Source organism: Pararhodobacter aggregans, from assembly GCF_003075525.1.
GTDB lineage: Bacteria > Pseudomonadota > Alphaproteobacteria > Rhodobacterales > Rhodobacteraceae > Pararhodobacter > Pararhodobacter aggregans.
Genome location: NZ_QDDR01000001.1, coordinates 1 through 444,235 on the forward strand (window position 1 = coordinate 1; position 444,235 = coordinate 444,235).

447 protein-coding genes, 2 tRNA genes, 2 pseudogenes, 1 riboswitch and 1 other annotated feature (1 of these 453 cut by a window edge) are annotated in these 444,235 nt (G+C 68.6%); of the genes and pseudogenes, 260 read left to right on the forward strand and 191 right to left on the reverse strand.

The features are described 5' to 3' along the window. The 11 genes from DDE23_RS00005 to rplP form a co-directional block, all read left to right on the forward strand. On the forward strand, positions 1–129 hold a 129-nt coding region (locus DDE23_RS00005), incomplete at its 5' end, for an EF-Tu C-terminal domain-related protein (protein ID WP_475271471.1). Positions 130–184: 55 nt separating this feature from the next. Continuing rightward, positions 185–493 carry a 30S ribosomal protein S10 gene (rpsJ, locus tag DDE23_RS00010; protein ID WP_068305476.1) on the forward strand — a complete coding sequence of 103 codons (309 nt, stop codon included), beginning with the start codon at positions 185–187 and terminating at the stop codon, positions 491–493. Positions 494–505: 12 nt separating this feature from the next. Further along, positions 506–1,234, forward strand: coding sequence for a 50S ribosomal protein L3 (gene rplC / locus DDE23_RS00015; protein WP_107754498.1), 729 nt, complete (start codon positions 506–508; stop codon positions 1,232–1,234). Continuing rightward, entirely contained in the window at positions 1,231–1,851 is a 621-nt protein-coding gene (rplD, locus tag DDE23_RS00020; RefSeq protein ID WP_107754499.1) for a 50S ribosomal protein L4, read from the forward strand. The genes rplC and rplD overlap by 4 nt, the downstream gene beginning before the upstream one ends. After that, complete coding sequence (locus tag DDE23_RS00025; RefSeq protein WP_107754500.1) at positions 1,848–2,144, forward strand: 50S ribosomal protein L23; 297 nt, start codon at positions 1,848–1,850, stop codon at positions 2,142–2,144. The genes rplD and DDE23_RS00025 overlap by 4 nt, the downstream gene beginning before the upstream one ends. A gap of 118 nt (positions 2,145–2,262) precedes the next feature. Beyond that, positions 2,263–2,613, forward strand: coding sequence for a DUF2200 domain-containing protein (locus tag DDE23_RS00030; RefSeq protein ID WP_107754501.1), 351 nt, complete (start codon positions 2,263–2,265; stop codon positions 2,611–2,613). 235 nt (positions 2,614–2,848) lie between these two features. Beyond that, positions 2,849–3,688 (forward strand): 50S ribosomal protein L2, encoded by an 840-nt coding sequence (gene rplB, locus DDE23_RS00035; protein WP_107754502.1) that lies wholly within the window; start codon positions 2,849–2,851, stop codon positions 3,686–3,688. Positions 3,689–3,691: 3 nt separating this feature from the next. After that, positions 3,692–3,970, forward strand: coding sequence for a 30S ribosomal protein S19 (gene rpsS, locus DDE23_RS00040; RefSeq protein WP_107754503.1), 279 nt, complete (start codon positions 3,692–3,694; stop codon positions 3,968–3,970). A gap of 3 nt (positions 3,971–3,973) precedes the next feature. Beyond that, positions 3,974–4,354 carry a 50S ribosomal protein L22 gene (gene rplV / locus DDE23_RS00045; protein ID WP_107754504.1) on the forward strand — a complete coding sequence of 127 codons (381 nt, stop codon included), beginning with the start codon at positions 3,974–3,976 and terminating at the stop codon, positions 4,352–4,354. After that, positions 4,354–5,082 carry a 30S ribosomal protein S3 gene (gene rpsC, locus DDE23_RS00050; protein WP_107754505.1) on the forward strand — a complete coding sequence of 243 codons (729 nt, stop codon included), beginning with the start codon at positions 4,354–4,356 and terminating at the stop codon, positions 5,080–5,082. Before rplV ends, rpsC begins: the two co-directional genes overlap by 1 nt. 12 nt (positions 5,083–5,094) lie before the next feature. Further along, positions 5,095–5,508, forward strand: coding sequence for a 50S ribosomal protein L16 (gene rplP, locus DDE23_RS00055; RefSeq protein WP_107754506.1), 414 nt, complete (start codon positions 5,095–5,097; stop codon positions 5,506–5,508). A gap of 102 nt (positions 5,509–5,610) precedes the next feature. Here rplP and DDE23_RS00060 read toward each other — a convergent pair whose 3' ends face one another. The 3 genes from DDE23_RS00060 to DDE23_RS00070 form a co-directional block, all read right to left on the reverse strand. Continuing rightward, a complete protein-coding gene (locus DDE23_RS00060; RefSeq protein WP_107754507.1) occupies positions 5,611–6,270 on the reverse strand; it encodes a 2OG-Fe(II) oxygenase family protein in 660 nt (219 codons plus the stop codon). Positions 6,271–6,384: 114 nt separating this feature from the next. Next, the gene (locus DDE23_RS00065) at positions 6,385–7,341 is read right to left on the reverse strand and encodes a delta-class carbonic anhydrase (protein ID WP_157957938.1); all 957 of its coding nucleotides are present in this window, start codon (positions 7,339–7,341) and stop codon (positions 6,385–6,387) included. A gap of 169 nt (positions 7,342–7,510) precedes the next feature. Beyond that, complete coding sequence (locus DDE23_RS00070) at positions 7,511–7,996, reverse strand: peroxiredoxin (protein ID WP_107754508.1); 486 nt, start codon at positions 7,994–7,996, stop codon at positions 7,511–7,513. A 101-nt stretch (positions 7,997–8,097) separates the two neighbouring features. Between DDE23_RS00070 and DDE23_RS00075 the strand changes: the two genes are divergently transcribed. The 4 genes from DDE23_RS00075 (at position 8,098) to DDE23_RS00090 (ending at position 14,653) form a co-directional block, all read left to right on the forward strand. Then, positions 8,098–9,297 (forward strand): NAD(P)/FAD-dependent oxidoreductase, encoded by a 1,200-nt coding sequence (locus DDE23_RS00075; RefSeq protein WP_107754509.1) that lies wholly within the window; start codon positions 8,098–8,100, stop codon positions 9,295–9,297. Continuing rightward, positions 9,297–9,857 (forward strand): 16S rRNA (guanine(966)-N(2))-methyltransferase RsmD, encoded by a 561-nt coding sequence (rsmD, locus tag DDE23_RS00080; RefSeq protein ID WP_107754510.1) that lies wholly within the window; start codon positions 9,297–9,299, stop codon positions 9,855–9,857. The genes DDE23_RS00075 and rsmD overlap by 1 nt, the downstream gene beginning before the upstream one ends. Positions 9,858–10,083: 226 nt before the next feature. After that, complete coding sequence (locus tag DDE23_RS00085) at positions 10,084–11,262, forward strand: aminotransferase class I/II-fold pyridoxal phosphate-dependent enzyme (protein WP_107754511.1); 1,179 nt, start codon at positions 10,084–10,086, stop codon at positions 11,260–11,262. Between the two features lie 7 nt (positions 11,263–11,269). Beyond that, positions 11,270–14,653 carry a DNA translocase FtsK gene (locus tag DDE23_RS00090; protein WP_107754512.1) on the forward strand — a complete coding sequence of 1,128 codons (3,384 nt, stop codon included), beginning with the start codon at positions 11,270–11,272 and terminating at the stop codon, positions 14,651–14,653. A gap of 297 nt (positions 14,654–14,950) precedes the next feature. On the opposite strand, the gene rnd is transcribed toward DDE23_RS00090, so the two are convergent. The 5 genes from rnd to DDE23_RS00115 form a co-directional block, all read right to left on the reverse strand. Further along, positions 14,951–16,108 (reverse strand): ribonuclease D, encoded by a 1,158-nt coding sequence (rnd, locus tag DDE23_RS00095; protein WP_107754513.1) that lies wholly within the window; start codon positions 16,106–16,108, stop codon positions 14,951–14,953. Between the two features lie 93 nt (positions 16,109–16,201). Then, on the reverse strand, positions 16,202–16,651 hold the full coding sequence (locus tag DDE23_RS00100) for a hypothetical protein (RefSeq protein WP_107754514.1): 450 nt from the start codon (positions 16,649–16,651) through the stop codon (positions 16,202–16,204). Continuing rightward, a complete protein-coding gene (locus DDE23_RS00105) occupies positions 16,648–18,753 on the reverse strand; it encodes an efflux RND transporter permease subunit (RefSeq protein ID WP_107754515.1) in 2,106 nt (701 codons plus the stop codon). The genes DDE23_RS00100 and DDE23_RS00105 overlap by 4 nt, the downstream gene beginning before the upstream one ends. A gap of 317 nt (positions 18,754–19,070) precedes the next feature. After that, the gene (locus tag DDE23_RS00110) at positions 19,071–19,853 is read right to left on the reverse strand and encodes an SDR family NAD(P)-dependent oxidoreductase (protein WP_107754516.1); all 783 of its coding nucleotides are present in this window, start codon (positions 19,851–19,853) and stop codon (positions 19,071–19,073) included. Positions 19,854–19,916: 63 nt separating this feature from the next. Beyond that, positions 19,917–21,188 carry an acyl-CoA dehydrogenase family protein gene (locus DDE23_RS00115; protein WP_107754517.1) on the reverse strand — a complete coding sequence of 424 codons (1,272 nt, stop codon included), beginning with the start codon at positions 21,186–21,188 and terminating at the stop codon, positions 19,917–19,919. Positions 21,189–21,309: 121 nt separating this feature from the next. Between DDE23_RS00115 and DDE23_RS00120 the strand changes: the two genes are divergently transcribed. Continuing rightward, complete coding sequence (locus DDE23_RS00120; RefSeq protein ID WP_107754602.1) at positions 21,310–22,311, forward strand: phosphotransferase; 1,002 nt, start codon at positions 21,310–21,312, stop codon at positions 22,309–22,311. Next, positions 22,308–22,943, forward strand: coding sequence for a GntR family transcriptional regulator (locus DDE23_RS00125; RefSeq protein WP_107754518.1), 636 nt, complete (start codon positions 22,308–22,310; stop codon positions 22,941–22,943). The genes DDE23_RS00120 and DDE23_RS00125 overlap by 4 nt, the downstream gene beginning before the upstream one ends. A 98-nt stretch (positions 22,944–23,041) precedes the next feature. Here the strand turns inward: DDE23_RS00125 and DDE23_RS00130 are convergent, their stop codons facing one another. From DDE23_RS00130 to DDE23_RS00150, 5 genes are read right to left on the reverse strand one after another with little or no spacing between them, the layout of a single operon-like run. After that, positions 23,042–24,415, reverse strand: coding sequence for an NAD(P)/FAD-dependent oxidoreductase (locus DDE23_RS00130; RefSeq protein ID WP_107754519.1), 1,374 nt, complete (start codon positions 24,413–24,415; stop codon positions 23,042–23,044). Next, positions 24,412–25,497 (reverse strand): CaiB/BaiF CoA transferase family protein, encoded by a 1,086-nt coding sequence (locus DDE23_RS00135; RefSeq protein ID WP_107754520.1) that lies wholly within the window; start codon positions 25,495–25,497, stop codon positions 24,412–24,414. Before DDE23_RS00135 ends, DDE23_RS00130 begins: the two co-directional genes overlap by 4 nt. Then, positions 25,490–26,251 carry a glycerophosphodiester phosphodiesterase family protein gene (locus tag DDE23_RS00140; RefSeq protein WP_107754521.1) on the reverse strand — a complete coding sequence of 254 codons (762 nt, stop codon included), beginning with the start codon at positions 26,249–26,251 and terminating at the stop codon, positions 25,490–25,492. Before DDE23_RS00140 ends, DDE23_RS00135 begins: the two co-directional genes overlap by 8 nt. Continuing rightward, a complete protein-coding gene (locus tag DDE23_RS00145) occupies positions 26,248–27,438 on the reverse strand; it encodes a glycosyltransferase family 87 protein (RefSeq protein WP_107754522.1) in 1,191 nt (396 codons plus the stop codon). Before DDE23_RS00145 ends, DDE23_RS00140 begins: the two co-directional genes overlap by 4 nt. Positions 27,439–27,498: 60 nt before the next feature. Then, a complete protein-coding gene (locus DDE23_RS00150; RefSeq protein ID WP_107754523.1) occupies positions 27,499–28,650 on the reverse strand; it encodes a trans-sulfuration enzyme family protein in 1,152 nt (383 codons plus the stop codon). 187 nt (positions 28,651–28,837) lie between these two features. On the opposite strand from DDE23_RS00150, the gene DDE23_RS00155 reads away from it, so the two are divergent. Then, positions 28,838–29,314 carry a hypothetical protein gene (locus tag DDE23_RS00155; RefSeq protein WP_133239501.1) on the forward strand — a complete coding sequence of 159 codons (477 nt, stop codon included), beginning with the start codon at positions 28,838–28,840 and terminating at the stop codon, positions 29,312–29,314. Positions 29,315–29,365: 51 nt separating this feature from the next. After that, a complete protein-coding gene (locus DDE23_RS00160) occupies positions 29,366–29,992 on the forward strand; it encodes a hypothetical protein (RefSeq protein ID WP_107754525.1) in 627 nt (208 codons plus the stop codon). A gap of 43 nt (positions 29,993–30,035) precedes the next feature. On the opposite strand, the gene DDE23_RS00165 is transcribed toward DDE23_RS00160, so the two are convergent. Beyond that, the gene (locus DDE23_RS00165; protein ID WP_107754526.1) at positions 30,036–30,536 is read right to left on the reverse strand and encodes an Lrp/AsnC family transcriptional regulator; all 501 of its coding nucleotides are present in this window, start codon (positions 30,534–30,536) and stop codon (positions 30,036–30,038) included. A 301-nt stretch (positions 30,537–30,837) separates the two neighbouring features. On the opposite strand from DDE23_RS00165, the gene trxB reads away from it, so the two are divergent. After that, positions 30,838–31,779 carry a thioredoxin-disulfide reductase gene (gene trxB, locus DDE23_RS00170; RefSeq protein WP_107754527.1) on the forward strand — a complete coding sequence of 314 codons (942 nt, stop codon included), beginning with the start codon at positions 30,838–30,840 and terminating at the stop codon, positions 31,777–31,779. 196 nt (positions 31,780–31,975) lie between these two features. Here the strand turns inward: trxB and DDE23_RS00175 are convergent, their stop codons facing one another. Beyond that, positions 31,976–32,428: an NUDIX domain-containing protein gene (locus DDE23_RS00175; protein WP_107754528.1), complete on the reverse strand. Its 453-nt coding sequence runs from the start codon at positions 32,426–32,428 to the stop codon at positions 31,976–31,978. A gap of 102 nt (positions 32,429–32,530) precedes the next feature. Here DDE23_RS00175 and DDE23_RS00180 point away from each other — a divergent pair, with 102 nt between their 5' ends. Both DDE23_RS00180 and DDE23_RS00185 read left to right on the forward strand, forming a co-directional pair. Further along, the gene (locus tag DDE23_RS00180; protein WP_238149862.1) at positions 32,531–33,256 is read left to right on the forward strand and encodes an alpha/beta hydrolase family protein; all 726 of its coding nucleotides are present in this window, start codon (positions 32,531–32,533) and stop codon (positions 33,254–33,256) included. A gap of 2 nt (positions 33,257–33,258) precedes the next feature. Then, positions 33,259–33,975 carry a sulfotransferase-like domain-containing protein gene (locus DDE23_RS00185; protein WP_107754603.1) on the forward strand — a complete coding sequence of 239 codons (717 nt, stop codon included), beginning with the start codon at positions 33,259–33,261 and terminating at the stop codon, positions 33,973–33,975. A gap of 405 nt (positions 33,976–34,380) precedes the next feature. On the opposite strand, the gene DDE23_RS00190 is transcribed toward DDE23_RS00185, so the two are convergent. Next, a complete protein-coding gene (locus tag DDE23_RS00190) occupies positions 34,381–35,847 on the reverse strand; it encodes a sodium:solute symporter family protein (protein ID WP_107754530.1) in 1,467 nt (488 codons plus the stop codon). Continuing rightward, the gene (locus DDE23_RS00195; protein ID WP_107754531.1) at positions 35,847–36,035 is read right to left on the reverse strand and encodes a hypothetical protein; all 189 of its coding nucleotides are present in this window, start codon (positions 36,033–36,035) and stop codon (positions 35,847–35,849) included. The genes DDE23_RS00190 and DDE23_RS00195 overlap by 1 nt, the downstream gene beginning before the upstream one ends. A gap of 197 nt (positions 36,036–36,232) precedes the next feature. Between DDE23_RS00195 and hisA the strand changes: the two genes are divergently transcribed. Continuing rightward, on the forward strand, positions 36,233–36,955 hold the full coding sequence (gene hisA / locus DDE23_RS00200; RefSeq protein ID WP_107754532.1) for a 1-(5-phosphoribosyl)-5-[(5-phosphoribosylamino)methylideneamino]imidazole-4-carboxamide isomerase: 723 nt from the start codon (positions 36,233–36,235) through the stop codon (positions 36,953–36,955). A 105-nt stretch (positions 36,956–37,060) separates the two neighbouring features. Here hisA and DDE23_RS00205 read toward each other — a convergent pair whose 3' ends face one another. Continuing rightward, positions 37,061–37,273, reverse strand: a complete 213-nt coding sequence (locus DDE23_RS00205; RefSeq protein WP_107754533.1) for a hypothetical protein — start codon at positions 37,271–37,273, stop codon at positions 37,061–37,063. A 108-nt stretch (positions 37,274–37,381) separates the two neighbouring features. Here DDE23_RS00205 and DDE23_RS00210 point away from each other — a divergent pair, with 108 nt between their 5' ends. Together DDE23_RS00210 and DDE23_RS00215 are read left to right on the forward strand one after the other, a co-directional pair. Further along, the gene (locus DDE23_RS00210; protein ID WP_107754534.1) at positions 37,382–38,077 is read left to right on the forward strand and encodes a helix-turn-helix transcriptional regulator; all 696 of its coding nucleotides are present in this window, start codon (positions 37,382–37,384) and stop codon (positions 38,075–38,077) included. A gap of 309 nt (positions 38,078–38,386) precedes the next feature. Continuing rightward, a complete protein-coding gene (locus DDE23_RS00215; RefSeq protein WP_133239502.1) occupies positions 38,387–39,325 on the forward strand; it encodes an endonuclease domain-containing protein in 939 nt (312 codons plus the stop codon). A gap of 348 nt (positions 39,326–39,673) precedes the next feature. Here the strand turns inward: DDE23_RS00215 and DDE23_RS00225 are convergent, their stop codons facing one another. The 4 genes from DDE23_RS00225 to DDE23_RS00240 form a co-directional block, all read right to left on the reverse strand. After that, on the reverse strand, positions 39,674–40,426 hold the full coding sequence (locus DDE23_RS00225; protein ID WP_107754536.1) for an SDR family oxidoreductase: 753 nt from the start codon (positions 40,424–40,426) through the stop codon (positions 39,674–39,676). Between the two features lie 212 nt (positions 40,427–40,638). Continuing rightward, positions 40,639–40,932 carry a GNAT family N-acetyltransferase gene (locus DDE23_RS00230; protein ID WP_107754537.1) on the reverse strand — a complete coding sequence of 98 codons (294 nt, stop codon included), beginning with the start codon at positions 40,930–40,932 and terminating at the stop codon, positions 40,639–40,641. After that, the gene (locus DDE23_RS00235; protein WP_107754538.1) at positions 40,922–41,563 is read right to left on the reverse strand and encodes a CoA transferase subunit B; all 642 of its coding nucleotides are present in this window, start codon (positions 41,561–41,563) and stop codon (positions 40,922–40,924) included. The genes DDE23_RS00230 and DDE23_RS00235 overlap by 11 nt, the downstream gene beginning before the upstream one ends. A gap of 3 nt (positions 41,564–41,566) precedes the next feature. Beyond that, positions 41,567–42,271, reverse strand: a complete 705-nt coding sequence (locus DDE23_RS00240; RefSeq protein WP_107754539.1) for a CoA transferase subunit A — start codon at positions 42,269–42,271, stop codon at positions 41,567–41,569. A 128-nt stretch (positions 42,272–42,399) separates the two neighbouring features. Between DDE23_RS00240 and DDE23_RS00245 the strand changes: the two genes are divergently transcribed. Then, positions 42,400–44,253: a phospholipase D-like domain-containing protein gene (locus DDE23_RS00245; RefSeq protein WP_157957939.1), complete on the forward strand. Its 1,854-nt coding sequence runs from the start codon at positions 42,400–42,402 to the stop codon at positions 44,251–44,253. A gap of 74 nt (positions 44,254–44,327) precedes the next feature. Continuing rightward, entirely contained in the window at positions 44,328–45,227 is a 900-nt protein-coding gene (locus DDE23_RS00250) for an MBL fold metallo-hydrolase (RefSeq protein WP_107754541.1), read from the forward strand. Positions 45,228–45,230: 3 nt separating this feature from the next. Here the strand turns inward: DDE23_RS00250 and topA are convergent, their stop codons facing one another. The 3 genes from topA to tldD all read right to left on the reverse strand — a co-directional run bounded on the left by topA (position 45,231) and on the right by tldD (position 50,857). Further along, positions 45,231–47,846: a type I DNA topoisomerase gene (gene topA, locus DDE23_RS00255; RefSeq protein ID WP_107754542.1), complete on the reverse strand. Its 2,616-nt coding sequence runs from the start codon at positions 47,844–47,846 to the stop codon at positions 45,231–45,233. A 165-nt stretch (positions 47,847–48,011) separates the two neighbouring features. Continuing rightward, entirely contained in the window at positions 48,012–49,142 is a 1,131-nt protein-coding gene (gene dprA, locus DDE23_RS00260; protein WP_107754543.1) for a DNA-processing protein DprA, read from the reverse strand. A gap of 260 nt (positions 49,143–49,402) precedes the next feature. Beyond that, on the reverse strand, positions 49,403–50,857 hold the full coding sequence (gene tldD / locus DDE23_RS00265) for a metalloprotease TldD (RefSeq protein ID WP_107754544.1): 1,455 nt from the start codon (positions 50,855–50,857) through the stop codon (positions 49,403–49,405). A gap of 228 nt (positions 50,858–51,085) precedes the next feature. On the opposite strand from tldD, the gene coxB reads away from it, so the two are divergent. From coxB to DDE23_RS00320, 11 genes are all read left to right on the forward strand, one after another. Then, positions 51,086–51,985 (forward strand): cytochrome c oxidase subunit II, encoded by a 900-nt coding sequence (gene coxB, locus DDE23_RS00270; RefSeq protein ID WP_107754545.1) that lies wholly within the window; start codon positions 51,086–51,088, stop codon positions 51,983–51,985. Positions 51,986–52,050: 65 nt separating this feature from the next. Further along, on the forward strand, positions 52,051–53,022 hold the full coding sequence (cyoE, locus tag DDE23_RS00275) for a heme o synthase (protein ID WP_107754546.1): 972 nt from the start codon (positions 52,051–52,053) through the stop codon (positions 53,020–53,022). Continuing rightward, on the forward strand, positions 53,013–53,216 hold the full coding sequence (locus DDE23_RS00280; RefSeq protein WP_107754547.1) for a hypothetical protein: 204 nt from the start codon (positions 53,013–53,015) through the stop codon (positions 53,214–53,216). The genes cyoE and DDE23_RS00280 overlap by 10 nt, the downstream gene beginning before the upstream one ends. Beyond that, positions 53,213–53,797, forward strand: a complete 585-nt coding sequence (locus tag DDE23_RS00285; RefSeq protein WP_107754548.1) for a cytochrome c oxidase assembly protein — start codon at positions 53,213–53,215, stop codon at positions 53,795–53,797. The genes DDE23_RS00280 and DDE23_RS00285 overlap by 4 nt, the downstream gene beginning before the upstream one ends. An 82-nt stretch (positions 53,798–53,879) precedes the next feature. Then, the gene (locus DDE23_RS00290) at positions 53,880–54,683 is read left to right on the forward strand and encodes a cytochrome c oxidase subunit 3 (protein ID WP_107754549.1); all 804 of its coding nucleotides are present in this window, start codon (positions 53,880–53,882) and stop codon (positions 54,681–54,683) included. Between the two features lie 100 nt (positions 54,684–54,783). Further along, the gene (locus DDE23_RS00295; RefSeq protein WP_238149864.1) at positions 54,784–55,464 is read left to right on the forward strand and encodes an SURF1 family protein; all 681 of its coding nucleotides are present in this window, start codon (positions 54,784–54,786) and stop codon (positions 55,462–55,464) included. A 10-nt stretch (positions 55,465–55,474) separates the two neighbouring features. Then, complete coding sequence (gene thrC / locus DDE23_RS00300; RefSeq protein WP_107754551.1) at positions 55,475–56,863, forward strand: threonine synthase; 1,389 nt, start codon at positions 55,475–55,477, stop codon at positions 56,861–56,863. Further along, positions 56,863–58,122, forward strand: coding sequence for a M16 family metallopeptidase (locus DDE23_RS00305; protein ID WP_420330148.1), 1,260 nt, complete (start codon positions 56,863–56,865; stop codon positions 58,120–58,122). Before thrC ends, DDE23_RS00305 begins: the two co-directional genes overlap by 1 nt. Continuing rightward, positions 58,122–58,718, forward strand: a complete 597-nt coding sequence (locus DDE23_RS00310; protein WP_416235116.1) for a GNAT family N-acetyltransferase — start codon at positions 58,122–58,124, stop codon at positions 58,716–58,718. The genes DDE23_RS00305 and DDE23_RS00310 overlap by 1 nt, the downstream gene beginning before the upstream one ends. Continuing rightward, the gene (locus DDE23_RS00315) at positions 58,708–59,250 is read left to right on the forward strand and encodes a DUF1697 domain-containing protein (RefSeq protein WP_157957940.1); all 543 of its coding nucleotides are present in this window, start codon (positions 58,708–58,710) and stop codon (positions 59,248–59,250) included. Before DDE23_RS00310 ends, DDE23_RS00315 begins: the two co-directional genes overlap by 11 nt. Beyond that, positions 59,244–60,656, forward strand: coding sequence for an FAD-binding oxidoreductase (locus tag DDE23_RS00320; protein WP_107754554.1), 1,413 nt, complete (start codon positions 59,244–59,246; stop codon positions 60,654–60,656). Before DDE23_RS00315 ends, DDE23_RS00320 begins: the two co-directional genes overlap by 7 nt. A 292-nt stretch (positions 60,657–60,948) precedes the next feature. Here the strand turns inward: DDE23_RS00320 and DDE23_RS00325 are convergent, their stop codons facing one another. From DDE23_RS00325 to DDE23_RS00335, 3 genes are all read right to left on the reverse strand, one after another. Next, entirely contained in the window at positions 60,949–61,854 is a 906-nt protein-coding gene (locus DDE23_RS00325; protein WP_107754555.1) for a dihydroneopterin aldolase, read from the reverse strand. Between the two features lie 123 nt (positions 61,855–61,977). Further along, complete coding sequence (locus DDE23_RS00330) at positions 61,978–62,625, reverse strand: cell wall hydrolase (RefSeq protein WP_238149865.1); 648 nt, start codon at positions 62,623–62,625, stop codon at positions 61,978–61,980. 303 nt (positions 62,626–62,928) lie between these two features. Next, positions 62,929–65,496 (reverse strand): putative PEP-binding protein, encoded by a 2,568-nt coding sequence (locus tag DDE23_RS00335; protein WP_107754556.1) that lies wholly within the window; start codon positions 65,494–65,496, stop codon positions 62,929–62,931. A gap of 205 nt (positions 65,497–65,701) precedes the next feature. Between DDE23_RS00335 and DDE23_RS00340 the strand changes: the two genes are divergently transcribed. From DDE23_RS00340 to DDE23_RS00350, 3 genes are all read left to right on the forward strand, one after another. After that, positions 65,702–66,358: a DUF1236 domain-containing protein gene (locus DDE23_RS00340; RefSeq protein WP_107754557.1), complete on the forward strand. Its 657-nt coding sequence runs from the start codon at positions 65,702–65,704 to the stop codon at positions 66,356–66,358. Positions 66,359–66,567: 209 nt separating this feature from the next. Next, positions 66,568–67,317 (forward strand): PRC-barrel domain-containing protein, encoded by a 750-nt coding sequence (locus DDE23_RS00345; protein ID WP_157957941.1) that lies wholly within the window; start codon positions 66,568–66,570, stop codon positions 67,315–67,317. Between the two features lie 143 nt (positions 67,318–67,460). Further along, on the forward strand, positions 67,461–68,498 hold the full coding sequence (locus tag DDE23_RS00350) for an AI-2E family transporter (RefSeq protein WP_107754559.1): 1,038 nt from the start codon (positions 67,461–67,463) through the stop codon (positions 68,496–68,498). Between the two features lie 84 nt (positions 68,499–68,582). On the opposite strand, the gene DDE23_RS00355 is transcribed toward DDE23_RS00350, so the two are convergent. From DDE23_RS00355 to DDE23_RS00365, 3 genes are read right to left on the reverse strand one after another with little or no spacing between them, the layout of a single operon-like run. After that, the gene (locus DDE23_RS00355; RefSeq protein WP_107754560.1) at positions 68,583–70,361 is read right to left on the reverse strand and encodes a sensor histidine kinase; all 1,779 of its coding nucleotides are present in this window, start codon (positions 70,359–70,361) and stop codon (positions 68,583–68,585) included. Next, positions 70,358–70,936 (reverse strand): RNA polymerase sigma factor, encoded by a 579-nt coding sequence (locus DDE23_RS00360; RefSeq protein ID WP_107754561.1) that lies wholly within the window; start codon positions 70,934–70,936, stop codon positions 70,358–70,360. Before DDE23_RS00360 ends, DDE23_RS00355 begins: the two co-directional genes overlap by 4 nt. Continuing rightward, positions 70,926–71,081 (reverse strand): NepR family anti-sigma factor, encoded by a 156-nt coding sequence (locus DDE23_RS00365; protein WP_107754562.1) that lies wholly within the window; start codon positions 71,079–71,081, stop codon positions 70,926–70,928. The genes DDE23_RS00360 and DDE23_RS00365 overlap by 11 nt, the downstream gene beginning before the upstream one ends. A 111-nt stretch (positions 71,082–71,192) precedes the next feature. Between DDE23_RS00365 and DDE23_RS00370 the strand changes: the two genes are divergently transcribed. Further along, positions 71,193–72,005 (forward strand): response regulator, encoded by an 813-nt coding sequence (locus DDE23_RS00370; protein WP_107754563.1) that lies wholly within the window; start codon positions 71,193–71,195, stop codon positions 72,003–72,005. A gap of 151 nt (positions 72,006–72,156) precedes the next feature. Here the strand turns inward: DDE23_RS00370 and DDE23_RS00375 are convergent, their stop codons facing one another. Both DDE23_RS00375 and DDE23_RS00380 read right to left on the reverse strand, forming a co-directional pair. Further along, entirely contained in the window at positions 72,157–72,651 is a 495-nt protein-coding gene (locus tag DDE23_RS00375; RefSeq protein ID WP_107754564.1) for a Dps family protein, read from the reverse strand. Between the two features lie 92 nt (positions 72,652–72,743). After that, positions 72,744–72,917, reverse strand: a complete 174-nt coding sequence (locus tag DDE23_RS00380; RefSeq protein WP_107754565.1) for a DUF1328 domain-containing protein — start codon at positions 72,915–72,917, stop codon at positions 72,744–72,746. A 168-nt stretch (positions 72,918–73,085) separates the two neighbouring features. Between DDE23_RS00380 and DDE23_RS00385 the strand changes: the two genes are divergently transcribed. Continuing rightward, on the forward strand, positions 73,086–73,463 hold the full coding sequence (locus DDE23_RS00385; RefSeq protein ID WP_133239503.1) for a DUF883 C-terminal domain-containing protein: 378 nt from the start codon (positions 73,086–73,088) through the stop codon (positions 73,461–73,463). A 2-nt stretch (positions 73,464–73,465) separates the two neighbouring features. Then, positions 73,466–73,762 carry a hypothetical protein gene (locus tag DDE23_RS00390; RefSeq protein WP_107754567.1) on the forward strand — a complete coding sequence of 99 codons (297 nt, stop codon included), beginning with the start codon at positions 73,466–73,468 and terminating at the stop codon, positions 73,760–73,762. A 330-nt stretch (positions 73,763–74,092) separates the two neighbouring features. Here the strand turns inward: DDE23_RS00390 and glyS are convergent, their stop codons facing one another. From glyS to DDE23_RS00405, 3 genes are read right to left on the reverse strand one after another with little or no spacing between them, the layout of a single operon-like run. Next, positions 74,093–76,366 (reverse strand): glycine--tRNA ligase subunit beta, encoded by a 2,274-nt coding sequence (gene glyS, locus DDE23_RS00395; RefSeq protein WP_107754568.1) that lies wholly within the window; start codon positions 76,364–76,366, stop codon positions 74,093–74,095. A 26-nt stretch (positions 76,367–76,392) separates the two neighbouring features. After that, entirely contained in the window at positions 76,393–76,896 is a 504-nt protein-coding gene (locus DDE23_RS00400; RefSeq protein WP_107754569.1) for a DUF6446 family protein, read from the reverse strand. Then, positions 76,893–77,849 carry a glycine--tRNA ligase subunit alpha gene (locus DDE23_RS00405; RefSeq protein ID WP_107754570.1) on the reverse strand — a complete coding sequence of 319 codons (957 nt, stop codon included), beginning with the start codon at positions 77,847–77,849 and terminating at the stop codon, positions 76,893–76,895. The genes DDE23_RS00400 and DDE23_RS00405 overlap by 4 nt, the downstream gene beginning before the upstream one ends. Positions 77,850–78,062: 213 nt before the next feature. On the opposite strand from DDE23_RS00405, the gene DDE23_RS00410 reads away from it, so the two are divergent. Then, positions 78,063–79,919 carry a trypsin-like peptidase domain-containing protein gene (locus DDE23_RS00410; protein WP_107754571.1) on the forward strand — a complete coding sequence of 619 codons (1,857 nt, stop codon included), beginning with the start codon at positions 78,063–78,065 and terminating at the stop codon, positions 79,917–79,919. 84 nt (positions 79,920–80,003) lie between these two features. Here the strand turns inward: DDE23_RS00410 and DDE23_RS00415 are convergent, their stop codons facing one another. Then, positions 80,004–80,912 carry a DMT family transporter gene (locus DDE23_RS00415; protein ID WP_107754572.1) on the reverse strand — a complete coding sequence of 303 codons (909 nt, stop codon included), beginning with the start codon at positions 80,910–80,912 and terminating at the stop codon, positions 80,004–80,006. Positions 80,913–81,015: 103 nt separating this feature from the next. Between DDE23_RS00415 and DDE23_RS00420 the strand changes: the two genes are divergently transcribed. The 8 genes from DDE23_RS00420 to paaZ all read left to right on the forward strand — a co-directional run bounded on the left by DDE23_RS00420 (position 81,016) and on the right by paaZ (position 88,690). Further along, positions 81,016–81,891, forward strand: a complete 876-nt coding sequence (locus DDE23_RS00420; protein WP_107754573.1) for a PaaX family transcriptional regulator C-terminal domain-containing protein — start codon at positions 81,016–81,018, stop codon at positions 81,889–81,891. Between the two features lie 216 nt (positions 81,892–82,107). Continuing rightward, entirely contained in the window at positions 82,108–83,085 is a 978-nt protein-coding gene (paaA, locus tag DDE23_RS00425; protein ID WP_107754574.1) for a 1,2-phenylacetyl-CoA epoxidase subunit PaaA, read from the forward strand. Positions 83,086–83,151: 66 nt separating this feature from the next. Next, entirely contained in the window at positions 83,152–83,436 is a 285-nt protein-coding gene (gene paaB, locus DDE23_RS00430; protein WP_107754575.1) for a 1,2-phenylacetyl-CoA epoxidase subunit PaaB, read from the forward strand. A gap of 128 nt (positions 83,437–83,564) precedes the next feature. Next, positions 83,565–84,284, forward strand: a complete 720-nt coding sequence (paaC, locus tag DDE23_RS00435; RefSeq protein WP_420330156.1) for a 1,2-phenylacetyl-CoA epoxidase subunit PaaC — start codon at positions 83,565–83,567, stop codon at positions 84,282–84,284. Continuing rightward, positions 84,248–84,790 (forward strand): 1,2-phenylacetyl-CoA epoxidase subunit PaaD, encoded by a 543-nt coding sequence (gene paaD, locus DDE23_RS00440; protein WP_107754577.1) that lies wholly within the window; start codon positions 84,248–84,250, stop codon positions 84,788–84,790. The genes paaC and paaD overlap by 37 nt, the downstream gene beginning before the upstream one ends. 9 nt (positions 84,791–84,799) lie before the next feature. Continuing rightward, the gene (gene paaE / locus DDE23_RS00445; protein ID WP_107754578.1) at positions 84,800–85,873 is read left to right on the forward strand and encodes a 1,2-phenylacetyl-CoA epoxidase subunit PaaE; all 1,074 of its coding nucleotides are present in this window, start codon (positions 84,800–84,802) and stop codon (positions 85,871–85,873) included. Between the two features lie 7 nt (positions 85,874–85,880). Further along, the gene (locus DDE23_RS00450; protein WP_107754579.1) at positions 85,881–86,630 is read left to right on the forward strand and encodes a Phenylacetic acid catabolic protein; all 750 of its coding nucleotides are present in this window, start codon (positions 85,881–85,883) and stop codon (positions 86,628–86,630) included. 11 nt (positions 86,631–86,641) lie between these two features. Then, positions 86,642–88,690, forward strand: a complete 2,049-nt coding sequence (paaZ, locus tag DDE23_RS00455) for a phenylacetic acid degradation bifunctional protein PaaZ (RefSeq protein WP_107754580.1) — start codon at positions 86,642–86,644, stop codon at positions 88,688–88,690. A gap of 357 nt (positions 88,691–89,047) precedes the next feature. Here paaZ and DDE23_RS00460 read toward each other — a convergent pair whose 3' ends face one another. From DDE23_RS00460 to gcvT, 6 genes are read right to left on the reverse strand one after another with little or no spacing between them, the layout of a single operon-like run. Beyond that, complete coding sequence (locus DDE23_RS00460; protein ID WP_107754581.1) at positions 89,048–89,935, reverse strand: ketopantoate reductase family protein; 888 nt, start codon at positions 89,933–89,935, stop codon at positions 89,048–89,050. Then, a complete protein-coding gene (gene gcvP / locus DDE23_RS00465; protein ID WP_107754582.1) occupies positions 89,932–92,772 on the reverse strand; it encodes an aminomethyl-transferring glycine dehydrogenase in 2,841 nt (946 codons plus the stop codon). Before gcvP ends, DDE23_RS00460 begins: the two co-directional genes overlap by 4 nt. Beyond that, positions 92,769–93,251 carry an SRPBCC domain-containing protein gene (locus DDE23_RS00470; RefSeq protein ID WP_107754583.1) on the reverse strand — a complete coding sequence of 161 codons (483 nt, stop codon included), beginning with the start codon at positions 93,249–93,251 and terminating at the stop codon, positions 92,769–92,771. Before DDE23_RS00470 ends, gcvP begins: the two co-directional genes overlap by 4 nt. Further along, positions 93,244–93,609 (reverse strand): VOC family protein, encoded by a 366-nt coding sequence (locus DDE23_RS00475; RefSeq protein WP_107754584.1) that lies wholly within the window; start codon positions 93,607–93,609, stop codon positions 93,244–93,246. The genes DDE23_RS00470 and DDE23_RS00475 overlap by 8 nt, the downstream gene beginning before the upstream one ends. 4 nt (positions 93,610–93,613) lie before the next feature. Then, the gene (gcvH, locus tag DDE23_RS00480; protein WP_107754585.1) at positions 93,614–93,973 is read right to left on the reverse strand and encodes a glycine cleavage system protein GcvH; all 360 of its coding nucleotides are present in this window, start codon (positions 93,971–93,973) and stop codon (positions 93,614–93,616) included. Positions 93,974–93,983: 10 nt separating this feature from the next. Continuing rightward, positions 93,984–95,072, reverse strand: coding sequence for a glycine cleavage system aminomethyltransferase GcvT (gcvT, locus tag DDE23_RS00485; RefSeq protein ID WP_107754586.1), 1,089 nt, complete (start codon positions 95,070–95,072; stop codon positions 93,984–93,986). Positions 95,073–95,228: 156 nt separating this feature from the next. Then, positions 95,229–95,327, reverse strand: a riboswitch (glycine riboswitch). A 105-nt stretch (positions 95,328–95,432) separates the two neighbouring features. On the opposite strand from gcvT, the gene DDE23_RS00490 reads away from it, so the two are divergent. Next, positions 95,433–95,993 (forward strand): gamma-glutamylcyclotransferase family protein, encoded by a 561-nt coding sequence (locus DDE23_RS00490; RefSeq protein WP_107754587.1) that lies wholly within the window; start codon positions 95,433–95,435, stop codon positions 95,991–95,993. Continuing rightward, positions 95,993–96,790 carry an endonuclease/exonuclease/phosphatase family protein gene (locus tag DDE23_RS00495; RefSeq protein WP_107754588.1) on the forward strand — a complete coding sequence of 266 codons (798 nt, stop codon included), beginning with the start codon at positions 95,993–95,995 and terminating at the stop codon, positions 96,788–96,790. Before DDE23_RS00490 ends, DDE23_RS00495 begins: the two co-directional genes overlap by 1 nt. Positions 96,791–96,848: 58 nt before the next feature. Here DDE23_RS00495 and DDE23_RS00500 read toward each other — a convergent pair whose 3' ends face one another. The 3 genes from DDE23_RS00500 to DDE23_RS00510 all read right to left on the reverse strand — a co-directional run bounded on the left by DDE23_RS00500 (position 96,849) and on the right by DDE23_RS00510 (position 100,699). Next, positions 96,849–98,339, reverse strand: a complete 1,491-nt coding sequence (locus tag DDE23_RS00500) for a Do family serine endopeptidase (protein ID WP_107754589.1) — start codon at positions 98,337–98,339, stop codon at positions 96,849–96,851. A gap of 168 nt (positions 98,340–98,507) precedes the next feature. Then, positions 98,508–99,383, reverse strand: coding sequence for an alpha/beta hydrolase fold domain-containing protein (locus DDE23_RS00505; protein WP_107754590.1), 876 nt, complete (start codon positions 99,381–99,383; stop codon positions 98,508–98,510). Further along, positions 99,380–100,699, reverse strand: coding sequence for a phenylacetate--CoA ligase family protein (locus DDE23_RS00510; protein ID WP_107754591.1), 1,320 nt, complete (start codon positions 100,697–100,699; stop codon positions 99,380–99,382). The genes DDE23_RS00505 and DDE23_RS00510 overlap by 4 nt, the downstream gene beginning before the upstream one ends. A 193-nt stretch (positions 100,700–100,892) precedes the next feature. Here DDE23_RS00510 and DDE23_RS00515 point away from each other — a divergent pair, with 193 nt between their 5' ends. The 3 genes from DDE23_RS00515 to DDE23_RS00525 all read left to right on the forward strand — a co-directional run bounded on the left by DDE23_RS00515 (position 100,893) and on the right by DDE23_RS00525 (position 104,174). Further along, positions 100,893–101,498, forward strand: a complete 606-nt coding sequence (locus DDE23_RS00515; protein ID WP_107754606.1) for a TetR/AcrR family transcriptional regulator — start codon at positions 100,893–100,895, stop codon at positions 101,496–101,498. A 91-nt stretch (positions 101,499–101,589) separates the two neighbouring features. Beyond that, positions 101,590–102,984 carry an OB-fold domain-containing protein gene (locus tag DDE23_RS00520; protein ID WP_107754592.1) on the forward strand — a complete coding sequence of 465 codons (1,395 nt, stop codon included), beginning with the start codon at positions 101,590–101,592 and terminating at the stop codon, positions 102,982–102,984. Further along, positions 102,984–104,174, forward strand: a complete 1,191-nt coding sequence (locus DDE23_RS00525; protein ID WP_107754593.1) for an acetyl-CoA acetyltransferase — start codon at positions 102,984–102,986, stop codon at positions 104,172–104,174. The genes DDE23_RS00520 and DDE23_RS00525 overlap by 1 nt, the downstream gene beginning before the upstream one ends. On the opposite strand, the gene DDE23_RS00530 is transcribed toward DDE23_RS00525, so the two are convergent. The 4 genes from DDE23_RS00530 to DDE23_RS00545 are packed head-to-tail and all read right to left on the reverse strand — an operon-like array spanning position 104,175 to position 108,412. Next, positions 104,175–105,029 carry an IclR family transcriptional regulator gene (locus DDE23_RS00530; protein ID WP_133239504.1) on the reverse strand — a complete coding sequence of 285 codons (855 nt, stop codon included), beginning with the start codon at positions 105,027–105,029 and terminating at the stop codon, positions 104,175–104,177. It lies immediately after the preceding gene. Continuing rightward, positions 105,026–105,943, reverse strand: a complete 918-nt coding sequence (locus tag DDE23_RS00535; RefSeq protein WP_157957942.1) for a DMT family transporter — start codon at positions 105,941–105,943, stop codon at positions 105,026–105,028. The genes DDE23_RS00530 and DDE23_RS00535 overlap by 4 nt, the downstream gene beginning before the upstream one ends. Further along, positions 105,936–107,645, reverse strand: a complete 1,710-nt coding sequence (locus DDE23_RS00540) for an FAD-dependent oxidoreductase (protein WP_107754596.1) — start codon at positions 107,643–107,645, stop codon at positions 105,936–105,938. The genes DDE23_RS00535 and DDE23_RS00540 overlap by 8 nt, the downstream gene beginning before the upstream one ends. Positions 107,646–107,659: 14 nt before the next feature. Further along, complete coding sequence (locus DDE23_RS00545; RefSeq protein WP_107754597.1) at positions 107,660–108,412, reverse strand: SDR family NAD(P)-dependent oxidoreductase; 753 nt, start codon at positions 108,410–108,412, stop codon at positions 107,660–107,662. A 193-nt stretch (positions 108,413–108,605) separates the two neighbouring features. On the opposite strand from DDE23_RS00545, the gene DDE23_RS00550 reads away from it, so the two are divergent. The 19 genes from DDE23_RS00550 to DDE23_RS00640 all read left to right on the forward strand — a co-directional run bounded on the left by DDE23_RS00550 (position 108,606) and on the right by DDE23_RS00640 (position 125,954). Continuing rightward, entirely contained in the window at positions 108,606–109,649 is a 1,044-nt protein-coding gene (locus DDE23_RS00550; RefSeq protein WP_107754598.1) for a TRAP transporter substrate-binding protein, read from the forward strand. A gap of 111 nt (positions 109,650–109,760) precedes the next feature. Further along, the gene (locus DDE23_RS00555; RefSeq protein ID WP_107754599.1) at positions 109,761–110,324 is read left to right on the forward strand and encodes a TRAP transporter small permease subunit; all 564 of its coding nucleotides are present in this window, start codon (positions 109,761–109,763) and stop codon (positions 110,322–110,324) included. Next, positions 110,321–111,655 carry a TRAP transporter large permease gene (locus DDE23_RS00560; RefSeq protein ID WP_107754600.1) on the forward strand — a complete coding sequence of 445 codons (1,335 nt, stop codon included), beginning with the start codon at positions 110,321–110,323 and terminating at the stop codon, positions 111,653–111,655. The genes DDE23_RS00555 and DDE23_RS00560 overlap by 4 nt, the downstream gene beginning before the upstream one ends. A 25-nt stretch (positions 111,656–111,680) precedes the next feature. Beyond that, complete coding sequence (locus tag DDE23_RS00565) at positions 111,681–112,631, forward strand: MBL fold metallo-hydrolase (protein WP_116548225.1); 951 nt, start codon at positions 111,681–111,683, stop codon at positions 112,629–112,631. Positions 112,632–112,775: 144 nt separating this feature from the next. Continuing rightward, on the forward strand, positions 112,776–113,327 hold the full coding sequence (locus DDE23_RS00570) for an ImuA family protein (RefSeq protein ID WP_107749441.1): 552 nt from the start codon (positions 112,776–112,778) through the stop codon (positions 113,325–113,327). Further along, positions 113,269–114,723, forward strand: a complete 1,455-nt coding sequence (locus DDE23_RS00575) for a Y-family DNA polymerase (protein WP_107749442.1) — start codon at positions 113,269–113,271, stop codon at positions 114,721–114,723. The genes DDE23_RS00570 and DDE23_RS00575 overlap by 59 nt, the downstream gene beginning before the upstream one ends. Continuing rightward, positions 114,720–118,037, forward strand: coding sequence for an error-prone DNA polymerase (locus DDE23_RS00580; protein ID WP_107749443.1), 3,318 nt, complete (start codon positions 114,720–114,722; stop codon positions 118,035–118,037). Before DDE23_RS00575 ends, DDE23_RS00580 begins: the two co-directional genes overlap by 4 nt. A gap of 190 nt (positions 118,038–118,227) precedes the next feature. Beyond that, positions 118,228–118,794: a hypothetical protein gene (locus DDE23_RS00585; RefSeq protein ID WP_107749444.1), complete on the forward strand. Its 567-nt coding sequence runs from the start codon at positions 118,228–118,230 to the stop codon at positions 118,792–118,794. Between the two features lie 615 nt (positions 118,795–119,409). Continuing rightward, positions 119,410–120,657 (forward strand): phage portal protein, encoded by a 1,248-nt coding sequence (locus DDE23_RS00590; protein ID WP_202863193.1) that lies wholly within the window; start codon positions 119,410–119,412, stop codon positions 120,655–120,657. Next, positions 120,654–120,995, forward strand: coding sequence for a gene transfer agent family protein (locus DDE23_RS00595; RefSeq protein WP_107749445.1), 342 nt, complete (start codon positions 120,654–120,656; stop codon positions 120,993–120,995). The genes DDE23_RS00590 and DDE23_RS00595 overlap by 4 nt, the downstream gene beginning before the upstream one ends. Beyond that, a complete protein-coding gene (locus DDE23_RS00600; RefSeq protein WP_107749446.1) occupies positions 120,976–121,257 on the forward strand; it encodes a hypothetical protein in 282 nt (93 codons plus the stop codon). Before DDE23_RS00595 ends, DDE23_RS00600 begins: the two co-directional genes overlap by 20 nt. Beyond that, a complete protein-coding gene (locus tag DDE23_RS00605; RefSeq protein WP_107749447.1) occupies positions 121,254–121,850 on the forward strand; it encodes an HK97 family phage prohead protease in 597 nt (198 codons plus the stop codon). Before DDE23_RS00600 ends, DDE23_RS00605 begins: the two co-directional genes overlap by 4 nt. Then, positions 121,847–123,025 carry a phage major capsid protein gene (locus tag DDE23_RS00610; protein ID WP_107749448.1) on the forward strand — a complete coding sequence of 393 codons (1,179 nt, stop codon included), beginning with the start codon at positions 121,847–121,849 and terminating at the stop codon, positions 123,023–123,025. The genes DDE23_RS00605 and DDE23_RS00610 overlap by 4 nt, the downstream gene beginning before the upstream one ends. A 24-nt stretch (positions 123,026–123,049) precedes the next feature. Beyond that, complete coding sequence (locus tag DDE23_RS00615) at positions 123,050–123,433, forward strand: hypothetical protein (protein ID WP_107749449.1); 384 nt, start codon at positions 123,050–123,052, stop codon at positions 123,431–123,433. Between the two features lie 12 nt (positions 123,434–123,445). Further along, positions 123,446–124,195, forward strand: coding sequence for an Ig domain-containing protein (locus DDE23_RS00620; protein ID WP_107749450.1), 750 nt, complete (start codon positions 123,446–123,448; stop codon positions 124,193–124,195). A 10-nt stretch (positions 124,196–124,205) separates the two neighbouring features. Then, entirely contained in the window at positions 124,206–124,787 is a 582-nt protein-coding gene (locus DDE23_RS00625) for a hypothetical protein (protein ID WP_133239505.1), read from the forward strand. Then, complete coding sequence (locus tag DDE23_RS00630) at positions 124,784–125,017, forward strand: helix-turn-helix domain-containing protein (RefSeq protein WP_107749452.1); 234 nt, start codon at positions 124,784–124,786, stop codon at positions 125,015–125,017. The genes DDE23_RS00625 and DDE23_RS00630 overlap by 4 nt, the downstream gene beginning before the upstream one ends. 197 nt (positions 125,018–125,214) lie before the next feature. Further along, positions 125,215–125,358 (forward strand): HNH endonuclease signature motif containing protein, encoded by a 144-nt coding sequence (locus DDE23_RS25465; RefSeq protein ID WP_238149890.1) that lies wholly within the window; start codon positions 125,215–125,217, stop codon positions 125,356–125,358. Beyond that, on the forward strand, positions 125,355–125,954 hold the full coding sequence (locus tag DDE23_RS00640) for a hypothetical protein (RefSeq protein ID WP_107749454.1): 600 nt from the start codon (positions 125,355–125,357) through the stop codon (positions 125,952–125,954). The genes DDE23_RS25465 and DDE23_RS00640 overlap by 4 nt, the downstream gene beginning before the upstream one ends. Positions 125,955–125,959: 5 nt before the next feature. On the opposite strand, the gene DDE23_RS00645 is transcribed toward DDE23_RS00640, so the two are convergent. Beyond that, the gene (locus DDE23_RS00645) at positions 125,960–126,481 is read right to left on the reverse strand and encodes a hypothetical protein (protein WP_107749455.1); all 522 of its coding nucleotides are present in this window, start codon (positions 126,479–126,481) and stop codon (positions 125,960–125,962) included. Positions 126,482–126,646: 165 nt separating this feature from the next. Here DDE23_RS00645 and DDE23_RS00650 point away from each other — a divergent pair, with 165 nt between their 5' ends. From DDE23_RS00650 to DDE23_RS00675, 6 genes are read left to right on the forward strand one after another with little or no spacing between them, the layout of a single operon-like run. Beyond that, positions 126,647–126,964, forward strand: a complete 318-nt coding sequence (locus DDE23_RS00650; RefSeq protein ID WP_107749456.1) for a head-tail connector protein — start codon at positions 126,647–126,649, stop codon at positions 126,962–126,964. Next, positions 126,940–127,365 carry an HK97-gp10 family putative phage morphogenesis protein gene (locus DDE23_RS00655; protein ID WP_107749457.1) on the forward strand — a complete coding sequence of 142 codons (426 nt, stop codon included), beginning with the start codon at positions 126,940–126,942 and terminating at the stop codon, positions 127,363–127,365. Before DDE23_RS00650 ends, DDE23_RS00655 begins: the two co-directional genes overlap by 25 nt. Next, positions 127,358–127,768, forward strand: a complete 411-nt coding sequence (locus tag DDE23_RS00660; protein ID WP_107749458.1) for a DUF3168 domain-containing protein — start codon at positions 127,358–127,360, stop codon at positions 127,766–127,768. Before DDE23_RS00655 ends, DDE23_RS00660 begins: the two co-directional genes overlap by 8 nt. After that, complete coding sequence (locus DDE23_RS00665; RefSeq protein ID WP_107749459.1) at positions 127,765–128,085, forward strand: phage head closure protein; 321 nt, start codon at positions 127,765–127,767, stop codon at positions 128,083–128,085. The genes DDE23_RS00660 and DDE23_RS00665 overlap by 4 nt, the downstream gene beginning before the upstream one ends. Then, complete coding sequence (locus DDE23_RS00670) at positions 128,085–129,740, forward strand: terminase large subunit (protein ID WP_107749460.1); 1,656 nt, start codon at positions 128,085–128,087, stop codon at positions 129,738–129,740. The genes DDE23_RS00665 and DDE23_RS00670 overlap by 1 nt, the downstream gene beginning before the upstream one ends. A 12-nt stretch (positions 129,741–129,752) precedes the next feature. Continuing rightward, positions 129,753–132,122 carry a phage tail tape measure protein gene (locus DDE23_RS00675; RefSeq protein WP_107749461.1) on the forward strand — a complete coding sequence of 790 codons (2,370 nt, stop codon included), beginning with the start codon at positions 129,753–129,755 and terminating at the stop codon, positions 132,120–132,122. Between the two features lie 33 nt (positions 132,123–132,155). On the opposite strand, the gene DDE23_RS00680 is transcribed toward DDE23_RS00675, so the two are convergent. Both DDE23_RS00680 and DDE23_RS00685 read right to left on the reverse strand, forming a co-directional pair. Next, positions 132,156–133,049, reverse strand: coding sequence for an FRG domain-containing protein (locus DDE23_RS00680; RefSeq protein ID WP_202863194.1), 894 nt, complete (start codon positions 133,047–133,049; stop codon positions 132,156–132,158). A gap of 35 nt (positions 133,050–133,084) precedes the next feature. After that, positions 133,085–133,378, reverse strand: coding sequence for an Arc family DNA-binding protein (locus tag DDE23_RS00685; RefSeq protein ID WP_157957943.1), 294 nt, complete (start codon positions 133,376–133,378; stop codon positions 133,085–133,087). An 83-nt stretch (positions 133,379–133,461) separates the two neighbouring features. Here DDE23_RS00685 and DDE23_RS00690 point away from each other — a divergent pair, with 83 nt between their 5' ends. The 4 genes from DDE23_RS00690 to DDE23_RS00705 are packed head-to-tail and all read left to right on the forward strand — an operon-like array spanning position 133,462 to position 135,342. Next, positions 133,462–133,773: an Arc family DNA-binding protein gene (locus DDE23_RS00690; RefSeq protein WP_107749464.1), complete on the forward strand. Its 312-nt coding sequence runs from the start codon at positions 133,462–133,464 to the stop codon at positions 133,771–133,773. Then, positions 133,773–134,036: a hypothetical protein gene (locus DDE23_RS00695; protein ID WP_107749465.1), complete on the forward strand. Its 264-nt coding sequence runs from the start codon at positions 133,773–133,775 to the stop codon at positions 134,034–134,036. The genes DDE23_RS00690 and DDE23_RS00695 overlap by 1 nt, the downstream gene beginning before the upstream one ends. A gap of 2 nt (positions 134,037–134,038) precedes the next feature. Further along, on the forward strand, positions 134,039–134,302 hold the full coding sequence (locus DDE23_RS00700) for a hypothetical protein (protein ID WP_107749466.1): 264 nt from the start codon (positions 134,039–134,041) through the stop codon (positions 134,300–134,302). Further along, on the forward strand, positions 134,299–135,342 hold the full coding sequence (locus DDE23_RS00705; protein ID WP_107749467.1) for a tyrosine-type recombinase/integrase: 1,044 nt from the start codon (positions 134,299–134,301) through the stop codon (positions 135,340–135,342). The genes DDE23_RS00700 and DDE23_RS00705 overlap by 4 nt, the downstream gene beginning before the upstream one ends. A gap of 93 nt (positions 135,343–135,435) precedes the next feature. Here DDE23_RS00705 and DDE23_RS00710 read toward each other — a convergent pair. Further along, positions 135,436–135,511, reverse strand: a tRNA-Ile gene (locus DDE23_RS00710). Between the two features lie 158 nt (positions 135,512–135,669). Here DDE23_RS00710 and DDE23_RS00715 point away from each other — a divergent pair. Continuing rightward, positions 135,670–137,043 (forward strand): hypothetical protein, encoded by a 1,374-nt coding sequence (locus DDE23_RS00715; protein ID WP_107749468.1) that lies wholly within the window; start codon positions 135,670–135,672, stop codon positions 137,041–137,043. A gap of 3 nt (positions 137,044–137,046) precedes the next feature. On the opposite strand, the gene DDE23_RS00720 is transcribed toward DDE23_RS00715, so the two are convergent. Then, positions 137,047–137,388 (reverse strand): MmcQ/YjbR family DNA-binding protein, encoded by a 342-nt coding sequence (locus DDE23_RS00720; protein ID WP_107749469.1) that lies wholly within the window; start codon positions 137,386–137,388, stop codon positions 137,047–137,049. Positions 137,389–137,490: 102 nt separating this feature from the next. On the opposite strand from DDE23_RS00720, the gene purM reads away from it, so the two are divergent. Together purM and purN are read left to right on the forward strand one after the other, a co-directional pair. Next, positions 137,491–138,534 (forward strand): phosphoribosylformylglycinamidine cyclo-ligase, encoded by a 1,044-nt coding sequence (gene purM / locus DDE23_RS00725; RefSeq protein ID WP_107749470.1) that lies wholly within the window; start codon positions 137,491–137,493, stop codon positions 138,532–138,534. Further along, complete coding sequence (purN, locus tag DDE23_RS00730; protein ID WP_107749471.1) at positions 138,531–139,118, forward strand: phosphoribosylglycinamide formyltransferase; 588 nt, start codon at positions 138,531–138,533, stop codon at positions 139,116–139,118. Before purM ends, purN begins: the two co-directional genes overlap by 4 nt. Here purN and DDE23_RS00735 read toward each other — a convergent pair. Then, entirely contained in the window at positions 139,087–140,310 is a 1,224-nt protein-coding gene (locus DDE23_RS00735; protein ID WP_107749472.1) for an MFS transporter, read from the reverse strand. The genes purN and DDE23_RS00735 overlap by 32 nt on opposite strands. 232 nt (positions 140,311–140,542) lie before the next feature. Between DDE23_RS00735 and sucC the strand changes: the two genes are divergently transcribed. From sucC to lpdA, 11 genes are all read left to right on the forward strand, one after another. Further along, entirely contained in the window at positions 140,543–141,736 is a 1,194-nt protein-coding gene (gene sucC / locus DDE23_RS00740; RefSeq protein WP_107749473.1) for an ADP-forming succinate--CoA ligase subunit beta, read from the forward strand. A gap of 6 nt (positions 141,737–141,742) precedes the next feature. Further along, on the forward strand, positions 141,743–142,318 hold the full coding sequence (locus tag DDE23_RS24825) for a hypothetical protein (protein ID WP_133239507.1): 576 nt from the start codon (positions 141,743–141,745) through the stop codon (positions 142,316–142,318). A 28-nt stretch (positions 142,319–142,346) separates the two neighbouring features. Next, positions 142,347–143,231 carry a succinate--CoA ligase subunit alpha gene (sucD, locus tag DDE23_RS00745; RefSeq protein ID WP_107749474.1) on the forward strand — a complete coding sequence of 295 codons (885 nt, stop codon included), beginning with the start codon at positions 142,347–142,349 and terminating at the stop codon, positions 143,229–143,231. Positions 143,232–143,235: 4 nt separating this feature from the next. Then, positions 143,236–143,856 carry a hypothetical protein gene (locus tag DDE23_RS00750; protein ID WP_107749475.1) on the forward strand — a complete coding sequence of 207 codons (621 nt, stop codon included), beginning with the start codon at positions 143,236–143,238 and terminating at the stop codon, positions 143,854–143,856. Positions 143,857–143,956: 100 nt separating this feature from the next. After that, positions 143,957–144,772 carry an FkbM family methyltransferase gene (locus DDE23_RS00755; RefSeq protein WP_107749476.1) on the forward strand — a complete coding sequence of 272 codons (816 nt, stop codon included), beginning with the start codon at positions 143,957–143,959 and terminating at the stop codon, positions 144,770–144,772. A gap of 28 nt (positions 144,773–144,800) precedes the next feature. Then, complete coding sequence (locus DDE23_RS00760; protein ID WP_107749477.1) at positions 144,801–147,779, forward strand: 2-oxoglutarate dehydrogenase E1 component; 2,979 nt, start codon at positions 144,801–144,803, stop codon at positions 147,777–147,779. 4 nt (positions 147,780–147,783) lie between these two features. After that, a complete protein-coding gene (odhB, locus tag DDE23_RS00765) occupies positions 147,784–149,019 on the forward strand; it encodes a 2-oxoglutarate dehydrogenase complex dihydrolipoyllysine-residue succinyltransferase (RefSeq protein ID WP_107749478.1) in 1,236 nt (411 codons plus the stop codon). Positions 149,020–149,092: 73 nt separating this feature from the next. Next, positions 149,093–149,659, forward strand: a complete 567-nt coding sequence (locus tag DDE23_RS00770) for a L,D-transpeptidase family protein (RefSeq protein ID WP_107749479.1) — start codon at positions 149,093–149,095, stop codon at positions 149,657–149,659. Beyond that, positions 149,656–150,048 (forward strand): MAPEG family protein, encoded by a 393-nt coding sequence (locus DDE23_RS00775; RefSeq protein WP_107749480.1) that lies wholly within the window; start codon positions 149,656–149,658, stop codon positions 150,046–150,048. The genes DDE23_RS00770 and DDE23_RS00775 overlap by 4 nt, the downstream gene beginning before the upstream one ends. Positions 150,049–150,050: 2 nt before the next feature. Continuing rightward, positions 150,051–150,440: an MAPEG family protein gene (locus DDE23_RS00780; protein WP_107749481.1), complete on the forward strand. Its 390-nt coding sequence runs from the start codon at positions 150,051–150,053 to the stop codon at positions 150,438–150,440. A 45-nt stretch (positions 150,441–150,485) separates the two neighbouring features. Beyond that, complete coding sequence (lpdA, locus tag DDE23_RS00785) at positions 150,486–151,874, forward strand: dihydrolipoyl dehydrogenase (RefSeq protein WP_107749482.1); 1,389 nt, start codon at positions 150,486–150,488, stop codon at positions 151,872–151,874. A 196-nt stretch (positions 151,875–152,070) separates the two neighbouring features. On the opposite strand, the gene DDE23_RS00790 is transcribed toward lpdA, so the two are convergent. Beyond that, positions 152,071–153,438, reverse strand: a complete 1,368-nt coding sequence (locus DDE23_RS00790) for an aminotransferase class III-fold pyridoxal phosphate-dependent enzyme (protein ID WP_107749483.1) — start codon at positions 153,436–153,438, stop codon at positions 152,071–152,073. A 9-nt stretch (positions 153,439–153,447) separates the two neighbouring features. Next, positions 153,448–154,218, reverse strand: coding sequence for an IclR family transcriptional regulator (locus tag DDE23_RS00795; protein WP_170121762.1), 771 nt, complete (start codon positions 154,216–154,218; stop codon positions 153,448–153,450). 129 nt (positions 154,219–154,347) lie between these two features. Here DDE23_RS00795 and DDE23_RS00800 point away from each other — a divergent pair, with 129 nt between their 5' ends. From DDE23_RS00800 to DDE23_RS00830, 7 genes are read left to right on the forward strand one after another with little or no spacing between them, the layout of a single operon-like run. Beyond that, entirely contained in the window at positions 154,348–155,286 is a 939-nt protein-coding gene (locus DDE23_RS00800) for a tripartite tricarboxylate transporter substrate-binding protein (RefSeq protein WP_420330152.1), read from the forward strand. 49 nt (positions 155,287–155,335) lie between these two features. After that, positions 155,336–155,887 carry a tripartite tricarboxylate transporter TctB family protein gene (locus DDE23_RS00805; RefSeq protein ID WP_157957944.1) on the forward strand — a complete coding sequence of 184 codons (552 nt, stop codon included), beginning with the start codon at positions 155,336–155,338 and terminating at the stop codon, positions 155,885–155,887. Between the two features lie 12 nt (positions 155,888–155,899). Then, complete coding sequence (locus DDE23_RS00810; protein ID WP_107749487.1) at positions 155,900–157,396, forward strand: tripartite tricarboxylate transporter permease; 1,497 nt, start codon at positions 155,900–155,902, stop codon at positions 157,394–157,396. After that, positions 157,377–158,861, forward strand: coding sequence for an aldehyde dehydrogenase family protein (locus DDE23_RS00815; RefSeq protein ID WP_107749488.1), 1,485 nt, complete (start codon positions 157,377–157,379; stop codon positions 158,859–158,861). The genes DDE23_RS00810 and DDE23_RS00815 overlap by 20 nt, the downstream gene beginning before the upstream one ends. Further along, positions 158,858–160,144, forward strand: coding sequence for an aminotransferase class III-fold pyridoxal phosphate-dependent enzyme (locus DDE23_RS00820; protein ID WP_238149866.1), 1,287 nt, complete (start codon positions 158,858–158,860; stop codon positions 160,142–160,144). The genes DDE23_RS00815 and DDE23_RS00820 overlap by 4 nt, the downstream gene beginning before the upstream one ends. Further along, on the forward strand, positions 160,141–161,085 hold the full coding sequence (locus DDE23_RS00825) for a phosphotransferase enzyme family protein (RefSeq protein WP_107749489.1): 945 nt from the start codon (positions 160,141–160,143) through the stop codon (positions 161,083–161,085). Before DDE23_RS00820 ends, DDE23_RS00825 begins: the two co-directional genes overlap by 4 nt. Then, positions 161,078–162,313, forward strand: coding sequence for a Tm-1-like ATP-binding domain-containing protein (locus DDE23_RS00830; RefSeq protein ID WP_107749490.1), 1,236 nt, complete (start codon positions 161,078–161,080; stop codon positions 162,311–162,313). The genes DDE23_RS00825 and DDE23_RS00830 overlap by 8 nt, the downstream gene beginning before the upstream one ends. Here DDE23_RS00830 and hisD read toward each other — a convergent pair. The 12 genes from hisD to DDE23_RS00890 form a co-directional block, all read right to left on the reverse strand. Further along, on the reverse strand, positions 162,310–163,611 hold the full coding sequence (gene hisD, locus DDE23_RS00835; RefSeq protein WP_107749491.1) for a histidinol dehydrogenase: 1,302 nt from the start codon (positions 163,609–163,611) through the stop codon (positions 162,310–162,312). The two genes, DDE23_RS00830 and hisD, sit on opposite strands and share 4 nt — an antisense overlap. Before the next feature lie 90 nt (positions 163,612–163,701). After that, positions 163,702–167,109, reverse strand: a complete 3,408-nt coding sequence (locus DDE23_RS00840; protein WP_107749492.1) for a hypothetical protein — start codon at positions 167,107–167,109, stop codon at positions 163,702–163,704. Between the two features lie 148 nt (positions 167,110–167,257). Next, complete coding sequence (locus tag DDE23_RS00845) at positions 167,258–168,538, reverse strand: O-acetylhomoserine aminocarboxypropyltransferase/cysteine synthase family protein (RefSeq protein WP_107749493.1); 1,281 nt, start codon at positions 168,536–168,538, stop codon at positions 167,258–167,260. A 734-nt stretch (positions 168,539–169,272) separates the two neighbouring features. Then, positions 169,273–170,451: a S8 family serine peptidase gene (locus DDE23_RS00850; protein WP_157957945.1), complete on the reverse strand. Its 1,179-nt coding sequence runs from the start codon at positions 170,449–170,451 to the stop codon at positions 169,273–169,275. 61 nt (positions 170,452–170,512) lie between these two features. After that, on the reverse strand, positions 170,513–171,118 hold the full coding sequence (locus DDE23_RS00855) for an anti-sigma factor (RefSeq protein WP_107749495.1): 606 nt from the start codon (positions 171,116–171,118) through the stop codon (positions 170,513–170,515). After that, on the reverse strand, positions 171,115–171,669 hold the full coding sequence (locus tag DDE23_RS00860) for an RNA polymerase sigma factor (protein WP_107749496.1): 555 nt from the start codon (positions 171,667–171,669) through the stop codon (positions 171,115–171,117). The genes DDE23_RS00855 and DDE23_RS00860 overlap by 4 nt, the downstream gene beginning before the upstream one ends. Before the next feature lie 72 nt (positions 171,670–171,741). After that, a complete protein-coding gene (hpaH, locus tag DDE23_RS00865; RefSeq protein WP_107749497.1) occupies positions 171,742–172,548 on the reverse strand; it encodes a 2-oxo-hept-4-ene-1,7-dioate hydratase in 807 nt (268 codons plus the stop codon). Continuing rightward, positions 172,545–173,405, reverse strand: coding sequence for a fumarylacetoacetate hydrolase family protein (locus tag DDE23_RS00870; RefSeq protein ID WP_107749498.1), 861 nt, complete (start codon positions 173,403–173,405; stop codon positions 172,545–172,547). Before DDE23_RS00870 ends, hpaH begins: the two co-directional genes overlap by 4 nt. A 193-nt stretch (positions 173,406–173,598) precedes the next feature. Then, positions 173,599–174,579 carry a 3,4-dihydroxyphenylacetate 2,3-dioxygenase gene (gene hpaD / locus DDE23_RS00875; RefSeq protein WP_107749499.1) on the reverse strand — a complete coding sequence of 327 codons (981 nt, stop codon included), beginning with the start codon at positions 174,577–174,579 and terminating at the stop codon, positions 173,599–173,601. Positions 174,580–174,627: 48 nt separating this feature from the next. After that, complete coding sequence (gene hpaD, locus DDE23_RS00880) at positions 174,628–175,479, reverse strand: 3,4-dihydroxyphenylacetate 2,3-dioxygenase (protein ID WP_107749500.1); 852 nt, start codon at positions 175,477–175,479, stop codon at positions 174,628–174,630. Between the two features lie 11 nt (positions 175,480–175,490). Beyond that, positions 175,491–176,999, reverse strand: coding sequence for a 5-carboxymethyl-2-hydroxymuconate semialdehyde dehydrogenase (gene hpaE, locus DDE23_RS00885; RefSeq protein ID WP_107749501.1), 1,509 nt, complete (start codon positions 176,997–176,999; stop codon positions 175,491–175,493). Next, positions 176,996–177,391, reverse strand: coding sequence for a 5-carboxymethyl-2-hydroxymuconate Delta-isomerase (locus DDE23_RS00890; protein WP_107749502.1), 396 nt, complete (start codon positions 177,389–177,391; stop codon positions 176,996–176,998). The genes hpaE and DDE23_RS00890 overlap by 4 nt, the downstream gene beginning before the upstream one ends. Positions 177,392–177,538: 147 nt before the next feature. On the opposite strand from DDE23_RS00890, the gene hpaR reads away from it, so the two are divergent. Continuing rightward, positions 177,539–177,982 (forward strand): homoprotocatechuate degradation operon regulator HpaR, encoded by a 444-nt coding sequence (hpaR, locus tag DDE23_RS00895; RefSeq protein WP_107749503.1) that lies wholly within the window; start codon positions 177,539–177,541, stop codon positions 177,980–177,982. A 399-nt stretch (positions 177,983–178,381) separates the two neighbouring features. On the opposite strand, the gene DDE23_RS00900 is transcribed toward hpaR, so the two are convergent. From DDE23_RS00900 to DDE23_RS00915, 4 genes are all read right to left on the reverse strand, one after another. After that, a complete protein-coding gene (locus tag DDE23_RS00900) occupies positions 178,382–179,686 on the reverse strand; it encodes a pyruvate dehydrogenase complex dihydrolipoamide acetyltransferase (protein WP_107749504.1) in 1,305 nt (434 codons plus the stop codon). Positions 179,687–179,696: 10 nt separating this feature from the next. Further along, on the reverse strand, positions 179,697–181,070 hold the full coding sequence (locus DDE23_RS00905) for a pyruvate dehydrogenase complex E1 component subunit beta (RefSeq protein WP_107749505.1): 1,374 nt from the start codon (positions 181,068–181,070) through the stop codon (positions 179,697–179,699). Positions 181,071–181,082: 12 nt separating this feature from the next. Continuing rightward, positions 181,083–182,072: a pyruvate dehydrogenase (acetyl-transferring) E1 component subunit alpha gene (gene pdhA / locus DDE23_RS00910; RefSeq protein WP_107749506.1), complete on the reverse strand. Its 990-nt coding sequence runs from the start codon at positions 182,070–182,072 to the stop codon at positions 181,083–181,085. A gap of 223 nt (positions 182,073–182,295) precedes the next feature. Continuing rightward, positions 182,296–182,592: an FtsB family cell division protein gene (locus DDE23_RS00915; RefSeq protein WP_107749507.1), complete on the reverse strand. Its 297-nt coding sequence runs from the start codon at positions 182,590–182,592 to the stop codon at positions 182,296–182,298. Positions 182,593–182,769: 177 nt separating this feature from the next. Between DDE23_RS00915 and DDE23_RS00920 the strand changes: the two genes are divergently transcribed. Next, a complete protein-coding gene (locus tag DDE23_RS00920; protein WP_107749508.1) occupies positions 182,770–184,353 on the forward strand; it encodes an acyl-CoA dehydrogenase family protein in 1,584 nt (527 codons plus the stop codon). A gap of 133 nt (positions 184,354–184,486) precedes the next feature. On the opposite strand, the gene DDE23_RS00925 is transcribed toward DDE23_RS00920, so the two are convergent. The 3 genes from DDE23_RS00925 to efp (DDE23_RS00935) form a co-directional block, all read right to left on the reverse strand. Next, the gene (locus DDE23_RS00925) at positions 184,487–184,855 is read right to left on the reverse strand and encodes a hypothetical protein (protein WP_107749509.1); all 369 of its coding nucleotides are present in this window, start codon (positions 184,853–184,855) and stop codon (positions 184,487–184,489) included. Positions 184,856–184,936: 81 nt separating this feature from the next. Then, positions 184,937–185,803, reverse strand: coding sequence for an endonuclease/exonuclease/phosphatase family protein (locus DDE23_RS00930; protein ID WP_133239508.1), 867 nt, complete (start codon positions 185,801–185,803; stop codon positions 184,937–184,939). A gap of 90 nt (positions 185,804–185,893) precedes the next feature. Continuing rightward, entirely contained in the window at positions 185,894–186,460 is a 567-nt protein-coding gene (efp, locus tag DDE23_RS00935; RefSeq protein ID WP_107749511.1) for an elongation factor P, read from the reverse strand. 98 nt (positions 186,461–186,558) lie between these two features. On the opposite strand from efp (DDE23_RS00935), the gene epmA reads away from it, so the two are divergent. Then, positions 186,559–187,587, forward strand: coding sequence for an EF-P lysine aminoacylase EpmA (epmA, locus tag DDE23_RS00940; RefSeq protein WP_107749512.1), 1,029 nt, complete (start codon positions 186,559–186,561; stop codon positions 187,585–187,587). Between the two features lie 94 nt (positions 187,588–187,681). Beyond that, positions 187,682–188,950 carry an Hsp70 family protein gene (locus tag DDE23_RS00945; protein ID WP_107749513.1) on the forward strand — a complete coding sequence of 423 codons (1,269 nt, stop codon included), beginning with the start codon at positions 187,682–187,684 and terminating at the stop codon, positions 188,948–188,950. Between the two features lie 89 nt (positions 188,951–189,039). On the opposite strand, the gene DDE23_RS00950 is transcribed toward DDE23_RS00945, so the two are convergent. Beyond that, positions 189,040–189,393 (reverse strand): helix-turn-helix transcriptional regulator, encoded by a 354-nt coding sequence (locus DDE23_RS00950; protein WP_107750202.1) that lies wholly within the window; start codon positions 189,391–189,393, stop codon positions 189,040–189,042. A 152-nt stretch (positions 189,394–189,545) separates the two neighbouring features. Here DDE23_RS00950 and DDE23_RS00955 point away from each other — a divergent pair, with 152 nt between their 5' ends. Genes DDE23_RS00955 through DDE23_RS00970 form a run of 4 tightly spaced genes read left to right on the forward strand, consistent with a single transcriptional unit; the run spans position 189,546 to position 192,212 of the window. Continuing rightward, the gene (locus DDE23_RS00955; RefSeq protein ID WP_107749514.1) at positions 189,546–189,776 is read left to right on the forward strand and encodes a twin-arginine translocase TatA/TatE family subunit; all 231 of its coding nucleotides are present in this window, start codon (positions 189,546–189,548) and stop codon (positions 189,774–189,776) included. Positions 189,777–189,809: 33 nt separating this feature from the next. Further along, complete coding sequence (gene tatB / locus DDE23_RS25835; RefSeq protein ID WP_107749515.1) at positions 189,810–190,448, forward strand: Sec-independent protein translocase protein TatB; 639 nt, start codon at positions 189,810–189,812, stop codon at positions 190,446–190,448. 8 nt (positions 190,449–190,456) lie between these two features. After that, complete coding sequence (gene tatC, locus DDE23_RS00965) at positions 190,457–191,359, forward strand: twin-arginine translocase subunit TatC (RefSeq protein WP_107749516.1); 903 nt, start codon at positions 190,457–190,459, stop codon at positions 191,357–191,359. Positions 191,360–191,369: 10 nt separating this feature from the next. Beyond that, a complete protein-coding gene (locus DDE23_RS00970) occupies positions 191,370–192,212 on the forward strand; it encodes an ATP-binding protein (protein ID WP_107749517.1) in 843 nt (280 codons plus the stop codon). Positions 192,213–192,344: 132 nt separating this feature from the next. Here DDE23_RS00970 and DDE23_RS00975 read toward each other — a convergent pair whose 3' ends face one another. Together DDE23_RS00975 and speB are read right to left on the reverse strand one after the other, a co-directional pair. After that, complete coding sequence (locus tag DDE23_RS00975) at positions 192,345–192,773, reverse strand: DUF1499 domain-containing protein (protein WP_107749518.1); 429 nt, start codon at positions 192,771–192,773, stop codon at positions 192,345–192,347. A 116-nt stretch (positions 192,774–192,889) separates the two neighbouring features. After that, positions 192,890–193,855: an agmatinase gene (speB, locus tag DDE23_RS00980; RefSeq protein WP_107749519.1), complete on the reverse strand. Its 966-nt coding sequence runs from the start codon at positions 193,853–193,855 to the stop codon at positions 192,890–192,892. A gap of 177 nt (positions 193,856–194,032) precedes the next feature. On the opposite strand from speB, the gene glmU reads away from it, so the two are divergent. The 5 genes from glmU (at position 194,033) to DDE23_RS01005 (ending at position 199,002) form a co-directional block, all read left to right on the forward strand. After that, complete coding sequence (gene glmU / locus DDE23_RS00985; RefSeq protein ID WP_107749520.1) at positions 194,033–195,385, forward strand: bifunctional UDP-N-acetylglucosamine diphosphorylase/glucosamine-1-phosphate N-acetyltransferase GlmU; 1,353 nt, start codon at positions 194,033–194,035, stop codon at positions 195,383–195,385. 4 nt (positions 195,386–195,389) lie between these two features. Further along, positions 195,390–197,207, forward strand: a complete 1,818-nt coding sequence (gene glmS, locus DDE23_RS00990) for a glutamine--fructose-6-phosphate transaminase (isomerizing) (RefSeq protein ID WP_107749521.1) — start codon at positions 195,390–195,392, stop codon at positions 197,205–197,207. Positions 197,208–197,584: 377 nt separating this feature from the next. Continuing rightward, positions 197,585–197,749, forward strand: coding sequence for a hypothetical protein (locus DDE23_RS25815; protein WP_337589820.1), 165 nt, complete (start codon positions 197,585–197,587; stop codon positions 197,747–197,749). A gap of 51 nt (positions 197,750–197,800) precedes the next feature. Next, complete coding sequence (locus DDE23_RS01000) at positions 197,801–198,322, forward strand: DUF3833 family protein (protein ID WP_107749522.1); 522 nt, start codon at positions 197,801–197,803, stop codon at positions 198,320–198,322. Further along, entirely contained in the window at positions 198,322–199,002 is a 681-nt protein-coding gene (locus tag DDE23_RS01005) for a DNA alkylation repair protein (protein WP_107750203.1), read from the forward strand. The genes DDE23_RS01000 and DDE23_RS01005 overlap by 1 nt, the downstream gene beginning before the upstream one ends. A 276-nt stretch (positions 199,003–199,278) precedes the next feature. On the opposite strand, the gene DDE23_RS01010 is transcribed toward DDE23_RS01005, so the two are convergent. The 4 genes from DDE23_RS01010 to DDE23_RS01025 all read right to left on the reverse strand — a co-directional run bounded on the left by DDE23_RS01010 (position 199,279) and on the right by DDE23_RS01025 (position 202,188). Then, positions 199,279–199,716 carry a DoxX family protein gene (locus tag DDE23_RS01010; RefSeq protein ID WP_107749523.1) on the reverse strand — a complete coding sequence of 146 codons (438 nt, stop codon included), beginning with the start codon at positions 199,714–199,716 and terminating at the stop codon, positions 199,279–199,281. Beyond that, entirely contained in the window at positions 199,713–200,444 is a 732-nt protein-coding gene (locus tag DDE23_RS01015; RefSeq protein WP_107749524.1) for an HvfC/BufC N-terminal domain-containing protein, read from the reverse strand. Before DDE23_RS01015 ends, DDE23_RS01010 begins: the two co-directional genes overlap by 4 nt. 470 nt (positions 200,445–200,914) lie before the next feature. Then, positions 200,915–201,757: an MNIO family bufferin maturase gene (bufB, locus tag DDE23_RS01020; RefSeq protein WP_107749525.1), complete on the reverse strand. Its 843-nt coding sequence runs from the start codon at positions 201,755–201,757 to the stop codon at positions 200,915–200,917. Positions 201,758–201,810: 53 nt separating this feature from the next. Continuing rightward, positions 201,811–202,188, reverse strand: coding sequence for a BufA1 family periplasmic bufferin-type metallophore (locus DDE23_RS01025; RefSeq protein WP_107749526.1), 378 nt, complete (start codon positions 202,186–202,188; stop codon positions 201,811–201,813). Between the two features lie 183 nt (positions 202,189–202,371). Between DDE23_RS01025 and DDE23_RS01030 the strand changes: the two genes are divergently transcribed. Both DDE23_RS01030 and DDE23_RS01035 read left to right on the forward strand, forming a co-directional pair. After that, on the forward strand, positions 202,372–202,911 hold the full coding sequence (locus DDE23_RS01030; RefSeq protein WP_107749527.1) for a sigma-70 family RNA polymerase sigma factor: 540 nt from the start codon (positions 202,372–202,374) through the stop codon (positions 202,909–202,911). Beyond that, positions 202,908–203,540 (forward strand): NrsF family protein, encoded by a 633-nt coding sequence (locus DDE23_RS01035; protein WP_107749528.1) that lies wholly within the window; start codon positions 202,908–202,910, stop codon positions 203,538–203,540. Before DDE23_RS01030 ends, DDE23_RS01035 begins: the two co-directional genes overlap by 4 nt. Before the next feature lie 127 nt (positions 203,541–203,667). On the opposite strand, the gene DDE23_RS01040 is transcribed toward DDE23_RS01035, so the two are convergent. The 3 genes from DDE23_RS01040 to putA all read right to left on the reverse strand — a co-directional run bounded on the left by DDE23_RS01040 (position 203,668) and on the right by putA (position 208,914). Beyond that, complete coding sequence (locus DDE23_RS01040) at positions 203,668–204,600, reverse strand: pirin family protein (protein WP_107749529.1); 933 nt, start codon at positions 204,598–204,600, stop codon at positions 203,668–203,670. An 86-nt stretch (positions 204,601–204,686) separates the two neighbouring features. Beyond that, positions 204,687–205,457: a rhomboid family intramembrane serine protease gene (locus DDE23_RS01045; RefSeq protein WP_107749530.1), complete on the reverse strand. Its 771-nt coding sequence runs from the start codon at positions 205,455–205,457 to the stop codon at positions 204,687–204,689. A gap of 31 nt (positions 205,458–205,488) precedes the next feature. Further along, complete coding sequence (gene putA, locus DDE23_RS01050; RefSeq protein WP_107749531.1) at positions 205,489–208,914, reverse strand: bifunctional proline dehydrogenase/L-glutamate gamma-semialdehyde dehydrogenase PutA; 3,426 nt, start codon at positions 208,912–208,914, stop codon at positions 205,489–205,491. 115 nt (positions 208,915–209,029) lie between these two features. Between putA and DDE23_RS01055 the strand changes: the two genes are divergently transcribed. Beyond that, positions 209,030–209,488, forward strand: a complete 459-nt coding sequence (locus DDE23_RS01055) for an Lrp/AsnC family transcriptional regulator (RefSeq protein ID WP_107749532.1) — start codon at positions 209,030–209,032, stop codon at positions 209,486–209,488. Between the two features lie 317 nt (positions 209,489–209,805). Here DDE23_RS01055 and xseA read toward each other — a convergent pair whose 3' ends face one another. Both xseA and DDE23_RS01065 read right to left on the reverse strand, forming a co-directional pair. Next, positions 209,806–211,311, reverse strand: coding sequence for an exodeoxyribonuclease VII large subunit (xseA, locus tag DDE23_RS01060; protein ID WP_107749533.1), 1,506 nt, complete (start codon positions 211,309–211,311; stop codon positions 209,806–209,808). 70 nt (positions 211,312–211,381) lie between these two features. Then, positions 211,382–211,813 carry a hypothetical protein gene (locus DDE23_RS01065; protein ID WP_107749534.1) on the reverse strand — a complete coding sequence of 144 codons (432 nt, stop codon included), beginning with the start codon at positions 211,811–211,813 and terminating at the stop codon, positions 211,382–211,384. A 202-nt stretch (positions 211,814–212,015) separates the two neighbouring features. On the opposite strand from DDE23_RS01065, the gene purD reads away from it, so the two are divergent. The 7 genes from purD (at position 212,016) to DDE23_RS01100 (ending at position 221,367) form a co-directional block, all read left to right on the forward strand. Then, complete coding sequence (gene purD, locus DDE23_RS01070) at positions 212,016–213,278, forward strand: phosphoribosylamine--glycine ligase (RefSeq protein WP_107749535.1); 1,263 nt, start codon at positions 212,016–212,018, stop codon at positions 213,276–213,278. Continuing rightward, positions 213,279–214,001: a DNA repair protein RecO gene (gene recO / locus DDE23_RS01075; protein WP_107749536.1), complete on the forward strand. Its 723-nt coding sequence runs from the start codon at positions 213,279–213,281 to the stop codon at positions 213,999–214,001. A gap of 403 nt (positions 214,002–214,404) precedes the next feature. Beyond that, positions 214,405–215,217 carry a uracil-DNA glycosylase gene (locus DDE23_RS01080; RefSeq protein WP_107749537.1) on the forward strand — a complete coding sequence of 271 codons (813 nt, stop codon included), beginning with the start codon at positions 214,405–214,407 and terminating at the stop codon, positions 215,215–215,217. Next, positions 215,214–215,828: a LysE family translocator gene (locus DDE23_RS01085; RefSeq protein ID WP_107749538.1), complete on the forward strand. Its 615-nt coding sequence runs from the start codon at positions 215,214–215,216 to the stop codon at positions 215,826–215,828. Before DDE23_RS01080 ends, DDE23_RS01085 begins: the two co-directional genes overlap by 4 nt. Before the next feature lie 3 nt (positions 215,829–215,831). Beyond that, positions 215,832–216,374 carry a molybdenum cofactor biosynthesis protein B gene (gene moaB / locus DDE23_RS01090; RefSeq protein WP_107749539.1) on the forward strand — a complete coding sequence of 181 codons (543 nt, stop codon included), beginning with the start codon at positions 215,832–215,834 and terminating at the stop codon, positions 216,372–216,374. A gap of 97 nt (positions 216,375–216,471) precedes the next feature. Continuing rightward, positions 216,472–217,941: an efflux RND transporter periplasmic adaptor subunit gene (locus tag DDE23_RS01095; RefSeq protein ID WP_107749540.1), complete on the forward strand. Its 1,470-nt coding sequence runs from the start codon at positions 216,472–216,474 to the stop codon at positions 217,939–217,941. 3 nt (positions 217,942–217,944) lie between these two features. After that, a complete protein-coding gene (locus DDE23_RS01100) occupies positions 217,945–221,367 on the forward strand; it encodes an efflux RND transporter permease subunit (RefSeq protein WP_238149867.1) in 3,423 nt (1,140 codons plus the stop codon). A 12-nt stretch (positions 221,368–221,379) separates the two neighbouring features. On the opposite strand, the gene DDE23_RS01105 is transcribed toward DDE23_RS01100, so the two are convergent. Then, entirely contained in the window at positions 221,380–222,222 is an 843-nt protein-coding gene (locus DDE23_RS01105) for a protein-disulfide reductase DsbD domain-containing protein (RefSeq protein WP_107749541.1), read from the reverse strand. A gap of 126 nt (positions 222,223–222,348) precedes the next feature. Between DDE23_RS01105 and DDE23_RS01110 the strand changes: the two genes are divergently transcribed. Then, positions 222,349–222,912, forward strand: coding sequence for a YqgE/AlgH family protein (locus tag DDE23_RS01110; RefSeq protein WP_238149868.1), 564 nt, complete (start codon positions 222,349–222,351; stop codon positions 222,910–222,912). Between the two features lie 4 nt (positions 222,913–222,916). On the opposite strand, the gene DDE23_RS01115 is transcribed toward DDE23_RS01110, so the two are convergent. Continuing rightward, positions 222,917–223,411 carry a MarR family transcriptional regulator gene (locus tag DDE23_RS01115; protein ID WP_107749543.1) on the reverse strand — a complete coding sequence of 165 codons (495 nt, stop codon included), beginning with the start codon at positions 223,409–223,411 and terminating at the stop codon, positions 222,917–222,919. A gap of 284 nt (positions 223,412–223,695) precedes the next feature. On the opposite strand from DDE23_RS01115, the gene ileS reads away from it, so the two are divergent. After that, positions 223,696–226,584: an isoleucine--tRNA ligase gene (gene ileS, locus DDE23_RS01120; protein ID WP_107749544.1), complete on the forward strand. Its 2,889-nt coding sequence runs from the start codon at positions 223,696–223,698 to the stop codon at positions 226,582–226,584. Between the two features lie 93 nt (positions 226,585–226,677). Then, positions 226,678–227,133: a methylated-DNA--[protein]-cysteine S-methyltransferase gene (locus DDE23_RS01125; RefSeq protein WP_107749545.1), complete on the forward strand. Its 456-nt coding sequence runs from the start codon at positions 226,678–226,680 to the stop codon at positions 227,131–227,133. Here the strand turns inward: DDE23_RS01125 and DDE23_RS01130 are convergent. From DDE23_RS01130 to fsa, 6 genes are all read right to left on the reverse strand, one after another. Further along, a complete protein-coding gene (locus DDE23_RS01130; protein ID WP_107749546.1) occupies positions 227,130–227,825 on the reverse strand; it encodes a CDP-alcohol phosphatidyltransferase family protein in 696 nt (231 codons plus the stop codon). The genes DDE23_RS01125 and DDE23_RS01130 overlap by 4 nt on opposite strands. Positions 227,826–227,939: 114 nt before the next feature. Then, positions 227,940–228,104 carry a hypothetical protein gene (locus DDE23_RS24970; protein WP_157957946.1) on the reverse strand — a complete coding sequence of 55 codons (165 nt, stop codon included), beginning with the start codon at positions 228,102–228,104 and terminating at the stop codon, positions 227,940–227,942. A gap of 198 nt (positions 228,105–228,302) precedes the next feature. Continuing rightward, positions 228,303–228,737 (reverse strand): ribose 5-phosphate isomerase B, encoded by a 435-nt coding sequence (gene rpiB, locus DDE23_RS01135; RefSeq protein WP_107749547.1) that lies wholly within the window; start codon positions 228,735–228,737, stop codon positions 228,303–228,305. Between the two features lie 72 nt (positions 228,738–228,809). Next, positions 228,810–229,757: a tyrosine recombinase XerC gene (locus DDE23_RS01140; protein ID WP_107749548.1), complete on the reverse strand. Its 948-nt coding sequence runs from the start codon at positions 229,755–229,757 to the stop codon at positions 228,810–228,812. Continuing rightward, the gene (locus DDE23_RS01145) at positions 229,754–230,470 is read right to left on the reverse strand and encodes a DUF484 family protein (protein ID WP_107749549.1); all 717 of its coding nucleotides are present in this window, start codon (positions 230,468–230,470) and stop codon (positions 229,754–229,756) included. The genes DDE23_RS01140 and DDE23_RS01145 overlap by 4 nt, the downstream gene beginning before the upstream one ends. Before the next feature lie 42 nt (positions 230,471–230,512). Further along, positions 230,513–231,166 carry a fructose-6-phosphate aldolase gene (gene fsa, locus DDE23_RS01150; RefSeq protein ID WP_107749550.1) on the reverse strand — a complete coding sequence of 218 codons (654 nt, stop codon included), beginning with the start codon at positions 231,164–231,166 and terminating at the stop codon, positions 230,513–230,515. A gap of 132 nt (positions 231,167–231,298) precedes the next feature. On the opposite strand from fsa, the gene DDE23_RS01155 reads away from it, so the two are divergent. Then, complete coding sequence (locus DDE23_RS01155; RefSeq protein ID WP_107750205.1) at positions 231,299–233,479, forward strand: primosomal protein N'; 2,181 nt, start codon at positions 231,299–231,301, stop codon at positions 233,477–233,479. On the opposite strand, the gene DDE23_RS01160 is transcribed toward DDE23_RS01155, so the two are convergent. Continuing rightward, entirely contained in the window at positions 233,480–233,836 is a 357-nt protein-coding gene (locus tag DDE23_RS01160; protein ID WP_107749551.1) for a hypothetical protein, read from the reverse strand. 98 nt (positions 233,837–233,934) lie between these two features. On the opposite strand from DDE23_RS01160, the gene DDE23_RS01165 reads away from it, so the two are divergent. Beyond that, the gene (locus DDE23_RS01165) at positions 233,935–234,528 is read left to right on the forward strand and encodes an SAM-dependent methyltransferase (RefSeq protein ID WP_107749552.1); all 594 of its coding nucleotides are present in this window, start codon (positions 233,935–233,937) and stop codon (positions 234,526–234,528) included. 166 nt (positions 234,529–234,694) lie between these two features. Here the strand turns inward: DDE23_RS01165 and DDE23_RS01170 are convergent, their stop codons facing one another. From DDE23_RS01170 to DDE23_RS01190, 5 genes are all read right to left on the reverse strand, one after another. Further along, positions 234,695–235,180: a PaaI family thioesterase gene (locus tag DDE23_RS01170; RefSeq protein WP_107749553.1), complete on the reverse strand. Its 486-nt coding sequence runs from the start codon at positions 235,178–235,180 to the stop codon at positions 234,695–234,697. A gap of 88 nt (positions 235,181–235,268) precedes the next feature. Further along, positions 235,269–235,646, reverse strand: coding sequence for a CopM family metallochaperone (copM, locus tag DDE23_RS01175; protein ID WP_107749554.1), 378 nt, complete (start codon positions 235,644–235,646; stop codon positions 235,269–235,271). 77 nt (positions 235,647–235,723) lie between these two features. Further along, complete coding sequence (locus DDE23_RS01180; RefSeq protein ID WP_107749555.1) at positions 235,724–236,830, reverse strand: pyridoxal phosphate-dependent aminotransferase; 1,107 nt, start codon at positions 236,828–236,830, stop codon at positions 235,724–235,726. Next, positions 236,827–239,115: a xanthine dehydrogenase family protein molybdopterin-binding subunit gene (locus DDE23_RS01185; protein WP_107749556.1), complete on the reverse strand. Its 2,289-nt coding sequence runs from the start codon at positions 239,113–239,115 to the stop codon at positions 236,827–236,829. Before DDE23_RS01185 ends, DDE23_RS01180 begins: the two co-directional genes overlap by 4 nt. A 63-nt stretch (positions 239,116–239,178) precedes the next feature. Further along, on the reverse strand, positions 239,179–240,333 hold the full coding sequence (locus DDE23_RS01190; RefSeq protein WP_107749557.1) for a type III PLP-dependent enzyme: 1,155 nt from the start codon (positions 240,331–240,333) through the stop codon (positions 239,179–239,181). A 156-nt stretch (positions 240,334–240,489) separates the two neighbouring features. Here DDE23_RS01190 and DDE23_RS01195 point away from each other — a divergent pair, with 156 nt between their 5' ends. After that, the gene (locus DDE23_RS01195; RefSeq protein WP_107749558.1) at positions 240,490–240,921 is read left to right on the forward strand and encodes an Lrp/AsnC family transcriptional regulator; all 432 of its coding nucleotides are present in this window, start codon (positions 240,490–240,492) and stop codon (positions 240,919–240,921) included. On the opposite strand, the gene DDE23_RS01200 is transcribed toward DDE23_RS01195, so the two are convergent. The 3 genes from DDE23_RS01200 to DDE23_RS01210 all read right to left on the reverse strand — a co-directional run bounded on the left by DDE23_RS01200 (position 240,922) and on the right by DDE23_RS01210 (position 243,728). Next, positions 240,922–241,635 carry a DUF3592 domain-containing protein gene (locus tag DDE23_RS01200; RefSeq protein ID WP_107749559.1) on the reverse strand — a complete coding sequence of 238 codons (714 nt, stop codon included), beginning with the start codon at positions 241,633–241,635 and terminating at the stop codon, positions 240,922–240,924. It abuts the gene before it with no gap. A gap of 139 nt (positions 241,636–241,774) precedes the next feature. Next, the gene (locus tag DDE23_RS01205) at positions 241,775–242,473 is read right to left on the reverse strand and encodes a DUF3592 domain-containing protein (RefSeq protein ID WP_107749560.1); all 699 of its coding nucleotides are present in this window, start codon (positions 242,471–242,473) and stop codon (positions 241,775–241,777) included. A gap of 67 nt (positions 242,474–242,540) precedes the next feature. Further along, entirely contained in the window at positions 242,541–243,728 is a 1,188-nt protein-coding gene (locus DDE23_RS01210; RefSeq protein WP_107749561.1) for a pyridoxal-phosphate-dependent aminotransferase family protein, read from the reverse strand. Positions 243,729–243,839: 111 nt separating this feature from the next. Between DDE23_RS01210 and ygfZ the strand changes: the two genes are divergently transcribed. Further along, positions 243,840–244,631: a CAF17-like 4Fe-4S cluster assembly/insertion protein YgfZ gene (ygfZ, locus tag DDE23_RS01215; RefSeq protein ID WP_107750206.1), complete on the forward strand. Its 792-nt coding sequence runs from the start codon at positions 243,840–243,842 to the stop codon at positions 244,629–244,631. A 143-nt stretch (positions 244,632–244,774) separates the two neighbouring features. On the opposite strand, the gene DDE23_RS01220 is transcribed toward ygfZ, so the two are convergent. The 5 genes and pseudogenes from DDE23_RS01220 to DDE23_RS01240 form a co-directional block, all read right to left on the reverse strand. Beyond that, positions 244,775–245,140 carry an Mth938-like domain-containing protein gene (locus DDE23_RS01220; RefSeq protein ID WP_107749562.1) on the reverse strand — a complete coding sequence of 122 codons (366 nt, stop codon included), beginning with the start codon at positions 245,138–245,140 and terminating at the stop codon, positions 244,775–244,777. Then, positions 245,137–246,111: a protein translocase subunit SecF gene (gene secF, locus DDE23_RS01225; protein ID WP_107749563.1), complete on the reverse strand. Its 975-nt coding sequence runs from the start codon at positions 246,109–246,111 to the stop codon at positions 245,137–245,139. Before secF ends, DDE23_RS01220 begins: the two co-directional genes overlap by 4 nt. A 13-nt stretch (positions 246,112–246,124) precedes the next feature. Further along, positions 246,125–247,789, reverse strand: coding sequence for a protein translocase subunit SecD (gene secD / locus DDE23_RS01230; RefSeq protein ID WP_107749564.1), 1,665 nt, complete (start codon positions 247,787–247,789; stop codon positions 246,125–246,127). Between the two features lie 63 nt (positions 247,790–247,852). Next, positions 247,853–248,185 (reverse strand): preprotein translocase subunit YajC, encoded by a 333-nt coding sequence (gene yajC, locus DDE23_RS01235; protein ID WP_107749565.1) that lies wholly within the window; start codon positions 248,183–248,185, stop codon positions 247,853–247,855. A gap of 453 nt (positions 248,186–248,638) precedes the next feature. Continuing rightward, a pseudogene (locus tag DDE23_RS01240) lies at positions 248,639–249,622 on the reverse strand (NAD(P)H-dependent glycerol-3-phosphate dehydrogenase); the annotation flags it as partial. A 72-nt stretch (positions 249,623–249,694) separates the two neighbouring features. Here DDE23_RS01240 and pncB point away from each other — a divergent pair. Genes pncB through DDE23_RS01255 form a run of 3 tightly spaced genes read left to right on the forward strand, consistent with a single transcriptional unit; the run spans position 249,695 to position 251,580 of the window. Then, complete coding sequence (gene pncB / locus DDE23_RS01245) at positions 249,695–250,987, forward strand: nicotinate phosphoribosyltransferase (protein WP_107749567.1); 1,293 nt, start codon at positions 249,695–249,697, stop codon at positions 250,985–250,987. 60 nt (positions 250,988–251,047) lie between these two features. Further along, the gene (locus tag DDE23_RS01250) at positions 251,048–251,302 is read left to right on the forward strand and encodes a type II toxin-antitoxin system CcdA family antitoxin (protein ID WP_107749568.1); all 255 of its coding nucleotides are present in this window, start codon (positions 251,048–251,050) and stop codon (positions 251,300–251,302) included. Further along, entirely contained in the window at positions 251,290–251,580 is a 291-nt protein-coding gene (locus DDE23_RS01255) for a CcdB family protein (RefSeq protein ID WP_107749569.1), read from the forward strand. Before DDE23_RS01250 ends, DDE23_RS01255 begins: the two co-directional genes overlap by 13 nt. 56 nt (positions 251,581–251,636) lie before the next feature. Here DDE23_RS01255 and acnA read toward each other — a convergent pair whose 3' ends face one another. Beyond that, on the reverse strand, positions 251,637–254,387 hold the full coding sequence (gene acnA, locus DDE23_RS01260; protein WP_107749570.1) for an aconitate hydratase AcnA: 2,751 nt from the start codon (positions 254,385–254,387) through the stop codon (positions 251,637–251,639). A gap of 337 nt (positions 254,388–254,724) precedes the next feature. Here acnA and DDE23_RS25380 point away from each other — a divergent pair, with 337 nt between their 5' ends. Beyond that, a complete protein-coding gene (locus DDE23_RS25380; RefSeq protein ID WP_116548226.1) occupies positions 254,725–255,729 on the forward strand; it encodes a DUF1223 domain-containing protein in 1,005 nt (334 codons plus the stop codon). A gap of 4 nt (positions 255,730–255,733) precedes the next feature. Here DDE23_RS25380 and DDE23_RS01270 read toward each other — a convergent pair whose 3' ends face one another. The 3 genes from DDE23_RS01270 to DDE23_RS01280 form a co-directional block, all read right to left on the reverse strand. After that, positions 255,734–256,651: a lysophospholipid acyltransferase family protein gene (locus tag DDE23_RS01270; RefSeq protein WP_107749571.1), complete on the reverse strand. Its 918-nt coding sequence runs from the start codon at positions 256,649–256,651 to the stop codon at positions 255,734–255,736. Between the two features lie 50 nt (positions 256,652–256,701). Beyond that, complete coding sequence (locus DDE23_RS01275; protein ID WP_107749572.1) at positions 256,702–257,592, reverse strand: lysophospholipid acyltransferase family protein; 891 nt, start codon at positions 257,590–257,592, stop codon at positions 256,702–256,704. A gap of 103 nt (positions 257,593–257,695) precedes the next feature. Next, entirely contained in the window at positions 257,696–257,929 is a 234-nt protein-coding gene (locus tag DDE23_RS01280) for an acyl carrier protein (protein WP_068304285.1), read from the reverse strand. Between the two features lie 236 nt (positions 257,930–258,165). On the opposite strand from DDE23_RS01280, the gene DDE23_RS01285 reads away from it, so the two are divergent. Further along, positions 258,166–258,597, forward strand: a complete 432-nt coding sequence (locus DDE23_RS01285) for an ABA4-like family protein (RefSeq protein ID WP_202863195.1) — start codon at positions 258,166–258,168, stop codon at positions 258,595–258,597. Positions 258,598–258,607: 10 nt separating this feature from the next. On the opposite strand, the gene fabG is transcribed toward DDE23_RS01285, so the two are convergent. Beyond that, on the reverse strand, positions 258,608–259,345 hold the full coding sequence (gene fabG, locus DDE23_RS01290) for a 3-oxoacyl-[acyl-carrier-protein] reductase (protein WP_107749574.1): 738 nt from the start codon (positions 259,343–259,345) through the stop codon (positions 258,608–258,610). A 273-nt stretch (positions 259,346–259,618) separates the two neighbouring features. On the opposite strand from fabG, the gene fabF reads away from it, so the two are divergent. From fabF to cysE, 21 genes and pseudogenes are all read left to right on the forward strand, one after another. Further along, complete coding sequence (gene fabF, locus DDE23_RS01295) at positions 259,619–260,881, forward strand: beta-ketoacyl-ACP synthase II (protein WP_107749575.1); 1,263 nt, start codon at positions 259,619–259,621, stop codon at positions 260,879–260,881. Then, positions 260,881–262,032 (forward strand): endolytic transglycosylase MltG, encoded by a 1,152-nt coding sequence (gene mltG, locus DDE23_RS01300; RefSeq protein ID WP_107749576.1) that lies wholly within the window; start codon positions 260,881–260,883, stop codon positions 262,030–262,032. The genes fabF and mltG overlap by 1 nt, the downstream gene beginning before the upstream one ends. Before the next feature lie 166 nt (positions 262,033–262,198). Continuing rightward, entirely contained in the window at positions 262,199–262,543 is a 345-nt protein-coding gene (locus DDE23_RS24830) for a hypothetical protein (protein ID WP_133239509.1), read from the forward strand. Next, complete coding sequence (locus tag DDE23_RS01305) at positions 262,512–263,813, forward strand: DNA-packaging protein (RefSeq protein WP_337589821.1); 1,302 nt, start codon at positions 262,512–262,514, stop codon at positions 263,811–263,813. Before DDE23_RS24830 ends, DDE23_RS01305 begins: the two co-directional genes overlap by 32 nt. A gap of 169 nt (positions 263,814–263,982) precedes the next feature. Further along, positions 263,983–265,191, forward strand: a complete 1,209-nt coding sequence (locus DDE23_RS01310; protein ID WP_107749577.1) for a phage portal protein — start codon at positions 263,983–263,985, stop codon at positions 265,189–265,191. Positions 265,192–265,205: 14 nt separating this feature from the next. Further along, a complete protein-coding gene (locus DDE23_RS01315) occupies positions 265,206–265,454 on the forward strand; it encodes a GTA head formation protein, RCAP_rcc01685 family (RefSeq protein WP_107749578.1) in 249 nt (82 codons plus the stop codon). A gap of 9 nt (positions 265,455–265,463) precedes the next feature. After that, positions 265,464–266,000, forward strand: a complete 537-nt coding sequence (locus DDE23_RS01320) for an HK97 family phage prohead protease (RefSeq protein WP_107749579.1) — start codon at positions 265,464–265,466, stop codon at positions 265,998–266,000. A 91-nt stretch (positions 266,001–266,091) separates the two neighbouring features. Continuing rightward, positions 266,092–267,303 carry a phage major capsid protein gene (locus DDE23_RS01325; RefSeq protein WP_107749580.1) on the forward strand — a complete coding sequence of 404 codons (1,212 nt, stop codon included), beginning with the start codon at positions 266,092–266,094 and terminating at the stop codon, positions 267,301–267,303. Between the two features lie 173 nt (positions 267,304–267,476). Next, complete coding sequence (locus DDE23_RS01330) at positions 267,477–268,076, forward strand: head-tail connector protein (RefSeq protein WP_107749581.1); 600 nt, start codon at positions 267,477–267,479, stop codon at positions 268,074–268,076. After that, on the forward strand, positions 268,076–268,411 hold the full coding sequence (locus tag DDE23_RS01335; RefSeq protein WP_107749582.1) for a head-tail adaptor protein: 336 nt from the start codon (positions 268,076–268,078) through the stop codon (positions 268,409–268,411). The genes DDE23_RS01330 and DDE23_RS01335 overlap by 1 nt, the downstream gene beginning before the upstream one ends. Beyond that, complete coding sequence (locus DDE23_RS01340) at positions 268,408–268,815, forward strand: DUF3168 domain-containing protein (protein WP_107749583.1); 408 nt, start codon at positions 268,408–268,410, stop codon at positions 268,813–268,815. Before DDE23_RS01335 ends, DDE23_RS01340 begins: the two co-directional genes overlap by 4 nt. A gap of 24 nt (positions 268,816–268,839) precedes the next feature. Continuing rightward, positions 268,840–269,244, forward strand: a pseudogene (locus DDE23_RS01345) (phage major tail protein, TP901-1 family); the annotation flags it as partial. Between the two features lie 92 nt (positions 269,245–269,336). Further along, the gene (locus DDE23_RS01350; RefSeq protein ID WP_107749585.1) at positions 269,337–269,660 is read left to right on the forward strand and encodes a gene transfer agent family protein; all 324 of its coding nucleotides are present in this window, start codon (positions 269,337–269,339) and stop codon (positions 269,658–269,660) included. Further along, positions 269,657–269,992, forward strand: coding sequence for a rcc01693 family protein (locus DDE23_RS25840; RefSeq protein WP_192883703.1), 336 nt, complete (start codon positions 269,657–269,659; stop codon positions 269,990–269,992). Before DDE23_RS01350 ends, DDE23_RS25840 begins: the two co-directional genes overlap by 4 nt. Continuing rightward, on the forward strand, positions 269,889–270,509 hold the full coding sequence (locus DDE23_RS01360) for a phage tail tape measure protein (RefSeq protein WP_107750209.1): 621 nt from the start codon (positions 269,889–269,891) through the stop codon (positions 270,507–270,509). The genes DDE23_RS25840 and DDE23_RS01360 overlap by 104 nt, the downstream gene beginning before the upstream one ends. Before the next feature lie 14 nt (positions 270,510–270,523). Further along, entirely contained in the window at positions 270,524–271,156 is a 633-nt protein-coding gene (locus DDE23_RS01365) for a DUF2460 domain-containing protein (protein WP_107749586.1), read from the forward strand. Beyond that, on the forward strand, positions 271,153–272,016 hold the full coding sequence (locus DDE23_RS01370; protein WP_107749587.1) for a DUF2163 domain-containing protein: 864 nt from the start codon (positions 271,153–271,155) through the stop codon (positions 272,014–272,016). The genes DDE23_RS01365 and DDE23_RS01370 overlap by 4 nt, the downstream gene beginning before the upstream one ends. After that, the gene (locus DDE23_RS01375; RefSeq protein WP_107749588.1) at positions 272,009–272,440 is read left to right on the forward strand and encodes an NlpC/P60 family protein; all 432 of its coding nucleotides are present in this window, start codon (positions 272,009–272,011) and stop codon (positions 272,438–272,440) included. The genes DDE23_RS01370 and DDE23_RS01375 overlap by 8 nt, the downstream gene beginning before the upstream one ends. A gap of 18 nt (positions 272,441–272,458) precedes the next feature. Then, the gene (locus DDE23_RS01380; RefSeq protein WP_107749589.1) at positions 272,459–276,400 is read left to right on the forward strand and encodes a baseplate multidomain protein megatron; all 3,942 of its coding nucleotides are present in this window, start codon (positions 272,459–272,461) and stop codon (positions 276,398–276,400) included. Next, positions 276,400–276,699, forward strand: coding sequence for a DUF7742 family protein (locus DDE23_RS01385; RefSeq protein WP_107749590.1), 300 nt, complete (start codon positions 276,400–276,402; stop codon positions 276,697–276,699). Before DDE23_RS01380 ends, DDE23_RS01385 begins: the two co-directional genes overlap by 1 nt. 65 nt (positions 276,700–276,764) lie before the next feature. After that, on the forward strand, positions 276,765–277,571 hold the full coding sequence (cysE, locus tag DDE23_RS01390) for a serine O-acetyltransferase (RefSeq protein WP_107749591.1): 807 nt from the start codon (positions 276,765–276,767) through the stop codon (positions 277,569–277,571). A gap of 4 nt (positions 277,572–277,575) precedes the next feature. Here cysE and DDE23_RS01395 read toward each other — a convergent pair whose 3' ends face one another. Next, on the reverse strand, positions 277,576–278,232 hold the full coding sequence (locus tag DDE23_RS01395; RefSeq protein WP_107749592.1) for a pyrimidine 5'-nucleotidase: 657 nt from the start codon (positions 278,230–278,232) through the stop codon (positions 277,576–277,578). Between the two features lie 108 nt (positions 278,233–278,340). Here DDE23_RS01395 and DDE23_RS01400 point away from each other — a divergent pair, with 108 nt between their 5' ends. Further along, entirely contained in the window at positions 278,341–278,994 is a 654-nt protein-coding gene (locus tag DDE23_RS01400) for a GntR family transcriptional regulator (RefSeq protein ID WP_107749593.1), read from the forward strand. A 5-nt stretch (positions 278,995–278,999) separates the two neighbouring features. On the opposite strand, the gene DDE23_RS01405 is transcribed toward DDE23_RS01400, so the two are convergent. The 3 genes from DDE23_RS01405 to DDE23_RS01420 all read right to left on the reverse strand — a co-directional run bounded on the left by DDE23_RS01405 (position 279,000) and on the right by DDE23_RS01420 (position 282,898). Then, positions 279,000–280,928, reverse strand: a complete 1,929-nt coding sequence (locus DDE23_RS01405) for a glycosyltransferase (RefSeq protein WP_107749594.1) — start codon at positions 280,926–280,928, stop codon at positions 279,000–279,002. 149 nt (positions 280,929–281,077) lie between these two features. Then, positions 281,078–282,250: a glutamine-hydrolyzing carbamoyl-phosphate synthase small subunit gene (carA, locus tag DDE23_RS01410; RefSeq protein WP_107749595.1), complete on the reverse strand. Its 1,173-nt coding sequence runs from the start codon at positions 282,248–282,250 to the stop codon at positions 281,078–281,080. Positions 282,251–282,457: 207 nt separating this feature from the next. After that, complete coding sequence (locus DDE23_RS01420) at positions 282,458–282,898, reverse strand: GNAT family N-acetyltransferase (protein ID WP_107749596.1); 441 nt, start codon at positions 282,896–282,898, stop codon at positions 282,458–282,460. A 132-nt stretch (positions 282,899–283,030) separates the two neighbouring features. On the opposite strand from DDE23_RS01420, the gene DDE23_RS01425 reads away from it, so the two are divergent. From DDE23_RS01425 to DDE23_RS01435, 3 genes are all read left to right on the forward strand, one after another. Beyond that, on the forward strand, positions 283,031–283,822 hold the full coding sequence (locus DDE23_RS01425) for an inositol monophosphatase family protein (protein WP_107749597.1): 792 nt from the start codon (positions 283,031–283,033) through the stop codon (positions 283,820–283,822). 94 nt (positions 283,823–283,916) lie between these two features. Continuing rightward, positions 283,917–285,176, forward strand: a complete 1,260-nt coding sequence (locus DDE23_RS01430) for a metallophosphoesterase family protein (protein ID WP_107749598.1) — start codon at positions 283,917–283,919, stop codon at positions 285,174–285,176. After that, complete coding sequence (locus tag DDE23_RS01435; protein ID WP_107749599.1) at positions 285,176–288,565, forward strand: ATP-binding protein; 3,390 nt, start codon at positions 285,176–285,178, stop codon at positions 288,563–288,565. Before DDE23_RS01430 ends, DDE23_RS01435 begins: the two co-directional genes overlap by 1 nt. 9 nt (positions 288,566–288,574) lie before the next feature. Here the strand turns inward: DDE23_RS01435 and DDE23_RS01440 are convergent, their stop codons facing one another. Next, on the reverse strand, positions 288,575–289,336 hold the full coding sequence (locus DDE23_RS01440) for an IclR family transcriptional regulator (protein ID WP_107749600.1): 762 nt from the start codon (positions 289,334–289,336) through the stop codon (positions 288,575–288,577). 110 nt (positions 289,337–289,446) lie between these two features. On the opposite strand from DDE23_RS01440, the gene DDE23_RS01445 reads away from it, so the two are divergent. The 3 genes from DDE23_RS01445 to pcaF are packed head-to-tail and all read left to right on the forward strand — an operon-like array spanning position 289,447 to position 292,047. Further along, positions 289,447–290,181, forward strand: a complete 735-nt coding sequence (locus tag DDE23_RS01445; protein ID WP_107749601.1) for a 3-oxoacid CoA-transferase subunit A — start codon at positions 289,447–289,449, stop codon at positions 290,179–290,181. Beyond that, positions 290,178–290,843 carry a 3-oxoacid CoA-transferase subunit B gene (locus tag DDE23_RS01450; RefSeq protein ID WP_107749602.1) on the forward strand — a complete coding sequence of 222 codons (666 nt, stop codon included), beginning with the start codon at positions 290,178–290,180 and terminating at the stop codon, positions 290,841–290,843. The genes DDE23_RS01445 and DDE23_RS01450 overlap by 4 nt, the downstream gene beginning before the upstream one ends. A gap of 1 nt (position 290,844) precedes the next feature. After that, positions 290,845–292,047 (forward strand): 3-oxoadipyl-CoA thiolase, encoded by a 1,203-nt coding sequence (pcaF, locus tag DDE23_RS01455; protein ID WP_107749603.1) that lies wholly within the window; start codon positions 290,845–290,847, stop codon positions 292,045–292,047. Positions 292,048–292,171: 124 nt separating this feature from the next. Here pcaF and DDE23_RS01460 read toward each other — a convergent pair whose 3' ends face one another. After that, positions 292,172–292,681, reverse strand: a complete 510-nt coding sequence (locus DDE23_RS01460; RefSeq protein ID WP_157957947.1) for a MarR family winged helix-turn-helix transcriptional regulator — start codon at positions 292,679–292,681, stop codon at positions 292,172–292,174. Between the two features lie 115 nt (positions 292,682–292,796). Here DDE23_RS01460 and DDE23_RS01465 point away from each other — a divergent pair, with 115 nt between their 5' ends. Then, a complete protein-coding gene (locus tag DDE23_RS01465) occupies positions 292,797–293,795 on the forward strand; it encodes an amidohydrolase family protein (protein WP_107749605.1) in 999 nt (332 codons plus the stop codon). A gap of 12 nt (positions 293,796–293,807) precedes the next feature. Beyond that, positions 293,808–295,169 carry a metal-dependent hydrolase family protein gene (locus DDE23_RS01470; protein WP_107749606.1) on the forward strand — a complete coding sequence of 454 codons (1,362 nt, stop codon included), beginning with the start codon at positions 293,808–293,810 and terminating at the stop codon, positions 295,167–295,169. A gap of 3 nt (positions 295,170–295,172) precedes the next feature. Here DDE23_RS01470 and DDE23_RS01475 read toward each other — a convergent pair whose 3' ends face one another. Together DDE23_RS01475 and DDE23_RS01480 are read right to left on the reverse strand one after the other, a co-directional pair. Continuing rightward, on the reverse strand, positions 295,173–295,487 hold the full coding sequence (locus DDE23_RS01475) for an NIPSNAP family protein (protein WP_107749607.1): 315 nt from the start codon (positions 295,485–295,487) through the stop codon (positions 295,173–295,175). 11 nt (positions 295,488–295,498) lie between these two features. Beyond that, entirely contained in the window at positions 295,499–296,278 is a 780-nt protein-coding gene (locus DDE23_RS01480; RefSeq protein ID WP_107749608.1) for an SDR family oxidoreductase, read from the reverse strand. 116 nt (positions 296,279–296,394) lie between these two features. On the opposite strand from DDE23_RS01480, the gene DDE23_RS01485 reads away from it, so the two are divergent. The 15 genes from DDE23_RS01485 (at position 296,395) to DDE23_RS01555 (ending at position 311,064) form a co-directional block, all read left to right on the forward strand. After that, complete coding sequence (locus DDE23_RS01485) at positions 296,395–296,937, forward strand: VOC family protein (protein WP_107749609.1); 543 nt, start codon at positions 296,395–296,397, stop codon at positions 296,935–296,937. Positions 296,938–297,167: 230 nt separating this feature from the next. Continuing rightward, on the forward strand, positions 297,168–298,343 hold the full coding sequence (locus tag DDE23_RS01490) for a cytochrome P450 (protein WP_202863196.1): 1,176 nt from the start codon (positions 297,168–297,170) through the stop codon (positions 298,341–298,343). After that, positions 298,340–299,086: an SDR family NAD(P)-dependent oxidoreductase gene (locus DDE23_RS01495; protein ID WP_107749610.1), complete on the forward strand. Its 747-nt coding sequence runs from the start codon at positions 298,340–298,342 to the stop codon at positions 299,084–299,086. Before DDE23_RS01490 ends, DDE23_RS01495 begins: the two co-directional genes overlap by 4 nt. A gap of 4 nt (positions 299,087–299,090) precedes the next feature. Next, on the forward strand, positions 299,091–299,771 hold the full coding sequence (locus DDE23_RS01500; RefSeq protein WP_157957948.1) for a ThuA domain-containing protein: 681 nt from the start codon (positions 299,091–299,093) through the stop codon (positions 299,769–299,771). A 5-nt stretch (positions 299,772–299,776) separates the two neighbouring features. Then, on the forward strand, positions 299,777–300,529 hold the full coding sequence (locus DDE23_RS01505) for an SDR family NAD(P)-dependent oxidoreductase (protein WP_238149871.1): 753 nt from the start codon (positions 299,777–299,779) through the stop codon (positions 300,527–300,529). Between the two features lie 12 nt (positions 300,530–300,541). Next, positions 300,542–301,741 (forward strand): cytochrome P450, encoded by a 1,200-nt coding sequence (locus DDE23_RS01510; protein ID WP_107749613.1) that lies wholly within the window; start codon positions 300,542–300,544, stop codon positions 301,739–301,741. Positions 301,742–301,744: 3 nt separating this feature from the next. Further along, positions 301,745–303,226: an FAD-dependent oxidoreductase gene (locus tag DDE23_RS01515; RefSeq protein ID WP_107749614.1), complete on the forward strand. Its 1,482-nt coding sequence runs from the start codon at positions 301,745–301,747 to the stop codon at positions 303,224–303,226. Then, a complete protein-coding gene (locus tag DDE23_RS01520) occupies positions 303,223–303,966 on the forward strand; it encodes an SDR family NAD(P)-dependent oxidoreductase (protein WP_107749615.1) in 744 nt (247 codons plus the stop codon). Before DDE23_RS01515 ends, DDE23_RS01520 begins: the two co-directional genes overlap by 4 nt. 7 nt (positions 303,967–303,973) lie before the next feature. Next, a complete protein-coding gene (locus DDE23_RS01525; RefSeq protein ID WP_202863197.1) occupies positions 303,974–305,098 on the forward strand; it encodes an oxidoreductase in 1,125 nt (374 codons plus the stop codon). Positions 305,099–305,162: 64 nt separating this feature from the next. Beyond that, the gene (locus DDE23_RS01530) at positions 305,163–306,053 is read left to right on the forward strand and encodes a branched-chain amino acid ABC transporter permease (protein ID WP_107749617.1); all 891 of its coding nucleotides are present in this window, start codon (positions 305,163–305,165) and stop codon (positions 306,051–306,053) included. A gap of 3 nt (positions 306,054–306,056) precedes the next feature. Then, positions 306,057–306,941, forward strand: a complete 885-nt coding sequence (locus DDE23_RS01535; protein ID WP_107749618.1) for a branched-chain amino acid ABC transporter permease — start codon at positions 306,057–306,059, stop codon at positions 306,939–306,941. 3 nt (positions 306,942–306,944) lie between these two features. Next, complete coding sequence (locus tag DDE23_RS01540) at positions 306,945–307,706, forward strand: ABC transporter ATP-binding protein (protein ID WP_107749619.1); 762 nt, start codon at positions 306,945–306,947, stop codon at positions 307,704–307,706. Further along, positions 307,699–308,412, forward strand: coding sequence for an ABC transporter ATP-binding protein (locus DDE23_RS01545; RefSeq protein WP_107749620.1), 714 nt, complete (start codon positions 307,699–307,701; stop codon positions 308,410–308,412). Before DDE23_RS01540 ends, DDE23_RS01545 begins: the two co-directional genes overlap by 8 nt. 40 nt (positions 308,413–308,452) lie before the next feature. Then, positions 308,453–309,577 (forward strand): ABC transporter substrate-binding protein, encoded by a 1,125-nt coding sequence (locus DDE23_RS01550; RefSeq protein WP_157957949.1) that lies wholly within the window; start codon positions 308,453–308,455, stop codon positions 309,575–309,577. 2 nt (positions 309,578–309,579) lie between these two features. Further along, positions 309,580–311,064, forward strand: a complete 1,485-nt coding sequence (locus DDE23_RS01555) for an FAD-dependent oxidoreductase (RefSeq protein ID WP_107749622.1) — start codon at positions 309,580–309,582, stop codon at positions 311,062–311,064. A 9-nt stretch (positions 311,065–311,073) separates the two neighbouring features. On the opposite strand, the gene DDE23_RS01560 is transcribed toward DDE23_RS01555, so the two are convergent. Then, complete coding sequence (locus DDE23_RS01560; protein WP_107749623.1) at positions 311,074–312,039, reverse strand: PDR/VanB family oxidoreductase; 966 nt, start codon at positions 312,037–312,039, stop codon at positions 311,074–311,076. Between the two features lie 133 nt (positions 312,040–312,172). Here DDE23_RS01560 and DDE23_RS01565 point away from each other — a divergent pair, with 133 nt between their 5' ends. Next, positions 312,173–313,096 carry a LysR family transcriptional regulator gene (locus DDE23_RS01565; RefSeq protein WP_170121764.1) on the forward strand — a complete coding sequence of 308 codons (924 nt, stop codon included), beginning with the start codon at positions 312,173–312,175 and terminating at the stop codon, positions 313,094–313,096. A gap of 4 nt (positions 313,097–313,100) precedes the next feature. On the opposite strand, the gene DDE23_RS01570 is transcribed toward DDE23_RS01565, so the two are convergent. The 4 genes from DDE23_RS01570 to DDE23_RS01585 form a co-directional block, all read right to left on the reverse strand. After that, positions 313,101–314,267 (reverse strand): Bcr/CflA family efflux MFS transporter, encoded by a 1,167-nt coding sequence (locus tag DDE23_RS01570; protein ID WP_133239510.1) that lies wholly within the window; start codon positions 314,265–314,267, stop codon positions 313,101–313,103. Between the two features lie 114 nt (positions 314,268–314,381). Beyond that, on the reverse strand, positions 314,382–315,245 hold the full coding sequence (locus DDE23_RS01575) for a universal stress protein (RefSeq protein ID WP_107749626.1): 864 nt from the start codon (positions 315,243–315,245) through the stop codon (positions 314,382–314,384). Between the two features lie 11 nt (positions 315,246–315,256). Continuing rightward, the gene (locus DDE23_RS01580) at positions 315,257–316,747 is read right to left on the reverse strand and encodes a SulP family inorganic anion transporter (RefSeq protein ID WP_107749627.1); all 1,491 of its coding nucleotides are present in this window, start codon (positions 316,745–316,747) and stop codon (positions 315,257–315,259) included. 53 nt (positions 316,748–316,800) lie between these two features. After that, positions 316,801–316,858 (reverse strand) — a sequence feature (sul1 is cis-regulatory element that is thought to sense ions involved in sulfur or methionine metabolism; They are found in Alphaproteobacteria). Between the two features lie 104 nt (positions 316,859–316,962). Next, positions 316,963–318,108, reverse strand: a complete 1,146-nt coding sequence (locus DDE23_RS01585; RefSeq protein WP_107749628.1) for a lytic murein transglycosylase — start codon at positions 318,106–318,108, stop codon at positions 316,963–316,965. A gap of 153 nt (positions 318,109–318,261) precedes the next feature. Between DDE23_RS01585 and DDE23_RS01590 the strand changes: the two genes are divergently transcribed. Then, on the forward strand, positions 318,262–318,798 hold the full coding sequence (locus DDE23_RS01590; protein ID WP_133239511.1) for a thermonuclease family protein: 537 nt from the start codon (positions 318,262–318,264) through the stop codon (positions 318,796–318,798). A gap of 6 nt (positions 318,799–318,804) precedes the next feature. On the opposite strand, the gene DDE23_RS25820 is transcribed toward DDE23_RS01590, so the two are convergent. The 8 genes from DDE23_RS25820 to DDE23_RS01635 form a co-directional block, all read right to left on the reverse strand. After that, positions 318,805–320,793 carry an aminotransferase class V-fold PLP-dependent enzyme gene (locus DDE23_RS25820; protein WP_337589822.1) on the reverse strand — a complete coding sequence of 663 codons (1,989 nt, stop codon included), beginning with the start codon at positions 320,791–320,793 and terminating at the stop codon, positions 318,805–318,807. A 15-nt stretch (positions 320,794–320,808) separates the two neighbouring features. Further along, on the reverse strand, positions 320,809–322,101 hold the full coding sequence (locus tag DDE23_RS01605) for a TRAP transporter large permease (protein WP_107749630.1): 1,293 nt from the start codon (positions 322,099–322,101) through the stop codon (positions 320,809–320,811). Next, on the reverse strand, positions 322,098–322,580 hold the full coding sequence (locus tag DDE23_RS01610; protein WP_107749631.1) for a TRAP transporter small permease: 483 nt from the start codon (positions 322,578–322,580) through the stop codon (positions 322,098–322,100). Before DDE23_RS01610 ends, DDE23_RS01605 begins: the two co-directional genes overlap by 4 nt. 2 nt (positions 322,581–322,582) lie before the next feature. Beyond that, positions 322,583–323,584 carry a TRAP transporter substrate-binding protein gene (locus DDE23_RS01615; RefSeq protein ID WP_107749632.1) on the reverse strand — a complete coding sequence of 334 codons (1,002 nt, stop codon included), beginning with the start codon at positions 323,582–323,584 and terminating at the stop codon, positions 322,583–322,585. 36 nt (positions 323,585–323,620) lie between these two features. Next, on the reverse strand, positions 323,621–324,295 hold the full coding sequence (locus tag DDE23_RS01620; RefSeq protein ID WP_107749633.1) for an amino acid ABC transporter permease: 675 nt from the start codon (positions 324,293–324,295) through the stop codon (positions 323,621–323,623). A gap of 54 nt (positions 324,296–324,349) precedes the next feature. After that, positions 324,350–325,156: an ABC transporter substrate-binding protein gene (locus DDE23_RS01625; RefSeq protein ID WP_107749634.1), complete on the reverse strand. Its 807-nt coding sequence runs from the start codon at positions 325,154–325,156 to the stop codon at positions 324,350–324,352. A gap of 70 nt (positions 325,157–325,226) precedes the next feature. Then, positions 325,227–326,012 carry a D-glutamate cyclase family protein gene (locus DDE23_RS01630; RefSeq protein ID WP_107749635.1) on the reverse strand — a complete coding sequence of 262 codons (786 nt, stop codon included), beginning with the start codon at positions 326,010–326,012 and terminating at the stop codon, positions 325,227–325,229. Next, positions 326,009–326,455, reverse strand: a complete 447-nt coding sequence (locus DDE23_RS01635) for a hypothetical protein (protein WP_107749636.1) — start codon at positions 326,453–326,455, stop codon at positions 326,009–326,011. The genes DDE23_RS01630 and DDE23_RS01635 overlap by 4 nt, the downstream gene beginning before the upstream one ends. A 195-nt stretch (positions 326,456–326,650) precedes the next feature. On the opposite strand from DDE23_RS01635, the gene DDE23_RS01640 reads away from it, so the two are divergent. Continuing rightward, on the forward strand, positions 326,651–327,301 hold the full coding sequence (locus DDE23_RS01640; protein WP_107749637.1) for a GntR family transcriptional regulator: 651 nt from the start codon (positions 326,651–326,653) through the stop codon (positions 327,299–327,301). Positions 327,302–327,454: 153 nt separating this feature from the next. On the opposite strand, the gene DDE23_RS01645 is transcribed toward DDE23_RS01640, so the two are convergent. From DDE23_RS01645 to DDE23_RS01670, 6 genes are all read right to left on the reverse strand, one after another. Further along, a complete protein-coding gene (locus DDE23_RS01645) occupies positions 327,455–328,891 on the reverse strand; it encodes an aldehyde dehydrogenase family protein (protein ID WP_107749638.1) in 1,437 nt (478 codons plus the stop codon). Between the two features lie 23 nt (positions 328,892–328,914). Beyond that, positions 328,915–329,289: a YciI family protein gene (locus tag DDE23_RS01650; RefSeq protein ID WP_157957950.1), complete on the reverse strand. Its 375-nt coding sequence runs from the start codon at positions 329,287–329,289 to the stop codon at positions 328,915–328,917. A 66-nt stretch (positions 329,290–329,355) separates the two neighbouring features. Further along, positions 329,356–330,318 carry a tripartite tricarboxylate transporter substrate binding protein gene (locus DDE23_RS01655; RefSeq protein WP_107749640.1) on the reverse strand — a complete coding sequence of 321 codons (963 nt, stop codon included), beginning with the start codon at positions 330,316–330,318 and terminating at the stop codon, positions 329,356–329,358. Positions 330,319–330,366: 48 nt separating this feature from the next. Then, positions 330,367–331,869: a tripartite tricarboxylate transporter permease gene (locus tag DDE23_RS01660; RefSeq protein ID WP_107749641.1), complete on the reverse strand. Its 1,503-nt coding sequence runs from the start codon at positions 331,867–331,869 to the stop codon at positions 330,367–330,369. A gap of 3 nt (positions 331,870–331,872) precedes the next feature. Continuing rightward, positions 331,873–332,355, reverse strand: a complete 483-nt coding sequence (locus tag DDE23_RS01665) for a tripartite tricarboxylate transporter TctB family protein (protein ID WP_107749642.1) — start codon at positions 332,353–332,355, stop codon at positions 331,873–331,875. A 28-nt stretch (positions 332,356–332,383) separates the two neighbouring features. Beyond that, the gene (locus DDE23_RS01670) at positions 332,384–332,956 is read right to left on the reverse strand and encodes an NADPH-dependent FMN reductase (RefSeq protein WP_157957951.1); all 573 of its coding nucleotides are present in this window, start codon (positions 332,954–332,956) and stop codon (positions 332,384–332,386) included. Between the two features lie 221 nt (positions 332,957–333,177). Here DDE23_RS01670 and DDE23_RS01675 point away from each other — a divergent pair, with 221 nt between their 5' ends. Further along, the gene (locus tag DDE23_RS01675) at positions 333,178–333,903 is read left to right on the forward strand and encodes an FCD domain-containing protein (protein WP_170121765.1); all 726 of its coding nucleotides are present in this window, start codon (positions 333,178–333,180) and stop codon (positions 333,901–333,903) included. Between the two features lie 45 nt (positions 333,904–333,948). Here the strand turns inward: DDE23_RS01675 and DDE23_RS01680 are convergent, their stop codons facing one another. From DDE23_RS01680 to DDE23_RS01690, 3 genes are all read right to left on the reverse strand, one after another. After that, positions 333,949–334,398, reverse strand: coding sequence for a hypothetical protein (locus DDE23_RS01680; RefSeq protein WP_107749645.1), 450 nt, complete (start codon positions 334,396–334,398; stop codon positions 333,949–333,951). A gap of 126 nt (positions 334,399–334,524) precedes the next feature. Then, a complete protein-coding gene (locus tag DDE23_RS01685; protein WP_107749646.1) occupies positions 334,525–335,505 on the reverse strand; it encodes a Bug family tripartite tricarboxylate transporter substrate binding protein in 981 nt (326 codons plus the stop codon). A 71-nt stretch (positions 335,506–335,576) separates the two neighbouring features. Continuing rightward, a complete protein-coding gene (locus tag DDE23_RS01690; RefSeq protein WP_107749647.1) occupies positions 335,577–337,202 on the reverse strand; it encodes an FAD-dependent monooxygenase in 1,626 nt (541 codons plus the stop codon). A 197-nt stretch (positions 337,203–337,399) separates the two neighbouring features. Between DDE23_RS01690 and DDE23_RS01695 the strand changes: the two genes are divergently transcribed. Together DDE23_RS01695 and DDE23_RS01700 are read left to right on the forward strand one after the other, a co-directional pair. Then, positions 337,400–337,858, forward strand: coding sequence for a tripartite tricarboxylate transporter TctB family protein (locus DDE23_RS01695; RefSeq protein WP_157957952.1), 459 nt, complete (start codon positions 337,400–337,402; stop codon positions 337,856–337,858). Positions 337,859–337,865: 7 nt separating this feature from the next. Next, positions 337,866–339,371: a tripartite tricarboxylate transporter permease gene (locus tag DDE23_RS01700; RefSeq protein ID WP_192883704.1), complete on the forward strand. Its 1,506-nt coding sequence runs from the start codon at positions 337,866–337,868 to the stop codon at positions 339,369–339,371. Between the two features lie 73 nt (positions 339,372–339,444). Here the strand turns inward: DDE23_RS01700 and DDE23_RS01705 are convergent, their stop codons facing one another. The 7 genes from DDE23_RS01705 to DDE23_RS01735 form a co-directional block, all read right to left on the reverse strand. Then, positions 339,445–340,605: a CaiB/BaiF CoA transferase family protein gene (locus DDE23_RS01705; protein WP_107749650.1), complete on the reverse strand. Its 1,161-nt coding sequence runs from the start codon at positions 340,603–340,605 to the stop codon at positions 339,445–339,447. Continuing rightward, positions 340,595–341,626, reverse strand: a complete 1,032-nt coding sequence (locus DDE23_RS01710) for an Ldh family oxidoreductase (RefSeq protein WP_107749651.1) — start codon at positions 341,624–341,626, stop codon at positions 340,595–340,597. The genes DDE23_RS01705 and DDE23_RS01710 overlap by 11 nt, the downstream gene beginning before the upstream one ends. Before the next feature lie 18 nt (positions 341,627–341,644). After that, positions 341,645–342,523: an alpha/beta hydrolase gene (locus tag DDE23_RS01715; protein ID WP_107749652.1), complete on the reverse strand. Its 879-nt coding sequence runs from the start codon at positions 342,521–342,523 to the stop codon at positions 341,645–341,647. A 21-nt stretch (positions 342,524–342,544) separates the two neighbouring features. Further along, entirely contained in the window at positions 342,545–343,450 is a 906-nt protein-coding gene (locus tag DDE23_RS01720; RefSeq protein WP_107749653.1) for a VOC family protein, read from the reverse strand. A 106-nt stretch (positions 343,451–343,556) separates the two neighbouring features. Then, complete coding sequence (locus DDE23_RS01725) at positions 343,557–344,399, reverse strand: fumarylacetoacetate hydrolase family protein (protein WP_107749654.1); 843 nt, start codon at positions 344,397–344,399, stop codon at positions 343,557–343,559. 156 nt (positions 344,400–344,555) lie between these two features. After that, positions 344,556–345,683, reverse strand: a complete 1,128-nt coding sequence (locus DDE23_RS01730) for a 5-methyltetrahydropteroyltriglutamate--homocysteine S-methyltransferase (protein WP_107749655.1) — start codon at positions 345,681–345,683, stop codon at positions 344,556–344,558. 107 nt (positions 345,684–345,790) lie between these two features. Then, entirely contained in the window at positions 345,791–346,684 is an 894-nt protein-coding gene (locus tag DDE23_RS01735; protein WP_107749656.1) for a LysR family transcriptional regulator, read from the reverse strand. A gap of 93 nt (positions 346,685–346,777) precedes the next feature. Between DDE23_RS01735 and DDE23_RS01740 the strand changes: the two genes are divergently transcribed. Further along, positions 346,778–347,785 (forward strand): YeiH family protein, encoded by a 1,008-nt coding sequence (locus tag DDE23_RS01740; RefSeq protein ID WP_107749657.1) that lies wholly within the window; start codon positions 346,778–346,780, stop codon positions 347,783–347,785. Positions 347,786–347,792: 7 nt separating this feature from the next. Here the strand turns inward: DDE23_RS01740 and DDE23_RS01745 are convergent, their stop codons facing one another. After that, a complete protein-coding gene (locus DDE23_RS01745; protein WP_107749658.1) occupies positions 347,793–348,449 on the reverse strand; it encodes a glutathione S-transferase family protein in 657 nt (218 codons plus the stop codon). Positions 348,450–348,550: 101 nt separating this feature from the next. Between DDE23_RS01745 and DDE23_RS01750 the strand changes: the two genes are divergently transcribed. The 5 genes from DDE23_RS01750 to DDE23_RS01770 all read left to right on the forward strand — a co-directional run bounded on the left by DDE23_RS01750 (position 348,551) and on the right by DDE23_RS01770 (position 353,770). Then, a complete protein-coding gene (locus DDE23_RS01750; RefSeq protein ID WP_192883705.1) occupies positions 348,551–349,762 on the forward strand; it encodes a polyhydroxyalkanoate depolymerase in 1,212 nt (403 codons plus the stop codon). 178 nt (positions 349,763–349,940) lie between these two features. Beyond that, positions 349,941–351,395, forward strand: a complete 1,455-nt coding sequence (locus DDE23_RS01755; RefSeq protein WP_107749660.1) for a glycine cleavage system protein T — start codon at positions 349,941–349,943, stop codon at positions 351,393–351,395. Between the two features lie 56 nt (positions 351,396–351,451). Continuing rightward, complete coding sequence (locus DDE23_RS01760; protein WP_107749661.1) at positions 351,452–352,873, forward strand: phenylacetate--CoA ligase family protein; 1,422 nt, start codon at positions 351,452–351,454, stop codon at positions 352,871–352,873. After that, complete coding sequence (locus DDE23_RS01765) at positions 352,873–353,286, forward strand: acyl-CoA thioesterase (RefSeq protein ID WP_107749662.1); 414 nt, start codon at positions 352,873–352,875, stop codon at positions 353,284–353,286. Before DDE23_RS01760 ends, DDE23_RS01765 begins: the two co-directional genes overlap by 1 nt. 1 nt (position 353,287) lies before the next feature. After that, positions 353,288–353,770, forward strand: a complete 483-nt coding sequence (locus DDE23_RS01770; protein ID WP_107749663.1) for a GFA family protein — start codon at positions 353,288–353,290, stop codon at positions 353,768–353,770. Here the strand turns inward: DDE23_RS01770 and DDE23_RS01775 are convergent. From DDE23_RS01775 to DDE23_RS01810, 8 genes are all read right to left on the reverse strand, one after another. Then, positions 353,758–354,270 carry a MarR family winged helix-turn-helix transcriptional regulator gene (locus DDE23_RS01775; protein ID WP_107749664.1) on the reverse strand — a complete coding sequence of 171 codons (513 nt, stop codon included), beginning with the start codon at positions 354,268–354,270 and terminating at the stop codon, positions 353,758–353,760. The two genes, DDE23_RS01770 and DDE23_RS01775, sit on opposite strands and share 13 nt — an antisense overlap. 15 nt (positions 354,271–354,285) lie before the next feature. After that, positions 354,286–355,005, reverse strand: a complete 720-nt coding sequence (locus tag DDE23_RS01780) for an ABC transporter ATP-binding protein (protein ID WP_107749665.1) — start codon at positions 355,003–355,005, stop codon at positions 354,286–354,288. Further along, a complete protein-coding gene (locus DDE23_RS01785) occupies positions 354,998–355,744 on the reverse strand; it encodes an ABC transporter ATP-binding protein (protein WP_107749666.1) in 747 nt (248 codons plus the stop codon). The genes DDE23_RS01780 and DDE23_RS01785 overlap by 8 nt, the downstream gene beginning before the upstream one ends. After that, the gene (locus DDE23_RS01790) at positions 355,741–356,691 is read right to left on the reverse strand and encodes a branched-chain amino acid ABC transporter permease (RefSeq protein ID WP_107749667.1); all 951 of its coding nucleotides are present in this window, start codon (positions 356,689–356,691) and stop codon (positions 355,741–355,743) included. The genes DDE23_RS01785 and DDE23_RS01790 overlap by 4 nt, the downstream gene beginning before the upstream one ends. Continuing rightward, positions 356,688–357,551: a branched-chain amino acid ABC transporter permease gene (locus DDE23_RS01795; protein ID WP_107749668.1), complete on the reverse strand. Its 864-nt coding sequence runs from the start codon at positions 357,549–357,551 to the stop codon at positions 356,688–356,690. The genes DDE23_RS01790 and DDE23_RS01795 overlap by 4 nt, the downstream gene beginning before the upstream one ends. A gap of 55 nt (positions 357,552–357,606) precedes the next feature. Then, positions 357,607–358,773, reverse strand: a complete 1,167-nt coding sequence (locus tag DDE23_RS01800; RefSeq protein ID WP_107749669.1) for an ABC transporter substrate-binding protein — start codon at positions 358,771–358,773, stop codon at positions 357,607–357,609. A 135-nt stretch (positions 358,774–358,908) separates the two neighbouring features. Beyond that, entirely contained in the window at positions 358,909–359,295 is a 387-nt protein-coding gene (locus DDE23_RS01805; protein ID WP_107749670.1) for a DUF302 domain-containing protein, read from the reverse strand. A 158-nt stretch (positions 359,296–359,453) separates the two neighbouring features. After that, positions 359,454–359,777, reverse strand: a complete 324-nt coding sequence (locus tag DDE23_RS01810; protein ID WP_107749671.1) for a hypothetical protein — start codon at positions 359,775–359,777, stop codon at positions 359,454–359,456. 322 nt (positions 359,778–360,099) lie between these two features. On the opposite strand from DDE23_RS01810, the gene DDE23_RS01815 reads away from it, so the two are divergent. The 3 genes from DDE23_RS01815 (at position 360,100) to DDE23_RS25285 (ending at position 360,954) form a co-directional block, all read left to right on the forward strand. Continuing rightward, on the forward strand, positions 360,100–360,306 hold the full coding sequence (locus DDE23_RS01815; protein WP_107749672.1) for a cold-shock protein: 207 nt from the start codon (positions 360,100–360,102) through the stop codon (positions 360,304–360,306). A 259-nt stretch (positions 360,307–360,565) separates the two neighbouring features. Beyond that, the gene (locus tag DDE23_RS24980; RefSeq protein WP_157957953.1) at positions 360,566–360,742 is read left to right on the forward strand and encodes a hypothetical protein; all 177 of its coding nucleotides are present in this window, start codon (positions 360,566–360,568) and stop codon (positions 360,740–360,742) included. Positions 360,743–360,783: 41 nt separating this feature from the next. After that, positions 360,784–360,954, forward strand: a complete 171-nt coding sequence (locus DDE23_RS25285; RefSeq protein ID WP_170121766.1) for a hypothetical protein — start codon at positions 360,784–360,786, stop codon at positions 360,952–360,954. A gap of 24 nt (positions 360,955–360,978) precedes the next feature. Here DDE23_RS25285 and DDE23_RS01820 read toward each other — a convergent pair whose 3' ends face one another. Next, positions 360,979–362,199 (reverse strand): SAM-dependent methyltransferase, encoded by a 1,221-nt coding sequence (locus tag DDE23_RS01820; protein ID WP_107749673.1) that lies wholly within the window; start codon positions 362,197–362,199, stop codon positions 360,979–360,981. A 252-nt stretch (positions 362,200–362,451) separates the two neighbouring features. Here DDE23_RS01820 and rpsF point away from each other — a divergent pair, with 252 nt between their 5' ends. From rpsF to DDE23_RS01840, 4 genes are all read left to right on the forward strand, one after another. Next, positions 362,452–362,823 (forward strand): 30S ribosomal protein S6, encoded by a 372-nt coding sequence (gene rpsF, locus DDE23_RS01825; protein ID WP_107749674.1) that lies wholly within the window; start codon positions 362,452–362,454, stop codon positions 362,821–362,823. 24 nt (positions 362,824–362,847) lie between these two features. After that, the gene (gene rpsR, locus DDE23_RS01830) at positions 362,848–363,075 is read left to right on the forward strand and encodes a 30S ribosomal protein S18 (protein WP_107749675.1); all 228 of its coding nucleotides are present in this window, start codon (positions 362,848–362,850) and stop codon (positions 363,073–363,075) included. A 10-nt stretch (positions 363,076–363,085) separates the two neighbouring features. Continuing rightward, positions 363,086–363,664: a 50S ribosomal protein L9 gene (rplI, locus tag DDE23_RS01835; protein WP_107749676.1), complete on the forward strand. Its 579-nt coding sequence runs from the start codon at positions 363,086–363,088 to the stop codon at positions 363,662–363,664. 150 nt (positions 363,665–363,814) lie between these two features. Continuing rightward, complete coding sequence (locus DDE23_RS01840; RefSeq protein WP_420330153.1) at positions 363,815–364,243, forward strand: ArsR/SmtB family transcription factor; 429 nt, start codon at positions 363,815–363,817, stop codon at positions 364,241–364,243. 6 nt (positions 364,244–364,249) lie between these two features. Here DDE23_RS01840 and DDE23_RS01845 read toward each other — a convergent pair whose 3' ends face one another. Further along, positions 364,250–364,987: a BUD32 family EKC/KEOPS complex subunit gene (locus DDE23_RS01845; RefSeq protein WP_107749678.1), complete on the reverse strand. Its 738-nt coding sequence runs from the start codon at positions 364,985–364,987 to the stop codon at positions 364,250–364,252. A gap of 161 nt (positions 364,988–365,148) precedes the next feature. On the opposite strand from DDE23_RS01845, the gene DDE23_RS01850 reads away from it, so the two are divergent. The 7 genes from DDE23_RS01850 to DDE23_RS01880 all read left to right on the forward strand — a co-directional run bounded on the left by DDE23_RS01850 (position 365,149) and on the right by DDE23_RS01880 (position 369,629). After that, positions 365,149–365,976, forward strand: coding sequence for a substrate-binding periplasmic protein (locus tag DDE23_RS01850; protein WP_107749679.1), 828 nt, complete (start codon positions 365,149–365,151; stop codon positions 365,974–365,976). Continuing rightward, complete coding sequence (locus DDE23_RS01855) at positions 365,973–366,827, forward strand: amino acid ABC transporter permease (protein ID WP_107749680.1); 855 nt, start codon at positions 365,973–365,975, stop codon at positions 366,825–366,827. The genes DDE23_RS01850 and DDE23_RS01855 overlap by 4 nt, the downstream gene beginning before the upstream one ends. Before the next feature lie 3 nt (positions 366,828–366,830). Beyond that, positions 366,831–367,568 carry an amino acid ABC transporter ATP-binding protein gene (locus tag DDE23_RS01860; RefSeq protein WP_107749681.1) on the forward strand — a complete coding sequence of 246 codons (738 nt, stop codon included), beginning with the start codon at positions 366,831–366,833 and terminating at the stop codon, positions 367,566–367,568. Between the two features lie 215 nt (positions 367,569–367,783). Next, a complete protein-coding gene (locus DDE23_RS01865) occupies positions 367,784–368,452 on the forward strand; it encodes a hypothetical protein (protein ID WP_107749682.1) in 669 nt (222 codons plus the stop codon). Positions 368,453–368,530: 78 nt separating this feature from the next. Beyond that, positions 368,531–369,076: a hypothetical protein gene (locus DDE23_RS01870; RefSeq protein WP_107749683.1), complete on the forward strand. Its 546-nt coding sequence runs from the start codon at positions 368,531–368,533 to the stop codon at positions 369,074–369,076. Further along, complete coding sequence (locus DDE23_RS01875) at positions 369,073–369,375, forward strand: HNH endonuclease family protein (RefSeq protein ID WP_107749684.1); 303 nt, start codon at positions 369,073–369,075, stop codon at positions 369,373–369,375. Before DDE23_RS01870 ends, DDE23_RS01875 begins: the two co-directional genes overlap by 4 nt. 23 nt (positions 369,376–369,398) lie before the next feature. Next, positions 369,399–369,629, forward strand: a complete 231-nt coding sequence (locus tag DDE23_RS01880; protein ID WP_107749685.1) for a sulfurtransferase TusA family protein — start codon at positions 369,399–369,401, stop codon at positions 369,627–369,629. Here DDE23_RS01880 and DDE23_RS01885 read toward each other — a convergent pair. Beyond that, the gene (locus tag DDE23_RS01885; RefSeq protein ID WP_107749686.1) at positions 369,626–370,462 is read right to left on the reverse strand and encodes a molybdopterin guanine dinucleotide synthesis; all 837 of its coding nucleotides are present in this window, start codon (positions 370,460–370,462) and stop codon (positions 369,626–369,628) included. The two genes, DDE23_RS01880 and DDE23_RS01885, sit on opposite strands and share 4 nt — an antisense overlap. Beyond that, positions 370,452–371,027 carry a molybdenum cofactor guanylyltransferase MobA gene (gene mobA / locus DDE23_RS01890; protein ID WP_107749687.1) on the reverse strand — a complete coding sequence of 192 codons (576 nt, stop codon included), beginning with the start codon at positions 371,025–371,027 and terminating at the stop codon, positions 370,452–370,454. The genes DDE23_RS01885 and mobA overlap by 11 nt, the downstream gene beginning before the upstream one ends. Before the next feature lie 40 nt (positions 371,028–371,067). On the opposite strand from mobA, the gene DDE23_RS01895 reads away from it, so the two are divergent. The 4 genes from DDE23_RS01895 (at position 371,068) to DDE23_RS01910 (ending at position 374,990) form a co-directional block, all read left to right on the forward strand. Next, positions 371,068–371,616 (forward strand): DUF2478 domain-containing protein, encoded by a 549-nt coding sequence (locus DDE23_RS01895; RefSeq protein WP_107749688.1) that lies wholly within the window; start codon positions 371,068–371,070, stop codon positions 371,614–371,616. A 42-nt stretch (positions 371,617–371,658) separates the two neighbouring features. Next, entirely contained in the window at positions 371,659–374,112 is a 2,454-nt protein-coding gene (locus DDE23_RS01900; RefSeq protein WP_107750212.1) for a heavy metal translocating P-type ATPase, read from the forward strand. Further along, entirely contained in the window at positions 374,109–374,531 is a 423-nt protein-coding gene (locus tag DDE23_RS01905; RefSeq protein ID WP_107749689.1) for a Cu(I)-responsive transcriptional regulator, read from the forward strand. Before DDE23_RS01900 ends, DDE23_RS01905 begins: the two co-directional genes overlap by 4 nt. 141 nt (positions 374,532–374,672) lie before the next feature. Next, positions 374,673–374,990: an arsenate reductase family protein gene (locus DDE23_RS01910; RefSeq protein ID WP_107750213.1), complete on the forward strand. Its 318-nt coding sequence runs from the start codon at positions 374,673–374,675 to the stop codon at positions 374,988–374,990. A 113-nt stretch (positions 374,991–375,103) separates the two neighbouring features. Here DDE23_RS01910 and DDE23_RS01915 read toward each other — a convergent pair whose 3' ends face one another. Continuing rightward, a complete protein-coding gene (locus DDE23_RS01915; protein WP_107749690.1) occupies positions 375,104–375,310 on the reverse strand; it encodes a cold-shock protein in 207 nt (68 codons plus the stop codon). 306 nt (positions 375,311–375,616) lie between these two features. Here DDE23_RS01915 and DDE23_RS01920 point away from each other — a divergent pair, with 306 nt between their 5' ends. The 3 genes from DDE23_RS01920 (at position 375,617) to DDE23_RS01930 (ending at position 380,488) form a co-directional block, all read left to right on the forward strand. Beyond that, positions 375,617–377,077 (forward strand): DEAD/DEAH box helicase, encoded by a 1,461-nt coding sequence (locus DDE23_RS01920; protein ID WP_107749691.1) that lies wholly within the window; start codon positions 375,617–375,619, stop codon positions 377,075–377,077. 199 nt (positions 377,078–377,276) lie between these two features. Continuing rightward, positions 377,277–379,142 carry a sensor histidine kinase gene (locus tag DDE23_RS01925; protein WP_107749692.1) on the forward strand — a complete coding sequence of 622 codons (1,866 nt, stop codon included), beginning with the start codon at positions 377,277–377,279 and terminating at the stop codon, positions 379,140–379,142. Then, positions 379,139–380,488, forward strand: coding sequence for a sigma-54-dependent transcriptional regulator (locus DDE23_RS01930; protein WP_107749693.1), 1,350 nt, complete (start codon positions 379,139–379,141; stop codon positions 380,486–380,488). The genes DDE23_RS01925 and DDE23_RS01930 overlap by 4 nt, the downstream gene beginning before the upstream one ends. A gap of 4 nt (positions 380,489–380,492) precedes the next feature. Here the strand turns inward: DDE23_RS01930 and choV are convergent, their stop codons facing one another. Genes choV through DDE23_RS01945 form a run of 3 tightly spaced genes read right to left on the reverse strand, consistent with a single transcriptional unit; the run spans position 380,493 to position 383,433 of the window. After that, entirely contained in the window at positions 380,493–381,599 is a 1,107-nt protein-coding gene (choV, locus tag DDE23_RS01935; protein ID WP_107749694.1) for a choline ABC transporter ATP-binding protein, read from the reverse strand. After that, positions 381,596–382,447 (reverse strand): choline ABC transporter permease subunit, encoded by an 852-nt coding sequence (gene choW / locus DDE23_RS01940; RefSeq protein ID WP_107749695.1) that lies wholly within the window; start codon positions 382,445–382,447, stop codon positions 381,596–381,598. Before choW ends, choV begins: the two co-directional genes overlap by 4 nt. Positions 382,448–382,503: 56 nt before the next feature. Continuing rightward, entirely contained in the window at positions 382,504–383,433 is a 930-nt protein-coding gene (locus DDE23_RS01945; RefSeq protein ID WP_107749696.1) for a choline ABC transporter substrate-binding protein, read from the reverse strand. Positions 383,434–383,550: 117 nt separating this feature from the next. On the opposite strand from DDE23_RS01945, the gene betI reads away from it, so the two are divergent. The 5 genes from betI to DDE23_RS01970 all read left to right on the forward strand — a co-directional run bounded on the left by betI (position 383,551) and on the right by DDE23_RS01970 (position 387,376). Then, complete coding sequence (gene betI, locus DDE23_RS01950) at positions 383,551–384,129, forward strand: choline-binding transcriptional repressor BetI (RefSeq protein WP_107749697.1); 579 nt, start codon at positions 383,551–383,553, stop codon at positions 384,127–384,129. 1 nt (position 384,130) lies between these two features. After that, on the forward strand, positions 384,131–385,783 hold the full coding sequence (betA, locus tag DDE23_RS01955) for a choline dehydrogenase (protein WP_107749698.1): 1,653 nt from the start codon (positions 384,131–384,133) through the stop codon (positions 385,781–385,783). A 54-nt stretch (positions 385,784–385,837) separates the two neighbouring features. Next, entirely contained in the window at positions 385,838–386,494 is a 657-nt protein-coding gene (locus DDE23_RS01960) for a thermonuclease family protein (protein WP_107749699.1), read from the forward strand. A 24-nt stretch (positions 386,495–386,518) separates the two neighbouring features. After that, positions 386,519–387,070, forward strand: coding sequence for a hemerythrin domain-containing protein (locus tag DDE23_RS01965; protein ID WP_107749700.1), 552 nt, complete (start codon positions 386,519–386,521; stop codon positions 387,068–387,070). Between the two features lie 63 nt (positions 387,071–387,133). Then, complete coding sequence (locus DDE23_RS01970) at positions 387,134–387,376, forward strand: HP1242/YdcH family protein (protein WP_107749701.1); 243 nt, start codon at positions 387,134–387,136, stop codon at positions 387,374–387,376. 51 nt (positions 387,377–387,427) lie between these two features. On the opposite strand, the gene DDE23_RS01975 is transcribed toward DDE23_RS01970, so the two are convergent. The 3 genes from DDE23_RS01975 to DDE23_RS01985 form a co-directional block, all read right to left on the reverse strand. Next, complete coding sequence (locus DDE23_RS01975) at positions 387,428–388,834, reverse strand: helix-turn-helix domain-containing protein (protein ID WP_107749702.1); 1,407 nt, start codon at positions 388,832–388,834, stop codon at positions 387,428–387,430. A gap of 62 nt (positions 388,835–388,896) precedes the next feature. Further along, on the reverse strand, positions 388,897–390,099 hold the full coding sequence (locus tag DDE23_RS01980) for a multidrug effflux MFS transporter (protein ID WP_238149872.1): 1,203 nt from the start codon (positions 390,097–390,099) through the stop codon (positions 388,897–388,899). Positions 390,100–390,149: 50 nt separating this feature from the next. Continuing rightward, positions 390,150–390,500 carry a DMT family protein gene (locus tag DDE23_RS01985; RefSeq protein WP_107749704.1) on the reverse strand — a complete coding sequence of 117 codons (351 nt, stop codon included), beginning with the start codon at positions 390,498–390,500 and terminating at the stop codon, positions 390,150–390,152. A gap of 191 nt (positions 390,501–390,691) precedes the next feature. Here DDE23_RS01985 and DDE23_RS01990 point away from each other — a divergent pair, with 191 nt between their 5' ends. From DDE23_RS01990 to DDE23_RS02000, 4 genes are all read left to right on the forward strand, one after another. Beyond that, positions 390,692–392,224, forward strand: a complete 1,533-nt coding sequence (locus DDE23_RS01990; RefSeq protein ID WP_107749705.1) for an acyl-CoA carboxylase subunit beta — start codon at positions 390,692–390,694, stop codon at positions 392,222–392,224. Between the two features lie 268 nt (positions 392,225–392,492). Next, positions 392,493–392,648, forward strand: a complete 156-nt coding sequence (locus DDE23_RS24985) for a hypothetical protein (RefSeq protein WP_157957954.1) — start codon at positions 392,493–392,495, stop codon at positions 392,646–392,648. Positions 392,649–392,732: 84 nt separating this feature from the next. Next, positions 392,733–393,137: a hypothetical protein gene (locus DDE23_RS01995; protein WP_107749706.1), complete on the forward strand. Its 405-nt coding sequence runs from the start codon at positions 392,733–392,735 to the stop codon at positions 393,135–393,137. Positions 393,138–393,201: 64 nt separating this feature from the next. Next, positions 393,202–395,205 carry an acetyl-CoA carboxylase biotin carboxylase subunit gene (locus tag DDE23_RS02000; RefSeq protein WP_107749707.1) on the forward strand — a complete coding sequence of 668 codons (2,004 nt, stop codon included), beginning with the start codon at positions 393,202–393,204 and terminating at the stop codon, positions 395,203–395,205. Between the two features lie 65 nt (positions 395,206–395,270). Here DDE23_RS02000 and DDE23_RS02005 read toward each other — a convergent pair whose 3' ends face one another. After that, positions 395,271–395,726, reverse strand: coding sequence for a DUF4174 domain-containing protein (locus DDE23_RS02005; RefSeq protein WP_107749708.1), 456 nt, complete (start codon positions 395,724–395,726; stop codon positions 395,271–395,273). 118 nt (positions 395,727–395,844) lie between these two features. Between DDE23_RS02005 and scpA the strand changes: the two genes are divergently transcribed. From scpA to DDE23_RS02050, 8 genes are all read left to right on the forward strand, one after another. Further along, positions 395,845–397,980, forward strand: a complete 2,136-nt coding sequence (gene scpA / locus DDE23_RS02010) for a methylmalonyl-CoA mutase (protein ID WP_107749709.1) — start codon at positions 395,845–395,847, stop codon at positions 397,978–397,980. A 119-nt stretch (positions 397,981–398,099) separates the two neighbouring features. Then, complete coding sequence (locus tag DDE23_RS02015; RefSeq protein ID WP_107749710.1) at positions 398,100–398,726, forward strand: glutathione S-transferase family protein; 627 nt, start codon at positions 398,100–398,102, stop codon at positions 398,724–398,726. Between the two features lie 57 nt (positions 398,727–398,783). Continuing rightward, the gene (locus tag DDE23_RS02020; protein WP_107749711.1) at positions 398,784–399,269 is read left to right on the forward strand and encodes an MAPEG family protein; all 486 of its coding nucleotides are present in this window, start codon (positions 398,784–398,786) and stop codon (positions 399,267–399,269) included. Further along, a complete protein-coding gene (locus tag DDE23_RS02025; protein WP_107749712.1) occupies positions 399,266–399,883 on the forward strand; it encodes a VOC family protein in 618 nt (205 codons plus the stop codon). Before DDE23_RS02020 ends, DDE23_RS02025 begins: the two co-directional genes overlap by 4 nt. Beyond that, complete coding sequence (locus DDE23_RS02030) at positions 399,880–400,353, forward strand: GNAT family N-acetyltransferase (protein WP_107749713.1); 474 nt, start codon at positions 399,880–399,882, stop codon at positions 400,351–400,353. The genes DDE23_RS02025 and DDE23_RS02030 overlap by 4 nt, the downstream gene beginning before the upstream one ends. A 43-nt stretch (positions 400,354–400,396) precedes the next feature. Next, positions 400,397–401,080 (forward strand): molecular chaperone DjiA, encoded by a 684-nt coding sequence (locus tag DDE23_RS02035; protein ID WP_107749714.1) that lies wholly within the window; start codon positions 400,397–400,399, stop codon positions 401,078–401,080. Between the two features lie 55 nt (positions 401,081–401,135). Further along, positions 401,136–401,627, forward strand: a complete 492-nt coding sequence (locus DDE23_RS24835) for an SH3 domain-containing protein (RefSeq protein ID WP_133239512.1) — start codon at positions 401,136–401,138, stop codon at positions 401,625–401,627. Positions 401,628–401,710: 83 nt separating this feature from the next. Continuing rightward, a complete protein-coding gene (locus tag DDE23_RS02050) occupies positions 401,711–402,013 on the forward strand; it encodes an AAA+ family ATPase (RefSeq protein ID WP_107749717.1) in 303 nt (100 codons plus the stop codon). On the opposite strand, the gene DDE23_RS02055 is transcribed toward DDE23_RS02050, so the two are convergent. From DDE23_RS02055 to DDE23_RS02075, 5 genes are all read right to left on the reverse strand, one after another. Then, positions 401,965–403,560: a Ppx/GppA family phosphatase gene (locus DDE23_RS02055; protein ID WP_107750214.1), complete on the reverse strand. Its 1,596-nt coding sequence runs from the start codon at positions 403,558–403,560 to the stop codon at positions 401,965–401,967. The two genes, DDE23_RS02050 and DDE23_RS02055, sit on opposite strands and share 49 nt — an antisense overlap. 91 nt (positions 403,561–403,651) lie before the next feature. Continuing rightward, positions 403,652–405,835 (reverse strand): RNA degradosome polyphosphate kinase, encoded by a 2,184-nt coding sequence (locus DDE23_RS02060; protein ID WP_107749718.1) that lies wholly within the window; start codon positions 405,833–405,835, stop codon positions 403,652–403,654. A 43-nt stretch (positions 405,836–405,878) separates the two neighbouring features. Then, positions 405,879–406,595, reverse strand: a complete 717-nt coding sequence (locus DDE23_RS02065) for a P-loop NTPase family protein (RefSeq protein WP_107749719.1) — start codon at positions 406,593–406,595, stop codon at positions 405,879–405,881. Beyond that, positions 406,573–407,709 (reverse strand): AI-2E family transporter, encoded by a 1,137-nt coding sequence (locus DDE23_RS02070; RefSeq protein ID WP_107749720.1) that lies wholly within the window; start codon positions 407,707–407,709, stop codon positions 406,573–406,575. Before DDE23_RS02070 ends, DDE23_RS02065 begins: the two co-directional genes overlap by 23 nt. Positions 407,710–407,712: 3 nt before the next feature. Beyond that, a complete protein-coding gene (locus tag DDE23_RS02075) occupies positions 407,713–408,036 on the reverse strand; it encodes a 2Fe-2S iron-sulfur cluster-binding protein (protein ID WP_107749721.1) in 324 nt (107 codons plus the stop codon). Positions 408,037–408,252: 216 nt separating this feature from the next. On the opposite strand from DDE23_RS02075, the gene DDE23_RS02080 reads away from it, so the two are divergent. After that, a complete protein-coding gene (locus tag DDE23_RS02080) occupies positions 408,253–408,729 on the forward strand; it encodes a peptidoglycan-binding domain-containing protein (RefSeq protein WP_107749722.1) in 477 nt (158 codons plus the stop codon). Between the two features lie 15 nt (positions 408,730–408,744). Here DDE23_RS02080 and DDE23_RS02085 read toward each other — a convergent pair whose 3' ends face one another. After that, entirely contained in the window at positions 408,745–409,356 is a 612-nt protein-coding gene (locus DDE23_RS02085) for a riboflavin synthase (protein ID WP_107749723.1), read from the reverse strand. A gap of 124 nt (positions 409,357–409,480) precedes the next feature. Between DDE23_RS02085 and DDE23_RS02090 the strand changes: the two genes are divergently transcribed. From DDE23_RS02090 to DDE23_RS02100, 3 genes are all read left to right on the forward strand, one after another. Continuing rightward, a complete protein-coding gene (locus tag DDE23_RS02090; RefSeq protein ID WP_107749724.1) occupies positions 409,481–410,770 on the forward strand; it encodes a capsule biosynthesis protein in 1,290 nt (429 codons plus the stop codon). Positions 410,771–411,051: 281 nt separating this feature from the next. After that, a complete protein-coding gene (locus DDE23_RS02095; protein WP_107749725.1) occupies positions 411,052–412,101 on the forward strand; it encodes a polysaccharide biosynthesis/export family protein in 1,050 nt (349 codons plus the stop codon). 16 nt (positions 412,102–412,117) lie between these two features. Next, positions 412,118–414,136 carry a capsular polysaccharide biosynthesis protein gene (locus DDE23_RS02100; protein WP_107749726.1) on the forward strand — a complete coding sequence of 673 codons (2,019 nt, stop codon included), beginning with the start codon at positions 412,118–412,120 and terminating at the stop codon, positions 414,134–414,136. A gap of 280 nt (positions 414,137–414,416) precedes the next feature. Here the strand turns inward: DDE23_RS02100 and DDE23_RS02105 are convergent, their stop codons facing one another. Beyond that, a complete protein-coding gene (locus DDE23_RS02105; protein ID WP_107749727.1) occupies positions 414,417–416,060 on the reverse strand; it encodes a 3-(methylthio)propionyl-CoA ligase in 1,644 nt (547 codons plus the stop codon). 93 nt (positions 416,061–416,153) lie between these two features. Beyond that, complete coding sequence (locus DDE23_RS02110) at positions 416,154–416,648, reverse strand: hypothetical protein (protein WP_107749728.1); 495 nt, start codon at positions 416,646–416,648, stop codon at positions 416,154–416,156. A gap of 95 nt (positions 416,649–416,743) precedes the next feature. On the opposite strand from DDE23_RS02110, the gene DDE23_RS02115 reads away from it, so the two are divergent. Further along, positions 416,744–418,690, forward strand: coding sequence for an acetoacetate--CoA ligase (locus tag DDE23_RS02115; RefSeq protein WP_107749729.1), 1,947 nt, complete (start codon positions 416,744–416,746; stop codon positions 418,688–418,690). A gap of 33 nt (positions 418,691–418,723) precedes the next feature. After that, positions 418,724–418,809: transfer RNA gene (locus DDE23_RS02120), tRNA-Leu, on the forward strand. Here the strand turns inward: DDE23_RS02120 and DDE23_RS02125 are convergent. Beyond that, positions 418,797–419,627 carry a CPBP family intramembrane glutamic endopeptidase gene (locus tag DDE23_RS02125; protein ID WP_107749730.1) on the reverse strand — a complete coding sequence of 277 codons (831 nt, stop codon included), beginning with the start codon at positions 419,625–419,627 and terminating at the stop codon, positions 418,797–418,799. The genes DDE23_RS02120 and DDE23_RS02125 overlap by 13 nt on opposite strands. A 74-nt stretch (positions 419,628–419,701) precedes the next feature. After that, positions 419,702–420,283: a TetR/AcrR family transcriptional regulator gene (locus DDE23_RS02130; RefSeq protein ID WP_107749731.1), complete on the reverse strand. Its 582-nt coding sequence runs from the start codon at positions 420,281–420,283 to the stop codon at positions 419,702–419,704. A 94-nt stretch (positions 420,284–420,377) separates the two neighbouring features. On the opposite strand from DDE23_RS02130, the gene DDE23_RS02135 reads away from it, so the two are divergent. The 5 genes from DDE23_RS02135 to DDE23_RS02155 all read left to right on the forward strand — a co-directional run bounded on the left by DDE23_RS02135 (position 420,378) and on the right by DDE23_RS02155 (position 426,636). After that, positions 420,378–421,238, forward strand: a complete 861-nt coding sequence (locus tag DDE23_RS02135) for a beta-keto acid cleavage family enzyme (RefSeq protein WP_107749732.1) — start codon at positions 420,378–420,380, stop codon at positions 421,236–421,238. 148 nt (positions 421,239–421,386) lie between these two features. Beyond that, positions 421,387–422,970, forward strand: coding sequence for an acyl-CoA carboxylase subunit beta (locus DDE23_RS02140; RefSeq protein WP_107749733.1), 1,584 nt, complete (start codon positions 421,387–421,389; stop codon positions 422,968–422,970). Further along, on the forward strand, positions 422,967–424,823 hold the full coding sequence (locus DDE23_RS02145) for an acetyl/propionyl/methylcrotonyl-CoA carboxylase subunit alpha (RefSeq protein ID WP_107749734.1): 1,857 nt from the start codon (positions 422,967–422,969) through the stop codon (positions 424,821–424,823). Before DDE23_RS02140 ends, DDE23_RS02145 begins: the two co-directional genes overlap by 4 nt. After that, positions 424,820–425,449 (forward strand): glutathione S-transferase family protein, encoded by a 630-nt coding sequence (locus DDE23_RS02150; RefSeq protein WP_107749735.1) that lies wholly within the window; start codon positions 424,820–424,822, stop codon positions 425,447–425,449. Before DDE23_RS02145 ends, DDE23_RS02150 begins: the two co-directional genes overlap by 4 nt. Before the next feature lie 2 nt (positions 425,450–425,451). After that, a complete protein-coding gene (locus DDE23_RS02155) occupies positions 425,452–426,636 on the forward strand; it encodes an acyl-CoA dehydrogenase family protein (protein WP_238149873.1) in 1,185 nt (394 codons plus the stop codon). 425 nt (positions 426,637–427,061) lie between these two features. Here DDE23_RS02155 and clpA read toward each other — a convergent pair whose 3' ends face one another. Continuing rightward, positions 427,062–429,383: an ATP-dependent Clp protease ATP-binding subunit ClpA gene (clpA, locus tag DDE23_RS02160; RefSeq protein WP_107749737.1), complete on the reverse strand. Its 2,322-nt coding sequence runs from the start codon at positions 429,381–429,383 to the stop codon at positions 427,062–427,064. Between the two features lie 236 nt (positions 429,384–429,619). Continuing rightward, a complete protein-coding gene (gene gloB, locus DDE23_RS02165) occupies positions 429,620–430,372 on the reverse strand; it encodes a hydroxyacylglutathione hydrolase (RefSeq protein WP_107749738.1) in 753 nt (250 codons plus the stop codon). Positions 430,373–430,467: 95 nt separating this feature from the next. On the opposite strand from gloB, the gene DDE23_RS02170 reads away from it, so the two are divergent. From DDE23_RS02170 to DDE23_RS02195, 6 genes are all read left to right on the forward strand, one after another. Next, complete coding sequence (locus DDE23_RS02170; protein WP_107749739.1) at positions 430,468–431,268, forward strand: class I SAM-dependent methyltransferase; 801 nt, start codon at positions 430,468–430,470, stop codon at positions 431,266–431,268. Between the two features lie 268 nt (positions 431,269–431,536). Next, a complete protein-coding gene (locus DDE23_RS02175; protein ID WP_107749740.1) occupies positions 431,537–432,103 on the forward strand; it encodes a F0F1 ATP synthase subunit delta in 567 nt (188 codons plus the stop codon). After that, positions 432,103–433,641: a F0F1 ATP synthase subunit alpha gene (atpA, locus tag DDE23_RS02180; protein ID WP_107749741.1), complete on the forward strand. Its 1,539-nt coding sequence runs from the start codon at positions 432,103–432,105 to the stop codon at positions 433,639–433,641. The genes DDE23_RS02175 and atpA overlap by 1 nt, the downstream gene beginning before the upstream one ends. A 22-nt stretch (positions 433,642–433,663) precedes the next feature. Further along, complete coding sequence (locus DDE23_RS02185; protein WP_107749742.1) at positions 433,664–434,533, forward strand: F0F1 ATP synthase subunit gamma; 870 nt, start codon at positions 433,664–433,666, stop codon at positions 434,531–434,533. Positions 434,534–434,552: 19 nt separating this feature from the next. Continuing rightward, entirely contained in the window at positions 434,553–435,980 is a 1,428-nt protein-coding gene (atpD, locus tag DDE23_RS02190; protein ID WP_107749743.1) for a F0F1 ATP synthase subunit beta, read from the forward strand. A 23-nt stretch (positions 435,981–436,003) separates the two neighbouring features. Then, positions 436,004–436,423: a F0F1 ATP synthase subunit epsilon gene (locus DDE23_RS02195; protein WP_107749744.1), complete on the forward strand. Its 420-nt coding sequence runs from the start codon at positions 436,004–436,006 to the stop codon at positions 436,421–436,423. A gap of 410 nt (positions 436,424–436,833) precedes the next feature. On the opposite strand, the gene DDE23_RS02200 is transcribed toward DDE23_RS02195, so the two are convergent. Next, positions 436,834–437,853, reverse strand: a complete 1,020-nt coding sequence (locus DDE23_RS02200) for a ribose-phosphate pyrophosphokinase (protein ID WP_107749745.1) — start codon at positions 437,851–437,853, stop codon at positions 436,834–436,836. A 117-nt stretch (positions 437,854–437,970) separates the two neighbouring features. On the opposite strand from DDE23_RS02200, the gene DDE23_RS02205 reads away from it, so the two are divergent. Together DDE23_RS02205 and DDE23_RS02210 are read left to right on the forward strand one after the other, a co-directional pair. Further along, complete coding sequence (locus DDE23_RS02205; RefSeq protein ID WP_107749746.1) at positions 437,971–438,570, forward strand: 2-hydroxychromene-2-carboxylate isomerase; 600 nt, start codon at positions 437,971–437,973, stop codon at positions 438,568–438,570. A gap of 2 nt (positions 438,571–438,572) precedes the next feature. After that, positions 438,573–439,397 carry an alpha/beta fold hydrolase gene (locus tag DDE23_RS02210; protein ID WP_107749747.1) on the forward strand — a complete coding sequence of 275 codons (825 nt, stop codon included), beginning with the start codon at positions 438,573–438,575 and terminating at the stop codon, positions 439,395–439,397. 46 nt (positions 439,398–439,443) lie between these two features. Here the strand turns inward: DDE23_RS02210 and DDE23_RS02215 are convergent, their stop codons facing one another. Continuing rightward, positions 439,444–439,764, reverse strand: a complete 321-nt coding sequence (locus tag DDE23_RS02215) for a DUF6280 family protein (RefSeq protein WP_107749748.1) — start codon at positions 439,762–439,764, stop codon at positions 439,444–439,446. Positions 439,765–439,990: 226 nt separating this feature from the next. Here DDE23_RS02215 and efp (DDE23_RS02220) point away from each other — a divergent pair, with 226 nt between their 5' ends. The 3 genes from efp (DDE23_RS02220) to DDE23_RS02230 are packed head-to-tail and all read left to right on the forward strand — an operon-like array spanning position 439,991 to position 441,575. Continuing rightward, on the forward strand, positions 439,991–440,554 hold the full coding sequence (gene efp / locus DDE23_RS02220) for an elongation factor P (protein ID WP_107749749.1): 564 nt from the start codon (positions 439,991–439,993) through the stop codon (positions 440,552–440,554). Positions 440,555–440,557: 3 nt separating this feature from the next. Further along, a complete protein-coding gene (locus tag DDE23_RS02225) occupies positions 440,558–440,953 on the forward strand; it encodes an META domain-containing protein (protein WP_107749750.1) in 396 nt (131 codons plus the stop codon). Positions 440,954–440,960: 7 nt separating this feature from the next. After that, positions 440,961–441,575, forward strand: a complete 615-nt coding sequence (locus tag DDE23_RS02230; protein ID WP_107749751.1) for a CDP-alcohol phosphatidyltransferase family protein — start codon at positions 440,961–440,963, stop codon at positions 441,573–441,575. Here the strand turns inward: DDE23_RS02230 and DDE23_RS02235 are convergent. The 3 genes from DDE23_RS02235 to DDE23_RS02245 form a co-directional block, all read right to left on the reverse strand. After that, a complete protein-coding gene (locus DDE23_RS02235; protein WP_107749752.1) occupies positions 441,572–442,579 on the reverse strand; it encodes an acyltransferase family protein in 1,008 nt (335 codons plus the stop codon). The two genes, DDE23_RS02230 and DDE23_RS02235, sit on opposite strands and share 4 nt — an antisense overlap. An 88-nt stretch (positions 442,580–442,667) precedes the next feature. Further along, complete coding sequence (locus DDE23_RS02240) at positions 442,668–443,684, reverse strand: phosphatase PAP2 family protein (protein WP_107749753.1); 1,017 nt, start codon at positions 443,682–443,684, stop codon at positions 442,668–442,670. A gap of 128 nt (positions 443,685–443,812) precedes the next feature. Then, a protein-coding gene (locus DDE23_RS02245) for a TetR/AcrR family transcriptional regulator (protein ID WP_107749754.1) crosses the window boundary here: on the reverse strand, positions 443,813–444,235 show its 3' portion. It continues 192 nt past the right edge of the window; the window shows 423 of its 615 coding nt (coding positions 193–615); its start codon lies beyond the right edge, outside the window; the stop codon is at positions 443,813–443,815.

Consider the following 444,235-nt stretch of genomic DNA (forward strand, 5'->3'; position numbering starts at 1 on the left):
CCGGGCGACAACCTGAAGTTCGAAGTCTCGCTGATCGCGCCGATCGCCATGGAAGAGAAGCTCCGCTTCGCCATCCGTGAAGGCGGCCGCACCGTCGGCGCCGGCGTCGTCTCCAAGATCCTGAAGTAAGCAACGCGGTGGGGTGGGGCCTCCCGGCCCCGCCTCCAACCCCGAGGGAAAAACGATGCAAGGTCAAACCATCCGCATCCGGCTCAAGGCCTTCGATTACCGCGTGCTCGACGCTTCGACCGCGGAAATCGTCAATACGGCCAAGCGCACGGGCGCCCAGGTCCGCGGGCCGATCCCGCTGCCCAACAAGATCGAGAAGTTCACGGTTCTGCGTGGTCCGCACATCGACAAGAAGTCGCGCGACCAGTGGGAAATCCGCACGCACAAGCGTCTTCTCGACATCGTCGATCCGACCCCGCAGACCGTGGACGCGCTGATGAAGCTCGACCTCGCTGCCGGCGTCGACGTCGAAATCAAGGTTTAAGGAGCCGACACGATGCGCTCTGGAGTCATCGCAAAGAAGCTGGGCATGACCCGGCTGTTCCTGGAGGACGGGAAACAGGTTCCCGTGACCGTCCTTCAACTCGACGCCCTGCAGGTTGTCGCGCAGCGCACGGCTGACACCGACGGTTACACCGCGGTCCAGCTGGGTGCCGGCACGGCCAAGGCCAAGCGCGTCTCGTCGCCCATGCGCGGCCATTTCGCGAAAGCGAATGTGGCGCCCAAGCGCAAGGTCGCCGAGTTCCGCGTCTCGCCCGAGAACCTGATCGACGTCGGCGCCGAGATCTCGGCCGAGCATTATGTTGCCGGTCAGTTCGTCGACATCGCCGGTACCTCGATCGGTAAAGGCTTCGCGGGCGTCATGAAGCGCCACAACTTCGGCGGTCTGCGCGCCTCGCACGGGGTCTCGATCTCGCACCGGTCGCACGGTTCGACGGGCCAGTGCCAGGACCCCGGCAAGGTGTTCAAGGGCAAGAAGATGGCCGGTCACCTGGGCGCGGTCCGCGTGACCACCCAGAACCTGCAGATCGTCCGCACCGACGCCGACCGTGGCCTGATCATGGTCAAGGGCGCGGTTCCCGGGTCGAAAGGCGGCTGGGTCACCATCAAGGACGCGGTGAAGAAAGCCGCCCACGCTGACGCGCCCCGTCCGGCCGGCCTGAAAGCCGCCGCGGCGACCGCTTCGGCCGAGGCTGCGCCTGCCGCTGAAGGAGCTGACGAATGAAACTCGACGTGATCAAGCTCGACGCCGGCAAAGCCGGGGAAGTCGATCTGAACGACGCGATCTTCGGGCTCGAGCCGCGTGCGGACCTGCTGCACCGTGTGGTCCGCTGGCAGCGCGCCAAGGCGCAGGCCGGCACCCACGCGACGCTGGGCAAGTCGGACGTGTCCTACTCGACCAAGAAGATCTATCGCCAGAAAGGCACCGGCGGCGCCCGCCACGGTTCCAAGAAGGCCCCGATCTTCCGCAAGGGTGGTGTCTACAAGGGCCCGACCCCGCGGTCGCACGCCTTCGACCTGCCCAAGAAGGTCCGCGCCCTCGGCCTGAAGCACGCGCTTTCGGCCAAGGCGGCTGCCGGCAAGCTGGTGATCCTGGATGCGGCCGATCTGGCCGAAGCCAAGACCGCGATGCTGGCCAAGGCGGTGAACGACCTGGGCTGGAAAAAGGTCCTGATCATCGACGGCGCCTCGGTCAACGAGAACTTCGCCGCCGCCGCCCGCAACCTCGACGGCGTGGACATCCTGCCCTCGATGGGCGCCAACGTCTACGACATCCTCAAGCGTGAGACCCTGGTCATCACCAAAGCGGGTGTCGAAGCTCTGGAGGCTCGACTCGCATGAGCGCGAAACCCGAACACTACGACGTGATCCGCAAGCCGATCATCACCGAGAAAGCGACCATGGCCTCGGAAGCCAACGCGGTCGTTTTCGAAGTGGCGATCGACTCGACCAAGCCGCAGATCAAGGAAGCCGTCGAGGCCCTGTTCGGCGTCAAGGTCAAGGCGGTGAACACCACCGTGACCAAGGGCAAGGTCAAGCGGTTCCGGGGCATCCTCGGCACCCGCAAGGACGTCAAGAAAGCGTATGTCACCCTCGAGGAAGGCAACGCCATCGACGTGACGACCGGCCTGTGACCGGCCAAGGTGGGCAGATTGCCCACCCTACGGAACGAAGGGCCCCCGTGCGATGCGCGGGGGCCTTTGCCTTGCCCTGAGGCGCAGGCTTCGGCATTCTGTGGGGCGGAGGGCGCCGATGGACACTCACCGCATCTACAAGACCAGCGTGGCGAGCGTCTATCGCCACTATGTCGCCAAGGTCGAGCGGAAGGGCCGCAGCCGCGAGGAGCTGGACGCGGTGATCCGCTGGCTGACCGGGCATGACCAGGCGGGCGTCGAGGCCGTGCTGGAGCAAGGCACCGATTTCGAGACCTTCTTCGCCGAGGCGCCCGCGATGAACCCGGCGCGCGCGGCGATCACCGGGACCATCTGCGGCGTGAAGATCCAGGAGCTGGCACCCGGCACGATGCGTGAGATCCGCATGCTGGACAAGCTGGTGGACGAGCTGGCCAAAGGCCGGCCGATGGCGAAGATCCTGCGCGGCTGAGGCGGGGCCCGGGCCCTCGCGTTTCCCGCCCCGGCCCTTGCAAAAAAGCACTGCGGGCTATGGACGCGGGGTCGGAAATCGCGTAACCCCCGCGCATCGCCCAGCCCCGGATTCGTCCGGGGCTGCCGATTTATGGAATCGGGGTCGCCCGCGGCCCCTTTGCTACGGCCACCTTCGGGGGGCTTCACACAGACAGGCGGGGCAACCCGCCGCAAAGCAACGGAAGACAGAAAGCATGGCACTCAAGTCGTATAAACCGACGACGCCTGGCCAGCGTGGGCTGGTTCTGATCGACCGTTCGGAGCTTTGGAAAGGACGTCCCGTCAAGTCCCTCACCGAGGGCCTGACGAAATCGGGCGGCCGGAACAACACCGGACGGATCACGGCATTCCACAAGGGCGGCGGCGCCAAGCGTCTCTACCGCATCGTGGACTTCAAGCGTCGCAAGTTCGACGTCGCCGCGACGGTCGAGCGCATCGAATATGACCCCAACCGCACCGCGTTCATCGCGCTGATCCGCTACGCCGATGGCGAAGTGGCCTATATCCTGGCCCCGCAGCGTCTGGCGGTCGGCGACAGCGTCATCTCGGGCGCCAAGACCGACGTGAAGCCCGGTAACGCGATGCCCTTCTCGGGCATGCCGCTCGGTACCATCGTCCACAACGTCGAACTGAAGCCCGGCAAGGGCGGCCAGATCGCGCGCGCCGCGGGCACCTATGCCCAGTTCGTCGGCCGTGACGGTGGCTATGCCCAGCTGCGCCTCTCGTCGGGCGAACTGCGCATGGTGCGTCAGGAATGCATGGCCACCATCGGTGCCGTGTCGAACGCCGACCACTCGAACCAGAACCTCGGCAAGGCCGGGCGTCGTCGTCACATGGGCATCAAGCCGACCGTTCGCGGTGTTGCGATGAACCCGATCGACCACCCGCACGGCGGTGGTGAGGGCCGGACCTCGGGCGGCCGCACGCCGGTCACCCCGTGGGGTAAGGACACCAAGGGTACCCGTACCCGCTCGAACAAGGCGACGGACAAATACATCATCCGTTCGCGCCACGCCAAGAAGAAGGGCCGCTAACACATGGCACGTTCTCTCTGGAAGGGTCCCTTCGTCGATGCCTATCTGCTGAAGAAAGCGGAAAAGGCGCGCGAGTCGGGGCGTAACGACGTGATCAAGATCTGGTCGCGCCGCTCGACCATCCTGCCGCAATTCGTGGGCCTGACCTTCGGCGTCTACAACGGCAAGAAGCATGTCCCGGTCAACGTGACCGAGGAAATGATCGGCCAGAAATTCGGTGAATACTCGCCGACCCGTACCTATTACGGGCATGCGGCCGACAAGAAAGCGAAGAGGAAGTAAGCCATGGGTGCGGAAAAGAACCCCCGCCGCGTGGCGGACAACGAGGCGATGGCGAAGCTCACCATGCTGCGCACCTCGCCCCAGAAACTGAACCTCGTCGCCGGCCTGATCCGCGGCAAGAAGGTCGAGAAGGCTCTGGCCGACCTCACCTTCTCGAAGAAGCGTATCGCCGTCGACGTGAAGAAGTGCCTCCAGTCGGCCATCGCCAACGCCGAGAACAACCATGGTCTGGACGTCGACAACCTGATCGTCGCCGAGGCCTGGGTGGGCAAGAACCTGGTCATGAAACGCGGTCGTCCGCGGGCTCGCGGCCGTTTCGGCAAGATCATGAAGCCGTTTTCGGAAATCACCATCAAGGTGCGTGAGCGCGAGGAGCAAGCGTAATGGGACAGAAGGTCAACCCGATCGGGATGCGCCTGCAGGTCAACCGCACCTGGGACAGCCGCTGGTACGCCGAGGGCAAGAACTACGGCAACCTGCTGCTTGAAGATCTGCGCATGCGCGATTTCATCAAGGAAGAGTGCAAGGCTGCCGGCGTCAGCCGTGTGGTGATCGAGCGTCCGCACAAGAAGTGCCGCGTCACGATCCACACCGCGCGTCCGGGCGTGATCATCGGCAAGAAAGGCGCGGACATCGAAGGTCTGCGCAAGAAACTGTCGAACTTCACGGATTCGGAACTGCACCTCAACATCGTCGAGGTCCGCAAGCCCGAGCTGGACGCCCAGCTGGTGGCCGAATCGATCGCCCAGCAGCTCGAGCGTCGCGTCTCGTTCCGTCGCGCGATGAAGCGCTCGGTGCAGAACGCCATGCGCATCGGTGCCCTCGGCATCCGCGTGAACATCGCCGGCCGCCTCGGCGGCGCCGAGATCGCCCGGACCGAATGGTACCGCGAGGGTCGCGTGCCGCTGCACACGCTGCGCGCCGACATCGATTATGCGCTGGCCGAGGCCATGACCCCCTACGGGATCATCGGCATCAAGGTCTGGATCTACAAGGGCGACATCATGGAGCACGACCCGCAGGCGCGCGATCGCCGGCAGGCCGAGCTGCAGGAAGGCCCCAGCAGCGCGCCGCGTCGTGATCGTCGCGACGATCGCCGCGATCGCGCCTGAGGAGAGTAAGTCATGCTGCAACCTAAACGGACCAAGTTCCGCAAACAGCACAAGGGCCGCATCCATGGCGAAGCCAAGGGCGGTTCGGACCTGAACTTCGGCTCGTTCGGCCTGAAGGCGGCCGAGCCCGAGCGGATCACAGCCCGCCAGATCGAAGCCGCCCGCCGGGCCATGACGCGTCACATGAAGCGTCAGGGCCGGGTCTGGATCCGCATTTTCCCGGATGTGCCGATCTCGGCTAAGCCGACCGAAGTGCGGATGGGTAAAGGCAAAGGGTCGGTCGACCGCTGGGCCTGCAAGGTCAAGCCGGGCCGGATCATGTTCGAACTGGACGGCGTCGGTGACGAAGTCGCCCGCGAGGCCCTGCGCCTTGCCGCGATGAAGCTGCCGATCAAGACCCGCGTCGTCGTTCGCGAAGACTGGTAAGGTGCGTGCGAGCACGCACCCTACGGTGTAGAGACAACGAAACCCCCGCCGATCACTCGGTGGGGGTTTTGCATTTCACGGGTGTCGCCGTGCGAGCGCCCCTCACTCCCACCGATAGTTGAAACTGACCGAGATCCGCTCGTCCTCGGCCATGTTCATCGGCACCTCGTGCCTCAGCCAGCTTTCCCACAGCAGCACGTCGCCGACCTCGGGCTTCACATAGACGAAGGTCTGCAAGTCGCGCCGGGCGGTCTTCTTGCGCGGGGGCGCGGCCATCATCCGGGCCGAACGCGGGTCTTCCAGTTTCAGCGCCGAGGTGCCCTCGGGCATCTGCACATAGGTGGTCCCCGAGATCACCGAATGCGGATGCAGATGCGAGCTGTGCATGCCGCCTTCGGGCAGGATGTTGATCCAGATGTCTTCCAGCACCAGCTTGCGGTCGTCGAGATCGAAATCCAGATCCTCGGCGAAGGCGGCGACGTGTTTGTCCAGCGCCTTGACCATCTCGGCGAAGATCGGGAAGCGCCAGGGCAGGTCGGTCAGCGAGGCGTAGGAGGTATAGCCGGGATAGCCCTCGGCCTCGCACCATTCCTGGCCGGCCTCGTCATCCTCGGCGATGGAATAGCATGAGGCCACGAGTTCATCGTGATCGACCGTCGGCCGATAGGCCGAGAGCGGCGCGCGGTAGAGGCGGGTGACGAAAAGCGATTCGATGCTCGCCTTGTCGGAGGCTTTGGGGTCGGAGGCTTTGGGCTTGGCCATGCGTGGTGTCCTGGGCTGGGCGCGGTCAGGGGCCCGCGCGTCTGATCCCCGGATTACACGCAAGTGGCGGTCGCCTGCAAATTCCGTGATGGCGCGGGCCCCGCGCTTCGCCGATCAATAGCGGATCGCCGACAGTTGTTCGGGGTCGATGACCAGGTTGCGGACCCCATGGGCGTGGTCTTCCTCGAAGATATTGTGCCCCAGCCAGGCGTCCAGCGACCGGATCGACACCCTGAGGACCCGTGGTCGCACGCTCCAGGTCACCTGATAGGGCGAGCCGGTCTCGTTATAGGCGGGCCCGGTGGTGGAGCCGGTATAGAGCACGGGTTCCCCCAGGGTCATCGGCAGGTTCGGCGCCTGGGCATAGCCGCGCTGCGTCGCCACCTGCGTCAGTTCCAGGAAATTCGCGGCGCTGTCGTCGTTGACCAGCACCATGACCACCGCCTCGACCCGCAGTTCCGGGTTGCCGGTGGCGGGATCGAGGCAGGCGCCCAGCGTCGGCCCGGGACGCACCTGCGCCGTGGTATAGACGAAATGAACCTCGATCGTGTCGCCCGGCACCAGCGCGCCGTGGTCGGTGGCGCCGACCGGATGGGCATAGGGGGCAAGTTCCGCCGCGCTGAGGTCGCCGGTATAGAGGTAGCCGGACCCGTTCCCCGCCCCGTCGCCGTTCCCGGCATAGGCGGTGAATTCGCCGCCCCGGTGTTCGGCGCCTTCATGCAGGTGGATGTTGCACAGGTTCATCCGCATCGGATCGGGGGCGAGGCCGAAGACCCTGAGATTGGCGCCGATCGGCATGTCGATGTCGCGGGGCGATTGCGGGCCGAAGCCCTGGCTGCGAAAGGCCGCGGTCAGCGCCGCGCGCTGCGCGTCGATCACGGCATCCTCGACCACATGGACTTCATGCTCGGCTGCATGCGCCTCGGCCACGGCAGGGGCAGCGCCATGCGCGGCCTCCTGTGTGGCGACCGGCGCGGAGAGCTCATGCGCGGGGGCGCCATGGGCCGCATCCTCGGCCAGGGCCGGAACGGGGAGAAAGGCAAGCAGGGACAGGGCAAAGAGGCGGACCATAAGGCAACTCCGGGTCAGGATCGGCCCGAAAAGCCTGCCGCCAAAGAGTTACCGCCGCGTCGACGCCCCGGGCCCCGGGGCCGGAAAAACGCCTGCATTTTTCAGGAAGTCGCCGCCGACGCCCGCCCCGGAAGAAGGCCGGGGCACCGAAGCGCCCCGACCAAGCGACTCACAGCGCCTCGACCATCGCCTCGCCGCCGGAAATCTCGCAGCCCTTGCCGGTCTCGGGGTGATAGACCTTCACCACGCCGTCCTCGACCATCATGGCATAGCGCTTGGAGCGGCCTTTCAGCCCCACCGGCGGCGCGTCGAACAGAAGACCCAGCTTCTCGGTCAGTTCGCCCATGCCGTCGGACAGCATGGTGATCCCGGCCTTGGCCGCGCCGGTATCCTCGCCCCAGCTTTTCATCACGAAAGCGTCGTTGACCGAGAGGCAGACGACCTCGTCCACGCCTTTCGCTTTCAGCGCGTCCATGGTGCGGATGAAGGAGGGCACATGGGCGGAATGGCAGGTCGGCGTATAGGCGCCGGGCACGGCGAAGATGACGACCTTGCGGCCTTTGGTCAGGTCGCTGACCGAGACCGCCTCGGGGCCTTCGGCGCCGATCTTGCTGAGCGTGGCCTCGGGCAGCGTGTCGCCAACGGAAATGGTCATGTAGGGCGTCTCCTCACTGGGTTTGCGCGAATGGCTGGGATATATCTCCCCCGGGCGCAGCATCCAGTGCGCGTGAGGCGAAGGCAAGCAGGGAGACAGGCATGGCGGGAATCGTGGTGATCGGGGCGGGGCAGGCGGGATCGTCGCTGGTGGCAAAGCTGAGGGGGCTGGGCTACGCGGGCGAGATCACGCTGATCGGGGACGAGCCGGTGCCGCCCTACCAGCGCCCGCCGCTGTCGAAGAAATACCTGCTGGGCGAAATGGATATCGAACGCCTGTTCCTCAGGACCGAGGCGTTTTATGCCGAACACGACATCACCCTGAAGCTGGGCGCGCCGGTCACGGCCATCGACCGGGCGGCGAAGACGGTGACGGTGGGGGACGAGGTCATCGCCTATGAGCAGCTGGCGCTGACCACGGGCTCGGATCCCCGGATGCTGCCCGCGGCCATCGGCGGGGCGCTCGGCGGCGTCTATGGCGTCCGGCGGCTGTCCGACATCGACGCGATGGCGCATGAATTCGCGCCGGGCAGGCGGCTTCTGGTGGTCGGCGGCGGCTATATCGGGCTGGAGGCCGCGGCGGTCGCGGCGCTGAAGGGCCTCAAGGTCACGTTGATCGAGGCCGCGCCGCGCATCCTCGGCCGGGTCGCCGCGCCCGAGACGGCGGATTTCATGCGCGCCCTGCACCAGCGCCACGGGGTGGAGATCCGCGAGGGGCTGGGGCTGGTCCGCCTGACCGGCGAGGGCCATGTGACCGGCGCCGATCTGGCCGATGGCAGCCATATCCCGGTGGATTTCGCCATCGTCGGCATCGGCATCACCCCCGGCCAGGATCTGGCCGAGGCCGCGGGTCTGGTGATCGAGAACGGCATCCGCACCGATGAGGAGGGGCGCACCTCGGACCCGTCGATCTGGGCGGCGGGCGATTGCGCCAGCTTCGTCTATCGCGGCGCCCGGATCCGGCTGGAGAGCGTGCAGAACGCCATCGACCAGGCCGAGGCGGTGGCGGCCAACATGCTGGGCGCGGGCAAGACCTATGTGCCGATGCCGTGGTTCTGGTCGGATCAATACGACCTGAAACTGCAAATCGCGGGGCTGAACACCGGCTATGACCGGGTGGTGGTGCGCGAGGCGGGGGCGGCGCGCAGCCATTGGTATTACCGGGGCGAGACCTTCCTCGCGGTCGATGCGATGAACGACCCGCGCGGCTACATGGTCGGCAAGCGGCTGCTGGAAGCGGGCAAATCCCCCGATCCCGCCGCCGTGGCCGATCCCGCGACCGAGTTGAAGACGCTCCTCTGATGCGGATCGTCGGCGGCTCTGCGCGGGGGCTCCAGCTGGCCGAGGTGGGCGCGGGCGATCCCGTCGCCCATCTGCGCCCGACCTCGGACCGGGTGCGCGAGGCGCTCTTCAACATGCTGGGGCAGGGGAAATGGGGCGATCTGGTGCAGGGCCAGCGGGTCCTCGACCTCTTTGCCGGCACCGGCGCGCTGGGGTTGGAGGCGCTGTCGCGCGGCGCCCTGCAGGTCACGCTGGTCGATGACGGCGCGACCGCCCGGGCGCTCATTCGCACCAATATCGAGAAGATGCGCGCCATGGGCACGACGCGGCTCTACCGGCGGGACGCGACCGACCTCGGGCCCAACCGGGGCCCGGGCTTCGGGCTGGTGTTCCTCGACCCGCCCTATGGCAAGGGGCTGGGCGAAAAGGCGCTGGCCTCGGCGCGCGAGGGTGGCTGGCTCGCCCCGGGTGCGACGCTGGTCTGGGAGGAAAACGCCCCCCAGCCCGCGCCCGAGGGTTTCACCCTTCTCGACCAGCGCCGCTATGGCGAGACCTGGATCACCATCCTGCAAGCGCCCTGAGCCCCTGCCAGCCCCATCATCTTGTGTGAAATACGCACGGGGTTTCCCAAGGGGGGTGTACCCCCCTTGGGCGGGGGGCTCGGGGGGCTGGCCCCCCGACCTTTCCCCGCGCAACCCAAAAACCACAAGCGCCCGGAATCCCCACCCTTTTTCTGGACCTGCGCGCGCGGCCGGGTTATCCTTCGGGCAAAACGGGGCGATACGATCCCGTCGAGCAGAGGCATTCATGGATTTTCCCCAGCGGTTCTCGAACCTGCCGGCTTACGCATTTCCGCGTCTGCGCGCGCTTCTCGACCCCCTTCCGGCGGGCGGCGAGCCCATCGCCATGACCATCGGCGAGCCGAAGCACGCCATGCCCGCCTTTGTGGGCGAGGTGCTGGCGGCCCATCTGCAGGGCTTCAACCGCTATCCGGCCAATGACGGGACCGAGCCGCTGCTGACCGCGATCTCGGCCTGGCTGAAACGCCGCTATGGCGTGACCATCGCCAACGACCGCCTCATCACTGCCAATGGCACGCGCGAGGCGCTGTTCAACGCGGCCGTTGCCCTGTCGCCCGAGACGAAGAACGGCGCCAAGCCGGTGATCCTGACGCCGAACCCGTTCTATCAGGTCTATGCCATCGCCGCGCTCAGCGTCGCGGCAGAACCCGTCTATGTCCCGGCCACCGCCGCGACCGGGCATCTGCCCGATTACACCGCGCTGCCGCCCGCGCTGCTCGACCGGGTGACGATCGCCTATCTCTGCTCGCCCGCCAATCCGCAGGGCGCGGTGGCCAGCGCGGACTATTGGGCCGAGCTGCTGGCGCTGGCGGAAAAGCACGATTTCCGCATCTTCGCCGATGAATGCTACGCCGAGATCTACCGCGACACGCCGCCGCCCGGCATCCTTGAGGTCGCGGCGCGGATCGGCGCCGATCCCGAGCGGGTCGTGTCGTTCCATTCGCTCTCGAAACGTTCGAACCTGCCCGGCCTGCGCTCGGGCTTCGTCGCTGCGGGGCCGCAGTCGATGAGGGCGATCCGCCAGCTGCGCGCCTATGCCGGCGCGCCGCTGCCCGATCCCCTGCAGGCCGTCGCCGCCGCCGTCTGGAATGACGAGGCGCATGTCGCCGAGAGCCGCGCGCTCTATCAGCAGAAATACCGCATCGCCGACGAGATCTTCGGCGGGCTCAATGCCTATATGCCCCCCGAAGCGGGGTTCTTCCTGTGGTTGCCGGTCGCCGATGGCGAACAGGCGGCCGTGAAACTGTGGCAGGAGACCGGCGTGCGTGTGCTGCCGGGCGCCTACCTCTCGCGCGAGGTCGGGGGCGAAAACCCCGGCGCCGGCTATATCCGCGTGGCGCTGGTCGCCCCGGAGGATGAGACCCGGCGCGGACTGACCCTGCTGCGCAACTGCCTTTATGCGTGAGGATCCGATGGCCAGCTTCCCCACCCCGCACCAACGCGACCCGCTGATCGACCACCGGCTGCAGGCGATGCTCAGCCAGCGCGGCAAGGAATTGCTGGGCCTGGGCCTGATCGGCCTGGGGCTGGTCCTGGCGCTGATCCTCGGCTCCTACAGCCCCGAGGATCCGACCTGGATGGCCGCGACCGACGCGCCGGTGCACAACGCGCTCGGCCGGATCGGCGCCGCCATCGCCGCGCCCCTTTACACGATCATCGGCAAGGGTGCCTGGGGCATCGCGCTGGCCTTCTGCGTCTGGGGCACGCGGCTCGTGATCCATCAGGGCGAGGATCTGGTGCTGGGCCGGTCGTTCTTTGCCCCCGTGGCCTTTGCGCTGGGGGCGGTCTGGCTCGCCTCGCTGGTGCCGGGCTCGGGCTGGGTGCTGAGCTTCGGCATGGGCGGCATGTTCGGCGACACCGTGCTGGCGGCGCTGATGACGGCGCTGCCGATGACCACGTTCGTCGCCAATCTGGTGACGCTGATGACCTTCGCCGGGACGCTGGCGCTCTATCTCTATGTCCTCGGCTCCTCGGTGCCCGAGCTGATCCGCATCGGCCGCTTCCTGATGTCGGGGCTGATCCTGACCTATATGGGCGCCCTGTCGCTGATGGGCTTTTCCGTGCGCGGCATGGGCGGGTTGGCCCTGCGCGGTCACGAGCATTGGCAGACCCGGCGCGAGACCCGCGCGCAGGCCCGTGCCGCCGCCGACCATGCGCTGGCCCAGCACCAGCCCTGGGCCGATCCGGCCGGGGGCGACTGGGACCAGCAGGGCTGGGATCATCAGCCCGCCGCCGCGCATCCCGGCTACCGCCCGCTCCATGCCGATCCCCGCGCCGCTCAGGCCCCGCGTGCGCCCTATGGCCATGCCGTCGAACCGCCGGTCAGCGCTCGCCGCGGCCATCCGGCGCCGCAACCGGAATGGGAGCCCGACCCCTGGGCCGATCCCTACGACGCGCCCGCCGCAGCGCCCTATCACGCGCCGCAGCAGGCGCCCCGACAGGGCCAGTCCTGGCACCGCCCGGCGGCCGAGGCGCCGCAGCGCGCCCCCGCGCCGCAGATGGCGTCCCATCACGCGGCCGCCCCGCACGGCAGCGCGCGCCCGGCCCCGCTCCACGCGGCTGCCCAGGCCCGTGCCCCCATGCCGCAGCCCGCGCCCTATCGCGCCCCGGAAGCGGCCGAGCCCGCGAAGCCGGGTGTGCTGGGCCGCGTTGCCGCGCTGACGCGCCGGCCCGAGCCCGAGCCCGATGTCTGGTCGATGCCCGATGCCGAGCTGATCGAGACGCAGGCGCCGCACTACGACACCCGGGCGCCCAGCCCCGAGGGGCTGCGTGCCCGGATCGCCGAACTCATGACCTCGCGCAGCCGCGCCAAGCCGGTGCTGCGCTTCGACCCCGAGGAATACCCGAGCCGCGCCAAGCCGCAGCCGGCCCATGCCGAGCCGCCGCTGACCGCGCGCCGCGAACCGGCCCTCGCCGCCGCGCCCGCCGTGGCCCCGGTCGAACCCCCGGCGCAGGGTTTCTCGTTCAGCCACGCCTTCGGCTACCAGCCCGCGCCCGCGGTCTACCCGGGCGCCACGCTGCCGGTGACCCCGCTGCCGGGCGCCGCGCCCGCGCGGGGCGGGCCGCTGCGCCGCGATCCCGAACCGCTGATCGAGGACGACGACGAGGACGAGGACAACGACATCTCGCGCTTCGACGCGCCGCCGCCCCGGGCCTCGGCCTTCGCCGACCCGCGCCCCGCCGCTCCGGCCGCCGCCGGGCGCCGCGCCGCGCCCGTGGCTCCCTCGCGTCAGGCCCGGGCCGAGGCGCAGCCGCGCCTGCCGTTCGAGCCGCCGTCCGACGGGTTCGAACTGCCGCCGCTGTCGCTGCTGGCCGATCCCCGCAGCGTCCACCGCGCCCAGGTGCCGCAGAGCGCGCTCGACATGAACGCCCGGATGCTGGAAAGCGTGCTCGACGATTACGGCGTCCGGGGCGAGATCGTCAGCGCCCACGCCGGGCCGGTGGTCACGCTTTACGAACTGGAACCGGCCCCGGGCCTCAAGGCCAGCCGGGTGATCGGCCTGTCGGACGATATCGCCCGCTCGATGTCGGCGCTGTCCGCGCGCGTCTCGACCGTGCCGGGGCGCACGGTGATCGGGGTCGAACTGCCCAACGCCGACCGCCAGACCGTGGTCCTGCGCGAGATCCTCGCCACCCGCGATTTCGGCGACAGCCAGATGCGCCTGCCGCTGGCGCTGGGTGTGGATATCGCCGGCCATCCGGTGGTCGCCAACCTCGCCAAGATGCCCCACCTGCTGATCGCCGGGACCACCGGCTCGGGCAAGTCGGTGGCGATCAACACCATGATCCTGTCCTTGCTCTACAAGCTGACACCGGCCGAATGCCGGCTGATCATGATCGACCCCAAGATGCTGGAACTCAGCGTCTACGACGGCATCCCGCATCTGCTGTCCCCGGTCGTCACCGACCCCAAGAAGGCCGTGGTGGCGCTGAAATGGGTGGTGGGCGAGATGGAGGAACGCTACCGCAAGATGTCGAAGATGGGCGTGCGCAACATCGAAGGCTACAACGGCCGCGTGCGCGAGGCTCAGGCCAAGGGCGAGATGTTCAAGCGCACCGTGCAGACGGGCTTCGACGACGAGACCGGCGATCCGGTGTTCGAGACCGAGGAATTCGCCCCGGAACTCTTGCCCTTCATCGTGGTGATCGTCGACGAGATGGCCGACCTGATGATGGTCGCGGGGAAAGAGATCGAAGCCTGCATCCAGCGCCTGGCGCAGATGGCCCGGGCCTCGGGGATCCACCTGATCATGGCCACGCAGCGCCCCTCGGTCGATGTCATCACCGGCACGATCAAGGCCAACTTCCCGACCCGGATCTCGTTCCAGGTCACCTCGAAGATCGACAGCCGGACGATCCTGGGCGAGCAGGGCGCCGAGCAGCTCCTGGGCTCGGGTGACATGCTCTACATGGCGGGCGGCTCCAAGATCACCCGCGTGCACGGCCCCTTCGTCTCGGACAGCGAGGTCGAAGAGGTGGTGATGCATCTGAAAAGCTACGGCCCCGCGGATTACGTCTCGGGCGTGCTGGAAGGGCCGGAAGGCGAGCGCGAGGCGGATATCGACGCGGTGCTGGGCCTCGGCGGCGGCGAATCGGGCGGCGACGACGCGCTTTACGACCAGGCAGTGGCGATCGTGGCGCGCGACCGCAAATGCTCGACCTCCTACATCCAGCGCAAACTGGGCATCGGCTACAACAAGGCCGCGCGTCTGGTGGAGCAGATGGAGCAGGAGGGCGTGGTCTCGACCGCCAACCATGTCGGCAAGCGCGAGATCCTGGTGCCGGAAAGCCACTGAGGGGCCGTGTGGAAGCGGGGGGCAGCCCCCAGAGAACGCAAAAGGCGGGGGGCCAGCCCCCCGCGCCCCCCGCTCAAGGGGGTTTTCCACCCCCTTGAGAAACCCCCGAGGATATTTGAAGCGCAAAGAAGGCGGCTTAACGCCCTCTTAATCTTCATCTTTGTTCTTCAAATATCCTCGGGGGGTGAATGCCCGCAGGGCAGAGGGGGGCAGACTGCCCCCCTTCTTCGGCGCGGCAACGCCGCGCCGCTGGTCGCCCGAGGCGCCCGCGGCAGCGGGTAACGAGGGCGAAACCCCTCAGATCTCGATGACGCGGACCTGCTGGCCCTTGGCCGCCAGCGCCAGTTCGCCGTTGCAGAGCCGCAGCGCATCCGCGCCGAAGATCTCGTGCCGCCAGCCCTTGAGGCAGGCCACATCCCGCTTGCCCGCGGCGATCTGGTCCAGGTCCGAGGTCGGCGCGATCAGCCGCTGCGCCACGCCTGCGGAATCGGCCTTGGCCTTGAGCAGCACCCTGAGCAGATCCGCCAGCGCCGGGTTGACCTGCAGCGGTTCGTCCTCGGTCGCGGCGCGCGGCCAGTCCTTGGGCCCGAGCGTGAGCGCCTGTTGCACCGCTTCGAGGATCCCGTCGGCGATCTCGCCCCGCCGCGCCTCGCGCAGCAGAAGCCGCGAGCGGCCCAGCGCCTCGATCGAATCCGGTTTGGTCGAGGCCAGTTCCAGCAGCGCGTCGTCCTTGTAGACCCGCGAGCGCGGCACGTTGCGGGTCTGGGCGTAATCCTCGCGGAACCGCGCCAGTTCCTTGACCAGCGCCATGAACTTGCCCGATTGCCCGCGGGTGCGGATCTTCTGCCAGGCGTCCTCGGGATGGGTGACATAGGTCTCGGGCGAGGTCAGCACGCCCATCTCCTCGGCCACCCAGGCGGCGCGGCCGCTTTTCTCGATGTCTTTCTTCAGGTGTTCGTAGATCTGGCGCAGGTGGGTCACATCATCCAGCGCGTAGCGCAGCTGCGCCTCGCTCAGCGGGCGCTGCGACCAGTCGGTGAAGCGCGAGGTCTTGTCGAGCGGCGCCTTGGCGATCTTCTTGACCAGCGTCTCGTAGCCGACCTGTTCGCCGAAGCCACAGACCATGGCGGCGATCTGGGTGTCAAACAGCGGCTCGGGGATCACCCCGCCGTCGATGAAGAAGATCTCCAGATCCTGCCGCGCGGCGTGGAAGACCTTCACCACATCGGTGTTGCGCATCAGGTCCAGCAGCGGATCGAGCGACAGCCCCTCGGCCAGCGGGTCGATGACATAGGCACGCTCGGGGCCCTTGCCGGGCAGCGCCATCTGCACGAGGCAGAGCTTGGCGTAATAGGTCCGCTCGCGCAGGAACTCGGTATCGAGGGTGACGTAGGGCTCGCCCGCAGCCTCGGCGCAGAGTGCGGCAAGGGCTTCGGTGGTGGTGATGATGTTCATTCGGCCTCGCAGGCGCGGGGTCGTCCCGCTGGTTCAACGGTTCTACGGGGCGTCGGGAGGAATGGAAAGGGAACGCCGCGCGGCCCCCTTCCCTCAGTCACGCAACTGCAACACTGCCTCGCCGCGCGTCGGACCCTGCCGCCCTTCGCCGCTGAGCCGGAAGTGCAGGGTCTCGCCCGCGCGCCGGATCTCGAAGAGCCCCTCGGCACCGTCGCCGAGGCGCAGGATTTCGCCCTGGATCCGGCCCTCGATTTCCTCCGGCAGGTCGTCATCGCCCCGGTTTTCGCCCCGGATCAGCCCGCCGTCGGCCTCGCGCAGCAGATAGGCGAAGCTGCGCCCGCCCTGCTGGGTTGCGCAGCGGCCCTGAAAGACATGGCCGGAAAGCCGCGTGCCCTCCAGCCGGATACGGCAGCGGAAGCGTTGCGCGGGTTCACCCGGCAGGGCCAGCGTGCCCTCGCCCTGCCATTCGCCCTCGAAGGGCGCGAAGGTCTGCGCCATGGCGGGGGAGGCGAGGCTGAGGGCGATCAGGGCGGCGCGGATCATTGCAGGCTCCATCGGATAAGGCCGGGCAACAGGTAGAGATCGGCGGCCAGCGCCAGCGCCACGGCCAGCGCGATCAGCCCGCCGAAAACCGCGAGCCCGGGCAGGGCCGAGGCCAGCGTCACCGCCAGCCCGGCAAAGAGGATCGTCGTGGTGGCGGCCATCGGCGGCCCGGCCTCGACCAGCGCGCGGTCGACGCGGCGGGCGGTGCTGCCCCGGGCCAGCCGCAACCGGTTCAGCAGATGCAGCGTGTCGTCCACGGCGATGCCGAAGGCCACGGTGAGGGCGATCATGTTCATGATGGTCAGTTCGCGACCCCAGAGCACCAGCCAGGCCTCGACGCCCAGGATCGGGATCAGGTTCACCACCAGCGCCAGCAGCCCCAGCCTGAGCGAGCGGTGGACCAGCGCCACCAGCAGGGTGATGGCGAGGATCGTCGAATAGAGACCCCAGCGCAGGCTTTCGACGATCCGCGGCCCCTCGGTCAACAGGGCGTATCCCGGGCCGACGATCTGCGTCACCCCGGCAAGACCGGCCTCGGCAAGGCGGGCCTCCAGCGCGGCCAGCGCCTGATCGGCGCGCACGTCGGCGGCGGCAATGGGCAGCTGTACCGGCAGGGCATGGGCGCCGCCATCGCGTGAGGCCATGCGCGCCAGCATCGCCTCGCCAGCCGCGCCCCGGGCGAAGGCGTCGCTGCCATAGAGCACGCGGGCGGCGGCGCGGATCCTGTCCCGCGGCGCGGCCGGGTCATCCTCGACCACCACCAGCATGCGGTCGGCGCCCAGCCCCTCGGCGTCCATGATGGCCAGCGCCTCGGTCACCGGGGCGCCGCGCGGCAGGTAATCGGCATAGCGGAACCCCAGGTCCGAGCGGCTCTGCAGCGCCCAGAGCCCGGCCAGCACCAGCGCCGCCAGCAGCGCGACCAGCCGCCCGTGGCGCGCCAGCGCCCGCGCCCCGGGCACAAGGCCGCGGAAAAGCCGCGGCGCCCGGGTTCCGGCCCGTGGCCGGTCCAGAAGCCGCATCAGCACCGGCGTCATCAGCAGGACCGAGGCGAGGCACAGCGCCATGCCCAACCCGCCCGCCCAGGCCATCCGGTTCAGCGAGGGGGAATCGGGCAGGGCGAGCGAGGCGAAGGCAAGGATCGTGGTGAAGGAGGTGAGGGCGGCCGCGGGCGCGGTCTCGGCCAGGGCCCGGGCCAGCGCCGGGCGCCGCGCCATGCCGCGGCGCAGGGCGTGGATCGCGGCATGATAGACATGCACGGAATCCGAGAAGGCCAGCACGATCAGCACCACCGGCAGGGATCCCATCAACGGGTCGATGGGCGTGCCGCTGGCGCCGAGCACGCCGAAGAACCACACCAGCCCGGTGATCGGCGGCAGGGCGATCACCGCCACCGCCCGGGCCGAGCGGAACAGGATCGCGGTGAAGGCGAGGCAGATCAGCGTCGCCAGCGGCACCAGCAGGCCCAGGTCATGGATCAGCTCGCGGGCAATGGCGCGCTGCACGGCGAGGAGGCCGACGATCTCGGTCTCGAGGGCGGGGGTGGTGGCCGCGGCCTCCGCCAGACGCGCGGCGAAGGCATCGCCGCCCTGACCGCGCTCGGGCGCCACGACGATCAGCGTGGCGGTGAGGCCCTCGTTGACCAGCTGCGCGGCCAGCGGGCTCTCCCGCCGGATCGTGGCGAGGCGCTCGGCGGGCGGCAGATCCGCCAGTTCCGGCCCCGAAAGCCAGGCGCCCTCGCGCCCCGGGGCCGGCAGGCCGGGCAGCGAGATCACCTGCTGCACGCCCTCGACGAAGTGCAGGTCGAGGACCAGATCGTCGAGCGCGGCAAGCCCCGCCTCACTGGCCAGATCGGGGGCGCGGACCAGAAGCACCTCCTCGGCGGTGAGGGGGCCGAACCGCGCGCTGTAGCGGTCGATGGCGCGCGCGCCCTCCGTGCCGGTGCCGATCAGCCCCGAGAGGTCGACCGCCACCCGGATCTGCGTCGCCTGCCAGAGCGCGAGCAGGGTGACGAGGACCAGCGCCAGCCCGGGCCAGAGCGGACGGGCCAGCAGCCGGGCGAAGGCCCGCACCAGCAGGGAAGCGGAGGGCGCGGGCTGTTGCATGAGCGGCAAGCTAGCACAGGGCGGCCGGGGAGCAAGCGCGAGGGCGGGCGACAGGTGGCGGGGGCCAGCCCCCCGCGCCCCCCGCCAAAGGGGGCCCTCGGGCCCCCTTTGGAAACCCCCGAGGATATTTGGAGAACAAAGATGAAGGTTGAGAGGGCGTTAAGCCGCCTTCTTTGCGCTCCAAATATCCTCGGGGGTGAGGGCCGCCCGGACGAGGCGCCGGTGGCGCGTCGTCAGGCCCGAACGCCCGGAGCGCAAGCGTAGGGCCGGACCAGGCCGTCAGGCCAAGAGGGGGGCAGACGGCCCCCCTTCTTCCCTTACAGCGACCATTTCGGCGTGAAGGGCAGTTGCGCGGACAGCGCGCCGTCCACGGCCAGAACCTGCCCGTTCACATAGCTCGCAGCCTCCGAGGCGAGGAAAGCCACGGCCTCGGCGATCTCCTCGGCGCGGCCGCCGCGGCGCAGCGGGTTCAGCTGGCCGATGCGGTCTTCCTTGCCCCGGGCGCGGGCGTCGTCGAAGAGCGCGGCGGTCATCGGCGTGTCGATGAGGCCGGGCGCCACGCCGTTCACCCGGATCCCGGTGCCGCTCAGGGCCATGGCGGTGGTCTGCACCAGATTGGCCACCCCGGCCTTGGAGGCCGAATAGGGGATCGGCCCGGCCCCGGCCCTGAGCCCCGCGACCGAGGCGGTGCAGACGATGGCCCCGCCGCGCTGCATATGCGGCAAGGCAGTGCGGATGGCGATCCAGGGGCCCAGCAGGTTGATGCGCAGCACCTCCATGAAATCGGCGCTCGGCGTGTCGAGCCGGGGCAGCAGCCCGCCCGTCACCCCGGCATTGGCGAAGAGCACATCGATCCCGCCGAAGCCCGAGACCGCATGGCCGACGATCGCCTCGACCCCGGCATCGGTGGCGCAATCGGTGACCAGCGCGCTGGCCTCGGTGCCTTCGGCCCGGGCCAGGGCGGCGGTTTCCTCGACCCCTTCCTGCACATCGGCCAGTACCAGCCGCGCGCCGCGCCGGGCGAGCAGCAGGGCCGTGGCGCGGCCGATGCCACCGGCGGCGCCGGTGATGATCGCGGTCTTGCCGGTGAAATCGCTCATCTCATCCCTCCCTCGATGCCGGGGGTCGCCCCCCCGCATAATGTGCCGCGCGTTGCCGGGCCTTCAACCGCCCAGCGCCGGGTTGCGGCCGCGGTTGGTGACCTGGGGCGCCCAGCCGGGGTGGTTCAGCCCGCGGCGCTTCTTGATCTCCATCCGCGCCAGCTGGTCGCGGTGCACCTCGTCCGGGCCGTCGGCCAGCCGCAGGGTCCTGAGCCCGGCATAGGCCAGCGCCGTGCCGAAATCATTGCCTGTGCCGCCGCCGCCGCAGGCCTGGATCGCCCAATCGGCGATCTGGCAGGCCATGGTCGGCGCCGCGATCTTGATCATGGCGATCTCGGCGCGGGCCTCCTTGTTGCCCACCGTGTCCATCTTGTGCGCCGCATGCAGCGTCAGCAACCGGCATTGGTCGATCATCAGCCGCGCCTCTGCGATGCGTTCGCGGGTCACGCCCTGTTCGGCCACCGGCTTGCCGAAGGCCACGCGCTGCAGCGTGCGGTCGATCATGATCTCCAGCAGGCGCTCGGCCATGCCGATGGTGCGCATGCAATGGTGGATCCGCCCCGGCCCCAACCGCCCCTGCGCGATCTCGAAGCCGCGGCCCTCGCCCAGGAGCAGGTTCGAGGCCGGCACGCGGACATCCTGAAACAGCACTTCCGAGGCCCGGTCCGGCACGCCGTAATAGCCGAAGACCGGCAGCGAGCGGGTCACGGTGATGCCGGGCGTGTCCATCGGCACCAGGATCATCGACTGCTGCTTGTGGCGGTCGGGATTGCCCGGATCGGTCTTGCCCATGAAGATGCAGATCTTGGTCTTGGGGTTCGAGGCCCCGGTCGTGTACCATTTATGCGCGTTGATGACGTAGTTGTCGCCCTCGCGCCGGATCTCGGCCTGGATGTTGGTGGCATCGGACGAGGCGACGGCGGGCTCGGTCATGGCGAAACAGGACCGGATCTCACCGTTGAGCAGCGGTTTCAGCCAGCGCTCCTTGTGCTCGGCGCTGCCATACCGCTCGATCACCTCCATGTTGCCGGTATCGGGGGCGTTGCAGTTGAACACCTCGGGCGCGAGGAAGCTGCGGCCCATGATCTCGCACAGATAGCCGTATTCGACATTCGACAGGCCCGCGCCCTTGTCGCTATCGGGCAGGAACAGGTTCCACAGCCCCGCCTCGCGCGCCTTGGGCTTCAGCCGGTCGAACATCGGGTAGATGGCGAAGGGGCCCAGCTCCTCGGCCTCGCGGAAGAACTCGGCTTCGTTGGGATAGATATGCTCGTCCATGAAGGCCTTGAGCCGGGCCTCGTAATCCAGGACGCGGGGCGACTTGTCGGGTACCATGGGATCCTCCTGTGCTGGCGGCAGCCTAGAGAAACCCACAGCGTCTGGCAAGATCGTCTGACGATCCGGCTTGACGATGGCCCGCATCGCCGCCATCCTCGGGCAAACGCGGGAGGGGATCATGGCCGAAGCGGAACTCGATGCCTGGATGCAGGCGCATGTCGCGGGCTATCGCGGCCCGCTGACCCTGACCCGGCTGAAGGGCGGGCAGTCGAACCCGACCTGGCGGGTCGAGGCGGCCTCGGGGCGCTATGTCCTCCGGCAGAAGCCGGTCGGCAAGGTGCTGCCCTCGGCGCATCAGGTCGACCGCGAATACACGGTGATGAAGGCGCTGGGCGAGACGGATGTGCCGGTGCCGCGCATGCTGGGCTTTTGCGACGACGAGAGCGTCATGGGCTCCATGTTCTTCGTCATGGAGCATCTGGAGGGCCGCACCCTCTGGGACCCCCGCCTGCCCGGGATGACGCCGACCGAGCGCGCCGCGATCTTCGAGGCGATGAACGACGCCATCGCCAGGATCTCGCTGGTCGACCCGCTGGCCGTGGGGCTTGGGGATTACGGGCGGCAGGGCGGCTATCTGGAGCGCCAGGTCTCGCGCTGGACCAGGCAATACCGCGCCTCCGAAACCCACCGGATCGAGGCCATGGACCGGTTGATCGACTGGCTGCCGCAGACCATGCCGACCCGCCCCGAGGAGGTGCGCATCGCCCATGGCGACTTCCGCCTCGACAATCTGATGTTCCACCCGACCGAGCCGCGGGTGCTGGGGGTGCTGGATTGGGAACTCTCCACCCTGGGCGACCCCTACGCCGATTTCGCCTATAACGTCATGGTCTGGCGCATCGCGCCGGGGATCTTCCGCGGCCTCGGCGGGGTCGATCTGACCGGCACCGGCATCCCGACGGAAGACGAGTATATCAACCTCTGGTGCCGGAAGACCGGGCGCGAAAGGCCTGCGGACTTCGACTTTTACGTCATTCTCAGCCTGTTCCGCATCGCCGCCATCGTCCAGGGCATCGCCAAGCGCGCCCAGGACGGCACGGCGAATGATCCGCAGGCGGCCGAGATGGGCAAGGTCGCGGGCCCGCTGGCCGAGGTCGCCTGGTCCATGGTGAGGCGATGAGCGAACCCTCGGGGCCGGAGGCGCTGGTCCGCGACGTGCTGCAGGGCCTGGCCGAGGGGCGCTTCGTGCCGGGGCAGCGGCTGGTCGAGCCGGATCTGATGGCGCGATACAGCCTAGGCCGCTCCACGGTGCGCGAGGGGCTGGGGCGGCTTGCCGCCGCCGGGATCGTGGCGCAGACGCCGCATCGCGGGGCGCAGATCCGCCTGCTGACCCGCCGCGCCGCCCTCGATGTGCTGCGGGTGACCGAGCAGCTTCTCGGCCTCGCCGCCCGGCAGGCGGCCGAAGCGGTGGCGGCGGGCGCCCCGGCCGCGCCGCTGGTCGAGGCCGCCGGGGAATACGACGCCGCCGATGCGACCGAACGCCCCCGGGCCCGCGCCCGCTATTACCGGGCGCTGACCCAGCTTGCCGGCAATGCCGAGATCGAGCGCCTGCTGCCGCTGCTGCAGGTCCATCTGATCCGCGCCCAGCTGCGGCTTTCGCGTCCGCCGGAGGGCGGGACAAGGGCGGCGCTGGTCCGCGCCGTCTCGGCGGGCGATCCGGTGGCCGCCGAGGCCGCCGCGCGGCGCCATATCGCCGCCCTGATCGCCCTGCTTCCCGCCGTGCCCGACAGCGCCTTCGGGCCCCAGTCTTAACCTTTCCGAAACCCGCCTTCTTTGCGCGGCAAATATCCTCCAGGGGGGCCGGGGGGATGGAAAATCCCCCCGGGGCCGCCACCGGGCGCGCGCTTTGTTCAGCCGCGTCCCGTCAGCCGGTTGCCCAGCGCCGCCAGCCGCGAGGGGCCACCGCCCGCGGCCTCGGCCCGGTCGGCCAGCCCATAGAGCCGGTACATCGCCCGCACCCCCAGCCAGCGCAGCGGCTCGGGCTCCCAGGCGCGGGGCCGGCGGTTGACCCAGGGCAGGGCGGTCAACTCCGTCTGCCGCCCCAGCGCCAGATCGGCCAGCGTCCGGCCCGCCAGGTTCGAGGTGGAGACCCCGGTGCCCACATACCCCCCCGCCCAGCCGATCCCGTCCGCGCCCAGCCCCACGGTCGCGCACCAGTCGCGCGGCACGCCCAGCACGCCGCACCAGGCGTGGTCGATGCGGGCGCCCCGGGCGGCGGGGAAATGGCGGTGCAGGATGGCGGTCAGGCGGCGCACGGTTTCCGCATCGGGCGTCCCGTCGCGGTCCAGCCGCGCGCCGAACTTGTAGGGCACACCCCGGGCGCCCACCGTGATCCGCCCCTCGCGCGTGCGCTGGCAATAGCAATAGGTATGGTCGAAATCGCCCAGGATCTCGTGCCCTTCCCAGCCGATCTGCGCCCAGACCTCGGGCGGGAGCGGCTCGGTCACGATCTGCGCCGAATTCATCGGCAGCCATTCGCGCCTCAGCCCCGGCAGCGTCGCCGTGAACCCCTCGGTGCAGCGCAGGATCACCGGCGCGCGCAGGCGCCCGCGCTTGGTGGTCAGCAGTCCGGGCGCGATGCCGGTGACTTCGGTCTCCTCATGGATCACCGCGCCCGCGCGCTCCACCGCCTCGGCCAGACCCCGCACCAGCTTGGCCGGCTGGATCCGGGCGGTGCCGGTCACCACCATGGCGCCCCGCGCGCCGGGGATGCGGATGCGGGCGCGGGTCTCGTCCGCGCCGATGGCGAAGACGCGGTCCTCCTCGCCCCAGGACACGCGATGCGCGGTCTCGGCCAAGAGCCGCTGGTGCTGGGCGTCGTTGGTCGCCACCATCAGCTCGTCGCCGCGGCGGATATCGGCGTCGATGCCCTGCGCCTCGGCCACCGCGATCACCTCGTCCACCGTGCCCGACATGGCGCGGACGAGGGCGCGCACCGCCTCGGGGCTCGAGGTATCGGCATAGCGCTGGTGGTTCCACGAGAACCCGCCCGAGAGCCAGCCGCCGTTCCGGCCCGAGGCGCCGTAGCCCGCGAAGTGCTTCTCGACCAGCGTGACGCGCAGCCCGGGGTCCAGCTGCCTGAGATACCACGCGGCCCAGAGCCCGGTATAGCCCGCGCCGATGATCGCCACATCCGCGTCGCTGTCGCCGGGCAGGGGCGCGCGGCGGGTCCGGGGCAGGCCGATATCGGCGTACCAGAAGCTGAGCGCGCCGAGCCGGGTCATGCGAGGCCCAGCGCCGCCAGGATCTCGGCCCGGTGCTGGTCGCGCCGCGGGGCCTCGGCCGGTTCCAGCGCCCGCCCGTCGAAGCGCGGCGCCGGGCGCGGTTGCAGCATGCCGCCCGCCTGCGACCAGGTGCCCCGCGCCTGCAGATGCGGATCGCGGGCGGCTTCCTCGGGCGTCAGCACCGGGGCGACGCAGGCATCCGATCCCGCAAAGAGCCGGGTCCAATGGTCGCGCCCCTCGCTGGCGAAGAGGGTTGTCAGACGTTCGGTGGCTTTCGGCCAGCTTTTCCGGTCGTTCTGGCGCGCGAAATCCGGATCATCGGACAGGGACAAAAGCGACAGAAACTGGGCGTAGAACTTCGGTTCAAGGCATTGGACCGAGACAAATCCGCCATCCGCGCAACGGTAGCTGCGCGACCAATGCGGCCCGTCCAGCAGCGATTGCCCCCGCGTGGCGCGGAACATGCCGCCCGATTGCATCAGCATCAGCAGCGTCATCATATGCGCCGAACCGTCGACGATGGCCGCATCGACCACGGTTCCCTGCCCGCTGCGTCCGGCGCGGATCAGCCCGGCCAGCATCCCGGCCACCAGATACATGGCCCCCCCGCCGATGTCACCGACCAGCGTCGGCGGCGTGACCGGCGGCTCGCCGGGCAGCGAGCCGTACCAGAGCGCGCCCGACAGCGCGATGTAATTGAGGTCGTGGCCGGCCTCCAGCGCCCGGGGTCCGGCCTGCCCCCAGCCGGTCATCCGCCCATAGACCAGCCGCGGGTTCAGCGCCTGCGCCTCGGCGGGGCCAAGCCCCAGACGTTCCATCACGCCCGGCCGGAACCCTTCGATCAGCCCGTCGGCCGAGGCGATCAGCGCCTCCAGCACCGGGCGGTCCTCGGGCGATTTCAGGTCCAGCGCGATGGTCTTCTTGCCGCGGTCGAGGAGGTTCGCCTCCGGCAGGCCGGGCAGCGGCGGGCCGTCCGGGCGCTGCACGCAGATCACCTCGGCGCCCAGATCCGCCAGCGTCATGGCGGCGAAGGGGCCGGGGCCCAGCCCCTCGATCTCGATGATGCGCAGGCCTTCAAGCATGGTCTCTCCATTCCCCCCGGTCGATCAGGATCTGTTTCAGCAGGCTGGGCCGGTCGGTCATCAGGCCGTCGACGCCCATATCCAGAAGCGCCTGCATGTCGTCGGCCTCGTTCACCGTCCAGACCTGCACGCGGATGCCGTGGCGATGGGCGGCGCGCAGGAAACGTGGTGTCACAACCTCGATGCCGCGGAACCGCCGGGGGACCTGCACCATCGGGAAGCCCCCGCGTGGCAGCGGCAGGCCCCAGCCTGTCAGCCAGAGCCCCAGCGCCCCCCTGAGCGAGGGCGACCAGCAGAGATCCTGCCCCAGCAGCGCCCTGAGCCGCGCCGTGCGGGCGCCCGCGAAACTGCCGGTGCCGATCCGGGGCAGGGCGCGCATGCGGGTCACCAGGGCTGCCAGCGGCTCGACCACCGCATCGCATTTGCTTTCGATATTGACGTGAAGCTCGGGAAATTCCTCGAGGAGGTCGGCCAGCAGCGGGATCGGCGCGCCGGAATGGGTGCGGATCCGCGCCAGATCGCGCCGGGTCAGGGCGGCGATGGGCCGCGGATCGCCGGTCAGCCGCTTCAGCGTCGGATCGTGGTGGATGACGACCGCCCCATCGGCGGTCAGATGCACATCCGTCTCGATATGCCGATAGCCCAGCGCCACGGCATGGGCGAAGGCCGGCATTGTATTCTCGTCGTTTTCCAACGAGCCGCCGCGGTGGGCGATGGCCACCGGGCCGGGATGATCGAGCCAGCCGTGGGTCATGCCGGGGCCGGTCGCGAGAGGATGCGGCCGATCAGCGCCAAGAGCAGCAGATAGGCGGCGGCGCCGAACGAGAGTGTGGCGCGCGCCGCGGCGCTTCCGTCTTCCCAGCTCAGCCCCGCCATGCCGAGCGCGTGGGCCATTCCCCACCCGCCTGCGACCCAGAACAACGCCAGAATGAGGATGTCTTCCGTCGCCGAGCAGCGCGCCGCCAGATCGCGGGCGATCAGGGCGAAGCCGACCCCGAGGATCGCCATGTCGTAATCATAGACATAGGGGCTGACAGGAATGGAGGCGAAACAGGCCACAGCCAGCGAGTGTCTGAGGGGCCAGTGCCTCAGGACCGCCAGCGTCACCGCGCCGCAGGCCAGAAGCGCGGTGGCGATCTGACCGGCCATGGCCAGTCCCGCCGAGGCCCCCAGCGAGCGAAACAGCGCATAGGACGAGGTCATGCGGAAGAACGGATAGAAATCGGCGCTCAGGGCCTGTTGAGCCGTCTCGACCGCGAGCCGGAAGGCGGGCCAGATGCCGGGGCCCAGCAGCAGGGTGGCCAGGGCGGAACTTGCCAGGACCACGCCGGTTGCGATCCCCACGACCGGCCAGCGACGCGACAGCGCAGCGTGCACGCCGAGGCCGATGCCCAGATGCGGTTTGATGACAAGAAGTCCCAGTGGCCAGCCCGCCCCCGCGCGTCCTTGCAGGGACAGGAGCACGAAACCCGCCATCAGCGCCGCGATCAGGAAGGAATTCTGGCCGACGGCGATTGTCACGCAGACCGGGGGCAGGATGCTCAACAGCACCTTCGGCAGCTGCGGCCCCGATAGCCGGGCCAGAAGCCACAGATAGGCGGCCAGCGTCAGGCCGACGAACAGCGCATAGGCGAGACCGCGCGGCACAAGCTGCAAGAGCACGACAACGAGGTCGAATTGCGGCGGGTAGGTCCAGGGCATGAACCCGTCACGGTCGATCAGCCCCTCCTGAAGGCTCCGCATGACCACCGGATCATAGGCCTGCGCCGCACGGCCTTCGGCGACCAACTGCCCCGCAAGGTAGAAGGCGTCGAAATCGACCAGCGCGCCGTCGGCGCCCGGCGCCGGCCGCAGCTGCGCGAAATGCCAGATCATCCCCGCCAGCAGCGCCGCGACCAATGCCACGAAGACCAGCCGGGTGATTGTTTCATTGCTTCGCATGGTCTGTCGTCTTCCGTTCTGCCGCGGGCGGATGCGGGAGGGGCCTTCCGTCCTGCCGCCTCAGTCGCGGTGGCCCTGCGTCAGCGCGGCGTCGAGATCGTCGTAAAGGTCGCCCGCATCCTCGATCCCGGTCGACAGCCGCAGCAGATCGACCGGGCAGGGCGAGCCCGCACCCTCGATCGAGGCGCGATGCTCGATCAGGCTTTCGACCCCGCCCAGCGAGGTGGCGCGTTTCCACAGGCCGGTATGGGCGGCGGTGCCGATGGCGGCCTTCTCGCCGCCGGTCACCTGCACCGACATCATGTAGCCGAACCCGCCCGTCATCTGCCGCGCGGCGATGTCGTGGCCCGGGTGCTGGGGCAGCCCGGGATAGAGGACGCGCGCCACCCGCGGATGGGCCGAAAGCCGCTGCGCCAGCGCCAGCGCCGAGGCCGCCTGCCGCTCGGCCCGCAGGTGCAGCGTGCGCAGGCCGCGCATCAGCAGATAGGCCTCGAACGGGCCGAGGATACTGCCCTGCGATTTGCGGATCAGGCGGATGCGGGCGGTGAATTCGTCTTCGGTGCGGGCGGCGATCACCCCGGCCAGCACGTCGGAATGGCCGTTCAGGATCTTGGTCGCCGAATGCATGACGATATCGGCGCCCAGCGTCAGCGGCTGGGTGTGGACCGGCGAGGCGCAGGTGGAATCGACCGCCAGACGCGCCCCCGCGGCATGGGCCAGCGTCGCCGCGGCCTCGATATCGGTGATTGTCCAGAGCGGGTTCGAGGGCGTCTCGATCCAGACCAGCTTGGTGCGGCCGGGCCGGATCGCGGTCTTCAGGGCCAGAAGATCGTCGGTCTCGACGAAATCCACGGCGATGCCCCAGCGCTTGGCCTCGGTCAGCAACCAGGCGCGCAGGGCCCAGTACATGACCTTGGAGGCCACGACATGATCGCCCGGGTCCAGCGCCTGAAACACCGCCGTCGCCGCGGCCATGCCCGAGCCGAACAGCATCGCCCCCGCCTCGGCCGCCTCCAGCATGGCGAGCACGGCCTCGGCCTCGTGGATCGTGGCGTTGTCGGGTCGGCCATAGACGAAGCCGGTGGAATAGCCGTTGTCGGGATCGCGGATATAGGTGGTCGACAGGTGGATCGGCGGCACCACGCCCCGGGTCACCGGGTCGATCTTGCCCATGGCCTGCACGGCGAGCGAACGGGGGGTCCAGTTGGGCATGGCGGGGCTCCGGGGCGATGGGATTCCCTGAAACGGCTAGCGGCTGCGCGGCGTTGCTGCAAGGGGGCGCGGATCAGCGGTGCCGGGCGCGACACGGGCCAATTCGCAAAGGAAGAGCGAAAATTACCGGTTGACCGAATCCCGCCCGTCCTGTCCCATCCCCGAGTTCTTTAATGAGGAGATGAATATGCCGGAAATTTCGAGATTTCTGTCGCGCGTGGTTCTGGGGTGTCTTGTTCCCTTTGCCGCCGGAACCACCGCCCAGGCACAATCGCATTATCAGGGCGGGCACACCATTTCAGAGATGAGCCCGACCTGCGGCGATTATGGCTGGGGCCCAGTTGAAGGGGGCCTGTCGAGATTTCGTCCGGCTGGGGTTGGTTCCAATTCGACGGATTGGCATCAGGTCAGCTTTCATCAGCGGACCTATGCCTGGCACCTGCGCATTCCGGCCACGGCGCAGGCCGGGGAATGGGTGAATGCCCGGTTTTTCGCCATCGGCAGCCGGCACAATGACCTATCCGCGATCTGGGTCCAACTGATTGATCCGCCTGCGGGAATCCTGTGGGGCAATGAAATCATGCTGCGGATGAACCTGCTGAATTTCGAAGGGATCGCAAACTGCAATATCACCGTCAACGCGGTCTATCGCGCGACGCCCTAACGCACCGGCGCGCCGATCATTCGAGTTTCCCTTGTAACAGGATCAAGACCCATGCTGAAATTCAATTTCCTTGTGCCGGCGCTGGCATTCGCCCTGACGGGCGCTGGCGGAACCCGGGCACTGGCCGATGTCTTTGTCGGTGGCGGCTTCCGCAGCGACATGACCCATAATTGCGACCCGTCAGACCCGGAAATTTCCACTTATGTCGCCGCGGTGGGCCTTGGCTATCGGCCGGGCCAGAGCAACGACAATACCTCGACCCTGACCGTGATTTTCCTCGACGGTACGCAACAGATCGTCGTCTTTCAGGATGTCGAGGAATCCCGTTTCCGCTATCCGGCATATGGCACTTGGACGGGTGTGCTGAGCAGCTACAACAATATCCCCCGTCCCCGGCTGCGCGCCGTGCATCTGCGGGTGATCGAGCCCTCGGGCGGTTCGGATATCGGCACGGCCGACCAGATTTTCGTCCGTTTTCAGGTCAGCAATTACTGGCGCACCCGGGGCTGCACCGCCACGTTCACCGGCACGCTGACCAATGCGACGACCGCGGCCTATACCACGGGCGACACTGGCCTGGACCGCCCGAGCGGCCCCCCGCCCGAGGCGGACGCGCCGGACTTTGTCGTCGACGGGGGACGCGATTTCGAGGGATTCGGCGCCGGGCCCGACAGGTGACACCCATGGGCCGGGCGGTGCTGATACGGCCGCCCGGTCGCCCTCAGGCCTCGCGGCGGTAGCGGTCTTCGAGCACGTCGAAGGGCACGCCGGGCTCGTCCTTGGCGCAGCGGATGACCAGCGAGGTCTTGACCGAGGCCACATTGTCGGCGGCCAGCAGGTCCTCGGTCAGGAAGGACTGGAAGGTCGACAGATCCGGCGCCACGCATTTCAGGATGAAATCGATCTCGCCGTTCAGCATGTGGCATTCGCGGACCAGCGACCAGGCCCGGCAGCGGTCCTCGAAAGCCCGCAGATCGGCCTCGTTCTGCCGGTGCAGGCGGACCATGGCGAAGACCTGGACCTCGAACCCCAGTTCCCGGACATCGACGCGGGCGTGATAGCCTTGGATATAGCCCGCCTCCTCCAGCGTCCGCACCCGGCGCAGGCAGGGCGGCGCCGAGATCCCGACCCGCTTGGCCAGTTCGACATTGGTCATGCGCCCGTCGGCCTGCAATTCGGCCAAAATCATGCGGTCGATGGGATCGAGTTTCGCGCCGGGCATTGCGGCAGGTCTCCGTGTCGGTTTGCGCTTATGTAGGCACACTCGCCCTCATGCGCAATATTCTTTCGCAAACCGGCAAGATCGCTGCCGTAGCGACAGCGAAGCGGCGCCGGGAAGGGGTCGCCGCATTGGCCGGGAGCGGCCCGCGACCCCACCGCCAGCCGCCGCGGCGACCCCCTGCGCCCGCGCCGTCAGACCCTGGAAGACGGCCGCCGACACCTGCCTACGGTGCCGCACCCCCTTTTCGCGACGCCTCGGGTCTATATGTAAGGCGCAACGCAGGTCAGCCCGAGGAAGAATCATGTCCGACACCAAGCACACCCGCCTTCTGATCATCGGCTCGGGTCCGGCGGGCTATACCGCGGCGGTCTATGCCTCGCGCGCCATGCTGGAGCCGGTGCTGGTGCAGGGCATCCAGCCGGGCGGGCAGCTGACCATCACCACCGATGTCGAGAACTGGCCGGGCGATGCCTCGGTCATAGGGCCGGACCTGATGGGCCGGATGGAGAACCACGCGCGCGAGATGGGGACCGAGATCATCTCGGACATCATCCTGTCGCTGGATCTGTCCAAACGCCCCTTCACCGCCAAGGGCGACAGCGGCACCACCTATACCGCCGATGCCGTGGTGCTGGCCACCGGCGCGCAGGCCAAATGGCTGGGGCTGGAGAGCGAGCAGAAATTCCAGGGCTTCGGCGTCTCGGCCTGCGCGACCTGCGACGGGTTCTTCTATCGCGGCAAGGAGATCGTCGTGGTCGGCGGCGGCAACACGGCGGTGGAAGAGGCGCTGTTCCTGACCAATTTCGCCTCGAAGGTCACGCTGGTCCATCGCCGCGACAGCCTGCGCGCCGAGAAGATCATGCAGGAGCGGCTGTTCAAGCACCCGAAGATCGAGGTCATCTGGGACAGCGAGATCGTCGAGATCGAGGGTACCGAGATGCCGCTGGGCGTGACCGGCGCCAAGATCCGCAACGTGAAGACCGGTGACGAGCGGGTGATCCCCTGCGAGGGCTTCTTCGTCGCCATCGGCCATGCCCCGGCCTCGGAACTGGTCAAGGACCAGCTGAAGCTGCATTCGGGCAATTATGTCTGGGTGGAACCCGGCTCGACCCGCACCTCGATCGAAGGGGTATTCGCCGCGGGCGACCTGACCGACCATACCTACCGGCAGGCTGTGACCTCGGCCGGAATGGGCTGCATGGCGGCGCTCGACGCCGAGCATTGGCTGGCGGCGCAGGAATAAGCGAGGGGTTTCGCCCTCGGCCCCCGCTGTCGCGGGCGCCTCGGGCGACCAGCGGCGCCGCGTCCCGCGGCGCCGCAGAAGGGGGGCGCTGCCCCCCTCTTTGCTGCGCAAATTCACCCCCCGGGATATTTGCAGAACGAAGAGGGAGGCGGGGTGCGCCCGGGTTCGGGGGCGGATGCTCAGGATCGGCGTGCGGTCAGCGGGCGTAGAGTTCGAGCGGATCGTAGAGAAGGCCGGACCCGCCGAAGGCCACCTCGGGCAGGCTGTCGGGTTTGAAGCGGAGGGCTTGCAGCTCGTCTCGGGTGACCCAGCGCTGGCGGTTGACCACGCCTTCGGTGTCGATCCAGACGCCCTTGGGCAGCGCCAGCGCGGTGGCGCGGAAATAGATGTCGACCTGATGGATGCCGCTCTCGGGGTCGTGGAACTCATTGACCAGACAGGGGTCGCCGACGCGGATGGCGATGCCGGTTTCCTCGTGGATCTCGCGGATCAGATTGTCGGGGAGCGAGGCATGCGGCTCCACGCCGCCACCCGGCACGCACCACAGGTCGCTTTCATCGCCGGGCCAGGCATTGACCAGCAGCAGCCGCCCGCCCCGCAGGATCACCGCCCGGACCGACAGCCGCACCCGGGGCTTCACTCGCGTCATTTTGTCTGCCTCCTTCGCTTGCGCGGCATTCTTCCGCTTCTGCATCGGGAAGGCGAGCCCTATACTCGGCCCATGCGCGCCTTAGCCCTGATCGTTTGCCTCATGCCCCTGCCTGCCAAAGCCGAATGCGTGGTCCTGTTGCACGGGCTGGCGCGGTCGGATGCCTCGATGCTGGTCTTGCAGGAAGTGCTGAGCTTCCACGGCTACCGCGTGGTGAACGAGACCTACCCGTCCGAGGATGCGCCGATCGGCGATCTGGTGCGCTATGTCGCGCGCTCGGCCGCGCTCTGCGGGCAAGAGCGGATGCATTTCGTCACCCATTCGCTGGGCGGCATCCTGGTCCGCGCCTGGCTGGCGCAGGGCCATCCGCCGAACCTGGGCCGGGTGGTGATGCTGGCGCCGCCCAATCATGGGTCCGAGATCGTCGATGCGCTGCGCTCGAACGAGGTGGCCCATGATGTCGGCACCTTCTTCAACGGTCCGGCAATGGCACAGCTGGGCACCGATCCGAATTCGGTGCCGAACACCCTGCCGCCGGTGGATTTCGACCTGGGCGTGATCGCGGGCGACCTGCCGATCAATCCGATCGGGGCGGCGGTGATCGGCGAGCGTTCGGATGGCACCGTCTCGGTCGCCTCGACCCGGGTCGAGGGGATGCGGGACCATATCACCATCCCGGCCTCGCATACGCTGATCATGATGAACCCGATTGCCATGGCCGAGGTGCTGGAATTCCTCCGGAACGGCGTTTTTGACCACGGCATCACCTATGTCGGCGCCTTGCGCAAACTGGCCCGGCGCTGGCCGGCAATGGAGGCTGAGCCATGACGATCCGCATTGCCATGTGGTCGGGACCGCGCAACCTGTCGACGGCGCTGATGTATGCCTTCGCCGCCCGGGGCGATTGCGCGGTGACCGACGAGCCGTTCTACGCCGCCTATCTGGCGATGACCGGGCTTGACCATCCGATGCGGGAGGCGGTGCTGTCGAGCCAGCCGCAGGAGCCCGAAGCGGTGGCAGAGGCGCTGGCGGGCGAGGTGCCGGAGGGCAAGCCGATCTGGTATCAGAAACACATGACCCAGCACATGCTGGAGGGCGTGCCGCGCGACTGGATGGGCGCGTGCCGCCACGCCTTTCTGATCCGTCATCCGGCCCGGGTTGTGGCCTCCTATTCCAAGAAGCGCGAGGAGCCGGTGCTGGCGGATCTGGGCTTCGTGCAACAGGCGGAACTCTTCGACCGGGTGGCGCAGGCCGAGGGCGTGGCGCCGCCGGTGATCGATTCGACCGCGCTCAGGGCGGCGCCCGAGGCGCGGCTCAAGGCGCTGTGCGAGGCGCTGGGCATCGGCTGGACGCCGCGGATGCTGCGCTGGGAGGCGGGGCCGAAGCCCTATGACGGGATCTGGGCGCCGGTCTGGTATCACGCGGTCCATGCCTCGACCGGGTTCGAGGCGGCCGAGGGGCCCTTGCCCGAGCTGCCGCCCGCCTATGCCCGGCTGGCCGAGGCGGCGCTGCCCGCCTACGAGGCGCTGGCGGAGCACGCGCTCTAGGAGGGGTTTCGCCCTCGTTGCCCGCTGGCGCAGGCGCCTCGGGCGACCAACGGCGCGGCGTGCCGCCGCGCCGAAGAAAGGGGGGCCGTCTGCCCCCCTCTGCCCTGCGGGCATTCACCCCCCGAGGATATTTGAAGAACGAAGAAGGCGGCTTAACGCCCTCTTAACTTGCATCTTTGTTCTCTAAATATCCTCGGGGGTTTCCAAAGGGGGCCCGAGGGTCCCCTTTGGCGGGGGGTGAGCGGCGTCTCGGAAACGCGCCAGTGGCGCGTTTCAGCCGCGAACGCCGCGCCCGTGGCGCGGCCGGGAGCCGAGGGGGCTGGCCCCCCGCTCCTTCCCGGCCCGGCTCAAGCGCCAGAGCATCTCGGCCGGTCGTCCCTCAATATCGTCAGCGCCAAGCAGCCGTTACCAGGCGTTGACCCGGTCCAGATCCGGCCGCAGCTCGGCGGCGAAGTCGAGCGCCTCGGGACGGGGGCGGGTGACGAGCGAGACGAGGACGAAGAGCCCGAGGCTCAGGCCCCCGACGCTCAGCGCCAGCACCGGGTTGAACACGCTGACGCCCTGCACCATCGCCATCCAGACCGCGAGCGCGGCGCCGCCGAGGATCGAGGCCAGCGCCCCGGCCGCCGTCGCCCGGTGCCAGAAGAAGGCGCCGATGGTGGCGGGCACGGTGACCATCAGCCCGGCGGCCGAGAGGGCGGCGAGCTGGTCGACCACGGTCGCCTTCTGCACCGCGAAGAGGCTGGCGAACAGGATCACCAGGATCACCACCACCCGGCCGGTCAGGATCTGTGCCCGTGGCGGGGCGTCGGTCATCACGTCGCGCGCCACCATCGCCGCCAGGGTCAGGGCGATGGAATCGAGGGTCGAGACCGCCGCAGCGAGGATGCCGAGGATCAGCAGCACCGCCACCGGTGCCGGAATCGCGCCCGAGGTCAGCAGCGCGGGCGTCGCGGTCGCCGTATTCTCGAGCCCCGGGGCCAGTTGCAGCGCGGCAAAGCCCCAGATCACCGCGATCAGCGTGAAGGCGAGGCCGAAGCCCAGCACCCAGAAGATCATCCGCCGCATCGCCGCCATATCCTTCAGGATGAAGAGCCGCTGGCTGACCTGCGGGTTCGAGATGGCGAAGAAGAACCAGGGCAGCGACAGCGCGGTGAAGGTGCCGAGGCTCCAGAGCCCCGGGCCGGGGACCGAGAGATGGCTGCCGTGCGTCTCCAGCGTGGCCTGCGCGAAGGCGCCCCAGCCCCCCAGCGCCGCCACGGCGAAGAGGATGGCCAGCACGGCCGAGCCCATCATCACCACCGCCTGCACCGCATCGGTCCAGGCGACCGAGCGGATGCCCGCGAAAAGCGTCCAGAGCGCGGCCAGCAGCGCGCCGGTCGCTACCGCCTGGGTCAGCGTGATCTCGCCCCCGGTGACGCCCGACAGCAGCAGCCCGATGCCCGCCATCTGCGTCGTGCAATAGGGCATCAGGAACACCAGCGCGACCAGCGCCGCCGCCCGGGCGACCCAGCGCGAGCCATAGCGCGCGCCCAGCATCTCGGCCGGAGAGATGAAGCCCCAGCGTTTCGCAGCCAGCCAGAAGCGGGGGGCGAAGATCACCAGGAGGCCGAGGCCCGCGAAATAGATCAGCTCGAAGCCCAGCGCGCCGATGCCGCCGCGGTAGGTGAGGCCGGTGAGCACCACCAGCATGAAGGCCGAATAGGTGGTGGCCGCATAGGAAAGGCCTGCCACCATGCCGCCGAAGCGACGGTTGCCGAGGTAATAATCCTCGGCGGTGCCGGTGTTTTCGCGCGTGGCGCGCCAGGCGATGAGCAGGCCGAAACCGGCGAAACCGGCGATGGCGCTCCAGATCAGGATGGGGGAAAGCATCAGCGGTCCCTCCATCCGGCCGCGCCCAGCGCGATCAACACGATGACGGCCAGCCCGAAGCCACCCCAGAAGAGCGCGATGCTCCAGCCGATACTGCCCGCCAGCGGCCCGTAGGGGACCGCCGCCCCGAGGAACACCAGCACCGCCAGCGCCCCCAGCCATGCGGCAAAGCCGCTCCGTCCCGTCATGGTCACTTCTCCCCTGTGCCCCTGCGATGAACGGGCGGGTGTAGGAGGATGCCGGGCCCAAGGCAAGCGAAAACGACCTTGAGCCTTGATATATAACGATTTTTGACTATACGGTCAAGCAACAGCGCGGGGTGAGACGGGGTTTGCATCCGGGCGCGGGCTTGGGTAAACCCGCGCAGGCAAATTCGGAGTTGGTCATGATCCTCTATCCCGCCATCGACCTGAAAGACGGGCAATGCGTGCGGCTCTACAAGGGCGAGATGGAGAAGGCGACGGTCTTCAGCGACGATCCGGCGGCGCAGGCGCTGGCCTTTCAGACGCAGGGGGCGGAGTGGATCCACCTTGTCGACCTGAACGGCGCTTTCGCGGGCAAGCCGGTGAACGCGGCGGCGGTCGAGGGGATCTTGCAAGCGGTTTCAGTGCCTTGCCAGCTGGGCGGCGGCATCCGCGACATGGCGACGATCGAGGCCTGGCTCGTCAAGGGTCTGGCGCGGGTGATCCTGGGCACCGTCGCGGTCGAGAACCCCGATCTGGTCCGGCAGGCAGCGCGGGCCTTCCCGGGGCAGGTCGCGGTCGGGATCGACGCCCGCAAGGGGCAGGTCGCGACCAAGGGCTGGGCCGAGGAGACCGACATGAAGGTCACCGAACTGGCGCTTGCCTTCGAGGACGCCGGGGTCGCCGCGATCATCTATACCGACATCGACCGCGACGGGGCGATGCAGGGGCCGAATGTGGCGGCGACGGCGGAACTCGCCTGGGCGACCTCGATCCCGGTGATCGCCTCGGGCGGGGTCTCGTCGCTCGCGGATCTCACGGCGCTGAAAGAGACGGGGGCGCCGCTGAACGGGGTGATCTCGGGCCGGGCGCTCTATGACGGCAAGCTCGATCTGGGCGAGGCGCTGCGGCTGCTGAAAGCCTGAGCCTGGGCTGTCCCATGCTTGGGACAGCCTGCCGGTGTCAGCAATTGCAATCGGTTACTGGATTCCGTCAGGGGTTTGGTCGGGCTGTCCCGGGGCCGGGCACCCTCAGGCGTCGCGCCGCCTGAGGCTCAGGCGGGCGAGCCGCGCCCGGAGCGTCGCCTGCCGTTCCCCGCAACCCGTCGCCAGCGGGGCCGCCTGCCGGTCGGCAATCCAGGCAGCCTCGACCTCGCGCCCCGTGAGCGACCGCTCCCGGCCCCCGGCATCCGTCCAGGGCCCCAGACGCAGGGCGAGAAGGGTTGCGTGGTCATACCAGCTCATGCGCGGACCTCCTGTATCGGCCCGGGGACAATCGCGGATCGCTCCTGACATGGTGTTGTCAGGAGGGGGGCCTATACTGGCAGGAGTTCCCTCTACCCCCGGCGCCCCATGAAAAAGTCGAACCGTCTCTTCGAGACCATCCAGATCTTCCGCGCTGCCCGGGGGCCCTTGCGCGCCGAGGATCTGGCCGCGCGGCTCGAGGTCTCGGTGCGCACGGTCTATCGCGACATCGCCGCGCTGCAGGCGATGCGGACGCCGATCCTGGGCGAACCGGGGATCGGCTATGTCCTGCGCCGGGGCTATGACCTGCCGCCCCTCAATTTCGACGAGGAAGAGGTCGAGGCGCTGCGCGTGGGTCTTGGCATGCTCAGCCGCTCGGGCGACCGCTCGCTGCGCCGGGCGGCCGCACGGATCTCGGCCAAGATCGACGCCTTGCAGGTGCCTGCCGACTGGCTGCAGGTCTCGCCCTGGGGCGCGCCCGAGGACGATCCGGCGCTGGGCTGCGTCTCGATCTCGATGCTGCGGGCGGCGGTGCGGGACGAACGGGTGCTCAGGATCGACTACGAGGACGGCGAGGGCCAGCGCACCACCCGCACCATCCGGCCCATCGGCATCGTCTACCACATCAACGCGGTGCTGGTCGCCGCCTGGTGCGAACTCCGCGCCGGCCTGCGCCACTTCCGCACCGACCGCATCCACGCCTGCACCCCCACCGGCGCCACCTTCCCCGGCCAGGGCGACGTCTTCCGCGCCGTCTGGGCGGAGCAGAACCGTTGGGAGGGGGGCGGAGAGGGGGCCTCGTGACCGCAGGCCCGGTTGCAGGAGGTGGGCCGGGCCCTCAGGGGCCGGGGGTGAAGTGTCCCCTGCGTGGGGCAGGTTATTGGGTTGAGGGATTCCAGGGGGTTAGGTTCGGGTGTTAGGGTTTTGGTAGGAATGCCCCGTGGGACAACCAGCCGCCCTGCCGTCTTGCACCCCGAGCGGGGAGGACTGCTTGCCCTTCGCGTTCGACCGCAAATGCCGGGTCTCGTAGGAAGCCAGCCAGCCCCCTCACAAATGCCACAATGGCTGCAATAATCGGAAAGTGTAACCGAGCCCGAGGGGAGCCTCTGCTTGTTGTCCATTGCGGTCATCGGCTTTCAGGCGGCCATCGTCGCGTCTTTGCTTGTCGCGCGGGTTCTGGGGGGCCTGTTCAACAAGCCCGCCCTGCTGGTCGGGGTGGCTCTGGCATGGACCGCCTTCACCTTCGCTTTCGTCTTTGCCTCGCCCCTTATCCTCTTGCAGCTCTGCGTCATCTGGGGCGTCACTGCCTGGCTGACGCCCAAATCCGACACGACGGTGCGCGGGCCGGCGGCCGCCGCGCGGCCCGATTTCCTCGACGCGCTGACTGAGAATGACGAGGCCTGGCTGACGCATTTTCAGGATCGCTGCGAATCTCCGGCCGAACTGGCTTTCCTTGACGCCATGGCTTCCGCCTTCAACCTGACACCGAACCGAGGGCGACTGCAGGGAGACGGGCTGTCTTTGCGGCTACAAGTCCCGGTGTTGTCGTACCGGCTGGACTTTCTGGTCGACGACGATCTGGTGGTCGAAATCGACGGGGCGCTCTGGCATTCCTCGCCCGAAGCGAAGGCGCGTGATGCGGCCCGCGACAAGGCGCTATCGGCCGAAGGTTATCGGATCCTGCGGGTTCCGGCCAGGATTGCCCTCTACAAACCGGCGGAGGCGGTGCGGCGTGTCCGACAGGCGCAAGCCGAGTGGCGTGCCCAGACGGGAGAACCTGGCCCAGGGATTCCGGCCCGCCCTGCCGAGGCGGACCCGTGGGCGCAGATCACGGACTGGATTCCTTTGCCGGACCATGGCCGGAAAGATCCCGCTGTGACGCTGGCCCCATCGTCAGGCCTTGTGGCGCCGGACCGCGACGACTTCCTCAAGCGTGTGGCTGAGCAATCGGAAGAGGCGCTCCGGGTCTTGAAGATTGATCTTGATCGGGCCTCCGAACGGCCCAACATCTTTGAGGAGATGATTGAGGGGCATGAACGGCGCGGAAGGTAACGGCCGTTCAATGACCATCAGGCCGGGACGGCCCCCGGGCCATGGGAACCCGGGAACGGGCCTGCGATCTGCTCGTGAACCCATCGGGTCCCGGAAAGCCCCGCTGGCGGCCTGTCCCCAGAGCGGCGGGCCCTGCGCGACAAAGGTTGCCCGGGATGCGGCGCGCTCCGGGGCAGAGGCCGGGTCCCTGTTGTGGACCGGCAGCCCCCTCACCCCTGAAACACATCCGCCCGGTCCGGGTGTTTCCGGCGCCGGGCGTTGACGAAGGGGCAGAGGGGGACGATCCTGACGCCCTCGGCGCGGGCGTCAAGATCAGGGCGTGACGGGCCGATGACCGGTTCGCGTGCCTCAGAGTTTGTTGATCGAGTTTCCGCCGTCCGCGATCATTGCCGTCCCGGTCACGAAAGACCCATGATCGGACAGAAGGAAGAGAGCGGCCCGCGCGATCTCGGACGGGTCGGCCATGCGCTTCAGCGCGTGGAAGCCCCGCACGATCTCGTGATAGCCGGCATCCTCTCCTGCCATCGGCGTCAGGGTGCCGCCAGGCAGGAGGGCGTTGACGCGGATGTTCTCGGGCCCGTGTTCCGCCGCCAGCACCTGGGTCATGCCGATCAGGCCCGCCTTTGCCGCGGCATAGGCGCCCATGCCGGGCAGCCCGATCGTGTGCCCGACAAAGGAGGAGGTGAAGACAATCGAGCCGCCGCCGCGTTTGCGCATCGCCGGTATCTGATGCTTTGCCGCATAGAATCCGCTGTTGAGATTCACTGACATCACCTTGTGCCAGTTGCTCTCGTCCATGTCGGGGATCGGCCCGATGTCCCCTGTGGTGCCGGCATTGTTGAAGGCGCCATCAAGACCGCCGAAGCGCTCTTGCGCGCGTTTCACCAGTGCTTCCGCGTAGCCGTTTTCTTCAACGTCTCCGGCGATGAAATCCGCTTCGCCACCGTCAGCCGAAATCTCGTTGACGATGCGCTCAAGCAGTTCGGCACGGCGCGCACCGAGGACCAGTCTTGCGCCCTCGGCCGCGAAAATCCTCGCAGCCGAGGCGCCGATGCCGGTGCTTGCGCCGGTAATGATGATAGTCTTGCCGTCCAGAAGCATGCCAGTCTCCGTCTGATGATGTGACGGGAACTGCTTAAGCAATGGCTGGCCGGTCGCTCGACCCGGTTCATGCGCAAACGCCCCTCGTTCGAGCGACGGCACCCGCCATTCATTTCTGCTGCGGCGTTCGGGCTCCGGCCGGTCCGTTCGAAGCGCTCCGACCCAAGGTCGGTTCAGGGCCGCTACCGGCCCCTCAGCGCGTCAAAGTCCGCTCACCCCTGAAACACATCCGCCCATTCCGGGTGCTTCCGGCGCTGGGCGTTGACGAAGGGGCAGAGGGGGACGATCTTGACGCCCTCGGCGCGGGCGTCGGCGACCAGCCGCTGGACCAAGGCAAGGCCCGCGCCAGTGCCCCGGAACGCATCCGGGACGCCGGTGTGGTCGGCGATGATCAGGGTCGGCGTGGTGATGGAATAGGTCAGCTCGGCCTCCACGCCCTCCTTGCGGATGACGTAGCGGCCCTTCGAACCCGAGACCTCGCGCTCGATCACGGGCTCAGCCGACAATGGTCGCCTCCGTCGCGGCGCGCAGGTCGGCCTCGGTCACGCCGTCCGCACATTCGACGATCTTCAGCCCGCCCGGCACCACGTCCAGGACGCCCAGGTTGGTGATGATGCGGTCGACCACGCCCTTGCCGGTCAGGGGCAGGGTGCAGGCCTTCAACACCTTGGAATCGCCGTGTTTCGAGGTGTGGTCCATGACCACGATCACCCGGCCCACGCCGGCCACCAGATCCATGGCGCCGCCCATGCCCTTCACCAGCTTGCCGGGCACCATCCAGTTCGCGAGGTCACCCTCTTCCGAGACTTCCATCCCGCCGAGGATCGCCGCGGCGATCTTGCCGCCGCGGATCATGGCGAACGAGGTGGCAGAATCGAAATAGGCGGTGCGGGGCAGTTCGGTGATGGTCTGCTTGCCGGCGTTGATGAGGTCGGGGTCTTCCTCGCCCTCATAGGGGAAGGGGCCCATGCCGAGCATGCCGTTTTCCGATTGCAGCGTGATGTCCTTGTCGCCGACGTAATTGGCAACGAGCGTCGGGATGCCGATCCCGAGGTTCACATACATCCCGTCTTCGAGTTCAAGCGCCGCGCGGGCGGCCATCTGGTTGCGGTCCCAACCTTTGATTTCGCTGGCCATGACTCAAGCCTCCTGACGCTTGCGGGTGGTGCGCTGCTCGATGCGCTTCTCGTGCTGGCCCTGGATCAGGCGGTGCACATAGATGCCGGGCAGGTGGATGTGGTCGGGGTCGAGCGAACCGGCGGGCACGATCTCCTCGACCTCGACAACGCAGACCTTGCCGCAAGTGGCGGCAGGCGGGTTGAAGTTGCGCGAGGTCTTGCGGAACACGAGGTTGCCGGTCTCGTCGGCCTTCCAGGCCTTGACGATCGCCAGATCCATGACCAGCCCGGTTTCCAGGATATAGGTCTGGCCGTTGAAATCCTTGTGTTCCTTGCCCTCGGCGATCACCGTGCCGACGCCGGTCTTGGTATAGAACCCGGGGATCCCGGCGCCACCGGCGCGCATCCGTTCGGCCAGCGTGCCCTGGGGATTGAACTCCAGCTCCAGCTCGCCCGAGAGGTACTGGCGCATGAATTCCGCGTTCTCGCCCACATAGGAGGAGATCATCTTCTTGACCTGCCGGGTCTCCAGCAGCTGGCCGAGGCCGAAGCCGTCGACACCGGCGTTGTTCGAGGCGACGGTCAGGTCCTTGGTCCCGGCGTCGCGGATCGCCGCGATCAGAAGTTCCGGGATGCCGCACAGGCCGAAACCGCCCGCCGCAATGGTCATCCCGTCGAACAGGAGGCCGTCCAGGGCCTCGGCGGCCGAGCCGTAGATTTTCTGCATGTTTTCCCCCGTATCAGGCGCAATGGTTGTGACGCGGCACTGCGGCGAAGTCAATTGTCGCGGGGGCAGCGGGCGGGGTGCCTTGCGGATGCGCGCGGCCGAAGTATGGTGCTGCGATGATTTTCGGGGTGAGACGCCTGCTATTCGCTGCGATGCTGGCGCTGACGGCCTGTGCCGCAGTGCGGGGCGGGCCTGCGCCCGATCAGGTCCCGCTGGTCGAGCCGGTGCCGGGCGGGCGCCACGCGATCACCTATCTGACCCTGACCGACGCCGGCCCTGCCGAGGGCCAGACCCGCGCCTATTTCGACGGGCGCGGCGCGGCGCGGGCCTCGGTCACGTTCCTCGCGCATGGGGCGGGGGCCTATGGCATCAGCGCCACCTGCGACGGCCGGGCACGGGTGCGGCGGGCCGAGGGCGAGCTGTCGGTTCCGGCCTGGATCCCGGCGGGACAGCCCGTCGCCCTGCGCCTGCAACCGGGCGAGCGGGGCGAGAGCCTGCTGGATCTGGCGCCCGAGGTCCGCGATTGCGCCCTGTCGATCCGGCCGGGCGGGCGGAGGGGCTGGGTGCTGGATCTGGCGCGCGAGGAAACGGCGTTGCCGCGGATCGCCGCACTGGATGCCCCGGTCGAGGCCTGCGTGGGCGGCGGCGAGGGGCCGCTGCAACGGGCGATGATGGCGACGGGCAATCTGTCGGCGACCTGCCCGATGCAGGCAGGGCCGATGCAATTCCTGGCCGATGGCGCCGAGGCCCTGAACGCACGGGTCGAGGCGCTGACCGGCCGCCGCCTGTCCGAGGCGGCGCTGGAGACGGGCGATCCCGACCTGCCGCTCGATTTCTCGAACGCGCCACAGCTTGACCTCATCTACATCAACTATCTGAACATGAACGCGGATTTCGCGGGTTACCTGACTGCGCGGATGCTGGCCTGGCACGCGGAGCGGGGCACCATCGTACGGATGATGATCTCGGACGTGATGCTGACGGACACCGACCGGGCGCTGTTCGAGGGGCTGGCCGCGACCTATCCGACCATCGAGGTGCAGCCCTATCGCATGCCGATCGAGGCGGCGCGCGGTTTCGAGGGGCAGTTCGCGCATCTGCACCGGGTGACGCATGTGAAGCTCTTCGCCACCGTCGCGCGCGAGCCCGGGCGCTCCATCGCCCTGATCGGCGGGCGCAACATCCACGAGGGGTATTTCTTCCCCGAGCCGCGCGACCTGTCGGGCTTCCCCTTCCTGCATCAATACGACCCCGAGGAAATGCGCATCACCGGCGGCTTCACCGCCTATGACGATTTCGAACTGGCCTTCACCGGCGACGCTCAGGTGCTGCGGATCGTGCGGCAGATGGGGGCGCTGTGGCACCGCGACGCGCAAACCCAGGCGATGCTGCCGCCCGCGCCCGGCGGCGGGCCGGTCGGCGCCCTGCCCGAGGGCAGCATGCGGCACTTCATCTCGGTCCCCTATGCCGACGGGGCGGCGATGGAGGGTTGGGTCGCGGGCCTCATCGACGCGGCGCAGGACCGGATCCGCATCGCCTCGCCCTATCTGAACCTGACGCCCGAGATCGAGGCGGCGTTTCAGCGGGCCCGGGCCCGGGGGGTGCGGGTCGATGTGGTGGCGACGGTGCGGGTGCGCGAGGCGACGGATTTCATGGTCACCGGCTTCAACCGCCGTTTCGGCAATCTGGAAGGCGACTGGCTGAATTTCTACGATTACGATCCCGAGCCCCGGTTGATGCACACCAAGCTGATCGTCATAGACGACCATCTGGTGGTGGCGGGGTCGGTGAACCTGAACCAGCGCTCGTTCCTGCATGATCTGGAAAATGGCGTGGTGGTGCTGGACCGGGGGCTGGCGGCCCGGGCCGACCGGCTGATCCAGTCCTATATCGACCGGGCCGAGCGGGTCTCGCCGGGGCAGGAGATGTCGGGCTGGATGCGCTTCCTGTCGCGCTTTGGTTTCATCGAGCGGGCTTTCTGAGGGCGGGGCCGCGGATCAGGTAACCGGCGGGGCGCCGGGCCTGTTCCCCTTTGGCAGAGCAGAGGAGCACCGCCATGCTGCATTTCCCCGCCACCGCCGATCCCGCCAGCCCCGATGTCGCGGCGCTTTACGACAAGGCCACGGGCTCGTGGCAATATATCGTCTCGGACCCCGGGACGGGGGCGGCGCTGATCGTCGATCCGGTGCTGGATTTCGATCCCGTCGCGGCGGCGACCGGCACCGGCAATGCCGAGGCGCTGCTGGCCCATGTCGCGGCGAAGGGGCTGGAGGTGGGGCTGATCGTCGACACCCATCCCCATGCCGACCATCTGAGCGCGGCGCATTGGCTGGCCGGGCGGCTGGGCGCGCGGATGGCGACCGGGCAGCGGGTGCTGGGGGTGCAGCGGCTCTGGGCCGATTACTACGCCGACGAGGGCCTGACCGATCAGCCCGGGCATTGGGACCGGCTTTTCGCCGACGAGGACGGTTTCGCGCTGGGCGGGCTGAAGGGGCGGGTGGTGCTGGCGGCGGGGCATACCATGGCCTCGGTCAGCCTGCAGGTGGGCGACGCTCTCTTTGCCCATGACACGCTGATGATGCCCGACAGCGGCACGGCCCGGGCGGATTTCCCCGGCGGCTCGGCCGAGGCGCTGTGGCAGACGATCCGCGCCACCCTCGACCTGCCCGGGGAGACGCGGGTCTTCATCGGCCACGACTACGGCAAGGACGGGCGCGAGCCTGCCTGCTTGGCAACGGTGGCCGAGCATCGGCGGGAGAATATCCACGTCCGCGACGGGGTCTCGCGCGAGAGTTTCCTGCGGCTGAGAACGGAACGGGACGCGACGCTGCCGCTGCCCGACCGGATGCTGATGGCCTTGCAGGTCAATCTGCGGGGCGGTCGGCTGCCCGAGCCGGACGCCGAGGGACGCCGCGTGCTGCGCGTCCCCCTCGACCGGTTCGACGCCCGCGGCTGAGGGCTATTCCTCGGCCGCGGCCTTCTTGGTGGTTTTCTTCGCTGCGGGCTTCTTCGCCGCCGGTTTCTTGGCGGCGGGTTTCTTGGCGGGCTTCGCCTCGCCATCCGCCGCCGCGGCCTTCGCCTTCGGCGCGGCCTTCTTCTTGCCCTTGGGCGCTGCGCCGGCCTTGGCGGCGATCAGCTCCAGCGCCTGTTCCAGCGTCACCTCCGAAGGCTCCACGCCCTTGGGCAGGGTCGCGTTGACCTTTTCCCATTTGACGTACGGCCCGTAGCGGCCGGGCATCACCTGGATCGGCCCGCCCTCCGGGTGATCGCCCAGCACTTTCAGCGGCTGCGCAGCGGCGCCCCGGCCGGGACCGCGGGCCAGTTTCTGCGCCAGAACCTCGACCGCGCGGTTCATGCCGATGGTGAAGACCTCATCGACCTCGGGCAGGTTGGCATAGGTCGAGCCATGTTTCACATAGGGGCCGAAGCGGCCGATCCCGGCCTCGACCGCGACGCCATCCTCGGGGTGCTGGCCGATGAGGCGCGGCAGGTCCAGCAGCGAGACGGCCTTTTCCAGATCCATCTCATCGGGCGCCCAGCCCTTCGGCAGGCTCGAGCGTGGCGGTTTCGGCTGTTCCGCCGTCACCTCGCCGCGCTGGACATAGGGCCCGAAGCGCCCCGAACGCAGGCTGATCGCGTCGCCCTTGTCGTGGCCCAGCAGCTTCCCCTCGCCCGACAGCTCGCTGTCGCCTTCATCACCCGACAAGGGCCGGGTGTAGCGGCATTCGGGATAATTGGTGCAGCCGATGAAGGCCCCGCCCGAGCGCGCGGTCTTCAGGTTCAGCCGCCCCTTGCCGCAGGTCGGGCAGACCCGGGGGTCCGAGCCATCCTCGCGCGGCGGATAGAGATGCGGCGCCAGAACCTCGTCGATCTTTTCCAGCACCTCGGTGATGCGCAGATCGGCGGTCTCCGCCAGCGCCGCCGAGAAATCGCGCCAGAAGCGGGCCAGCACATCCTTGTAATCGCGCGATCCCGCCGAGATGTCGTCGAGCTGTTCCTCCAGATCGGCGGTGAAATCGTATTCCAGATACTTGCCGAAATAGGACGTCAGGAAGATGGTGACCAGCCGCCCCTTGTCCTCGGGGATCAGGCGGTTCTTGTCTTTCTTGACATAGCCGCGCTCCTGGATCGTGGTGACGATCGAGGCATAGGTCGAGGGGCGGCCGATGCCCAGTTCTTCCATGCGCTTGACCAGCGTCGCCTCGGTGTAGCGGGGCGGCGGCTGGGTGAAATGCTGCTCGGGCGTGACCTGCTTCTTGGCGACCGCCTCGCCCTGATTGAGCTGCGGCAGGCGGCCTTCGTCGCCCTCCTCCTCGTCGCGGCCTTCCTCATAGACCTTGAGGAAGCCGTCAAACAGCACGACCTGGCCGGTCGCGCGCAGCCCGACCTGACCGTCTTTCGAGCCGATCTCGACCGTGGTGCGTTCCATCCGGGCCGATTCCATCTGGCAGGCGATGGTGCGCTTCCAGATCAGCTCATAGAGGCGGCGCTGGTCGACCTCGGACAGGCGCAGGCTGTCGGGGTCCGCGGCCATGTCGGTCGGCCGGATGCATTCATGCGCTTCCTGCGCGTTCTTGGCCTTGTTCTTGTAAAGGCGCGGCGCGGCGGGGACGTATTCCTTGCCATAGCGCTTTTCGACCTCGGCCCGGGTCTGGGTCACCGCCTCGGGCGCCATGTCGATGCCGTCGGTCCGCATATAGGTGATGTGCCCGGCCTCGTAGAGGCGCTGCGCCGCGGCCATGGTCTGCTTGGCGCCCATGCCGAACTTGCGGCTGGCCTCCTGCTGCAGGGTCGAGGTCATGAAGGGCGCCGACGGGTTGCGCGAGGCGGGCTTGGCCTCGACCGATTGCACGCTGAGGTCGCGCTTGGTCACCGCATCGACCGCCAGCTCGGCCGCGGCCTGGGTGGCAAGGTCGAAGCGGTCCAACTTCTTGCCGCCGAGGCTGACGAGGCGGGCGCTGAACTCGGCCCCGCGCGGGTTCTTCAGATCGGCGGTGACCGACCAGTATTCCCGGGCGCGGAAGGCCTCGACCTCCATCTCGCGCTCGACGATCAGGCGCAGGCAGACCGATTGCACCCGGCCCGCCGACCGCGCGCCGGGCAGTTTCCGCCACAGCACCGGCGACAGGTTGAAGCCCACCAGATAATCCAGCGCGCGGCGGGCCAGATAGGCCTCGACCAGCGGTGCATCGACCTGGCGGGGGTGCTTCATCGCCTCCTGGATCGCCGTCTTGGTGATGGCGTTGAAGGTGACGCGGCTGACATTCTTGTTCTTGAGCTTCTTCTCCAGCGCCTGTTCCAGATGCCAGGAAATCGCCTCGCCCTCGCGGTCAGGGTCGGTGGCGAGGATCAGCGTGTCGTCGTCCTGCAGCGCGTCGGTGATCGCCTTAATGTGCTTCTTGGAGTCGCTGGCGACTTCCCATTTCATGGTGAAATCGTGCTCGGGATCGACCGATCCGTCCTTGGCAGGAAGGTCGCGAACATGCCCGAACGAGGCCAGAACCGTGAAGCCGGGACCCAGATACTTGTTGATGGTCTTGGCCTTGGCCGGGGACTCGACGACGACGACTGCCATGCAAACCTCTGATTGAAAACGCCCTTTTCGGCAAGACGCCAGGGCGAGCGGCCTGTGCCGCGCCGCATAGATGGGGGCGAACAGGGGTGGATGTCAATCTGGCGGGGGATTCGGCCCCGGCAAGAGGGGCCGCGGCGGGCGGTGGTTTCGACCGGCAACCGCGGGTCAGTTCCGGGCCAGCATGCCGCCCGGCTGGCGCTGGACCCGGCCGTCGAGTTCCAGAAACAGCAGCGCCGGGGCCAGCGCATGGGCCGGCAGATCGAGGTCGCGCAGCAGCTGATCCTCGGGCAGGGGGCTGGCGCTGAGACGGTCCAGAATCATCCGGTGCAGGGTCAGCGTGTCGGGCGCGGCGCCGGGCCCCGCGCGTTTCGGCGCCTGCGGAGCGGGGTCGGGCTCCGTCAGGCTCTGTTCCAGCGCCTCGATCACATCCTCGACGCCGCGCACCAGCCGCGCGCCCTCGCGGATCAGCAGGTTCGCCCCGGCGGCGCGGGCATCCATCGGATGGCCCGGCACCGCCATCACCTCGCGCCCCTGATCCAGCGCGTCGCGGGCGGTTATCAGGCTGCCCGAGCCTTCGGCGGCCTCGACCACCACGACGGCGCGCGAGAGCCCGGCGATCAGCCGGTTGCGGCGGGGGAAATGGCGGGCCTGGGGCTGCAGGCCCATGGGTTGTTCGGACAGCAGCATGCCCTGATCGGCGATGCTGGCGCCCAGCATCTCGTTCTCGGCCGGGTAGAGCACGTCGACGCCCCCCGCCATCACGGCGATGGTGCCGGTCTTCAGCGCCGCGCCATGGGCGGCGGCGTCGATGCCGCGCGCCAGGCCCGAGACGATGGTGAAACCGTGATGGCCCAGCCCCTCGGCCAGCTTGCGGGCCATGCGGGCGCCGAGGCTGGAGGCGTTGCGCGCGCCGACCAGACCGATGCCGGGCTGGGCGAGGGTGCTGGCACGGCCGCGCGCCCAGAGCACCGGCGGCGGATCGGAGAGGGCAGCGAGCGCGGCGGGATAATCGGGGGCGCCCAGAAACAGCAGGCGCGCGCCCTTGCGAAGGCCCGCCTCCAGTTCGCGCAGGGCGAGGTCTTGCGGGCAGGGGGCGTAATCCTCGACCCCGGCGGCGCGGGCGATCCCCGGCAGGGCATCGAGTGCGGCGGCGGCGCTGCCATGCTCGGCCAGAAGCCGCTGGAACGTGGCCGGGCCGACCCGGCGAGAGCGAATGAGGCGAAGCCACGACAGACGGGCTTCTTCCGTGGTGGGTGGGGTGAAGGGTGTGGGAGAAGAAAGAATGTTCCCGACCATCGCAACCTCGCCTCATTCGACTCGGAGATTGCGGTGTCGAGGTTAACAGGGTGTGAAGAAAACGCCCCCGCGCCACAAAATTGCCAAGAAAAGAACAATCTTTGTTCCCCAAATATCCTCGGGGGATTTTCAAGGGGGCAGACGGCCCCCTTGAAGCGGGGGGCCCGGGGGGCGGCAGCCCCCCGCCTTCCGAGTCACCTGGGGCGGCAGCCCCCCGCCTTCGCGAATCGTGCGGGGCGCCAACCCCCGCGCTTGCCCGCTCAGGCCACGCCGCCGACCGTCAGCCCGCCGATCAGCAGCGAGGGTTGCCCCACGCCGACCGGCACCCATTGCCCGGCCTTGCCGCAATTGCCGATGCCCGGGTCCAGCGCCATGTCGTTGCCGATGCCGCGCACGTTCTTCAGCGAGGTCGGGCCGTCGCCGATCAGCGTGGCGCCCTTGACCGGCTCGCCGACCTTGCCGTCGCGGACCCGGTAGGCCTCGGTGCAGCTGAACACGAACTTGCCCGAGGTGATGTCGACCTGACCGCCGCCGAAGCCCACCGCCCAGATCCCGTCCTTCATCGAGGCGACCAGCGCGCCCGGGTCGTCGGTGCCGCCCAGCATGTAGGTGTTGGTCATCCGCGGCATCGGCGCATGGGCGTAGCTTTCGCGCCGGCCGTTGCCGGTGGCGGGCACGCCCATCAGCCGGGCGTTCTGGCGGTCCTGCATGTAGCCGGTCAGCACCCCGTCCTCGATCAGCACGTTTTTCCCCGAGGGCGTGCCCTCGTCATCGACGGTGATCGAGCCGCGGCGGTCGGGGATCGTGCCGTCGTCCAGCACCGTCACGCCCTTCGCGGCCACCTGCTGCCCCATCAGCCCGGCGAAGGCCGAGGTCTTCTTGCGGTTGAAATCGCCCTCCAGCCCGTGGCCCACGGCCTCGTGCAGCAGGATGCCGGGCCAGCCCGGGCCCAGCACCACGTCCAGCATTCCCGCAGGCGCGGGCACCGCGTCGAGGTTGACCAGCGCCACGCGCAGGGCTTCGCGCGCCACGGGCTGCCAATGGCCGGGTTCCATCAGGCCCGACAGGCCGATCCGCCCGCCGCCGCCGTAATGGCCCGATTCTCGCCGCCCGTCGCGTTCGACGATCACCGCGATGGAGACGCGGGCCATGGGGCGTATGTCGGTGACAAGGCCGCCCTCGGGGCGCAGGATCGCCACTTCCTGCACCGAGGCCGAGAGCGAGGCGGTCACCTGCACCACCCGCGGGTCCAGCGCCCGCAGGTAATCGTCGATGGCGCGCAGCGTCTCGATCTTGGCGGCGAAGCTCGCCTCGGTGATCGGGTCGAAATCACCATAGAGGTGGCGGTTGGTGCCGGGGGGCGCCTCGGCCAGCGTGCCGCCGCCCGCGCCGACCGCCAGACGGGCCGTGGCCCCCGCCCGTTTCAGGGCGCTTTCGGTGATCTGGGTGGAATGGGCATAGCCTGCGACATCGCCGCGCACGGCGCGCAGGCCGAAGCCCTCGGCCGCGTCATAGCTCGCGTTGCGGATGCGGCCATCGTCCAGCACCAGTGATTCGGAGCGGCGCCGTTCGAGGAAAAGCTCGCCGTCATCGGCCCCCGCCACCGCCTCCCGCAGGAGCGCCAGGGCCGTGTCGCGGTCCAGCAGCGTCTCGAAGGGGCGGAATCGGGCGGCTTCGGGCACAATGGCGGCCGCGTTCGGGTGGGAGGTGGGCATCGGGCTCCTTTCGCGGCGGTGCAGCATGTCTTTGACACAGGTCAAATGGCGGCAACCTGACGCATTGGTTTGGCTTGTTATGCCGATGCTAATATGATTTTAGGAGAGAGGGAAACCGCCCCCGATCCGGCTGCGGTGGGTCCGGGCTGTCCGGGCGCTCGCCGGAGCAGGCCGGGAGGGGTCGGCGGAGTAAGACGGTCGCAGGGCCGCGCAAAACGGGAACATACAATGCATCTTTTCAAGGACCTCACCCGTCTCGCCGCTGGTTTCGGTGCGCTCGGCGGTCGTGTCGGCGGTGCGGCGCTGGGCCTGGCGGTCGCCGGGCAGGCGCTGGCGCAGGAAGTGCCCTTCATCGGCCAGCCGCATCCGGGCGGCATCGCCCTGCAACCGGCGCATTCGCCGGTCGCCGCCGCGTCGCACTGGATCGACAACATGCTGATGTACATCATCGCGGCGATCACGGTCTTCGTCTGCGTGCTGCTGCTGTGGGTGATCGTCGCCTATAACCGCCGCGCCAACCCGACTCCCTCGCGCTTCACCCACAATTCGCCGCTGGAAGTCGCCTGGACCATCCTGCCGATCTTCGTGCTGATCTTCATCGGCTCGTTCACCGTGCCGGCGCTGTTTCGCGACCAGACCATGCCGCCGGCCGATGTGACCATCAAGATCACCGGCAACCAGTGGAACTGGACCTACGAATACGTCGACCACGGCGTCGAGTTCACCGCCTATCTGCTGCCGCGCGAAGAGCTGGAAGCGAACGGCTATGACCAGAGCCAGTATCTGCTGGCCGCCGATGAGCAGGTCGTCGTTCCCGTCGGCCGCAACGTCGTGGTGCAGGTCACCGGCTCGGACGTGATCCATTCCTGGACCATCCCGGCCTTCGGCGTGAAGCAGGACGCGGTTCCCGGCCGTCTGGCCCAGGCCTGGTTCAACGTCGACACCCCCGGCATCTATTTCGGCCAGTGCTCGGAACTCTGCGGGCAGGAACACGCCTATATGCCGATCGTCGTCCGCGCCGTGCCGGAAGCCGAGTATCTGGCCTGGCTGCAGGAGCGGGGCGCGACCAACCTCGCCGCCGCGCCGGGCTACACCGAAGCCGCCGTTCAGGTGGCCTCGAGCAACTGATCTGACGACGGGCGCCGCCTCCGGCCCTGCCGGCCTGCGCGGCGCCCGATTGACTTGAGGAAGCCATGAGCGACATTCGAGCCGAGATTGCGGGCGAGAGCGGCACGGGCGACGCCGGATTCGGCGATTACGTCGCGCTGCTGAAGCCGCGCGTCATGTCGCTGGTGGTCTTCACCGCGATGGTGGGCCTGATGGTGGCCCCCGTGCATCTGCACCCGATCGAGGCGCTGGCCGCCATCATCTTCATCGCGCTGGGGGCAGGGGCCTCGGGCGCGCTGAACATGTGGTGGGACGCCGATATCGACCGGGTGATGCGCCGCACCGCCAAGCGGCCCGTGCCCTCGGGCGCGGTCGAGGCGGGCGAGGCGCTGGGCCTCGGCCTGTCGCTGTCGGCGCTCTCGGTGGTCATGCTGTGGCTGGCGACCAATGCGCTGGCCGCGGGGCTTCTGGCCTTCACCATCTTCTTCTACGCCGTGATCTACACGATGTGGCTGAAGCGCTCGACGCCGCAGAACATCGTCATCGGTGGCGCGGCCGGGGCCTTCCCGCCCATGATCGGCTGGGTCGCCGCGACCGGCTCCATCAGCATCGAGGCGGTGCTGATGTTCCTGTTGATCTTCATGTGGACGCCGCCGCATTTCTGGGCGCTGGCGCTGTTCATGAACTCGGATTACGAGAAGGCCAAGGTGCCGATGCTGACCGTGACCCACGGGCGCAAGGCGACGCGGACGCATATCCTGATCTACACCATCCTGCTGGTGCCGGTGGCGCTGGGCACGGCCTTCACCGCGATTGGCGGCCCGGTCTATTTCGCGCTGGCGCTGGTGCTGAACGCGCTGTTCCTGATCGGTGCCTTCCGCCTCTGGCGCCGCCCGGAAGCCGCGGCCGAGGCCGACAAATACGCGGTCGAGAAGCGCTTTTTCGCGCTGTCGCTGGCCTATCTCTTCGGCCATTTCGCGGCGATCCTGATCGAGGCCACGCCCTGGGCCGAGCAGCTCGCCACCTGGGCCAACTGGGGAGCCTTGACATGGGGCTGACGCACGAACACGACCTGCACCGCCGCCGCTGGAGCCGGAACCTCGGCGTCCTGCTGACGCTCCTGGCCTTCGTCGCGCTGGTGTTCGGGCTGACCATCGCCAAGATCGGCGGTGGCGACCAGATGCAGGGCTTCGACCATACCTACCGGGTCGGCATCGACCCCGACACGCGGATCCCGGAGGCGGGGCAATGATCCGCTGGTGGCGCAATCTGGACGGTGCGCGGCGCACGCTGACCGGGCTGGTCGGGGTGATCCTGGTCATGGGCGCGCTCGCCTGGGCGGCGATCCCGCTCTATGACCTGTTCTGCCGGGTCACGGGCTTCGGCGGCACCACCCGGGTGGCGGAAACCGAATCCGACCTGATCCTCGACCAGACGATCCAGATCCGCTTCGACGCCAATACCGAGCGTGGCTTCCCCTGGGAATTCCGGCCGCTGGAACGCACCATGCCGCTCAGGATCGGCGAGACGGGGATCGCCTTCTACGAGGCCTATAACCCGACCGACCATCCGATCGCCGGCACCGCCAGCTACAACGTGACGCCCTATTCGACGGGCAGCTATTTCATCAAGATCGCCTGTTTCTGCTTCACCATGCAGGTGCTGCAGCCGGGCGAGCGGGTGCAGATGCCGGTCACCTTCTACGTCGATCCGGAGATCGTCAGCGACCCCGATGTCATTGCGGGCGGGCTGAACACGATCACGCTGAGCTACACCTTCCACCCGACCGAGATCCCCGCCGGAACCCCGGCGGCCGAGGTCGGAACCAACTGAACCATCAGGCGCCTGGGGCTGACGGGCGCAAAGACAGGGACCGCGCAAGCGGCGAGAAACGGGAAAGACTGAGGGAATCCACATGGCCCACGCAAAGAACCACGATTACCACATCCTGCCGCCGTCGATCTGGCCCTTTGTCGCCGCGGTCTCGGCCTTTGTCATGCTGCTGGGCGGAATCCTCTGGATGCATGACATGGGCCCCTGGATCTTCGCCATCGGCCTGGTCGGTGTGCTTTATGTGATGTACGCCTGGTGGGCGGACGTCATCAAGGAAAGCATGGCGGGCGACCATACCCCGGTCGTGGCCATCGGCCTGCGCTATGGCTTCATCCTGTTCATCATCTCCGAGGTGATGTTCTTCGCCGCCTGGTTCTGGACCTTCTTCAAGCACCGCATGTACCCGATGGGGCCGCAATCGCCGGCCGTCGACGGTCCCTGGCCGCCCGTCGGCATCGAGACCTTCGACCCCTGGCACCTGCCGCTGATGAACACGCTGATCCTGCTGCTCTCGGGCTGCGCCGCGACCTGGGCCCACCACGCGCTGGTGCACGAGAACAACCGCAAGGACGTGGCCAACGGCCTGATTATCGCCGTCGTGCTGGGGATCATCTTCACCGGCATGCAGGCCTATGAATACAGCCACGCGGCCTTCGGCTTCGCCGGCAACATCTATGGCGCCTCGTTCTTCATGGCGACCGGCTTCCACGGGTTCCACGTCATCATCGGCACGATCTTCCTGTTCATCTGCTACCTGCGGGTGCGGGCCGGTCACTTCACGGCCGAGCGTCACATCGGTTTTGAGGCCGCCGCCTGGTACTGGCACTTCGTCGATGTGGTCTGGCTGTTCCTCTTCGCCGCGATCTACATCTGGGGCCAGGGCTGAGGCCCATCCCCTTGCTGAACCGGGATCGGGGGGCTATGTGCCCCCCGTCTCTATTCGGCGCCTCTCTCTTCGGGGCATCCCTCATCAGGCGGAGCGAAACGTGAAGGCGCGGTTTATCGGGGCGGGGCTGTTCGGAATCGTCGGTGTGGCGATCCTGCTGTCCCTCGGGTTCTGGCAGCTGAAGCGGCTGGAATGGAAGCTGGACCTGATCGCCCAGGTCGAGGCGCGGATCCATAACGAACCCGTGGCCGTACCGCCCGACGCCAATTCGGCGCGGGACCGCTACCTGCCGGTGACCGTGAACGGGCGCTACACCGGCGAGGCGGTGGACGTGCTGTCCAGCGACCGCGAGGCGGGGCCGGGGATGCGGGTCATCGCCGTGCTGGAAACGCCCGAGGGCCGCCGCCTGCTGGTCGACCGGGGTTTCATCCCCGAGGCCCGCCGCGCCGCGCTGCCGATGCTGGCCGAGGGCGTGACGGTCACCGGCAACCTCGACTGGCCAACCGACAGCGACAGCTATACCCCCGCGCCCGATCTGGGCCGCAACCTGTATTTCGCCCGCGATCCCCGGCCCATCGCCGAGGCGCTCGACGCCGAGCCGCTGCTGATCGTCGCCCGCAGCGACAGCGCCGCGGCCTCGCCGTTGATGACCCTGCCGATCAGCGGCGCGGCCTTCCGCAACGACCATCTGGAATACGCGATCACCTGGTTCCTGCTGGCGGGCGTCTGGGCGATGATGACAATCGCGCTGCTGTGGCGTATCAGGCGGACGAGCCTCTAAGGATTTCTCGATGCAGTATATCTCGACCCGCGGATCGGCCCCGGTCCTGACCTTTGAACAGGCGATGTTGACCGGGTTGGCGCGTGACGGCGGGCTTTACGTGCCCGAGTCGGTGCCGGTGATGACCGAGGCCGAGATCGCCGCTTTGGCCGGTCTGCCCTATGAGGAGATCGCCTTCCGCGTCATGCGTCCTTTCATCGGCGAGACCTTCACCGATGCCGAATTCAAGGCGCTGATCGCCAAGGCCTATGCCGGTTTCGGCCATGCCGCCCGGGCGCCCCTGAAGCAGCTGGGCCCCAACCATTTCCTGCTGGAGCTGTTCCACGGCCCGACGCTGGCCTTCAAGGATTTCGCCATGCAGCTGATCGGTCAGCTGTTCCAGGCGGCGCTGGGTCGGTCCGGGCAACGGGTGACCATCGTCGGCGCGACCTCGGGCGATACCGGCTCGGCGGCGATCGAGGCGTTCCGGGGCCTGTCGAACGTCGATGTGTTCATCCTCTACCCGCATGGCCGGGTGTCCGAGGTGCAGCGCCGGCAGATGACGACGCCTGCCGACGCCAATGTCCATGCGCTGGCTGTCGATGGCGATTTCGACACCTGCCAGGGCCTGCTCAAGGACATGTTCAACGATTTCGCCTTCCGCGACCGGGTCGGTCTGGCGGGGGTGAACAGCATCAACTGGGCCCGCGTTCTGGCGCAGGTCGTCTATTACTTCAGCGCCGCCGTGTCCTTGGGCGCGCCGCACCGGGCCGTCGATTTCACCGTGCCCACGGGCAATTTCGGCGACATCTTCGCCGGCTACATCGCCCGCCAGATGGGTCTGCCCATCGGCAAGCTGGTGATCGCGACGAACCAGAACGACATTCTTCATCGCTGCCTGACGACCGGCGTTTACCAGACTGAAAGCGTTCTGCCCTCCCTATCGCCCAGTATGGATATCCAGGTCAGCTCCAATTTCGAACGGGTCCTCTTCGACGCCTATGGCCGCGACGGCGCCGCCGTGGCGCAGCTGATGAACGAACTGAAAGGCGACGGGGCCTTTACCGTGAGCCAGGGCCCGCTGGAGATGCTGCGCGACACCTTCGCCTCGGGCCGCGTGTCCGAGGAGGAGACGAGCGCCACCATCGCCCGCACGCTGAAAGCCTCGGCCGAGCTGCTCTGCCCGCATTCGGCGGTCGGCGTGGCGGTGGCCGAGCAGAACCTCGGCGCCAACCCGATGGTGACGCTGGCCACCGCCCACCCGGCCAAGTTCCCCGCCGCGGTCGAGGGGGCGACCGGCATCCACCCGGCCCTGCCGCCGCGCATGGCCGACCTGTTCGACCGGCCCGAAAGGGTGACGCGGATGACGGGCGAGTTGCAGGCCATCGAGGCGCTGATCCTCGAAAGGACGGGCGCCTGATGCACCGGATCACCACGCTTTCCAACGGGTTCCGCATCGTCTCCGAACCCATGCCCGGCCTCGCCTCGGCGGCGGTCGGCATCTGGGTCATGGCCGGCGCCCGGCATGAACAGGCCGAACAGAACGGCATCGCCCATTTCCTCGAACACATGGCGTTCAAGGGGACGGCGCGCCGCACGGCCCTGCAGATCGCCGAGGAGATCGAGGATGTGGGCGGCTATATCAACGCCTATACCTCGCGCGAGATGACCGCCTATTACGCCCGCGTGCTGGAGGCCGATGTGCCCCTGGCGCTGGACGTGATCGCCGATATCGTGCTGAACCCCGCCTTCGACAAACGCGAGATCGAGGTCGAGCGCCATGTCATCCTGCAGGAGATCGGTCAGGCGGCGGACACGCCCGATGACGTGATCTTCGACTGGCTGCAGGAGGCGAGCTATCCCGACCAGCCGCTGGGCCGTCCGATCCTCGGCCCTGCCGACCGGATTGCCAAATACAACGCCAAGGACCTCAAGCGCTTCGTGCAGGGGCATTACGGGCCCGGGCAGATGATCCTGGCGGCGGCCGGGGCGGTGCATCACGACGCGTTGGTGAAGATGGCCGAGGAATTCTTCGGCCACCTGCCCGCGCTCGCCATGCCGGTGGCCGAACCCGCCCGTTTCCAGTGCAACGAACGGCGCGAGATCAAGGATCTGGAACAGGCGCATTTCGCCCTGGCCATCGAAGGCCCGGCGTTCCGCGACCCCGACCTCTTCACCGCGCAGATCTTCGCCGGGGCGATGGGCGGCGGCATGTCCTCGCGCCTGTTCCAGAAGCTGCGCGAGGAGCGGGGGCTGTGCTACACCACCTTCGCGCAGGCCGGGGCGCATGACGATACCGGCTCGATCACCGTCTATGCCGGGACCGGGGCCAGCGACATCAAGGATCTGGCGAACCTGACCATCGACGAATTCCGCCGCGCGACCGAGGACATGACCGAGGTCGAGATCGCGCGCTCGCGCACCCAGATGAAGGCGGGCCTGCTGATGGGGCTGGAGAGCCCCTCCAGCCGGGCCGAGCGTCTGGCACGGCTGCTGGCGATCTGGGACCGGGTGCCGGACCTGTCGGAAACGGTGGAGCGGATCGACGCCGTGAACCTCGACGCGATCAAGGCCTATGCCGAGAAACTCGCCTCGGACGCCCGGATCTCGATGGCGCTGTACGGCCCCGTGGATCGGGCGCCGACGCTGGATGCGCTGAGGGAAAGGCTGGTGGCGTGATGGCCGGGTTCCTGCTGGCATCGAAGAAAAGATTCCGGCTGGATACCGAACGTCTGCAGTTGCGCCTGCCGGAGCATACGGATTTCCGCATGTGGGCGGCGCTGCGCGAATCCTCGGCCAGTTTTCTGGTCCCGTGGGAACCCACCTGGTCCGACGACCACCTGTCGCGCCGCGCCTTCACCGGCCGCGTGCAATGGGCGGCGCGGGTGCGCCAGCAGGGGACCGGGCTGCCGCTGTTCCTGATCCGGCGCGACGACAGCCAGCTGGTCGGGGCGATCACGCTCGACAACATCCGCCGCGGCCCGGCGCAGGCGGGAACGGTCGGCTATTGGATCGGCCAGCCCTTCGCCCGCCATGGCTATATGCGCGAGGCGCTGCGCGCGCTGGTGCATCACGCCTTCACCGAGCTGGACCTGAGCCGGATCGAAGCCGCCTGCCTGCCGGAAAACGCCGCCTCGCGCGCGGTGCTGGAAAAGACCGGCTTCAAATACGAGGGCGTGGCGCAGAGCTATCTGCAGATCAACGGCCGCTGGCGGAACCATGTGCTCTATGCCAACCTGCGGGGCGACCGGCGGGGGCGGACGGATGTCGGCTGAGCCGCGCATCCTGTTCCTCAGAGGGGTGAACGTCGGCACCAGCCGCAAGCTGCCGATGGCCGATCTGCGGGCCCTGCTGGCGGGGCTGGGGCTGACCGGCGTCACCACCCATATCCAGAGCGGCAACGCCGTGTTCCGTGACCCCCAGCGGCGGGCGGATCTGGCGGGCCGGGTCTTGGACGCGATCGGCGCCGCCTTCCCCTTCCGCCCCGAGGCGCTGGTCCTGGACCTGCCCGCGCTGGAGGGCGTGCTGGCCGCCAATCCCTATGCCACGATCGAGGATCCCTCGCGGGTCCAGATCGGCTTTCTGGCGGCCGGAGGCGCGGCCGATACCGAAAGGCTGGCCGCGCTGGCGGCGCCGGGCGAGGGCTGGCACCTGACCGAGGCCGCGCTCTATCTGCATCTGCCGTGGGGCAGCGGCCGCTCGAAACTCGCCGCCGGGGCGGAAAAGGCGGTCAGGACACCGATGACGATGCGCAACCGGCGCGTGGCCGAGGCCGTGGCGGCGCTGGCGAGGGAGATGACATGCTGAACCCCTGCGACCCCGCTTTCCTTCAGGCGCTGGAGGCGCAGCTGCCTCCGGGCGTGCTGCGCGCCCCCGAGGACCGCTATCTGACGGAACTCCGCGGCCGCTACCGCGGGCAGGCGGGCGCCGTGGCCTGCCCGGGTTCGGTCGAAGAGGTGGCGTCAATCCTGAAGGCCGCTCAGGCCGCGCGGGTGGGCGTGGTGCCCTATGCCGGCGGCACCGGGCTGGTCGCGGGGCAGGTGATGCCCGAGGGGCCGCTGCCGCTGGTCCTGTCGGTCGAGCGGCTGAACCGGATCCGCAGCGTGGAGCCCCTGGGCAATGTGCTGGTGGCCGAGGCGGGCTGCATCCTGACCGAGGTGCAGGCGGCGGCCGAGGGGGCGGAGCGGCTTTTCCCGATGTCGCTGGGCTCCGAGGGCTCGGCTCGGATCGGCGGGCTGCTGGGGACCAACGCCGGCGGCACGGGCGTCTTGCGCTACGGCACGATGCGGGAACTGGCGCTGGGGCTCGAGGTGGTGCTGGCCGACGGACGGGTGATCCACGGGCTGAAACGGCTGCGCAAGAACAACATGGGCTATGACCTCAGGCATCTGATGATCGGGTCCGAGGGCACGCTGGGCGTAATCACGGCAGCCGCCCTCAGGCTCTTCCCCCGGCCGGCCCGCACCGGCGCCGCGCTGATCGTCGTGCCCTCGCCCGAGGCGGCGCTGAGGCTCCTGGCGCTGGCCCAGGCGCGGCTGGGCGAGGGTGTCTCGGGCTTCGAGCTGATCGGCGGGCAGGGGCTGCATTTCCTGGCCGAGGCGCTGCCGCAGATCCGCCAACCCTTCGCCGAGCCGCCCGAGTGGCTGGTGCTGGTCGATCTGGGGCTGGTGGCGGCGCTTGATCCGGCGGCGGAGCTGGAGGGCCTTTTCGAGGCGGCGGTAGAAGCTGATCTCGCGTCCGATGGCGTCATCGCCGGCAGCGAGGCGCAGCGCGCCGCCTTCTGGCACCTGCGCGAGGCGATCCCCGAGGCCAACCGCAAGATCGGCGCCGTGGCCTCGCACGATGTGTCGCTACCGCTGGCGGCGCTGCCCGCCTTCATCGCCGAAGCGGGGGCGGCACTGGCCGATCTGGGCGACCTGCGGGTCAATTGCTTCGGCCATGTCGGCGACGGCAACCTGCATTACAACATCTTCCCGGCGCCGGGGCGCAAGCGGGCGGAATACGACGGGCTGCGGGACCGGGTGACCCAGACGGTGCACGATCTGGTGCACGGCTTCGGCGGCTCGGTCAGCGCCGAGCACGGGGTGGGACGGCTGAAGACCGGGGATCTGGAGCGCTACGTCGATCCGGTGGCGGTCTCGGCGATGCGGTCGATCAAGGCGGCGCTGGACCCGGCGGGGATCCTGAACCCGGGCGCGGTGCTGAAAGGCTGAGGGGTTTCGCCCTCGTTGCCCGCTGTCGCGTGCGCCGAGTCCCTAGAGACGAAATGGGGGCGACCAGCGGCGCGGCGTGCCGCCGCGCCGAAGAAGGGGGGCCGTCTGCCCCCCTCTGCCCTGCGGGCATTCACCCCCCGAGGATATTTGAGGAACGAAGATGGGGCTTGATGCCCCCTTAACGCTTATCTTTGTTCTCCAAATATCCTCGGGGGTTTCCAAAGGGGGCCCGAGGGTCCCCTTTGGCGGGCGGGGGCGGGGGGCTGGCCCCCCGCTTCTTCCCGCGCAGCGCTCAGCCCGGGAAGGTTTCCAGCGGGATGCGCGTGCCGGCGGGCAGCGTCACGCCCCAGGGCAGCAGGAGCGCAGAGGCGGCGAGGGTTTCGGCCAGCCAGAGCGCCAGCGCCGGGCCGTTATGCGCGTGGTTGACCGGCCCGTCCGGCGCGTCGAGCACCAGTTTCGAGGGGGCCCAGACGATGGTGCGGCCCTGGCGGATGGCCCAGTCGATCTCGGTCCGGCTTTCCACCACCAGGCAGCGGCGGTCACGGGCGGCGAGCGCCCAGGCGTTCAGGCCGACGCTCAGCAGGTCGATGCGCTGCTGCACGGCGCGCACGGCGACCTCGGGGCGGGGCAGGTCGGGCAGGCCGGTGCAGAGGATGATCGGCGCGCCCCGGGCCTCCAGCCGGTCGATCCGGTCCGGGAAATCCGGCGCGGCGATGGCGGCGTTGTCCATGTAGACCACCAGCGGATGCGTGGCAGTACCCTCGACCTGCAGCGGCGTTGCGGCGCGGGTGCGGGCGATCTCGACCCCCAGCTTGAAGGGGCCGCGGTCGAGTTTCTCGATCCGGACGAAGGCGCGCATCGCCCTTGGGTGGGTGAGGATGCGTTCGGCGACGCTTTCGGCCAGCGTCTCCAGCAGGTTCAGCCGCCCGGCGGCCAGCGCGTCGGTGATCGCCTCGGTGATCGTGTCATAGGACATGATGCGGTCGACATCGTCGTCGATCGGTCCCTGGGGCGGGCGCACCTCGACCACGACATTGAACATCAGCCGTTGCGAATGGCCGCGCTCGGTCTGGAAGGCGCCGATCTCGGCCTCGGCCAGATAATCGCGCAGCGCGATCCGGTCGCGGGGATCGGCCGAGGCGGTGGCTTCGGCGCGCTCCTCGGGATGGGCGAAGGCGAGATGGATATCGGTGCTCATGGTGAGCCTCGCGTCAGGGATGCTGTCCGGGACTTACCCTGCACGGGGCCGCTTGCCCAGCCCGCAGGCGGCATGCCGGAGCCCGGGGGCGACGCCCGGGGTTTCCGAAAGGCGGCGGGCGGGTCAGTTGAGCGTCAGGCGCACCGGCTCGCGGTAGAACAGATGCGAGCCGAACTGGGCGGTGCGGTGAAAGCTCTGCGCCCAGCGGGGCCGCACGCCGGTGGTGTGGAAATGCGTGGCGCCATCGGTCAGTTCGCGCGGCGCGCCCGAGAGCATGATCTGGGCGATGGCATTGGCCAGACGGCGGGCCGAGGGTTCGACCATCTCGCGCGAGCGGCCGTTGCAGGCATAGGAGAACTGGCAGGCGTTCAGATGCTCGGCGTTCTGGTGGACCACGCCGCAGACGCTGTCGGGATAATTCGGCAGGTCGACGCGGTTCAGGATCACCTCGGCCACGGCGAACTGGCCATAGACATCCTCGCCGCGGGCCTCGTGATAGATCGCCTCGGCCAGGCATTGCACCGGGGTGTCGTTCGACTGCGGCATCTCCATCAGATAGCTGGCGTCGTAGCGCAGGATATCGGCGGGGTTGTCGAAGGGCGTGGTCGCCCGGCTGACCAGCGAGGAGCTGACCCCGCGCATCGCCTCGCGTTCGGCGCTGAAGGCCAGCGCGAGCGACTGCTCGAGCGGCAGGTCGGCGGCGGCGCTCTGCGCCGCAAGGGTCAGGGCAAGCGCGGTCCCGAAGGCCGCGAGCCGGTTCACGATTCCCATACCGTCCATCCTATGTCAGCCGAGGGCAGCACGAAGGCCATGCCAAAGGCGTCCGGTGTGCCGCCAGGATGCGGCATCTTCTGTGTCGTTTTATGTCGTTTTCGCGACGAAGGCGGCCCGGTGTCCCCCCCTGGCACGCCGTTCATCTGCCCATCGATTAGCGCAAAACGCGCTCCAAGTCCACAATATGACTGGGTTTTCCCCGGGTGCCCCCCGGCGGCCGATGCCGCGCCGCCGCATGGCGGGGTCACCCCCGCCCGAGTCGCGGCGAATTTCCCGCAAGATTCAACGGCTGAACGTCAGTCAGCGAAGGTCTGGCATTTCCTCGGCGGCATCTTCGGCCTTGAGAGTCAACTGCGCTGCAGCGAGCCGCGCGACGGGCACGCGGTAGGGCGAGCACGAGACATAGTCGAAGCCCGCGGCGCGGCAGAAGGCTATCGATTCGGGCGAACCGCCATGCTCGCCGCAAATCGACAATGTCAGACTTTTTCGGGCCCGCCGTCCGCGCTCGGCGGCGATCAGCAGCAGCTCGCCCACGCCGTCGGTATCGAGCACATGGAACGGGTCTTCGGGGAAGACCCCGGCCTGGATGTAATAGGACATGAAGCGCCCGGCATCGTCGCGCGACAGGCCATAGGTCATCTGCGTCAGGTCGTTGGTGCCGAAGGACATGAAATCGGCGTGCTGGGCGATCTCGCCTGCCCTGAGCGCGGCGCGGGGCGTTTCCACCATCACCCCCAGCCGGTACTCGAAGGCCGAGCCCTTGGCCACCCGGACCGCCGCCGCTACCGCGTCGATGCGGGCCTTGACCAGTTCCACCTCGCGCATGGCCGAAACCAGCGGGATCATGATCTCGGGCACGACCTTCTCGCCGCGCTTGGCGGTCTCGATCGTGGCCTCGAAGATGGCGCGGGCCTGCATCTCGTAAATCTCGGGCAGGGTCACGCCCAGCCGCACGCCGCGCAGGCCCAGCATCGGGTTGAACTCGGCCAGTTCCTCGGCCCGGCGGGTGATCTCGGACAGGGGTTTGTCCAGCGCGTCGGCGAGTTGCTTCATCCCCTCGCGGGTATGGGGCAGGAATTCATGCAGCGGCGGGTCGAAGAGCCGGATGCAGACCGGCAGCCCCTGCATGATCGAGAAGAGCTCCTTGAAATCCGACCGCTGCATCGGCAGGAGCCGGGCCAGCGCCGCCGCCCGGTCCTGCCCGGTATCGGCGAAGATCATCTCGCGCATCACCGTCAGGCGGTCGTCTTCGAAGAACATGTGTTCGGTGCGGCACAGGCCGATGCCCTCGGCCTTGAAATTCCGGGCGGACCTTGCGTCGGAGGGCGTGTCGGCATTGGCGCGCACGCCGATGTCGCGGATCTCGTCCGCCCAGTCGAGCAGGGTGTTGAACCAGCGGTCGGTGGCGGGTTCCAGCATGTTGGGCGCGCCGCGCAGCACCTCGCCCACCGTGCCATCGATGGTGATGAGCTCGCCCTCGTCAAGGACATGGCGGCCGGTGTGCAGCTGGCGGTTCTTGGCGTCGATGCGGATGCCGGTGGCGCCGACGATGCAGGGCACGCCCAGGCCGCGGCCGATCACCGCGGCGTGGCTGGTCATGCCGCCGCGCTCGGTCAGGACGCCCACGGCCGCATGCATGCCGCGGATATCCTCGGGCGAGGTTTCGCGGCGCACCAGAATGCAGGGTTCCCCGCGCGAGGCCGAGGCCTGCGCTGCGGTCGAGGTGAAGACCAGCCGCCCGGTCGAGGCGCCGGGGCTGGCGGGGATGCCGCGGGCCAGAACCTCGCGCGGGCCGCGGGGATCGACCTGCCGGTGCAGCAGTTCCGACAGCGCCCGGGGGGTGACGCGGGTCAGTGCCTCCTTGCGGGTGATGATCCCGTCCTCGGCCAGCGCCACGGCGACGCGCACCGCCGCGCGGCTCGACCGCTGGACCTTCAGCGCGTCCAGCACCGCCACCTGGCCGTTGACGATGGTGAACTCGATCTGCATCTCCTCGCGCAACTTCAGGCGGCAGACCTCCACATGGCGGACCAGCTGGGCAAAGGCCTCAGGGTCCTGATCTTCCAGCGAGGGGCCGCGCGGGTCGCGGGTCAGGTAGATGGCCTGCGGATTGTTCGACACCGCGCCGCGGTCCTGCCCGCCCAGGGCGTAGCGCCCGGTCACCTGCGGGGCGCCGGTCACCGGCTCGATCATCTGGATCACGCCCGCACCGGATTCGCTGGTGCCGAAACCACCGGCCATGGCCTGCACGACCAGACCCAGCCCGGCCTCCTCGGGCGCGCCCTTGGCCTGGCGCAGCAGGCGGGCCGAGGTCCCCTCCCAGGCGCGGGCCATGGAGCGCAGGACCTCGGCCAGCTGGCGCTTGGGGTCCTGGGGGAAGGGCTCTTCCATCTCCTTCTCGAAATCATAGAGCGCGGCCTGCAGCGCGGGCAGGCAGGGCTCGCCCAGCGGGAAGAGGTCCGGGTCCAGCCGCGCCACATGCACCGCATAGGCCTGCACGAAGCCGAGATAGAGCGCGGTCGCCACCGCCTCGCCATGGGTTTGCGAAATCGCGGCGTGGCGTTCGTCGTTCATGCCGATGTTCAGCACGGCGCTGGGGCCGCCCCAGTCCGAATTCTCGGCCGAGGGGCGCACCGACAGCAGCTGGTCCGAGGCGAAGCGGCCGACCAACCCGCCGAGGTCCGGCAACTGCCCGGCGGCGATGGCCCGCACGGCGTTGAAGGACAGCGCCACTGTCTTCGGCACCGGCAGGTCCAGCCGCACCAGCCGTTGCAGGCATTTCGCCCGCCAGCCATGCGTGCGCAGCGCGATGGGCGCCGAGCCGGTGATCTCGGAATAGTCGAGCAGACTGAGGTTTTTGTTGGCCATGGGGCCCTCCGTTCGCGGCGCAGGATAGTCCTGTCGCGCCACCGTGCAAGCGCAGAAATCCGGGCGGTGGGCGGCAAGCCTCGTGCGCGACTGGGCGGCAATCCGCCGCCGGTCGGCCGCCGCGGCGGAACCGGGGCCGGGCTGGGGGGTTTCCCTGCCAGACCGGCGGGCGAAAGCGACCCGCCCAAGGAAGTTGGAGAAGACCATGAATGCCAAGATGCTGACCCTCGCCACCGTATCGGTTGCCGCCCTTGCCGCCTCGTCCATGGGCGCCGCCGCGGCGACTGCCGCCGCCTCGGCCGACCTGAACCTGCGCGCGGGCCCGGGGCCCGAGTTCCGCATCCTGAGTGTCATCCAGAACGGCGAGAGCGTCACCGTCGACGGCTGCCTCGCCACGCAGGAATGGTGCGAAGTGCAGACCGCTTCGGGCACCGGCTGGGCCTATGCGCCCTATCTGATGTTCGACGAAGCGGGCGAGCGGAAGCCGCTGGCGCAGGTCACCTCGCAGACCGTGACGGTGATCGAGGACACCAGCCCCCGTGACGAGGCGACGCTGATCGCCGGCGGCATCGGCGCCGTGGCGGGCGCGCTGATCGCCGGCCCGATCGGCGCCATCGCCGGTGGCATGGCGACCGGGATCGCGGCCAATGCCTCGGTCGACCCCGAGGTCGAGGTCTATGTGCGCAACAACCCCGTGCAGCCGGTCTTCCTGTCGGGCGAAGCGGTGGTCGGCGCTCAGGTGCCGGCGGATGTGACGATCTATGAAGTGCCCGACAACCAGAACGTCGCCTATCTGAACATCAACGGCGACACCGTGCTGGTCGACCGTTCCGACATGCGCGTGATCGGCGTCATGCGCTGATCCCAGAGCCTGCAGGACCCGGAATCCGGTCCGGGCGCGGCCCCCTTTGCGGGGTCGCGCCCTTCCGGCATTGTCGCAACAAGTATTTGATTTCAAAAAAATATTCTGCCGATTTTTTGCCCCGTCGCGATAAAAAATCGGAACCGAACCTGCCGCGGGACGTTTTCCTCCCAGAGACGCACCAAGCGTCACAACGACAGGAGATGACGATGCAGATGCAACCGAAAAAACTCTTCCCGTTCATGCTGGCCCTGGCGGTGACCGCCGGTTCGACCGCGGTCTATGCGCAATCGGCCACCGTGGGCGGCACCGTCGATGGCGCCACCAGCGCCGTGACCGATGCGACCGGCGGCGCGACCGCCGATGCGACCGGCAGCGCCAACACCCAAGCCTGTGCGGCGGGCGCCGATTGCGCTGATGCCGATGCCTCGGCCCAGGCCGATGCCACGATGGAGAGCGGTTCGACCATGCCGATGGGCGATGCCTCGGCCACGGCCTCGGGCGACACGACCCTGCCGATGGGCGATTCCTCGGCCACCGCCTCGGGCGACACGACCATGCCGATGGGTGATTCCTCGGCCACCGCTTCGGGCGAAAGCACCATGCCGATGGGCGATGCCGATCCCGCGGCCACCGCGTCGAGCGATCTGACCGACGAGGGTGAAACGCTGGTCGATGTGGCCTCGGTTGCTGAACTCGACACGCTGATCGGTGCGCGTGCCTATGACGCGAATGCCGAATGGGTCGGCGAAATCAGCGCCGTGCTCCCGGCTGACGCCGAAGGCAACGAAGAGCGCTTCGTGATCGACGTCGGCGGCTTCCTCGGCATCGGTGAAAAGCCGGTGGCCCTGACGGCCGATGACCTGCGGGTCGCGGTGGATGCGGAAGGCGACGTGGAACATGTCGTCGTGGCCCGCACCCAGGCCGAGCTCGAGGCCATGCCGGAAGTCGAAATGTAATCCGGTCTATCACCGACCTTGCGCGGGGCCCTTCGGGGCCCCGTCTTTCGTATATGCTGGCGATTCTCCTCTCTCTTTTTTCCTGGCCCCATCAGCCCGCCAATCCTTAACCCCCGCCAATCCTTAACCCCGAGGTCCGGACCATGACGGAATTTCTGCGCAACCGCTGGCCCGAGACGGTCCTCGCCGTGCTGGCCCTCGCCTGGGCCCTGAAAGTGGCCGAGGCGGTGATGGCGCCCTTGGTGCTGGCTTTCGTCACCGCGCTGGTGCTGACGCCGATCATGAATGTGCAAAAACGCCTCGGTCTGCGCCCCTCGATCGCGGCCACGATCACGCTGCTGCTGACGCTGGGTTTCGTCGCGGCCATCGTGCTGACGCTGCAGCCCTGGGTGGTCGAGATCGTCGACGCCTGGCCGCGGGTCGCGCGCGAGCTGCGCTCGGCCATGCTGGATGTGCGCTACAGCCTCAGCGGGCTGATCGACGCGCAGCGCGAGGTGATCGAGGCGATCGCCCCCGAGGCCGGGGCCGGTTCGGGGGGCAGCGCCGCCGAGGGCGCGGCGGCGGCGCTGCCGTCGCTGGCCGATGCGGCCTGGATGGCGCCGGCGCTGGGGGCGCAGATCCTGATCTTCCTGGGCGGGCTGTTCTTCTTCCTGATGGGCAAGGACCGGGTCTATGACTGGGCGCAGATCGCGGGCTTCCGGCCGGGCGATTTCCGCCGGGCCGAGGCGCGCGTCGCCAGCTATTTCGGCGCGGTGACGCTGATAAACGTCGCGCTGGCCACGGCGGTAGGGCTGGCGCTGGCCGCCTATGGACTGCCCGGCGCGCCGGTCTGGGGCGTGGTGGCGGGGATGGCGAATTTCGTCATCTACCTGGGGCCGGCGGTGACCGCGGCGATGCTGCTGCTGGCCGGGACGGTGGCTTTCGACGGGGTGGCGGCGGTGGCGCCGATGCTGATCTATCTGGGCATCAACCTGATGGAGGCGCAATTCGTCACGCCGATGGTGATCGGCCAGCGCATGCGGCTCGATCCCTTGCTGGTCTTCCTGTCGCTGACGCTGTGGTTGTGGCTCTGGGGGCCGATCGGCGGCATCGTCGCCATCCCGCTGGTGCTGTGGGTGCAATCGCTGTGGAACGACGCCATGGCCCATGCCAGGCAGGAACCCCACCGCCTGCTGGTCTGAGGGCGGCCGCGCCTGGCCTTTCCCGCAACGAAAAGGGCCGCGCGGTTGATCGCCGCGCGGCCCTTTTTCCGTGTCGTCCGCTGCTTACCCGGCCGGTTTCGGCGCGCTGCCCTCGGCCTCGACATCGTGCAGATTCGCGTCCTGGGACTGGGGGTTGAAGGTGTCCGCTTCGAAGGTCAGGCGGAAATCGTACCAATCCTCGCTGACATCGGTGACCACCGTGCCGCCGATCTGCGTGGCGAAGCCCGCGATCAGCGACCGCCCCAGCCCCGAGCCCGAGACCTGATCGGGCGCCAGGAAGGGGGTGCCCCGGGTGTTGGCGATGCGCAGCACGGCGGTGTTCTGGCCGCTCGCGTTCAGGCCCTCGGCGGTCAGGGCGATGTCGAGCGTCGCCTCGCCATTCTCCAGCCGCCCCATGTATTTGAGCGCGTTGGTCACCGCCTCCGAGGCCATCAGGAGCAGCGGCACCGCCTGGTCGGGATAGAGCTGGACCGGCGCGTAGCTCTGGTTGATGGTGATCAGCCGGTCATCGGTCAGCCCGGCCGAGATGGTCGAGGCGATGACCGAATTCAGCAGCTCGTCCGCCGCCACCTGACCGCTGGTCGGCCCGGAATAGAGCGCGCGGTGCACCGAGGCGATGGACATGACCCGCATCTGCACCTCTTTCAGGGTGCGGCGGGCCTCGGGCGTGGAGGCGCGGCGGATCTTCAGGTTCACGATCGAGGCGATGAGCTGAAGGTTGTTCTTCACCCGGTGGTGTACCTCCTTCAGCAGCACGTTCTTCTCGTGGACCATGTTCTCCAGTTCGGCCTCGTCCTGGACCAGCCGGTTGGCCAGGTCGGTCCAGACCTCGTCGATCTCGGCCAGTTCCTGCGACAGGCGGCCGCTCGGGGCCAGCGTCTCGATCCGGCGCGAGGTGGAGAATTCGGTCATGTTGCGCCGCAGGTGGCGGATGTGGCGGATGACCAGCGCATTGACCGCGCCCATCGCCACCACCAGCCCGACCATCAGCATCAGCACCGGGAACAGGATGGGCGACAGGCGCGTCCAGCCCAGCGTCGGCCGTGGCCAGCTGCCCAGCGCATGCACCACGCCGGGGATGATCGGCACCACGGCAAAGATCCGCTGCTCGCCCGAGGCGGTGCGGCCGCTGAAGGAATACTGCCGGTTGGTGACCAGCGACGGCAGGGTACGCCCGACCGGCACCATCTCGGCGACATCGCCGAAATCGCCGCCGGTCGACAGGACCTCGCCCTCGGCGTTGAAGGTCAGCACGTCGAGATTGGCCTCAAGGGTCGAGCTGCCGGGAATGCCGAAGATGCGCGAATGCGGGACCGACACCAGGACGAAGCCCGCGTAAGCGCCGTTGATCTGCACCGGCGCCGCCGAGACGATCACCGAGGTGCCGCTGATCGCGCCGAAGCCCGAGGCCATGACCACCGGCTGACGGTCACGGTTGATGACCGGATAGAGCAGACCCTCGGTCATGTCGCGCCCGACATCGGCCGAGGCGCAGCGCAGGATCCCGTCGGCATCGGCATAGCCGGCGAAGGAGAATTGCGGCGTGGCGCGGACCACGTTGACGAACATCTCCGAACAGCCGTCCGCCGCGCCGCCATCGGCCGCGACATGCGCCGCCAGCGTCGCCACCGCGCCCCCCGCGGCCGAGATGGCCAGGGCCTCGCCCGCCGCCGCTTCGGCGGTCGAGGTCAGCAGCGCAGCCTCGACGCGGCGTTGTTCATCCGCGCCGATCTGCACCGCCTGATAGACGGCAATGGCCCCGATCGGCATCAGCGCGATGGCCAGAGTCCCCGCCACCCGGGCCGCGAGCCCGCGGAACGGCCACCACGACCCGCCGCTCACGCCGAGAGGCGTCCCTGCGCGCCGGCATTGACGATGGCCGCCGTCACACGGTCGGTCATGTCAGCATAGCCGGTCTCGCCCGGATGCAGCAGTTCTACCAGCCTGGCCCGGCCACGGTTGGCGCGGCTCTTGATCGTGCCGACCGCGACGCCGCACATATTGGCCGCTTCCTCGTAGGAAAAGCCCGAGGCGCCGACCAGCGCCAGCGCTTCGCGCTGTTCGACCGGCAGCTGGGCAAAGGCGTCGAGGAACTCGGCCAGTTGCAGCCGCCCGTCATGCGCGGGCTTGACCGACATCTGCCCGGCGACGATGCCGTCGGGGTCGGCCACCTCGCGCGAGCGTTTCCGGCGGATGGAATAGAAGGTGTTGCGCAGGATGGTAAAGAGCCAGGCCTGCATGTTGGTGCCGGACTGGAAACTCTCGATGTTCTTCCAGGCCTTCACCAGGGATTCCTGCACCAGATCGTCCGCTTCCGCGCCGTTTCGGGTGAGCGACAGCGCAAAGGCGCGCATCGGACCCAGATGCGTGACAAGCTCGTCCCGCGGGTCCTGACTGACGGCAGGGTCAGCTGTCATGATGTGTCTCGTCCTGGGTCCTCAACTGGCGGAGCAGATCGAGAAAGCGGTCAGGCACCTTCTCGCTGGCGCGTTCCTGGAAGGCGCGCCGAAGGTTGTCCGCGATCTGGTCTTCCAGGGCGCTCGATGGTTGTTCATTGTGCATGGGCTTCTCAGGCAACGCGCCTTCCACTTGCAGATTTTTCACAGACGTTCGGAACCAAACACCACACAGCGCGTTTGGTTCCAAGAATTTCGCGAAAAGGACTGAAAAAAAATGCCGACTGCCCAGAAGGAACAGTTCCTGTCCGTCATCGTCGCCGATCTGCTGCCCTTCCTGCGCCGCTATGCCCGGGCGCTGAGTGGAAGCCAGGCGACCGGTGACCGGTACGCGGCGACCACTCTGGAGGCGCTGCTGCTCGACCGGTCGGTCTTTGACGGCGACTATTCCCACAAGGTCGCGCTGTTCAAGGCGTTCCACGCCATCTGGTCGTCCTCGGGCGCCCTGACCGAAGGGGCCGAGGACGGGATCACCGCCCGGGCGCAGCGCCATCTGGCGCGTCTGGCGCCGAACACGCGCGAGGTCCTGCTGCTCAGGACCATCGAGGAATTCACCGATGACGAGATCGCCATCATCATGGACACCACCCCTGATGAGGTGAACGAGCTTTACCGCATCGCGCTGCGCGACATGGAGGACAGCGTCGCCGGACGGGTGCTTATCATCGAGGACGAGGCGATCATCGCCCTCGATCTGCAATCCATCGTCGCCGACATGGGCCACCGGATCACCGGCGTGGCGCCCACCCACCGCGCCGCCGTCGATCTGTTCGGCCGCGAGCGTCCCGACCTGATCCTGTCGGACATCCAGCTGGCCGACGGCTCCTCGGGGATCGAGGCGGTCAACGAGATCCTGAAAAGCGCGGGCGACGTGCCGGTGATCTTCATCACCGCCTTCCCCGAACGCCTGCTGACCGGCGAACGGCCCGAACCGGCCTTCGTCATCACCAAACCCTATACCGAAGAGCAGGTCCGCTCGGCCGTGAGCCAGGCGATGTTCTTCTCCTCGACCGAGACGCTGCGCGTCTGAGGACATTTCACGGTTCCCTCGCCTGGGCGGCGTCCTTCGGGGCGCCGCCTTTTTCGGTTGCTGGCCCGGCCCCGGGGCAGGGACGAAAAGACCCCGCGCCCGGGGAGCGCGGGGCCAGGCCGGACGGGCAGGGCCGGTCAGGGGGCCCGGATCAGCCCGCGGCCATCGAGCGCAGCATCCAGGCCGCTTTCTCATGCGCGGCGGACCGGGCCGTCAGCATGTCGGCGGTCACCGGATCGCCGCTGTCCTCGGCCAGGGTGATCCCCTCGTGGCAGGCGCGCGACAGCGCCTCGTGGCGGTCCTTCAGCGCGGTGATCATGGCGGCGGCACCGGCCTTGGCCTTGGTGCCCTTGGCATCGGTGTCGAGCAGGGCGCCCGGCGTCGCGGGGGCCAGATGGCCCAGGGCGCGGATCCGCTCGGCCAGCTCGTCGGTGGCGGCGAAGAGTTCGCCGTATTGCGTCTCGGTCAGCATGTGGACGCCGTAGAACATCGGACCTTCGATGTTCCAATGCACCTCATGCGTGCGGATCAAGAGGTCATAGGTGCCGCTCAGGATCTCGGCGAGTTTCTCGGCGACGGCTTCGGGGGCCTCGACGCCGGTCTTCACCTTGACGGCGCCGGGGGTGACGGTTCGCAGGTCTTTCATGGCAATTCTCCTTGTTCTGTGGGGGTCAGCCGGACACCGGGCGGCGCGGGAAGGGCGGCGCCGCCCGGGTCAAAGGGGCCGGGTCAGGTCGGTCAGACCGGGGGGCTGCCGCGCAGCGCCCGCGCCAGAAGCGCGATGACGAACAGGGCCAGGAACACGAAGAACAGGATCTTGGCGATCCCGGCCGAAGCCGCGGCGATACCACCGAAACCGAAGACGGCGGCGATGATGGCGATGACAAGAAAAGTCAGGGCCCATCCAAGCATGGCAGGTCTCCTTCTGCGATTGGGGGCCGGCGTGATTGCTCGGCCTTCGCAGGGTCAACCGGAGTCCGTCGCGGATGGTTCCCGAAATAATTGCGGGAACCGGGGCCGGGGGCGGGGCGTTGTCTGGGCGAGAGATAAATTCCCTTCCACCCAGTCGAGGAGATGATGATGGCCCGCGCAACGCAACCGAGCACCGCCGATCTGAAGCGCGATTTCGACGCGCTGAAGGCGGATCTGGGCAACCTGACGAAAGAACTGCGCGCCTTCGCGCAGGCACAGGAACGCAGCCTGTCGCAGCGCGCGACCGAAACCGCGCAGGCCGCGGCGAATGGCGTTGTCGGCACGGCGCAAGCCGCCGCCAACGGCTTCCTCGGCGCGACCGAGGGGCTGCGCGAGACCGGCGCCCAGCAGGCGCAGAACCTGCGCAGCCTGGCCGAGCAGGCGACCTCGGGCGCCGAGGAGCTGGTGCGCGAGCATCCGGCGGGCACCGTGGCGGGTGCCGCGGCGATCGGCTTCCTGGTGGGCGCGCTGGCGGCGCGGCGCTGATCGTGGCGCGGCGGCTGGCCCTGCGCAGCGTCTTCGGCGCGCTGGCCCTCGTGCTGATGGGCGCGGGGGCGGTGCTGTTGCTGCGCGCGCTCTGGCTGGCGATCTGGCCGCTGCTGGGGCCGGTGGGCACCGCGGCGGCGATGGGGGGCGGGCTGTTCTTCGTCGGCGCCGTGATCCTGGCGGTGGCCTTGCGCCCCCGCGCGGTTCCCCCGCCGCCGCCCGCGCCCAACCCGCTGGCCGCCGTCGTCGCAGCCTTCGCGCAGGGGTACGGGGCCGGTCAGGCGATCAAGCGGCGATGAGAAAAGGGGCCTTCGGGCCCCTTTTTCGTCGCGCCGGTTCGGGGGGATGAAATCCCACCCTACAGGGCGTTGTGGCATTTCGTGCCCGCGGAGAAGGGCCCGCCCGGCGGCACGCCGGGCAGCGCCCGCACCGCCCCCCCGGGGCGGGCGCTTCTCGCCCACCCCGGCGGCACGGGCGCTGCCCTAATCGCGGGAGACGCGACGGGGGACGGAGCGTGCAAAGTCGCGGATGGTGCGTGCGAGCACGCACCCTACGAGGGGCGGCCTGTGCGGTAGGGTGCGTGCTTGCACGCACCGCTGTAGGGTGGGATTTCATCCCACCCCTGCCGCTCACCCCTCCAACTTCGTCAGATCCGCCACGCCGGCGCAGGTCGTGCGGATGCGGTGCAAGAGGTTCAGCCGGTTGCGGCGGACGATCTGGTTGTCGGTGTTGATCTGCACCGCGGTGAAGAACGCGTCGATGGGGGCGCGCAGCGCGGCCATCGCCGACATGGCGGCGGCGAAATCCTCGGCCGCCATCGCCGGGGCGATCTGCGCCTCGGCCTGGTCGAGCGCGGCGAAGAGGGCGCGTTCCTCGTCCGTCTCGGCGAATTTCGCTTCGGCCCCGAAGGAATATTCCACCCCGTCCTTGGCCTCGGCCTGGGTCAGGATGTTGTTGGCCCGCTTGAAGCCCTGCAACAGGTTCTCGCCGTCGTCGGTTTTCAGGAAGGCGCTGAGCGCCTCGGCCCGCTTGACCAGCAACGTAAGGTCGTCGTTGCCGGGCATGGCGAGGCAGGCGTCGATCACGTCGTGGCGGATGCCCTGATCCTTGAGGAAGACTTTCAGGCGGTCGTGGAAGAAGGCGAGGAGGTCGGCGGCACGAACTACTGCTTCGCTGACTTCGGCAAGGAGCAGATCGTTGTGATCTTTCATCCGCACCAAATCACCTTTCTTCGCGACCATTGCGGCCTCTGCGGCAGCGGGGAACTGCTCAACAAGACCGCGTTCCGCTTCTGCGTGGATCCGATTGCTGTCGGAAAGAACGCGGTCGTATTCTGCTTGCATTGCTTCAATGCTGGCAAGCGTTTGCCCAGTGCGATGCAGGAAGATATGGTTTGCGAGATTGCTCGTCAGCGGAAGGCTTGCGTCTCGCTCCAACACCAACCGAATAACCCCCAACGCCGCCCGCCGCAGCGCAAACGGGTCTTTCGACCCGGTGGGTTTCTCGTCAATCGCCCAGAAGCCGGTCAGCGTGTCGATCTTGTCGGCCAGCGCCACGGCCACGGACACCGGCTCGGAGGGCACCTCGTCAGACGGCCCCAGAGGCTGGTAATGCGCCTTGCAGGCGTTGGCCACAGCCTCGGGCAGGCCTGCCGCCTTGGCGTAATAGACCCCCATCGTGCCCTGCAACTCCGGGAATTCGCCGACCATGGACGAGCGCAGGTCGGCCTTCGCCACCCGCGCCGCTTCCTCAGCCAGATCGGGCGAGGCGCCGACCAGCGGCGCGATCTCGCGCGCCAGGGCGGCAATCCGGTCGATCCGGGCCTTCTGCGAGCCGAGCTTGTTGTGGAAGGTGACGTTGGCCAGCCCCTCGGCCATGCCGGTCAGGCCCTCGTTCCGCACGACCCGCAGGTCGTTTTCCCAGAAGAACTTGGCGTCCGACAGCCGCGCGGTCAGCACCTTCTGGTTGCCCTTCAGGATCGTGGCGCCGTTGTCGGCCGTTTCGCGGTTCGCGACCGTGACGAAGCGCACGATCCGCCCCGAGGCATCCTTCAGCGAGAAGAATTTCTGGTGCTCGCGCATCGAAGTTTGCAGCACCTCGGGCGGAAGGTCCAGGAACTCGGCCCCGATCTCGCCCATCAGCACCACCGGCCATTCGACCAGCCCCGCGACCTCGGCCAGCAGGCCCTTGTCCTCGATGGGCTCCAGCCCCAGCGCGAAGGCGCGGTTCTTCACCTCATGCTCGATCATGTCGGCGCGTTCGGCCGCGTCCAGCACCACGAAGGCGCGTTTCAGCTTGGCCGCGTAATCCTCGAAGGAGGAGACGGTGAAGGCGCCGGGCGCCATGAAGCGGTGGCCGCGGGTGGTGTTGCCGGCGGTGATGCCGTCGATATCGAGAGGCACGACCTCGGCGCCGGCCTCGGTCACCATCAGGGCGATGATCGAATGCAGCGGCCGCACCCAGCGCAAAGCGCCCGAGCCCCAGCGCATCGACTTGGGCCAGGGGAAGCTGCGGATGGTCTTTTCCAGCACCTCGGCCAGGATCGCCGCCGCCGGGCGCCCGGGTTTCTGGAAATGCGCGACGTAGAAGGCGCCTTTCTTGTCCTCATGGACGTGGAGTTGCTCCATCGTCAGCCCGGTCGAACGCAGGAAGCCGTCCAAAGCCTGCTGCGGGGCGCCGACTTTCGGGCCCTTGCGGTCCTCCCGCAGGGTCGGGCTTTCGGCGCTGAGCCCTTCCAGCGCCAGCACCAGACGGCGCGGCGTCGAGAAGGCGCGGGCATGGGCATAGCTGAGCCCGGCCTCGACCAGACCGTCCGTCACCAGCTTGCGCAGATCCTCGGCGGCGCGGGTCTGCATCCGGGCGGGGATTTCCTCGGAGAAGAGTTCGATCAGGACGTCGGGCATGGCGGAAACTCTGTTAAGTCGCGAGGTTATTGCGCGGGCGGGGGCGGGCAATCGGCCGGCACCGGATCGCCGTCGAAGGCCTTTTCGCCGCAATGGTTGATCTGCGGCCAGACATAGGCGCGCCCGTCGGGATAAAGCGCCATCACGCGGTCAAAGCCCCAGGGCGCGTTTTCCTCGACCATCACGGCGCGGGCCTGGCCGGTGGTCAGATCCTCGCCGATCTCGGCGGCGTTGAAGCAGTCGAACCAGCCGGGGGCGTTCAGGGGTTCGGTATGCGGCCGGTCGACCAGTTCCGGCAGGCCGCCGATGATCTGGAAGCAGGCGCGATACCGCAGGGGCGAGGACGTGCTGTCGATGCCCTGGAAATCGGCGATCTCCAGCCGGGCGGTGCCGCCGTCGGGCGTGGCGACCTGATAGCCGATCTGCGGCTCCAGTTCGTCATAATAGCCGTAGACCTGCAGGTAATACATGGCGATGCCCGCGACGGCGGCGCAGACAACGATCATGATCGCGGCGATGCGGCCGGTCATGATGCGGCGCTTTCGGGCACCCAGCCACCGGCCGTGGTGGTGACGAAGGCGTCGGCGCATTTCTTGGCCAGCGCCCGGACCCGGCCGATATAGGCTTGGCGCTCGGTGACCGAGATCACGCCGCGCGCGTCCAGCAGGTTGAACAGATGGCTGGCCTTGATGCATTGGTCATAGGCCGGATGGGCCATGACGATGCGCTTGCCGCTGTTGGGGTCCTGCGGCTCGAAGGCCAGCAGTTTCTCGCATTCGGCTTCGGCATCCTCGAAATGCCGCAGCAGCATCTCGGTCGTCGCGCCGTCGAAATTGTGGCGCGAGTATTCCTGCTCGGTCTGGCGGAAGATGTCGCCATAGGTCAGCGGGATCGGCGACCCAGGGTCGTTGAAGGGCATGTCCATGACATGGTCGATGCCCAGCACATACATCGCCAGACGTTCCAGCCCGTAGGTCAGCTCGCCCGAGACGGGGCGGCAATCATGGCCGCCGACCTGCTGGAAATAGGTGAATTGCGACACTTCCATGCCGTCGCACCAGACCTCCCAGCCCAGACCCCAGGCGCCGAGGGTGGGGGATTCCCAATCGTCCTCGACAAAGCGGATGTCATGCAGCGACGTGTCGATGCCGATCGCGTCGAGCGAGCCGAGATACAGCTCCTGCAGATCGGGCGGGCTTGGCTTGATGAGGACCTGGTATTGATAATAGTGCTGCAGCCGGTTCGGGTTCTCGCCATAGCGGCCGTCGGTCGGGCGGCGCGAGGGCTGGACATAGGCCGCGGCCCAGGGCTGCGAGCCGAGCGAGCGCAGCGTCGTCGCCGGGTGGAAGGTTCCGGCGCCCACTTCCATGTCATAGGGCTGCAGGATGGCGCAGCCCTTCGCGGCCCAATAGGCCTGAAGGCGCAGGATCACCTCCTGAAAGCTGCGGGGCCTGACGGGGCTGTTCTCGGCGCGGGCGGACATCGGCGGACCTCGGCTGGACGGGTTCAGCGCCTCAATAGGCGCAGGGCCTGTCGGGGTCAACGGCAGCCCCGAAAGCCCGGCGGCGCCCATCGCGGAAAAAATGACACGGGCGGGGCCCGGAGGCCTGACCTAACCTATTTTTTATCGGTATATGCTTGACGACCCTGCTAGGGTCGCCGGAATCAACACGATCAAACGAGATTTGGAACGACCGTGACCGACCGACTAGCCAAAGCCATTTTTGCAGCCCTGCTGGCGATTGTTTTCGCCCCGGTTGCCGCCCTCGCCCAGGCAACCCATTGGGTGCAGATCGAGGCCCACGCCACGCTCAGGACCGCCGAGGAATTCGCCACCCGCTACGAACAGCGCATCGGCCAGATCGCGGGTTTCCGCATCGCCGGCGGCTGGTACGCGCTGGCGGTCGGTCCCTTCGCGACGGCCGACGCCGCCGAGGCCCGCCGCAGCGAGCTGATCGCCGCGCGTGAGATCCGCGAGGACAGCTACGTCACCGACAACACGATCTATGGCCAGCAGTTCTGGCCGGTCGGCGGTCAGGCTCCCAGCGCCCCGGTGACGGCGGCAGGGCGGGACGCGGCCCAGACGCCGGCGCCGGTGATCGAGGTGCCCACGGCCGAGACGCCGGTCACCGAGCCCATCGTCGCGCCCGAGCCCGCGCCCGCCGAGCCCGAGGTCATCGCGACCCCCGCCGCCCCGGCGCAGCCCGCGCTGGCCGATCTGCCGGATGAACCCCTGGCCGAGGCCCGGCGTCTGGAGGCTCAGCTCAGCCGCGACGAGCGGGCCGAGATCCAGGTGGCGCTGCAATGGTACGGCTTCTACCGCGGCGGCATTGATGCCGCGTTCGGGCCCGGCACCCGCGGCGCGATCCAGAACTGGCAGCGCGCCAACAATTTCGAGCCCACCGGCTTCCTGTCGACCCGCGCCCGGGCGACGCTGATCCGCGGCTATGAATCGGCCGTGGCCCGCTATGCCTTCGGCCCGTTCCGCGACGAGGCCGCCGGGATCGAGATCACCCTGCCGCTGGGCATGGTGGAATTCGACCATCACGAGACCCCCTTCGCGCATTTCCGCTCGATCAACGACAGCGGCATGCGCGTGCTGCTCATCAGCCAGGAAGGCACGCAGAGCACCTTCTACGGGCTCTACGAGATCCTGCAGACGCTGGAAGTGATCCCGCTGGAAGGCGAGCGTGACCGCAGCCGCACCAGCTTTACCATCGACGGCCGCAGCGCCACGCAGCGCGCCCATGTCGAGGCCCGGCTGAACGACGGCCAGATCAAGGGCTGGATCCTGCTCTGGGGGCCCTCGGCCGATGCCGACGCCGAGGTCATCATGGCGACGATGCGCGACAGCTTCCGTCCGATCGCCGGTGTCCTGCCGTCGAGCGCCGGGGCCACCGCCTCGACCGTCGCCCGCCGCGATCTGGTCTCGGGGCTGGAAGTGCGCCGCCCTGAACGCTCGCGCTCGGGCTTCTTCGTGGATTCGACCGGCACGGTCGTGACCACCGCCGAGGCCGTGGCGATGTGCGACCGCGTGACCATCGACGAGGCGTATCGCGCCCGCGTCGCCGCGGTGGACGAGGCGCTGGGCGTCGCGGTGCTGACGCCCGAGGATCCGCTGGTGCCCCTGGCCTTCGCGCAATTCGCCGCCGCCTCGCCCGCGCCGGGCAGCGAGATCCGCGTCTCGGGCTTCAGCTATCAGGACACGCTGACCCGGCCGATCGTCAGCTTCGGCAGCCTGAGCGAGATGACCGGTCTGAACGGCGAGGCCGAGCTGCGCCGCCTGACGCTGGCGGCCGAGCCGGGCGATACCGGTGGTCCGGTCTTCGACCCGAACGGCGCCGTCATGGGCATGCTGCTGCCCCGCCCCGAGACCCCCGGCCGCATCCTGCCCGACGACGTGAACTTCGCCGTCAGCAGCGAGGCCATCCAGTCGGTGCTGACCGGCGCCGGGACCCGGCCCAGCGTCAGCCGCAATGCCTCGCCGGTTTCGGCCGAGATGCTGACGCGGATGTCGGGTGACCTGACGGTCCTCGTCTCCTGCTGGAACTGAGCAAAGGGGGAGCGGGCGCAGGCTCGCTCCCGCCCGCCCACCCCGCTCGCCTGCGCCCGCCCTTCAAGGCGGGCGTCTCGCGTTCTAGCGCCGCAGGGCCAGGCGGCTGATGGCCAGCCCGCCCAGGATCAGCCCCAGCGCCAGCAGGAATTGCGGCGGCAGCGGTTCGGACAGGATCAGCATGCCGAAGATCACCGACCAGACCGGCACCTGATAATTGGTCTGCGTCAGGAAGGTCGGCCCCGCCGTGCGGATCACATGCACCATCAAGAGCGAGGCCAGCGCGGTGGGCAGCAGCCCGACATAGCCCAGCGCCAGCGCCGGGCGCAGCCCGGGCCAGGCAGGCAGCCCCTCCAGCGTCAGGGTCAGCGGCAGCATCGCCGCGCAGGCCATGATGACAGACGCGGCGGTATAGGCGATGGGATCGACCCGCGGGCTGCGCCGGGCGATGATCGAGCCGATGGCATAGCACAGCGTCACCGCCACGCAGGCCAGCCGCGGCAGCACCTGCGGCGCGCCCTCGCCCAGCGACACGCCCTCGGTCCCGATCAGCATGACGACGCCGACCAGCCCCAAAGCGAAACCGGCGATGCGGGGCAGGGTCAGTTTCTCATCCGGCAGGAAGACATGCGCCAGCACCAGCGTGAACAGCGGCACCAGCGCCATGGTCACGCCGACGAAGCTGGATTGCACATGCTGCTGGGCCCAGGCCATCAGCATGAAGGGCAGCGCGTTCGAGAAGAAGGCAAAGCCCGCGACATGCGCCCAGATCCGGCGTTCGGACAAGGGTGGCAGCGGGATCCTGAGCACCGCCAGCAGCAGCGCCAGCGTCAGCGCCGCCACGCTCACCCGGCCGGTCGCCACCCAGGCGGGCGCGATCCCCTCCAGCGCAATGCGGACGGCCAGGAACCCCGCCCCCCAGATCACGCCGAGCGCGACGACTTCGGCCCAGCTTGTCAGGCCGGGGCGGTAGGGGGTCTGGGGCTCGGACATCGGGGCCTCGCGCGGTCGGGTTCCGAGGCGTCGCATGGATGGTGAACTTGTGCAAGGCTCTGCCCCTCTCGCCACGGGCGGCGGCGCGTGGCAGGATGGGGACATGCCGGATCCCCGTTTCGCCCCCCGATTGACCCAGATTGCCGAGGCGCTGCCGCTGCGCGCCGCCGCCTTCATCGTCACGCTTTACGGTGATGCGGTGGTGCCCCGGGGCGGCGAGGTCTGGATCGGCACGATCATCGAGACCTGCGCCACCGTCGGGATCTCGGAAACGCTGGTGCGCACCGCCGTCTCGCGGCTGGTCGCGGCCGGGCAGCTGGAGGGCTGGCGGCGCGGGCGGCGCAGTTTCTACCGCCTGTCCGAGGCGGCGCTGGCCGAATACGAGGCCGCGGCGCGCATCATCTATGGCCCGGCCGAGGAAGGCCCGGGCCGCTGGCGTTTCGTGCATCTGCCCGAAACGGGCGGCGAGGCGCTGATGGCCGGGCTTGAGCGGCGGGGCTATGCGCGTCTGCGGCCGCTGCTGGCGGTCGGTCCGGCGCGGGGGCCGGTGCCGAAAGGATGCCTGTCGTTCGAGGCCGAGCCCGAAGGCCCGCTGCTGGCCGAATTCGCCGCGCAATCCTGGGACCTTGCACCCCATGCCGCGGCCTATCGCGCCTTTGTCGAGCGTTTCGGCGCGCTGGAGGGCGCCGCGCCCGCCTCGGGGGCCGAGGCCTTGGCGGCACGGCTGCTGCTGGTCCATTCCTGGCGTCAGGCCCTGTTGCGCGATCCCCGCTTGCCGCTGGCGGCGCTGCCCGCCGACTGGCCCGGGCAGGCGGCGCGGGCGCTGTTCCACCGGCTCTACCGGGCGCTGTCACCCGCGGCCGATTCGCATATCGGCGCGCGGTTCGAAGGGGCGCAGGGGCTTTTGCCTGCCGCGGCGCCGGCGGGGATTTCCGAGGCGGGGCAAGGGATTGGCGGAGGGCTGCGGCAAACGGCCTGATCTGTCACAAACCAGAGCCATAAATTCGTTGATTTGTGACACGTCAGGGCTTATACAGTGACCGAACGGTCGGCGAATTGGGGGGAGCTGATGTCCGAGACCTTCATCTGCGACGCATTGCGCTGGCCCATCGGGTGGTGCGGCTTTCGCGCCGGGCATCCCCTTGATCCTCACAGAACTCTGAACGTCCGCAAAACCTGAACCCAGGAGGCTGTCATGTATGCACAGATGGTGAAATCCGAGGCGAGCACCGACGATCCCGAACTGCTGGCCGCCTTCCAGGCCCGGATCGACGCGGGCGAGAAGATCGAGCCCAAGGAATGGATGCCCGAGGCCTATCGCAAGACGCTGATCCGCCAGATCGGCCAGCACGCGCATTCGGAAATCGTCGGTCAGCTGCCCGAGGGCAACTGGATCACCCGCGCGCCGACGCTTGAGCGCAAGGCGATCCTACTGGCCAAGGTGCAGGACGAGGCGGGGCATGGCCTCTATCTGTATTGCGCCGCCGAGACGCTGGGTGTCAGCCGCGACGACCTGACCGAGCAGTTGCTCAACGGGCGGATGAAATATTCCTCCATCTTCAACTATCCGACGCTGACCTGGGCCGATATCGGCGCGGTCGGCTGGCTGGTCGATGGCGCGGCGATCATGAATCAGGTGCCGCTGCAACGGACCTCGTTCGGGCCCTATTCCCGCGCCATGATCCGCATCTGCAAGGAAGAGAGCTTTCACCAGCGGCAGGGTTACGACCTGATGCGGGCCATGGCGACCGGCACCGCCGAGCAGAAGGCGATGGCGCAGGACGCGCTGAACCGCTTCTGGTATCCGGCGCTGATGATGTTCGGGCCCTCCGACAAGGAGTCGATCCATTCCACGCAGTCGATGGCCTGGCGGATCAAGATCAACACCAATGACGAGCTGCGGCAGAAATTCGTCGACCAGACGGTGCCTCAGGCGCAATACCTCGGGCTGACGATCCCCGACGAGAACCTGGTCTGGAACGACGAGAAGGGCGGCTGGGATTTCTCCGAGCCCGATTGGTCCGAGTTCTACGAGGTGTTGAAGGGCAACGGCCCCTGCAACACCGACCGGATGGAGGCCCGCCAGAAGGCCTGGCGCGACGGCGAATGGTTCCGCGAGGGGCTGATGGCGCATGCGCGCAAATCGGCCGCGCGGCGGGTGGCGGCGGAGTAAGCGGGGGGTTTTGCACCCCCCGCACCCCCCGCAGCGTATTTTCAGCAGAATGAAAGGGCTTTAGCCATGTCCAGCGAATGGCCGCTTTGGGAAGTCTTCATCCGGGGTCAGCACGGCCTCAACCACCGTCACGTCGGCAGCCTGCACGCACCCGACGCCGAGCTGGCCATCCGCCATGCCCGCGACGTCTATACGCGGCGCAACGAGGGGGTCAGCATCTGGGTGGTGCCCTCCGCGCAGATCACCGCCTCGAGCCCGTCCGAGAAGGGGCCGCTCTTCGAGCCGGCCAATGACAAGGTCTACCGGCACCCGACATTTTACGACATTCCCGATGAAGTGGGGCATATGTGATGGCCCCCTCATTGTCTGACGTCATGACCCCGGATGCGGCGGCTCTGGCCGCGGCCTCGAAGGGCGAGGGGCGGGCGCCGCTGGCGGCGGGCTCGGCCGAGCATGACCTCTTCACCGGGCTGACAAGACTGGGCGATACCACCTTGATTCTGGGGCATCGCGTGTCCGAATGGTGCGGCCACGCGCCGATCCTGGAGGAGGACATCGCGCTGGCCAATATGGCGCTCGATCTGATCGGGCAGACCCAGCTCTGGCTGGGGCTGGCGGGCGAGGTCGAGGGGCGCGGACGCGATGCCGATGCGCTGGCCTTCCGCCGCGACGCCTGGGACTTTCACAACCTTCTGCTGGTCGAGCGTCCGAATGGCGATTTCGGCGTGACCCTGATGCGGCAGTTCCTGTTCGATGCGTATCACCTTCCGCTTCTGAAGGCGCTGGAGGGGTCCACCGATGCCCGCATCGCCGCCATCGCGCAGAAGGCGGGCAAGGAGGTGGCCTATCACCTGGAGCGCTCGGCCGATCTGGTGATCCGGCTGGGCGACGGGACCGAGGAAAGCCACCGGCGGATGCAGGGCGCGCTGGACGCGCTCTGGGGCTATGCCGGCGAGATGTTCCTGGGCGATGCGGTCGATGAGCGGCTGGCGGCGGCGGGGATCATGCCCACGCCCGAGAGCCTGCGGGCCGAGTGGGACCGGACCATTGACACGGTGCTGGGTGAGGCGACGCTGGTGCGCCCGGCCTCCGACTTCGCGCATAAGGGCGGCAAGCAGGGGCGGCATTCCGAGCACATGGGGCATCTGCTGACCACGATGCAATGGCTGCAGCGCGCCTATCCGGACGCCAAGTGGTGAGACCGGCGCTGGAACAGGTCTGGTCCTGGCTGGGCGAGGTCCCGGACCCCGAGATCCCGGTCATCAGCCTGACCGACCTCGGGATCATCCGCGACGTCGCCTGGGAGGGCGAGACGCTGGTGGTGACGGTGACGCCGACCTATTCCGGCTGCCCGGCGACCAGCGTCATCAACCTGGAGATCGAGAAGCGGCTGGCCGAGGAGGGGGTCACCGACCTGCGCCTCAAGCGCCAGCTTTCGCCGCCCTGGACCACCGACTGGATCGCCCCCGCCGCCCGCAACGCCTTGAAAGCCTATGGCATCGCGCCGCCGATCGACGGCACGGCGGCGGATGGCGTGCTGGCCGGGCGCATCGCCCGGCTGACCGGCGAGAATGCGGCGGTCGAATGCCCGCGCTGCGGCTCGACCCAGACCGAGATGGTCAGCCGCTTCGGCTCCACCCCCTGCAAGGCGGCGTACCGATGCCGCGACTGCTTGGAACCCTTCGACTATTTCAAGTGTATCTGAGGTAAGGCCATGGCCCGTTTCCTGCCCCTCGACGTGGTCGAGGTGAAGAAAGACACCCGTGACGCGGTCGTCGTCACGCTGCGTCCGCGCCCCGAGGATGCCGAGCGCTTCGCGTTCATCCAGGGCCAGTACCTGACCTTCCGCCGCGAGTTCGACGGCGAGGAGCTGCGCCGGTCCTATTCGATCTGCGCGGGGCTGGATGAGGGCCTGCTCAAGGTCGGCATCAAGCGCGTCGACGGCGGCGCGTTCAGCACCTGGGCCAACGAGAACCTGGCGCCCGGCGCGGTGCTGGAAGCCATGCCGCCGATGGGGAATTTCCACACCGCGCTGGATGCGGGGGCGGGCCGTCATTACCTCGGCTTCGCCGGGGGTTCGGGCATCACCCCGGTCCTGTCGATCCTGAAGACGGTGCTGGCGCGCGAGCCGAAAAGCCGCTTCACGCTGGTCTATGCCAACCGGCAGATCAACTCGATCATGTTCCGCGAGGATCTGGAGGACTTGAAGAATTCCTACCTCGGGCGGCTGTCGGTGGTGCATGTGCTGGAGGCAGAAGGTCAGGAAATCGACCTGTTCACAGGCCGGGTCGATGCCGAGAAAATGTCTGCCCTTTTCACCCATTGGGTCGATCCGGCAAGCGTGGACACCGCCTTCATCTGCGGCCCCGAGCCGATGATGCTGACCATTGCCGCCAGCCTCAAGGAACACGGGCTGAGCGACGGGCAGATCAAGTTCGAGCTCTTTGCCTCGGGCCAGCCGGGGCGCGCGCGCAAGAAGGCGGTGAGCCAGGTCGCCGACAGCGGCGAAGCCTGCGAGGCGACGGTGACGCTGGACGGCGCGACCCGCACCTTCCGGATGCCCAAGTCGGGCGAAAGCCTGCTCGATGCGGCGCTGGGGGCCAATCTGGACGCGCCCTATGCCTGCAAGGCCGGGGTCTGTTCGACCTGCCGCGCCAAGGTGCTGGAGGGCGAGGTCGAGATGATGACCAACCACGCGCTCGAGGATTACGAGGTCAACCAGGGCTATGTGCTGACCTGCCAATGCTATCCGCTGAGCGACCGCGTCGTCGTCAGCTACGATCAGTGAGGACGCCATGACCGAGATGAGCATCGAGGACTATCTGGCCCATGGCGGCAAGCTGACCTCGCCCGGGAACGTGCCCGCCCGCTACCGGGGGGAACTCCTGCGGCTGATGGCGTCGTTTGTGGACAGCGAACTGGCGGCCTCGGCCGGGTTCGCGGATTCGATCAACGACGCGCCGGGGATCAAGAGCCGCATTGCCGCGGCCAAGATCACGCTGGAAAAGGCCGATCATGCGGAGCGCGTGCTGCGGCTGATGGCCGAGTTCGGCGTCGATACCGACCGCTACGAGGGCGTGCATCCCTGGGCCGACCGCCTGCCCCGGGACGCCGATATCGGCGCGACCCGGCGCGACGGCGACATGCGGCTCTCGGTTTTCCACTACCCGTTGCAGGGCTGGATCGACGCGGTGGTGATGAACGTGCTGCAGGGCTTGGCGGCCAAGGTGCAGCTGACGGAACTGTCGCAGGTCAGCTACCAGCCGCTGGCCGAGGTGTTCCGCGCCATTGCGCCCGTCGAGGCCCGCCACGCAGAACTCGGCATCGAGGGCCTGACACAGATCACCCGCACCGAGGGCGGGCGCGCGGCGGCCGAAGCCTCGCTCGCCTATTGGCTGCCGCGGGTGGCGGCAGGGTTCGGGGCGGCCAATTCGGCGCGCTTCGAACGCCTCAGCCGTCTGGGGCTCCGGCACCGGACCAATGCCGCGATGCTGGCGGAATGGGAGGCCGAGATCGCCGCCCTCCGCACCGACCTCACGCTCTGAAAGGACCCGTCATGACGGATCAGACCCCCCTCCGGCTGAAAAGCTACATCTGCGGTGAATGGAAAGCCGGATCGCGGGATGGCCAATTGCTGCGGGACGCGGGCACCGGGTCGCCGGTGGCGCTGATCGACGCCTCAGGCCTCGATATGGCGGGGGCGCTGGATTACGGGCGCAAATCCGGCAGGGCTTTGCGCGCGATGACCTTCCACCAGCGGGCCGAGATGCTGAAGGCGCTGGGCAAGGCGCTGACCGAGCGGAAGGCCGAGTTCCACGCGCTGTCCTTGGCGACCGGCGCCACGCCGCGCGACGGGATGGTGGATATCGAGGGCGGGTTTCACACGCTGTTCAGCTATTCCGGGCAAGGTCGGCGCGAATTGCCGAACACCCGCGTGCTGACCGAGGGCGCGGTCGAAGGCCTGTCCAAGGACGGCAGCTTCAGCGCCCAGCATATCCTGACGCCGTTGCAGGGTGTTGCGGTGCATATCAACGCCTTCAACTTCCCGGTCTGGGGCATGCTGGAGAAACTGGCGCCGACCCTGCTGGCCGGGATGCCCGCCATTATCAAACCGGCCTCGCAGACCGCCTATCTGACCGAACTGGTGGTCCGCCGCATCGTCGAGTCGGGCATCCTGCCCGAGGGGGCGCTGCAACTGATCTGCGGCTCGACCGGCGACCTCTTGGACCATGTGACGGGGCAGGACGTGGTGACCTTCACCGGCTCGGCCAATACCGGGCGGATGCTGCGGACCTCGAAGGCCATTGTCGAGAATTCGGTGCGTTTCACCATGGAAGCCGACAGCCTCAATGCGGCGGTGCTGGGGCCGGATGCGGGGCCCGGGACGCCGGAATTCGACCTCTTCGTCAAGGAAGTGGTGCGCGAGATGACGGTGAAGGCCGGGCAGAAATGCACCGCCATCCGCCGCGTCCTGGTGCCCCGCGCGCAGGTTCAGGCGGTGACCGAGGCACTGGCTGCGGCGCTGGCCAAGATGGGCGTCGGCCTGCCGGGCGACGAGGCCACGCGGATGGGGGCGCTCGCCTCGATGGCGCAGCGCGACGAGGTCCGGGCCCGGATCCGCGACCTGCAGGGCGATGCCGAGATCGTGGTCGGCAACCCCGATGCGGTGACGCTCACTTCGGGCGATCCCGACGCGGGCGCCTTCCTCAACCCCGTGGTGCTCTATTGCGACCGGCCGGGCGATGCCCGCGCCGTGCATGACGTGGAGGCTTTCGGCCCCGTCTCGACCCTCATGCCCTATGACGATCTGGAGGAGGCCGTGGCGCTGACCCAGCGCGGCAAGGGCTCGCTGGCGGCCTCGGTCTTCACCGACTCGCCCGAGGTCGCCGAACAGGCCGTTCTGGGCATGGCCCCCTTCCACGGCCGCATCCTGCTGGGCAACCGCGCCTCGGCCAAGACCTCGACCGGCCACGGCGCGCCCCTGCCCAATCTGGTGCATGGCGGCCCCGGCCGGGCGGGCGGCGGCGAGGAAATGGGCGGCATCCGCGGCGTGAAACACTTCATGCAGCGCAGCGCGGTGCAGGGGACGCCCAAGCTCCTCAGCGCCGTCACCGGCCGCTGGATCCCCGGCGCGCCGACCCGCGAGGACATCCACCCGTTCCGCAAATCGCTGGCGGACCTCAAGGTGGGTGACCGGATCGTCACCGCCACGCGCGAGGTGACGCTTGCGGACATCGAGCATTTCGCCACGTTTACCGGCGACACCTTCTACGCCCATATGGACGAGGAAGCCGCCCGCGCGAACCCGTTCTTCGACGGCCGCGTGGCGCATGGCTACCTGATCGTCAGCTTCGCCGCGGGCCTCTTCGTGCAGCCCGATCCGGGCCCGGTCCTGGCCAATTACGGCGTCGACAATCTGCGCTTCCTGACCCCGGTCAACCCGGGCGACGTGCTGGGGGTCGAACTGACCTGCAAGGAGATCAACCCCCGCGAAAACGCCGACCATGGCGAGGTCCGCTGGGATTGCCGCGTCACCAACCAGACCGGCGCCGTGGTCGCGCAATACGATGTGCTGACGATGGTGGCGAAGACCTGGCCGCAGTAACCCGCGGCGAGGTCGGGCGGAAGCGGGGGGCCAGCCCCCTCGACTCCCAGCCGCGCCACGGGCGCGGCGTTCGCGGCGAGAGGCGCGCCACTGGCGCGTTTCCGAGACACCGCTCACCCCCAGCCAAAGGGGACCCTCGGGCCCCCTTTGGAAACCCCCGAGGATATTTAGAGAACAAAGATGAAGGTTAAGAGGGCGTTAAGCCGCCTTCTTTGTTCCTCAAATATCCTCGGGGGGTGAATTGGCCCTTGGGCCAAGAGGGGGGCAGAAAGCCCCCCTTTCTTCGGCGCGGCGGCACGCCGCGCCGCCGGTCGCCCGAGGCGCCCGCGGCAGCGGGCAACGAGGGCGAAACCCCTCTCAGCGCTCTTCCAGCAGGTCCACCATCATCGCCAGCGCCCGGTTGAGCGGCGCGGGCACGCCAAGCGCCGCGCCGCGGCGGGCGATTTCGCCGTTGAGCTGGGCGATCTCGGTCCGCTTGCCCGCCATCACGTCCTGCGCCGTCGAGGACAGCTGCCCGGGCATGGTCGTCGTCAGCGCCAGCACCCGGTCCAGCATGTCGGCGGGCAGCGTCACGCCACTGGCGCTCGCCACCGCGCGGCATTCCTCGACCAGCGCGGTGAAGGTGGCCAGCGCCTCGGGGCGGCGGGCGATGGTGCCGTAATCGCGCAGCGTCAGCGCCGAGATCGCGTTCAGCGCGCAATTGAGCGTGAGCTTGGTCCAGAGCGCGGCCTCGGCCTGGGCCGAGACCTCGGCCGGGACCTGCACCGCTCGGAACCGCGCCGCCGCCGCCTGGGCGCCGGGGCCTTCGCCCAGCACCAGATCGCCCCGGCCGCGGTGCAGCACATGGCCGGGTCCGGCCATCGCCGCCGCGACATAGACCACCACGGGCAGCACCGGGCGGTCCAGGATCTCGGCCAGGATTTCGGCATTGCCGATGCCGTTCTGCAGGCTCATCACCGTGGTGCCGGGGGCGAGGTGGCGGCGGATCGCCTTGCCCGCCGTCGCCGTATCGGGCGATTTCACGCAGACCAGCACCAGCCCGGCGCCCTGGACCGCCTCGGGGTCGGTCGTCGCCTCGACCTGCAGCACCTCGGTCTGGCCGTCCTTCTCCAGGATGAGCCCGTGCTCGGTCACCGCCTCGACCAGCGAGGGGCGGCCGATCAGGGTGACCGGCGTGCCCGCGCGGGCGAACATGGCGCCGAAATAGCAGCCGACGGCGCCCGCGCCGAAGATCGCGACCCTCATTCTGCGGCCTGGGCGTAATCGGTCAGCGGCGGGCAGACGCAGAACAGGTTGCGGTCGCCATAGACGTTGTCGACCCGGCCCACCGGCGGCCAGTATTTGTCGACCCGGAAGCTGCCGGGCGGGAAGCAGCCCTGCTCGCGCGAATATTCGCGGTCCCAGTCGGCCACCAGATCCTCGACCGTATGCGGCGCGTGGCGGAGCGGCGAGGCTTCGGCGCTGATCTCGCCCGCCTCGACCGCCCTGATCTCCTCGCGGATCGCCAGCAGCGCGGTGATGAAGCGGTCGATCTCGGCCTTGGTTTCGGATTCCGTGGGCTCGACCATCAGCGTCCCGGCCACTGGCCAGCTCATCGTCGGCGCATGGAAGCCGTTGTCGATCAGGCGCTTGGCGATGTCCTCGACCGTGACGCCAGCCTCGGCAAAGGGGCGGGTGTCGAGGATGCATTCATGCGCGACGCGGCCCTTGTTGCCCATGAACAGCACCTTGTAGGCGCCGGTCAGCCGGGCGGCGATGTAATTGGCGTTCAGGATCGCCACGCGGGTCGCCTGGGTCAGGCCCGGGCCGCCCATCATCAGGCAATAGGCCCAGGAAATCAGCAGGATGGAGGCCGATCCATAGGGCGCGGCGGACACCGGCCCTTCGCTGCCGCCGGTTTCCGGGTGGCCGGGCAGGTGGGGCGCCAGATGCGCCTTGACGCCAATCGGGCCCATGCCGGGGCCGCCGCCGCCATGCGGAATGGCGAAGGTCTTGTGCAGGTTCAGGTGGCTGACATCGCCGCCGATCTCGCCGGGTTTCACCAGCCCGACCATGGCGTTCATGTTGGCGCCGTCGATATAGACCTGCCCGCCGTGCTGGTGGGTGATGCGGCAGACCTCGCGCACGGTTTCCTCGAACACGCCATGGGTCGAGGGGTAGGTAATCATGCAGGCCGCCAGCTTGTCGCCGGCCTTCGCCGCCTTGTCGCGGAAATCCTCGACATCAATGTCGCCATTGGGCGAGGATTGGACGACCACCACCTCCATCCCCGCCATCTGGGCCGAGGCCGGGTTGGTGCCATGCGCCGACATCGGGATCAGGCAGATCTTGCGGTCATGCGCGCCCTGCGCCTTGTGATAGGCGAGGATGGTCAGGAGCCCGGCGTATTCGCCCTGCGCGCCCGAATTGGGCTGCATCGACATGGCGTCATAGCCGGTGATCTCACACAGTTTCGCGCCCAGATCCGCGATCACCTCGGCATAGCCCTGCGCCTGATCGGGCGGGCAGAAGGGATGCAGCGAGCCGAATTCGGGCCAGGTGATCGGCATCATCTCGGCCGCGGCGTTCAGCTTCATGGTGCAAGAGCCCAGCGGGATCATCGCCCGGTCCAAGGCCAGATCGCGGTCCGACAGGCGGCGCATGTAGCGCATCATCTCGGATTCGGCGCGGTTCATGTGGAAGATCGGGTGGGTCAGATAGGCGCTTTCGCGGGCCATCGCCTCGGGGAAGCCGAGTTTAGCGCGATGCGGCGGGGCGGCGTCGATGCCGAAGGCTTTCAGCACGCGGTGCAGGACGTTCTCGTCCGTCGTCTCGTCCAGCGCGATGCCGACATGGCGGGTGCCGATCTTGCGGAAATTGAGCCCCTCATGCCGGGCGGCGGCGAGGATGCCGGTCTGGCCCACGCCCACTTCCACGGTGATCGTGTCGAAGAAGGCCTCGGGCTCCACCCGGGCCCCGGCGGCTTTCAGCGCCCGGGCAAGCCGTTCGGTCATGAAATGCACCCGTTCGGCGATGGCGCGCAGGCCCATGGGCCCGTGGAACACGGCGTACATCGAGGCCATGACCGCCAGCAGCGCCTGCGCGGTGCAGACGTTGGAGGTGGCTTTCTCTCGCCGGATATGCTGCTCGCGGGTTTGCAGCGCCAGCCGGTACGCCTTGTTGCCGCGCGAATCGACCGAGACGCCGACCAGCCGCCCGGGCATCTGCCGCTTGTGGGCATCGGCGCAGGACAGGAAGGCGGCATGCGGGCCACCGTAGCCCATCGGCACGCCGAAGCGCTGGGCCGAACCCACGGCAATATCGGCGCCCATCGCGCCCGGCTCCTTGATGAGGCAGAGCGCCAGCAGGTCGGTGGCCACGATCGCCACGGCCTTGGTGCCGTGCAGCGCGGCGATGCTGTCGGTCAGGTCGCGGACATGGCCATGCGTGCCGGGATACTGGAAGATCGCGCCGAAGACCTGCGCGGGGTCCAGATCCTCGGGTTGGCCGGTCAGGATCTCGATGCCGAGGGGCGCCGCGCGGGTCTGCATGACGGCGATGTTCTGGGGGTGGCAATTGGCGTCGATGAAGAAGGCCTTGGCCTTCGACTTGGCGACGCGCTGGGCCATGACCATCGCCTCGGCGCAGGCGGTCGATTCATCGAGCAGCGAGGCATTGGCGACCGGCAGGCCGGTCAGATCCGCGACCATGGTCTGGAAGTTGAGCAGCGCCTCCAGCCGCCCCTGGGCGATTTCGGGCTGATAGGGGGTATAGGCGGTGTACCAGGCGGGGTTCTCCAGGATGTTGCGCTGGATCGCCGGGGGGGTGATCGTGCCGTAATAGCCCTGACCGATCAGCGAGGTCATGACTTTGTTCTTCGCCCCCACCTCGCGCATTTTCGCCAAGAGGCCGCCTTCGGACAAGGGCGCCCAGCCCAGCGGCTGGTCCTGCCGGATCGAGGGCGGGATGGTCTCGTCGATCAGCTGGTCCAGCGTCTGGCAACCGGTCGCGGCCAGCATCTCGGCCATCTCGGCGGGCGAGGGGCCGATGTGGCGGCGGTTGGCGAAATCATAGGGGTCATAGGCGGTGGGGGAATAGGTCATGACAGCTCCGTCAGGCGGGCGAGATTGTCGAGCGACGAGGCAAGCCCCGTCGCGTGTTGATCGGGGTCGATGCCGGGCGGGACGCGGCTGGCCTCGACCCGGGCGCGGGTGCCGGAGCCCTCGGGCGAAAAGCGCCAGTCCATCCGCATCGTGCCGGCAAAGGCCGGGTCGAGGCTGGGGAAATCCACGTCCAGCACCACGCGGCCGGGCGGGTCGAGCGTGACGAAACGGGCGCGGACCACGTCGTGATGCGCCCCCGCCTTGCCCTTCGCGCCATCGGTGAAGCGCAGCACCATGCGCAGCGCGCCGCCGGGCACGGGGTCGAGCGCGTCGATCCGGCCCTCGGCGCCTTCGGGCGGCAGCCAGCGGACCAGATCCCCGGGCGTCGTCCAGGCGGCGAACAGGCGCTCGGGCGGGGCGGCGATGAACCGCTCGGCCCGGTCGATGCGGCCGGGGTCATAGGCGGGCGGGTCAATCATCGCCGCCCTCGGTGTGATGGGCCACGTTCACGAGGTTGCCCTCGGGGTCGCGCAGGTAGAACCGGCGGATGCCCCAGGGTTCGGTGACGGGGCCGTAGACGGGCTCGGCCCCGGTCGCGCGCAGGGCGGCAAGCGCCGCGTCGAGGTCATCGACCAGCACGGAAATCGCCGGCAGCTCGGTGCCCGAGCCGCCTTCGGCCGCCAGTTGCAGCCGGGCCCGGGCCGTGGCGGGGGCGCCGAGGAAGGCGATCCAGCCCATCTCGAAATCCACGGTCAGGCCCAGGACCTGCCGGTAGAATTCGGCCAGCCCGACGGGGTCGCGGGCGGGCAGGTTGGGAACGATGGACAGGACCGCCATGGGATCAGCCGATGAAGTCCTTGTACTCGTCCTCGGTCATGTAATCGTCGAGGGCGCTCATGTCGTCGATCTTCATCTTGAAGAACCAGGCCTCGCCCAGCGGGTCCTCGTTCACCAGACCGGGGTTGTCGACGATGGCGCCGTTCACCTCGACGATCTCGCCGTCCAAAGGCGCCAGGATGTCGGACGCGGCCTTGACGGATTCGATCACGCTGACCTCGTCGCCCTTGGCGACCTGCGTTTCCGGTTCGGGCAGTTCCACGAACACCACATCGCCCAGTTGTTCGGCGGCGTGTTCGGTGATGCCGACGACGATCAGATCGCCGTCGACGCGCAGCCATTCGTGTTCTTCGGTGAATTTCATCGCGATTGCCTCATGTGCGATAGGTGGAGGGACGGAAAGGGGTTTTGGCGACCCGGACGGGCAGGCGCTTGCCGCGCACCTCGCCCCAGAGCCTGGTGCCCGGTTCGGCCAGCGCCGTGGGAACATAGCCCATGGCGATGGGGGCCTGCAGCGAGGGGCCGAAGCCGCCCGAGGTGATGGTGCCGACGGGCGCCTCGGCCGTCTCGCTGTCGAACAGCGCGGTGCCGTCGCGCATCGGCGCCCGGCCCTCGGGCAGGAGGCCCACGCGCTTTCGGGACGGCCCCTCGGCCAGTTCGCGCTGGATGCGGTCGGCGCCGGGGAAGCCGCCTTCGGTCCGGCGGCGTTTCTGGATGGCCCAGGTAAGGCCGGCCTCGACGGGCGAGGTCTCGGTGTCGATGTCGTGGCCATAGAGGCAGAGCCCGGCCTCGAGCCTGAGCGAATCGCGGGCGCCGAGGCCGATGGGCGCCACCTCCTCCATCGCCAGCAGGGCGCGGGCGAAGGCCTCGGCGCGGTCCTCGGGCAGGGAGATCTCATAGCCATCATCGCCGGTGTAGCCGGAGCGCGAGATCCAGAGCGCCGCACCCTCCCAATCCAGCACTGCCACATCCATGAATTTCATCGCCGCGACGCCGGGGATCAGCCGGGCCAGCGCCGTCTCGGCCAAGGGGCCCTGCAGGGCCAGCAGGGCGCGGTCCGTCACCGGCTCCACCCCCGGCAGATGGGCCTGCAGGTGGGCGATGTCGGCCTCCTTGCAGGCGGCGTTGACCACCAGGAACAGGTGATCGCCGCGGTTGGCGATCATCAGGTCGTCAAGGATGCCGCCGGCCGCGTTGGTGAACATGGCATAGCGCTGGCGCCCCTCGGCCAGGCCCTGCACATCGACCGGCACCAGCGCCTCAAGCGCCTGAGCGGGGGCGCGCAGGATCACCTGCCCCATGTGCGAGACGTCGAAGAGCCCGGCCTGCGCGCGGGAATGCAGATGCTCGCCCATCACCCCCATCGGGTATTGCACGGGCATCTCATAGCCCGCGAAGGGCACCATCTTGGCCCCCAGTTCGCGTTGAAGATCGTAAAGGCAGGTACGCCTCAGGTCGGTCATGCCGAAGTCTCCCTCCGGTCGTGCGACCGGCACCAGAAGGGCGCGATCCCGCGCCGGTTGGTGCCCCCTCTGTCCCTGCCCGTGACCGATACGGCCGTGAGCGCCTGAGATCGTTATCCCTTCGGCGGGCGCCGGAACGCCACTCTCCAGAGTTCCAATGTGAACGCGGTCCCTTGCGCCTGAGAGTTTACCGGGGCGGTTGCTCCTTCGGCACCGGCGGGTTTGGAGGCCGCCGGATTCTCCCGTGTTCACGACACCTTGGATAGCAAGAGCGACATGGCGATGGCAAGGGGGCGTGGCCATGGGCTTGCACCTTGCACCGGCATTGGGCAAGCCTTGGGCAAAACGCGGGAGAGCGCTGTGTCCGAACCCTTCTTCTTTGGCTATGGCTCGCTGGTGAACCGCCAGACCCATGTCTACACCCCGGCCTATCGCGCGCGGCTGACCGGCTGGCGGCGGGCGTGGAAGCACACCGTGGGGCGGGTCACGCCGTTTCTGACCGGGGTGCCCGACCCGGGCTCGGTCATCGACGGGCTGGTGGCGCATGTGCCGGGCGGCGACTGGGCGGCGCTCGACCTGAGGGAAGAGGGCTATGACCGCCACGCCATCCCCTCGGGCCTGACGGTCGAGGGCGACGTGGGCGTCGCGGCGCAGGTCTATGCGGTGCCGGTGGTGACCATGGTGGTGCAGGACGATCCGGCACCCATTCTGCTGAGTTACCTCGATGTGGTGGTGCAGGGCTATCTGCGCGAATTCGGCGAGGCCGGCGCGCATGACTTCTTCGCCACCACGGACGGCTGGGAGGTGCCGGTGCTGGATGACCGCGCCGAGCCCCGTTATCCCCGCGCGCAGGTGCTGAGCGCGGGCGAGACGGCATTCGTGGACGCGAAGCTCAGGGAATACGGGGTGCGGGTGGTCTGATGCGCCTCCTTTGCCTCAACGCCTGGGGCGGGGTCCTGCACGAGGCGCTGATGCCCTGGATCGCCGGGGTGGGCGCGGATGTGCTCTGCCTGCAGGAGGTGGTGCATACGCCGGGCGCCGGGAAGGACTGGCTGGAATACCGCGACGGCGCCCATGTCCTGCCGCAGCGCGCCCGGATGCTGGACGAATTGCGGGCGGTCCTGCCCGGCCATGCCGTGCTGTTCAGCCCGGCGGGAAGCGGTCTGTTGTGGGAGGGCGATCAGGCGGTGCCCTCGCATTTCGGGCTGGCCTGTTTCGTGCGGGAAACGATCCCGGTGATCGGGCAGGCCACGGGTTTCGTGCATGGCGCCTATTCTGATCACGATTACGGCGCCCATCCCCGGCCGCGCAACGCCATGGTGCTCAGGCTCTGGGCCGAGGGGCGACCTTGGGTCGTGGCGCAGATGCATGGCCTCAGGGACAAGGCGGCGGGCAAGGCCGACACGCCCGAACGGGCCGCACAGGCCGAGCGGTTCGCGGCGCTGATCGACGGGCTGGCCGAACCCGGGGATGCGGTCGTGGCCTGCGGGGATTTCAACGTGCGGCCGGACAGCCAGACGCTGCGGCGGCTGGAACGGCTGGGCCTCAGCGATCTGGTCACGGGCGGCGGCTTCGCCGGGACGCGGACCGCGCGCTACACCAAGCCCGACCGCTTCGCCGATTACCTGATGGTCAACGCGCAGGTGCCGGTCCGCCGGTTCGAGGTGATCCGCGCGCCCGAGGTCAGCGACCATTGCCCGCTGTGGCTGGAGGCATGAAAAAACCGGGCGCGGACGCCCGGTTTCGAGGTTTCGAGGTATCGCCTCTGCCGGGCGGTTATTCGATGGCCAGCGCCACGAAGCGCGGGTCGCCGCCCGAGCGGACCATCAGCAACAGGGTCCGGCGGCCGGCGTCGCGGGCGGCCTGAAGGGCGGCGTTGAAGCTCTCGATCGAGGTGACCGGCTGCTGGCCGGCCTCGGTCACGATGTCCCCGGCGCGCAGGCCCTTCGACTCCGCGTCCGAACCGCTTTCCACGTCGCGGACCACCAGCCCCTCGACGCCGGGCGCGATGCCCATGTCGGCGCGCATCTGGTCGCTCAGCGGCACCAGATCCAGACCCAGGATCATCGTCGGTTCAGCCGGGGCCTGCGGCGCATTGCTGCCCGCGGCCGGGGTCAGGCGTTCCTCGTCGCGCTGGGCGAGGGTGACATGCAGCGTCTCTTCCGCACCGTTGCGGAACACCACGACCTCGACGTCGCGGCCGACGCCGGCATCCGCCACGCGGCGCACCAGATCCCTTGTATCGGCAACCTGCACCCCGTCGAAGCTGAGGATCACGTCGCCGGTCTCCACGCCCGCGGCCTTGGACGGGCCGTCCATGACCTCGGTCACCAGCGCGCCCTCGGGCCGTTCCAGACCCAGCGCCTCGGCCACGTCCGAGGTCACGTCCTGGATGCGCACGCCCAGCCAGCCGCGGCGGGTCTCGCCGAATTCCTGCAGCTGGAACACCACGCGTTCCACCACATGCGAGGACATGGCAAAGCCGATGCCGATCGAGCCGCCGTTGGGCGACAGGATCGCCGTGTTCACGCCGATCACCTGCCCGCCCATGTTGAACAGCGGACCGCCCGAGTTGCCGCGGTTGATGGCGGCGTCGGTCTGGATGAAATCGTCGTAATTGCCCTGCAGCGCGCGGCCGCGGGCCGAGATGATGCCCGCGCTGACCGAGAAGCCCTGACCCAGCGGGTTGCCGACGGCCAGCACCCAGTCACCCACGCGGGCCTCTTCGGAATTGCCGAAGGGCACGAAGGGCAGGTCGCTGTCGGCCTCGACCTTCAGCAGCGCGATGTCGGTGGCGGTATCGGTGCCGACCAGCGTCGCGTCCAGACGGCGGCCGTCGAAGAATTCGACCTCGATCTCGTCGGCGCCCTCGATGACGTGGTTGTTGGTGACGATATAGCCGTCCGCCGAAATGACGAAGCCCGAGCCCAGAGCCTGGCTCTGACGCGGGCGCGGCTGCTGGCGGCCGTTGCGGTTGAAGAAGTCGTTGAAGAAGTCCTGGAAGGGCGCGCCTTCGGGCAGGTTCGGCATGGTCTGGTCGAGGTTCGCGGCCACGGTCGTCGAGGTGGTGATGTTCACCACCGCCGGGCTGACCTGATCGGCGAGATCGGCGAAGCTGACCGGGCGGTCCTGCGCGTGCAAGGGCAGCGCCATCGCGGCTGCCAGCAGCATTACACCCAGGATATTCAGCCAGCGCAGAGCGACCCAGCCCCGGGTCGGACGCGCAATTGCCAGGGCGCCCGCGGCGCGTACCTGGTGATGCGTCATGATGATTTCCCCTTGGTCATTCTGAAGTCCCCGGGTTTCCCTCGCCCGGATACGGTCCCGAATTTATGCCCATTGCCGCAGAGTGCAAACACGCATTCAGGGTTTCAAGCGAAGGTGAAAGCGCCGTGAATGGCCGTGTGCGTTGCGCAACGGGCCCGGGGAGGGGGCTCAGCGGGGAAGCGCCCGCCACCAACCGGCGATCTCGGCCAGCGAGGTGTCGGTCTGGGGCAGGGCCTCGAACACCTGGAAATGATGGCACATGCCGGGGTGGATGCGCAGGGTGACGCGGCCCTCCGGCCGTGCGGCCAGCGCCCGGGAATCGTCAAGCGTGATGTCGGCGCCGCCCGCGTGGATCAGCAGCGGCGGCAGGCTGTGCAGACCGGCAAAGAGCGGCGAGACGGCGGGATCCTCGGGCGCGGGGCCGCTGCGGCCGAGGTAGCTGCGCGCCATGGCGGCCAGTTGCGCGGGTTTCGAGAACGGGTCTTCGCCCGCCAGATCCCGGTAGCTGGCGCCCGACAGCGACAGGTCGAGCCAGGGTGAGAGCAGGATCAGCGCCCGGGGCAGCGGCAGGCCCGCGTCCCGCGCCCGGATCGCCGCGCCGAGCGCCAGCCCCCCGCCTGCGGAATCGCCCAGCATCGCCACCGGCGCCTCGCCCGCCGCCTGCAGGGCGCGCAGCACGGCCAGCGCATCGTCGCTGGCGGAGGGATAGCGGTGCTCGGGCGCCAGCCGGTAGGCGGGCAGCAGCAGCCGCAGCCCCAGCGCCTGCGCCAGCCGCGCCACCAGCCCGGCATGCGAGGCGATGCCGCCGATCTGAAAGCCGCCGCCGTGCAGATAGAGCCCGGGCTTTGCGGCGGGATCGCCGATCCAGACGGCCTCCAGCCCCGCGACCACCGCGGGGCGGGGCTGGGCGAGGGCCGCGCCCCGGGGGCCGACATCGGCCAGGAAGGCCGCGAAATCGGTGCGGATCGCGGGCAGGTCCATCGCCCCCCAGCCCGCCACCCGCGCCGCCAACCCGGCGCGGATCGGGGCCAGCGGGTCGCTCATGCCTCGGCCCGGTGCAGGACGCGGACCGCCTTGGCCTCGTAGCGGGGCAGGGTTCCCTCGGGGTGGCATTCGACGCGGATCGACATGCCGAGCCGCGCATGCACCTCGCGGCAGATCTGTTCCTCGATCTGCGCGGCGGGGCGGGCGTCGCGGCTGGTGGCCTCGACCGCGACGGTCAGGTTGCCGATGGTCACCCGCTCCTTGTCGATGTAGATCTGCCAGGCTTCCTTGACGACGCCCGGGACGCCGGTGATGACGTCCTCGATCTGCGAGGGGAAGACCATCACGCCCTTGAACTTTATCATGTCGTCCGAGCGGCCGATGATCCGCCCGATCTTGCGCATCCCCCGCCGCCCCGAGGGGCAATCGTAGGGCCGGGGCGAGAGCCGCACCAGATCGCGGGTCCGCCAGCGGACCACGGGCGAGGCCTGTTTGGCGATGGTGGTGATGACGATTTCCCCGACCTCCCCCTCGGAGACGGGTTTCAGCGTCACCGGGTCGAGGATCTCGGTGATGATCGTGTCTTCGTTCAGCAGGTGCAGCTCGTCATCGGCATGGGTGTAGGGGGTCGAGATGGCCAACACCGGCCCGCCCGCCTCGGTCGTGCCGTAGATGTTGTGCGACTGGAAGCCTTCGGGCATTTCGGCCTCCAGCTGCGCCCGGAACTCGGCCGAGACGGATTGCCCACCCAGAATCGCGGTCGTCAGCGCCCAGTCGGTTTTCGGGTCGATCCCCTGCGCGCGGGCCGCCTGCACCAGGCTCATCAGCCACAGGGGCGACATGGAGGCCACGTCATAGGCATGGTCCTTCAGCCAGCGCGCCGCCAGATCGCCGCGGCCCGGGCCGATGGGGAAGCTGGTGCAGCCCAGTTCCCGGAACCCCTGATCCAGCGCCGGCCCGCCGATCCAGAGACCATAGCCATAGCCCTGATAGGCGCGGCTGCCGGGTTTCACACCCGCGGCGGTCAGCAGCCGGGCCATCTGCGCGGGCAGCAGCGTCTCGAAATCCGCCCGCGTCATGCCGAAGAGGACCGGCAAGCCGGTGGTGCCCGAGGTGGCGACGAAGCGCAGCACCTCGTCCATCGGCACGGTCAGGAAGGGGAAGGGGTAATGGTCGCGCAGATCCGACTTTTCCAGAAAGGGGGTGTTTTCCAGCCCGTCGGGCGCCGCCAGATCCTCGGGCCGCATGCCCGCCTTGGCGAAATGGGCGCGCCAGGTCTCGGATTGCGCCAGATGGCGGCCGAAACCTGCCAGCCGCTCGCGTTGCAGGGCCAGGATCCCGTCGCGGTCCAGCGATTCGATGGGGGCATGGTGCATCGGTGTCGTCCTCCTCCTCCTCCGGCGGGACTCGGGGTCGCCGTCGCTCTGGGTCTTTAATAGTCCGAACGATTGGACTAATCAAATCAAGAATCATCCCGGATACCTCTTTTCCCGCGGGATGCTGGCGGTTGGCAGCGGGGCGCTGAGCGCTTATACCTCGAACGGACATACTCATTTTCGGAGGCGCCCCGTGGCCAGGACCCGATCCGCGGATTACGACAATATCCACGACACGATCATCGACCGCGCCGCCTCGGTCTTTGCCCGGCGCGGTTTTGCCGCCACCTCGATCGGCGATATCGCCGAGGCCTGCGATTGCTCCAAGTCGCGGCTTTATCATTACTTCGACGGCAAGGAAGCGATCCTGCGCGAGATGCTGGAAACGCATGTCGATGCGCTGCTGGATCGCCTGCGGCCGGTACTCTACCGCGAGCTGGACCCCAAGCAGCGGTTCACCCAGATGGTGAAGCTGTTTCTCGAGGTCTATTCCGTGTCTCGCGACCGCCATGTCGTGCTGCTCACTTGTCTCGACGCCCTGCCAGAAGAGCAGCGGCAGAGCATCGTCGCCAAGGAGCGCCAGCTCATCGCCTATGTGCGCGACGCGCTGTTGCAGATCCGCCCGGATATCGCCGAGGACCGGGTGATCTCGCAGATTGATACGATGCTGTTCTTCGGCATGATAAATTTCACCTACACCTGGTACAGGGCCGAGGGGCCTGTCGGCCCCGAGGAACTGGCCGACAGGGTGGTGGCGCTGTTCCTCGGCGGGTATGGCGCGCTGCCGTCTCGAGGCTGAGCGGGCCGCGGTCGGAAATTAGTTGAACGACCGTTCCAACTATTATATCCCCGCCTGAGGCGCCTGTCACGGCGCGGCAGGGGAGGGGGCCATGGCCAATATCATCCGGATCGGTTCTTGCCTGCCCCGGCTGAGGCTGGAGCGGCGGGCGATGGCGCAGGCGATGGGCTGGCTGGTGCCGGGCGCGGGCGCCGGGCGCGGCACGCGCACGCTGGCCTTCTGGGACGAGGACAGCGTCACCCTCGCGGTGGCGGCGGCGCAGGAGGCGCTGGGCGGGGACAGCGCAGACAGCCTGACCTTCGCCACCACGACGCCCCCCTTCGCCGAGCCGCAGAACGCCGCCCTGATCCGCGCCGCGCTGCGCCTGCCCGCGCTCTGCCGGACACAGGACGCGACCGGCACGCCGCGCGCCACGCTGCTGGCGCTGCAGGCGGCGCTGGAAGGGGGCGAGCCCGCGCTGATCGCCGCCGCCGACCGGCCGGTCGCCCAAGCGGGCAGCACGGCGGAATCGCGGATGGGTGACGGCGGCGCGGCGGTGCTGACCGGGCCGGGCGCGGGGCTTTTCGCCTATCTCGGCGGCGCCAGCCTCAGCGCGCCCTTCCTGCACCGGACCCGGGCCAGCGGCGCCGAGACCGCGCTCGACTGGGAGGAACGCTGGCAGCGCGAGGCTGGCTATCAGGCGCAGGTCCCGCCCGCCATCGCCGCGGCGCTGGACCGGGCGGGGGTGGCGGCCGGGGCGGTCGATCACCTGATCCTGCCCTGTCCGATCCCCGGCACCGCCGCTGCAATCGCCCGCCTCTCCGGCCTGACCAAGGCGACGCTGGCCGGGGATCTGGCCGAGACCACCGGCGACACCGGCGCCGCGCATCCGCTTCTGATGCTGGCCGCGGCAATGCCGCGCATCGCCCCGGGCCAGATCGTCGTGCTGGCGCAATTCGGGCAGGGGGCGACGGCGCTGGTCCTGAAAGCGGGGGCGGGAGTGGTGGATCACCCCGGTCTGCCCGCGCTGGATCACGGCATCCCTGAAAGCAATTACCTGAAACTTCTGGCTTTTCAGGAACGGCTGGACTGGGACCGCGGGTTGCGCGGCCGCTTCATCGTGCAGGAAGCCCAGAGCACCGCCTATCGCAATGCCGAGGCGCTGCTGGGCTTCGTCGCCCGGCGCGAGGCCGAGACCGGCCTGATCCGCTTCCCGCCCCGCCTTGACCTGCCGGGCGAGGATTGGCCGCTGGCGGATCGGGGCGGGACCGTTGCCACGGCGACCGCCGACCGGCTGGCCCATTCCCGCCATCCGCCGAATTGCTACGGGCTGGTGGATCTGCGGGGCGGCGGGCGGCTGATGATGGATTTCACCGACCCCGGGGCGGCCGATCTGGCCCCCGGCGATCCGGTGCGCTTCGTCTTCCGGGTCAAGGATATCGACGAGACCAGCGGCTACCGGCGCTATTTCTGGAAAGCCGTGCGCGACACGGGAAGGGGGCTCTGATGGCCAGCGGCATCATGGACAAGGTGGCGATCCTGTCGATGGGCTGCTCGCGTTTCGGCGAGCGCTGGGACATCGGTCAGGAGGAACTGATGCGCGAAGCCTATGCCGAGGCGCTGACCCGGGCGGGGATCGAGGCGTCGGCGATCGGCGCCGCCTGGTATTCCTCGCATTACGACGACATCGGCGCGGGCAAGTCGGGCGTGCCGATGGCCATGGCGCTGGGCCTGCCGGATATCGGCGTGACCCGGGTCGAGAATTTCTGTGCGGGCGGGACAGAGGCGTTTCGCGGCGCGGTCTTCGCCGTGGCCTCGGGCTCCGTGGATATCGCGCTGGCGATGGGGGTGGAAAAGCTGAAGGACACCGGGTTCGCGGGGCTGCCGACCGCCACGCGCGGGACGCTGGCGCCGATGTATCTGCCGACCCATACCAACCCCGGGAATTTCGCCCAGCTGGCCCGCGCCTATGAGGCGGTGCATGGCATCGCGCGTCAGGACCTGAAGCGTGCCATGGCGCATACCTCGATGAAAAGCCACGCCAATGCGGTGCGGAACGACAAGGCCCATCTGCGCAAGCCGATCACGATAGAGCAGGCGCTGCAGGCGCCGCTGGTGGCCGATCCGCTGGGGCTCTTCGATTGCTGCCCGGTCTCGGACGGGGCGGCCTGCGCGCTGGTCACCACGCCCGAGATCGCCCGCGCCTTGGGTCAGGCCGAGCCGGTGCTGGTCAAGGCGGTGCAGATCGTCGCCTCGACCGGCTGGGAGGCGCAGCAGCAGGGCTGGAACGGCGCCTATGTCCACACCACGCGGCAGGCGGCCAAGGCGGCCTATGCCGAGGCCGGGATCGCCGATCCCCGCCAGATCAGCCTGACGGAGCTGCATGATTGCTTCTCGATCACCGAACTGGTGACGCTGGAGGATCTGGGTCTGGCCGAGCCCGGCACCGGCTGGCGGGCGATGCTGGACGGGCGTTTCGATGCCGATGGCGCGCAGCCCTGCCAGATCGACGGCGGGCTGAAATGCTTCGGCCATCCGGTCGGGGCCTCGGGGCTGAGGATGCTCTATGAGGGCTGGTTGCAGCTCACCGGGCAGGCGGGCGCCCGGCAGCTGGGGGCGCCACATTCGGCGCTCACGCATAATCTGGGCGGGGCACCGGCGCAGAACGTCTGTTCGGTGACGATCCTCGGGCTTTGATCAGCGGGCGCCGCCGCGCCGACCGGTCGCGGGGGCGCTGACCTGTCTGCGATAACCCAGATCGGCCGACAGGCGGCGGGTGAAATCGAGCGTGGCGCGGACCACGGGGCTGTCGGGGCTCAGGTCGATCTGCTGCGTCGGGCCGATCACCGTCACCGCCAGCTTCATCTCGCCGGTATAATCGCAGATCGGGGCGCAGACGGCCGAGACGCCGGGGATCGGCAGGTCGGTCGTCGTCTCCCAGCCGCGGTCGCGGACCCGGGCAACCTGGGCGCGATAGGCGGCCTCGTCGAAGGCGAAGCGCGGATCGGCCGAGGCGCGCTCGGCCAGTTCGGCGCGGATCTGCGGCTCGGTCACCGCCTCGGGCAGGTAGGCCACGAACAGCCGCCCCGTCGCGGTCGAGGTCAGGGCGAAACCGCCGCCCGCCCGGACGTTGGCATGGATCCGGGCGATCATCTCGCGCACATGGACGATGGTGGCGCCATGCGGGCCCCAGACGGTCAGCGCGACCATCAGGCGGGTTTCCTCGGCCAGCGACTCGATGCGCAGGATCGCCTCGTGATAGGCGTCCTGCGCCCGGAGCCGGGCCAGCCCCACCTCCAGCGCGAAGGGGCCGAGGCCATAGAGGCCCGAGGCCGTCTGCTCGACCATACGCATGCCGCGCAGGCTGACGAGATAGGGGTGCAATTGCGCCGGCGCGACCTCGACCGCCTCGGCCAGATCGCGCAGTTTCATCGGCCCGCCCGCCTCGGCCATGGCCTGAAGGATCGCGCCCGCCGTCTCCAGCGAGCGGATGCCGCGTTGCGCCTTGGCCGGTTTCTCGGCTTCTTCCTCCACCCCGTGTCCCCGTGTCACGCTGTCCCCCGACCCCTGCTACAAGCTTGCTGCCCCTCGGGCAATCCGCGCCGGAGGTCGAGCGAGATCATCAGCCCCAGCGTGGTGACCGCGACACCGGCCCATTGCGTGGCGTTCGGCCATTGTCCGGCCAGAGGGATCGCCAGCAGCACCGCCGACCCCGGCACCAGCGCCGAGAAAAGCGCGGCGCGCCCGGCGCCCAGCCGGATCACCGCGGCGGCGAAGATGACGAAAGCGAGGCACCCGCCGACCGCGCCCTGATAGAAGACCTGCTCGGCCCAGAGGGCGGGGGCCATCGCGGGCCAGCCCCAGATCCACAGATAGAGGGGCAGATAGACCAGTGTCGCCAGCGTGGCGATGGCGGCGGTGGTTTCGACCGCGGGCAGCTTCCAGCGGCCCATGGTGAAGACATAGACGCCCCAGAGCGAACCCGAGAGGACGAAGAACAGATCCCCCGCCAGCACCGAGCCACGGCCCGCCCGCGCCGCGGGCGCGTCCGAGGCGATGATGAGAAGCCCGCCGATCAGCACCGCGATGCCCAGAAACCGCCGCCAGCCCAGCCGCTGCCCGCCGGTCCAGCGGTCCAGCAGGTTCGCGACCAGCATCGACATGCCCGGCCCGATGACCACCGCATGCGAGAGGGGCGCGCGCTGGAAGCCCTCGTTGAAGGCCAGCGCGAAAAGGGGGCCGACCATCAGCGCCAGCACCGCCACCCGCCGCAGGGGCGGCAGGCGGTGGCGGGCCAGAAACAGCAGCGGCGCCATCAGCAGCGCCGCGCCGCCATAGCGCAGGAGCGCCAGATCGGCCGGGCGGAAGCCGCTGGCCTGCCCGATCTCGGCGCCGACGTTGTAGACCCCCCAGCTGAGCGCCGCGAGGAACCCCAGCGCGACGCCCTGTGCCTGACGGTCAGTCATTGCCGCCGGCCATATGCCGCGCGGCGATATAGCCAAAGGTGATCGCCGGGCCGAGGGTGATCCCGCCACCCGGGTAATTGCCGCCCATGATCGAGGCCGCGTCATTGCCCACCGAATAGAGGCCTTCCAGCGGGCGGCCCTCTTCGTCCAGCACCTGCGCATTGGCGTTGGTCTTCAGCCCGGCGAAGGTGCCGAGGTCGCCGACATAGAGCCGGACGGCATAGAAGGGCCCGTCCTTGATCGGCGCGAGGCAAGGGTTCGGTCCGTGCTCGGGGTCGCCCAGCGAACGGTTGTAGCTGGTCGTGCCCTTGCCGAAGGCCGGATCCTCGCCGCGGGCGGCGTGGGTGTTGAACTCGGCCACCGTGCGTTCCAGCTGCTCGCCATCGGCGCCGAATTGCGCGGCCAGTTCCCTCAGCGTCCGGCCTTGCAGCAGATAGCCGTCCCGGATCAGCGCCTTGTACGGCACCGGAGCGGGTTTGGCGAAGCCGAGCCCGTATTTGCGGAAGGCGCGGTGGTCGGTGATGAACCAGGCGGCGGGCTCCGCCCCTTCGCCCGCTTCCTCGCGGTTGCGGGCGACCATGGCCTGGCAGAAATCGTGGTACGAGTTCGATTCGTTGACGAAGCGGCGGCCCGAGCGGGTCACGGCGATGACCCCGGGTTTGGAGCGGTCGACGAAATGCGGGAAGGTGCCGAGCGTGCCGTCGGCCCGGACCGGGCGCGAGATCGGCACCCAGGCGGCGGCATGCGGCAGCGAGGTGTCGACCGTGGCGCCGACCGATTCGCCCAGCCGGAGCCCGTCGCCGGTGTTGCCGGGCGGGGCGGGGGTGACGTGTTCATAGCCATTGGGCGCATGCGGCATCAGCGCCTTGCGGCGGGCGATGTCCTGCGGGAAGCCGCCCGCGGCCAGCACCACGCCTTTGCGTGCGATCACCTCGACCGGGCCGTCGCGGCGATCGATGCGGGCGCCGATCACCCGGCCCTGATCGTCACGGATCAGGCTGCGCACCGGCGCATGGGTCCAGATCGGCACGCCCTTGTCGAAGGCCGATTTCGCCAGCCGCCCGGCCAGCGCATTGCCGTTCATCAGCCGCATCGGGCGGCCGTGGAAGGCCATGTCGCGGACGAATTTCAGGAACAGCTTGCCGACGTAGAAAGCCGAGACGGGCGAGCGCATCACGTTGAAGAAATGCAGCAGTTCCTTGCCCGAGCCGATCATCATGCCCAGGAAGGTGATTTCCTGCAGCGGCGGGCGCAGGCGGCGGATCTCGGGGCCGAGTTCCCGCCCGTCGAAGGGCCGCGCAACGATCGAGCGCCCGCCGTCCATGCCACCCGGCGCGTCGGGGTGGTAATCGGCGAAGAACGGGCCGAGGTCGAATTGCAGCGCCGTGTTCTCTTCGAAGAACTGCACCGCCTTCGGTCCGGCCTCCAGGAAGGCATCGACCCGCTCGGCGTCGAAATGCGCGCCCGCTTCGTGTTGCAGATAGATCCGCGCCTTCTCGGCGTTGTCCTCGATGCCCGCGCGCAGTTCCGGCCCGTTGCCGGGGATCCACATCCAGCCGCCCGAGCGCGCGGTGGTGCCGCCGAAGACCGGCTCCTTCTCGACCACCAGCACCTTGAGGCGCCGGTGCGCCGCGGCGACGGCGCTGGACAGGCCGCCCGCGCCCGATCCGACGACCAGGACATCAACTTCTTGTCGTTCCATGACTTTCTTCCCTGTCACGCGGCCAGATAGCCGCCGTCGACGGGCAGCAGCGCGCCCGTCATGTAGCTTGACGCCTCGGAGGCGAGGAACAGCACCGGACCGACCAGCTCTTCGGGGCGGCCGGGGCGGCGCATCGGCGTATGGGCCATGAAGCGGCCGATGGCCTCGGGGTCGGCGCGGGTGACCTCGGTCATCGGCGTCTCGATCACGCCGGGCGCGATGGCGTTGACCCGGATCCCGTCGGGCGCGAGGTCATGCGCCAGCACCTTGGTCAACTGCAGCACCGCCCCCTTGGAGGCGGCATAGGCGGCCAGCCCGGGACCCGCCGTCACCGACATGATCGAGCCCAGGTTGACGATCCGGCCCTTCGTCTGGCGCAGCTGCGGCAGGAAGGCGCGGATCATCTGCATGGTGCCGGTGGCGTTCACGCGGATCACCGCGTCCCAGTCCTGCGCGAAGCTTTCCGCGTCGGGCAGGGTGCGGCGGATGATGCCCGCGTTGTTCACGAGGATGGTGGCCGCGCCCAACCGCGCGGCCACCGCGTCGGCGGCAGAGGCGCAATCCGCGGCCTCCGTTACGTCGAGCCTGAGCCCGATCGCCTTTCCCCCCGATTCGCTGATCTCTCGGGCCAGACCTTCGACCTGATCGCCCTGAAGATCGCAGCAGGCGACCCGGGCCCCCGCTGCCGCCAGCCCCAGCGCGATGGCGCGTCCGTTGCCCTGCGCGGCCCCCGTGACCACGGCCACGGCGCCTTTCACTCCCTGCATCCTGTCCTCCCGACCTGTGACGTCCGGCGCCGGTCCTGCGATCGGTCCGGCGCGCTCTTTTTTCGTCTGGCACAAAATTTGTCAGTTGCAAATAGATTTGTTGATGGCTAACAAAATGGCAGGCGCAGATAGATCAATCGGCGCTCAAGGGGAGGCGCCGCTTGCCGCGGCGCATCATTTGGGAGGATTCTTGATGAGCAACTTCAACAAGTTGCGCGGGTTCACCGCTGTCGCGCTGGTGCTGGCTGCGACCGGTGCCGCCCAGGCGCAAAGCTTTGACCTGCAAAGCGTGTTTGGCCTGAACGTGCCCTCGATCGGGCCGAGCCCGCAGCTCTGGGCTGACCGCGTGCACGAAATGACCGACGGCGCGGTGACCATCAACGTGCATGGCGCGGGCGATTTCGTCCCCGGTTTCGAAGTCTTCGGCGCCGTCAGCTCGGGCGCGCTGCCGATGGGTTTCGACTGGATCGGCTACTGGGCGCAGCAGATCCCGGTCGCGAACCTCGTGGGCTCGATGCCCTTCGGCCCCTCGCCGGACGTGGCGCTGGGCTGGATGTTCCAGGGCGGCGGTCTGGAGATCATCCAGCGCGCCTATGACCCGTTCAACGTCAAGGTCCTGCCCTGCCATCTGGTCGGCGCCGAGGCTGGCGGCTGGTTCAACCGCGAGATCAACACGCCTGCCGACCTGCAGGGCCTGAACATGCGGATCGCCGGTCTGGGCGGCATGGCCATGGCGCGTCTGGGCGCGAACACCCAGCTGGTTCCCGCGGGCGAGATCTTCCTCAGCCTCGAGACCGGGCGCATCGAGGCGGCCGAATTCTCGGCGCCGCAGCTCGACGTCGGCCTCGGCTTCCAGCGCGTGACGCAATACTACTACTTCCCCGGCTGGCATCAGCCGTCGAGCTGGGACAGCATCATCATCAACATGGATGTCTGGAACAGCTTCGACGAGCGCACCCAGAACATCATGACCGAAGCCTGCCAGGCGAATATCGCCTATAACCTGGGCGACCAGATCAACAGCCAGGCCGCCGCCATCGCCACGATCCGCGAAGCGGGCACCGAAGTGCGCCGTTTCCCCGACGAGGTGCTGCTGGCCCTGCGCGAGGCTTCGGACGCGGTGCTGGACGAACAGGCCGCGCAGGATCCGATCTTCGCCGAGGCGCTGACCTCGCTGCGCGCCTATATGGACAGCGTCGGCGAATGGAGCACCCTGCAAGCGCTTCCGGCGCGCTGAGGGACGCACTCTGTCGACAGCCGTGTTTTGTCCACAGGCATCCGCTGTTGACAGGTTCACGGGGGGCGGCGAAACCGCCCCCCGAAACCCTGCCGGGCCCGAGGAGATTCCATGCCGCGCATCCTGAAACGCCTTCTGGCGCTCCTGTGCCTGCCGGGGGCCTGGGCGAGCTGGCTCACCCTTCCCCTGATCGCCACGATCCTGATCTCGGTGATCTGGGCCAAGATGGGCATGAACACCCTGATCGGCTGGGAGGGGCAGGTGCCGGTCCTGGGCCGGGCGCTGACGGTGAACAGCCTTTACGACATGCAATGGTACATCTTCGCGCTGCTGGTCCTCTTCGGGGGGATCTGGGCGCTGAGGGACGACCGCCATGTCTCGGTCGATTTCCTGTCCCTGATGATGAGCCCGCGCCAGCGGCTCTGGGTGCGGATGATCGGCGATCTGATCTTCCTGCTGCCGTTCTGCGCCATCATCGCCTGGTACGGTTTCGCCTTTGCCGAAGTCGCCTTCCGCACCGCCGAGGGCTCGACCCAGGGCGGGCTGAACGCACGCTGGCTCATCAAGGCGATGCTGCCCCTGTCCTTCGCCCTGCTGGGGCTGATGGGCATCCTGCGGGCGCTGGGCACCGCGATCCAACTCGCCCGTGGCGACCTGTCCGAGGACATCCAATGATCGACCACCTCGGCCCTGAACTCATGCTCCTCGGCCTGATCGCCGGGATCTTCTCGGGCTATCCCGTCGCCTTCGTGCTGGCGGGCATCGGCATCCTGTTCGCGGTGGCGAACGGTATTCCGATGCTGTTCCTGTCGATGGGCGTGCAGCGGATCTATTCCGGCACGCTGACCAACTGGCTGCTGGTCGCCATCCCGCTTTTCGTCTTCATGGGGCTGATGCTGGAACGCTCGGGCATCGCCGAACGGCTGATGCGCTCGCTCGCCTCGCTGTTTCAGCGCACGCCGGGGGGCTATGCCTTTTCGGTGATGATTATCGGCGTCATCATGGCCGCCTCGACCGGCATCATCGGCGCCTCGGTGGTGATGATGGGGATGATGTCGCTGCCCGCGATGCGCGAGGCGAAATACGACATGCAACTGGCCTCGGGGCTCATCGCCTCGTCGGGCACCTTGGGGATCCTGCTGCCGCCCTCGATCATGCTGATTATCCTCGGCGACCAGCTGCGGGTTTCCGTGGGCGACCTCTTCATGGGGGCCATCGTGCCGGGGCTGGTGCTGTCGGGGCTCTATTTCCTCTATCTCGGCGCCGTGGCGATCTTCCAGCCGCACCGGGTGCCCGCGCCCGAGGTGATCGAGCGCCGCAGCATGGCCGAGACCGCCTGGGCCCTGACCCGCGACCTGCTGGCGCCGATGGCGTTGATCCTTTCCGTGCTGGGCACGATCATCGCCGGCATCGCCACGCCCACCGAATCCGCCGCCATCGGCGCGACCGGGGCGCTGCTCCTGGCGCTCTTGTCGCGCAAGCTGACGCTGGGCGCGCTCAGGGGCGCGCTGCACGAGACGACGAAGACCACGGCCATGATCGTCTTCGTGATGATCGGCGCCTCGATCTTCTCGGTGGTGTTCCGGCGGCTGGGCGGGGATGCGATGATCCTCGATCTGTTCAACATCCATGAGACGAGCCCCTACACCGTCCTCTTCATCATCATGGCGCTGGTGTTCCTCTTGGGCTTCTTCCTCGATTGGGTCGAGATCACCGCCGTCGTGGTGCCGATCGTCGCGCCCATCGTCGCGCAGCTTGATTTCGGGCTGCCGGGGGACCAGGTGATGATCTGGTTCGCCATCGCGCTGGCGGTGAACCTGCAGACCTCGTTCCTGACGCCGCCCTTCGGCTATGCTCTGTTCTACCTGCGCGGCATCGCGCCCGAGCTGCCGATCCGCACCATCTATCGCGGTGTCATTCCCTTCGTGCTGATCCAGATCACCGCGCTGTTGCTGGTGATCATCTTCCCGGCCGTCGCGCTCTGGCTTCCCATCGCCCAGCGCTGAGCCGCTTTCTGACTGGAGTATTCCCATGGCCAAGGCCTTTGCCTCGCAAGGCGACATGACCGAGAAAAAGACGTCCTTCACGCAGGTGGGCGAGGGCCTTTACGCCTTCACCGCCGAGGGCGATCCGAACACCGGCGTCATCATCGGCGACGACAGCGTGATGATCGTCGAGGCGCAGGCAACGCCCCGCTTGGCGCGCAAGGTGATGGAATGCGTCCGCAGCGTCACCGACAAGCCGATCTCGCATCTGGTCCTGACCCATTACCACGCGGTCCGCGTGCTGGGCGCCAGCGCCTATGGCGCGCGGGAAATCATCATGTCCGACGTCGCCCGCGCCATGGTCGTGGAACGCGGGCAGGAGGATTGGGACAGCGAATTCGGCCGCTTCCCGCGCCTGTTCCAGGGACACGAGGAAATCCCCGGCCTGACCTGGCCGACCACCACCTTCTCGGATTCCATGACCGTCTACCTCGGCAACCGCCGGGTCGACATCCTGCACCTCGGCCGGGCCCATACGGCCGGTGACGCCGTGGTCTGGGTCCCGGATCAGGAGGTGATGTTCACCGGCGACATCGTCGAATACCACTCGGCCTGCTATTGCGGCGACGGGCATTTCAGCGACTGGGAAGACACGCTGATGAACATCGCGGCCTATGAGCCGAAGGCGATCGCGCCGGGCCGCGGCGACGCGCTGGTCGGTGAAGAGATGGTGGCCAAGGCCCTGGAAAACACCGCCGATTTCGTCCGCTCGACCTATCGCCCGGTGCAGAAAGTGGCGGCCCGGGGCGGTTCGCTGAAGGAAGCCTGGGACGCGGTGCGCGCCGAATGCGACCCCAAGTTCAAGGAGTATGCGATCTACGAACATTGCCTGCCCTTCAACGTGGCGCGGGCCTATGACGAAGCCCGCGGCCTCGACACCCCCCGCATCTGGACCGCCGAGCGCGATCAGCAGATGTGGGCCGATCTGCAGGGCTGAAGGCCCAGGCCAGCTTCCCCGATGGCCCCGGCGTTCGCGCGCCGGGGCTTTCGCATGGGGCGGATCGGCGGGGCAGGGGGGACTCGACTTCGGCCCTTCGCGCGCTTCATGTAGGTTTCGACCCTGACCCAGCCGGAGCCGCCCGTGCCCTCGTCCAGCCTGACCGCCTATCCCCTCCGCCCCGCGCGCGTGCACGAGGCCTGCGGCCCCTCGGCCGCGAGTTTCGCGCTCTGGACGGCGGCGTTGACCGGGGGCGACGTGATCTGGGTGCGCGAGGGCTGGCGGTCCGAACAGCTTAATCCCCTGGGCTTTCAGGGGCTCGATCCGGCGCGGCTGATCCTGGCGCAGACCGGGGACCAGAACGACACGCTCGCCGTCGGCGAAGAGGCGCTGCGCGATGGCGCCGCCCCCTTCGTGGTGCTGGAACTGACGGCGCCGATCGGCCTGACCACCGGGCGCCGCTTGCAGCTGGCGGCGCGGGCCGGGGGGACGACCGGGCTGTGCCTGATCCCCGAGGGCATGGGCTCGAACGCGGCCGAGACGCGCTGGCATTGCAACCCGGTCTTCGACGCGCAGGACTCGACTCGTCAGCGCTGGAGCCTTATTAAGAACAAATCAGGAACATGTGAGGCCTGGAATGTTCGATGGGACCCAGAGGCGCATCGTGTCGCTGTGGTTTCCCCGGTTCGCGAGTGACCGGGTTCTGCGCGCGCACCCGCAGGAGGGACCGTTTGTCCTGACCCTGCAGCAGGGCAATGCCAACCGGGTCCATTGCCTGAACGAGGCCGCGCAGGCCCGGGGGTTGCAGCGCGGCATGGCCTTTGCCGATGCCCGGGCCTTCTGCCCGGATCTGTCCAGCCGCCCGGCCGATCCGGCCGAGGATCAGCGCTTCCTGGCCCTGCTGCGCCGCTGGGCGACGCGCTGGTGCCCCTGGGTCGGCTTCGAGGGGCCGGACGGGCTGGTCCTCGACATCACCGGCTCGGCGCATCTGTTCGGCGGCGAGGCGGCGATGATCGCCAGCCTCACCGCGCGGCTGACCCGGGCGGGGCTGGCGGTCGAGGCCGGGACCGGCGGCACGCGGGGCGCTGCCTGGGCCCGGGCGCGCTATGGCGCCGGGGGGCCGCTGGACAGCCTGCCCATCGCTGCGCTGCGCCTCGACCCCGAGACGGTGACCGGCCTGCAGCGCATGGGGCTGCGCAGCATCGGCCAGGTGGCGGCCAGTCCGCGCGCGCCGCTGGCCCGCCGCTTTGGCGCCGAGCTGCTGTTGCGGCTGGATCAGGCGCTGGGCACCCGGCCCGAGCAGATCTCGCCCGAGGCCGAGCCACCGCATTACGCCGTGCGCCTGACCCTGCCCGAACCGATCGGGCGGACCGCCGATGTCATGGCCGGGACCGCGCGGCTGCTGGAGCGGCTCTGCGGCAAGCTCACCGATCACCAGACCGGGGCGCGGGTGCTGTGCCTGAGCCTGCGCCGGGTGGATGGCGATTTCCGCGCCGTGGAATTGCGTCTGGCCCGGCCCCTGCGCGATCCGGCCCGCATCCTGCCGCTTTTCGAGCGCGGCGTGGACGAGGTGGATGCAGGGTTCGGCATCGACCAGATGCGGCTCGAGGCGGTGACGGTCGAGCCCCTGCCGGTCGAGCAGATCGCCCAGACCGGGACCCGCGATCCCGGGCGGCTGGATGATCTCATCACCCGCATCGGCACGCGGATCGGGCTGGAGAACGTGATCCGCTACCTGCCCGCCGACAGCCATATCCCCGAACAGGCCTTCACCATCGCCCCGGCGGCCTTTTCCAGCCCCGGGAACGGCTGGGCCAGTCCGCGCCCGCGCCCGGTCTGGCTGTTCCCGCCCGAGCCTCTGGCCGTCACCGGCCCGCGTCCGCCCCGGCAGTTCGTCTGGCGCCGGATGACCCTGACCACCGGCCGCGCCACCGGTCCCGAGCGGATCTCGCCGGAATGGTGGCTGATCGACGAGGCCTGGCAGAGCGGCATGCGCGATTACTGGCAGGTCGAGACGGTGCAGGGGCGGCGGCTGTGGCTGTTCTACACGCCGCAGAACCCGGGCTGGTTCGTGCAGGGGGAATTCGCATGAGCCCCCGGCCCGGCTATGCCGAATTATGCGTGACCTCGAATTTCACCTTCCTCACCGGGGCCTCGCATCCCGAGGAGCTGGTGACGCGCGCCGCCGAGCTGGGGCTCGAGGCCATCGCCATCACCGACCGCAATTCGCTGGCGGGCGTGGTGCGGGCCTATCGCGCGCTGCAGATCCTGCGGGAGGCGGCGGAGAAAAGCGTCGCGATCCGCTCGCAGCACCGGGTGGATTCCTGCTCGCGCCAGGAGATCGGCGAGCCCGAGGATCTGCCCCGCCCCGAGGGGGCGCCTCTGCCCAAGCTGATCGTCGGCGCCCGGCTGGTGCTGCGCGACAGCCCGGTCGAATGGATCGCCCTGCCGACCGATCTGGCCGCCTATCAGCGGCTGACCCGGCTGTTGACGCTGGGCAAGCGGCGGGCGGGGAAGGGGGAATGCCATCTGGACCGCGCCGATCTGCTGGAAGGGGGCGAGGGGCTGATCCTGATCGCGCTGGCCCGGGATCTGCAGGCGGCGGCGGCGGACCTCCAGACCTTCCGCCGCCGCTTTCCGGGGCAGGTCCATCTGGGCGCCGCGCCGCGCTATGACGGCTCGGACCAGGCCTGGCTTGCGGCCTGCGCCCGGCTGGCGCTGCGCTGCGCCACGCCGATGGTGGCGGTCGGCGATGTGCTGATGCATCGCGCGGCGCGGCGGCAGCTGGCCGATGTGCTGACCTGCCTGCGCGAGGGCTGCACCATCGACGCCATCGGCACCAGGGCGCTGGCCAATGCCGAGCGGCGCCTGAAGGGCGCGGCGGACATGCAGCGGCTGTTTCACGCCCATCCCGCCGCCCTGCGCCGCACGCTGGAGATCGCCACCCGCTGCACTTTCGATCTGTCGCAATTGCGCTACCAATACCCCGACGAGATCGCCGAGGGCGGCGAGACGCCGATGGAACGCCTGACCCGGCTGGCCCACGAGGGGCTGGCGCGGCGCTATCCGCAGGGCGCGACCGACAAGGCCCGCACCCTGCTGGCCAAGGAACTGGCCGTGGTCGAGGAACTGAAATACCCGGCCTATTTCCTGACCGTCCACGACATCGTGCATTATGCGCGCGGGCAGGGGATCCTGTGCCAGGGGCGCGGCTCGGCGGCCAATTCGATCCTGTGCTACCTGCTGGGCATCACCGATGTGAAGCCCGAGATGATCGGCATGGTCTTCGAGCGTTTCATCTCGCGCCACCGCGGCGAGCCGCCCGATATCGACGTCGATTTCGAGCACGAGCGCCGCGAGGAGGTGATCCAGTGGATCTATCAGAAATACGGCCGCCACCGGGCCGGGCTCTGCGCCACGGTGATCCATTTCCGCTCGCGCGCGGCGATCCGCGAGGTGGGCAAGGTCATGGGCCTCAGCCAGGATGTGACGGCCAATCTGTCGGGGCAGATCTGGGGCTATTCCAGCGAGGGGCCCAAGCTGGACCGCATCCGCGAGCTGGGGCTCGACCCCGAGGACCGGCGCCTGGCCCAGACGATCCGCCTGATCCGCGAGATCATCGGCTTTCCCCGGCATCTGTCCCAGCATGTCGGCGGTTTCGTCATCACCCGGGGCCGGCTGGACGAGCTGGCGCCGATCGAGAATGCGGCGATGGAGGACCGCACGCTGATCGAATGGGACAAGGACGACATCGACACGCTGGGCATCCTCAAGGTCGATGTGCTGGCGCTGGGCATGCTGACCTGCATCCGCAAGGCCTTTGACCTGTTGCGCGACCATGACCGGCTGGCGCTGACGCTGGACAGCGTGCCCGCCGAAGACCCCCGGACCTATCGCATGCTGCAGGTCGCCGATGCGGTCGGCGTGTTCCAGGTCGAAAGCCGGGCGCAGATGAACTTCCTGCCACGGATGAAGCCGCGCGAATTCTACGATCTGGTGATCGAGGTCGCCATCGTCCGCCCCGGTCCGATCCAGGGCGGCATGGTTCAGCCCTATATCCGCCGCCGTCAGGGGCTGGAGGCGGCCGAACCCTTCGGCCCGGCGCTGGAAGAGGTCACGCGCCGCACGCTGGGGGTGCCGCTGTTTCAGGAACAGGCCCTGCAGATCGCCGTGGTGGGCGCGGGCTACAGCGCCGAAGAGGCCGACCACCTGCGCCGCTCGCTGGCCAGTTTCCGCCGCATGGGCACCATCGGCGAGCATCGCGAGAAATTCGTCAACGGCATGATGGCCCGCGGCTATGACGCCGAGGTCGCCGCCCGCTGCTTCGGCCAGATCGAGGGTTTCGCCGATTACGGTTTCCCCGAAAGCCATGCGGCGGCCTTCGCACTGCTGGTCTATGTCTCGGCCTGGCTGAAATGCCATCACCCGGCGGTCTTCGCCTGTGCGCTGCTGAATTCCCAGCCGATGGGTTTCTACGCCCCCGCCCAGATCGTGCGCGACGCGCGCGAGCATCAGGTCGAGGTCCGGCCGATCTGCGTCAACCGCAGCGAGTGGGACAACACGCTGGAACGCCGTCCCGATGGCGGGCTGGCGCTGCGGCTGGGGTTCCGGCAGATCAAGGGCTTCCGGCAGGAGGACGCGGCCTGGATCACGGCCTCGCGCGGCAACGGCTACCGCGATCCCGAAAGCCTCTGGCTGCGGGCCGGGGTGGCGCCCGCGGCGCTGGAGCGGCTGGCCGAGGCGGATGCCTTCTCCGCCATGGGGCTGACGCGGCGCGATGCGCTCTGGCAGGTCCGCGCCATCCGCGCCCCGGCGCAGCTGCCGCTCTTCAAGGATCCGATCGACGGCGAGGTGATCCACGAGCCCGCCGTCAGCCTGCCGCAGATGCATCTGGGCGAGGAGGTGGTCGAGGATTACGTCGCCACCCGCCTCACGCTGCGCGCCCATCCGATGGAATTGCTGCGCCCGGCGATGCCCGGCCTGACCTGCCATGACGCGCTGCTCACCGCGCCGGTGCAGCGCACCACCGTCTGCGGCCTGGTCATCACCCGCCAGCGGCCCGGCACCGCCTCGGGGGTGATCTTCCTCACGCTCGAGGACGAGACCGGGGTGGCGAATGTCGTCGTCTGGCCCAAGGTCTATGATTCCTTCCGCCGGGCGGTGATGGGCGGGCGGCTTCTGCGGGTGACGGGCACGCTGCAGCGCGAGGGGATCGTGGTGCATCTGATCGCCCAGCAGATCGAGGATGTCTCGCACCGGCTGTCCTATCTGGGCCATCCGATGGACGACGCCATCGGCCAGACCACACCGCAGACCGACAACGCCCCGCGCCCCCGCCCGGCCCCCCGCGCCATGCATCCCCGCGACCAGGCCAAACGCCTGTTCCCGAGCCGGGATTTCCATTGAGGGGGCAGGGGAGGGACAGGCACCCGCCGTCTGACGGACCCGTGCCGTCTGGAGGGGGGATGGTAGGCCCGGAGGTTCGGTCTTTTTCTAGCATTTTCAACGGCCAAAAGTGGCTAACAGCAGAAAAGTGGCCCATTGATATGAAACGAGAAAAAGTGTCACTGGCTAACCGCATGTTTGGGGGGTGGGCATGGCCAGACCCCCAAAACTGAAGCCCGAGGAACTGATTGCCTGGATCAAGACGCGGATCGGCAGCAAGCCGATTGAGCACGAGGGCCACACTTGGATGGCGATGGATCAGCCCGCCGACGCCGCCGAACTCGGGATTTCAGAGCGCACCCTGCGCACCATGATCAACGTCCCTCCCATCGTGAAGGCGCGCACGACCTACATGGATGGGACGCCCGTCGTGCTCCTGCGAGTCGGAACCCCGGAACCCGACAACGCGAGGATGATCGCCAGGAAGATGGCGAACATCTTTCGCAAGAGGACGGGGCTGGACACCGGTCAGCATGCGTTTGGTTGCCTGGTCGGCTTAGTCGAGATTTGGCCGAAGGGGCGACAAGTAGACATCTTCCGCACTGTGATGGACGATTGGCCCGGCTTCATGGCGGGGGTGCAGTGTGCGGACATGGATGCCGAGCTTGCGGGGAAGGTGCTCGACCCGGCGCTCAAGGAACGGTTCTACGGGAAGCCTGTGATCGCCCTGATCCGCAAGTATCCGGCTGTCGCGGTGGAACTCCACAACATGGCCTGACTCGACCCGTTGTTGCCGAATGGTCCGCATTCTTGCCGGATGCTACCACTTTCTGCCGGGTGGTCGAGTTGTTGCCGAATGCTTCTAGTCCCTATTACTAAAGGAATAGATACTCTTAATAATCCTCTTATAGAATAGGGACTAGAACTTTCGGCAAGAATAAGAGGATCATAAAGAGTGCGACCCCGACGCTGCGCTCCGGGGATCGCGAACAGACCCGACCAGGTTTCGAGCGGGTTTCGAGGGAGTTGGGAGGGGTTAACCCCGAAGAAGCTGAAAGTTGAACGCGGGCGCGCGCGAGCCGCACTTTACGGGTTTGGGCCTGAGGGGATGATAGACAAACGCCGCCCCCAGGAAACCCAGGAGCGGCGTAAGGGCTGGGACCAGAAGACAGCGGTTGCGCCCTGTCGGGCATTCCATTGCTTACCAGCCGATCCCGCGTTTAGCCCCAGGGCACAAACCCGATCAACGGCGATTGTTTCAAATGCCCTTGCCCCAATTTTAAAATCGTGCGACTCTGCCCGAGCTTTGATGACAGCCGGGGACAGCCCGGCATAGAGCATCGGACCCCCAGACCAGGGGGAAGCGCTTCCCGCAGCTTCACCTGGTCCCGCCGTGTCCTTCATAGCCCGCATCTTTGGCCGTCCTGACTCCGCCGCTGCCACGGCGGCGACCGCGACTGTCTCGGCCGAGGCCCGTTCGCTGGCCGATCCCGCGCCCTGGCTTCTGGACCTCTTCGGGGCCGTTCCTGCGTCTTCGGGCGTCACCGTCAGCCCGACCACCGCGATGCGCTGCACGCCCGTCCGTGCCGCCGTGGAAGCGATTGCCGAGGGGATCGGGGGCTTGCCCCTCCACGTCTACCGCCGAGGCCAGGACGGGGCGCGCGACCGTGCCAGCGATCACCCCGCCTATGCCCTCCTGCACGACCAGGCGAACGATTGGTCGCCGGCGCCCCAGTTTCGCGAACAGCTGACCCGTGATGCCCTCCTGCACGGCAACGGCTTTGCCCATATCGGCCGGGATGCCACCGGCACACCCCGTGAGCTGATCCGCCTCGACCCGGCCGTGATGATCGTGGAGCGCGACCAGGCTACCGGCGAACCCGTCTACCGCCTCGCCCAGGCCGTGGGGCAGCGTGCCCTCGACCGGCGCGACATCCTGCACATCGCCGCGCCCTCGCTCGACGGCATCAAGGGCACTTCTCCGGTCCAGCAATGCCGCGAGGCCATCGCGCTGGCCCTGGCGATGGAACGCTACGCCGCCGCGCTGTTCGGCAACGGGGGCCGTCCTTCGGGCATCTTGAGCTTCCCCGCCAAGCTGACTGCTGACGCCGCCAGCCGCATCAAGGCCTCCTGGCAGGCCGCCACCTCTGGCGCGAACACCGCCGGGACGGCAGTCCTGGAAGAGGGCGGCAGCTTCACGCCTCTGGCCTTCAGCTCGACCGATGCCCAGTTCCTGGAACTCTGGCAGCACGTCGTGACCGAGATTGCGCGCGTGTTCCGCGTCCCGCCGCACCTGATCTTCGAGCTGGGCCGAGCGACCTGGGGTAACGCAGGGGAAATGGGCGCGACCTTCCTGAGGTTCACGCTGATGCGCTGGATCAAGGCTTGGGAAGGCGAGGTGCGTCTCAAGCTCCTGACCCAGGAAGAGCGCGCTGACCATTACGCCGAATTTCTGGTGGATGACCTCCTGCGCGCCGACTTGGCCGCCCGTGCGACCGCCTACGCCCAGCTGATCGCCGCCCGCGTCCTCAATCCGAATGAGGTTCGGGCCATGGAGAACCGTGCGCCCTATGCCGGTGGCGACGAGTTCCTGAACCCCAATACCACCTCGACCACCCCGAACCAGGAGGGCGAGGCATGATCGGCACCCGTCAGTTCTTCGGTGATCGCGAGCGCGACTTCGCTCTGCCGCCCGCCCTGATCCTGGAACTGGAACGCCTGACCGGCCAGGGCATCGGCGGGCTGTCCCGCCGCTTGATGGCGGGGGATTTCAAACTGGCCGACCTCCATCAGACCATCCGCCTGGGCCTGATCGGGGGTGGCGCTGAACCCCAGGAAGCCGCGGCGCTGATCGCCGCCTATGTCGAAACCCGCCCGGTGCTGGAAGCCTATGCGCTTGCAGTCACCGTCATCGACCATGTGATGACGGGCGGCCTTTCCCTCACCGAACCGAAGGAGAATGGCCGTGCTGACCCGTGAACAGCTCCACGATGCCGTAACGCATTACATGCGGGCAAACCGCAACCGCCAGATTTCTGGGGCCGAGATCGCGTGTGCGGTCTACCAGACCGATGCGCCCACGGGCTGGCAGAAGCTCCAAGCCACCCGCGCCGCTGCCCAGATCGGCCCGCGTCTCGGCCTTCGCTTCGTCCGGCGCGGCAACGTACCGACCTGGCTGCACCCGCTGGTCGCCGCGCAACGGTTCAACACCGTCATGCAGACGCTTGGGCTCCCGGCATGAAACCCGCAGAAAATTTGACATTGATTGCAAATTGGAAACGATCCGTTTCCCAAGTCGAGTTCCGCAGCGCGGCTCAAGCAGAACTCGCTGACGCTGAGGTGCGCTTCAGCCCCATTGCCGAAGATGGTTCCCTGGAAGGCTGGGCCACGCGGTTCAACACTCCCGACGCCTACCGCACCAGCTTTGACCCTGCCGCCTTCCAATGGGATGGGCAGCGGCTGCCGCTCCTGTGGTCGCATGATCCTTCCCAGGTGATTGGCAGCGTCCGCAGCGTGGCCACCGAGGCCGAGGGCCTGAAGATCACCGCCAAGCTGAACCTTGCCGTGCAGCGCGCCCAGGAAGTCCGCGCGATGCTCCTGGACGGGGACGTGTCCGGCCTGTCCATCGGCTTCCGTCGCCTTCGTGATGAGGCGCGCCAAGGCGGCATTCGCCACATCACCCAAGCCCGGCTGGTGGAAGTCAGCCTGGTTGCCGTCCCCGCCGTTCCTGGCAGCCGTGTGACCAGCACCCGCGCCATCCCCGGCACCAGCCTTGCAGCCTTCCTCGAAACCTGCCGCGCCGCCACCATCAGCCTGAAAGGCCAACGACCGTGAAGCACCTCCACCCCCTCGAAACCCGTTCGGCCCTGCCGGTGGACGCGCTGTCCATCGAAACCCGGAACGATCCCCCGCCCCAGGGCAATGACGCCGATCCGCTGGCCGAGGCCACCCGTGCCGTGACCGAGCTGCGCGCCGCCGCCGAGGCCCAGCAGGCCCGGCACCAGACCGAGCTGCGCACCCTGACCGAGCGTCTGGCCCAGCTCGAAACCCGCGCCAATCGCCCGACCTCGACCGAGACCACCGAGGAACCCAGCGCCGAGCGCCGGGCCTTTGCCCATTACCTCGCCAGCGGCCAGGTGACGGCCGAGGAACAGCGGGCGCTGACCCAATCCAGCGACGTGCAGGGCGGCTATCTGGCCCCGCCGGAACTCGCCTCCGAGATCATCCGCGACCTGGTGGAATACAGCCCCATCCGCAGCGTGGCGAGCGTGCGCACCACCTCCGCGCCTTCGGTGATCTATCCGACCCGCGGCGACCTCACCAACGCCCGCTGGCTGGGCGAGGGCGAGACCGTCACCGAAAGCACGATCACCTTCGGCCAGGCCGAGGTTCCGGTGCGCGAGCTGGCGACCTTCGTGGACATTTCCAACCGCCTTCTGGCCGACGCCCCGCAGGCCGAAACCGAAGTGCGCGCGGCGCTGGCCGAAGACTTCGGCAAGACCGAGGCCACCGCCTTCCTGTTCGGCACCGGTCCGCGCCAGCCCGCTGGCCTCATGCTGAATACCGCGATCCCCGACACCCCCAATGGCCACGCCGCCAACCTCTCGGCCGATGCGCTGATCGCGCTCCTGTATGCCCTGCCTGCGACCTACCGCGCCGCCGGGGCCTGGGCGATGAACGGCACCACGCTGGGTATCCTGCGCACGCTGAAGGACGGCCAAGGCAACTACCTGTGGCAACCCAGCTACCAAGCGGGCCAGCCTGAGACGATCCTCGGCCGCCCCGTGGTCGAAATGGTGGACATGCCCGCCATCGCTGCCGACGCTTTCCCGATCATCTACGGCGACTTCTCGGGATACCGGATCGTGGACCGGGTCGGGGTGGACATCCTGGTCGATCCCTTCACCCGGCGCGGCAACGGTCTGACACGCATCCATGCCAACCGGCGCGTGGGCGGGGGCGTCCTGCAACCCGCCAAGTTCCGCAAGCTGCGCATGGCCGTCAGCTGATCCCCCAGAACCAGGAGCACCCTCATGCGTGACCTTCATTCCAATATCGGCACGGTTCTGGCGCTGGCCCCGGCCGTCCAGACCGCCGCCGCCCAAGGCCCGGCCATCGACCTGCAAGGGTTCGAGTCCGTGGCTTTCGCCGTCAACACCGGGGCCATCGCCGGGTCGGGCGACTTCGGCCTCGCCCTTCAGGAAAGCGCCGATGGCGCGACCGGCTGGGCCAATGTCGCCGCCGACCAGGTGCAGACCAATGCCCCCGCGACCCTGGAAGCGGCCAGCACCTACCGGCTGGGCTACCTGGGCCATGAGCGCTTCGTGCGTCTGTCCCTGACCCGCGTCAGCGGCACGTCGATTGCCGCCGGGGCCACCGCCATCCTGGGCCGCGCGCATTCGCGCCCCGTCGCGTAAGGAGCTGACACCATGTCGATCAACTCGACCGCAGGGGCCTTGGTGGACATCGGCCCGGCCACCACCACCGCCGCCACCATGGCAGACTTCCAAGCCTATGGCCCCGCCGACTGGCTCGACATCGGGCTGGTGGAAGACCTTGGCGAACTGGGCGGGGAAGCGGAACAGCTCCTGTTCAAGGCCATCGGGGAAAAGGCCACCCGCCGCCTGAAGGGCACCCCGGACTATGGTTCGATGGAACTGGTGCTGGGGCGTGATCCCCTGAACCGTGGCCAGCAGGAACTGCAAACCGCATTTCGTGACCATCGCCCCTATGCGTTCCGCGTCCGTCTGGAAGACGCGCCGGTCGGGGGCACTCCGAGCACGTTCTACTTCCGCGCGATGGTGAGTTCCTTCCGTCACCAGCTTGGTGCCGAAAACAACATCACCCGCACCAACGTCGCGCTGGGGATTGATGGCGAGGTGTTCGAGGTGCCCGCGGCCCTCGGCCTGAACTTCAGTCCCGTCATGGGTGCCTTGACCGCCGGGGAAGAGGGCACCGTGTATGCGGGCGTCACCATCGCGGCAACGGGAGGCACTGGCACCGCCAGCTATGCCGTGACGGATGGCAACCTGCCGCCGGGCCTGAGCTTGAATGCCTCGACTGGGGCGATCAGCGGCACGCCCACGACCGCGGGCACCTACAACTTCACGATCACTGCGACCTACTCGACCAGCGGGACGGGTGCGGCGGTCTACAGCATCACCGTCGATCCGGCTTGATGGTGATAGGATGCGCGCAGGTCAGGAAATCCGGCTGCACCTGAAGGGCCAGGGAGTCGTCCCCCTGCGTCCTAGCTTGCGCGCATCCTTCAATCTCTCCGACCGCCCCGGCGGCTTCCCCAAGCTGATCGCGGATTTGCAGGACGGCAGCCTGACCGCCGCCTGCGACATCATCAGCGCAGCGTCCCCTGATATTCCCGACCTGGAAGCGAAGGTACTGGCCACCGGCCTGGAAGCGCTATCCATTCGGCTCCTGTTCTTCGTGCTGGCCTGTTTGGGCCTCGCCCAGGAACAGCCCGACAATGCCGAACCGGCCACCGGCAAACAGGTCACGCTGACCGAGCACCTGGCCAGCCTCTACCGTTACGGCACCGGCTGGATGGGCTGGACCCCGGATCAGACGCTTGCCGCTACCCCCGCCGAGATCGTGGAAGCCGTCAAAGGCCGCACCGACATGCTGCGCGCGATCTTCGGCACCAGCGAGGCCGAGGACAAGCCGAAGGAGCCCGTGGACATCAAAGCCAAGTTCAGGGCCGCGTTCGGGATCATCGGCACCACCAAGGCCCCTTCGACCAACATGGGGGCCGCATGAACAGCCGTAGCGAATTGGCCATCATCCTGGGCGACCTCCTGAAGGAACGAGGCATCGCGGCGCGTGCACTGGCACGCGACACTGACACGTCGCGCTCCACTCTGCGCGCCTTCCTGGCGGGGCAGCGATCCCCGCGCATCGACATCTTGGAAGCCTGGTTGAGCCACCTGGGCTACTCCCTGGAAGTGTTCACCCTCGACACCCGACACCACGACACGGGGGCTGTGTGATGCCCATCCGCGCCCCGTCCATCTGCCAATGCGGCCGAGCTGTCCAAAGCGGCAGCCGCTGCCCTTGCCGTGCCCAGGCCGACCGGGAACGCAAGGCCCGGCACGACCAAGCCCGCCCCAGCGCCCAGGAGAGGGGCTACAACGGCAAGTGGCAGACGGCCCGCAAGGACTTCCTGGCCTCTCATCCCACCTGCGCCATGTGCGGTGCTTCCTCCACCGTGGTCGATCACCGCATCCCGCACCGCGGCGACAAGAAGCTGTTCTGGTCTAGGAGCAATTGGCAGCCCCTCTGCACTTCCTGCCATTCCAGCCGGAAGCAATCCCAGGAGCGCCGCGCATGACCAAAAGGCTTTTCAAGTTCGAGGGCGCGCATCGCACCCTTTGGGAGATCGCCAGCATGGTGGGGGTGGCCCGTAGCACGCTCTTTGACCGTGTGACCCGACAGGGCCTCGACATTCACGAGGCGACCACGCGCCCCATTACGCCGCCACACCTCAAGTTCAAGCCGAAGCCGCCCAAGGTGTTCGAGTTCCGGGGGCAGATGATGACGCTCAAGGAGATTGCAGCCGTCGTGGACAGGCACCCCAATACCGTGCGCCGGCGCATCGTCAACGGGCATGTCCTGGACGGGCAAGAGCTGGTCGACCCCTACATGGAGCCCCATCCCCTTTGCCGGATGATCTTCTACCAAGGCGAGAACCTGTCCGTGGCCGACTGGGCCAAGCGCACCGGCATCGACCGCTTCACCATCTATTCCCGCTTCTACATGGGCTGGGACCCGATCCGCGCCATCACCACCCCGATCAAGGCTACCTACCAGGCAAGGACCATCCGTGTCCGCAATCGCCGCACCATCACCCGCATGGTGATCCTCACCCGCAACCGCCGGGCCATCAGGCGGATGGTGGGTGCCGCTTATTCAAGTGCGGTGTCGTGATGCCGTTATCGTGTCATCCACGAGGAACTGCGGCCACGCACAGCGGGGTTGGGCTTTTCTTTGGGCTGAACATTGAAGAGGAAAATGTGCTGCTTGTCGGCTTGGCAGGTGCCGTACCCAGCCCCCGACACGCGCACAAAGCTGAATACCTTGTCCTTATTCAAACAGACAGGACAGATGTAATGGGTGGGTTCGCCCGCCGCGTCATCGGCCCTCAGTCTGAAAAGGTAGTCGCCGTTTTCGGTCTGGATAAGTTCGTATCGCGCACGCGCGCTTTGGAACTCATCGGCCCGGTTCAGCTCGTCGCTCAGCTTCCGCAATGCGCCGCTAATCTGAACGTTAGCCATGTTGGCAGCGGTGAGTTCAGCCGCAAGCGCATTCAGCTGCCTCTTCGCCTCTTCCGTATCGACACTTCCATCTGGTCTGAACAATCCCTTGATCGACGCCACAGCCTCAGCGGCTTTGCCGGTCAGCCCGACAGCTTGCGAAGCCAAGCCAATGGCTGCGCCAATTTCTACCATGTCCATGTTCTTACGCCTCGCCAACTGCACCGAGCCCAAAGCGTAAGCGCACGACCACGCAGCACGCAAGCACCACCCCCGGGGTATCTCCGAACTTTCCTAGGGGACCTGCTGACCGGCGGGGGGAGGCACGAAAACGATCTGCAATCGAAAATGGTGATGGAGGGCTGAATGCCGATCACTTCTGTTGATGACTTGAAGGCCCATCTGAACATCACCGGCACCCAGGATGATGCCGTGATCGCGCAGAAGATTGCGGTGGCCGAGGCCTTCGTGAACCGCTGGCTGGACACGCCCATGGCCGACCTCGACCCGCTGCCCGCCGACCTTCTGGAAGCGGTGCGGCTCCTGGTCGGGCACCTGTTCGAGAACCGGGAAGCCACGCTGGTGGGGATCGGTGCCGAGGCGCTGCCGCTGGGGTTCTGGGACATAATCAATGTACACCGTAGCTGGGGGTTTGGCGCATGTCGCAACAACTCGACCGTCTGAACCGCCGCATGGCGGCCATCCCCGTGGCCGTGCGCCGCGCCGTGATCCCGGCCCTGGAGAAGGGAGCCGAGGAAGTCGCGGCCGCCCAACGTGCGCTTGCGCCGGATGATCCCGCGACGGGTGCTCCCGACTTGCGCACCAGCATCACCGTGACCCCGCCGGGGCAGGCAACCCCTGCCTATTCGCAGCCGGGGGGCTCCCTCATGGCCTCCGAGCTGGAAGCCCTGGTGACGGCAGGCAACACCAACGTGCGCTATGCCCACCTCCAAGAGTACGGCACCAAGCGCCACGCCGCCCAGCCGTTCTTCTGGCCGGGGTTCCGCCTGGCCCGGAAGCGTGCGGCCAACCGGATCAAGCGCGCCATCGGAAAGGCCGTGCGCGAGGGGTGGACGAATGGCTGAGCCGTCCCTTGCCCTTCAGGCCGCCATCCGCGCCCGCTTGATCGCCTCGCCCGTGGTCATGGCCTTGGTGCCCGCTGATCACGTCCAGGACCGCAACACCCAGCCCGAGGTGTTCCCGTGCATCCTGATCGGGGAAGCCCAGACCCTGCCGGGGCCGGGCCTCGCCCGCACGCGCCATGAGGTGTTCGCGGACCTCCACATCTGGGCCGAGGAACCGGGCCTCGCCACCGCCAAGATGATCGCGGGAACGATCCGGGATGCCCTGAGGACGCGGCCCTGGCTGGTGCCGGGCTTCCATGTCGCGGACAGCGCCATCCGGCAGACGCGCTTCCTGCGCGACCCTGAGGGGGTGTCGCATGGCATCATCACCCTGCGCGCCGACATGGTGGAGGTGGGGGCATGAGGGCCGGAAAGCTCACCAAGGCCATCACCCTGCAACGCGCCACCACCAATGTGGACGCGAACGGGACGCCGGTTCAGACTTGGGCCGATCTGGCCAGCGTGCGCGCCGAGCTCGTGCAAAGCACCGCCCAGGAGTTCATTCGCGGCTGGGGCACCTCGACCGAGGCCGCCACGATCTTCCGCATCCGCTTCCTGGAAGGTCTGACCTCCGCCGACCGCGTGACCTATGCGGCCGTGGCCTATGACCTGAAGGAGATCAAGGAGCTGGGACGCCGTGAGGGTCTTGAGCTGCGCTGCGTGGCGCGAGGGCCTGCCTGATGGCCATCAAGCTCAAGAAGCCGAAACCTCTGTCCGGCAACAGTTTCCCCGAAATCCCCGATCCGTTCGGCTACGGCCAGCGCGCCGTCGATTTCCTACGCGGCCTGAAGCACCACAAGTCCCAGCTACCGGGTCGCGCCTTCCAGCTCGACCCCTGGCAGGAGCGCATCGTGCGCATGATCTACGGCCCCTGCGATGACCAGGGCCGCCGCATCTGTGGTCATGCCGTGATCCTGATCGGACGGGGCAACCGCAAGACCAGCCTGGGCGCGGCGCTGGCGCTCCTGCACACCCTCGGCCCTGAAGCGGTGCCGGGCGGCGAGGTGTTGTTCGCGGCTGGGGACCAGAAACAGGCGCGCATCGCCTACACCGAGGCCATGAACATCCTGATGGCTGGGGATGCAAACCTTTGGAAGAAGGGGCAGGCCTCCAAGTCCACCGACCCGACCACGGCCATTCGCTTCCAGGACTACCGCAACACCATCCGGTTCCCGAATGGCAGCTTCCTTGAAGCCCTCTCGAATGACAGCGGCACCCAGCACGGCCGCACCCCGGCCTTTGCACTTTGCGACGAAATCCACGCCTGGAAGAAGCGCGACCTCTGGGACGTGATCGGCACCGGCCTGGCCAAGACCGACAACAGCTTGCGCATCACCATCACGACCGGCGGCAGGGGTCAGGACACCATCGGCTATGAGGTGATCGAACGCGCCCGCAAGGTCGCCAAGGGCGACATCACCGACCCCTTCACGTTGCCCTTCCTGTTCGAGGCCCCGGCCGAAGCGGATTGGCGCGACGAAAGCGTCTGGCTTCTGGCCAACCCCGGCTTGCCGCATGGCTACCCCAGCCTGAACGGGCTGCGCCAGGAGGCCAGGGAAGCCGAAGACAGCCCCGCGGGACAGGACGCCTTCCGCCAGCTTCACCTGAACATGTGGCTGGATCGCTCGACCAGCCCGTTCGTGGACATGGCCATCTATGACAAGGGGGCCGCGCCCCTCGACCTGGACACCCTCAAGGGGCAGCCGTGCTGGCTGGGGGTGGACCTTGGCATGACGGATGACCTCTCGGCCGTGGTCGCGGCCTTCCGCGACCCCAGCACCGAGGATGGTTACATCGTCCGGCCGTGGTTCTTCATGCCCGGCGACAACCTGGACAAGCGCACCATCCAATCGGGCTTCCCCTACCTCTCCCATGCAGAGGCAGGGCGCATCATCACGACCCCCGGCAACGTCACCGACTATCGGATGATCGAGGCGCATATCCGCGACTTGGCCGAGCTCTATCAGCTGCGCGAGATCGCATTCGACCCACACTATGCCGGAATGCTGATGACCAGCCTGGGCGAGGACGGCTTCCCCGTGGTGGCCTTCCGCCAGGGATGGGTGACGATGGGACCGGCCATCAAGGAGCTGGAACGTGCGATCCTGGCGGGAAAGTTCCGCCACGGGGGCCACCCGGTCCTGCGCTGGAACTTCGCCAACATCGCCATCCAGGACGATGGCAAGGGCAACAAGTCTTTCAACAAGTCCAAGTCCAGCGAGAAGATCGACGGAGCCGTCGCCACCGCGATGGCCGTGGCCCGTGCGGCACAGGGCGAAGACAACCGCAGCGTCTATGACACCGAGGACCGTTCCGATGGTCTGATGATCTGGTGAGGGATCAATAACATGTCCACCGATACCGAACGCCTCCTGGTCGCGCTGGAAGCCCGCGTTTCCCAGTTCGAGCGCAACTTCAACCGAGCCCGCGGCACTGCCAACCGTGAGTTCGGCACCATCGAGCGCCGCGCCAGGCAATCCGCGCAGCGTCTGGAAACCTCGATGGCACAGGCCTCGGCCGGGATCACGCGCAGGCTGCAAGGGATGGCCACCGCCTTTGCCGGGGGCTTCCTGGCGGGTGGGGCTGCGGCCCTGGTGCGCAACATGGGTGAGGTGGTGCGCAGCGTGGCCGAGGTGGGCGACGAGGCGCAGCGTGCGGGCATGTCCGTGGAAGCCTTCCAGGAATGGGGCTTTGTGGCCGATCAGAACCGGGTGAGCATGGATGCCCTGGTGGACGGGTTCAAGGAATTGAACCTCAGGGCGGATGAATGGATCGCCACCGGGGGCGGCTCTGCGGCCGAGGCCTTCACCCGCTTAGGCTTCACCGCGACCGACCTGGCGCAGCGTCTGCGCGATCCCTCGGCCCTGATGCTGGAAATCGTCCGCAGGATGCAACGCCTCGACACGGCCGCCCGTATCCGCGTGGCCGACGAAATCTTCGGGGGCACCGGGGGTGAGCAATTCGTGCGGCTGATCGACCAGGGTGAAGACGGGCTGCGCCGCACCATCGACCGGGCGCATGAGCTGGGGGCGGTGATGGATGCTCAGGTGATCGCCCGCGCCCAGCAGCTAGACCGTCAGTTCTCCGAGCTGCAAACCCGCGTGGGCAACATGTTCCGGCAGGGGGTAGTGGACCTGGCGCGCATGGTCGGGCTGGTGCGGGACGCCTACGAGGCCATGCCCTTTGATGCCGAGCGCACGGGGCAGCTGTTCGGGCCTGAGCTGGCTGAGGGCTTGTCGCGCCTCTCCGAGGTGTCCAACACGTCGCGGGGTGAGATCGACGGCATCGCGGCCGAGTTCAGCTATCTTGCCGAGGAAGCCCGCACCACCACGCTGGCCGTGAATGACGCGGCCCTGGTGCTGCGCGGGATCGGCCAGACGGGCGTGGCCCAGGACCTGACCGGCATCGCGGCCGAAATGGAGACGGTGGTTCAGCAGTTCGAGGCGGGGGAGATCACCGGGGAAGAGCTGCGCGCCAAGCTGGAAGAGATCGGTTCCCAGGCGATCAGCACCCTGGGCGAGCTCGACGCCCTCGACCAGGCGCGGGTCAGCAACGTGACCGCCAGCGTCGGCGGCCTCTTGCAGGTGATCGCTGCCATTCCCGGCCGCGTGGCGGCTGCCGCCCAGGCGATCCGGTCCCTGGAAGGCGTCGGGGTGCAGCAATCCGAATATTTCTGGGATGACCCCGAAAACGAAACCCGGTTCGGGATGGGACGCCTGGCACCCACCAGCAGCCCGCGTCCCCCGGCCGCGCCCAATGACATCGACTTTGGCCTGCCCCCGCTTCCTCGCATCACCGGGGGCGGTGGTGGAGGTGGCGGCGGTGGTGGGGGCGGTGGTTCCTCGGCCCCCCGCGAGAATGCCTATGAGCGCGCCACCGAGCGCATCCGCGAGAACATCGCGGCCCTGCAAGCCGAGATCACCGCGCGCCAGGCCGTCACCGGATCGGTGCAGGAACAGGAAGCGGCGGTGGAGCAAGCCCGCACGGCCCATGACCTTCTGGCTGCGGCCCAGGAAGCGGGGATGACCGTCACGCCTGCGCTGCGCGGCGAGGTGGACGCGCTAGCTGCCTCCTATGTGGGGGCGCAGGAGGCGGCGCGTCAGCTGGCCGAGGCCACGCGGGAAATGGAACAGCGCCAGGAGGACGTGAAGGATGCGTTCCGGGAAGCCTTCGTGTCCGGGATCAGCGGGGCCAATGACCTCCTGTCGATCTTGCAGACCCTGGTGAACCGGCTCCTGGAAATCTTCGCAAACCAGCTCTTCGATCAGCTTTGGTCGGGCCTTGGCCCTGGCCTCTTCAGCATGTTCGGGTTCAGGGAAGGGGGCGTGGTGAAAGCGGCCACCGGGGGCCATATCCGCGGCCCAGGCACCGGCACCTCCGACAGCATCCCCGCCATGCTTTCGGACGGGGAATACGTCATCAACGCCGCGGCCACCCGCAGGCACCTGCCGCTCCTGGACGCCATCAACTCAGGGAAGGTGCCAGGCTTCGCCACCGGGGGGCTGGTGGGCGCGGGATCATTCGCCAGCACCTACGCGCCCAGCCTCAACATCAATGTGCAGGGATCGGGAAACCCGACTCAGGACCGCGCCCTCGCGCGCCTGGTCGCGGCCGAGGTGCAGAAAGCCCTTCCCGAGCCCGACACCTTCGGCCGCACCAAACGCCAGCGTGACGCCCGCCTGGGGCAGGACATCGCACGCGCGCAGCGAGGAGGATAGGCGACCTGCCCTTACAATCGGCAGATCCTATCTTTACAGGAGGTCTGCGAATGGATCGCCTTTTTCGCCATCCCCGCGGCGACCTTTGTCCTCCCACTTCTCTTTAATGTATCTAGATGCGTATTCGATCTCGGGGAAAAGGACTTTGGGGTTGATGCCTATGTCGTCAAGTTGTCTTATAACTTTTTCCTTATAATCAGATCTTATTTCTATGCGTGATAGCTCAAAGCTCTTTGCCTCCGCAGGGTTGGCATATTCAAGGAGGCCTGCGACAACGAACGCTCCAGATTGAGCCAAAACTCTTCTATTACTTTTCTGTGGATGTACGAAGAAGTATTTTTTCAGATCAACTGGATTAACTCGTTCGGAAAAATACGGTTTCTCCGAACGAACAAAATTTATTAGCCTTCGGATCTCATTTGTTTTGTTGAACGTTGCCAGTCTGGCTGCCGGAGAGGCGGTGGATTTCTTTTCATCTTGTAGCCAGGCCCTGAGGCGGTTCCGCTCTTTGTCCTCTAGGCGGGCAAGATTACAAATCACGCTGACTGTGTCGCTATCAGCGCGCTTCACTCGGTCGTTCCTAAAGTCAAGAACATAAACGACACCGTTCTCTGATAGGTGCTCCTTGCTTGAGCAAGCGTAGAATAAAGCAATCAGTGGATTAATGGTGACATCGAGCAGTCTAGTTGGAAGTCCGTAATGCTGAGCGCGCACAAGCTTATTGAACATCGAGGTGTCGGATTGGAATTCAACCGGCGCCTCTTGAGTCAAATCAGCGATAATATTCTGCTCTGCGTTTGCTCTTAGATCCCGCATTACAGTCGGCTTGATACCCCAAGACGCAGAAGCTTGCCCCCGGAAACACCTCAATTCGCCTGTAAGTGGTAAATCAAAAATACGCCTTAGAAACGACGGCACATCCGTCACGCTATTCTCGTACTCTACGACTCGTGGACGCCGCATTATTGCCCCCGCTTCTCGATATCGTCCACGCGCCGTCGCAAGGCCTCCAATGCCTCCCACAGCTGTGTTGCATCAGTGGGTGATGCCGTGAGGTCGCGAACAGGGTTCGTCGGGTTCGCGTTAACGTCGTCTTGCATCTGAAAAGATGCCTGCAAGCGCAGCGAGATCTCGGAGTTTAAGCTTCTTCCTGACACCTGAGCTGCGGCTTCGAGAGCCGCTTTCAATTCAGGCTGAAGCCTCAAACCGAACGGCACGATGTTAGCGACGGGCTTCTTTGGGATGCGGATGGCCATGCCTGATAATGGCTTCATATTGAGTCTTGACGCAATCGCTTCATTATGACTTGTTGTGTAGCTATTCAACTATTGGAGATGCTATGCCCACTGCAATCACCCCCTTCAGCTTGCGGATGCCCGAAGCAACACGCGCCTACCTCGCGGCCCGCGCTGCAACCCGCGACCGGTCCTTGAACAGCGAACTGAACGCTATCCTGCGGATCATGATGCAGGCCGAACCTATTACCTTGTGCATGACCCATCGCCACGGGTTTCACCTGATAGGTGACAACACCGACCATGCCCGGTTTGGTGCGTTCACTTCGCGGGATGAAGCCTTGGCCGAGGCGAGGCGCTTGATTGCCTCAATGCCGCCCGGCGCGGCAGACCTGATCGATGAAGGAGCCGCCTAATGGACGCCCTGCAAGAAATCGCCAGTCGCGCCGCACTGCGCTTCCACAATCGCGTGGAACGCACCGACGACGACCGGCGCGACATCCTCGGCCGCGCTTACGCTGAGCTTGCCGTCGCCATGCCTGAGGCAGGCACGGTAGAGCTGGCCCTTGCCTGCAACAGCCTGGCAGCGGCGTTTGCGCTCGCGCTGAACGGCCTCTATGCCAGCGGCGTCCCCGGTGGGGCCAATGGCCCGGCAACGCTTTTCCCTGCGGACGCATGACAATGGGCGGCACAATCCAGAAGCTGCCCCATCAGAGCCCGGCCAAGTCGGCCGGGTTTCTCAATCGGGTTGGGCGAACCGCACCGAAGGCCCCGAAGGCATCCCTGCCGATGGTGGAGGTCAGGAAGGCATTCAAGCTCCTAGCGGGGCAGGGGAAATCCATCGCTGCAATCGAGGTATTGCCCGGCGGAGGGTTCCGGGTGATCGCCGCGGCGAAGGGTGAAGCAAAGAAGCCGCCAAACCCCTTTGACGAGGTGCTTGGATGAACCGGTTCAAGCTCCCGAAGTACACGCGCCGCTACTGGGACCGGCAGGGGAAGGAGCGCATCTACTACCGGCGTGCGGGGCAGCCTCAAACCCCGTTGCGGGGGCCGCTGTTCTCCGAAGCGTTCTGGGATGATTACCAGAAGGCGGTGAAAGGTCAGAAGCCCAAGGCAAAGCCTAGTGCAGCCTCTGCACCGCCGGGCACCTTCAACAACCTGATCGCCCACTACTACAAGTCCACGGCCTTCACGAGTTTGGCTCCTAGCACCCGATCCACATATCGGGGCCAGATTGAGCAGTTTCGGAAGGATCACGGCGACAAGCCAGTGGCGGCCCTCCAAGCCAAGCATGTCGATGCGATCCTGGGCAAGCTGGCCGAGACCTCTACCGCGCAGGCCCACAAGCTCCGCAAACGCCTGGGAACACTCATGCGTCTGGCCGTCAAATGGGAATACACAAAGGAGAACCCGATGCTGAACGCAGAGCGCGTCAAACACAAAACCAAGGGCTATGAGACCTGGAGCGATGCCGATGTGGCCGCATTCCGTGAGCGCTGGCCGGAAGGCACCATGCAGCGCCTGGCTTTCGAGATCATGCTCTACACTGGCTTGCGGCGCAGTGATGTAGTGCGCATGGAGCGTCGGCACATCAAGGGCGACTTCATTGTGATCAGGACCAAGAAGAGCCAGGAGCTTGTCGAACTCAACATCCCGATCCACCAGGATTTCCGCGCGGTGCTGGATGGGATCACCCACAATCACCGTCACCTGATCATCACCCAGCTAGGCGAGCCGCGGTCGGAGAAGTCGTTCACGAACTGGATCATAGAGGCCGCTAAGGAGGCGGGCCTGCCGCCGCATCGGTCGCCTCACGGGCTGCGGAAAGCAGCGTGCCGCAGGCTGGCGGAAGCTGAATGCACGGCGCTGGAGATCATGTCGATCACCGGGCACACCAACATCAAAGAAATCGAAACCTACTGTGCTGCGGTGAACAAGAAGCGATTGGCCGAGGCCGCTATCGCGAAGCTCAAGGGAGCTGCGTAGAGCTTCCTAGACGAAGGCAATTGGCTAACGCCGTTAGTGTGTTAGCCAAAGCACCCGCCAAGCCCATGAAAACAAAGGGCCGACGGATGGGTTTGGTAGGCCCGGAGGGACTCGAACCCCCAACCAAGGCGTTATGAGCGCCCTGCTCTGACCATTGAGCTACAGGCCCGGCCGCGTCCTGATTAGCAGGGTGAGCGCCCGGGTCAAGAAGCCGCGCCAGCCCGGCTTGGCGCAACCGTGATCCGTCCGGGCGCCGATCTGCTTGACCCCCCCGCCGCCCGCTTCCTAAAATGGCGCTTATTTCGTGAATTTTGGAACCGCCCCCTGATGGTCATCGCCCGCGCCGCGATCCTTGTCGCCCTGACCCTCGGCAGCGGGGTGCGCGCCGATCAGGCGGGCGAGGCGGGCGTCGACCGGGTGCTCTACCGCTATACCGGCGATCCGGCGGGCGAGGCCTCGGGCGTGCTGGTCGATGGCGCGACCGGGCAGATCGCCCGGCTCCAGCATGCCGTGAACCTGGCCCTGCTGGCCTGCGGCGAGGAGGCCGGGATCGCGACGGACGGCATGTTCGGCCGCCAGACGCAAAGCGCGCTGGAACGTGTCGCCGCCTGCCCGCCGATCGCCGCCCGCCTGCCCGAGGGCTCGGAAGCCGCCCAAGGTGCGGTGACCGAGGCGCTGTGGTCCGTCCTGCTGCCCGCCCTGCCGCCGCCCGATGCGCGGATGCGGATGCGGGCGCTCCTGCTGGCGTTCGAGGGGACCGACATCACCCGCGGCGCCGCCTGGAACTTCTGCCAGAACAACCGCGAGGTCTATGACGCCTCGACCATCGACCAGCCCTGTTTCACCAACGATCCGGCCTCGTATCTGACCTGGGGGCCGAACGGCGCCACCGCGGGCCATGGACACGAGATCCTGTCGATCCTGGCCCGGGTCGAGGCGCTGGACACCCGGCTGATCGACAGCGCCTTCGGCGACGAGGCCGCGCCGGTGCGGCGGATGTTCGACCTGCGGTTCGGGAATGCCGAGGAGGGCGCCGAACCCGGCCAGGCCGACCGCTGGGGCCGCGACGGTGAACTCAGGCGTTACCTCTGCGGGGTCTATCTGGACCTGCCGCGGCGCGAAATCTGGTCGCAGGGTTTCGCCCGCCTCGGCCAGAACCCCGCGGTGCAGGCGCTCTACGAGGCGGTCTACGAATCCGCCAGTTTCGACGGCGGCAAGATCCGCGTCTTCCTCAACGCCTGGCGCGACGCGGGGCTGGAGCCGACCGAGATCGACTTCGCCTTCTTCGCCGACCGCGCCGCCCATACAAGGGTGCGCAATGTCGAGGTCCGGCGCATCCTGCGCCGGGTGCTGGCGGCGCTGCCCGAGGGCGCGCTGCCCGCGCAGGTCCGGCGCGGCTATGCAAGGGTGGCACGGGTGACGAACGCCAGCCAGCGCTCGGCCCGGCTGGGCCGCGACGTGGCCTATTACATCGACGCGCTGGAGGACCGCCTGACCCGGGCCGAGCACCACGCCTGGGAGGCCCGCGGCGCCCGCCGGGCCTCGGCGGTGGGGCTGAGCGACGCCCGCCCGGCGCCCGAGCTGCAGGTCGGGCCGCCCGATGGCTGGCGCGCCACCGGCCTCCGCCCCCTGACCGAGGCCGAGGCGGCGCTCTGCCCGGCGCCGGTGCTGAACCCGCGCCGCCCGCCCGCCCGCAGCTGAGCCTCAGCCCAGCGTGGCCTGCACCTTTTTCGGCAGCGCCCCCCGGACCAGCCGGTAGGAAGCGAGCAGCCGGTGGTGCAATTCCTCACGCGGGGCGTCGAGGGGCAGGGTGATCCAGCTGGCGTGGAAATAGCGCGCCCGGGTACCGATACCCGCCTCGATCAGCATCGCCGCCGTCTCGCGGCTGTCGGTCTTGACGCTGACCCCCGGCGTCACCGCGCCGATGGAGGCGAACATCTTGCCGCCGACTTTCCAGACATCATGCCCGCCGCCCCAGGGGTCCGAGAGCGTGGCGCCCGGCAGGGCGGCACAGAAATCGTTCACGGGGGCGCGGTCATGGCTCATGGGGCGATGATGGCATTGTTTCGCGCCCGGGGAAACCTCAGCCGCATTGAAGACCGCACGCGGATAGGGTAACGCGGCGCCAAACCAGCGCGAGGGAACGCGATGACCGGGAACAAGGGACTCACCTACGCTCAGGCGGGTGTCGATATCGACGCCGGCAACGCGCTTGTCGACCGCATCAAACCGGCGGCGAAACGCACGTCGCGGCCGGGCACGATGTCGGGGCTGGGCGGGTTCGGCGCGCTCTTCGACCTCAAGGGTGCGGGCTACAACGACCCGATCCTGGTGGCGGCGACCGATGGCGTGGGCACCAAGCTCAGGATCGCCATCGACACCGGCAACGTGGACACGATCGGCATCGACCTCGTGGCGATGTGCGTCAACGATCTGGTCTGCCAGGGGGCCGAGCCGCTGTTCTTCCTCGATTACTTCGCGACCGGGAAGCTGGACGTGGATCAGGCGACCCGCATCATCGAGGGCATCGCCGAGGGCTGCGCCAAATCGGGCTGCGCGCTGATCGGCGGCGAAACGGCCGAGATGCCGGGCATGTATCACAAGGGCGATTTCGACCTCGCGGGCTTTGCCGTCGGCGCGATGGAGCGCGGCGAGGATCTGCCGCAGGGTGTCGCCGAGGGGGACGTGCTGCTGGGGCTGGCCTCGGACGGGGTACATTCCAACGGCTATTCGCTGGTGCGCAAAGTGGTCGAGAAGGCGGGCCTGTCCTGGGACGATCCCTGCCCCTTCGAGGCGGGCACCGTGGGCGAGGTGCTGCTGGCGCCGACCCGGCTTTACGTCCGCCAGGCGCTGGGCGCGATCCAGGCGGGCGGCGTGCATGCGCTGGCCCATATCACCGGCGGCGGCCTGACCGAGAACCTGCCGCGCGTCCTGCCCGAGGGGCTGGGCGCCACCATCGACCTGGGTTCGTGGGAATTGCCGCCGGTCTTCCGCTGGCTGGCCGAGGTGGCCGAGCTGGACGAACCGGAACTGCTGAAGACCTTCAATTCGGGGATCGGCATGATCGCCGTGGTCGATCCGGCCAAGGCCGATGATCTGGAGGCGCTGCTGATCGGCGCGGGCGAGCAGGTCTTCCGGCTGGGCCATGTGATCCCCGGCGAGGGCGTCAGCTACTCCGGCGCCATCCTGTGAAACGCGTCGCGATCCTGATTTCGGGCGGCGGCTCGAACATGATCGCGCTGGCCCGTTCGATGGAGGGCGCGCATCCGGCGCGGCCGGTGCTGGTCCTGTCGAACGATCCTTCCGCCAAGGGGCTGGAACGCGCGGCGGCGATGGGCATTCCCGTGGCCGCCGTCGATCACCGTCCGTTCAAGGGCGACCGCGCGGCCTTCGAGGCGGCGCTGGTCCAGCAACTCGACGCCGCGGCGCCGGATGTGATCTGTCTGGCGGGCTTCATGCGCATCCTGACCGCCGGTTTCACCGGGCGCTACGCGGGGCGGATGCTGAACATCCATCCCTCGCTTCTGCCGAAATACCCCGGCCTGCACACCCATCAGCGGGCGCTCGATGCGGGCGATGCCGAGGCTGGCTGCACGGTGCACGAGGTGACCTCGGTGTTGGATGACGGGCCGATCCTGGGGCAGGCGCGGGTCCCGGTGCTGCCGGGCGACGATGCCGGGAGCCTCGCCGCGCGGGTGCTGGTGCAGGAGCATGCGCTCTATCCCGCGGTGCTTGCGCGCTATGTCACCGGGGACCGGCGCCCGGTTCTGCTGTAACCCGCCAGGGCACCGCCGCCAGCAACAGCATCGACACCAGCGCCAGCGCCGCCGCCAGCCACAGCGTCGGGCCGGGGCCGAGCGTGGCCAGCGACCCGGCCATGGCGAAGGGCGAGATCGCGGCGACCAGCGAGCGCAGGCTGGCCAGTTTCCCCAGCCGCGCCGCATAGCCGGTGAGCCCGAACAGCGCCAGCGGCACCGTGCCCCGCACCATCGTCGCCAGCCCCTGACCGGCGCCGAACAGCACGGCAAAGACCGCGGCCGAGGCAAAGCCCACCGGCGCCAGCACCAGCACGACGATCGACACCGCCAGGCAGGCCATGGCGAAAAGCGCCGTGCTCATCGGGTGGCGGCGGCTCATGAAGACCATCTCCAGCACCCTTGCGCCGACCTGCGCCGGGCCCATCAGCGCCCCGGCGCTGACCGCCAGCCCCTGCGACAGGCCGACCGCCGCCATCACCGGCACCCATTGCGCGCTGAAGGCCGACATCATCGCCCAGCTGGAGGACAGCCCCAGCGCCAGCAGCACCATGGCCCGGCTTTGCAGGGCCTTCGGCAGGGGCGGGAAGGCGGGTTTCGAGGGGGCGGCGGCGGGGCCGCCCCGGTTCAGGCGGGGCAGCGACAGATGCAGCGGCAGGCACAGGCAGAGATGCAGCGCGGCGAAGGTCAGGAAACTGCCGCGCCAGCCGAGGTTTTCCGACAACAGCAGCGTCAGCGGCCAGAACACGGTCGAGGCGAAGCCGCCCAGCAGCGTGGTCAGCGTGATGGCCCGGCGGGCGCGGGTCTCGCCCACCGCTTGCGCCACGGCGGCGAAGGCCGCGTCATAGAGGACCAGCGGCGCCATCAACTCCATCAGGATCAGGGCGGCGCCGAGGCTCCAGGCCCCCTCGACGAAAGCCAGCAGCGCAAAGGCCAAGGCCACGGCGAGCGAGCCCACCGCCATCGCCCCGCGCGCGCCCCGTGCGTCGATCACCTTTCCGGCGATGGGCGCGGTGATGGCGCCGGTCAGCAGGCCCAGCGACAGGAGGCCGTAAGCCAGCGTCACGCTGATCCCCAGCTCGGCCGAGAGCGGCGCGACCAGCACCCCGAAGGCGTAATAGATCGTGCCGAAGCCGACGATCTGGGTGATCCCCAGCGTCAGCACCGGGCGCAGCATGGCGGGCAGGGCGGGGGGCGCGGGCGGGTTCGTCATCGGTTTTCACAGCCTGGTGCCGCCGGGCGGCCGAGTCTCAGCACGGGGTCTCAAGGCGGGGTCTCAAGACGGGGCGATCACGTCCCGGCCCGTTGTGATCACGCGATTTCAGGGCGTGATCACAAACCGAAGAAAAACCCCTGATCGCGCAGTTTTGCATGAAATAGCGGTTTGTGCCACGATGCCTTTGTGGCATGACACGCCCAAATTCGCAGCAGACGGGGGCAGTTCCGTGAACATCCATGAATACCAGGCGAAGGCCCTGCTTCGCAGCTACGGCGTGCCGGTGTCGGACGGCCGTGTGGTCCTTCGCGCCGAAGACGCCAAGACGGCGGCAGGCGAGCTGGACGGTCCGCTCTGGGTCGTGAAGGCGCAGATCCATGCCGGCGGCCGCGGCAAGGGCAAGTTCAAGGAAGCCGAAGCGGGCGAAAAGGGCGGTGTCCGCCTCGCCAAATCGGTGGAAGAAGCCGAGGCGATGACCAAGCAGATGCTGGGCCGGACCCTCGTGACCCACCAGACCGGCCCGGCCGGCAAGCAGGTCAACCGCATCTATATCGAGGACGGCTCGGACATCGAGCGCGAACTCTATCTGGCGCTCTTGGTGGACCGCGGGTCGTCGCGCGTCTCGTTCGTCTGCTCGACCGAGGGCGGCATGGACATCGAGGAAGTCGCGGCCCACACGCCCGAGAAGATCCTCTCGTTCAGCGTCGATCCGGCGACCGGGCTCTCGGATTTCCACGGCCGCCGCGTGGCCTTCGCGCTGGGTCTGAGCGGCGCTCAGGTCAAGCAATGCGTGGCCCTTGTGCGGAACCTCTATCGTGCCTTCATCGAGAAGGACATGGAGATGCTGGAAATCAACCCGCTGATCGTCATGACCGACGGCAACCTCAAGGCGCTGGACGCCAAGGTCGGCTTCGACGGCAACGCGATCTACCGCCACGCCGACATCGCCGCGCTGCGCGACGAGACGGAAGAGGACCCCAAGGAACTCGCCGCCTCGAAGTTCGACCTGAACTACATCGCGCTGGACGGTGAGATCGGCTGCATGGTGAACGGCGCGGGCCTCGCCATGGCCACGATGGACATCATCAAGCTCTACGGCGCCGAACCCGCCAACTTCCTCGACGTCGGCGGTGGCGCCACGAAAGAGAAAGTGACCGAAGCCTTCAAGATCATCACCTCGGACCCGAACGTCAAAGGGATCCTGGTGAACATCTTCGGCGGCATCATGCGCTGCGACATCATCGCCGAAGGCACCATCGCCGCGGTGAAGGAAGTCGGCCTGAAGGTTCCGCTGGTCGTGCGTCTGGAAGGCACGAACGTGGAACTCGGCAAGAAGATCATCAATGAAAGCGGCCTGAACGTGATCGCCGCCGACAACCTGTCGGACGCCGCGCAGAAGATCGTGAAAGCGGTGAAGGGGTAAGAGCTCGTGCTCGTCGACACGTCCAAGTGCTATGAATTCAAGGCGACCCATCCGGCCATTGTCCGGGATCGTCTGTTGAATTCCTTTGCGGTTGGACTTGTCGCTCTTGCGCTTTCTGGCGCGACGATCTGGGCGGGACCTGAGTGGTTTTCGGGAGTGTTCGATCGTCGTGCCGTCTTGCTCTATGTTTGTCTGGCATACGGTTTCCCGATCGTCGCGGGTGTCTTCTTCTGGCATGGATCGGCCGATTACCGGGCCAGTCGCAAGCATGCGGGGCAAGTGCTCGTCGTTGTTGATGAGCACGGCATCTGGGACAAGCGTCTGCTTCGCACGGCGTTGGCTTGGTCCTCAATTCGGTCGATCCGGCTTACTGGTGAGGCCGGGAGCCGGAATGTCGAAGTGGCCATCTCAGATGGTCACGCCGCCGATTGGGCTGATGCTGGATCTGGGAAGCGCGACCATGACAGGACGTCAAACCTGCTTGAGGTCATGTCGGCGGGGCTCATGCCAGCCTTTCCTTCACTAGATGAAGTCGTCTTGAAATTTTGGAAGAACATGCGGGGCGCGGCACACGCGCTTTGATCTGAGGGACACTAGAGGAGCCTGATACATGGCCATTCTCGTCAACGAAAACACCAAGGTCATCTGCCAGGGCTTCACCGGCAGCCAGGGGACCTTCCACTCGGAACAGGCCATCGCCTATGGCACCAAGATGGTCGGCGGCGTCACGCCCGGCAAAGGCGGCGGCACCCATCTGGATCTGCCGATCTTCAACTCGGTGCACGAAGCCAAACACGTGACTGAAGCCAATGCCTCGGTCATCTACGTGCCGCCGCCCTTCGCGGCCGATTCGATCCTGGAAGCGATCGACGCTGAGATGGAGCTGATCATCTGCATCACCGAGGGGATCCCGGTCCTCGACATGATGAAGGTGAAGCGCGCGCTGGTCGACTCGAAGTCGCGCCTGATCGGGCCGAACTGCCCGGGCGTCATCACGCCCGACGCCTGCAAGATCGGCATCATGCCCGGCCATATCCACAAGCGCGGCTCGGTCGGTGTCGTGTCGCGTTCGGGCACGCTGACCTATGAAGCCGTGAAGCAGACCTCGGATCTGGGCCTCGGCCAGTCGACGGCCGTGGGCATCGGCGGCGACCCGATCAAGGGCACCGAGCATATCGACGTGCTGGACATGTTCCTGTCGGACCCCGAAACCCAGTCGATCATCATGATCGGCGAGATCGGCGGCTCGGCCGAGGAAGAAGCGGCGGAATTCCTGGCCGCCCAGAAGAAGAAGGGCCGCTGGAAGCCGACCGCCGGTTTCATCGCCGGCCGCACCGCCCCTCCCGGCCGCCGCATGGGTCATGCCGGCGCCATCGTCTCGGGCGGCAAGGGCGACGCGGAATCGAAGATCGAGGCCATGAAATCGGCCGGGATCATCGTTGCCGACAGCCCCGCCTCGCTGGGCGAAGCGGTGATGAAAGCCATCAAGGGCTGAGCCGATGCTGAAGCCGTTCGCCGCCCTGCTCATCTCTGCCGTTCTCGCCGGGCCTGCCCTGGCGGGGGCGCTGGAGGATGCGTCCGCGCTCTGTTCCGACCCGATGACCACCGGGCCGGAAAAGCGCGAGCAGATGCTGCGCTACGGCTTCACCCCGGCCGAGGCCGACCCGCAGGGGGCGCTGGGCGATCTGGCGATCGCCCATATCCTGCCCTTCACCAACGATCTGCCGGATCTGGAGGCGCGGTTCGCCGCGGCCCCGGTCCTGGCCGGGAACATCAACCGGATGATCGCCGAGGGCACCATCTCGCTCTGGCAGCGGGAAGGCGCGCTTCTGGCCTTCTCGATCGGTCAGACGGCCGAGGGCACCGAGCATGTCACCTGCCTCTTCGCCGGTCCGCCGAGCGACGATCTGCAGACCATGTTCGACCGCTATGGCGAGCCCGAGGATCTGCCCCATCTGGAAACCCTGGCGCTGCGTTTCGACGAGACGGCGATCAACTTGCAGACCGAGACACGCTACCAGATGATCTCCATCTGGTCGCGGCTGACCTCGGAGCCGCCGCGCACGCCCCTGACCGATGCCTATCGGTTGGAGCGGATCGAGGAGCCAGCGGACGGATGACCCAGCCCCTGCTCGCCCCGTTCCTCTCGACCCTGGCCCGCGGCGCGCAGACGCCCCGGGCGTTGTCTGTTCTCGCCGCCGCTGACCGGGGAGGCCGGGCATGACCGACAGTTTCCCGCTGCCGCTCGGCCTGCGGCTGAAGCATCGCGTGGGCACCTCGCCGCTCGCGGCGCCCGCCAACTGGCTGCGCCACACCGCCGCCCGGCTGAAGGGCGCGGGCCATCCCGAACTGGGCCTGCTGCGCCAGGAAGACGCGCTGATCGACGCGGTGCTGACCCGTCTGGTGAAACCGGACTGGCATTGCCTCGATGTCGGCGGGCACCTGGGCTCGGTCAGCTACCGGTTGCAGCAACTGGCCCCGCGCGGGCATCTGACGATTGTCGAGGCCAGCCCCGGCAAGGCGGCGCAGCTGGCCCGCCGCTTCGTCGGCGCCACCGTGCATGCGGTGGCGGTCAGCGATGCCCCGGGCGAGGTCAGTTTCTACGAGAACCTGGCGCAGCCCGGCTTTTCCTCGCTGGCCGACCGCTCGGACCGCGGCGCCACCCGCGAAATCCGCGTGCCCGCCCGGCGGATCGACGATCTGATGGGCGAGGCCCGGGTCGATTTCCTCAAGATCGACGTCGAGGGCTTCGAATACCCCGCGCTGCGCGGCGCCGAGGCGCTGCTCAGCCGCGAGCGGCCGGTCATCCTGTTCGAGGCGGGCGCGCTGGGCGATTCCGCCATCGACGCGGGGCTTGCCGACCAGCTTTTCGACTACCTGACCGCGGGGCATGGTTACCGCATCCACGCCGCCTTTGACCTCTACTACGACCGACCGGCGATCAGCCCCGAGCTGTTCGCCTCGTACCGCCGTTATCCCTATCTAGCCTTCAACTACTTCGCCCTGCCGCAAGGCGGCAACGGCGCAGACCTCTGATCCCCATCCTGATCCCCAGGAGGACATAATGACCGAGCAAAGCCCCACTTCCCAATTCCAGGCGACCAGCTTCCTCGACGGTGCGAACGCGGCCTACATCGACCAGATGCAGGCCCGCTACGCGCAGGACCCCGGCAGCGTTGACGCGGCCTGGGCGCAGTTCTTCGAGGCGAACGGCGATGATTTCGTCACCGCCACCCGTCAGGCGCAGGGGCCGAGCTGGGCACGGACCGACTGGCCGCCGCAGCCCGCCGATGACCTGACCGCGGCGCTGACCGGCATGTGGCCGGCCGCTGCCGCCGCCAAGGAAGGCAAGGCCGCGGGCGACAAGATCAAGTCGGTCGCCGCCGAGAAAGGCGTCGAGATCACCGACGCCCAGGTGCAGCGCGCTGTCCTCGACAGCCTGCGCGCGCTGATGATTATCCGCGCCTACCGCATCCGCGGCCACCTGATCGCCGACCTCGACCCGCTGAACATGCGCGACGAGTCGATGCATCCGGAACTGGATCCCTCGTCCTACGGCTTCACCGAGGCCGATATGGACCGCCCGATCTTCATCGACAACGTGCTGGGGCTGCAGGTCGCCTCGATGCGGCAGATCATGGAGATCCTGAAGCGCACCTATTGCGGCACCTTCGCGCTGCAGTTCATGCATATCTCGAACCCCGCCGAGGCCGCCTGGCTGAAAGAGCGGATCGAGGGCTACGGCAAGGAAATCACCTTCACCAAGATGGGTCGCCGGGCGATCCTGAACAAACTGGTGGAAGCCGAGGGTTTCGAGAAATTCTGCCACGTCAAGTTCATGGGCACCAAGCGCTTCGGCCTTGACGGGGGCGAGGCGCTGATCCCGGCCATGGAGCAGATCATCAAGCGCGGCGGCGCGCTGGGGGTGCAGGAGATCGTGATCGGCATGCCGCACCGCGGGCGTCTGTCGGTGCTGGCCAATGTGCTGTCGAAACCCTACCGCGCGATCTTCAACGAATTCCAGGGCGGCAGCTACAAGCCCGAGGACGTGGACGGCTCGGGCGACGTGAAATACCACCTCGGCGCCTCGTCGGACCGCGAGTTCGACGGCAATGTCGTGCACCTCAGCCTGACCGCCAACCCCTCGCACCTCGAGGCGGTGAACCCGGTCGTGCTGGGCAAGGTCCGCGCCAAGCAGGACCAGAAGAACGACCCCGAGCGCCGCTCGGTCCTGCCGATCCTGTTGCACGGTGACGCGGCCTTTGCCGGTCAGGGCGTGGTGGCGGAATGCCTGCAGCTTTCGGGCATCAAGGGGCACCGCACGGGTGGCTGCATCCATATCATCGTCAACAACCAGATAGGTTTCACCACGGCGCCGCATTTCTCGCGCACGTCGCCCTATCCGACCGACATCGCCCTGATGGTCGAGGCGCCGATCTTCCACGTCAACGGCGATGACCCGGAGGCCGTGGTGCACGCCGCCCGCGTCGCCACCGAGTTCCGCCAGCAATTCGGCAAGGATGTCGTGATCGACATCTTCTGCTACCGCCGTTTCGGTCACAACGAGGGCGACGAGCCCATGTTCACCAACCCGGCGATGTACAAGAACATCAAGCGCCACAAGACCACGCTGCAACTTTACACCGAGCGGCTGGTGCAGGACGGTCTCATCCCCGAGGGCGAGATCGACGACATGAAGGCCGCCTTCCAGGCGCATCTGAACGGCGAGTTCGAGATCGCCAAGGAATACCGCCCGAACAAGGCCGACTGGCTGGACGGGCGCTGGAAGACGCTGAAGCCGAAGGATGTGGAGAATTACCAGCGCGGCCAGACCGCCATCTCGTCCGAGACGCTGGCCGAGATCGGCAAGGCCCTGACCACCGCCCCGGCCGATTTCGACCTGCACAAGACCGTCGCCCGTCAGCTCGACAGCAAGAAGGCGATGTTCGAGACCGGCAAGGGCTTCGACTGGGCCACGGCCGAGGCGATGGCCTTCGGTTCGCTGGTAGTCGAGGGCTTCCCGGTCCGTCTGGCCGGTCAGGATTGCACCCGCGGCACCTTCTCGCAGCGGCATTCGGCCTTCGTCGACCAGACGACCGAGGAACGCTATTATCCGCTGAACCACATCCGGGCGGGTCAGGCGCGCTACGAGGTCATCGACTCGATGCTCTCGGAATACGCGGTGCTGGGCTTCGAATACGGCTATTCGCTGTCGGAACCCAACGCGCTGACGCTCTGGGAAGCGCAGTTCGGCGATTTCGCCAACGGCGCGCAGATCATGTTCGACCAGTTCATCAACTCGTCGGAATCGAAATGGCTGCGGATGTCGGGCCTCGTGGTGCTGCTGCCGCACGGGTTCGAAGGGCAGGGGCCGGAACACTCCTCGGCCCGGATGGAACGCTTCCTGCAGATGTCGGCCGAGGAAAACTGGATCGTCGCCAATTGCTCGACCCCGGCGAACTATTTCCACATCCTGCGCCGCCAGCTGCACCGCGACTTCCGCAAGCCGCTGATCCTGATGACGCCGAAATCGCTGCTGCGCCATCCGCTCTGCGTGTCGCAGGCCGAGGATTTCGCCGAAGGCTCGACCTTCCACCGCGTGCTGTGGGACGATGCCGAACGCGGCACCGCCTCGACGCTGACGCTGAAACCGGATGCCGAGATCAAGCGCGTGGTCCTGTGCTCGGGCAAGGTCTATTTCGACCTGCTGGCCGAGCGGGACGCGCGCGGGCTCGATGACGTGTATCTGCTGCGTGTGGAACAACTCTATCCGGTGCCGACGCAATCGCTGCGTCAGGAACTGGCGCGCTTCCCCCAGGCCGAGATGGTCTGGTGCCAGGAAGAGCCGAAGAACCAGGGCGCCTGGTCCTTCATGGAGCCCAACCTCGAATGGGTGCTGACCCAGATCGGCGCCAAACAGACCCGCGCCCGGTACGCCGGCCGCGCCGCCTCGGCCTCGCCCGCCACGGGCCTCGCGTCGAAGCACAAGTCGCAACAAGAAGCGCTGGTCAACGAAGCGCTGACCTCGTCGGAAGGAAACTGAAGTCATGAGCATCGAAGTCCGCGTGCCCACGCTGGGGGAAAGCGTCTCGGAAGCGACCATCGCCACCTGGTTCAAGAAACCGGGTGACGCCGTCGCGGCCGACGAGATGCTGTGCGAGCTGGAAACCGACAAGGTGACGGTCGAAGTGCCCGCACCCTCGGCGGGCGTCCTGTCCGAGATCATCGCCCAGGAGGGCGAGACGGTCGGCGTCAACGCGCTGCTGGCGATCCTGACCGAAGGCGGCGCCGGTGCCGCCCCGGCCAAGGCCGCCGAGGCGCCGAAAGAGGCCGCCAAGGAAGCCCCGAAAGAGGTCGAAGCCGCCCCCGCCTCCGCCGCCAAGGCGGGCGAGGATGCGCCCTCGGCCAAGAAGGCGATGGCCGAGGCCGGTCTCACCGCCGATCAGGTCACCGGCACCGGCCGCGACGGCCGGATCATGAAGGAAGACGTGCAGAAGGCCGTGGCCTCGGGTGGCGCCTCGGCCCCCGCCGCCGCGCCCGCGCCCGTCACGGTGCCGCGCGGACCGGTTCCGGCCGATGACGCGGCCCGCGAAGAGCGCGTGCGCATGACCCGCCTGCGCGCCACCATCGCCCGGCGCCTGAAGGACGCGCAGAACACCGCCGCCATGCTGACCACCTACAACGAGGTGGACATGTCGGGCATCATGGCGCTGCGCGACGAGTACAAGACGCAGTTCGAGAAGAAGCACGGCGTGAAACTCGGCTTCATGTCCTTCTTCGTGAAGGCCTGCTGCCATGCGCTGAAAGAGGTCCCCGAGGTCAACGCCGAGATCGACGGTCAGGACATCGTCTACAAGAACTACGTCCATATGGGCGTGGCGGTGGGCACGCCCTCGGGCCTGGTGGTGCCGGTGGTGCGCGATGCCGACCAGATGGGCTTTGCCGCGATCGAGAAGAAGATCGGCGAACTGGGCCTGCGCGCCCGCGACGGCAAGCTGTCGATGGCGGAAATGCAGGGCGGTTCGTTCACCATCTCGAACGGCGGCGTCTATGGCTCCTTGATGTCCTCGCCGATCCTGAACCCGCCGCAATCGGGCATCCTGGGCATGCACAAGATCCAGGACCGGCCGGTGGTGGTGAACGGTCAGATCGTCATCCGGCCGATGATGTATCTGGCGCTGAGCTACGATCACCGCATCGTCGACGGCAAGGGCGCCGTGACCTTCCTGGTGCGCGTCAAAGAAGCGCTGGAAGATCCCCGCCGCCTGCTGATGGACCTGTGATCGGCTGGTGATGGACCTGTGACTCTCACCCTGTAGGATGGGCAATATTGCCCATCCTACGCCCGGTGCCCCGATGAAACCCACGACGCCTCTCCCCCTGTCCCGCCGTGCCCTGCTGCGCCTCTGCGTGGCGCTGCCCGCCGCGGCATTGCTCGCCCCCCCGGCCGAGGCGCAGAACCGCCGCGCGCCGCCGGCCATGGCCCCCGCCCATGAGCAGGCCGATTACATCCTGGTGCTGAAGGCGGCCCGCCGCCTGATCCTGTTCCGCCAGGGCAGCGCCATCCGCGAATACCGCATCTCGATGGGCGACGGCGCCAACGAGGGGCCGAAGCGGTTCGAGGGTGACGGCCGCACGCCGGAAGGGCTTTACACCATCGACTGGCGCAATCCGAATTCGGTGTCCTACCTGAGCCTGCATATCTCGTACCCGAACGAGCAGGATGTGGCCTATGCCGCCGCCCATGGCCGCAGCGCGGGCGGGGACATCATGATCCACGGGATCAACAACGGCTGGGGCTTCCTCGGCGCGCTGCAACGCTCGCGCGACTGGACCGCCGGCTGCATCGCCGTGACCAACCGCGAGATCCGGCAGATCTGGTCACTGGTGCCCGATGGCACCCCCATCGAGTTGCGGGCATGAGCCCCGAACTCGCCGCCCTCTCTGCCCTCGCGCTGGTGCATTTCGCCACGATCTTCGTGGCGCAGCGCTTCCTTACCCGTGACATCGGCCGCGACGGCAATGCCGGCACGCGCGAGAACCTCGACGACCGGCTGTCGCCGGTCAGCCTGCGCCTGCGCCGGGCCACCGCCAATTTCACCGAGAATGTCGGCCCGTTCATCATCGCCGTGCTGGTGGTGGTGCTGGCGGGCAAGACCTCGACCCTGACCGCGGTGCTGGCCTGGGCCTATGTCGCGGCGCGGGTCCTTTATGTGCCGGCCTATGCCCTGGCCTGGGTGCCCTGGCGCTCGGTCATCTGGTTCGCGGGCTTCGTGGCGACGCTGGCGCTGCTGGTGCTGGGGCTGATCTGATGATGACTCCGGAACTCACCGCGCTGACCCTTGCCGCGCTGCTGCAGGGGGCGCAATTCGCGCTCTTCTCGGTTACGGCGCAGCAGCAGGTCGGCTCGCGCTACGCCGCCTCGCCCCGCGACGAGGCGCGCGCGCTGACCGGCATCGCCGGGCGGGCGCAGCGGGCGCTGAACAACCATTTCGAGGGGCTGATCCTCTTTGCCATCGCCGTGATGGTGGTCAGCCTCTCGGGCCAATCCTCGGCCGTCACCGCCGGCGCCGCCTGGGTCTACCTGGGCGCTCGACTGGTCTATGTGCCGGCTTATCTCTTCGGCTGGACGCCCTGGCGTTCGGTTGTCTGGTTCGTGGGCTGGCTTGCCACCTACGCGATGCTGATCGCGGCGCTGCTTTAGGCCGCCGCACCAAGGCCCCGAGCGGGCATACGGAAGGACGACATTATGGCTGACTTCGACCTCATCGTCATCGGCGCGGGCCCCGGCGGCTATGTCTGCGCGATCCACGCGGCGCAGCTGGGCCTCAAGGTCGCCTGCGTGGAGGGGCGCGAGACGCTGGGCGGCACCTGCCTGAACGTCGGCTGCATCCCGTCGAAAGCGCTGCTCAACGCCACGCATCAGCTGCACGAGGTGCATGAGAATTTCGAGAAGATGGGCCTGATGGGCGGCGCGCCCAAGGTCGACTGGAAGAAGATGCAGGCCTACAAGCAGGACGTGGTGAACGGCAACACCAAGGGCATCGAATTCCTGTTCAAGAAGAACAAGGTGACCTGGCTGAAGGGCTGGGCCTCGATCCCCGAGGCTGGCAAGGTCAAGGTCGGCGACGAGGTGCATGGCGCGAAAAACATCGTCATCGCCACCGGGTCGGAAGCGGCCTCGCTGCCGGGAGTCGAGGTCGATGAGGAGGTGATCGTCACCTCGACCGGCGCGCTGGCGCTGGGCAAGATCCCGAAATCCGTGGTGGTGATCGGCGCGGGCGTCATCGGGCTGGAGATGGGCTCGGTCTACAAACGCCTCGGCGCCGAGGTGACGGTGGTCGAATACCTCGACGCCATAACCCCCGGCATGGACGGTGAGGTGGCGAAGAGCTTCCAGAAGATCCTGACCAAGCAGGGCTTCAAGTTCATCCTCGGCGCCGCTGTGCAGAAGGCCGAGAAGGGCAAGGGCGGCGCCACCGTCACCTACAAGCTTCGCAAGGACGACAGCGAGCATACGCTGGAGGCCGAGGTCGTGCTGGTCGCGACCGGGCGCAAACCCTTCACCGATGGGCTGGGCCTGGCCGAGCTGGGTGTCGAGCTGGAAAAGCGCGGCCAGGTGAAGATCGACGGGCATTGGGCGACCAATGTGAAGGGGATCTACGCCATCGGCGACGCCGTGGTCGGCCCGATGCTGGCCCACAAGGCCGAGGACGAGGGCATGGCCGTCGCCGAGGTGATCGCCGGCAAGCATGGGCATGTCAATTACGGCGTGATCCCGGGCGTGATCTACACCACGCCCGAAGTCGCCTCGGTCGGCCAGACCGAGGAACAGCTGAAAGCGGAAGGCCGCGCCTACAAGGTCGGCAAGTTCCCCTTTATGGGCAACGCCCGCGCCAAGGCGGTGTTCCAGGCCGAGGGCTTCGTCAAGCTCTTGGCCGACAAGGAAACCGACCGGGTGCTGGGCTGCCACATCATCGGCCCGGGCGCGGGCGACCTGATCCATGAGATCTGCGTGGCGATGGAATTCGGCGCCTCGGCCCAGGACGTGGCGCTGACCTGCCACGCGCATCCGACCTATTCGGAAGCGGTGCGCGAGGCGGCACTGGCCTGCGGCGACGGCGCGATCCACGCTTGACGGAAGGTGCGGGGGGCCAGCCCCCCGCGCCCCCCGCCAAAGGGGACCCTCGGGCCCCCTTTGGAAACCCCCGAGGATACTTCTAGAACAAAGATGAAGGTTAAGGGGGCGTTAAACCCCATCTTTGTTCTCCAAATATCCTCGGGGGGTGAGCCCGAAGGGCGAGGGGGGCAGAAGGCTCCCTGACCCGGTCCCTTCAGAGCGCGCGGAAACCGGCGTCGAGGGCGGAGAGGATCACCTGCGCGTCCGCCGAGGTCAGGACCAGGGGCGGCGAGAGGATGATGTTGGGGCCCGAGACGCGGATCATCGCCCCCGCCTGATAGGCCGCCGTCTGGATCTTGGCCGCCACCGCCTTGTCCGGTGCGGCCTTGGTCTTGCGGTCCGAGACCAGTTCCAGCGCCAGCATCAGCCCGTGGCCGCCCCGGACGTCGCCGATCGCGTCGTATTTGGCCTGAAGCGCCAGCAGGCCCTCGTGCAATTCCCGGCCACGCGCGGCGGCATTCTCCGCGACATTCAGGCGCCGGGTCTCGGCCAGGCAGGCGAGTGCCGCGGCGGCGCCGACCGGGTGGCCGGAATAGGTATAGCCATGGCCGATGGCCGCCTTGCCGGTCTCGTCCTTCTCGAAGACCTCGGCCACATGGTCGGCGATCATCAGCGCGCCGAAGGGGAAATAGCCGTTGGTGATGGCCTTGGCCGTCGCCATGAAATCGGGCTTCAGCCCCCAGAGGCGCGAGCCGGACCAGGCGCCGGTGCGGCCGAAGGCGGTGATCACTTCATCGGCGATGAGCAGGATGCCGTTCCGCCGGCAGATCTCGGCCACGCCGGGCATGAAGCTTTCATGCGGCGGGATCACGCCGCCCGCGCCGAGGATCGGCTCCATGATGAAGGCGGCGATGGTGCCGGCGCCCTGGAAGGCGATCTCGTCCTCAAGCTCCGCCAGGATCAGCTGCGCCAGTTTCGCCGGGTCGGTTTCGTTGAACGGGTTGCGGTAGGGATAGGGCGCGGTCAGGTGGAAGCAGCCGGGCAGCAGCGGCTCGTACATGGTGCGGAAATTGGCGTTGCCATTGACCGAGGCACCGCCGAAATGCGTACCGTGATAGCCCTTTTTCAGGGACAGGAATTTGACCCGCCCGGGCTCGCCCTTGATCTTGTGGTACTGGCGGGCAAGGCGCAGCGCGGTCTCCACGCTGTCGCCGCCGCCCGAGGTGTAGAAGGCGCGGCTCAGCCCGTCAGGGGCGAAGAAATCCTTCAGCTCCTCGGCCAGTTCGATGACCTTGTCGTTCGAGGTGCCGCGGAAGATCGAGTAATAGGGCAGGGTATCGAGCTGCGCTGAAATCGCGTCCTTCACCGGCTGGCAGGAATAGCCGAGGTTGACGTTCCACAGGCCGCCGACGCCGTCCACCACCTGATGGCCGTCGATATCGGTGATCCTGACGCCCTCGGCCGCGGTGACGATGGTTGGCGGGTTCTTGTGGTGATCCGCTGGGTGGGTCATCGGATGCCACAGGTGGCGCGCGTTGTTGGCCTTGAGGAAGTTCTCGTCGCGGGTCTTGGTGGCGGGCATCGGAGGCTCCTAATAGGTGATGCGGTGATGGGCGGGAACCCGGCCGCCCAGACCCCGCGTCGCCTCGGCGGCGGCGGGGGCGAGGGCGGCGAGGATGCCGCGTTCATGGGGCTCGCTGACGCGCGAGGCGGGGGTGGCCACTGCCAGCGCCCCGCAGGCGAAACCGTCCGGACCAAAGAGCGGCACGGCGAGGCCATAGACCTCGGCTTCATAGGTCTGGTCGGCGACGGCAAAGCCGCGCTCGGCGGTGCGGGCGAGCATGGCGGCGAGGCTGTCGCGGGTTACGGGCGTGGTGCCGGTGATGGCGGACAGCTTGCGGCCCAGCACCCGGTCGCGTTGTTCCGGCCGGGCGAAGGCGGTGAAGGCGAGGCCCGAGGCGGTGGCATGGAGCGGCAGCGCCAGCCCCGGCTCGATATAGACGCGGTTGGCGCGGGCCGGTTCGATCACGCCGATATTGGCGAGGTCCCGCCCTGACAGCAGCGAGGCATGCGCGGTCTCGCCCGTCTCGCCTGCCAGCCGCTCCAGGATCGGGGTCAGCACGCGGGTCACCGGCTGCGCCGCCTCGCGCAGGCGGGCCAGCCGCAGGATGCCGGCGCCCAGCCGCCAGCGCTTGTTCTCGGGGTTCTGCTCGACAAAGCCACTTTCTGCCATGTCCTGCAGCATTCTGAGAACCGTCGCCTTGTCGATTCCCGAGAGCCGCGCGAGGTCGGACAGGCCGATCTCCGTCACCTTGTCGGTGAAGAAGTCCAGCAGTTTCAACGCTTTCTCGACGGTTCTCATGGGGGCCCCAAGGCGGGAACGGAAATCATTCATTGCGGTTGCAAGAAAAGTCTTGACCGAATCCACCCCGTCGCGCAAGCTAATTTTTGAAACGTCGGTGTAAATAATGAACCAACGAGGAGGCCAAGAATGACAATGCGCGTTTCCCTTGCCCTGGCGGCAGCTCTGGCGGTGCAGGCCGGTGCAGCCCTCGCCGAATACCCTGAGGGGCCGGTGACCTTTCTGGTGCCCTGGCCGCCCGGGGATCTGGAGGATGTGCTGACCCGGATGATCGCCGAGGATTTCCAGGCGGCCTATGGCCAGCCCGCGGCGGTCTTGAACCGGCCCGGCGGCGGTGGCGGTCCCTTCCCGGGCGCGGTGGAAGTGGCGACCTCGCCCGCCGATGGGTCGGTGGTCGGCTCCTTCGTGATCGGCGTGCCGGTAGTCGGCCCGCAGATCGGCATCCCCGAGTTGAACCCCAATCCCTTCACCCCGGTCGGCATCTTCCTGACCTATCCCTTCGTGCTGGCGACCTCGGGCGATGCCGAGTTTCAGACCATGCAGGAACTCGCCACCTATGCGCAGTCGAACGAGGTCCTGTTGGGCCATTTCGGCGCCCAGCTGACGCCGACGCAGGTCAGCTTCGCGCTGGCGCATGAGATGGGCTTCGCCTGGGGCGCGGACGCGGCCTATGACGCGCTCGATTGCAACACGCTGGCCTCGGGCGATGTGGATGTGATCAACACCACGATCCAGCTGATCATGCCCTGCCTTGACGATGTGACGATCCTGGCCGCGGTGACCGGCGAGCGTCTGCCGCTGGCGCCCGATGCGCCGACCGTGGGCGAACTCGCGCCGGATCTGGCGATCTCGCTCTGGAACGGGCTCTTTGTCCCGAACGGCACCCCGCAGGAGGTGATCGACCGTATCGCCGAGGTGGCGCAGGCCACCATCGCCAGCGAGCGTGCCCAGACCTTCGCCGCCGAGACCGGGGCGCAGATCTATTGGCAGGACACCGCCGCCGCCACCGCCCAGATCGAGGGCGATATCGCCACCATGGGGCGGATCGCCGAGATCACCGGCCAGTGACCCGATGGCCCCGGCGCAATCCGCCGGGGCCTTTTCCTGCGAGGGGCCCATGAGTGACGACAAAGCGCACGACCTGTCCGACCTGACCCATCCGCCGCATCACCGGGCCGAGATCGTCTTTGCCGTGGCCTCGTTCGTGGTGGCGCTGCTGCTGGCCGCGCTCTGGTCGACCGAGACGCAATGGATCGACGGCCAGCCCTGGAGCCGCCAGCCCGGCCTCTGGCCGCTGATTGCCATCCTCGGCATGCTGGTTTTCGGCACGGGCGAGCTGATCGCCTGCCTGATCCGCAACCTGCGCCACGGCGGTGGCGATGTCCGCGCCGAGCTGATGCTCTGGCTCAGGGTCGGGGAATATGTGCTGTGGTTCATGGCCTATGTTCTGGTGACGCCGCGGCTGGGCTATCTGCCGACCACGCTGATCTTCACCACGCTGCTCGCCTTCCGGCTGGGCTATCGCCGCCGCATCCTGTGGCTGGCTCCCCTCATGGGCCTGTTGATCGTCGTGGCCTTCAAATCCTTCCTGGCCGTGCGCATTCCGGGGGGCGAGGCCTATGACCTGCTGCCGCAGGGCCTGCGCAATTTCCTTGTCCTCTATCTCTGAGGGGCTTCCATCTTGGATACTTTCCTCTCCGCGCTGGCCATCGTCTCGCGCTGGGACGTGATCGCGGCGCTGCTCGCGGGATCGGTCGGCGGCGTCATCATCGGCGCCATCCCGGGCGTCGGGCCCGCCGTGGCCATCGCCATCCTGTTGCCCGCGACCTTCGGGATGGAGCCGATCGTCGGGCTGACGCTGCTCTTGGGCATCTATGGCTCGGCGCTGTTCGGCGGCTCGATCCCCTCCATCCTCATCAACACCCCCGGCACGCCGGTCAACGCGCTGACCACTTACGATGGCTTCCCGATGACCAAGCAGGGGCAGGCGCCCCGGGCGCTGGGCCTCAGTTTCGGCGCGTCCTTCTTCGGCGGGATCTTCGCGGTCATCGCGCTGGTCCTGCTGTCGCCGGTGCTGGCCCGGGTTGCGCCCATGTTCGGCTCGCGCGAGATCTTCCTCGCGGCCTTCCTCGGTTGCGTGCTGGTCGTGGTGGCGCATCGCGGGCAATCGCTGGCGGCGGGGGCGCTGTTGATGTTCGGCCTTTTCCTCAACACCATCGGGATGGAGGCCAACAATTACACCCGCCGCTTCACCTTCGAGCTGAATTTCCTCGATCAGGGGGTCAACCTGATCGTCGTGGTGCTGGGCCTTTTCGCCGTGTCGCAGGCCTTTGTCCTGCTGGTCGGCAAGGACGACATGGAGGCCGCGCCCGAGATCAAGGGCAATGTGCTGGGCGGCGTGCTGGAGGTCTTTCGCCACAAGCGGGTCGCCGCCGCGGGGTCGCTGTCCGGGACGATCATGGGGATCATCCCGGGGGTGGGCGAATTCACCTCGCAATTCCTCAGCTATTCCTATGCCCGCGCCACGTCGAAGAACCCGGGCCTGTTCGGCAAGGGCAGCCCCGAGGGCCTGATCGCCTCGGAAACCGCCAACAATTCGGTGCCGCCCGCCGCCATGGTGCCGCTGCTGGCGCTGGGCATCCCCGGCGAGGCGCTGACGGCGATGATGCTCAGCGTCTTCTACGTCCACAACGTGATCCCCGGTCCGACGCTGTTTCGCGATCACATGGATTTCGTGATGGCGCTCTATATCTGTCTGGCGCTGCTGAACATTCTGGCGCTGGCCTTCCTGCTGGTGGCGACCCGGCCCCTGCTGAAAGTGCTGGTGATCCCGAACCGCTTTCTGGGCATGATGATCCTGACGCTCAGCTTCGTCGGCATCTATTCGCTCAGGAATTCGGCCATTGACTGCATGCTGGCGGCGGCCTTCGGCCTCTTGGGCGTTGTCCTGAAACGGCTGAACCTGCCCTTGGTGCCGATCATCCTCGGCATGGTGCTGGGCGGGATCATGGAGAACAAGTTCCGCACCTCGCTGCCGCGCATCCGCTCGCTTTATTCATGGATCGACAGGCCGGTGGCGATGGTCATCTTCTGTCTCATCTGTATCGTGCTGGCGCTGCACCTCTGGGGGCTGTGGCGTGACTGGAAAGGAAAACGGGATGGATCAGTCGAGCATTGACGCGCTGGCAGCGCAAAAGGTTGCGCCGCAGGGCCTGTTCATCGGGGGACAGCGCGTCGCGGCCACGGGCGGGGCGGTCATGGCCGTCACCTCGCCCATCGACGGGCAGCATCTGACCGATATCGCCGATGCCTCGGCCGCCGATGTGGACGCGGCGGTGCGGGCGGCGCGGCGGGCCTATGCCTCGGGCGTGTGGTCGCGCGCGGCCCCGGCCGAGCGCAAGAAGGTGCTGTTCCGCATCGCCGAGGCGATCGAGCGCGAGGCGCTGTCGCTGGCGGTCCTCGGCGTGCGCGACAACGGGACCGAGATCTCCATGGCGGTGAAGGCCGAGCCCGGCAGCGCTGCCGGCACCTTCCGCTATTACGCCGAGGCGCTGGACAAGATCGGCGGCGAGATCGCGCCCACGGCGGGGAATGTGCTGGGGCTGGTGCACCGCGAGCCGGTCGGCGTGGTCGGCGCCATCGTGCCCTGGAACTTCCCGCTGATGATCGGCGCCTGGAAGATCGCGCCGGCGCTGGCCATGGGCAATTCGGTGGTGCTGAAACCCTCGGAAGTGGCCTCGCTGACCCTGCTCCGGCTGGCCGAGATCTGCGCCGAATGCGGCCTGCCCGAAGGCGTGCTGAACGTCGTGACCGGCGCGGGCGCTGTCTCGGGCGAGGCGCTGGGCCTGCACCCGGATGTGGATGTGCTGGTCTTCACCGGCTCGGGCGGCGTCGGTCGCAGGCTCCTGGAATACTCCGCCCGGTCGAACCTGAAGCGGGTCTATCTGGAACTCGGCGGCAAATCCCCCAACGTGGTCTTCGCCGATGCGCCGGACCTGCGGCAGGCGGCCAGGGTCAGCGCGGCGGGGATCTTCCGCAACTCGGGTCAGGTCTGCGTGGCGGGCTCGCGCCTTCTGGTCGAACGCTCGGTGCACGAGGAATTCGCGGCGATGCTGGCTGAGGAAGCCCGCGCAATGAAGATCGGCAACCCGCTCAGGCTGGACACCCAGGCCGGGGCCATCGCCTCCGAGGCGCAGCTCGCCCGGGTTCAGCATTACGTCGAAAAGGCGCATGAGGAAGGCGGTGCGCTGCGTACCGGCGGCGCGCGGATCCTGACCGAGACCGGCGGCAGCTATTTCGCGCCCACGGTCTTTGACAACGTGACCCCGGACATGACGCTGGCCCGCGAGGAGGTCTTCGGCCCGGTGGTCGCCGTCACCCCCTTCGACACCGAGGAAGACGCGGTGCGGATGGCCAACGGCACCGATTTCGGCCTCGCCTCGGCGGTCTGGACCGGCAACCTTTCGCGCGCGCATCGCATGGTGCGGGCCATCGACGCGGGCGTCGTGCACGTCAACACCTATGGCGGCGCCGACAACACCGTGCCTCTGGGCGGGCACCGGCAATCCGGCAACGGGCATGACAAGTCCCTGCACGCGCTGGACAAATACGTGAACCTGAAAACCGCCTGGATCCAGCTGTGACAGAGACTCTGATCGAACGCCGCGCCCGTCTGCTGGGCCCGAACATGAGCACCTTCTATGACGAGCCCGTGCATCTGGTGCGCGGGCAGGGGGTGCATCTGTGGGACGCGGACGGGCGGCAATACCTCGATTGCTACAACAACGTGCCGCATGTCGGGCATTGCCACCCCAGGGTGGTCGAGGCGATCTGCCAGCAGGCCGGGACGCTGAACACCCACACCCGCTATCTGCACGAGGGGATTCTGGACTATGTCGAGGCGCTGGTCGCGACCTTCGACGCCCCCTTCGACACGGCCCTGATGTGCTGCACCGGGTCCGAGGCGAATGACGTGGCGCTGCGCATGGCGCAGGCGCTGACCGGCAAGACCGGGGTCATCGCCACCGACCACACCTATCACGGCAATACGACCGCCGTGCACCAGCTTTCCCAGACCAATCCGCCGCCGGGCGGCTATTGGGATTCTGTGCGCTTTGTGCCCGCGCCGGACAGCTACCGCCCCCTTGGCGGTGAGCCCGGCATGGCCCATGCCCAGGCCTTCGCCGCCAAGGTGCAGGAGCAGATCGACGCGCTCGAAGCTGCCGGGCATGGTTTTTCGTCGCTGATCCTCTGCCCCTTCTTCGCCAATGAGGGCTTTCCGGACCTGCCCCACGGCTGGCTCGACCCGGTGCAGGCGGTCGTGAAGAAGGCCGGTGGCGTCATCATCGCCGACGAGGTGCAGCCGGGCTTCGGCCGGGTCGGCACGCATTTCTGGGGGCACCAGAAGATCGGCCTCAGGCCCGATATCGTCACCATGGGCAAGCCGATGGCCAACGGCCACCCGGTCGCCGCTGTCGTCGCGCCCGCCGCCACGATGCAGGCCTTCCGCGAACGGTTTCGCTATTTCAACACCTTCGGCGGCAACCCGGTCAGCGCCGCCGCGGCGCTCGCCACCCTGCGCGTGGTGCAGGAAGAGGGGTTGCAGGAAAACGCCCGCGTCGTCGGGGATTACGCCCGCGACGGGCTGCGGGAGTTGGCCACAAGGCACGAATGCATCGGCGATGTGCGCGGCTCGGGGCTGTTCTTCGGGGCCGAGATGGTGCTGGACCGGGGCACGAAGGAACCCGCCACCGCCTTTACCAAGCGCGTCGCCAATGCCATGCGGCAGCAGGGTATCCTGCTGAATTTCCTCGGCATCCATTACAACGTGCTGAAGATCCGCCCGCCGCTGCCGTTCAGCAAGGCCAACGCCGACCAGCTCATCGGGACGCTGGACCGGGTGCTGGCCGAGACCCCGCTGGCATGAACGGCTTCGCCCATGCGGCGGCCCCGCTCTGGGGGCTCGATCCGGCGCAGGTTTCGCTGGTCGCGAAGCGCGAGAACGAGGTCTGGCGGGCCGAAGGCCCCGGCGGGCCCTATGCGCTGCGGCTGCACCGGCCGGGTTACCGGACCGCGGCCGAGCTGCAATCGGAACTCGACTGGATGGCGATGCTGGCCAAGGGCGGGCTCACCGTCCCGCGTCCGATTCCCTCGCGGACCGGGCGGCTGGTCGAGGTTGTCGGCGACACGCCGGTCGATCTGCTGACCTGGATGCCCGGCCGGATGGTCGGCAAGCAGGGCGCGCTGGAGGGGATCACCGACCGCGCGGGCCATATGCACCGCCTCGGCGCGTTGCTGGCCCGGCTGCACGACCTTTCCGACAATTGGACCCCGCCCGAGGGCTTCACCCGGCCACGTTGGGACCGTCCCGGCCTGCTGGGCGAGACGCCGCTCTGGGGCCCGTTCTGGGCCAATCCTGACCTGACATCGGCGCAGCGCGCCACCCTGCGGCAGGTGCAGATAAGGGCCGAGGCGGATCTCGCCGCTCGCGAAACCGCGCTGGATTACGGCCTGATCCATGCCGATGCCATCACCGAGAATGTCATGGTCGACGGCGAAACACTGGTGCTGATCGACTTCGACGACGGCGGCTGGGGCTTTCGGGATTTCGACCTCGCCACCGTGCTGATGCGGCAACTGACCGCCGCCGATTACCCCGCCCTGCGCGCCGCCCTGTTGGAGGGCTATGCCGCCCGCCGCACCGTCGATGAGGCGGCGCTGGACCTGCTGCTCCTCTGCCGCGCGCTGACCTATCTGGGCTGGATCATCCCAAGGCGGGACGAGCCCGGCGGCGAAGAACGCTCGCGCCGCGCCGTCGCCACGGCCCTGCCGCTGGCCGAAACCTATCTGGAGACTTCCGATGTCTGACCGCACCATCCTGATCGTCGGCACCTATGACACCAAAGAGGACGAACTCGGCTATCTGGCACAGGTGATCCGCGGGCAGGGCGGCGGGGTGCTGACCATGGATGTGAGCGTGCTGGGCGAGCCCGCCATGCCCACCGATTATTCCAAGCATCAGGTGGCCGAGGCGGGGGGCGCCTCGATCGCCGAGGCGATTGCCGGTGAGGACGAGAACCTCGCCATGCAGATCATGGCCCGGGGCTCGGCCGCGCTGGCCAGGCGATTGCAGGCCGAGGGCGCCTTTGACGGGGTGATCGTGCTGGGCGGCTCGATGGGGACGGATCTGGCGCTCGACCTCTGCGCGGCGCTGCCGCTGGGCGTGCCCAAGTACATCGTCTCGACCGTCAGCTTCTCGCCGATGATCCCGACCGAACGGCTGGCGGCGGATGTGCAGATGATCCTCTGGGCGGGCGGGCTCTATGGCTTGAACTCGGTCTGCAAGGCGTCGCTGTCGCAGGCGGCGGGCGCGGTTCTGGGCGCCGCGCGGGCGGTGGAAACGCCGGTGCGCGACCGGCCGCTCATTGGCATGACCTCGTTCGGCAAGACCGTGCTGCGCTACATGGTCCCGCTGAAACCGGCGCTCGAGGCGCGGGGTTACGAGGTCGCGGTCTTCCACGCCACCGGCATGGGCGGCCGGGCGTTCGAGGCGCTGGCGGCCGAGGGCGCCTTTGCCGCGGTCCTCGATTTCGCCCCGCAGGAGGTGGCGAACCATCTGCACGGCTCGGCCATCACCGCGGGCCCCGACCGGCTGACGGCGGCGGGCAGGGCAGGCGTGCCGCAGATCGTCTCCATTGGCTGCTATGACCTCATTGACCTGGTGGGCTGGCACGAGCGGCCCGAGGGGCTGCGCGACCGCCCGGCCCATGCCCATAACCGGCTGATTACCTCGGTGGTGATGACGGCCGAGGAACGGCGCGGCATGGCGAAGGCATTGTGCGAGCGGCTGGCGCAGGCGACGGGGCCGGTGGTGTTCCTGCTGCCGCTCAAGGGCGGCAACGAATGGGACCGCGAGGGCGGGCCGCTCAGCGATCCCGAGGCGCTGGCGGCCTTCGTCGACGCGATGCGCGCGGAATGCCCGGCCAATGTGACGCTGGTCGAACTCGACGCCCACATCAACGACCCGGAATTTTCCGAGGCCGCCTTGCAGGTCGTCGATGGCTGGATCGCGGCCGGGCTTCTGCCCCGCGCCTAACCGTTCAGCTTGTCCAGACGCGCCCGGACGCTGAGACCATGCGCCTGCAGGCTCTCGCTGATCGCCAGCGTCTCGGCCGCGGGGCCGATGGCGCGCAGGGCCTCGGGCGTCATCTTGGCCAGCGTGGTGCGCTTCATGAAATCGAGCACGCTGAGGCCGGACGAGAACCGCGCCGAGCGGGCGGTGGGCAGCACGTGGTTCGGGCCGCCGACGTAATCGCCGATCGCCTCGGGCGTCCAATGGCCGAGGAAGATCGCGCCCGCGTGGCGGATCGCCCCCAGCAGCGCCTCGGGGTCATCGACGCAAAGCTCCAGATGCTCGGGCGCCACGCGGTTCGACAATTCCGCCGCCTGCTCCAGCGTCTCGCAGACCACCACGGCGCCGTAGTCGCGCCACGAGGCCCCGGCGATTTCGCGCCGTTCCAGCACCGCGAGGTGCCGGTCGACGGCGGCCATCACCGCCTCGGCCTCGGCCTGCGAGGTGGTGATGAGGATGGATTGCGCGACCTGATCGTGTTCGGCCTGGCTCAGCAGATCCAGCGCAATCCAGTCGGGATCGCCGGTGCCGTCGCCGATCACCAGAATCTCGGACGGGCCCGCGATCATGTCGATGCCGACCTTGCCGAAGACCCGGCGCTTGGCGGCGGCCACGAAGGCGTTGCCCGGGCCAGTGATCTTGTCCACCGGCGCGATGGTCGCCGTGCCATAGGCCAAGGCGGCAATCGCCTGCGCCCCGCCGATGCGATAGATCGTATCGACGCCCGAGATCTTCGCCGCCAGCACCACCAGCGGATTGACCGCGCCGCCGGGGGTCGGGCAGGCGATGACCAGCCGTTCCACCCCCGCCACCTTGGCCGGGATCGCGTTCATCAGGACCGAGGACGGATAGGAGGCGAGGCCCCCCGGCACATAGAGCCCGGCAGCCGCGACCGCCGACCAGCGCCAGCCCAACGAGGCGCCCGAGGCGTCTTCCCAGCGGGCATCTTCGGGCTTCTGGCGTTCGTGATAGGCGCGGATGCGCTCGGCCGCGAGTTCCAGCGCCACGCGTTCGCCCTCAGGCACTTGGGCGCAATGGGCCTCGATTTCGGCGGGGGTGAAGGCCAGGGTCTCGGGCGTCAGCGCCAGCCGGTCGAAGCGCTCGGTCAGCGCGATCACCGCCGCGTCGCCGCGGGCGCGGACATCGGCGATGATCCCGGCGACGGTCGCGTCAACGTCCGGGGAATCCTCGCGCTTCATGCCCAGAAGATGGGTGAATTCCGCCTCGAAACCGGCGTCTCGGGTGTTCAGAACCTGCGGCATGGCACTCTCCTGCGTCATGCCGGGGGATAGGCGAAGCGGGCGATGGCGTAAAGTGCCTTCGCCCGCTGCGGAAAGGGGGGGAGGGCAGCCTCAGCTGCCGATGCGCAGGACTTCGTTGCGGCCGTTCTTGACGTAGCGGACCTCGCCATCGCCGATGGCCGCGACCTGCCCGCCGTCCAGCCGGTCGCCGACCTGCACCCGGACCACGCGGCCCGAGGACAGGCGCACCAGCGCGCGGCGCGCGTTCGGGGTGCCGAAGACGCCGATCAGGTTGATCCGGTTCAGGCGGATCGCGTTTTCTTCCGTCGCCTGACGCGAGACCGAGGCCGAGGTCGGGATCGAGGGTTCGGCCCGGGCCAGCGCCTGGGCCGGTTCGCCCGCCTGATCCTCGGCGTCGGTATTGTTGCTGGCGGTCGCCGCAGGGGCGGCGGCAGCGCGGGCGGCAGCGGCAGCGGCGAGGATGGCGCGGGCGCGTTCGGCCAGATCATTCGGGCGCGCGCCCGGCATCGGCGATTCGGCCACCGCCTCGGGCGTGGCGCCCGAGAGGTCGATTTCCGGCGTGGGCTCGGGCGGCGGCACCAGATCGGTCGGACGGCGTTGCGGCCGCAGCGTGGCCAGCGCCACGCCGCCCGGGCCGGGCGCTTCCAGCGCGGCGAGTTCGACCGCGCCGCCGCCTGCGTCACCGCCGCGGGTGGCGGCGGCATCGTCCACCAGTCCGGTGGTCGAGGCAGCGCCAGCCAGCACCGCGGGATCGGTCGCGGCGGCGGCGGTGGCGGAGGGGGCCGCTTCCGCCGGGTCGACGAGCTGAGTCTGGTCACCCTCGGTCGCCTGACGCTCGGCCTCCAGTTCCTCGCCGATCTGGCGCACGCGCTCGGGGCGGGGCAGGGGACGGGCACCGGCCAGCGCCGGATCGGCGCGGGGCGTGTCGTCGGCCAGGGCGGGGGCCTCGGCAGGCGGGGCCTCGCCCACCGCTTCGGCGATGGCGCTTTCGATGGCGGCGGCGACCGGCGGGGTCGGCACGGCGACCTCTGCCGGCGCTTCGGCGGGGGCCGCTTCCGCCGGGGCGGTCGCGGTTTCGGCCGGGGCCGCTTCGGCGGCGGGCGGCGGCGCGATCGTTCCAGGGCGCGGGGCGGGCACGGCATCGGGCCTGCGGGCAAAGACGGTCACGCCCGAGGGGGTCAGCGCCCCTTCCGGCGTCGCCTCGACCAGACCGCGGCTGTCGAAGGTGAATTCGGTCCCGAAGGGCGGCGGCGGCGGCGGCGCGGCGAAGCTGACCTCGGCGCCGCCCGGCACCTGGAAACCGCTCGGCAGGCTGAGGCGGGTGGCCGCAGCCTCGGCCGGGGCGACCTGCGGCGAATCGCTGGTCCCGGCGAGTTGCGTCCCATCGCCCGAGCTCGCGGCCTCGGGGCTCGCGGCCGGGGCTTCGGCGGTCTCGGCGGCGACGGCGGGCGCTTCGGTCGGCGTCTCGGTCGGCAGGGCCTGGCTGGGCAGCGTCTCGTTCAGCGCTTCCTGCACCAGCGTTTCGAGCATCTGGTCAGGGTCGGGCGCCGGGGCGCTGGCGGTTTCCTGCGGCGCACTGTCGGGCTCGGGCTCGACGGCGGCGGCCTCTGTCGCGGCCGGTTCCGGGGCGGTCAGGGCGGCCGGGGCCTCGGCCGTTCCGGTGGCGGTGGCCAGTTCGGTCGGCGCCTCGATCCCGGGCAGGGCGCCGGTTTCGACCGTGCCGCTGCCGGTGCCAGCCAGCGGCATGTCGTCGTCCGATCCGCTGAAATAGAGCGCCCAGACGCCGACCGCGACCACCAGCAACAGCCCGCCGCCCGCGGCCATCAGGCCACGGCGGGCGAGGCTCGGCTCGGCTCGCTGCATGCCGCGCGCGCCGAAGATGGTCATCGCCTCGGCTTCGCGTTCCTTGTCGCGGTCGTTGACCGGCGGACGCGAGGCGGCGGCGAGCGGCTCGGCGCCCGGCCCGTTGCGCGCCGCGCGCTTGTCGAGCGGCGGCGTGACGGGCGCCGGGGGCGGGCTCATGGAGGGCGCTGGTGCCGGGGGTGTTGGTGCGGAGGGCGTTGGCACCGGGGCTTGCGGCGCGGCAGGATCGCGGCGCAGGGTCGAGGCCTTGCTGCGGGCATTCTGCGCGGCGGCGCTGGCCCCGGCGAACGCCGTCTTGGCCCCGGCCCGGGCGCGGTCCAGCATGCGCTGCGCGGCTCCGGTCGAGGGCTCGCCACGGGCGCCGGGCAGCACGGCGATCCGGCCGCCGGGGTTGGCGGCGGGGGTGGCATCGGTCTTGGGCGCGGCCGAGGGCACCACGGCAACCGGCGGCGCGGCCTTGCGGCGCGAGGCGAAGGACAGCGCCTCGGCATCCGGTTTGGCCTCGGCTTCGGAGGGCGCGGAGGGCTTGGTCACCGAAGGCGTTGTCGCTGCCGGGGCCGGGACGGCGGGCGTCACCGGCAGGGCAGGCGAGGGGCCTGCCGCCGCGGGGCGCAGCGGGGGAACGGCAGGGGCGGTCTTGTCGGCGGCCGGGTCCGGTTGCGGCGCGGGCTTTGGCGCGGCCGGGGCTTCGCCCTTGGCCGAGGCCGCCTGTTCGCGGCGCAGGCGGTTGCCCATGCGGCGCACCAGATTGCCCATGCGCGAGGTGCTTTCCGGGGCGCCCGGATCGGCCGGGAACCCTTGCGGGATCGGTTGCAGCGCGGGCGTGCGCAGCACCGGCGCGGGCGCGCGGGATTCGGGCGTCATCGGCGCGACGCGGGGATTGAGCGGGCGGGCAGGCGCCGACGCCTCGGTGTCAGGAACCGGGGCCGGACGCGGGGCGGCGGGCTTCGCGGCCTCGACTTTGGGCGTCTCGACCTTGGAGTCCGGGGCCTTGGGTTCGGCAGCCTTCGGCGTCTCGCTCTTCGGAGCCTCGCCCTTCGGCGCGTCCACCTTGGGCGCGGGGGCCGGTTTCGGCGGCTCGGCCCGGCGCGGGGCGACGATGCGCATCGCCTCGGCATCGGGCTGCACGTGATCGCCCGCGCGCAGCAGCGTCGGCGCCACCATCGTCTCGCCGAAGAAGGGCTCGCCGAGGAATTGCCCGGCCTCGGGATGGGCGACGAAGCTCACCGGGTTGAAACCATAACCCTCGGCAAAGGTCTCGGCCTCGATCAAGGTCTCGCGGGCGCAGACCACGACCAGCGCGTGATCTTCCTCGACCGACCAATCATAGGCCAGCTCGTCGATGCCGTAAGGCGTGAGGCGCTCGACCTCGGCCTCGATCTGATAGCGGCGCGCCTCGTCCGTGGGGCCGGGGGCCACCACGGTCGCATAGCGCAATTCGCTTTCGGGCAGCACGAGCTTGGTGCGGATCCCCTCGGGCTCGAGCGTCCGGGCCTGTTGGATCAGACCGGCGCAGGCGGAGGCGATATCGTCCCCGTCGAAGGAGACAGACCCGACAGGCGCCCAGCCAGCCGGGACCCGGTGCAACAGCTCGGCGCCGTCATTCGAGAGTTTCAGGGCAAAATTCGGTTTCATGCCGCGCGTTTATCACAGCCAACGGGGATCAGCCGAGTCACCGACTCGTGCTCCTTCCTCCGTATAGCAGGATTCCGCCGAATGAAAGAAAAAGCCCGGCGGTGGTGCCGCCGAGCCACAGAAAGTCAACTGATTGTGTGTTCCAGGGTCAGGCAGAGGCCTTGGCCAGCGCCTGATCGAGGTCGGCGATGATGTCGTCCGCGTTCTCGATGCCGATCGACAGCCGCACCAGATTGGGCGCCGCCCCCGCCGCTTTCTGCTGTTCGGGCGTCAGCTGGCGGTGGGTGGTCGAGGCCGAGTGGATGACCAGGCTGCGGGCATCGCCCAGGTTCGCCACATGGCTGAAGAGTTCAAGCGAGTCGACCAGCTTGACGCAGGCCTCGTAGCCGCCCTTGAGCGCCACGGTGAACAGCGCGCCCGCACCCTTCGGCAGCAGCCGCTCGGCCCGCGCCTTGTAGGGCGAGCTGTCGAGGCCGGGATAGGTCACGGCCTCGACCGCCGGGTGTTTCTCCAGCCAGGCGGCGACCTTCTGGGCGTTGGCGACGTGTTTCTGCATGCGCAGGCTCAGCGTCTCGACCCCCATCAGCGTGTAATGCGCGGCCTGCGGGTTCATCGTCATGCCGAGGTCGCGCAGACCGATGGCGATGCCGAAGAACGTATAGGCCAGCGCGCCGAAGGTCTCGTGGAACTTCAGGCCGTGATAGGCGGGCTCGGGATCGGACAGCGAGGGGAACTTGCCGTTCGACCAGTTGAACTTGCCCGAATCGATGATCGCCCCGCCGGTGACGGTGCCGTTGCCGGTCAGGTATTTGGTGGTCGAATGGACGACCAGCGTGGCGCCCATCTCGATGGGTTTCGCCAGATAGGGCGTCGCGGTGGTGTTGTCCACGACCAGCGGAATGCCGTGCTTGTCGGCGATCGCGGCCAGCGCCGGGATGTCGGTGACATAGCCGCCGGGGTTGGCGATCGTTTCGCAGAAGATGGCGCGGGTGTTCTCGTCGATGGCGGCCTCGACCGCGGCAAGGTCATCGGTGTCGACGAAATTCGTGGACCAGCCGAAGCGTTTGAAGACCTGGGTGAACTGGGTGATCGTACCGCCATAGAGGCGGGTCGAGGACACGATGTTCTTGCCCGGCCCCATCAGCGGGTAAAGCGCCATGATCTGCGCCGCATGCCCCGAGGAGGTGCAGATCGCGCCGACGCCACCCTCCAGCGCCGCCAGACGCTCGCCCAGCGCGGCGACGGTCGGGTTGGTCAGGCGGGAATAGATGTAGCCGACCTCTTGCAGGTTGAAGAGGGCGGCGGCGTGGTCGGCATCGCGGAACACATAGGCGGTGGTCTGGTAGATCGGCACCTGCCGCGCGCCGGTCGCCGGATCGGGGCGGGCGCCTGCGTGGATCTGGAGCGTGTCGAAGCCGAAATCGGTCATGGAATCCCCCCTGAGGAACTGTCCTGAGAATCTGGCGCGACGCTAGAGGATCGCTGTGCGGCAGGCAACAGCGCGACGGCCCCCGCGGCGGTGCCCCTGGCGGAAGGCGTTCCGCGTTCGGGGCAATCGGCCCGGGTTTCCGGCGGCGGACCTGCCACCCGGCGGGAAAGTGTTCCACGGGCAACCGCGGCGCCGGGCGGCGGTTTTTTCGTCGGTCCGGCAGGGGGAAGGAAAAACGCCCCGGAGCGAACTCCGGGGCGTGGTGGGACTGAAAAGGGCTAGAATAGGATTAGGTGATGAAAGCCGGGAGGCTCGGGTCTGAACGTCGCTCTTGCAAAGGCGGTGCGGACTGGCCGCTTGAATGCCCGTAAGTCGCGGGGGGCGGGGCCCGGGTTCAAAGAATTCCGCTGCCCGCGCGACTTTTTTTCCGGCGCTGTCCGGCGGGGCGGGGGAGGACAGAAAAAAGCCCCGGAGCGAACTCCGGGGCAGGTTTGGGACAGGGAACGAGGGATACGAAGGTCAGAGCGGCACGAGGGAAAACGGGCAGGCTGGCTGGCAGCGGGCTCTGGACCTCAGGGACAGTATCGCATCGTGACCATGGGTCGCGCGGGCCCCGGGCCCGGTTCAAATTTTCCGCCGGTTTTTTGCGCGGACGGCAGCGGGGGCGGCGGCAAAGCCAAGGGCCGCGCGGATCACTCCGACGCGGCCCTTGCGTTTGTTCCTCGAAGCCCGGGTCAGCAGCCGTTCGACCGCACCAGCCCATAGCCGAAATCGGTGTTGCGGCTGCCCGCGCCGAGGGGCTCCACCCCCTGCCGCAGCGCGCTGCGGATCGCGTCGGTCGAGCCACGGCCCTGTGCCATCAGCCGCGCGGCCAGCGCGGTGACGATGGGCGCGGCGAAGGAGGTGCCGCTGACGTAGCGCGCGCCGCGGGCCTGGGCGGCGTAGATGTCGACGCCGGGGGCGGCGAATTCCATCTCGGCCCCGGTATTGGCCATGCGGAAGCGGTGGCGCGCCGCATCGACGGCGGTCACGGCGATCACCTCGGGCGCGGCGGCGGGCCATGCCACCACCGGCCGACGCTCGTTGCCCGAGGCGCCGACCATCACCACGCCCCGTTCGGCCGCGGCGGCGATGGCGCGTCCCAGCGCCTCGTTCGGCGGGCCGGCCAGCGAGAAGTTTATCAGCCGCACGCCATTGGCCACCAGCCGGTCGATGGCGGCGGCGATGCGCTCGACATTGGCCTCGGGTTCTTCCTCGGTCTCCGAGAAGACCGAGATCGCGTGCAGCCGCGCGCCCCGCGCGAAGCCCGACAGCAGGCCCGAGGGATCCTCGCCCACCAGCAGCACCGCCACCGCGGTCCCGTGGTTGGAGGCAGGCACACGGCTGCTCTGCACCATGGTTTCATAGGTCACGTTGACGCCGCGCAGCGCCGGATGTTCGGTGTTCACCGGGCCGTCGATCATGCCGATGGTGATGCCGCCCGCGACGCTGCAGCGCCCGGGTCCGGCATCGCCGATCAGCTGCGGCGCATAGACCCGCGGGCCGCTGGCCGATTGCGCCATGTAATAGATGTGGTTCCACGACAGCGAGGAATTGGGCGCGAGTGCCGCGATGGCCTCGGTCGCCCGCTGGCGGGCCGCCTCGCTGGGGAAGAAGGCGATCTGCTGCACTTCGCCCAGCGCGCGCAGATCGCTGCGCCGGGTGATGGTGCCGCGGTTCTCGATGATGATCCGGCGCACGGCTTCTTCCTCGCCGGGCGGGCCGATGACGATCCATTCGTAGCGCCCGCCCTCGCCGGTCTGCACGCGCACCGCGCGGCCCTGACCGGGGGTGACGAAGGGCTGGGTGCTGGGGCCCGAGGGTTCGTCATGATAATAGCCGTTGCCCGGCGGATAGCCGGTTTCCTGTGCCAAAACCGCCGGCGCTGCAACGAGCGCGGCGGCGGTCAAAATGGACCTGGCAACATTCCTGAAATCAGTTTTCGGCATTCTCCACACTTTCTACGATGGTCCGCGCCGCACGCAGCGCCGCGGTCGCGGTGTCCAGGTCGCCCCCGTCCAGAACGTCGAGGCGATAGAGCCCCAGCGCCGAGGGGCCCGAAACGATTTCCAGCTCGGCGCCGACCAGCAGGTCGCGGATCTGCAGTTCGGGCGTGTCGGGGGCGAAGCTCACGACCAGCGCGCCCGGCGCGCTCGCCCCGGCCAGCACATAGCCCTCGCCCTGCGGCGCGCCGGTGGTCGGCAGATAGGCCTGCACCGCCAGCGCCAGCACCGCCACCGCGGCGGCCGCCTGCCACATCCAGGTGCGCGAGCGCAGCGCCACGACCTTGGTCTCGGCCGCGGCCGGGGCGGCGGCGTCGCGGTTCACGTCGCGCATCAGCCGGGCCAGGCCGAATTCGCCGGGGGTGCGGATCTCCTCGGCCTGCATCTCGGCGCGGATCGTGGCCAGCGCGTCGCGCTCGGCGGCCAGCAGGTCATCCTCGGCCAGCAGCGCTTCCATCTCGGCCATTTCGGCCTCGCTCAGGGTGCCGTTGACCAGAAAGGCCAGGTCCAGTTCCATCTCGTCGCGGGAGCGGGTCATGCCACGGCCCTCCCGCGGATACGGCCCGAGAGGCAATGCAGCAGCAGCTTCTTGGCATGGTGCAGACGCGACTTGATCGTGCCCTCGGGTACGCCGGCGATCTCGGCGATCTCGGCGCAGGTCATGTCCTCGTAGAACGCCAGCGAAATGGCGCTGCGATGGTCGTCGGACAGCGTGCCCATGCAGAACCGCAGATGCTCTGCTTCCTGCTTGGCCGCATAGCCCGCATCCGCCGCCTCGGCGACATCGCCGGTTTCGGGCACTTCATCCGTGACGGTCACCCGGCTGCGCTTGCGATGCGCATCGATGACCTTGCGATAGGCAATTCCGAAAATCCAGGTTCGCACTTGGCTTCTCCCCTCGAAGCTGGCGGCAACGCGCCAGATGTCCATGAAGACTTCGTGGAGTATGTCGGCCGCCTCGTGCGGATCGTTCAAACGTGAAACGATAAATTTGTAGACCGGTCTTTCATAGGCGCGATAGAGCGCGGCAAGGGCCTGCTTGTCCCCCTTGCCCACCTGCTGAACCAGAAAATGATGGTTCTCGGTCATGTTCCAACGCGCCTTGAGTCAACGCGCCGGACGCTACACCATCCCCCGCCCTGAGGGAAGCGGCTCGGCCCTTCAACCCTGCGCGAAGGTTGTGCGAACCCGGCCGAAACTGCCGAAGTCGGCGTCGAAAACGCTGCCCGGCGGCGCTTCGACCGGCCGGATGAAGGATCCCGACAGCACCACCTCGCCCGCGCCCAGCCCCTGCCCGTACCGCGCGAGTCGCTCGACCAGCCAGACGATGCCGGTGACCGGATCGTCCAGCACCCCGGCGCCGAGGCCGGTTTCCTCGACCACGCCGTCGCGCTTGAGGATGGCGCCCGCCCAGCGCAGGTCCAGCCCGCGCGGGTCATGGCGCTGGGCACCCAGCACGATGCCCGCATTCGCCGCATTGTCGCTGATCGTGTCGGTCACGACGCGGGCGCGGCCGGTGGCGGGATCGGCGCGCAGGATCCGGGTGTCGAGGATCTCCAGCGCCGGGGCCACGGCCTCGGTCGCGGCCAGCACCTGCTCGCGGGTCACGCCCGCGCCTGTGAGCGGCGCCTTCAGCAGGAAGGCGATCTCGGCCTCGATCCGCGGCTGGATGAAGCGCCCGGCGGGGATCACCGCCCCGTCCTCGAACAGCATGTCGTCAAACAGGACGCCCGAATCCGGCGTGTCGATCTTCAGCGCATCCTGCATGGCGCGGCTGGTCAGGCCGATCTTCCAGCCGATCACCTGTCGCCCGGCGGCCTTCTTGCGCGCCACCAGGGCCGCCTGCACGGCATAGGCATCGTCCAGCGTCATCCCGGGATGGGCCAGCGACAGAAGCCCGATCTGCCGCCCCGCGGCCTCGGCCTGAAACAGCGCCTCGGCGGCGGCGTCGTGCTGCGCGGGGGTCATTCGTCGGCCACCCCGTTCCTGAGGATGCCGATGCCCGGGGCCTCAACCTCCACCACATCGCCGGGCACCAGATAGCGCGGCGGATCGAAGCGCGCCCCGGCGCCGGTCGGCGTGCCGGTGACGATGATATCGCCGGGCATCAGCGTGGTGAAGGTCGAGATATAGGCGATCTCCTCGCGGATGGGGAAGATCATCCGGCTCAGCACATCGTCCTGCCGCACCTCGCCATTGACCCGGGTGATGATCCGCGCCTGATCCAGCTGCGCCGGATCCTCGAAGGCCACCATCCAGGGCCCGATGGCGCCCGAGCAATCCCAGTTCTTGCCCTGCGTCACGTTGAATTTCGCGTGCCGCACCCAGTCGCGGATCGTCCCCTCGTTGCACAGCGTCAGCCCGGCGATGTGGTCATAGGCGTCCTCGGCCCGGATCCGCCGCCCCGGCTTGCCGATCACCACGGCGACCTCGCCCTCGTAATCCAGCGTGTGGTTCTCGGGCGGGCGGATCAGCGGCTGGCCATGGCCGGTGAAAGAGCGCGCGAAGCGGGGGAAGAGCGACATGTACTTGGGCTGCTCGGTGCCGTCCCTGTATTCGGCATTCCGGTCGGGAAAGTTCACGCCGACGCAGAGAATCTTCTCCGGATCGGGTACCGGGATTGAAAAAGTGAAACTCCCCTCGGGATGCGTCACCGCCCGACCCGCCGCCGTCCGGGCCAGATCGCCCAAGCCCCCGGCCGCGATCACCTCGCGCAACGTCCGCCACTGCGGGAAGTCATCCGACAGCGCGATCACGCCCCCCTCGACGACCACGCCGTAAACCTGCCGCCCCCCGGCCTCGATGGTTGCAAACCGTGTTCTCATCTTTGTTCTCCAAATATCCACGGGGGGATTTTCAAGGGGGGAGCGTGCTCCCCCCTTGAAGCAGGGGGCCCGGGGGGCGGCAGCCCCCCGCCTTTTGTGTGAGCTTGGGGCGGCAGCCCCCCGCCTTTTGTATGAACTTGGGGCGGAAGCCCCCCGTCCTTTGCCTAGATTCGGGGCGGCAGCGCCCCGCCTTTCACGGCGCCACGATCGGCTGCGCCGTCAGGGCCGATGCCACCAGTTCCGCCCCCTCGAACACCGACCCCTCCTCGAACCACGACCGCGGCGCCGGCGCCCCCCAGAGGGTCTGGCGCTGCGGGTCCTTGAGGTCCCAGCGGATCGGCTCCAGATCGGGATCGACCGTCTGGTAATCCGAGCAATAGATCTCGATCCGGTGCCCGTCCGGGTCGCGGATATAGAGGAAGAAGGCGTTGGAAATCCCGTGCCGCCCCGGCCCGCGCTCGATATTCGCCACATAGCCGGTGGTGGCCATCAGATCCAAGAGGTCGATGATGTTCAGGGGCGTCGGCACCCAGAAGGCGGTGTGATGCAGCCGCGGCCCGCGGCCATTGGTGAAGGCCACGTCATGCACGCCCCCCTTGCGGTGCATCCAGGCCGCCCAGCAGCGCCCGCTCTCGGCATCCTCGGTGTATTCCGTCACCCGGAAACCGATCTGATTGTAGAAGGCGACCGAGGCATCGACGTCCGAGGCGAACATGTTGAAATGGTCGATCCGGAGCGGTTTGACCCCCCGGTAGAGGGCGTATTTCTGGTGGATCGGCGCCAGCCGCTCCATCCGGGCGTAGAATTCCAGGGGGATCCCGAACGGGTCGCGGGTGCGGAAGGCGCGGGTGATGAAGGGGCTCTCCACCCATTCGACCGGCAGGCCCTGCCGGGCGAACCAGGCGGCGGCCTTGTCCAGCTCGCCCTCGTCAAAGACCTTGAACCCCAGCACCCCGACCGAGGGCTCGGCGGCCTCGACCAGCGTCACGCAATGATGGCCCCGCTCCTCCATGGCCCGCAGGTAGAGCCGCCCCGGCTCCTCGGCCGTCACCTGCAGGCCCAGCGTGTCGACCCAGAAGGCGCGCGCGCGGGCGAGGTCGGTCACGCGGTATTCGACATGGCTCAGCCGCAGGATGTTGAAAGGCGGGTAGAGATTGGGCGCGGGGATCGGCATGGGGCCTCCTCGGACGATTGCGGCGTAGGATGGGCAATATTGCCCATCCTACAGGGGGAAAATCACATTGACCTGCCCGGTCCCGGAGGACGGGAAATAGGGCGTCACCACCTCGCAGCGGCCGGTGTACTCGTCCCAGCCCAGCGCCCCATAGAGCATGGCGGTGTCGTGCATCGACCCCTCGCCCGAGCAATGATGCGCGTAATCGCCCAGCATCTTGAGGAAGGTGGCGTGATCGCCCCGCTGCCACATCTCCAGCACCATCAGATCCACCTGCCGGTTGAACTCGCTGGAAATGGTGAAGGTGCCGTTGTTCGGCCCGTATTCCTTGTTCGACCAGATCCGGTGGCTGAGCGAGCCCGAGGCGACCAGCAGCACCCGGCTGTCCGAGGCCTCGATGGCCCGCCGGATCGCCTGACCCAGCACCCGGCTCTCGTCATGGCCATGCACCGTGCAGAAGGCCGCGACGCTCACCACCTTCATGTCATGCTCGCGCGACATGAAGCTCATCGGCACCAGCGTGCCGTATTCCAGATCCAGAGAATCGAGGTGATGGGCCAGCGTATAGACCCCCATCTCGGTCGCCGTCTCGGCGATCAGGTCGCCCAGCGCCGGATTGCCGCGATGGGCATAGGGCATGTCGCGGATGAATTGCGGGAACTCGCTGGAGGTCAGCAGCCCCTCGAACCGCTCATTGGCGTTGACATGGAAGCCCGCGTTCACCAGCCAATGCGTGTCGCAGATCACCACGGTATCGACGCCCAGCGCCTTGGCCCGGCGGGCGATCTCCAGATGGCCGTCGATGGCCGGCTGGCGGGTGCCCTTGAGGCGCCCCTCCTGCTCCGACATCTGCAGCGTCGGCACATGCGTCATCTTGGCGGCGAGAACCAGTTCTCCCATGATCCCCTCCCTCAGGCCCCCAGCCGCTGGATCTTGTGCGCGCCCAGCGCGAAGGCCACGTTCTTCGTCTCCATGTAGAAATCGAAGGACCAATCGCCGCCGTCCCGCCCGATCCCCGAGGCCTTCACCCCGCCGAAAGGCGTCGGCAGGTGGCGGACGTTTTCCGAATTCACCCAGATCATTCCCGCCTCCAGCCGGTCGGCGAAGGTCAGCGCCCGGGTCAGATCGTTGGTCCAGAGATAGCCGGTCAGCCCGTAGGCCACGTCATTGGCGATGGCCAGCGCCTCGGCCTCGTCCCGGAAGGGGATCGAGGTCAGGAAGGGGCCGAAGACCTCTTCCTGCGCGATCCGCATGCCGGGCGTGGCGCCGGTAAAGAGGGTCGGAGCCACGAACCAGCCCTTGTCACCGATCCGCTCGCCGCCCGCCGCACAGGTCGCGCCCTCGTCTCGGCCGATACCGACATAGGACAGAACCTTGTCGAAATGGACCTTGTGGATCAGCGGCCCCACCTCGGTCGCCGGGTCCAGCGGGTGGCCGACCTTGATGCGGTTGACGCGCTCGACCAGCCGGGCGTGGAACTCCTCGGCGATGCTCTCCTGCACCAGCAGGCGCGAGGAGGAGGTGCAGCGCTCGCCGTTCAGCGAATAGATCATGAAGATCACGGCATCGAGGGCCCGCTCCAGATCGGCGTCGTCGAAGACGATGACCGGGTTCTTGCCGCCCAGCTCGAAATGCACCAGTTTCAGCGTGTCGGCGCCCTGTTTCATGATCATCGAGCCGGTTTTCGATTCACCGACGAAGGCGATGGCCTTGATGTCCGGATGCTCGGTCAGGGCGCGGCCCGCATCCTCGCCAAAGCCGTTCACCAGGTTCAGCACGCCGTCGTGCAGACCGGCCTCGCGGCAGATCTCGGCCAGGATACGGGCGGTCAGGGGGCTGAACTCGGCCGGCTTGTGAACCACGGTACAGCCGGCGGCCAGCGCCGGGGCGATCTTCCAGGTGGACAGCATGAAGGGCGTGTTCCAGGGCGTGATGACGCCCACCGGCCCGATCGGATGGCGGCTGGTCACGTTCAGCTGCCCCGGCCCGCGCAGGGTCTGGCCGTCGCGGGCGCCCGGCGCCTGATCGGCGAAGAAGCGGAAGTTCTCCGCCCCCCGGAGCGCGGCTTTCGACATGAAGCGCCAGGCCTGGCCGGTGTCCCAGCATTCGCAGAGGGCGATTTCCTCGGCCCGGGCCTCGATCAGGTCGGCGACGCGGTGCAGGATGGCCTTGCGCTTTGCGCCGTCCATCGCCGCCCAGGCGGGGAAGGCAGCCTTGGCGGCTTTGGCGGCGGCATCGACATCGGCGGCGGTGGAGCGCGAGACGGCGCAGATCAGGCTCTCGTCAACCGGCGAGCGGGTCTCGAAGCTGCCGCCCGACCCGGCCACATCCTGCCCGCCGATCAGGTTCAGGATGCCGTGCTCGCGGTAGCGGGCGAGGTGGCTGTCGAGCTGCGTGAGGCGGGCGGTGAGGTCACTCATGCTTGCATGTCCTTCGGCAGGAAACGGCGGATGGAGCTGGTTTTCGGGCTCAGCCCCGGGTCGATGTCGCGCATTTCCAGCGAGAGCATCAGCGAATTCGCGACCAGATCCTCGGCGCAGAACGCCTCGGCCGCGGCAAAGATCGCCGCGGTGGCGCGGGCCTTGTCCTCGGGACTGCGGCCGCCGCGCAGGCGGATGGCGATGTCGATGAAACCATGGCGCGGGTCGCCGTCGGCGATCAGCACATGATCGGCGGCAAAGGCCCGGACCCGGATCCCGGCGGGCGGAAAGACCCCGGTCGCCACCGCCGCATCGCGCAGGACGCGCAGGAAGCCCGGCATGTCGAGGCGCGTGTCGAGGTTGCGCGAATACTCGATCGACAGATGCGGCACGGCTCCCTCCCCGGGCTTTATACTTGCTTTGTTAAGTTATTGCCGCGCCCCTGTCAATTGCAAAGATCCGCCGCCGGGCCTCGCGCCCGGCAGAGGCGGCAGCGCAATTTCCTTGCTTTGTGACGGAGGTTCGGCCAGAGCAACGCCATGAGCAAGACACCGCTGCGCACCACCGCCCGCTCGCTGCCCATCGCGCTGCTGCGCGCGCGGGAAACCGTCATGGGCCCGGTGCGCGAGATGCTGGCGGAATCGGGGATCAACGAGCAGAAATGGCGGGTGCTCAGGGTGCTCGACGAGGCGGGGTCGCTGGATCAGAGCCTCCTGGCCGAACGCGCCTGCCTGCAACTGCCTTCGCTGACCCGGATCCTCCGGGCGATGGAGGATCAGGGCCTCGTCACCCGCGCCACCGCCGCCGAGGACCGCCGCCGCTCGATCGTGACGATCTCCGAGGCGGGGCAACAGGTGATCGAGGACCACGCCCAGGCCAACCGCGCCCTCTTCGCCCGGCTGGAGGCCCGCTTCGGCAAGGACCGGATGGAGGTGCTGCTCGACCTCCTCGAAGATCTCCACCGCACCGATTTCAAGAGCTGACCCGTCGCGCCCGGCGGCGGGAGGCACGCTCCCACCCGCCCACCCCGCGCGCCTCCCGCCGCGGAGAGGGCAGCGCTTGGGGTTGGCCCCGGGGGCCTTCTGCCCCCGGACCCCCGAGGATATTTGCAGAACGAAGATGAGGGTCAAGCGCCCTCTGTTCTCCATCTTTGTTCTGAAAATATCCTCGGGAGGATTTTCAAGGAGGGTGGAAAACCCTCCTTGAAGCAGGGGGTGCGGGGGGCGGCAGCCCCCCGCCTCCGGTCGCCCGAGGCGCCCGCGGCAGCGGGGAACGAGGGCGAAACGTCTATAGCGCCTTGCCCCCACGGTGGCCCCGCAACGAAAACCCCGGCCGCGGCGGGGGGCCGGGCCGGGGCAGGGGGGTGCCGGAACGCGAAAGGATCAGGCCAGCATCGCCAGCGGGTTTTCCAGGTTCTCGATGATTGCGCTCAGGAACTCGGCCCCCAGCGCGCCGTCGATCACCCGGTGATCGACCGACAGGGTCATCGACATGACATTGGCCACGCCGATCGTGCCGTCCGCCTTCACCACCGGTTTCTTGATCCCCGCGCCCACCGCCAGGATCGAGCCATGCGGCGGGTTGATGACCGCGTCGAAATTCTCGATCCCGAACATGCCGAGGTTCGAGATCGCGAAGCTGCCGCCCACATATTCATGCGGCGCCAGCTTGCGGTTGCGGGCACGGCCCGCGAGGTCCTTCATCTCGGCCGAAAGGGCGCTCAGCGATTTCAGATGCGCGTCCTTGATGACCGGGGTGAAGAGGCCGCCGTCGACCGCCACCGCCACGGCCAGATCCGAAGGCTTCAGTCTGAGGATCCGGTCGCCGGCCCAGACGGCATTGGCATCGGGCACCTTCTGCAGCGCCATGGCCGAGGCCTTGATGATGAAATCGTTGACGCTGAGCTTCACGCCGCGCGAGGCGAGCTGGCCGTTCAGCTGCTCGCGGAAGGCCATCAGCGCGTCCAGTTCGACCGAGCGGCGCAGGTAGAAATGCGGGATGGTCTGCTTGGCCTCGGTCAGCCGCGCCGCGACCGTCTTGCGCATGCCGTCGAGCTTGACCTCTTCATAGGCCCGGCCCTCGAACATCTTCATGACGGTATTGGCATCGGCGCCGGTCGGCATCGCCGCCTTGGCCGGGGCCGCCGCCGCTGGCGCGGGCGCGGCTGCCGCCGGAGCGGAGGCTTTCGGCGTGGCCGTCGCGCCCTCGACATCGGCCTTGACGATCCGGCCACGCGGGCCGGAGCCGGCGATGGCGCTCAGGTCGAGGCCCTTGTCCTTGGCGATCCGCCGCGCCAGCGGCGAGGCGAAGACGCGCTGGCCGTCACCGGCGGCGGCGGCCGGGGCGGCTTTCGGCGCCTCGGCCTTGGGCGCTTCCGCCTCGGGCTTGGCGGCTTCGGCCTTGGCAGGCGCGGCTTTCGGCGTGCCGATGTCGGAGGCGCTTTCGCCCTCTTCCAGCAGCACGGCGATCGGGGTGTTGACCTTCACCCCTTCGGACCCTTCGGCGATCAGCAGCTTGCCCATCACGCCTTCATCGACGGCCTCGAATTCCATTGTCGCCTTGTCGGTCTCGATTTCGGCGATGACCATGCCGGAGGTGATCGCATCCCCCTCCTTGACCAGCCATTTCGCCAGCGTCCCCTCCTCCATGGTGGGCGAGAGCGCGGGCATCAGGATTTCCACGGGCATATCGGCCTCCTCAGCGATAGGTGACTTTTTTGACGGCCTCGATCACCTCGGCGGTGGTGACCAGCGCCAGTTTCTCGAGGTTGGCCGCGTAGGGCATCGGCACGTCCTTGCCGCAGAGGTTGATGACCGGCGCGTCGAGGTAATCGAAGGCCTCCATCATCACCGTGGCCGAGATGAAGTTGCCGACCGACGATTGCGGGAAGCCTTCCTCGACGGTGACCAGGCGGTTGGTCTTCTGCACCGAGGCGATGATCGTCGCGGTGTCCATCGGGCGGATGGTGCGCAGGTCGATGACTTCGGCGTCGATGCCTTCGGCGGCGAGTTTCTCGGCGGCTTCAAGGGCATAGGTCATGCCGATCCCGAAGCTGACGATGGTCACGTCGCGGCCCTCACGGGCGATGCGGGCCTTGCCGATCTCGACGGTGAAATCCTCAAGGTCCGGCACTTCGAAGGTGCGGCCGTAGAGGATTTCGTTTTCGAGGAAGATCACCGGGTTCGGATCGCGGATCGCGGCCTTCAGAAGGCCCTTCGCGTCGGCCGCCGAATAGGGCATCACCACCTTCAGGCCCGGGACATGGGAGTACCACGCCGCGTAATCCTGGCTGTGCTGGGCGGCCACCCGGGCCGCAGCACCATTCGGGCCACGGAAGACGATGGGGCAGGGCAGCTGGCCGCCCGACATGTAGTTCGTCTTGGCGGCCGAGTTGATGATGTGGTCGATGGCCTGCATGGCGAAGTTGAAGGTCATGAACTCGACAATCGGGTTCAGACCGCCCCAGGCTGCGCCGACCGCCAGACCGGCGAACCCGGCCTCGGTGATCGGCGTGTCGATCACCCGGCGGGCGCCGAATTCATCGAGCAGACCCTGGCTGATCTTGTAGGCGCCCTGGTATTCGCCGACTTCCTCGCCCATCAGGAAGACGTTCTCGTTGCCGCGCATCTCTTCGGCCATGGCCTCGCGCAGGGCTTCCCGCACGGTCATGGACTTCATCTTGGTGCCTTCGGGCCAGTCGGGCGTGTTCAGCGGCCAGGGAACCTCGCCCCCGGCCTGCGCCGCGACAGGGGCATCAGCCTTCAGGGGCGCTGCGGGCGCCGCCTCGGCCTTCGGCGCGGGGGCCGCCGCCAGGTCCTCGGCGCTTTCGCCTTCCTCGACCAGCACGGCGATGGGGGTGTTGACCTTCACCCCTTCGGTCCCTGCGGCGATCAGGATCTTGCCCATCACGCCTTCATCGACCGCTTCGAATTCCATCGTCGCCTTGTCGGTCTCGATCTCGGCGAGGATCATGCCGGAGGTTACGGTATCGCCCTCTTTCACCAGCCATTTGGCCAGCGTGCCCTCTTCCATGGTGGGCGAGAGGGCGGGCATCAGGATCTGCGTTGCCATCTGGTTCCTCCCTCAGGCGTAGATATCGGTCCAGAGCTCGGAAAGATCCGGCTCGGGGCTGTCCTTGGAGAATTCGGCGGCCTCGTTGACGACGGCCTTGATCTCCTTGTCGATGGCCTTGAGGTCCTCGTCCGAGGCCTGGCCGCTGCCGATCAGCAGCTCGCGCACCCGCTCGATGGCGTCCCGCTCTTCGCGCATCTTCTGCACTTCCTCGCGGGTCCGGTACTTGGCGGGGTCCGACATCGAATGCCCGCGGTAGCGATAGGTCATGACCTCGAGGATATAGGGGCCGTCACCGGCGCGGCAGGCGGCGATGGCCTTCTCGGCCGCGGCCTTGACGGCCAGCACGTCCATGCCGTCGACGGCTTCGCCCTTGATGCCGTAGGCGGCGCCGCGTTCCCACAGGTTCGGGGATTTGGTCGAGCGCTTGGTCGAGGTGCCCATGGCGTATTGGTTGTTCTCGATCACGTAGACGACCGGCAGGTTCCACAGCTCGGCCATGTTGTAGCTCTCGTAGACCTGGCCCTGGTTGGCCGCGCCGTCACCGAAATAGGTGAAGGTGACGTTGTCGTTGCCCTTGTACTTGTCCGAGAAGGCAAGCCCCGTGCCCAGCGGCACCTGCGCGCCGACGATGCCATGACCGCCGTAGAAATGCTTCTCGCGGCTGAACATGTGCATCGAGCCGCCCTTGCCCTTGGAATAGCCGCCGATGCGGCCCGTGAGCTCGGCCATGACGCCCTTGGGATCCATGCCGCAGACCAGCATGTGGCCGTGGTCACGGTAGGAGGTGATGCGCTTGTCGCCGTCCTTGGCCGCGGCCTCGATCCCGACCACCACGGCCTCCTGGCCGATGTAGAGGTGGCAGAAACCGCCGATCAGCCCCATCCCGTAAAGCTGCCCCGCCTTTTCCTCGAATCGCCGGATCAGCAGCATGTCGCGGTAATACTTGAGCAGTTCCTCGCCCGAGACGTTTGATTTCTCGGTGGTCTTTCTGGCTGCCATCGGTGCCTCCCCCTGGTCGCGTCAGGAATAGTTTAACACTAAACGATCTTTTACACCAAGCCCTGATCGAAAGCGAGACTGTTTTGCCCGCTGGTTGCGCAACCACTCGCGCGCGCAATCGGCAGGGCCGGATTCCCCCCTATCGACCGGATCGGTCGGGGTTCAACCTAGCACGGAAAGCGCTGGTGCCCAGAAGGTTCTGACGGGGGAAGGCAGACGCGCCTCAGCGCAGGACGACCTCGTCCGAGCGGACATAGCCCAGAACCTCGCGCGCCTGCTGGTCCAGGAGGTCGAGGTCCAGGAATTCGTCCGACAGCCGACGGGTGCGGTTCTCGATCACCACCAGATCCGCGGCCAGCCGGTCGCGTTCCACCCGCAACTGGGCGGCGTCGGCCTCGACCTGGATGCGGCGGAACAGGCCATATTCCCCCTGCACGGCGGCAAAGGTCAGATAGGCGCCGAAAGTGCCGGTGATGGCATAGAAGATGACGGGCCCGAAGGCGGGTCGCTTTCTGTTCATGATCCTGCTCGTGGCCTCTGACCGGGCCTTTGCGCCATCCTGCCACAGCGGCGCGGGAAAAGGAATCCCCTCAAGGCGGGTTCCGGCGGCGGCCCGCCCGCCGCGCCGGCCCGACGCCGCGTCCGGCTGGACAGGACGGGGCGGCCGGGCGCAGGCTGGGGCAAAGGGAGGACCATCATGACCGCATCCGAGCCCCGCGGGCAGCTACGCACGCATGAGGTTTTCAACCAGCCCGCCATCCCCGGCCGCGACCCCTGGGCCGAGGACCCGACCCTGCGCCGGATCCTTGGCGCGGACCCGGGCCTCGCGGCCTTCGGCGCCGCGCTGGCCTCGGACGAGATCCGCGAGGCCGCCCGCGACGCGCAGACCCAACTGCCGCAATTGCGCAGCTTCGACCGCAACGGGCGGCGGCTGGACGAGGTGCATTTCCATCCCGGCTATCACCGCCTGATGGCGCTGGGGCTGGAGGCGGGCTATGCCGCCACCGCCTGGGACGGCACCGGCAGCCATCTGCGCCACGCGGCGATCAATTATCTGCTCAGCCAGGTCGAGCCCGGGGTCTGCTGCCCGATGACCATGACCTATGCCGGCATCCCGGCCCTGAACGCCGACCCGGGGCTGGCGGCGCTCTGGCAGCCGAAGCTGGCGGCGGCCGCCTATGATCCGCGCAGCATCCCCGTGGACCGCAAGCGGGCGGCGACGCTGGGCATGGCGATGACCGAGAAGCAGGGCGGATCGGACGTGCGGGCCAATGCGACCGTCGCGGTCAGGGATGGCGAGTTCTACCGGCTGACGGGCCACAAATGGTTCTGCTCGGCGCCAATGTGCGACGGGTTTCTGACGCTGGCGCAACTCGACGGGGCGATCACCTGTTTCCTGGTGCCGCGCTGGCTGCCGGACGGCACGCGCAACGCCTTCACCCTCCTCCGGCTGAAGGACAAGCTGGGCAACAAGGCCAATGCCTCGTCCGAGATCGAATACGACGGCACGCTGGCGCATCTGCTGGGCGAGCCCGGGCGCGGGGTGCAGACCATCATCGAGATGGTGCATCACACCCGGCTCGATACCGCCATCGCGCCTGCCGGGCTGATGCGCGCCGCGCTGGGCGAGGCGCTGAGCTGGGCCCGGGGCCGTTCGGCGTTCCAGAAGCGGCTCATTGACCAGCCCTTGATGCGCGCGGTTCTGGCCGATCTGGGGCTGGAGGCCGAGGCGGCGCTGCTGCTCGCGCTCGATGTGGCGCGGGCCTTCGACGATCCGGCGCGGCGGCCCTATGCGCGGATCGCCGTGGCGCTGGCCAAGTTCGTGTCGAACAAGGCCGCGCCGGGGATGATCTATGAATGCATGGAGGCGCTGGGCGGCATGGGCTATGTCGAGGAGACGCCGCTGCCCATGCTCTACCGCGAGGCGCCGCTCAATTCGATCTGGGAGGGGTCGGGGAATGTCATCTGCCTCGACATCCTGCGGACGCTGATGAAGGAGCCCGAGGCGGGGGCCCAGCTGACGGCAAGGCTGGAAGCGGCGCGGGGTCTCGATCCCCGCTATGACGCGGCGCTGGCGGCGCACCGCGAGCGCTGGCCGGCCCTGCCGACCGAGGCCGAGGCGCGCTGGTTCGCGGAATCCTTGGGGGTGCTGCTGACCGGGGCGGTAATGCTGGCCGAGAGCCCGCTCGCCGGGGAATGGCTGGCGACGCGGCTGGGGCCGCGGGGCCGGGTCGCGGGGGCTGTCGCCATCGACGCCGACAAGGTGCTGGCGGCGCTCTGAGGATGGGCGGATCGCCCATCCTACGGCAGGGGCCCGTAGGGTGCGTGCTCGCACGCACCGCGCGGAGGCGGGGTTCTATCCCACCTGAGGCGATCAAGTAGGGTGGGATTTCATCCCACCCAAGGCCACCCCCTCAGAAATGCGCTTTCTCCTCATCCGGCCGTCCGGCGGCGATGGCCAGAAGCCCCGCCACGGCACAGAATCCGATCGGGAACATGGTGAAGACGCCGAACCCGAAGGCCGCGTACATCAGCCCGGCCGAGGCCAGCAGCATCACCCCGCCCCAGAGCGCCCTTGCCCGGGCCATGGCGCCTCCGGCGATGGCCAAGAGCGGCGCCACGAAGCTCGCCAGCCGCACCAGACTCGCGTCGTCGACCACGCCGAAGGCCTGCGCAACCTCGACATGGGTCTCGGTCAGCACGGTGTAGCCGTAGCCGAAGAAGCCCACCACCATGGCGATCAGCCCGCCGACGATCCCCAGCACCAGAGCCGCGTTGCGCATATTGGTCCTTCCCGGGCGGCCCGATGCCGCAGGCCTTGCAGATAGGGGCCCGGGCGGGGCGCGATCAAGGGCCTAGGCGCCTCAGAAGCCGATCCGCGCCACCACGCCCGCGTGATCCGAGCCCAGTCCCGGCCGGATCTCGGTGCTGCCCTGGCCACTGGTCAGCACATGGTCGATGGGCCAGCCCAGACCCATGACCCGGATCGAGGCGCGTATCGGCCCGATCCGCTGCGCCCCGGCTGCCGCGCCCAGGGCCCGGACCGCGTATCCCCAGGGCACCATGTTGAAATCGCCCCCGATCACCACCCGGCCGCGCATCGGTTCCAGCAGCGGAGCGATGGAGTCAACCGCCGCGCCCTGCCCATAGGGCCAGGGCCAGGACAGATGGATCGACGCCGCCCAGACCGGCCCGGAGGGCGAGGCCACCTGCATCGCCGCCATGCCGCGCATGGGCGAGCATTGCACCGCCTCGCCCGGCCAGCGCGACAGGACCGCGATCCCGCTCCAGGACGAGAAGCGGCACAGATGCTGATGAGGATAGGTCTCGCGCAGCAGATCGAGGATCGCGGCATTGGTATCGCTCACCTCCTGCAGCAGGACGACATCGGCGCCGGACTCCAGGATATCCGCGACCAGCGGCGCGGGATCGGCCAGCGAGGCCAGCAGGTTCTTGCTGTAGAGCGTGAGGTCCACCCGGGCCGGAGCCTCGCCGCCCCGCATCGCCCCCAGGATCATCGGCGCCGAGGCCCCCAGCGCCAGGATCAGCGCCACCGCGCCCAGCCGCCGCGCGCCGCTCAGGCCCGCGGCCAGCGCGCTCAGCGCCATCGCCCCGGCCCAGAACGGCCGGAACACCGCCAGCGTATCCCCCGCCGGATGCAGGGGACCGAGGAAACTCGCCGCCAGCATGAGGCCGGACAGCAGGGTCAGGGTCAGGAATAATCGTCTCACCAGGGGCTCCCGCAGCCTGCGGGAGGGCTAAACGCCAAGCCCCCCGGGGGCAACGCACGAAATCGCGAAGCCCCCCGCCATCGGCGGAAATCAGTCCTTGGCGCGTTCGTAATAGCTGTTGTCGGCGGTGTTGATGACGATCCGCGTCTCGACCCCGATATGCGGCGGGACCATGACGCGCACGCCGATATTGGTCATCGCGGGCTTGTAGGACGACGAGGCGGTCTGCCCCTTCACCACCGGCTCGGTCTCGGTCACCTCGACGGTGATCCGCGCGGGCAGTTCGATCGAGATCGGGATCGACTCGAAGGTCTGCAGATAGACCCGCATGCCCGGCTCCAGGAACGGCGCCGCATCGCCCACCACATCGGCGGTCGCGGTGACCTGCTCGAAGCTCTCGGGGTTCATGAAGTGATAGCCCTCGCCATCCTCGTAGAGGAAGTCGTATTCCCGCTCGTCCACATCGGCCTTCTCGACCTGCTCGGTGGTCTTCCAGCGCTCGCTCGTCTTCACCCCGTCCGAGATGCGGCGCATGTCGACCGAGGTGGTGGGCGTGCCCTTGCCGGGGTGGAAGTTCTCGGCCTTGAGCACGACGTAGAGCTGGCCGTTCATGTCGACGACGTTGCCCTTGCGAAGAGAGGAAGCAATGACTTTCACGGGTGGTTCCTTGTGGAGGGCCGCAGAGCGGATTATGCGCGGATTGCTCCCGGCCCTAGCCGAAACCGAAACGGATTTCCAGTGAAGAGGTGCCCCTGATGCGCGAAACCCCCTGGTGGCACCCCGCCCGGCACGAGGACCGCCGCCCGATCCTTCTGGCCCGCAACCGCATTCAGGGGGCGATTCGCGGCTTCCTGTCGGGGCAGGATTTCATCGAGGTGGACCCGGCCGCGCTGGCGGTCAGCCCCGGCAACGAGGCGCATCTGCACGCCTTCGCCACCGAAGCCATCGGCAATGACGGCGTGGCGCGGGTGATGTACCTGCACACCTCGCCCGAATTCGCGCTGAAAAAGCTGCTGGCGGCGGGCGAGCGGCGGATCGCTTCCTTCGCCCATGTCTGGCGCAACCGCGAGCGGGGGCCGAAGCACGCGCCCGAATTCACCATGCTGGAATGGTATCGCGCGGGCGAGGATTATGCGGTCCTGATGGAGGACGTGGCCGAAATGGCGCGGCTGGCCTGTCAGGCGGCGGGGACGGCGGTGCTGCGCTACGGCGATCTGACCTGCGATCCGTTCCAGCCCTATGAGCGGCTTTCGGTGGCGGAGGCGTTCCAGCGGTATGCGGGCGTCGATCTGCTGGCCACGCTGACCGGGCCCGAGCCCGATACGGCGGCTTTGCGCGGGCAGGCCCAAGGGTTGCAGATGGCGGCGGATGACACATGGTCCGACATCTTCTCTCGGTTGCTGTCGGAACGGGTCGAGCCGCATCTGGGGCGGGGGCGGCTGACGGTGCTGGACCGCTATCCCGCCTGCGAGGCGGCGCTGGCGCGCGCCTGCGCCGATGACCGGCGCGAGGCCGAGCGGTTCGAGGTCTATGCCTGCGGGGTGGAGCTGGCCAACGGGTTCGGGGAACTCACCGACCCCGCCGAACAGCGCCGCCGCTTCGAGATCGAGATGGACGAGAAGGCCCGTGTCTATCGCGAACGCTACCCGCTGGACGAGGATTTCCTGGCCGCGCTGGCGCTGATGCCCGAGGCGTCCGGCATCGCGCTGGGTTTCGACCGGCTGGTCATGCTGGCCACCGCCGCGCCGCATATCGACGCGGTGCAATGGGTGCCGGTGGGGTAGGGGCGTGCCCGCTAGCCGTCGCCCCGGACCTGCTTGACTCCCCCCTGCGCACAACCTAGGGAGCCCGGCCCTGTACGGCACAAGGAACATGAGCATGGCGCAACGAGCACTCGGGCTTGGGGTGGACTTCGGCACGTCGAACACCGCCGCAGGCTACATGCGGGACGGGCGGCCGCACCTCATCACCTTCGAGCCCGGCCAGACGACGATCCCGACGACCTTCTTCTTCGACTTCGACGCGCGCGCCCTGCTGATCGGCGAGCCCGCCAATCAGGCCTTGCTCGATGGCGTCGAGGGGCGCTTCATGCGGGCGCTCAAGCGCATTCTGGGCACCCCCCTGATGCACGAACCGCGGCAGCTCCTGAACGAGCGCGTGACCTTCGTCGAGATCATCGCCCGCTTCCTCGCGCAGGTGAAGGCGCGGGCCGAGGCCGAAGCGGGGATGCGCTTCGACCGGGTCCTGTCCGGGCGTCCGGTGGTGTTTCATGGCGCGAACAACCCGCGCGAGGCCGCCGCTGAAGCCGATCTGCGGGCCTGCTACCTGGCTGCCGGCTTCACCGAGGTGGACTTCATGCTGGAACCGCAGGCCGCCGCGATTGCCAGCGGCTCGGCTGAGGACGAGGGCGGGCTGGGGTTGATCGTCGATGTGGGCGGCGGCACATCGGATTTCTCGCTCTTCCGTTCGGACCGCGACGGGGTGACGATCCTCGCCAATCACGGGGTGCGCATCGGCGGGACGGATTTCGACCGCTCGATCAGCATCGACCGGGTGATGCCGCATCTGGGCAAGGGAACCGAGCTGCGCAAGGTCCTCGGCTCGGGCAGCTCGCCCACGCCCAATGCGATCTTCAACGATCTGGCGACCTGGGAGAAGATCGCCTTCCTCTACACGCCGCAGAACCGACGGATGGCGGCCGAGATGGTGCGGCTGGCGCATGAGCCGGAGAAACTCGCGCGCCTCGCGACGGTGCTGGAGGACGAACTGGGGCACGAGCTGAGCTTTGCCGTGGAGCGGGGCAAGATCGCCGCCAATGGCGGGGCGGACAGCGCGTCGATCCGGCTGGACGGGATCGAACCGGGCCTCGTCATTCCCCTGTCGCCCGATGCCCTGACGGAAAGCCTGGCCCGCCACGCCGACGACCTGGCCGAGGGCGCGCGCGAGACGCTGCGCATCGCCGGGCTCGACGCCGCCCGGGTCGAGACAGTGGTCTATGTCGGGGGTTCCAGCCTGATGTCGCTGGTCTCGGAGACGATGAAACGGCAGTTCCCGCAGGCCGTTCATTCCTTCAGCGAGGTCTTTACGGCCGTGGCGAACGGGCTGGTCATCGCGGCGGGGGACATGGGGGCGATGCGGCCGGTCTGACGGGGCCGACAGCGTGTTCCCGCGGCGTCGGCCGGCGGAAGCCGGGGACGGCCCGGGGCAGCTGCATCGGCCTCAGCCCTGATCCCCCCTCAAACCTCGCCCCAACCCGCCTGCGGCAAAAGCGTTGCGATCTTGTAAAGCAGGTTCCGCGCCGCCCGCTGGCGGGGGTGAGCCGGGTCGTCGGCGAAGGCGCGCAAAGCCTCGCCCAGCACCGCCGCCTCGTCCGGGGTCAGGGTGGTCGGCGGCAGGACCAGCGGCGTGCGCAGGATATAGCCCAGCCCCCGCTCGCCCTCGACCGGGATCCCGGTCGCCGCCATCATCGCCATGTCACGCCAGATGGTGCGGGTCGAAACCCCCATCACCTGGGCCAGTTCGGCGGCCGTGTGCAGCCGCCCGTCGCGCAGCACCTGCACCAGATCATAGAGCCTTTGGTCGCGGTTCATCCGGGCCTCCAACTGACAAAATACTGTCAGGAGACCGCCTCCGCCACCCCCCATGGACCCGGAATCGGTCTATGATCGCCGGGCGCGCCGGATTATTTCAGGGGCAAGGGCGCCCCCGGGACAGGATGGCGCCGGACCTGAAGGAGAGAGCCATGCTCAACAATATCGGCCCCGTGGGCCTTATCCTGATTGCCGCCGTCGTGCTCGTCCTCTTCGGGCGCGGCAAGGTCTCCAGCCTGATGGGCGAAGTCGGCAAGGGCATCACCGCCTTCCGCCGCGGCGTCAAGGACGGCTCGGAAGAGATCGAGAACCAGCGCGCCGCCGAGGCTGCCGAACAGGCCCGCGACGTGACGCCCCAGCCGGCCGAGCGCGACCGCGCCTGATCTTACCCTGCGCTCAAAGCCAAGGAGCGGCTTATGTTCGACATCGGCTGGTCGGAAATGCTGGTCGTCGGCGTCGTGGCCCTGATCGTGGTCGGTCCCAAGGACCTGCCCAAGATGTTCCACACGATCGGTGAATTGACCGGCAAGGCCCGGGGCATGGCGCGCGAATTCCAGCGCGCGATGGATGCTGCGGCCAAGGAAACCGGCGTCAGCGGGGCGATGAAGGATTTCAAGCGCGCCGCCTCGGGGCAAGGCCTGCGCGACACGGTCAAGGAAGCTGCCGGTTTCGACGATATCGAAAAGGATTTCCGCGACATCGGCCATGACAAGCCGGCGGTCCGCAGCCCCGGCACCAAGGCCGGCCCGGCGATGCCGCCGAAATCGGCCGAAGTCTCGCCCGTCGCCATCGAGGACGAGTTCGACGAGGCCGAAGCCGATGAAATCGCCGCCCAGGACCTCGCCCGCCGCAATGCCGAGGTGTCGCAGACCGAGGCGCAGCGCCTGAAGAAGCAAAAGCAGGCCGAGGCCGCGCGCCAGAAAGCCGCCGCGATCCGCGCCGCCAAGGAGGCCGAGGCCGCCGAGGCCGACGTCGAACGCTGGCGCCCCGATCCCCGCGCGGACGACGGGCGGCCCGCCGCCTCGACCAAGCCCCTCCCCGATCCCGAAGGCTGAGCCCCGTCATGGTCGCCAAACCCAAAGCCGCGGATGCAATCGACGACAGTTCCGCGCCGCTGATCGAGCATCTCGCGGAACTCCGCAACCGGATCATCAAGTCGCTCGCCGCCTTCATCGTGGCGATGACCCTGTGCTTCACGGTCTGGAACCCGATCTTCAACTTCCTGACCCGGCCTCTCTGCGACGCGCTGGAAAGCCAGGGCCAGGAATGCAACCTGATCCTGATCCAGTTGCAGGAAGGCTTCTTCGTCGCCGTCAACATCGCCATGCTGGGCGGCTTCGTGCTGGCCTTCCCGGTGATCGGCTACCAGCTGTGGCGCTTCGTGGCGCCGGGCCTCTACAAATCCGAGAAGAACGCGTTCCTGCCGTTCCTCGTGGCCTCGCCGCTGATGTTCTTCCTCGGCGCCGCCTTCGCCTATTACGTCATCATGCCGATGGGCTACACCTTCTTCCTGGGCTTCCAGCAGATTGCCATGGACCCCGCGACCGGTGCCGTGACCGGCGCGCCGGGGGCCGATGGTTTGCCCGTCACGCCCGAAGGCGCCATCGAATCCCTGCAGCATGCGGGGATCGCCTTCCAGGGCTCGGTCAACGAATACCTGTCGCTCGCCACCAAGTTCATCATCGCCTTCGGCCTCTGCTTCCAGCTGCCGGTGCTGCTGACGCTGATGGGCAAGGCCGGGCTCGTCTCGGCCCAGGCGCTGAAGAACGGGCGCAAATGGGCGGTGGTCGGCATCCTGGTGCTGGCGGCCCTTGCCACGCCGCCTGATGTCATCTCGCAGATCGTGCTCTTCTCGGTGGTCTATTCGCTCTATGAAATCTCGGTGATCCTGGTCGGCCGGGTGGAGCGCAAGCGCAACGCCGATCTGATGGCCGAGGGTCTTCTGGACCCCGAAGACCTGGAATAACCGCAAGCCCATGACCGACCCGATCCTGACCCGCATCGCCGAGGCGCTGGAGCGCCTCAGCCCGCCGCCCGCCGCCGCGCCCGATTTCGCGGCCGCCGATGCCTTCGTCTGGCATACCGAGCCCGACCGGCTGGAGCCGGTGACCAAGGTCAGCCGCGTGCCGCTGGCGCTGCTTCAGGGCATCGGCCGGGTGCAGGGGATCTTGCTGGAGAACACGCTGCAATTCGCGCGCGGGTTCGGGGCCAACAACGCGCTGCTCTGGGGTGCGCGCGGGATGGGGAAATCCTCGCTGGTCAAGGCGGTGCATGCCGAGGTCCTGGCCCGGGGCCTGCCCTGCACGCTGGTCGAGATCCAGCGCGAGGATCTGCCCTCGGTCGGTCGGCTGCTCAATCACCTGCGGGCGGCGCCCGAGCGGCGGTTCGTGCTGTTCTGCGACGACCTCAGTTTCAGCCACGACGACACGCATTACAAATCGCTGAAGGCGGTGCTGGATGGCGGGATCGAGGGGCGGCCCTCGAACGTGATCCTTTACGCCACCTCGAACCGGCGGCATCTGATGCCCCGCGACATGATCGAGAACGAGCGCTCTACCGCCATCTCGCCCTCCGAGGCGGTCGAGGAGAAGGTCTCGCTGTCGGATCGTTTCGGGCTGTGGCTGGGCTTCCACCCCTGCACGCAGGACGAATATCTGGCGATGATCGACGGCTATGTCGGCGAATACGGGCTCAGCGTCGATCCCGAGCAGCTGCGCGCCGAGGCCATCGAATGGCAGGCGACGCGGGGCGGGCGGTCGGGCCGGGTGGCCTGGCAGTTCTTCTGCGATCTGGCCGGGCGGATGGGCAAGGCGATCTGAGCCCGGGCGTGCCGCAAGGTGGGTTGAAAACCCACCCTACAGGCGCGACCCCGTAGGGTGGGTTTTCAACCCACCGTCGGCGACCTCAGCCCCGCGCGTGCCGCGATGGTGCGTGCAAGCACGCACCCTACCTCACTCCGGCAACCACCGCGCCAGCCGCGCCCGGTTCACCCCCCGGTCGCCATAGCCGAAGCGCGAGCGCGAGAAGGCGATTATGCGGGTGCCGCCGCCCTCGGCGACCAGCCGGATCGAGACGTAATCGGGATAGCCCATGATCGGCGTCCGGGCGATCCAGGTGGTCACGCCGCCGCCCGCGTCGAGGACCCGGGCGCCTTCGGCTTCGGCCCGGGCGGCGATGGTCGCGGCGACCTCGGCCGAGGGGGCGGCGACCACCCGGTCGACCCGGGCGAAATTGGGCGAGGTCGGGTCCGGCACGGTCAGGGGATCGACATGCCAGCGCGCCGGATCCGAGGGGGCGAGCCGCACATAGGCGGCGAAACCCGCGGCGAGCAGCAGCAGCACCAGGGCGGTCAGGGCGACAAAGCGCAGGGGGCGGGGCATGGGATCCTCGGCGTCAGGCTTCGACAGATCGGCCCGAAGACCGTAGCACGGGGGCAACGCGCAAGGCCAAGCCTTTGATATCCGGGCGCGGGCGGCGAGGTCCCACGCGTGGGACCTCAGCTCTTTCGCCGGGTCCAGGCCCAGAGGCAGAGGATCTCCATCGCCACATGCGCCCCCGCGATCGCCGTGGCCCCGGTGGTGTCATAGGGCGGGCTCACCTCGACCACATCGCCGCCGGTCAGCCGGATCCCGGCCAGCCCCCGCAGGATCGCCGCCGCCTGCCAGCTGGCCAGCCCGCCCCAGACCGGCGTGCCGGTGCCGGGCGCGAAAGCCGGGTCCAGCGCGTCGATATCGAAGGTCAGATAGCAGGGCCCGTCGCCGACGATCTCCCGCACCCGCGCCGCCACCGCCGCCGGTCCCCTCTGATGCACCGAGGGCGCGTCGATGACGTTCACGCCGAGATAATCCTCGCATTCCGTGCGGATGCCGATCTGTACCGAATGCGCGGGATCGACCAACCCCTTCTTCACCGCCTTGTAATAGAAGGTCCCGTGGTCGATCCGCTCGAAATCGTCGTCGGCCCAGAGGTCGGAATGCGCATCGAAGGTGATGACCCGCAGGGGCCCGAACCGCTCGGCATGGGCTTCCAGGATCGGCAGGGTGATCGAATGATCGCCCCCCAGCACCAGCGAGCCGCAGCCCGCGTCCAGAATCCCGCCGATATGGCGTTTCAGCGTGGCCGGGAATTCCGAGGTCTTGGCATAATCGAAAGCCAGATCGCCGTAATCCACGACGCTGAATTCCCCCAGCGGATCGAAGCCCCAGCCATAGGGCGGGTCATAGGGTTGCAGGGTCGAGGCCTCGCGGATCGCCCGCGGACCGAAGCGGGTGCCGGTCCGATGCGTCACCGCCTGATCGAAGGGTACGCCGGTCACCGCCAGATCGGCGCCGGCCAGATCCTTGGTATAGGCGCGCCGGAGGAAGCTCACCGCGCCGCCAAAGGCGTTCTCGTAGCTCAGGCCCCGCCGGTCCTGGCGGGTGAAGGCCCCGTCAACCTCGGTCTTTGCGTCTTCCAGCGCCATCCCCAGCCCCTTTGTCCTCGCCTCGGGCAGGGGAGCAAAAGCCGCCTGCAAAGGCAAGCGGGCAATTCCGGGCGGGGTTTTGCCTGTGTTTCAGACTGTCACGCGCTGTGATCGCGGGGAATCTTGCAATGGCCCAATGACAGGGTAAAACGGGCGCAAATTTAGAGCAGGAAAACCATGTCTGTATCCCTAGTCATTCTCGCCGCCGGCATGGGCAGCCGGATGAATTCCGCACGGCCCAAAGTTTTGCATCCGATCGGCGGCGCGCCGCTTCTGGCCCATGCCATGCGCGCGGGCGATATTCTGGAGCCCGAGCGCGTCGTGGTCGTCACCGGCCATGGGGCCGAGGCCGTCGCCAAGGCCGCGAAGACCGCCAATCCCGAGGTGCTGATCGCCCATCAGGCCGAGCAGCTGGGCACCGCCCATGCCGTCGCCCAGGCGCGCGCCGCGCTGGAAGGCTTCACCGGCGATGTGGTGATCCTTTACGGTGACACCCCCTTCGTCAGCCCCGAGACGCTGGAGCGGATGCGCGAGGCGCGCGAGCGTCACGCGGTCGTGGTGCTGGGCTTCGAGGCCGCCGATCCCGGGCGCTATGGCCGGCTGATCCTGAACGGCGAGATGCTGGAACGGATCGTCGAATTCAAGGACGCGACCGAGGCGGAGCGGGCCATCACGCTGTGCAACTCGGGCGTGGTCTGCGCCGACGCATCGGTACTTTTCCAACTTATCGACAGCGTGGGCAACGAGAATGCCGCGGGCGAGTATTACTTGACCGACATTGTGGCGATTGCCAGACAAAAGGGCCTCAGCGTCGGCGCGGTGCGCTGCGACGAGGCCGAGACGCTGGGCATCAACACCCGCGCCGAACTCGCCGCGGCCGAGGTCGCCTTCCAGACCCGCGCCCGGGCCGAGGCGCTGGAGAACGGCGTGACGCTGATCGCGCCCGAGACGATCTATTTCTCGCTGGATACGGTGATCGGGCGGGATGCGGTGGTCGGGCCGAACGTGGTCTTCGCCCCCGGCGTCACCGTCGAAAGCGACGCGACGATCCGCGCCTTCTGCCATCTGGAGGGCTGCCACGTCAGCCGCGGCGCCACCGTCGGGCCCTTCGCCCGGCTGCGGCCCGATGCCTATCTGGCCGAGGATGTGCATGTCGGCAATTTCGTCGAGATCAAGAATGCCAACATCGACGAGGGCGCCAAGGTCAACCATCTGACCTATATCGGCGACGCCGATGTCGGCGAGGGTTCGAACATCGGCGCGGGCACCATCACCTGCAATTACGACGGCGTCTTCAAGCATCGCACCACCATCGGCAAGAACGTGTTCGTGGGGTCGGACACGATGCTGGTGGCGCCGGTGCGGCTGGGCGACGGGTCGATGACCGGCTCGGGTTCGGTCATCACCGAGGACGTGCCGGCCGGGGCGCTGGCGCTGGGCCGGGCCCGTCAGGAAAACAAGCCGGGCCTCGCGACCCGGCTCATGGAACGTCTGAAGGCCAAGAAGGCCGCGGCAAAGAAAGAGGGCTGATCTCATGTGCGGGATTGTGGGCGTTCTGGGAACGCACGAAGTGGCACCGCTGATCCTCGAGTCGCTCAAGCGGCTGGAGTATCGGGGATACGATAGCGCCGGGATCGCCACGGTGAACACCGGGCGGCTGGACCGCCGCCGGGCGGTGGGCAAGCTGATAAACCTGTCGGACCTGCTGGTGCACGAACCGCTGGCGGGCAAGGCGGGGATCGGCCACACGCGCTGGGCCACCCATGGCGAGGCGAATGTGAAGAACGCGCATCCGCACAGCTCGGGCCCGGTGACGGTGGTGCATAACGGCATCATCGAGAATTTCCGCACCCTGCGCGAGGAGCTGGCCTCGGTCGGGCTGGGTCACGAGACCGACACCGACACCGAGACCATCGCGCTGCTGACCCGGCACCTGATGGAGCAGGGGATGGACCCCGAGGCGGCCGTGCGCGAGACGCTGGCGCGGCTGGACGGGGCCTTCGCGCTGGCCTTCATCTTTGAAGGGCATGACGATCTGATGATCGGCGCCCGCAAGGGCTCGCCGCTGGCGGTGGGCTGGGGCGACGGCGAGATGTATCTGGGCTCGGACGCGATCGCGCTGGCGCCGATGACCGACCGCATCACCTATCTGGACGAGGGCGACTGGGTTGTTCTGACCCGCGGCGGCGCCACCTTCTACGATTTCGCGGGCAACCGGGTGAACCGTGATGTCAGCGTGATCCGGCTGGATCAGACGCGCGTCGACAAGGGCGGCCACCGGCATTTCATGGCCAAGGAGATCGCCGAGCAGCCCTCGGTCCTGGGCGCGGGGCTGGCCTTCCACCTGTCGCCCGACGGCAAGACCATCGCCTTCCCGCCCGAGGTGGATTTCCGCGGCATCGACCGGGTGACGATGGTCGCCTGCGGCACCGGCCATTACGCGACCCAGGTGGCGAAATACTGGTTCGAGCAGATCGCGGGCCTGCCCTGCGACACCGATATCGCCAGCGAGTTCCGCTACCGCGAGCCGGTGCTGAGCGACAAGGGCATGGGCATCTTCGTCAGCCAGTCGGGCGAGACCGCCGACACGCTGGCGGCGCTGCGCTATGTCGACGGCAAGCTGAGCCGCACGGTCGGGGTGGTCAATGTCTCGACCTCGTCCATCGCGCGGGAATCGGACGTGGCGCTGCCGATCCTGGCCGGGCCGGAGATCAGCGTGGCCTCGACCAAGGGCTTCACGGCGCAGCTGCTGGTCCTGCTGCTGCTGGCGCTGAAGGCCGCGCATGACCGCGGGCGGCTCGACGATGCGGGGCTGGCCGAGAAACTGGCCGAGCTGCGCATGCTGCCGGGCATCCTGGCCCAGGCGCTGGATCGCGAATCCGAGATCGAGGCGCTGGCGCACAAGATCTCCAGCGCCAAGGACGTGCTGTTCCTGGGCCGCGGCGTGATGTACCCGCTGGCGCTGGAAGCGGCGCTGAAGCTCAAGGAACTGAGCTATATCCACGCCGAGGGCTATGCCTCGGGCGAGCTGAAACACGGCCCCATCGCGCTGATCGACGAGGTGATGCCGGTGGTGGTGCTGGCGCCCCGTGACGCGCTCTATGACAAGACCGTCTCGAACATGCAGGAAGTCATGGCCCGGCTGGGCAAGGTCATCCTGATCTCGGACCGCAAGGGCCTCGACGAGGCAGGCAAGGTCTGGGGCACGCTCACCATGCCGAACGTGCCGAGCCTGATCGCGCCCATCGTCTATGCGGTTCCGGCGCAGATGCTGGCCTATCACACGGCGCTGGCCCGCGGCACGGATGTGGACCAGCCGCGCAACCTGGCGAAATCCGTCACGGTGGAGTGAGACGGCCAGGCGCTTCGCGGCGTTCGAGGAGGACCATCTGCGGCTCATCGCCGGGCAGCAGATGGTCTTCGTCGCCACCGCGGCGCCCACGGCCGGGTGAACCTGTCACCCAAGGGCATGGACAGCCTCAGGGTGACGGGGCCGAACCGGCTGGTCTGGCTGAATGTGACCGGCTCGGGGAACGAGACGGCGGGTCATCTGCGCCTCGATCCCCGGAGGACGCTGATGTGGTGTTCCTTCACCACACGGCCGGTGATCCTGCGCGCCTGTGGCGCGGCCCGCACCCTGCATCCGCGGGACGCGGAATGGGCCGGGCTTATGGGCGGTTCTAGCCGACGCCGGGGGCGCGGCAGACCTACCTGCTGGATGTGGATCCGGTGCAGACCTCCTGCGGCTATGCCGTGCCGTTCGATGACCATGTGGCCGGGCGCGACACGCTCCGTCGCTGGGCCACGCCGCGGGACGAGGCGGCACTGCAGGCCTGTCGGGCCGAAAAGAACGCGCTGACGCTCGACGGTTTCCCCACCGGCACGCCAAAGTGATCCGGCCGGGCGGGGCGCGCGTATCCCCTCGGTATCGCCCGGAGGCCCGCCATGCTCACCCGCCGTCTGTTCCTGCTCGCCGCACCACTCCTCGCCGCGGGCTGCGCCACCCGCCCCGACGCCCCCGGGACCGCCGGTCCCCTGACGCTGCGCGACGTGTTCCTGGGCGAGGTCCGGGGCCGCGGTCTGTTCCGCGTCGACCTGACCGGCGCTGAGCGGCGCTTCACCGCGCGGCTGCACGGGCGGATGCAGGGCGAGCAGCTGATCGTGGCCGAGGATTTCACCTATGACGACGGCCAGACGGGCCGCCTGACCTGGGTGTTCCAGCCCCTCGGCCCCGGTCGCTGGAGCGGTCGGCGCGAGGATACGGTGGGTCTGGCCGAGGTGGTCGAGGAAGGCGAGACGATCCGCCTCGACTACACCGCCGATTTCGAGTCGCTCGAGGGTGTGACGCGGCTCGCCTTCTCGGACGTGATCTATCGCGCGCCGGGGGGATTGGTTATCAACGAAGCCATCGTGCGGCGCTGGGGGATCCCCGTGGGCCGCGTCCGCTTCGAAATGACCCGAGCATGATTGACCCAGAGACCGCGCTATCCCGCCTGCACGCCCAGACCGATCCCACCCGCGCCGCCGAGATGCGCGCCTATCACAAGGTGGACCGGATCTATCTGGGCCTGTCGAACCCGCAGATCGACGCGCTGGTCGCCGAATGGCGCGCGGTTTGCAGCGTCGAGGAGCGCGTGGCACTGGCCGACGCGCTCTGGGCCAGCGGCATCCATGAGGCGATGATCGCCGCGGCCAAGCTGCTGACCCAGGCGCGGCTCCGGCCGGATGACGCGGCCTGGGCCCTGATCGCCGGCTGGGCCGAGGGGTTCGACGGCTGGGCGGTGGCCGATACCGCCGCCGCCGCCGGAAGCCGCCGCCTCGCCGCGGATCCGTCGCGGCTCGATCAGGTCGAGGGCTGGACGCAGCACCCCAACATGTTCACCCGCCGCGCGGCGCTGGTCATGACCCTGCCCTGGGCGCGGCTCAACAACCCGAAAGCGGCCGATCTGGCGGTGCGCGAGCGCGTGCTGGGCTGGGCCGCGGGCTACGCCGACGACCGCGACTGGTTTATCCAGAAGGCGGTCGCCTGGTGGCTGCGGGACCTGTCGAAACACGACGCCAACCGGACCCGGGCCTGGATCGCCGAGCACGGCGACCGGCTGAAACCTTTTGCCCGGAAAGAGGCCCAGCGGTTGCTCGCCGACTGAGGGGACAGGGCATGCGGGGGGCCAGCCCCCCGCGCCCCCCGCCAAAGGGGACCCTCGGGCCCCCTTTGGAAACCCCCGAGGATATTTAGAGAACAAAGATGCAAGTTAAGAGCGCGTTAAGCCGCCTTCTTTGCGCTGCAAATATCCTCGGGGGGTGAATTGGCCGTCAGGCCAAGAGGGGGGCAGACGGCCCCCCTCCCTTCGGCGCGGCGGCACGCCGCGCCGCTGGTCGCCCGAGGCGCCCGCGGCAGCGGGCAACGAGGGCGAAACACCTCCCTAGCGGTCGAGCCTGAGCAGCCGGTCGACCGAGAGCCGACCCGGCCCGTAGGCCAGCACCGCCAGGAGGCTCGCAGCCCAGGTGCCATGCAGGACCCAGGCCTCGGGATAGACGAAGATCTGGATCACCGCCGTCATCGTCAGCAGCCCCGCCGCCGACAATCGCGTGCAGAGGCCGGCGATGATCAGCACCGAGAAGGCGTGTTCGCCCAGCGTGGCCAGTACCGCCGCCCAATCCGGGGGGATCAGCGGCAGCGCGTATTCGTGCTCGAACAGGTAGAAGGTCGAGGGTTTGATCGAAAACCCCTCGACCTTGGTCCTTGCCGACAGCCAGAAGGTCACGCCGACGAATATCCGTGCGGCGAGTTGCACGAGGTCGGCGGGGATCAGCCGGCCAGCGCGGGCGTTCAGCGACAGGATCCGGTTGCGCAGGGTCATGGGGTTTCTCCGATCTCGGCGATGAGGTGGTGGCGGATCAGCAGGGCCAGCAGCGGGGTCGGGTCGGTGGTGGCCTTGGCCAGTGGCTGACCCTGGAGCCACGCGCAGAGCAGCGCGTGGCTGTCGCGGCTCAGCGGTTCGACCGTAACGGCAAGGCCCGGCGTTCTGGCGATCAGCGCCTGTTCGGGGCCGCCGGGCAGGGGCGCGGGCGTCGCGCCGGGCTGGTTCAGGCGCCACAGGCTGACCGCCGGGCTTTCAGCCGCGAAGGCCTGCACCGAGGGCACGAGCCGCAGGATCAGGCGTTCGGGATCCGCCTGTCCAAGCCTCGCGGGGTCCGCCGGGGCCGCGTCCGGCGCGTGATAGGCGAGGCCGCGCAGCCATTCCAGCCGGGCGACATCGGGCAGGTAGGGCAGCGATCGCGCGGGCGGGAAGCGCGCCAGGAAGCCCGGAAAAGCCGCGCCCCAGTCGAGGAGGACGGGCGAATCGGGCGGGTGCTGCGCGGCAAAGACCCGGGCCATGGCGGCGAAGAATTCGGCGCCGACCAGCCGCTCGATCACCGGAAACCGGGCGGCCAGGGCGCGGGACAGCCCGTGCTGGACATTGTTGCGATAGACGGCGAAGCGGCGGTCGCGGGTGGGGGCAGGGCCCAGGCCCTCGGGCGTCGCGGGCGTCCAGAGCGCGGCGGCGAGCCGGGCTTCGGTCACGGCGTGGTCAGCGGGAGGGGGCATCGGGGACCTCGGCGGTGTTCAGGGCGAGTGTGAGGCGGTGGCGTTGCGGCGGCGCGTGATGGTCTTGGAGGGCGGTTGCGGCGCGGGTCAGGGGCCGACGCGCAGGGGCCCCGAGCAGGTCGGTTTTGCCTGCCTTCGGGCGGCGAGCCGGGGGGGCGTCGGCCGGGCGCAGGGGGGCTCGCGGCGTGGCAGCGGGCGCCATGTTCCGGGCGAGCCGGTCGCGGTGCGGGCGGGCGTTGGAGGGCAGGGGCCGACCGGCTGGGGGCGGGGCGGCATTCGCGGTGCCTGCCTGCGTCATCTTTTGGCGCGAGGAGAGGCCGTTGCTGGTCAGCTCGCGCCTTAAGTCTTGCAGATGATGAGGGGCGGCCGGACCCGACGCCCGCCTCGGTCCGGGCTGTGCGGTGAGGCGCCGGGCCTGGGGCGCGGGCCTCGCTGGGGGCGCCGCAGGTCCGGGCGGACGCCGGGCCAGGTCACGCGGCGTGGACATGGCGGGTCCTGGCCAGCAGCGTCGCGGCGCGCCGGGTTTCGGACTGGAGCTGCGCGAAGGCGGGCACGTCGTTGTCCCATTCGATCAGCGTGGGGCGCGGACCGGTGCGGGCGATGACCTCGGCATAGAGCGTCCAGACCGGATCGGCTACGGGGCGCGAATGGCTGTCGATCAGCAGGGGGCCGTCCTCCAGCACCTCGACCTCGTGCCCGGCGAGGTGGATCTCGCCGACCAGCTCCAGCGGGAAATCGGCCAGATAGGCGCGGGGATCGGTCCGGTGGTTCACCGCCGAGACGAAGACGTTGTTCACATCGAGCAGCAGGCCGCAGCCGGTCCTGCGGGCGATTTCGCGCAGGAAATCCGTCTCGGCCCAGGTGCTGTCGGCGAAGGTGACATAGGTGGCGGGGTTTTCCAGCAGCATCCGGCGGCCGAGCACCTCCTGCGTCTGGTCGATATGGGCGCAGATCGTGGTCAGCGACTGATCCGTATAGGGCAGCGGCAGCAGGTCGTTCAGCCAGGCCGCCCCGTGCGAGGACCAGGCGAGATGTTCGGAAAAGCTCTCGGGTTGATAGCGGTCCAGCAGGCGCTTCAGCCGGGCGAGATGCTCGCGGTCCAGGGGACCCGCGCCGCCGATCGACAGGCCGACGCCGTGGATCGACAGCGCATGCGCCGCGCGCAGCCGTTCCAGCATGGCATGCGGGGCACCGCCCGCGCCCATGTAATTCTCGGCATGCACCTCGTAGAAGGCGACAGGCGCGCCGAGCGCCTCGCGGAAATGCTCGGGCTTGAAGCCGAGGCCGGGGGCGTCGGGAAGGGCGGCGGACATGGCGGGCTCCTGTCAGGGAAGGGGCCGCCCCGGGGCGCGGGGCGGCCCGGGGATCACATCATGACCGGCATGTAGGTATCGGCGACCGCCATGTCGAAACCCGCGGGCAGGTCGCGGTTGATGCCGGGGCCGTAGCCGCCCGCTTCCAGTTGCTCGGCGGTGGCACCCATGCGGGCATGGCCCATGCCATCGGCGGGCAGTTCCATCGTGGCGCAGGTGCCGGCCGGGACCAGGGTCCAGGCATTGCCCTGGTAGTCGATGGTCGAGGTGCCGGCGCAGCTGGTGCCCGGGCCCGCGGCGCAATCGTTCTGTCCGGCCATCGAGACGCCGTAGCAGCGCTCTTGCGCCATGTCGTCGGCCTGGGCGGCCCCGGCGGAAAGCGCCAGCGCGGCGGCGATCGAAGCGGCGAGGATCGGGGTTTTGGTATTCATGGTTGGGATCTCCCGGTTGAAGGCCCCGCATCCGTTGCGGGCCTGCCCTTCAGGACGGTGCCGGACAGGGCGTCGTTACGCCTGCTCACGCAGCCGTGACATCGGTGCGTTTTTCGTCGATCTTGGCGGCGGGCGGTGTAACAACTCGGCCCATTGCACCGTATCGGAGGTCGCGTGCCCCCCATGGACGAACCGAGCTGGGAGTCGCTGATGCGCGCCGCGAACCGCGGCGACCAGCGGTCCTATGCCCGGCTTCTGGGGGCGGTCACGCCGGTCGTGCGCGGAATCGTCCGGGCGCGGGGCGGGACGCTGGGTCCCGAGGCTTGCGAGGATGTGGTGCAGGAGGTGTTGCTGACCATCCACCTGAAACGGCAGAGCTGGCGCGAGGATGCGCCGCTCAGGCCGTGGCTCTATGCCGTGACGCGGCACAAGGTGGTGGATGCGTTCCGCGCCCGGGGCCATCGGGTGGAGATCCCTGTCGAGGACGTGGCCGAGATCCTGCCGGCGCCCCCCGGCGAGGACCCGTTCGAGGCCCGCGACATGGCCCGGGTGATCGGGCGGCTGGAGCCCCGCGCGGCCGAGATCGTGCGCGCCATCGGCATCGACGGCGAGAGCGCGGCCGAGGCCGGCGCCCGGCTGGGCATGAGCGAGGGCGCCGTCAGGGTGGCATTGCACCGGGCCTTCAAGTCGCTGGCCCGGCTGCGGGAAAGGATGATCGAATGAAGACCGACGCGCTGATTGCGGCCCTTGCCGCCGATACCACGCCCCGGGTCGCCCCGGGCGCGCGGCTGGCGCGCAGCCTGCCGGTGGCGTTTGTGGTCTCGGTGCTGCTGCTGCTGGTCTTCTGGCAGGTGCGGCCGGATCTGGCCGAGGTCCTGACCTCGGTCCCGGTTTACAAGACGCTGGTGCCCGCGGCGATGGCGCTGGCGGCGCTGTGGCTGGCCCGCGGCATGGCGCGGCCCGAGGCGCGGGTCGGGGCCGAGGCCTCGGTCGTGGGCGTGCTGGGGCTGGGACTGCTGGGGGCGCTGGCCTACGGGCTCGCGACCAACAGCCCGGCCGAGATCGCCGAGCTGCTGGATACCCGCGATTTCGAGAATTGCCTGATCTCGGTGCCGGTCCTCGCGGCGCTGCCGCTGGCGGGCGCGCTCTGGGCGATGAAGGCGGGGGCGCCGCGCCACCCGGTGCTGGCCGGGGCGGTCGCGGGCCTGTTGGCGGGGGGGATCGGGGCGGCGGTCTATTCGCTGCATTGTCCGCATGACCCGCTGATGTATTTCCTGTCGGCCTATGGGGGCGCGATGCTGGTCGTCGTGGCGTTGGGCGCAGTGATCGGCGGGCGGGTGCTGCGCTGGTAGGATGGGCAATATTGCCCATCCTACGGGGCGGGCAGGGGCAGGGATGGTGCGTGCGAGCACGCACCCTACAGGAGGTTTTCCCCTTTGCCGGTAGGGTGCGTGCTCGCACGCACCGACACTCGGGCCCTCAATCCGGAAGCGGGATATATTCCTCCGTATCCCCCGGCGGCAGTTCGAACAGGCCCTTGCCCCAGTCACCCCGGCGCCAGGCCTCTTTCGCCTCTTCGATCTTCTCCTTCGAGGAGGAGACGAAATTCCACCAGATATACCGCGGTCCGTTCAGCGTATCGCCGCCCAGCAGCATCAGCCGCGCGCCCGCCGGTCCCGCCTGAAGCGTGATCGCGTCGCCGGGACGGAAGACCGCCATCTGCCCCGTCTCCAGCACCTGCCCGGCCACCGTGACCGAACCCGCCAGCACATGCAGCCCCCGGTCCTCGTGATCCATCGGCAGCGGGATCCGCGCGCCCGCTTCCAGCACCGCATCGGCATAGAACACGCCGCCAAAGGTCGAGACCGGCGCCTTCTCGCCCCAGGCGGTGCCGAGGATCAGCCGCACCCGTTTGCCTTCGGCCTCCAGCATCGGCAGGTCGCCCTTGCCGAAATGCTCGAAGGCGGGGGCCATCTCCTCGCGGTCCTCGGGCAGCGCCAGCCAGGTCTGCACGCCGAACAGGTCGTGCGGCCCCTGCCGGACCAGCGGGTCGGTGCGTTCGGAATGGGTGATGCCGCGGCCCGCGATCATCCAGTTCACTTCGCCGGGGATGATCTTCTGATCGGTGCCGAGTGAATCCTTGTGGATGAAATGGCCGTTGAGCAGATAGGTCACGGTGCCCAGTCCGATATGCGGATGCGGCCGCACGTCGATCCCGGCGCCGGTGACGAATTCCGCCGGACCCATCTGGTCGAAGAAGACGAAGGGCCCGACCATGCGGCGCTGGGCGGCGGGCAGGGCGCGGCGCACCTCGAAGCCGCCCAGATCGCGGGTACGGGGCACGATCAGGGTTTCGATCGCGTCGGGATCTGTGGTCAGGGGGCCGGGGTCGAAGGCCGGGTTCCAGCTCATGATATCCTCCTTTGCTTTTCACAAAGATGGACTGCCGGGGCGGTCTCGCAAAGCCCCGCACAGCCTCTCTGCGCGGGCGAACAGGCTCAGTCGCGGCGGAAGAGGCCCCGGGGCTGCGGCGGCGGCAGCACGGCGCCGGCGCGGCGGACCACCGGGATTGCCGAGGCCGCCTCGGGATGGGGCGGCAGGCCGCCGAAGCGGCGCCAGAACCGCACGCCGCCGAGCCTGCGCCAGGTCTGGGCGGAAAGCCCGACGCCTGCCATGAAGCCGCCGATATGGGCCCAGAAGGCGGTGCTGCTGCCCGAGGGTGTGGCCAGCCCGCCCGCCACCTGCACCAGCAGCCAGACGCCGAGCAGCGCCCAGGCGGGCACGGCGAAGGTCCGCAGCCCGACCACGTAATAGACCAGCAGATCGACGCGCGCCCGCGGAAACATGAGGAAATAGGCCCCCATGACCCCCGCCACCGCGCCCGAGGCCCCGGCGATCGGCACCCGGCCGCCCGGGCCTGCCAGAAATTGCAGCGCGAAGGCGATCAGCCCGCAGGCGAGATAGAAGCCGAGGAACCGCAGGGGCCCCATCTCGGCCTCGACATTGTCGCCGAAGACCCGGAGGAACAACATGTTCAGCCCCAGATGCACCCAGCCGCCATGGATGAACATGGCGGTGATAGGGGTGAGCAGGCCCTCACCGGCGCCGAGCCTTGCCGGGACCATCCCCCATTCCAGATACACGGCGCGCACCGAGGAATCGCTGCCCAAGGGGTAGAAGGCCATGAACAGGGTGATGTTCACGGCGATCAGCGCCCAGGAGAAGACGGGGACATGCCCCGAGGGGTTGTGGTCACGGACCGGCAGCATCCTCTAGGCGTGCCGCGTGCTTAACAAATGGTCAATCCCCGGATACGGCAACAAGCAGTTGCGCATTTCCGCCCGATGCCGTGGTGTCGATGCACAGGTGTCGTTCGGTCAGGGCATGGGCGCTGTCGGGTCTGGCGGTGACCAGAGGCAGGATCGGTCCCCTGCGGCGCGACAGCGCCAGCCCATAGGCCCGGGCCTCGGCCGCCTCGCCCCACCAGATCACACCGCTGAAGCCGTCGGCCGTTTCCAGCCACCCGGGCGCAACCGTGCCGCCCGCCACGACCGCCACGCCCCCCAGTGCGCGGATCGCCTCGGCCTGCGCGGCCTCCGTCTCGGCGCCGGGGCCGAGGCAGAGGACCGGCGCGCGGGGATGCAGGCTCAGCCGGTTCGATTCGCCGGTCGGGCCGGGCATGTCATGGGTGGCGATGGCCTCGGCCGGGACCGGGGTTTTCAGGGCCGTTGCGAGCGCCGTCAGGTCGGCCGGGACGCCGGCGCCGCTGGCGGTCGGCGCCGGCACGGGGGCCGCAAGGCGCGCGACATAGTCAGGCCCGCCCGCCTTCGGTCCGGTGCCGGACAGCCCCTCGCCGCCGAAGGGCTGCGAGCCGACCACGGCGCCGATCTGGTTGCGGTTGACGTAGAGGTTGCCGACGCGCAGCGCCTCGACCACCTCCTGCACCCGGTTGTCGATCCTTGTGTGCAGGCCGAAGGTCAGGCCGAAGCCGCGGGCGTTCACCGCGTCCAGCACCTTGGGCAGGTCGCGGCCCTTGAAGCGGGCGACGTGCAGGACCGGGCCGAAGATCTCGCGCGGCAGCGCCTCGATCCCGGAAACCTCGATCACCACCGGGGCGACGAAATGCCCGGCATCCGGCGCGCGGAGTTCGTGCAGCACCCGGCCGGCGCGGCGGGCCTCGGTCACATAGGCACGGATCTCGCGCGCGGCCTCCAGGTCGATGACCGGGCCCACGTCGGTCGCCAGCTGCCAGGGATCGCCCAGCACCAGCGCCTGCATCGCGCCGCCCAGCATCTCCAGCATGCCCTCCGCCACATCCTCCTGCACATAGAGGCAACGCAGCGCCGAGCAGCGTTGCCCGGCGGACTGGAAGGCCGAGGCGACGACATCGCGCACCGCCTGTTCCGGCAGGGCGGTCGAGTCGACCACCATGGCGTTGAGCCCGCCGGTCTCCGCGATCAGCGGCGCGCCGGGGGCGAGGTTGGCGGCCATCGCCCGGCGGATCGCCCGCGCCGTCTCGGTCGAGCCGGTGAAGACCACGCCATCGACCCGCGGGTCCGAGGTCAGCGCGGCGCCCACCTCGGCCCCCTCGCCGGGCAGGAGTTGCAGCGCGGTGCGGGGCACGCCCGCCTCATGCAGCAGCGCCACGGCGGCGGCGGCGATCAGCGGCGTCTGTTCGGCGGGTTTCGCCAGCACGGCATTGCCCGCCGCCAGAGCGCCCGCGATCTGGCCGGTGAAGATGGCCAGCGGGAAGTTCCAGGGCGAGATGCAGGTGATCCGGCCGCGCGGCGCCATGTCCGCCTCGATCCGCGCGGCGTAGTAGCGCAGGAAATCCACCGCCTCACGGACTTCACCCACGCAATCGGGCAGGCCCTTGCCCGCCTCCCGTGCCAGCAGGGCAAAGAAGCGGCCGAAGTCGCGCTCATAGAATTGGGCGGCGCGGGTCAGGACGGCGGCCCGTTCGGCGGGCGGCGCATCCCAGACCTGCGCGGCCCCCAGCGCGGCCTCCACATCGGCCCGCGTGGCCTGCGTGACATGGCCCACCGTTTCGCCCGGACGGGCGGGGTTGCCGACGGGCAGCGTGGCGCCGCCCCGTGCCGGGACCGCCAGCAGCGGCACGGCGGCGAAACTCGTGGTGGCAAAGGGCGCCCGGGCGGCCTCGATCACCGCCAGATCCTCGGTGTCGGTCAGGTCGAATCCCTGCGAATTGCGTCGTTCGGGGGCGAAGAGGTCCGGCCCCTTGGTCAGCGCGCGGGGGCGATGGGCAGTCAGGGGATCGGCGACCACCTCCTCCGGCGGCACCTTCTCGTCGACGATCTGGTTGACGAAGGAGGAATTCGCGCCGTTCTCCAGCAGGCGCCGGACCAGATAGGCCAAAAGGTCCCGATGCGCGCCCACGGGGGCGTAGATCCGGCAGCGCGTGCCCTCGCCGGTCAGCACCAGATCATGCAGCCGCTCGCCCATCCCGTGCAGGCGCTGGAATTCGAAGGCATCGCGCGGCAGGTCACGCGCCATTTCTAGCACGGCGGCGACGGTCTGGGCGTTGTGGGTGGCGAATTGCGGATAGATCCGGTCGGTCAGGCCCAGCAGCTTCCGCGCATTGGCCATGTAGGAAATGTCGGTCGCGGTCTTGGCGGTGAAGACCGGGAAACCCGGCAGGCCCAGCACCTGCGCCCGCTTGATCTCGCTGTCCCAATAGGCGCCCTTCACGAGGCGCACCATGATCCGGCGGTTGAGCCGCCCGGCCTCGGCCGCCAGCCAGTCGATCATGGCGCCCGCGCGGGGCCCATAGGCCTGCACCACCACGCCGAACCCGTCCCAGCCTTCCAGCGCCGGGTCGGCCAGCACCGCGGCAATCACGTCGCGCGAGAGAACCAGCCGGTCCTGCTCCTCGGCGTCGATGTTGAAACCCATGTGGCGCTTGGCGGCCATCCGGGCGAGTTGCGTGACCCGCGGCACCAGCTCGCGCATGACCCGATCGCGCTGGCCTTCCTCATAGCGCGGATGCAGCGCGCTCAGCTTGACCGAGATGCCGGGATTGGCGCGGATGTCGGTGCCCTTGCAGCCCTTGCCGATCGCCTCGATGGCGCGGGCATAGGCGGCCCGATAGCGCAAGGCGTCGGCTTCGGTCCGCGCGGCCTCGCCCAGCATGTCGTAGGAATAGGCGTAGCCCCGCGCCTCCATCGCCGCGCCCCGGGTCATGGCGGCGGTGATCGTCTCACCCAGCACGAACTGGCGGCCCATCTCCTTCATCGCGCGGGAGACGGCGGTGCGGATGACGGGCTCGCCCAGACGGCGGACGGCGGCGCGCAGGTGGCCGGCGATGCCGGGCTCGGCCTCGTCGTCCAGCACCCGGCCGGTCAGCATCAGCGCCCAGGTCGAGGCGTTGACCAGCGACGAGGCGGAATGGCCCAGATGCCGCCCCCAGTCCGAAGGGGCGATCTTGTCCTCGATCAGCGCGTCCATGGTGCCCGCGTCGGGGACGCGCAGCAGCGCCTCGGCCAGACACATCAGGGCGATGCCCTCGTCGGTGGACAGCCCGTATTCGGCGAGGAACACCTCCATCAGCCCCGGCTTCGCCCCCTCGCGGATCGCCCTGACCAGCGCCACGGCGCGCGCATGGATCCGGGCGCGGGCCTCGTCGGGCAGGGTGGCGGCGGCGGTGAGCGAGGCGACCAGCGCCTCCTCATCGGCGGGGATCGGAATGTGCAGCGGCTGGGTCGTCATGAGAGCACCGGAAGATGTCGATTCGACGCAAGATACGCCGATTGCAGCCCGCGTTTTTCCCGATTACCGTTGGTTGGCAGGCAGAAATGCCGATTTTCGCAGACCGGACAGGCGAATGACCCGCGACGAACTGGACGATTTCGACCGGACGATCCTGCGCATCCTCGGCCAGGACGGGCGGATCAGCGTGACCGAGCTGGCAAGCCGGATCAACCTGTCGAAATCGCCGACCCAGACCCGGCTGCGGCGGCTCGAGAAGGCGGGATTCATCACCGGCTACCAGGCGCGGCTCGATCACCTGCGGCTGGGCGCAGGGCATGTGGCCTTCGTCGAGGTGAAGCTCTCGGACACCCGCGAGGCGGCGCTCAAGGCCTTCAACACCGCGGTGCGGGCTCTGGCCGAGGTCGAGGAATGCCACATGATCGCCGGCGCTTTCGACTATCTGCTGAAGGTGCGATCGGCCGATATCATGGCCTATCGCCAGATCCTGGCCGAAAAGATCTCGGCCCTGCCGCATGTCGCCTCGACCTCGACGCATGTGGCGATGGAATCGGTGAAGGAAAGCGGGCGGTAGCGGGGTCAGGGTCACGCCCGCGGCAAGCCCGCGGAGATCGCAGAATGCGGGGGGCCAGCCCCCCGCACCCCCCGCTCAAGGGGGTTTTCCACCCCCTTGAGAAACCCCCGAGGATATTTGGAGAACAAAGATGAAGAGTAAGGGGGCGTTAACGCCCATCTTTGTTCTCCAAGTATCCTCGGGGGGTGAATTGGCCGCAAGGCCAAGAGGGGGGCAGACAGCCCCCCTTCTTCGGCGCGGCGAAGCCGCGCCGCTGGTCGCCTGAGGGCTCGGCGCCGGAGGCGTCGCGGCCGAGGGCGAAACCCCTTCCCCTCCGGTCAGAAGAGCGAGCCCTGCCCCTTCGGCGGCTCGGCGGGTTTGCGGCGGGGGCGGGGGGAGCCGCCGACCGGGACCGCCTCGAAACTGCCGTCGCGCAATTCAGCGGTGACCACCGCTTGGCCGCGGGCGGCGTCGGCGGTGGTCAGCAGCCGCCCCTCCGCGTCGCGCAGCACGGCATAGCCGCGGGCCAGCGTCTCGGGGTAGCCGAGCGAGCGGTGCATGCGAGACAGCGCCTCCAGCCGCTCCGTCGCCCGGGTCAGCCGTTGCGACAGCGCCGCCTCCGCGCGGGGGCCATAGCCCGGCCCCTCGAGCCGCTCGGCCTTGCGCGAAAGGCTCTGGGCCAGGGCTGGTGTCAGCCGCCTCCCCGCCTGCGCCAGCCTTTCGGTGCGTTGCTCGATCCGGGCGCGCAGCGTGCCGGGGCGCAGCCCGGCGCCCGCCCGGTTCAGCTCCAGCAATTTGCGCGCGGCCAGCGCCTTCAGCGAGCCCGCGAAGCGGTCGCCGGCGCGGTCGAGCCGCTGCACCGGCGTCGCCAGCAGTGCCTCGGGCCGGGGCAGGGCGCGGGCGAGGTCGCGCAGGCGCTGCGTCCGCATCTCGACCGCCGCGCCCCCGGTCCGGTGCAGCCGGGCCCCGAGTGCCGCCACCTGCGCCAGCAGTTCGGCCCGGACCGGCACCGCCAGTTCGGCCGCCGCAGTCGGCGTCGGCGCGCGCAGGTCCGCCGCGTGGTCGATGAGCGTGGTGTCCGTCTCGTGCCCCACGGCCGAGATCAGCGGGATCGCCGAGGCCGCCGCTGCCCGCACCACCGCCTCGTCGTTGAAGCCCCACAGATCCTCGATCGAGCCGCCGCCGCGCGCCACGATCAGCACGTCGGGCCGGGGCACCGGGCCGCCCGGTTGCAGCGCGTTGAAGCCCTCGATGGCGCGGACCACGTCCCGGGGGCAGCGCTCGCCCTGCACCGCCACCGGCCAGACGATCACCCGGCGCGGAAAGCGGTCGGCCAGCCGGTGCAGGATGTCGCGGATCACCGCCCCCTGGGCCGAGGTGATCACCCCGATCACCTGCGGCAGAAACGGAATCGGCCGCTTGCGCCCGGCGTCGAACAGCCCTTCGGCCGCCAGCTTCTTGCGCCGCGCCTCCAGCATCGCCATCAGCGCGCCCGCGCCCGCGGGTTCGACGTTGTCGACCTGCAGCTGGTATTTCGACTGCGGGGCGAAAGTGGTCAGGCGGCCGGTGGCGATGACCTCCATCCCCTCCTCGGGGCGGATCGTCATCCGCGCGACCTGACCCTTCCAGCTGACCGAGGCAATCACCGCCCGGTCGTCCTTGAGGTCGAAATACATGTGCCCCGTGCGGGCGATGACCACGCGGCCCACCTCGCCGCGCACCCGCACGCGGCCGAACTCGCCCTCCAGCGTGCGCTTCACCGCGCCGGACAGGTCCGAAACGGTGTATTCATGGGCGTTGCCGGGGCGTTCGGGGCCGGGGAGGTCGTCGTCGATCAGGTCCATGCGGCGACCTTAGAGGCTGGGCCGGCCGCGTCAATCGCTGCCCGCCCCGCGTGGCGGCCCGGCGGCGCGGTCAAAGCCAGCGTTTGCGCATCGGCTGATGGAAGCTCGCGATCACCAGCCAGACGAAAGTCGCGCCGATCAGCCCGGTCCAGAGGCCGGGCGACAGCGGCAGGTCCAGCAGATGCGCCGCCACCCCCAGGGCAACCAGCGCCGCCATGCCCGCCAGAGCGCCCTGCAACAGCCGCATCTGCCGCCGCTCGCGCCGCCCGAGCCACAGGCGCGGATCGGGGACGGCGTCGAACTCGGCGGCATAGAGCGGGATCGTGCCCTCGTGGAGGGCATCGAAGGGCGAGAACGGCCCGGTCAGGTGCCGGGGCAGCGCGGGCAGGGCCGCCAGCCGCATCGTGTCGTGCAGCCGCGCCACATCGGCCACCAGCGGCGGCGGCACGGTGCGCTCTGGGTCGATCCGCGCCAGATAGGCGCAACGGGCGTAATCGGTCACCAGAGCGCGTGCTTCGCCCTGTTATTTCACCAGCTTGCGAAGCGCGGCGGCGGCCAGTGCCTCGGCCTCGGGGCCGGCCAGCCAACTCTTGAGCGGTTGCCACAGGGCGGGGTCGCGGATCGGCATGTCGCTGCGCCTTGAGCACGGGGTGCAATCAGCCTAAAAGCCGCTCGCAAGGTTGTAAACGGGCAAGGGGCGCGGCATGAACATCCTCATCCTGGGCGGCGGTGGGCGCGAACATGCGCTGGCCTGGGCGATCAAGCAGAACCCGAAATGCGACCGGCTGATCGTCGCCCCGGGCAATGCCGGGATCGCGGCGATCGCCGAATGCGCAGCGCTGAACCCCGAGGACGGGGCCGAGGTGGTCGCCTTCTGCGAGGAGAATGCCATCGACTTCGTGGTCGTCGGGCCCGAGGCGCCGCTGGCCGCGGGCGTGGCGGATGCGCTGCGGGGCGCCGGGATCCTCTGCTTCGGGCCCTCGGCCGAGGCCGCGAGGCTGGAGAGTTCCAAGAGCTTCACCAAGGAAGTCTGCGACGCCGCCGGGGCACCGACCGCGGGCTGGGCGCGGTTCTCGGATCTGGAGGCCGCCAAGGCCCATGTCCGTGCGCAGGGTGCGCCCATCGTGGTCAAGGCCGATGGCCTCGCCGCGGGCAAGGGCGTGATCGTGGCGATGACGCTGGACGAGGCGCTGGCGGGGCTGGACGAGATCTTCGGCGGGGCCTTCGGCGCGGCGGGCGCCGAGGTGGTGATCGAGGAGTTCATGGCGGGCGAGGAGGCCAGCTTCTTCGTGCTGGTCGACGGCGAGACGGTGCTGCCCATCGGCACCGCGCAGGACCACAAGCGGGTGGGCGACGGCGATACCGGGCCCAATACCGGCGGCATGGGCGCCTATTCGCCCGCCCCGGTGCTGAGCCCCGAGATCGCCGAGCAGGCGCTGGACCGGATCGTCCGCCCGACCATGGCCGAGATGGCGCGGCGCGGCACGCCCTATCAGGGGGTCCTCTACGCCGGGCTGATGATCGAGAACGGCGTGGCGCGGCTGGTGGAATACAACGTCCGTTTCGGCGACCCGGAATGCCAGGTGCTGATGATGCGGCTGGGAGCGCAGGCGCTGGACCTGCTGCTGGCCGCAGCCGAGGGGCGGCTGGCCGAGGCGCGGGTCAACTGGGCCGAGGATCATGCGCTGACCGTGGTCATGGCCGCGCGGGGCTATCCCGGCGCCTATGAAAAGGGCAGCGAGATCAAGGGGCTGGACGGGCTGGGCGAGGACAGTTTCGCGATGGTCTTCCACGCGGGGACACGGGCGGATGGCGCCCGGATTCTGGCCCAGGGCGGCCGGGTCCTGAACGTCACCGCCCGGGGCGCGACCCTGGCCGAGGCGCAGGCGCGGGCCTATGCCATGGTCGATGCCATCGACTGGCCGGGCGGGTTCTGCCGCCGCGACATCGGCTGGCGGGCGCTCTGAATGGAATGGGCGGGCGAGGGCATCCTGCTTGCCGCCCGTCCCCATGGCGAAACCTCGGCCATTCTTGACGTCCTGACGGCCGAACAGGGCCGGATGCGGGGCGTGCTGCGCGGCGGGACCTCGCGCAAACTGGCGCCGATCCTGCAGCCCGGCAACACGCTGGCGCTGAGCTGGCGGGCGCGGCTCGACGACCAGCTGGGCAGTTTCACGGTCGAGCCGCTGAACGCCCGCGCGGGCGCCATCATGGCCGATGCCGAGCGGCTGGCGGCGCTCAACGCCCTCTGCGCACTGGCGGTGTTCGCGCTGCCCGATCGCGACCCGCACCCGCGGCTCCACACGCTGAGCCTGCATCTTCTGGACCGGCTGGCGCAGGGTGAGGCCTGGTTCGGCGCCTATCTCCTCTGGGAACGGCTGTTGCTGGAGGAAACCGGCTACGGGCTCGATCTGAGCGAATGCGCGGTGACGGGCGGGGTCGAGGGCCTGGCTTATGTCTCGCCCCGCACCGGCCGGGCGGTGACGCCCGAGGGCGCGAGCGACTGGGCCGACCGTCTGCTGCCGCTGCCGCCGCTGCTGCTGGACGCGACCTCGCCGGAAAGCCGCGCCCAGATGGCCGAGGGCTTGCGGACCACCGGGCATTTCCTGGCCGAGGTCCTGGCCCCTGCGCTGGGTTCGCGCCCCTTGCCCGAGGCCCGCGCCCGGCTGGTACAGCGCTTTCAGTCCTGAAGGGGGGAGGGGTTTCGCCCTCGTTGCCCGCTGTCGCGGGCGCCTCGGGCGACCAGCGGCGCGGCGTGCCGCCGCGCCGAAACAGAAAGGGGGGCCGTCTGCCCCCCTCTTGGCCTGACGGCCTGGTCCGGCCCTGCGCTTACGCTCCGGGCGTTCGGGCCTGACGACGCGCCCCTGGCGCCTCGTCCGGGCGGCCCTCACCCCCGAGGATATTTGACGCGCAAAGAAGGCGGCTTAACGCCCTCTTAATCTTCATCTTTGTTCTCTAAATGTCCTCGGGGGTTTCCAAAGGGGGCCCGAGGGTCCCCTTTGGCGGGGGGTGCGGGGGGCTGGCCCCCCGCTTCCTCCCGGCCCGCGCCGCGACTCATTGGCGAGGCGCTGCCGATGGTCTAGTCTCGCGCCGATGAATGCACATCTCGACTGGCATCTGGCCCGGGCGCTGCTGGAATGGCAGGCGGAACTGGGCGTGACGGAGGCGCTGGAGGCGCGGCCGCTGGACCGATTCGCGCTGGTGGCCGAGGCGGCTGCGGCGCGTGCTGCGCCGGTGGCGCAGAAAGCCGTGGGGCCGGCGGGCGCGATTGCCGCGCCCGCGCTGCTTTCCGATCCGGATCTGGGCGTGGCCGAGGCGCAGCGCATCGCGGCCGCGGCGCCGGACCTCGGGGCGCTTGCCGAGGCGCTGGCGGGGTTCGATCATTGCCAGCTGAAGCTCGGCGCGCGGAATTGCGTCTTTGCCGATGGCAACCCGAAGGCCCGCGTCATGATCGTGGGCGAGGGGCCGGGCGCGGACGAGGACCGTCTGGGTCGTCCCTTCGTCGGTCGGGCCGGGCAGCTTCTGGACCTGATGTTTGGCGCCATCGGCCTGTCGCGGCAAAGCCCCGACCCGGGCAAGGCGCTCTATATCACCAACACTGTCCCCTGGCGCCCGCCCGGCAACCGCGAGCCGACCAAGGACGAGCTGGCGATGCTGAAGCCCTTCCTGATCCGCCATATCGAGCTGGCCGATCCCGATCTGCTGGTGGTCGTCGGCAATGTCGCCTGCGACGCGCTGCTGGGCCTGCGCGGCATCCTGAGATTGCGCGGTAAATGGGCCGAGGCGCTGGGTCGTCCGGCGCTGCCGATGCTGCATCCGGCCTACCTGCTGCGTTCGCCCGAGGCCAAGCGCGAGGCCTGGGCCGACCTGCTGTCCCTGCAAGCGCGCCTGCGGAGCCTGCCGTGATCGATCCTGTCGTGCTGCTCGCCTATATCCCCGCCGCTTTGGCGCTCAATCTGACCCCGGGCGCGGATATGATGTTCTGCCTCGGCCAGGGGCTCAGGGGCGGGCCGCGGGCGGCAATGGCGGCCAATCTCGGCATCGGGCTGGGCTCGCTGGTGCATGTGCTGATCGCCGGGCTTGGGCTGGGCGCGCTGGTCGCCGCGCATCCGGGGCTCTTCGACGCGATCCGCTGGATCGGGGTCGCCTATCTGCTGTTCCTCGCCTGGAAATCCCTGCGGGCCAGCGCTTTGCCCGAGGTGCCGCGCGTCTCGCCCCGCCGGGCGTTTCGCGAGGGGCTGATGGTCAATCTGACCAATCCCAAGGTGATCCTGTTCGTGCTGGCCTTCATCCCGCAATTCGTCGATCCCGCCCGGGCCATCCTGCCGCAGTTCCTGCTCTTCGGGGCGATCATCGGCCTGGGAGGGCTGGTGGTGAACGGCGCGGTCGGCCTTGCCGCCGGGGGCGCGGCGGGGCGGCTGATGCGCTCGGCGCGCTTTGCCGCATGGCTGGGGCGCGTCTCGGCGGCGATCTTCGCAGGGCTGGCGCTCAGGCTGGCACTCATTCAGAGGGGCTGACCCATGGGCCGCATCGACGAGACGAAACCCTTCATCCCGGTCCGGATCGCCGTGCTGACCGTTTCGGACACCCGTACCGCGGCCGAGGATCGCTCGGGCGAAACGCTGGTCGAGCGGATCGCGGCGGACGGGCATGTTCTGGCGGCCCGCACCATCCTGCCGGATGAACGGGCCGAGATCGCCGATCAGCTGCGGCGCTGGATCGCCGATCCCGGCATCGACGTGATCCTGTCGACCGGGGGCACGGGCCTCACCGGCCGCGACGTGACGGTCGAGGCGCATCGCGATGTCTATGAGAAGGAGATCGAGGCCTTCGCCACGGTCTTCACCATGGTCTCGATGCAGAAGATCGGCACCTCGGCGGTGCAATCGCGCGCCACCGGGGGCGTGGCGGGGGGGACCTACCTCTTTGCGCTGCCCGGCTCGCCCGGGGCCTGCCGCGATGCCTGGGACGAGATCCTGCACTGGCAGCTCGATTTCCGGCACCGGCCCTGCAATTTCGTCGAAATCATGCCCCGGCTGGACGAACATCTGCGACGGAAATAACTCCGTGCTGCGTGAAACGGGGGCACAGGCTGGCCCGCTGCGGTGATCCGGCCCCCACTTCGTCCCGTACCAGACGGGTCCTTCGGAAGGTCGATGCATGCGGTTTCTGACCCGCAGCCTGATTGCTGTATTCCTCGGTGCGCTGGCGCTGGGCCTGTTGGGCTTTGCCGGCGGCATGATCCGCGACACGCTGGAGGCGCGGGCCTCCCGGGAGGACATGCCGCGCACCGCGCGCGAGCGGGTGTTCACGGTGCGGGTGATGAGCCTTGAGCCGGGGGCGGTGGCGCCGGTGCTCTCGGCCTTCGGCGAGGTCGTGTCGCGCCGGACGCTGGAACTGCGCGCGCCCTCGGCCGGGCGGATCGCCGAGATCGCGCCGGGGTTCGAGGAAGGCGCCATGGTCGAGGCCGGGCAGGTTCTGGTGCGGCTCGACCCGGCCGATGCGGTGACGGCGCGCGATCTGGTGCGCACCAATCTGGCCGAGGCCGAGGACGAGGCGCGCGATGCCGAGCGGGCGCTGGAACTCGCGCGGCTGGACCGGGCGGAATCCGACTCGCAGGTCGATCTGCGCCGCCGGGCCTTCGAGCGGCAGCAATCGCTCAGCGAGCGGGGCGTCGGCACCGCGGCGACGGTCGAGGATGCGGAACTGGCCTTCGCCTCGGCCCGCGCCGCGCTGATCGCCCGCCAGCAGGCCGAGGCCAATGCCGAGGCCCGCGTGGCGAGCGCCCGCACGGCGCTGGAGCGGACCCGCATCAACCTGGCCGAGGCCGAGCGGCGGCTGGCCGAGACCGAGATCGTGGCGACTTTCGGCGGGGTGCTGAGCGGCACGGCGGCGGTGGCGGGCGGGCATGTGGCGGGCAACGAGCGGCTGGCCTCGGTCATCGACCCTGACGCGCTGGAGGTCTCGTTCCGGCTGTCCACGGCGCAATATCTGCGGCTGCTGGATCCCGAGGGCGCGCTGGTTCCGGCCCGGGCGCAGATCGCGCTGGACATGGGCGGGGTCGAGATCACCTCGCCCGGGTGGCTGAGCCGCGCCGCGCCCTCGGTCGGCGAGGGGCAATCGGGCCGCCTGGTCTATGCCCAGATCGAGGCGCCGCGCGGCTTTCGTCCCGGCGATTTCGTCACCGTCCGCGTCACCGAGCCGGAATTGCCGGGCGTCGCCATGATCCCCGCCGCGGCGGTGGGGGCGGATGGCGGCGTGCTGGTGCTGGCGGCCGATGACCGGCTGGAGGCGGCGACGGTCGAGGTGGTGCGGCGGCAGGGCGATCAGGTGCTGGTGCAGGTGGGCGCTCTGGCCGGGCGCGAGATCGTCGCGGCCCGCAGCCCGCTCTTGGGTGCGGGTATCCGCGTGCGTCCGCAGCGGGACGAAGGGACGGCCCGGATCCCCGCCGCGCCCGATCTGGTGACGCTGGACGCCGACCGCCGCGCGGCGCTGATCGCCCGGGTCGAGCAGAACACCCGCATGCCCGAACAGGTCCGCACGCGCATTCTTGCGCAGCTGGAGCAGCCCACGGTCCCGGCCCAGCTGATCGAACGGCTGGAGCAGGGCGGCGGGCGGCAGGGGGGCTGAGGCATGGCGAAGGAACGGATGATCGCCGCCACCTCGCTGGGCCTGTTTCGTTATTTCACCCGCCACCGGACCGCCGCCAACCTGCTGCTGGTGCTGATGCTGGCGGCGGGGCTGGTCGCCGTGCCGCGGATGCATGCGCAATTCTTCCCCGATATCGTGGTCGACAGCGTTTCCGTCACCGTGCCTTGGCCCGGCGCGGGATCGGCGGATGTGGATGCCGCCATCGTCCAGATCGTCGAGCCGGTGCTGATGGCGGTCGAGGGCGTGACCTCGACCTCGTCGCGGGCCAGCGAAGGTCGGGCCCAGATCACCCTGGAATTCGAGCCGGGCACCGATATCGAGCGCGCGGCGCAGGATGTGCAGGACGCGATCGACGGCATCTCGACCCTGCCCGCCGATGCCGAGGACGCGCGCGTCAGCCGCTCGGCCTGGAGCGACCGGGTGACGAATGTCATCGTCTCGGGTCCGGTCGCGGTCGAACAGTTGGCGCGGTTCACCGATGAATTCGTGGCCCGGCTCTTTGCCGCCGGGATCACGCGGGCCTCGATCCAGGGCATCGCCACGCCCGAGGTCTCGGTCGAGGTGCCGGCGATGCGGCTCGTGCAATACGACGTGACGCTGGCCGAGATCGCCACCGCCATCGGCAACTCGGTCGCGGCCGACCCCTCGGGCGAGATTGCGGGCGGGTCGCAGCGGGTCCGCACCGGGCAGGCCCGCCGCACGCCCGAGGAGATCGGCGCCATCGTCCTGCGCTCGGCCGCGGATGGCAGCACGCTGACGGTGGGCGACGTGGCCAGCGTCACCGCCCGCAGCATCGACCGCGACCGCGCCTATTACGTGGGGCCCAGCCAGGCCATCGTCGTGCGGGTGAACCGCTCGGCCACGGGCGACGCCATCGGCATCCAGAACAGCGTGCAGCGCGTCGCGGACGAGATGGTGCTGTCCTTGCCCGAGGGCGTCGATATCCAGCTGGCCAACGCCCGCGCGCAGGAGATTTCGGCGCGGCTGAACCTGCTGGTGAAGAACGGCGCGCAGGGGCTGGCGCTGGTGCTGGTGCTGCTGTTTCTGTTCCTCAACGCCCGCACCGCGCTCTGGGTGGCGATGGGGATCCCGGTCAGCATGCTGTCGGCCGTGGCGGTGATGTATGTCGCGGGCATGAGCCTCAACATGATCTCGCTTTTCGCGCTGATCATCACGCTGGGGATCGTGGTGGACGATGCCATCGTCGTCGGCGAACACGCTGACTGGCGGCACCGGGCCTTGAAGGAAGGGCCGTTCGAGGCGGCCGAGAACGCGGCCACGCGCATGGGCATGCCGGTGCTGGCGGCGTCGATGACCACGATCATCGCCTTTGGCGGGCTGACGGTGATCGGCGGGCGCTTCGGCTCGATGATCGCCGACATTCCCTGGACGGTGATCGCGGTGCTGATCGCCTCGGTCGTCGAGTGTTTCCTGATCCTGCCCAACCACATGGCCCATGCGCTGGCCGGATCGGCCAGGGACCATTGGTACGACTGGCCCTCGCGGCAGGTGAACCGCGGCTTCGACTGGTTCCGGGCGCGGCTGTTCCGGCCCTTCATGATGCTGGTGATCCGCGCGCGCTATGTGGTGCTGGCGGGGCTCATGGTGCTGCTGGCATGGTCGGCCTCGATGCTCATCAGCGGGCAGGTGCAATGGCGCTTCTTCGCCTCGCCCGAGCAGGGGACGCTGAGCGCGAATTTCGTCATGGCGCAGGGGGCGACGCGCGACGACACGATGGCGATGATGCAGGAATTGCAGCGCGCGGCGAATGACCTGTCGGCGCGGCTGGAGGCCGAGCATGGCGAATGGCCGATGGCCTCCATCGTGGCCGAAGTCGGCGGCAACGCGGGCCGGGCGCTGGCGGCGGCGGACAATGCCGAGCCCGACCGGCTGGGCTCGTTGACCATCGACCTGATCGGCGCCGATCACCGGCCCTATTCCTCGTTCGACTTCACCGCGATGCTGCAGCAGGAGGTGCGCCAGAACCCGCTGCTGGATGAGCTGAGTTTCCGCAGTTTCGGCTCGGGCCCCGGGGGAGATTCGCTGTCGGTGGATCTGATCGGCCAGGATGCCGAGACCCTGAAAGCCGCGGCCGAGGCGCTGAAGGCGCAGCTCGAGCAATTCGCCAATGTCACCGGGCTGGAGGATTCGCTGGCCTATGACAAGGAAGAGATGCTGCTGCAACTGACGCCGCAGGGGCTGGCCTTGGGCTTTTCCACGGATGCACTGGCGCGCGAGCTGCGCCAGCGGCTGAGCGGGATCGAGGCGGCGACCTTTCCCGATGGCGTGCGCTCGGCCGAGATCTGGGTGACGCTGCCCGAGCATGAACGCGCGGCGGATTTCCTGGAGAACACGCTGCTGCGCTCGGCCAGCGGGCGCTACCTGCCCCTGGGCGACATCGTGCAGGTCGAGACCCGGCAGGGTTTCAGTTCGATCCAGCGCGAGAACGGGTTGCAGCTGGTCACGGTGAGCGGGGTCCTCGACGAAGAGGACCCGGCCGCGGCCGCCGCCCTGCTGGCGCAGATGCAGGCCGAGATCCTGCCGCGGCTGGCCGAGGATTTCGGCATCACCTTCCGCCTGTCGGGTCTGAGCGAGCAGGAGAGTGAATTCCTCTCGGACGCGCTGCTGGGCGCCATCGGCTGCCTGATCGCCATCTACCTGACGCTGGCCTGGGTGTTTTCCAGCTGGCTGCGGCCGCTGGTGGTGATGTCGGTCATCCCCTTCGGCCTGATCGGTGTGATCTATGGTCACATGGCCTGGGGCATCGCGCTGAGCATGTTCTCGGTCGTGGGGATCATCGGCATGGCCGGGATCATCATCAACGACAGTATCGTGCTGGTCTCGACGGTCGATGAATATGCCCGGGACCGGGGGCTGTTTCCCTCGATCGCCGATGCGGCGGCGGACCGGCTCAGGCCGGTGCTGCTGACCACGGCGACCACGGTTTTCGGGCTGGGGCCGCTGCTGTTCGAACGCTCGAACGACGCGCAATTCCTGCGCCCGACGGTGGTGACGCTGTCCTACGGGCTGGGTTTCGGCATGGTGCTGGTGCTGCTGATCGTGCCGGCGCTGCTGGCCTCGGGCCATGATCTGAGCCGCGCGGTGCGGTCGCTGCGTCGCGCCTTCCGCATGCCCGCGGGCCAGGTCGGGCGGGGGCTGAGGGCGCTGCCCTTCGCCGCGGCGGCGCTGGTGCTGGTGGCCTTCGGGCTGAGCATGGGCTGGACGCTGGTCTACGAGCGTCCGGGGCCGCTGACGGCGCTGGTCTGGGGCGGGGGCGAGGGGCTGGTCGCGGGCTTTGTCGTCTTCGCGGCGACGGTGGGCGCAGGGCTGGTGCTGCTCTGGGGGCTGGGCGGGTTGCTGATGCTGAAGCGGCCGGCGGGACCCGAGGCGCCACCGGCCGAATGATCGGCTGCGTCCTCAGCCGCCGGTGCAGCCCTGCGACCAGGACATCCGCCCCTCGCTGAGGACGGTAAAGGCGATGGTGGAGCGGTCGATCCCCACCGCCTCGCTGCGCCGGGGCGGGCGCAGGCTGGCTTGCGCGACCAGCTCGTCGCCCTCGCGCCAGGTGCGGCTTTCGGTGATCCGGTAGGGGCTGCCCGGCAGTTCGAGGATGATATCCTCGGCCCGGCCCTGCGGCGGCAGGGTGGCGCGCAGCGTCAGTTCCGCGCCGCGCCCCTCGGGCACCAGCCGGCAGGTGGCGCGGGTCAGCCCCGCCCTTGCGCCCGGCTGGGCAGCGGTATCGAGCGCGCCCGAGATGCGGCGATCCCGCTCGCCCGGGCCGCGCAGCACGCCCTGGACCGTGACATCGGCCGGGACGCAGGTCTCGTTGCAGACGCCGATCGACAGCGCGCCCAGCAGCGCCATCGGGCGGCCGGGGTCCTGGGCCGTGACCTGAAGCGGCAGGATCAGCTCGTCCTCGTAGCCATAGCTGCGATAGCCGTTCTGGTCGAACACCCGGGGCCGGGGCCAGATCGGCACCACCGAGGCCACGTTCTGCGACTGCCCCCAGTCGAGCCGCGGCGCGATCCCCGCCTCGCCCGGGATCCGCCAATAGGTGTGCCAGCCCGGCGTCAGGATCAGCCGCAGCGCGGCCATGCGGGTGCCGTTCTGCGTCGTCCAGCCCGGCAGGATCTCGGCCTCGACCACGGGATTGTCGACCCGGCCCTGGGCCGAGGCGGTGCCGGAAAGGCCAAGGCTGAGGGCGAGGGCGGACAGCGCCGTCCCAAGGGCGGCGCGGCGGGTGCGGTACATGACGGTCATGCCCCGTGCTTAGCAGATGCGCCCGGGGCGAAAAGTCACAAATCGGCGAGAGGGGCGGGGACCCTGCCTTGGCTTTTGGGCCGGGGCGGGCCACATTGAGGGGGCGCTGGCCCAGACAGAATGACCATGACCTTCGACCTGACCGGAAAACTGCTGATCTCGACACCCTCGATGGGGGACCGGCGGTTCACGCATTCGGTCATCTATCTGTGCGCCTATGGCAGCGAGGGGGCTTTCGGGCTGGTGCTGAACCGGCCGCTGCCGCATCTGACGCTGGGCGATGTGCTGGACCAGATCGGCATCGACGAGCACGGCCCGCATGCGGAAAACCCGGTCCTGTCGGGCGGCCCCGTCGAGACGCAGCGCGGCTTCGTCCTGCATACCGCGGGCAGCGCCGAGGACGCCTCGGCCACGCTGCTGCCGGGCGGCCTGATGCTCAGCGCCTCGACCGACATCCTGCGCGCCATTGCCCGGGGCGAGGCGCCCGCGCGCTGGCTGCTGGCGCTGGGCTATGCCGGCTGGGGTCCGGGGCAGCTGGAGGCCGAGATCGCCCAGAACGCCTGGCTGACCGCGGCCGCGCCCGAGGATCTGGTCTTCGCCGCGACGCCGGGCGAGCATCAGTGGAACGGTGCGCTGCGGTCGATGGGGGTCGATCCCCTGAGCCTGTCGACGGTGGCCGGGCGGGCCTGAGGGCCTATTCGCTGTCGGGCAGGGCTTCGGTCACGATCCTGAGTTCGTTCAGCATATCGAGCAGGAGCATCATCTTCTCCTCGCCGAAGGCCTCGTCGATCTCGCGTCGCGAGGATTCCGAGGCTCCCACCAGCCGGTCGAACAGCGCCTGACCCTCGGGCGTCAGCGTCACCATGTGGCGCCGCGCGTCGTCGCATTCGACCGGGCGGATCAACCCGCGTTCCGACAGTGCCCGCAGGATCCGGGTCAGCGAGGGCGGCAGGATCACGCAGCGCTGGCACAGCGTGCCCGCGTCCAGCGCGTCGCCATCGGCCAGCGCCCTCAGCACCCGCCATTGCGGCAGCGACAGGTCGGCCTGATCGGCGTATTTCTTGAACCGTCGCATGGTCGATTCGCGCGCCCTGAGCAGCGCCACCGTCAGCGAGCGTTCGTAATATTCCTTGCCCGAGGGGATGCCCTCGGGAAGCGGGATCTGTGCACGTGCAGAATCTGTTTTCATATGGTAACAATTGCGCCTTCCATCGCAAATGCAAGCGTTTTTTACACGGGTGAAGCAAAAAATGCCTGCCTGCGGTGCCTCCGGGCGGCGGATCGGTCGGTCACGGCCTCTTTACCCGGCAGTCGCGGCAGCCTATACGCCGCGACATGTACGTCGCTTGCGGCATCCTTCGTCGAATTAGCGGCCCGGCGCTCTGAGTCCAGAGTTGCCGGGACAAGGCGTATGGCGACCTGCGCCGACCTTTGCTATTCCCCCAGACGATCCAGATGACCGGAGCCCACGCGATGTGTGCCGATACCCCCGACTACAAGGACACCCTGTTCCTTCCCGAAACCGATTTCCCGATGCGCGCGGGCCTTCCCGCCCGCGAGCCCGAATGGCTGGCGCGCTGGGAGCGGATCGGCGTCTACGAGCGCCTTCGCGAGAAGCCGGGCCGCAAGCCCTTCATCCTGCATGACGGCCCTCCCTATGCGAACGGGCATCTGCACATCGGCCACGCGCTGAACAAGACCATCAAGGACATCATCGTCCGCTCGCACCAGATGATGGGTTTTGACAGCCGCTATGTGCCGGGCTGGGATTGCCACGGCCTGCCGATCGAATGGAAGATCGAGGAGCAATACCGCGCCAAGGGGCGGAACAAGGACGACGTGGATATCGTCGCCTTCCGCCAGGAATGCCGCAAATTCGCCGAGGGCTGGGTCGAGGTCCAGCGCGAGGAATTCAAGCGGCTGGGCGTGACCGGCACCTGGGACGACCCCTATCTGACCATGGATTTCCACGCCGAGGCGGTGATCGCCGAGGAATTCATGAAATTCCTGATGAACGGCGCGCTCTATCAGGGCTCGAAGCCCGTGATGTGGTCGCCGGTGGAAAAGACCGCCTTGGCCGAGGCCGAGGTCGAGTATCACGACCACACCAGCCATCAGGTCTGGGTGCGGTTCAAGCCGGTGAATGCGGTGCTGGACGGGGCCTCGGTGGTGATCTGGACCACCACGCCCTGGACCCTGCCGCAAAACCGCGCCGTGGCCTATAATCCGGGGATCGATTACGCGATCTTCCGGGTGCTGTCGGCTGACGAGAAGGCGACGGTGGCCGAGGGAGAGACGCTGGTTCTGGCCGAGGCGCTGGTTTCGGCGGTGATGGCGGCGGCCAAGGTCACCGGCTTCGAGAAGGTGCGCAGCGTGTCGGCCGGGGAACTCTCGGGCCTGGTGCTGGCCCATCCGTTCCGCGGCGTGGCCGAGGGCAATGGCGAATGGGACTATGACGTCCCCATGCTGCCGGGCGACCATGTGACCGACGATGCGGGCACGGGCTTTGTGCATACCGCGCCCTCGCACGGCGACGACGATTATGTGCTGGGGCTGAAGCACGGCCTCAAGATGACCTATAACGTCGAGCCGGACGGCAGCTACCGCGCCGATCTGCCGCTGTTTGCCGGTCAGCACATCATCACCCCGGACGGCAAGGAAGGCCCGGCCAATGTCAGCGTCATCAAGCAGCTGGCCTGGTCGGGTGCACTGCTGGCCAAGGGCAAGCTGAAGCATTCCTACCCGCATTCCTGGCGCTCGAAGGCGCCGGTGATCTATCGCAACACGCCGCAATGGTTCGCCGCCATCGACAAGACGCTCGACGACGGGATGGGCCAGTATGGCGACACGATCCGCCAGCGGGCGCTGAAGTCGATCGAGGATCTGGTGAAGTTCACCCCGGTCTCGGGGCGCAACCGCCTGCATTCGATGATGGAGACGCGGCCCGACTGGGTGCTGAGCCGTCAGCGCGCCTGGGGCGTGCCGCTGACCTGCTTCGTCAGGAAGGGCGCGAAACCGGATGATGCGGAGTTCCTGCTCAAGGATCCGCGGGTCAATACCCGGATTCGTCTGGCATTCGAGGCCGAAGGCGCCGATGCATGGTATGTGCAAGGCTTCAAGGAAAAGGTGCTGAAAGACCTGCACGATCCGGACGCCTATGAGCAGGTTTTTGACATTCTGGACGTGTGGTTCGACTCGGGCTCGACCCATGCCTTCGTGCTGCGCGACCGGGCGGACGGCGTGCCGGACGGCATCGCCGATGTCTATATGGAAGGCACCGACCAGCACCGCGGCTGGTTCCATTCCTCGATGCTGCAGGGCTGCGGCACCAAGGGGCGGGCGCCTTACCGCAACGTGGTGACCCACGGGTTCACGCTGGACGAGAAGGGCATGAAGATGTCCAAGTCCATCGGCAATACCGTGGTCCCGCAGGAGATCATCGACCAGTACGGCGCCGATATCCTGCGGCTCTGGGTGGCGCTGGCGGATTACACCCAGGACCAGCGCATCGGGCCCGAGATCCTGAAAGGCACCGCCGACAGCTACCGCCGGCTGCGCAACACGCTGCGCTTCATGCTGGGCGCGCTGGGCGATTTCGACCCGGCGCAGGCCGTCGCGCGCGAGGATATGCCCGAGCTGGAGCAGCTGATGCTGCACCGGCTGGCCGAACTCGACGCGCTGGTGAAGAAGTCCTATGCCGCCTTCGACTTCCAGGGCGTGTTCCAGGCGCTGTTCACTTTTGCGACCACGGACCTGTCGGCTTTCTATTTCGACGTGCGCAAGGATGCACTTTACTGCGATCCGAAGGGCTCGGCCGTGCGGCAGGCCTGCCTGACGGTGATGGATGCGCTGTTCCACCGGCTGACCACCTGGCTGGCGCCGATCCTGCCCTTCACCATGGAAGACGTCTGGCTGTCGCGCTTCCCCGGCGAGGGCGAGAGCGTGCATCTGCAGGACTTCCCGGCAACGCCCGACAGCTGGCTGGATGCCGAACTGGCGGCGCGGTCGGCCAAGGTCCGCGCCGTGCGCCGCGTGGTGACCGGCGCGCTGGAGGTGGAACGGCGCAACAAGACCATCGGCGCCTCGCTCGAGGCCGCGCCGACCGTCTATCTGTCGCCGGAACTGGCGCAGATCGTGACGAACCCCGACACTTTCGCCACGCTCTGCATCACCTCGTCGCTGACGCTGACGACCGATCCCGCCCCGGAAGGCGCCTTCATGGCAGAGGACGTGGCAGGGGTCGGCGTGGTCTTCCACCATGCCGAGGGCGAGAAATGCCAGCGCTGCTGGAAGATCCTGCCCGATGTCGGCAGGCACAAGCACCCCGGCACCTGCGCCCGCTGCGACGCGGCGTTGGGCTGAGACCTGGTAGGATGGGCAATATTGCCCATCCTACGCCCCCATCCTACGCCCCCGGGGCTGGGCGGTCGGCGGGCGTTATGCCATGCTGCCGCCATGCCCGCCCTCACCCTCGACACCCCGACCGGCGCCTTCACGCTCATCGAGCGCGACGGCGCTCTGGTCTCCGCGCGCTGGGGCGGCGCGCGGGGGCAGGACGAGACGCCGCTCCTGCGGGAAGCCGCCCGCCAGGTGGCGGCCTATTTCGGGTCGGAGGATGCCGATTTCGACCTGCCGATCAGGATCGATGGCAGCGCCGCCCAGCAGGCGGCCTGCGCTGCCATGTCGGCCATTCCCCGCGGCGAGACCCGGACCTATGGCGCCATCGCCCGCGACCTCGGCGTCAGCGCCCAGGCCATGGGGCAGCTTTGCGGGCGCAACCCGATCCCGTTGATCGTGCCCTGTCACCGGGTTCTGGGGACCGGCGGACTCGGCGGGTTCTCGGCCCCGGGCGGGGTCGAGACCAAGGTCTGGTTGCTGCGGCACGAAAAGGCCGGGGGGCTTCTGATCTAGAGCGTCTCGCGGTAGAGGAGCTGCTGCACGAAGCCCGCGCACATCAGGTAGACGCTGGTCACGATCAGACCCAGCGTCACCAGCGGCGGCTGGGTGAAATCGGTCCAGGCGGCGGCGGTGGCGAAGGCGACCCAGGCCAGCGCCATCGGCAGCGTCAGATAGCGCCAGCGCTGCGTCCGGACCGGATGCACGAATTTGACCCGCAGGAACATGGTCACCGACAGGATCACGACCACGCCGAGGATGACCCAGAAATCCGGCCGCGTGGCGAAGACCACCAGCGCCACCATGTTCCAGCAGGACGGAAAGCCCGAAAACGAGTAATCCGCCGTCTTCATCCGCGTGTCGGCGAAATAGAGGACCGAAGCGAAGGTGATGACGATGATCGCCGTCCAGCCGGTCCAGCCGGGCAGGAGGCCCGAGTTGAACAGGGCGAAGGCCGGGATGAAGACATAGGTCAGATAGTCGATGATAAGGTCCAGCAGGATCCCGTCGATGATCGGCGCCTTGGTCTTCACGTCGTATTTGCGCGCCATCGGCCCGTCGATCCCGTCGACGATCAACGCCACGACCAGCCACAGGAACATCAGCGCCCATTCGGACTCGACCGCGGCCAGCATCGCCAGCATGGCGAAAACGGCCCCGGTGGCGGTGAACATATGGACGAAATAGGCGCGGAAGGTCTCGATCATGCCCTTGTCTGCCGGTTTTGGGCGCTTGGCGCAAGGACCTGAGCGGTCGGCGCTTCGCGAAATGCGATGCCCCCGGCCTGGGGGGACCGGGGGCATGCCTGTGGCCGGCGTGCTTCAGGCAACCGAAGCAAGCGCCGGGGTCAGCTGGGCGGCCGGCGTGCTGCGCTCGGCGAGGGGCAGGGCAAGGCGGGGCAGCGGCGCGGCCTGCCCGCCCAGACCGATCAGCACCTGCAGGGCGAAAGCGGCCGAGAGGCGCAGGGCGAGGGTCCGGTCAGGCATGGTCGTCTTTCAGCGGGGCGTCACGGGCAGGGCGGGACGCGGGGCGTGGAGTTTCGGCTTGGGCGAGAAAAGGGTGAAGCGGCGGGTCATGGCAGTCTCCGGTGTTTCCTGCCCGTAGGTCGGGCGGGCAGGCGGGACGGTTCAAAGAAAAACAGCGCCCGGGAGGGGGCGCCGCTTGCGGTCGGGTTCGGGTCGGGCTCAGCCCTCGATCATCGCCACCCGGGTAGCGTGGCGGCCGCCTTCGAACTCGGCGGCGAGGAAGGCCTCGGCGATTTCCAGCGCCAGACCCTCGCCCACCACGCGGGCGCCGATCGACAGCATGTTGGCGTCGTTGTGCTGGCGGATCATCCGGGCCGAGAACGTGTCCGAGCAGACGCCGCAGCGGATGCCCGGCACCTTGTTGGCGGCCATCATGATGCCCTGCCCGGTGCCGCAAAGGATGATCCCCAGATCGCACTCGCCCGAGGCGACGCGCTCGGCCGCGGCCTTGCCGTGCAGCGGGTAATGCGTGCTTTCGGGCGTGGTGGGGCCGATGTCGACCACCTCCCAGCCCAGCGTCGCGGCGTGGGAGGCGATGGCCTGGCGCAGCGCGATGGCGGCATGATCGCTGGAGAGGACGAGGCGTTTGCTCATGGCGGGATCCGTTGGCTGAAGGGGCGAGTCGCGTCCCCATAGCGCGTTTGGCCTGCGGGCGCCACGCGGCGGCTAGCCGCCCTGCGCCCTCGGATGCGCGGCGCGGTAGCTTTCCATCAGCCGGGCGCTGTCGACCGCGGTATAGACCTGCGTGGTCGAGAGTTTGGCGTGGCCCAGCAATTCCTGGATCGCCCTGAGGTCACCGCCCGCGCTGAGCAGATGGGTGGCGAAGGAATGCCTGAGCGCATGGGGCGTGGCCGTCGCGGGCAGGCCGAGGCGCAGGCGCACCCCCTCCATCGCCCGGGCGATGAGCCGGGGGTTCAGGGGGCCGCCGCGCTGGCCGCGGAACAGCGGGCCGTCGGGGTCCAGCGGATAGGGGCTGAGCTTTAGATAGGCGGCGACGGCGGCGGCGGCGGCGGGGATCACCGGCACCAGCCGTTCCTTGCCGCCTTTGCCGAGGATCCTGAGGCTGGCGCCCGGGCTGTCGATCAGCGCCGCGTCGCGCCCGGTCAGGCCCAGCGCCTCGGATATCCGCAGGCCCGAGCCATAGAGCAGCGTCACCACGGCGGTGTCGCGGGCGCGGATCCATGCCTCGGCCTTGTCGTCGCTGATTTGCCGGGTGACGGCGCGGGCGGCGTCCTCGTCCAGCGGGCGGGGCAGGGGTTTCTGGTGGCGTGGCGCGCGGGCCGAAAGGATGGCGGTGGCGTCGAAATCCGCCTCGCGGTCGGACAGCCAGCGCGCGAAGGCCTTCACCGCCGAGAGCGCCCGGGCGAGCGAGCGCGCGCCAAGCCCCCGGGCCCGGGCCTGCGCCATCCAGGCGCGCAGATCGCCGGTTTCGACCGCGCGCAGCTGCGCCATCCCGGCGGCACCGCCGTGGTGGCGGGCGAGGAAATCGAGGAAACCGGTGACATCGGCGCGATAGGCCTCGACCGTGTGGGGCGAGGCGTCGTTCAGCGCGGCGAGATGGGTGAGCCAACCCGCCAGCGCATCGCGCAGGGCCGGGCTGATCGCCAGGGTCACGACAGCCAGCGCCGGAGCACGCGCTCGAACGTGCCGGTGAAGAAGGCCAGCAGGTCGGTGCCCTGCCCGGGCTTGAAGCGGTGCGGGTCCTCGGACCCCATGGCCAGCATGCCCGGCAGCCGCCCCTTGCCCAGATCGAGCCGCATCAGCGCCTCGGACCTCAGGTCCGCCGCCACCTCGCCATAAGGGCCTGACGACGGCGGCACGCCTTGGCGCAGGACGATGGGCCGGGCCGGGGCCGGGCGGCCCCCGCTCATGTAATGTTCGGTAAAGCCCGGCTTTTTCACCCGCAGGATGGTGTCGAGCTTGCCCAGGCTCGCACCCGGCTCGGCGCTTTCCAGCACCAGCCGCACGGCCTCGACCCCCAGAATCTCGGCGACCGAGCCGCCGAGGTCCATGACGAAGGTCTCGAACTTGTCGGCATCGAGCAGCTTCAGCAGTGCCCGGTGGATCTGGTTGGTCGAGGCGAGGTTCTCGTAGGCGGCGGCGATGACGGCGCGGTGGGTATCCTCCAGCCGCTCCAGCCGCGATTCGAGCCGCTCCATCGCCATGCCGCGCAGATCGACGACATTGCCGCCCATCGCCCGTTCCGAGGTCAGGACGAGGGCGCGCATGACCTCGGGATCATCCAGCACCAGCCCGGGGTCAGCCAGCACGCGCGCGCGCCATTCGTCCTGCACTCTGCTGTCCTGCGCCGGTCCGGTGGCAGCCATGTCGTCCCCGATCTTGTGTCCTTCGGCCGATCCTATACCGGATCAGACGATTTTCTGCCCGGTTTTTTCCCAGTCCTTCATGAACTGTGCCAGACCTGCATCGGTCAGCGGGTGCGAGGCCAGCTTGCGGATCACTTCCGGGGGCGCGGTCATCACATCGGCGCCGACCAGCGCGGCCTGCGTCACATGGTTCACCGTGCGGATCGAGGCGGCGAGGATCTCGGTCGCGAAGCCGTAATTGTCATAGATCGTGCGGATGTCGCCGATCAGGTCCATCCCGTCGAGGTTGATGTCGTCCAGCCGGCCGATGAAGGGCGAGATGAAGGTGGCGCCAGCCTTGGCCGCCAAGAGCGCCTGGTTGGCCGAGAAACAAAGCGTCACGTTGACCATCAGGCCCGCGTCCGAGAAATACTTGCAGGCCTTGAGCCCGTCCCAGGTCAGCGGCAGCTTGATGGCGATGTTCGGCGCGATCTCGGCCAGTTTCTTGCCCTCGGCGATCATCGCGTCCGCTTCCAGCGCCACGACCTCGGCCGAGACCGGACCTTCGACGAACGAGCAGATTTCCTTGGTGACCTCGATGATGTCGCGGCCCGATTTCAGGATCAGCGACGGGTTGGTGGTCACGCCATCGACCATGCCCAGGGCGTGAAGGTCGCGGATCGCGGCCACATCGGCGGTATCGACGAAGAATTTCATGGCTCTCTCGGTGCTCTGTCGACGCCTGGCGGCAGACGTCTTGCGGTTGCGAAGGGGGTTCGGTCGCGTCATACCCTATCGCAACCCCGCCCGAAAGGTCTTTCGCCCGTGCCCCTGGTTGCGCAAACAGGCATCGCTCCCCGGTTCGAGCCCGGCCAGCCGCTGGCTGTGCTGACCACGCAGCCGCTGGACCGGCTGCTGGATTACAAGGCACCGGAAGGCGGCGCGCAGCTGGGCGATTTCGTCGAGGTGCCGCTGGGGCCGCGGCTGGTGCTGGGCTGCGTCTGGGGCCCGGCCGAGGGCGGGTTGCCGGTGAGCAAGCTGCGCGCGGTCAACCGGGTGCTGGACGTGCCGCCGATGCGGGACGAATTGCGCCAGTTCCTGGTAAAGGCCGCCGAATACACGCTGACGCCGCTGTCCCTGATGCTGTTTCTGGCGACCCGGGCGCCGGGGCTGTTCCAGGGACCGGCGACGATCCGCGTCTATGCCCCGGGCGAGCCGCCCTCGCGGATGACCGATGCCCGCAAGCGCATCCTCGATGTGTTCGAGACCTATGGCGGCGCCGCGCTGACCGTGGGCGAGATCACGCGCGCCGCGGGCGTCACCGGATCGGTCGTGCACACGATGGCGGCGCAGGGCGCGCTGATCGAGATGGAGGCGCCCAAGGACCAGCCCTATCCCCGCCTCGACCCCGAGCGCGCTGGCAAGGAGCTGAGCGAGGATCAGGCGGCGGCGGCCGCGGTGCTGCGGTCGCGTGCGGATGCGTTCGGCGTGACGCTGCTGAAGGGCGTGACCGGCTCGGGCAAGACCGAGGTCTATCTGGAAGCGGTCGCCGAATGCCTGCGCAAGGGCCGTCAGGCGCTGGTCCTGCTGCCCGAGATCGGGCTCACCGAGGGCTTCCTCGAACGGGTCGAGGCGCGATTCGGCCATCGTCCCGGCGAATGGCATTCCGGCGCCACCACGACCGAGCGGCGGCGCCTGTGGCGCATGGTCGGCGAGGGCGGGGTGCAGATGGTGGTGGGCGCCCGTTCGGCCCTGTTCCTGCCCTACCGCGACCTCGGCCTGATCGTCGTCGACGAGGAACACGACAGCTCCTACAAGCAGGACGAGGGCGTCCTTTACAACGCCCGCGACATGGCGGTGCTGCGCGCCTCGCTGTCCTCGGCGCAGGTGGTGCTGGCCTCGGCCACGCCGTCTCTGGAAAGCTGGGCCAATGCCGAAAGCGGCAAATACGAGCGGCTGGACCTGCACGCCCGCTTCGGCGTGGCGGAACTGCCCGAGATGCGGGCGCTGGACCTGCGCGGCCAGAAACTGCCGCACGGCCGCTGGATCAGCCCGGCGCTGAAAGAGGCGGTGGACCAGCGGGTCGGCTCGGGCGAGCAATCGCTTTTGTTCCTCAACCGCCGCGGCTATGCGCCGGTCACCACCTGCCGCGCCTGCGGCCATCAGATCGCCTGCAACCAGTGCGACGCCCGGATGGTCGAGCATCGGTTTCTGAACCGGCTGATGTGCCACCAATGCGGCGCCACGGCACCGATCCCGACCGCCTGTCCGGCCTGCAAGACCGAGGGCTCGATGCATCCGATCGGCCCGGGGGTTGAGCGGCTGGAGGAGGAAGTCCGCGCCACCTGGCCCGAGGCCCGGGTGGCGGTGCTGTCCTCGGACCTGTTCGGCTCGGCCCGGGCGCTGAAGGAGCAGATCGCGGCCATTGCCGGAGGCGGCGCCGATATCGTCATCGGCACGCAGCTGGTGGCCAAGGGGCACAATTTCCCGCTGCTGACGCTGGTCGGTGTGATCGACGCGGACCTCGGCCTGCATGGCGGCGACCTCAGGGCGGCGGAACGCACCTTTCAGCTGATCCGGCAGGTTGCGGGCCGGGCCGGGCGGCACGAGAAGCCGGGACTGGCGCTGTTGCAGACCCACCAGCCCGACCATCCGGTGATCCAGGCCATTCTCAGCGGCGATGACGAGGGCTTCTGGCGCGCCGAAGCGGCCGAGCGGCAGGCGCTGGGCATGCCGCCTTACGGGCGGCTGGCGGGGATCATCATCTCCTCGACCTCGGTCGAGCAGGCCTTCGAGACCGGCAACCTGCTGGCCCAGCACGCGGGGCCGCTGCACGCGATCGGCGCCCAGCTGTTCGGTCCGGCACCCGCCCCCGTGGCCCGGGTGCGCGGCCGCCACCGCGTGCGGCTTCTGATAAAGGCGGCCAAGGGCGCGCCGCTGCAGGGCGCGATCCGGGCCTGGCTTGCGGGTCTGAAACCGCCCGGCGATACAAGGCTCGCCGTCGATATCGACCCGCAGAATTTCTGGTAATCAGTTCAGGCTGGCGGTCGTGACCCGACCCTGCCCGCGCTGGGCGGTCGCCCGCAGCTCATTGCCCTGCAGCTCGATGAGCTGGCAATCGGTGCCCAGGTCATTGCTGCCGATGCGCAGCGTCCGGCAATGGAACCCGTCGCTCCAGGTCCAGCTGCCGACCATCGGCGTCCCGTTCCATGCGCCCGCGGCGCTGCCATCGGCGGCAAAGGTCACATGGCCGTTTTCCAGGGTGATCTGGCGGCCGGCGACCCGCTCGCGATACTGCGCTTCGGTCTGGATCCGCTCCCAGGCGCCTGCGGCGCCTGCCGCCACGGACAATCCGACGCTGAGAATGATGGTGGTGGCCTTGAACATGGACTGCGCTCCCTCGATACTTGACGATGAATGCCGAAAAATTTCGTTACCAAGGCGAGTCTGTCAATGAATTTCAATCCCAAGGGGAAATCTTGACCATGTGGGAAGACCGCTATCGCGGCAGCGACGAATACCTCTTCGGCACCGCGCCCGCGCGCTTTCTGGTCGAAAATCCCTGGGCGCTGATCCCGGGGGCCACCGCCCTCGCCGTTTCGGACGGCGAGGGGCGCAACGGTGTCCATCTGGCCGCGGCCGGGATGCATGTCACCAGCTTTGACCTGTCGCCCACGGCGGTGGCCCGGGCCCGGGCGCTGGCGGCGGGGCGTGGCGTGGCGCTGGACGCGCGGGTCAGCGACTGGAAGGCCTGGGAATGGGAGCGGCCCTATGACCTGGTCATGGGGATCTTCATCCAGTTCATGCCGCCCGACCAGCGCCCGGCGCAATTCGCCGATCTCGCCCGCACGCTGAAACCCGGCGGGCGGCTGGTGCTGCATGGCTACACGCCCGAGCAGGTGGGGCTGGCCACCGGCGGGCCCCCGAACCCCGCGCAGATGTGGACACCCGAGATCCTGCGTGCCGCCTTCCCCGGCTGGCGGATCGAGCGTCTGGCGACCTATGAGCGCGACGTGCAGGAGGGCCGCGGCCATTCCGGCCGCTCGGCGCTCATCGACTTCGTGGCCCGCAAACCCTGAGCCATCTTTGTTCTGGAAATATCCTCGGGAGGATTTTCAAGGAGGGTGGAAAACCCTCCTTGAAGCGGGGGGCCCGGGGGGCGGCAGCCCCCCGCCCTTTGTATGAACTCGGGGCGGCAGCCCCCCGTCCTTTGCGGTCTCTGGCGGCGGCTGCCTCGCTACTCCCTCACGCCCGCATGATGATGCAGGTCGTGGAGCCCGTGGCGTAGATCTTGCCATCCTCGACGCCGGTGATCGTGGCCTCGGCCACGGCGGTCGAGCGGCCGGCGTGCTGGACGCGGGCCCGGCATTCGACCAGCACGCCGGGTTTCAGCGCCCGGGTCAGGTTCACCTTGTATTCGAGCGTGGTATAGACCGAGCCCTTCTCCAGCACCGTCGCCACCGCGCAGCCGAGCGCGCTGTCGAGGATCGTGCCGTACCAGCCGCCATGCACGCCACCCATCGGGTTGGAATGCCGGAACTCGGCCGATCCGCGGAAGGCGACCTCGCCCTTCGTCGCTTCATGCAGGCGGAAGTTCATCACCTCGGCGATGGGGGCGCCCGGCAGGGTGCCGTCGCGGATCGCCTCGATGAAGGCAAGGCCGGTCATCCCCGCCATGGTCTCGCGGTCGGGGATCTCGGCGGGGGAACGGGCGACGTGTTGTTCGGGCATCGGGACCTCCCTTTGGGTGCGGGAAAGCTAGGCAGGTCCCCGGCGCGGGGCCAGCCCTGCCCTCCGGCCCCGACGCAACGTCACGCGGTTACTGCCCGGCGGGCGGATTGGCGTCCAGCCAGCCGCGCATGAAGGCGATCTCGGCCTCCTGCGCCGCGATCACCGCTTCGGCCATGGCGCGGATCTGCGGGTCCCGGCCGTGTTCCAGCACCACACGGGCCATGTCCACCGCGCCCTGATGGTGCGGGATCATGCCCAGCACGAAATCGCGGTCGGCGTCGCCGGTGAGGGGGACCGCCATGTCGGCATGCATCCGGGCGTTGATCTCGGCATAGGCCTCGGCCGCGGGCGAGGGTGCCTGCATGGTCGTGGCGGGGGCCATGCCATGGCCGGAATGGTCACTGGTCTGCGCCAGCGCCGGCAGGGCGGTCAGGGCGAGGGCGGCGGCGGTCAGGGCGATGCGCATGGGGGATCCTCCGGGTCAGATGCCGGGGCAGGGAACAGGATTCCCCCTGCTGGAAGGCAAATCACGCTGCGGTGAGGTCAGCCCTGCCGGGCCTCGGCCAGCGCTTCTGGCAGAACCCGGGCGAAGGCGGCGAGCTGGGCCTCGGGTCCGGCCGAGACGCGGATGCAGCGGTCATGGGGGGCGACGAAGGGCATGCGGATGAAGACCCCGCGTTTCACCACCCCGGCCAGTACCCGGCGGGCGAAATCGCCATCCCGTCCGCAGTCGATGGTCACGAAATTGGTGGCCGAGGGCAGCGCGCGCAGCCCGTTCTCGGCGGCGATGGCGTTGAGGCGGGCGCGGGCCGCGACCACCTGGGCGATGGTCTGCGCCAGATGCCCCTCGTCCGCCAGCGCCGCCAGCGCGCCGATCTGCGCCGCGCGGTTCATGCCGAAATGGTTGCGCACCTTGTCGAAGGCGGCGATCAGCCCGGGCGCCCCCACCGCGTAGCCGACCCGCGCCCCCGCCAGCCCATAGCCTTTCGAAAAGGTGCGCAGGCGGATCACCCGCTCGTCATCGGGGTCGATCTCGGGCGCGGTGCCTTCGGGGGCGAACTCGACATAGGCCTCGTCCAGCGCCAGCAGCGTGCCAGCGGGCACCTGTTCGATGGCGCCGCGGATCACCTCGGCCCCGTGCCAGCTGCCCATCGGGTTGTCGGGGTTGGCGAGGTAGACGAGCTTCGCCTCGACCTCGCGCGCGCGGTGCATCAGCGCCGTGGGATCCTCGTGATCGCCGAGATACGGCACCTTGTGCAGCACGCCGCCGAAGCCCGCGACATGGTAGTTGAAGGTGGGATAGGCGCCCTCCGAGGTCACCACGGCATCGCCCGGCTCGATCAGCAGCCGCACCAGATAGCCCAGCAGCCCGTCGATCCCCTCGCCCACGATGAGATGCGCGGGCGTGACGCCCAGCCTCAAGGCAAGCGCCTGTTTCAGGTCGTGGTTCTCGGGGTCGCCATACATCCACTGATCGCCCGAGGCCTTCGCCATCGCCTCGATCGCCCGGGGCGAGGGGCCGAAGCCGTTCTCGTTGGCGCCGAGACGCGCCTCGAAGGCCGCGCCCCGGGCGCGTTCCTGCGTCTCGGGGCCGACGAAGGGCACGGTGGCGGGCAGGGTATCGACCAGACGGGTGTAGCGAGGGCTCATCGGGTGGGTTCCTTGGCGTCCTGGAGCCAGGTCCAGATCCGGAGGGGGGTGAGGGGCATGTCGACATGGCGCACGCCCCGACCCCAGAGGGCATCGAGCGCGGCGTTGGAAAGGGCCGAGAGCGCGCCGACGGTGCCGGCCTCGCCACAGCCCTTCATGCCGATCGGGTTGTTCTTGGAGGGCGTCGGTTCGCTGAAGAAGCGGATGAAGGGCACATCCGCGGCGCGCGGCATGGCGTAATCCATCAGCGAGCCGGTCAGCAGCTGGCCGTCATCGTCAAAGCGCAGATCCTCGGTCACCGCCTGTCCGAAGCCCTGCACGACGCCGCCATGCACCTGACCCTCGGCCAGTTGCGGATGCATCAAGACGCCCAGATCATCGACGGCGAGGTAGCGGTCCAGCCTGAGCGCGCCGGTCTCGGGGTCGATCTCGACCTCGCACAGATGGGCGCCGTTGGGAAAGCTGCGCCCGGCCAGCTGGCTGCGTTTCTCGTGCCGCAGCAGGTCCTTGCGGCCCTTCTGGCGGGCAAGGTCGGCGGCTTCCAGCAGGGTCAGACGGCGGTTCGAGCCGGGGGCCGAGAAGATGCCGTCGTCGAAGGTGAAGGGCGCGGCCTCGATCTCCGCCTCCAGGAAGGCGGTGAAAGCGGCGACCATCTGCTCGACCGTGCCCAGCGTCGCCGCCGATTGCACGGTGACCGAGCGCGAGCCGCCGGTGCCGCCGCCGCGGGTGATCAGGTCGCTGTCGCCCTGCACCACCTCGATCCCGTCGAAGGGCAGGCCGGTCAGATCGGCGAGGTACTGGGCATAGACCGTCTCATGCCCCTGTCCGTTCGACTGGGTGCCGACATAAAGCTTCGCGCCGGTCTCGGTCAGTTCGACCACGGCGGCCTCGCTGTCCTCGCCGAGGATGGATTCGATGTAATAGCTGAGGCCGAGGCCGCGCAGCAGGCCCTTGGCCTCGCTTTCAGCCCGCCGCTTGGCGAAGCCCGCGACATCGCCCAGCGTCCCGGCCCGGGCCAGCACCCGGCCGAACGAGCCCACGTCATAGGTCATTTCGCCCGGGGTACGGTAGGGGAAGGCGCCCTCGGGGATGAAATTGCGCTGGCGGATCTCGAGCGGCGAGAGGCCCAGCTCGCGCGCCGCCATGTCCATGGTGCGTTCCAGCAGCGTGATCGCCTCGGGGCGGCCGGCGCCGCGATAGGCATCGACCGGCGTGGTGTTCGTATAGATCCCCTGCACGTCGAGCGTGGCGCAGGGGATGTCATAGACCCCGGTCAGCACCTTCGAGAACATCTCGCACTGGATGTTCTGGCCGAATTGCGAGTTGTAGGCACCGAGGTTCGAGCGGTTCTGCACCCGGTAGGCCAGGATCCTGTGATCGGCGTCGAAGGCCAGTTCCGCCACGCTGTCCAGATCCCGCGCGCCGTTGTCGGCCAGCATCGCCTCGCTGCGGTCGGAAATCCAGGCGACCGGACGGCCAAGGGTCATGGCGGCCTGCGCCAGCGCGTATTGTTCGGGGTATTGCATGGATTTCATGCCGAAGCCGCCGCCCACATCGGGGGTGGTGACATGCACCTGCTCGGGCCTGAGGTTCAGGAACTTGGCCAGTTCCCGCTTGTGGCCCCAGACGCCCTGTCCGTTATAGGCGAAATGCAGCCGCTCGCCGTCCCAATGGGCGAAGGCGGCGCGGGGTTCCATGCTGACGGTGGTGACGCGGTTCTGGCGCACCGACAGACGGGTGACATGGGCGGCCTTGGCAAAGGCGGCCTCGACCGCCTCGGTATCGCCCAGATGCCAGTCGACGGGCAGGTTGTCGGGCACCTCGGCATGGACGGCGGGGCCACCGGGGAAAAGGTTCAGATGCGCCGGCTTCTCGTCATAGTCGAGGGCGATGGCCTCGACCGCGTCCTGCGCCTGGGCCTGCGTCTCGGCCAGGACGATGGCCACCGGCTCGCCCATGTGGCGCATGACGCCATCGGCCAGCGCCGGACGATGAGTGGCGCGGCCGGGGCGGCCCAGCCGGTCCTTGGCCAGCACCGCCCAGAGGCTGGCGGTGATGCCCGCGGCTTTCAGATCCTCGGCCGTCAGGATGGCGTGGACGCCGGGCAGGGCCATGGCATCGGCGGTGTCCAGCCCGGTGATCACGCCATGCGCGACCGGCGCGCGCAAAAAGGCCGCCCTGAGCGTGCCCTCGGGCAGGATGTCGGACAGGTAGCGGCCGGTCCCGGTCAGAAACCTCAGATCCTCGCGCCGCAAGACGCCTTGCGCTTTGCCGAAAGCCCGCATGTTACCCCCTTGATGGTCAGGGCGGAGATTACCCGCCGGGGCCGCGAGGGCAAGGGGAGGCGCTCAGGCGCCGAGGTCGAGCACCAGATGATGCCGCGCCGCGCCGAAGCCGTTGAAGCGGGTGGCGATGGCGGCGGAATAGGCGCCCATGCCCTGGACCAGCAGGTAGTCGCCCTCGGCCAGATCCTCGGGCAGCGCGGGTTCGCCCGGCAGCCGGTCGAGGGAATCGCAGGTCGGGCCGAAAACCACGCGCGGGCGGGCGGGGCCGGTGCGGGGCAGGCCCTCGGGCGAGAGGGCGCAGAGGCGGTCGGGCGTGCCGATGCTGGGCAGTTCGGCGAAGGCGCCATAGATCCCGTCATTCAGGAACACCGGCCCGTCATCGCGCAGCGCCTTCACCTGTGCGGCCAGCGCCATGGCATCGGCGACCATGGCCCGGCCGGGCTCGCAGACCAGCGCCGGGGCGTCCGGGCCGAAGACCTCGGCCGTGGTGCGGGCGATGGTGGCGAAGATCGCTTCCAGCGGCGGGGCATCGGCGTGGTGGCGGCGCGAGGGGAAGCCGCCGCCGGTGTTGAGCCGGGACAGGCGGATCGGCCCGGCGATGCGGCGCGCGGCGCGGATATAGGCCTCCCAGGCGGCGGGGTCCTGGCATTGGGTGCCGGGGTGGAAGGTCAGCGCGGGGGCGAAACCGGCCTGCGCCACGCGGTCGAGGAGGGTTGCCGCCAGCCCCTCGTCCGCGCCGAATTTGGCGCCGAAATCATAGGCGGCGCCGGGGACCGGCAGCTTGAAGCGCACGGCGATCTCGGTTTGCGTGCCTGAGGCGCGGCGGGGCGGGACCAGCGCGATCAGCTTGTCGAGTTCGCTCTGCGCATCGACCGAATAGCTGGCTACGTCCTGCGCCACGGCCAGCGCGATCTCGGCCCGGGCCCGCACCGGGTTGTTGTAATGCAGCGCCGCGCCGGGGATCAGGCGGCGGACCAGCGCGATTTCCTCGGGCGAGGCGACGTCGAAGCCGGTGATCCCGGCGGCGGCGAGATTGGCGAGGATCGTCTCGTCCGGGTTGGCCTTCACCGCATAGGTGACGAGGCCGGGAAACCCCGACAGGAACCGTCGGGCCTGCGCCTGAAGCGCGGCGGGCGAGAGGAAGAGGACCGGATCCTCGGGCTGATGCGCCCGCAGGTAATCGACCGGATCGGACCAGAGGCTGTCGGCAAATCCCATGGCGTGTCCTTTCGCGCCGCTGCTCGATGGGGCCGGTTCAGGCCGGCTCTGCTTTCAGGATGCCGCGAAATGATGCGTCCCGAAGCCAGCATTTCGGTTGATCTGCGCCATGGCCCCGTTATTTTGACGAGGAATTCGTCATTTTGCAGGATGGCCATGGACGAGCTGGACCGGGCGCTGGTGTCGCTGCTCATCGCCGATGCGCGTCAGCCGCTGGCGACGCTGGCCCGCAGGCTGAAAGTGGCGCGCAGCACGGTGCAATCGCGGCTGGAGCGGCTGGAGGCTTCGGGCCTGGTGCAGGGCTATACCGTGCGGCTGGCGCAACCGGCGGAGCGGCCGCTGATCCGCGCCTCGGTGCTGGTCTCGATCGAGCCGCGCAACCAGACCAACATTCTGGCGCGGCTCAAGGCCATGCCGGAGGTCGAGCGCGCCTTCACCACCTCGGGGCGGGTGGATCTCTTGTTGCAGGTGGCGGCGCCGACCACCGAGCAGCTGGACGCGGTGCTGGATGCCATCGGGGCGATGCCGGGGGTCAGGTCGTCGGAAAGCCTGATCCACCTGAGCGTCAAGATCGACCGCGGCGCCTGATCAGTAATCGCCGCTCCAATAGCCCCGGCCCTGCAGGGGGTCGATGTAGACGGTGACGGTGCTGCCCGGGGGCGGCAGGTCGGCGGCGGGGCGGGGCACGGCGATCCCGGCAAGGCCGGTGCCGTCCTGCCAGTGCAGCCGCGCCTTGCCCTTCTTGCCCCAGGTCTGATGCTGGCTCACCGTGGCGCTGCGGGCCTCGCCTGCCTCGACCGCCCGGCGGCGCGAGGAGACTTGGCGCCGCGCGTGACCCAGCAGCAGCAGCGCGGCCCAGAGGATCGCCCCGCCAAGCAGCCCGAAAACGCTGCCGAAGCGGCGGTTTCGTCCCGGCTCGATCTCGGCAATCGCGGGATTGGTGGCGACATAGCGCAGCTCGACCCCGGAACGGCCGCGGGATTCGGCGTAAAAGCCCTGCGATACCTGGAAGACCGCGGAATGCAGCTGCCCGGCCTCGTCCCGGAAGCTGACGTCCATGTAATGGCGGTAGCTGAGCCCGCCGTCGCGCCGCCGCGCGGTGGTGGAATAGGCATGGTCGATCTGTGCAAGGGTCGTCACACCGCCGCGGGAGAGGCGCAGGTCATGATACAGGTGCCAGAGCCCGACCGAGCCGAAGGCAAGGCCCGCCAGCAGCAGCACGACGCCGGGCCAGAAGCCGGGCCGTTCGACGTAGAGCCGGGCTGAGGGCAGGGGGCGGGGGCCGGAGGACAGATCCGTCATGGCAATACCGGGCTGGAAATATCGTGCATCAATCCCTCGGAATGATGCGGGTTTCGGCCCCGGGTTCAAGCCGGAGCCGAGGACATCACGCGCTCTTGCACCGGGGGCGCCGCAGGCGGGCCGTGGCGGTGGTCAGGGGTCAGTAATCCCCTTCCCACCAGCCGCGCCCGCTGCGCGGATCGACATAGACCGCGACCGGCGCGCCGATGTCGGGCAAGGCCTCGGTGGTGACCGGACCCGAGCGGCCACGGGTGGTGCCCGCTTCCCAGCCGAAGGTCCAGCGGTTGGACTTGGCCTTGCCGATGCGCTTGTGGTCGGTGACTGTCGCCATCCGACGCTCGCCCTCCTGCGCGGCCCGGCGCTGGGCGCCCGCCCCGCGCAGCAGCACCAGCAGTGAGATCAGCACCGCGATGGCGAAGCCGATGGCGATGAAGCCCACGATCTTGCCGGTGCGTCCGGTCTGGCCCGGGACCAGCTCGATCGTCGTCGGATGGGAGCGGGCGTAGCGGACCGGCAGGGTGGAGCCGGTGCGGTTCGACTCGTAAAGCCCGGCACTGACCGAACGGTTGACCTCGACCGGGGTGCCATCGGGGCCGGTAAAGCGGATCACCAGCGTGTAATTGCGCGAGGTGGAGCCGTTCGAGCGCCGGGTGACGCTGGTCGAGCGGTCGATGACGACGCCGGTCGTGTCGACGCCCTCGCTGGCCAAGAGCGCGGCCTCGCGCAGTTCGTAAACGCTGAAAGCGGCCGTGAGGCCGCCCAAGATCAGGAAAACGAAGGCGAGGGCAAAGCTCGCGCGGCGGGTATAGATCTTTCGGGAAAGGCTCGGGCGGTCCATGAAACGCTCCTGAAAACGGGCAAATATCGCGCCCGCTTCCGAAGTGATATCCGCCGCCCGCCGAAAATCAATCGCTGGCGAGGGCCCGTGCCGCGGCCTCCACCGCGCCCGGCCCGTGGTCGATCCCCAGCGCCTTCATCCCGGTATCCATGACCGCCAGCGCCCCCAGCGTCATATGCGCGTTTACATGGCCCATATGGGCGATGCGGAAATAGGCGTCGCCCGCGGGATCGCCGGGTTCCGCCATGCCCAGACCGATGCCCAGCGTGACGCCCGCCTGATGTTCGCACCATTGCCGCAGCCGCGTGCCGTCCTTGCCCGAGAGCCGCGCGGCGGTGACCGAATGGCCGCGCCGGGCCGGGTCCTGGATGTTCAGACGGAAGGCGCCGCCCTGGCCCCAGGCCTCGGCCGCGGTCCAGACGGCCCGGGCCAGTGCGCTGTGGCGGGCCCAGACATTCTCCAGCCCTTCCTCGTGGATCATCGACAGCGCCTCGCGCAGGCCGAAAAGGTGATGCGTGGGCGCCGTGCCGTACCAGTTCTCATAGAAGAACTGGGCGGTATTGCGGGGCGTCCAGTCCCAATAGGGCGTGCGCAGGTCCGAGGTTTTGCCGACCTCCTTCGCCTTGTCCGAGAAAAAGACGAAGCCCAGACCGGGCGGCGTCATCAGCCCCTTCTGGCTGGCCGAGATCATCACGTCGACGCCCCAGTCGTCCATGCGGAATTCGTCGCAGGCCAGCGAGGCGATGCAATCGACCATCAAAAGGCCCGGGTGGCCGAGGTCGTCCATCAGCCTGCGCACCGCCGCCACGTCGTTCAGCGCGCTGGTCGCGGTATCGACATGGGTAACCATCACGGCGCGGGCATCGGGGGCGGCTTTCAGCGCGGCTTCGGCCCGGGTCAGGTCGATGGGTTCGCGGCCGAAGTCGGTTATCAGCGGCTCCACGCCCAGCAGGCGGGCGTGTTCGGCCCAGCCATGGCCGAAGCGCCCGGTGGCCAGCACTACCGCCTTGTCGCCGCGGCGGAAGACGTTGGTGTTGGCGGCCTCCCATGTCGCGTGGCCGTTGCCGATGTAGATGGCGAGGTTCTGCTCGGTGCAGGCGACCCTCTTCAGATCGGCGCGCAAGGGCGCCACCATGTCCACCAGCGAGCCCTCGTAGATATTGGGCGCGGCGCGGTGCATGGCGTTGAGCACGCGGTCGGGCATGACCGAGGGGCCGGGGATGGCCAGATAGGGACGGCCATTGGCGAGCGACATGCCGGGAACTCCTGAACCTGTGTAGTGTGTCGCCGGACATTAGGCACGGGGGCGGGGGCTGTGCAAGGGGCGGCGGCGGACCTATATCCGGGGCTGATGGAGAGAATGCCGATGCCCGATCCGATCCTGTCGCCCGATGCCCGCTGCGCCCCGGTTCCCGGGCGCGGATTCCTGCGCGTGACTGGCCCTGACCGCGAGAAATTCCTGCAAGGACTGGTGACGCAGGACATGGGTCGGGTGATCCGCGACGGCATCGGCTATGGCGCGATGCTGACGCCGCAGGGCAAGCTGCTGGCCGATTTCCTGCTGGTGGCGGAACCCGAGGCGGTGCTGATCGACGTGGCCGAGGATCTGGCCGAGGATCTGGCGCGGCGGCTGGTGATGTTCAAGCTGCGCTCGAAGGCCGCGGTGGAGCGGGTCGAGGGCGTGGTCACCCGCGGGATCGGACCGAGGCCCGAGGGCGCGCTGGCCGATCCGCGCGATCCGGCGCTGGGCTGGCGGCTTTACGGCGTGGCGCTGGAACAGGGCGCGCCGGTCGATTGGGAGGCGCTGCGCATCGCGGCGCTGGTGCCCGAGACCGGGGCCGAGCTGGTGCCGGGCGACAGTTTCGTGCTGGAACTGGGGTTCGAGCGGCTCAACGGCGTTGATTTCCGCAAGGGCTGCTACGTCGGGCAGGAGGTCACGGCGCGGATGCACCACAAGACCACGCTGCGCCGGCAGTTGATGGTCCTGTCGGTCGCCGAGCCGGTGCCGGTGGGAACGCCTGTCCTGATGGAGGACGGACGCGAGGCCGGGGTCCTCTATACCCAGGCCGGGGGCCGGGGGCTTGCGCTGATGCGGGTCGACCGGGCCGAGGGGGCGCTGACGGTGGGCGGGCAGCCGGTGACGGTTGTGCCGGAGTGAGAATGGTCGCCGAGGTGGGATGAAATCCCACCCTACGGGGGTGGCGATCCTGGGCGGTGCGGCGGGGTAGGGTGGGATTTCATCCCACCATCGCCCCGCGGTGGCCCTGTAGGGTGGGATTTCATCCCACCTTCCGCGACCCGTCAGTCGGCCTTGCCCACCGCCAGCAGCGCCACACCGACACGCCGCCCCTCGGACAAAAGCACGTTATAGGTCCGGCAGGCGGCGGGCGAGGCCATCGGCTCGGCGGCGATCCCGGCCGCTTCCAGCGTCTCGCGGAAGTCCTTTGGCAGATGGGCGATCTCGGCCCCGGTGCCGACGAAGAGCACGTCGAGCTGACCGGCCAGCGGCAGCAGCGTCGCGGTATCCCCGAACCCGCCCCAGGCCACCACCTGCCCGGGCACGATCACCAGGGGCGCGGGATGCGCCACCCCGCCGATGCGGAAGAAATCGGCACCATAGCCCTCGATGGGCTGGGCGGTGCCGAAGTCGATCTCGGTCAGCCTCATTTCGAGGACGAGGTGGCGAATTGCGTGCCTGCCTTGTCGCCGCCCTTGCCCCAGTCGCGCTTGACGCCCAGCAGCTTGACGATGACCGCGGCGACATAGATCGACGACCAGGTGCCGACGAAAATGCCCCAGATCATGGCGAAGACGAAGCCGCGGAGCACGTCGCCGCCCAGCACGAAGAGCGCGATGAGCGCGATCAGCGTGGTGAACGAGGTCATCAGGGTCCGGGTCAGCGTCTCGTTCAGGGACAGGTTCATCACGTCCAGAACCGGGCGCTGCTTATACTTGATGAGGTTCTCGCGCATCCGGTCGAAGACCACCACCGTATCGTTCAGCGAATAGCCGACGATGGTCAGAAGCGCGGCGATGATCGCGAGGTCAAAGCGCAGCTGCAGGATCACGAAGACGCCGATGGTCAGGATCAGGTCATGGACCAGCGCCGCCACCGCGCCCAGCGCGAATTGCCATTCGAACCGCAGCCAGATGTAGATCAGCACCGCCCCCAGCGCGGCCAGCACGGCCAGGATCGCCTCCTGCACCAACTCGCCCGAGACCTTGGGCCCGACCGATTCGACCGAGGCGAAGGTGATCGAGGGATCGACGCCCTGCAACGCGCTCTGCACCTGGGCCAGCACCGCGGGCGAGACGGCCTCGCCGTCGTCCGGCGCCTGGATGCGCATGCTCGCCACATGCTGGTCGTCGCGGAAGCTCGGGTCATAGACCTCGGTGATGGCGATGTCGCCCAGGTTCAGGGGCGCCAGGGCCTCGCGGTAGGCGCCGACATCGACCGGCTGGGTGGCTTCCGTGCGGATCGTGGTGCCGCCGCGGAAGTCGATGCCGAAGTTCAGGCCGATGGCGAAGAAGACGGCGATGGAGGCGGCGATCAACACCATCGACAGGCCGAAGGTGTATTTCCACGGCCCCATGAAGTTGATGTCGGTGTCGTCGGGAACGATTTTCAGCCGATACATTCTGTGTCGCTCCTCAGAGGTTCAGCGTCTTGGGACGGCGGCGTTCGAACCACCAGACGATGATCAGCCGCGTGACGAAGATCGCCGAGAAGACCGAGGTGACGATGCCCAGGCCCAGGGTGATGGCGAAGCCCCGCACCGGGCCCGAGCCCAGCGCATAGAGGATCGCCGCGGTCATGAAGGTGGTGATGTTGGCATCGAGGATCGCCGACATGGCCCGCTCGTAGCCCAGTTCGATGGCCCGGGCGGGACCGCGCGCGGTGCGCAATTCCTCGCGGATCCGTTCGAAAATCAGCACGTTGGCGTCCACGGCCATACCGATGGTCAGCACGATGCCGGCGATGCCGGGCAGGGTCAACGTGCCGCCGATCAGCGACAGGATGGCGAAGATCATCGCCACGTTCATCATCAGCGCGACATTGGCGATCCAGCCGTAGAAGCCGTAGCTCAGCCCCATGTAGAGGAGCACCGCCGCCATGGCGACGACCGCGGCGACCTTGCCGGCATCGACGCTGTCCTGGCCCAGTTCCGGCCCGATGGTGCGCTGTTCCAGCACCTGGATCGAGGCGGGCAGGGCGCCCGCGCGCAGCAGGATGGCCAGCTGCGTCGATTCCTCGATGGTGAAGCGGCCGGTGATGATGCCCGACCCGCCGGGAATGGCGCTCTGGATCACCGGGGCCGAGATCACCTCGTTGTCCAGCACGATGGCGAAGGGATTGCCGATGTTCTCGGCGGTGTAGAGGCCGAAGGCGCGCGCGCCCGCCGGGTTGAAGCGGAAGCTCACCGCCGGGCGGCCGTTCTGGTCGAAGGTCGGCTGCGCGTCGGTCAGCTGCTCGCCCGAGACGACGGCGGTCTGTTCGAGGACGTAATAGACGCCCTGTTCATTCATTGCCGGATAGACCACCTGACGCGGGCCCGGGGCCTCGTTGCCATTGGAGGTGGTGCGCACGACCGGATGGAAGGTCAGCCGCGCGGTGCGGCCGATCAGGTCGAGGATCTCGTCCGCCGAGCCCACGCCCGGCACCTGGATCAGCACGCGGTCGGCGCCCTGACGCAGGATGGTCGGCTCCCGCGTGCCGGCCTCGTCGACGCGGCGGCGGATGATCTCCAGCGACTGGCGCATGGTGCGGTCATCGGTCGCCAGACGCTCGGCCTCGGAAAGGGTGACGATGATCTGGCCGTTGTCCTCGTGGATGTCGAGGTCCTGCTGGCCGATCCCGGTCAGGGTCTGCATCGGCTGCGAGAGGGTGCGCACGACCTCGAGGGCGCGCTGCATCCCCTCGGCATTGCCGATGGCGACGCGCAGGACGCCCGGATCGTCCGAGGGCATGCGGCGGACGCCGCCCACCGTGGCGCGCTCGGTCCTGAGCAGGTCGCGGACCTCGGGCCAGAGGGCATCGATGCGGTCGGCATAGACATCCGAGACCCGGACCTCGACCAGCAGATGCGCCCCGCCCCGCAGGTCGAGGCCCAGATTGATCGTGTCCGAAGGCAGCCAGTCGGGCCACAGCGCCCGCTCGGCCTGAAGTTCGGGCGTGTCGTTCCCCGCGGCGATCTGGGCCACGGCGTCGTTATGGCGCTCGACACGGTCGTAAAACAGGTTGGGCGCGGAGAACACCACGGCGGCGAGGCAGATCAGGATGACCAGCGCGCGCTTCCAGAGCGAGAATTGCAGCATGGGGGAACCTTGCGTGGAGGTCCGCCCGCAGCCTCGCCGCGGGCAGGATCCGGAGCGGCGGGCTTAGTCGGCCGTGGCGGGCTCGGTCTTCGACAGGACGCTGGTCACGGTCGAGCGGACGACGCGGACCTTGACGCCCTCGGCGATCTCGACCTCGATCTCGCCGTCTTCCTTGACCTTCGAGACCTTGCCGATCAGGCCGCCCGCGGTGATCACCTGGTCACCCCGGCGCAGGCCTTCGACCATCGCACGGTGCTGCTTCATTTTTTTCTGCTGCGGGCGGATCAGCAGCATCCACATGATCAGGAAGATCAGCGCGAAGGGAATGATCTGCGTGGCGAGACCGGCAACGCCGGCATCGCCGGCGGTCTGCGCGAAGGCGGGGGTGATGAACATGAGGCTCCTCAGGTGGGGACGGGACCGGAGAGGCCCGTCAGATCTGGCGCGCACCCTATATGGGGGCCGGTGCGAGTTCAAGCGAGAGGGCAGGGCGCAGAAACCGCCCCGTTCCGGCGGTTTTTCGCAGTGCAGGCCGGGTCATGCGGGGGCAAGCCCGGAGACGGCAAAGAGCGGGGGGCCAGCCCCCCGCACCCCCCGCCAAAGGGGACCCTCGGGCCCCCTTTGGAAACCCCCGAGGATATTTGGAGAACAAAGATGCAAGTTAAGAGCGCGTTAAGTCGCCTTCTTTGCGCTCCAAATATCCTCGGGGGGTGAATTGGCCGTCAGGCCAAGAGGGGGGCAGACGGCCCCCCTTCTTCGGCGCGGCAACGCCGCGCCGCTGCTTGCTCCCCGTTTCGTCTTTTGGAGCCACGGCGTCGGAGGTGTCGCGGCCGAGGGTGCACCCCCTCTTCAGCCGCGTTCGTGCCGCAGGGGGCGCGACAGGAGCAGGTCCTTGGCCTCATCCAGTGACACCTGGCCCTTGAGCAGCGCCGAGACCATGCAGGTCACCGGCAGCGTGTCGGAATCGCCGTCTGCCGCCAGCGCATGCGCGGTCATCACGCCCTCGACCGTCTGCGCGCCGTCCGGCAGTTCGCCACGGCCGATCGCCTGGCCGTGGCGGAAGTTGCGGGATTTCTCGGAGGTGCAGGTCAGCACCAGATCGCCGAAGCCCGAGAGTCCGGCCAGCGTCTCGGGCAGGGCGCCCCGGCTCTCGGCCAGGCGCTGGATCTCGGCGAAGCCGCGGGTCATCAGCGCCGCGCGGGCGCTTTCACCGAAGCCCGCGCCCAGCACCACCCCCGCGGCGATGGCGATCACGTTCTTCAGCGCGCCGCCCAGCTGCGCCCCCAGCGCGTCCTCGGTCAGGTAGAGGCGCAGGTCGGGCGTGGCGAGTTCGGCCTGCAGCGCCTCGCCGCCCCGATGCGCGGTGGCGAGCGTCAGCGCGGTGGGTTTGCCCAGGGCGATGTCCACCGCGAAGCTGGGGCCGGTCAGCACCGCGGTCCGCGCGCCGGGGATCGCCTGTTCCAGCACCTCGGTCGGCAGGAGGCCACTGCCCAGTTCCACCCCCTTGCAGCAGGCGACCAGTGTGCGGCCGGCCAGCGCCCCGGCCTGCGTCTCGGCGAGCCGGCGCAGGGTCTGGGTGGGGACGGCGAGCAGCAGGATCGGCGCGGCGGCGGCCTCGGCCACGGCGGCGGTCGGTCTGAGGCTGGGCGGCAGCGGCACGCCGGGCAGGCGGGCGGCGTTCTCGCCCGTCGTCCGCATCCGGTCCACCTGTGCCTCGTCGCGGGCGTAGAGCGACACGCGTCTGCCCGCCCGTGCCAGTGTGATCGCAAGCGCCGTTCCGAAGGCGCCAGCGCCCAGAACCCCGATCTCGGGCCGTTCCATGCCGATCCTTTCTGCCCATTCGGGCTTTGCAGCCGAAGCAGCGTGACGTTATGACGGACCGAACCCCGGTTTCAGGACGGTCTCATGGTCGATATCGCAACCCGCGTCCACAATCACAACTGGAAGATCGATCCGATCGTCCGGTCCCTGATCGACACGGATTTCTACAAGCTACTTATGTGCCAGTCGATTTTTCGCAACCGGCCGGACACGCGGGTCACGTTTTCGCTGATCAATCGCACGAAGGATGTGCGCCTGGCCGAGCTGATCGACGAGGGCGAATTGCGCGAGCAGCTGGACCATGTGCGGGGGCTCAGCCTGACCCGGGGCGAGAGCACCTGGTTGAGGGGCAACACCTTTTACGGCAAGCGGCAGATGTTCCGTTCCGATTTCATGGAATGGTTCGAGGGGCTCAGGCTGCCCGATTACCATCTGGAAAAGCGCGACGGCCAGTACGAGCTGACTTTCGAGGGCGCCTGGCCCGAGGTGATGCTCTGGGAGATCCCGGCGCTGGCGATCCTGATGGAGCTGCGCTCGCGCGCCGTGCTGAAGACCATGGGCAAGTTCGAGCTGGAAGTGCTCTATGCCCGGGCCATGTCGCGGGTCTGGGAAAAGGTCGAGCGGCTGCGCAAGATCCCGAACCTGCGCATTGCCGATTTCGGCACCCGGCGGCGGCATTCCTTCCTGTGGCAGGATTGGTGCGTGCAGGCGCTGATGGAGGGGTTGGGCGAGGCCTTCACCGGCACCTCGAACTGCCGCATCGCCATGCGCCGCGACATCGAGGCGATCGGCACCAACGCCCATGAATTGCCCATGGTTTACGCGGCCCTGGCCGAAAGCGACGCCGAGCTGGCGCAGGCGCCCTACAAGGTGCTGGCCGATTGGCACGAAGAGCATGACGGCAATCTGCGGATCATCCTGCCGGACACCTACGGGACCGAGGGTTTCCTCAAGCGCGCGCCCGACTGGCTGGCGGGCTGGACCGGGATCCGCATCGATTCCGGTGACCCGGCCACGGCGGCCGAAGTGGCGATCCGCTGGTGGACCGAGCGCGGCGAGGATCCGCGCCAGAAGCTGGTGATCTTCTCGGACGGGCTCGATGTCGACAAGATCGAGGCGTTGAAGGCGCAATTCGCCGGCCGGGTGAAGGTCTCGTTCGGTTGGGGCACGCTGCTGACCAACGATTTCCGCGGCCTGACCGAGGGCGACCGGCTGGCCCCCTTCTCGCTGGTGTGCAAGGCGGTTGCGGCGAACGGGCGGCCGACGGTCAAGCTGTCCGACAACCCCAACAAGGCGATGGGCCCGGCCGACGAGGTGGCGCGCTACAAGCGGGTCTTCGGCGTCGGCGAGCAGGAGGCACTGGCGGTCGTCGTGTGAGTGACTTGTCGGGTTGGTTGCTGTGCGGTATATTCATGCGGTATCGTTGGGAGGGTATCCATGTCGGCAACCGCGAAACGCAAGACGTCCCTCACGCTCGACGCGGCGTTGCTCGATGACGCGCGCGACCTCGATCTGAACGTGTCCGCGGTCGCCGATGCCGCGCTGCGCCAGGCGGTCGCCGAGGCGCGTCACAAGCGGTGGCTGGAAGAAAACGCGGACGCCTTCGCGGCGCAGGCCGAGTGGCACCGGACGCACGGCCATCCGCTGGCCGATATCATGGTCGGGCCGGGCAAGGCGACATGGAGCGCCTGAGCCGGTTCGACGTGGTCGAGGCGAATGGCATCGCCATGGTCGTTGTGGAGAGCGAATTGCTCCCGCCCGATCCGGCGGTCGTGGTCATCCCGTTGCTGGAGAATTATCCAGCGGTGACGACGCTCAATCCCGTCATTCCCTACCGAGGGCTCTCCCTGATCCTGGCCACGCGCTTGGTCACGCCGGTCAGCAGGGCGGCCGTTCGGCGAACGGGTCGGGTCGAGGAGCATGCCGACAGGATAACCCGCGCGCTCGACGTTCTGTTGACCGGGATCTGAAACGGATAAGGGCCGCGACGAATGCCGCGGCCCTTCTTGTGGATCAGGCTGAAATCTCAGCTCTTGGCCAGATCGCGCAGCACGTAGTGCAGCACGCCGCCGTGCTTGACGTAATCGACCTCGATCTCGGTATCGATCCGGCATTTCAGCTGGATGGTCTTCACCGAGCCGTCCTTCATGGTGATCGTGCAGGGCACGGTCGAGAGCGGCTTGATGTCGTCCGAGAGGCCGCCGATCGAGACCACCTCATCGCCGGTCAGGCCCAGCGACTTGCGGGTGTCGCCGCCGGTGAACTCGAAGGGGATGACCCCCATGCCGACGAGGTTCGAGCGGTGGATACGCTCGAAGCTTTCCGCGATCACGGCCTTGACGCCCAAGAGGTTCGTGCCCTTGGCCGCCCAGTCGCGCGAGGAACCGGCGCCGTATTCGATGCCGCCGAAGATCACCAGCGGCACACCGGCGTCCTGGTATTCCATCGCCGCGTCGTAGATCGAGGTCTGCTCGCCGTTCGGGCCCTTGGTATAGCCGCCCTCGACGCCGTCCAGCATCTCGTTCTTGATGCGGATGTTGGCGAAGGTGCCGCGCATCATCACTTCGTGGTTGCCGCGGCGCGAGCCGTAGCTGTTGAAGTCCTTCACCGCGACCTGACGCTCGGTCAGGTACTTGCCGGCCGGAGTGGTGGCCTTGAACGAGCCTGCGGGTGAGATGTGGTCGGTGGTGATCATGTCGCCCAGCACCGCCAGCACGCGGGCATCGGTGATCGGGTTGATGTGACCTTTCTCGGCCGCCATGCCGCGGAAGTAGGGCGGGTTCTGGATATAGGTCGAGGACGCGGGCCAGTCGTAGGTTTCGCTGCCCGAGACCTTCACCGCCTGCCACTTGCTGTCGCCTTTGAAGACATCGGCGTATTTCGACAGGAAGGCCTCGCGGGTGACCACGCGGTCCACCAGCTCGGCGATTTCCTGGTCGGTCGGCCAGATGTCTTTCAGGTAGACGTCCTTGCCGTCGGGCGTCTGGCCCAGCGGTTCGGTGGTCAGGTCGATGTTCATGTCACCGGCCAGCGCGTAGGCCACGACCAGCGGCGGCGAGGCCAGGTAGTTGGCGCGCACGTCGGGCGAGATCCGGCCCTCGAAGTTGCGGTTGCCCGAGAGGACCGCCGTGGCGATCAGGTCGTTCTCGTTGATCGCCTTCGAGATTTCGGGTTGCAGCGGGCCCGAGTTGCCGATGCAGGTGGTGCAGCCGAAGCCGACGATGTTGAAGCCCACGGCGTCGAGGTCTTCCTGCAGGTTCGCGGCCTTGAGGTATTGCTCGACAACCTGCGACCCGGGCGCGAGCGAGGTCTTCACCCAGGGCTTGCGGTTCAGGCCCCGCGCGCGGGCCTTGCGGGCGACGAGGCCCGCGCCGATCAGCACATAGGGGTTCGAGGTGTTGGTGCAGGAGGTGATCGAGGCGATCACCACCGAGCCGTCGCGCAGCGTGTAGTCCTCGCCGTCGACGGTCGCGGTCTTGGCGACGTCCACCTGTTTCGTCGCCACGGGGCCTTCGTCGGCCATGTCCTTGGCGGCTTCCGAGACGTCGAGGCCGCGGTAATCGGCAACGACCTTGGTGAAGGCCGACGAGGCGCCGGTCAGCGGCAGGTAGTCCTGCGGACGCTTCGGGCCCGAGATGGCGGGCACGATGGTGCTCATGTCGAGCTCCAGCGTCGAGGAATAGATCGGGGCGTAATCGGCGCCGCGCCACATGCCGTTCTCTTTGGCATAGGCCTCGACCAGGGCGATGCGCGCCTCGTCACGGCCGGTCTGCTTGAGGTAGCGCAGCGTCTCGGCGTCGATCGGGAAGAAGCCGCAGGTCGCGCCGTATTCGGGCGCCATGTTGGCGATGGTGGCGCGCTGGGCCAGCGGCAGGTTGTCGAGGCCCTCGCCGTAGAATTCCACGAACTTGTTGACCACGCCATGCTTGCGCAGCATCTGCACGACCTTCAGCACCAGGTCGGTGCCGGTGGTGCCTTCGACCATGCGGCCGGTCAGCTTGAAGCCGACGACCTCGGGGATCAGCATCGACACCGGCTGACCCAGCATCGCGGCCTCGGCCTCGATCCCGCCGACGCCCCAGCCGAGGACGGCCATGCCGTTGACCATGGTGGTGTGGCTGTCAGTGCCGACGAGGGTGTCGGGATAGGCGACCTGCTCGCCCGACTGGTCCTTGTCGGTCCAGACGGTCTGGGCGAGGTATTCGAGGTTCACCTGATGGCAGATGCCGGTGCCGGGGGGCACGACGCGGAAATTCTCGAACGCGGTCTGACCCCATTTCAGGAATTCGTAGCGCTCCATGTTGCGCTCGTATTCGAGGTCGACGTTGCGCTGGAAGGCGCGCGGGTTGCCGAATTCGTCGATCATCACCGAGTGGTCGATCACGAGGTCAACGGGCACCAGCGGGTTGATCTTCTGGGCGTTGCCGCCGAGGCCCTTGATGCCGTCGCGCATGGCGGCGAGGTCAACCACGGCGGGGACGCCGGTAAAGTCCTGCATCAGCACGCGGGCCGGGCGATAGGCGATCTCGCGCGGGTTCTTGCCGCCCTTGGCGCCCCATTCGGCGAAGGCCTTGATGTCCTCGACGGAGACGGTGAAACCGCCGTCCTCGAAGCGCAGCATGTTCTCCAGCACCACCTTCAGCGAGGCGGGCAGTTTCGAGAAGTCGCCGAGGCCCGCGGCCTGCGCCGCCGGGATCGAATAATAGGCAATCGACTGGCCGGCAACGGTCAGCGTCTTGCGCGTCTTGGCGGTATCTTTACCGACGATCACAGTCATGGGGAGGCTCCCTTCGGGTCAAGAGGGGTTTGGCTGCGCTGCTCATGCCTCATCGCGCGCCACCGATCAAGGGGGGGCGGGGCATTTTGTATACCATTGTGCACAAAAAGCGGTGAAACCCGCCGGTGACCCCCGGCAGGGTCGGGGATGCCCGGGTTTTGCGCAGGCAAGCGGGGCGTTGCCCGCCCCGGCGGCGCCATCCGGGCGGTGGCGAAGCCTCGCCGCTGCCGTGGCGCCGCTGTCACAAGCTGGTGTAACCGAGGCCCGGGCGGGTTGCCCCTGCTTGCGCGCGGGTCCATTTGCCGGTTCACTGACGCAGAATTTCAGGAGTTGGCGAATGACGCTGAAGGCACGGGTCCGGTCGGGCATCTTGTCACAGGCCCGGGGGCAAGCTGCCGGCGTCGGCATGGCGGCGGCGCTGGCGCTGGGGCTGGCGCCGGGAATCGTCCGGGCGCAGGAATCCGGATCGGTGACCGACGCCCCGGTCCTGATGGAGCTTTACACCGCGCAGGGCTGCGCCTCGTGCCCGCCCGCGGACGACATGATGATCGATCTCGCCTCGCGCGAGGATGTCATCGCCCTGGCCCTGCATGTCGATTACTGGGATTACATCGGCTGGGCCGATACCTTTGCCGACCGCGCCTATACCGAGCGCCAGCAACGTTATGCCCGCCGCTTCGGCCATTCCACGATCTACACGCCGCAGGTCGTCATCAACGGCACCCAGATCGTCGAGGGTTTCCGCGTGATGGAGGTGATGGACACCATCGCCGCCCAGCAGGCCCGGCCGCCCGAGGTACGCCTCCATCTCGCCCGCACCGAGGGCGGGCTCGAGATCCGGGCCGAGCCCACCGCCGATGCCGCGCCGCAGATCGCCATGGCCTCGCGCCGGTCGGCGATCTCGGGGATGGCGACCAATTCCGTGGTCGGCACGCTGAGCATGGTGCGCCGCGAAAGCGAGGCCCCGGCGGAAGCCGCCGCCGCTGACAGCGCCCCCGAGATGGCCGGGGCCGCGCCGTCCGCCGATGCCGCCGCCGCCCCTCCGGCGCCCGCGGCCGCCGCGCCGCTGGGCAACACCGGGCTGGGACCGGTCGGCAGCGGGCCCTATGTGGTGCAGATCATCCGCTACCGGCCCAGCGAGACGGTCGATATCCTCGATGGCGAGAATGCCGGTCTGAACGCGCATTACGCCAATATCGTCACCAGCTGGCAGCCGATCGGCAGCTGGGACATGCTGGCGCCGCTGGACCTGACCATCCCGCTGGAGGGCAGCGATCCGGTGGTGGTGGTGGTGCAGGAAAGCGGCCAGGGCGAGGTGATCGCCGCGGCGCGGGTCCGCTGAGCGCCTAGCCCGCGGTCGTCTCGGGCGCGTGTTTCCAGCGCCGGTGCAGCCAGAACCATTGCCCCTTGTGCGCCATGACCTTGCGGCTGGCGCTGTCGTTCAGCGCCCGCGTCATGGTCAGCGCGTCGGTGTGGGGGATCGGTTCCTCGACCTCGATGGTGAAGGTCAGCCCGTCCGGGTTCCGCGTGGCATAGAGCGGCACCAGCAACGCCTTGTATTTCAGCGCCATCTTGGCGGCCGAGGTGGCGGTCCAGGCCGGTTTTCCCAGGAAATCCACCAGTTCGCCATGCGCCATGTAATGGTCGCCCAGCAGGCCCAGCATGCCGCCCGATTTCACGAAGCGGATCATGTCGCTCAGCCCTTCGGACCCGCGCGGAAAGAGCGGGCGGGCGATGCTCTCGATGGTCGCCACATAGCGGGCGTTTGCCGCGGGGTTGGTCATGGGCATGTAGAGCCCGCCGACCCGGAAGCCCCGCGCGCTGAGGTTAGAGCGCCAGGCGTCGTAATTGCCGAAATGCGCGGACACCAGGATCACCGGCCGCCCCTCGGCATGCGCCCGGTCAAGCGCGGCAAGCCCCGGGCCGCCGGGCTCGAACGTGGCAGCGCGGCGGGCGAAGTCGGGGCCTGAATGCAGCTCGATGAACGAGCGGCCGAAATTGTCGGCGACGCCGTGGCAGATGGCGCTGACCTCGGCCTCCGGCATGTCGGGGAAGACGTGGCGCAGGTTCTGGCGGATCCGGCGGTTCAGGGCCAGCGGACCCAGCACCCGGCGGAAGAACCAGCCCATGGCGGGCACGCGGCGGTGGTAGGGCAGCAGCTTGACCGTGCCGATCACGGCGGCGGTCAGCCGGTCGTCGATCCAGTGACGAACCGAGAGTCGCGCGGGCGCTGGATCCGGGGGGGCGGCAGTCGTGCGGGTCATGGGCGCTATCTAGTCACCCGCCGCGGCGCTGTCCATCCGGGCGGGGCAGCTCAGGGATGGGACTTCTTGCGGCGGTTATGCCACCAGACCCATTGCTCGGGATGGGCGATGACCTGCGCGCCGAAGGCCCGGTTGAGGGCGGCGGTCATCGTCTCGGGGTCGGACGGCGGGATCGGCGCATCGACCTGCACCCGAAAACCGGGCTTGGCCCTGGTGCGGATGCCCCAGACCGGCACCAGCAGCGCGTCATAGCGCAGCGCCATCTCGGCCATCGACAGCACGGTGCGGGTGGGCTTGCCCAGAAAGTCGATCAGCACGCCGTTCGGCCGGTCCAGATCCATCAGGATCCCCAGCATGCCGCCCTTGCGCAGGAAGCGCACGACGTTGCGGAGCCCTTCGTTGGTGTCGGGGAACATCGGCTGGCCCGAGGCCGAGACGGCCTCGACATAGCGGCGGTTCATCGCCGGGCTGCCCAGTTCCTTGTAATAGCCGCCGATGGTGTAGCCGCGATGGATCAGCGCCAGCCGCCAGGCGTCATAATTGCCGAAATGCGCCGAGACGAGGATCACTGGCCGCCCCTCGGCCTGCGCCTGATCGAGGGCGGCGAGGCCCGGCCCCTCGATGGGCAGCGTCGCGGCCAGCGCCGCCATGTCCCGGGCCGAGACGACCTCGACGATCATGCGGGCGAGGTTGCCGGGCACCGCCAGGGCGATGCGGCGGACCTCGGCCTCGGGCAGGTCGGGGCGGAAATGGTGAACGGCCTCGGTGACCCGGCGGCGGATCGCGGTGAAGCGGCCCAGCGTGCGGCCGATGAAGCCCGCCAGCGGCGCCCGGATCCCGAACGGCAGCGCCATCAGGCCCGAGACCAGCGCCAGCGTCACGCGGTCGCGCGGCCGCTCGGGTGCGGGGGCGTCGGGCGACGGGGCAGGGTCGGTGGTCATGACGGGGATGCGGGCTCAGCCGAAAAGAAAACGCGGCCACTCCGGGATCTGGAACGGCCGCGCGGTCTGTCAGGTCGTGTCCGGCGGCAGGGCCGCCCGGAGGTCAGACCGCTTCGCTGATGAACTTCACCGCGTCGCCGAAGGTCTGGATGTTCTCGGCGGCGTCATCGGGGATCTCGATCCCGAATTCTTCCTCGAAGGCCATGACCAGCTCGACGGTGTCCAGCGAGTCGGCGCCCAGATCGTCGATGAACGAGGCGTTCTCGGTGATCTTGTCTTCTTCGACGCCGAGATGCTCGACCACAATCTTCTTCACGCGATCAGCGATGTCGCTCATGTTCAGTCCTCGTTTCCCTCTGGCGGAACCCGCCCAGTGTTGAATTGGCTCTCGCAAGCTGTAACGGCCACGCCCTTGCGAGGGCGCCAAACCGGACCAGCACGGGCAGGCCCCGGCTCAATCAGCGCCGCCTATAGCACAAGCGCGCCACGAGGCAAACGCTTTCCCGTCCCGGCGCCGGGCCCTAGGGTGTTGCCGCCCGGGGGGCGTGTTCGGGCCACAACAGACAGGAAATCATGGCAAACCTTTACCTTGTTATCCATCTGCCAGTGCTGCCGGCATGGCTGATGCTGATCCTGCTGCCCGAGGCGAAAGCGACCCGGCGGCTGGTGCATTCGGGGCTGATTCCGTTGCTGATGGGCGCGGTCTATGCCGTGTTCCTGACCGCGGGCGTGGTCTTTGGCCAGGCGGCCGAGGGCGCGGGGATGGGGTCGCTGGCGGGCATCATGGCGCTGATGTCGCATCCGGTGGGGGCGCTGACCGGATGGGCACATTTCCTGGTCTTCGACCTGTTCGTCGGCGCCTGGATCGCGCGGGACGCAAGGGCGCAGGGATTCGGTCATGCCGGAACGGTGCCGGTCCTGCTGCTGACCCTGGTCTTCGGGCCGCTGGGGCTGGCGGCGCATGTGCTGCGCCGCCTGATCGCGGGGAAGGGGATGGCGTTCTGAGCCGGAAGGGTCAGAGCATCGCCATGCCGCCGTTCACATGGATCGTGGTGCCGGTGACATAGGCGGCCTCGGGCGAGGCGAGGTAAAGGACCGCCGCCGCGATCTCCTCGGGCGTGCCCATGCGGCCCGCGGGGATCTGGCCGTTGATCTTGGCTTTCTGGTCGTCCGTCAGCTTGTCGGTCATCGGCGTGGCGATGAAGCCGGGCGCCACCGCATTGGCGGTGATGTTGCGCGAGGCGACCTCGGCGGCGATGGATTTCGTCAGGCCGATCATCCCGGCCTTGGAGGCGGCATAGTTCACCTGACCCGCGTTGCCGGTGGCGCCGACGATGGACGAGATGTTGACGATCCGGCCCCAGCGGGCCTTCATCATCGGCCGCATCACCGCCCGGCACAGGCGCATCGTGGCGGTCAGGTTGACGTCGATGACCGAGGCCCAATCCTCGTCCGACATGCGCATGAAGATCTGGTCGCGGGTGATGCCGGCGTTGTTGACCAGGATGTCGAGCCCGCCCATCGCCTCGATCGCCTGTTTCGGCAGCGCCTCGACCGCTTCGGAATCGCCGAGGTTGCAGGGCAGCACGAAGGCCCGTTCGCCCAGCTCCGCCGCCAGTTCCTGCAAGGGCGCCTCGCGGGTGCCGGAAAGGCCGACGGTCGCGCCCGCGCCGTGCAGGGCGCGGGCGATGGCGGCACCGATGCCGCCCGAGGCGCCGGTGACAAGGGCGCGTTTGCCGCTGAGGTCGAACATGGGATATCCTTTCGGTCAGGCTGTGCGGGAACCGGACAGGGGGCGCTGTCCCCTCCTGGCCGGTGGCCAAGTCACCCGCGGCGATTTGCCGGCAGGATGATACGGGGGGCGGTCTGCCCGGCGATTGGGCGCGGTTCTAGCAGCCGCCGGGTCCTGGCGCCAGCGGGCAGGAGTTCGCCGCTACGCGCCCGCGCTCTTTTCCCGCGCGGTAACAATGTGTATGTGGCAAGGCAAAGCTATGGATCGGCGAAGGCCGAAGACGGAGGAATGCAGATGCGTCGAGTCGTGGTCACGGGGCTGGGTATGCTGACGCCGCTTGCCTGTGGGGTCGAGGAGACCTGGAAGCGGCTTCTGGACGGACAATCGGGCGCGGGCCCGATCACGCGTTTCGACGCGAGCCACCTGTCCACCACCTATGCCTGCGAGATCCCGTTCGGCGACGGCTCGGACGGCAGCTTCAACCCCGACGACTGGATGGCACCGAAGGACCGGCGCAAGGTCGACGATTTCATCCTCTACGGCCTGGTCGCCGCGACCCAGGCGGTAGAGGATTCCGGCTGGCAGCCCGAGACCGACGAGGACCGCGAGCGCACCGGCGTGATGATCGGCTCGGGCATCGGAGGGCTGACGACGATCGCCGAGACCGCCATCCTGATCAAGGAAAAGGGGCCGAAGCGCGTTTCGCCCTTCTTCATCCCCGGCTCGCTCATCAACCTCGTCTCGGGTCAGGTCTCGATCAAATACGGCTTCAAGGGCCCGAACCACGCGGTGGTCACCGCCTGTTCGACCGGCGCCCATGCCATCGGCGACGCGGCGCGGCTGATTATGCTGGGCGACGCGGATGTGATGGTCGCGGGCGGGGCCGAGGCGCCGATCAGCGAGATCGGCATCGCTGGGTTCAACGCCTGCAAGGCGCTCTCGACCAAGCGCGGCGACGAGCCGCAGAAGGCCAGCCGCCCCTATGACGCGGACCGCGACGGCTTCGTCATGGGCGAGGGCGCGGGCATCGTCGTGCTGGAGGAATACGAGCACGCCAAGGCCCGCGGCGCGAAGATCTATTGCGAGGTGCTGGGTTATGGCCTGTCGGGCGACGCCTATCACATCACCGCGCCGTCCGAGGATGGCGACGGCGGCTTCCGCTCGATGGCGGCGGCGCTGAAGCGGGCGGGCCTGACGCCGGCCGATGTCGACTACATCAACGCGCACGGCACCTCGACCATGGCCGATACCATTGAACTGGGCGCGGTCGAGCGGCTGATGGGCGATGCGGCCGAGAAGGCCACCATGTCCTCGACCAAATCGGCCATCGGCCACCTGCTGGGGGCGGCGGGCGCGGTGGAAGCGATCTTCTGCGTGCTGGCGATCCGCGATCAGGTGGCGCCGCCGACCATCAACCTGGATAACCCCGCGGTCACGCCGCGGCTGGATCTGGCGCCCAACGCCGCGCGCCAGCGCAAGATCGACGTGGCGCTGTCCAATTCCTTCGGCTTTGGCGGCACCAATGCAAGCCTGGTGCTGGGCAAGGTGCGCGACTGATGTGGAAGCACATCGCGGCGAACGCGCTGACGCTGCTCATCGTGGGCTTCGTCATGCTGGCGGGTGTGGTGGCCATGGGTCAGCACGCCTTCCGGGCGGAGGGGCCGCTGGATCAGGCGATCTGTCTCAGGGTGGATCAGGGCGCCTCGCTGCGCAATGTCGCGACCTCGCTCGATGAGCAGGGCGCGGTGACCAGCCCGATGCTGTTCCGCATCGGCGCGCAATATGACGGGCGGGACGGGCAGCTGCGGTTCGGGTCCTATCTGGTGCCGGCCGGGGCCTCGATGGACCAGATCCTCGATATCGTGACGCGCGGCGGGGCTTCGACCTGCGGCACCGAGGTGGTGCTCAGGATCGGGGTGACCGCGGCGAGCTATCTGGTGCGCGAGCTTGACCCCGCCACCAGCCGCTTCACCGAGACGGTGGACCTGCCCATCGACACGACCGATTTCCCGGCCGAATACACCGACGTCGCCGAGGCGCCGGATACCCGGTTCCGCATCGTCGTGGCCGAAGGCGCGACCAGCTGGCAGATCTGGAACGCGCTGGGCAATGCCGAATTCCTGTCCGGCAGCGTGGACGAGGTCCCGCCGGAGGGGCATCTGGCGCCCGATGGCTACGAGGTGCGGCGCGGGGCGGACCGGGGCGAGTTGCTGGCCCGGATGCAGAGCGCACAGGAGACCTTCCTGGCCCAGGCCTGGGAGAACCGGGTCGAGGGGCTGCCTTTCGACACGCCCGAAGAGGCGCTGACGCTGGCCTCGATCGTCGAGAAGGAAACCGGCATCGCCGAGGAGCGCCGCGTGGTGGCGAGCGTCTTCATCAACCGTCTGCGTGTGCCGATGCGGCTCCAGACCGACCCGACGGTGATCTATGGCATCACCCGCGGGCAGGGCGTGCTGGGCCGGGGCCTCAGGCGGTCGGAACTGGACGCGGCGACGCCCTACAACACCTATCGCATCGACGGCCTGCCGCCGACGCCGATTGCCAACCCGGGCCGCGCTGCCATCGAGGCGGTGCTGAACCCCGAGGAGACGGAGTATCTGTACTTCGTCGCCGACGGCACCGGCGGGCATGTTTTCGGCCGCACGCTGGCCGAGCATAACGAGAACGTGGCCCGCTGGCGGCAGATCGAGGCGCAGCAGGGTAACTAAGGTTTTAGCGAGTTTTCCGTTGCATCCCAAGGTGTTGCGGATTGACTTTCGGCGCGGTCCATGGTAGCGCTAAAGGCATGCTGGCACAGTTCGGCTCTCGGCCCGGGGACATCCCCGGGCCGTTTGCGTTCTCATCGCGCGGGGCAGCGAGGCAGCAGGCAAACCGATGAAGAAACGAGACCACGGAACGGGGGATAGCCCGCCGCGCCATCTGGTGGCGCAGGCGGAACGGCAACTGGCGGCCTATGGAGCCGAGCTCGACGCCGCCATCGAGAGCATCAGGGCCGGGGATATGACGGCGTCGCGCGAATGGGCGGCGACCGTGTCCTCGTTGCGCAAGGCATTGGAGGCGGTGTTCAGTGAACGGGCGAAACTCGAGAAACTTGAAGAGGGTGGCGGACAGCGAGCCGGAGAGCTGGATCTCGCCGCCGCAGGGGCCGAGGTGCGATGCCGAATGGATCGCCTGCGCGCCGCAGCAGGTGCGGGAGGATTTCCTGAACGGCCTGAGTGACCAGGCGCTGCTGGCGCTGCCCTGGCTGTGGGATTTCTGGGCGCTGCCGCATCAGAAGGCGCCGGGCGGCAATTGGCGCAACTGGGTCATCATGGGCGGTCGCGGTGCGGGCAAGACCCGGGCCGGGGCCGAATGGGTGCGCCTGCAGGTCGAGGGGGCGGGGCCGCGCGACCCGGGCCGCGCGGCCCGTGTGGCCCTGGTGGGCGAAACGCTGGATCAGGTGCGCGAGGTGATGGTTTTCGGTGAAAGCGGGATCCTGGCCTGTTCGCCCCCCGACCGCCGCCCGGTCTGGGAAGCGACGAGGAAGCGCCTCGTCTGGCCCAACGGCGCGGTGGCGCAAGCGTTCTCCGCCCATGCGCCCGAGGCGTTGCGGGGCCCGCAGTTCGACGCGGCCTGGGCCGACGAGCTGGGCAAGTGGAAGAAATCCGACGCCGCCTGGGACCAGCTGCAATTCGCGCTCAGGCTGGGTGAGGATCCGCGCTGCGTGGTGACGACGACGCCCCGGGCCGAGGGGGTGCTCAGGCGGGTCCTGGCGCTGCCCTCGACCGTGGTCAGCCGGGCGCCGACGCAGGCCAACCGCGCCTTCCTCGCCGCCTCGTTCCTGCGCGAGGTCGAGGAGCGCTATGGCGGCTCGCGGCTGGGTCGGCAGGAGCTGGAGGGGCTGCTTCTGGAGGATGTCGAGGGCTCGCTTTTCCCGCAGGCACTGATCGAGCGCTGCCGGACGCGCGCGGTGCCGGCGTTCAGCCGGGTGGTGGTGGCGGTCGATCCGGCGGTGAGCGGGCACGCAGGCTCGGACCTGTGCGGGATCGTCGTGGTCGGCGCGGTGACGGAGGGTCCGGTCAGCGACTGGCGGGCGGTGGTGCTGGAGGACGCGAGCCTTAGGGCCGCCAGCCCCACCGACTGGGCGCGGGCCGCCATCGCGGCGATGCAGCGTCACGGGGCCGAGCGGCTGGTGGCCGAGGTCAATCAGGGCGGCAATCTGGTGGCCGAGGTGCTGCGTCAGGTGGATCCGCTGGTGCCGGTGACGGCGGCGCATGCGGTCAAGGGCAAGGGTGCCCGGGCCGAACCCGCCGCCGCGCTTTACGAACAGGGGCGGGTCGCGCATCTGCCGGGCCTCGGCGCGCTGGAGGAACAGATGGCGCTGATGACGGCCCAGGGCTTCAAGGGGACGGGCAGTCCCGACCGGGTGGACGCCCTGGTCTGGGCCCTGCACGAGCTGATTCTGGGCCCGGCGCGCTCGCATCGAAGCCCGCGCGCCCGGGTGCTGTAAGGCGTGTGCTGTGAGGGGGGGGCTTCGGGCCCCCCTTTTTCTGGCCGTTGCGCGCGCTCCGGGGCAGCGCACGGTGGCTCCAGCCGATGTTCGGATTTCCCCGCGATAACCCGTCTCAAGGCCGCGGCGCCGGGTTCGTCCCGCCCCGCGCGACAACGGAGGCAGAGCCATGTTCGACATCTTTCGCAAGCCCGTCGCCGATACCGCGCCCGAGGCCAAGGCCTCGGCCGTGGGGCCGCTGACGGCGGGCGCGCCCTCGGGTGGCTTCGGCAAGATCGCGGCGCTGCAACCGGCCAGCCAGCTGCGCTGGACGGCGCGCGACAGCGTATCGCTGACCCGGGCCGGGTTTCAGGGCAATCCGGTCGGCTTTCGGGTGGTGCGGATGATTTCCGAGGCCGCGGCGGCGCTGCCGCTGGTGCTGCAGGACAGCGCCCAGCGTTATGACGCGCATCCGCTGTTGTCCCTGCTGGGGCGGCCGAACCCGGCGCAGGGGCGGGCCGAGTTTCTGGAGGCGGTCTATGCGCAGCTGCTGCTCTCGGGGAACGCCTATGTCGAGGCGGTGGCCACGCCCGAGGGCGGGGTGCCGGGCGAGCTGCATGTTCTGCGCTCGGACCGGATGTCGGTGGTGCCGGGGCCGGATGGCTGGCCCGCGGGCTACGATTATGCGGTGAACGGTCGCAAACATCGGTTCCAGATGACCGAGGGCGCGGCGCCGATCTGCCATGTTCGCGCCTTCCATCCGCTGGACGACCATTACGGCCTGTCGCCCATCGAGGCGGCGGCGACCGCGGTCGATGTGCACAACAGCGCGTCGCGCTGGTCGAAGGCGCTGCTGGACAACGCCGCGCGGCCCTCGGGCGCCATCGTCTACAGGGGCGCGGACGGGCAGGGGCAGATGTCGAACGACCAGTTCGAGCGGTTGCAGGCAGAGATGGAGATGCACCATCAGGGCGCGCGCAACGCCGGGCGGCCGATGCTGCTGGAGGGCGGGCTCGACTGGAAGCCGATGGGCTTTTCCCCCTCCGACATGGAATTCCACCAGACCAAGGAGGCCGCCGCGCGCGAGATCGCGCTGGCCTTCGGCGTGCCGCCCATGCTGCTGGGGATCCCGGGCGACGCGACCTATGCCAATTACCAGGAGGCCAACCGCGGCTTCTACCGGCTGACGGTGCTGCCGCTGGCGGCCAAGGTCAGCGCGGCGCTGGCGCATTGGCTCTCGGGCTATCTGGGGGCCGAATTGCAGCTGCGCCCCGACCTCGACCAGGTGCCGGCGCTGGCGGCCGAGCGCGAGGCGGTCTGGCGCCGCGTGACCGAGGCCGATTTCCTGACCGAGGCCGAGAAGCGCGCCATGCTGGGCCTGCCGCCCCGGTCGGAATGAGGGGGGCCGCGGCGATGGCCAGCCCCCAGCGCAAGACGATCGGCGGATCGCGCTTTCTCTACGACAGTTTCGACCTCGCCCAGGCCCGGATCGACGCGCAGGAGCGCGTGGACGAGGAACGCCGCGCCGGCCTCGAGTTCCGGCTGTCCCGGATCGAGGAGACGCTTGAGCGGCTGGAGAAACGCCTGTGGCTGGCGGTCTATGGCGTCGCCTCGGGCGTGGTGGTGCATGGCGCGCTGGCCTTTCTGGCGACGCAGTTCTGAGGAGAGTTCATGCAGGGTCTTGAGACGAAATTCCACCCGCCGGGGGCGCCCGGCGTGGTGCTGGGCGAGGGCGCGGTGATCGCGGGCTATGCCTCGGTCTTCGGGGTGCGCGACCGGGGCGGCGATGTGGTCATGCCGGGCGCCTATGCCGCCTCGCTCGCGCGGATGGCGGCGTCGGGAGGCCGGGTGCGGATGCTCTGGCAGCACGACCAGGGCCAGCCGATCGGTGTCTGGGACGAGGTGGTCGAGGACGCGCAGGGGCTGCGCGTCAAGGGGCGCCTGCTGACCGAGGTCGAGAAGGGGCGCGAGGCGGCGGCGCTGATGGCGGCGGGGGCGGTGGACGGGCTGAGCATCGGCTACCGCACGATCCGCGCGGAAAAGCTGCCCGAGGGCGGGCGCAAGCTGATCGAGCTGGAGCTGTGGGAAGTGTCGCTGGTGACCTTCCCGATGCTGCCCATCGCCCGGGCCTCGGCCAAGTCGGGCGGGCTGCTGCTGGACCTCGCGCAGGGCCTTCAGGCGGCGCGGGCCGCGCTCGGCGGCCACTGACGGAACCATGCGCGGGGTCAGGGGCCCGGCGCGTTGGGGCGGGTTGCCTGTCGGGAGCCCGTGCAAGGGCAACCATGAAAGGATGGATGCGATGACGAGCGAGTTTCCCGGCCGGCTTCGCGCGGGCGAGGAAAAGAGCGCGGCGCCCGGTGACGAGGCGGCTGTGCTGAGGGCGGCGCTGGATGGGTTCGTGACCGAGATCAAGACCTTCCGCGCCGATGTGATGGGCAATCTCAAAGAACAGGACGAGCGACTGACCATGCTGGACCGCAAATTCACCACCAAGACGGCGCGCCCGGTGCTGGCGCAGGCCGACGCGGGCGAGGGCCTGCATCTGAAGGCCTTCGACGCCTATCTGCGTCAGGGCGACGACGACGGGCTGCGCGGCCTGACGCTGGAGGGCAAGGGCCTCATCACCTCGGTCAATGCCGAGGGCGGCTATCTGGTCGATCCGCAGACCTCGGACCGGATCCACGCGGTGCTGGACGCCGCGGCCTCGATCCGGGCCATCGCCAATGTCGTGCAGGTCGAGGCGGGCTCGTTCGACGTGCTCGTCGACCACGGTGACGTGGGCTCGGGCTGGGAGAACGAGGCCTCGACCCTGACCGAGACCGGGACCGCGGCCATCGACCGCATCTCGATCAAGCTGCACGAGCTGTCGGCGATGCCCAAGGCCTCGCAACGGCTGCTGGAAGACAGCGCCTTTGACGTCGAGGGCTGGCTGGCCGAGCGCATCGCCACGAAATTCGCCCGGGCCGAGGCCGCGGCCTTCATCGGCGGCAGCGGCACCGACCAGCCGCGTGGGTTCCTGGACCACGACATCGTGGCCAACGGGACCGAGACCTGGGGCGAGCTGGGCTATGTCGCGACCGGCGCGGCGGGCGATTTCGCCGCCACCAACCCGGCCGATGCCATCGTCGATCTGGTCTATGCGCTGGATGCGGGCTACCGCGCCAACGCGGTCTTCGTGATGAACTCGAAGACCGCGGGCGCCGTGCGCAAGATGAAGGACGCGGACGGCCGCTTCCTGTGGTCGGACGGGCTGGCGGCGGGGGAACCGGCGCGGCTGATGGGCTACCCGGTGCTGATCGCCGAGGACATGCCCGACATTGCGGCGAATGCCCATGCCGTGGCCTTCGGCGATTTCCGCGCGGGCTACACCATCGCCGAGCGCCCGGATCTGCGCGTCCTGCGCGATCCCTTCAGCGCCAAGCCGCATGTCCTGTTCTACGCGACCAAGCGCGTGGGCGGTGATGTGACCGACTTCTCGGCGATCAAGCTCCTGAAGTTCGCCGCCTCGTAAGCGGCGCGGGATTGGCCCGGTCCCGGGTTCCGGGGCCGGGCCGATGGCGGCGCAGACGCGCGGGGACGGCAGAAGGCCGACACCCCGCATCGTCCGGCTGCTCCCCCTCCGTGCGAGCGCTGCGGGGGCGCGTCTGCGCCGATCAACCGGAACAGGGATTTCAGGAGGCAAGCATGGACCTGATAGAGACCAGCATCGTCGCGGATGGCGTCCTGCCGGTTGCAGCCTTCCGGGCGCATCTGCGGCTGGGCACCGGCTTTGCCGACGAGACCACGGGCGATGCGCTGCTGATCCAGTATCTGCGCGCCGCCATCGCCGCCATCGAGGCGCGGACCGGCAAGGTGCTGATCGCGCGCGATTTCCGCCTGATCCTGCCGCGCTGGCGCTGGCCGGATGTGCAGGCCCTGCCGGTCGCGCCGGTCTCGGTCGTGACCGCGGTCCGGCTGGTCGATGCCGGGGGCGGCGCGGAAACCGCCGATCCGGGCGGCTGGCGGCTGGCGGTCGACACCCACCGCCCGGTGCTGCTGGCCACCGGGGCGGTGCTGCCGGGGGTGCCCGCGAACGGCCGGGTCGAGGTCGATTTCACCGCCGGTTTCGGCGCGGGCTGGGACGCGGTGCCCGACGATCTGCGTCAGGCGGTGCTGCTGCTGGCCGCGCGATTCTATGACAGCCGCATCGCGGGCGGCACGGGGGTCGAGCCGATCCCCGGACCGGTGGCGGCGCTGCTGGCGCGGTGGATGGCGCTCAGGGTGACGGCCGGGGGGCATCGCTGATGGCCTATGCCCCGACCCGGCCGATGGCGCTGGAAGAGGCGCTCGCCACCCCCGACGGGGCGGGCGGCTACACGACCACCTGGTCCGCGCTGGGCACGCTGTGGTGCGAGCTGCGTGCGGGCGCGGGCTCCGAACGCCGGGGGCTCATCGCACCCGAGGGACGGATGCTGTTCCGCATCTTCCTGCGCGCCGCCCCCCAGGGCAGCCCGCAGCGCCCCCGTCCCGGCCAGCGCCTGACCGAGGGCGCGCGCATCTTCACCATCCTCGCCGTCAGCGAGGCCGATGCGGCAGGCGCCTGGCTGGTCTGCCACGCGCGTGAGGAGGTTCCGGCATGAGCTATCAGGCCACCGCCGCGCTGCAGGTCGCGCTCTATGACCTGCTCACGGGCGACGCGACGCTCGCCGGGCTTCTGCCGGGCGGCATCTTCGATGCGCCGCCGCCCGGCACGCCGCAGGGCACCTATGGCGTGATCGGCGAGGAAGAGGCGATCGACCGCTCGGACGGGACCGGCGCGGGCGCCGAACATCGCCTGCTGGTGCAGGTCGTCTCGGATGCGAGCGGTTTCGCCACCGCCAAGGCCGCCGCCGCCCGGATCGCCGCGATCCTGCCCGGCACGCAGCCCGCGCTGGCCACCGGCCGGGTCGTGGCGATCTGGTTCCACCAGGCGCAGGCCCGCCGGGCCGAGGGCAACGCCTTCCGCCGCATCGACCTGCGCTTCCGGGTGCGGATCGAGATCTGACAATCTTTCAAAGGAGTGGCCGGGATGGCTGTGCAAAGCGGCAAGGATCTTCTGATCAAGATGGACATGACCGGCGCCGGTCTGTTCGAGACCATCGCGGGCCTTCGCGCCACGCGGATCAGCTTCAACGCCGAGACGGTCGATGTGACCAGCCTCGACAGTCTGGGTGGCTGGCGCGAGCTGCTGGCGGGGGCAGGGGTCAAGGCGGCGTCGATCTCGGGCTCGGGCGTGTTCCGGGACGAGGCGACGGATGAACGGGCCCGCGCGGTCTTCTTCAACGGCGAGATCCCCGAGTTTCAGGTGGTGATCCCGGATTTCGGCACCGTCGAGGGGCCGTTCCAGATCACCGCCATCGAATACGCGGGCAGCTACAACGGCGAGGCCACGTTCGAGATGTCGATGGCCTCGGCCGGCGCGCTCGACTTCGTGGTGGCGACGCCGCTCGCCCCCGATCCCGAGGATTACATGGGCGACGGCGGCGACCAGCCGCCGGAAATGCCCGATCCTGGTGAGCCGGTCTGATGGTCAATCCCATGGCCGGGGAAGTGGCGCTGGTCCTCGATGGCGAGCGGCGGGTGCTGAAGCTGACGCTGGGGGCGCTGGCGGAACTGGAAGAGGCGCTGGGCGCCGAGTCGCTGGTGGCGCTGGTCGAACGGTTCGAGACCGGCGGCTTCCGGGCCCGCGACGTGATGGCGCTCCTGTTGGCGGGGCTGCACGGCGGGGGGCATCCGCTGCCCGCCTCGGCCCTGCTCGGCGCCGAGATCGAGGGCGGGGCGGTCGAGGCCGCGCGCGTCGCGGGCCTGTTGCTGGCGCGGGCCTTCAACCCGGCGGGGGCCGCGGGGTGAGGGGGCTCGACTGGCCGGGGCTGATGCGGGCGGGACTGCATGGGCTGGGGCTCAGGCCCGCCGAGTTCTGGGCCCTCACCCCGGCCGAACTGATGATGATGCTGGGCCGCGACGAGGCGGCCCGGCCGGGTTTCACCCGCGCAAGGCTCGACGCCTTGCTCAAGCGCTTCCCGGATCAGGGAAGGAAGGGAGCGGAGAATGGCGACGCTGGAGGAACTGAACGCGCAGCTGGCCGAGCTGGAGGCGCAGATCGGCGCGACCTCGGACCAGGTGGCGGCCTTCGATTCCGGTCTCGGCGACATGGGGCGCAACCTGATCGAGACGAACCGTGAGATGGCCGGCCTGTCGCGGTCCTTGGGATCGGGGCTGAGGCGGGCCTTTGACGGCGTGGTTTTCGACGGCCAGCGGTTGTCCGACGCGATGCGCGGCCTCGGCCGGTCGATCAGCGAGGCGATCTATTCCGCGGCCATGCGCCCGGTGCAATCGGCGCTGGGCGGCGCGCTGTCCTCGGCGATCGGCGGGCTGGCCAACAGCCTGCTGCCCTTCGCCAATGGCGCGTCCTTCAGCCAGGGCCGGGTCATGCCCTTCGCGCAGGGCGGCATCGTCTCCTCGCCCGTCGCCTTTTCGATGCGGGGCGGCTCCGGCCTGATGGGCGAGGCCGGGCCCGAGGCGATCCTGCCGCTGGCCCGCGGCGCGGACGGCAGGCTGGGGGTGCGCGGCGCGGGCGGGCGGGCCACCAGCGTGGTCATCAACGTGACCACCCCCGATGTCGCCGGATTCCAGCGCAGCCAGAGCCAGATCGCCGCGCAGATGCAGCGCCTGCTGGCCCAGGGTCAGCGCAATTATTGAGCGGGGACACCGACATGGCCTTCCACGAGATCCGTTTCCCCGCCAATCTGAGCTTCGGCTCCCTGGGCGGGCCCGAGCGCCGGACCGAGATCGTCACCCTGGCGAACGGCTTCGAGGAGCGCAACACACCCTGGGCGCAGGCCCGGCGCCGCTATGACGCGGGGCTGGGGCTCAGGTCGCTTGACGATGTCGAGGTGCTGATCGCTTTCTTCGAAGCCCGGCAGGGTCGCCTGCACGGCTTTCGCTGGAAGGACTGGGCCGATTTCAAGACCGGCCGCGCCTCGCGCGCGATCACGCCGCTGGACCAGTCGCTGGGTTACGGTGACGGGGTCAGGCACGATTTCCAGCTGACGAAGACCTATCGCTCGGGCGATTGGGCGGCCACGCGGGTGCTGACCAAGCCGGTGACCGGAACGCTCAGGCTTGCCATCGGCGGCACCGAGCAGCCCGAGGGGCTGGCCTGGCAGGTCGATCCCGCCACCGGCATCGTCAGCTTTGACGCGCCGCCCGGGGTCGGGGCCGAGGTGACGATGGGTTGCGAATTCGACGTGCCGGTGCGTTTCGACACCGACCTCGTGCAGGTCTCGGTCGCCTCGTTCCAGGCGGGCGACGTGCCCAAGGTCCCGGTGATCGAGGTGCGGCAATGAGCGAACTCACCACCACCCGCGCCCGGGCCTGGGCGCTCAGGCGCGCGGATGGCGCGGTGCTGGGCTTCACCGACCACGACCGCGACCTTGCCTTCGACGGCATCGCCTTTCGCGCCGGGACCGGCATGACGGCCAGCGCCATCGTGCAGGGGACCGGGCTGTCGGTGGACAATACCGAGGCCACGGGCGCGCTGTCCGATGCGGCGCTGACCGAGGGGGATATCCTGGCCGGGCTCTACGACGGGGCCGAGCTGACCATCTGGGAGGTCGACTGGACCGATCCCCTCTGGCGCCGCATCCTGTTTCGCGGCTCGCTGGGCGAGATCACGCGGCTGGACCGGGCCTTCAAGGCGGAACTGCGCGGGTTGACCGAGCCCCTGTCCAAGGCGGGCGGGCGGGTGTTCGGCGCGCTCTGCCCGGCGGTTCTGGGGGATGCCACCTGCACCTTCGACCTGACGCAGCCCGGCTTCGCCGCCGAGGTTCCGTTGCTGGCGGTCGCCGAGGGCGGCGCGGTGCTGGAGATCGCCGAGCTGCCGGAATTCGCCGCCGATTGGTTCGTCGATGGCGCGGCGCGGTTTCTGGATGGCGCCGCGGCGGGCATGGTCGTGCCGGTCCGGCGGGAAGAATCCTTGCCCGGGCGGCGGCGCTTCTCCCTCTGGTCCGCGCCCGGGTTCGAACCGGCGCCGGGCGATACGCTCAGGATCGAGGCGGGCTGCGACAAGCGGTTCCAGACCTGCCGGTTGAAGTTCCTCAACCAGCGGAATTTCCAGGGTTTCCCGCATATCCCTTCGGAAGACTGGCTGCAGGCCACGCCGCGTATCGACGGGCCGAACTCGGGCGGGAGCCTCACCCATGGCTGACGCCCGAACGGCGCTTGTTGCCGAGGCCCGGCGCTGGATCGGCACGCCCTACCGGCATCAGGCTTCGGTCCTCGGCGCGGGCTGCGATTGCCTCGGCCTGATCCGCGGCCTCTGGCGGGCCCGGCACGGAACCGAGCCCGAGGCGCTGCCGCCCTATGGCCCGGACTGGGCGGAATCGGGCGGGGCCGAGGCGCTCTGGCAGGGCCTTTCCCGCCACCTGCGTCCGGCCCCGGGCGATCCCGCGCCGGGCGACGTGCTGCTTTTCCGGATGCGCGCGCGCTCGGTCGCGAAACATCTGGGCGTGCTGACCGAGGCCGGGCCGAACGCCCGTTTCATCCATGCCTATTGCGGCCACGGGGTTGTCGAAAGCCCGCTGAGCCAGCCCTGGGCGCGCCGCATCGTGGCGCGTTTCGAGTTGACGTGACCTGAAAGGAGCCCTCGGATGGCGACCCTCCTCCTGTCCGCCGCCGGTGCGGCGATCGGCGCGAATTTCGGCGGCGCGGTGCTGGGCCTTTCGGGTCTGGTGATCGGCCGCGCCATCGGCGCCACCGTCGGCCGCCTGATCGACCAGCGGCTGCTGGGCCTGGGATCCGGCAGCGTCGACACCGGGCGCATCCAGCGGCTGCAGATCACCGGCGCCGGCGAGGGCGTGGCCTTGCCCCGCGTCTGGGGCCGGGTGCGCACCGCCGGTCACGTCATCTGGGCCTCGCGCTTCGAGGAGATCCCGGGCCGCTCGCGCCGCACCAAGGGCGGTCTCGGCCCCAAGGTGACCGAGCAGTCGCGCTATACCGTCAGCGTGGCCATCGCGCTGGCCGAGGGGCAGATCACCGGCATCGGCCGGATCTGGGCCTATGGCGACGAGATCGCGCCCGGCGACCTGAACCTGCGGCTCTATACCGGGACCATGGACCAGCTGCCCGATCCCAAGATCGAGGCGGTCGAGGGCGCGGGCATGGCGCCCGCCTATCGCGGCACCGCCTATGTGGTGATCGAGGATCTGGACCTCGGCCCCTATGGCAACCGGCTGCCGAACCTCGCCTTCGAGGTGATCCGCGGGGCCGAAGCCGAGGGCGTCAGCACGCTGCAACAGGCCATCGAGGGCGTCGCCTGGCTGCCCGGCGCCGGGGAATACGCGCTGGCCACCGAGAAGGTGCTGCTGTCGGGGAACGGCGTCCCGGTCTTCGCCGAGGAATTCTCCATTCTGGAGGCGGCGAACGACCGGCAGGCGAACGCGCATTCCCCCTCGGGCGAGGCGGATTTCGTCACCGCGCTGAGGGCGCTGGAGAACGAGCTTCCGAACGCCAAATCCTCGCTCCTGATCGCGTCGTGGTTCGGCAACGATCTGCGCTGCGGCGCCTGTACGCTCAGGCCCAAGGTCGAGGGGCATGACCGCACCGGCAGCAACCAGCCCTGGAGCGTGGCGGGGCTGGACCGGGCCTCGGCCGCCGTGGTGCCGATGCTGGGCGGCAAGCCGGTCTATGGCGGCACGCCCTCCGACCGCTCGATCCTGCAAGCCATCGCGGCGCTGAACGGGGCCGGGCAGCGGGTCGTCTTCTACCCCTTCATCCTGATGGAGCAACTGGCCGGCAACGGCCTGCCCGACCCCTGGTCCGAGGCCGGGGACCAGCCCGCGCTGCCCTGGCGCGGCCGGATCACCACGCAGAAGGCCCCGGGCCAGCCCGGCACCACCGACCGCAGCGCCGCCGCCACGGCCGAGGTCGCGGCCTTCTTCGGCACCGCCACGGCCGCCGATTTCACCGTCACCCCGGGCAGCGTCGGCTACTCGGGCCCCGAGGAATGGTCCTATCGCCGCTTCATCCTGCATTACGCGGCGCTCTGCGCGGCCTCGGACGGGGTGGATGCCTTCTGCATCGGCTCGGAAATGCGCAGCCTGTTGCAGATCCGGGGCGCGGGCGACAGCTTCCCCGCCGTCGCCGCCATGGTCGACCTGCTGCACGAGGTCCGGGCAATCCTCGGCCCCGCGGTCACGCTGACCTATGCCGCCGATTGGTCGGAATACGCAGGCTATGATGCGGGCGAGGGCAACCGCTATTTCCACCTCGACCCGCTCTGGTCCGATGACGAACTCAATGTCATCGGCATCGACAATTACATGCCGCTGGCTGACTGGCGCGAGGGAGAGGCGCATGCCGATTGGCAGGCGGGCTGGCGCGATATCTACGATCCCGACTACCTCAAGGCCAATATCGCCGGGGGCGAGGGGTTCGACTGGTATTACGCCAGCCAGCCCGAAAGGGACGCCCAGGTCCGCACCCCGATCACCGACGAGGGCGAATCCGAGCCCTGGATCTGGCGCGTCAAGGATCTGCGCCGCTGGTGGGAGAACGCGCATACCGAGCGCCACGCGGGCGTCAAACAGCCCGACTCGACCGAATGGGAGCCGCGCTCGAAACCCGTGTGGTTCACCGAATACGGCTGCGCGGCGATCGACAAGGGCGCCAATCAGCCCAATGTCTTCCTCGACCCGAAATCCTCGGAATCCTACGCGCCCCATGACTCGACCGGGGTGCGCGACGATCTGATGCAGATGCAATACCTGCGCGCCATGCAGGCCTATTGGACCGATCCCGCGAACAACCCGGCCTCGGACCTCTACGAGGGGCGGATGGTCGACTGGTCGCGCAGCCATGCCTGGGCCTGGGACGCACGGCCCTGGCCCTGGTTCCCGGCCCGCACCGACCTGTGGTCCGATGGCGACAACTGGCTGCGCGGGCATTGGCTGACCGGGCGGGCCTCGGCCCAGCCGCTCGACGCCGTGGTGGCCGAGATCTGCCAGCGCGCGGGCATCGCCGATGCCGATGTCTCGGGCCTTTACGGGGTGGTGCGCGGCTATGCCGTGGCCTCGACCGCGACCGGCCGCGCGGCGCTGCAACCCCTGATGCTGGCCCATGGGTTCGAGGCGGTAGAACGGGACGGCCGCCTCGTCTTCCGCATGCGCACCGGGCGCGAGCCGGTGGTGCTGGACCCCGGCCGCCTTGTCGCGCGTGACAGTGGCGATCTGGAGGTGTCGCGCGCCTCCGAGCCCCAGACTGCGGGTCGCCTGCGCCTGACCTATATCGAGGCCGAAGGCGGGTTCGAGACCCGCAGCGCCGAGGCGGTGCATCCCGACACCCCGGCGGGCGACGCGGCCGAGACCGAGATGCCCCTGTCGCTGACCCGGGGCGAGGCCCGCACCGCCGTCAAGCGCTGGCTGACCGAGGCAAGGATCGCCCGCGACACGGCGCGCTTCGGCCAGCCGATGTCCTCGACTTTGGCGGTGGGCGATGTGGTGACGATGCCGCAGGGCGGCGGCACCCGGCATTACCGGATCGACCGCATGGACCTGACCGGCGAGCGCGCCATCGAGGCGGTGCGCATCGAGCCCGGCCTCTACCGGCACCGCGATGCCTCGACCGACCTGCCCGCCGCCGGGGCCTATGAGGCCGCGGTGCCGGTGGTGCCGATCTGGATGGACCTGCCGCTGATGCGCGGCGACGAGGTGCCGCATGCGCCGCATCTGGCGGTGCTGGGTCTGCCCTGGCCCGGTGCCGTCGCCGCCTATGACGCGCCCGCCGCCAGCGGCAGTTTCGTGCTGAACACGCTGATCGGGCTCAGGGCCAGCGTCGGGCAGACCATCACGCCGCTTTTCAGCGCCTCGCCCGGGCTGGTGCAGCACGGGGCGGGGGTTCAGGTCGCCTTTCCGGGCTCGGTCGCGCCCGCCTCGGTCAGCGGGGAGGAACTGCTCGACGGCGCCAATCTCGCCGCCATCGGCACCGGCGCGGGGTGGGAGCTGTTCCAGTACCGCGGGGCGACGCTGGTCGAGCCGGGGGTCTGGCGGCTGCACGACCTCTTGCGCGGCCAGTTCGGCACCGAGCCGCTGATGCCGGGCGCCTGGCCGCCCGGCGCGGTGGTGGTGCTGATGGACGGGGCGCCCGCGCAGGTCGATCTGGCGGCCTCGGCCCGCGGTGTGGCGCGGCGCTGGCGGGTCGGTCCGGCGGCGCTGGCCTATGACGACCCGGTCTATGTCGAGACGACCGAGGCCTTCGCGGGCAACGGGTTGCGGCCCTACGCCCCGGTTCATCTGAGCGCCACATGGCCGGGGTCGGGCGATCTGGACCTCGCCTGGATCCGCCGCACCCGGCTGGGCGGCGACGGCTGGGACGCGCCCGAGGTGCCGCTGAGCGAGGAGGCCGAGCTTTACCACCTGCAGGTCCGGCACCTGGGGGTGATCGTGCGCGAAACCGACCTGAGCGCGCCCGGCTGGACCTATACCGCCGCGCAGCAGGCGGCCGACGGCATCACCGGGCCGTTCAGCGTCGAGGTGGCGCAGGTCTCGGCCAGTTTCGGCCCCGGCCTCTATGCCGCGCTGGAGGTGGCGGGCTGATGCGGCCCGTCACCCTCACCGACCTCTCGGCCGCCGCACGGGTGCTGCTGGCGCTGCCCGAGGGGCGGCGGGCGGCGGGGATGGCGGCGCTCATCGCCCGGGCCGAGGCCGCCGACCGCCACCGCCAGTCGACCGGCCGCCTGCACCCGGCCTATGGCAACGGCACGCTCTTGGCGGCGGCGCTGGCCCATCCCGCCGCCGATCCCGCAAGGCCCGGTGCGCCCGAGTATCTGGCCTGTCTGGCGCTGGCTGCGGGGGCGCTTGTCGAGGCGCTTGTCGGCCATCCGCCGATTTCCTGAGCCCGCGCCACTGGAATTCCGGTGTCGATCCGCTATGTTTCGGGGATCAACACCGGAGATGCGCCATGCCCGAGTCCCGCGCCAAGCTTGCCCCGTTCGATCCCGTCTGGCAGCGCATCTGCGAAGAGGCGAACGCTGTTGTCCGCGACGAGCCCCTGCTGGGCGGCGTCATGCACAACAATCTCCTGCATCACGCGACCATGGAACGGGCGCTGGCCTACCGTTTCGCGCTGAAGCTGTCCTCGGCCGAAATCAGCGAGCAGATCCTGCGCGAGATCGCCGAGGAAGCCTATGAAACCTCGCCCTGGCTGGGCGAGGCGGCGCGCGCCGACCTGATGGCGGTCTATGACCGCGACCCGGCCTGCCACCGCTATCTTCAGCCGGTCATGTATTTCAAAGGCTACCAGGCGGTGCAGGCCTACCGCGTCGGCCACTGGCTGTGGGAAACCGGGCGCCGCGACATGGCGCTTTTCGTGCAGATGCGGATTTCCGAGATGTTCGGCGTCGACATCCACCCAGCCGCCCGCTTCGGCAAGGGGATCATGATTGACCACGCCCATTCCATCGTCATCGGCGAAACTGCGGTGGTGGGCGACAACGTGTCGATGCTGCATTCGGTGACGCTGGGCGGCACCGGCAAGGAAGACGGCGACCGCCATCCGAAGATCGGCGACGGCGTGCTGATCGGCGCCGGGGCCAAGGTGCTGGGCAATATCAAGGTCGGCGCCAATTCCCGCATCGCCGCGGGTTCGGTGGTGCTGGAGGACGTACCCTGCTGCAAGACCGTGGCCGGGGTTCCCGCCAAGATCGTGGGCGAGGCCGGCTGCGCCCAGCCCGCGCTGTCGATGAACCATTCGCTGAGCGCCGAATAGGCGCTCAGAGCCCCCGCAGGAAACCCGCCAGATCATCCGTGCGATGATGCACATGGGCGTGGGCTTCCGGGTCGGGGGTTTCCGCCTCGGGCCCGACCAGAACCGTCCGCATTCCCAGCGCATGCGGCACCTTGAGGTTGCGCAGGTCATCCTCGAACATCGCCGCGCGGGACGGGTCCAGCCCGGCCAGACCAAAGACCGTCTCGAAAGCCTCGGCCTGCGGTTTCGGCCGGTAGCCCGCGTCCTCGACGCCATAGACCGCCTCGAACAGCCCCTCCAGCCCCCGGGCCTCCAGCACCCGGCGGGCATAGGGGGCCGAGCCGTTGGTATAGACGATGCGCCGCCCCTTCAGCGCGAGGATGGCGTCGCGCAGCTCGGGATCGGGCTCCAGCACCGAAAAGTCGATGTCGTGAACCTCGACCAGATAGGGCACCGGATCGACCGCGTGATGCGCCATCAGCCCGGCCAGCGTCGTGCCATAGGTCAGCCAGTAATCGCGCCTGAGGCGGTCCGATTCCGCCCGGTCCGCCCCCGTCACCCGCATGACGAAATCGGTCATCTTCACGTCGATCTGGTCAAACAGCCGGACCCGCGGATGATAGAGCGTGTTGTCGAGGTCGAAGACCCAGGTGTCGACATGCTGGAAATGTTCGTGCGCCATGGCCAAGGGCTACCGACAAGGCGGCTGCGGCACAAGATGCCAGGGCGCGAATCAGGGCTTTTCACCGCCCGCGCCCGACACTAGTCTTCGCCCCCTCGGAGGACCCGCATGAACGACCAGCGCCAACCCCTACTCGACGCCTATTCGCTGATCCTGGCGGCGATCGACGACGGGGTCTACAAACCCGGCGACCGGCTGGTCGAATCGGAACTGGCCGAACGCTTCGGCGTCTCGCGCACGCCGATCCGCGAGGCCCTGCAACGGCTTGAGACGCAAAGCCTGCTGACCCGCGACGGCCGCTCGCTGATCGTGGCCTCGCTCGATCACAACCAGCTGGCGGAACTCTATGTGGTGCGCGCGCAGCTGGAGGGGCTGGCGGCGCGGCTCGCGGCGAAACACGCCTCGGTCGAGGAAGTGCGCGTCCTGCGCGACATGGTGAACGACGACCGGCGGCTGATGAACGACCCCAAGGCGCTGAGCCGGGCCAACAAGCGTTTCCACAAGCAGATTCACCTGGCCAGCCACAACCGCTTCCTCGTGCAGCAGCTGGACCTCGTGCACCGCTCGATGGCGCTGCTGGCCACGACCTCGCTGGAAGCCGAGGGGCGGGGGCGCACCGCGCTTGACGAGCACGAGGCGATCGTCGAGGCCATTGCCCGCGGCGATGGCGAGGCCGCCGACCGGGCCCTGCGCGAGCATATCAGCCGGGCTTTCGAGACGCGGCTGAAGCTCGAATCGGGCGACCGTCGCAAGGCGCGCTGACCCGCTCAGACGTAGCTGACCGCGGCGGTGCCGTCATGCAGCCCGTGGGTCGTCTTGTCCCAGTAGAAGGGCTTCGCCACCAGTTCCCAGCAGCCTTTCCAGGCGGCAACGACGGCCAGGGGGAAATACAGGTGCAGGCTCAGCGCCCAGACCCGCAGGAAGCGGTGTTGCGTCCCCTGCAGCGCCAGGATGTTGATCGCCAGCGACATCACCTCGATGCCCAGAAACACCACCGCCACGGTGTCGGCGGCTCGCGACGTCATCTCGGTCGCGAAGGGATGGCCGAACCCGAACAGCAGCAGCCAGAAGCTCCACAGGATCGGGGCGAACAGGAACTGGATCAACGTCCCCAGAAACAGGACCTGCACCCCGGCGAATTTCCACGGACCCAGTTGCCGCCACAGCAGGACCGGGTCGCGCATGTGCACGGCATAGGTCATGCCGTAGCCCTTCAGCCAGCGGGACCGCTGCTTGATCCAGGGCCAGACCCGGCAATTCGCCTCCTCCAGCGTGACCGAGGCGACCAGATCCGTCCGGTAGCCGTGCCGCGCGAGCCTGAGCCCGAGGTCGGCATCCTCGGTCACGTTATGGGCGTCCCAGCCACCAAGTTCCTCAAGGATCGCGCGGCGGAAGAACAGGGTCGTGCCCCCCAGCGGCACCACCAGCCCCAGACGCGCCAGCCCCGGCAGGATCAGGCGGAACCAGGCGGCGTATTCGATGGTGAAGCAACGGCTCAGCCAGTTGGTCCGGGGGTTCACGTAATCGAGGATGCCCTGCACGCAGGCCAGCGACGGCCCGCCGGCGTCAAACACCTCGATCACGCGAAGCAGCTGGTCGGGGGCGGGCGCATCCTCGGCGTCATAGACGCCGATGATCGACCCGCGGGCGAAATTCAGGGCATAGTTCAGGGCCCGGGGCTTGGTCCTGAGCGGTGCGTTCGGCACCGGGATGACCCGCATCCAGTCCGGTAACCGGGTCCCGGCCAGGGCGGCCCGGGTCAGGTGATCGTCCTCTTCGACCACCAGCATGACATCGAGCATCTCCCGCGGATAGGTCAGCGCGCCCAGCCGCTTGACCAGCCGCGGCGCGATGTCGGGCTCTCGAAACAGCGGCACCATGATCGAGATTGTGGGCTTGCGGATCGTGGGCGCCGGGGATTGTGCCCCGGCCCCCTGTCGCACCGCGCGAAGCTGCGCGATGGTCGCGGCCAGCTTCATCAGATTGCCCGCGAACAGGAACAGCATGACGACGGCGAAGAGACCGAAGAAGGTCACGCTCGGCGCGATCGCCGTCGACAGGCCCAGAAACAGGGCCGCCACAAGAACCCGGCGGCTGAAGCGCCGCGCGTCCCAGATCCGGCAGCTTTCCGCCGCTGCGACGCAGGTTTCCGCCATCAGCCGCAGGGCGGATTGACGCGATCGCAGCAGGGCGCGGTGCATCCCGGCTTCGGGCAGCACGGCCATGACGACCGGACCCAGCCGCGCCTCAAGCTCGGGCCTCTGGGCCTCGAACGTGTCGGGCGTGGCCGTGCCGACGACGGTGACCGCCCCCGCCCGCGACCAGGGCAGACAGCCGATCTGCAGGCAGCGGCGCGGGCCCAGACGGTCGATCAGGCGCGGATCGGGGCGGCTTTGGCGGGCGTCGATGACCGTTGTGCCGAATTGCTCGGCCAGCGCCGCCACGATGTCCTCCTCGCTGGCCATGCCATGGGCGCGCAGGATGTCGCCCAGCCGGGCCTGCTTGCGGCTTTGCATTTCCAGCGCGCGAACCAGATCGGCCGCATGGATCGCGCCGCGTCGCAGGAGGATCGTGCCGAGGGGTATGTGGACCGGAGAGGGGCGAGGGGCCGAGGGAGGCGCCACCTCGTCGGGGGCGTGCTGGCGCGAAAGAGCCTCGACGCCCGGCTCATCGAGCTTTGCACACGCGTGCCCCATAGACACCCCCACACACACCAACGGGAGGAGTCTTGGCGAGAGAAGGTTAACAGATCGTTAACGGCCAGGCCGCGTCGCCGGAACCCTGCCGGGCAGGGCCGCGGGGGGGGCGGAACAGCGCGCGGCAGCGAGGGCCGCGCGCCCTGCGGTCAGGCGGCGCTGGCCGCCTTGCGGGCGGCCATGGCAGCGGCGAACCGCTCGAACAGGTAATAGCTGTCCTGCGGGCCGGGGCTGGCCTCGGGGTGGTATTGCACGCTGAACACCGGCCGGTCGGCCATGCGGATCCCGCAATTCGAGCCGTCGAAGAGCGAGACATGCGTCTCGACCACACCCTTGGGCAGGGTCTGGCTGTCGACGGTGAAACCGTGGTTCATCGAGGTGATCTCGACCTTGCCGGTGTCGTTGTCCTTGACCGGGTGGTTGGCACCATGGTGGCCGTGGTTCATCTTGACCGTGCGGGCGCCCAGCGCCAGCGCCAGCATCTGGTGGCCAAGGCAGATGCCGAAGACCGGCAGATCGGCCGCCAGCACGCCCTTGATCATCGGCACGGCATAATCGCCGGTCGCCGCCGGATCGCCCGGGCCGTTCGACAGGAAGACGCCATCGGGGTTCAGCGCCAGCACCTCTTCGGCGGTGGCATTGGCCGGCAGCACCGTCACGTCGCAGCCGGCCGAGGCCAGGCAGCGCAGGATGTTCTTCTTCGCGCCATAGTCGATGGCCACGACCTTGTGCAGGGGCTCGATCTGGGGCTTGTAACCCTCGGGCCAGGCCCAGCGCATCTCGTTCCAGCGGTAGGATTGGGCGCAGGTCACGTCCTTCGCCAGGTCGAGGCCGACCAGCCCCTTCCAGCCGCGGGCCCGGGCCAGCAGACGCTCGATGTCGAAATTGCCCTCGGGGTCATGGGCCAGCGCCACATGCGGGGCGCCCAGCTGGCGGATGGCCCGGGTCAGGCGGCGGGTGTCGAGCCCGCCGATGCCGATCCGGCCCTGCCGGGTCATCCAGGCGGTCAGCTCGCCCGCCGCACGCCAGTTCGAGGGTTCGGTCGGATCCCATTTCACCACCATGCCCTCGGCGGTGGCCTTGCTGGCCTCGTCATCGGCGTCATTGACGCCGACATTGCCGATATGGGGGAAGGTGAAGGTCACGACCTGCCCGGCATAGGAGGGATCGGTCATGATCTCCTGATAGCCGGTCATCGCGGTGTTGAAACACAGTTCCGCCACCGTCTCGCCGGTCGCGCCGAATCCGTGACCGTAGAAGATGGTGCCGTCGGCGAGAACAAGGCATGCGGTCGGGCGCGGCTGCGCGGGGGCTGCGGACATCGGACGGCTCCTGTCTGTATCCGCCCGTCCTTACGGGGAAGGGCGGGGGGAATCAAGGGGCCGTTCAGGAGGAGGGGCGGGGGGGGGGGGGGGGGGCCCGCCCCCCCCCCCCCCCCCCCCCCCCCCCCGGGCTGCCGCCCGACCCCGCGCCAAGGGGGGCACGCCCCCCTTGGCGATCCCCGTGGATATTTGAGGAACAAAGATCGCTCAGAGCTTGAGGTCGTAAGTCTTCCACTGTGTCGCGGTGGCGAGCTTGTCATAGAGCGCGCGGGCGCGGGCGTTGTCCTCGGCGGTGATCCAGCGGATCAGGGTCCAGCCCCGGGCGCGCCCCTCCGCCGCCACCGCCTCGATCAGCGCGCGGGCAGCGCCCGAACCGCGGGCCTCGGGCGTGACGAACAGGTCGTCGAGAAAGCCGCCGGTGCTGGCCGAGAGGGGCCTGGCATAGGGCCGGAAATGGGTGAGGCCGACCAGCCGCCCCGCGTCATCCTCGGCGACGAAAGCCTCGACCTCCTGCGCGGGGTCGTGGATCCAGTCCCAGACCCGGGCGCGCATTTCGGCGGTCTGCGTCACCTGGTAGAACGCGGCGTAGCCTGCGTAGAGATCTTCCCAGGCAGCGCGGTCCTGGTCTTGCGGGCGGCGGATCAGCATGGGCAACCTCCTTCTCGGGCGGCCGAGGCTAGCCCCGGGCGGTGGCGCCGTCCAGCCGCGGCGCGAGGTTCCCCTTTCCTTTGGCGCGCCTTTCCCGTAAGGGGCGGCCTGTTCAGCACGGGAGCCCGCACCATGCAGGGAAGCGCCAACCTCAACCTCATGATCAAGGCCGCGCGCAAGGCGGGGCGCTCGCTGGTCAAGGACTTCCGCGAGGTCGAGAACCTTCAGGTCTCGACCAAGGGGCCGGGCGACTTCGTGACCAAGGCCGACCGCGAGGCCGAACGCATCCTCAAGGAAGAGCTGATGGGCGGCCGGCCGAACTATGGCTGGCTGGGCGAGGAAACCGGCGGCGAGGAGGGCACCGACCCGACCCGGCGCTGGATCGTCGATCCGCTGGACGGCACCACCAACTTCCTGCACGGCCTGCCGCATTGGGCGATCTCGATCGCGCTGGAGCACAAGGGCGAGATCGTCGCGGGCGTCATCTTCGATGCGGCCAAGGACGAGATGTTCATCGCCGAGAAGGGCCTCGGGGCCTATATGAACGAGTCGCGCCTCAGGGTTTCCGGCCGCCGCTCGATGATCGAATGCATCTTCGCCACCGGCATCCCCTTCGGCGGCCGCCCGGCGCTGCCCGCCTCGCTGCAGGATCTGGCGCGGCTGATGCCGGTCTGCGCCGGTGTGCGCCGGTTCGGGGCCGCGGCGCTGGACCTCGCCTATGTCGCGGCGGGCCGCTACGACGGCTATTGGGAGCGCGGGCTGAACCCCTGGGACGTGGCGGCGGGCGTGCTGCTGGTCAAGGAAGCGGGCGGGTTCTTCGGCCCGATCCGCGACGGGCAGGACCCGGTCGAATCGGGCAACCTGATCGCCGCCAACAGCGATATCTTCGAGCCCTTCGCCAAAGTCATCCGCAGCCGCGACTGACCCCCGGTCGGATCGGCCGGGCTTGCCGCGGGCGTCGGGGATCCCCATAGTCCGGGTCCCCGATGCCGGGGTTTGTCCGCTGCCGAGGCCTGGTTTGAGTTTCACCTTCGTCCATACGGCCGATCTGCATCTCGATGCGCCGCTGACGGCGCTGGCGCTGCGTGACCCCGATCTGGCGGCGCAGGTCGGCGTGGCCTCGCGCGTGGCGCTGACGCGAATCGTTGATCTGTGCATCGACGAGGGCGCGGCCTTCCTGCTGATCGCGGGCGATCTCTGGGACGGAACCTTCAGCTCCACCAAGACCCCGCGCTTCCTCAAGCAGGAACTGCTGCGCCTGCAGGCGGCGGGGATCGGCTGCTACCTGATCCGCGGCAATCACGACGCCATGGCGCGGCAGACGGGTGAGCTGGACCTGCCCGCCAACACCCATCTCTTCCTCGGCCGCGCCGGGACCGTGACGCTTGATCTGGACGGCGAGAGGGTTGCGCTGCACGGCCTCAGCTTCCGCGAGATCCATGCGCCGGAAAGCCTGCTGCCGCGCTATCCCGCGCCCGAGGCAGGCGCCTTCAACATCGGCCTGATGCACACCAGCCTGAACGGCAGCCCGCGCCACGATCCCTATGCCCCCTGCAGCCTGGCCGAGCTGGACGCGCAGGGCTACGATTACTGGGCGCTGGGCCATATCCACCGCCGCGCCGAACACCACGGGCAGGCGGTGGTCGTCATGCCGGGCATTCCCCAGGGCCGCGGCATCGACGAGCCCGGGCCTGCGTCGGTGACGCTGGTACGGGTGGGCGACGACCGCAGCGTCTTGCTCGAGGAACGCTCGGTCGCCTGCCTGCGTTTCGACCGCCTGCCCGTCGATTGCACCGGGCTGGAGGATTGGGCCGATCTGCTGGCCGCGCTGGAAGCGGCGCTGCGGGCGGCGGGCGCGGCCCCGCGGCCCGAGGATCACCTGGTCCTGCGTCCGCTGCTGGAGGGCGCCACCCCGCTGGCCTGGCGGATCGAGCGCGACCGCGACCGCCTGACCGAGGAAGCGCGCGCCTTTGCCGCCGGGGCCGGGGTCTGGATCGACAAGCTGGAGCTTCGCCTCGACCGCTCGGGCGAGGCGAAAGGCCCGGGCGAGGCCCTGCCCGAGGAGCTGGTGCGCAGCGTGCTTGAGGACCTGCCGCAGGACCCGGCGCTGATCCAGGCGCTGACCGAGGCCGCGCAGGATCTGCTCAAGGACCTTCCGGCCGAGCTGCGCGATCTTCTGGGGCAGGACGAGGCCGATCTGACCCGCCACTGTCAGGATTTGCTGGCCCGGGGCGCGCCCCTCATCCTGTCCAGCCTCTCGGCCGGCGAGGAGGGGTGATGCGGCTCGACCGGCTGGACCTGACCCGCTACGGGCGCTTTACCGACCGCAGCCTGTCTTTCGAGCCGCCCGCGCCGGGCCAGCCGGATCTGCACGTCCTTTACGGGCCGAACGAAGCGGGGAAATCGACGCTCTTCTCGGCCTGGCTCGATTTCCTGTTCGGCATCCCGCTGCGCACCCGCTACGACTTCCGCCATGCCGGGCCCAGCCTGCAGATCGGCGCCGCGCTCAGCCATGCGGGCGGGGCGCTGGACCTCAAGCGGCTCAAGCGCAATGCCGGCAGCCTGCTGGATCGCTACGACGCGCCGGTGCCCGAGGCGGTTCTGCAGGGCGCGCTGGGCGGCCTCTCGCGTGAGGGATATTCGGCGATGTTCTCGCTCGATGACGAGACGCTGGAACAGGGCGGCGACAGCATCCTCGCCAGCCGCGGCGATCTGGGCGAGATGCTGTTTTCGGCCAGTGCCGGGCTTTCGGGGCTGGCGCCGCAACTGGAGGGGCTGCGCGCGGGGCTCGATGATTTCCACCGCAGCGGCAAGCGCAGCGGCGGGCTGGTCGAGGCGAAACGGGCGCTGACCGAGCTGGAGCGCCAGCGCCGCGCGGTCGAGGTATCGGCCAGCGCGCTGCAGAAGCTCGCGCGGGAAGCCGAGGCGGCGGAACAGGCCTGGCAGGCGGCGCGGGGGCAGGCCGAGGCGGCGCAGGCGGCGCTGGATCGGCTGCAGCAGGTCGCCCAGACCCTGCCGCTGCTGGCCCGCCGCGCGAGGCTCGCGGCGCAACTGGAACCCCTCGCCGCGCTGCCCGAGGCGACGGCTGACGACGAGGCGCTGGCCGCCAAGATCGAGGCCGGGCAGCGCGACATCGGCGCCCGGATCGCCGACCGGGCCGAGCGTTGCAAGGGCCTCAGGGACCAGCGCGATGCACTGCCGCAGGACGCGGCGGTTCTGGCCGCGGCCCCGGCCATCGAGGCGGCCGAGGCGTTGCGGGCCGAGCATGACGCTGCGCTGAAGGACCTTCCCCGCCGCGAGGACGAGGCGGCAGAAGCTCGGGCCCGTATCCGGGGTCTTCTGGCGCAACTGGGCCAGCCGGGGGCAGAGCCGGGGAGTCTGTGTCTGCCCGAGGCGGCGCTGTCGACCCTTCGGGGGCTGCTGGCCAGACGCTCGGGCCTGCAAGGGGCGGTGCAGAGCAGCGCGGCCGAGACCGCGAGGGCCCAGGCGCTTCTCGACAGCGAGCGGGCCGCAACAGACGATCCCGGCCCCGCCGAGGAAGAGGCGGCGCTCGCCGCCCTGCTGACCCGCCTGCGCGCGCAGGACCCGGCCGAGGCGCTGACCCGGGCCGAACGCGCCTGCGCCGAAGCCCGGGGCCGCGCCGACGAGGGCTTGGCGGCATTGGCGCCTTGGCGGGGCACCGGGGCGGCGCTGGCGGCACAGGACGTGCCGGGGGCGCGGCACCTGGACGATTGGGGCCGCAGCGCCGAAGCCGCGCGGCAGGCCCGGGCCGACGCAGGGCGCGACCTGGCGGCCTTGGCGGCGCAGATCGACAGGATGGACGCCGAGGCGGCGACGCGGGCGGCGGGGCAGGGCGGGCTGACGCTGGCCGATGCCGCCAAGGCCCGCAGCCGGCGCGAGGCGCTCTGGGCCGCGCATCGTGCCGACCTCACCGCCGCCAGCGCCGACGATTTCGAGGCGGCCCTGCGCGAGGATGACCGGATCTCGGCCGCGCTGGCCGATTCACTGGCCGAGGGCCGCCGCGCCGCCCGGCATCAGGCGGAACGCGCGGCGCTGGTCGGGCGGCAGCAGGCGGCAGAGGCGGCGCTGGCCGAGGCCGAAGCCGCGCTTGCCGATGCGGAGAAGGCGGTCGAACGGGCCGCATCGGCGCTGGGCCTGCCGGGGGCCGATCTGGCGGCGCTGCGGCTGTTTCTGGACCGGCGCGAGCAGGCGCTGGCGGTGCTCAGGGTCCTGCAGGCGGCCGAGGCCGACGTGACGCGCGCGACCGAGGCGCGCAGGGCCGCGGCGCAGACGCTCGCCGGGATGCTGGGCCGTCCCGCGGACGAGGATTTCGAGGCCCTGCTGGCCCGCGCCGTTGCCCGGACCGAGGCCGCCGAACGCCGCCGCGAGGCCCGCCGCCGTCTGGCCACGCTCACCGCCGATCTCGGCGCCCGCCAGCAGGCCGGGGCCGAGGCGCAAGCCGCGCTCGACGCCTGGCGCGCGAAATGGGCGAAGGCCAGCCGCGACACGCTTCTGGCCGCGCGCGGCGAGGATGACGCGGGCCTCGGCACGCTGCTGGACCTTCTGGACCGGCTGGGCGCCGAACACCGCGCGGCCGAGGCGCTTGACGACCGGATCGCCAAGATGCAGGCCAACCGGCAGCGGTTCCAGAATGCCAAGGCCCTGGTCCTGACGGCGCTGGGGGCGGAGGCGGGCACGCCCTGGAGCGCCGTTCAGCACCGCCTGCGTCAGGCGCAGGATGCCGCCCGCGACCGCGATCTGCTGGACCGGCAACTGGCGCAGGAGCAGCGGCAGGACGGGGTTGACCGCCACGCCCTCGCCGCCCGCGACGCCGAGGCCGAACGCCTGGGCGCGGCGCTGGGCTGGACCCCCGCCGAGGGGCCGCTCGCCGCCCATGTCGCCCGCTGCCGGATGGCCACGGGGCTGCGGCAGGACCTCGCCGCGCTGGAGGCCGAGCTTCAGGACCGCCCCCTGCCGCAGGAGGGCGAGGATGAGGAGAGCGTCAAGGCGGCGATCGGGGATCTCAGGGCCGAACTCGACGTCCTGCGCCATGATACCGAGGCGCGGCTCAAGGAGCATCTCGAAGCCCGGGGCCGGCTGGACGCGGTTGGCGGCGACGACGCGCTGGCCCGCATCATTGCCGAGCGCGAGACGCTGCTGCTGGATCTGCGCGAGCGGGCCGAGGCGCATCTGGCGCGGCGCTTCGGCCTCATCGCCTTCGAGGCCGGGCTGCGGCGCTACCGCGACCACCACCGCAGCGGCATGCTGGCCCGCGCCTCGGACGCGTTCGCCGCACTGAGCTGCGGCGCCTATCAGGGGCTCGCCGCCCAGCCCGACGGCAAGAGCGAGGTGCTGGTCGCGCTGCCCGCCGGCGGCGGCGCCAAGCTGGCGGCGGATCTGTCGAAGGGGACGCGGTTCCAGCTCTATCTCGCGCTGCGCATCGCCGGCTACCACGAGATGGCGCAAAGCCGCCCGACGGTGCCCTTCATCGCCGACGACATCATGGAGACCTTCGACGATGCCCGCTCGGCCGCCGCTTTCGGCCTGCTGGCCGAGATGTCGCTTGTGGGTCAGGTCATCTACCTGACCCATCACCGGCATCTGTGCGACATCGCCCGCGCGGTCTGCCCCGGGGTGAAGGTCACGGACCTGTCCGCCCCTTCCTGAGACCCGGCCTCAGCCGGGCAGCAGCCCCCGCAGCCGTGCCTGCAACTCCTGCAAGGCGGGCAGGAAATGCCCCGCCAGCGCCCCTGCCTCCATGCGCGAGGCCGCGAGTCCCACGTTCAGCGCCGCGACAGTCCGACCCCGGGCGCTGACCAGGGGCACGGCGAGCGAGCGCAGGCCCAGTTCCACCTCCTCGTCGATCACCGCGTATCCCTGCGCCCGGACCCGGGCCAGTTCGGCCAGAATCGCCCCGGGATCGGTCAGCGTCTTCGGTGTCCGGGCGGGCAGGGGCGCGGCTTCCAGCAGCACGCGGACCTCCGCCTCCGGCAGGGCGGCCAGCAGCACGCGGCCCATGCTGGTGCAGAAGGCGGGCAGGCGCGACCCCGGCATCAGCGCAATCGACATCACCCGGCGCTGGGCGGCGCGGGCGACATAGACGATCTCGTCCCCGTCCAGAATCGACACCGAGGAGCTTTCGCCGATCGCCTCGGACAGCGCGTCCAGCATCGGCTGCACGATCTGCGGCAGCGGCATCGTCGCCAGGCAGGCCGTCCCCAGCCTGAGCACCCGGGGCGTCAGGGTGAAGAACTTGCCGTCGTAATCGGCGTAGCCCTCATGCGCCAGCGTCAGCAGGCAGCGCCGCACCGTCGCCCGGTCCATGTCGCAGGCGGCCGAGACCTCGCTGATCGACTGGCGCGGACGCTCGGCGGTGAAGGTCTCGATCACCCTGAGCCCCTTCGCCAGCCCGCCCATCAGGTCCCGCTCCGCTGCCATGTCCATTCCATTTGTGCGATTGTCGAACAAAGTTAGGATAACGCACAAATCGGATGGACGGAAGGCCCCCGACCTCGCTATCCCAAGGGCGCAACATTCAGGAGGTTCCGATGGACAAGACCCTGCCCGACCTCGCCACCGCCGTGGCGGGGATCGAGGATGGCATGAGCGTGATGATCGGCGGGTTCGGCGGCTCGGGCGCGCCGATCGAACTGATCCACGCGCTGATCGACCGTTTTCTGGCGACCGGCCATCCCAAGAACCTGACCGTCATCAACAACAATGCGGGCAACGGCCATGTCGGCCTCGCTGCGCTGATCGAACAGGGGCTGGTGGCGAAGCTGATCTGCTCCTTCCCGCGCTCCTCGGACCCGGTGGTCTTCACCGAGGCCTACAAGGCGGGCAGCGTGGCGCTGGAACTGGTGCCGCAGGGCACGCTGGCCGAACGGATCCGCGCCGGGGGCGCCGGGATCCCGGCCTTCTACACGCCGACCAGCTACGGGACCCTGCTGGCCGAGGGCAAGCCGGTCGAGGAATTCGACGGCCGTTTCTACGTGCAGGAACGCTGGCTGAAGGCCGATTACGCGCTGGTCAAGGCCCATCGCGGCGACACTCTGGGCAACCTGACCTACCGCATGGCGGCGCGCAATTTCGGCCCGCTGATGTGCATGGCGGCAGCCAGGGCCATCGTCCAGGTCTCGGAACTGGTGCAGCCCGGGGCCATCGACCCCGAGGCGGTCATCACCCCGGGCATCTTCGTTCAGGGCGTCGTCGAAGTGCCCGATCCCGCGCAGGAAGAAGCCCTCAACCGCGCCAACGCCCATCACCCGGAGGTTCCGGCATGAGACTGACCCCCACGCAAATGGCCTGGCGCGCGGCGCAGGACATCGAGGACGGCGCCTATGTCAACCTCGGCATCGGCCAGCCCGAGATGGTGGCCCGCTTCCAGCCCCCCGGGCGGCAGGCGATCTTCCATACCGAAAACGGCATCCTCGGCTTTGGCGAGGCGCCGGAGCCCGGCGCCGAGGATTGGGATCTGATCAACGCCGGCAAGAAGGCGGTGACGCTGAAGCCCGGCACCGCCTTTTTCCACCACGCCGACAGCTTCGCCATGGTGCGGGGCGGGCATCTGGATGTGGCGATTCTGGGCGCCTATGAGGTGGCCGAGAACGGCGATCTGGCCAATTGGTCGACCGGGCCCAAGGGCGTTCCGGCCGTGGGCGGGGCGATGGATCTGGTGCATGGCGCCAAGCGCGTCGCCGTGATGATGGATCACGTGACGAAAGACGGGAAACCGAAGCTTCTGAGCCGCTGCTCGCTGCCCCTGACCGGGGTCGGCTGCGTGACCCGGGTCTATTCCAGCCTGGCCGTGGTCGACATTGAAGGCGGCCATTTCGTGCTGCGCGAAAAGGTTCCGGGCTTGTCCTTTGACGAACTACAGGCGATGACCGGGGCGCCCCTTCACACGGACGGCCCCGTGGCCGACCTGATCGCACCGGAGCTCTGAGATGACCGACGCCTATATCTGCGACTATATCCGCACGCCCATCGGCCGCTTCGGCGGCAGCCTCGCCACGGTGCGCGCCGACGATCTGGCCGCCGTGCCGCTGAAGGCACTGATGGCGCGGAACCCCGGTGTCGACTGGGCCGCGGTCGATGACGTGATCTACGGCTGCGCCAACCAGGCGGGCGAGGACAACCGCAACGTCGCCCGCATGGCGGTGCTGCTGGCCGGCCTGCCGGTCGATGTGCCCGGCACGACGATGAACCGGCTTTGCGGCTCGGGCATGGACGCGGTGCTGGCCGCCGCCCGCGCCATCAAGGCGGGCGAGGCGGAGCTGATGATCGCGGGCGGCGTCGAAAGCATGTCGCGCGCCCCCTTCGTCATGCCCAAGGCCGAAAGCGCCTTTTCGCGCGCCAACGAGGTGCATGACACGACCATCGGCTGGCGCTTCATCAACCCCCTGATGAAAAAGCAATACGGCGTCGATTCCATGCCCGAGACGGCCGAGAACGTGGCCGAGGATTTCGCCGTGAACCGCGCCGATCAGGACCTCTTCGCGCTGCGCTCGCAGCAGAAGGCGGGGGCGGCGCAGGCCAACGGGCGGCTCGCGAAAGAGATCGTCGCGGTCGAGGTGAAGACCCGCAAGGGCGTCGTCGTCGTGGACAGTGACGAACACCCGCGCGGCTCGACCACGCTGGAGGATCTGCAGAAGCTCAAGACCTTCGTGAAGGCCGACGGCACCGTCACGGCGGGCAATGCCTCGGGCGTGAACGACGGGGCGGCGGCGCTGATCGTCGCCTCGGAAGCGGCGGTGAAGAAATACGGGCTGACCCCGATTGCCCGCGTGCTGGGCGGGGCCACGGCGGGCGTGCCGCCGCGGATCATGGGCATCGGGCCCGCGCCCGCCTCGCAGAAGCTGATGGCGCGGCTGGGGCTGGGTCAGGCCGATTTCGACGTGATCGAGCTGAACGAGGCGTTTGCCTCGCAGGGCCTCGCCACCCTGCGCCAGCTCGGCATCGCCGATGACGACCCCCGGGTGAACCCCAATGGCGGGGCCATCGCGCTGGGCCATCCGCTGGGCATGTCGGGCGCCCGCATCGCCGGGACGGCGGCGCTGGAGATGCAGCTCAACGGCGGCAAGCGCTCGCTCAGCACCATGTGCATCGGCGTGGGGCAGGGCATCGCCATCGCCCTTGAAAAAGTCTGACATCTGGCGGCGCCCGGTTCTCCGGGCGCCCCTTCGTTCCGCGGCAAAGCCCGGGGAATATCGGTTTTCTGCAAGGCTGATCCGCTTGGACCGCCCTATGGGGCAGCAGAAAGTCGGAAAAGTCTCACCCCTCGGCGATCAGTTCCTCGCAGCGCGCTTCCAGCGAGGGCAGGTCGCCCAGCGCCTCGAACACCCGGTTGAGCCCCTCGATCAACGCCTGCATCTCGTCCGGGGCGAAGGCCGCGTTCAGCCGTTCGGTGACCGCATCGCTCAGCGCCGTGCAGATCCGCGTCACCTCGATCCCGGCCTCGGTCTGCGACACCTCGACCGAGCGGTTGTCCTGATCCGAGCGCGTGCGCCGGATCAGCCCGCTCTTTTCCATCCGCTTCAGCTGATGCGAGATCGTCGATTGCGGCAGTGCCATCAGCTCGACCAGCTGGCCCACTTTCATCGGTCCGTTCTGGTCCAGCGCGAACAGGATGCGCGAGCTATAGAGGTCCATGCCATGCGGCGAGATCACCGGCAGGCTGACCTGTTGCAGCCGGGCATTGATCCGGTGCGTCAGGAAGGTCACGCGGTTTTCCAGCCGGGGAAGATCGGCATGCGCCATGGTCTCGTCTCCTCGATCGTTCATCTGCCCGGTCCCTGATCCGCCCTTGCCATGAAATTCCCTGCTTTCCAAGTTTGACAGTATGTATCGAATTCGATTATATTGAAATCGAAATGATTTCTGTCCAAGGGGGGAGCCGGTGGCAGGAGCGGGCGAAGCGCGCGTCATCGACGTGCATGCGCATGTCGTGCTGGCCGAGAGTTTCGGTGCGGCCGGCGATCTGGGGCCCGAAATGGGCGGGCAGGACGGGCCGAAACCCTGGTTCCGGGTCGGCGACTACCGGCTGGACGGGGTGCGCTATCAGGGTAGCCCCTTCATGGACCCGCAGGTGCGGCTGGTGCGGATGGATGCGGCCGGGATCGACTTTCAGGTCCTCTCGCCCAACCCGCTGACCTATCTGCATTTCATCGAGCCTGAGGCCGCCCGCGGCTTCTGCCGCACCCATAACGACGCGCTGGCCGCGCTGATCGCGCCGCATGGCGACCGGCTGGCGGGCTTCGCCGCGCTGCCGATGCAGGACATCGGCGCCGCGGTCGAGGAATTGCACCGCGCGGTCGGCGATCTGGGGCTGCTCGGCGGCTATATCGGCACCGACATGCCGCAACCCCTGGACGCGCCCGCGATGGACCGGCTCTACGAGGCCTCGGTCGCGCTGGACGTGCCGCTCTTCATCCATCCCGGCCCGGCCGGGATCGACGGGCCGAAGGGCGACGCCAACCTCAGGGGCTATGACCTCGACGTGGTGATCGGCTTCGCCGCGCAGGAGACGCTGGCGGTGGCCCGGCTGATCTTCGGCGGGGTGCTGGACCGGCATCCGGCGCTGGACCTCTGCCTCAGCCATGGCGGCGGGGCGACTGCCTTTCTGGCCGGCCGCATGGCGCAGGCGATGCGCAAGCGGCCCTGGTCGCCGCCCGAGCTGCGCCATGACGGGGCCTTCGAAGAGCGCGTGGCGCGGCTCTGGTTCGACAATCACCTGAACAAGGACGCCTCGCTCGACCTCCTGACCGCGATGGTGGGCGACGACCGGCTGGTCTTCGGCACCAATTTCGCCGGCTGGGACGCGCCCGAGGATCTGGGCGCCCACCGCCCCGCCCCCAAACTCGCCGACAACGCGCGCAGGCTGCTGCGCATCCGCTGACAGGAGGCTGACATGACGCAGAGCATCATCACCAACGGGCGCGTGATCGACGGGACCGGCAAACCCGCCTTCATGGGTTCGGTCCTGATCGAGGGGACCAAGATCATCGCCGTCGGGGCCGAGGCCGATGCGCAAGCCGCGCCCGACGCGCGGCGCATCGACGCCAGCGGCCAGACGGTCATGCCCGGCCTCATCGACACCCATTGCCATCTGGCCTTCGACGACGCGGCCTCGAACGCCGAGATCTTCCACCAGCGGCGCAACGCGCTGTCGGCGCTGGTCGCCAGCTACAATGCCCGCAAGCTGCTGCGCGCGGGCGTCACGGGGATGCTGGACCCCGATTCGACCTTCGAGAACATGATCGACCTGCGCGACGCCATCGAGGCCGGGATCGTCGAGGGACCGCGCATGTCCTGCGGTTCCTACGCGCTGATTACCGGGGTGGGCGGCACCGCCGGACGGCTGATCGCCGACGAGGGCGTCACGGGCTATTACATGCCGGTCAATTCCCGCGACGAGATCGTGCGTGAGGTCCGCCGCCAGATCAAGCACGGCGCCGACTGGATCAAGGTCCATGTCACCGGCATCATCCCGCGTCAGTCGCACCGGGGCGAGATGTGCGTCTGGACGCTGGATGAACTGAAGCTGATCTGCGACACGGCGCATGAGCTGATGACCCCGGTCATGGGCCATTGCCGCGGTGCCGAGGCCACGCGCCGCGCCGCCGTCGCCGGGTTCGACTTCATCTTCCACGGCACCGGCATGGACGAGGCGGCGCTGCGCGAGATCATCGACCGCAAGCTGCCCATCGCCCCCGCGCTGACCTTCCAGGCGAACATGGTCGACTTCGGCCCGGCGCTGGGCACCTCGGCCGAACTTATCAAGCTTTTCGAGCGCGAGATCACCGATTCCATCGAGACGATCACCCTGGCGCACAAGGCGGGGGTGCCGATCCTCACCGGGTCCGAGGCCGGGTTCGCGCTGGTCCCCTATGGCGACTGGCATTACCGGGAGATGGAAGTCTTCGTGAAATATTTCGGCATGAGCCCGCTGGAGGCGATCCAATGCGCCACCCAGAAAAGCGCCTTCGGCATCAAGATGCTGGGCGAGACGGGGGTGATCGCGCCGGGCTACCGGGCGGATGTGATCTGCGTCACCGGCAAGGTCGAGGAAGACCTGACCCTGCTGGGCGACCCCGACAACATCACCCGCGTGATGATCGACGGGGTGGAGAAGGACCTGACCCCGCCGCCAAAGCGCAAACCCATTCCGGGCTGGCGGCTGGCCTCGATGGGGGGCAAGCGGCTGACGCGGGAGGTGGCGTTCGGGCCCAAAGGCGGGCCCGAGCCCCTGCATGTCGAGGAATTGCACTGAGCCTCAGCCGAGGGGCGAAAAGCCCGTCGGCAGCAGGATCTTGCTCTCCTGGCTTTCCAGAAGCGGCAGGATCTCGGCCAGAAACGCCCGCCATTCCGGTTCCGCCATCAGCGCCGCCCGTCTGCGGCTGCGCTCGTCCAGACTGTCGTAGCCCCAGAGGTGGACGGTCTCATTGAGTGGTCCCAGTTCGGTGACGAAATAGCCCAGCAGATTGCCCAGCACCCGCTTTTGCAGGGCCAGCCCCTTGGCCTCGTAAAGCGCCATGAAGGCGGGGACAGCGCCCGGCTTGAAGCGATAGGTGCGTTGTTCGACGATCATCCGAGCCTCCCTCAGAACGTGCCGCGGAAGAGCCCGCCGTCGAGCAGCAGGTTCTGTCCGGTGATGTAGCCCGCATGCGCGCTGCACAGGAAGGCGCAGGCCTTGCCGAATTCGGCGGGATCGCCCAGCCGGGCGGCGGGGACCTGATCCTTCCAGGCCTGTTCCACGGCCGCCATGTCCTTGCCGGTCGAGGAGGCGCTGGCCCGGAACCCCTCGCGCAGGCGTTCGGTGGCGAAATAGCCGGGCAGGATCTGGTTGATGGTCACGCCCTGATGCGCCACCGTCCGGGCGATGCCGGCCAGAAAGGCGGTCAGCCCCGCCCGCGCGCCCGAGGACAGGTCGAGCCCCGCCACCGGCATCTTCACCGTGACCGAGGTGATGTTGACGATCCGCCCGAAGCCGCGCGCCGCCATGCCGTCGATCACCGATTGAATCAGCTGGATCGGCGCCAGCATGTTCATCGCCACGCCCTGTTCCAGCGCCGCCCGGTCCAGCGACCGGAAATCGCGGAACGGCGGCCCGCCGTTGTTGTTGACCAGAATGTCGGGCTCGGGGCAGGCGGCCAGCAGGGCCGCGCGCCCCTCGTCACTGTTGAGGTCGGCGGCGAGCGGGATCGCCTCGCCCCCCGTCTGCTGGCGCAGGGCCTTCGCCGCGGCCTCGGTCCCCTCCGCGCTGCGGCCGTTCACCACGACCACGGCGCCCGCGCGCAGCAGCTCCTCGGCGCAGGCCCGCCCCAGCCCCTTGGTCGAGCCGCAGACAATCGCCCGGCGGCCGGTCAATCCCAGATCCATCGCTTTCCCCCCTGTCGCGGCGTCCGAAACGCCGGCCGCCCGCTCTCGACAAAATTATTGCTTTCGAATTAATCGAAATCAATACATCATGTCGACGGAAGCAGGGAGGGGCATCCATGAGCAGGATTTTCGGCGACATCCGGCAGGCGGGCTATGTGGTCAAGGACATCGACGCGCATCTGCGCTTCCTGTCCGACAAGGCGGGGATCGGCCCGTGGTTCGTGGCCCGCAACGCGGTGCTGCCGGTCTGCCGCTATCGCGGGCGGGAGATCCGCATGGAGATGCATGCGGCGCTGGCCAACAGCGGCACCCATCAGATCGAGCTGATCCAGCAGGTCAGTCGGGAACCCAGCATCTACACCGAATGGCTGGCACGCTTCCCCGGGCGCAGCCCCCTGCAGCATGTCTCGTCCTGGGAGGAGGATTTCGACGGCGCCGTCGACCGCGCCCGGGACAAGGGCTGGGTGATGATCCAGGAGGGGCGCTCGGCCTATGGTCCCTTCGCCTATCTCGAACACCCCGACGATCCCGATGTGGTGTTCGAGATCACCCGCAAGGGCCCCGAGCGGCGCTCGATCTTCGAGCAGATCGCGGCGGCGGCGGCGGGATGGGACGGCACCGATCCGATCCGCGAGGGCTGGCCCAAGGCGCAGGTCTGACCCCGCGTTCGGTTTGGTGAGGTATCTGTTTTTCAGAAGATACACCTAAGAATATTGAAATTGACCATATCTCGGGGCTGGTGAACACTCGACCCGACAACCGCTTGGGGAGGAGCGGTCCGGTCACCCCCGCCCGGCGCCTCGGCGTCCGGGGCGACGGGTCGCCGTGCGTCCTTCCCCTGCGAACCGGATCAGGATCACCGCCCCGGCGGCGAGGGAGACAGCGCGACGTGACCGAGCAAGTCATCACCGATTACAAGGAAATCACCCGTGTGCTGACGGATCGCTCGATGCGGCAGGCGCTCTATGACGAGGGCGGGGTGGTGATGGACGACGTGCTGCTGACGCTGCACGGGCGCGAGCATCACGCGCGGCGGGTTCTGGAGTTCTCGATCCTGCGCAAGGATTACTTCGCCTATTACGAACAGCAGGTCTTTCCGCCCGCCTTGGCGCAGGTCATCGGCCCCTTGGCCGCGGGCGGGCGCATGGATCTGGTGGATTTCGGCTACCGGGTGACGATGAACCTGACCGCCGATTTCGCCGGAATCGACCGGCCCGAGAAATCGGCGGCCGAGACCGAGCGCCTGCTGAAGCTGGTCAAGATCTTCTCCGAAGGCGCGACGCTGGTGCATTCGACCCGCGACAAGGACGAGGTCCGCGCCGAGGTCCGCGCCGGGCTGGAGGAACTGCGCGAGACCTTCCTCGCCCCGTCGATCGCCCGGCGTCAGGCGGCGCTGGACCGGGGCGATGCAGACCTCCCGCGCGACGTGCTGACGCTCTTGTTGCGCGACCGGGAAAAGCACGGGCTCTCGGACGCGGTGATCCTGCGCGAGATGGCCTTCTTCCTGCAGGCGGGCTCGCATTCCACCGCCAATTCCACGGTCCACGCCCTGCACGAGATCTTCCTGCGCTGGCCGAGTGTCGAGGCCCGCGCGGCGCTGCGTGAAGACCCGCTCTATGTCCAGCGTTGCGTGCACGAGAGTTTCCGCCTGCACCCGGCCAGCCCCGTCGCCTGGCGCAGGCCCGAGGCGTCCTGCCCGATGTCCGCCGAAGGGCGGGTCGAGCTGAACTTCGCCGCCGCCAACCGGCAGCGCGACATTTTCGGCGAGACGGCGGATGTTTTCGACCCCGACCGCGCCCCGCCCGAGGGCGTGCCGCGCTGGGGCCTGACCTTCGGCTTCGGCATGCATATGTGCCTCGGCCGCGATCTGGACGGGGGGCTGACCGCCGGGCCGGATACCGACCCCGCCACGCATCAATACGGCATCGTCACGCAGCTGGTCCGCACGCTTCTGGCCCGCGACGTCCGCCCCGATCCCGACAACCCGGCGGTGCAGGACACCCGCACGCTGCGGCAGAATTTCTCGTCCTATCCCGTCCTTCTCAAGACCGAGCCCGCGCAATGAGCCAGAAATCCGTCATCATCACCGGCGGGGCCGCGGGCCTCGGCAACGGGATCGCCCAGAAATTCGCGGCCGAGGGGTTCCGGGTCGGCGTCCTCGACCTCGACCCCGCCGCGACCGAGGCTGCGGCCAAGGCGCTGCCCGATGGCGTGGCGCTCGTCGCCGACGTGACCGACGAGGCCGCGGTTCAGGCCGCCTTCGACCGCTTCGGCGCGCCCGATGTACTGGTCAACAACGCCGGCATCCTGTCGCTCGGCGCGCTGATCGACCAGACGCCCGCGCAATTCCGCAAGGTGCTGGACGTGCATGTCATGGGCACTTTCACCTGCGCCGGCATCGCCGCGCGGGCGATGCGCGACGCGGGCAGGGGCGGCGCCATCGTCAACCTGACCTCGATCAACGCGGTGACGCCCGGGCCGGGCTCGGGCGCCTATCCGGCGGCCAAGGCGGCGATTGCCAAGCTGACCGAACACATGGCGGTGGAATGGGGCCCGCTCGGCATCCGGGTCAATTGCGTGGCGCCGGGCTTCATCGACGGCGGCATGTCGGCGCCCTTCTACGCCGACCCCAAGATCCGCGCCGTGCGCGGCGGGGCGGTGCCCTTCGGCGGGCTCGGCCGGGTCGAGGATATCGCCGAGGCGGTCTGGTATCTCGCCAGCGACAAGGCGCGCTATGTCAGCGGCCATCAGCTGGTCGTGGATGGCGCCGTCACCCACAGCCTGCTGCGCGCGCTGCCGAGGGAATGAACGCATGCGGGCCCTGATCCTCAGCGGTGGCATTTACCACGATTTCGACCGGCTCGGCTCGGCGCTGGCGGGCATCCTGTCGGCGCAGGGCTTCCGCTGCGAGATCGTCACCCATCCCGACGCGCTGGCCGCCGCGCTGGCGGAACCGGCCGATCTGGTGGCGGTGCAGGCGCTGCGCTGGCGGATGCTGGGGCACGAGAAATATGAGCCCTTCCGCGCCGATTGGGCCTATCAGGCGCAGCCCGATCTGATCGCCGCGCTCGAGGGCCATGTCGCCCGGGGCGCCGGGCTTCTGGCGCTGCACACCGGCTGCATCTGCTTTGACGACTGGCCCGGCTGGCTGGACCTGCTGGGCGGCGGCTGGGTCTGGGGGCAGAGTTTCCACGCCCCGGATCTGGAGCCGGTGACCGCGACGCCGGTGCCGGGCCATCCGGTGACCGAGGGGCTCGCGCCCTTCACCGTGACCGACGAACATTACCGCGCCCTGCGCCTCGACCCCGGGGTGACGGTTCTGGCCGAAGGCCACAGCCCGGCGGGCGACTTCCCGCTGGCCTGGGCCAAGGGCCGGGCGGTGACGCTGACCACGGGCCATGACCTCGCCTCGCTGACGGAGCCGGGGCAGGCCGCTTTCATTGCCCGCGCCGCGCGCTGGGCGGCTGGCATGACGGGAGAGACCAGAGCATGACACCGATGAGCGAGATGTCCGTTCTGATTACCGGCGGCGGCTCGGGCATTGGCGAGGGCACGGCCCGCCATTTCGCCCGCCACGGCGCCCGCGTCACCATCTGCGGCCGACGCGAGGAGAAGCTGAAGGCGGTGGCGGACAGCATCGGCCCGGCCTGCGCCTATGTGGTGGCCGATATCACCCGGGACGCCGATTGCGCCCGGATCATCGAGGCCGCGGTCGCCCATGGCGGCGGGCTCGACGCGTTGATCAACAACGCCGGCAACATGCTGCGCGGCCCGATCGCCGAGATGACCCGCGAAGCCCTGACCGAGGTTTTCGACAGCAATGTCGTCTCGGGCATGATCCTGACCGGCCTCGCTCTGCCGCATCTGTCGGCGCGCAAGGGCTCGGTCGTCTTCCTCGGCTCGGTCCATACGCGGCGCGCCTATCCCGGGGCCTCGCCCTATGCCGCGACCAAGGGCGCGGTCGAGGTTCTGGCCAAGGTGCTGGCCGCCGAACTGGGCCCGCAGGGCGTGCGGGTCAATTGCGTCATTCCCGGCGCGGTCTCGACCGAACTCAACATCCGCGCCGGGCTGGTGACCGAAGACCAGCAGCGCGTCCGCATGAAGGCGCTGGAAAGCTCGCACGCGCTGGGCCGCATCGGCACCGAAGAGGAACTGGCCGAGGGCATCGCCTATATGGCCTGCGCTGAATGGGTCACCGGCACCTCGCTGGTGGTGGACGGCGGGCTCTCGCTGGGCATTTCCAATCTGTAACGGAGGCACGAGATGACGCATCAGATCACCGCCTATCCGCAGGTCGAACCCACGCTGCGCCTGCCGGACCTGAAACAGGCGCTCTATGACGGCGACCCGCTGTTCCTGCCGACCACGGTGGTCAGCCTGCATGGCGAGGAGCACAAGGAAAAGCGCCGGGTGGTGCAAAGCCTCTTCACCCGCGAATTCTTCCGCAACTATCAGAACCACGTCTTCCCCGAGGCGCTGGAGGAAACCCTGGCCCCCGCGCTGGCCGAGGGGCGGGGCGATCTGAGCCGCTTTGCCTATCGCGTGCTGGCCAACCTCGTGGCCGATGCCGCCGGGCTCGACCGCGACCGGACCGAGGTGCAGACCGACCGGATCCTGATGATCATCGGCAAGCTGGGCAAGGCGCCGACCATCGGCCAGATGCTGTCTGGCAGTGTCGAGGCGGCGCGGGCCGAGATCCGCGAGGCGCTGGCGATCTTCAAGGACGAGTTCTACGCCCATTCCGCCGCCCGCCGTCGCGCCCTGCTGGCCGCCCATGCCAAGGACCCCTCGGTCGAGCTGCCGCGCGACATGCTGCTTTACATGCTGCGCGCCTATGACGGTCGGATCGAGGAGGACCAGCTGGTCCGCGACACCGCCTTCTTCATCCTGGCGGGCGCCTTCACCCAGGCCAATGCCCTGCAGAACACGGTCTGGGAGATCCTGACCTGGTGCGAGGCCAGGCCCGAGACGCGGGCGGAATTGCTGGCCGACCCCGCGCTCTTGCAGAAATTCATCTGGGAAAGCCTGCGGCTGCACCCGGCCAGTCCGGTCGCCCGGCGCAAGGCGCTCTGCCCGATGCATCTGCCCGATGGCACCGAGGTCGAGACCGGCGAGATCGTCGACGTCAACATGGCCCGCGCCAACCGCGATCCCGAGATCTTCGGCCCGGATGCCGCGACCTTCAATCCCTACCGCGACCTGACCGGCCGGGTGCAGCTCTATGGCATGACCTTCGGCGCGGGGATGCATTCCTGCGTCGGCCGGATCCTTGCCGCCGGGATGCCGATCCGCCCGGGCGCCGAGGGCGAGGATGAGACCGAATACGGCACGCTGCACGAGGTGATCCGCGCGCTTTTGGAAAACGGGATCGCCTTCGACCCGGCGAACCCGCCCAGGATCGACGATTCCACCGAGCGCAAGCATTTCGAAAGCTTCCCGTTCCTGTTGCCGGGAAAGGGCTGAGCCATGACCAGCGCGTCCGCCGATTGGGACCTCAGCGCCGACCTCGTGGTCGTGGGCTTCGGCTGCGCGGGGCTGGCGGCGGCGATCACCGGCTGGCGGGCGGGGGCCGAGGTGCTGGTGCTGGAAAAGCAGGCCGAGGGCGCGCATACCCCCTCGACCCGGATGTCGGGCGGGATGATGATGGCGGTGACCGACCCCGGCCCCGCCACCGATTACCTCGACCGCTGCGCGGGCGGCATGGTCCCGCGCGGGATCAGCGAGGCCTGGGCGGAGCGCGCCGTGGGGCTGATCGACTGGCTGACCGGGATCGCGCCGGAACTGGACCTGCGCCGGGTCGGCGGGGCCGAGCATCCGGCTTTCCCGGGGGCAGAGGCCTTTGGCGTCTACCAGCCGGGCGGGGCCAAGACCCGGCTTGACCTGAACGGCAAGGCAGGGCCGTTCCTGTGGGAGAAGCTCGCGCAGAATTTCCATGCCAAGACCGGGGTGCCGATCCTTTGGGACAGCCCCGCCGACCGGCTGATCCGCGACGGCGCGGGCCGGGTGATCGGCGTGGAAACCACCGCCGGCCTGCGGGTCGAGGCGCGCAAGGGCGTGGTGCTGACCTGCGGCGGCTATCTGCACAACGCGCAGATGAAGCGCGATTTCCTGCGCACCTGGCCGGTCTATTTCTACGGCAACCCGGGCAATACCGGCGACGGCGTGCGCATGGCGCAGGAAGTCGGCGCGGATCTGTGGCACATGAACCAGATGATCGGCCGGGCCATCGGCAATTTCACGCTGGAGGACGGCTCGGACCTGTCGGTCATGCTGTTCCTCAACCCGCCGGGCTATGTCATCACCGACCGCAACGGCAGGCGCTTTGCCGATGAGAGCACGCAGGCCAACCTGCTGCACGGCTTCTATTATCACCTGCTGGCCTATGATCCCGAAACCGGCGAGACCCCGCGCAATCCCTGCTATTGGTTCTTCGACGAGCGGCGGCGGCAGGCGGGGATGCTGACCCTGCCCTCGGTCGGCGTGCATGCGGTGGGGATCTACCGCTGGAGCGAGGACAACAGCGCCGAGATCGAGCGCGGCTGGATCGCCTCGGGCGCGACCATCGCCGAGGCGGCGCGCGCGGCCGGGCTGGCCGATCCCGACGGGGCCGAGGCCGAGATCGCCGCCTATAACGCCGCCTGCCACGCGGGCACGCCCGATCCCTTCGGCCGCCCGGCCGAGACGATGGTGCCGGTCGATCAGGGCCCGTTCTATTGCGTGCGGCTCTATCCCGGCGGCTCGAACACCACCGGCGGGCCGCGCCGTGACGCGGGGGCGCGGATCCTCGACACAAGGGGCGCGCCGATCCCCGGGCTTTATGCCGCGGGGGAATTGGGGCAGGCGACGGGGATGCTCTATCCCTCCGATGGCTCGAACCTGTCCGAAGGCTTCTGCTTCGGCCAGATCGCGGCCGAGAGCGCCCTTGCGGATGCGGAGGGGCGGGTATGAGCGCGCTTACCCTCGACCTCAGCGGCAAGCTGGCCGTGGTCACCGGCGCCGCCTCCGGCATGGGCCGGGCCGAGGCCGCGCTGCTGGCGCAGGCGGGGGCCGAGGTGATCCTGACCGATGTGCTGGACGCCGAAGGCACGGCGGCGGCGGCCGATCTGGGCATGCGCTACCGCCATCTCGATGTCTCGAACGCCGACGACTGGGCGGCGCTGGCCGGGGAGATCCGCGCGGGTCGGGGCAATGTCGATATCCTCGTCGCCAATGCCGGGGCCAATGGCTCGGCCGCGCCGGATGTCCTGTCCTCGGACCTGCTGCAGAAGTTGGTCGCCATCAACCTCAACGGCACCTTTCTGGGCCTGCAGGCGCTGGTCCCGCTGATGGGGCAGGGCGCGTCTATCATCACCGTGGGCTCGATCTGCGCCCGGGTCGGCACGCCGGGCGTGCATCTGGCCTATCACGCGACCAAGGGGGCGATCCTGGCCTTCACCCGCGCGGCGGCCGCCGAATTCGGCCCGCGCGGCATCCGGGTCAATTGCGTGCATCCCGGCGTCATGCCGCCGATGCGCGACCGGCAGGGCGCCAGCCACGCCACCCGCGACCGGCTGATCGAACGGATCCCGCTGCGCCGCACCGGCGATTGGGACGATGTGGCGAAGGTGGTGCTGTTCCTCGCCTCCGACGCGGCGGGCTATGTGACCGGGGCGGATATTCCCGTCGACGGCGGCTTTCTGGCGACCTGAAATGCAGATGCACGCCCCCCTCACCGATCCCGCCACGATCCTCGCCCGCCCGCTGACGCTGGCCGGGCTGGCGCTGCGCAACCGGCTGGTGATGGCACCGATGACGCGCGAGGCGGCGCCGGATGGCGTGCCCACGGCCGAGATGGCCGCCTATTACGCCCGCCGGGCCGAGGGCGGCGCCGGGCTTCTGATCACCGAGGGCGCGGCGCCGAACGAGGAAGGCCGCTTCGGCCGCGATGTGCCCCGGCTTTACGGGACCGACGCGCTCAAGGGTTGGGAGAGGGTGGTGGCGGGCGTCCATGCGCAGGGGGCTGCGATTGTTGCGCAGGTCTGGCATGTGGGCGCCTTCACCCCGTCGCTGGTCGGCATGACCGACACGCTGGAGGTCACGCGCCTCGGCCCCTCGGGCCTTGCAGGGCCGGGCCGCGCGCTGGGCCGGGCGATGACCGGGGCGGAAATCGCCCGCACCATCGCCGATTACGCAAAGGCCGCCCGTGCCGCGCGCGAGGCCGGTTTCGACGGGATCGAGATCCACGCCGCGCATGGCTACCTGCCCGACCAGTTCTTCCACGCCGCCACCAACCGGCGCGCGGATGGCTATGGCGGCACCCTCGCCCAACGGGCGCGCTTCGCGGCGGAACTGGTCATGGCCTGCAAGGAAAAGGCGGGCGCGGATTTCCCGGTGATCCTCAGGATTTCCCAGTGGAAACAACTCGACTACGCCGCCCGCGTCGCCGAAAGCCCCGAGGAGCTGGCCAGCTGGCTCGCCCCGCTGGTCGCGGCGGGGACGGATGCTTTCCACGTCTCGACCCGGCGCTTCTGGGACCCGGCTTTCCCGGGAAACGAGACGAGCCTCGCCGCCTTCGTGCGGCGGCTGAGCAACCGGCCGGTGATCGCCGTGGGCTCGCTTCTGATGGACATCGACTTCAAGGCGGCGCGCGGCAAGCAGCATGCGGCGCTGGCGCCCGCCACGCTGGGCTGGGCCGCCGAGGGGATCGAGCGCGGCGAATTCGACCTCATTGCCAGCGGCCGCGGCCATCTGGCCAATGCCGATCTGGCGGCACGGATCCTGTCGGGCGGGGCGGCGACGCTCGCCGCCTATGACCGGCGGCATCTGGAGCGGCTGACGTGACCAAGATGGCCCCGAACGGGCCCGGGAAGAACGGGTCGCGAGACCCGGAAAGGGAGGAGACGGCATGCTGCTGCAGCAGCTACTGAACGGCGTTGTCGTGGGCGGGGTCTACGCGCTTTTCGCGGTGGGCTTCAATCTGGTCTTCGGGGTGCAACGGCTGTTGAACCTTGCGCATGGGGCGGTCTTCATGACCGGCGCCTTCGTCGCCTATTACACGGTCCGCGCTGGCGGTCCGCTGATCCTGGGCTTTGTCGCCGCGGCCGTGGCCTCGGGCGTGCTGGCCATGATCATCGAGGTGGTCTGCTTCCGCCGCCTGCGCAAATCGGGGGATGCGGAATTCGGCGCCATCATCTCGTCCATGGGGGCGGGGATGGTCATCATGACCTTCTGGCAATGGGTCTCGCAGACCCAGGTGCTGCGCTTTCCCTTCGATACCGTGCCGGTGGTGATCTACCGCTTCTGGGGCCTGCGCGTCTCGCTCCTGCAGCTGATGATGGCGGCGGCGGCCATCGCCATCGTGCTGGTCATGGCCTGGTTCATCTATCGCACCGCCTTCGGCCGTCAGGTCCGCGCGGTGACGGATAGCGAGCGGGCCTCGATGCTGGTCGGCATCAACCCCAACCGCATCTACAACCTCACCTATTTCATCTCGGGCGCGCTGGCGGGCGCGGCGGGGGTGCTGGTGGGGCTCGCGTTCAACAACATCAACTTCACCATGGGCGAGCCCTACCTCATGTTCGGCTTCGCGATCATCATCCTCGGCGGTCTGGGGTCGATCCCGGGCGCGCTGATGGCGAGCCTGATCTTCGGCATGGTGCAGACCCTCTCCATCGCCTACCTGCCCTCGGGCCTGACCACCGCCTTCATCTTTTCGGCCATGTTCCTGATCCTGCTGGTCCGCCCCAACGGGCTGATGGGCCGGGAAGAGGCCGGCAGCCTGCGTGGACGGAGATAAGCCATGATGAACCTTCTTCTTGGCTATCAGCCGCTTCTGGACCTGTTCCTGCTGCATCTCGGCCTTGCCTATGCGCAATGGCTGGTGCTGCGCGCCGGGGTCTTCTCGCTGGGGACGGTGGGGCTGGCCGCGGTCGGCGCCTATACGGGCGGGATTCTGGTCGTGACCTATGGCCTGCCCGCGCCCTTGGCGCTGATCGCCTCGGCGTTGTCGGGCGGGCTGGTGGCGCTGGCGCTCTCGGTGCCGCTGGCGCGGCTGCGGGGCATCTATCAGGCCATCGCCACGGTCGCCTTCATCCAGATCGTGCTGTCGCTCAACATCTACGCCACCAATGTCACCGGCGGCGCGCAGGGCATCACCGGCATCCCCAAGACCGTGGGCACGCCGCTGCTGCTGCTGGCGGGCGCGGCGACCATTTACCTGATGTACGCCATCACCCACAGCCGTCTGGGCCGGGCCTTCGACGCGATCCGCCAGAACGAGGCCGTGGCCGCCTCGCTCGGCGTCTCCATCGTGCGCCACCAGACGCTGGCCTTCGTGCTCTCGGGCGCGCTGGCCGGGGTTTACGGCGCGCTCGAGGCCTTCCATTCCTACGCGCTGGTGCCGTCGCAATTCGGCTTCCCCTACCTCATCGCCATCCTGTCCTACGTGGTCTTCGGCGGCCGCACGAGCCTCTGGGGTCCGATCGTCGGCACCGCGGTGCTGATCCTCTTGCCCGAGGTGGTGCGCCCGCTGGCGGATGCGCGGATGCTGGTTTTCGGGATCCTGCTGATCCTCACCATCAACTTCCTGCCCAAGGGTATCGCCGACACGCTGATCGAGCGCGCCCGGGGCCGGCGGCTGGGCGCCCGTCGCCCGGCCGAGGCCGATACCGCGAAAGGGAGCTGAGCCATGGCCCTCATCCTCGACAATCTCAGCAAGCGTTTCGGCGGCGTCGTCGCCTCGGAAAACGTCAACATCACCGTGCCGAAGGGCAAGATCACCGGGCTGATCGGCCCCAACGGCGCGGGCAAGACCACCATCGTCAACATGATTACCGGCATGCTGGCGGTGAGCGGCGGCACGATCCGGGTCGATGACACCGACATCACCCGCGCCCCCGCCGATCAGATCTGCCGGGCGGGGCTGGCGCGGACCTTCCAGAACATCCGCATCCTGCCGGAGAACTCGGTGCTGGATAACATCCTGATCGGCTTTCACCGGCACGAGCGCTGCTCGACCCTCTCGGCGCTGCTGGGCCTGCCCGCCTCGCGCAGGGAAACCGCGGCGATGCGCGCCCGGGCCGAGGCGCTGCTGGAACGCTTCGGCATGCGGCATCTGGCGGAATATCCGGCGGGGGGCCTGTCCTATGGCCACCAGCGGCGGGTCGAGATGATGCGCGCGCTGGCGTCCGAGCCGGAATACATCCTGCTCGACGAGCCCATCGCCGGGATGAACGACGTCGAATCCGATGCGCTGGCCGTCCTCTTCCGCGACCTCGCCGACAGCGGCATCGGCATCCTGCTGATCGAACACAACCTGCGCTTCGTCACCCGGCTCTGCCAGCATATCTACGTGCTGGACGGCGGGCGCCTCATCGCCGAGGGCGCGCCCGAGGCGGTGCTTTCGGATCCCGCGGTGCTGACCGCCTATGTCGGAGGCGAGCATGCTTGAGATCCGCGATCTTCAGGTCCATTACAACGGCATCACCGCGCTGAGGGGCGTTTCGCTCGACGTCAATCAGGGCGAGGTCGTGGCCCTGATTGGCCCCAACGGCGCGGGCAAGTCGACGCTGGTCAACGCCGTCTCGGGCATCGTCAGCCCCTCGGCCGGGACCATCGCCTTCGAGGGGAAACCCCTGCATTCGAGCCGCGCCTGGACCATCTCGGGCATGGGGGTCTTGCAGGTGCCCGAGGGGCGGCAGGTCTTCCCGCAGCTGACCGTGACCGAGAACCTGCAACTGGGCGCCACGGCGCTGCGCGGCCGCAAGGCCGGGATCCCGCTGGACGAGGTCCATGCCCTGTTCCCGATCCTGCGCGAACGGGCCGAGCAGCTGGCGGGCTCGCTGTCGGGCGGGCAACAGCAGATGCTGGCCATCGGCCGGGCGCTGATGGGCTCGCCGCGGCTGCTGCTCCTGGATGAACCCAGCCTCGGCCTGGCACCCGTCATCATCGCCCAGGTCTTCGCGGCGCTGCGCACGCTGAAAGAGCGCGGCATGACCATCCTGCTGATCGAGCAGAACGCCACCCTCGCGCTCGATCTGTCGGACCGCGCCTACATCCTCGAACAGGGCCGCGTGGTGATGTCGGGGGCCAGCAAAGCCCTCGCCGCCGATGCGGATGTCGTTTCCCACTACCTCGGCGTCACGCCCGAAGGCTGACGCCCGAGCATCGCAACCCACGTCATACAGGGAGGACAGGATGACGAAGGTTTCCAGACTGACAATGAGGGCGCTCCTGGGCGCCACGCTTCTCGCCGGACCCGCCGCGGCGGACGAGGTGAACATCGCCGCGATCCTGTCGACGACCGGCACCTATGCCTTCGTCGGCGTGCCGCTGGTCAACGGCATCCGCATGGCGGACGAGGAACTGGCGGCCGCGGGCGGCTATGGCGATCACACCGTCGCCATCCAGTACGACGACAACCGCTCGGACCGGCAGGAGGCGATCTCGCTGCTGACCCGGCGTGCCAACGTCGATCAGTCCGACCTGATCCTCGGCCCGATCGCCTCGTCCGAGGCGATGGCGACCGGTCCTGTTGCGGTCCAGTTGCAGGTGCCGATGTTCACCGTGGCGATGACTTCCGAGGTGCTGCCGCTGGGCGAATGGATCTTCAAATCGACCGAAACCGCCGTCACCTACATGCCGCCCCTCGCCAATTACATCGGCGAGACGCTGCACCCGGCGAATTGCTATCTGGTCTCGATCCTCGATAACCCGGGCTACATCATCCAGAAGGACGTGTTCCGCGACACGCTCGCCTCGCACGGGGTCGAAATCATCGCCGACGAGGGGATCCTCGCCTCGGACACCGACTTCACGGCGCTGTCGACAAAGATCGTCGATGCGGACCCCGAGTGCCTCTTTGTCACCACCCCGCCCGAACAGGCCGCCAACATCATCCTGCAGGCGCGGCAGGCGGGCCTCGACCCCGACACGATCATCGCGGGCGACACCGGCCTCGGCTCGTCGCAATTCATCAACGCTGCCGGGTCGGCGGGGGAGGGGACGCTCTTCGTCTCGATCTTCTCCGAGGATTATTCGGACGCGACCCGCGCCTTCGCCGAGCGCTATCAGGCCCGCTACGGCATCCCGCCCGACCATTGGGCGGCGACCGGCTATTCGATGATGTCGATCATCGCCGCGGCGATCAGCAGCATCGAGGGCGAGGTCACGCGCGAGACCCTGCGCGAGGCGATGACCCAGACCCATGACGTGCCGGTGCTGATGGGCACGGGCTCCATGACCTTCGGCGAGGGCCGGGTGCCGGTGCATGGCAGCGTCGTCATGCGCGTGCGCGATGGCGGCTGGGAAGTGGTCCAGTAACCATGGCCGGGGTTTCCGGCACCAAGGCACCGGGCGACAAGCCCGGTGCCGATCTCTCCTGCGACGTGCTGGTGGTGGGGACGGGGCCGGGCGGCATGGCCGCCACCGCCGCCGCGGCCGCCACCGGGGCGTCTGTCCATGTCATCGAGGCGCTGGACGCCATTGGCGGCAATGCCGTCTGGTCCACCGGCTACATGGCCTTCGTCGGGTCCCGCGCTCAGATTGAGGCGGGGATCCGGGACAGCGCCGAGGCTTTCCTGGCGGATGCCGAACACAGCATTTCCCTGCTTGGCGACCGCTACCCGATGATTGCCGATCCGGCACTGATGCGGCTCTTCGCCGAACACAGCGCCGCCACCTATGACGATCTGATCGCCCGGGGCGTGCGCTTTTCCCGCTTCATCCCGCGCCCCCTTCAGCACCGCACCGACCGGATGCTGGCGGTCGAGGACATGATGGCCTTCCGCCGCGCCTTCGCCCCTGATTTCGCCCGGCCGAACGTGACGCTGCACCTGAACACCAGCGCCCGGCGGCTGGTGACCGAAGGGGGCCGCGTGACGGGCCTGATCGCCGAGGATGCCACCGGCCAGACCCGCCGCTGGCAGGCCCGCAAGGGGGTGGTGCTGGCCACCGGCGGCTTTCAGGCGAACCCGGAACTGCGCGCCCGCCATGTGCCCGGCTATCTGGCCCGCGCGCCCTATCTCGGCGTCGATACCTGCCGGGGCGACGGGCACCTGATGGCCGGCGCAGTGGGGGCCGACCTCATCAACATGGCGCAGGTTCTGCCCCTGGTGATCGTCTCGTCCTCCCTGGTCGAGGATTGCATCGCCGTCACCCGCGAGGGCCGCCGCTTCCATGACGAGGCCGGTCCCTACGAGCGCCGGGTCGAGGCCTTGCAGGCCCAGCCGGGACGCGAGGCCTGGTACATCATCGACGACGAGACCCTGCGCCGCAAAGGGCAGCTGGTGGCGCAGATGCCGCGCCCGGGTGTCTCGGCCCCGGATCTGGCGACGCTGGCTTCGCGGATCGGGGTGGATCCCGCGGGGCTTGCCGCATCGGTCGCCGGCTGGAACGCCTTCCTTGCCGGGACCGGGGCAAAGGACCCCGATTTCGGCCGGGTCATCCTGCCCGAAGGCCGCCGCCCCATCGCAAAGGGGCCGTTCCACGCCCTGCCCATGGTCGTGGGCTCAAACTTCGTGGCGGGCGGCCTCAGGGTCACCGCGGCGATGCAGGCGGTCGATGTGTTCGGCGCGGCGATCCCCGGGCTTTACGCGGCGGGCGACGCGGTGGGCGGGCTGAACCCGACGGCGGAACTGGGCGGCATGCGGCTTTGCGGTGGCTTCACGCTGGGCCGGATCGCGGGCCATGCCGCAGCGCTGGGCCTGAGCGCCCCGGTCGAGGGGCCGCGTCTGCAAGGCGCCCATTTGCCGAGCATGGTCGGCACCAGGGTCGCCCTGCAGGACATCCCCGGTGACGGGTCTCAGTAATCGGGGCTCTCAGTAATCCGGCTCGATCACCAGCCGTGCCCCCAGCGCGCGCGACGAACAGGGCATGAAGCAATCGTTGCGCGCGCGCTCGGCTGCGGTCAGGAACTGGTCGCGATGGTCGGGCGCGCCGTCGATGACCCGGGTCATGCACATGCCGCAGACCCCCTCGGTGCAGGAATTGGGCACGTCGAGCCCCGCCGCCAGCAGCGCGTCCAGCGCCGTCTGGCCCTTGGCGACCGTCACCACCTGCCCGCTGCCCGCCACCTCGATCTCGAAGGCGCAATCGCTGTCGCGCTGCTCGACAGTGCCGGAGAAATATTCGGTATGCACCGCTTCCTCGGGCCAGCCCGCCGCCAGAGCCGCGCCCTTCACCCAGTCCAGAAACCCCGAGGGTCCGCAGATGTAGACGTGATCCCCGGCCCCCCGCGCCGCCAGCAGGGCAGCCAAGGGCAGGCGCTGCGCCTCTGGCCCGTCATCCAGATGCAGATGCACCCGGTCGCGGAAGGGTGCTGCCGCCAGCCGCCCGGCAAAGGCCATCCGCGCAGCCGACCGGGCGCAGTAATGCAGGGCGAAGGACGCGCCCTCGGCCGCCAGCGCCTCGGCCATGGCCAGGATCGGCGTCACCCCGATCCCGCCCGCGATCAGCAGCGAATGCCCGGCGCCGGGGGCCAGCTCGAAATGGTTCTTCGGCGGGCCGATCAGCAGCCGGTCACCGGTCGCCACCCGCTCGTGCAGATGTTGCGATCCCCCGCGCGATGCCGGTTCGAGCAGGACCGCGATCTGGTAGCGATGCGTCTCGCCCGGCGCGTTGCAGAGCGAATATTGCCGGGCGGGCAGGCCGGGCAGCATCACGTCGATATGGGCGCCTGCCGTGAAGGCAGGCAGCGCGCCGCCGGTGACCGGCACCAGGTCGAAGCCCAGAATCCCCTCGGCCTCGCGCCGGATTGCGGCCACGCGCATCTCTAGCACGCTCATTGGAATCCTCCCTCATTGCATCTCCCTGATTGCCAGCTTGCCCAGGACACAGATATAGTCAAACCGGATATTCTTATGAGTAAATTCTGAATTTCAGATGGAGAGCGGCTCGGCCCCGGGGGAGGGGGCGTCCATGAAGGCACCGAATTTCACCCTGCGGCAGCTGATGTATTTCGTGGCCGCCGCCAAATACGGCAAGATCGCCAATGCCGCGGTCGAGATCGGCATCTCGCAATCGGCGGTGACCACGGCGATCCTCGATCTGGAGCGCACGCTGGGCTTCCCGCTGCTCGATCGCCATGTCAGCGGCGTCACGCTGACCCATCGCGGGCACCTCTTCCACCAGCACGCCATGAAGGTGCTGGAGGCCGCGGACGAGGCGCAGCGCTGGCCGTTCCAGGCCTCGCTCAACCTGTCGGGCACGCTGAGGATCGCCGCCACCCATGTCGTCGTCGGCTATTTCCTGCTGCCCTATCTGGGCAAGTTCCTGGCCGCGCATCCCAAGGTCGAGGTCTCGCTGTCCGAGATGACGCGGCCCGAATGCGAGGATGCGCTGATCGCCGGCAAGGCCGACCTGGGGATCATCCTGACCTCGAACCTCGGCAATCCCGACGAATTGCAGAAGCGCCCGCTGATCCAGGCGCAGCGGCGGCTCTGGATCTCGAACAACTCGCCCCTGATGGCGGAAAAGTCGGTGCCGTTGGAGCGGCTGAACGGGCTGCCCTACGTCTTCCTGATGGTGGACGAGGGCGAGCGGGTCTTGCGCGAACTGGTCCGTCCCTTCGGCTTCGAGCCGAATGTGGTCCTGCGCACCACCTCGATGGAGGCGATGCGCGAATGGATCGGGCTGGGACTGGGGGTGACCATCGTCGCCGACACGGTCTATCGGCCCTGGTCGCTGGAGGGGCTGAAGATCGAGCGCCGCCCGCTGGCCGATCCGATCCCGCCGCTGGAAATCGGCCTCGTCTGGCGCAAGGACCGGCCGATGGACGAGGTGACCGAAGGTTTCGCCAGCTTCCTGCGCCAGTCGGTGCCGGTCAGCGACGGGCTGGACTGAATAGTCAGGCCCGCCCCAGCCGCAACAGCAGGAAGCTGAGGATCGTGGCCCCGGTCAGCACGATCCCGCAACTCAGGTCATGCTGGGCGCCGATGCCGACAAGGAAGGTCGACAGTGCCCCGCAGGCCATCTGCGCCGCGCCGAACAGCCCCGCGGCCGAGCCCGCCAGTTCCGGCACCGCGTCGAGCGAGGCGGACAGCCCGGTCGGGCTGATGCAGCCCGCCGCGAACATCAGCCCCAGCGTCAACAGGAAGATCAGCGCGGGCGTCATCAGCCCGGCCCAGGCGGCGGCCAGGAAAGCCCCCGCCATGGCGATGGCGAAAAGGCCCGCCAGCAGGAAGAACCCATCGCGCGAGACATGGCCGACCCTGAGCCGCGAGACCCAGGTCCCGGCCAGCGCCCCCAGCAGGATGCCGCCGACGTAGAAACCGACCTCGCCCCCCGGCACGCCCAGTTGCTCCTGCAAGATGAAGGGGGCGGCCGCGAAATAGCCATAGGTGGTGGTCGAGCCCATCGCGCCGCCCAGCGCGATGCAGACGAAGCGGCGGTTGCGGCCCAGCGTGGCGAAATCGCGGCCCATCTGGCCGAACCTCAGCGGCTTGCGGTGGCGCGCGGTCTCGGGCAGGGACCAGAGCGTCGCGGCGAGCGTGCCCAGCGCCAGCAGCCCCAGCACCAGGAAGATCCCCCGCCAGTCGGCATAGGCGGCGACGCCCGCGCCCAGCACCGGGCTGATGGCGGGGCCGATCAGCATGACGGTGTTGAGAAGCGAGATGTCGCGCTGCGAGCCCTCGGGCCCCGCCGCATCCCGGGCGATGGCCCGGGCCAGGGCCAGCCCTCCGGCCCCGCCCAGCGCCTGCGTCAGCCGCCCGGCCAGAAGCCAGGGCAGCGTCGGCGCCAGCGCGCAGAGCAAGGAGCCTAGGACGAAGATCCCCAGCGCCGCGATCACCACCGGCCGCCGGCCCAGCGCGTCGGAAACCGGCCCGTAGCCGATCTGCCCCAGCGCGAGGCCCAGCACATAAAGCGTGAGCGACAGCTGCACCGCGGCGCTGCCGACGCCCAGATCCTCGGCCGCATAGGGCAGGGCGGGCACGAACATGTGCATGGCCAGCGTGCCGGTCGAGGCCAGCGCGACCAGCAGGCCCAAAGCGGGTTTCGGGGAAGACGGGGCCACGGATCCTCCATCCTTGGCGGCCCGACCAGCCTGCAACCCCGCCCGCCGCGCGAAAAGACGAAAATCCGCGGCGGGGATATCGGTTTTTCAGATCGCGCGCCGAGGCTCAGGGCCTCAGCGCATCAGCACCACCGGCACCTTGCACGACCGGATCATCGCCGTGGTGGTCGAACCGATAATCAGGCTGCGGATCCGGCTGTGGCCATAGGCGCCCATCACCAGCATGTCGAAGCCCTCGTCCTCGACAATCGAGGCGAGCGCGGTCTCGGGCTGGCCGGGACGGACCGAGGACTCGGCGCTGATCCCCGCGGTGCGCAGCATGGCGGTCGTGTCCTCCAGCCCGTTGACGGTATCGGGCGTGGCAGGACCCAGCGTCACCACATGCACCTCGAGCCCCTGGAACACCGCGCTCTGGGCGATGTGGTCGATGGCCTTCATCGCCGAGACGCCGCCGTCATAGGCCACCAGCACCTTCCGGATCGGCCGGAAGGCGCGCGAGGCCACGAAGATCGGCCGGTGGCTGGCGCGCACGATCCGCTCCAGGTTCGAACCCAGATGCCCCTTGGCGAAATCCGCCGCCTCGCCGCGCTTGCCGATCAGCACGACGCGGGCCTCGGCCTCGACCTCGGCCAGGGTGTCGACGATATCGCCCTGCCTGAGCCGCGTGGTGACCTCGGCCACGCCCGCGGTTTCGAGGAGCGCGCGCGCATCGTCCAGGATCGCCCGGCCGCGATGGCCGATCAGCTTGGCGCGCTGCGCGTCCAGATCGGCCAGCTCCTGCATCAGCGCGCTGCGTGCGCCCAGCGCCAGCGTGCCCGAACGGTCCTGCGTCTGCGCCGCCTCGCGCCGGCCCAGCACATGCACCACCTCGACCGGCTCGCCCGTCAGGCCGGAAATCCACGCGGCGTGGTCGCAGACCGAGGCGGAATAGACAGACCCGTCGACAAGGGCTACGATTTTCTGTTCCGCTCTGTTCATGTCCCCGTTCCTCAATGCGCCATCAGCGCGTCACCCGCGCCGGGTTTGTCGTGCACGGCAAGCCGGTCGACGATGGTTTCCGATGCCTTGTTCATGCCGACGATCTCCACCTCGGCCCCGTCGCGGCGGAATTTCAACACCGCCATGTCCAGCGCCTGAACCGAGGAAATATCCCAGATATGCGCCGCGCTGACGTCGATGACCACCCGCTCCAGCGCCTCGCCGAAGTCGAAAGCGGCCATGAAATCCTCGACCGAGCCGTAGAACATCTGACCCTCGACACGATAGACCCTCTCGCGCCCGTCGGGCGAGATGGTCGAGGTGACCCTGAAGAGCTGGGCGATCTTGGCGGCAAAGAAGATGCCCGACAGCAGCACGCCCACCAGCACGCCGATGGCCAGGTTATGCGTCCAGACCACCGTCGCCACCGTCGCCAGCATCACCACCGAGGACGAACGCGGATGCGTCCGCAGGTTCCTGATCGACGACCACGAGAAGGTGCCGACCGAGACCATGATCATGATCGCCACCAGCGCGGGCATCGGGATCTTCGCCACCCACTCGCCCAGAAAGACCACGAGGATCAGCAGCACCGTTCCGGCGGTGAAGGACGACAGCCGCCCCCGGCCACCCGATTTCACGTTGATCATGCTCTGCCCGATCATCGCACAACCCGCCATGCCGCCGATGAAGCCGGTCGCGGTATTGGCGATGCCCTGGCCGATGCATTCCTGATTGCGGTCGGTGCGGGTGTCGGTCAGCTCGTCGACCAGGTTCTGGGTCATCAGGCTTTCCAGCAGCCCGACCACGGCAACGGCAATCGAATAGGGCAGGATGATGCCCAGCGTCTCCCAGGTCAGGGGCACCTCGGGCAGCAGGAACATCGGCAGCGTGTCGGGCAATTCGCCCATGTCGCCCACCGTGCGCACGTCCCATTGGAAGATCAGCGTCAGCGCGGTCAGCACGATGATGGTGACCAGGGGCGAGGGCACCGCGCGGGTGATCCGGGGAAACAGATAGATGATCGCCAGCCCCGCCGCGACCATGGCATAGGTGGTCCAGCTGACGCGGGTCGGGTCCAGTTCCGGCAGCTGTGCCATGAAGATCAGGATCGCCAGCGCGTTGACGAAGCCGGTCATCACCGATTTCGAGACATAGCGCATGACGAACCCCAGCCGCAGCAGCCCCGCCGCGATCTGGATCAGCCCGGCCAGCACCGTGGCGGCCAGCAGGTATTGCAGCCCGTGGTCGCGCACCAGCGTCACCATCAGCACCGCCGTCGCCGCCGTCGCGGCCGAGATCATGCCGGGCCGTCCTCCGGCGATGGCGGTCAGCACGGCGATGGAGAAGCTGGCATAAAGCCCGACCTTGGGGTCCACGCCCGCGATCAGCGAAAAGGCGATGGCTTCGGGGATCAGCGCCAGCGCCACCACGAGGCCGGACAGCAGGTCGGGCCGGATATTGCCGAACCACTGCGCGCGGTAGGCGTCGAGAGAGATCATGTCGTCATCCAGTCGGCCCGGTCGGGCCGTTGTTCCAAAGCGGGGTTTGGTCTGGTTGTCCGGCGGATCGGCGGCCGGAAGAGCCAGCCGGGGCTTGCACCCGGCTCCGTGTTCGCTGGCCCCCGGTTACGGCGATCCGGCGCCGATGCCAAGTCTTAAGGCCCCGGCAGCGGCTGCCGGGGCGGGGATTGGCGGATTTTCCGGCAGTGCCGGGTTCAGCCGAGGCTTTGCAGCAGCTCGCGCGAGGGGGTGCCGGTCACCGCCATGCCGCGGCTCTGCTGATAGGCGCGGATCGCGCTCTCGGTGTTGCGGCCGATCACCCCGTCCGAGCCCTGCGTGTCGAAGCCCCGGGCGGTGAGGCGCTGTTGCAGCGCGATGCGGTCGGCGCGGCTGAGCCCGTTCTCGTCGGGCGGGAAGGGGCTGCGAAGGGGGCCCGCGCCGCCGATCCGGTCGGCCAGATGCCCGACCCCCAGCGCATAGGCGTCCGACGGGTTGTAGCGCTTGATGACCCGGAAGTTCGAGGTCACGTCAAAGCGCGGCCCGCCCGCCTGCGGTTGCAGCACCGTCCCGCTGGCCGAACCGCTCAGCAATTCGCGCCCCCAGGGCAGGCCGCGGGTCCAGCCGTGGCGGCGCAGATAGGTCGCGGTGGTGGCCAGCGCGTCCGAGGGATCCTCGGACCAGATGTCGCGCCGCCCGTCGCCGGTGAAATCGACGGCGTATTCCTGAAACACCGTCGGCATGCATTGCGTGTGGCCCATGGCGCCGGCCCAGCTGCCGGTCATGCGGCTGGCGGGGATGTCGCCGTTCTGCACGATCCTCAGCGCCGCGATCAGCTCGCGCTCGAAATAGCGGCCGCGGCGGCCCTCGAACGCCAGGGTCGAGGTGGCCGAGATCACCGGGATCAGGCCCTGCCGCTCGCCGTAATAGCTTTCCAGCCCCCAGATGGCGGTCACGATCTTCGCATCGACGCCGGTATCGGCCTCGATCGCCTCCAGCGTGCGGCGGTGGCGGGCAAAGGCGGCGCGGCCCTTTTCGATCCGCTCGTCCGACGCGGCGATGGAGAGGTAATCCTCCAGCGAGCGGCGGAATTCGGTCTGGTTCTGGTCGCGGGTGACCACGCCCGGCAGGAAGCCCGCACCGCGGAAGGCGGTGTTCAGGGTCTGGCGGGTGATGCCCGCGGCCTCGGCCCGGCTGCGGAAGGCCTCGACCCAGGCGTCATACTCGCGGTTCGAGGCGGGCAACAGGTCGGGCGGCAATTCGTCCGGGCTCGCGCTGCTGGCCCGCGAGGGCAGGCTGCGCGAACAGGCAGCCAGGCCGAGGCCCAGAAGCCCCGCCCCGAATAGGCGTCGATTGATCGGCATCGGCTGCTCACCTCCCGGTCTTGTTTTGCCCCATGGTGCCGCGAACGGCCCCCGGGCACAATGGCCGAGTGCCCCGCCCCTCGCCCGGGCGGCGGGTCTGCGCCGGCCGCGCGCCTCCGCAAAAGCGCCGCAATTCCTGTCGAGACTTCGGGAATGGCACCGCGAAACCTTCCGCCCTGGGCGCTGTCGCGCCGTCGAAAACAGCGTCTGCGCCTGTTGCGGCGGGGGCTGATGGTGGCGCTGGTGGTCGCCGCGGGGTTGACGCCTCTGGCCTGGTCGCCCGGGGCCCGCGACGGCCTTCCGCCGGGCGAGCGCCTGCCGCGCGTCCTGAACGGCGGGCAGGCCTGGGGCGGGTTCGAGGCGCCGCCCACCGCCACGCCGTCCACCGCCACCTCCGCAACCGCCCGCACCCTCGGCCCCGCCGCCGTGACCCATGTCCGGGACGGCGACACGATCGAGCTGGGCGCCCTCGCCCTGCGCCTCGCCACGCTCGATTGCGCCGAGCTGGGCACGGTCGAGGGCGCGCGGGCCAAGGCGCGGATGGAGGCCCTCGTGCGGGGCGCGCGGCTCACCTGCCGCCTGACGGGCGAGACCTCCTACGACCGGCAGATCGCCAGTTGCCAGCTGCCCGGGGGGCGCGATCTGGCGGCGGCGATGATCGCGGACGGCAGCTGCCGCGCCCGCCGCTAGCCGCGCTCAGCCCCCCTGCACCAGCGCCAGCGCCCGGATGGGCGAGCCGGTGCCGTGCTCGATCTTCAGGGGCGCCACCATCAGGATCGCGCCCTTGGGCGGCAGCTGGTCGAGGTTGCACAGGCTGGCGAGGCCGAAGCAATTGTCGCGGTGCAGGAAGTTATGCGCGGGATAGGGCGGGCTGAATTTCCCGGCCATCCCGGCATCGGTACCCACGCATTGCGTGCCCCAGCCAACGATGCCCTTGGACAGCAGGTAATCCATGCAATCGGTCGAGGGGCCGGGGGTATGCGCGCCGTCGCCGTCAGGGCCCTGATCCATGTTCAGGAACAGTTCCGCATCCTGCATGCGCTTGTCCCAATCGGTGCGCATGACGACCCATTCGCCCGGCCCGATCTCGCCATGCCGGGCCTCCCATTCCTTGACCCGCTGGGCGGTCAGCAGGAAATCGGGGTCGGCCGCGGCCTCGGTCGAGCAGTCGATGACATTGACCGGCGCCATCAGCCGCTGCACGTCCAGCGTGTCGGTGGCGCCGTCGGGGTAATCCTTGCCGGTCAGCCAATGGTGCGGCGCGTCGAAATGGGTGCCGGAATGCTCGCCCAGTTCCAGCCAGTTCCAGGCCCAATAGGGCCCGTCGATGTCGTAATTGCTGATCTTGTGGATCTTCACCTGCGGGGTGTTGCGGGCGATCTCCTCGGGCAGGCGCAGAAGCGGCGTGTCGGGGCCCAGCACCGCGGTGCAATCGACGATCCTGACCGCGCCGGTCAGCAGGGCCTCGCCCAGCCCGCCCAGAAGATTGTCCATCGTCTTGCCCTTCCGTTCCAGATTGATCCCTTGGCCTGCGAAACGGGCCTGGCGGCGGTCCATGGTGCGTTTGGTGATGTCGAAGACCGTCTCGATGGCGCTGTCCTCGGTGACGATCCCGGGTGAAAGCCGCAGGATCGTGTCGCGGAAATCGACCGAATAGCCCTCGACCCCCAGGGCGCCGACCACCGCCGCCGCCTCGGCCCGCGACGGCATGCGCAGCATCGCCGCGCCGCCCCGGCGTTCCGCCTCACGCGGGGAGAGGAGCGGCAGGCCCAGCGCGTCGGCATGGCCGATGATCTGGTCGACCATCGACCGGTTGCGGGCAGCGATGGCGCCCTGATCCTGCGCGGTGAACCACTGGATCGCGGGCAACGAGGCGATGGCCGCGACCGATCCCGGCGTGCCGGTGTCGAAGCGGCGCACGTCGGGGGCGTATTGGAACTTGTCGAGATCCCAGGAGAAGGGGTTGTTCTGGCTGAACCAGCCGCGCGCCTCGGGCTGCAACTCGGCCACCAGCCCCTTGTCGACATAGAGGATCCCGGCGCCCGGCGTGCCGCAAAGCCATTTGAGGCTGGTCGAGACGACGAAGTCGACCCGCGGCTCGGTCACGTCGAAGGGCAGAAGCCCCGCCGCCTGGGTGATGTCGGCGACCATCAGGCTGCCCATCGCCCGGCCATGCGCCACCAGCGCCGGGTAATCCATCCGGGCCGAGGCGGTGGAGGTGACCCAGGTCAGCAGGGACAAGGCGACGTCGCGATCCCACTGGGCGATGAAATCCTCGGTCTCGACCCAGGCCTTGCCCTCGGACCGGGGCACGGTGACCAGCGTGAAGCCGATTTTCGGCGCCAGCCCAGCCAGCATGAAATGCAGGGACGGGAAGCAATCGGCGCCGACCAGCACCTTCTTGCCCCTCAGCCAGCCCTCGGGCAGCGAGCGCATCAGCTTGTGCATGCCCTCGGTCACGTTGTCGACATGGGTGAGCGAACCCTTGGGCGCCCGGATCAGCCGCCCCCAGGCGTCGAGGTATTCCTGACGCTTCCTCAGCACATAGCCCCATTGCCGGTCATCGGGCGCGGCCCAGATGGCCGAGAACTCGGCCATGGCGCGGGCCATGTCCTCGTCCTTGCCGGGATAGATGCCGATGGAGTGATAGAGGAAATATCCGGCGGCCTTGGTGTTGCGGCGCATGCCTTGTCCTTTTCGTCAGAATCCGAGGGCCGCGGGCAGCCAGAGGCTGAAGCCCGGAACGGCCGCGATGAGGCCCAGCCCGGCCAGATTGACCAGCAGGAAGGGCGTGTTGGCTTTGATGAGCGTGCCAAGGCCGCAACCGGCGATCCGCTCGGCGGCGAACAGGCAGACGCCCAGCGGCGGGGTCAGCAGGCCGATGTTCAGGTTGAGGATGGCGATCACGCCGAAATGCAGCGGGTCGATCCCGGCATGGACGGCGGCGGCCGACAGGATCGGACCGAAGAGGATGATGACCGTGGTCGGGTCGATGAACATCCCCAGCACGAGGAGGATGGCGTTGAAGACCAGCAGCGTGCCCAGATAGCCCATCTCCCAGCCGCCGATCCAGCCTGCGACCATGCGCGGCACGTTCTCCATGCCCATGACCCAGGAAAAGGCCGCGCCGCAGCCGACGATGATGAGGAGCTGCCCGGAAAAGAGCGCCGAGCGCTGGAAGACCTCGCCCAGCGTGCCCAGCCGCAGGCTGCGATAGACCAGCGTGGCCACGACCAACGCGTAGCCCGCCGCGACCGCCCCGGCCTCGGTCGGGGTCATCAGCCCGCCCATCAGCCCCGCCAGGATGATGACGGGGATCATCAGCGGCACCAGCGCCTGCCCGGTGGCGCGCACCGCCACGGCGGGGCTGCGGTCCATCTCGACCTGGGGGAAATTGTGGCGGCGGGCCTGCACCGCGACCAGCAGCATCTGCACCAGCCCGATCAGCAGCCCCGGGATCAGCGTCGCCGCCATCAGCGCGCCGATCGAAAGCCCGGTCATCGAGCCATAGATCACCGCGACCAGCGAGGGCGGCACCATCGGCCCGATGATCGACGAGGACGCGGTGACGGCCGCGGCATAGGCGGGGCTGTAGCCCTGTTTCACCATGGCCGGGATGAACACCCGGCCCAGCGCGGCGATATCGCCCAAAGCCACGCCGGTGATGCCGGAGAACAGGATCGAGGCGCCGATATTCACCTGCGCCAGCCCGCCCCGCATCCAGCCGAAGAGGACATTGGCGAAATGGATCAGCCGGTCGGTGATCTTGCCCGCGTTGACCAGTTCCCCGGCCAGGATGAAGAGCGGAATGGCCATCAGCACGAAGACATCCATGCCCTGCCAGATCCGTTCGGCGGCGATGGGCAGGAAGCGCCATTGCCCGCCATAGGCGACCCAGGCCAGCATCGAGGTCAGCAGCGACCAGGCGACCGGCAGGCCCAGCAGCATCAGCAGCAGGAAGCTGCCCAGCAGCACCATGAGTGTGTCGGTCATGCCGGGGTCCTCCGCTCGAACAGTCGCGCCAGCGCCAGGATCGCGGCAAGGCCGAAGGCCACCGGCATCGCGCCATAGGGCCAGGACATCGGGATCCGCAGCCCGTCGCTTCGCTGGCCCGCGGCGAAGGACACGATGTCGAGCCCCTGCCAGAAGATCACCAGACAGATGCCGAGCGTCAGCGCGTCCAGCACAGCCTCCAGCGCCCGGCCGAGGACAGGCGCCGCCGCGCCCAGCGCGAGGGGAACGAAATCCACGCGGATATGGCTGCCTTCCCGCACCGCGACGGCGGTGGCCAGCAGCGCCATCCAGACCATGGCGTAGCGGGCCAGTTCCTCGGCAAAGGCCGGCACGCCCAGCGCGGTATAGCGCAGCGCCACCTGCGCCAGCATCAGCAGGAACAGCCCCGCGAGGCAGAGGGCCGCGACGATGCGCAGCCCCCTGTCCAGGGCGCCGACGAGGGAGGCCAGCGCCTTCATCGTCACTCGGCCGCCGCGACCGCGGCCAGCGCGGCGTCGATCAGGTCGGGATGGTCGACGTTGCCCTGCAGCCACTCGATGGCGGCGGGCTGCATGACCTGCCGGAAGGCATCGCGCTGCTCGTCGGTCATGCGGACCACGGTGACGCCCGCCTCCTCGGCCCGGGTGATGGCCGAGGCCTCGACCGCGCGCGAGGTCTCGCGGTTATAGGCGATGGCGGTGGCGGCGGCATCCAGGATCACCTGCTGGTTTTCCGGCGTGAGGCCCGAGAAGAAGGCGTCCGAGATCCCCAGCGGGCCGAAGGCATAGACATGGCCGGTCATCATCAGATGCGACTGCACCTCGTAGAGCCGGATCAGGTTGAAGGTGGAGACCGAATTGTCCTGTCCGTCCACCACGCCGGTGCTGAGCGCGGTATAGAGCTCGCCAAAGGCCACGGGACTGGCCGAGGCGCCCATCGCCTCGACCGGGATCGTCGCCAGGGGGCCGAGGACCCGCATCTTCAGCCCTTCCATGTCGGCCGGGCTTTCGATCAGGCGGCTGGCGCTGAAATGCTTGAAGCCGCCCGATTCCCACCAGCCCAGCACGCGGATGCCGGTGGCTTCGCGGATATCCTCGGCCATCTGGGTGCCGAAGGGGCCGTCGAAGACCTGCCAGGCCACCTGTTCCGAGGGGAAGAGGTAGGGCATGTTCAGGACCATGATGTCCGAGAAGATCGAGGCGTAATTGCCGTCCGCGGCATCGGTCATCTCGATCACGCCGCGGCGCATCTGCGCCAGCCGGTCGTTGGGATTGCCCAGCGCGCCGCCGTAGACGATGTTCACCGACATGTCCGAATGCGCCTCAACCTCTGCGGCGAAGGTCCGGTACATGCCGTTGACGAAGTCGAAGCCCTCGATGTTTTCGGGCAGCGACAGGCCGATGGTGATGGTCTGCGCGGCGGCGGGCAGGGCCAGACCGGCCGACAGCAGCAGCGCGGCAAGGGAGGGGACAAGCGGTTTCATGGCGTTTCCTCTGTTGGGGGGGGGGCGGGAAGGGGGTTAGCGGGTATAGGCACGCTTGGCGTGGCGTTCGAGCCGGCCGGTCAGCCGGACGAGGGGCCACAGGATCGCGACATAGATCAGCGCCGCCCCGATCAGGGGCGAGGGATTGGCAAAGAGCGCCTGCGCGTCCGTCGCCTGTTTCAGAAGGTCCGACAGCGCCACGACCGAGGCCAGCGCCGTGTCCTTGATGACCGAGACGCAATTCGAGGCATGCGGCGGAATGACGATGCGGATCGCCTGCGGCAGGATCACCTTGCGCATCGTCACCCAGAAGCCGAGCCCGAGGGCCGAGGCGGCCTCGAACTGGCCCTTGGGCGTGGCCTCGATGCCCGAGCGGACGACCTCGGCGGTGAAGGCGGCCAGCACCATGGTCAGCGCCGTGGCGGCGGCCGCGAAGGACGAGAGCGTGATGCCCGCGAAGGGCAGCGCGTAATAGAGCAGGATCAAGAGCACCAGCACCGGCACCGCACGCACCAGATCGGTGTAGAGCACGGCCAGCAGGCGCAGGGGCTTGGGCGCATAAAGCCGGGTGATGGCGATCATCACGCCCAGGGCCGAGCCCAGCACGATGGCCGTGACGCCCAGGCTGAGCGTGTACCACAACCCCCGCAGCAGCATCGGCAGCGCGCGTTCCAGAACACTCAGGTTGAAGAAGATATCGACCGCGCTCATGCCATCCCTCCGCTCGGGTCAGGCGGGGGGCAGGGCCGCCCCCCGGCCGGCGTCTCAGTAATTGCCGGGGGTCGGGATCGGCAGCGGCGTCACGGTCAGGCTGCCCTCGGCCGGGGCCACACCCATCCAGCGCTCGAAGATCGCGGCCATGGTGCCGTCTTCCTTCATCGCGCTGATCGCCTCGTTCACCGGCTCCAGCAGCGGCGAATCCTTGGCCATCATCATGGCGAAACGCTCGCCGGTGACGATCTCATGGGCGACCTCCAGCCCGGTCATCTGCTGGAAGGCATAGCGCAGGCCGACCACATCATTGACCACCGCGTCGATGCGTCCGGCCATCAGGTCGGTCAGCATGTTGGCCGTGGTGTCGTAGCTGTTGTTGGCGGCAAAGCCGATCTCGCCCGCGCGTTCGTTCAGCCATGCCTCGGGGAACGAGGTGGCGATGGTGCCGATCCGGCGGTCGCGCAGGTCCTCGAGGCCGTGAATGTCGCTGCCCGCCCGCACGCCGATACCCATGGCGCCCTCGACATAGGGCTGGGTGAAGCTTTGCGATTCAAGGCGCTCGTCGGTGATGGTCAGGGACGAGATGACGATATCGACCCGGCCCGAGGCGGTGGCGACGAACAGCGCGCGGAAATCATAGCCCTCGATCTCGGCGGTGCGGCCGATGCGGTTGGCGATCTCGGTGACGATATCGACCTCGAACCCCTCGAACACGCCCTCGGCATTGCGGTTCTCCCACGGCGGGTTGGCCGGGTAGGAGCCGACGCGCAGGACATCCTGCGCAAGGGCGGGAAGGGAGGCGAGCGACAGCGCAAGGCCGGTCGCGGCGCCAAGGAACAGGCGGCGGTGAAGCGTCATCAGGTTTTCTCCCCGTGGGTGGTGGCCGGGTCCTGTCGGGCGGCCGGTTGATCCGGGCGGATGTTTCCGTTCACCGGGTGGTTTCTGGCGCAAGTTCCCGGGCTGGCAGATCGGTAATCAGCATGTGGCCGGGGGCATGGGTGATGGCGAGGTCGGGCGCGGCATGGGCGATGGCCCGTTCGAGCGAGACGCCGCAGGCCCAGAACACCGGCACCTCGCCCGGCCGGATGTCGGTCAGGCCGATCCCGTCGATCGGGCGGCCGAGGTCGGCGCCGATCGCGGCGGGGTCGCCGACATGGACCGGCGCGCCATGCGATTGCGGATGCGCCCGGGTCACCGCCTCGGCCAGCGCGACCTGAGCGGCGGGGACGGCGCGCATCGAGACGACGAGCCTGCCGCCGAAAGGGCCCGAAGGGGTAAGCGGCAGATCGGTGTCGAAGGCCGAACAGGTCAGCCCCGGCGCATGGCAGCGCAGGGTCACGCCCGCCGCCACCAGATCCGCCTCGAAACTGAGCGAACAGCCGATGGCGAAGGCGGTCAGGTCGTCGCGCCAGAGGCCGGTGATGTCGGTGGGCATCGCCACCGGCCCGCCGTCGCGGAACACCCGGTAGCGGGGCAGGTCGGTCCTGAGGTCGATATCCGCGCCCAGCTCGGGCAATGCGGGATCCCCGGCGCGGCCCCGGGCCAGCAGCGGGAAGGCGGCGGGATTGGCCCGCAGGAAGGCCTCGAAATCATCGGCCAGCCGGGCGGGGATCAGCGCCAGATTGGCCTGCGCCAGCCCCGGCGCCATCGAGCCGGTCGGCCCGTTCAGGCGCCCCGCCCGCGCCTCGAGCCTGAGGGCGTGGCCGGTCGTCATCCGCCGGTCCCCGCGAAGGCGGTTTCGAGCTGCGCCTTGATCAGCAGGATCTCGGTCTCGTGGGTGATGCAGGTGCGCGCCCAGCGCTCGTCCGGGCTGCCCGCCGCGCGCAGCGCGTGCAGCGCGATCTGGCAGCGGCCTTCGGGATGGCCCAGATCGGGGCCGGGGGTCACGCGGATATAGATGCGGGGCGTGCGCGCCGCGAGGGTGCCGACGCCGAAATCGATCAGCCCCAGCGCCGGGACCGGGCGGATATCGACATGCGCGGCGCTGCCGTCAAAGAGCGAGGTGCCGCGGTAGACCCCCTCGGCGACCTCGGTCAGGCCCATGGATCCCAGCGACCAGCCGCCGACGAAAGCGGGCTCGGACAGAAGCGCGAAGGCGAAAGCGGCCGGGACCTCGGCCAGAATGGCCGTCATATGGGCAAGATCCGGGCTGGGCATCGGGCGCTCCTCTCTGGTGCTGGGTCGAGGATGGCAAACAGTATGCAATTGTCAATCCATTTCTTTTAAGATTAAAATTGTTGGGCGCGATATGCTTGGTTTTGCCGCGAATTCTGCGTGACAAAGGCTGCCGTGCGGGTAAATTTAGTATACTGTTCGACCCGTAATGCCTGCTCCTTGACCGAAAGAAGGCTCATGTCCCGTTCCAGCCAGCGCCCCAGCCACCGGCAGCGAATCCATGACACGATCCGCACGAGGATCCTGACCGGCAAGATCGGCGCGGCCGACAGGCTGGTCGATACCGCCATCGCCGCCGAGATGGGCGTCTCGCGCATGCCGGTGCGCGAGGCGCTGATGCAGCTGGTGAGCGAGGGCTATCTGGAGGGCACGACGCGCGGCTATTCGCTGCCCAATTTCACCCATGAGAAGATCATGCAGGTCTTCGTCCTGCGCCGCCTGCTGGAGCCCCATGCCGCGGCCAGCGCCGCCCAGGCCTGCAGCGAGGCGCATGTGGCGCGGATGCGGGCGGCGGTGGACGAGGCGATGGGCACGCTGGAGAAGGACGATTTCGAGACCTTCTACCGCGCGTCCGAGGTGTTCCGGAACACCTGGCTCTCGGCGGTGCCGAATGCGGAGCTGGGCGCGGCGATCCAGCGGCTGTCGGGGCAGGTGCAGGCGGTGCGGCTGGCGACGATGCGCGACGGCGAGGCGCATCGCACCATCATCGCCGGACAGCGCGACCTGCTGGCGGCCTTCGCCGCCCGCGACGCCCTGGCGGCCGAGGCGCGGATCCTGCGTTTCGTGCTGGAGGGGGAGGGGAGCTATCTGCGGCTGCGGGCGGGGTGAGGGGGTTCGCCCTCGTGCCTCGGGCGACCAAGGCGGCTGGCTGCCGCCCCCAGAGAACGCAAAGAGCGGGGGGCTGCCGCCCCCCGCACCCCCTGCTTCAAGGGGGGCACGCCCCCCTTGAAAATCCCCGTGGATATTTGAGGAACAAAGATATCAGGGCTGTTGGTAGGCGGTCTTGATGCTGGTGAAGAACTCGGCGGCGTAGCGGCCCTGTTCGCGGGGGCCGTGGCTGGAGCCCTTGGTGCCGCCGAAGGGGACGTGGAAATCCACCCCCGCGGTCGGCAGGTTGACCATCACCATCCCGGCCTGGGCGTTGCGCTTGAAATGGCTGGCGTGTTTCAGGCTGGTGGTGGCGATCCCGGCCGAGAGCCCGTAGGGCGTGTCATTGGCGAGGCTCAGCGCTTCGTCATAGTCGCGCACCGGGATCACCGCGGCGACCGGGCCGAAGATCTCGTCCCGGGCGATGGTCATCTGGTTGGTGCAATCGGCGAAGAGGGCGGGGGTGAGGAAGAAGCCTTCGGTCGCGCGGCTCACCCGCTCGCCGCCGGTGACGAGGCGGGCGCCTTCGCCTTGGCCCCGGGCGATGTAATCGAGGTCCTGCGCGAGCTGGCTTTCGTCGACCACCGGGCCGATATCGGTGCCCGTCTCCAGCGCGTGACCGGTGGTCAGCGCCTCGAGCCGGGCTTTCACCGCGGCGAGGAAGGGCGCGTAGACCGCCTGTTCGACGATGATCCGCGAGGAGGCGGTGCAGCGCTGGCCGGTCGAGAAGAACGAGCCGTTGACCACCGCCTCGACCGCCACGTCGAGGTCGGCGTCCTTCAGCACGACGAAGGGGTTCTTGCCGCCCATTTCGAACTGCACCTTGCGCATCAGCCGGGCCGAGGCCTGGGCCAGCGCTTCGCCGGTCTGGCGCGAGCCGGTGAAGGTCAGCGCCGTCACGTCCGGGCTTTCGACGATCGCCTGACCGACCACCGAGCCGCGGCCCATGACCAGGTTCAGAACGCCTTCGGGAAGGCCCGCGCGGTGCAGGATGTCAACGAGTGCCCAGGCCGAGCCGGGGACCAGATCGGCGGGTTTGAAAACCACGGTATTGCCATGGCAGAGCGCGGGCGCGATCTTCCAGGCCGGGATGGCGATGGGGAAGTTCCAGGGCGTGATGATGCCGACGACGCCGACCGCCTCGCGGGTGATCTCGACCCCGACGCCGGGGCGGACCGAGGGCAGGAGCTCGCCCGAGAGCCTGAGGCATTCCCCGGCGAAGAAATCGAAGATCTGGCCGGCGCGGGTCACCTCGCCGATGCCTTCGGGCAGGGTCTTGCCCTCTTCGAGGGACAGAAGCCGTCCCAGTTCCTCGCGCCGTGCCAGGATCTCGTCGGCGGCCTTGCGCAGGATGGCGTGGCGGGTGAGCGGGGCCGAGCGCGACCAGGCCGGGAAGGCGGCTTTGGCGGCGGCAATGGCGTCGAGCGCATCGGCGCGGGTGCCACGGGCATATGCGCCCAGCGTCAGCGACAGGTCGGAGGGGCAGGCGTTGGGCGCGCCCTCGCCGGGGCGCCAGGCGCCGCCGATCAGGTTGGGTTTGGGGTCGGACATCGGGGTCTTTCCTGAAAGGGGGCTCAGCCCAGAACGAGGCTCTGGTCGGAATAGCGCAGGGTGAGGGTCATCGACCCCTCGTTCAGCAGCCAGCGGTGCAGGGTGAACTGCCTGAGGCCCCTGGCATGGAACGGGTCGGCTTCGGCGATCTGCCGCGCCTCGGCCTCGGATCCCGCGCGCAGGATGACCATGCCGCCGGTGGGGGGCGCTGCGTCGCCGTCCTCGAAGATCGGACCCGCACCAAAGAGCGTGCCCGCGCGTTCCAGCGCCACCTGATAGGCCAGATGCTCGGGCAGCACCGCCTGGATGCCGGGGCCGCGGGCGGGGCGGGTGGTCACCACCCAGAGCGACTGGCGCAGCATGCTGGCATAGAGGGATTCGGGCGTCGTCTCGGTCATCTTGTCCATCCGGGCAGCGGGGGGGTGGACCGGCCGCGGGAGCGGGCGGCCGGTCCGGGCGAGGGCTCAGCGGCGCTCGATCTCGGCGGCGTCGATCACCCGGGTCCAGGTGGCGATCTGCCGCTCGACCATGGCGCGGAACTCCTCGCCGGTGGAGCCCACGGGGCTCGCGCCCAGCGCCAGGATCCGCTCGCGCACGCCCTCGTCCTGCAGGGCGCGGTTGACGGCGGCGTTCAGCGTCTCGGCGATGTCGGCGGGCAGGCCGGCGGGGGCGCCGATGCCGGTCCAGGACAGGACGTCAAAGCCCGGCGCCACGGTTTCGGCCAGCGTCGGCACGTCGGGGCGGTCGTCCCAGCGTTCGCCCGAGGTCACCGCCAGCGCGTCGAAGACGCCCGCATCGGCCTGGCCCAGGATCACGGTGCCCGCGTCGATCACCAGGTCGATCTCGCCGCCCATCAGCGCCGTCGTTGCAGCCGCGCCGCCCTGATAGGGCACGTGCAGGAACTGCACGCCGGTCTCCAGCCCCAGCAATTCGCCGGTCAGGTGCTGGGTGGAGCCGACACCGGCATGGCCGATGCGGATCGAGCGCGGGTTGGCGCGGGCTGCGTCGATGACCTCCTGGATCGAGGCGAAGCGGCCATGCTGGGCGCCGACGAAGAAGGGAAACTGCCCGACGGTCGAGATGAAGGTGAAGTCGTCAAGCGAGTCGAAGGGCAGGGAATTGTAGAGGGCCGCCGCGACCGGGTGACCGCCGACCAGCAATTGCAGCGTGTAGCCGTCGGCCTCCTGCTGGGCGACATAGCCCGAAGCGACGGTGCCACCGGCGCCCGGGCGGGCCTCGACGATCACGGCCTGGCCCAGATCCTGCGACAGTGCGTCGGCGATGATGCGCGAGACGGTATCGGCGTTGCCGCCGGCGGCGAAGCCGTGGACGATGCGGATGGTGTGGTCGGGATAGGGGCTTTGCGCGGCGGCGGGCAGGCTCAGGGCCAAGGCCAGCGGCAGGGCGGCGAACAGGGTTTTCAACATGGTTCCTCCGTTGGGATGTTGCGCCGGGCCTCCCCCCGGCAGGTGGGGTCAGGAAGGGGGCGCGGCACGGCGGGCGCGGCGGCGGGCGGCAAGGCCCGAGGCGAGCGAATAGACCAAGAGCGCGACGGTGCAGGCCAGCAGCGTGCCGCTGATCGGACGGGTGGCGAAGACGGTGAAATCGCCCCCGTTGAGCAGCATCGCCCGGCGGAAGTTTTCCTCGAACAGCGGACCCAGGACGAAGCCCAGCAGGATCGGCGCCGGCTCGAAACGGACGTTCTTCAGCAGATAGCCGAGGATGCCGAAGCCCAGCGTCAGCACCACATCCACCACGCTGGTGCGGTGCGAATAGACGCCGACGCAGATCATGATGATGATGACCGGATAGAGCTTGCGGTAGGGGATGCGCAGCAGCAGGACCCAGAGGCGGATCAGCGGGATGTTGATCAGCAGCAGGATCAGGTTGCCGATGAAGAAGCTGGCGATGACCCCCCAGAACAGCGTCGGCTGGTCGATCATCAGCCGCGGCCCCGGGATCACCCCGTTCAGGACCAGCGCGCCGATCATCAGCGCCATCACCGCATCCCCGGGCACGCCCAGCGTCAGCGTCGGGATGAAGCTGGTCTGCGCCGCCGCGTTGTTCGAGGATTCGGGCGCGGCGATGCCCGGCAGATGGCCGGTGCCGAACCTGCCCGGCGTGCGCGAGACGCGCTTTTCCACGGCATAGGCCATGAACGAGGCGATGGCGGCCCCGGTTCCGGGCAGGGCGCCGAAGAAGCTGCCGATCCCGGCGCCGCGCAGGATCGGGCCGGTGATCTCCCGGAACTCGGCGCGGGTCGGCAGGATGTCCCGCATCGAGACGGCGATTCTGGTCTGTCGCGGGGCCTCGGAATTGACCGAGCGGATGATCTCGCTGACGCCGAACAGGCCCATGGCCAGCGACACAAGGCTGATGCCTTCCGCCAGCTCCGGCATGCCGACGAAGCGGTAGAAGCCCGTGGTCGTGTCGGCGCCGACCAGGCCCAGCGCGATGCCGACCAGCACCATGGCCAGCGAGCGCAGTTGCGAGCCGGTGCCGATCAGCGAGGCCGCGATCAGCCCCAGCACCACCAGCATGGCGTATTCGGCGGCGCCGAAGCGCAGCGCGATCGAGGCCATGGGGATCGCTGCCGCCACCACCAGCGCCACGCCGATCATGCCGCCGATGAAGGACGAGAAGGCGGCGATGAACAGCGCAAGCCCCGCCCGGCCCTTCTGCGCCATCGGGTAGCCTTCGAGGCAGGTGACGACCGACGAGGGCGTGCCGGGCAGGTTCAGCAGGATCGAAGCGATCGAGCCGCCGTATTGCGAGCCGTAGTAGATGCCCGCCAGCAGGATGATCGACGAGGTGGCGTCGAGGTGAAAGGTGATCGGCAGCAACAGCGAGATGGCGGTGATCGCGCCGATCCCCGGCAGCACGCCGATCAGCTGGCCGATGACCACGCCCGCCAGCGCGTAGACTAGGACCGAGGGCTGCATGACCACGCCCAGGCCCATCATGAATTGCTCGAGCATGGTTTACCTCCAGAAGGCGCGGATCGGCAGTTCCAGAGCGACCAGGAACAGCGCCCAGCCGCCCAGCGCGGCCAGCACCGCGTAGATCAGGATCGGCAGCACCCGGTTGGTGCTGTCGCCGAATTTCGAGATGGCGACGGCGGCGAACATCGCGGGGACCAGACCCGCGGGCTGGATCAGCCCGGCGAAGGCGAGGATCGAGGCCGAGACGAAGATCAGCCCCCGCCAGTGCAGGCCGGGCATGGCCAGATCCGGCTGCGGCCGCAGGTCGGCGATCAGGATCGCCAGCCCCATCAGGCAAAGCGCAACGCCGGTCCAGACCGGGACAAAGCCCGGGCCCATGTCGTAAAGGCGCCCCATCGGATAGTCGCGGGCGATGACCAGCAGGGCCGCGCCCAGCGCCAGCACCAGCCCGCCGCCGAGGGCGCGCTGGACCAGGCCGGGGACGCTGCGGGGCATCGTCGGGATCGGGTCGGGATGTGACATGGGGTCTCCTTCCTTGCCGGATGGTCCGTCAGGCCTCGGTCAGCGCCGTCTGGCGGCTGTAGCGCAGGAATTGCTCCAGATGGCCGCGCAGGAAGGCCTCGGTCTGGGGATCGGTGATGCGCCCGGCCTCGACATCGAGCTTGGCGCGGGCCTGGGCGATCTGCACCTCGGGCTTGGCCATGATGCGCATGTCCTGCGAATGCAGCACGTGGCGCAGGCTCTCATGCACGCGGGCGCCGCCCAGAAGCCCGGGCGAGACGCTCCAGATCGCCACGGGTTTCCCCGCCAGCGGCACCGGCTGGGCGCGCGACACCCAGTCGATGGCGTTCTTCAGAGCGCCCGGCACGGACCAATTGTATTCGGGGGTGACGATCAGGATGGCGTCGCAGCGGGTGACGGCGGCCAGCAGCGCCGCGACGCTTTCGGGCAGGCCCCGATCCATCACGTCCTGGTCGAAAAGCGGCAGCGTGCCGGGATTGGGCAGCGTTTCGACGCTGAATCCCCCGGGCGCCAGCCCCGCCACGGCCCGGGCGGCGGCGCGCGACAGCGAGGCGCTGCGCAGCGATCCTTCCCAGATGCCGAGATGCCGTTTGCCTGTCACGAAGACCTCCCTGACTCGTCTTGCTGCGGTCGGGGGTAGCACACAGTTTCAGATAACTCAAATATTTTCGAAAATACGACGTTGATCGAAGGATCGACGAGTATATGCAAGAATTCTTTTTTTCTTCGAAAATCACGCTATGCTGGAAGTTGATCGCCAGCGCCGGCGGGTTCTTGGGCGTGACAGGGCCGGGTAACGGGTCGAAGCTAAAGGTGGTACGCATGACAATACGGTCCCTGCCCGCAACGGGGCGCGCGGTGGCAAAGACGGCGGCAGCGAAGGCCGAGGCCTCGACTGGCGGCCATGTCCTGACCCGGCTGCGCTCGGATATCGTCAGCAGCGAGTTCAAACCCTCGGCCCGGTTGAAATTCGCCGAACTGACCAAGCGCTACGATGTCGGCATCGGCACCCTGCGCGAGGCGCTGTCGCAGCTGGCCTCCGAAGGTTTCGTCACTGTCGAGGCGGGCAAGGGCTTCAAGGTTGCCCCCGTTTCGGCCGAGGAACTGGTCGAGATCACCGACCTTTTCATCAGCTTCGAGAAGCGGGCGATTCGCGAGGCCATCGCCGATGGCGACGAGGATTGGGAGGCCAATATCGTCGCCGTGCACCACCGGCTGAGCCTGATCGAGGGGCTGCCCTGGGCCGACCGGATGGAGCGGCATGCCGAATGGGTGCAGCGCCACCGCGAGTTCCACGAGGCGCTGGTTGCAGCCTGCCCGGGGCATTGGCTGCTCAGGCTCAGGACGATGATGTTCGACCAGCTCGACCGCTACCGTTTCGTCACCAAGAACGCCTCGGAAAGCCAGGGGCGCAAGAAGTTCGACGAGCACCGCGAGATCATGCTGGCCACCATCGCCCGCGACGGCGACAAGGCCGCCGAACTGATCGAGAAGCACATCCGCGACACCTCGGACCGGGCGCTGACCATCCTGGCCCGCAACGGCTGAGGCCCCCGGCGGCGCGGGCAAGAAGCGCCGGGCCGGAGCCTCGGGTCAGCCCCGCCCGACGCTCGGCGCCGTCACCGCCTCGACCGGAGCAAGGCCGGGATGGCGCGTCAGGTAGTCGGCAAGTCCGGGGTCCTCGGCGTAGCGCGGCTGCTCGTCCCGGATCGTGTAATCCCGCCCCAGCTCCTGACGCAACAGCATGAGAAGCCTATCCACATCGGCATTGAAGCGCTCGCAAAGGCCCTGTGACCACAGACTGGGATCGGTCGGGGAGAGCGGGTTCAGGTAGCCCGCATGCAGCGAGTCGAGGTGGTCGCGCAGGCACCGCGCCGCCACCGGGAGGGGCAGCCTGACCGGCGAGAGCAGCCGCCCGTCCAAGGCGAAGGTTCCGGCATCCAGCGGCCCGAGGCCAAGGCTCGACCGCGTCTCGTCGTCGCCCGCCCATAGGCAGCCGCCGGCGCCATAGTCGAAAAAGAATCTGAGAACGCCCCTGGTCATGCCGGAAGGCTACGCGGTCGATCCGGCGCAGGGAAGGAGGGTCACGCCTGCGTGGCGGGCCCTCCCTCGACAGGAAAGCCCCGCGGCCGAACGGCGCGGGGCTTGGTCTTTGTCAGGGGCGGCGCCTCAGTTGGCGGCGATGCCCGCCTCGCGGGTCAGCACTTCCATCTCGGCCAGGTCCCGCGCGACCAGATCGGCCAGCGCCGCCGGATCGCCGACCCGCGCCGTCGCCGCATTGGCGTCGAGCACTTCCTGCACCGCCGGGGTGGCGACGGCCTGGGCGAAGATGCCGGAGAGGGTGGTCACCACATCCTCGGGCGTGCCGGCCGGGGCGAAGACGGCGAACCAGAATTCCTTGTTCACCTGCGGGTAACCCAGTTCCCCCAGCGAGGGCACGTCGGGCAGGAAGGGCAGCCGTTCCGAGCCGGTCACCGCGATCACCCGCAGCGTCCCGTCATTGACGAAAGAGCGCGTCGGCCCATAGCCCGAGAACATGAAATCGACCCGCCCGGTCGAGGTTTCCAGCAGCGCGGGCCCGCCGCCCTGAAAGGGCACGGCAACCATGTTGGCGCCGGTGGCGAGGCGCAGCTGTTCGCCCAGCAATTGCCCGCCCGAGCCCAGGCCCTGCGTGGCAAAGCTCAAGCCGCCCGGCCGCCCGGCCGCCGCCGCCAGCAGATCGTCCAGCGTCTGGATCTCGCTGTCGCCCGGCACCACCAGCACATGCGGGAAGAGCATGATCTCGGTGACCGGCGCGAAATCGGCGACGGGGTCGTAGGTGATGTTCATCAGATAGGGGTTGATGGCATGGGTCGAGGCATTGCCGAAGAACAGCGTGTAGCCGTCGGCTTCGGCGTTCTTCACATACATCGCCGCGATCGAGCCACCGGCACCGGGGCGGTTCTCGACGATCAGCTGATGACCCATCTGCTGGCTGGCCTCGGCGGCGATGACGCGCATCACCTGATCGGTGCCGCCGCCGGGCGGGAAGGGCAGGACGATGGTCACGTCGCGCTCGGGAAAGGTATCGGCCGACGCGGGCAGGGCGAGCGGCGCCATCAGCGCGGTTGCCGCGATCAGGCTGCGGGTCAGGGTCGCAAATCGGGTCATGTCTCTCCTCCTCTGGTGCCCGGCGGGATGCCGGGGCTTGGGGCGGCGGCCCGGGGACCGCCGCCTGATTGTCAGGCGCCGGTGACGCGGGCGATCAGCGCGCCGCAATCCCCGGGCAAGGCGTCGCCGCGCCAGGCGACATGGCCGTCCGGGCGCACCAGCACCAGCGGCGCGCCGTAAAGCGTCTCGATGGCGGGATCCGTCAGCCAATGGCTGCGCAGGCTGAGGTTGCGGGCCCGGGCGGCGCGGGCCAGCGCCTCGCCCTCGGGCGGCTGGGCGCCCAGACGCAGCAGCACGAAGCCCTCGCCGAAAAGGTCGAGCGTCGACAGCCCCTCGCGCGCGCCGCCGCTGATCCAGGCATGCGGCGCACGGTGGCCCGGCCGGGCGCTGGGCTTGTACCAGCGCCAGTCGTCGCTGTCGGCCCCGGTCCCGTCGGGCGCGATGACCGGCGAGCCCTCGTAGCGGTAGCCAAGGTGTATGCCCAGCGTCTCCCATTCCGTTTCGGTCGCCTTGGTGATCGTCTCGCCGACCCGGGCGCGGGCGGCTTCGCCCTCGGGCGTTTCATCAAGGATGCCCTTGCAATCCTGCACCGATTTCAGCTGCGAATAATTCCGGGTCGAGGCGCTGGAATTGCGCTGGGCGATCGGCCGCCGCTCGACCTCGTAGCTGGCCAGCAGCGACGGCCCGCCCCAGCCCTGCAGCATCGCCGCCAGTTTCCAGCCGAGGTTCTCGACATCGCCCATGCCGGTGTTCATGCCCAGCCCGCCGGTCGGCGACATCGTGTGCGCGCTGTCGCCGCAGAGCCAGACGCGGCCCCTTCCGTAGCTGTCGGCGGTCAGTTCCGTCCGCCGCCACGGCAGGGCCGAGATCACCTCGAACAACATGTCGTCGGTCCCCAGCGCCTTGCGCACCCAGGCGTCGGCGGTGCGGATCACCTCGTCCACGCCGTCCTTGTTCGACGGCACGGTCAGGCGCCACAGCTCATGCCCGTCCATGGCCGAGATATTGCCCCACCAGCCATTCTCGCCGAGGAAATAATACCGCTCGGCATGGCCCATCTTGTGCTCGCCCCCCAGCGCGGCAGAGCGGAAAAAGACGGCGACGGAATGATCCAGCTCCTGCTTGCCGGTCATGCCGATGTCGAGCGCCCGGCGCACGCGGCTGCCCGCCCCGTCGCAACCGACCAGATAGGCGCCCGACAGCACCGCTTGCGCGCCATCCGGCCCGGTCACGGTGACCGAGACGCCCTCGTCCTGATCGGCGAACGCGTCGAGGCTGGTGTTCAGCCGCAGGTCGATCAGCGGTTCGGCCTCGACCCGGGCCTGAAGCATCGGGTTGAGGAAGATCTGCGAGCAGCGCCACTTGGTTTCCGGGCTCTCGGCGATCGGGGGCTCGTCCTGAAGCGAGGGATAGGCGATGCGGCCGAGGAAATGCTGGGCGATGGTGGTGCAATAGACCATCGACAGGCCGAAATCGCGCCGGAACTCGGTGTCGCGCACGTCATCCGCCAGCCCCATGCGGCGGAAGATCTCCATCGTGCGGATGCCGACCAGGCCCAGCTTCGGCGTCTCGACCCGGCCGTCGGTGCGCTCGATCAAGGTGCTGCGGATCCCCCGCCGCGCCAGGTCCAGCGCCAGCGTCATCCCGATGGGCCCCGCCCCGCAGATGATGACCTGTGTTTGGGTGCTGCTCGACATCCTGTTCTCCTCCCGGCCGTCGATGCCCGGCGCGGCGCGGACAGACCGGCCTGCACTGGGTAATTTTCGGCACAGTGATTACTTTCGAAACTTATGTCAATTGTTGAATAATCGGATCTTTGCGATTAGGGTGCCCGGCAACCGCCTTCCGCGCGCTCCTGTCGCACGGGGCGCAGGACACAGCACGGGAGGGTTGGGTGTCTGAACCGAAATTCGAGATCTTTCAGGGCAATCTGGTCATCGGCGGGGTCCTCTCGCTGATCGGGGCCGGGGCGCTCTGGACCGGGCTGGGCTATGGCATGGGCAGCATGATGCGCGTCGGCGCCGGGGCCTTTCCGGTCGTCGTGTCGGGGCTGATGCTGGCCTGCGGGCTGGCGGTGATGGCCGAATCGCTCTGGGGCAGGGGACGGGCGGCGGTCATCCCGCTGGGCGCGCTGCGGGCCGGGCTGGGCCTTGTCGCGGCCATCGCCACCTTTGCCCTGACCATTCAGAGCCTGGGTCTGCTGGCGGCGGTGGCGCTTTGCGTCTTCTTCGTCTCGCTGGCGGGCCAGAGCGTCAACTGGCGCCACACTCTGGCGCTGATGGTGGTGCTGCCGCTCGCCTCGTGGCTCATCTTCGCGCTGGGCCTCGGCCAGCAATTGCACGCATTCGGGTAGGATCATCATGCTGGACGGACTTCTCCTGGGCGTCGAGGTCGCGCTGTCGTGGCAGGGCCTGTTGATGTGCGCCATCGGCGTGACGCTGGGCACGGTCATCGGGGTGTTGCCGGGGATCGGGGTGCTGGCCTCGGTGTCGCTGCTGATGCCGATCACCTTCGGCTACCCGCCGGCCATCGGGCTCATCATGCTGTCGGGCGTGTTCTACGGCGCCGCCTATGGCGGCTCGACCACCTCGATCCTGATGAACCTGCCGGGAACCGCGAACACGGCCGTCACCTGTCTGGACGGTCATCCGATGGCGCAGCAGGGGCGGGCGGGGGTCGCGCTGTTCATCACCACCATCGCCTCGTTCATCGGCTCCATCGGCGGGGCCATCGTGCTGGCGGTGCTGTCGATGCCGCTGGCCAATCTGGCGCGCAACTTCGGCTCGCAGGAGTATCTGGCGGTCATGGTGCTGGGCCTGATGGCGGCCGCGGCCTTCGCCACCTACGGGCTGGCGCGGGCCATGGCGATGACGGCGCTGGGCATCCTGATCGGTCTGATCGGCATCGACCTCAACACCGGGCTCGAGCGCTATACCTTCGGCATGCCGTCCCTTTTCGACGGGGTGCCGATCGTGGCCATCGCCATCGGCCTGTTCGGCCTGCCCGAGGTTCTGGCCAATCTCTCGCGCCGGGATGAGGCCCCGCCGCCGGTCATCTCGGTCACGCTGCGCGAGATGCTGCCCACGCGCGAGGACATGCGCCGCTCGACCCCCTCGATGGTCCGGGGCGGGCTGGTCGGCTGCCTGTTCGGCATCCTGCCCGGTGCGGGGAGCCTGCTGGCCTCGTTCATGTCCTACGCGGTCGAGCGCAATTCCTCGAAAACCCCCGAGAAGTTCGGCACCGGCATGATCGAGGGGATCGCCGGCCCCGAGACGGCCAACAACGCCGCCATCCAGACCGCCTTCATCCCGACGCTGAGCCTGGGCGTGCCGGGCGATTCGACCATGGCCATCGTGCTGGTGGCGCTGATCTATCACGGCATCGACCCGGGGCCGAATTTCGTCACCCAGCACCCGAACATCTTCTGGGGCCTGATCGTCAGCTTCCTGATCGGCAACCTGATGCTGCTGGTGCTGAACCTGCCGTTCATCGGTCTGTGGGTGAAAATGCTGCGGATCCCCAATTCGATCCTCTATCCCGCCATCGTCGTCTTCAGCTGCATCGGCGTATACAGCGTCCGGCTGATGCCCAGCGACCTGTTCCTGATGGCTGGCTGCGCGGTGCTGGGCTACCTGATGCGCAGTTTCCGGCTGGATGCGCCGCCGCTGCTTCTGGGCTTCGTTCTGGGGCCGATGATGGAGGAGCATTTCCGCCGCACCCTGCTGATTTCGCGCGGCGATCCGGCCGCCTTCCTGTCGACCGGGCTGACCTGGGGGATCTACCTGCTGATGATCGCCATGGTCGGCTGGTCGCTGTGGCGCAACGCCCTGACCAGGCGGCGGGTGAAGGCACAGGCGGCGGGCTGATCCCGCCGCCAGAGGGGCAAAGCGAAACCCCCGCGCCGGAGTTCCGGCGCGGGGGTTTTTCGTGGGAAGCGCCTCAGTCGCGGGCCGAAAACGCCCAGTCGCCGGTCCCCAGTGCCGGGGCCGCCCGGTCCAGCGCCAGATCGCTGCGCGAAAAGCGCAGGGGCGAGCGCAGGCCCGCCAGCCCCTCGGGCGCGATCTTCAGGTCGCGGGCCAGGACCTGCGGCTCTTCCAGCGCCTCGGCCACCGTGTTGATCGGCCCGCCGGGGACGCCGTTGGCCTCCATCAACGCGATCAGCGCGGCCTTGGTGTGGCGGGTGGTCGCCTCGGCCAGCAGGGGGCACAGCGTCTGGCGATGCGCGACGCGGGCCGGGTTGGTGGCATAATCGGGGTTCCCCGGCAGGTCGGGCAGATCCAGCACCCGGCAGAAGGCCGCGAATTGCCGGTCATTGCCGCAGGCGACGATCACATGCCCGTCCGAGGCCGGAAACACCTGATAGGGCACGATATTCGGATGCGCATTGCCCAGCCGGGTGGGGGTCACCCCGCCCAGCAGGTAATTCGTTGCCTGATTGGCCAGCACCGCCACGCCGCAATCCAGCAAGGACAGGTCCAGATGCTGGCCCCGGCCGGACCGCGCCCGCTCGGTCAGCGCCGCCTGAATGCCGATCACCCCGTAAAGCCCGGTGAAGATGTCGATCCAGGCCACGCCCACCTTCTGCGGCTCGCCCGCGGGATCGCCGGTCAGGTCCATGATCCCGCTCATGCCCTGCACGAGGAAATCGTAGCCCGGTAGGGCGGCGCGGGGGCCGGTCTGGCCGAAGCCGGTGACCGAGGCATAGACGAGGCGCGGGTTCAGCACGCTCAGGCTCTCGTAATCGAGGCCGAACTTCCGCAGGCCCCCCAGCTTGAAATTCTCGACCAGCACATCGGCTTCGGCGATGAGGTCGCGCAGACGGGCCAGGTCGCCCTCGTTCTGGAAATCGCAGATGACCGAGGTCTTGCCCCGGTTCGCCGCGTGGAAATAGGCGGCGACCGTCTCGGTGCCGCCGCCGGGCAGCGGGCGCTCGATGAAAGGCGGGCCCCAGCGGCGGGTATCGTCGCCCTCGGGCGCCTCGATCTTGATGACCTCGGCGCCGAGGTCGGCCAGCGTCTGGCCGATCCAGGGCCCGGCGAGGATGCGCGCCAGTTCGACGACGCGCAGCCCCTTGAGGGGCGCAGCCGCCTCAGAGGTCATAGGGAACCGCCACGCCCAGCCTGCCCGCCAGCGCCGCCAGATTGGCGGCAGTGCCGGCGGCCAGCGGGATGCCCTCGGCCCTGCGTCGTGCTGCGGTCTGCGCGCCGCGCTCGCCCGGCAGCAGCACCGCGTCGGTGCCGGGGGCGGGGGGCAGGGCGTGGATCTGGTCGACCAGCAGCCGGACCGAAGCCAGGAAAACCTCGGTCGCGCCGAAGGCCGCCGGGTCGATGGCCAGCACCATGCCGTTGAACCCGCCCTTCTTCGTCCCCTCCAGCACCGGGCCGATCACCGGATTGCCCGCCAGTACGCTGGTCAGAAGCTCGATCATCAGCGACAGGCCCGAGCCCTTCGCCCCCGCCATCGGCAGAAGCGAGGTCACGGCGGCGGGGTCGGTCGTCTCGCGCCCCTCGGCATCGACGCCCCAGCCCCTGGGGATCGCCCGCCCGTTCTCCTTGGCGGCCATGATCTTGCCCAGGGCCACGGCGGCGGTGGACATGTCCAGCACCACCGGCTCGGCGCCCGGGACCGGCACGGCGATGGCGAGGGGGTTGGTGGACAAGGCCTCGCCCACCGCGCCATGATAGTTCATCAGGGGTTTCGAGGCCGTCATCGCCAGCCCCACCAGCCCCTGCCGGGCCAGCGCGCTGGTGAAATAGCCGACCGCGCCGGCATGGCTGATCCGTCGTACGGCGCACCAGCCCAACCCCTGCACGCGGGCCAGGTCGGCCGCCTTGGCGACGGCCGCGTTCATCCCCACCGCGCCCGGGCATTTGCCGCCATCGAGCAGGCAGACCGCGCCGCGCTCGCTCACCGTCTCGATGCTGCCGCCCGACAGCATGACGCCCGTCTCGATCATCTCCAGATACCGCGGGATGCGCAGCACCCCGTGGCTGTCGACGCCGCGCAGGTTGGCCCAGACCAGCAGCTCGGCGGTCTGGGTGGCATCGGCATTGGTGAACCCGCCCGCGCAGAGCAGGTCATGGGCGAAACGGCGCAGGACGGCGGCGTCGATCTGGGGCATCTGTCGGTCTTTCCAGCGTCAGGCCGAGAGGGGCGTCGGGAAGAACTTGTCCAGCCAGCCCTTCATCATCGCCTTGGTGCGCGGCGCATCCTGGGGCGAGAGCGGGAAATGCGCCATCGTGTCGACCAGCATCAACTCCTTGGGATGGCCCGCCTTTTCCCACAGCCGCACCGATTCAATCGTCGGCGTGATCGTGTCATTGGCGGTGTGGAACAACAGCAGCGGCCGCGGTGCGATGTTCGCCACCACATCGTCGGCACGGAAATTGCGCATCGACCAGGCGGTTTCGGTGGGGATCTCCATGATGGCCTTGGGCGAGAGGTTGGCACGCAGCGCGGGCGGTATCGGCACGGCGTCGAAGCGCGACATCCAGGCGCTTTCGCCGGTCTCCTGCTTGTGCTTGCGGCCCTCGTCCAGGATCGTCACGAACTTGGTCCAGCTTTCCTCGGTCGGGTGCTGGCCGCGGAACTTGCGCTCGCCATCGCCCCAGCCGCAGGAGGACAGGCAGCAGGCGACGCGTTCGTCGACCCCGGCGGTATAGACCGAGACGGCGGCACCGAAGCTGTGGCCGGTGATGCCGATGCGCTTGGCATCGACCTCGGGGCGCCTGGCCAGCCAGGTCAGCGCGTTCTTGGCGTCGGCCACCTGATCCATGCAGCGGACCTGCGCCCGCTCGCCTTCTGATTCACCGCAGCAGCGGAAATCGAAGCGCAGCGCGACATAGCCGAACTCCTCCATCATCTCGGCCTGGATCTGGGCATGGCTCTCGTCCTTGGAGCCGACGAAACCATGGCAGACGATGAAGGCGGGCAGCGGCGTGCCGTCATAGCCATCGGGGATATGCACGACGCCCGAGAGTTTCAGCCCGTCGGAGTCGAAGGTGATCTTTTCCTGCATTGTCAGGCTCCTTGTTCCGGTTCAGGCCAGCGCCATGAAGGGGAAGAAATGCTCGCGCCATTCGAGGGGCGCGGGCGTGCCCCAGACGTTCATCACCCGCACATTGCCGGGCCGTTCGAGGTTGGTGATGATGTTGGCTTCGAAATGCGCGTCATCGGCCACCGTCGACATGGGGCCCGCGCATTCGACCATCGCGCCCGAGCTGTCGAGGTAATAGGCATAGGTGTTGTCGCCCGGCCGGTGGCGGCCCGGGCCCCAGATGAACTGCCGGTCGTAATCGTCCAGCAGGTCGCCCAGACGGCAGTACATGTTGAATTCGGGGAATTCGAACGAGTAATGGTGCAGCCCGGCGGCATGGCTTTTGACGATGCCGAGGATGTGGTGCTGGCGGTTGCCGCCATAGAGCCAGGTGAGCGAGTCGTTCACCATCTTTTCCGACATGCCCAGATCGCCGATCGCCTTGAGCTGGCGCACGGTGGCCTGCGGATCGGGGCTGAGCAGGTTCATGTGGTCCAGCCGCCGCGGTGCCACGCCGGGCGTCGCCTGACGCGGGTTGTGGATGTCGTTGCGGATCGGCGTGTGGATCTCGAATTGCAGGCCCTCGGGCGTGGCGAAGGTGACGCCCGCGTCCATGCAATCGAGGCTCGGCTCGCGCGCGGTGATGCGGCAGCCCGCGCCCTCGACCCGGGCGGCGGCAGCCTCGACATCGGCGGCGGTCAGTGCTTCCAGCCCGATGGTGTGGGTCGAGTTCTCGGTAGCCTCGACCAGCACCAGTTCGGCCTTGCGCCCGTTCGAGCTGAGCCAGACCTGACCCTGGCCCTCATGCGTCACGCGCAGGCCGAGGATCTCGGTCGAGTCGCGCACCACATCGGCGATGCAGCTGGTGTTGAGCTTCACATGCCCCACGGCGTGGACGATCTGGGCCATAGGCCGCCTCCCTCAATGCGAACGATTCCGGTATCGCGGTTGTAGAGAGGAATTTTGAAAGACGCAAGAAGTTTCGAAAATCTGATGTATTCCGAAAAACGCCGGATCAGCGGGGCTCGGCCCCGTCCTGCACCACCCGGTTGCGCAACAGGCCGAGGCCCGGCACCTCGACCTCGACCAGATCGCCGGGGGCCAGGAATTCCGGCGGTTTGCGGGTGGCGCCGAAGCCCGAGGGCGTGCCGGTGACGATCACGTCACCGGGGGCCAGCGGAGTGAAGCTGGACATGTAGGCGATCAGCCAGGCCGGATCGAAGATCATGGTCGACAGCGCCACCTGCTGCTTGACCACGCCGTTGACCCGGGTCCGAAGCACCAGCGCCGACAGATCCGGCACCGAGTCGCGGCTGACCATCCAGGGGCCGAAGGCGCCGCTTTCCCAGAAGTTCTTGCCGGGCGTGAACTGGGTCGAGTGCTTCTGCCAGTCCCGCACCGAGCCGTCGTTGAACAGCGCGTATCCGGCAATATGGCTTTGGGCACGCTCGCGCGGGATCCGGTGGCCGGGCTTGCCGATGATGAGCGCCACCTCGCCCTCGTAGTCGAACCTCTCGGACGCCGCGGGTTTCCGCAGCGGCTGATCGTGGCCGGTCAGCGATTCGGCGAAGCGGGTGAAGACCAGCGGATAGGCAGGCGCCTCCTTTCCGGCCTCGTGGAAATTCGTCGCGACGCAGAGCACCTTGCCCGGATCCGGCACCGGCGGCAGATAGGTCAGCCCCGCCAGCGGCAGCACCGGCGCCGCGGACAGATCGGGGCGGAACCCTTCGGCGAGGCGGGGCAGCAGCGCTTTCAGGGTGGGCGGCAGGCCGGGCAGGGTATCCAGCCGGTGCAGGCTTTCCCCCTGAACGACGCCATAGATCACCTGCGCACCAAGGCGGAAACTGGCGTAGTTCATCGGGGGCGTCCTTCCGGCGGAAATTTGAAATCGTCTCAGATTATCGGCATATAGCAAATTTTCGAAACTATGCCAGAGCGGGAAAATCCTCTTGCGACCCGGCAAATGAAAAACGGGCCCGCGAGGGGCCCGTTTCCTGTCCGGTGGCAGGCGGTCTCAGCTCTCGCCCCAGATCGCCTGCGCGGTGCTGACCACCAGCTCCAGCTTGCGCTTCTCGTATTCCACCGTGATCGCGTTGCCGTGCTCGGTCGAGGCGAAACCGCATTGCGGGGCGATGCCCAGCTGGTCGAGATCGACGTATTTCGACGCCTCGTCGAATTTCGCCTTCAGCCAGTCTGGGCTTTCCAGCGTGCCGGTCTTGGTGGTGATGAACCCGGCCATGACCCGCTTGTGGCCCTTGGGCAGCAGCTTCAGCGGCTCCAGCCCGCCCGCGCGCTCGGTGTCGTATTCCATGAAATAGACATCGACCGAGGTGCGGTTGAAGATCGCATCGGCGGCAAGGTCATAGCCCCCCTCGGCCACATGCGACGAGCGGAAATTGCCGCGGCACATGTGCATGCCGATCACCATATCCTCGGGCCGGTCCTTGATCGCCTCTTCCAGCATCCAGGCATAGGTATCGACCAGCTTGTCGGGGTCCTGGCCCTTGGCGCGGCGCATCTCGCGCTGTTTGGGATCCGAGAGATAGGCGAAGAAGATGTCGTCCAGTTGCAGATAGCGGCAGCCCGCATCGTAGAAGGCCTGCACGGCTTTCTTGTAGGTCTTGGCGATGTCCTGAACCATCAGGTCCGGGTCACGGTAGGGGGCGTGGTCGATATTCTCGGGCTCCATGCGGAAATGGCAGGCCGAGGGGCCGGGGATCGAGATTTTGGCCACGCCATCCTCCGGGCTGACCAGCCCCTGCAGATAGGTGAAATGGCGCAGCATCGGGTGGTCGGCCGGGAAATCCAGCGGCCCGGTCAGATGCGGCTCGATGGGCGGCGTCTTGTGCTCGGTCTTGAAATCCAGCGATTTGGTCGCGGCTTTCATGTCGAGCCCGGTCAGCATGCCCATGAAATCGTAATGCCAGAAGGCCCGGCGCGCCTCGCCATCGGTAAAGACCTTGAGGCCGGTCGCCCGTTGCAGATCGACCAGCTCGCGGATGCCCGCATCCTCGATGGCGGTCAGTTCATCGGCCGGGACAGGGGCGTTGCGCGCGGCCTGGATCGCGGCCGGGCGCAGCAGCGAGCCGACATGGTCCGCGCGATGCGGCGCGCGGCGTTTGGGGGTGTTGGTGTCGATCATGATCGTGCCTTTCGGAGGGCCCGCAGGGGCGGGCCCGGGATGGCGGCAAAATCATGCAGCCGAGTTGCCAGGTCAACATGAGGGACGCCGCATAATTCTCATGACGATCATGAGGGTGACGCCATGTTCGCCGCCCTCAGCAGCGCCAGGAAATTCTCGGCGGCGCGGCTGCGGTGGCGCGGGCGGTGGCTGAGGGCGGTGAAGCGGCGGGCGGGGAAGGGGGCAGGCCCCTCGAAGACCCGGCCCCGCTCGCAATGCGGCGCGGCGGCCAGATCCGACAGCACGCTGGCCCCGCGCCCGGTCTCGATGGCGGCGACGCAGGCCTCGTTCGACGGCAGTTCCAGCATCGGCGCCACCGGCCCGATGCCCAGCGCCGCCAGCGCCTCGTCCACCGTGGCGCGGGTGCCGGACCCCGGCTCGCGCAGCACCCAATCCGCGCCCGCCAGATCGTCCGGCCCCAGCCGCTGGCGCCCGCGCCAGGGATGGTCCCGGCCCACCAGCAACACCAACCGGTCGCCGCCGATGGTCTCGACCGCCAGATCCGAGCCTTCGACGCGCCCCTCGACCAGCCCCAGATCGGTCTCTCCCGCCCGCACCGCGGCCAGGACCGAGGCGGTATTGCCCTGCCTGAAATCCAGCGCGACGCGGGGGTGGCGGGTCTGGAAGGCGATCAGATGCCGGGGCAGGAAATAGCTGGCGACGGTCTGGCTGGCCTGAAGGCGCAGGGTGCCGACCTCGCCGCCGCGCAGATCCGCGAGCCAGGCCTCGGCCTCGCGCGCCCGGGCCAACAGCGCCTCGGCCCGGGGTAGGAACAGCCGCCCCGCCTCGTTCAGCGCGATCCCCCGGCCGACCCGGTCGAAAAGCGCGACGCCATGCTGCGCCTCCAGCGCCTGCACCGAGGCGCTGACCGCCGATTGCGTCAGGTTCAGCACCTCGGCGGCGCGGGTGACGTGCTGAAGCCGGGCCACGGCCAGGAAGATGCGGAGCTGTTCCAGGGTCATTGATCGGAATCCAAGATCATTTCATCCAGAATAATCAGTTGGAGTGCTGGGACACAAGCCACTAGAGCCCAAGGCAGCGATGAAGGAGAGCCCATGTCCACCCTTGCCCCCCATGTCCGCAGCACGCTGGGTGATCTGGTGCCGGGTCTCCTGCTGGTGGGCATCGTCACGGCGGCCGCCTTTCAGGCCAGCGCGTTGCCGGGTCTGTCGGGGCTGAGCCCGGTCATTCTGGCGATCCTGCTGGGCATGGCCTTTGCCAATCTGGTCGGGGTGTCCGAATCCTGCCGCCCCGGGATCGCCTTCGCCGGGCGGCGGGTGATGCGGGCGGCGGTGGCGCTCTTGGGGGCGCAGATCACCCTGGCCGACCTGATGGCGTTCGGCTGGCAGGGGCTGGTGGCTGTACTGGCCGCCGTCGCGGTGACGCTGCCGGTCAGCCATGGGATCGGCCGCAGGCTGGGCGTGGCGCCGGACCTGTCGATCCTCATCGCCACCGGCAGCGCGGTCTGCGGCGCCTCGGCCATCGCCGGGGCCAATTCGGTGATCCGGGCGCGGGAGGATCACGTCAGCTATGCCGTCGCCGTCATCACGCTCTGGGGCACGATCGGGCTGTTCGCCGTGCCGTTGCTGGGCGATCTGATCGGCCTCAGCCCGGTGCAGACCGGGATCTGGGCGGGCCTCTCGCTGCACGAGGTGGCGCAGGCGGTCGGCGCCGGATTCGCGGGGGGCGAGGCCTCGGGCCAGGCGGCGGTGGCGATGAAACTCGGCCGGGTGCTGCTGCTGGCGGGGGTGGTCTTCGCTCTGGGCCGGTTCTGGCACCGGCAACCCGCCCCGGGCGAGGGCAAGCCCCGCGCCGTGCCGGAATTCCTGCTGGTTTTCCTGGGCCTCGCCGCGCTGAATTCCGCGGGCTTCCTGCCCGGCGCGCTGCGCGACCTCGCGGCGCTGGCCACGCCCCTGATGCTGGCCGCCTCGCTGGCCGCGCTGGGCATGGGGACGCGCTTTGCCAGCCTGCGGGCGCTGGGCGCCGCGCCCCTCTGGCAGGGGGCGGCCACCTATGCGGTGATCGCCGGGCTGGGGCTGGGGGCGGCGCTGGTCCTCGGCTGAGCCGGGCTCAGAACTCGACGTCCAGTTCGGTGATCTCGTCGGGTTCGGCTAGCGCGCCCTCGGTCCATTCGACCATCAGATCCCAGGCCAGCACCGCCTCGACATAGGCCTGAAGCACCGGGTCCAGATCGACCGAATAGGTGCGGAAGCGGGTGCAGACCGGGGCATACATCGCATCGGCCACGCTGGGCGTCGGCCCGAACAGGAAGGGCCCGGGCGAGGTCAGCAGGCATTGATGCCAGATCTCCTTGACCCGCTCGATATCCGGCCGCGCGCCCGAGAAGATCTTGAACGCCTTGTGCCGGGCCTTCAGGTTCATCGGCAGGGCCGAGCGCAGGTTGTAGAACCCCGAATGCATCTCGCCCGAGATCGAGCGGCAGAGCGCCCGCTGGGTCACGTCGCGGGGGTAGAGCCCGGCCTCGGGGAAGGTCTCGTGCAGGTATTCGGCGATGGCCAGCGTGTCCCAGACGGCGATGGTCCCGCGTTCCAGCCGCGGCACCCGGACCGAGGGCGAGAGCAGCAGCAGCTCCTGCCGGTTGGCGGCGCTGTCGGGGTCGACCTGCGCCTCGTCAAAGGCGATTCCGGCCATCTTGCACAATAACCAGCCGCGCAGAGACCAGGACGAGTAATTCTTTGATGAAATCGTAAGCGTTGCGCGTGGCATGATCGCCTCCTGATGCCGCAATGCAGCGAAGCACACGATTTGTGTCGCATGGGTCCTGGCGCGTGGCTAGTCTTTTCCCAGGATCAGGAGGGCGGAACGCCGTGCTTTATGCAGCTTATCAGGGGGCTGATGATTTCTTCGCCCCTTTGAGAACCTGGGCCCAGCTTGGACTGGCGCTCACCCCGAAACTCTCCGGTCCCTTCGCCGATCTGCTGCGCCACACCGCGGCAGGGCTGGAGATGGTCTCGCGCTACCAGCTGACGCATGCGCGGCCCGATTGGGGCATCACCTCGGTCCGGGTCGGCAACCGCGACGTGCCGGTGACCGAGGAGGTGGCGCTGGACCTGCCCTTCGGCCAGTTGCTGCACTTCAGGCGCGACATCGACACGCCGCAGCCCAAGGTCCTGCTGACCGCGCCGCTGTCGGGGCATTTCGCGACCTTGCTGGCGCAGACGGTGCAGGTGCTGCTGCGCGACCACGATGTCTATGTCACCGACTGGAAGAACGCCCGCGACGTGCCGCGCTCGGCCGGCGAATTCGGGGTCGAGGATTACATCGGCTATGTCATCCGCTTCATGGAGGAGCTGGGGCCGGGCAGCCATGTCGTCGCCGTCTGTCAGCCCTGCGTGCAGACGCTGGCCGCCGTCGCCGTCATGTCGGCCGACAGGAACCCGGCGACGCCGCTGAGCATGACCCTGATGGCCGGGCCGGTCGATGTGCGCGAAAGCCCGACGGCGGTGAACGCTCTGGCGATGGAAAAGCCGCTGTCGTGGTTTCAGAAGAACGTCATCGCCACGGTGCCCGGGCGGTTCGCGGGCGGCGGGCGCAAGGTCTATCCGGGCTTCGTGCAGCTGACCGCCTTCATGACCATGAACATGGAGCGTCACCTCGCCACCCACCGCAAGCTCTACGACCATCTGGCGGCGGGCGAACACGAGGAAGCGCGCAGGATCAAGGAATTCTACGACGAGTATTTCGCCGTCCTCGACCTGACCGAGGAATTCTACATCGAGACCATCGACCGGGTCTTCCAGCGCGCGGAACTGGCCACGGGCGATTTCACCTATCGCGGCAAGCCGGTCGACCCGGGGACGATTCGCAACACCCTGTTGCTGACGGTCGAGGGCGGGCGGGACGACATCTGCGGGCTGGGCCAGACCAGCGCCGCGCATGACCTCTGTTCCTCGCTCCGCCCGCATCTGAAGCGCCATCATCTGCAGGCCAATGTCGGCCATTACGGCGTTTTCGCCGGGCGCCGCTGGGAGAACGAGATCTATCCCGTGGTGCGCAACGCCATCCTTGCCATGCACTGACCGCCGCCTTGCCGGGGCAGGGCCGTGGCGCAGGATATGAGTTGACATAACAACTCGCTTGCGTCACAACGGGCGTGTTGACATGACAACCGATTGTCCGTCCAATCCCGCCGAGGAGGAGGCCCGGAAACCCGGGTCCGCGGGGCTGGCCGACACCGGACCCGGAGGAGGAGTCCCGATGAACCGTCCCGATACGCCCAAATCCCTGGCCGAGATGATCGCGCAGGTGCCCAGCATCACCGATCACCTGTTCCAGAACGCGCCGAAGAACGCGCTGACCATCTACACGCAGATGATGCCAGGCGACGGCGTGCGCCCCGAATTCACCACCTGGCGCGACGAGCAATGGGCCTGGCGCAACACCATCGCCGTGCATGACCAGAGCTACCACATGTGCTCGACCCATGTGCGCGGCCCCGATGCGCTGGCCTTCACGCAATACCTGTCGGTCAATACCTTCAGGAATTTCGAGGTCGGCGCGGCCAAGCAGCTCGTCTGCTGCTCGCCCGAAGGCTATCTGATCGGCGACGCGATCCTCTACCGCATGGCCGAGGACGATTACATGGTGGTCGGCAACCCGGCGACGACCGAATGGGTCGAATACAACGCCCAGGCGCTGGATTTCGACGTGACGACCGACTCCGACATGATGTGGACCCTGAACAAGGCCAAGCGGCGCGAGTTCTACCGCTTCCAGGTCGAGGGGCCCAAGGCCTGGGAATTGCTGGAAGAATTGAACGGCGGCCCGCTGCCCGAGATCAAGTTCTTCAAATCGGCCGAGATCGGACTGGGCAAGTTCCGCGCCCGGGGCATGCGGCATTCGATGGGCGGGATGCCGGGCCTCGAAATCTCGGGCCCCTGGGATGAGTACCGCGAGGTGAAGCGCCTGATCCAGAAGGCTGGCCAGAAATACGGCCTGCGCATGGTCGGCTCGATCGCCTATTTCACCACCGTCATCGAATCGGGCTGGTGGGCGGTCCCGGTCTCGGGCGTCTACACGGGGCAGGGGACCGAGGGCTACCGGCAATGGTGCTCGGCCCAGAACGCGGCGATGCGCATGTCGCTGGGCGGCAGCTTCTACAGCCCGAATATCGCCGATTACTACCTGACGCCCTATGACGTGAACTACGGCCATATCATCAAGTTCGACCACGATTACATCGGCCGCGCCGCGCTGGAGGCGATGAAGGATCAGCCCCACCGCAAGAAGGTGACGCTGGTCTGGAACGCCGACGACGTGCTCTCGGTCATGGCGGCGGGGTTGGAGGCGGGCGAGGCGGCCGACAAGCCCTTGCCGATCACGCTGCCCTTGGCCGCCGCCGCCCGGATGCATTACGACCGGGTGACGGATACCCAGGGGAATACCATCGGGCTGGCCACCTATCCCGGCTATACCGCCAACGAACGGGCGATGATGTCGCTCGCCTCGGTCGATGCGGATTTTGCCGAGCCGGGGACGGAAGTGGTGCTGCTTTGGGGCGAGGATGGCGGCGGCAGCCGCAGCGCCGGCCATATCGAGCCGCATAAACAGGTGAAGATCCGCGCCATTGTCGCGCCCAGCCCGATCAGCCGCGCGGCGCAGAGCTATCGCAGCGAGATCGGCATCAAGCGCGGCTCGCTGTCGGACGTGTGAGACGGCTTCCTGCCCGCAGAGGAGGCGGGCAGGAGACCTTTCGGGGAGGGAGAGAAATGACGCATCCGTCAAGCCGTGCCGCCGAGACCCGCCAAGCGTGGAAAGCGGTGCTGGAGAAATACTACGAAGACCGCAGCACGCCCCTGAGCGCGCAATACTGGTCCGAAAAGGACACCTGGTCGCGCGACAGGATCCGCGCGGTACAGGACGAGAAGCTGGCCGCCGTGGCGCCGTTCCTCTATGAAAACAGCGATTTCTACCGGCGCCGGTTCGACAGCCTCGGCGTGGCGCCCAGCGATATCCGCGATGTGGACAGCCTGATCGCCAACTGGCCCGTCATCACCAAGCAGGAGATGATGGAGGACGCGCTGGCCCATCCGCCCTATGGCACCTACACCACCTGCGGGCCCGAGGAATGGGCGGATCGCGGCTGGATGCACTTCTCCTCCTCCGGCTCGACCGGGGTGCCGCGGGTCTTCCGCTACACCCATTTCGACCGCCGCTTCTGGGAGCAGGCCAACGCGCGGGCTCTCTATTCCGGCGGCCTCAGGAAGGGCGACACCGCCTTTCCGATGGTGGGTTTCGGCCCGCATGTCTTTGCCTGGGGCGTGCAATACACGCTGGCCAAGATGGAACTGCCGGTGATCCCCGGCGGCGGCATGGACGGCAAGGCCCGCGCCCATCACATCGAGCGGTTCAAGCCCACCGTGCTGGTCTGCACGCCCTCCTATGCGCTCTATCTGGGGCGGGTGATGCAGGACATGGGGCTGGATCCCGCAGCGTCCTCGGTCAAGTGGCTGGTGACGGGGGGCGAGCCCTTCTCGGGCGTCGAAGGGACGCTGGAACGGTTGCAGGACCTCTGGGGCGCGAAATCGCTTGAGTTCTACGGCTGCACCGAGGTTTCGCCCCATTGCGGCGGTTATTCCTGCCCGGAATATCAGGAGGGGGACGAGAATTTCATCCACCTGATGGAGGATATTCAGGTCTGGGAAACCGTCGATCCCGACACGCTGTCCCCGGTGGCCGAAGGCGCGCGCGGCCTGACCGTCTGCTCGAACCTCAACAGCGAAAGCTCGGCGCAGCTGCGGTTTCTGGTCGGCGATTACACGCGCCTGTCCCATGAGCCCTGCGCCTGCGGTCGCAACCATGTGCGGGCCATGGGCTGCATGACGGGCCGCTCGGACGACCTGATCAACCTGCGCGGCATCAAGTTCTTCCCGGTGCAGATCGAGGAGGCGGTGCGCGCGGTGAAGGGCACCGGCGACGAGTTCCAGATCAGGCTGGTGACGCAGCCCGACGGGCTGGACGTCATGACCGTGCTGGTGGAACATGCCGACCAGTCGGCGGGCGAGGCGGTGGCGCGGGAAATCCGCTCGCGCTGCGAGATCCGCTGCGCGGTCGAGGTGCTGGCCCCCGACACCCTGCCCAAGACCGAGATGAAAGCCAAGCGCGTGAACGACCAGAGGAACAAGGGCTGATGCTGTCCAACATCCTGAAACGGCGGGTCGAATGGGGCGATTGCGACCCGGCCGGTATCGTCTTCAACCCGCAATTCTTCCGCTGGTTCGACCACGGCACGACCATGCTTTATGAGGCCGCGGGCTGGCCCAAGCAGGAGATGCTGGCGCGGTTCGGCGGCGCAGGCTGTCCGCTGGTCGACACCCGCGCCCTGTTCAAGGCGCCCTGCCGCTATGGCGACGATGTGGAGATCACCACCGAAATCGCCGAGGTGAAGGACCGCAGCTTTGACATCCGCCACAGCCTCACGCTGAACGGCAGGCTCTGCGTCGAGGGGTTTGAAACCCGCGTCTGGACCGTCAAGGACCTCGAGCGCGGCCTCAAGTCGGCGCCGATCCCGCCCGAGCTGGCGGTGCGGTTCCGGGGCGAGTGACGTGCAGGGGCGGTGTCTGTGCGGCGCGCTGGTCTACGAGGCCGAGGGGCAGCCCGCGACGGTGACGATCTGTCACTGCCGCTTCTGCCAGCGGGCGACGGGCGGCGCCTATCTGGTGGATGCGCTGTTCAAACGCGCGCGGTTTCGCATCGTGCAGGGCAGGCCCCGGGTTTATGACCACCGGTCCGAGGGCAGCGGCAATCTGGTGCATATCCAGTTCTGCGAGGCCTGCGGCACCAAGCTCTGGCTGGAATTCGACCGCTGGCCGGATCTGGTCGGCGTCTATGCGGGGACGCTGGACGATCCCAACGGCTTTGACCGCAGCCCGGCCCGGACGCATTACATCTTCACCGATCAGGCGGCCGACTGGACGGTGATGCCTGCGGGCGCGCGGCTTTACCCCGGGGACACGACCCTGCCATCGGGCGAGCGGGTGGTGCCCCTTTGCCTGACCGAGCCGCAGGTGAGGGGTCACTCCACGTAGCGCAGATTGCCCTTCATGACGCGCATCACCCGCAGGAAGGCTTCCAGATCCTCGGGCTCGACCCCCTGGATCAGCGCACGCTCGCGCTCCAGCGCGATGGCGAGGATCTCGTCATGCAGGGCATAGCCCTTGTCGTTCAGCGCGTAGGTCTTGCGCCGCGCGTCCTGTTCCGAGGCCTCGTGGTCCAGAAACCCGGTTTCGACCAGCTTGACCAGCGAGCGGCTGGTCGCGCCCTTGTCCAGCTGCACCACGGTGCAGATGCGCGACGCCGGGATCCAGGGCTCGATGGCCAGCATCGAGATCACCCGCCAGTCGACGATGCCGATCCCGAAGCGGTCCAGATAGATTTGCGAGGCGCCGCGCGACATCGCATTGCTGACCGAGGACAGGAAATAGGGGACATAGGTGTCGATATCGACGATCGCCCGACCGTCCCGCAGCTTGGTCGGGCGCGAGAGACGCGCATCGGGGCACAGGCGGGCCGGGTCTTTGTCGGTCACGTCAAATCCAGAGGCTCAGGGTGGCGGGGCGGCGAGGCCCACGCCTACATGGCGCTCCAGGATCGAGGGGTCAAGCCGCAAGGTTTCGGCGGGCCCTGCGTGGACGATTGACCCGGCGTCGAGGATCAGCACCTGTTCGGCAAAGCTGAGCGCGAGGTCGGTGTGTTGTTCGACCAGAACAATCGTGTGCCGCCCGTCGGCGGCCAGCGCCTCGAACGTCTCCATCAGCATGTCGCAGATGACCGGCGCCAGCCCCTCCAGCGGCTCGTCCAGCATCAGCAATTCCGGCCGTCCCATCAGCGTGCGGGCGATGGACAGCATCTGTTGCTCGCCGCCCGACAACTGCCCGCCGCCGTTGCGCCGGCGTTCCTTCAGCCGGGGGAAGAGGGCATAGGCCTCGTCAAGGCTGGCGTCGCCGCGCATCCCGGCGATCAGGTTTTCCTCGACGCTGAGCGAGGGGAAGATGTCGCGCGTCTGCGGCACAAGGCCCAGACCCAGCGCCGAGCGGCGGTGCGGCGCCAGCCCGTGCAGGTCGTGGCCACGGTAGCGGACCTTTCCGCCATGCTGCCGCGTCAGCCCCATGATCGAGGCCAGCAGCGTCGTCTTGCCCACCCCGTTGCGGCCGATCACCGCCAGCCGCTGCCCTTTGGGCACCGACAGGCTGATCCCCTGCAGGACCGTCGTGTCGCCATAGCCCGCGACCAGCCCCTCCAGTTCCAGCACCGCCTCAGGCATGATGCGCCCCCAGATAGAGGTCGCGCACTCGCGTATCGGCGGCGATCTCGGCCGGGGTGCCCTGTGTCAGGATCGCGCCCTGCACCAGCACGATGATCGACCGGGCGACCTTGAAGACCAGTTTCATGTCATGCTCGATGATGAGGACCGCCAGATCCTTGGGCAGCGCCTCGATGGCGTCGGTGATCAGTGGGCTGTCGGACGAGGGCACGCCCGCCGCGGGTTCGTCCAGGATCAGCACGCGCGGTTTCAGCGCCAGCGTCATCGCCATCTCCACCAGCCGCTGCTGGCCATAGGCGAGGTCGGCGACCGGCTTGTCGGCGAGCGGCACCAGCCGGAAGGCGGCCAGCTGCGCCTCGATCTCGGCCTCGACCCCCGGGTCGCGGTCGGCGCGGTGCCAGAACCTCAGCGCCCGGCCCTCGCGTTCCAGCAGCGCAAGGCGGATGTTCTCGCGCACCGTCAGCTGGCGGAAAAGGGTGGTGATCTGGAAGGTCTTGGCGATGCCGGCCTTGACCCGTTGCGCCTCGCCCAGCCGCCTGATGTCGCGCCCGTCCAGCGTGATTTCCCCGGACGAGGGTTTCAGGATCCCGGTGATAAGGTTCGAAAACGTGGTTTTGCCCGCGCCGTTCGGCCCGATCAGCGCCGTCCGGTCGCCGGGCTGCAACGACAGGGTGATATCGCGGGCCACGACCAGCCCGCCGAAGGCCTTGTTCAGGCCCGTGACCTGCAAGCCTTTCATCGCGCACCCCCGATCAGCCGTTGCAGGGCCGGCGGCAGCGACAGCAGGCCCTTGGGCAGGAAGAACACCACCAGCAGCACCATCAGCCCGATCAGGAACAGCCAGTTGATCGGATCGACCGAGGCGGCGAGGTGATGGACCACCATGAAGATCAGGACCCCCAGAATGGCCCCGTAAAGCCGCCCGGCGCCGCCGAGGATCAGCATGATGACCGCCTCGGCGCTGAGCGTGAAGCTGAACACCTCCAGACTGACCAGCTGGGTGATCTGCGCGGCGAGCGCGCCCGCGATCCCGGCAATCGCCCCGCCGATGGTATAAAGGATCAGCCGCCGCTGATAGACCGGCGCGCCGATGGCCCGCATCCGGGCCGGGCTTTCGTGGATGCCGCGCGCCATCAGGCCGAGGGGCGAGGCTTTCAGCCCCTTCAGCGCGAAAAGCACGACGAAGAGCACCACGACGCAATAGATATAGCCCGTCTGACCGATGAAATCGAAGCGCCATTGCCCCAGGATCGGCCCCATGCGGATGCCGCGCATCCCGTCGGCGCCGCCGGTCCAGTCGCGGGCGCGGTTGGCGATCTCGGCCAGGACCTGCGCCACGGCGATGGAGAGCATGATGAGCGTGAGCCCCCCGGCCCGCATCAGCAAAAGGCCCGACATGAGCGCGATGACCGCCCCCGCCGCCATGCCCGCGAGCAGCCCCAGCAGCGGATCGTTCGAGACATGCACCGCGAAAAGCCCCGCCGCATAGGCCCCGGTTCCGTACATCGCCGCCTGTCCCAGCGTGACGATGCCGCCCAGCCCCAGGATCAGGTCGATGGACAGGACGAAGATCATCATGATGACGATCCGCGTCAGGAACGCGAGGTCATAGGGGAAGGCGAAGAAAGCCCCGACCGCCAGCGCGATCAGCAGCGTGTCGGGGATGAACGAACGCAGCATCTTCATGCCCGGCCCTTTCCCAAAAGGCCCTGCGGGCGCAGCGTGAGGAGCACCGCCATGGTGACGAAGAAAACGATGGTGCCGTATTCCGGCGCCAGATAGCGCGACGCGGTATCCAGTGTGCCAAGCCCCAGCGCCGCCACGAACGAGCCGGTGATCGACCCCATGCCGCCCACGGCGACGACGACGAGGAACAGGACCATGTAGCGCAGGGGGTAATAGGCCTCGATGGGCAGCAGTTCGGCGCCGAGGATGCCGCCCAGCGCCGCCAGCCCCGCCCCCAGCATGAAGGTCAGCGCGAAGATGCGGCCGGTGTTGATGCCCAGCGTCGCCGCCGTCGCCCGGTGATCGACCGCCGCGCGCAGGCGGATGCCGAAGCGGGTGCGCTCGATCAGAAGGTACAGGAACAGCGTCACCAGCAGCCCCGCCACGATCACCGCCACCCGGTGATAGGGCAGGGTGCGGAAGCCGAGGTCCAGCGAGCCGCGCAACCCCTCGGGCGTGGGGATCGGCAACAGGGTCGAGCCGAGCGTGTAATTCACCGTGGCGATGATCATGAAGGCGATCCCGATGGTGGCCAGCACCTGCTGCAACTCGCCCATCCGGTAGATCCTTGCGTAGAGCCCGCGCTCCATCGGCAGGGCGATCAGCATGGTGCCCAGCACCGCCAGCCCCATCCCGGCCCAGTAATTGACGCCATGGGTCACCAGCGCATGGGCCAGCGCGCCGCCGATCAGGGCGAAGCCGCCATGGGCGAGGTTGATCACCCGCATCAGCCCCATCGTCACCGACAGGCCGACCGAGATCATGAACAGGATCATCCCGTAGGCGATGCCGTCCACCAGGATGGAAAGAAGCGTGGTCATGGGGGAATGCCGGGCTCAGAGAGGGGGCCGCCCGGGATCCGGGCGGCCCTTTGGCTTATTGCGAGAGGCCGAGATCCGGCACCGCCTCGATGGTGTCGATCTCGCGGTTGATGAGGCGCCCTTCGGCGTCGCGGTCCACCATGCGGATATAGACGTTCTGCGTGATATGCCGGGTGGCCGGGTCGATGGAGACCGGGCCGCGCGGGCTTTCCCAGGCATGGCCCATTGCCGCCTGCATCGCCGCCGGACCGTCCGAGCCCGCGACCTCGACCATGTGGTAGATCAGCGCCGCGCCGTCATAGGCCCCGACCGAGGCCAGGTTCGCCACGCTGCCCGGGAACATCTCGGCCAGGCGGGCGGTGAAGGCGTGGTTCATCTCCGACTCGTGGGCGGCGGAGTAGTGATAGGCCGTGTGCAGGCCCATGGCAGGCTCGCCCAGCGCCTCCAGCGTCGTCTCGTCGGTCTCGCCGGTGCCGAGGAAGGTGATCCCCGCCTCGCGCAGGCCGTTCTCGTTATAGGCGCGGGTGAAGGCATAGGTGGGCGGACCCGCGGGCAGGAAGCCGAAGACCGCGGCCGGCGCCTGATCGCGCACGCGCTGCATGAAGGGGGCGAAATCGGTGGTCTGGATCGGCATGCGGATCGCATCCAGCACCGTGCCGCCGCCCGCCTCGAAGGCCGAGCGGAAGGCGTTCTCGGCGTCGATGCCGGGGCCGTAGTCGGTGACGGCCGTGACCGCCGTGGTGATCCCCTGCGCCAGCGCCCAATCGGCCATCGGCACCGTCACCTGCCACAGCGTGAAGCCGGTACGCAGGAAATAGTCGGATTGCGTGGTTATCATCGAGGTGGCGGCGTTCATGATAACGGTCGGGGTTTCCGACTGCGTGGCCAGTTCGGCGACCGCCAGGGCGTTGGGCGTGAAGACCAGCCCGCTGAGGTAATCGACGCCCTCGCGGATCAGCAGCTCCTGCGCCAGCGCGCGGGTCTGGTCCGGGTTCACCCCGCCGGTGTCGCGGTAGAGGAATTCGATGCTGTGGCCGCCGATCTCGGTGCCGTGCTCGGCCTGATAGACCTCGATGGCCTGCTGGAACTGCTGGCCCCAGATGGCGAAGGGGCCCGAGAAGGGCGCGATCACGCCCACGCGGATGGTATCAGCCTGCGCCGCACCTGCCAGAAGGCAAGCCGCTACCGTCACGGCAAGCTGCCGTTTCGTGATGAATGTCATGATGTCCTCCCAGGTGGCGGGACGGGCCCGCACCCGGGAAGCATGACCGATTGTGTTGTTTTGTCAACTCGTGAATCGCCCGTCTCTGTTGACTTTGCAACGCAGGGGGCGGGCCCGGGCGTTCAGCCGGGGGGCTCAGATCGCCGCGACGACATCCGCCAGCATGGTACGAACCTGCGCCGCCACGCCGGGCAGCGCCGGGTTGTCGATGGCCTGCATCGAGGCGACCGGGTCGATGGCAGAAACCTCGACCCCGCCGTCGACCTCGCGCAGGATGAGGTTGCAGGGCAGCATGGCGCCGACCTTGGGTTCCATGCCGATGGCCTCCCAGGCCATGGCGGGATTGCAGGCGCCGAGGATGCGGTAGGCGGGCATGTCGCGGTCGAGCTTCTTCTTCATCGTCGCCTGTACGTCGATCTCGGTCAGCACGCCGAAACCGCCGGCTTGCAGCGCGGCGCGGGTGCGGGTGTCGATCTCGGCGAAACTGGCGCCGGGGAAGTGACGGTCGATTGTATAGGGCATGGCGGCCTCCGTTCTTGCCCCTGTCAGATGGGAGCCGGGGCAGGGGCCTTGCAAGAGGATGTATTCAATTTATTAAATATGAAGCCGCCGCACGGGACCCGCGCGGCGGCCTTGTCTCTCGGCGCGGGCCCCTCAAGAGGGGCGCCGCCGGGCAGGGATCACTCTTCGTGGATCGAGTAATCGGTCGCCGTGCAGGCGTTGATCGAATCCTCGAATTCCTCTTCGTCGTCGAACACCGCCTTGATGTCCCAGTCGCATTCGTCGCCGGTCAGGGTGACGGTGCCGGTCTCGCCGGCCTCGACCACGCCGTCGCCGAGGATGTCGTCACCCCATTCGTCCGAGGACGAGGGCGAGACGTAGAGATACATGATCGTCCGCTCGGTCGCGTTGGTGAACGAGAAGCTGATATCCGCGGCAGCGGGCAGCGCGACGAGCACCGTGGCCGCAGCCAGGGCGAGCGAACGCAGGGCGTTCAGGGTCATGATTAACCTGTTGGAAAAGGGTTGAAAGTAGCGCCATCATACGGAGCCCGGAGGGCCCCGAGAAGGGGGAATCTGAGCCCCTGTCAAGAAACCGGCGGCGCCTTCCGGGGCAGTCCGGCGTATTTCTTCCGTGCATTAACAAGGCCTAACGCTGCGGGGGCAGGAAATCGGCAAGGCGGCCCTCGCAATCCGGCCGCGCGAGGGTCATATTGACAGGGCATTCGTCTATTTTCGGACCTGTTCCTTCCGGCTCAGCCTTCGATCTGCAGCTTTGCCGGGCTACCGCGCTGTGCGGGTGGCATATGACAGAAGGAATATCACGATGGCCAAGGGCACCGTGAAATGGTTCAATTCGAGCAAAGGTTTCGGTTTCATCGCCCCCGAGGGTGGCTCGCAGGATGTCTTCGTGCATGCTTCGGCGCTTGAACGGGCGGGGATCCATCGCCTCGACGACGGCCAGGCCGTGACGTTCGAGCTGGAAACCGACCGCAACGGTCGTTCGTCGGCGACGAGCCTCGCGCTCGTCTGAGGTCGACGCGATCTGATGACGGGAAGCGTTCGGTCCCTCGACGGCCGCTTCTCTGCCGATCGTCCGTTCTGCGCCAATAGCGGACGGGCGATCGGTAACATCTTGCCGGACCTGCCGATCGCTGCCCGTTCCGGGCCGATCGTCACGTCTCCGGCCCCCGCGGCGAGCCGGGCCCGGCATTGGGCCGATGTGGTTCCGTCCTGACGTGGTTCCGCCCTGACGGGCGGGCCCCAGAAGCGACCGGAGACAAGGAGTCCCCATGACCGACAAGCAACGCCGCACGACCTCTGCCCCCACGATGCCCGCCCCCGCGATCCCGGCCACTGGGCTCTCCTGGCGCGATTTCTTCGTGCGCCTGGGCGAGGGCAGCCTGCCGAGCGCCGCCAACGCCTCGGCGACCCGGGGCACGGTTGCGCCCGAACCCGCAGACAGCTGATCTGTCGCCGACCAACCATCACTGCCAATGGGAGCGCCCGCGTGGGATATTCGACGCCGAAGAAACAACTCGACCTGAAAGAATTCCTCAGCCATCCGGGAAAGAAGAACACCCGCCAGCCGTTCAATTTCCGGTCGGCCCAGAGCGCCAAGGCCGAGGAGGCCGAGGAAGCCACCCCCGCCGGGGCCGAGGCCCCCGCTAAGGGCGACTGACCCCGGCCCGGGGGGATTGCCCTCTCAGGCCCCCGGATCCCCGGGCGCATAGAGGTAATCGCGCGTCAGCGGCACCGCCTGCTGATCGCGCGCCAGCTGCAGCTGGAACACGCATTGGCCGGCGAAGCGGAAGGTCTGCTCCGACGCCACCAGATAGAATTTCCACATCCGCACGAAGCGCTCGTCATAAAGCGCCACCGCCTCGTCCTGCCGGGCCATGAAGCGGTCGTACCAATGGCGCAGCGTATAGGCGTAATGCAGGCGCCAGACCTCGACATCGGTCGAGACGAGGCCGGTCTTCTCGACCGCGGCCATCGTCTCGGACAGCGCCGGGATATAGCCGCCGGGAAAGATGTAGCGGGTGATCCAGGGATTGGTCGACCCGGGCGGGGTGAAGCGGCCGATGGTATGGATCAGCGCCACGCCCTCGGGTTTCAAGAGCTCCCGCACCTTGCCGAAATAGGTGGCGAAATTGGGCGCGCCGACATGTTCGAACATGCCCACCGACACGATGCGGTCGAATTGCCCGGCCACCGCCCGGTAATCCATCAGCTCGAACCGGACCCGGTTCGACAGCCCCGCGGCCTCGGCCCTTGCGCGGGCGACCTTCAGCTGTTCCTCGGACAGCGTGACGCCCAGAACCTCGGCCCCGTAATCGCGCGCCAGCGTCAGCCCCATGCCGCCCCAGCCGCAGCCGATATCCAGCACCGTCATCCCGGGTTCGAGCCTGAGCTTGCCGGCGATATGCGCCTTTTTCTGGCGCTGGGCCTGATCCAGGCTATCCCCGGGCGTCTTGAAATAAGCGCAGGAATACTGCCGGTCCTCATCGAGGAAGAAGTCGTAAAGCGCCCCCGAAAGATCGTAGTGATGCGCCACATTGGCCTTCGAGCGCGCCGCCGGGTTGCGCTGGGCGATGCCCCGCGTCAGGTCGCGCAGCGCCGCCTGCAGTTTGGCCAGGCCGCGTTCATGACCATGCGCCAGATTGCGCAGCACCAGTTCCAGCAGCCCGTGCAGGTCGTCGCCTGCGATGGTCAGGCGCTGGTCCATATAGGCCTCGCCCAGCGCCAGCTGCGGGTTGGTGGCAAGCGCCTTGAGCGTCGCCTCGTCGGTGATGGTGACCGCCACATCCGGGGCGTCGGGCCCGCCCGGGCCGAAGCGGCGCGTGGTGCCGTCCGGCAGGGTCAGGGTCAAAGCGCCGGTTCGGATCAGCGACTTGAGATAGGCATCGAGCAATTTTTGCCACATGGCGGACCCCCACAATCCGATGCACGTTGCAAGGAGAGAAGATTAATACGTTAAGTAGACGGGTCAAGGCGGGTCGTTGCGGAATGCGACGGACCGCAGCCCCGGCCGGTTCCCCTTGCGTGGCGCGGCAATCCGGCTATAAGGCCCCATCCTGCCGCATCCCACGATTCCGGCGCAGATTCTCGTGGGCGGGCCGTGGCAGGATTTCGTAGCCCGCCTTATGAAATGCGCCCTGATAGAAATGGAGCACGCATGTCTCTCTACGAGCATGTCATGATCGCGCGTCAGGACCTGTCCAACGCGCAGGCGGAAGGGCTGATCGAGCACTTCTCGACCGTGATTTCCGACAATGGCGGCAACGTCGTCGGCACCGAATACTGGGGTGTCAAGACGATGGCCTACAAGATCAACAAGAACCGCAAGGGCCACTACATGTTCCTGCGCACCGACGCCCCGTCGGCCGCGATCCAGGAAATGGAGCGTCTGGCCCGTCTGCACGACGACGTCATGCGCGTCCTCTCGATCAAGGTCGAGAAGCACGAAGACGGCCCCTCGGTGCAGATGCAAAAGCGGGACGAGCGTAGCGAGCGGGGCGACCGTCCCGAGCGCGGCCCGCGTCGCTGACCGGTCTTGAAGGAGTAAACCACCATGGCCACCAAACCGTTTTTCCGCCGCCGCAAGGTTTGCCCGTTCTCGGGCGACAACGCACCCGCCATCGACTACAAGGACGTGCGTCTGCTGCAGCGTTACATCTCCGAGCGCGGCAAGATCGTGCCCGCCCGTATCACCGCCGTCTCGGCGAAGAAGCAGCGCGAACTGGCCCGGGCCATCAAGCGCGCCCGCTTCCTCGCCCTGCTGCCCTACGCCGTGAAGTGAGGACCCCGCCATGCAAGTGATTCTGCTGGAACGTGTGGCCAAGCTGGGCCAGATGGGCGACGTGGTGAAGGTGCGCGACGGCTTCGCCCGCAACTTCCTGCTGCCGCAAGGCAAGGCGCTGCGCGCGACCGATGCCAACAAGGCCGCCTTCGAGGACCAGAAAGCGCAGCTCGAAGCGCGCAACCTGGAAACCAAGAAAGAGGCCGCGGCCCTGGCCGAGAAGCTGGACGGCGCGATCTATGTCGTGATCCGCTCGGCCTCGGACAGCGGCGCGCTCTACGGCTCGGTCACCCCGCGTGACGTCGCCGATGCCGCCGAGGCCGATGGCTTCACCATCGACCGTCGCCAGATCGTGCTGAACGCGCCGATCAAGAACCTGGGCCTGCACGGCATGACCGTCGTGCTGCACCCGGAAGTCACGGCGAAAATCTCGGTCAACGTCGCCCGTTCGATCGAGGAAGCCGAGCTGCAAGCCTCGGGCAAGTCGATCCAGGAACTGGCGGCCGAAGCCGAAGCCGCGGCCGAATTCGAGATCGCCGAACTCTTCGACGATCTCGGCGGCGCTGCCGGCGAGGACGACGACGCCTGATCGACCGCTTTGCGGTGATAGCGCGGGCGCACAGTCGCAAGACTGTGCGCCCGTTTGCCATTCTGCGCTCTTGCCCGGCGGGGGCGCTTGGCCTATTTATGGAAAGACAGATTGCGATCCTTGCATCCATAAATCACCGGAGTGGCGCGAATGGCCCCGAATCCGACGGCCCAGAGCCCTGAAGACGCGATGTTCGACCCCGCTTTCGACGGGTTCGCGGGCGGTGGGGAATGCGCGTCGCGGCCGGTCGACGACATGGTCGAGCAGGCGCAGGCGGCAGCGGCCTTCCTCAAGGCACTGGCGCATGAGGGGCGGCTTCTGATCCTGTGCTACCTCTCCTCGGGCGAGAAATCGGTGACCGAGCTGGAGCAGCTTCTGGGCTCGCGGCAGGCGGCGGTCAGCCAGCAACTGGCGCGTCTGCGGCTGGAGGGGCTGGTGACCTGCCGGCGCGAGGGCAAGACGATCTATTACGCGCTGGGCGATCCCCGCGCCGCGCGGACCATCGGCCTCATGTACGAGATGTTCTGCGGCCAGCCGGTCGAGGCCCTGCAGCCCGACGCGTTCCGCGCCAGCGCCTGACCCGGCTCACTCCCTGAGCGCCCTGCGCAATTGCAGCGCGGCGCGCACCTCATGCGCCTTGGGCTGCAGCCAGAGCACGAGCCGCGCCAGCGGCGCGATCCAGCGCACGCGGTCCACGCGGCGCTGCATCTTCTCCCAGATCCCCTCGGGCGCCTCGGCCCGGTAGGCTTGCGCGGCGGTGTCGAAAAAGGCGTCGCGGTCGCGCTGCTGTTGCAGGATCGAATGCAGGAACAGCACGGCATCGCGCACCAGCGCCGCCCGGTCGGCCGCCGGGTTGAAGAGTTCGAAGTCAATCAGCGTGGCGCCCCGGTCCCGCTGCCAGCAGATGTCGCGGATCTTGGGCCGGCCATGGGCGATGCCCCGGTGATGCAACCGGGCCAGCGCCCGCGCCGCATCGCCCAGCGCCGCGTGGCGTTCGGCATCCGTGGCGCCGGGATCGCGCAGAAGCGTGGCGACCGGCGGCCCGACATCCTCGGTCAGCACGAAATCCGGTCCCTCGGCCAGCACCCGCGGCGCGGGCAGGCCCAGCGCCGCCATCCGTTTCAGCCCGGCGCGGTCGGCCGCCAGCGCCCGGGCAGGGTCGCCTTTCTGCAGGCGGCGGATCAGGGTCCGGTGAACCTCGGGGCGTTTGAGCCAGTAGTGCCGTCCCTCGACCGACAGCGGCAGGATCCGCGACGGGGTCGAGGCCAGCGCGGCAGCGAGCGCCTGGGCGAGGGCGGGGGAGAGGGATGAGTCGTCGGTCATGGTGGCGCCGGACTATGCCCAAGCGCCCGCAGAAAGCCCAGAGGGGCGTCACGCGTCTGTCATCTTTACCTCCCCCCTTGCCAGAACCGGCCCGGAACGCAAAGCTGCCCTATCGCTCATTCCCCCGGGCGACCCGGGACCAACAGAGAGGCCGCGCCACCATGTCCGACCGTTTCCTCACCCCGTTCCTGGCGCTGGCCGCCGCGCTGACGCTGGCCACCGCCGCCCCCGCTCAGGACACCGGCACGCCCGACGATGCCCGCCTGATCCATCCCGGCATGCTGACCGTCGGCACCTCGGACCCGGTCTACCCACCGTGGATGATGAACGATTCGCCCGAAAGCGGCGAAGGCTTCGAGAATGCGCTGGTCTATGCCCTGGCCGAGGAGATGGGCTTTCAGCGCGATCAGGTGCAATGGGTGCGGCTGACCTTCGAGCAGATCATCGCGCCGGGCGACAAGCCCTTCGATTTCGCCATCAACCAGGTCTCGGTCACGCCCGCCCGGGCCGAGGTGGCGGGCTTTTCGCAGGTCTATTACCAATCCGACAAGGCGGTGATCGCGCTGCCCGGCTCGCCGGTCGAGGGCGCCGCGTCCTTCGCCGATCTGCGGGGCGCCCGCTGGGGCGCGGCCATCGGCACCACCGATCTGGCCTATCTGGAGAGCGTGCTGGGCGCCACCGATGTGGCGGTCTATGACGATCAGGTCGGCGTCTTCCTGGCGATGCAGGCGGGGCAGATCGACGCCACCGTCGCCGCCGTGCCGACCGCGCTTTTCGCCACCGCCGTGCAGATCCCCGAGGCCTCGATCGTCGCCATCCTGCCGCCCGACGCGCATGACGAAGGCCATGGCCTGCTGTTCGAACAGGGCAATGCGCTGATCCCCTGGGTCGATGCCGCGCTCACCCGGCTGATCGAGGCGGGGACCGTGCAGGAGCTGGTCAACACCTGGCTGGTGGCCGATCCCTCGCTGCCGATCATCACCGAATGATCCCCGAGCAACCGACAACGCCCCCGCCGCCCCCTCGGCGGCGGGGGTTCGACTGGCGCCGGGCGCTGGTTCCGGGGCTCATCAGTTCGCTGTCGATCCTGGTGGTGTTCGGCGGCCTCGCCTGGCTGATTGCCGGGAACGAGAACTGGCCGCGCATCCAGCGGCAGTTCTTCAGCCTCGACCATATGCTGGCGGCGCTGCCCCGCGTCGCCTGGGGCTTTCTGACCAACATGAAGGTCTGGCTGATCGCCATGGCCTGTATCGGCGTCTGGGCGCTGCTGTTGGCGGTGATCCGCTCGCTCAGGGGGCCGTGGTTCGCGCCGTTCCGGTTGATGGTCGTGCTCTATATCGACCTCTTCCGCGGGTTGCCGGCGCTGCTGCTGGTCATCCTGTTCGGCTTCGGCATCCCGGCGCTCAGGATCCCGGGCCTGCCCAGTTCCGGCCTCTTCTGGGGCGGGTTCGCCATGGTGCTCAGCTATTCCGCCTATGTCTGCGAGATCTACCGCGCCGGCATCGACGCGGTGCACGAGGGCCAGCGCGCCGCCGCCAAGGCGCTGGGGTTGAACGAGGGGCAGGTGATGCTCTACGCCATCCTGCCGCAGGCCCTGCGCAACGCGGTGCCGTCCCTGATGAACATCGTCGTGGCGCTGCAAAAAGACGTGGCGCTGCTGTCGGTCATCGGCGTGCGCGACGCGGTGCGCGAGGCGCAGATCTATACCTCCAGCACCTTCAATTATTCCTCGATGGTGGTAGCGGCGCTGCTGTTCCTTCTGGCCACGATCCCGATGGCCCGGCTGGCCGATTGGGTCACGCACCGCGACCGGGTGCGGCGCCTGCAACTGGCGGGCTGACGGATGATCGAAATTCGCGGCCTGACCAAGTATTTCGGCGAGCATCTGGTGCTGGACCGGGTGACCCTTGATGTCGCGAAGCACGAGGTGGTCTGCCTGATCGGCGCCTCGGGCTCGGGCAAATCGACGCTGCTGCGCTGCATCAACCGGCTGATCGAGCCCGATTGGGGCAGTATCCGGCTGGACGGCGTGGCGGTCGAGGATCCCTCCTGGGGCAAGACCGGGTTGCAACGACGGGTGGGGATCGTCTTTCAATCCTACAACCTGTTTCCGCATATGCGGGTCATCGACAACATCATGCTGGCGCCCCGCAAGGTCCGCGGCCTCTCGCGGGTCGAGGCTCATGACAAGGCGATGGCGGTGCTGGCGCTGTTCGGGATGGAGCGGTTCGCGCGGGCCTATCCCGAGCAGCTGTCGGGCGGGCAACAGCAGCGTGTGGCGCTGGCCCGGGCGCTGGCGGGTGAGCCGGAGGTGCTGCTGCTCGATGAGGTGACGGCGGCGCTGGACCCCGAGCTGGTGGGCGAGGTGATGGCGGCGATCCGGGGGCTGAAGGCACAGGGGTTGACCATGGTCATCGTCACCCATGAGATGGGCTTTGCCCGGGATCTGGCCGACCGGGTCTGTTTCCTCGATGGCGGCCGCATCGTCGAGGAGGCGCCGCCCGGTGCGCTCTTCAACGCGCCCGAGCATCCGCGAACCCGGCAGTTTCTGGAACGGCTGCTGGAGGGCGGGCGGCTCTGATCCGTGCGGGGGGAGGCGACCTCCCGCCCGCCCACCCCGGTCGCCTCCCCCCGCAGGCCATCACGGCGATGGGGCGGGGTGGTGATGCCCCGGCCGCGCCCCGGGCGCGTGGGCGGGGCGTTCCCCTGAAGTGGATATTTCCAGAACAAAGATGTGAGGAGCGACGGAGCCGCGAATCGCTTGACGGGCAAGGGGTTGCGGCGTCGGATGGCGGGATGCGCCTGGCCCTCGTCCTTCTGCTGCTGCTGGCTGCCTGCGGGCGTCCGCTGACGGTCCATGAGACCGATCTGGCCACGCGCCTGTTCGGCCCGGGCCTCGATACCACGCAGGTGCGCTTCTATCGCAACGGCTTTGTCGGCATGCGCAGCCATCTCTATCCGGCGCGCCCCCGCACCACCTGCCGCGAGCGGATCCTGCCGCCCCCGGACCAGCCCTATGAACGGGGCCGCGCGGCGGGGATCGTGCTGTTCAACACCGTCAACGTCCGGCCCGACGTGCTGCGCCCCGATTTCGCCTGGCACCGCGAGGGGCTGATGTCGCTGGGCGCGGCGATGTATCTGGTGCACGAGCTGACCCATGTCTGGCAATGGCAGAACCGGGCGCTGACCGGCTATTCGCCGCTCAGGGTCGGGAGTGAACACGCCACCTCGGACGATCCCTATCTCTTTGATACCGAGGCGAATGTCCGGTTCCTCGACTATGGCTACGAGCAGCAGGCCAGCCTGGTTGAGGAATATCTCTGCTGTCAGGTGCTCGACCCCGAGGGCGCCCGCACCGCCCGGTTGCAGGGGCTGATCTCGCAGGTGATGACCCCGGGCGATCTGCCCGATGTCCAGGTCCTGCTGCCCTGGCGCGGGGTGGAGCGGGCGGGGATCTGCGGTTGACGCCGGTTTGAGTGCCGGTGAGCGCGGCCCGTGATAAGGTGCCGCCAAACGCCTCTCACAGGCAGATTGGAGTACCCCATGCACAGGCGCCATTTCCTGACGTCGCTGGCCCTGACCTTTCCGGCCCTTTCCGCCACCGTTGCGCTGGCCGATGGCCCCGAGGGGATCCAGCCCGGCGCCTATTACCCGGTTCGGGTGCTGGGGGCGGGCCAGTCCACGCGGATCGACCATGTCATCGTCACCGACGGGCGGCAGGCGCTGTCGATCGACTGGCGCTCGGGCGCGGCGCTTTACGATGAGGACCGGATCGACCTGTCGGGCGTGGGCGGCGGCATCGGCGCCTTGTTCCGCACGCCGTTCCGCACCCGCTGGCGGCAGGCGCTGCCCCTCGGCACGGTCGAGATCGACCGCGGCCGCAACACGCTGATCGCCCGGGTCGAGGATGCGGCGCCGCTGCTGGGCGCCGCGGCGACGGTGGCGGCGGGACACTACAGCTGGGACCTGCCGGGGCGTCTGGCACCGGGCAGGGCACCGGCAGCAGGCGGCGAACCCGCAGGCGCGCTGAGGATCGAGCAGGACGGGCGGCTTCTGGTCAGCCTGCCGCAGATGGTGGCCCAGGTCTGAGCGGCGATCCCCTCTGCCCGCTCTGCCTCAGGCCGATCCCGCCCGATGCGCCGCAATCGCTGCACCATCTGGTGCCGAGGCTGAAGGGCGGCAAGGGCGGGCCGGTCGTCCTGCTGCACGCGCTTTGCCACAAGGAAATCCATGCGGCGCTGAGCGAGGCGGAACTGGCCCGCAACTATGCGACCATCGAGGCGCTGCGCGCCCATCCGCGCCTTCTGCGCTTCATCGCCTGGGTGGCGAGGCGGCCGCCGGGCTTCGTGTCGCGGGTGCCGGGCGGGCGGCGGGCTCGACAGCGGTGAAGGGCTCGGATAGGGCGGGGCGCATGGATTGGGATGACGAGATCGACGCGCGGGGCCTGCTGTGTCCCCTGCCGGTGCTGAAGGCGCGCAAGCGCCTGATGGCCATGGCGCCGGGTCAGGTGCTGCGGGTCCGGGCGACGGACAAGGCCTCGATCATCGACATGCCGCATTTCTGCTCGCAGGCGGGGCACGAGTATCTGGGCTGCGACGAGGTCGAGGGCGCGCTGGCCCATCGCCTGCGCCGGGGCGGCTAAAGCCCCGCCCGCAGCGCCATTTCGTGGCCGAGGCCCAGAATCCAGCCCTCGTCCGCGATCCTTGGGTCGGGCGGCGTTTCCAGCAGCGGGCCGAGCGAGGGCAGGGCATGCAGCGCCCTTGCCAGCAGCGTGACCTGCACCTGATCCTTGACCACCCCCGGCCCGAGCCGGGCGTTGACCTCGGGCGCGAGGATCGAGGGGAAGACCTCGGCCAGAATCACCGGCGCTGTCAGCGGCTCGAAAGGCCAGACGGCGACCCGGCCGGGGAAGGCCCGCCTGAGCCGCTCCAGCATGGCGATCCCGGTCAGCGCCTGCGAGCCGACCGCTCCGGCGCCGCCCAGTTTCCACGGCGATTGCGCGCCTTTGGCGGTGGCATCGGCCAGCCGGTGTTCGGGGAAGCCATGGCCCGCGCGCTGGCTGCCCTTGTGGGGCAGGGCGGCGAAGCCCTGTCGCGTCGGGTTGAACCAGAAGGGGCCGAAGCCGGGCAGCATGCCGTTGATCCGCGCCGCCAGTTCGATCCGGTTCGAGCGGTTGTCGGGCCCGTCCGTCAGCTGCGCGGCCAGCCAGCCCCAGACCGCCAGCGCCCCGTCCCGCCCGGTCAGCGCCCGGGCGAAACCCGCCGGATAGCCGAAGGGAAAATCGGCACCGATCAGCAGCGTCTCGCCCCGGGTCAGCGTCTCCTCGACCAGGGTTGCCAGCGCCTCGAAGGCCAGCGCCCGGGTGCGGGGATTGCTGGCGGTGCCGTCCGACAGGCCCAGCCAGATCGAATCCTTGCCCTGCCGTGGCCGGTTGGCGGCCGACCAGTCGAGGATGGCCAGGCGCTCAGGTCGCAAGGCGGTTCTGCGCCTCGTCCAGATCCTCGGGCGTATTGACGTTGAAGAACGGGTCTTCGGGGCCGTCGAACCTCACCGACCTTGCGCCGAATTCCGCGGCGACCCGGCCGACCCGGCGCTCACCCCCGGCCAGCGCCTTGCGGATCGCCTCGCGCAGCACCACCGGCCAGAGGGCAACGACGGGATGCTTGCGGCCCCGGCTCTCGGCCATTGCGAACGGGTGACGGGCCAGCCGCACCACCAGATCCGCGGGCAGAAACGGCGTGTCGCCCGGCGCGCTGAGGATATGCGAGAAACCCTTGGCCGCGGCCCAGTCCATCCCCGCCACGATCCCCGCCAGCGGCCCCGGGAAATCGGGCGTCGCATCGGGCAGGACCGGCAGGTCATAGGCCGCGAACCGGGCCGGGTCGCCATTGGCGCTGATCGCCATCGCCTCGACCTGCGGATCCAGCCGGTCGATGACATGCGCCAGCAAAGGCCGGTCGCGCAGGGCCAGCAGCGGCTTGTCGCCGCCCCCCATCCGCGTTGCCCGCCCGCCTGCCAGGATCACCGCTGCGACCATCATCCACCTTTCCCCCTGACTGCCGACAGGCTATCAGGGTGCCATGAGACCGCAAGAGCAAGCCCTTTTCCCTCTGGCTACCGTCACCGGCACCGAGCGCGGCCAGACCGACCGCCTGCTGGCCGAGGTGGCGCGGGTGCTGAGCGCCGAGGGCTGGGCGCTGGCCGGTGTCGTGCAGGTCAACAGCGGTCGCCCGGGCCGGGCGCATTGCGACATGGACCTGCAGGTGCTGGGCCGGGCCGAGGTGATCCGCATCAGCCAGAACCTGGGCGAGGAATCGCGCGGCTGCCGGCTGGACCCCGAGGGGCTGGAAACCGCCGTGGCGCTGGTCGAGGGCACGCTGGCCGAACGGCCGCGCCTCTTGATCCTCAACAAATTCGGCAAGGCCGAGATCGAGGGTCGCGGGTTCCGCCCGCTGATCGCCGCCGCGCTGGAACAGGGCATCCCGGTGCTGATGGGGCTGAAACCCCTCAACCGCCCGGGGTTCGAGACCTTCGCCGAGGGGCTGGGGCAGGGGCTGCCGGCCGAGCTCGACCAGATCCTCGACTGGTGCCGACAAACCGCGGCAATCGAGCCCTTGACCTTCCAGTAGCTGGAAGCAACATATCGGTCAGGACCACCCATGGAGGGTCCGATGACCGATATTCCGACTACCCAGACCCTGCGCATTGACGGCATGACCTGCGCCTCCTGCACCGCCCGCGTCGAGCGGATGCTGGGCAAGGAAGAGGGCGTGACCGGCGTGCGCGCCAATTTCATGACCGGCACCGTCGCCATCGACGGCGCCGCCGAACCCGCGCGCCTGGCCGAGAAACTGGCGGGCGCGGGCTTCACCGCGGCCGAGGATGTGACGCGCCTCGCCATCGGTGGCATGACCTGCGCCTCCTGCGTCTCGCGCGTCGAGCGGGTGTTGCAGAAAGTGCCGGGCGTGACCGCGGCCAGCGTCAACCTCGCCGGCGAGACCGCCACCGTGCGCCATCTTGCCCTCACCGGCATGCCGGAAAAACTGGCCGAGGCGGTGCGTTCGGCCGGCTACGAGGCCCGCATCGCCACCGAAACCACGCGTGAGGATCTGGCCCGCCACAAGGGCGAGGAACAGGCGAAGCTGGCCCGCGCCGTGCTGCTGGCGGCCGCGCTCACCCTGCCGGTCTTCGTGCTGGAGATGGGCGGCCACGCGGTCCCGGCCTTTCACCATTGGCTGCACGGGCTCTTCGGGCAATTCCCCCTCTGGGTCGCGCAATTCCTGCTGACCTCGGCCGTCCTGTTCGGTCCCGGCCTGCGCTTCTACCGCGCGGGCGTCCCGGCGCTGCTGCATGGCGCGCCCGACATGAACTCGCTCGTCGTGCTGGGGGCGACCGCCGCCTGGGGCTATTCGACACTCGCCACCTTCGCGCCGGGCCTTTTGCCCGAAGCCTCGCGCGTCGTCTATTTCGAGGCCGCGGCGGTGATCGTCACCCTGATCCTGCTGGGCCGCTGGCTGGAGGCCCGGGCCAAGGGCCGCACCGGCGCCGCCATCGAGAAACTGGTGGGCCTGCAGCCGAAAACCGCGCGCCGCGACCGCGCCGGGCTGATCGAGGAAGTGCCGATCGACCAGATCCGCCCCGGCGACCTGCTGCATCTGCGCCCCGGCGAGCGGGTGGCGGTCGATGGCGCGGTGGAAACCGGCCATTCCTGGCTCGATGAAAGCATGATTACCGGCGAGCCGCTCCCGGTCGAGAAGGCGCCGGGCGCCGCCCTCACCGCGGGCACCGTCAACGGCAGCGCCGCGATGACCTACCGGGCCGAACGGGTCGGCGCCGACACGATGCTCGCCCGCATCATCCGCATGGTCGAAGAGGCCCAGGGCGCCAAGCTGCCGATCCAGGCGGCGGTCGACCGGGTGACCCGGGTCTTCGTGCCGGTGGTCATGGGGATTGCCGCGCTGACCTTCGCGGTCTGGCTGATCTGGGGGCCGGGCCTCGCGCAGGCCATGGTCGCGGGTGTGGCGGTGCTGATTATCGCCTGCCCCTGTGCCATGGGGCTGGCCACGCCCACCTCGATCATGGTCGGCACCGGGCGCGGGGCCGAGATGGGCGTGCTGTTCCGCCGGGGCGATGCCTTGCAAGCCTTGCAAGGGGTCGAGGTCGTGGCCTTCGACAAGACCGGCACCCTGACCGAGGGCAGGCCTGCGCTGGTTGCAATCCACCCCGCGCCCGGCACCGCCGACGATGCGGCGCTGGCCCTCGCGGCGGCGGCCGAATCAGGCTCGGAACACCCGATCGCCGGCGCCATCCTGCGCGCCGCGGCCGAGCGCGACCTGACCCTGGCCCCGGCCGAGGGCGCCACCGCCATCGCGGGCTTCGGCCTTTCGGCCCGGGTCGGCGGGCAGACGGTGCTCTTGGGCGCCCGGCGGCTGATGGACCGCGAGGGGATCGTACTGGGTGACCTGCCCGCGCTGGCGGATCAGGCCGCGGCCGAGGGCGGCACGCCGCTCTATCTGGCGGCGGATGGCGCGGTGCTGGCCCTCTTCATCGTCGCCGACCGCCTCAAGCCGACCACGAAACCGGCCATCGACGCGCTGCACGCGCTGGGCCTCAGGACCGCCATGGTGACCGGCGACGCCGCGCCCACCGCGCGGGCCATCGCCGCGCGGCTGGGCATCGACCAGGTCGAGGCCGAGGTCCTGCCCGAAGGCAAGGTCGCCGCCATCGAGGCCCTGCGACGGAACGGCGCCACGGTCGCCTTCGTCGGCGACGGCATCAACGACGCCCCGGCGCTGGCGGCGGCGGATGTCGGCCTCGCCATCGGCACCGGCACCGATGTCGCGGTCGAAGCGGCCGAGGTGGTGCTGATGTCGGGCGACCTCTCGGCGGTGGTCAACGCCATCCACCTGTCGCGCCGGGTGCTGCGCAACATCCGCCAGAACCTGTTCTGGGCCTTCGCCTATAACGCGGCGCTGATCCCGGTGGCGGCGGGGGTGCTCTATCCCGCCTTCGGGATCCAGTTCTCGCCCATCCTCGGCGCTGCCGCCATGGCGCTGAGCTCGATCTTCGTTCTCACCAATGCGCTCCGGCTCAAGGCCCTGCGCCCCGCCGTGGAGGCCGCATGAACATCGGCGAAGCGGCGGCGGCCTCGGGCCTGCCCGCCAAGACCATCCGCTATTACGAGGAGATCGGCCTGATCCGTCCGAAACGCGACGGCAACGGCTACCGCGCTTTCGGCGCCGATGAGGTCCATCGCCTCGCCTTCCTCAACCGCGCCCGCGGCCTCGGCTTCTCTATCGAGGATTGCCGCGCGCTTCTGGGGCTCTATGACGACGCGAGCCGGGCCAGCGAGGATGTCAAACGCCTCGCCGCCGACCACCTCGCCCGGATCGACAGCCGCATCGCTGAATTGCAGGCGATGCGGGCGACGATGGCGGGGCTGGTCTCGGCCTGTGCCGGGGACGGGCGGCCCGATTGCCCGATCCTCGAGGATCTCGCCACCGGGCCGCTGTGCACCCATCGCAGCCCGACCCGGCGCGAGTGACTTCCCCTCGCCGTCCCGATCCTGCATCTTTGCGCGGCAAATATCCCGGGGGTCCGGGGGCAGGGCCCCCGACGGGGCGCGAGGGGGCTCGATGCCCCCTCGCGCCCCGCCCCCTTTGACCGGAAGGAACCCGCCATGACCCTGCAGCTCTGGGGCCTGAAAACCTGCGACACCTGCCGCAAGGCCCTGAAATCCCTGCCCGCGGCCGAGTTCCGCGACATCCGCGCCACGCCGCTCACCGATGCCGAGATCGCCGTGCTGCTGAATGAATTCGGGGAAAAGCTGGTCAACCGCGCCTCGACCACCTGGCGTGGCCTCTCCGAGGAGGAGCGCGGGCAACCCGCGGCGCAGCTTCTCGCGCAGCATCCGGCGCTGATGAAGCGGCCGGTGATCCGGGCGGGGGGTGTCTGGTATCTGGGCTGGACCCCGGCTGCGCGCGCCGCGCTCGGCGTGGCCTGAGGCGGTTCCGTCTGCGAAGGGGCCGCCCTGTGCCGCATCGCGCGGTCGTGGTCAGGACAAAGCCCGCCGGTCAGCCCGGCGGGCTTCGGAAAGCGGCCGGGTCGGGCGAAGGCTCAGAGCAGCTTGAGGTCCGAGGCCGAGGATCGGCCATCGCGGCCCGATTGCATCTCGAAGCTGATCTTCTGGTTATCCTGCAGACCTTTCAGCCCGGCGCGTTCCACCGCCGAGATGTGGACGAAAACGTCCTTGCCGCCACCATCGGGGGCGATGAAGCCATACCCTTTGGTCGCGTTGAACCATTTTACGGTGCCAGTGGCCATGTCCGTACCCATTCCTCTCATGTTTCCCGCGACGTCATTGTCGGCGGGCCGTGCAGCCAGGCCTTCGGGTCGTGCGGGCTGCCTGGAAGAGGCGCGGGCGCAGGAAGTCTGTTGTCACCCGCAAAAGGATGCCATGAATCCCCAACAAATCAAGGGTGCTGTTGTGACGCCACGCCCGTTTGCCGCAGCCCTGCTTGACTTCCGGGCAGGGCTGCCCCATCTGGCAGGCTTGCCCGCCCGGTGCCCTGCGCCGCGCGGCGGGCGCTGCATGCGCCGCTTGCATGGCTGGCGCCCGAAAGGAACGACATGACCGAATTCTCGATGCTGGGGCTCGCGCCTGCTCTCTTGGCGGCGCTTGAGCGGACCGGCAAGGATCAGCCCACCCCGATCCAGGCCCGGGCCATCCCGGCGCTGATGGAGGGGCGTGACCTGATGGGGCTGGCCCAGACCGGCACCGGCAAGACGCTGGCCTTCGGCCTGCCGATCCTGCACCGCCTGCAGGGGCAGGGCAAGCCCGGGCCGAAAAGCGCCCGCGCCCTGATCCTGGCGCCCACCCGCGAACTGGTGCAACAGATCGCCGAGGCGCTGGCGCAGCTGGCGCAGGGCCTGCCCACCTCGATCGTGACCGTGGTCGGCGGCGCCTCGATCAACCGGCAGATGGACCGGCTGGTGCGGGGCTGCGACGTGCTGGTGGCGACGCCGGGGCGGCTGATCGACCTGCTGGAGCGCTCGGCCGTCTCGCTGGCCAAGGTGCAGATGCTGGTCCTGGACGAGGCCGACCAGATGCTCGACCTCGGCTTCATCCACGCCCTGCGCAAGATCGCCCGCCACCTGCCGAAGGAACGGCAGACCATGCTGTTCAGCGCGACCATGCCCAAGGACATGTCCGAGATCGCCGAGACCTATCTGGACCGTCCGGTCCGGGTGCAGGTCTCGCCGCCCGGCAAGGCCGCCGACAAGATCGAGCAGGCGGTGCATTTCGTGGCGCAGGGCGACAAGGCGAAGCTGCTGGAAGAATACCTGCGCAAGCACCCCGAGGAGCTGGCGCTGGTCTTCGGCCGCACCAAGCACGGCTCCGAGAAGCTGTCGAAGCTGCTCGCGTCCTGGGGCTTCTCGGTGGGCTCGATCCACGGCAACAAGAGCCAAGGCCAGCGCGAACGCACGCTGGCCTCGTTCCGCGCGGGCGAGACCAAGGTGCTGGTGGCGACCGATGTGGCGGCGCGGGGGCTCGACATCCCGCTGGTCGCGCATGTCTACAATTTCGATCTGCCCAACGTGCCCGAGAACTACGTGCACCGCATTGGCCGCACCGCGCGGGCCGGGCGGGACGGGCGGGCGGTGGCCCTTTGCGCCCCGGCCGAGATGGCCGATTTGCGCGCCATCGAGGCGCTGACCAAGCAGAAGATCGAGGTGATCGGCGGCGAGCCCTGGCCCGAGGCGCTGGCCGAGGCTGCGCGCACCAAGGCCCGCGCCGCCACCAACCAGGGTCGCGGCGGGCGTCCGCAGGGTGCCAAGGCCGGCGGGAAGCCCGGTGGCGCGACGGGGGGCAAGCCCGGTGGCGCCAGGACGGGTGGCGGCAAGGCTGGTGGGCCGAAGACTGGTGGGCCCAAGACTGGCGGGCAGGGCCCCAAGACCGGCGAGGCCGCCAAACCCGCCAAGCCGCGCAAGCCCCGGGTCCATCCGGCGCTGGCCGAGGCTTTCGCCGAAGAGCGCGGCCAGAAGCCCCGCCGCTTCCGCAACAAGCCCGCCCGCCGTTCGGAGAGCTGAGACTTTTCTGCGCTTTTCGGAGCGCAGCAGCGTCTTTCTCTGGCCCTGCCTGCAACAAATCAAACATTCCGCACCACCGCGCCTGCCCGTTCCGCCTTCTGACCGGACGCGACAGCGCGGCGGTCTGCGTGAATGTCTGACATGAATTCGCGCCACCGCCGGGCTTTGGCGCGGCCCCGTCGCATGCTATGAAACCGGCATGAGTGACACGCCCGGCCAAATCGCGGACCTGCCGCCCGTTGCCCCCGCGGCCGGGCCGACGGGCCGGGCCTTCTGGGTGGTGCTGGCGACGCTGACGCTGCTGGTGGCGCTGGGGCTGGGGAGCCTGGCCTATCACCGCCTGCACCGGGCGGCGTTGGCGGATCTGACCCGGCAGGGCGAAAGCACCCTGGGTCTGGCCATCGCCGCGCTCGACGGGCAGCTGCGGCGCTTCGACCGATTGCCGGGCCTTCTGGCCCAACAGGAGGTGGTGCACGAGCTGCTCTACCGCCCCCGCGATCTTGATCGTGTCGAGGCCGCGAACCTCTACCTCAGGGCCACGGCGCAGCTGCTTCAGGCCTCGGACATCTATGTCATGAACCTGCAGGGGCTGACCCTCGCCGCCTCGAATTTCGACCAGCCGCTCAGCTTCGTGGGCGGCAATTTCGTCTTCCGCCCCTATTTCACCGAGGCCCTGTCGCAGGGGCAGGGGCGGTTCTATGCGCTGGGCACCACCTCGCAGGTGCGGGGTTATTACTTCGGCGCGCCGGTGCTGATCGACGACGCGCCCGCCGGTGTCATGGTCATCAAGATCGACCTCGACGCCATCGAGGACGGCTGGCGCGGCTCGGGGACCGAGGTTCTGGTGACCGACCCCGAGGACATCGTCTTCATGTCCACCAACCCCGCCTGGACTTTCGGCGCGACCCGGCCGCTGACCCCCGAACGGCTGGACCGCACCCGCTCGACCCGCCGCTACGCCGACCGGCAGCTGACCGAACTGCCGCTGGTCCGGGCGACCGGGCCGGATGGCGGGCCGCTCTGGCGGTTGCAGGGGGCCGAATACCGGGTGATCGCTTCGGCGATGGCCGGGGCGGACTGGACGGTACAGGTGCTGGTCGATACCGCGCCCGCCCGCCAGCAGGCCCTGACCCGGCTGGCGCTGGGGGCGCTGGCAATGGTGCTGGCGGTGCTGGCGCTGGTCATCGTCGCCCAGCGGCGGGCGGCGTTGCGCGAGCGTCTGGCGCTTCAGGCCGAGGCGCAGGCGCAGCTGGAGCGCCGGGTGGACGAACGCACCGCCGAACTGGCCGCGGTCAACACGCGGCTGGAGGGCGAAGTCGCCGAGCGGCGTTCGACCGAGGAGCGGCTCCGCGCCACCCAGGCCGATCTGGTGCAGGCCGGCAAGCTGGCGGCGCTGGGGCAGATGTCGGCGGCGCTGAGCCATGAGTTCAACCAGCCGCTGGGCGCCGCCCGCAACTACGCCGAGAACGCCCAACTGCTGATCGAGCGCGGACGGATCGAGGATGCCAAGGGCAATATCGACCGCATCCTCGGCCTGATCGGCCGTATGGGCGACCTGTCCAAGCATCTGCGCAACTTTGCCCGCAAGCCGAACAGCCAGCTCTCGGATGTCGCACTGACCGAGGCCGTCACGTCGGCGCTGGAATTGTTGGGCTGGCGGCTCAGGGCGCAGTCGATCGCCCTGACGGTCGAGATTCCGCCGCTTGCGGTCCGCGCCGGGCCGGTGCGGCTGCAACAGGTGCTGGTCAACATCCTGTCGAACGCCATCGACGCGCTGGAGGAATGCGAGATCCGCACCATCGCCGTCAGCGCCCGCCAGCAGGGCGGCACGGCGGTGCTGACCATCGCCGACAGTGGCCCGGGCGTCGCGCCGCAGCTGGTCGAGCGGATTTTCGATCCGTTCTTCTCGACCAAGGGGGTGGGCAAGGGGCTGGGGCTGGGGCTGTCGATCAGCTACAACATCGTCCATGATTTCGGCGGCACGCTGGCCGTGGCCAACCGGCCCGAGGGGGGCGCCGTCTTCACCCTTGTGCTGCCGCTCGCCCAAGGCGAAAAGGCGGCATGAACCGGGGCCGTATCCTGCTGGTGGACGACGATGCCGACCTGCGCCAATCGACGGCGCAGGCGCTGGATCTGGCCGGGTTCGAGGTGCTGGACACCGACCAGCCCGAGGATGTGCCGGCGCTGATTTCCTTCGGCTTCAACGGCATCGTGGTCACCGACATCCGCATGCCGCGGCTCGACGGGATCAGCCTGATGAACCAGATCCACGGCATCGACCGCGAGGTGCCGGTGATCCTGATTACCGGCCATTCCGACGTGCAGCTGGCGGTCCGGGCGATGCGCGAGGGCGCGCATGATTTCATCGAGAAGCCGTTTTCGGCCGCGCAACTGGCCGAGACCTGCGCCCGGGCGATGGATTACCGGCGGCTGGTGCTTGAGAACCGGGTGCTGCGCGCCTCGGCCGGGCAGGCGGACGATCTGGAACAGCGGCTGGTCGGGCGCTCGAACGTGATGATCGACCTGCGGCGCCGGGTGCGGACCATCGGCCCGGCGGAAACCGATGTGCTGATTACCGGCGACACCGGCACCGGCAAGGAGGTCGTGGCACGGGCGCTGCACGACCTTTCGGCGCGGGCGGCCAAGCCCTTCATCGCCATCGATTGCGCGGCCCTGCCCGAGGCGCAGATCGAGAGCGAGCTGTTCGGCCATGAGCCGGGCGCCTTCCCGGGTGCGATGCGGCAGCGCTACGGGCGGTTCGAACACGCGCGGGGCGGGACGGTGCTGCTGGATGACATCGGCTCCATGCCGATGGGATTGCAGGGAAAACTGCTGCGGGTCATTCAGGAGCGGACCATTCAGCCGCTTGGCTCGAACGAGGCGCGGCCGGTGGATATCCGCTTCATCGCCACCTCGCGCATGCCGCTGGAGCATGAGGTGACCGAGGGACGGTTCCGCGCCGACCTCTTCTACCGCCTTGCCGTGGTCAGCCTGAATGTGCCGCCGCTGACCGCCCGCCGCGAGGACATCCCGCTGCTCTTCGCGCGCCTTCTGGCCGAGGCCGCGGGGCGCAACCGGGTGGAGCCGGTGACGCCGCCGCCCTCGCTGGTCGAGGCGATCATGGCCCGCGACTGGCCGGGCAATGTCCGCGAATTGCGCAACGCCGCCGAACGCTGCGCGCTGGGGTTGGGCCTGCAGGGTCCGGTCGAGCCCGCGGGCGAGACCTGGGGCGAGGGCGGGCGGCTGTCCGACCGGGTCGCGGCCTTCGAGAAGGCCGAGATCGTGCGGGCGCTGATGGCCTCGGGCGGGGCGCTGAAGCCGGTCTACGAGGCGCTGGGCCTGTCGCGGAAGACCCTCTACGAAAAGATGCAGAAGCTCGGCATCGACAAGTCGCAGTATTCGGACGGCTAGGGGTTCAGACCGCCTCCTCGGCCCGCCCGCCGTCGCCCCGTTGCGCCACCAGCGCCGCCACCGCGCTCGCGTCGGTCAGAAGGCCCACGACCTGCCCGCCCTCGGTCAGCAGGATCCGCCCGCGCCCCTCGGCCAGCCGCTGCATCGCCGCCTTCAGGGGCGTCGCTGCGGGCAGGGTCAGGCCGGCGGGCATCGGGCTGGGCGCCGGGACCATGGCGTCGCGCGCGGTCAGCACCCCCAGCGGGTTCATATGCGCCACGAAATCAGCGACATAGCCGTTGGCGGGCTTGGTGTAGATCTCGGACGGCGTGCCGCATTGGATGATCCGCCCGCCCTCCATGATGGCGATGCGGTTGCCCAGTTTGAAGGCCTCGTCGAGGTCATGGCTGACGAAGATGATCGTGCGTTTCAGCCGCGCCTGCAGGTCGAGGAGTTCGTCCTGCAACCGGGTGCGGATCAGGGGATCGAGCGCGCTGAACGGCTCGTCCATCAGCAGGATCGGCGCCTCGGTGGCGAAGGCGCGGGCAAGACCCACCCGCTGCTGCATCCCGCCCGAGAGTTCCGCGACCTTGCGCCCGGCCCATTGCGAGAGGCCGACGAGTTCCAGCTGTTCCGCCACCCGCCGGGTGCGTTCCTTGCGGCCGACGCCCGCCAGTTCCAGCCCCAGCCCGACGTTTTCACGCACCGAGCGCCAGGGCAGCAGGCCGAATTGCTGGAACACCATCGCCACGCATTCGCGCCGGAGCTTGCGCAGTTCCGCCTTGCTGGCGGTCCCGACCGAGGCGCTCCAATCCTCGTCATGGACGATGACCTCGCCCTGCACGATCGGATTGAGGCCGTTGACCGACCGCAGCAACGTGGATTTTCCCGAGCCCGAGAGGCCCATCAGCACCAGGATCTCGCCCTGCGCCACGTCGATGGAGCAATCGTGCACGCCCAGGATCTGGCCGGTCTCTTTCTGGATATCGGCGCGGGACTGGCCAGTCTCCATCAGCGGGATGGCGCGCCAGGGATTGTCGCCGAACACGATGGAGACATGGCGGAACGAGACGGCGGTTTTCGGCTCGGAGGGGGCGGCGGCTTCGGTGGGGGCGTCGGTGGTCTCGGTCACGACTTGGCCTCCACCCGCAGCATGCGGTCCAGCATGATGGCGACAGCGACGATCACCGCGCCGGATTCAAAGCCCAGCGCCGCGTTGACCGAATTCAGCGCCCGGACCACCGGCACGCCCAGCCCCGGCGCGCCGACCAGTCCGGCGATGACGACCATCGACAGCGACAGCATGATGGTCTGGTTGAGGCCGGTCATGATCTGCGGAAAGGCCCAGGGCAGTTCCACCTTGAAGATCCGCTGCATGTTGGTCGAGCCGAAGGCGGTCGCCGCCTCGCTCAGCGCGGTGGGGGTGGAGCGGATGCCGAGTTCGGTCAGCCGGATGGCGGCGGGCATGGCGAAGATCACCGTTGCGACCAGCCCCGGGACCATGCCAAGACCGAAGAGCACCAGCACCGGGATCAGATAGACGAAGGTCGGCAGGGTCTGCATCAGGTCCAGGACCGGCGTCAGGAAGCGGTAGAATTTCGGGTGATGGGCGCTGAAGATGCCCAGCGGCACGCCCACCGCCATGCAGACCGCGCAGGAGCCCAGCACCAGCACCAGCGTCTGCATCGTCAGGTCCCAGTAATTCTGGTTCCAGGCGAAGAGGGCGCAGCCGACGACGATGGCGACCGCCACCCATTTGCGCTGCAAGGCCCAGGTGATGGCGGCGAAGATGGCGATGATAATCAGCGGATGCGGGGTCATCAGCGCCGTGGACAACGCGTCCACCGCGGTGCGCAGGCCCAGCTCGACCGCGTCGAAGAAGGGCCAGAAATTGTCCTGCACCCAGGTAAAGAGGGTGGCGACGGTGCGCCCGACGGGGATCTTCGCCCCGGTCACGGCGTCGGAAATCGGGTCGGCCATACGTGCTCCACCGGATGCGAAGGCCCCGGCCCGCAGGGGCCGGGGTCTGGAGGGGATCAGCCGTCGAGCGCGGTGTTCACGGCGGCCAGGCCGTCGGCCCCGTCGATGGTGGTCACGCCGACCATCCAGGGGCTGAGCACATGGCGGTGGTCGGCCAGCCAGGCGCGGGCCGCGGCGCCGGGCTCGGTCCCGTCATTGAGGATCGCGCCCATGATCTCGTTTTCCATGGCCAGGGTGAATTCCATGTTGCCAAGAAGCCGGCCCACGTTCGGGCATTCGGTGACATAGCCCGCGCGGGTGTTGGTATAGATCTCGGCGCCGCCGAGGTTCGGGCCGAAGTAATCGTCACCGCCTTCCAGATAGGTCATCTGGAAATTGGCGTTCATCGGATGCGGTTCCCAGCCCAGGAACACCACCGGCTCGTTGCGGCGGTCCGAGCGCTGGACCTGCGCCAGCATCCCCTGTTCCGAGCTTTCCACCACCTCGAAGCCCTGCAGCCCGAAAGCGTCGGCCCCGATCATGTCGAGGATCAGGCGGTTGCCGTCATTGCCCGGCTCGATGCCGTAGATATGGCCGCCCAGCGCGTCGCGATGCGTGGCGATATCGGCGAACGAGGCGATGCCCAGCGCCGCCCCGGCGGCATTGGTGGCCAGCGTGTATTTGGCGCCGGTCAGGTTCATGCGCACCGTGTCGACGGTCCCGGCCTCGCGGAACGGGGCGATATCGGCCTCCATCGTCGGCATCCAGTTGCCGAGGAACACGTCGATATCGCCATTGGCCATCGAGGTGTAGGTCACCGGCACCGACAGGACCAGCGTCTCGGTCTGGTAACCCAGCGCGTCCAGGATGGTGGTGGCGACGGCGGTGGTGGCGGTGATGTCGGTCCAGCCCACGTCCGAGAAACGGACGGTGCCGCAATCGGCGAAGGCGGGGGCGGTGGCCAGGGCCAGAACGGCAGTGGTCAGCGAAAAGCGGGTGATGCGCATGGTCTCTCCTGTCAGAATATTTTTGTTGATTGACGGATCAATAAACATTGGTCTAGCACGGAATCAACAAAAATTGCGGGGCGGGCCGAGTCCGAACCGGGTGGAAGGGAACGCACGATGCCCAAGATCGGGATGGAGCCTATACGACGTGCCTCGCTGATCAAGGCCACAATCACCGAGATCGGGGCCGTGGGCTCGCTCGAGGTGACGGTTGCCCGGATCGCCAAGCGCGCGGGCATGTCCTCGGCGCTGGCGCATCATTATTTCGGCTCGAAAGAGGCGATGTTCCTGGCCGCCATGCGTCATGTGCTGACCGTCTACGGCGCCGAGGTGCGAGGCGCGCTGGCCAGCGCCGAGGGCGGCGAGGGGCGGGCGCGGGCGGTGATCCGGGCCTCGTTCGCGGGCGCCAATTTCCGGCGCGAAGTGGTGGCGGCCTGGCTCAATTTCTACGTCCTGGCCCAGACCCTGCCCGAGGCGCGGCGCCTTCTCAACGTTTACCAGAAGCGCATCGTCTCGAACCTGACCCATGCGCTGCGGCCCCGGCTGGGGGCTTCGGCGGTCGAGGTCGCCTCTTCCATCGCGGCGATGATCGACGGGGCCTATCTGCACGCCGCGCTGGGCGCCGAATCGCCCGATGCGGCCCGGGCCACGGCGCGGGTCGAGGCCTATCTGACGCTGGCCCTGAAGGGACGCTGACATGCAGGCCGAGTATGTGATCGTGGGCGCCGGTTCGGGCGGGTCGGCGGTGGCGTTCCGTCTGGCCGAGGCGGGGCATTCGGTGATCGTCGTGGAATTCGGCGGCTCGGACGCCGGGCCCTTCATCCAGATGCCGGGGGCGCTCAGCTACCCGATGAACATGAAGCGCTACGATTGGGGCATGGCCTCCGAGCCCGAGCCGGGCCTCGGCGGGCGCTCGCTGGTCACGCCGCGCGGCAAGGTGATCGGCGGCTCGTCCTCGATCAACGGCATGGTCTATGTCCGGGGCCATGCCCGCGACTACGACCATTGGGCCGAGCAGGGCGCCGATGGCTGGTCCTATGCCGACGTGCTGCCCTATTTCAAACGGCTGGAGCATTGGCACGGCGAGGCAGACGCGGGCGGCGGCGCCGAATGGCGCGGCACCGCCGGCCCCCTGCACATCAGCCGCGGCCGGCGCGAGAACCCGCTGTTCAACGCCTTCATCGAGGCCGGGCGTCAGGCGGGCTATCCCGTCACCCGCGACTACAACGGCCAGCAGCAGGAAGGCTTCGGCGCCATGGAGGCGACGATCCGCCAGGGCGTGCGCTGGTCGGCGGCCCGGGCCTATCTCAAGCCCGCGCTGAAGACCGGGCGGGTGCGGCTGGTCCGGGGCCTTGCCGCCAAGGTGGTGATCGAGGGCGGCAAGGCCACCGGCGTCGCGCTGTCGGATGGCCGGGTCATCACCGCGGGGCGCGAGGTGATCCTCGCCGCCTCGTCGCTGAACACCCCGAAACTGCTGATGCTCTCGGGCATCGGCCCGGCGGCGCATCTGGCCGAGCACGGGATCGCCGTGGTCGCAGACCGGCCGGGCGTCGGCGCGAACCTGCAGGACCATCTGGAACTCTACCTGCAATTCGCCACGAAGACGCCGATCTCGCTCTACAAATACTGGAACCTCTGGGGCAAGGCCTGGGTCGGGGCGCAATGGCTGGTGCTGGGCCGCGGGCCGGGCGCCTCGAACCAGTTCGAAAGCTGCGGCTTCATCCGTTCGGCGGCGGGCGTCGATTACCCCGATATCCAGTACCATTTCCTGCCCATCGCCGTGCGCTACGACGGCCGCGCGGTGGCCGAGGGGCACGGGTTCCAGACCCATGTCGGGCCGATGCGCTCCAAATCCCGGGGCAGCGTGCGGCTTCGCTCGAAGGATCCCGCCGACAACCCGGTGATCCGCTTCAACTACATGTCCCATCCCGATGACTGGACCGACTTCCGCGCCGCCATCCGCCTCACGCGCGAAATCATGGATCAGCCCGCCATGGCGCTCCATGTGAAGCACGAGATCCAGCCGGGCGCCGCGGTGCAATCGGACGAGGCGCTCGACGCCTTCATCCGCGAGCACGCCGAATCGGCCTTCCACCCCTGCGGCACGGCCCGCATGGGGCGGCGCGACGACCCGATGGCGGTGGTCGATCCGCAGGGAAAGGTGATCGGGGTCGAGGGGCTGCGCGTGGCCGACAGTTCGGTCTTCCCGCGCATCACCAACGGCAATCTCAACGGGCCCTCGATCTTGGTCGGAGAGAAGATGGCGGACCATATCTTGGGGAAGGACCCGCTGCCTGCCTCAAATCTTGAGCCCTGGATCAATCCCGACTGGGCGGTGGCGCAGCGTTAAGGAATTCTTGACGACGCCCTTGCGGCCGGAGTCACGCCCCAGTAGATCGGGGGCATGTTAAAGATTTGTTCACTTCTCGTTCTCATGCTGGCCGGGGCGGCGCAGGCTGATATCCGGGGGGCGGCCCGGGTCATCGACGGCGACACGCTGGAGGTGGCGGGCGTGCACATCCGCCTCTTCGGCATCGACGCGCCGGAAATGGACCAGCCCTGCGGCGACTGGGCCTGCGGGCGCTGGGCGCGCGACGAACTCGCGCGGCTGATCGGCGGGCGGCGCGTCACCTGTTCCGAGGGGGCGCCCGACCGCTATGGCCGCCTGCTGGCGCGCTGCGACGCCGGGCGCGGCGATCTGGGGCAGGCCATGGTGCAGGGCGGCGCGGCCTTCGCCTACCGCCGCTATGCCCTGGATTACGTCGGCGCCGAACGCACGGCACGGGCGGCAGAGCGGGGTCTCTGGCGGGACGGCGGGCGGGGCGTGACCCTGCCCGAGGATTTCCGCGCCGCGCACCGCTCCTCGGTGACGGAGGAGCCGCAGCAGGCGCCCCGTGGCGGCTGCGCGATCAAGGGCAATATCTCGGACAGCGGGCGGGTCTATCATCTGCCCGGCCAGCGCGATTATGATCGCACCCGGATCGACACCGGGCGGGGCGAGCGCTGGTTCTGCACCGAAGCCGAGGCGCGCGCCGCCGGATGGCGCCGCGCCCGCCGCTGACCGCCGCGTTCAGAAAGGACCCCGATGGACGAGCTTGAAACCCGCGAGTCGCTGCCCGAAGCGCTGCGCATCCTCCTCGCCGACTACCCGCGCGACGGCTGGCAGGCGCATCCGCGGTTCCACGGCCTGACCAGCTATTGGCTCGACCGGCACCTCGGTTTCCGTCGCCTGCTGCCGCTGCTGCAGGACCGCGCCCGCGGCATCATCGAGCGCGACGCCGAGCCCGAGCCGCAGATGCTGGTCCGGCTGGCGGGCACGCTGCTCAACGACCTGCATGGCCATCATCAGGTCGAGGATCACCATTATTTCCCGCTGCTGGCCCAGACCGAGCCGCGCCTCGAACAGGGGTTCGCGCTGCTTGATGCCGACCACCACACGCTGGACGCCCATCTGCACGCGCTGGCCGATCGCACCAACGCGGTGCTGAAGGCGCTGTCGGAAAACCAGCCCCCGCGCGAAACCGCCGCCCGGCTCGACGAGGCGCTGACGCCCTTCGCGGGTTTCCTCGACCGGCATCTGAGCGACGAGGAGGATCTGGTCGTGCCGATAATTCTGCATCGCGCGGTCAGCTTCTGATCCAGATCAAGGGCTTCGTCGAAAGGGCGGGCTAACCTGCAGGGGCAACGAACGGAGACAAGCATGTCCAACACGCCCCACGAACTGGCCGAAGAATTCCCCGCCGAGGTCGAGCGCATGCATGCGCTGAAGACCGCGGACGCGCATTTCGCCAAGCTCTTCGACGAGTATCACGAGGTGAACAAGGCCATCCACCGCGCCGAAACCAAGGTCGAGCCGGTGGCGGAAGAGCATGAAACCGCGCTGCGCAAGACCCGCATGGCGCTGAAGGACCAGATCGCCGCCAAGCTGCGCGAAACCGCCTGAACCGCGCGACAGACAGCATCAGGGGTCGCTTCCGGGCGACCCCTTTCGCGTTCAGGGGCCACTTTGTTCGGCGATGGCATAGGGCAGCACGCCCCGCCGGTCGGGGTCGATGCGCAGCTCCTGCTCCAGCGGCGGGACCGAGCGCTGGTGGCAATCGGGCCGGGCGCAGATCCGGCAGGAAATGCCGATCGGCTCGAAGGCCTGGGGATGGCTCAGGTCCATGTCATCGGCATAGGTCAGCTGCTCGGCATGGCGGATCTCGCAGCCAAGCCCGATGGCATAGCGCCGCACCGGCGCCCGGAACGAGCCGCCGCTTTTCGACACGTCCCGCGCCAGGGAGAAGTACCGCACCCCGTCCGGCGTCTCGGCCAGCTGGCGCAGGAAACGGCCCGGCGTCTCGAAGGCCTGATGCACGTTCCACAGGGGGCAGGCGCCGCCGTAGCGGGCGAATTGCAGCCGCGTCGCCGAATGCCGCTTGGTGATCGTCCCCGCCTGATCGACCCGGACGAAATAGAAGGGCACGCCCTTGGCACCCGGCCGTTGCAGGGTCGAAAGCCGGTGCGCCACCTGCTCGATCGAGGCGCCGAAACGGTCGGCCAGCATCTCCAGATCGTGGCGGGTTTCCTGCGCCGCGGTCAGGAAGGCGCGATAGGGCAGCAGGGCGGCCCCGGCGAAGTAATTGGCCAGCCCGATCTTGGCGATGCCCCGTGCCTCGTCCGACTGGAAGCGCGCCAGGTCCAGCGTCGCCTCCAGCAGCTCGTTCTGGGTCAGCAGGGCGATCTGGTGCAACAGCTGGAAGCGGCGGGTCGCTCCGGTAGCTTTTGTTGATAAAGTGAGGATCCGGCGCTGCGGATCGTAGCGCCTGAGCATCGGATCATCGGAAAATTGCAAGCCGATGCTGCGCCGTTCCAGCAATTTGCCGGCCTTCGCCTCGATGCTTTCCGGCCCTTGGGCGAAATGCTCGGCGGCGCGGTCGACAGCATCGAGGTAATTGTCGCAGTAATGGAAGAAGTCGCGCACCTCCTCCCAGGGCGAGGCACGCAACATCCTGTCATCGCGGCCCAAAGCCTCGTCCAGGGATGCCAGACGTTCATGTGTCTGACGATAGGCCCGGTGCAGGGCCAGCAGGGCGCGGGCCACCCCCGGCGCGTTCGAGGCCACCAACCGCAGATCGGCGGCCGAGGGGGCCGGGGCGGGAAACACCGGATCGGCCAGCGCCTCGCGCAGATCGGTGACCATGCGCTCGCTGTCGCCCGTGGACAGTTCCGTCACATCGGTGCCGAACTCGCGCGCCAGCGCCAGCACCACCGCGGTCGAGACCGGGCGGTTGTTGTTCTCCATCTGGTTGAGATAGGGCAGCGAGACGCCCAGCCGGGCCGCGAATTCCTTCTGCGTCAGCTGCAGCCGCGAGCGGATCTCGCGCAGCTTCGCCCCCGCATAAAGCTTCTGCACGGCCATCGCAGCCTCCCGCTTTGCAACGCCGGAACCCTATCTTTGCAAAGCGGCCTTGCCAAGCGGGCTCAGAGGCCCAGCTGCTTGTTGCGGCGGATGACCAGCAGGATCGACAGGATCGAGCCGACCATCGAGGCGCTCATGATCGCGATCAGCGGCCAGGCGCCGGTCTCTTCGGTGAGCATGGCCCCGGCCATGGCCGAAAGCGCCGCGCCGCCGCCGATCATGAAGGCGCCGCCCAGGCCCGCCGCGGTGCCCGCCAGCGCCGGCCGGACCGACAGCATCCCGGCGTTCGAATTGGGCAGTACCAGCCCGTTGCCGATGCCGACGATCAGGAAGGGCACGAAGAACCCCGCCGCGCCGCCCCAGCCGGTGGCGACGGCGAAGATCTGCACCACGATGCCGATGGCCATGCCGATATTGCCGTAGACGATCATCCGCACCACGCCGAAGCGGGTGGAATACCGGCCCGACAGGTAATTGCCCATGCCATAGCCGACGCCGGTGACGCCGAAGAAGAGGCCCAGCTCGCTGGGGGTCAGGCCATAGATCTCGGAACCGACGAAGGGCGCCCCGCCGAGATAGGCGAAGAACACGCCCGAGGAAAACGCCGTGGTCAGCACGTAGCCCCAGAAGCGCGGCGAGGTCAACAGCTCGGGGTAATCGGCGATCTGGGCGCGGAAGCTCGACGGCCGACGCTCCATCGTCTCGCCGAGATCGGCCCAGACCAGCCACAGCACCAGCGCGCCCAGCACCGCCAGCAGCAGGAAGCTGGCCTGCCAGCCCCAGACCTCGTCCAGCGCGCCGCCGACGATCGGCCCCAGCATCGGCACGATCGACATGCCCAGCGTCACATAGGCGATCATCGAGGCCGCGCGGTCCTCGTCCACCATGTCGCGCACGATGGCCCGGCCCAGCGCCATGCCGGTCGCGACCGCGGCCTGCAGCATGCGGAAGATCAGGAAGACCGTGGCATTGGGGGCAAGCAACGTGCCGACGCTGGCCAGGAGGAACACGACCAGCGACACCAGCACGATGTTCCGCCGCCCGAAGCGGTCGGACAGCGGGCCGATCACCAGCTGCAGCACGGCGCTGAAGGCCAGATAGACCGAGATCGACAGCTGCATCAGCCGGTAATCCGCGTCGAAATATTCCGCCATGTTCGGCAGCGACGGCAGGAAGACGTTCATCGACAGCGCAGAGACTGCCGAAAGCAGAATCAGCGTCGCCAGATGCGGGGGGGTTTTGCGGTCCAGGAACCGGGGTGTCACACCATTCATTTCACAAGCGTAAAGACGCCCGCCGGGAGTGTCCAGTGCCCTCAGAACGGACGGTGAAAGATGACGGCGGCGCCCGCGGCGATCAGCGTGAAGCCCAGCGCGTGATTCCAGGTCAACGGCTCTTTCAGGTAAAAGACCGAAAAGGCGGCGAAGACGCTGAGCGTGATGACCTCCTGAATGGTCTTCAGCTGCGCGGCCGAGAAGACCTCATGCCCGATGCGGTTGGCGGGCACCTGCAGCAGGTATTCGAAAAAGGCGATGCCCCAGCTGATCAGGATGACGGTGATCAGCGGCGCGCTGCGGTATTTCAGATGCCCGTACCAGGCGAAGGTCATGAAAACATTCGAGGCAAGCAGCAGCAGGATGGTCTGCAGCGGAACGGACAGGGGCATGGCGCGCCGGGGGTTGCAATTACGGTCAGACTGCGGGCTATAAACCGGCCGCGCCCCCGTGCAAGTGGCCAGAATTAGCAGATTTGCATTTCGCACTGACGACTTGCCAAGTGATTTGCAAATTTTCTCGATTTTGCTTCCTTTGCTGCAGGCGCGAACGTACATTGCGCGCCAAATCCGAGGAGGGCGCGATGAAGGACATTCTGCAAGAGCTCGAGAACCGGCGGGCGGCCGCGCGTCTGGGGGGCGGTCAGCGCCGCATCGACGCGCAGCACGCCAAGGGCAAGCTGACGGCGCGCGAACGCATCGAGCTGCTGCTGGACGAAGGCTCGTTCGAGGAATTCGACACCTTCGTCGCCCATCGCTGCACCGATTTCGGCATGGAGCAGGACCGCCCGGCGGGGGACGGCGTGGTGACCGGCTGGGGCACGGTCAACGGCCGCATGGTCTATGTCTTCAGTCAGGATTTCACCGTCTTCGGCGGCTCGCTGTCGGAAACCCATGCCCAGAAAATCTGCAAGATCATGGACATGGCGATCCAGAACGGCGCCCCGGTGATCGGGCTGAACGATTCGGGCGGCGCGCGCATCCAGGAGGGTGTGGCCTCGCTGGCGGGCTATGCCGATGTCTTCCAGCGCAACATCATGGCCTCGGGCGTGGTGCCGCAGATCTCCGTCATCATGGGCCCCTGCGCCGGGGGCGCGGTCTATTCGCCCGCCATGACCGACTTCATCTTCATGGTGCGCGATTCGTCCTATATGTTCGTGACCGGCCCCGATGTGGTGAAGACCGTCACCAACGAGATCGTCACCGCCGAGGAACTGGGCGGGGCCTCGACCCACACCCGGAAATCCTCGGTCGCGGACGGCGCTTTCGAGAATGACGTGGAGGCGCTGATCGAGGTCCGCCGCCTGATCGACTTCCTGCCGCTCAACAACCGCGAGAAGCCGCCGGTCCGCCCCTTCTTCGACGAGCCGGGCCGGATCGAGGAAAGCCTCGACACGCTGATCCCCGACAATCCGAACACCCCCTACGACATGAAGGAACTGATCCTGAAGGTCGCGGACGAGGGTGATTTCTACGAGATCCAGCAGGATTTCGCCAAGAACATCATCACCGGCTTCATCCGTCTGGAAGGGCAGAGTGTCGGCGTCGTGGCGAACCAGCCGATGGTGCTGGCCGGCTGTCTGGACATCGATTCCAGCCGCAAGGCCGCCCGTTTCGTGCGCTTCTGCGACGCCTTCGAGATCCCGATCCTGACGCTGGTCGATGTGCCCGGCTTCCTGCCCGGCACCGGTCAGGAATATGGCGGGGTCATCAAGCACGGCGCCAAGCTGCTCTTTGCCTATGGCGAGGCGACGGTGCCGAAGGTCACGGTCATCACCCGCAAGGCCTATGGCGGGGCCTATGACGTGATGGCGTCCAAGCATCTGCGCGGCGATTTCAACTATGCCTGGCCGACCGCCGAGATCGCGGTGATGGGTGCCAAGGGCGCGGTCGAGATCCTTTATCGCTCGGAACTGGCCGACAAGGAGAAGATCGCGGCGCGCACCAAGGATTACGAGGACCGCTTCGCCAATCCCTTCGTCGCCGCCGAAAAGGGCTTCATCGACGAGGTGATCCAGCCCCGGTCGACCCGCCGCCGGGTGTCGCGGGCCTTTGCCTCGCTCCGCGGCAAGAAGCTGAGCAATCCGTGGAAAAAACACGACAACATCCCGCTGTGATGGCGGGACCCCACCGACCCCAGCATCTGAGGCCGCTCTGCCAACCGGCGCTAGATGTTGATTTTTTCACCTCACCCAGTTCGTACCCTGGTGCGACAAAACCACAGAACGCCTCGCAAGCCCCCATGTTTGAACACAAAAACTGGATTCGACCTCTGCCTTCGGGTAAGCTCGCGGACAGCGCAACCAATGTGGTTTGTGCAGAAAAGAGCATCCGGCGTCTCGGGATCTCCCGGCGACCGGACCGCGAAGAGAGCAGGAGTAACGCATGTCCACATCGACCATCGGCGTTTTCGCCGGTGCCCTCGCGCTGGCGGTTCTGGGTGGTTGCAGCCACTTCCACCACCAGCAAGAAGAGTACGTCGCCGTCGAGCCCGCGCCGCAGCCGATCTACGTCGAGCCGGTCGCCCCGAAATACCGCTGACCGCGCGCCCTCGGGCGTGACAGAGTTTCGGGCGGGGCCCTTCGCGGCCCCGCCCGCCCGCCGCCTGCCGCTGGGGGTGACCCCATGCTGAAGCACCGCGGCTTTCCCGGGCGCCTGCCCGGCACCGATTTCCAGTTCACCATCCGCCGCGCCAATGTGAAGGAAGGGGCCACCCCCCTGATCGCGCGCGAGCGCTACAAGGATCGCCGCGCCCCCGACCGGGCCGCCGACCGCGGCTTCATGGCCGCACTCTGGGAGCATTTCGGCGAGGAACCGTTCGAGCGCGGCAACCTCGATGCCGGGCGTCTGTCGTGGCTCTTCGGCCGCGAGGTGGTGGCGGCGGAAGATCCCTTCGATCCGAAAAGCTATGACGCGCTGTTGCGCATCGACCTGGGCAAGGCCCGGGTCTCGTTCCCCGAGATCTTCGACGATCTGGCCGAGGACGATGACGAGGACGATGAGCCCTGGGACGAGGAGGACGACGCATGAGCCGCCCTCGGATCATCGCCGCACAGAACGAATTTGGGGCCCCGTCCGGGGCGGGGGAGTGAGCATGTTCAAGAAGATCCTGATCGCCAACCGCGGCGAAATCGCCTGCCGGGTCATCAAATCCGCGCGCAAGATGGGCATCAAGACGGTGGCGGTCTACTCCGATGCCGACCGCAATGCGCTGCATGTGAAGATGGCCGATGAGGCGGTGCATATCGGCCCGCCGCCCGCCAACCAATCCTATATTGTCATCGACAAGATCATGGACGCGATCCGCCAGACCGGCGCCGAAGCGGTCCATCCGGGCTATGGTTTCCTCAGCGAAAACATGAAGTTCGCCGAGGCGCTGGAGAAGGAAGGCGTGATCTTCGTCGGCCCGCCCAGCCCCGCGATCGAGGCGATGGGCGACAAGATCACCTCGAAGAAGCTGGCTCAGGAAGCGGGCGTCAGCACCGTCCCCGGCTATATGGGCCTCATTGCCGATGCCGAGGAAGCCGTGACCATCTCGGACCAGATCGGCTATCCGGTGATGATCAAGGCCAGCGCGGGCGGCGGCGGCAAGGGGATGCGGATCGCCTGGAACGCGCAGGAGGCGCGCGAAGGGTTCGAATCGTCCAAGAACGAGGCCGCCAACAGCTTCGGCGACGACCGGATCTTCATCGAGAAATTCGTGACGCAGCCGCGCCATATCGAGATCCAAGTGCTGGCCGACAAACACGGCAATTGCGTCTATCTGCATGAGCGCGAATGCTCGATCCAGCGCCGCAACCAGAAGGTCATCGAAGAGGCGCCCTCGCCCTTCCTTGACCCCGAGACCCGCAAGGCGATGGGCGAGCAGGCCTGCGCTTTGGCCAAGGCCGTGGGCTATACCAGCGCCGGGACCGTGGAATTCATCGTCGACGGCAACCGCAATTTCTATTTCCTCGAGATGAACACCCGCCTGCAGGTGGAGCATCCGGTCACCGAACTCATCACCGGCGTCGACCTCGTGGAGCAGATGATCCGCGTCGCCAACGGCGAGCCGCTGCCCTTCAAGCAGGAAGACCTGAAGATCAACGGCTGGGCGATGGAAAGCCGCCTCTATGCCGAGGACCCCTATCGCAACTTCCTGCCCTCGATCGGCCGTCTGACCCGCTACCGCCCGCCGGTCGAAGGGCCGACCAGCCGCGGCGGCATCGTGCGCAACGATACCGGCGTCTTCGAGGGCGGCGAGATCTCGATGTATTACGACCCGATGATCGCCAAGCTCTGCACCTGGGGCAAGACGAGGGCCGAGGCGATCGAGGAAATGCGCCTCGCGCTCGACACGTTCGAGGTCGAGGGGATCGGCCACAACCTGCCGTTCTGCGCGGCGGTGATGGACCATCCGCGGTTCACCTCGGGCAATATCACCACGGCCTTCATCGCCGAGGAATTCCCCGAAGGCTTCCACGGCGTCTCGCTGCCCGCCGCGATGCTCAAGCGCGTTTCGGCGGCGGCGGCGGCGATGAACCGGGTGGCCGAGATCCGGCGCACGCGGCTCTCGGGCCGGATGGACAACCACGAGCGCAAGGTCGGCGACGATTGGGTCGTCTCGATCCAGGGCGAGGAATTCCCGGTGGCGATCCGCGCCGACCGCGGCGGGGCGACGGTGGCTTTCGCCGATGGCGCGGCGATGCGGGTGGAATCGGACTGGACGCCGGGGCAGACGCTGGCCCGGGTGCTGGTCGATGGCGAGCCCCTGGTGATGAAGGTCGGCCGGGTGACCGGCGGCTACCGCATCCGGGTGCGCGGCGCCGATCTGAAGGTGCATATCCGCACCCCGCGTCAGGCGGAACTGGCGCGTCTGATGCCTGAAAAGATGCCGCCCGATACCTCGAAGCTGCTGCTTTGCCCGATGCCGGGGCTGATGGTGAAGCTGTCGGTCAACGAGGGCGACGAGGTCTTCGAGGGTCAGGCGCTCTGCACCGTCGAGGCGATGAAGATGGAGAACATCCTGCGCGCCGAGAAGAAGGGCGTGGTCAAGACGATCAACGCCACCGTCGGCGGCTCGCTGATGGTCGACGACGTCATCATGGAGTTCGAATAAGTGCTGCCGCGCGCCCTTCATTCTGCCCCAAATACGCCTCTTCGGGCGGGGCAGGGGCGCGCGGGTTACCGCCCTGCGGGCAGCCGTTCCAGCAATTCCTGGCGCCTGAGCGGGAAGCGGTCGATCATGTCGCCGATCTCGCGCACGTCGCGGGGGGCGGGGCGGCGTTGCTTGATCTCGCCGTCCTTGTCGATGATCGCCAGCATGAAGCCGCGCGGCCTGAGCCTTTGCCGCAGCGGGCTGCCGGAATTGCGGTCGCTGTCGACGATCACCACCACATCGCGGGTCAGAAGGTCGCCGGGCCTTTCCTCGATATCGCGCATCTGCCGCTGGAAGGCCGGGTCGTTGGGACTGTCGGCCATTACGGCGACGATGCGCAGCGTCCAGAGGAAATCGTCGGGGTCCACATCGGCCGCGTCCAGAATCATCAGTTCGGGCGTCGCCGCTTCCGGCTCGACCGTCTGCGCGAGGGCGGCGTGGGGCGCGAGCAGCACGAGCAGGGCAACGAGGACGGACTTCATCGGCGATAGGACTCCCTTTCGCCCCCATATAAGCAATCCCCCGGCGATTGCACCCGTGATCACACAGATTTCGCCCCGGCCCCGCCTGGCCGCGGCCTGACGCTTTGGAGGAACCCCGATGTCCGAGACCGACAAGATGAAAGCCTGGGAAGCGCTGGCCGCCAAGGAGCTGAAGGGCGCCTCGCCCGAGACGCTGACCTGGCAGACGCTGGAGGGGATCGCGGTCAAGCCGGTCTATACCGAGGCCGATCTCGAGGGGCTGGACCATCTGGGCTCGATGCCCGGCATGGCGCCCTTCACCCGTGGCCCCCGGGCGACGATGTACGCGGGCCGTCCCTGGACCATCCGCCAATACGCCGGGTTCTCCACGGCCGAGGAATCGAACGCCTTCTACCGCAAGGCCCTGGCCGCCGGTCAGCAGGGCGTCTCGGTCGCCTTCGACCTGGCGACGCACCGCGGCTATGACAGCGACCATCCGCGCGTGGTGGGGGATGTGGGCAAGGCGGGCGTGGCCATCGATTCGGTCGAGGACATGAAGATCCTCTTCGACGGCATCCCGCTGGAAAAGGTCTCGGTCTCGATGACCATGAACGGCGCGGTGATCCCGATCCTGGCCAATTTCATCGTCACCGGCGAGGAGCAGGGCGTGGACCGCAGCCTGCTGTCCGGGACCATCCAGAACGACATCCTCAAGGAGTTCATGGTCCGCAACACCTATGTCTATCCGCCCGAACCCTCGATGCGGATCATCGCGGATATCATCGAATACACCTCGGCCGAGATGCCGAAGTTCAACTCGATCTCGATCTCCGGCTACCACATGCAGGAAGCGGGCGCGAACCTGGTGCAGGAGCTGGCCTTCACCCTGGCCGACGGGCGCGAATACGTCCGGGCAGCGCTGGCGCGGGGCATGGATGTGGACGCTTTCGCCGGGCGGCTGTCGTTCTTCTTCGCCATCGGCATGAATTTCTTCATGGAGGCCGCCAAGCTGCGCGCCGCGCGGCTGCTCTGGCACCGCATCATGACCGAGTTCAACCCGAAGAAGTCGGGCAGCCTGATGCTGCGGACCCATTGCCAGACCTCAGGCGTGTCGCTGCAGGAGCAGGACCCCTACAACAACGTCGTGCGCACCGCCTACGAGGCGCTGGCGGCGGCGCTGGGGGGCACGCAGTCGTTGCACACCAACGCGCTGGACGAAGCCATCGCGCTGCCCACCGAATTCAGCGCCCGCATTGCCCGCAACACCCAGCTCATCCTGCAGGAAGAGACCGGGGTGACCAAGGTCATCGATCCGTTGGCGGGATCTTACTATGTTGAGAAACTGACAGCGGACCTGGCGGAAGCGGCCTGGAAACTGATCGAGGAAGTTGAAGAACTGGGAGGGATGACCAAGGCCGTGGCCTCGGGCATGCCGAAGCTCCGCATCGAGGAATCGGCCGCGCGGCGGCAGGCGCAGATCGACCGGGGCGAAGAGGTCATCGTCGGCGTCAACAAGTACCGCCTCGCCAAGGAAGACCCGATCGACATCCTCGACATCGACAACGTCAAGGTGCGCGAGAGCCAGATCGCCCGTCTGACCGCGATGCGCGCCAAGCGCGACGAGGCGGCCTGCAGCGCCGCGCTGGCGGAACTGGAGCGTCGGGCGAAGGAAGGCGGCAACCTTCTGGAAGGCGCCGTCGAAGCCGCGCGGGCACGCGCCTCTGTCGGAGAGATCAGCATGGCGATGGAAAAGGTGTTCGGCCGTCACCGGGCCGAGGTGAAGACCCTCGCCGGGGTCTATGGCGCGGCCTATGAGGGCGACGCGGGCTTTGCCCAGATCCAGAAGGACGTCGAGGCCTTCGCCGAGGACGAGGGGCGCCGTCCCCGGATGCTGGTGGTCAAGATGGGCCAGGACGGCCACGACCGCGGCGCCAAGGTCATCGCCACCGCCTTTGCCGATATCGGGTTCGACGTCGACGTGGGCCCCCTGTTCCAGACCCCGGAAGAGGCGGCGCAGGACGCCATCGACAACGACGTGCATGTCATCGGCATCTCCAGCCAGGCGGCGGGTCACAAGACCCTTGCGCCGAAGCTGGTGGAGGCGTTGAAAGAACAGGGCGCGGGCGACATTCTGGTGATCTGCGGCGGGGTGATTCCGCAGCAGGACTACCAGTATCTCTACGACCACGGCGTGAAGGCGATCTTCGGTCCCGGCACCAACATCCCCGCCGCGGCCAAGGATATCCTGCGTCTGATCCGCGAGGCGCGCGGTTAGGGAACTCCGGCTGGCGGACCCCGGGGGAGGGGTCCCGGCCGAAGGGGGCGGCGGCGGGGAGGCCGCCGCCCTTTTCGTTTGCGCCGATCGGGGGCAGGATGGCCGCATGGAGGGCCGTCATGACCGAACTGATCCTCACGACCTATGACTGGGTGCCGGACCTGCCGCGCGGCTATGTCCGCGACCTGCGGGTCCGCTGGGCGCTCGAGGAGGCGGGGCTGCCCTACCGCGTGGCCTCGGTCCCGTTCCACGACCGGGGCGCCGCGCATCTGGCGCATCAGCCCTTCGGTCAGGTGCCCTGGCTGCTGGACGGCGATCTGTCCGTGTTCGAAACGGGCGCGATCCTGCTGCATCTGGCCGAGAAGAGCCCGGCACTGATGCCCCGCGAGGCCGCGGGCCGCTCGGCGGTGACCCAATGGGTCTTCGCCGCGCTCAACTCGGTGGAAATGGCGGGCCTGCCCTGGGCGCTGCTGCGCTTCGGCACCGATCCCGTGCCCGAGGCGATGACCCGCTTCCTGTCCCTGCGCCTTGACCGGATGGAGGCGGTTCTGGCGGCGGGCGACTGGCTGCCGCACGGCTTCTCAGTGGCCGATATCCTGATGGCCGATGTGCTGCGCCTCGTGGACCGGTTCGACGGGCTGGCGGCGCATCCGGCCTGCAAGGCCTATGTCACCCGCGCCACCGAAAGGCCCGCCTTCCGCAAGGCCCTGGCCGATCAGATGGCCCATTTCGCCGCCGCCGATTGAACCCCCTTCCGCTGGCCCGGCGACGGGGGCAGGATGCGGGCGGATCGGAGGCGGGCGATGGATGGCAAACGGCGGGTGATCGCGGGATCGATGGCGCTCGCGATGCTCTGGGCGCTGGGGCTCGTCTGGTGGGGCCGGGCACCGGGCGAGGTCTGGCCCTCGCTCGCCGGGGCCTTTCTGCCGGGCGGGCTGGTCATGGGGCTGATGGTCGGGCGGCTGGCGCAGCGGCGCTTTTTCGATGACGCGACCATCGACGGCGCGGCTTTCCTCCCCGGCTCGGGTGCCCAGATCGACCAGCGGGTCCTGACCAATACCACCGAGCAGCTGGTGCTGGCACTCGCCGTCTGGCCCTTCGCCGGGCTGGTGCTGGGCTGGGGGCTGCTGCCCTGGCTCGGCCTGTCCTTCGCCCTGAGCCGACTGCTCTTCTGGATCGGCTATCACGCCTCGCCGCCCCTCAGGGGCTTTGGATTCGCGGCCAGTTTCTACCCGACCATGGTGGCGGGGATCTGGGCGCTTGTTGTCTCACTCGGAGGATCGTCATGATCGCGCTCGACCATATCGCCCTTGCCGCCCTGTCGCTCGACGAAGGTAGCGCCGCCATCGAGGCCGCGCTGGGCGTGCCGCTGGAGCCCGGCGGGCGCCATGCGCAGATGGGGACGCATAACCGGCTGCTGTCGCTGGGGCCCGGTGAATACCTCGAACTCATCGCCATCGACCCCGAGGGGCAGGCGCCGGACCGCCCGCGCTGGTTCGACCTCGACGCCTTCGCGGGCGAGACCCGGCCGCAATGCTGGATCCTGCGCACCGACGACATGGAGGCGGCGCTGGCCCGGGCGCCCGCGGGGACCGGCGTGCCGACGCTCTTTCGTCGTGACGCGCTGAGCTGGACCTTCGCGCTGCCCGACAGCGGCCAGCAGCCCTTTGACGGCACCGCGCCCGCGCTCATCGAATGGGGCGAGGGGATGGTCCATCCCTCTGTCCGCCTGCCCGACCGGGGGGTGCGGCTGACCGGCGTCACCCTGCGCCACCCCCGGCCCGATGTGCTGCGGCAGGCACTGGCCGGGCTGATCGACGAGCCGCGCCTGACGGTCGAGACCGGGGCGCCGGGCATCGCCTTTGCCTTCGACACCCCGAACGGTCCGCGCGAACTGGCATGATCCGGCCCGCCCGCCACGGCGATGCGCCGGTCATCGCCGCTTTCTGGAACCCGATCATCCGCGACACCGCCGTCACCTTCTCGCCGCTCGAAAAGACGGTGGAGGAGATCGCCGCGATGATCGCCACAAGGCCGGCCTTTCTGGTCATCGACCGGGGGCAGGGGGCCGAGGGCTTTGCCACCTACGCCCAGTTCCGCAGCGGCCCCGGCTATGCCTTCGCACAGGAACACACGGTGATTCTGGCGCCCTCGTCCCGGGGGCGAGGGGCGGGCCGCGCGTTGATGACGGCGCTGGAGGACCACGCCCGCAGTCAGGGCCACCATGCGATGATTGGTGGGGTCTCGGGCTCGAACCCCGATGGCATCGCCTTTCATGCCCGAATCGGCTATGCCGAAGTCGCAAGGATGCCCCAGGTTGGCTGGAAACTGGGCGCATGGCACGATCTTGTGTTCATGCAGAAATTGTTGTGAACGTCGCATGTTCAAGCGCCCTGAGCGGCGCTAGAATGCGGCCATGTCCCTTTGGTCCCGGATCACTGACGCCATCGAGGCGCTGCGTACAGGTGAGCCGCTCAGCGCGGTGTTCGACCGGCTGCGCGTGCGCCCGGAACGCACCGTCGCCTTCACCATCGGCGTGATCGCGCTGGGGGCCAAGCTGGCCAAGGCCGACGGCACCGTCACCCGCGACGAGGTGGCGATGTTCCGCGAGGTCTTCACCATCCCCAAGGAAGACGAGGCGAGCGCGGCGCGGGTCTTCAATCTGGCCCGGCAGGACGTGGCGGGCTACGATTCCTATGCGCGCAAGATCGCCGGTCTGTTTCCGCCCAATGATCCGGTGCTGCGCGACCTGATCGAGGGGCTGTTCCACGTCGCCGTGGCGGATGGCGATTTTCACCCGGCCGAGGAGGCCTTCCTGCGCGAGGTGTCGGGCATCTTCGGGCTGGGGGACGCCTGTTACCGGGCGATCTATGCCCGCAATGTCCCGGGTGCGGCGCCCGATCCCTATGAACTGCTGGAACTGCCGCATGATGCCTCGCTCGATCAGGCGCGGGCGGCGTTCCGGCGCATGGTGCGGGAATCGCATCCCGATGCCCTGCGCGCCCGCGGCGTCCCGGACGAGGCCGTGCGGCTGGCCGAGGATCGGCTCAAGGCGCTCAATTCCGCGTGGGAAGAGGTCCAGCAGCGCCACGCGGCTTAAGACCGCGTTTCGGCTGTGCTAGGGTCGCCCCGGTTCAACCCGGACAGGAGCGCGCGTGTCCCTGATCTTTATCGGCCTTGGTGCCCTGCTGCTGCTGGCGCTGCTCAAGCGGTCGTTCCGGCTGATGATGGGGCTGGGCGGCGGGATGATCGCGGCGGCGCTGGGCCTGCAGGGCGGCGGGGAACCCGCCACCGCGCCGCGCCGCTCGCCCACGGCCGAGGCCCGCCCCTGGCAGAATGCGCCCGGCACCGAGCGGCTCTGGGTCACGACCGACCGGCTGCACCGGCGGACCTGCCCCTCGACCGATTGCGGCAGCCTTGGCTGGCTGGCGCTGGGCGAGGGGGTCACGGTGCGCGAGATCCAGAACGGCTGGGCGCGGATCAGCGAACCCTATGACGCGGCCTGCCGGGGCGGCGCCAGCGGCATGGTCGAGACGGGCAATGCCGCCTGCGCGCCGGGCAACGGGATCGAGGGTGGGCGGGTCGCGGAATGGGTCTCGGCCTCGTTCCTGTCCTCGACCCGGCCGCCCGACGCGCCCCGCCGCTGAGGGCGCGGCCCTCGTCAAAACCCGCTCGGGCGCTATCTTGGCCATATTGGTAACCGCCCGCCCCCGACTCAGGAGCCCCGGCCATGCGTCTTGTCCCCGTTCTTGCCCTGACCCTGACCCTCGCCGCGCCGGTTCAGGCGCAGGAGGAACCGCCGCCCGGCAGCTCGCTGCAGGGCATGCTTGACGACATGATGGGGGCGGTGAACCCCTGGCTGGCCGATCTGGTCGAGATGCTGGGCGACCTGACCGGCTGGCACGCGCCGGAATTCCTGCCCAATGGCGATATCCTGATCCGCCGCCGCCAGCCGGACGAACCGGGCGGGACCGCGCCCGAGCCTCAGGACGAGGACGCGCCCTTGGCCCCGGGCGAGAGCCTGGAATTGTGATGCCGCCCGACCCGCTGGATGGTGGTCACGCCCAGCGTCTTGGCCAGCGCGGCAAAGCGTGAGGCCGCGACCTCGCCGAACAGATCCTTGCGTTCGGGCTGCAGGATCAGCTCCAGCACCTTTTTCTTGGGGAAATAGCGCAGCTCGCCCGCCTCGTCCGGTCCGGCCAGCGAGAACATGGCGCCAAAGCGCATGGCCCGGCCGATCATGATGGCGTGGCGGATCTCTTCCTCGTCCAGCAGCCGCAGCAGCGGTGTCAGGCGGCTGTCGGCGCCGGGCGATTTGTAGCGGTTCATCAGCGCGAGGCCCAGATAGACCCGCCCCTTGTGGTCGAGCCCGCCCAGATTGGCCCGCGTCGCCGTGTCGAAGCAGCTTTCCGAGCGATAGTCCGGATGCGCCCGCCAGTTCACGTCATGCAGAAGGCAGGCGGCCTTGACCAGCCGCATCCGCTCGTCGGGGACGTTGCGGTAAAGCGGCATGAGGAAGTCGAACATCCGCCGCCCGAAACCGGGGATGCGGGCCGAGGAATTCTCCAGATGGCGGCAGGCCTCGATCAGCGGATCGCGGGCGCGCAATTCCTCGGGCATCTGTTCGTACAGGATCCCCTCACGAATGCCGTAACTGGAGATATAGATCTCGCGCGGGCGGAACACGGTCAGCATTTGGCGCAGCACGATGGTGGCCAGCGGCACCAGCACGATCCGCTCGGGCGAAATCCCGGTCTTGTCGCGCAGCTTCTTCAGATCCTGGGTTTCCAGCCAGTCGATGGTCTTGCGGATCGACTTGGGCGTCATCTCGTATTCGTGCAGCACGGTCAGCGGATAGCCGCGCCGCTCCATGTCGAGCCGGGCCAGCGCCCGCCACGACCCACCCACCAGATAGAGCGCCTTGTGGTCGGCCCCCACCTCGTCGCGCAGGGCCTTCAGCGTCTCGGTGATATGGGTCCGCAGACCCTTCTTGCCACCCGGCACCTGCTGCAGGCGGAAGGGGCCCAGGGTCGAACTGACCCGCCGCCCGACCGTGGCATCGCCGATCTCGGCCAGTTCCATGGACGAACCGCCGATGTCGCAGACCAGCCCGCGCGCCCCGGGCCAGCCCAGCAGCACCCCCTGGGCGGACAGGCGGGCCTCCTCGGTCCCGGGGATGATCAGCATCTCGACCCCGGTCGCGGCCTCGACCTCGGCCTTGAACTCGGTGCCGTCCTCGGCCTCACGCACGGCGGCGGTGGCGACCATGGTCAGGCTGGTGAGCCGCATGTCGGCCGAGAGGAGCGCAAAGCGCTTGATCGCGGCCAGCGCCCGGGCGCGGCCCTCGGGATGCAGGCGGTTGGTCTGGGCCAGATCGCGGCCCAGCCCGCAGAGCACCTTCTCGTTGAAGAAATAGGCCGGCGAGCGGGCGGCACCGTCGAACACCACCATGCGCACCGAGTTGGAGCCGACGTCGATCACGCCCACCCGATCCAGCGCCCGCATCGATTCGTCATCGAAGAGCGATTGTCCGCCGAAATAGCCACGCACCGGCGGAGGCGATACGGGCGGGGTGGTCATGGTCTCGCTGTCTGCATCCATGGCCTGTCTCTTTCGTCATTGGCAGCAGGGTCATCTAGTCAGTGCCGCGGCGCGGCGTCAACCGCGGCTGTCAGTCGGGGGTATGCGCCAGCTCGGGCACATCCCGCGCCCCGGCCGATCCACGACCCGAGAGCGAGGGGTTCTCCATGAAGAACCGATGGCACGAGAACATCGGCCGGTCGGGATCGCCGCTCTGCGGGTCGCGCAGGTATCGGCCGTTGCCGTCCAGCACCCAGCTTTGCGCCTCGTCATAGAGGTTGGCGGCCATGATCTGGCTGACGATCTGCGCCTTGACGGTCTTGTTCTTGATCTCGACCAGGGTTTCCACCCGCCGCAGCAGGTTGCGCCCCATCCAGTCGGCCGAGGACATGAAGACCCGCGCCTGATCGGAGGGCAGGCCGAAGCCCGAGCCGAAACAGACGATCCGAGAATGTTCCAGGAACCGGCCGACGATGGACTTGACGCGGATATTCTCGGAAAAGCCCTTGATGCCGGGCCTGAGCCCGCAGATCCCGCGTACCACGAGGCTGATCTGCACCCCCGCCTGACCGGCGGCATAGAGCGCGTCGATCACGTCCTCGTCGACCACGGAATTCATCTTGGCCCAGATCTGCGCCGGGCGTCCGGCGCGGGCATGATCGGCCTCGCGCGCGATCAGTTCCAGCAGGCGGCTTTTCAGCGACAGGGGCGAGATGGCGAGGTTTTCCAGCATCTCGGGCTCGGCATAGCCCGACAGGAAGTTGAAGACCCGCGCCGCATCGCGCCCGATGGGGGCGTTGCAGGTGAAAAGGCTGAGGTCGGTATAGATCCGCGCGGTGATCGGGTGGTAATTGCCGGTGCCCCAATGGGTATAGGTGACCAGCTTGTCCCCCTCGCGCCGCACCACGGCCGAGATCTTGGCATGCGTCTTGTACTGGATGAAACCATAGACGACATGCGCGCCCGCGCGTTCCAGACGGCGCGACTGGCGGATGTTGGCGGCCTCGTCGAAACGGGCTTTCAGTTCCACAAAGGCGGTGACGGATTTGCCCGCCTCGGCCGCCTCGCAGAGCGCGTCGACGATCGGGCTGTCGCGGCTGGTGCGGTAGAGCGTCTGCTTGATGGCCAGGACGTTGGGGTCGGAGGCCGCCTGCGTCAGGAAGCGGACCACCATGTCGAAGGTCTCATAGGGGTGGTGCAGCAGCATGTCCTTCTGGCGGATCGCCGCGAACATGTCGCCCTCGTGGTCCTGCACCCGCTCGGGCACCCGGGGGCTGAAGGGCGGCCATTGCAGGTCGCGCCGCCCGTCCACCACCAGTTCCTTGAGGTCGGCCATGCCCAGGAGGCCGTCCAGTTCGATCACCTCGTCCGAGTTGACCTCCAGCTCCTGCATGACCAGCGCCTTGAGCGTGGGCTCGGCCCCGGCGGTCAGCGTCAGGCGCACCACCTCGCCCCGGCGGCGGCGCTTCAGCGCCACCTCGAATTCGCGGACCAGATCCTCGGCCTCTTCCTCGACCTCCATGTCCGAATCGCGCAGCACCCGGAAGGCGCAGGAATTCAGCGCGACATAGCCCGGGAAAAGCGCCTGCAACTGGTCGAGCAGCAGCTCTTCCAGCGGCAGGAAGCGATAGGCGAGCCCCTCGGCCGGCAGGCGGATGAAGCGGTCGATCTGCTGCGGCACCGGCAGGAGCGCGCTGCGCCTGAGGCCGTCGGCCCGCCGCTCGATGGTCAGGGCCAGACAGAAACCGGCGTTGGGGATGAAGGGGAAGGGATGCGCCGGGTCGATGGCCAGCGGCGAGAGCATCGGGAAGACGTTCGACAGGAAATATTCGCCCAGGAAGGCGCGGTCGGCCTCGGTCAGCGCCTGGCGATCCAGGATCACCATCTTCTCGTTTTCCAGCTCGCTGCGCAGGGCGCGGAACGTCTCCTGCTGGGTCAGCATGAGGCGGCGGGCGTCCTCGTTTATCAGCGTCAGCTGCTCATAGGCGGTCATCCCGTCCAGCGAGGGCGTGATGTTGCCCGAGCGGTACAGCTCGCGCAGGCCGGCCACACGGACGGTATAGAACTCGTCCAGGTTGGTGGCCGAGATCGACAGGAACCGCACCCGTTCGAGCAGCGGCACGCGGGGGTTCGAGGCCTCGTCCAGGACCCGCCAGTTGAAGGCGATCCAGGACAATTCGCGGTTGAAGAAACGCCCCGGCGCCGACGGATCGAAACCTTCGGGCGGATCGATGGGCGCGGGGAACGGGCCATGGAGGAAATCGGCGGTGCTCATGAGCGTTCGTTAGCCCGCAATTGCGACACTTGGGTGACGGTCTTCATGATGCGGCTGAGTCCCCGTCCTTGTCGAGATCTTCGGCCAGAACCTCGCTCGCCAGCCGCACGGTGACGGGGCGCTTGAGCTGCAGCGCGCGGCGGTCGATCCGGGCGACCAGCGCGCCTGCCGCGGCCAGCGAACGCTCCATCCGGGGCAGCAGGAAGTCGATCAGGCCGGGGTCGACCTGCAATTGCCGGTCGGTGAACAGCTTGACCAGCACCGCGGCCAGCAGCGCCTCGTCGGGTTCGGCCAGTGCCGGATGCGCGGCGGCCGACAGGCGCGAATAGAGGTCGGGCAGGGCCAGGCCCCAGTCTCGGGCAGGGACGGGGGCGGTGAGCAGCAGCTCGCCCCGTCCGCGAAGATGGTTGATGAGATGAAAGAGCGCCTCTTCGCCGCCGGTCCCGGCCAGCGTCGCGGCGTCGTCGATCACCACCTTGAGGGGGGCGCCGGGCGCCAGCAGGGCGGGCAGGTCGGCGCGGAAGTGCTGGACCGGCTGCCAATGGGCGCCGACCCGCCGGGCCCAGACATGCGCCAGATGCGTCTTGCCCGAGCCGGTCGGCCCCACCAGCACCGAAAGCCCCGCAGGCAGGCCGCGCGGATCGTCGAGCGCCGCCACCGCCTGCGCGTTGGACGGCGCTTCGAGGAAATCCTCGCGCCCCATGGCCGCGTCGCTGGGCAGGGCCAGCGGCAATTGTTCAGGGAATTTCCGGTCCGTCATCACCGTCTCCGGCCACCCGGGGCGGCGTGTCGCGCAGGACCCACGAGCGCGGCGCGCCGTCGCTGTTGGTCCCGGCATAGAGCGCGCTTTCGCGGTAGACCCCGGCGAAATGGCGGGCGATCACGCCGATCGCCGCCGCCACCGGCACCGCCACCAGCATGCCGACGAAGCCGAAGGCCGCGCCGAAGACGCTGAGCGCGAAGATCAGCCAGACCGGGTGCAGGCCGACCGAGCGGCCCACCAGCTTGGGCGTGAGCACATTGCCCTCGATGGCCTGCCCGGCGACGAAGACCGCCGCGACCAGCCCCAGCTGCACCCAGTCGCCCCAGAATTGCACCAGCCCCAGCCCCAGCGCCAGCATGCCGCCGATCACCGCCCCGACATAGGGAATGAAGGTGATGAGCCCGGTGATCGCCCCGATCACCAGCCCGAATTGCAGCCCGACCAGCATGAGACCGGCGGCATAATAGACGCCCATCAGCAGGCAGACCGTGCCCATGCCGCGCACGAAGGCGGCCACGGTGCGGTCGATCTCGGCCGCGACGCGGCGGATGGTGGGGGCGTGGTCGCGCGGCAGCATGTCGTCGATCCGGGCGATCATGCGGTCCCAGTCGAGCAGCAGGTAAAAGGCCACCACCGGCACCACGACGATCAACAGCACGACGTTGAGGACCGACCAGGCCGATCCCAGCACCGCGTTGACCAGCTCGCCGCTGCGGGACTGGATCGCCTCGCCCATCTGGGCCAGCGACTGGCGCAGCGTCGATTCGGGATCGGCGATCGAGGGCAGGCGTTCGGTGGCCAGCGTATAGGCCCGGTCGACAAGGCTGGGGATCGCCTCGCGCAGGGCCTGGAACTGCTCGACCAGCAGCGGCACGACCAGCAGGATCGCCAGCACGAAGACCAGCAGCACGATCAGCGAGATCAGCACCGTCGCCAGCGTCCGGCTGGCTCCCAGCCGCTCCAGCCGGTCGGCCAGCGGGTCGAGGAAATAGGCCAGCGCCGCGCCCAGCACGAAGGGCAGGATCACGTCGCCCAGCCGCCACAGCGCCAGAATCAGCAGGGCGGCCAGAACCCCCCAGATCTGCAACTGGCGCTTGACGCTGAGCGCCATGGATCAGATCTGCCGCTCGGGCAGACGCACCACCAGACCCTCGAGGGCAGGCGTCACCTTGATCTGGCAGGTCAGCCGCGAGAGCGCCGGATTGGGCTCGAAGGCGAAATCCAGCATGTCCTCTTCCATCGGGTCCTTGGGGGGCAGTTTGCCGACCCAGGCCTCGTCCACATAGACATGGCAGGTCGAACAGGCGCAGGCGCCGCCGCAATCGGCCTCGATGCCGTTCACGCCGTTGTCGCGCGCGCCTTCCATGACCGTGAGCCCCGGGGCCACGTCGATGACATGCTCCGTCCCGTCGAACTCGATATAGGTAATCTTGACCATTCTTGCCTCGTCCGCCCTCTGTCAGCCCCGACATAAAACACGCCGGGGCGTTTGACCAGAGTTGCGGAGGCACGGGCCTGCATGGGGTGCGCGCCGCGAAATGGTGCCGCCTGCGCCCCCGGTGCGCCGTTTCTCTGCCCGGAAAATGCCCCGATCCGACGCCAGATTATCCGCATGTCAGGAAACAATACGCCGAATCGCGCGTTTGGGGTCGTCATGCTTCGCTTCGCTCTTCCGCTTCTGGTCACCCTCGCCCTCGGCGCCTGTCAGGCCGCCGATCCCGAGGCCACCGTGAGCCGGGCCCAGCCCGCGCCCGAGGCCGGCCGCGCCGCCGTGGTGCCGGCGGGGGCCTGCTGGGCGACCGACCGGGTGCCGGCCCTGACCGAGACCCGCTTTGTCGCGGTCGAGGGTCGCAGCGGCCTGCAGCCCGAAGAAACCACGCTGCGCCCGGCCGAGGATCGGCTGTTCGCCGTGCCCTGCCCGGAACAGCTGGATGGCGAACTCACCGCCTCCTTGCAGCGGGCGCTCAGCGCGCGGGGGCTTTATGCCGGGCCGATCACCGGCACGATGGATGCCGAGACGACCGAGGCCGTGCGCCGCTATCAGGCGCCGCAGGGGCTGGACAGCGGCGTGCTGTCGCTCGATGCCGCGCAGCAGATGGGGCTGATCGCCATTCCGCGCGACCGGCTCTGACCCCTCACGGGGCTGTCAGAGACCCTTGTCCCAATCCTGCATCCGGGCGACGTAGCGCGCCAGCGTGTCGATCTCCAGATTGACCGGATCGCCGATTGCAACATCGCCCCAGGTGGTGACCTGCTGGGTATGCGGGATCAGGTTGACGCCGAATACCGCGCCCTCGACCTCGTTCACCGTCAGCGAGGTGCCGTTCAGCGCCACCGAGCCCTTGGGGGCGATGAACCGCGCCAGCGCCTCGGGGGCGCGGAACCGCACGCGGGTGCTGTCGCCCTCGGTGGCGACGCCGATCACCTCGGCCACGCCATCGACGTGACCCGAGACGATATGCCCGCCCAGCTCGTCCCCGACCTTCAGCGCGCGTTCGAGGTTGAGGCGCTTGCCCGCCGACCAGAGGTTGCGGCCGATCGCCGTCTTGTCGACCGTCTCGGCCGAGATGTCGACGTCGAACCAGTTCTCCGGCATCCGCCCCAGCGCCACGACCGTCAGGCAGACGCCGTCGCAGGCGATCGAGGCGCCGATCTCGATCCCCTCCACGTCATAGCCCGTGGCGATCCGCGCGCGCAGGTCGCCGCGCTGCTCGACCGACAGGACCCGGCCGATATCGGTGATGATTCCGGTGAACATGCGCGTCTCTCCGTTCCAGGGCCCCGGGCGGGCCAAAATTCGGCCATCATCGGGGTTTAACACTGGCCTCCTCTCTGGCATCCTTTTCCACAAAGGGGAACACCCCAAGGGCAGAGGCAGGCACATGATACGCACCACCGGCGAGGGGCGCCGTTTCCTCTTTCTGCAAGGCCCGCACGGACCGTTCTTTCGCGATCTGGGCGCCATGCTGCGCCGCACCGGGGCCGAGGTCCGGCGCATCGGTTTCAACCGCGGCGATCAGGCCTATTGGGGGCGGGAGGGCTATGTGCCCTATACCGGCACGCCCGAGGATTGGCCCGCCGCCATCGCCCGGGAATTCGCGGGGCAGGGGACCACGGACCTCGTGCTCTACGGCGACACCCGCTTCATCCATGCCGAAGCGGTGCGTCAGGCCCATGCCCACGGCATCACCGTCCATGTCTTCGAGGAAGGCTACCTGCGCCCCTGGTGGGTGACCTACGAGCGGGGCGGGGCCAACGGCCATTCGCGGCTGATGGAGCTGTCCATCCCGCAGATGCGCCAGGCGCTGGAGAATTGTGAGACCGACCTGATCGACGCCCCCGCGCATTGGGGCGACATGCGCCAGCACGTCTATTACGGCTTTGCCTATCACGCGCGGATCCTGTTGGCCAACGGCGCCTACAAGGGCTTCCGCCCGCACCGGGCGCTGAACGTGGTTCAGGAATTCCGCCTGCACCTGAACCGGCTGGTGATGATGCCCTTCCACGCCATCGAGCGGCGGCTGGCCACCTGGCGGGTGCGCACGGGCGGCTTCCCCTATCATCTGGCGCTTTTGCAGCTGGAACATGACGCGAGCTTCCAGCAGCACTCGCCCTTCCGCACGATGACCGAGTTTCTGGAGGTGGCGATCCGCGGCTTTGCCGAGGGCGCGCCGCGCCACCATCACCTCGTGTTCAAGGCCCATCCGCTGGAGGACGGCCGCACGAAGCTGAAGGCCGATATCGCCCGCATCGCCGGGGCCTTGGGCGTGGCGGATCGCGTGCATTTCATCCGTGGCGGCAAGCTGGCGGGCCTGCTGAACCACGCGCGCTCGGCCGTGACCGTCAATTCCACCGCCGCGCAGCAGGTGCTGTGGCGGGGCATGCCGCTCAAGGTCTTCGGCGCCGCGGTCTATGACAAGCCGGAATTCGTCTCGACCCAGCCGCTGCCCGAGTTCTTCGCCCATCCGACCCGCCCCGACCTGCGCGCCTACCGCGACTACCGGCGATTCCTGCTGGAGACCTCGCAACTGCCGGGGGGCTTCTATTCCGCCGCCGGGCGGCGGCAGCTCCTGCGGCAGGTGGTCGACCTGATCCTCTCGCCCGAGGATCCCTATTCGGCGCTGATCGCCGGACGTGCGGCGCCACGGCAACACTTGCGGCTTGTGCCCTGAGCCGGGGCGGCACAAGATGCGGGAGGCCTCTGGCGGGGATCACCTGTATCTTGCCGGGCCCGGCCAGCCGTCAGACCTTTGGCCGTCAGACAGCCGCCCACGGCAATCCCCACTTGGAAATTCTGACGCTTCTGCGTATACTTGCGTAAAAAACTTGAGGCAGATCCATTAAAGGAGCCCGAGCAGTGTTTGTCAGACCTTCCCGCCGCGTTCGCGCGCTGGCGCTCGGTGTCCTTGTTGCGGGAGTCGCGGCTTGCACCGCGCCACGTCCGGGCCCGACCATGAACGAGATCTTCGCAGGCTCGGTCCTGCGCGAGGGCGACAGCTATATCGTCGCCGTCGGCGACCGGGTGAACCGGGCCGCGAACGTCCCGACCTCGCTGGGCTTCTCGGACGCGCTGCGCCACGCGCGGCTTCTGGGCGGCGACACGATCCGCACCGGCGATACCGTCTCGGTGACCGTGTTCGAAAACGTGCCCGAGGGGCTGCTGACCTCGGCCGACACCCCCGGCGCCCGGCTGACCGAGCTTCAGGTCGACGATCAGGGCTATATCTTCGTCCCCTTCGCCGGCCGCGTCCGTGCCGCGGGCCAATCGCCCGAGGGGCTGCGCTCGGCCATCGCCGAACAGCTCGACCAGCAGACGCCCGACCCGCAGGTCTATGTCAGCCGCACCGGCGGCGACGGGGCCACGGTCAGTGTCGTCGGCCGGGTCGGCGCACAGGGCGTCTATCCGATCGAGCGTCCGAACCGCCGCCTGACCGCCATGATCGCCACCGCGGGCGGCGTCAGCGTGCCAACCCAGACCGCCATGGTCACCGTGGCCCGCGGCTCGGTCATCGACCGGGTCTGGCTTGACGACCTCTTCCGCTATCCGCAGCTCGACATCGCCATGCGCGGCGGCGACCGGATCTTCGTCGAACAGGACCAGCGGCGCTTCACCGTCATGGGCGCGACCGGCAGCCAGGCGCTGATTACCTTCGACCAGCGCGAACTGACCGCGATCGAGGCTCTGGCCCAGGTCGGCGGGCTCGATGCCGCGCGGGCCGATCCGACCGGCGTCTTCGTGTTCCGCGACGAACCGGCCGAAGTGGCGCGCAACGTGCTGGGCATGCCCAACCTGCAGGGCGACACGCGCATCGTCTACGTGCTGGACCTGACCGCGCCGAACGGCATGTTCATGGCCCGCGACTTCCAGATCCGCGACGGCGATTCGATCTATGTGACCGAAGCCTCGGCCGTCCGCTGGAACCGCCAGATCGCCACGCTCACCGGCGCGCTCAGTGCCACCGGCTCGGCGATCACAGCCATCGACCGGGCGACCAGCCCTTGACCGGGCGGGGCCCGCGATGCCGGGTGACAGCCGTTCCCCGCGCCGCCTGATCGCCACCAGCGGCGGGTTCCTCGGCCCGGGCGCCACCGCGAGGCGCCTGCGCCGCATCCTGGAACTGGCCGTGGCCCGCCCGACGCTGGGCTGGCCCGGCGCGGAGGACGCGGTGATCGCCTGGGGCCATGCGCCCCGCGCCCGGCGGGCCGAGGCTTTGGCCGCCCGCACCGGCGCCCCCCTCTGGCGGATCGAGGATGCCTGGATCCGCTCACTGAGGCCCGGACGCGCCGGGGGCGGGCCGCCGATGGGCCTGCTGCTCGACCGGCTGGGCATGCATTACGACCCGGCCCAGCCCTCGGAGCTTGAGGTCCTGCTGGCCACCCATGCGCTGGACGACGGGGCGCTGATCGCCCGGGCCCGGCTGGCGCTGGAGCGGCTGCGCGCGCTGCATCTGTCCAAATACAACACCCATGATCCGGGGCTGGAGCCGCCGCCGCCCGGCTATGTGCTGGTGGTCGATCAGGTGCGCGGCGACGCCTCGCTGACCCATGGCGGGCTGGCGCGGCCCGAGCGGCGCTTCCGCGAGATGCTGGTCATGGCGCAGGAGGAGAACCCCGGTGCCCGCGTCCTGATCCGCGCCCATCCCGAAACTGCCTCGGGCGCGCGGCCGGGCTATTACGGCGCAGGGGATGCCACGGGGCGCGTCGCCTTCGTCGACGGGCCGCATTCGCCCTGGTCGCTGTTCGAAGGCGCGGTCGGGGTTTATACCGTCGCCTCCCAGATGGGGTTCGAGGCGATCCTGGCCGGTCACCGGCCCCGGGTCTTCGGCCAGCCCTTCTATGCTGGCTGGGGCCTGTCCGACGACGAAAACGCGCCGCCCCGCCGCCAGCGGCAGCTGACCCGGGTGCAGCTTTTCGCGCTGGCGATGCTGGTCTATCCGCTCTGGTACGACCCGCTCCGCGACCGGCTCTGCCCGTTCGAAGAGGTTCTGGACCAGATGGAGGCCCGCCTCACCGCCTTTCGTCAGGACCGCCATGGCCATGTCGCCCTCGGGATGCGGCGTTGGAAACGGGCGCATCTGCAGGATTTCTTCGGACGCGAGACGCCGGTGCGCTTCGGGGCGGAAGGGGCGACGCTGGCCTGGGCCTCGCAGGCGCCCGAGGATTTCGCGGGGCTCCGGGTCGAGGACGGTTTCCTGCGCTCGCGGGGCCTGGGCGCCGAACTGGTGCCGCCCCTATCACTGGCCGTCGATGACCTCGGCATCTACTACGATCCGACGCGCGAGAGCCGGTTGGAGCGGCTGATCGCCGGGCCCCTGCCACCGGGAGGCGCCGCCCGGGCCGAGCGGCTGCGCCGGGTGATCCTGGCGGCGGGGGTGACCAAGTACAACCTCGGCCCCGGCCCGGACGCGGCGGCGGCGGTGGCGGCGCTCACGGCCGAGAGGCCGGGCGCACCGGTGATCCTGATCCCCGGGCAGGTCGAGGACGATGCCTCGATCCGGCTGGGGGCGGGGGAGGTCCGGAGCAACCGCGCGCTGATCCTCGCGGCCCGGGCGGCGCATCCCGGGGCGATCCTGCTCTACAAGCCGCACCCGGATGTGGAGGCGGGGTTGCGGCCGGGCAAGGTGGTGGAGCCGCCGGTCGATCTGGTGCTGAACGGGGTCGAGGCCGGGGCGGCGCTGGCGCTGGCCGACCGGGTCTGGACCATGACCTCGGGTCTGGGGTTCGAGGCCCTGCTGCGCGGCATCCCGGTCACCACGCTGGGCGCGCCCTTCTACGCCGGCTGGGGCCTGACCGAGGATCTGGGGGAAGTGCCCGGGCGGCGGCTGGGCGTCTATCCGCGGCCCGATCTCGACCGGCTGACCCATGCGGCGCTGATCGCCTATCCGCGGTATCTGGACCCGGTGACGCGCGAGATCTGCCCGCCGGAACTGGCGGTCGAGCGGCTGGCCAGCGGCAGGACGGCGCGGGGGAGCTGGCGGCTCAGGCTGCTGGCGAAGCTGCAGGGAAGCGTGGCGAGCTACGCGCATTGGTGGCGGTGAGGGGGGCGATGGTGGGGTGAAACCCCAGCCCGCAGGCGCCGGGACGGTGCGTGCGAGCACGCACCCTACGGGCGTCGGTAGCAGGGGCAGGCCGATTGTTGGCGGTGAGGGTGAGACCCCAAGAAGTGGCACTCTGCAGGGTGGGGTTTCACCCCGCCATCGCCCTCTCCGCGAAAGTTCCGGGTAAAGGTCCGTCTCCACCCCGTAGGGTGCGTGCTCGCACGCACCGTCCCGCGCCCGCGCCAAGACAAAGGGGCGGCTCGCGCCGCCCCTTCCTCCGTCACGCCGTCGGCAGGACGTAATCCTTGAACTCGTCCCTGAGCTTGTTCTTCTGCATCTTGCCGGTCGCCCCCAGCGGGATCGTCTCGACGAAGACCACGTCATCGGGCAGCCACCATTTGGCGATCTTGCCGTCGAACCAGGCCAGCACGTCCTCTTTCGTCACTTTCGCATCGGGCTTCTTCATCACCACCAAGAGCGGGCGCTCGTCCCATTTCGGGTGATGCGCGGCGATGCAGGCGGCCATGGCGATGCCGGGATGGCCCATGGCGATGTTCTCGAGGTCGATCGAGGAAATCCACTCGCCACCCGACTTGATAACATCCTTGGTCCGGTCGGTGATCTGCATGAACCCGTCCGGGTCGATGGCCGAGACGTCACCCGTCGGGAACCAGCCCAGCCCGGCATCGTCGAAGCGCAGGATGTCCTCGCCATGGCGGTTGTAATAGCTGTCGACGATCCAGGGACCACGCACCAGCAACTCGCCCGAGGTCTTGCCGTCCCAGGGCAGTTCCTTGCCATCCGGCCCGACGATCTTCATGTCGACGCCATAGATGGCGCGGCCCTGCTTGGACAGGACGCTGTAGCGATCCTCGCCCTTCAGCCCCTCCTGACCGCCCTTCAGCGTGCAGACGGTGCCCAAGGGCGACATCTCGGTCATGCCCCAGGCGTGCAGCACCTGCACGTTGTATTTCTGGTCGAAGGCCCGCAGCATGGCGGGCGGGCAGGCCGAGCCGCCGATCACCGTGCGCCGCATGGTCGAGAAGCTGAGCCCGTTGGCCTCGGTATGGGCCAGAAGCCCCTGCCAGACGGTGGGCACCCCGGCGGACAGCGTCACGCCCTCGCCCTCGAACAGGTCATAGAGCGACTTGCCGTCCATCGCCGCGCCCGGGAAGACGATCTTGGCGCCGGTCATCGCCGCGGCATAGGGCAGGCCCCAGGCGTTGACGTGGAACATCGGCACCACCGGCAGGATCGTGTCGCGCGAGCTGAGGTTCAGCGCATCGGGCGCCACCGCGGCATAAGCGTGCAGCACGGTCGAGCGGTGGGAATAGAGCACACCCTTGGGATTGCCCGTGGTGCCCGAGGTGTAGCACAGGGACGAGGCCAGATTCTCGTCCAGCTGCGGCCAGTCATAGGCGTCCGAGCTGGCCTCCAGCAGGTCCTCGTAACAGATCAGCCCCGGGATCTTGGTCGCGGCCGGCATATGCGCGCGGTCCGACATCAGGATGAAATGCTTGACGGTGGCGTAGCGGGCGGCGGTCGCCTCGACCAGCGGCAGGAAGGTGATGTCGAAAAACAGCGCCTGATCGCCCGCGTTATCGGCGATCCACACCAGTTGATCGGGATGCAGCCGGGGGTTCAGCGTGTGCAGCACCATGCCCGCGCCCGAGGCCCCGTAATACAGCTCCATATGCCGGTCGGTGTTCCAGGCCAGCGACGCCACCCGCTGCGTCTGCTTGATCCCCAGCCCCTCCAGCGCATTGGCGACGCGGCGCGAGCGCCCGGCGATGCCGCGCCAGGTCGTGCGGTGAATCTCGCCCTCCGGACGGCGCGTGACGATCTCGCGGTTGCCGTGGTGTCGGTCGGCATGCACCAGCAGGCTGGAAATCAGCAGCGGCTGGCTCATCATCTGCCCAAGCATTCTCGGTCCTCCCTTTGGGTGTCCTATGCCTAAAGCCTGCGCCGGAACGGTCAAGCGGCCTAACGTAGCGTCACGGAGGCGTGTGACTTTGCGTCAGTGGCGGCGTGCTTCCTGCGGCAGGGAAAGCCAGTCATCGACATGGGCGATGCAGGCCATCCGGGCCTCCAGACCCTGACTCCGGTCGCGGCAATCACCGTGCAGCGCCTCGCGCGCGGCGCGGATCTGGCCCGAGACGGGGATCAGCGCCACCGCCGCCAGAATCACCGCAAGCGCGAGACAGCCGAGGATCGGCGCCTCGTGTCGCGGCAGCCGTGCGGCCGGGATCAGCAGCGGCAGGCCGGTCGCCAGGGCGGCCAGCAGCAGCAGCCACAGCGTCGGGGGACTCTCGAAGTCGATCAGCCCCAGAAACACCGCCAGCGCCGGCAGGCAGGCCAGGAAGGTGGTGACGTAGATCGCAAGCCAGACCGACCAGCGCAGCCTTTCCCGGCTGCCGCGATAGGGCGCCACCCGCATCGCCAGGGCCAGCCCCCCGGCGAGGCACCCCGCCAGCGTCAGCCCGGCAAAGAGGAGAAAGGCCCCGATCAGCATCCTGCGCCGAGCGTGGCACAGGTCGGGCCCGCCGGGAAGCCGGGTCTTGATCCGCCGCCCGCTTCGGGCGACGAAGGGGCAACAGGGAGGACAGCATGACCGAGGCACGGCCCATCCTCTGGGCGCCCACGCCCGAGCGCGCAGAGGCAACCCGCATGGCGGATTTCATCCGCTGGCTCAAGGCCGAACGCGGGCTTTCCTTCGCCGATTACAACGCGCTCTGGCGCTGGTCGGTCGGCGATCTGCCGGGCTTCTGGTCGGCGCTGGTCGACTACGCCGGGCTCGACATCCGGGGCCACGGCGCAGTTCTGGGGCGGCGCGAGATGCCCGGCGCCGAGTGGTTTCCGGGCGCCCGCTGCTCGCTGGCCGCGCAGGTGCTGGCCCATGCCGCGACCGATCCCGACGCGCCTGCGCTGATCGGGCTATCCGAGACCTTCGGCCGCCGCGAGCTGAGCTGGCGGGCGCTGGCGGCCGAGGTGGCGGCCAAGGCGGGCGGGCTTCGGGCGCTGGGCGTGGGGCAGGGGGACCGGGTGGTCGCCATCCTGCCCAACACGACGGACTCGATGGTGGCGTTCCTTGCCGTCACCAGCCTGGGCGCGATCTGGTCGCAGGCCGCGCCTGACATGGGGCCGACCGCGGTGCTGGACCGTTTCCGCCAGATCGAGCCCAAGGTGCTGATCGCGCAGGACAGCTACACCCTGGCGGGCAAACCCATCGACCGCCGGGCGCAGATCGAGGGGATCGCCGCGGGCCTGCCCTCGCTCAGCGCGCGGCTGATGGTGCCGGGGCTGAACGGCCTTGCCCCCGGCTGGTCGGATTGGCGGGCGCTGGCGGGAGAGCCCGCGGCGCCGGTCCCCGTGCCTTTCGATCACCCGCTCTGGATCGTCTATTCCTCGGGCACCACGGGCAACCCCAAGCCCATCGTCCATGGCCATGGCGGCATCCTGGTCGAATGCGCGAAATCGGCGCTGCACATGGATCTGCACCCGGGCGACCGCTATTGCTGGCTGACCTCCTCGGGCTGGATCATGTGGAACACCCAGTTCTTCGCGCTGATGAACGGCGCGGCGGTGGTGCTTTTCGACGTGGCGCCGGGCTATCCCGACCTGATGGCGCTGTGGCGCGCCGCGGCCGACGAGAGGCTGACGCATCTGGGCGCGGGGGCGGCCTTCTATCAATCCTGCCTCAAGGCCGGGATCGAGCCGAAAACGCTGGACCTCTCGGCGCTCAGGCACCTCGGCTCGACCGGCTCGCCCCTCTCGCCCGAGGGCTATGACTGGATCTATTCTGCGGTCAAATCCGACCTCTGGCTCGCGCCACTCTCCGGCGGGACCGACCTCTGCGGCGCTTTCGTCGGCGGCAATCCGATGTTGCCGGTCCGCGCGGGCGAGATGCAATGCCGCTTCCTCGGCAACGCGGTCCGGGCCTTCGACGAGGCGGGCAACGAGGTCTTCGATCAGGTGGGCGAGCTGGTCTGCACCGAGCCCTTGCCTGCCATGCCTTTGTATTTCTGGAACGATCCCGGCAACCGGCGCTATCTGGACAGCTATTTCGACACCTACCCGGGCGTCTGGCGCCACGGCGACTGGATCGAGATCACCGGGGACGGCGGCGCGGTGATCTATGGCCGTTCGGATGCGACGATCAACCGGCACGGGCTGAGGCTCGGCTCGTCCGAGATCTACCGGGTGGTCGAGGCGCTGGACGAGATCGCCGATTCGCTGGTCATCGATTGCGAATATCTGGGGCGGGCCAGTTTCATGCCGCTTTTTGTCGTCCCCGCCCCGGGCGTGGCGCTGGACGAGGCGCTGATGGACCGCATCCGCGCCCGGATCCGGGCCGAGGTCTCGCCCCGCTTCGTGCCCGATCTGATCGAGGCGGTGCCCGAGGTGCCGCGCACGCTGTCGGGCAAGAAGCTGGAGGTGCCGGTGAAGAAACTGTTCCTCGGCGGCGACCCGGCCCGGGTGGTCAACCGCGATTCCATGGCCAACCCGGACAGCTTCGACTGGTTTATCCGCTGGCACGAGACACGCGGGGCTTGAGCGCCCCGGCCCGCCTGCTATGAGGAGGGGCGGGGCCGCTTGCTGGAATGGTAGACAGACCGGACTTAAAATCCGTTGCCCGGATGGGCGTGAGGGTTCGAGTCCCTCAGCGGCTACCAATCCCCGCCTCGGGTCCGGGGACATCCCCGGGCAGCGCGCCCCGCCCGACATCCCGCATCAGCCAGAGCGCGTAAAGCCCGTTCGGCAGCACCAGCGCCAGCGAAACCGCGATCTGCGCCAGCGGGTTCGGGTCGGCCAGCCAGCCGGGGGCACCCCCCTGCCGGAGCAGCGCATGGTCCAGCCCGAGAACGCCGATGTTCCACAGCAAATGATAGAGCATCGGCAGCAGGATCGACCCGCTGCGCAGCCGCATCGCCAGCAGGACCAGCCCGGTCGAGACCGCGGCGAGGCTCTGGGCCAGCGCCAGCCCGTGCAGCCCCTCGGCCCAGCCGTTGCCCAGATGCACCGCGCCGAACATCAGGCTGGTCAGCCAGATCGCGGGCCAGGGCCGGAACCGCCGGCGTAGCGCCGGAAAGAGCAGCCCGCGGAACATCAGTTCCTCGGACAGCGCGACCCAGACCATCGCCGCCGCCAGCCCCAGGAACAGCGCGCCGGGCAGGCCGCCGAGCGCCACGATCCCCGCGCCGAGGGCCGCCAGATAGAGGAAGGGCAGCCAGAAGAGACGCAGCGAGCCGGGCCTCGGCATGCCGAGCGCGGTATCCGACCAGCGGAAAATTCCCAGACATGTCAGCAGGATCAGCGTGGCCAGCGCCTGCGGCAGGGGCGCCAGCAGCAGCCCGCCGGTCAGGAACGGAAAGATATTGGCCAGCGTGGCCAGCGCCCAGAGCAGCAGCAGCGCCAGCGCGCCCTTCAGGCCCAGCGGGCGGCGCGGCCGCGTCGGGCCGCCGCCCCAGGGGGTCCGGTCCGGTCCGGTCATCACTCGGCGGGCTCGGCAATGTGGGGCATGGGCAGACCTCGGATCCGGCGGGCCATCCTGCGGCGGGTGGCGGCTCAGCGCAAGGGGAGGGCGGCCCCCTGCAAGAGGGCCAGCGCCTGCGCGGTCAGCCCGTCGAGATCCAGCGCCCCCGCGGGCCGATACCAGAAGCTGGTCCAGGCCAGCGCGCCATGCAGGAATTGCCGCAGGACGGCGGGGTCCAGCGGCGTTTCCGCCTCGGCCAGCACCCGGTCCCAGAGCGCGAAATAGGCGCTGCGGCCATCGAGCAGCACCGCCTGCCGGTCCGGCGAGAGCGCGCGCCATTCATGGAACAGCACCGCCGTGGCATCGGCGGCCGGGCCGTGCAGATAGGTCAGTTCGACGGCGATCAGGGCGCGAAGGCGGGCCTCGGCCCTCTCGGCCCGGGCGAGTTCCGCGGTGAGATCGGCCAGCATCGCCGCGATCACCCGCTCCATGACGGCGAAGAGGATCTCCTCCTTCGAGCGGACGTGGTGGAAGAGCGAACCCGAGAGGATCCCGACCTCGGCCCCGATCTCGCGCACCGTGGTCGCGGCATAGCCCCGCTGGCGGAACAGCCGCGCGGCGGCGGCGAGAAGCCGGTCGCGGGGTTTGTCGGGATCGAAGAGCGGCGCCTGCATGGGCAAGGTCTAGCCCGTGACGTGGCGGAACACAACCAAGCGCTTGCTTGGGCTGTCCCCGGGCGGTTAGGCTGACCGAAATGGGGAGGAGCCGATGCCCGACGCGGCCATCATCACCTGCGCGCTGACCGGCGTGCTGACCGATCCACGGGTGCATCCCGTGCCGGTGACGCCCGCCGAGCTGGCCGCCAGCGCCCGCGAGGCCTGGGAGGCGGGCGCGGTCTGCATGCATGTGCATTTCCGCCAGCAGGGCGATGGGCGGGGGCATCTGCCCAGCTGGGACCCGGCGCTGGCGGTCGAAGTGGCCGACGCGATCCGCGAGGTCTGCCCGGGGGTGATCCTGAATTTCACCACCGGCGTCGTGGGGCGCGACCAGTCGGGGCCGATCGCCTGCCTGCGCGCGGGGCGGCCCGAGATCGCCGCCTGCAACGCGGGATCGCTCAATTATCTGAAAACACGCGCGGATGGCGGTTGGGCCTGGCCGCCGATGCTGTTCGACAACCCGGTCGAGAAGGTGGCCGAGATCGTCGGCGTCATGGCCGAGACCGGGACGAAGCCCGAGTTCGAGTGTTTCGACACCGGGATCGTGCGGTCGGTGGGGATGTATGTCGAGGCCGGGATGGTGACGGCGCCGCAGGTGAATTTCGTGATGGGCGTGGCCTCGGGCATGCCGGCGGACCCGGAACTGTTGCCGCTCCTGTTGAAATACCGGCCCGAGGGTTGTCCCTGGCAGGCGACGGTGATCGGCCGGGCCGAGGTCTGGGCCCTGCACCGCCGCGCCGCCGAACTGGGCGGTCATCTGCGCAGCGGGCTGGAGGATACGTTCTATCTGCCGGACGGATCGCGGGCCCGGGGCAATGGCCATCTGGTCGCGGCTCTGGCCTCGGTGGCGCGGGAGGCCGGGCGCCCGGTCGCCTCCGCCGCCGAGGCGCGGGTTCTCTGGGGGCTGGCGTGAGGGAGGCGGCGCGCCTCACCCCCGTTGAGGGGGTTCGGCGCGCCTCGGGGGGCTTTCTGCCCCCCGCCGGGGCCGTGCCGGCCCCGCCCCCCGAGGATATTTGCAGAACAAAGATGAGGGGGCGCTGGTGGCGGTTCTGAGCGCATCTATGGACGCAGGGAGCGCGGCTTTCGCGGCGAATGCGGCGGCGATGGAGGCGGCTTTGGCGCCGGTTCTGGCGGTGCGGGAGGCGGTCGAGGCGGCGGCCGAGGCGGTGCGGGCGCGTTACGCCAAGCGGGGGCAGGTGTTGCCGCGCGCGCGTCTGGCGCTGCTGCTGGACCCGGGTGCGCCCTGGCTGGAGCTTTGCCCCTATGCCGGCTGGAAGCGTTATGGCGACAAGGACGGGACCGGGGCGGGAGCGGGCGCCATCGCCGGGATCGGGCGGATCGAGGGGCGCTCCTGTGTGGTGGTCATCGACAATTTCGCGGTGAAGGGCGGGACGGTGACGCCGGACGGGCTGGCCAAGAAGCTCAGGCTGCAGGAGGTGGCGCGGGAGAACCGGCTGCCTCTGGTCTCGCTCAGCCAGTCGGGGGGCGCCAATCTGCAATATGCGCATGAGGTCTTCATTCCGGGGGGGCGGGGTTTCGCCAATCAGGCGCGGCTTTCGGCGCTGGGCATTCCGCAGGTGACATTGGTGCATGGCTCGGCCACCGCGGGCGGGGCCTATCAGCCGGGGCTGTCCGATTACGTCATCATGGTGCGGGGGCAGGCGACGATGTATCTGGCCGGACCGCCGCTGCTGAAGGCGGCGACCGGCGAGGTGGCGACGGACGAGGAGCTGGGGGGTGCGGCGATGCATACCCAGGTCTCGGGCGTCGGCGATTACCTGGCCGAGGATGACGCGGACGGGATCCGGCTGGCGCGGGCGGTGATCGCCGCCTTGCCCTGGCCCCGGGATGAGGGGCCGGGGGTGGTCGAGGCGCCCTTGTTCCCGGCCACGGACCTGATGGGGCTGGTGCCGGCCGATCCCCGCCAGCCCTACGATTGCCGCGAGATCGTGGCGCGGCTGGTGGACGGGTCGGCGTTCCTCGATTTCAAGCCCGAGTACGACGCGGCGACCGTCTGCGGCCATGCGCGGATCGAGGGGCACGCCATCGGCCTCATTGGCAACAACGGCCCGATCACCGCGCCGGGGGCGGCGAAGGCGGGGCAGTTCATCCAGCTGTGCGATCAGGCCGGTATCCCCCTGCTGTTCCTGCACAACACCACCGGCTTTCTGGTGGGGACCGAGCCCGAGCGGGCGGGCATCATCAAACACGGCTCGAAAATGATCCAGGCGGTGGCCAATGCCCGGGTGCCGAAGATCTCGGTGGTGGTCGGCGGCAGCTATGGCGCGGGGAATTACGCGATGTGCGGGCGGGGCTTCGATCCGCGGTTCCTGTTCGCCTGGCCGAATGCCCGGACCTCGGTCATGGGGCCGGCGCAGGCGGGGCAGGTGATGCGGATCGTGACCGAGGCGGCGATGGCGCGCGCAGGCGCCGTGGACGCGGCGAAGCTCGACGCGCTGGAACAGGGGACGGCGGCGATGCTGGCGGAGGCGACGACGGCGCTGGCTTCCTCGGCCCGGCTGGAGGATGACGGGATCATCGACCCGCGCCAGACGCGCGACATCCTGGGGCTGGTACTGGGGTTGATCGCGACCGAGGGGGCGCGGATCACGCGGCCGTCGACCTTCGGGGTGGCGCGGCTATGAGGGTGCTGGTTGCCAACCGGGGCGAGATCGCGCTGAGGGTGATGCGCACGGCGCGGGCGTTGGGCTATGGCTGCGTCGCGGTGCATGCGCCGGGCGAGGGCGAGGCGCCGCATGCGCGGGCGGCGGATCTGGCGGTGGCGGTGCCGTCCTATCTGGACGGGGCGGCGGTGATCGCCGCGGCCCGGGCCACCGGCGCGGAGATGGTGCATCCGGGCTATGGGTTCCTGTCGGAAAATGCCGGCTTCGCAAGGGCTTGCGCCGAGGCGGGGCTGATTTTCGTCGGCCCCCCGCCCGAGGCCATCGCGCTGATGGGCGACAAGGGCCGGGCCAAGGCGGCCGCGGCGGCGGCGGGCGTGCCGGTCCTGCCCGGGGGCGGGCCGGAGGCGGCCGAGGCCATCGGCGTGCCCTTGATGGTCAAGGCGGCGATGGGCGGCGGCGGCAAGGGGATGCGTCTGGTCACCGACCTCGCCGACCTGCCCGAGGCGCTGGACCGCGCCGCCTCGGAGGCGCTGAAGGCTTTCGGTGACGGCAGCCTGATCGTCGAGAAAGCGCTCTTGAACCCGCGCCATATCGAGGTGCAGGTCTTTGGCGACCGGCACGGGAATGTGGTGCATCTGGGCGAGCGGGATTGCTCGATCCAGCGGCGGCATCAGAAGGTGGTGGAGGAAGCGCCGTCGCCCGCTGTCGACCCGGCGCTGCGGGCGCGGATGGGCGCCGCAGCGGTCGCGCTGGCCCGGGCCTGCGGCTATGTCGGCGCGGGGACGGTGGAATTCCTGCTGGAAGACGGGGCCTTCTGGTTTCTGGAGATGAACACAAGGTTGCAGGTCGAGCATCCGGTGACCGAGGCGATCACCGGGCTGGATCTGGTCGAGTGGCAGTTCCGGGTGGCGCGGGGCGAGCCGCTGCCGCTGGCGCAGGAGGAGATCACGCTCAGCGGCCATGCCATCGAGCTGCGGCTTTATGCCGAGGATCCGGCCAATGGCTTTCTGCCGCAGACCGGCCGGGTGCTGGCCTGGCGACCGGGGGCGGGGCTGCGCTCGGATGATGCGCTGGCGCCGGGGCAGGCAATCGGCGCGGGATTCGACCCGATGCTGGCCAAGCTGATCGCCCGGGGGGAGACGCGCGAGGCGGCGCGGCAGGCGCTGGCCGAAGGGCTGGCGCGGACCGAGCTTCTGGGCCTGCGGACGAACCTGCCCTTCCTGCGGCAGGTGATCGAGCATCCGGTCTTTGCCGCGGGCGAGGCGACCACGGCCTTCCTGACCCGCGACTTCACCCTGGCGCCGCCCGAAGCGGACCCGGCCCTGCTGGCGCTGGCCGTGCTGGTGCTGGCCGGGGCGCCGGCGCCGCGCTTCGGCTTTTCCACCGGCCCCTCCCCCCGGCTCACCCGCCGCTTCGACACCGCCTCGGGGCCCGTCGCGGTCTCTCTGCTGCTGGAGGGCACGACGGCGACACTGGAAGACGGGCGCCGCATCACGCTGGAATCGCGGAACGATTCCCATGTCCGCGCCCGGATCGACGGGATCGCCCGCGACCTGCCCCATGCGCGCGAGGGGGCGACGCTGCACCTCGGCGATCTGATCCTGACCGACATCACCCTGGCCCCGGCCGCGGCGAAGGACGAGGGCGCCGATGGCCGGATCCTGGCGCCCATGGCGGGCAGCGTCGTGCAGGTGCTGGTGGCCGAAGGCGCGCGGGTCGAGAAGGGCCAGACCCTCGCCGTCCTGGAAGCGATGAAGATGGAACACCCGCTGCGCGCGCCCATTGCCGGGCGCGTCACGGCGCTGATGCTGACACCGGGCGCGCAGGTCCGCGCCCGTCAAACCCTGATCGAGATCACCCCGGAGGAATCATGATCGAACTCTGGCATTGCAAGGATTCCCGCTCGCTCCGCGCGCTCTGGACGCTCGAGGAGCTGGGGCTGGACTACCGGCTGCACCTGCTGCAATTCCCGCCCCGGCTGACCGACCCCGGCTATACCGCGATCAACCCGCTGGGCACCGTGCCCTATCTCACTGATGGCGCGACCCGGATGACCGAATCCTCCGCCATCGCCCATTACCTCGCCCGGCGCTATGGCGAGGGGGGGCTGGCCCTCGCGCCCGAGGATCCGGCCTATGGCGACTGGCTGAACTGGCTCTACCATTCCGACGCGACGCTGACCTTCCCGCAGACGCTGCTTCTGCGCTACGGACGGTTCGAGCCGAAGGACCGCCGCCAGCCGCAGGTGGTCGAGGATTACACGCAATGGTTCTTCTCGCGGCTGAAACTGGTGAACGCCCGGCTGGAGGAGCACGAGTATCTCGCCGCCGACCGCTTCACCGCCGCCGATATCGCCGTCGGCTACGCGCTCTATCTGGCCGAGACGATCGGGCTTGGGGCTTCGTTGAAGCCACAGACCCGCGCCTATCTCGACCGTCTCACCGCGCGCCCGGCCTTTCAGCGGGCCAACGCGCTGGGCGCGCCATCGCTCGGGGGATGAGCATGCAATTCGACCTGACCGACGACCAGCGCAGCCTCTATGACGCCGCCTTCCGCTATGCCGAGGCCGAGCTGCACCCGCTTTTCGCCCGGATGGATGACGAGGATTGGTTTCCCCCCGATCTGATCGCCCGGCTGGGCGCGGATGGCTATTGCGGGCTGACCGCGCCCCCGGATCTGGGCGGGGCGGGGATGGATCTGGTCTCGGCCGGGCTGGTGGGCGAGGCCTTCGGCTACTGGAACACCAACGCGGCCTTCATCTGGGGCCCGCATGAAAACCTCTGCCTGAACAATATCCTGCGGAACGGCACGCCCGAGCAGATCGCCCGCTTCGTGCCCGACCTGATCGCGGGTCGGAAGATCGGCGCGCTGGGCCTGACCGAGCCGGGGGCGGGATCGGATGCGCTGGGGTCCATGGTCCTGCGGGCGGTGCGGGATGGCGAGGATTACCTGCTGACCGGCCGCAAGATGTTCATCTCGAACGGGCCGGTGGCGGATCTGGTGCTGACCTATGCCAAGACGGCACCGGAACTCGGGCCCAAGGGCATCTCGGCCTTCGTGGTCGAGACGGGGACACCGGGTTTCTCGGTCGCCCAGACACTCACCAAGATGGGCTGGCGCGGCTGCCCCACGGGCGAGCTGGTCTTCGAGGGCGTGCGCGTGCCCGCGGCGAACCTGCTGGGCGCCGAGAACCAGGGCGTCGGCATCGTCATGTCGGGCCTCGATATCGAGCGCGCCTTCCTCGGCACGCCCTATCTGGGGGCGGCGCAGCGCTGCCTCGACCTGTCGCTGGATTACGCGGCGACGCGGCGGCAGTTCGGCCGGCCGATCGGCAGCTTCCAGATGATCCAGTCGCATCTGGCCGAGATGTCGACCGCGCTGGAGGCCGCGCGGGTCTATACCTATCAGGCGCTAGCCGCCTGCGATGCCCTGCGCCGGGGCGAGGGGGGGCGCGGCCGGGTGCATCAGCTCTGCGCCGGCGCCGTGCTGAACGGGGCGGCGATGATCGCCAAGGTGACGGATCTGGCGGTGCAGATCCACGGCGGGTCGGGCTTCGTCTGGGAGACGGAGGTGAACCGCCACTACCGGAATGCGCGGATCGCCTCGCTGGGCGGCGGCACGACCGAGGTGCGCAAGCTGATCGTCGCCGAGGAACTCTTCCGCGCCCGGGGGCTGAGGCTGGACTGAGGGCAGGGAAGCGCACAAAGGCCGCGGGGGGCGCCCGACACCTGGGCGAAGCGGCGGAAGGCGCGCTCCCGCCCACCCACCCCGCGCGCCTCCCGCCGCGGAGAGGTCGGCGCTCGTGGCAGCCCCGGGGGCCTTCTGCCCCCGGACCCCCGAGGATATTTAAGGAACGAAGATGGCGGATTAACGCCCTCTTAACCCTCATCTTCGTTCTTCAAATATCCTCGGGGGGTGAATGCCCGCAGGGCAGAGGGGGGCAGACGGCCCCCCTTTCTTCGGCGCGGCGGCATACCGCGCCGCTGGTCGTCCCCCCGTTTCGTCTCTCGGGGCCTCGGCGCCGGAGGTGTCGCGGCCGAGGGTGACCCCCCCTGCGGCCCCGGCCAATCAGGCCGCAACGAAAAGGCGCCCCGGGGGGCGCCTTTTCTGGTTCAGTCGGCCGTCAGCAGCGGCGGTTTCGAGCCGGCGATGCGCGGTTTGTCGTTCTCTTCGATCTCGAGCACGATCTTGTTGTCGCGCACGACCACGCGGACCAATCCGCCCTTGGTCAGGCGGCCGAAGAGCAGTTCTTCCGCCAGAGGCTTCTTGACGTGTTCCTGGATCACCCGGGCCAGCGGCCGGGCGCCCATCTTGTCGTCATAGCCCTTGTCGCCCAGCCAGGCCGCCGCGGCTTCGGACAATTCGAAGGTCACGTTGCGGTCCATGAGCTGCGCTTCCAGCTGCAGCACGAACTTCTCGACCACCTTCATGATCGTGCCCTTGCCGAGCGGCGCGAAGCTGATCACCGCGTCCAGACGGTTGCGGAACTCGGGCGTGAAGGTCCGCTCGATGGCGGCGGTATCCTCGCCCTCGCGCCGGTCGCGGCCGAAGCCGATCGCGGCCTTGGCCTGTTCCGAGGCGCCCGCGTTCGAGGTCATGATCAGGATCACGTTGCGGAAATCCACCTGACGGCCGTTGTGGTCGGTCAGTTTGCCGTGGTCCATCACCTGCAGCAGGATGTTGTAGACATCCGGATGCGCCTTCTCGATCTCGTCGAGCAGCAGCACGCAATGCGGGTGCTGGTCGACGCCATCGGTCAGGAGGCCCCCCTGGTCAAAGCCGACATAACCGGGCGGCGCGCCGATCAGGCGGGAGACCGCGTGTTTCTCCATGTATTCCGACATGTCGAAACGCAGCAGTTCCACGCCCAGCGTGTTCGCCAGTTGCTTGGCCACCTCGGTCTTGCCGACGCCGGTCGGGCCCGCGAAGAGGTAATTGCCGATCGGCTTTTCCGGTTCGCGCAGGCCGGCGCGGGCCAGCTTGATGGCCGAGGACAGCGCCTCGATGGCGTTGTCCTGACCGAAGACCACGCGTTTCAGCGTCGTTTCCAGATCGCGCAGCAGTTCGGTGTCGTTCTTCGACACGTTCTTCGGCGGGATGCGGGCGATCTTGGCAACGACGGCTTCGATCTCCTTCGGCGTGATGGTCTTGCGCCGCTTGGCATGCGGCACCAGATGTTGCGCCGCGCCCGCCTCGTCGATCACGTCGATGGCCTTGTCGGGCAGTTTGCGGTCGTTGATGTAGCGCGAGCTGAGCTCCACCGCGACCTTGATCGCGTCATTGGTGTAGCGCAGGTCGTGGTGCTTTTCGAAATAGGGCTTCAGCCCCATCAGGATCTTCACCGAATCCTCGACCGTCGGCTCGTTCACGTCGATCTTCTGGAACCGGCGGCTGAGCGCGCGGTCTTTTTCGAAGTGCTGGCGGAACTCCTTGTAGGTCGTCGAGCCCATGCAGCGCAGCTTGCCGCCCTGCAGCGCGGGTTTCAGCAGGTTCGAGGCGTCCATCGCCCCGCCCGAGGTGGCGCCCGCGCCGATCACCGTGTGGATCTCGTCGATGAAGAGGACCGCGTCCTCGTGATCTTCCAGTTCCTTGACCACGGCTTTCAGCCGTTCCTCGAAATCGCCGCGATAGCGGGTCCCGGCCAGCAGCGCGCCCATGTCGAGCGAGTAGATGGTCGAGCCCGCCAGGATATCCGGCGTCTCGCCGTCGACGATCTTCTTGGCGAGGCCTTCGGCGATCGCCGTCTTGCCGACGCCGGGATCCCCCACCAGAAGCGGGTTGTTCTTGCGCCGGCGGCACAGGACCTGGATCGCGCGTTCCACTTCGGCATGGCGGCCGATCAGGGGATCCACGTCGCCCTTGCGGGCCTTCTGGTTGAGGTCGACGCAATACTTGGCCAGCGCCGAATCCTTGGGATCGACCTTGGGCGCGGAGGCCTGTTCGGACTGCCCTTCCTCGGCGCCGGTGACCGGCCGCGCCTCGGAGAAGCCGGGGTTCTTAGCCACGCCATGGGCGATGAAATTGACCGCGTCGTAGCGGGTCATGTCCTGTTCTTGCAGGAAATAGGCCGCGTTCGATTCCCGTTCGGCGAAGATCGCCACCAGCACATTGGCGCCGGTGACCTCGTTGCGACCCGAGGATTGCACGTGAATGGCAGCGCGCTGGATCACGCGCTGGAAGGCGGCGGTGGGGACCGCTTCGGAGCCTTCGACATTGGTGATGAGGGTGGACAGGTCATCGTCGATGAATTCGTCGAGCGTCTTGCGAAGCTCGTCGAGATCGACGTTGCAGGCCTGCATGACGCGCGCGGCGTCGGGTTCGTCGAGAAGCGCGAGCAAGAGGTGCTCGAGCGTGGCAAGCTCGTGCCGGCGGGTGTTGGCCAGAGCCAGCGCGCCGTGGATCGCCTGTTCAAGGGTCGCAGAAAACGAGGGCACGTCCTTGCTCCTTCATATTATGCGGCCGGGGCCGCTTTGTGCGGGTCCGCGACCGTGGGAGGGCGGGGACCCGGGCCACCACAGGGTGGGTCCATGTGATTAAACTTTGGTTTTCCCCGCGGCGCTTCAAGTGTTTTCTGCACGAGAAATGCGTCACGATTCAGTTTGCCGCCTTTTCGGGCGGCACCCCGGGCCCGAAATCCCTTGCGGGAGGGGGCTGAGGGGTGCCCGCACAATCAGGCGTTGTCCTTCTGGCGACGGATCGCCGTAAAGACGCTGAGGGGATCGGCGCCCGCAAGCCCGGCGGCGGCGGCCACCTCGGGCAGGTGGCAGCGCAGATATGGGTTCAGGAGGCGCTCACTTTCAAGGGTGGTGCCGGTGGTCGGCAGCGCTTCCTGCGCCAGACGCGGCAGATCGGCCTGACGGACCGCCAGCGCCGAGGCATCGGGCGCATAGCGGGCGGCGAAGGCGAGGTTGGCGCGGGCGTAATCGTGGCCCGACAGCACGCGGGTCTCGGCGGGCAGGGCGTTGAAGCGGGCGATGGTGGCGAACATCTGCTCGGCCGTGCCCTCGAAGAGCCGCCCGCAGCCATGGGTCATCAGGCTGTCGGCCGAGAACAGCGCCTTCAGCGCCGGGTAATGGAAGGCGACATGGCCCAGCGTGTGGCCCGGCGCGTCCAGCACCTCGGCCCCGCCGGGCAGGGTGTCGCCGGGCGCGAAGGCGTGGTCCAGCGGCGGCAGGCGGTGGGCATCGGCTTTCGCACCCCAGACCTTGGCGCCGGTGGCGGCGACGATCTCGGGCACCGCGTCGATGTGGTCGTTGTGGTGATGGGTGATGTAGATCCGCGCCAGCCGCCAGCCGCGTTCGGCCAGCCGGGCGAGGATCGGGGCGGCCTCGGGCGCGTCGATCAGGGTCGTGTCGCCGGTCGCCGCGTCATGGACGAGGTAGGCGTAATTGTCCTGAAGACAGCGGATGATCTCGATGGTCATGGGAAACTCCTGCGGCGACCTGCGGCAATCGCAGGCTTTGCAAAGCGATTGCGATGGGGCAGGGTGCAGTCTGTCTCAGCCGGGCCCGGGGTTCAATGCATCTCGACGTGCAAGTCTTGCGCGACTTCTATTACCGCAGCCAGCTGGGTCGTGCGGCGCAGAAGGGTGTGCGCGACCGGGTGGTCGAGCGTTGGGGCGATACGCGGGGCCTGACGCTGGCGGGCTACGGTTTCGCGGTGCCGCTGCTCAGGCCGTTTCTGGGCACGGCCGAGCGGGTGATCGGGCTGATGCCGGGGCCGCAGGGGGTCATGCACTGGCCGGCGGATGGCGCCAATCACTCCGTCCTGTGCGACGAGGCCCGCTGGCCGCTGGCCAATGACAGCGTCGACCGGCTGGTGGTGATGCACGGGCTCGAAACCTCGGACCATCCGCTGGCGCTGCTCGATGAGATGCACCGGGTCCTCTCGCCACAGGGGCGGGCGCTGGTGGTGGTGCCCAGCCGCGGCGGGCTCTGGGCGCGGTCGGATGCCACGCCCTTCGGCTTCGGCCGTCCCTATTCGCGCGGCCAGATGGAGCGGCTGATGGCCGAGGCGGGCTTCGTCTGCGCCGCCCATACCACGGCGCTGTTCTTCCCGCCCTCGTCGCGGCGCTTCTGGCTGCGCTCGGCCCGGACCCTGGAGAAGGCCGGGCGCAACTGGGGGCCGGACCGGCTGGGCGGCGTGCTGATCGTCGAGGCGATGCGCCGCGACACGGCCACGCCCCGGGGGCTGCGGGTGGCCGAGCGCATGCCGCTGCGGGTGCTCGAAGGGATCCCGGTCAGCGGCGCGCAACCGGCCTGGCGCGAGACGGCGGCACGCGGGGGAGAGACAAGACCGAATCCAGCGACGAATCTATAGATTCGCGCGCGCGAAAGGCCGGTCCTGCACCGCCTCTTTCTGCGCCGCGGCAAGACGATGGGGCGGCAAAGCGCCACGCCTGCGACATTCTGTCCGGCACTGGCCCGGCTAAGCGCTAACAAGGGGGTTGTTCACACCTCGTTGATGGTTGCGGGGAGGGGTTTGCTCTGCTACACCCGCGCCGATTTCGGGTGCCGCGCAATCCTCACGAGCACCCAGACCAGCCCGGGCCTTGCGCGAGGTCCAAGGGGCGCACAAACTCGAAAGGGTGGACGTGTCCGAACCTGCTTCGATCTCCACAGGCATCGCCGCGCGCTATGCCACCGCCATCTTCGAACTGGCGAAAGAGGGCTCGGCCCTGACCGCGCTGGAAGCCGATCTCGACACGCTGGAAACCGCATTGAACGACAGCGCCGACCTTCGGGCCGTGCTGAGCTCGCCGGTCTACAGCCGTGAGGATCTGGGCAAGGCGATCACCGCCCTGTCCGACAAACTCGGCCTCTCGGCGACGACGAAGGGCGCGCTGGGCATGATGGCCCAGAACCGCCGCCTGTTCGCGCTGCCGCAGCTCATCGCCGAGCTGCGCCGCATGATCGCCGACGAGAAGGGCGAGATTACCGCCGAGGTCACCTCGGCCACGGTGCTGACCAAGGCGCAAGCCGACCAGCTCGCCGCCACCTTGAAGGCGAATGTCGGCAAGACCGTGAAACTGAATGTCGCCGTCGATGAGAACCTCATCGGTGGCCTGATTGTCAAAGTGGGCTCGAAGATGATCGACACCTCGATCAGGTCAAAGCTCGCGGCCCTCCAGCACAGCATGAAAGAGGTCGGATAATGGGTATCCAAGCAGCTGAGATCTCTGCGATCCTCAAGGAGCAGATCAAGAACTTCGGCCAGCAGGTCGAAGTGGCCGAAGTCGGTCGCGTCCTCTCGGTGGGTGACGGTATCGCCCGTGTCCACGGCCTCGACAACGTCCAGGCCGGCGAGATGGTGGAATTCCCCGGCGGCATCCGCGGCATGGCGCTGAACCTCGAAAGCGACAACGTCGGTATCGTTATCTTCGGTGACGACCGCTCGATCAAGGAAGGCGACACCGTCAAGCGCACGCAGTCCATCGTGGACGTGCCCGCCGGCGAGGGCCTGCTGGGTCGCGTGGTCGACGGTCTGGGCAACCCGATCGACGGCAAGGGCCCGATCGCCTTTACCGAGCGCCGCATCGCCGACGTCAAGGCCCCGGGCATCATCCCGCGGAAATCGGTGCACGAGCCGATGGCCACCGGCCTGAAATCGGTCGACGCCATGATCCCGATCGGCCGCGGCCAGCGCGAGCTGATCATCGGCGACCGTCAGACCGGCAAGACCGCCGTGGCCCTCGACGCCATCCTGAACCAGAAGTCGTACAACGACGCCGCCGGTTCGGACGAGTCGAAGAAGCTGTACTGCGTCTACGTCGCCATCGGCCAGAAGCGCTCGACCGTTGCCCAGCTGGTCAAGAAGCTGGAAGAGAACGGCGCGCTGGAATATTCGATCGTCGTCGCCGCGACCGCCTCGGACCCCGCTCCGATGCAGTTCCTCGCGCCCTATGCCGCGACCGCCATGGCGGAATACTTCCGCGACAACGGCCGCCACGCGCTGATCGTTTACGATGACCTTTCGAAACAGGCCGTCGCCTACCGCCAGATGTCGCTGCTGCTGCGCCGTCCGCCGGGCCGCGAAGCCTATCCGGGCGACGTTTTCTACCTGCACTCGCGCCTGCTGGAGCGTTCGGCCAAGCTGAACTCGGACTTCGGCTCGGGCTCGCTGACCGCGCTGCCGATCATCGAAACCCAAGGCGGCGACGTGTCGGCCTTCATCCCGACCAACGTGATCTCGATCACCGACGGTCAGATCTTCCTGGAAACCGAACTGTTCTACCAGGGCATCCGCCCGGCCGTGAACACGGGTCTCTCGGTGTCGCGCGTGGGTTCGTCGGCTCAGACCAACGCCATGAAGTCGGTCGCGGGTCCGGTGAAACTGGAACTCGCCCAGTACCGCGAAATGGCCGCCTTCGCGCAGTTCGGCTCGGACCTCGACGCCGCGACGCAGAAGCTGCTGAACCGCGGTGCGCGCCTGACCGAGCTGATGAAGCAGCCGCAATACGCGCCGCTGACCAACGCCGAGATCGTCTGCGTCATCTACGCGGGCACCAACGGCTATCTCGACGCGCTGCCGGTCTCGGCCGTGAGCCGCTTCGAGAAGGGCCTGCTGGCCCATCTGCGCAACAACCGCGCCGATGTGCTGGAGTTCATCACCAAGGAAGACCCCAAGGTGAAGGGCGAGGCCGAAGCCAAGATCAAAGCCGCCATCGACGAATTCGCCAAAGATTTCGCCTGAGCGCGGAGGAGAGGATCGCTAGATGCCTAGCCTCAAGGACCTGAAAAACCGGATCACGAGTGTCAAGAACACTCGCAAGATCACCAAGGCCATGCAGATGGTCGCGGCGGCCAAGCTCCGCCGTGCCCAGGAAGCGGCCGAGGCCGCGCGGCCCTATGCCGCGCGGATGGAAGCGGTGGTCAACGGTCTCGCGGCGTCGGTCGCGGGGTCGGACAGCGCGCCCCGCCTTCTGGCGGGAACCGGCGCGGACAAGGTGCATTTGCTGGTCGTCATGACCGGCGAGCGCGGCCTTGCCGGCGGCTTCAACTCGTCGATCGTCAAACTGGCGCGTTCGCACGCCCAGGAGCTGCTGGCGGCCGGCAAGACGGTGAAGATCCTCACCGTCGGCAAGAAGGGCCGCGAGCAGCTGCGCCGCGACATGAGCGAATACATGGTCGGCCATGTCGACATGTCCGAGATCAAGCGGATCGGCTATGACACGGCGCGTGACATCGCCCGCCTGGTGATGGCCCGCTTCGACGCCGGCGAATTCGACGTCGCGACCATCTTCTTCAACCGGTTCCAGTCGGTGATCAGCCAGATCCCGACCGCGCAGCAGATCATCCCCGCCCCGGTCGCCGATGTGGCCGATACGGGCGCGGTCTATGATTACGAACCCTCGGAAGAAGCGATCCTCGCCGACCTGCTGCCGCGCTCCATCGCCACGCAGATCTTCACCGCGCTGCTCGAGAACAACGCCTCGTTCAACGGCGCGCAGATGTCGGCCATGGACAACGCGACGCGCAACGCGGGCGACATGATCGACAAGCTGACCATCGAGTTCAACCGCTCGCGTCAGGCTGTCATCACCAACGAACTGATCGAGATCATTTCGGGCGCCGAGGCGCTCTGAGGAACCGGAGAAAACCACAATGGCCAATGCAAAAGCCACCGGCAAGGTCACCCAGGTGATCGGCGCCGTCGTCGACGTGCAGTTCGACGGAACCCTGCCCGCGATTCTGAACGCCCTGACCACCGAGAACGCCGGCAAGACGCTGGTGCTGGAAGTTGCCCAGCACCTCGGCGAGAACACCGTGCGCACCATCGCCATGGACGCGACCGAAGGTCTGGTCCGCGGCCAGGCCGTGACCGATACCGGCGCGCCGATCCAGGTGCCCGTGGGCATCGCCACGCTGGGCCGCATCCTGAACGTCGTCGGCGAGCCCGTTGACGAGAAGGGCCCGGTCGTGGCTGACGAGTACCGCTCGATCCACGCCCCGGCCCCGAACCTCGAGGACCAGGCGACTGAGGCGCAGATCCTCGTTACCGGCATCAAGGTCATCGACCTGCTGGCGCCCTATTCCAAGGGCGGCAAGATCGGCCTGTTCGGCGGCGCCGGTGTGGGCAAGACGGTTCTGATCCAGGAACTGATCAACAACATCGCCAAGGTGCACTCGGGTCTCTCCGTGTTCGCCGGCGTGGGCGAGCGGACCCGGGAAGGGAACGACCTCTACCACGAGATGATCGAATCGGGCGTTCTGACCCCGGACAACCTGCCGGACTCGAAAATCGCCCTGGTCTTCGGCCAGATGAACGAACCGCCGGGCGCCCGTGCCCGCGTGGCGCTGACCGGCCTGACGCTGGCCGAGCAGTTCCGCGACGCCACCGGGACCGACGTGCTGTTCTTCGTGGACAACATCTTCCGCTTCACCCAGGCCGGTTCGGAAATGTCGGCGCTGCTGGGCCGGATCCCCTCGGCCGTGGGCTACCAGCCGACGCTGGCCACCGACATGGGCGCGATGCAGGAACGCATCACCTCGACCAAGAACGGCTCGATCACCTCGATCCAGGCCGTCTACGTTCCGGCCGATGACTTGACCGACCCGGCGCCTGCCACGACCTTCGCCCACCTCGACGCGACGACCGTGCTCAACCGCGCGATCTCGGAACTCGGCATCTACCCGGCCGTGGACCCGCTCGACTCGACCTCGCGTCTCATGGACCCGCAGATCATCGGCGAAGAGCATTACCAGGTCGCCCGTGACGTGCAGGGGATCCTGCAGCGCTACAAGTCGCTTCAGGACATCATCGCCATCCTCGGGATGGACGAATTGTCGGAAGAGGACAAGCTGACCGTGGCCCGCGCCCGGAAGATCCAGCGCTTCCTGTCGCAGCCCTTCGACGTGGCGAAAGTCTTCACCGGGTCGGACGGCGTCCAGGTGCCGCTCGAGAAGACCATCGCCTCGTTCAAGGCCGTGGTTGCCGGCGAATACGACCACCTGCCCGAAGCCGCCTTCTACATGGTCGGCGACATCGAGGAAGCGGTCGCCAAAGCGCAGCGCCTCGCCGCCGCCGCTTGATCTGACGCAGAGGAGGGCCAAACATGGCCGATACGATGCAATTCGACCTGGTCTCGCCCGAGCGGAAACTGCTCTCCGCGCAGGCGAGCGAGGTCCAGATCCCCGGCGCGGACGGTGAACTGACGGCGATGCCCGGGCATTCGCCGCTGATCACCACGCTGCGGCCCGGGATCCTGAAGGTGACGGCGAACGGTCAGACGACCGAATTCGCCGTGACCGGCGGCTTCGCCGAGATCACGCCCGAAGGGGTGTCGGTCCTGGCCGAACGCTCGCTGCCCAAGGGGGAGGTCACGCAGGCGATCTACACCGATTGGGTGACCGAGGCGCATAAGGCCCACAAGGAGGCGCATCACACCGTGGTCGACGACGCAGCCAAGCTGCTGGCCGACATGGTGGCGATGGGCACGCATATCGGGCTCGACCCGAATGTGGCGAACTTCTGAGGCGACGCGCTTTGCAATGCTGAAAAGCCCCGCTCCGGCGGGGCTTTCGTTTTGGGGCGGGGGAGGGGTTTCGCCCTCGTTGCCCGCTGCCGCGGGCGCCTCGGGCGACCAGCGGCGCGGCGTGCCGCCGCGCCGAAACAGGAAGGGGGGCCGTCTGCCCCCCTCTTGGCCTGCGGCCAATTCACCCCCCGAGGATATTTGAAGAACGAAGATGGCGGGTTAACGCCCTCTTATTCTTCATCTTTGTTCCTGAAATATCCTCGGGGGTTTCTCAAGGGGGTGGAAAACCCCCTTGAGCGGGGGGTGAGCGGCGTCTCGGAAACGCGCCAGTGGCGCGCCTCTCGCCGCGAACGCCGCGCCCGTGGCGCGGCCGGGAGTCGAGGGGGCTGGCCTCCCCGCTTCCTGCAAGCTCAGCCGCGCGAGTAGAAGCCCTCGTAGATCGGCGTCAGGGTTTCCATGTCGAAGAGGGACGAGACCGAAGTGCCGTTCCAGGTATTCAGGATCGCCTGGGCGAACATCGGCGCGGTCGGCACGATGCGGATATTGGGCGTGGCCTTCACCGCTTCGGTCGGCTCGATGGAATCGGTGATCACCAGCGTCTTCATCACCGAATTGCGGATCCGCTCGACCGCGGGGCCCGACAGCACGCCGTGGGTGATGTAGGAATGGACCTCGGTCGCGCCCGCGTCCATCAGCACCTCGGCCGCCTTGCACAGCGTGCCCGCGGTGTCGCAGATGTCGTCGACGATGATGCAGGCCTTGCCCTTCACATCGCCGATCACCGTCATTTCGGCCACTTCGCCCGGCTTCTCGCGCCGCTTGTCGACGATCGACAGGGGCGCGTTGATCCGCTTGGCCAGTTCCCGGGCGCGGGCCACGCCGCCGACGTCGGGCGAGACGACCATCAGGTCGCCCAGCCGGTCGCGGAAGGTGTGCAGCACGTCGAGCGCGAAGATCGGCGCGGCATAGAGGTTGTCGACGGGGATGTCGAAGAAGCCCTGGATCTGCGTCGCGTGCAGGTCCAGCGTCAGGATCCGGTCGACCCCGGCGCGGGTGATCAGGTTGGCCACCAGCTTGGCCGAGATGGGCGTCCGGGCCTTGGCGCGGCGGTCCTGGCGGGCGTAGCCGAAATAGGGGATCACGGCGGTGATCCGCGCCGCCGAGGAGCGTTTCAGCGCATCGGCGATGATCAGCAGTTCCATCAGGTTGTCGTTGGCCGGGTTCGAGGTCGGCTGGATGATGTACATATCCTCGCCGCGGACATTCTCGTAGACCTCGACGAAGATCTCCTGGTCGTTGAAGCGTTCGACCCGCGCGTCCACCAGGTTCACGCTCATGCCCCGGTGCAGCGACATGCGCCGGGCAATCGCCTTGGCCAGCGGCTTGTTGGCGTTGCCGGAAATCAGTTTCGGTTCGATCATGGTGGGCATCGGGTCCTCGGCGGGGCAGGGGCTGCGGGGGGATTCGGCCGGTTGACACCGCTTATCACCCCGCTAGGGTCTTGCAAACCCGAAGCCCCGGGCCTTGCCGACGGAAGCGCCGCACCGATGCGACAGATTGACTTCTACCTCACCGTGATCTCGCCCTGGACCTATCTGGCAGGCACTCGCCCGGCCGGGATTGCCGCCCGCCACGGCGCCCGGCTGCGCTACAAGCCGGTCGATCCGAGCGCGCTGTTCCAGCGCACCGGCGGTGTGGCACTGGCCGACCGGCATGACAGCCGCAAGGCCTATCGCCTGCAGGAACTGCGGCGGCAGGCGAAGAAGACCGGCCTGCCGCTGACTCTGCGGCCCGCTTTCGCCCCCACCAATCCCGCGCCCGCGGCCTATGCGATCATCGCCGCGCAGGAGGCGGGGGGCGGGGACCTCGACCAGCTGGTGCAGAGCCTCTTGCGTGCCTGCTGGGTCGAGGAGAAGAACGTCGCCGAGGACGAGGTCATCACCGAGGCGCTGGCCGCCGCGGGCTTCCCCAGGAGCCTGGCGATGTCGGGCATGCTGACCGGGGCCGAGCTTTACGGCCGCTTCCTGGAAGAGGCGGTCGCGGCCGGTGCCTTCGGCTTTCCCTTCTTTGTGGTCGATGGCAGCGAGTGTTTCTGGGGCCAGGACCGGCTGGACGATCTGGACGCCTATCTGGCGGGTGAGCTTTGACCATGCTGCATAGCCGGCGGCTGGGCACGCCCGGCGGCCTGCCCGCGCTGCTGGCGCATTGCTTCCTGGGTCACGGCGGCAGCTGGAAGCCGCTGGTCGAGGCGCTGCCGGTGCCCCTGGACGCGCTGGTGCCGGACCTGCCGGGCCACGGGCAAAGCCCGGCGCCCGCCGATCCCGGCGACTTCCACGCACTGACCGCGGCGGCGCTGGGGGCCTTGGTCACGCGGCCCTCGCTTCTGATCGGGCACAGCTTCGGTGCGGCCTCGCTGCTGCGCCACGCGCTGCACCACCCCGCCACGGTCACCGGCCTCGTGCTGATCGAGCCGGTGTTCTTCGCCGCCGCCGAGGGCGAGGCGGCCTATGAGCCCTATCGCGCCATCGAGACGCCGCTGCATGCCGCGGTGGCGCAGGGCGATCTGGCTCAGGCGGCGCGGCTGTTTCTGGCGCTGAACCCCGGCTCACCCGATTTCGACCGCCTGCCGCCCACGGCGCAGGCCGGGATGGCGGCGCAGATGCGGCTGGTCACGGCGACCCGGGCGGGGCTGTTCGAGGACAGCGGCGGCCTGCTGCGTCCGGGTCTGATGGAGGGGTTCGACACGCCGGTGCTGGTCATCCTCGGGTCGGACACCACGCCGATTTTTCGCGCTACCCTCAGGGGTTTGCAGGACCGTCTGCCTGACGTCACGGCAGCAACGATCCCCGGCGCGGGCCATATGGTGCCGCTGAGCCATGCGCAGCCGACCGCCGCGGTCATCCACCAGTGGATGCGCGCCAAGGGGCTGGAGCCCGGTCTGGCCGAGGCAACGGAAAACCCCCACGTCAGATGACGCGGGGGTTTTCCAGAACGTCGCCCCCGGAGGGGCGCGTCGATAATCAGGCAGCTTCGGCCTGCTGAGCGGCCATGCGGCGCTCGCTTTCCTCGCGCGACAGCGCGACCGAGGTGCGCACACCCGCGGCAACGAATTGCATGAGGCCGTTCACCACCCGCTCGTTGGGGTCGATCCCGGCGCAGGTCAGCACCTCACGGCCATCGCGCGAGCGCGCCCAGCGGGCGATCTGCTCGGGACCATTGCCGTATTTCTTGTCGTCGGCGATTGCGTCGTCCAGCGCGGCCAGGACGACCGCCGCGAACAGTTTGCGCGCACGCTGGCCCTGCTCGTGATTGTAGGCCGAGGCGTCCACGGAGTCGAACATGTTACCGTCCTTATTCTTGCTCTTGCATTTTCGTGCGTCCGCCTCTTTACCGATAACAGGTTGCGATTCGCTACCGATTTGTTGCATGCCCGTCATGCATTTTACGCATGGCTGTCACGGGGCGTGCGGTCGGCTGTGACCGCATCTCGTTGGCTTGCGCGGGTGGACCCCGCAAGATATAGGCTTGGTCCACGCGATCTCAACGTCTCCCCCCAAGAGTTTTCCCATGGCCAAGATCAATGGCAACGAAATCCGGCCCGGCAACGTGCTGGAGCATGACGGCGGCCTGTGGGTCGCGGTGAAGGTCAATATCGTGAAGCCCGGCAAGGGCGGCGCCTTTGCCCAGGTGGAGATGAAGAACCTCCGCGACGGCCGCAAGCTGAACGAGCGCTTCCGGTCCGAGGACAAGGTCGATGAGGTCCGGCTCGAACGCAAGGACCAGCAATTCCTCTTCGAGGCCGACGGCATGCTGACCTTCATGGACAGCGAGAGCTTCGAGCAGATCGAACTGCCCGCCGACCTGCTGGGCGACCGCCGCCCCTTCCTGCAGGACGGCATGACCGTGGCCGTGGAATATTACGGCGACGAGGCGCTGAACGTGACGCTGCCGCAGAAGGTGATCTGCAAGGTGGTCGAGACCGAGCCGGTGCTGAACGGCCAGACCGCGGCGAAAAGCTACAAGCCCGCGATCCTCGACAACGGGATCCGGCTGATGGTGCCGCCCTTCATCGGCCAGGACGAGGATATCGTCGTCCATACCGAGACCTTCGAATATTCCGAGCGCGCCTGAGCGATGCGGCGCCTGCTGCCCCTGATCGTGGCGCTTCTGGCGACCCCGGCCATGGCAGAGGTGCCGCGCCTCTCGCCCGAGGGGGAGTGGCTGGCCAGCCTTGTCGGGCCGCTCGACCTGACGGCTGAAGACGGGGTGGTGCTGCGGTTCACCAAGGGCCGGATCGCGGGCTCGGCCGGGTGCAACCGGTTCTTCGGCGGCTATTCCCTGATGCCGGGCATGAGCTTTGACGGCATCGGCACCACGCGCATGGCCTGTACCGGCCGCCGGGCCGAGGTCGAGGCGGCCTTCCTCGCCGCGCTGGCCCAGGTCAACGACTGGCGGCTGGGCGAGGATGACAGCCTGGAGCTGCTTCTCGACGGTGACGCCTTGCTGCGCGCTTTCCCCGTCGCGCAATGAGCGCGCGATGCTGGACCGCTATCTCCGCCCGCTGATCGACCCGCCGCTGAACTGGCTGGGCCGGGCGCTGGCCCGGGCCGGGATCGGGGCGAATGCGGTGACGCTGGCGGGGCTGCTGCTGGGGCTGGGCGCGGCGCTGGCCATCGCCTGGGGGGCGCCGCTGGTCGGGCTGGGGCTGATCCTGGCCTCGCGGCTGGCGGATGGGCTGGACGGGGCCGTGGCGCGGGCCACGCGGCTTTCGGACTTGGGCGGGTTCCTCGATATCGTCGCGGATTTCATCTTCTACGCCGCCGTGCCGCTGGGTTTCGTTCTGGCCGATCCCGGGGCGAATGCCGTGGCGGGTGCGGCGCTGATCGCCAGCTTCTACGTCAATGCCGCGACCTTTCTCGGCTTCTCCATCCTCGCCGCCAAGCGCGGCCTTTCGACCGAGGCGCGCGGCCGCAAGTCCTGGTATCACGCCGGCGGGTTGCTGGAGGGGAGCGAGACCATCGCCTTCTTCCTGGCCTTCTGCCTCTGGCCCGCGGCCTTCGCGCCGCTGGCCTGGGCCTTTGCCGCGCTGACGCTGGTCACGGCGGCGGGGCGGGTGGCGCAGGCCGCCGCCGAGTTCGGCGGGCGGGATTAACGGCGCCCGTCGGGGCGGGCCCAGGCCTCGGCCGTTTCCTCGCGCTGACGCAGGAACCGCCGCATCTCGCGCCACAGCAGGCGGCCCAGCAGGGTCAGCAGGATCGGCCCGGCGACGCCCAGCACCATCATCGCCGCCATCGAGGTCAGGCCCAGCGACAGCGCCCCCAGCAGCACCAGATAATGCAGGAAATAGAGCGCCATCGACAGTTTCCCCAGCCGTCGCGTCCAATCCGGCAGATCGAGCCGCAGCATCGCCATCATCAGCGTCACGCTGAAGGCCATGGCCAGCGGCGGGAATTCCGGCGGCGCGGCAGGGCTGAGGCCGAAGGCCGTGAGCGAGAGCCAGGCCTCGGCCAGGCGCAGCGCCGCCAGGACGCCCAGCAGCAGCCACAGGGGCAGCGCCGCGGGCATCCAGTCGCGGCCGTCGCGATGAATCTTGTCGGCCAGCAGGAAACCGAGCGCGGCATAGGGGTATTCGACGAAGATCCCGTTGCGGTAGACGTTGAGCGGCAGGTCGACCGGCGTGAAGAAGTCGATGCCCTGCAGCGCGGCACCGGTAAACAGCAACGCGACCGCCGAACCCAGCAGCCAGCGGCGCTGCGCCACCGGGTCGGGAACCAGCCGCACGACCGCGGCGATCATCAGGACCGCGACAATCAGCGCCGCCATGTACCAAAGGTGCAGCGGCCCCACGACCAGACGGCCCAGCAGATGCAGGATGTCCGGTTCGCTCATGACCCAGACGGGGCCGTAGATCAGGCACCACATCAGATAGGCGCCGCTCATGAGCATCAGCCAGGGCCGGGTCCGGCCACGACGGCTGGTGGCGTGGAACAGAAAGCCCGAGACCAGCGCGAAGGTCGGCACCGCGGCGCGGACCAGCCCTTGCCCGAAGAGATAGGCCGCGGTGCTGTAATGCTGTCCGATCAGCACGGAATGCGCCCAGACCACGCCGAGGGCGAGCAGGAATTTCAGCACATCTATGGACGGCAGGCGGGTCATTCGGCCGGAATGCCCGCCGAAAATGGCATCACTGGGGAAGAGATGTGGCAACTCGCGGTTGCAGGGGCGCCAATGGCTGCGCGGTCGCCTATTCGGCCGGGTCGGCGGCAGGGTGCCAGCCGCGCGTCGGCGCAGCCTCGGGCGGGCGGAACCGCGCCAGCCGCCGCAGGCCGGCCCAGAGCCCGGCGATGAGCAGGATCGAGACGTAGCCGTCGATGGCGTAGTGATACCCGCTCCAGACCGAGAGGATCAGGATCGTCCCGGCGAAGATCCCGGCCGGGATCGCCAGCAGGAGCGAGCGCTCGGCGCAATAGAGCGCCACCACCGTCGCCACCGCCACATGCACCGAGGGAAAGGCCGACAGGCCGGTTCCGAACCCCTCGCGACCGGCGGCGTACATGCTCCACAGATGCTGTTGCAGGGCGCCCATGACCGTGCCGTCCAGACCCGCGTCCTGCAGGTTGCGGGTCAGCGCCGCAAAGCGGGTGCTGTCATAGAAGCGGTCATGGAACACCGGCCCCACCGACATGCCCATCAGCGCCACGACATTGCCCATTCCGATCCAGGCCACCGTATAGAGCACCAGAAAGCGGCGCACGCGCCGGGGTTCCTCGTCCCCCGCCAGCAGGATCACCGGGAAGAGGACGGCGAGGATCAGCCAGGGCCCCTGATAGAGCGGCGTCAGCCGGACCAGCAGCCGGTCGCCCAGCAATTGCTCCAGCACCCGCCAGGGGTCGGTATCGCCATGCAGCCAGGCATCGAGCGCGGTGAGCGAGGGATCGGCGTAATAGGGCACGATCTGCGGCATCGTCGTCTTGACCAGGGTGAAGCCGACATGCAGCGCCAGCACCGCGCCGAAGACCAGCCCCAGCCGCCGCATCGCCATCCCCGGCGCCGCGCCGCGCCGCCTTTCGGTCCTGAGTGCCCAGAGCGAGACCAGCGCCACCATCGCCCAGAGCCCGTAGAGCGGCATGTCGATGTCGCCGCCCATCGCGGCCAGAAAATCCTCGAGCACATTGTCGCGAAAGCTGACGGCCAGCCCCAGGGCCACGGCCGCATAGGTCAGCGCGAAACGGAAAAAGGCAGCAGCGGGAAAGACCGGCATTTCAACTCGACAGGGTGTTCCGGCCGGAAATCACCGGCAGGCGCCGAGCATTCGCCGTCCCGGGGCCGGACGGCAAGGGGGCGCGTGCAGGGATCGGCGGAATTTCCCGCATGGCGGGTGGGGCGCGTTCAGTCGCCCGCGATCAGCCCCAGTCCGCGCAGGTAGATGCCGATCCCGGCCTCCAGCAATTCCTCGGGTGTGAAAGGGGTGCGGGCGCCGGGCTTGCCGCGGGCGTAGAGTTCGACAATCCCGTGACTCATCGCCGTGATATGCGCCGAGAACATCGCCGCGGGCGGGCGCCTGTCGGCCGGGATCCGGGCCGAAAGCGCACCGGCGGCACTGGTCAGCACCCGGTTGGCGCGTTCGGCGGCGCGGGCCAGTTCCGGCGTCTGGCCGGGGGCGATGCCCGATTCGAACATCGCCATGTAATGGCCGGGATATTTGCGGGCGAAGGCCAGATAGGCCCGGCCCACCGCCTCGAACGCGGCCAGCGGCGAGGGCTTGCCGTCGTTATAGGCGTAATCCAGCACATCGGCGAACAGCTCGTAGCC

Coding starts and splice junctions, on each gene's coding strand:
- DDE23_RS00385 (WP_133239503.1), top strand. CDS start 73,086: ATGGCCCGCGCAACGCAACCGAGCACCGCCGATCTGAAGCGCGATTTC.
- DDE23_RS00560 (WP_107754600.1), top strand. CDS start 110,321: ATGATCGACCACCTCGGCCCTGAACTCATGCTCCTCGGCCTGATCGCC.
- DDE23_RS01965 (WP_107749700.1), top strand. CDS start 386,519: ATGGACGAGCTTGAAACCCGCGAGTCGCTGCCCGAAGCGCTGCGCATC.
- rnd (WP_107754513.1), bottom strand. CDS start 16,108: ATGAACATCATCACCACCACCGAAGCCCTTGCCGCACTCTGCGCCGAG.
- DDE23_RS00945 (WP_107749513.1), top strand. CDS start 187,682: ATGGCGCAACGAGCACTCGGGCTTGGGGTGGACTTCGGCACGTCGAAC.
- DDE23_RS01510 (WP_107749613.1), top strand. CDS start 300,542: ATGACGCATCAGATCACCGCCTATCCGCAGGTCGAACCCACGCTGCGC.
- DDE23_RS01330 (WP_107749581.1), top strand. CDS start 267,477: ATGGACCTGATAGAGACCAGCATCGTCGCGGATGGCGTCCTGCCGGTT.
- DDE23_RS02150 (WP_107749735.1), top strand. CDS start 424,820: ATGATCGAACTCTGGCATTGCAAGGATTCCCGCTCGCTCCGCGCGCTC.
- DDE23_RS02030 (WP_107749713.1), top strand. CDS start 399,880: ATGATCCGGCCCGCCCGCCACGGCGATGCGCCGGTCATCGCCGCTTTC.
- DDE23_RS00115 (WP_107754517.1), bottom strand. CDS start 21,188: ATGGTACCCGACAAGTCGCCCCGCGTCCTGGATTACGAGGCCCGGCTC.
- DDE23_RS01365 (WP_107749586.1), top strand. CDS start 270,524: ATGGCCTTCCACGAGATCCGTTTCCCCGCCAATCTGAGCTTCGGCTCC.
- DDE23_RS00750 (WP_107749475.1), top strand. CDS start 143,236: ATGCTGAAGCCGTTCGCCGCCCTGCTCATCTCTGCCGTTCTCGCCGGG.
- DDE23_RS01690 (WP_107749647.1), bottom strand. CDS start 337,202: ATGTCGAGCAGCACCCAAACACAGGTCATCATCTGCGGGGCGGGGCCC.
- DDE23_RS01035 (WP_107749528.1), top strand. CDS start 202,908: ATGAAGACCGACGCGCTGATTGCGGCCCTTGCCGCCGATACCACGCCC.
- DDE23_RS00085 (WP_107754511.1), top strand. CDS start 10,084: ATGGATTTTCCCCAGCGGTTCTCGAACCTGCCGGCTTACGCATTTCCG.
- DDE23_RS00535 (WP_157957942.1), bottom strand. CDS start 105,943: ATGACTGACCGTCAGGCACAGGGCGTCGCGCTGGGGTTCCTCGCGGCG.
- pncB (WP_107749567.1), top strand. CDS start 249,695: ATGGTCGATATCGCAACCCGCGTCCACAATCACAACTGGAAGATCGAT.
- DDE23_RS01795 (WP_107749668.1), bottom strand. CDS start 357,551: ATGACCACGCTTCTTTCCATCCTGGTGGACGGCATCGCCTACGGGATG.
- DDE23_RS02005 (WP_107749708.1), bottom strand. CDS start 395,726: ATGAAGTCCGTCCTCGTTGCCCTGCTCGTGCTGCTCGCGCCCCACGCC.
- carA (WP_107749595.1), bottom strand. CDS start 282,250: ATGTCCGCAGCCCCCGCGCAGCCGCGCCCGACCGCATGCCTTGTTCTC.
- DDE23_RS00620 (WP_107749450.1), top strand. CDS start 123,446: ATGTCGATCAACTCGACCGCAGGGGCCTTGGTGGACATCGGCCCGGCC.
- DDE23_RS00070 (WP_107754508.1), bottom strand. CDS start 7,996: ATGACCATTTCCGTTGGCGACACGCTGCCCGAGGCCACGCTCAGCAAG.
- DDE23_RS00210 (WP_107754534.1), top strand. CDS start 37,382: ATGAAAAAGTCGAACCGTCTCTTCGAGACCATCCAGATCTTCCGCGCT.
- rplP (WP_107754506.1), top strand. CDS start 5,095: ATGCTGCAACCTAAACGGACCAAGTTCCGCAAACAGCACAAGGGCCGC.
- DDE23_RS01200 (WP_107749559.1), bottom strand. CDS start 241,635: ATGACGGATCTGTCCTCCGGCCCCCGCCCCCTGCCCTCAGCCCGGCTC.
- hisA (WP_107754532.1), top strand. CDS start 36,233: ATGATCCTCTATCCCGCCATCGACCTGAAAGACGGGCAATGCGTGCGG.
- rplI (WP_107749676.1), top strand. CDS start 363,086: ATGCAAGTGATTCTGCTGGAACGTGTGGCCAAGCTGGGCCAGATGGGC.
- hpaR (WP_107749503.1), top strand. CDS start 177,539: ATGAGCAAGACACCGCTGCGCACCACCGCCCGCTCGCTGCCCATCGCG.
- DDE23_RS02135 (WP_107749732.1), top strand. CDS start 420,378: ATGCCCGACGCGGCCATCATCACCTGCGCGCTGACCGGCGTGCTGACC.
- DDE23_RS02115 (WP_107749729.1), top strand. CDS start 416,744: ATGACCGAGGCACGGCCCATCCTCTGGGCGCCCACGCCCGAGCGCGCA.
- tatB (WP_107749515.1), top strand. CDS start 189,810: ATGTTCGACATCGGCTGGTCGGAAATGCTGGTCGTCGGCGTCGTGGCC.
- DDE23_RS00790 (WP_107749483.1), bottom strand. CDS start 153,438: ATGCCCGCCACCAAGACCCGCGACGAGAACTTCCTCAAGGCCAACAAC.
- DDE23_RS02080 (WP_107749722.1), top strand. CDS start 408,253: ATGCTTCGCTTCGCTCTTCCGCTTCTGGTCACCCTCGCCCTCGGCGCC.
- DDE23_RS00360 (WP_107754561.1), bottom strand. CDS start 70,936: ATGACAGCTGACCCTGCCGTCAGTCAGGACCCGCGGGACGAGCTTGTC.
- DDE23_RS00190 (WP_107754530.1), bottom strand. CDS start 35,847: ATGCTTTCCCCCATCCTGATCTGGAGCGCCATCGCCGGTTTCGCCGGT.
- DDE23_RS02195 (WP_107749744.1), top strand. CDS start 436,004: ATGGCCGATACGATGCAATTCGACCTGGTCTCGCCCGAGCGGAAACTG.
- DDE23_RS00500 (WP_107754589.1), bottom strand. CDS start 98,339: ATGACGCATCACCAGGTACGCGCCGCGGGCGCCCTGGCAATTGCGCGT.
- odhB (WP_107749478.1), top strand. CDS start 147,784: ATGAGCATCGAAGTCCGCGTGCCCACGCTGGGGGAAAGCGTCTCGGAA.
- DDE23_RS01375 (WP_107749588.1), top strand. CDS start 272,009: ATGGCTGACGCCCGAACGGCGCTTGTTGCCGAGGCCCGGCGCTGGATC.
- DDE23_RS01110 (WP_238149868.1), top strand. CDS start 222,349: ATGACCTTCGACCTGACCGGAAAACTGCTGATCTCGACACCCTCGATG.
- DDE23_RS00720 (WP_107749469.1), bottom strand. CDS start 137,388: ATGAGCCATGACCGCGCCCCCGTGAACGATTTCTGTGCCGCCCTGCCG.
- DDE23_RS01170 (WP_107749553.1), bottom strand. CDS start 235,180: ATGCCCGAACAACACGTCGCCCGTTCCCCCGCCGAGATCCCCGACCGC.
- DDE23_RS00630 (WP_107749452.1), top strand. CDS start 124,784: ATGAACAGCCGTAGCGAATTGGCCATCATCCTGGGCGACCTCCTGAAG.
- DDE23_RS01470 (WP_107749606.1), top strand. CDS start 293,808: ATGACGCAGAGCATCATCACCAACGGGCGCGTGATCGACGGGACCGGC.
- DDE23_RS01420 (WP_107749596.1), bottom strand. CDS start 282,898: ATGCTGATCCGCCGCCCGCAAGACCAGGACCGCGCTGCCTGGGAAGAT.
- DDE23_RS00090 (WP_107754512.1), top strand. CDS start 11,270: ATGGCCAGCTTCCCCACCCCGCACCAACGCGACCCGCTGATCGACCAC.
- DDE23_RS02185 (WP_107749742.1), top strand. CDS start 433,664: ATGCCTAGCCTCAAGGACCTGAAAAACCGGATCACGAGTGTCAAGAAC.
- DDE23_RS00065 (WP_157957938.1), bottom strand. CDS start 7,341: ATGGTCCGCCTCTTTGCCCTGTCCCTGCTTGCCTTTCTCCCCGTTCCG.
- DDE23_RS01650 (WP_157957950.1), bottom strand. CDS start 329,289: ATGACCGAGACGACGCCCGAATCCCTCTATGCCAGCATGCTGCGCCAG.
- DDE23_RS00030 (WP_107754501.1), top strand. CDS start 2,263: ATGGACACTCACCGCATCTACAAGACCAGCGTGGCGAGCGTCTATCGC.
- DDE23_RS01315 (WP_107749578.1), top strand. CDS start 265,206: ATGGCCAGCCCCCAGCGCAAGACGATCGGCGGATCGCGCTTTCTCTAC.
- speB (WP_107749519.1), bottom strand. CDS start 193,855: ATGGCGCTGGAAGACGCAAAGACCGAGGTTGACGGGGCCTTCACCCGC.
- tldD (WP_107754544.1), bottom strand. CDS start 50,857: ATGCCCACCTCCCACCCGAACGCGGCCGCCATTGTGCCCGAAGCCGCC.
- DDE23_RS01400 (WP_107749593.1), top strand. CDS start 278,341: ATGAACGACCAGCGCCAACCCCTACTCGACGCCTATTCGCTGATCCTG.
- DDE23_RS01560 (WP_107749623.1), bottom strand. CDS start 312,039: ATGAGCGTGCTAGAGATGCGCGTGGCCGCAATCCGGCGCGAGGCCGAG.
- DDE23_RS01105 (WP_107749541.1), bottom strand. CDS start 222,222: ATGACCGTCATGTACCGCACCCGCCGCGCCGCCCTTGGGACGGCGCTG.
- DDE23_RS00135 (WP_107754520.1), bottom strand. CDS start 25,497: ATGCTTGAAGGCCTGCGCATCATCGAGATCGAGGGGCTGGGCCCCGGC.
- DDE23_RS00920 (WP_107749508.1), top strand. CDS start 182,770: ATGACCGCATCCGAGCCCCGCGGGCAGCTACGCACGCATGAGGTTTTC.
- DDE23_RS01710 (WP_107749651.1), bottom strand. CDS start 341,626: ATGCCCCAGATCGACGCCGCCGTCCTGCGCCGTTTCGCCCATGACCTG.
- DDE23_RS00365 (WP_107754562.1), bottom strand. CDS start 71,081: ATGCACAATGAACAACCATCGAGCGCCCTGGAAGACCAGATCGCGGAC.
- DDE23_RS00305 (WP_420330148.1), top strand. CDS start 56,863: ATGCACCGGATCACCACGCTTTCCAACGGGTTCCGCATCGTCTCCGAA.
- DDE23_RS00320 (WP_107754554.1), top strand. CDS start 59,244: ATGCTGAACCCCTGCGACCCCGCTTTCCTTCAGGCGCTGGAGGCGCAG.
- DDE23_RS00755 (WP_107749476.1), top strand. CDS start 143,957: ATGACCGACAGTTTCCCGCTGCCGCTCGGCCTGCGGCTGAAGCATCGC.
- DDE23_RS00420 (WP_107754573.1), top strand. CDS start 81,016: ATGCCGGATCCCCGTTTCGCCCCCCGATTGACCCAGATTGCCGAGGCG.
- DDE23_RS00795 (WP_170121762.1), bottom strand. CDS start 154,218: ATGAGAACCGTCGAGAAAGCGTTGAAACTGCTGGACTTCTTCACCGAC.
- DDE23_RS01435 (WP_107749599.1), top strand. CDS start 285,176: ATGCGGCTCGACCGGCTGGACCTGACCCGCTACGGGCGCTTTACCGAC.
- DDE23_RS01860 (WP_107749681.1), top strand. CDS start 366,831: ATGATCGAAATTCGCGGCCTGACCAAGTATTTCGGCGAGCATCTGGTG.
- DDE23_RS01550 (WP_157957949.1), top strand. CDS start 308,453: ATGACGAAGGTTTCCAGACTGACAATGAGGGCGCTCCTGGGCGCCACG.
- secF (WP_107749563.1), bottom strand. CDS start 246,111: ATGTATCGGCTGAAAATCGTTCCCGACGACACCGACATCAACTTCATG.
- DDE23_RS01145 (WP_107749549.1), bottom strand. CDS start 230,470: ATGGCTGCCACCGGACCGGCGCAGGACAGCAGAGTGCAGGACGAATGG.
- DDE23_RS01220 (WP_107749562.1), bottom strand. CDS start 245,140: ATGAGGCTGACCGAGATCGACTTCGGCACCGCCCAGCCCATCGAGGGC.
- putA (WP_107749531.1), bottom strand. CDS start 208,914: ATGACGACCCAGCCGCTGCACATTCCGATCCCCGCCGATGAGGAGGCG.
- DDE23_RS01740 (WP_107749657.1), top strand. CDS start 346,778: ATGTCCACCCTTGCCCCCCATGTCCGCAGCACGCTGGGTGATCTGGTG.
- rplV (WP_107754504.1), top strand. CDS start 3,974: ATGGGTGCGGAAAAGAACCCCCGCCGCGTGGCGGACAACGAGGCGATG.
- DDE23_RS02060 (WP_107749718.1), bottom strand. CDS start 405,835: ATGAGCACCGCCGATTTCCTCCATGGCCCGTTCCCCGCGCCCATCGAT.
- DDE23_RS01645 (WP_107749638.1), bottom strand. CDS start 328,891: ATGTCCGACCCCAAACCCAACCTGATCGGCGGCGCCTGGCGCCCCGGC.
- scpA (WP_107749709.1), top strand. CDS start 395,845: ATGTCCGAGACCGACAAGATGAAAGCCTGGGAAGCGCTGGCCGCCAAG.
- purM (WP_107749470.1), top strand. CDS start 137,491: ATGACCGGGAACAAGGGACTCACCTACGCTCAGGCGGGTGTCGATATC.
- DDE23_RS00340 (WP_107754557.1), top strand. CDS start 65,702: ATGAATGCCAAGATGCTGACCCTCGCCACCGTATCGGTTGCCGCCCTT.
- DDE23_RS01010 (WP_107749523.1), bottom strand. CDS start 199,716: ATGACCCTGCGCAACCGGATCCTGTCGCTGAACGCCCGCGCTGGCCGG.
- DDE23_RS02140 (WP_107749733.1), top strand. CDS start 421,387: ATGGACGCAGGGAGCGCGGCTTTCGCGGCGAATGCGGCGGCGATGGAG.
- sucD (WP_107749474.1), top strand. CDS start 142,347: ATGGCCATTCTCGTCAACGAAAACACCAAGGTCATCTGCCAGGGCTTC.
- rpiB (WP_107749547.1), bottom strand. CDS start 228,737: ATGAGCAAACGCCTCGTCCTCTCCAGCGATCATGCCGCCATCGCGCTG.
- DDE23_RS00625 (WP_133239505.1), top strand. CDS start 124,206: ATGCGCGCAGGTCAGGAAATCCGGCTGCACCTGAAGGGCCAGGGAGTC.
- DDE23_RS02125 (WP_107749730.1), bottom strand. CDS start 419,627: ATGACCGGACCGGACCGGACCCCCTGGGGCGGCGGCCCGACGCGGCCG.
- paaB (WP_107754575.1), top strand. CDS start 83,152: ATGTCCAGCGAATGGCCGCTTTGGGAAGTCTTCATCCGGGGTCAGCAC.
- DDE23_RS00955 (WP_107749514.1), top strand. CDS start 189,546: ATGCTCAACAATATCGGCCCCGTGGGCCTTATCCTGATTGCCGCCGTC.
- rpsC (WP_107754505.1), top strand. CDS start 4,354: ATGGGACAGAAGGTCAACCCGATCGGGATGCGCCTGCAGGTCAACCGC.
- DDE23_RS01250 (WP_107749568.1), top strand. CDS start 251,048: ATGTCGGCAACCGCGAAACGCAAGACGTCCCTCACGCTCGACGCGGCG.
- DDE23_RS00665 (WP_107749459.1), top strand. CDS start 127,765: ATGAGGGCCGGAAAGCTCACCAAGGCCATCACCCTGCAACGCGCCACC.
- DDE23_RS00380 (WP_107754565.1), bottom strand. CDS start 72,917: ATGCTTGGATGGGCCCTGACTTTTCTTGTCATCGCCATCATCGCCGCC.
- DDE23_RS00675 (WP_107749461.1), top strand. CDS start 129,753: ATGTCCACCGATACCGAACGCCTCCTGGTCGCGCTGGAAGCCCGCGTT.
- DDE23_RS01665 (WP_107749642.1), bottom strand. CDS start 332,355: ATGTCACATCCCGACCCGATCCCGACGATGCCCCGCAGCGTCCCCGGC.
- DDE23_RS00175 (WP_107754528.1), bottom strand. CDS start 32,428: ATGACGCGAGTGAAGCCCCGGGTGCGGCTGTCGGTCCGGGCGGTGATC.
- DDE23_RS00290 (WP_107754549.1), top strand. CDS start 53,880: ATGGCCCACGCAAAGAACCACGATTACCACATCCTGCCGCCGTCGATC.
- DDE23_RS00550 (WP_107754598.1), top strand. CDS start 108,606: ATGAGCAACTTCAACAAGTTGCGCGGGTTCACCGCTGTCGCGCTGGTG.
- DDE23_RS00605 (WP_107749447.1), top strand. CDS start 121,254: ATGAAACCCGCAGAAAATTTGACATTGATTGCAAATTGGAAACGATCC.
- DDE23_RS01480 (WP_107749608.1), bottom strand. CDS start 296,278: ATGGATCTGGGATTGACCGGCCGCCGGGCGATTGTCTGCGGCTCGACC.
- DDE23_RS01540 (WP_107749619.1), top strand. CDS start 306,945: ATGGCCCTCATCCTCGACAATCTCAGCAAGCGTTTCGGCGGCGTCGTC.
- DDE23_RS01565 (WP_170121764.1), top strand. CDS start 312,173: ATGAAGGCACCGAATTTCACCCTGCGGCAGCTGATGTATTTCGTGGCC.
- DDE23_RS00645 (WP_107749455.1), bottom strand. CDS start 126,481: ATGGACATGGTAGAAATTGGCGCAGCCATTGGCTTGGCTTCGCAAGCT.
- DDE23_RS01285 (WP_202863195.1), top strand. CDS start 258,166: ATGGCAAACCTTTACCTTGTTATCCATCTGCCAGTGCTGCCGGCATGG.
- DDE23_RS00575 (WP_107749442.1), top strand. CDS start 113,269: ATGTTCGATGGGACCCAGAGGCGCATCGTGTCGCTGTGGTTTCCCCGG.
- DDE23_RS00760 (WP_107749477.1), top strand. CDS start 144,801: ATGACCGAGCAAAGCCCCACTTCCCAATTCCAGGCGACCAGCTTCCTC.
- DDE23_RS02205 (WP_107749746.1), top strand. CDS start 437,971: ATGCGACAGATTGACTTCTACCTCACCGTGATCTCGCCCTGGACCTAT.
- DDE23_RS01985 (WP_107749704.1), bottom strand. CDS start 390,500: ATGCCCCTGTCCGTTCCGCTGCAGACCATCCTGCTGCTGCTTGCCTCG.
- fabF (WP_107749575.1), top strand. CDS start 259,619: ATGCGTCGAGTCGTGGTCACGGGGCTGGGTATGCTGACGCCGCTTGCC.
- DDE23_RS01850 (WP_107749679.1), top strand. CDS start 365,149: ATGTCCGACCGTTTCCTCACCCCGTTCCTGGCGCTGGCCGCCGCGCTG.
- DDE23_RS00195 (WP_107754531.1), bottom strand. CDS start 36,035: ATGACGGGACGGAGCGGCTTTGCCGCATGGCTGGGGGCGCTGGCGGTG.
- DDE23_RS00165 (WP_107754526.1), bottom strand. CDS start 30,536: ATGCCCGGCGCGAAACTCGATCCCATCGACCGCATGATTTTGGCCGAA.
- DDE23_RS01720 (WP_107749653.1), bottom strand. CDS start 343,450: ATGGCCCAGATCGTCCACGCCGTGGGGCATGTGAAGCTCAACACCAGC.
- trxB (WP_107754527.1), top strand. CDS start 30,838: ATGTCCGACACCAAGCACACCCGCCTTCTGATCATCGGCTCGGGTCCG.
- topA (WP_107754542.1), bottom strand. CDS start 47,846: ATGGCAGTCGTCGTCGTCGAGTCCCCGGCCAAGGCCAAGACCATCAAC.
- DDE23_RS01580 (WP_107749627.1), bottom strand. CDS start 316,747: ATGATCTCTCTCGACGCCTACCGCGCGCAGTGGTTCGGCAATATCCGG.
- hpaD (WP_107749500.1), bottom strand. CDS start 175,479: ATGGGAGAACTGGTTCTCGCCGCCAAGATGACGCATGTGCCGACGCTG.
- DDE23_RS01190 (WP_107749557.1), bottom strand. CDS start 240,333: ATGGGATTTGCCGACAGCCTCTGGTCCGATCCGGTCGATTACCTGCGG.
- DDE23_RS00840 (WP_107749492.1), bottom strand. CDS start 167,109: ATGAAACCGAATTTTGCCCTGAAACTCTCGAATGACGGCGCCGAGCTG.
- DDE23_RS00975 (WP_107749518.1), bottom strand. CDS start 192,773: ATGCCCCGCCCCCTGCGCTTTGTCGCCCTGACCGCCCTGGTGCTGCTG.
- DDE23_RS00770 (WP_107749479.1), top strand. CDS start 149,093: ATGAAACCCACGACGCCTCTCCCCCTGTCCCGCCGTGCCCTGCTGCGC.
- DDE23_RS00475 (WP_107754584.1), bottom strand. CDS start 93,609: ATGGCGGTCCTGTCCATCGTTCCCAACCTGCCCGCCCGCGACCCCGTC.
- DDE23_RS00870 (WP_107749498.1), bottom strand. CDS start 173,405: ATGAGAACACGGTTTGCAACCATCGAGGCCGGGGGGCGGCAGGTTTAC.
- DDE23_RS00775 (WP_107749480.1), top strand. CDS start 149,656: ATGAGCCCCGAACTCGCCGCCCTCTCTGCCCTCGCGCTGGTGCATTTC.
- DDE23_RS00915 (WP_107749507.1), bottom strand. CDS start 182,592: ATGAACAGAAAGCGACCCGCCTTCGGGCCCGTCATCTTCTATGCCATC.
- DDE23_RS00325 (WP_107754555.1), bottom strand. CDS start 61,854: ATGAGCACCGATATCCATCTCGCCTTCGCCCATCCCGAGGAGCGCGCC.
- DDE23_RS00925 (WP_107749509.1), bottom strand. CDS start 184,855: ATGCGCAACGCGGCTCTGGTGCTGGGGATCGTCGGCGGGCTGATCGCC.
- DDE23_RS01475 (WP_107749607.1), bottom strand. CDS start 295,487: ATGATCGTCGAACAACGCACCTATCGCTTCAAGCCGGGCGCTGTCCCC.
- mobA (WP_107749687.1), bottom strand. CDS start 371,027: ATGATGGTCGCAGCGGTGATCCTGGCAGGCGGGCGGGCAACGCGGATG.
- DDE23_RS00860 (WP_107749496.1), bottom strand. CDS start 171,669: ATGACCGAGAACCATCATTTTCTGGTTCAGCAGGTGGGCAAGGGGGAC.
- DDE23_RS01660 (WP_107749641.1), bottom strand. CDS start 331,869: ATGCTCGAGCAATTCATGATGGGCCTGGGCGTGGTCATGCAGCCCTCG.
- DDE23_RS00565 (WP_116548225.1), top strand. CDS start 111,681: ATGGCCAAGGCCTTTGCCTCGCAAGGCGACATGACCGAGAAAAAGACG.
- paaE (WP_107754578.1), top strand. CDS start 84,800: ATGGCCCGTTTCCTGCCCCTCGACGTGGTCGAGGTGAAGAAAGACACC.
- DDE23_RS01900 (WP_107750212.1), top strand. CDS start 371,659: ATGACCGATATTCCGACTACCCAGACCCTGCGCATTGACGGCATGACC.
- DDE23_RS00685 (WP_157957943.1), bottom strand. CDS start 133,378: ATGGCCATCCGCATCCCAAAGAAGCCCGTCGCTAACATCGTGCCGTTC.
- xseA (WP_107749533.1), bottom strand. CDS start 211,311: ATGGACCTGATCGACGACGACCTCCCCGGCCCCGAACGCCCCGGCAAC.
- DDE23_RS02000 (WP_107749707.1), top strand. CDS start 393,202: ATGTTCAAGAAGATCCTGATCGCCAACCGCGGCGAAATCGCCTGCCGG.
- recO (WP_107749536.1), top strand. CDS start 213,279: ATGGAATGGGCGGGCGAGGGCATCCTGCTTGCCGCCCGTCCCCATGGC.
- DDE23_RS00825 (WP_107749489.1), top strand. CDS start 160,141: ATGAACGGCTTCGCCCATGCGGCGGCCCCGCTCTGGGGGCTCGATCCG.
- glmS (WP_107749521.1), top strand. CDS start 195,390: ATGTGCGGGATTGTGGGCGTTCTGGGAACGCACGAAGTGGCACCGCTG.
- DDE23_RS00800 (WP_420330152.1), top strand. CDS start 154,348: ATGACAATGCGCGTTTCCCTTGCCCTGGCGGCAGCTCTGGCGGTGCAG.
- DDE23_RS02020 (WP_107749711.1), top strand. CDS start 398,784: ATGGATGGCAAACGGCGGGTGATCGCGGGATCGATGGCGCTCGCGATG.
- DDE23_RS00900 (WP_107749504.1), bottom strand. CDS start 179,686: ATGCCCGTGGAAATCCTGATGCCCGCGCTCTCGCCCACCATGGAGGAG.
- DDE23_RS01990 (WP_107749705.1), top strand. CDS start 390,692: ATGAAGGACATTCTGCAAGAGCTCGAGAACCGGCGGGCGGCCGCGCGT.
- DDE23_RS00495 (WP_107754588.1), top strand. CDS start 95,993: ATGCGCCTCCTTTGCCTCAACGCCTGGGGCGGGGTCCTGCACGAGGCG.
- DDE23_RS01115 (WP_107749543.1), bottom strand. CDS start 223,411: ATGAAAACAGATTCTGCACGTGCACAGATCCCGCTTCCCGAGGGCATC.
- DDE23_RS02025 (WP_107749712.1), top strand. CDS start 399,266: ATGATCGCGCTCGACCATATCGCCCTTGCCGCCCTGTCGCTCGACGAA.
- DDE23_RS01555 (WP_107749622.1), top strand. CDS start 309,580: ATGGCCGGGGTTTCCGGCACCAAGGCACCGGGCGACAAGCCCGGTGCC.
- DDE23_RS01195 (WP_107749558.1), top strand. CDS start 240,490: ATGGACGAGCTGGACCGGGCGCTGGTGTCGCTGCTCATCGCCGATGCG.
- DDE23_RS01725 (WP_107749654.1), bottom strand. CDS start 344,399: ATGAACTACGCCAGTTTCCGCCTTGGTGCGCAGGTGATCTATGGCGTC.
- DDE23_RS00545 (WP_107754597.1), bottom strand. CDS start 108,412: ATGCAGGGAGTGAAAGGCGCCGTGGCCGTGGTCACGGGGGCCGCGCAG.
- DDE23_RS25820 (WP_337589822.1), bottom strand. CDS start 320,793: ATGCGCCGCAACACCAAGGCCGCCGGATATTTCCTCTATCACTCCATC.
- DDE23_RS02090 (WP_107749724.1), top strand. CDS start 409,481: ATGATACGCACCACCGGCGAGGGGCGCCGTTTCCTCTTTCTGCAAGGC.
- moaB (WP_107749539.1), top strand. CDS start 215,832: ATGGGCCGCATCGACGAGACGAAACCCTTCATCCCGGTCCGGATCGCC.
- DDE23_RS01275 (WP_107749572.1), bottom strand. CDS start 257,592: ATGACCACCGACCCTGCCCCGTCGCCCGACGCCCCCGCACCCGAGCGG.
- DDE23_RS00125 (WP_107754518.1), top strand. CDS start 22,308: ATGAGCGAACCCTCGGGGCCGGAGGCGCTGGTCCGCGACGTGCTGCAG.
- dprA (WP_107754543.1), bottom strand. CDS start 49,142: ATGGTCGGGAACATTCTTTCTTCTCCCACACCCTTCACCCCACCCACC.
- DDE23_RS24830 (WP_133239509.1), top strand. CDS start 262,199: ATGAAGAAACGAGACCACGGAACGGGGGATAGCCCGCCGCGCCATCTG.
- DDE23_RS00640 (WP_107749454.1), top strand. CDS start 125,355: ATGACCAAAAGGCTTTTCAAGTTCGAGGGCGCGCATCGCACCCTTTGG.
- DDE23_RS01210 (WP_107749561.1), bottom strand. CDS start 243,728: ATGTCGCTCGCCAATGGCCGTCCCTATCTGGCCATCCCCGGCCCCTCG.
- DDE23_RS00525 (WP_107754593.1), top strand. CDS start 102,984: ATGGCCAGCGGCATCATGGACAAGGTGGCGATCCTGTCGATGGGCTGC.
- DDE23_RS01335 (WP_107749582.1), top strand. CDS start 268,076: ATGGCCTATGCCCCGACCCGGCCGATGGCGCTGGAAGAGGCGCTCGCC.
- glmU (WP_107749520.1), top strand. CDS start 194,033: ATGTCTGTATCCCTAGTCATTCTCGCCGCCGGCATGGGCAGCCGGATG.
- rpsJ (WP_068305476.1), top strand. CDS start 185: ATGCAAGGTCAAACCATCCGCATCCGGCTCAAGGCCTTCGATTACCGC.
- DDE23_RS00310 (WP_416235116.1), top strand. CDS start 58,122: ATGGCCGGGTTCCTGCTGGCATCGAAGAAAAGATTCCGGCTGGATACC.
- DDE23_RS00510 (WP_107754591.1), bottom strand. CDS start 100,699: ATGCACCATGCCCCCATCGAATCGCTGGACCGCGACGGGATCCTGGCC.
- DDE23_RS01340 (WP_107749583.1), top strand. CDS start 268,408: ATGAGCTATCAGGCCACCGCCGCGCTGCAGGTCGCGCTCTATGACCTG.
- DDE23_RS01755 (WP_107749660.1), top strand. CDS start 349,941: ATGAACCGTCCCGATACGCCCAAATCCCTGGCCGAGATGATCGCGCAG.
- DDE23_RS00240 (WP_107754539.1), bottom strand. CDS start 42,271: ATGCAGAAAATCTACGGCTCGGCCGCCGAGGCCCTGGACGGCCTCCTG.
- DDE23_RS02210 (WP_107749747.1), top strand. CDS start 438,573: ATGCTGCATAGCCGGCGGCTGGGCACGCCCGGCGGCCTGCCCGCGCTG.
- ygfZ (WP_107750206.1), top strand. CDS start 243,840: ATGCCCGATCCGATCCTGTCGCCCGATGCCCGCTGCGCCCCGGTTCCC.
- pdhA (WP_107749506.1), bottom strand. CDS start 182,072: ATGGCAGCCAGAAAGACCACCGAGAAATCAAACGTCTCGGGCGAGGAA.
- DDE23_RS01310 (WP_107749577.1), top strand. CDS start 263,983: ATGTTCGACATCTTTCGCAAGCCCGTCGCCGATACCGCGCCCGAGGCC.
- DDE23_RS00155 (WP_133239501.1), top strand. CDS start 28,838: ATGCCGGAAATTTCGAGATTTCTGTCGCGCGTGGTTCTGGGGTGTCTT.
- DDE23_RS01095 (WP_107749540.1), top strand. CDS start 216,472: ATGCGGTTTCTGACCCGCAGCCTGATTGCTGTATTCCTCGGTGCGCTG.
- secD (WP_107749564.1), bottom strand. CDS start 247,789: ATGCTGCAATTCTCGCTCTGGAAGCGCGCGCTGGTCATCCTGATCTGC.
- DDE23_RS01765 (WP_107749662.1), top strand. CDS start 352,873: ATGCTGTCCAACATCCTGAAACGGCGGGTCGAATGGGGCGATTGCGAC.
- DDE23_RS00830 (WP_107749490.1), top strand. CDS start 161,078: ATGTCTGACCGCACCATCCTGATCGTCGGCACCTATGACACCAAAGAG.
- DDE23_RS01495 (WP_107749610.1), top strand. CDS start 298,340: ATGAGCCAGAAATCCGTCATCATCACCGGCGGGGCCGCGGGCCTCGGC.
- DDE23_RS00025 (WP_107754500.1), top strand. CDS start 1,848: ATGAGCGCGAAACCCGAACACTACGACGTGATCCGCAAGCCGATCATC.
- DDE23_RS00855 (WP_107749495.1), bottom strand. CDS start 171,118: ATGACCCGCTCCCGCGACGAGATGGAACTGGACCTGGCCTTTCTGGTC.
- DDE23_RS01015 (WP_107749524.1), bottom strand. CDS start 200,444: ATGCCCCCTCCCGCTGACCACGCCGTGACCGAAGCCCGGCTCGCCGCC.
- DDE23_RS01640 (WP_107749637.1), top strand. CDS start 326,651: ATGTCCCGTTCCAGCCAGCGCCCCAGCCACCGGCAGCGAATCCATGAC.
- rplD (WP_107754499.1), top strand. CDS start 1,231: ATGAAACTCGACGTGATCAAGCTCGACGCCGGCAAAGCCGGGGAAGTC.
- DDE23_RS01535 (WP_107749618.1), top strand. CDS start 306,057: ATGATGAACCTTCTTCTTGGCTATCAGCCGCTTCTGGACCTGTTCCTG.
- DDE23_RS00450 (WP_107754579.1), top strand. CDS start 85,881: ATGACCGAGATGAGCATCGAGGACTATCTGGCCCATGGCGGCAAGCTG.
- DDE23_RS01815 (WP_107749672.1), top strand. CDS start 360,100: ATGGCCAAGGGCACCGTGAAATGGTTCAATTCGAGCAAAGGTTTCGGT.
- DDE23_RS01320 (WP_107749579.1), top strand. CDS start 265,464: ATGCAGGGTCTTGAGACGAAATTCCACCCGCCGGGGGCGCCCGGCGTG.
- DDE23_RS00845 (WP_107749493.1), bottom strand. CDS start 168,538: ATGACCGATTTCGGCTTCGACACGCTCCAGATCCACGCAGGCGCCCGC.
- DDE23_RS00375 (WP_107754564.1), bottom strand. CDS start 72,651: ATGAAAGACCTGCGAACCGTCACCCCCGGCGCCGTCAAGGTGAAGACC.
- DDE23_RS00660 (WP_107749458.1), top strand. CDS start 127,358: ATGGCTGAGCCGTCCCTTGCCCTTCAGGCCGCCATCCGCGCCCGCTTG.
- DDE23_RS02055 (WP_107750214.1), bottom strand. CDS start 403,560: ATGACCACCCCGCCCGTATCGCCTCCGCCGGTGCGTGGCTATTTCGGC.
- atpA (WP_107749741.1), top strand. CDS start 432,103: ATGGGTATCCAAGCAGCTGAGATCTCTGCGATCCTCAAGGAGCAGATC.
- gcvP (WP_107754582.1), bottom strand. CDS start 92,772: ATGACCTATTCCCCCACCGCCTATGACCCCTATGATTTCGCCAACCGC.
- betI (WP_107749697.1), top strand. CDS start 383,551: ATGCCCAAGATCGGGATGGAGCCTATACGACGTGCCTCGCTGATCAAG.
- DDE23_RS00235 (WP_107754538.1), bottom strand. CDS start 41,563: ATGGCCAGCGAAATCAAAGGTTGGGACCGCAACCAGATGGCCGCCCGC.
- DDE23_RS02130 (WP_107749731.1), bottom strand. CDS start 420,283: ATGCAGGCGCCGCTCTTCGATCCCGACAAACCCCGCGACCGGCTTCTC.
- DDE23_RS00130 (WP_107754519.1), bottom strand. CDS start 24,415: ATGACCCGGCTCGGCGCGCTCAGCTTCTGGTACGCCGATATCGGCCTG.
- DDE23_RS00540 (WP_107754596.1), bottom strand. CDS start 107,645: ATGGAACGACAAGAAGTTGATGTCCTGGTCGTCGGATCGGGCGCGGGC.
- DDE23_RS01820 (WP_107749673.1), bottom strand. CDS start 362,199: ATGTGGCAAAAATTGCTCGATGCCTATCTCAAGTCGCTGATCCGAACC.
- DDE23_RS00345 (WP_157957941.1), top strand. CDS start 66,568: ATGCAGATGCAACCGAAAAAACTCTTCCCGTTCATGCTGGCCCTGGCG.
- efp (WP_107749749.1), top strand. CDS start 439,991: ATGGCCAAGATCAATGGCAACGAAATCCGGCCCGGCAACGTGCTGGAG.
- DDE23_RS01055 (WP_107749532.1), top strand. CDS start 209,030: ATGACCCGCGACGAACTGGACGATTTCGACCGGACGATCCTGCGCATC.
- DDE23_RS01620 (WP_107749633.1), bottom strand. CDS start 324,295: ATGAGCGCGGTCGATATCTTCTTCAACCTGAGTGTTCTGGAACGCGCG.
- DDE23_RS00205 (WP_107754533.1), bottom strand. CDS start 37,273: ATGAGCTGGTATGACCACGCAACCCTTCTCGCCCTGCGTCTGGGGCCC.
- DDE23_RS01715 (WP_107749652.1), bottom strand. CDS start 342,523: ATGCAGGAAAAGATCACCTTCGACTCCGACGGGCTGAAACTCTCGGGC.
- DDE23_RS00970 (WP_107749517.1), top strand. CDS start 191,370: ATGACCGACCCGATCCTGACCCGCATCGCCGAGGCGCTGGAGCGCCTC.
- DDE23_RS00950 (WP_107750202.1), bottom strand. CDS start 189,393: ATGAACCGCGACCAAAGGCTCTATGATCTGGTGCAGGTGCTGCGCGAC.
- DDE23_RS01675 (WP_170121765.1), top strand. CDS start 333,178: ATGACAATACGGTCCCTGCCCGCAACGGGGCGCGCGGTGGCAAAGACG.
- lpdA (WP_107749482.1), top strand. CDS start 150,486: ATGGCTGACTTCGACCTCATCGTCATCGGCGCGGGCCCCGGCGGCTAT.
- DDE23_RS01485 (WP_107749609.1), top strand. CDS start 296,395: ATGAGCAGGATTTTCGGCGACATCCGGCAGGCGGGCTATGTGGTCAAG.
- rplC (WP_107754498.1), top strand. CDS start 506: ATGCGCTCTGGAGTCATCGCAAAGAAGCTGGGCATGACCCGGCTGTTC.
- DDE23_RS01855 (WP_107749680.1), top strand. CDS start 365,973: ATGATCCCCGAGCAACCGACAACGCCCCCGCCGCCCCCTCGGCGGCGG.
- DDE23_RS01030 (WP_107749527.1), top strand. CDS start 202,372: ATGGACGAACCGAGCTGGGAGTCGCTGATGCGCGCCGCGAACCGCGGC.
- DDE23_RS00705 (WP_107749467.1), top strand. CDS start 134,299: ATGAACCGGTTCAAGCTCCCGAAGTACACGCGCCGCTACTGGGACCGG.
- hpaH (WP_107749497.1), bottom strand. CDS start 172,548: ATGACCCCCGCGCAGCACGACGCCGCCGCCGAGGCGCTGTTTCAGGCC.
- DDE23_RS01605 (WP_107749630.1), bottom strand. CDS start 322,101: ATGACCGACACACTCATGGTGCTGCTGGGCAGCTTCCTGCTGCTGATG.
- DDE23_RS00075 (WP_107754509.1), top strand. CDS start 8,098: ATGGCGGGAATCGTGGTGATCGGGGCGGGGCAGGCGGGATCGTCGCTG.
- DDE23_RS00460 (WP_107754581.1), bottom strand. CDS start 89,935: ATGAGGGTCGCGATCTTCGGCGCGGGCGCCGTCGGCTGCTATTTCGGC.
- DDE23_RS01040 (WP_107749529.1), bottom strand. CDS start 204,600: ATGAGCTGGAACCCGGCCTTCGACCCCGGCCCCCTGACCACAGATCCC.
- DDE23_RS01960 (WP_107749699.1), top strand. CDS start 385,838: ATGTTAAAGATTTGTTCACTTCTCGTTCTCATGCTGGCCGGGGCGGCG.
- DDE23_RS00105 (WP_107754515.1), bottom strand. CDS start 18,753: ATGCAACAGCCCGCGCCCTCCGCTTCCCTGCTGGTGCGGGCCTTCGCC.
- DDE23_RS01280 (WP_068304285.1), bottom strand. CDS start 257,929: ATGAGCGACATCGCTGATCGCGTGAAGAAGATTGTGGTCGAGCATCTC.
- DDE23_RS00145 (WP_107754522.1), bottom strand. CDS start 27,438: ATGCGAAGCAATGAAACAATCACCCGGCTGGTCTTCGTGGCATTGGTC.
- DDE23_RS00330 (WP_238149865.1), bottom strand. CDS start 62,625: ATGGGAATCGTGAACCGGCTCGCGGCCTTCGGGACCGCGCTTGCCCTG.
- DDE23_RS01080 (WP_107749537.1), top strand. CDS start 214,405: ATGAATGCACATCTCGACTGGCATCTGGCCCGGGCGCTGCTGGAATGG.
- DDE23_RS01380 (WP_107749589.1), top strand. CDS start 272,459: ATGGCGACCCTCCTCCTGTCCGCCGCCGGTGCGGCGATCGGCGCGAAT.
- DDE23_RS24980 (WP_157957953.1), top strand. CDS start 360,566: ATGACCGACAAGCAACGCCGCACGACCTCTGCCCCCACGATGCCCGCC.
- DDE23_RS00520 (WP_107754592.1), top strand. CDS start 101,590: ATGGCCAATATCATCCGGATCGGTTCTTGCCTGCCCCGGCTGAGGCTG.
- DDE23_RS01270 (WP_107749571.1), bottom strand. CDS start 256,651: ATGACCCGCACGACTGCCGCCCCCCCGGATCCAGCGCCCGCGCGACTC.
- DDE23_RS01870 (WP_107749683.1), top strand. CDS start 368,531: ATGCACAGGCGCCATTTCCTGACGTCGCTGGCCCTGACCTTTCCGGCC.
- DDE23_RS00585 (WP_107749444.1), top strand. CDS start 118,228: ATGGCCAGACCCCCAAAACTGAAGCCCGAGGAACTGATTGCCTGGATC.
- DDE23_RS00580 (WP_107749443.1), top strand. CDS start 114,720: ATGAGCCCCCGGCCCGGCTATGCCGAATTATGCGTGACCTCGAATTTC.
- DDE23_RS01445 (WP_107749601.1), top strand. CDS start 289,447: ATGGACAAGACCCTGCCCGACCTCGCCACCGCCGTGGCGGGGATCGAG.
- rplB (WP_107754502.1), top strand. CDS start 2,849: ATGGCACTCAAGTCGTATAAACCGACGACGCCTGGCCAGCGTGGGCTG.
- DDE23_RS00600 (WP_107749446.1), top strand. CDS start 120,976: ATGGCCGTGCTGACCCGTGAACAGCTCCACGATGCCGTAACGCATTAC.
- DDE23_RS02085 (WP_107749723.1), bottom strand. CDS start 409,356: ATGTTCACCGGAATCATCACCGATATCGGCCGGGTCCTGTCGGTCGAG.
- DDE23_RS01880 (WP_107749685.1), top strand. CDS start 369,399: ATGGATTGGGATGACGAGATCGACGCGCGGGGCCTGCTGTGTCCCCTG.
- rsmD (WP_107754510.1), top strand. CDS start 9,297: ATGCGGATCGTCGGCGGCTCTGCGCGGGGGCTCCAGCTGGCCGAGGTG.
- rpsR (WP_107749675.1), top strand. CDS start 362,848: ATGGCCACCAAACCGTTTTTCCGCCGCCGCAAGGTTTGCCCGTTCTCG.
- cyoE (WP_107754546.1), top strand. CDS start 52,051: ATGAGCGACATTCGAGCCGAGATTGCGGGCGAGAGCGGCACGGGCGAC.
- DDE23_RS01000 (WP_107749522.1), top strand. CDS start 197,801: ATGCTCACCCGCCGTCTGTTCCTGCTCGCCGCACCACTCCTCGCCGCG.
- DDE23_RS01590 (WP_133239511.1), top strand. CDS start 318,262: ATGGCACCGCGAAACCTTCCGCCCTGGGCGCTGTCGCGCCGTCGAAAA.
- DDE23_RS00315 (WP_157957940.1), top strand. CDS start 58,708: ATGTCGGCTGAGCCGCGCATCCTGTTCCTCAGAGGGGTGAACGTCGGC.
- DDE23_RS24970 (WP_157957946.1), bottom strand. CDS start 228,104: ATGCCTGACCGGACCCTCGCCCTGCGCCTCTCGGCCGCTTTCGCCCTG.
- rpsS (WP_107754503.1), top strand. CDS start 3,692: ATGGCACGTTCTCTCTGGAAGGGTCCCTTCGTCGATGCCTATCTGCTG.
- DDE23_RS01125 (WP_107749545.1), top strand. CDS start 226,678: ATGCCCGCCCTCACCCTCGACACCCCGACCGGCGCCTTCACGCTCATC.
- fabG (WP_107749574.1), bottom strand. CDS start 259,345: ATGTTCGACCTCAGCGGCAAACGCGCCCTTGTCACCGGCGCCTCGGGC.
- DDE23_RS01545 (WP_107749620.1), top strand. CDS start 307,699: ATGCTTGAGATCCGCGATCTTCAGGTCCATTACAACGGCATCACCGCG.
- DDE23_RS01805 (WP_107749670.1), bottom strand. CDS start 359,295: ATGCCCTATACAATCGACCGTCACTTCCCCGGCGCCAGTTTCGCCGAG.
- DDE23_RS00225 (WP_107754536.1), bottom strand. CDS start 40,426: ATGCTTCTGGACGGCAAGACTATCATCATTACCGGCGCAAGCACCGGC.
- DDE23_RS01325 (WP_107749580.1), top strand. CDS start 266,092: ATGACGAGCGAGTTTCCCGGCCGGCTTCGCGCGGGCGAGGAAAAGAGC.
- pcaF (WP_107749603.1), top strand. CDS start 290,845: ATGACCGACGCCTATATCTGCGACTATATCCGCACGCCCATCGGCCGC.
- DDE23_RS01780 (WP_107749665.1), bottom strand. CDS start 355,005: ATGCCTGAGGCGGTGCTGGAACTGGAGGGGCTGGTCGCGGGCTATGGC.
- DDE23_RS00120 (WP_107754602.1), top strand. CDS start 21,310: ATGGCCGAAGCGGAACTCGATGCCTGGATGCAGGCGCATGTCGCGGGC.
- DDE23_RS02070 (WP_107749720.1), bottom strand. CDS start 407,709: ATGGCGCTCAGCGTCAAGCGCCAGTTGCAGATCTGGGGGGTTCTGGCC.
- fsa (WP_107749550.1), bottom strand. CDS start 231,166: ATGAAATTCTTCGTCGATACCGCCGATGTGGCCGCGATCCGCGACCTT.
- DDE23_RS00655 (WP_107749457.1), top strand. CDS start 126,940: ATGTCGCAACAACTCGACCGTCTGAACCGCCGCATGGCGGCCATCCCC.
- DDE23_RS01685 (WP_107749646.1), bottom strand. CDS start 335,505: ATGACCCGATTTGCGACCCTGACCCGCAGCCTGATCGCGGCAACCGCG.
- DDE23_RS01845 (WP_107749678.1), bottom strand. CDS start 364,987: ATGACCGACGACTCATCCCTCTCCCCCGCCCTCGCCCAGGCGCTCGCT.
- DDE23_RS02050 (WP_107749717.1), top strand. CDS start 401,711: ATGCGTCTTGTCCCCGTTCTTGCCCTGACCCTGACCCTCGCCGCGCCG.
- DDE23_RS00650 (WP_107749456.1), top strand. CDS start 126,647: ATGCCGATCACTTCTGTTGATGACTTGAAGGCCCATCTGAACATCACC.
- DDE23_RS01790 (WP_107749667.1), bottom strand. CDS start 356,691: ATGAAGATGCTGCGTTCGTTCATCCCCGACACGCTGCTGATCGCGCTG.
- DDE23_RS02145 (WP_107749734.1), top strand. CDS start 422,967: ATGAGGGTGCTGGTTGCCAACCGGGGCGAGATCGCGCTGAGGGTGATG.
- DDE23_RS01500 (WP_157957948.1), top strand. CDS start 299,091: ATGCGGGCCCTGATCCTCAGCGGTGGCATTTACCACGATTTCGACCGG.
- DDE23_RS00555 (WP_107754599.1), top strand. CDS start 109,761: ATGCCGCGCATCCTGAAACGCCTTCTGGCGCTCCTGTGCCTGCCGGGG.
- DDE23_RS00140 (WP_107754521.1), bottom strand. CDS start 26,251: ATGACCCACGGCTGGCTCGATCATCCCGGCCCGGTGGCCATCGCCCAC.
- DDE23_RS01800 (WP_107749669.1), bottom strand. CDS start 358,773: ATGACATTCATCACGAAACGGCAGCTTGCCGTGACGGTAGCGGCTTGC.
- DDE23_RS01635 (WP_107749636.1), bottom strand. CDS start 326,455: ATGCCCAGCCCGGATCTTGCCCATATGACGGCCATTCTGGCCGAGGTC.
- DDE23_RS00905 (WP_107749505.1), bottom strand. CDS start 181,070: ATGGCAACGCAGATCCTGATGCCCGCCCTCTCGCCCACCATGGAAGAG.
- DDE23_RS01630 (WP_107749635.1), bottom strand. CDS start 326,012: ATGACGACCGGCCACGCCCTCAGGCTCGAGGCGCGGGCGGGGCGCCTG.
- DDE23_RS02035 (WP_107749714.1), top strand. CDS start 400,397: ATGTCCCTTTGGTCCCGGATCACTGACGCCATCGAGGCGCTGCGTACA.
- gcvT (WP_107754586.1), bottom strand. CDS start 95,072: ATGACCGACCTGAGGCGTACCTGCCTTTACGATCTTCAACGCGAACTG.
- DDE23_RS02065 (WP_107749719.1), bottom strand. CDS start 406,595: ATGACGGACCGGAAATTCCCTGAACAATTGCCGCTGGCCCTGCCCAGC.
- cysE (WP_107749591.1), top strand. CDS start 276,765: ATGCCCGAGTCCCGCGCCAAGCTTGCCCCGTTCGATCCCGTCTGGCAG.
- DDE23_RS01520 (WP_107749615.1), top strand. CDS start 303,223: ATGAGCGCGCTTACCCTCGACCTCAGCGGCAAGCTGGCCGTGGTCACC.
- DDE23_RS00060 (WP_107754507.1), bottom strand. CDS start 6,270: ATGGCCAAGCCCAAAGCCTCCGACCCCAAAGCCTCCGACAAGGCGAGC.
- DDE23_RS00805 (WP_157957944.1), top strand. CDS start 155,336: ATGAGTGACGACAAAGCGCACGACCTGTCCGACCTGACCCATCCGCCG.
- DDE23_RS00350 (WP_107754559.1), top strand. CDS start 67,461: ATGACGGAATTTCTGCGCAACCGCTGGCCCGAGACGGTCCTCGCCGTG.
- DDE23_RS02235 (WP_107749752.1), bottom strand. CDS start 442,579: ATGACCCGCCTGCCGTCCATAGATGTGCTGAAATTCCTGCTCGCCCTC.
- DDE23_RS02100 (WP_107749726.1), top strand. CDS start 412,118: ATGCCGGGTGACAGCCGTTCCCCGCGCCGCCTGATCGCCACCAGCGGC.
- DDE23_RS02075 (WP_107749721.1), bottom strand. CDS start 408,036: ATGGTCAAGATTACCTATATCGAGTTCGACGGGACGGAGCATGTCATC.
- DDE23_RS00700 (WP_107749466.1), top strand. CDS start 134,039: ATGGGCGGCACAATCCAGAAGCTGCCCCATCAGAGCCCGGCCAAGTCG.
- DDE23_RS01760 (WP_107749661.1), top strand. CDS start 351,452: ATGACGCATCCGTCAAGCCGTGCCGCCGAGACCCGCCAAGCGTGGAAA.
- acnA (WP_107749570.1), bottom strand. CDS start 254,387: ATGACTGTGATCGTCGGTAAAGATACCGCCAAGACGCGCAAGACGCTG.
- DDE23_RS00250 (WP_107754541.1), top strand. CDS start 44,328: ATGCTGCATTTCCCCGCCACCGCCGATCCCGCCAGCCCCGATGTCGCG.
- DDE23_RS00335 (WP_107754556.1), bottom strand. CDS start 65,496: ATGGCCAACAAAAACCTCAGTCTGCTCGACTATTCCGAGATCACCGGC.
- DDE23_RS01895 (WP_107749688.1), top strand. CDS start 371,068: ATGAGACCGCAAGAGCAAGCCCTTTTCCCTCTGGCTACCGTCACCGGC.
- DDE23_RS01785 (WP_107749666.1), bottom strand. CDS start 355,744: ATGAAAGGCTTGCAGGTCACGGGCCTGAACAAGGCCTTCGGCGGGCTG.
- DDE23_RS01840 (WP_420330153.1), top strand. CDS start 363,815: ATGGCCCCGAATCCGACGGCCCAGAGCCCTGAAGACGCGATGTTCGAC.
- DDE23_RS01440 (WP_107749600.1), bottom strand. CDS start 289,336: ATGGCAGCGGAGCGGGACCTGATGGGCGGGCTGGCGAAGGGGCTCAGG.
- DDE23_RS00405 (WP_107754570.1), bottom strand. CDS start 77,849: ATGTCCGCCCGCGCCGAGAACAGCCCCGTCAGGCCCCGCAGCTTTCAG.
- gloB (WP_107749738.1), bottom strand. CDS start 430,372: ATGACCATCGAGATCATCCGCTGTCTTCAGGACAATTACGCCTACCTC.
- epmA (WP_107749512.1), top strand. CDS start 186,559: ATGCGCGAAACCCCCTGGTGGCACCCCGCCCGGCACGAGGACCGCCGC.
- DDE23_RS01745 (WP_107749658.1), bottom strand. CDS start 348,449: ATGCCACGCGCAACGCTTACGATTTCATCAAAGAATTACTCGTCCTGG.
- DDE23_RS01810 (WP_107749671.1), bottom strand. CDS start 359,777: ATGACCCTGAACGCCCTGCGTTCGCTCGCCCTGGCTGCGGCCACGGTG.
- hpaD (WP_107749499.1), bottom strand. CDS start 174,579: ATGCCGATCCCCGCGCCCAATCTCTACCCGCCTTTCAACATCCTGCGG.
- DDE23_RS01525 (WP_202863197.1), top strand. CDS start 303,974: ATGCACGCCCCCCTCACCGATCCCGCCACGATCCTCGCCCGCCCGCTG.
- DDE23_RS01575 (WP_107749626.1), bottom strand. CDS start 315,245: ATGAACAGAGCGGAACAGAAAATCGTAGCCCTTGTCGACGGGTCTGTC.
- DDE23_RS00280 (WP_107754547.1), top strand. CDS start 53,013: ATGGGGCTGACGCACGAACACGACCTGCACCGCCGCCGCTGGAGCCGG.
- DDE23_RS00150 (WP_107754523.1), bottom strand. CDS start 28,650: ATGCCCAACTGGACCCCCCGTTCGCTCGCCGTGCAGGCCATGGGCAAG.
- DDE23_RS00160 (WP_107754525.1), top strand. CDS start 29,366: ATGCTGAAATTCAATTTCCTTGTGCCGGCGCTGGCATTCGCCCTGACG.
- bufB (WP_107749525.1), bottom strand. CDS start 201,757: ATGTCCGCCGCCCTTCCCGACGCCCCCGGCCTCGGCTTCAAGCCCGAG.
- ileS (WP_107749544.1), top strand. CDS start 223,696: ATGTGTGCCGATACCCCCGACTACAAGGACACCCTGTTCCTTCCCGAA.
- gcvH (WP_107754585.1), bottom strand. CDS start 93,973: ATGAAATTCACCGAAGAACACGAATGGCTGCGCGTCGACGGCGATCTG.
- DDE23_RS01180 (WP_107749555.1), bottom strand. CDS start 236,830: ATGAGCCCTCGCTACACCCGTCTGGTCGATACCCTGCCCGCCACCGTG.
- DDE23_RS02215 (WP_107749748.1), bottom strand. CDS start 439,764: ATGTTCGACTCCGTGGACGCCTCGGCCTACAATCACGAGCAGGGCCAG.
- copM (WP_107749554.1), bottom strand. CDS start 235,646: ATGCGCATCGCCCTGACCGCCGCCGCCCTCGCCCTGACCGCCCTGCCG.
- DDE23_RS01350 (WP_107749585.1), top strand. CDS start 269,337: ATGGTCAATCCCATGGCCGGGGAAGTGGCGCTGGTCCTCGATGGCGAG.
- DDE23_RS02110 (WP_107749728.1), bottom strand. CDS start 416,648: ATGCTGATCGGGGCCTTTCTCCTCTTTGCCGGGCTGACGCTGGCGGGG.
- DDE23_RS00735 (WP_107749472.1), bottom strand. CDS start 140,310: ATGACGAACCCGCCCGCGCCCCCCGCCCTGCCCGCCATGCTGCGCCCG.
- DDE23_RS01915 (WP_107749690.1), bottom strand. CDS start 375,310: ATGGCCACTGGCACCGTAAAATGGTTCAACGCGACCAAAGGGTATGGC.
- DDE23_RS25465 (WP_238149890.1), top strand. CDS start 125,215: ATGTGCGGTGCTTCCTCCACCGTGGTCGATCACCGCATCCCGCACCGC.
- DDE23_RS01460 (WP_157957947.1), bottom strand. CDS start 292,681: ATGAACGATCGAGGAGACGAGACCATGGCGCATGCCGATCTTCCCCGG.
- mltG (WP_107749576.1), top strand. CDS start 260,881: ATGTGGAAGCACATCGCGGCGAACGCGCTGACGCTGCTCATCGTGGGC.
- yajC (WP_107749565.1), bottom strand. CDS start 248,185: ATGTTCATCACCCCCGCCTTCGCGCAGACCGCCGGCGATGCCGGCGTT.
- DDE23_RS01615 (WP_107749632.1), bottom strand. CDS start 323,584: ATGAAACCGCTTGTCCCCTCCCTTGCCGCGCTGCTGCTGTCGGCCGGT.
- purD (WP_107749535.1), top strand. CDS start 212,016: ATGAACATCCTCATCCTGGGCGGCGGTGGGCGCGAACATGCGCTGGCC.
- paaA (WP_107754574.1), top strand. CDS start 82,108: ATGTATGCACAGATGGTGAAATCCGAGGCGAGCACCGACGATCCCGAA.
- DDE23_RS01920 (WP_107749691.1), top strand. CDS start 375,617: ATGACCGAATTCTCGATGCTGGGGCTCGCGCCTGCTCTCTTGGCGGCG.
- DDE23_RS00615 (WP_107749449.1), top strand. CDS start 123,050: ATGCGTGACCTTCATTCCAATATCGGCACGGTTCTGGCGCTGGCCCCG.
- DDE23_RS01370 (WP_107749587.1), top strand. CDS start 271,153: ATGAGCGAACTCACCACCACCCGCGCCCGGGCCTGGGCGCTCAGGCGC.
- DDE23_RS01975 (WP_107749702.1), bottom strand. CDS start 388,834: ATGGCCGTGCAGAAGCTTTATGCGGGGGCGAAGCTGCGCGAGATCCGC.
- DDE23_RS00110 (WP_107754516.1), bottom strand. CDS start 19,853: ATGAGCGATTTCACCGGCAAGACCGCGATCATCACCGGCGCCGCCGGT.
- tatC (WP_107749516.1), top strand. CDS start 190,457: ATGGTCGCCAAACCCAAAGCCGCGGATGCAATCGACGACAGTTCCGCG.
- DDE23_RS24985 (WP_157957954.1), top strand. CDS start 392,493: ATGTCCACATCGACCATCGGCGTTTTCGCCGGTGCCCTCGCGCTGGCG.
- DDE23_RS01425 (WP_107749597.1), top strand. CDS start 283,031: ATGCAGGGAAGCGCCAACCTCAACCTCATGATCAAGGCCGCGCGCAAG.
- DDE23_RS01680 (WP_107749645.1), bottom strand. CDS start 334,398: ATGACCAGGGGCGTTCTCAGATTCTTTTTCGACTATGGCGCCGGCGGC.
- DDE23_RS01395 (WP_107749592.1), bottom strand. CDS start 278,232: ATGGCGCACGAACATTTCCAGCATGTCGACACCTGGGTCTTCGACCTC.
- DDE23_RS01515 (WP_107749614.1), top strand. CDS start 301,745: ATGACCAGCGCGTCCGCCGATTGGGACCTCAGCGCCGACCTCGTGGTC.
- DDE23_RS01610 (WP_107749631.1), bottom strand. CDS start 322,580: ATGAAGGCGCTGGCCTCCCTCGTCGGCGCCCTGGACAGGGGGCTGCGC.
- DDE23_RS02095 (WP_107749725.1), top strand. CDS start 411,052: ATGAACGAGATCTTCGCAGGCTCGGTCCTGCGCGAGGGCGACAGCTAT.
- DDE23_RS01905 (WP_107749689.1), top strand. CDS start 374,109: ATGAACATCGGCGAAGCGGCGGCGGCCTCGGGCCTGCCCGCCAAGACC.
- DDE23_RS02230 (WP_107749751.1), top strand. CDS start 440,961: ATGCTGGACCGCTATCTCCGCCCGCTGATCGACCCGCCGCTGAACTGG.
- DDE23_RS01700 (WP_192883704.1), top strand. CDS start 337,866: ATGCTGGACGGACTTCTCCTGGGCGTCGAGGTCGCGCTGTCGTGGCAG.
- hpaE (WP_107749501.1), bottom strand. CDS start 176,999: ATGAGTGACCTCACCGCCCGCCTCACGCAGCTCGACAGCCACCTCGCC.
- DDE23_RS25380 (WP_116548226.1), top strand. CDS start 254,725: ATGACGCTGAAGGCACGGGTCCGGTCGGGCATCTTGTCACAGGCCCGG.
- DDE23_RS01655 (WP_107749640.1), bottom strand. CDS start 330,318: ATGTTGAAAACCCTGTTCGCCGCCCTGCCGCTGGCCTTGGCCCTGAGC.
- DDE23_RS01585 (WP_107749628.1), bottom strand. CDS start 318,108: ATGCCGATCAATCGACGCCTATTCGGGGCGGGGCTTCTGGGCCTCGGC.
- DDE23_RS01205 (WP_107749560.1), bottom strand. CDS start 242,473: ATGGACCGCCCGAGCCTTTCCCGAAAGATCTATACCCGCCGCGCGAGC.
- paaZ (WP_107754580.1), top strand. CDS start 86,642: ATGACGGATCAGACCCCCCTCCGGCTGAAAAGCTACATCTGCGGTGAA.
- DDE23_RS00400 (WP_107754569.1), bottom strand. CDS start 76,896: ATGACCGGCCGCATCGCCGCGATCATGATCGTTGTCTGCGCCGCCGTC.
- DDE23_RS00815 (WP_107749488.1), top strand. CDS start 157,377: ATGGATCAGTCGAGCATTGACGCGCTGGCAGCGCAAAAGGTTGCGCCG.
- DDE23_RS01705 (WP_107749650.1), bottom strand. CDS start 340,605: ATGACCTCTGAGGCGGCTGCGCCCCTCAAGGGGCTGCGCGTCGTCGAA.
- DDE23_RS01100 (WP_238149867.1), top strand. CDS start 217,945: ATGGCGAAGGAACGGATGATCGCCGCCACCTCGCTGGGCCTGTTTCGT.
- DDE23_RS00285 (WP_107754548.1), top strand. CDS start 53,213: ATGATCCGCTGGTGGCGCAATCTGGACGGTGCGCGGCGCACGCTGACC.
- DDE23_RS01925 (WP_107749692.1), top strand. CDS start 377,277: ATGAGTGACACGCCCGGCCAAATCGCGGACCTGCCGCCCGTTGCCCCC.
- DDE23_RS01255 (WP_107749569.1), top strand. CDS start 251,290: ATGGAGCGCCTGAGCCGGTTCGACGTGGTCGAGGCGAATGGCATCGCC.
- DDE23_RS02240 (WP_107749753.1), bottom strand. CDS start 443,684: ATGCCGGTCTTTCCCGCTGCTGCCTTTTTCCGTTTCGCGCTGACCTAT.
- DDE23_RS01970 (WP_107749701.1), top strand. CDS start 387,134: ATGTCCAACACGCCCCACGAACTGGCCGAAGAATTCCCCGCCGAGGTC.
- glyS (WP_107754568.1), bottom strand. CDS start 76,366: ATGCCCGACGTCCTGATCGAACTCTTCTCCGAGGAAATCCCCGCCCGG.
- DDE23_RS01735 (WP_107749656.1), bottom strand. CDS start 346,684: ATGACCCTGGAACAGCTCCGCATCTTCCTGGCCGTGGCCCGGCTTCAG.
- DDE23_RS01025 (WP_107749526.1), bottom strand. CDS start 202,188: ATGAATACCAAAACCCCGATCCTCGCCGCTTCGATCGCCGCCGCGCTG.
- atpD (WP_107749743.1), top strand. CDS start 434,553: ATGGCCAATGCAAAAGCCACCGGCAAGGTCACCCAGGTGATCGGCGCC.
- DDE23_RS01405 (WP_107749594.1), bottom strand. CDS start 280,928: ATGGGGCACGCGTGTGCAAAGCTCGATGAGCCGGGCGTCGAGGCTCTT.
- DDE23_RS00690 (WP_107749464.1), top strand. CDS start 133,462: ATGCCCACTGCAATCACCCCCTTCAGCTTGCGGATGCCCGAAGCAACA.
- DDE23_RS00505 (WP_107754590.1), bottom strand. CDS start 99,383: ATGAGCGACCCGCTGGCCCCGATCCGCGCCGGGTTGGCGGCGCGGGTG.
- DDE23_RS01945 (WP_107749696.1), bottom strand. CDS start 383,433: ATGCGCATCACCCGCTTTTCGCTGACCACTGCCGTTCTGGCCCTGGCC.
- DDE23_RS00370 (WP_107754563.1), top strand. CDS start 71,193: ATGCCGACTGCCCAGAAGGAACAGTTCCTGTCCGTCATCGTCGCCGAT.
- DDE23_RS01730 (WP_107749655.1), bottom strand. CDS start 345,683: ATGATCGACACCAACACCCCCAAACGCCGCGCGCCGCATCGCGCGGAC.
- betA (WP_107749698.1), top strand. CDS start 384,131: ATGCAGGCCGAGTATGTGATCGTGGGCGCCGGTTCGGGCGGGTCGGCG.
- choW (WP_107749695.1), bottom strand. CDS start 382,447: ATGGCCGACCCGATTTCCGACGCCGTGACCGGGGCGAAGATCCCCGTC.
- DDE23_RS01505 (WP_238149871.1), top strand. CDS start 299,777: ATGAGCGAGATGTCCGTTCTGATTACCGGCGGCGGCTCGGGCATTGGC.
- DDE23_RS00100 (WP_107754514.1), bottom strand. CDS start 16,651: ATGATCCGCGCCGCCCTGATCGCCCTCAGCCTCGCCTCCCCCGCCATG.
- DDE23_RS01930 (WP_107749693.1), top strand. CDS start 379,139: ATGAACCGGGGCCGTATCCTGCTGGTGGACGACGATGCCGACCTGCGC.
- DDE23_RS01160 (WP_107749551.1), bottom strand. CDS start 233,836: ATGTTCAAGGCCACCACCATCATTCTCAGCGTCGGATTGTCCGTGGCG.
- DDE23_RS01185 (WP_107749556.1), bottom strand. CDS start 239,115: ATGCGGGCTTTCGGCAAAGCGCAAGGCGTCTTGCGGCGCGAGGATCTG.
- DDE23_RS02200 (WP_107749745.1), bottom strand. CDS start 437,853: ATGCCCACCATGATCGAACCGAAACTGATTTCCGGCAACGCCAACAAG.
- DDE23_RS02015 (WP_107749710.1), top strand. CDS start 398,100: ATGACCGAACTGATCCTCACGACCTATGACTGGGTGCCGGACCTGCCG.
- DDE23_RS00695 (WP_107749465.1), top strand. CDS start 133,773: ATGGACGCCCTGCAAGAAATCGCCAGTCGCGCCGCACTGCGCTTCCAC.
- DDE23_RS02105 (WP_107749727.1), bottom strand. CDS start 416,060: ATGCTTGGGCAGATGATGAGCCAGCCGCTGCTGATTTCCAGCCTGCTG.
- rpsF (WP_107749674.1), top strand. CDS start 362,452: ATGTCTCTCTACGAGCATGTCATGATCGCGCGTCAGGACCTGTCCAAC.
- DDE23_RS01450 (WP_107749602.1), top strand. CDS start 290,178: ATGAGACTGACCCCCACGCAAATGGCCTGGCGCGCGGCGCAGGACATC.
- DDE23_RS00595 (WP_107749445.1), top strand. CDS start 120,654: ATGATCGGCACCCGTCAGTTCTTCGGTGATCGCGAGCGCGACTTCGCT.
- DDE23_RS00180 (WP_238149862.1), top strand. CDS start 32,531: ATGCCCCTGCCTGCCAAAGCCGAATGCGTGGTCCTGTTGCACGGGCTG.
- DDE23_RS00470 (WP_107754583.1), bottom strand. CDS start 93,251: ATGATTGACCCGCCCGCCTATGACCCCGGCCGCATCGACCGGGCCGAG.
- DDE23_RS00780 (WP_107749481.1), top strand. CDS start 150,051: ATGACTCCGGAACTCACCGCGCTGACCCTTGCCGCGCTGCTGCAGGGG.
- DDE23_RS01165 (WP_107749552.1), top strand. CDS start 233,935: ATGTGGGAAGACCGCTATCGCGGCAGCGACGAATACCTCTTCGGCACC.
- DDE23_RS01530 (WP_107749617.1), top strand. CDS start 305,163: ATGCTGCTGCAGCAGCTACTGAACGGCGTTGTCGTGGGCGGGGTCTAC.
- hisD (WP_107749491.1), bottom strand. CDS start 163,611: ATGCCGCAGGTTCTGAACACCCGAGACGCCGGTTTCGAGGCGGAATTC.
- DDE23_RS00715 (WP_107749468.1), top strand. CDS start 135,670: ATGGTCATCGCCCGCGCCGCGATCCTTGTCGCCCTGACCCTCGGCAGC.
- DDE23_RS02225 (WP_107749750.1), top strand. CDS start 440,558: ATGCGGCGCCTGCTGCCCCTGATCGTGGCGCTTCTGGCGACCCCGGCC.
- DDE23_RS02170 (WP_107749739.1), top strand. CDS start 430,468: ATGCATCTCGACGTGCAAGTCTTGCGCGACTTCTATTACCGCAGCCAG.
- thrC (WP_107754551.1), top strand. CDS start 55,475: ATGCAGTATATCTCGACCCGCGGATCGGCCCCGGTCCTGACCTTTGAA.
- DDE23_RS01995 (WP_107749706.1), top strand. CDS start 392,733: ATGCTGAAGCACCGCGGCTTTCCCGGGCGCCTGCCCGGCACCGATTTC.
- coxB (WP_107754545.1), top strand. CDS start 51,086: ATGCATCTTTTCAAGGACCTCACCCGTCTCGCCGCTGGTTTCGGTGCG.
- DDE23_RS00670 (WP_107749460.1), top strand. CDS start 128,085: ATGGCCATCAAGCTCAAGAAGCCGAAACCTCTGTCCGGCAACAGTTTC.
- DDE23_RS02155 (WP_238149873.1), top strand. CDS start 425,452: ATGCAATTCGACCTGACCGACGACCAGCGCAGCCTCTATGACGCCGCC.
- DDE23_RS01625 (WP_107749634.1), bottom strand. CDS start 325,156: ATGACGCTTCACCGCCGCCTGTTCCTTGGCGCCGCGACCGGCCTTGCG.
- DDE23_RS01130 (WP_107749546.1), bottom strand. CDS start 227,825: ATGATCGAGACCTTCCGCGCCTATTTCGTCCATATGTTCACCGCCACC.
- DDE23_RS01045 (WP_107749530.1), bottom strand. CDS start 205,457: ATGCTGCCGGTCCGTGACCACAACCCCTCGGGGCATGTCCCCGTCTTC.
- DDE23_RS00415 (WP_107754572.1), bottom strand. CDS start 80,912: ATGTCCGAGCCCCAGACCCCCTACCGCCCCGGCCTGACAAGCTGGGCC.
- DDE23_RS01865 (WP_107749682.1), top strand. CDS start 367,784: ATGCGCCTGGCCCTCGTCCTTCTGCTGCTGCTGGCTGCCTGCGGGCGT.
- paaD (WP_107754577.1), top strand. CDS start 84,248: ATGGCTGCAGCGCGCCTATCCGGACGCCAAGTGGTGAGACCGGCGCTG.
- DDE23_RS01385 (WP_107749590.1), top strand. CDS start 276,400: ATGCGGCCCGTCACCCTCACCGACCTCTCGGCCGCCGCACGGGTGCTG.